Genomic DNA, 461,373 nt, shown 5'->3' on the forward strand with positions numbered 1-461,373 from the left:
CATAAAGCAGCCGGTGCCGTAGGTATTTTTAACGTTTCCAGGTTCAAAACAGCAATGCCCAAACAGTGAGGCCTGCTGATCGCCTGCAACACCAGCAATAGGCGGATGTTGCGTCATGATATCCGAGCTCACGCGACCAAATCCGCCAGCAGAGGGACGACATTCAGGCAGCATTGAACGAGGAACTCCCACGATATTGCACAGCTCATCGTCCCAATCGAGCTTCTTAATATCGAAGAGCATGGTGCGGCTCGCATTTGTGTAATCAGTTGCATGCACCAAGCCATGGGTGAGGTTGTAAATCAGCCAGGTGTCAATCGTGCCGCACATCAGCGCGCCCGCATCCGCCATTTCACGAGCGCCCTCAACGTTGTCCAGAATCCAACGAATTTTTGTTGCAGAAAAATACGCGTCAGGCACAAGACCCGTTCGCTCACGGATAAGATCGGCGTAACCTCTTTCAACAAGCTCTTCCACAAGCGGTGCTGTACGTCGGCATTGCCACACAATAGCGTTGTAAATTGGCTGGCCTGTACGACGATCCCATACCACTACGGTTTCACGCTGATTGGTAATTCCTACCGATTTGATGCGATCGGAGTGAATGCCACTCTTAAACTGCACTTCAATCATGCAGGCGATTTGTCGTGAGAGAATTTCTACAGGATCTTGCTCCACCCAGCCGGGATGCGGATACAGCATCGTGAGCGAACGCTGAGCCTGTGCAACCCTACAGCCATACTCATCAAACAAGACAGCTCGAACACTTGTTGTGCCAGCATCGAGCGCCATCACATAACCCTGCGAGCTCTTACCAAGCGGAACTGACCCGCCGATTGATCCCATAACGCTATCCAGAATCGTTGAAGCCACGCTTGCTCCTCTCGCATCTTTTAGAAAGGAATCGACAAATATCTTGTCGCCTTAACTTTTGGTATCCCATCTAAAATAGGTGCCAAGAGAAGCATTAAGAAGCCATTCCGTAAACGGAATCGTGACCGACGCTGCCTGTTCGGCGAGGGGTAAAAATCAAGCGCATGTTATATATCTTATGAAGCAATTCGAGCTTCAAGCCAAGCTATAAGTTCCGCTTCAACCTCGTCTCGGTTTACTTCGTTAAGCAATTCATGACGGTCTTCTTGAATGATGTCCAATGAAAGATCCTGTACGCCAGCATTACGAAGCGCAAGAAAGACTCGAGAAGGACCTTTGCCTGCCTCACCAACCGGATCCTCAGATCCTGAAATTACCAAAATTGGTAAAGATGCAGGAATTTTTGATATGCGCGAAACATCCTGGGCCTCACGCAAGAGCTGTGCCAGCATGAGGTAGCCGCTCAAGGAGAACATAAACCCACATGCAGGGTCTGCAGCATATGCAAGTACCTGGCCCTCATCCCTACTGAGCCACTCAAATCCAGTATGAGCACCCGTACCCTCAAACAGTTTGTTGTATCCGCCGCACCCCAGAGCATCAACAAAATGAGAGCGGAACGACATACCGCGCAAACGGGCAAGGATGCTTACCGCACGGTATAAGACCTCAACGCTGTCTTGCCATGCGGTACCCATAACGATGAGTCCCGAAAGCACTCCTCCATGTCGCGCAGCAAAACACCGTGCAATAAACGAGCCCATTGAGTGCCCCAGCATAAAATACGGAAGGCTCACAAAGCGTGCTTTTACCTGGGTAAAAAGAGTGCGCTGATCCTCAATCATTGCCTCTGCTGCAAGATCGGGATCCTCATACACTCCGCGTTTTGTAGGATCAGGCTCAGTGCGTCCATGGCCCACTAAATCGATACCACACACAACCCAGCCACGTGATGCTAGCAAGCGAGCAAACGCATCATAGCGACCGATATGCTCACACATGCCATGAACGATATGCAAAATAGCAACAGGTTTTACACCCTGTGGGATCCAGAGCGTTCCTCTGCAAATGCTCTTTTCATCAACTGAAAGAAACGACAAATCCTCGGTAGTTACCGTGTTGGGAGCACTACCAGCAGCAGAGACGACTTCCTCGTGTATATCCGCCATAAGAACCCCCTATCTAGAGCATATCGATAACAAACTTTACGATACCCCTTATAGAGGATTGTGCGCATTACATCCCGGCAACTTCAAGGATTTGATCACGCGAAAGGAACCCCTCGCGAAGAATACGCGGACGTCCAGAAACATCGCAACTTACAACAGTTGAAGCAACGCCTTTAGGGGCCGGACCTGCATCAAGTGTGAGATCAGCGGCATCAATGATGCGTTGTTCCAACTCGTGAGCACTCGTTGGAGATGGCGCTCCATGCGTATTTGCACTCGTAGTTGCCAGCGGCATACCGAGACGAAGCGACAGCGTGCACACTAGAGGCGATGCTGGCATACGCAGACCAATCGTATTGTCCTGAGCGTTGCGGTATTCAGGAGCAACTTCATCTGAAGCTGGGACCACAAGGGTGAGTGCTCCGGGCCAAAAGGTCTGTGCAAGATTGACCATCCAACTCGGAACGTTCTTTCCATAGCGCTGTAAAGCGTCGCTTGTTCCCACAAGCCACGGCAATGTTTGCGCGAGATCACGCTGCTTAATAGTAAAAATCCTTCGATGAGCAGGGTTGTTTGGGAAGGCAGCGCAGCCAATGCCATACACACTGTCGGTAGGCATGACTAAAACGCCTTTGTTTTGCAGCACAGCAAGTGCCTGTTCAAGCACAGCTTCACTTGGGTGCGTCTGGTCAACCGCTACAACACTGCCCACAAAATCCCCTCTCGACTCTCTGACTACTTTCGTTTGGCGACAAGAACGCGCGGTCGGTGTGTAAGATCCTCACGAATCTCAACGTCCTCCCAACCGTCTTGCATACGAACAAGTTCAGCTGCTTGTTCAAGAGATTCTTCGAACAATTCAACCGTAAACATTCCGTGCGGAGCAAGCGCTTTGGGGGCAAGCTCAAGCAAGCGCCTGAATACATCGAGCCCGTCAGCCCCGCCGTCTAACGCCAGATCTGGCTCATAATCGCGAACCTCTGCCGGAACCTCTTGCGCCAAGACAGCCGTCGGAATATAAGGCGGATTAGAAACAAGCACATCAAAGGACCCCATGAGCTCGAGGTCTACTCCAGCAGCAAGGTCACATTGAATAAGCGTGACGTCGTTTTCCAATCCAAGCGCTGCGCAGTTCCTTTGCGCAAGGGAGAGTGCACGGTCAGAGAGATCGGTCGCAATCACTTTTGTACCGGGACGCTCTGAAGCTAGTGAAAGCGCAATGCAGCCCGTGCCAGTTCCCACTTCAAGCACGAGAGGCGATGCATCCTCACCACAAGCTTTTGCCTGGTCTATGCCTTCCAAAGCAGCATCTACCAAGATTTCTGTTTCTGGCCGGGGAATCAAAACGCCACGCTCGCACTTCACAACGATATGGCGAAAAGGCATTTCTCCCGTAACATATTGCAGCGGCTCTCCCTGCGCACGACGCTCAATAGCGTTATGCATGTTGGAAAGCTCCTCAGCATCCAGCGGCCGATCAAAGTTCACATACAGCTCAACGCGAGAAAGGCCTGTTACAGCAGAAAGCAACCATTCTGCTGAGAGACGCGGGTGCTCATCGTCTTTACGCTCAAGATAGCCGCTTGTCCAATCGAGAATAGCCTTGATTGTCCACGTTTGTTCTTGCGCCACGCCCTCGGGCCTCCTTACACAGCGCGCGCGAGCTTCTCAGCACGATCGGCTGCAGCGAGAGCTTCGATAATCTGGGACAGGCCATCGCTCAAGAGAACCGAGCTATAGGTGGAGTTAAAGCCGATACGATGATCGGTCACACGATCTTGCGGCTGATTATAGGTGCGGATCTTCTCAGAGCGGTTACCGTGACCAATCTGGCTCTGTCGCTCGGCACCGAGCTCATCCTGTTGACGCTGCAGCTCCATCTCATACAAACGTGCACGCAGCATCTGCATGCAGACCTCACGGTTCTGGATCTGAGAGCGCTGGTCTTGCGACTGAACAACGGTGTTGGTAGGGAGGTGCGTAATACGCACCGCCGAGTATGTGGTATTAACGCCCTGTCCACCAGGACCACTTGCACAGTAGGTATCAATGCGCAGGTCGGCCTGGTCGATCTGAATATCAATCTCATCGGCTTCTGGCAATACAGCAACGGTTGCTGTAGAGGTTTGGATGCGGCCTTGGCTTTCTGTCTTAGGAACGCGCTGTACGCGATGTACACCGCTCTCGTATTTCATGACGGAATAGACCTTATCGCCCGAAACCTTAAATTCAATTGTCTTAAAACCGCCAGCCTCTGAGGGGCTGGAGGAGAGCACTTGCACCTTCCAGCCACGCGATTCGCAGAAGCGCTCGTACATCTTAAAGAGGTCACCAGCAAAAATACCTGCCTCGTCGCCGCCTACACCCGCGCGAATCTCGACGATAGTATCTTTCTCGTCGTTCGGATCGCCTGGGATGAGCATGATTTTAATGTCTTCTTCCAAAGCTGGAAGACGCTCTTCATTGGAAGCAATATCCTCCTGAAGCATTTCTTTTTCTTCAGGATCGGTCGTCTCATGCAGCATCTCTTTAGCTGTCTCAATGTCATCGAGCGCCTGGAGATACTCCCGTGCCCGGGCTACCAAATCTGCCTGACTTGCATGTTCTTTTGCAAGGCGCGTGTACTCTTTTTGATCGGCCACTACGGACGGATCGGAGAGCTTGCGCTCGAGTTCCTCGTAAGCGGCGATGAGCTTCTCGAGCTTGTCCCGCATGGTTGCCTCCTGTCGTGCGGCGCGCCAACAGCGCGCGAGAGTGTAGTGAATATTCAGAGTGGCATGTGTAAACACAAACCACCGCAAATTTTAACTTTAGCGCATCTGACTCACTTCTCATATACGCGAACATATATACACGTAAGAACCAGCAGAACTGATTCTAAATATCACCATTCAACACGCCTAACAAGCATCAAACATCACTGGTTGTTACACTGATAAGTAGTCTTGTTTCAAAGCGTGCTCAGCAAGCTTTAATGAACGGAGCAGCTATGTTCTGTATATATTGCGGCAGCGAAATACCTGACGACTCCACTTTTTGCCCAAACTGTGGGGCAACTTTGCCCAATGAAGACACAAGCACTTCCAATAGCAATGAAGAGCTTGACGATGCTACGCGTGCTTTTAACTCTTTAGCAGAAACATGGGATAATTCAGCCGAACAACATGCTGATAATGAGCTTGATTCAGCCATAGAAGACCACACACAAGTGCGTTTTAATCCGGTTGTGCCAGGCACTACACCCCGCATGGGTCAAGTTGTACCAGCAGGACAAAATCCCTATCACAAATCTGCACAAGCTCCCGCGGCGGGTCCAAATGGTCCAGTTCCACATCGCAATTTTCTTCCGCTCGCAATTATCCTTGGAATTCTCGCCGTTGCCTTATTGGGTGTTGCCATAGCCCTTGGTATGGGAATTATTGGACCTCGAGCCCAGCCAACCGAAACTCCCGTACTAAAAGAAGCGACGCCTATTACGCCGCTCAACAAAAATGATGAATCCGAAACAGAAAACGAATCTGGAAGTGTTGAGGGAGTGCCTGTACGTGAGGATCTTGCAGATTACTCCTGGCAAGAACTCTCTTTGCTTGGTCAAGCGATTGGCGGTGCCTCCGATGATGCTCAGGGCGAAAAAATAGCTCAAGAGTATGGCTTGCTTGAATCCGACGGATCGCTGCCCCATAACGCATCGAAAAAGCTTGAACTCACTGACGGAACATCTATCTCGGTGAGAATTGCTGGCATTCGCCATGACACTGCACAGAACGGATCGCCCGCTGGCTTAACCTTTATCGCCTCATCATCCCTTGGAGACGCTGTTATGAATTCAACGCTCACAAGCGATGGTGGTTGGAGTGACTCTGCGCTGCGATCTTCACTTCAGAACGACGTGCTTAACCACTTCCCTTCAGAGCTTAAAAACTCGGTAGTAGCTGTTGAGAAACACACCAACAATGCGGGAAAAACCAACTCAACCTCTTCAGTAAACATTACGTATGACACCGTCTGGCTTCCCTCATTGGTAGAAGTCGGCGGGACAATTCCTCGATCAAATTACGAGGCAGATGCAACATATGTTGCCGATATTCTCAATGCAGAGGGAAAACAATACCAGCTCTTCTCTGAACTTGGCGCCAACCAAGATGGTCCCTCAGACGTGTTGAGCATCCCCAATACACCTGAGGGTTGGTGGCTTCGTTCAGCAAGCCCACGACGCGCAGGAAGATTTATGACTGTTGATGCAAGCGGTACTCCCGGCTATGGGCGTGATGCCAATGAAAGTGCTGGTTGCGTGTTTGGTTTTTGTCTCTAGCCTTAAAGTGCCGGAGGAACAGACAGGCCAGCAGCTTCCTCGGTATCGCGAACTTTTCTCAATGCTGCTATAGCACACTCCAGCATACCAGGATCGGGCACCCGTGTTGTTAGACGCTGCATCTGTAAGCCTGGCCACAAAACAATACGGACGAGCAGATTCTCTGGGTGTGAGCCTGCCCACTTTACGGTTATCTCGTAAGAAACACCTGCTACGAGGGGTAACATAACCACACGTGAAAGAAACACGAAGAGCGTGCGGATTATGCCCGTAAGACCTAAGGCATCCGCTATAGCTGCCACAGGCACTAACGTGTTTACGACAATGGCAATGGCAATAGTCATCACCAAAAACGCTGTTCCGCACCGCACGTGAAGACGAGAAAAACGCGCCGCATTATCAGGCGTAAGCGGCAATCCATGTTCAAAGCAGTGGATAGACTGATGTTCTGCTCCGTGATAGCCGAACACTCGAGCCATATCGGGCATTAAACCAATTGCAGCAACATATGCAACCAGAAGCACAATGCGAACAATCGCCTCAACAAGATTCCAAGCAATGGCATTGTTTGCCTCGTAAGGACCTATCAACAGATTGGAAACTGCAACTGGAAGCGCCACAAACAGACCAATGCCAAGTACAACTCCCAAAATAATAGAAAGCAGCATGCCTGCGCTTTCTGACATCCCCTCATCTGAAGGGTTGGCAGCGGGAGCCACATCGCCTTTATCAGCACTAGCCTCCTCGATATAGACCGTCTCTTTGCACTTATCTGCCCAAGACAGCCCATTCTCGTCGTAAGCATGATCGGCGGCAATGCTCATAGCTTTAAATGAAAGGACCATCGATTCGGCGAATGAAACACAGCCACGTACGATTGGCACGCGTCGATACCATGCTTTTGCACGCGAACCATCCGCTGCTCCGGGAATCTCATGTTCCTCAACATAGATGGATCCATTTGGCTCGCGCACTGCCACAGCCCAGCTCAGTTTGCCGCGCATCATAACACCCTCAGTGAGCGCAGAACCACCAATATGAGTCTGGAATAATTCGCCTTCTTCGGCGATTCCTTCATGCTGTGACATGTACATCCTCTCAGCCAACCGATTCTTTACTCGCTTCACACGCAAACAAAACGTGCACTAACGAGAAATAAAGAGAAGAGCGCCTTGCGAACTCTCGCAAAGCGCTCTGTTACGTAATACGTTGTGCTTACGCAAACTGCATTACTCAGCTGTCTCGGTCTGCTCCTCAGCAGCGGGCTCCTCAGCAGCCTGCTTAGCAGCCTCGGCCTCAGCCTTCTTAGCATACTCAGCAGCACGCTTTGCCTTCTCAGCAGCCTTAGCCTCACGAGCAGCCTTCTTAGCAGCAGCTTCCTCAGCAGCCTTGGCGGCACGTGCAGCCTTGGCCTCTTCAGCCTTCTTAAGCTGTGCAGCAGCAGCTCCACCGAACTTATCAGCAAAGCGCTGGACGCGTCCACCGGTGTCAACGAGCTTCTGCTGGCCCGTGTAGAACGGGTGGCACTTGTCGCAGAGGTCAACCCTCAGCTCGCTCTTGGTGGAGTGGGTCTTCCAGGTGTTGCCACAGGTGCAGCGTACGGTGCACTCCACGTAGTCGGGATGGATACCCTTCTTCATAGCAGGACTCCTTCGTTAGGTCCTGGTTTCCGACCAGGACAGGGGTTGCCCTGGAATTGCCAGGGCTCACAAGCTGTTGAATGTTATCACAGGAAACGTATTTCGTCACCCGCACACATGAGTATTCACGCAGGGTACACGTTCTGGTGATCAAACCGTTTATTGCGCGCCATTTTTACGTATGCTTCTTTTAAAGTATGAGGCAGCAGGCATCCTCTTCATTACAAATGAAGTGCTTTTATAGAAAGGCTCTTTGTCATGTTTCTCGCAGTTGATGTGGGCAATAGTCAAACAACCCTGGGTTTGTTTGAGGATGGCGCATCCGAAAGCACACCGTGCCGCCAATGGCGCATGGCAACCGATACAACCGACACTGCCGACGAACTCCATGAGCGCTTGTTTGGCTATTTTCTCATGTTGGGCCTGAGTCTTGATATGGTGAGCGATGTTGCCATTGCCTCAGTTGTCCCTGTTCTTTCACTTGAATGGCAGCGCATGATGCGCGTTGTTTTGGGCACCGATCCTCTTATGATCAACGCGTGGCGCGATTGCGGCATTACCGTTGCCATGCCCAACCCCCACGAAGTGGGTGCCGACCGTATTGCAAATGCTCTCGCAGCTCGCGATACCTATGGTGCACCGGTTATTGTTGTTGATTTTGGCACGGCAACCAATATTGACGTTGTCGATAAAAACGGTGATTTTCGTGGTGGCGCCATTATGCCCGGCCTCATGCTCTCGGCAAACTCGCTCTTCTCAAAGGCAGCAAAACTGGCCAGCGTTCCGTTGGTAGTGCCAGAACATGCGCTCGGAGAAACGACTGAACATGCCGTGCAATCAGGCATAGTTATTGGTGCTGCTGCACAGGCAGAAGGACTTGTTGCACGCATTCAGCAAGAGCTTGCCCAAGAATCACCAGATGGCAAAGCTGCCATAGTAGTTGGCACCGGTGGATTAGCACAGCTCATCTCTGAAGCAACCGATATCTTCGACGTGGTTGATCCTGATCTCACTATCCGAGGGATCTATGAGATCTGGCGTCATAGAGCTACCAAGCGAGCCCAACGCATCCAGTCTGCTTAAGCGCTCGCAGTCCGACGCAATGAAGCCTGCTCTGCAGAGATTGTTACCTCTTCGCCGTCTTGGGTAACGAGTATGGCTCGTCCCCATACATCCATACCCGCAAAGACACCCGTCGCCATGCTGCGCCCATCAGGTAAAACTGCATCCATCACCTGTCCGACAGCAGGCATAGCATCGAAGTACTCATCAAGAATAGTGGCAAGCGGACCAGCTACGGTACGCCCCGCCATTGACTGCTCCCACTGTTTTGCTCGTCTCACAATGGCATCACGTATGGTGGTAGCAAGCTGCTCAAAGTCGGGTACTTGTTCCACATGATCGGAGAGAAAAGCCGGCGTAAGTGGACGCTGGAAGCCGTCAAATTCCTCGAGAACTGCTCGACGAACTTCCTGTTGTGGCGCAATGTTTACGCCAATACCACAGACGGCAAATACGCCCTTTTCGCCATATCCTGCCTCAACGAGAATACCAGCGAGTTTTTGATCGGCAATAACTATATCGTTTGGCCACTTAATGCCAGCTTCACCCACTCCCAAAGAGCGGAGAGCATCTACGGCACCAAGCGCACATGCCGCTGGGAGCCCCATAAGCATTTGCATTGACACCTGAGGGCGCAAAAGAACCGAAAGATACAGCCCTCCCGCTGGCGAATGCCACAGGTGTCCACGTCTGCCACGCCCCTCTGTCTGTGCATGTGCCGCAAGAGCGGTGCCAGCCTCAGCGCCCTCTTGTCCGAGCTTGCGCACTTCGTCATTGGTTGATCCAACGACATCACAGAAAGTAATTGGAGACAGGTCCTGCGCCATGTTTTCTGAATTCATCATTGCCATTTCACTTCACCAAGATCGGCAAGAACAATGCCCACTCGTTCCTCTTGAGGAGCGATGTGCACACCCGCATGGCTTAAGAAGCGCACCGGATCATGCATAAGATCTTCCATCGGCACAAGAATGTAATCGCGCTCACCCAACTTTGGATGAGGCAAGCGAAGACGCCGACCTGCATGGATCTCGCCTTCCATCCATGCGAGGTCACAGTCGATTGTTCGAGGACCATGCCCTTCTTCACCGGGTTTTCTCACACGATCCAACTCATCTTCTACCTGCAACAATGAATCAAGCAGTACTAACGGTGCGAGCTCGGTATGGACTTCTACCACACAATTCGCAACCGGTGTTGCAATTCCATATGCTGGCTCGGTTTCATAGGCATGGCTCACGCCTACAACACAGGTTAATGGGATAGCGTCGATAAGAGCTGTGGCACGCGCAAGATAGCCAAGACGGTCTCCCACGTTTGAGCCGAGCGAAATAAATGCACGGCGAACATCGGGACACATAACGCTGCGATAGCCATCCAGTGCTTGTGCGACACCCGCCACATCATGGACGCGCAAAATACTTGCTCCAGCGGCAACAGCACCCAACACTACGCCAGCAGTCGCTGCATCACGCTGAGATGCCTCATGCACACCTGAAACAGCACCTACAAACCGTTTCCGCGAAACAGCACACATGACTGGATAGCCCATAGACACCATTTTGGCAGTGGCGCGCTGGATAACCACGTTCTCATCGGCATATTTTCCAAAGCCGGGGCCCGGATCGATGCAGATACGAGAGCGATCAACCCCGGCACGCAACAATGTGCGAGCCTGATCGCCAAGGAAGCCCATTACCTGCCGCATGATAGGAGCCGACTCCGGCAATGTGAATCGACGGTTACCAGCGAGCCGAACGGTAGACGTTGTTGTTGCTCGAGCAGCACGCCGCATTGCTTCTTCAAGTCCAGGTGCGGACGAAGCTAAAGATTCCGCACGTGCATGCGCTCCTTCATCGGCTTGTGCAGTGCTTTCCAAGGCCTCAGCATCTTCCTCATCTGAAGAAGCGTTTGTCGTCTGAGACGTATCTCTCATTTGTACCGAAGCATCAAGCAAAACGGTCTGACGATGCGCGCCTAAGGAAACTTCGCCAGCATGCATAATCACACAGCCCGCATCTGTTGCGGCGGCTACAGTAACCATCTCCGGATCGGTGAAACCAGTTACATCGTTAATGATGGATGCTCCAAGACGCACGCACATTTTAGCGACCTCGGGATGACGTGTATCGACTGATACACAAGCACCCGCATCTACCAGCGCACGAATAACTGGGACAATTCTGCGAGCTTCCTCCTCTGGACTCACAGCCGAAAAACCCGGACGCGTGGATTCTCCACCAACATCAATAATGTCTGCACCTGCATCGAGCATATCCAAGCCGTGCGCTATGGCTGCTTCGGTATCAAGATATTCGCCGCCATCTGAAAATGAATCAGGAGTCACATTCAAAATCCCCATGATTCGAGGGCGCGCAAGCGACAACTCAAATGCACCACAGTGCCAAGTAGCATAGTTTTCTCGGAGCATAGTCCGGCCCTCCCAGCGGCGGCAAGCCACCACCTATTTCAAAAGTTTCAACGCAGCATAGATGGCTTACTCTCCAAATTGTAAACGCTTAGCCACGTCTCACATGTTCTTATCCAGCTCGTAAGCAGTAAGACAGGTGCTAAAAGCTAAACGCTCGAGCAATATCGCAAGAGATTATCAAATCTGCCATATCATCTTGAGGCGTAGGATCTCGATTCACAATAACAAGTTTTGAACCAGAAAAGTAGTGCACAAGACCCGCAGCAGGATAGACCACTAGTGAAGTACCCCCGACAATAAGCACGTCGCACGAGGCAATTGCCTCCACTGCACCAGCAAGCACCTGCTCATCGAGAGCTTCTCCATAAAGCACAACATCAGGCTTAATCCGTCCGCCACAGTGAGGACAGGAAGGGACTCCTTCAGTAGAAAGAATCCACTCAGCAGAATAAACAGCACCACACTGCTGACATATATTGCGGTGTACGCTTCCGTGAAGCTCATACACTCGCTGAGAGCCGGCTTTTTGATGAAGGCCATCTATATTTTGCGTTACCACCGCCGATAGCCAGCCTTTTCTCTCCAGTTCTGCAAGCTTGCGGTGAGCCTGATTAGGCTGTGCATCAGGGGCGATCATACGCGTTCGATAGAAATCAAAAAACTCTTCTGGATGCGTTTCGTAAAACGCATGGCTCAACATCGTTTCGGGAGGATAGGCAAAATGTTGGTGATATAAGCCGTCAACACTTCGGAAGTCGGGAATTCCGCTCGCAGTAGATACGCCTGCACCGCCAAAAAACACTCCGTTATTAGTTGAAGCAACAAGCTTGGAAAGTGTTTCTGCTGCCTCTACTTCATTATCAATACGCTTGCCGTATCCCATTACAACCTCATCCCCTTGTAACACCCATGATGTTCCTTGTCGTTACCTTTACCTTCAATATCTTGCAAGCCGTTTACCAAGCCAAGACCAGAATGGAATATCAATTCTCTATCGTTGGACAGAGCGAACCTCCCAAATCAAGGAGTCCTCATGCGCATTCAACCCAATACATCTAAGCTAGGAGAAACTGCTCTTGCCGTTGCGGACTACGCCTTTGATGAACCGCTCTTCATGACATATCGCATTGTGCGCAATGCTCATCAAATGCGCTTTTATGGTTGGTGTCTTTTTATCGTTGGCCTTCTACTGGACGCTCTTAGTGTCTACGTGGTGTCTTATCTCGGTATAACACTAGAAGCCTTAGGATTCTGTGCAGTTTCATTTGTTCTTACGGCACTTGGAGTCTATGTTATTGCCAGCGGTCACCTAGGCCGTGGCGCAAGTAAAGCTGTTTTCGCCGACTTTTTTGGACGGCGCGGCGCTGATATTCACAGTCCTCGACCTTGGGCGTTTCGAGAGCGTGTAATTGTCGATGAGGAAGGCATTACCATTTGCTATGGTCCCATTGGCGCTCCGGATGACCAGCTACGCATGGTAAGAAAAGCCTGGGGAGAATGGGCCTCTGTGCATCTTACCTCTGAGGCTCTTATTGTTCTTTGCAAAGCTAAGACAGGCCCAGCCGCACGCTGGCTCCTTGGTTTTGATTTTGCATATTACGATCAAAAACGTAATACCTTTGAAGATGCCGTTATTCCGCTCAACGCGCTTATTGGCACAACGCCACAAGAACTCAGCTCATATATCCAGAGCCATCTGGCACGCTAGTTGTTGCGTCCTATTCAAAAACTATTTGAAACGTTTCGTCTGCTAAGGTAAAGATCTCGTTCGCAGAAATTACCATATCTTCCTGCGCTGCAAGCCTTCTTCCTCCTACAAAAGTGCCATTAGCCGAGCCGAGATCCTTTAACGTAAACGTATTATCCTCACGCACAAGCTCAGCATGGCGTCGGCTCAAATTGCTATTGCCCGAAAACTGCATGTCACAGGTTGTCGACCGGCCAACAACCACAGAGCGGTTTTCATCAGGTAGACGCAATCGCTTTCCGTCTGACAAACGGACAAGCCATGCAGCTCGTGGAACTGCCGGAATTGCCGATAAAGGCTGAGAAGGTCGGGTAGCAGAAAATGATCCCAGGAGTGTAGTTCCTCCTGAGCTTGTAGCTTTGCCTGGTGTCGCGCCAACAACTTGCTCGGATGTCTCAGATATGCGCTCTGGAATAACAAAAGTCTCCGCCTGCGGCGGAACAGCCGCAGTTGGCGAATGGCCACCTACAGCATTACGGACTTGCTCAGCAACGGACTGCGAAGCTTTTACCTCAGTTGCAGATGGAGCATTTCGCAGCATTGCAACAAAATCAAACGCAACGGGAGAAGTGGCTGCACTTTGACTCTGTGATGAGTTGTGCTGCATGCCACCCGTATTGCCGGCCGCTTTAAAAGAAGCGTTCTCACGACCATCATGATTTGCAGATAAACCAGTAATACCTGACCCAAATTCAGAAGAAAGAAACGAACGATACGCGGAAAGTGAGAGCACTGCATTACGAGAAACAAAATCATCCAGCGCTGCAGCATGCGAACTATCCGACGCAACAGCAAAAGTCACGTGCTTCTTACTTGAGAGATAGTGAAGAAGTGAAAGGGGTGTATTCTCCGATTTTTCCGCCATGCCGGAAAGGGGCACATATACAAAACGGGGTGTTCCTGCAGCATCTACATACACCAGCGATGGATCACACAGAAGAGATGCTGTTGGAAAACCCTTTTGTGTACAAGCATCCATTACGTTAGCAAGCGAAACCAACAGCACCCGATACTGAGACAGACTGATAGCTGCTTTTAAATAGGTTTGGAGATTGACAAGCCCGGTGAGATCGTAATAAAGCGTTGTTGCACTATCTCGCCGATAATCAAAGGTACAAAAGCCACGTTGCACGCCGGATTTAAGCCACTCTGCCTGGCTATACTCAAATAGCTCATGCTTACTGGGCGTTATTTGTAGCGTAAGAGCCCCTGCTTTTCTATCACGCAATAGTCTTGTTTTCATGCAAGAGCCACCCTACATCCATCTGACAAAATACCACGCTCCACAAGTGCACGGATGGTTTCATTAGGGTTGAGAGCATCGCCTGCACCCACACCCTCTCCGCGAAGCATAAGGTCTACACCGCCGGTTATCTCATACCGAAGTGGTTCACGCTGAGCAAGCACACGGGACATGAGAGCCGACGCTTCATTAACCGTCAAATCAAACGGAATACGAAACTCATATACCACCTGTGTTGCGGGAAGAAGAACTTCAAGCAGCACCTTATCCTTCATATGCAACCATCCCTACTTGCTGCTCTTCTCAGCACGAATGTCGTCGAGATGTTCCCCAGACATAACCCGCGCCTTCAGTTTGTCGTATTCCGGTTCAAGAGACGTGAGGTAGTTTTGCCACTGTTCGCCATCAATGTTTTGAAAGCCAATGCCATACACACCATCAATACCGTCACGGTTAAAGTAAATATCCTGATCATCACCCATGTAGCCCATCGGATAAGGACGAGCGGCGTAATCCCAAACGGCACCATCAGTTGTTTGTTGCATATAACCAATGATGAAGTAAAGCCCCTCACTGCCAGTTACATGAACTACCGACCCAATAGGAAGCCAGTTTTGTGTAAGAACCATACAAACAGGCCTTTCTCGATAAAACACCAGATAAAACCAATTGCCTTAACTCAAAGCAGAAATCCTGCTGTAGCACCAAGACGCATTCGCAGAGGCGGTAGAAGCGTTTGCCTGGGCGGTATTACGCTGGCTCGTGGCAGCAGCAATTTGCTGTTCAAGAGATGCTATTTCTTGTTGAAGTTGTTCGATAAGCTGTGAACAGGCGTTTTTTGCCGAAGTCGCATGGTCGGTGTACGTGTCATCAAGCATGGTTATCTGCGAATTTGCTCCGTTATCCTCAAGCTGAGTAGAGAGTGCAGTAGCTAAGCTGTTGATATCAGAATCCATTGTTGCAATAGCAGTATCGAGACTGGGGAATCTACTATTAACCTCATTGGCATAACCAAGTTGCTCACGCTTATGGGCAAGCTGAGGATTCAGAGCATCGATAGTGGACTGTGCAGCTGAAGCTTGACCACGCCAATACGAGGCCTGGCTTTTATAGTTGGCAGCAGACCGATAAAGGCTGTTGATATAGGCCTGATCTGACATTGTTTCCTCCCTACTGTCTGTGGAAATTCCACAACATGCCCTGCTTAACGCTTTGTAGGAATCCACGTCTCATCGTCTATAGAAAGTGCATCCTTCGGATACCACTCTGGAATGGCGAATGCTTCTTTAAAAAGATTGCCTTCCCGCACAAAGCCCACCTGGCAAAATGTTCGAGCTCGACAAAGCTCATCATCAAACTCAAACGTGAATGGATCGCCTTCACAAGGAGCGCTTGCGATTTTCATATAGAAGCCTTTAGCGGGTATGACAGTTACCTGAGAGGTTTTACGATAGCCAGATGAAGGAAATGGCGTGCGAACACCTCCAACTGGCTCAAACTCACACCCCTCAGTATGTGTTGTCCATAGCTCTAACGCTTTTGGTTTCTTGCCCAGACTTGCTCCATAGGCATCAGATAAATCCTGAAGTGCATCTGCGGAGACATTACGCAGCCAGGCAATCGATTTTAGAGCTTCTAGGTCCCCCGAATTAACAGCATCAGTTAAAGTGTCGCGTTCTGAATCACGTATATATCCCGAATCTTCAAAAGCCGAACGCTCAACTTTAGCAGTGTCAAAAACAGATGAGCACACCTCTGAAAAGTCTTGGTTTACATCAAATGGCAAAATTGCCCATCCACCGAGAAAACCTTTATCCTTTTTCAGAGCGGTCCAGCCGTCCTGCCCAACGAAAAGTCCCGCAGAAGCTGCGCCCCCTGGAGAGGCATTTGAAATGGCAATCTCAGGCTGCAAAATCGGGAGCAGGGCATGAGAAAGCACCTCGGCTTCCTGTCCATCATCGTCAAAGAGTCCTGTCCCCCTCATGCGGGAAACAGTCTTCTTACGCCAAGTTTGCACTGAAGAAGCCAGTTTCTCATCGTCATAGGATAGAAAGCCAGTACCTGCCGTAAGCATGCAACTATCATAGCCACCAAGAATGCCAAATAGATCTTCGGCACTAAACCTTGCATCTTCCAAACGCAAGGGACTATTAAGCTTTCCGCCTATATTAAAAAACATTACCTGTCCTCATTTCTTAGTAAGACTTGACGCCAAATAGGCCAAAGAACCCGTCTATTGCAGCATCAGCAACCGTCCCGAGAGCTGTGCCAACCGCCATACCTACTACCGCGCCAACAGGCCCGCCAAAACAGGCGCCCACGGCCGCACCAATCACTTTTCCTACGCCTATTTTTGCGGCCCCTTTAACAACCTGTCCAGCTGCAGCCCCAGCTTTATTCCAGAAGTTTCCTTGCGTTTCAGAAAAAGCCTTTCCGGCATTACCTACCGTGTCTATAACATCAATTACATCGCCTACGTATCCAACGGTACGGCCAATTGATTTAAGACCGCTGCCAAATTTTGTATGAGGAACTTCCTTGCTTGTACGAATAATCTCCGAACATTGCATATGAATATTGTTTGGAGCGGCTGTCTTTTTAAGGGATTTGATGACTTTCAAATCGTTTACAGCTCTCTTGCCAAGCCCCTTCATATTCTTTATGTCGGTTATATTGCTCTGTATTTGTCCAAAGACCATTTCAATGCTGTCTATTTCGCCATTTTTAAATTGTTTAATTCTTTTTCCAAGACTTGAAATGCCCCATGTTCCCTCGCTTAGTTTTTTCAGGAAGGTCTCCCTCCAGCCTTTGCCTCCCTTCTTAGCCCAATCAAAAAGCTTTTCTCCTTTAAAGATTTCTCCAGCTAATGTCAGATAATTCTTGCCAACCTTAAGGATGTTCTTTGAGGTCTGCGCAAAGTTACCTTCGCCAATATTTGCACGCGTTGCCTCTTGGGCTTTTGTCACCATGGCATCGGTAATGAACTTTGCTGCATCAAGCTTGCCTGCATACTCACCATCAAAAGTATCGACATTCGACCTGTGTGTAGTAAGAGCGGTTTCCAAATCAGATAGCTTTGAGTCCACAGTTGTGCATTCAGATGAAAGAGCATCGAGTGCAGCAACTATCGCTCCCGAATTTTCTAGCTTGCCACAATCGTCCTTAATGGAATCTGCTGTTGTCTTAACAGACTCATTGCTCGTTTTTGCTGTGGTTGTGGCTGTTTTAGCACTCTCACCATCGGTAAATCTAAGCGTACCCGGCACTGCAGCCGATGCACTTACAGCAGAGAAAATGTCGTCTCGCGATGAAGTGAGCGTACCTTCAATCTCGGTGCCAGCATCATCAAGATTAGTTACTAATGTATCAAGCGCTGCTTCCATAGTACGAAGATCAGTCTCAAGTGCTCCTGCTGTAGCTGCTTCCGTTGCCGCCCAAAGGCCCAGCGCAGAAAACTGGAATTTCTTATTTACTGCAGCAGTTCTCACCACTGCCATAGAAAATGATTCCTTAGCTTTTGCGGCAGTGTTCAATGCGTCGTTGAATTCCGACTTCACTACTTTGAAGTCTGCCATGGGTGCCTCCTTTGCTACATCTTTGCCGCAGCGGAGTCATCCGCCATTGAGAAGGTCTGCTGTGCGTTAACAATGCACTGGCCAATGAAGTTGGTTCCTTCGCCCAGCTCTTTACCAACCTCCGAGGCTTTGGCAAGGGTGTCTCTCCCTGCATCAGCCGCCTCACCCTGCCAGTTGGCAAGTTGATCTACCATGTCAGCCAGAAGCTCCATTGCGCCTTTTACGGCATCGGCTTCGTTTTTAAATCCACTAGCTGCTGCAGTCGCATCTGCCTGATTAACCTTGATCTCATCGGCCATCTCACTTCGCCCCCTTGTGCTTTGCTTTGTCTTCCTCAAATTCAGGCGTCTTATCTTCCACGTATGCCTGGAATGCACAGGCAGTCGAATTCATAAAGCCAACGTGATAAATCTCATTTATCTGGGGTTTATTGAAGAAGAAATCTCCTGCTTGTTGGCGACCTTCCGGATAGGGATAGCCCAAGTAATCCCACAGCTGACTCGTCTCTCCGTCGGTTACCATGACCCCAGCAATCATGACGGGACGCTCCCCGCCCTCCAGACCAACAACAGACCCAACTGGCAGCCAATCGAGGTTAGTAATCATTTGCGCTCCCTTCACGAATCCAGATGTGTGTCGGCCGCCAAACTTTCTTCTGTAGGCTCATCTGTAGCTTCCACAAGACGCACGGATGTCACTGCTCCACGCATTGCAAGGTAGCCATCGGAACGCGCTGCCGGCTGGCGGTATTCTGGCAACGCGCGTGAGAATTTGAAGATGGTCTGATCGGCAAATCCCGAGCCAACCCAAATGCCATTGCCATAAGCCGAAAGGACTTTGTACCAGGGGTCATACAGGCTACGGACACGCCATAGCTCTGAGCAGGCAACTATGCGCGTAGACGCAATGCCGCGCTCTTGAGCGATATAGTCTTGAAGGGGTTTGGAAGCCTCAGTCGGCAGTGATGTCATAATCTGCGCCACACTAGTGAGCACCAATATGTCGCAAGGACGAGCGAGTTTCTCGATGCCCTCCAACATGGCAATTGCACCCGCCTCTGTTTGAATAACGCGTTTGTCTTCCACCTCTCCAAGCACATGCTGAAGATCGATGAAGTAGTACGTCACAGAGGATGTTTCTGCTGCATGTGCAAGCATTTCTCGCATGCCACGCAGATACATACCAATAGAGTCAATATCGTTGCCCAACACCAGCATGTAGGGGGACTTGCTCACATCAAACGAGATGGGCGCAACATCCGACTTTGAGAAACCTACTGGGACCAGCGTAGAAGTACATGACGCAGTACCCATCTCCCGTGGAGTCACACGCTGCGGAAGCACTGGAATAGGTGCACAACGCAGGTCCGTTGCCGCCTTGAGCTGTTCTGCTAGCGCCTCAATGCCCACCATGTCGGGCTCGCCAGACTGACCAATAGATGCTCCCTGGAATTCAAAGATGGATTTGCCCATCTTTACCAAGCCGCGCTTTTCAGCATGAGGCATAACAACCCCACGCATACTTCCAAGCAACGTTACATAGTCATTGGGATCGTTAAAGGAAGTCACAACCATCTCAGAGAAATTTGCCTTGATACGCATATGTGGCACCATGGCAGCCGAAGCAGTGAGCAGGACATGGATGCCGTAACGAGGCGCGTCGCGCGTAATGGCGTTGAGACGATCTTCAAAGTCGCTGTACAGTTCATAAAATGCGGCGAGATTGGCAATCACGCATACAAGATGCGGCATTCTTTCTGCGCCAACCTTATCACGGTTATATGCCTCAAGACTGCCACCTACCTGCGCAAGCAGCGCACGACGTTCCGTAATTTGGGCTTCAAGAAGCTTGATAAGATTGATCATGCGCTCATCATCGCCGGAGAGCACAACACCGCCACACTGCGGAACCGCTGCAAATGCTGCAAGGGTGCCCGCTCCCAGATCAGCCACATAAAGCGCCAGGTTTTCTGGCCCATAATGCTCGCACAGCGAGTAGAGCATGGTTGCTGCAAGCGAATCTACGCCGGAAGACTGACCGCCGTACAAGAGTACGTTACCGGCAGTTGCAAGGTTGATGCTATAAAGCGATTGCCGCTGACTTGCCGGGTCATCCATCTCACCCACAATGCAGGTAAGGTCTTCCTCAGACGCCTCATAGCCGTAGCGCTTCTCAAGATCCTTGAGTTCAATATGCTCTGGGAGTGGATTGAGCCAGAGGCGACCCGCATGCTTGTTCGCCATCTCTGCCGTTTCGCATATCTTTGAGAGCACTGCATTGAGTTCTGATTCACCCGTTTGGGTTGCTTTTATCTGCGGCCGCGCACCCACAATGGTATTTCCACGGTCATCGATAAGCTCGACCGCATTGTCACGACGTGGCTCATATACATCACGAGGGGTATAACGCGTGCCCGAATAGGCACTCTGCCCACAAGCAAAAAACTCATTAAAACCAACCAGCAGATAAAACCTGCCAGCTTGCTTGATTTCTGCCGCATCATCCCGGCGAATCATTTCTTTGGAGTCCGCCGCATCGGCCACTTTGAGACAAACCTTAAAGCGAGAGTTTGACCAAATTTGATCATTCACCACACCCGAAGGCTTTTGTGTTGCCAAAATAAGATGAACACCGAGGGAGCGACCAATACGCGCCGCAGAAATAAGTTCATCCATAAACTCTGGCTCTTGTTGCTTCAGCTCAGCAAACTCGTCAGCAATAATAAACAGATGAGGCAGCGGCTCACTCAAGACTCCCTGGCGGTAATAGGAGAGATATTTATAGATATCCACCGTAGCCTCGCCAGTAATATCACGAGCTTTATTGAGCAAATCCTGCCGTCTTTTGAGCTCACTTTTTATAGACACAAGCGAGCGTGTAATAGCAGCGCCATCGAGGTTTGTAATCGTGCCAGCCAAATGCGGCAGCACAAACCGCTCATTATCAAAGGCTCCCGCCAAACCGCCACCCTTGTAGTCGATAAGAACAAAAGCAACCTGATCAGGCGGGTAGTTTACGCACATCGAAAGAATGTAGGTAATAATAAATTCCGATTTACCCGATCCTGTTGTTCCAGCAATAAGGCCATGTGGTCCATGTACATTCTCATGCAGATTAAGAATTGACCACTCGCCAGCCGCATCACGACCTACTTGCGTTTGCAGCGTACGAGAAGCATCGTTTTCCGCCCAACGCTGTGCAATATTGAGCTGATTGGTATTGCCAGCCTCAAACATTTCAAGAAATCCCAGTGAATCGGGAATCTGTGATCGCTGCGATGGCATGTCTAAACGGACTCGAGAAAGCGCAAGGCCTACAGCATTCGCCGTGTTCTGATCGATCTCTACATCTGGCTCAAAACGAACAAGAGAACCCGAAACGTCATTTCGGTCGAACATGCGAGCTTTCCCTGAAGTTTGCAACCCAGCTCGTGGCGCCTCTCCTACCCCACAGGAGAAGACCTCAGAACCACCTATGGCGCCCAAGCCATCATCGCCGGTAAGGTCGATAACATAGCCGCATTCGCGGGGAAGATCCTTCAACTCTTCCCCGAGAAATACCAGAGAAATGCCGAGGTTCTCACGCATCTTGCACAGGTGAGCTATCGTGTCGGAGCGCTCGCAAAGCTCTTTATGAGCACAAATCACCAGATAATAGGTACCGAAATCCGCAGGTGAGGACCCATGAGCTTGGGAACGTTCTTCAAGCACACGCTCGAGTCCCATACCAATTTCCATAAGGGCATCAATATCACAGGCGATCGCACGTTCTACACCTGAATTGTCAAAAACGTGGGGCATTGAACGCAAAAACGCCCACTGCTCTTCTTCATCATGATCGGCAACAAGCACTATTTTCACATCTTGGTAGCCAAAGAGCGCACATACCTGTATTACAAGGCCGCGAACAAACGACCATGCCTCGTCGCGTGATCCCAAAATTCCTGCCACCCAATGCTCAACCGGATTAAACGCAAGAGGCACATCACGCACTATCGGCGGATTCTTTCGCAGCGCATCCACCTTGTCCATGAGCTTGTCGTCTTCGATAGTAAAGCGATGTTGAGGCCATCTCACATCTGCCTCAAGTTCAGTAGCGCCCACACCAACGCGCAGGTCCATAAAGTCATCGTGTGTAGCCGTACGATTCATAAGTGTTGGGGCAAGCGTGAGTGCCTCTGAAATAAGTTCATCCACAGGCGTACGGTTATCGCGCAGAATCTGTGCCTGAACATCACACTCGTTGGCAAAACGAGACTCAACGCCATTTAAATAGTCGGTATATGCGCTTTCACGTCGTAGTTCATTGCGGGTATCGATGCGCTTTTGATAGCGGCGGCTTACCACTGGCCAAATTGCCGTACCGCAAATCATCGAAATGCTCATGGCAAGCGTTGGCATAGTGGTAAGTAAATCTGCTCCGCCCATCAGACGCGAAATTGCTGAAGTCACCATAAAAATGGAAGCGAAGCCCATGAGGAGCGACGGTCCCATTTGCATAATGGCTGGCTGCTCATCGGGCTTTTTTGCCGCGGGAGGACCATCAACTTCAAAAGCGCGTTTATGGATAGAGTGCATCAGACGTGGGGCGGGATAAAATGGCTCGAGCTCACCACGTGTTTCGGAGGCAGGAGGACAGGCCATGCGGAACGCTTCATGATCAATAGGCCCCATACCAGGGACTTCTCGGACGCTCAGGCCTTCAGGCGCATTGACACAGATGAAGCGGTGACCCGCCATAAAAGTGAGGTCGAGCACCTGAACAACATCGCCTGCTCTCAGTGTTCTGATCGTGTGCGGTAAAAGCACCTTACCGTTCACAAACGTGCCATTCGAACTTCCAAGATCCTCTATAGAAAGCGTGTCCCCTAAAAGACGCAACACCGCGTGCTGATCGGAAACAAACCGACTTGCATAGCAAAGTTGTGCATCCTGGTTGCGCCCAATAGTCAGCTCAGCATCACACGAAAAACCTAGCTTCGAGAAACGACGTGCACCTGCATAAGATCGCCGAACATACAGCGTAGCGTCGCTATCATCACGATTTGAATGAATAACAAAAAACGCCTCAGTGCACTCTTCAAGCGAAGCCAATGAAACCTCTTCGCCTGTCTCGAGAAAAAGACTTTGCCCAATCGTGGGCTTGAGCACTACATCATCATCGGTGGCTTCAACCGAAGCAAGCGCACGCCGTTGCGTTTCAACGCGCCCAGGACACAACCACATCATTGACCGCGATGCGCCGTCAAAAGCAACCGTATGAGCTGCACCTTCATGAACCAATGTCATGACAAGTGCAATTGTTCTTGCTTCGGGCATATGCCCTCCCGTCGTATTCCAACCGCCCTCGCAGACGGAGCCGCACACAACGTCTCCGCCCGTGAGGACGGCCGCCCGGAAACATTTCCAGGGCGGTCCGTCTCCAGCGGATAAAGCTCTTAACCGCGGAAAGAGCTGGCGATGTTGGCGTCAGTCTCTTCAAGACTTTGGGCAGTGGCATCAAGGCTCTGTGCAATTTCACCGATAAGCTCCTGAGCCTTTACAAAACCAGGGCGGAGCTCCTGGAAGCGAGCATCGTAGGCGCGAGAAGCTTCGCCTTCCCATTCGCTCTGCAAAGCAGACAGCAGTGAGTCCATACGAGAGATAACGTTGCCCACGTTGTCCTGCTCGACACGGTACTCATTGGCACGGGAACGCATCTGATCTGGGGTGATCCTAATCTGTCCAGCCATGGTCTACATCCTTTCGGTTCGCGCGAACGCCCCTCTGGCGAACGCCCTTTCCTGCTATCTCCTCCCGCTTCAGCGGGTCGAGACCTCTTCATCGGCCTGAAAACCTACCTTTGTGCCGTATGGCCAAAGGGGTTGTTTTTATCTCTCGTAAGCCTGTGATGGCGGAGCGCGAGCGCAATGCCTAGAGCAGCAACTGCTGCCGCCACAATGACGCCGGCAACTGAACCAAACAGAAGCCGTGGGGTATTCAAGACAAAGGTGAGTAAGTCGCCGGTTACCACTACACCGTCATAGGTAATGCGAGATTGATTGCCTGCACGGTCAACCACTACAAGTTCAATGTCATGCGGCTCACCATCAGCCTCAAGCGCAACGCTTGGCGTCGATAGGTCACTTTCGCTAGGGTTTTCCCAAGAATCTATCTGCTCGCCATCGATAAGCACCTCGACATGGGCAATTGCTAAGTTATCGCCCGTGCTTACCATGACGGTCTTTTGAGGATCGAGATACACGCCATAGGAAGTAATACCAACAAGATCAGCGGTCGGTGCAGTGCTATCTATAGCAAAGGCAATCTCTGCCGTATCGTCTCGATTGACGTTTTTAGCATCCATCGTATTTTGTGACAGATTGCCTGCTAAATCATGCGATGTCAGCAGAATGCGATAGTATCCGTCTTCATTAAACAGTCTTGCTGGAAAGGTATAGGTAGTATCGCTCCAAGAATCACTATCAATCCCAGTTCCAACTTGGTAATCTGCGTTGGGGGTAAGCGAAGCAACCTCAGAGTCATGCACTACCTCAGCATGTCCGGCGCTCTGATCAAGACCACTTGGATTAATCTCATGAACCACCACGTCTTGCGGGCGGTTGAGATAACTTCCCAGCATGTTGCCGCTCTCGTCGGTCAACAGATACGTGGAGCCATAACGGTTAACTGAGAACGTCACCGACTGTTGTGCCTGATTGCCAGCCAAATCGGTCATCTGAGCATCCAAGACATACACATCATCCATCTCAAGAGTGTGTTCAAAATCAGGGAAGCTCACGGTACGAGATGTTGCTTCATCTTGCTCGTTAATACCGTTCACATAGGCGTTCGCCCCACTGCGTCCGCCAGTAAGCAGGTACGTTGTAAAGGTTGGATCGAAGTTTGTATCAGAGTAAGAAATCGTGGGAGCAACAACATCGCTATATGCAGCAAACTGTGACACATTAGATATGCTCACCACCGGAGCTGTCATATCGATAACAAATTCCGGCTCTTCATACGTCTCGGCACTATTGCCTGCAAGATCAGTTGCAGTTATACGCATCGTGTAATGGAGCTCGGAGGCAAACGATACTGAGCATCCCCACTTTTGACGTGGTTCGAGTTGTGTCCAAGCGCTTGCACCTGGCGCAGAAACTCCTGCACCAGAAGCATCTGTTGCCGTTGTCTCTACAGCTGCATAATCAGGAGAGAAATTACGGTCATTTACTTCAATTGAGGCGTTACGAGGCGCCTTGTAATACATGCCGTTTGCCACATCGTTGTTATCCCACTGCACTACTATAGAAGGAGCCTGTGTATCAACAACAAAAGACGTTGCATAGGGTTGAGCAACTCGACCGGCAAGATCGGTATATGCCGCGTCAAGGGTCCAGTCGGCATCGTCTTCAAAGGTATACGTTGCAACCCACGTTTTCCCATCGGCTGAAGGGTTCTGGAAATCTTCCGAACAAAGACGAGCAACGCTGTTCCCATCGCGACCAACTCGTGCAATTACCAGCTCATTGTTCTTATCATGAGCTCGAGCAATATCAAAGTTAGACTCTATCAGCGTGATTGTTGCTGTACGTGATGCAGCATAGTAATGGCCATTTCGCACATCATTGTTATCGTACGAAACTTCCAGCACGGGCGCTTCTGTATCAATTGAGACTCCCGTGGCGCCTTCGGGTATATTGGTGCCACCCTCACCATTCCATGCGTCTAGAGAAGCACTGGTTGTTGGATTGCCAGCGCGATCGGTAAGTGCAAGCGTAGTTCCACTGAAGGTGAGCCGTTGAGCATCCTTGCCAAATCCGAATGAAAGTGTTCCGATAAGACTGCGCTCTAGTCCATCTGTGCCTTCGTAGGTAACAGGCACATCATCTTGGGTAAGTGTCCCGGTTGGGTTTACATAGCCAGAATCTTCTTTAATCCCCGAAAGGTTGTCGGTCACCCCGACGGTAAAGTCTTCATTGCCTCTCGAGAAAATCCAACCATACTGCAGGGGTGAAAGCTCTGAAAGCTCCAAACGCCCAAGTTGGGGACCAGTATAGTCCACGCCAAATACAGCAGGAGCAGGGTCGCACAGAGGATTCTCATGTGTACCCGATATGCCCTGATAAGCTATATCAACGCTATACATTCCCTCCTGTGGACGAGAATCATCCTCGCTCACCTGCGGCAATGAATACACAACCTTCCAGCGATTACTGCTGGCGTCGTATGTCATTTTCTGAGGATCTACTGGCAGCAATGCCTCTTCGACAGAAGCACCGGCAGGGGTAAACATAACAGTCGAGAAGTCGTCTGTTCTCTCTGCAATGTGACGCCATGCATCAAACCAAGGGTCTGCTACCCACACCTCAACGTCAGTTTGTCCGCGGTGGAAGAGCGGATCAAGTGAAGTCGGAATAGGATTGCCGTTGCTATCGGTACCATCAGAAATAGATACACCAACCTGTGGAACTGTGGCAGGATCATCAACAATAATGCCCGTCAGAAGGTCTCCGCTAAGCATCCATGCAGCACGATCCTCTTCAGGGAGCGCGCTAATTGCCGCCGCAAGAGACACCACAGACTCAGATCCGTTTCCCGCATTATCGGGCAACTCAAAAGTAATGCCATCAAGACGATAGAGGCCTTCTTTATCAAGTGGGACTTCTATCCATCCGGCGTTGTCAGGCATAATCTCGAGGGTTTCGGTTGTTACATGCGATGGCATCAGTGGATTATCAGGCGCTGTCATGCCGTCTGCTCGCGAAAGATGAACACGAACGGCCTGAGTATTTACACCAGAGGTATGCGGCTGATCGCGCTTCTCGGCATTATCTGTTTGAGCATCAGGACGCTGCCCACGCAACAAATCTTGAACGCGAATTCTCAGCGTACGAGATCTGCCTACCACATAAGAGGAACCATCATCCATACAGGCAAGCTCATTCGCTGGATCAAGTGTCTCGGCAAGTGATGCAGCTGTGATAGACGGCGCTGTCCTATCTATCTTAAAAGCAACACTGTCGGTTGCAGGATCATCTGCACAAGCAATGCCACCATAAGACAGAGCTAGGTCATAATCACCTTCGACGGGCAAGCCTGCCTCGTTCTCCGGAAGCGGAATTTCGCAAGACCACGTACCATCGCCGTCGTTATCGGTAAAATCCGCAAGAGCTGGAGTATCTATTGTTTGGACACCTGCGGTGAGAGAAGAAGCCCCCGGCTCAAGCGACCCTGCAAACACGTGTGCAGTAGAACCTGTTTTCGTAGCGCGGTACAGCTCAAACCAGGGATCGCGAATAACAATTTGAGCTTTAACGTCACCACGATAGGTGCCATGCTCCAAACTTGCAGGAGCATCTTCTGGTTCAGCAAGGGATATATCTGCCGATGCTCGATCGATTTCAGGATTGTCAACCACAACTTCGGTAATAACTTTGCCGTCAGACGTTGTCCAGCCGCTCTTATCGGCCATGGTATGAACGATATCGGCTAAAGAAAGGTTTTGAACCTTATTACCAGCACAGTCTTTGAATGACAGGGTAATTTGAGAGAGGCTGTAAACACCTTCACCAGAAAGTGGAATCTCTAACCAGCCATCTTTATCAACAGTAAGGCCTCCTTCATCGGCTGTACTGTAGTTGTTAGTTATGCCCGGTGTGCCCGCAAGATCCTGGTTTCGGGCCACTGTTGCTGTAATACTGTTTGTATCAACACCGGAAGTCCCCTGAGAAGAACCGTTGAGCAAATCTGCAAGATGCACCTTAATAGTGCGAGGACCGCCTACAAGATAGGTTGTGTTATCAACGGTTGCTATCTCTTCATCTTCGTTGATCGAATTGCCATCTTTTATCTGCGCTTCTGTTGCCACTGGCGCGGTGTTGTCAATCACCACCGTACATTGCGCACTGCGCTCAAGGACAATCCAGCCGAAGAGCACGCGCTTTCCTCGATAGGTAAAGTCAATGGAATGGGTACCTTCGCCCGTAATAGCAAGGGGCTGAGTTCGCCACGTGGTGGTACCGGACACATTTGAGAAGTCGTTATATAAAAGGGGTTCTGTCGAAGTTGAAGTGACATCCCCTGCTACAAACTTGTCTTCCCACTTAGCAAGATCATCATATGTCTGCGTATCTTCGAAGTTTACGTCACTTACTTGCATAGTAAGATTCACGCCGGAAGTTGACTGAGCCATATACGGTTCATCGTCATTGACGGGCTCGCCATTAATGAGGAGGGCTACCTCAGCCTGATTGGCTTCAGACTCCTCGTCAAATATCTCAAGCTGCGTTACGCCCGCACTTATAAAGGGTGCTTCATTTCCAACAACACAGCTTGTCGTATTTCCTGCATAGTCAGCAGCGGTAATTGTCATATCGGAAAGACTCCACACGCCCTCGCCTAGCGTATCTACCGAAAGCGTGAATGAGACTTTTCCGTCAGAAAATGAGGTTGCCGTAATACTCTTGTCGCCCACCTTGAGTATGAGGCTTTGAGGATCAATGCCTGAAGACCGTTCATCTGAGCCTTCCGCGGGCTCCGGCTCATCAATTGATGCCGTAATTACAAGACCGTTGCGAGTAACTGTAACAACACCATTATTGACCACGCCATCTGCTGAGAAATCAGCAGGCTCGCCAGTAGGGCTTACCACCGACAAGTTAGAAATGCTCGGCGAAGAAACATCACGTGTAACAGGAATTGCCACAAGTTGCCCTTGATAGAGCACACGCTCGACATTCTGTGCATCACGCACTTGCATGTCGCGTTTAAGGCGACCATACACCGTACAGGAATCCTGTACATCTACTGAACCCCCTGTTTTAAAACTTCCATCAGCCGAAAGAGTGAACGTCTCAGATAATTCATCTAACTCTTCTCCAGCAACAGAGAGTGCTACTGGGGATGCATCTTCATCGTCAGCATTAAGCCAAACGCAGAGTGTGCCATCTGCCCACGTTCCTGTAGTGGCAAGTGCAGCTTCGCTTCCATCTGCTCGAACGCCATGCAGTGTTTTAAGCGCAGCTTCTGGGGCCAATGGAAGCAGCTTTACATCATCAGGACTCCCTGTATTGGTCCAGCTCATTGTCGCTTTAAGCTCAGATAAACTGGGCAAAAGCACTGTGCTTGCATCTACATTTTGTCCCAACTGAGAAAAAGCAAGGTAATCCGACCAGTTAATAGCACTACCGTCAGAGGGGTTAGCGGGATAGGAAGAAACATCCGTTCTGCGAACAAAAATAGCTTTGCCGTCAAAATACGTATCAGAGAGCTCTTGTGCAGAAATCTGCTTACCATCCACAACAAATGTGAGATGTTTACTCAACCATGAAGCGACATCTACACCATAGGGTACCGTTATGTTTTCATCTTTAGGAAAAGTGACCTGTACCTTTTTAGCAGGCTCTTCACTATCCTGCGAATTTTGATCATTACTCGAAGAATTGCCCTCTTCTTGAGAACCCTGTGTTAGATCGTCGGCCGCATTCTGTTTCGAATCGGATGTTGTTGTCTCTGACGTGTTCTGTTGTACGGGAAGCTGGTCTTCCTCTCCATCGAGGGCAAATCCAAGTACAGCAGGCCCTTCAAAGAACACAGAGAGCGCTAGGAAAATCCCAACACTTGCTATCAGTAGCCTACGTAAGCGCTGCATTATTTCCGCACCTCCCCTTCCTGCGAGAGAAGTGTGGTCTCTGTCTCTGAATCCGATTGAGAAGAAAGCAGCGTTGTTCCTGCCTCTGTTTCAGATGTTGTAGATGATGCCTGTGAAGATAAAAGCGTCGTGCTGAGCTCAGAATCATTCTCACCAAGAGGTGTAATCACATTGGTAGCAACCTCAACATTGCGCACATGGAGACTGCCGCTCCCCGTACCTGCAGGAGTTCTCTGCACGCCGTGCACATCAGAAAATATCCCAGATGACTGAGTTCCCAACCACGAGCGTCCTCGCCTACCAGAACGAATATCTGCAATTTCACGCTGTGCAATTTTTCCGGTCATCTCGTCTCTTACAGCACGGACATGGCGCAAGAAGTAATACACCACAGCTAGAAGTGTAAATACTGCCGCAAAGGAATAACCCAGGGTTGCAATCATGCCAAACGTCGAGGTCATAGTTATGCCTCCACATCTACGTACGCATCATTTACGGCCTGACGCGCTGGATTAACAGACGCAAGAGCCTGCGTACGCTCATCATCGAGCAGCTCAGTTGTAGGTTGGGTGTCCTCAGCAAGCGCCTGTGCTCGATCGCAGAGATCAAGCAGTTCTAGATCACTTACGCCATCAGCTCTAAACTTCCGAGAATACGTACGGCAGGCATCAAGCGTAAGATTTGCCACCTCAAGGCGCATTACTTCGTTATCTTCATTGCTCATAACATCGACAAGCGCACTTAGGCGTTCGTAATACGGACCGTACATGCCCGCATCAGAACCCTCATTTATAAGGGGAACTATATCGGTATTAAAGTCAGCAATATCGGCATATACCTGTGCAAGCTCGGCATTCTCAAAACCTGGAGCATCTGCGGCATTATGCATCCATTGCGATGCCGCACGAATACGCGATGCACGTCCCGCATCAAGTTCATCTGCATTTTCTGCAGCATCATTTACGCCATAGTTGTACCAATACAGCTTGCCAATAGAAAAAGCCATCTCTCCCCACTGAGGGGACTGCTCAAGCTCAGAGATATGAGGGAGCAATGCCTCGCGTATTTGTCGTTCTTCCTCTGCAGAAAAATCGAGGTCAGCACGGTAAATTTGACAAAGGCCTAAGTAGGGATCAACTTCACCAGGTTTAATTGCTGCAGCCCGGACATATGCCTCAGAAGCCTCTTCCTTGTCGCTCGATTGTTCAGCAATATTCATCCAGTAGTCGTAATTGCTGTTGAGCGTTACGTTATAGCCAACTGTTCCACCAATACCGACTGCTAAGGAAACACATGCAGCAGCAACAAGCCCTACAAACCCATGCCACGTACGGCGAAGCGTTGCTTTGTGCTGGTCATCTTCTTCACGATAATGCGCAAGGTCATACGCCATTTCTGCGCACCCTTGATAGCGATCATCTGGATTGGCTTGTGTTGCTTTGGCAATAATGCGCTCAAGGCCTGCCGAAAGCTCCGGACGCACTTGTCGAATAGGCGCCATGGTATAGGGAGGATCGGAAGGATTTTTCCCAGTTACCAGGTTATACATTGTTGCGCCAAGCGCATAAACATCAGTGCGCGCATCGGTCTGCCCGCTTCCACCGTACTGCTCAGGAGGAGCAAATCCACGCGTACCAAGCTGAACCGTATCACCAATTGCCGCCGTAGTGGAGGAACCATCTTCACGATATTCACGAGCAATACCAAAATCGATAAGTTCAACCAGGCCATTTGGTTTAAGCATGACATTTGCGGGCTTCATATCACGGTAAATAACCGGAGGTTTGCGCTGATGTAAATACTCAAGCGCATCAAGCAGCTGCAGAGCCCAATCCACGACCTTTTCTTCTGATTGTGGCCCTTCTAACTCAAGAATTTCAGCGAGTGTACGCCCTTCTACGTAGTCCATGATGACGTAGAGGGTGCCCTCTTCATCAATGATGTCAACAATGCGAGGTATGGCGGGATGATCAAACCGTTTGATCATATTCGCCTCTGTTACAAGGCTCTTTACGATAAGTTCGCGCTGAGCTGGGTCTTCCACATGCTTAATTTCTTTCGCAGCCCACTGCTTGTTCAGAACGGTGTCGAGAGCCAAATACACCCTCGACATACCTCCCTCACCAATTTGTGTGAGCAGACGATATCTTTCGCCTATGGTGTAGCCCTCTTCCGCCATGCATCTTCTCCAAAGCCCAGAACATGTCCTCCTGCCTTCTTAAGAGTGATATCGCCTCAAGAGGGCAGATCCGAGTCATTCGCAACATAGTGCTGTCACAAGTCGGATGGGCGATCATTTGCCGATGCTTACAGTCTCGTTTCAGTCATTGCAAAAAATCGCATGCATGCCAGCCGAATTCTTACGAGAGATTTACAAAGCCTGGAAGGTTTCGTTATGTGCCGTCCACCGGTAAAAGGCGTCGTTCTCTAGCGAATGGGTAAAAGGAGAAGAATACACTTTTTTGCGCCTAGCTTAAGAAGGGGGTAGCTATGTCAAAAATAGTGAGTGATGTTGCACTTGTGATAGAGGGCGGAGGAATGCGCGCTGCATATTCAGCAGGACTTCTTAGCGTCCTTCTCGAACAAGGCATAGAATTTAGCTATATCTGCGGTGTTTCCGCTGGCGCATCCTGCGCAACTAACTATATGACACATGATATTGACCGTCTCAAGCGCTGCTTTGTTGATATTGCCGATGATCCCCAGATTGGTGGGACTCGATCTTTTTTGCGCGGACATGGGTACTTTAACAGCGAATATCTCTACGGACGTTGCTGTTATCCCGACGGTGCACTCCCCTTTAACATGGACGCATTCCTTGCTTCAGACGTCACACTGCGTGTACAAGCTTTTGAGCGCGACACAGGAAGAACAGTTCTGTTTAGTCGCGAGGATATGGATACGCTCGACAAACTTCTAACCGTTATTCGAGCAAGCTCTTCACTACCCATTGTTATGAATCCTACGGCAGTTAACGGCAGAGTTATGTATGACGGTGGCTTAGGCACCGGTGCCGGATTGCCCACACATATTGCAGAAAAAGATGGCTTTAGTCGCTTTTTCGTCGTAACCACACGCCAGGCAGGTTACCGAAAAACACCACCACCGGGCATGAAGCGACGCCTTATGTTGCAAACGTTTAGAGACTATCCCTATGTGCGCGACGCTTTGCTCACACGAGCATCACGCTATAACAATGCGCTTGATCATCTTGCGGCACTTGAAGCAGATGGCAATGCACTCGTAGTTCGTCCCGATGTTATGAAATTGAAGAATACTACGCTCAATCGCGATGAACTTGAAGTAGCGTATGCACTTGGTCATAGCCAAGGATTACGTGAGTTGCCCCGATGGCTCGCGTTTCTTGGTATTACAGATTCCTAAGATCATGATATAAGTGCCGCGGCATGCGGCCTTCTTTTCCAGGAGGATACATGGACACAGGTCGCGAGCTGCGCCTTATTTCGTGGAATGTCAACGGTCTACGCGCTCTTATGCGCAAAGATCCAAGCTTTGTCGATGTCGTTTCTATGCTTGATGCAGATATTTTTGCTATTCAAGAAACAAAGCTGCAAGAAGGGCAAATTGAGCTCGATTTGCCTGGATACACCCAAACATGGAGCTATGCAGAGCGCAAGGGTTATTCGGGAACCGCAGTCTTTAGTCGCAAGCAACCCTTGCAGGTACTCCACGCAGAAAGCATGCTCCCCTTCGCTCACCATGTTCTTTCCTCGGATGACGAAGCGCTCGTTGCTCAAGCCGCAACTGAAGGACGTATTTGCGCGTTGGAATATCCAAACTTTTGGTTTGTAAATGTCTATACTCCCAACGCACAAAACGAATTAGCTCGAATTGATACACGTCTGGCATGGGACAGTGCATATCGCTCATTTTTAGGTTCACTAGCTGAGGATAAACCGGTTATTACCTGCGGCGATTTCAACGTTGCCCATGAAGAGATCGATCTTAAGAACCCAGGTCCCAACCGCGGAAATGCTGGCTTTTCTGATGAAGAGCGCACCAGCTTCACACGCCTGCTCAACGCTGGCTTTACCGATACCTTCCGCACGCGTCATCCCGACGTGACAGGAGCCTATAGTTGGTGGAGTTATCGCTTTAACGCGCGCAAAAACAATGCAGGATGGCGTATTGACTATTTCTTGGTATCAGATGCCATCGCAGACCGTGTAACAGGGGCAGCAATATTGCCCGAGATTTATGGCTCAGACCACTGCCCTGTTGAGCTCACAATAGAGCTCTAAAAGCTCCTTACAAAAAACGCCTGTGCAGACCAGATGCACAGGCGTTTGTTTTATCCCTTTATGAAAAGTCGGGAACTGCAAGTCCAGCTTCACTCATAGCTTCGAGAAACGCTTCTGCAGAGCGTGTTGCAACAAGCTCCTCAGGAAAATGAATCTCCTCAAGCAGAGCGTATGCATTCTTAAACTCGCCAATAGCAGGGGCTATATGAGCATCGCTTGAGATAGTAATTTTGACACCCAATTCTGCACAGCGCTCAGCAATTTCCCGGCAACGCTTAGAGCGCTCAGGCATATCTCCCAAGCTATGCTCGTTGATCTCTATCAGTTTATGACGCTCCTTAGCAGCAGTAAGGACCTCATCGAGATCGAAGGGCACACCCGCACGTCCAACGTGACCTAAAATCAAGACACGGTCATTTTCAAGAGCGCCCAAATATGCTTGAGTTGTTCGCACAAGAGTTTGCCCCTCAGCGAACTCACGATTATGAATACTTGCGATAGCATAATCGCACTCTGAAAACACTGCATCGTTAAGATAGCAGGCACGCGACAGGCGCTCCTGTGTCATGCCACGAGCATAGGCAACGTCATAGCCAAAGAAATGTCCATCGCAATCTACGATATCCGCTTCACAGCCATGCAGAAGACGAACACCATGCCAAACACGAGGCCAGCTTTTGTAGTTGAAGTAAAACTGATAGTTTCGAACATCAAATGTGGGGAAAAGCATCGAAGAGAAGTGGTCGGTGGAACCAAAAAGCTCCAGGCCCTTCTCAGCGGCACTCCGAACGTTTTCTTCAATGGTGGAATACGCATGTCGTGAATAAAGCGTATGTGTATGAACATCACAAAGGCTCTTGAGCACGACCATCAACTCCTTCTTATGCTAGCCACGTGCCATCAGACCGTATCACGAAGCCTGATACTCCTGAGCAAGTGCCTCCCAAGCATCCATCGAATTCACAATTGTTTCGTGGCTTACGCAATAACCCACACGTACCCAACCCGGGCATCCAAAACTATCGGAAGGAACCGGAAGCAGCTCATGAGCGCGGGCACGCTCGAAGAATGCCTCAGCATCGGGCTCCAAAGCACGAACCCACAGATAGAAGGCGCCCTGAGGCTCTACAAACTCATATCCCAGCTTGGACAGACCCTCAGTTAGCGTCTTACGATTGCGCTCATATGCTTCAACATTGCAGGGCTCATCCACACAGTCCATCAAAACTCGCTGGAAAAGAGCTGGTGCGCACACAAAGCCCAGTGCACGACCTGCACCTGCAACAGCCTGCACCAGCACATCATGCTCGGGGTTGGTGTCTGGAACAAGTACCCAACCAATGCGCTCACCAGGAAGTGACAGGCTCTTTGAATAGGAGTAGCACACTATCGTACGATCATAGATCGACGGTACCCAAGGCACTTCCACACCGAAAGCAATCTCACGGTAAGGCTCGTCAGACACAAGATAGATTGTCGTACCAAAACGCTGCTCAGCCTCTGTAAGGGCGGCTGCAAGTTGTTCAAGATTCTCACGCGAATAGACAGCACCGACAGGATTATTGGGAGAATTAATAACAATTGCTTTCGTGCGCTCATTCAGAGCAGCGGTAATAGCCTCGATGTCGAGCATAAAGCTCTTAGGATCGGCCATTACCTCAACGCATGTTGCTCCGGCAGATTCAATCCAGACGCGGTACTCAGGAAAATAAGGAGCAATAACGATTACCTCATCGCCAGGGTTTACCACTGCATTGAAGGTAATAGACAGAGATGCTGCCGCGCCACAGGTAAGGTACAAATCCCCTGCGCTGTAAGAAGTAGAGAAACGCCTGTTGAGGCTTTGTGCCAATGCCTCTCGCACTTCAGGCAATCCGGAAGCAGGCGTGTATCCATGCAGTTGCATGGGAGGAAGCGTAAGGCTGTGCTCAATCGAAGCTTTTACAGCATCTGGAGCAGGAACCGAAGGGTTGCCCAGTGAGAAATCAAAGACCTTGTCGGCTCCAATTTCGGCTTTACGCTGATTTGCATATGCAGAAATCTCACGAATAGTGGATTTTTGAGCTCCATATGCACGGCTTTTCTCATTGATAGTCATGCGATATACCCCTTTTCTATCTATTTCTCTTGGCGGCGATAAACACAGGCACCGCCTCTAGGTATATTTCCAAACGCCATTGTACGACTACAACAGGCGATGGTTAGATCCCATATGCACTTCTCGCGCGTGAAGATCCTCCACAAGGTCATGGTGATGTGTTGTAACCAACACCGCACCGCCTGCATCGACAAACGCGCGAAGGAAGCCCACAACATTATCTCGTGAGGCATTATCAAGCCCGTCGGTTGGTTCATCCAACACAAGCATCTCAGGTGCCATGGAAACCACGCTTGCCAGTGCGACACGCCGCTTTTCTCCCCCAGAAAGATGATAAGGAGCGCGCCGCGAAAGCTCTCTCACGCCAAAGAGGTTTAAAGCGTCTTCGCAGCGCTGAGTCACCTCGTCTTCCGATAGCCTCATTTGACGAGGACCAAAAGCCACTTCATCCCACACGCTGGGACAGAAAAGCTGCGTATCAGCATCCTGAAAAACAAATCCCATGCGCTGATGAAAGCGTTTCGCAAAATCAGCCTGTGCCAACGAGGTTGCATCGATGGTCGCCCCATCAAATTGCACCTCACCCTTATCTGGAAACGTGAGACCACATAAAACGCGCAGCGCCGTAGATTTACCACATCCGTTAGGACCAACCAGTGCAACTGCCTCGCCGCGTCGCACAGAAAATGACACGTCAATGAGTGCTGGGACTTCATTTCCCATTTCATCGAAATAAGAAAGGCTCACTTCAGACAGCTCTGCAAGGACGTCGCGTTCATTCATCCCATTGCCCCTTCAAGCCAGATAAACACCATAACAATCAAGATAACAACCGCAAGGTAGCAAAATGATGCAAAGCCGCTTCGACGACTGACAGGCTGAGGCGGCACTGTCACCAATCCGTCAAACCCTCGACAAACCATAGCTTCATATTGAGCGGCGGCAAGATCATGGGCTTTTAAAAAAGTCGTAGCGAGCAACCCTGCAACAGAGCTCGACTTATCGCGGTTATGGCCGATACTGCGAAGAGCGAGCGCCTGCCCAAGTTCAATAGCAATTTGCCCCAACAAAGCAAGATCACGTATAGCCAAATCTATAACAAGCGCAGCGGTTGCTGGCAAATGAAGACGACGAGCTGCTTCCACCAACCCGTGTGCTCCAAGAGATCGCGTAAGACCTAAAACGAGCACAGTAGTAGTAAACGTTTTTCCCGCTAAACGCAGTGGAGCAGCAAGGGCGCCAAAATATATTGCCGGGATAGAAAGACATACCGCTAAAACTGTTGCTACAAGCGCAGGACGCAAAATCGCAGAAATCTCGCCTGCCGGTCGAAGAACGAGCCCAATGAGAACAATAATGAGCATCACCCAGACAAACGCCATGTTCTGAGCTGCAGAAACAAGAATAGCAAGCAGCAAGGTGGCAAGAATCCTCAGGCGCGCATCCACCCTACCCACGGTACGAGCCACGAGACAGGATCCAAATCCTCCCCCACGAAACACTTCCAACATGCCCACCATATGCAGCACATTATTCCGGAGGAACGTGTCACGATCGCGCGGCGGCTCATACTCAGATGGTTTATCGGGGCGAAGCCATTCCGGAAGTGTGAATCTATCCTGCGTATTTCTTTCACTCGTATCAGAAGAACGGAGGTCCATCTTAGCTACTGACCCGGCGGTTCGATGAGGCAGCTAAAAGTTTGAAAATGATAACAAGCACCAAGACGCCAATTGCAGCACTCATGATATAGGCCACCCAATCGGGCAATCCAGCTAGGGAATAATCTGGCAGCAAAGCTTCGAATGAGAATCCTTCAGTCATGCCAGCAGGAGGAGCTGAAAGTCCAGCTAATTCAGTCAATTCGTCGGTAGACCACTCACCCCACGCTGTTCCCTGGGCGAGCAATCCCAGAGGAGTTGCAACCGCAAGCGCAACTAAAAGCACAGACACCGCAACCCTTGAAGCCGAACGATTGGCAACACCTTCGCTTTTCTCTCGAGCAGGCGCGGCAGGGCCAATGAGATAATCGGGTGCTACGCGCTGTACAAATTCAAGAATTGCCAACGTTGCCACCGCCTCAATAACGCCGGCAACCAAAAGATGAGGGATAAGCATCGCAGGCAGTGACACAGCAAGTGGATAAGGGCAGTACAAAGGAGCGCCCGCGGCATCAGTAAATAAAAGCGGCTGTATACCAAATTCAACTGCGGCACAGAATGCCGCAGCATTAAGCCCTATATAAGCTCCAAGCACGACCGCTATACGCCTTCGTAGTGCCGAAGGCTCACTACCAGCAACAAGCTTATACATTGCACAGCCAACAAAAGGCAGGACAACCGCCATATTGAAACAATTGGCACCAAAGGCGAGTACACCGCCATCACCAAACAGCAGCGCTTGAAGCGCAAGGGCAACACTTACCGCTAAACAAGCCGCCTCTGGTCCTAGCATAAGCGCAATAAGAGTGCCACCAACAGCGTGTCCCGTCGTTCCGCCTGGCAGCGGCACGTTGAACATCATAAGCAGGAACGAAAAAGCGCTCGCCATCCCCAAAAAGGAGAGATGACGAGCATCAAGCTTTTGACGCACTACGCGCGCGCAATGTAACCATGCAGGGACCATAGCAACGAACAAAATACCATCTGTTTGCGGAGAAAGGTAATTATCCGGAATATGCATGTGTCCCTCTTGTTGTGTCTATCTATTCGTTCTTGTCATCCTGATCTGCAGGTGCATCCTCTTTAAGCTCCGGATGCTCTGCTACATAGCTTTCCCACGTACCATCGAGCAAAGCGCGCGCCAGATCGCCCTCAACTGTTTCACGGTCGAGCAGTACCTCTGCCATGGTATTCATGCGATCGGCGTGCTCATTCAGAATAGCGCGGGCACGCTCATGGGCTTCACGCATAATGCGCTCAACCTCGTCGTCGATGCGCTTGGCTGTTTCGGCAGAATAGTCTTGGTGGTCTGCATAATCCCTACCAAGGAACACTTGGTGCTGTGCCTCACCAAACACCTGAACGCCCAACGTCTCGCTCATGCCATAACGCGTAACCATTTCACGTGCCAATTTGGTTGCACGCTCAAGATCGTTACTCGCACCCGTTGTGATGTCGTCGCAGAACAGCTCTTCGGCGGTACGTCCTCCCAAAAGCACGGCGATCTGATCCAACATACCATCGCGTGTTTGAAGGAAGTGATCCTCTTCAGGAAGCTGCAAGGTATAACCAAGCGCTTGTCCACGGCTAATGATTGAAATCTTGTGAACTGGATCTGAATTCTCAAGAATATGGCCAACCATTGCATGACCACTCTCGTGATAGGCAATAACGGTGCGCTCTTTTGGTGTAATGACACGGCTCTTGCGCTCTGGACCTGCAATAACACGCTCCATGGCCTCTTCAACCTCGGGCATGCCAATCTTGCTCAGACGCCTGCGCGCTGCCAAAAGAGCCGCTTCGTTCATGAGATTAGCAAGGTCAGCTCCGGTAAACCCAGGAGTAAGCTTGGCCAGTTCATCAAAGCGCACGCTATCATCAAGCGGCTTTCCTTGTGCGTGCACGCGCAGAATCTGTTCACGGCCAGCAACATCCGGACGATCCACAGTTACCTGACGATCAAAACGGCCAGGACGCAACAAGGCGGGATCGAGAATATCGGGGCGGTTTGTTGCGGCAATAAGAATGACCGAGTCATTTGCCTCAAAACCGTCCATCTCTACCAAGAGCTGGTTGAGCGTTTGCTCACGTTCATCGTGGCCGCCGCCAAGGCCAGCACCACGCTGACGACCAACTGCGTCAATCTCATCGATAAACACGATACACGGGGCAGCCTCTTTAGCCTGCTTAAATAAGTCACGTACACGCGAGGCACCAACGCCAACAAACATCTCTACGAAGTCGGAGCCCGAAATTGAGAAGAACGGAACGCCAGCTTCACCAGCAACTGCTTTAGCCAGCAAGGTCTTGCCTGTTCCCGGAGGGCCCACCAGAAGAACGCCGCGTGGAATGCGCGCACCCATCTTGTGATAGCGCTCAGGATCCGCCAGGAAATCACGGACTTCCTGAAGCTCCTCTACAGCCTCATCAATGCCAGCGACGTCTTTAAACTTAACCTTCGGACGTGTTTCTTCCGTTGTTTTTGCTTTGGTCTTACCAAACGACAACGCCTGTCCGTTTTGCCCTTGCATCTGACGCAGGAAAAAGAACATGACAAGCACAATAACAAGCGTGGGCACCAACATAACGAGCACGTCTGTCCAGATGCCTGGAGTAGACGTATCTACGTTATACGTAATGCTGGAATGCGACGCCATAAGGTCGGCAAGCGAGTCAGAGCCCACATAGGTACTATCAAACTCGGTAAGCTTAGAATCGTCTCCTACTTCACTTGCTTCACGCCAATACTTGCCATGAAGCGAGCCGTCGTAGGTTTTATAGGTAACTTCTTCCACGCGATTATCGCGGACAGCAGTTACAAAATCGCTGGTTGCAATCGTATCTGGCGAGGGGCCAAAAATGCCGCCCTGTGTTGTGGCAACCAGATATGCCACAAGCACTAAGGCAATAAGAATATAGAGAAGACCAACGCGTTTACGCTTGCCTCCTCCATCCCCCATCTGTGGCGGAACAGGACGATTGTCGTTATTCATACTCACGAAAAAATGCTCCTTGCAGTCGCATTTGCTGCGACGGTCTTACGCTGACAATTAGCTATACACCTCGGGTTTAAGTACCCCAATATAGGGCAAATTACGATAGCGCTCTGCAAAGTCCAAGCCATATCCAACAATAAAAGCATCGGGCACATGAGCACCAACGTAGCGTGGATGCACAGCCGGAGTCTTACCGGGAATGTCCTTAACGAGAAACGCGGCCACTTCCAACGAGCGAGGCTTACGAGACTCAAGGTTTTTCATCAGATAGCTCAGGGTAAGGCCGGAATCCAAAATATCCTCGACAATGAGAACGTCTCTGCCCTCAATGCGCGTATCGAGGTCTTTCACAATTCGAACTACACCTGAGCTCTTCGTGCCATCTCCATAGCTTGAAACTGCCATGAAGTCCACGCCAAGCTGACAATGAATTGCCCTCATGAGGTCGGCAGTAAAGACAACCGCCCCTCGAAGTACTGCAACGATTAACGGATTACGTCCTTCGTAATCGGCTCCGATTTCGGCGCCCATGCGCTGAACGATTTGGGAGATATCATCCTCAGAAAGAACGATGCTCTCTACGTCTGGATGCAGACCCTCCATGTGCGCCCCTTTCGACCGCAATGCCTTATTTAAACCCATGACACTTCATCCTAGAACTATCACAGGTTACGCGCTATACACCACTATGAAGTCCTAATTCTAGCAGCACCTTAGTAGCAGGTCCGCACTTAGCACGTTCATCTGCACGAATTCCTGCCACCCAAAGCACTCGTCCAGATGGCCCGGTTCTTACCACAGGCACATTCATGCGATCTGCTGCAGGAATATGGGCATCGGCAAGGAGCGACGAAAGACGCTTTGATTGTCCATGCATGCCCAGAGGACAGAGCACTTCTCCTGGTGTTGGACCATCTACCCACAACTTACCGCTCTGCTCACCCATTTCACACAGGTGCGCATCGAGCAACACCGACATGTTCTCCCACTCCTGCCCATGAAAACGGGCAAGTTCTTCTGCGTTTTGTCCGGAAGCAAGGCGGATAAGGCGTGCCGTTAGAACGCGACCATCTCCCAATTTAAACTCTCCCGGAACCTCAAACCAGCCTGCTTCTATGCACTCATCTGCTGCGCGAGCGCGCATAAAAAGAACACCGTGAACCACACGACAGTCGACACCCAGAGGCATTGTCATGGAACCTGAACCTGCCGCAACAAGCTGCAGAACTCCGTTGATGTGACGCGCTTCCAGTCGACAGTCTGGACAGGTCCTGAGGATTGCCAGCCTGACCACACGACGAGCAATAGCAACATCCAATGCTGCTAGACGAGCTGCATCAAGAGCGACAACCCCTTCTGAGGTGTGACGTTCAAGCTCTCGAAACGCGCGAGATGCGACCTGAGTGAGATATGAATCTTCATCAGAAAGGATGTCACAGGTAGAAGCAATGCTTGCCACTACCCGTGGGTTCTTGCGCTTTACCACCGGAAGCACTTCATGGCGTACAAAAGCTCTGAGATAGTGTGTATCGGCGTTTGTTGCATCTTCGCGCCAGACGATACCCCGCATGCGCAGAAGATCACAAAGCTCCTCATGAGTTCTGTCAAGCAGAGGACGCACGATGCGATTCCGGCGACGAGGAATCGAGGAAAGTCCCGAAGCTCCAGAGCCACGAACTGCATTCATAAGAAAAGTTTCGGCACGATCATTGGCGGTATGAGCCGTAAGAATACGCGCTGCTGAACGCGGACAGCCCATCTGCGCTGATAACTCATTGGCAAGGCGCGCTGCCGCGGCATAGCGCACTTCTCTACCAACGTTCTCAACGTTGTCGCCATGCTGCTTTGCTAATGCCTCAACATCCACTGACTCTACGGTGCAGGGAACACCATAGCGTGCGGACAGCCCGCGTACAAACTCTTCGTCTTCCTCAGCATCAACACCGCGTAATTGATGATTGATATGCAGCACATGCAAACGCTCCCGCGCAATCCGCGCGCATCCCTTACCATCCTCGATATCAAGCGCTGAGGTGGCAGCAAGAACGAGCAGTGCCGTAGAATCCGCCCCTCCTGAAACCATGAGAATAACGGGGGCTGTTCCTTCATCATGTTCATGAACAGGCGGACGTGAAAAGGTCCCACCCTGAGACCCATATCTCCGCGCAACACTCGTCATATCCATCTCCCTTATCATGAACCAGACAAAGCACGTTTACCAAATTGGTAGTGTTGTCATTGTAGCGACGTATAGTTCTCTACATCTTTTGTAGTGGTATATCTGCACAGAATGAAACAGATCGATCGGAGTGTGTATGCCTTCTGCTCTTCACCTTCATATTCTTGCAAGCGGTTCCAAAGGAAATGCTGCCCTTGTCGAAGGCCCCGAAGGCACAGTCCTCATCGATTGCGGTCTTTCGCGTCGTGAGCTATTAAACCGCATGAGCAGTTTGCATCTTGATCTCAACAATCTCAAAGCAGTTTTTCTTACCCACGAACACTCCGATCACGCCTCCGGTATTCCGGTATTTATGAAACATACCAACGTCCCTCTCTTTGCCACCGCCGGCACTATGGCGGCAAGGAAATCGCTTACAAACATTGCGTTTGAGGCCATTGAAGACGAGGACGAGATAACCATTGCCGGCATGCACATCCAAGTTTTTCCCACATCACATGATGTTGCGGATCCAATAGGCTTTAAGTTTGATACCGGCAATGATTCTGTTGGATATTGCACTGACACCGGCATACTTACTCAGCAAGCTCAAAAACATTTGTACAATGCGCGCATTTTGGCTCTAGAAGCTAATCATGATCAAGATATGCTCAAACGCGGCCCCTATCCTTCATTTCTTAAAGCTCGTATCGCAGGCAGCAGTGGCCATCTTTCAAATAATCAGGCGTCTGAAGCTTTGAGTACGCTTGTCGGAGAGTCGACTCAAACAATAGTTGCAATGCATCTATCACAAGAAAACAATCGACCTGGTCTGGCAGTACAAGCGCTTGCTCAATCCGTTAATGCCGAGCCAGATGACAAACTTTTCCATAGAGCACACACTACAGATGGAAAGCTGTCGATTCTAGCCGCAGGACAAGATCGTCCTCTATCTATTTGGTAGTCCAACGTGAAGAAAGAGCAGTTGGCTCAACGAAAATAACGGCCGAGCTGCAAAAGCAACTCGGCCGCTGAGTCTTGTAATTGTTTACAACTCGTTGTACTAGTCGATGGAAATCTTCGTAACGTTTTGCTTTTCCTGCTGCTTAGGAACATTGATGGTGAGAATGCCGTCGTTCAGCTTTGCAGTCAGACCCGCTGTAGCAGCATCCTTCAGATAAATGCCGCGCGAAGCCTTCCACTCGTGGCTTTCCTTATGCAGGTAGTTCTTATTTTTCTCTTCCTCGGTCTCCTTCTTATCAACTGAGATGGAAAGACGGCCTTCGTTAAGCTCAACGTCAATCTCATCCTTCGTGACACCAGGAAGATGAGCGGAGATTACGTAGTTATCCCCAGCGTCCTCAACATCCATTGTGAAACCTGGAGTTACCTCGGAAGGGGTTGCCAGGAAATCATCCAGCATGTCAAACGGAAAGATTGAATGAAGCGCTCTGTTGTAACGATCGTACGGAATCATGCTAGCCATATCTGATCACTCCTTTTGCTTGCCGGTAACCGACGGCACTTCCGCCGCGTTCCGGCTGTCGTTTTTCAATACTTACTATTCCCGCGCTGAGTAAAGTTATACAGAAATACAAAAATTTTCTTAGTTATTTTGACTAATTAAATCTAAGTCTTATTCACATATATTTTGATTTATGAAAACTTAGACAAGGGAAGCCTTGTTTAAGTTATTGGGATATTATGAGTGACACTGATAAACGAAGGATTCTAAATCCTCTCTATGCTCGCGCCGGAGGAGACATGGCAGAAGGCCCAAAGCACGACAATCAAGCACAGCACTCTACAGCTCCTGAAGAAGAGCAGCATTCCACGCCTTCACACACTCGATATGTTCGTCCACGCACTCCTCATCGCACCGTTGAGCCAGTCAATGATCTCGAACAAGATGACGCGCTTGCAGAAGTTACTCATGAATCAGACTTTACGGTCGGCACCCTTAATCCACTTGCTGGCAGGGGATACCGCCGCTCACGCAATAATATGAATCGCATTAGTCGCGATTTACATTATGGTCAGTATCTATCCATTCCTAAGGGAAGGCGCGCGATTTTCGCCTCACGCGAACACAAACGCAAAGTTAAATCAATTGTTTCGCTTGTTGTCCTTGTTGTAATGCTTGCCATTGTGGCGGTTATTGTGTGGCAACTTATTTCGAATGTCTAAAGCACAATTTCTGGCAACCTTTAATCCCAAGGATCACGTTCAAAGAGTGGCTCAGGTTCAGGTCTACGATCTGACCACGGATCGTAGCCATCATCATCTTCATTTTCTGCACGCATAAACTCACTGTTTGTAGCATCAATGCGCACATCTAAATCGTCAAATGATTTAGATGTATCTGATGAACGAGATGCTTTCATAGTTATCCTTCAGCACCTTCGGTTGTATTCACATTTGCGTTATCTGGGTTTACTCCCACATAAATCGTGACCGTAGTACCTTTATCGGCACGCACGCCCGGCTCTGGCGACATTGCCACAACAAACCCAACGGAGTTTTCTGAGGGTTCTTCTGCCAAAACTACCTGGAATCCATCGGCAACAAGACGTGCAGTTGCATCGGTTGAGGTCATTCCACGCACATCGTCGATCGTATGGCCCCCCCAAAGTTCTGCTTGCCACGTGCCAAATGCTATAGCGATTCCAAGAAGTATTACGCATGCACAGGACACAATGCCAGCAATAAGACGGTTTCTACGGAGCCAATCTCGGTGTTCCTCAGGAGCAGAAAGACGGAAAGCTGAAAGAGACTGATTGTTGTCGTGCACATGGATGTGCGGATGATCTTGCTGTTCAATACCACGACGAGCTGCCTGTACCAAACTGCGACGTTTTGCCCGCCGCACCATACGTTCCAGCCTTCGACGCTCGGGTGAAGCTTCTATAGGAGCAGTTACGGACGGTTGGCTTTCAGCGAGAGTATTTTCTGAACCATAAATAACGGTTGATGTGGGTTCCTGCGCCTCCTGCTTTACCTCAGGAGAAGCCGGCTGTTCTGCCACTTGTGGCATATCCTCCACCGTCGGTATCTTCTCAGCCGGTTCAACGGCAGGCGTGATGTCATAAGCCTGCTCATGAACATCAATCTCGACGACATCAAGCACTTCATGCGCACTGCCCTGATCGACATCATGAGCAGCCACACCTGCATCATCAGGATGAACTGGATCATTCGTAGGTGGTGCTGCAAAATGCGCTCCAGATATTTCTTCTGGAATACTGGGCGTATTGGCAAGTTTCTCTATATCGTTGTCGGAGAGGTGCCGCATCATTTTTGTCCCGCAATACGGACAAATTGGCTGTCCCTCCGGTACTTCTGCGCCACATTGGCGACAAATCATCTAATGGCCTCCCTGCACGAGAAGAGCTCGTGATACATAGACGCTTGTCTATGTGAAGCAGTTGATACACGTGCGTCCAGGCTAACGGACCTCGTTATTATTACTCATAAAAACGACGAGCGTAAAATAAACAGATACGCGGCACGAAGCAAAAGGCGCTCCGTACCGCGTAAATAAGATACGTTATATGTCGCTAGATTACTATTCGAGCACATCCGGCTCAATCGGGTCGTCCGACGGAGTGTGCGCCGCAGCTGCTGCACGTTCTGCAGTAGCAGAATCGTCACGTTCAGCAAAGAAGTTACCCTGGTCGTTAACATCTACTCGGACAACATCGCCTTCGCTGACCTTGCCCTCAATGATGAGGTTAGCAACATTGTCAACCACCTGGCGCTGAATAAGACGCTTCAGAGGACGTGCTCCGAACACTGGGTCAAGGCCATCGAGCGAGAGCGTTTGGATGGCGGATGGTGTCATCTCAAGAACAATACGCTCGCGGGCAAGACGCTCACGCACATCAGCAAGCTGGATATCAACGATCTTCTCGATATCTTCGAACCCAAGTGCGTGGAATACCACGACATCATCTATACGGTTGAGGAATTCAGGCTTGAAGGTCTGACGCAAAGCGTCGTTAACCTGCCTCTGCACTTCTTCAGGATCGCTGGAGGCGTTTGCACCTGCAATGAACTGACTACCAACATTGCTGGTCATTATGATGATCGTGTTCTTGAAGCTCACAACACGGCCCTGACCATCGGTAAGACGTCCATCATCGAGCACCTGCAGCAAGATGTTAAAGACATCTGGATGCGCTTTTTCCATCTCATCCAACAGGATCACGCTGTAGGGACGGCGACGCACAGCTTCGGTAAGCTGGCCTCCCTCGTCATATCCCACATATCCTGGAGGTGCGCCGATAAGACGCTGGACACTGAACTTCTCCATGTATTCAGACATGTCGATACGAACAAGTGCGCGCTCATCGTCAAACAGACATTCGGCCAAAGCTTTTGCAAGCTCTGTCTTGCCCACGCCAGTAGGACCAAGGAAGAAGAAGCTTCCGATTGGACGCTCGGGATCGGAAAGACCAGCACGGCTACGACGTACAGCAGCTGCTACTGCCGATACTGCTTCGTTCTGACCCACAACACGAAGATGCAGCTGCTCTTCGAGATTGCGGAGCTTATCCATCTCGCCTTGCATCATCTTTGCAACAGGCACGCCAGTCCAAGACGACACAACTTCGGCAATTTCTTCAGTTGTTACTTCCTCTTTGAGCAGACCTTCTCCTCGAGCCTGACGCTCTGCGAGATCCTGCTCTGCCTGCTTATATTCGTTCTGTAGAGAAGGAATGATTGAATAACGTAGCTCAGATGCACGAGCAAGATCACCTGAACGCGTAGCACGCTCTTCCTCACTGCGAGCATCGTCAATGCGCTGCTTTAGATCCTGGACATGATCAATAACGCCACGCTCGTTTTGCCAGCTTGCCTTCATGCCATCAAGCTTTTCTCGAGCAGTCGCTATTTCTTTCCGCAGGGCTTCCAAACGCTCACGAGAAGCATCGTCGTCCTCTTTCATGAGGGCCTGCTCTTCGATCTGCATTTGTGTTAATTGACGATCTTGAGCATCAATCTCAGCCGGCATGGAATCGAGTTCCATACGCAGACGACTTGCAGCTTCATCTACAAGGTCGATAGCCTTGTCTGGCAAGAACCTGTCAGAGATGTAACGGTTGGAAAGATCTGCTGCAGCAACCAGCGCCGCATCGGTAATGCGGACACCATGATGAATCTCATACTTCTCTTTAATGCCACGAAGAATAGAGATGGTGTCTTCGACAGTAGGTTCGCCCACCATGACTGGCTGGAATCTACGTGCAAGTGCCGCGTCCTTCTCGATGTATTTACGATACTCTTCAAGCGTTGTTGCGCCTATCGCATGCAGTTCTCCACGGGCAAGTGCTGGTTTGAGAATATTGCCGGCGTCCATAGAGCCCTCAGTGGCGCCCGCTCCCACGATAGTATGCAGCTCATCAATGAAGAGCACGATCCTACCATTGGAGTTTGCCACCTCTTTGAGCACCGATTTCAGTCGATCCTCAAATTCACCACGATACTTTGCGCCAGCAACAAGTGCCGACATATCAAGCTCTACCAGCTCTTTATCACGCAGAGTGGACGGCACATCGCCCAAAACAATACGCTGTGCTAACCCTTCAACGATGGCTGTTTTACCAACGCCCGGCTCACCAATGAGGACTGGGTTATTTTTTGTACGACGGCTCAATACCTGAACAGTACGGCGAATCTCTTCCACACGCCCAATAACAGGATCAAGCTTGCCTTGGCGAGCAAGATCAGTGACATTGCGGCCGTATTGTTCGAGCGCTTCGAGCTCAGGTTTGGAATCCTGGCTGGTAACACGCTCATCGCCACGGAGCTCGGCATATGCCTCTTCAACACGCTTGCCAGTCAAACCTGCAGCTTTCAAAATTGAACCAGCTTCGGTTTTATCATCTGCAAGAGCGCAGAGCAGGTGCTCAGAAGTTACATAAGAGTCTCCGAGTTTTGAAGCAAGTTTTTCTGCCGCAGTAGCAACACGCTCAAACTCGCTGCTTACACCCATCTGTGCGCCTGATACTTTGGGCTGACGCTCAATAGCCTCATCCACTTGAGATTCTATAGCGCGCGGATTTGCACCAACTCGCTCGATAATAGCGCTCAGGTTATGCTCTCCTGAGCTGAGAAGCGCTTTTAACATGTGAATGGGCATGAGCTGACCAGCCTGTGCGTCAGCAGCAATACCCAATGCTGCTTGTAAAGCCTCCTGGGCAGTTACTGCCCATTTGTCTAGTCTCATAATGCCCCCCCCCTTCGGGATTTCAGTTTTGACATTCTTATTATTCCCGCTCAGGGCCTTGTTTAACCATAAATCTAAGTCGTAATATGATAGATTTTCTGTGTCGATATATGAAGACATTATGCCCTCATATGATTCAACTCCCCGAATCTGAACCACCTGTCCAAATCCAGAGAGTTGAAATATTGAATGGCATATATCAATAGAGATACGCAGCACACGGGATAAATTTTATTAAGCGTCTTCTCTACCTAAGAATCCGCGTCTTGATCATTCTCAGTATCTTCTTGCTCATTCAAACCGCCGGTGAGAAGACGTCGCATCACCTTATCGGGACTTGATTCTTGATACCGAGCCAGCGCCGTTATTTTCTCCTGCATGCGATACTCATGAACCTCATCTTCTAGCTCTCGCACACGACGTCTTAAATCCTCAAGCTCCTGCTCCCGCTGGTCTGCCCGCTCTCGCATGTCAAGAATACGAACAACGCCAGCAAGGTTAATACCTTCGTCGGTGAGCTTCGTAATGAGGTTAAGACGATCTATATCGGCTTGGCTATAAAGGCGCGTATTGCCGCGTGAACGACCTGGCGTTACAAGGCCCTTTTGCTCATACACGCGAAGCGTCTGTGGATGCATGCCGGTAAGCTCAGCGGCAACGCTAATCATATAGAGCGGCTTGTTACGATCTGCCCGGCGACTATCGCCTTCTCTGGGGCTACGAGCCATAGCGTTCCACGTCCTCTCGATAAGCTCGCTTATCTGCATCCTTTAAACGCTCAAGCAATTCACGTTCCTCCGAAGAAAGGCGCGTAGGAACCTTTACTCGGATCTTCACATAGAGAGCTCCTCGGGAACCCTTACGCTTAACATTAGGAGCTCCCAAATCACGGAATCGGAAGGTCTTGCCATCCTGCGTACCGGCAGGAATCTTCAAGCGTACGGTCGTTCCATCGGGACAAGGCACTTCAACACTCGTTCCAAGGGAAGCCTCATAAATACTTACAGGCAGCTCCATCCGGACATCTGCGCCATCGCGCTTAAACAGCGGATGCTCAGCTACGCGTGTTGTAATGACTAAATCGCCTCGGCTGCCACCGTTGCGGCCATATTCACCGCGCCCGCGATAGCGAAGTTTGCCACCGTCCACTGCTCCAGCAGGCACTTTGACTGTCAGAGATTGTTCTTCACCGGTAGAAGGTACCTTGAAGCTCACCTTGCGCGTTGTACCAGTGAACGCCTCTTCAGCAGTAACATCGATTGACAGTGTAAGGTCGCTGCCCTTTTGAGCTCGGCCACTCGATGCACCACCATGTCCACCAAAGATAGACGAGAAGTCAAACCCGCTAAATCCATCGTTGCCGAATATGTCGGACCAGTCACCGTCAACATTGGTGGTGTAGGTCGTATACCCACGTCTTCCTGATCCACCAAAATCGGCCCCCGGAATACCGCCGAAGAGCAGCATCTGATCATACTCTCGGCGTTTCTTTGGATCCGAAAGCGTTTCGTATGCTTCGCTTACCTCTTTAAATTTTTGTTCGTCGCCACCAGCATCGGGATGATACTTTTGGGCCAACTTGCGGAACGCACGTTTAATTTCATCTTGGGTGGCGTCCCGCTTCACACCAAGAATGTCATAAAAACTTCGTTTGCCTGCCATTGGTGAAGGTTGCGCCCCCTTTCAAATAAGCGCCCGGGTAAAGGACCCGGGCGTCACAATTTCAGGTCTCTTACTACTCCTGAGCCTCTTGAGACTCTGGGTCTTTCTTATCATTAGCCTCTTCGGTGTCAGAAACTGGTCGGCGCGGACCGCCATACGTTACTGTAACCATTGCTGTACGGATTACCTTGCCACCCATACGATATCCTGGCTGGTACACATCGCGCACAGTATCTTCGTACGCCTCATGATCTTCCACGCGACCAACAGCCTGGGCGCTCAGAGGATCGAAGGGTTCATTGGCGGGGTTTATCACCTCTACGCCTTCATGTGCAAGAACATCGAGCAGCTTCGTTCGCACAGCACTCATACCATCAACGAACTGCGCAAAGCTCTCCGGTGTGCCATCGGCATCGCCCGCGTGAGCAAGAGCACGATCAAAGTCATCGATCACTGGTATAAGCTTGGTAACAAGACCTTCGGTCGCACGCGCTTGCTCTGTCAAACGCTCTGTTGCAGTACGGCGGCGATAATTTTCCCAATCCGCCTGTAAGCGTGCAAGACGATCTTGAGCCTCCGATACGTCTGCCTTAGCCTTTTCAGTCTCTTGACGAGCTTCATCGAGCTTCGCTGCTAACTCATCGCGTTCGCGGCGAGCTTTATCCGCCTGTGCTTGGAAGTCTGCTTCAGCCGCCGCTTCTCCACGACGAATTGCCTCTGCAACCATAGCCTCTTCATCAAGCTCTTCAACAGTATCTGCAGCTTGTCCTGCAGAACTACCAGTTTCCTTCTCTTCAGTCTGGGCTGATGCGTCAGCACTCATTTCAGAACCCGATGCTTGCTCTCCTCGCTGAGGCTCATTTCTGAGTTCATCATCTGTTTCAATGGGCACTTTCACGTCGTCTCCCTCCGGGACCCAAAGGAGGGTGCTGACACACCCTCCAAATGAGTCTTTACCATCCGCTCTTTACGGATGTTCGGTTCCTAGATCGAGTCTTACTCGTCCTTATCGTCGTCAACAATCTCGTAGTCGGCGTCAACGACATCGTCGGAGTTGTCGGAAGCGGCGCCATTATCGGCAGCAGCCTGCTCATTAGTGGCTGAATAGACCACCTCAGCGAGTTTATGGCCAACCTGCTGAAGCTTTTCACCGGCAGCCTTGATAGCTTCGATATCGGTGCCATCAAGGGCCTTCTTAGCCTCATCAACTGCGCCCTGAACTTCGTTCTTCAGATCCTCGGGCACCTTGTCGCCAAGGTCAGCAAGCGTCTGCTCGGTGCTGTAGGCAAGGCTGTCAGTCTGGTTACGGACCTCAATCTCGTCCTTATGACGCTTATCCTCCTCAGCGTGAGACTCAGCGTCCTTCACCATGCGGTCGACTTCTTCATCGGAAAGTGCCGTAGAGCCAGAGATGGTGATCTGCTGCTCCTTACCAGTACCCTTATCCTTAGCCGTTACCTTTACGATGCCGTTTGCATCGATATCGAAGGTAACCTCAATCTGAGGAACGCCACGGCGTGCGGCAGGAATGCCCGTAAGCTGGAACTTGCCAAGGCTCTTGTTGTCAGCAGCCATCTCACGCTCGCCCTGCAGGACGTTAATCTCAACCGAAGTCTGGTTATCAGCAGCTGTGGAGTAAATCTCGGTCTTGGACGTCGGGATGGTGGTGTTACGGTCGATCATCTTGGTCATTACGCCGCCCATGGTTTCCACACCAAGTGAAAGCGGAGTTACGTCGAGCAAGAGGATACCCTCAACATCGCCCGTAAGTACGCCGCCCTGGACAGCTGCACCATCAGCAACAACCTCGTCCGGGTTTACAGACATGTTGGGCTGCTTGCCTGTCATCTGCTTGACGAGATCCTGAACAGCCGGCATACGGCTGGAGCCGCCGACGAGAATAACTTCTGAGATGTCGGAAAGCTGCATATTTGCATCGCGAAGTGCCTTGGTTACAGGACCCTTGCAGCGATCGAGCAGATCGCGCGTAATGCGCTCAAACTCGGCACGGGTAAGGGTGTAGTCGAGGTGCTTGGGGCCAGAGGCGTCTGCCGTGATGAAGGGCAGGTTGATCTGAGCCTGCTGAGCACTCGAGAGCTCCTTCTTAGCATTCTCAGCGGCTTCCTTCAGACGCTGCAGTGCCATAGGATCCTGACGCAAATCGATGCCGTTATCAGCCTGGAACTTATCGGCCAGCCAATCAATTATGCGCTGATCCCAGTCGTCGCCACCCAGGTGGTTATCGCCGTTAGTAGCAAGTACCTCAAAGACGCCATCGGCAAGGTCGAGGATGGAGACGTCGAAAGTACCGCCACCCAAGTCGAATACGAGAACCTTCTGATCAATGCCCTTCTTATCCAAGCCATAGGCAAGTGCTGCAGCCGTAGGCTCGTTAACGATACGCTTGACGTTAAGACCGGCAATCTTGCCTGCATCCTTAGTGGCTTGACGCTGAGCATCGTTAAAGTAGGCAGGAACGGTAATAACAGCGTCGGTAACAGGCTCGCCGAGATACTTCTCAGCATCGTTCTTCATCTTAGAGAGAATCATGGCGCTGATCTGCTCAGGCGTGAAGTCCTCTCCCTCGATTTCGACAACAGCGCGGCCACCCTGTCCCTCTTTGACCTTATACGGGACGGTCTTAATCTCGGAGGCAACCTCGTTGTAACGACGACCCATGAAACGCTTGATGGAAAAGACGGTATTTGTTGGATTTGTGACGGACTGGTTCTTTGCTGCCTTACCAACGATACGATCACCATCGGGGCGGAAAGCCACAACGGACGGAGTGGTGCGATCACCTTCTGCGTTTACGATAATAGTAGGCTCGCCACCTTCAAGTACTGCCATTGCAGAGTTGGTAGTACCAAGGTCAATACCTAGAATTTTGCTGCTCATAGTATGTTTCTCCTCCCTGAAGACGCCTGCGTTATGCATGTACGCCCTGGAACTTTATTTTCTTTACACCTTCATTGTATCCCGTGATTGCCCATCCTATACAAAATCTAAGCGTCTTTATACTAGATTTTTTAACCCTTCACAATTTATGTTTGTTGTTACAGGTTTATGTAGGCAAACCGCTGCACAGATGGTCATTCCGCGATGTGTCTCCCAATTGAGGGAAATTTTCATACCATTCCGAAAAACTATGCCATCTGTTCCCGACTAAACCTTGCAAACCACCGAGTGCATGATATTCTCAACGCAAGGAATCGTTCGCATGAACGCCTGGAGAGGATTTAAGGCGGCGAACGGATAGGGTTTACAAGGAATGGAGCAATTATGTCTCACCCCGTTATTGATGCCGACGAGTGCATTGCTTGCGGCGTTTGCGTTGACACCTGCCCTGCTGGCGTACTCGAGCTTGGCGACGAGTCTGCTCAGGTTGCCGATGGCGATGCTTGCGTAGCTTGCGGCGCTTGCCTTGACGCTTGCCCTGCTGGCGCAATCACCGAGATCGCTGAGGACTAAGTTAGCGTTCGGCACACAGCACACTTGCATTGCTGCATACGTATTTAATTAGGTAATGCAAAAAGGAGACCAAGCTATATGCCTGGTCTCCTTTTGTATGATGGGTGTTAGAACCAAACCCTCCGAGAGAAACAGAGGACGCACCATGAAGCTTCTTATTGCATCCGATATTCATGGATCGGCGGCCTGGTGTCGCAAACTCATGGACGCTATCGAAGCCGAAACTCCTGACCGTATTGTGCTTCTTGGTGACCTTCTTTACCATGGCCCCCGCAATGATTTGCCCGATGAGTACGCACCAAAAGAAGTTGCCGCAATGCTCAATAGCCTTGCCGAGCAGATCATCGCTGTGCGCGGCAACTGCGAGGCTGAAGTTGACCAAATGATGCTCGATTTCCCCTGCCTGGCGGACTATACCGTAGTGCTTGATTCTGGACGCTCCGCAGAAGGTACAGACGACGCTCATGCCATACGCGAGCTGTTCTGTACGCATGGACACGTATACGGACCCGGGCTTCACAATTCCATAGACAACCTGCCCAAGCTCGCTGATAACAGCATTGTGCTGTATGGACATACGCACATTAAGGTTGATGAAACTTTAACCGTTGGTAAAGTTCAGCTTCGCGTATTTAACCCAGGAAGCGTGTCTATCCCTAAGGATGGTTCACACAGCTACGGCGTGTATGAGGATGGGGAGCTGCACCACGTTATTCTGGAATAGTCCAATCAAAACCACCCGCACAGCGGGTGGTTTGCTCTTAGGGTATAACCCTAGGGTCCCAGGCCAGGGGCTCAAGCCCCCGGCCTGAACTGACGTTCAGGCCCGATAGCCCCTTGACTCGTGGCGGGCCGGTCAAACCGGCGGCGCGCCTAACCCTCCTTCTGCGGGCCCCTCGCGAAGGGATCCTCGTACTCCTTGACGCTCAGCCTGTCCTGGGCAATATCGGCGCGCTCCTGCTCGCGTATGTACTTCGCGATCGTGGCCTCGTTGAGGCCTACAGTGGAGACATAGTAGCCCTCCGCCCAGAACTTCCTGTTCCCGAACTTGTACTTGAGGCTCGCGTGTCTGTCGAACATGAGTAGCGAACTCTTCCCTTTAAGGTAGCCCATAAAGCTCGAAACGCTGATCTTGGGCGGGATGCTGACCAGCATGTGCACGTGGTCCGGCATCAGGTGCCCCTCTATGATCTCGACCCCCTTCCACTGGCACAGCTGCCTGAGAATCTCCCCCAGGTCCTTGCGGTATTGGTTGTAGATGACCTTCCTTCTATACTTTGGTGCGAACACGATGTGGTACTTGCAGAGCCACTTCGTGTGCGCAAGGCTGTTGGCCTTCTGGGCCACGGCAATCACCTTCCCCTCGGGGCCGGCGACCTGAACAATCACCATGCTAGAGGGGAAGGCATTTCGTTGCATAGCACCAAGTACTGTCCACCCGCACAGCGGGTGGTTTTCTATGCCGCGCGTACTGCGCGGCACGGACTAAAGTCCATGAACAAAAAAGCCCGGGGCAACCCGGGCTTTTTTGCTTACTTCGTTACGCTTGCTCCGGCCTAAGCCGCCTTTTTCATTTGAGCAAATGCAATGAATGACAAGACCATCTCCACAACAACGAACATGAAGTACGCTGGGAAAAGCACCATTGCCACTGCATACAAAATTGCCCCCGTTAATGCAAAGCCGCGTTTATTCATAAACACACCTAAAGCATTAAAGACTACAGCCAGAAAAGTCATCAAAAGATGCGGCATAACAAGCACTGTTGCAATTGCTGCTCCGGCCTGTTCTGCGCTTGAACTGTCGCCGCTTGCTGCGCCGAACCAATACACCAGGCTATATATCAGATATGCAGCACCAATAACGAGCGCGATGATTAGCAAGATATTCTTTTTCTGCTGCTTTGTTCCAGATGCTGGAGCATAATTTTGAAAGTCACTCATTTTAATCCCCTCATTTAATCTTTATTGCACCAGCACAGCCTGAATTGGTTGCGCAATACAACAATTAGCAATGGCTCTTCTTTACAGAGCTTATGGATGACGCGTCTGCTATGAGAGTACCCAGCTTGCGGTTGGCTCATTATCAAGAACGTTTCCGTAATAAAGCGCTTTTACCGTACCACCCTCAAAATAAAGGTTGCCAGTTACGGTACCGCCTGCAGCAAGGCTACCTGAATTCAGCTCTTCGGAGCTCTCAGAGTAGTACGTTGTGTATTCCTGAGCGCCTTGATCGGTTTCACCCTTCCAGTCGTAAGGGTTATAGTTTGCGGTTTCATCTCCATTGTTTGTATAGGTGACATTCACAGCAACAATTGGAGACCCGTCATAGTTCACAAGGCTAGCATCAACAGAATTAACGGTTACAGCGAGACCACTATCAGATTCAACTGTCTCTCCAACAGCAAGATCAAAAGAACTCTGTTCCTCTGTCGCCTCTTGCGTTGCTTCGTTCGAAGATCCGCCATTGTCTGTGTCAGATGTCCCGCCGCAAGCGACAAGAGCAAGAGAGAGCATTCCCGCAGCAATACCACATAGAATTCGCGAAGTTCTCATTTCTTTCCTTTCCTAAAGGTGGAAAATCTCTTCGTTCATTCTCAAAACAAAAAAGCCTGGTTTCATTAGCTGCGAGCTAAATCGATGATTTGCCGTACTAAGAAATGCAAGAAATACTTTCTTTATCGTCACAAATGCAGTGAGTCCGTTCGATCTATCTCTCATAAGCAATTTTCATTTGCTTAGTGAGGGCTTCGTCCTCCTTCAAAGGACACGAGTGTGTGCTCTCCTTGCGCCCACAGCAGGTCATCGCATATATCAATATTCATGCGACGATCCAAGCAATATGCAACGATAACGTCACGCGGAACGCTTGGCATGAGGGCGTTTGTTCCCCCGCGCTCCAACAGTTCACAAGTAGCATCAATACCCAGATGCATGCCAAAGGCCAGCTGTAACAACTTATCCCGACTGGCTCGTCTGGTGCCAGCAATAATTTGATAGCAAAAAGTTTGATTAAGGCGAGAGTCGCGCACAATATCACGACGACGAAGATTACGCGCGTTAAGTTCGTGAGCAATCCATTCTGAAAGCGATGGATTATCTGTATGTGCGAAAGCAAGGGCATCAGCCAGTGATATCTCTCTCTTCCGTATAAAATCCCATTCCGACCGCATTACAACCTCCTGCCTAACAGCATGAGGAAGATGCTTTGTCGTTTCATTAGCCGAAAGCTAAATTTCAGACCCACCTAATTACTCGTTGATTCCCAGCGATCTTATAAATAGGGCTTAAGTGTTACATTTAAAGACTGATTGCCCAGCACGACTTCAGGAGCTAGCATGCTCGAGCTTTTTGGAATGTTTGTATTCGCCCTCGCCCCTATCATCTGGCTTGTTATTGCCCTCTGTGGCCTCCACCTGCAAGCCCACATTGCAAGCCTAGGCGCCCTGCTTGTAGCTATTGTTTGCTCGATGGTTGGTTGGAGCATGACACCTCTTAATGTTGCCACCGCCGCACTTGAAGGCTTTGCCATGGCATTGTGGCCTATTGTTATCGTTATTATCGCCGCTGTCTTTACGTACAACCTTACGGTGCATACCGGCGCCATGGAAACTATTAAGGGAATGCTTTGCTCTGTTTCTGCTGATAAACGCATCCTTACACTGCTTATTGGTTGGTGCTTTGGCGGTTTCCTTGAGGGTATGGCTGGCTTTGGCACGGCAGTTGCTATCCCGGCAAGCATGCTCATGGCACTCGGCATTTCTCCCGTTACCGCTATTCTTTCCTGTCTTATTGCCAACGGCGTTCCAACCATGTTTGGATCGATTGGCATTCCTACAACCACACTTGCCTCTATTACAGGTATTGATGCAGGCGCACTTGCAACGGTGCAGGCTATTCAGGTCTTCCCGTTCGTTATCGCCTGCCCCATTCTTATGGTTATGCTTGTTGGTGGCGGATCAAAAGCGCTTAAAGGCGCTCTGCCGGCTGCACTTGTTGCCGGCTTCTCCTTTGCAATACCACTCGTTGCAGGTGCGTATTTTATTGGAGCCGATCTTCCAGACGTTGTTGCCTCCGTTTGTTCATTAGCCCTCACGTTTGCCTATAGCCTTACGCATCACGAAGGAAAAATTCCTGCGGAGTATCGCCTTGAGATTGCAAGCCCCAACTCGTCAGAAAGCGTTGCTGAGAAAATCCGCGCTTGGTCTCCCTTTGCACTCATTTTTGTTGTACTGCTTCTCACCAGCAAGCTCTTCCCCTTTATCAACGTGCCGCTTTCTGCCATTAAGAGCACCGTCAACATTTACGCTGGCGACCCCACTGCAACACTTACCTTCTCATGGGTTAACACGCCTGGTGTTTTGATATTTATCTGCGGAATTGTAGGCGGGTTCATTCAGCATTGCCCTCTTCGTGAGATGTTTGGTGTGCTTATCGCCACCATCAAACAGATGAGTAAAACCATCATCACGATGCTTGGTGTTTTGGCCTGCGCAAAGATCATGGGTTACTCAGGCATGATCGCAAGTATTGCCACCTTCTTTGTTACCGCACTCGGAGGGGCTTACCCGCTGGTAGCACCCTTCCTTGGCGCATTGGGCACATTCGTAACCGGCTCTGGTACCTCGAGCGAAGTGCTTTTTGGAAACGTACAGCTTCATGCTGCCCAATCTATTGGTGTAAACGAAACTTGGCTGGTAGCGTCCAACTCTCTTGGTATCAGCGCGGGCAAAATGCTCTCCCCGCAAAATATTGCAATTGGATGTGCTGCTTGTGGGCTCACGGGTAAAGATGGCGAGATTCTCGGCAAAATTGCCCCTTATGCCTTTGCTTTTGTCATTGTTATGTCTGTGTTGGTATTTGCTGGCGCAACTGCGCTTGGATAGATGGTTCGCCGTGCAACAGCCCGTCGGTTTCAGCGCAAATACTGGTTATCGACCTTCAAGAATAAGCTGCAATGTTGCCGCGACAAAAACTAACACAACAAACAGCACGGCAAGAAACGCTACCCATCCAACCATTCGTTTTGAAAAGGCACGACGGACCTCTTGTTGGGTATGACCTGCATAGACACCATACTGCAGAAATGCTGCAGGCCTTTCTAGGCACAGTATAGTGAAGCTGACAAATGCTAGCGTAAGGATAATAACCACCGAACAAGCTTCCGACACGCTGTTTGTTTGACTCATGCCCACAGTAGCTGTTGCCATCCAAAAGAGCACAGCCAAGACGCCTGCCAAAATAGATCTGGCTGCCTTTCGCTGCTCCTTCTGAAATGCCTTGAAAGATCCTTCAAACAACTTCAAAACATGAGCGACAGGAAACATGCCAAACGGTCCAACAGGGCCATCACTTTCCTCATCTCGAACACTGCCTTGTATCGCAGGTGTTCCCAAAGCTTTCTCTGGATACGATGCATCTTCTTGATAAAAGCCCGTATCACGCAATTCCGTAGCAAATGCACAGGCAGAAGCAAAGCGTTTGCTCGGCTCAAAAGCGGTTGCCATTCTCACCACGTCGGCGAGCAGGCTTGGTACGACCGCATCATTTTCCAACGCCTGCACATACTCCTTTGTGCCAGGCATTATTCCGGTGAGCATGTAACCGAGTAAGCAGCCAATGGCGTACACATCGGACCGCTCGTCAGTTTGTGTAAAGCCAAATTGCTCCGGCGCAGCAAAACCCCAGGTTCCAAGAGTTGTTGTGTCACGCAGATCATGTTCGCCATGAACACGAGCAATTCCCAAGTCCACCAGATGTGCGCCATCTGCTGCAAGAACTACATTGTTGGGCGTAATGTCCCGATGCACGACGCCGCAAGCATGCAAGGCCGCAGCGGCTTCACATACATCTAACGCGATCCTAACAGCCCGCGCTTCAGAAAAATGCCCGGCCGCCCTCATCCGCACAGTAAGTGTTTCGCCTTCCACGTAGTCGCAGATAACAACGAATTCATCAGGCAGCTCATAGCTATCCCAAATACGAGGAATGCGTGAGCATGTAGCTGTTGAAGCAGCTCTCCAAGCAGCAGGACTCGCAAGTGCTCGAGGAATACGCTTGCGCACAAAAGGACCTTCGATGCCACGCCAAACAAGTTCAGTCTTACATCCAGGCTTATCAGCAAGCACGCGCTCCACGCGATACAACTCATCGTGTTCGAGAATTGCAAGAAGTTGCTCGTCCTGCCCAGCCAAATTATTCCTCCGACAGCAAGGTTTTCTCGCCAAGACGCCACAACTCGTCATCGCATGCAACGCGGCTTAGACGATGTTCCAAACAAAAAATAACAATGGCGTCGCGACGCACCTTGCACCATAGTTCGTTATGGCCAGCAAAGCGCAGCATCCGCTGCGTTTCCTCCAGCGTGCACCCCATTCCGAAAGCGATCATGAGAACATTGTCGCGGCTCGGATGGCGTGTACCCTGAAACACTTGATAGCAATAGGTTGCATTCATGCCAGAAGCTCGAATTACTTCGGAGCGCGTTGCTTCGTGTACCTGCAAGAGCTCTTGCAAATAATCGGAAAGACAGCGCTCTTCTGCACGCACCTCTGAAAGATAAGCCTCCGGACTTGCACTTTCGAGCAGCATCTCCAAAAGCTCGTCAGTGAGTCTCTCATCGCCAGCTTGCACCATTTGTTGCTTATCTCCCAAAGAACCATACCGAGAAGAACATAGGCCGCGGCTCTTCCCGGTGCCTGACTTACTGTTTGATAGGTCAGAATCTTTCCTACTCTGCGAGGGCCCTTCAAGCTCCCTAGAACTTTTCCTCCATGCGCTCGCGCAGAGCATGAATACGCTCTGGAATGCGGTCGAGTTCATAAGGGGTCATCTGATAAATCCAGTTGAGCCAATTGCGATAGAGCAGGTTGGCGTGGCTGCGCCAGGTGAAGATGGGCTGACGCTCAGGATCGTTATCCGGGAAGTAGTTCTCCGGCAGACGAATAGGCAGTCCGAGTTTGAAATCACGCCAGTATTCGTCGGCCAATGTATCGCGACCATACTCAAAATGGCCGGTTACATATATCTCATGAAAGTCCTGTGTGGCGATAAGTGCTGGGCCAGTCTCAAAGCCCTGCGACAACACTTGGAGCTCGGGGTGCTTTGCCAACTCATTTGCATCAATTGCAGCGTGACGCGAGTGCGGCATATTGTGCACCTCATCAAACCCGTTGGTGAGGAAGTTGTACTCATCACACAAATGCTGCGGGAAAACGCCAAACAGTTTGGATCCAAGCTGACGTTTAGGAACTTGATGCAAGTGCCATAACATTGCCAATGCGCCCCAGCACAGGGACATCGTAGAAAACACGTGCTCCTGTGACCAATCGATAATCTCACACAGCTCGTCCCAGTAATCCACCTGCTCAAACGGCATCTGTTCCACCGGAGCACCCGTGATGATAAGGCCATCGTAGTTATTCTCTTTGAAATCCGAGAACGGCGCGTAGAACTTCACGAGGTGATCTGCAGACACATGCGTCGATTCATGGGAGCTCACGCGCATAAAGTCAATATCAACCTGCAATGGTGACTTTGAAATAAGGCGAAGAATTTGCGTTTCGGTCTCAATCTTTTTTGGCATAAGGTTGAGAATGGCTACACGCAAGGGACGAATATCCTGGCGATGCGCAGCCTCTTCTTCAAGCGCAAAAATATGCTCTTGATGCAGTGTAGTTTTTGCTGGTAACCCATCGGGAATGTTAATAGGCACGTCCTGTCTCCATTCTTTCGACTTATAACGTGTCTGTCCAAAGACAGAGACGAAGCGTTGAAGTTATTGCGCTCATTCTAGTATAGATACGCATTTAGTAGATGAGTTCAACACCAAGCTCTGCGCAGCGTGCCACCCATTCTTCCGGTGGACGTTCATCCGTTATGAGATAGGAGATCTTGTCCAAGTCTGAAAGCTCAAGAAATGCCACACGGCCGAACTTTGTATGGTCAGCAAGCACAGCTACCCGATCAGCCTGCTGCAACATAGTGCGTTTTACAACAATTTCTGATTCGTTAGAATCGGTTACCCCTTTTTGAAGATCTAGTCCGGCGCAACCAATAAGAGCAAGGTCAACGTGATAGCGCAAAATTGTTTGCGCTGCGGTCTCCCCATAGAATGCCAGCGCATTGCGGTTAAAAATGCCACCGGTAGAAATTATTTGAAATGCCATCTCTTCGGATGCGATAAGCGGCTCCACAGCATTGGTGAGCACTTTCAGAGAAGTGTCGTCGCCAACCACGCGTAAAGCTTCGAGCACTGTTGTACTGTCATCAGCCGCCACGGTCATACAATTGCGCAGGAACTCTTCTGTACACCGCGCAATATGTTGTTTAGCCTGAACTTGACGGCTTTTTCTCTCGAGAAAACGAGCCCCGCTGCGAGAAACGGTTGCATTCCATATAGCTCCACCGCGGATACGAGTAATAAAGCCCTGCTCTTCAAGCTTATCGAGATCTCTTCGAACAGTCTCCTCGGTAACATTCCACCGGTTGCTCAAATCTGCAACAGTCACCTTATGCGAAGCGTGGATATAACTTTTAATTTGTTCTTGTCGCTCAACGCCTCTCATAAGATGCTCCTTGATGCGCACAGACCAATATTCCTTTATCACAGATTATCATCACAATATAATCTTTGTTTCAAACATTTCAGCTGGTTTTTAGCAATCAGTTAATAAAGCAGCCCTAGATGCCTCTGTATCTTGGCATTCCAGGGCTGGAAAAGGGAGGACTATCTCTCAATTAGCTGTTGTAGACATCTTTGTCGAGCGTACCCTCTTTGTGGCTCACGATAACGCTCGCAGCAGCATCATCAACAACATTCATAGGCATAACTGCCATTCCGGGCACGTAGTTAAGTGCAAGAACAAGTGAGTAGCCCACATAGCACAGAGGTGTATTGAGTCCTGCGCCAAGCATAACAACTGATACAAGCGTAGCTCCAGCTGCCGGAATGGGCGGCGTACCCATGGCGACCGTAATGGCAATAAGCGCTGCGGTTGCAATAAGGGCAGGTGTCATCTCGATACCGGCCGCCGTACCAATGAAGGTTACGGCGATGATTTGCATAGTCGTGGTGCCGTTCATATGAATAGTGACACCTGTTGGCAAAACAAAACTGGCAACGTCTTCAGAAACACCTAGCTCGTCCTTGCAAGTCTTCATGTTAAGCGGCAGCGTAGCTGCAGATGACTGCGTTGCAGCTCCAAACAAAGCAACCTTAGCGATCTTTTTTGCAAACTTAAACGGGTTAAGCCTTGTGAAGATAAAGATCAACAGCGGATAGAGTGTGAAGGCAAGAACAGTGCAGAGGATCATCGTTGTTGCAATCCATACTGCTGCTGGACGCAAATAATCTGTTCCATAAACCGCTAAGCTCCTGGTTATCATGCAGAAGATACACACCGGGCCGAGCTTATCAAGCACAAAGTTTACGAACATTTGAATTATTGCATCGATGCTCACGAATACTTTTTTGAGCGGCTCAACCTTTTCGCCTAAGCGCGACATGCAGATGCCAATAACGATGCCCAGGAAGCACACAGCCAACACCGAGTTATTGCTCGACATCGCCGAAATCATGTTATCCGGCACGATGCTCACAATTACTGAAAGTGGGTTATATGCATCTACCGAGGTAGTCTCTGTCACTACATCATCGGGCAGGATGACATTAAAACCGCCAGATTGCGCAACAAGATATGAGACAGTACCTGCAATAGCAGCAGCTACTACATAGAATCCCAAGAAGGTAATGAGCGTACGAATAGCTAATCTACCAAGCTTTTCTGGCTGAGCAATATCGCTTATGGAGAGTGCCAATGAAACTAAAACGAGCGGCACAATGGATACCTGCAACATATGCATGAAGAGCTGGCTGACGATATAGAACAAACCGATGCCAGAAACACCCTCTGGAGATGAAATATCAACAAATAAGAACTGATAAATAGAGCTCCATAGTGCACTATCTTGTCCGATAGCATTTCTAAAGAAAATGCATCCTATTCCAACAAAAATGCCCAAAATCACAGCTACAAACATCTTTTGCACAATGTTGAGCTTTTTCTTTTTAACCCCCTCAGTGGCCATGACAACCCTCCTTTCTTTGAAAAGGGTGAAAACACGTCTCGCTCGCTTTGAGCGAGACGTATCTGTTTATGTGGATTAACGATCCAGAGCCTCAGCATCCTCGCGCATGGTGCGAAGGTCTTCTTCATCAATGACAATGTCGGCTGCGCGTGCATTCATAACAACCTGATCTGGCTCGGTTGCACCGGTCAGCAGATTGACTTCATCGCCCTGGTTCATAATCCAGGCAAGGCAGAGTGTTGGAATAGAGCAGTCATACTTCTCGCAGAGCGGCTTCCACCCATCGAGCATGTCGATAACGCGCTCCATATTGCCAGGCTGCCACCACTTCTTATTAGCACGAGCATTGCCCGGCTCAGGACGGTAGTCCTTAGAAATGGTTCCTGTGAGCAGACCCTGCTCAAGCGGTGAGTATGCCTGCATAGTAATGCGATGCTCACGGCACAGCGGCAACAGATCATTCTCTACGCCACGCTCAAGTACGTTGTACTTACCCTGAACGAGGTCGAGCTCACAGCAGTCAAGATACTCATGAATCTGCTCGATGCTAACGTTAGCTGCACCAATAGCGCGAATCTTGCCCTCTTTCTTGAGCTCATTGAGGGCGCCTACCGTCTCAGCAATAGGGGTCTCAAATGGTGGAACAGAGGGCCAGTGAGTCATGTAAAGATCGATGTAATCGGTGCCAAGGCGCTGCAGAGACTCTTCAACCTCAAGCTTTACAGATTCTGGTGTAAGCAGCTTGTAGAGCTGTCGGTCGCCAACCTTATTCCAAACCGATCCCTTACGATTCCACACAACGCCGCACTTGGTGACAAGAACAACCTTTTCACGATCGAGCTGCTTCAGAGCCTTACCGACAATCTCCTCGGAAGCACCGAAGTTATAGCCAGGAGCAGTATCCACCATGTTAATGCCCTGATGAGCTGCTTCGATAATGGTGTCGACGGCGTTCTGCTCGCTGGGGCCACCGCTCCATGCAGGGCCGCCTCCGATTGCCCATGTACCAAGGCCCATTTTGGAAACCTGAATGCCCGAACTACCAAGTTCCATATAACGCATGTTGTATGTCCTCTCTCTTATGTGAGGTAACACGGGGGCCACATATGTGGCCCCCTATGGGAGGAAGTGAAAATTAACGGGGGTTTTGTGCGCGGTACTGCGCCATACGCGCATCAAAAACATCACGGCCAGTAATGCCGGTGGTAGCACCAATGCTCTGAATAGCAATGGAAGCTGCTACGTTTCCGTACTCGCCACATTCACGAACATCTTTGCCTTCAAGCAACCCCGTAATAAAACCAGAGGCAAAGTTATCGCCGGTGCCAGTCGTATCAAGGGCTGTAATACCTTCAACTGCTGGCACTACAAACGGCTCGTATCCCACACCATCAATAAGTGCGCCTTTACGGCCAATTTTGATAATGACGTTCTTTACGCCATAGGTCAGAATCTTTTCAGCTACAGCTTCAACCGTATTCTCGCCTGTCATTTGTTCTGCTTCTTCAACGTTCGGGAAGAAGTAGTCCACGTAGGAAAGCGCTCCAGCAATATCGTTGAAGGTCTCGCCCAGACGAGGCTTAATCATGTCAGCGACAATGGTCATACCTGCATCTTTGGCAACCTTAAAGATTTTTACAATCGCGTCGTTATCGAGCCGAGGGCTGTTGAAGAAGCTTGCCATTGACAAAATCTTGCCACGCGAGATGAGCGAAAGGTCGATATCATCGCCGCAAAGCTTCCAAAGGCTGCCGTTGCGATTTGTTACAAAGGTACGCTCACCATCTTCGGTAATAAGGGCAACGTTAATGGAGGTATCGATTCCATCCACTCGGCGTACGCCCTCATGGTTAATGCCTACCGTGTCACAATGGCGAATGATGTAGTCACCCACTGCATCGTTGCCAACGAGACTCATAAGGCCAACTTTGCCACCAAGTCGCGTAATAATTGTCGACTCATTGATGGCATCACCGCCGATAGTCATGGAGATTTGCTCGAGGGGATACGATTCGCTGTCGAATATGTTTCTGCTGACCGGCTGGAGTGGCACATCTACAATTGCTGCGCCGACGCAGACAACATCAAGCGTCTTATCCATTAAAAGCTCCAGTCCTACCGTTACCTAACATCAGCCTTGTCAGCATCGCCGAACAGCTCGATCTTGTACTTTGCGCGATCCTTTACTGCCTGGCGCACTGCACGCTCGAGCTCGAGGAACGAATCGTCGGTGTGCTCGCGAATAGCGCCCATAGCAGCGTCGCAGAGCTCAGTGTGGATGTTGATCTTTGCGATACCGCAGGAAATGGCAGTCTTAATGTCTTCATCACCAATACCGGAAGCACCATGCAGAACGAGTGGTACATCAACAGCGTCGCGGCACTTCTCAATAACATCAAAGCTAATCTTGGGCTCAGCGCTGTAGTGACCGTGTACATTACCAACAGCAACGGCAAGTGAGTCGCAGCCGGTACGCTCTACAAACTCTGCTGCCTGGCTTGGGTCGGTATAGGCATATGCAGCGAGTGCCTCTTCATACACGGTCTCATTGCCCACATGACCGAGCTCTGCCTCTACTGGCACTCCCAGTGGATGGAAGTAATCAACAGCGGTCTTGATCTCCTTGATGTTCTCCTCGAAAGGCAGAGCAGAAGCATCGCGCATGACGGAGTTCATGCCATGGGTATAGGCATTCTGAATAATTTCCATGCTGCGACCGTGATCCCAGTGAGTAATAACTGGAACCTTGGCCTCCTTGGCCATAGCCAGCATCATCCAGCAAAAGTCCTCAAAGACCGTGTTGCCTACGAAGCCAGTACCAAAGGAAATAATAATAGGAGCGTTCTCTTCCTCAGCAGCGTCGATAACACCCATGAGCATTTCGGCGTTCCATACGTTGAAGTGAGGGATTGCGAACTGGCCTTCCTTAGCCTTGTTTTCCCAGAATTTAATGTTTGCAAGCATTGTTATTCTCCTTGCTTACGTATTCCTAAAACCTGCTGAGTGCCGCTTTATTCGCAACCAGGGGTACCGGCAACCTTTACAACACCCTTGACCATGTCCTGCTTTTTCACCGGGTCGATTGCATCAGAGAAGGCCTGCTGGACATCCTTGTAGTCATAGATGTTGGTGACCATGTCTTTGACATTAAATTTGCCAGTAGCAATGGCCTCGATAGTGCGTGGATAGTCATTGCAGTAGCGGAAGGAAGTCTGGATAGTAACCTCGCGGTTGATCTTGAGGAAGTTAATAGGCACAGGCTTGTTCTGCGTGCCGACCATCATGATCTTGCCGCCACGTGCAACGAGATCTACTGCTTCCTGTGCCAGGAAAGCGGAGCCTGAGCACTCGAAGACGAGATCCACACCGTGATCGCCAAACTTCTCGTCAGAGCGGAGGTAAGAAACAACGTCTACCTCTTTGCCATTAAGTGCTTCTTTAGCGCCAAGCTTCTTTGCAAGCTCAAGCTTAGAAGGAATGACATCTACGACTGTAATGTCAGTTGCGCCCAAGCTCACACAAGCCTGAAGCGTCATAAGACCAATGGTGCCACAGCCGAGAATAACGATGTGGCTGCCTAATGTTGCGCCACCAAGCACTGCTGCGTGCATACCAACAGCTGCAGGCTCTACCAGAGCGCCCTCCATGGTGGTCATGCCCTCAGGTACGTGATAGGTCCACTCTGCCGGATGAACCATATACTGGCAGAGAGCGCCGCGATAGTTGGGCTGGGTAGCCATAAAGTCCACGTCGGGGCAGATGTTATAGCGACCCTCACGGCAGTACATGCAGGTTCCATCAGGCACACCAGGCTCGATGAGGACCTTATCGCCAACCTTAAACTCCGTTACCTCAGAGCCGACAGCAGCAACTTCACCGGCAACCTCATGACCAAGACCAATCTCTTGATTGGGGTCTTTAGGCGGGATGAACGGACCAAACTCAAATCCGTGGATATCGGAACCGCACATACCAACATACTCAACTTTGAGCAGAATATCGGTTGGACCAGGCTCAGGAACAGGCGCTTCCTTTATCTCAAAGTGCTTCGGTTCAACAAGAATTGCCTTGCTATTTTTCATTGCAACAAACACTCCTTCAGCAATTCGCTGTGTATCTTGCTTTATTCGTCAAGGTCACCGATTGCCTCAACAGACTCGCCACGAGTCTCAACACCTGCTGCTCCAACAGCCACGGCGATGATTACCGAAACGGCGGCAAGCAGGACAAATACGTAACTGGAGTTCATGGCAGCAAGTGCTGTAACCAGGAACGGGAAGAACACGTTGGCCAAACGTCCCATAGCGTTGCAGAAACCAGAGCCGGAGAGCTTAGCGGAAGTCGGCCACATCTCCGGAACGTATACAGCCGATGCGTAGCAAACGTACATATAAATGATGGTGTTCATAAGGAACGTGAGGGCAATAAGGCCGGTCATGTTCACGATACCCATCTGCGTAGTAACGCCGATGATAATGCCGAAGATAGCCATACCAGCAAGCAACAGAACGCCCATGACCTTACGAGGAATACGGTCCATGATAAGTGAGGCGATGAAGATACCAAACGGTGCGCCAAACAGACCAAACATTGTCATGAACTGAGAGGTAGAAGTGTCATAGCCAAGACCTACGAGCAGCGACGGCATCCAGGTCATGAGGGTGTACTGAATGGTGTTCATACCGATAAGAACAAGCGAACCAACGATGGTACGACGGAGCAGCTTGCCATGGAACAGAGCAGAATACGGAAGATTCTTGACGGGCTTAGGAGCTTCGGTAACAGGAGGCAGTGGCTTGCCAGTGGAAGCCTCAATGCTCTTCTCGATCTGAGTAAGAATGGCATCAGCTTCCTTAACGCGGCCCTGAGATTCAAGCCAACGCGGGGACTCGGGGAAATTCTTGGCAATAAGAATCGTGGCAATAATTGAAAGAATCGAAGGAATCATGAACTGAATACGCCAGTTCAGATCGCTCGGGATTGCCATAACGATAAGGATGAAACCAATAAGGTTGCAAATGGGGTGAGCCCAGTTACCAATGAAGGAGTTGCGGCTCGACCAAACACCACGGTTACGACCAGGAACATACTCGGTAAAAGCTGCAAAGAGAACAACGAGCAAAGCACCGAGACCAAGACCCTGCAGGAAACGGAACACATACAGGACGTAGATGTTAGGAGATACTGCAGCGCCAATCATAACGATGATGTGGATCGTCTCGTAAAGCAGGATTGACTTCTTACGACCGATCTTATCGCCAATTGGGCCACCGATAAGTGCGCCGAACAGTTGGCCCAAGGTATAGGTGGTTCCCCACATTGCGAGCAGCGTAGTACCAGGCTGCAGCCAGTGGATCTCGTTCAGAAGGATGTTCTGAACAGAACCGGCAATGCCGTTAGACCAGCATACAAGCAGTGCAAATGCAACAATAAGCCACATTTTTACGTGCCAGCTAGAATTGGGCAGGCGGTCAAGTCTTGCACCGATATTCGCCCCTTTTACTTCACCCATTCATGTTCTCCTATCTGTTTTGTATATTTGTCCATGCCTTGCATGGTTTCTGACTGCTATTTGGACTGAATTACCAGCAAACTGCCCCATCAAGCGCGGCATCAACTTCGCCCTGCATAATGTCCCAGGCGGTTTCGATGTTCTCGTCTTTGTTCCACAGTGCTGGAGGACCAAGAACAACAACGTCAGCACCGGCTTCATACAACGGGCGATATACATCGCCATTCATTGAACCATCTGCCTCGATAAGGAAAGAAAGGCCCATATCTTCACGCCACTGAGCGAGCGTATGAATTTTGTCGTACATTGGCTCAATGACTTTTTGTCCTGCGTAACCAGCATCAACAATCATGATGGTTACTTTGGAAAGCAGTGGCAGATAGTGGCGGATACCTTCAAGTGGTGCAGCGGGATTAAGCGCAACACCAGCCTTGCAGCCGAGCGAAATAATCTTGTTAAACGTGACAAAAGCATCGCTTTCGATGCAGTCAGTATGCGGAGTAATATACGTTGCTCCAGCTTTAGCACAGTCCTCAATAATCCACTGCGGATGCTTAACCATAAGGTGTGCATCCATAGGAGTGGAAGTACGGTCCTTAAGTGCCGCCATAAAATCAGGGCCGATGCTATAGGTCTTTACATAGTTGCCGTCTTTAATATCAATATGAAAAAAGTCTGCACGAGTATCAATAAATTCAACTTGGTGAGCGAAATCAAACAGATCGCAACAACCCATTGATGGCGCAAGCAGCAGCTTCTTGTCCATGAACAAAACTCCAGACTAGTGGGAAACCCGGCAGGAACTCGTCCTGCCGGGTTCGCAATGTCTTACATGCTTATTCGAAGTCGTAGTCGTCGGCGTAATCGTCCTCGCCGTATTCCTTTACGTCCTTGTCATCCTCGTCGTAATGGAAGACGCACTTCACAGCGGACTTGTCTGCCATAGCCTTGAAGCCCTCTTTCCACTGAGAAAGGCCAAGACGATGGGTAATCATTGGCTGCATCTTGATAGCGCCGGACTGAATAAGGCGGATGCACTCACGCCATGAAGTGGAATCGTATGCCTGGTGACCAATGATGCTCTTGTTCCACTCAGTAATGGTGTTGATGGAGAACTCAAGCGGCTTGAAGCCCATGCCCACACGCACAACCTCGCCGTTGGGGCGCAGCATCTCAAGTGACTGCTGAAGGGCAATGTTTGCACCAGAGCACTCGATTACAAGACCAAGATTGTCGCGGCCGCAAATCTCTGTGCAGCGCTTGACTACATCTTCAGTTGAACCATTGACGCAGTGAGTTGCGCCGACCTCACGGGCAATCGGGAAGCGGGTCTCGACATCTTCCTGCAGACCTACCATGACAATGTTGACGGCACCCATGATACGTGCAACCTGAACGGCAAACAGGCCGAGAGGACCTGTACCAAAGACAACAATGTCCTGACCAGGAAGGAAACTAGACTGCTGAGCGATGGCCTTGTAGGAGTTGGAAACAGGATCAAGGAGTGCAGCTTCCTCATACTTTACGCCGTCTGGAATCTCCCAAAGAGCATGTGGGTGAAGACGGAGAATGCCACCGGGGATCTTGGCGTATTTTGCAAAACCGCCAGAACCACCAAAAGCAACCCAGTTATTGTCGAGACCCAAACCTGTCTTGTGCTCGCAGAGCATAACGTCACCGCGCTCACAAGCCGGGCACTTACCGCAAGCTTGACCAGAGTTATCAGATACAACACGCTGGCCGACGTGCCAATCGGTCACATTCTCGCCAACCTTGACGATTACGCCAGCGAACTCATGACCACGAATAGAGTTGATAGTTTCAGAAGTGTTTGATCCCTCGAGATCTGCATACCAGTGCTTCATATCGGCACCGCAAATTGCAGCTGCCTTGACACGGATAATTACATCATCGGGGCCACATTCTGGAATGGGAACATCAATGTAGTGATAGCCTCCAAACTCACCATGATCGCAATAACGTGTCAGTGCCTTCATGTTTCCTCCCTTTCTCTTGTCGCAAGTTCTGTGAACCGATAGATAAATTTTTGTTTCAGGCATCTTTTACAGAACTTAACGAACAATTAGTAACTAACTTTTTGAATTACCTCAGTTTTTGGTCTTAATATTTTTGTTATCTGTAGTTATATCTGTGTTTACAAACTATTTTTCTGTGATTCACAGTTTTGCGATGAGCGGCATGAACTGAGTGGTAAGCGGTTTCTCTCTACAAATAAGGGCCTGACCGACCTCAATGTGTCGATCAGGCCCTTCTATAATCAAAATATATGATGGAATACAGGCATTATTCCATTTATCAAAGATTCTTAGCTCTTTTATTTCTTTGTTTTATCACCTTATCACAGGAAATTGACTACCCCTCTTTCCTGTAACCAGGAGGTGGCCAACTTGCTGTTAGATCTGTGCGAAAGCCTGCTCAAGATCGGCAATAATATCGTCGACCGATTCAAGGCCGCAGGAGAGACGCACCATTCCTGGCTCTACTCCACATGCAATAAGTTGCTCATCGGTGAGCTGGCGATGCGTTGAAGAAGCAGGGTGCAACACACTCGTCTGCGAATCAGCAACATGCACTTCAATCGGAATCATCTTCAAATGATCGAGAAGCGCTGCTGCACGATCACGATCACCGTCCACTACAAATGAAATGACACCACAAGCACCTTCAGGCAAATACTTCGTTGCCAGGTCATGATCAGGGCTCGAGGGCAACCCAGGATAATTAACAGATACCACCTTTGGCTGGTTTTCAAGCCATTCAGCAACACGCAAAGCGTTATCGCAATGCTTTCTCATACGCAAAGGCAGCGTTTCAAGGCTTTCATTGAGGATAAAAGCATTGGTAGCCGGAGGATAGCAACCAAGATCGCGCATAAGCTGAACGCGGGCTTTAACGATAAACGCCGAATTGCCGAAATCGCGTGTATATACCACGCCGTGGTAGCTTTCATCCGGCTCACAGAAATCAGGGAAACGACCCGAAGCTTCCCAATCAAAGTTTCCTGAATCAACAATAACGCCGCCAACGGTGAGTGCGTGGCCATCGATATATTTTGTAGTGGAATGCGTAACAATATCGGCACCCCACTCAAAGGGACGGCAGAGAACTGGCGTGGGGAACGTGTTATCAATAATCAGCGGCAGCCCTGCCTCGTGTGCTGCCTGTGCAAATACCTCCAGATCAAGGACAGCGAGCGCGGGATTTGCGACCGTCTCTCCGAATACACATTTGGTGTTCGGACGCACCTCAGCAAGAATTTCTTCCTTTGTAGCGCGCGGAGAAACATAGGTGCACTCAATGCCAAACCGCTTGAGCGTTACACTGAACAAATTGACGGTACCACCGTAAATTGTTGAAGAGGCAATGATGTGATCGCCTGCTGAAGCAAGATTGATAACAGCAAGAAGGTTGGCTGCTTGCCCCGAGGAGGTGAGCATTGCGCCAACGCCGCCCTCAAGTGCAGCGATTTTCTTCTCAACAGCATCACACGTTGGATTACCAATGCGGGAGTAGAAAAATCCGCTTTCAGAAAGGTCAAAAAGGCGAGCTACCTCATCTGTTGAAGAATAACGAAACGTCGTTGACAGTGTTATCGGAAGGGCTCGAGGCTCTCCATTGCCAGCTTCATAACCAGCGTGGATGCAAGCGGTGCTAATATCCATCAAATCACATCCTCAAGTAGGCAGGCGTATCTACCGTCTGCGTTTTGATGCCAAAGTTGCAATATTTATATTGCAGTTTGGCGCAGTATTGTTTAAGTACCCAAATTACCGCAGTTCAGCATAGTATGGCGAGATTGGAGACCAGATGGAAGCAATTGAAACACTTCTTACACGTAGAAGTTGCCGCTCGTACACTTCTCAGCCACTCGATGAAGAAACACTTGAGCATATTGTAGAAGCTGGCACATTCGCCCCAAGTGGAAAAGGACGTCAGCCCTGGAAATTTGTTGTTGTGACAAACCCGGACGACGTAGCGAAACTCTCCCATATGAATGCTGCAATCATGGGGACGGATTCCGATCCGTTTTATGGGGCGCAAACAGTCATCGTAGTACTCGTCGACCCTGCGGTGCCCACCTGTGTTGAAGACGGATCATGTGCTATCTGCAATATGCTCAATGCAGCTCATGCCCTTGGCGTTGGCTCTTGTTGGATTCATCGTGCACGCGAAGAATTTGAGTCCAACGAAGGCAAAGAGCTTCTTACACGCTGGGGCATTGAGGGAGAATGGCGCGGTGTAGGCCATGTAATTCTGGGCTATCCAGGTGAGGGTTCGGCATTACATCCAGAAGCAGCTCCGCGTCATGACAACGTTATCGTGCGGGTAAAGTAATCTGCAAAAAGAGAGACCCTCGCCGGAATTTTCCAGCGAGGGTCTATCACTTACAACAACGAGTTAGTTTAGAGAAGGCTCGTCATATCGAAATACCACTCGCCGTCGACTTTGATAACGACAACGGTAGCTTCAGTTGTAGCCTCAGAAGGATCGACATCATTCGCTGCCAAGAGCTCTTCGCCCTCAGAAGTAAGATCGAGTCCGACGGTGAGATCTACTTCCTGAGCCTCTTCAATATTGAGGTCCAGATTGTAGTCTGAGCTATAGGTCTCAATGAGGTCGTCTATCTCACTTGAAGAAAGATCCTTCGTATCTGTGGCAGTAACAGTGAACCCGTTGACATAGTCTTCCATGCCAGAAAGAGCGCTGTCCATAGAATCGCCAATTGTGCTCTCAAGTTCAGAGATAACCTCGTCTTCGTCTCCGCCCATCTCGTCCATCAGAGCATCACGAAGATCTGGTGGTAAAAGCTCCCAGAGAGTGTCGCCATCACTATCAAACACTGCCTGAACATAGCCTTCTGCTGCTTCTTCAGGCGTTCTCGTGGGCTCGGCTTCTTTCTCTTCTTCAGCAGGGGCTTCAGAAGACTCTCCGCCGCCACCGCAGCCTACCAACGTCAAGCCACCAACAAGCAGCAAAGCAGCAAAGAATGCCATTAAAAGCGCTTTGATAGATACGTTCGATTTCCTGTTTGTACTCACTGAAGCCTCCTCTTTATATCTTAAATGCTTGAAAAGATTTACATCGACATGCCAGTTGGCTCTACGTACCACTGGCCATCAATCTGAACAACTACCAACGAAACATCGGTGGTTAAATCATCATCGGAAAGATTGTCACCAATAAGGTCTTCGCCATCTGAATTGAGAACAAGTTTTACCTCAAGATCGACTTCTTTAGCAGCCGAGACATTAATCTGAATATCGTAGTCCGAGTCATATGCCTCTACCAGGTCGGCAATCTCGTCTTCATTAAGATCGGTGGAGCCCTGCTCAGTTACTTCAATGCTATCAATATAGTCTTCGACAGAGCCCATGTTCGATTTGCCCATGTCGCTCAACTCATCAATAGCCTCTTCTTCAGTCATATCTTCTTGCTCAAGAGCAGCGTCGCGCATTTCGGGAGACATCAAATTCCACATGGTCTCGCCGTCACCATCAAAGAGCGCTTGCGCGAACTCTTCGGCAACTTCCTCTGGCGCCACCTCAGTCTCAGCAGCTGCATCTGCTGCCTCGCCACTTGAAGTGCCACCACAACCGGTAAGAGCAAGGCTTCCCACTAACATTGCTGATGCAAGCGCAGCTCCCAACAGCGTTCTTATAGAAACGCTTGCTTTATCCACCTTTTTCATGGTTCTTGCTCCTCTAATAAGTTGTCCGGATAAAACGCATTCCTAGACAAAACCTGAATATCGCTTCACTAATTCTACAGATTTACATCACAAACACTGTGACAACAATAAAAGGACTCTGCAAACGGCGCGTAATAAAACCCAGATACCATCCGTCTTTAGCATTGAGAAAAGTCTGTTACTATAAACGGGTCTTATATTTCGTAACTTTTTTGCTCTTGAGCTGAGTACTTTGCTCTGGATATCGTGAAGCCTGGATTTTTGTATGAAGCAAATTCGCCCTTATCCCCGTGCTCTTATCACTAAAAAGGCAGCGCGCGCACTCGCAGCAGGCCATCCTTGGGTATTCGCAGGTGAAGTCCTGCGACTAGAGCCAGCTTCCCTCGATGGACATACGGCTGAAAATGGCGATATTGTCGATGTAGTCGAGGAAAATGGAACATGGCATGGCTCCGGGCTTCTCTCCGAAGCAAGCACGATTCGTATTCGCTTAATCACGCGCAACGCAAACGATCGATTTGATAACGCCTTTTGGTCACGCAAGCTCACCTGGGCTTGGAAGCGTCGCGTTACTGCACTTGGGAATCGCGCTTTGCCTGGTTGTGAGTCAGATCTCACGTGCTGTCGCATTCTTTTCTCGGAAGCAGACGGTTTCCCAGGTCTTATTGTTGATAAGTACGAAGATGTGCTCGTTGCACAAGTTGGTACTGTGGGCATGCAAAAACTGCGCTCTCAGATTTATCCGTTGCTGCTCGATGTACTTGCACAGGATGGTATTGCCATTCGCGGCATTTATGAGAGAAACGACTCGCCCAGCCGTACGAAAGAGGGTCTGCCACTCGAAAAGGGCTGGTTCGATGCCTCAAACGCTTCAAGTACGCGCATTATCGTTCATGAGAACGGCATCGCTTTCGACCTTGATCTCGAAAATAGCCAGAAAACAGGCTTCTTTCTCGACCAAAAATACAACCGCCGCGCTGTGAGGCGGCTTGCAAAAGATCGCCGTGTACTCGATTGTTTTTCCCACGTCGGCCCCTTTGGCCTCAATGCCGCAGCGGGAGGAGCATCTTTTGTTCGCTGTGTCGATGTAAGCCAGACTGCCTGCGATCTTGCACATGAGAATGCTCGTCTTAATAATCTCGATGACCGCATGGAATTTACCTGCGCAAATGTCATGAAATATCTCCCTGACCTTGCAGGTGACAAGCGCTATTTGCGCGAGCAGGGCGGCCCATTTGACCTTATTGTGTTAGATCCTCCAGCATTTACAAAAAGCCGATCAACCGTAAAGCACGCTATGCACGGCTACCAAGAAATCAACGAGCTTGCTATGAAGCTGCTGCCTCGCGGTGGTTATCTTGCGACCTGTAGCTGCTCTCACTTTATGACTACCGAACTGCTTAAGAAAACCCTGCATTATGCAGCCCGCAACGCAGGCGTAAGCCTCTTACAGCTAGAAGAACGGCAACAGGCACCCGACCACCCCATTCTTTGGGGAGTACCCGAGACCCACTATTTAGATTTCTTTATTTTCCAGGTCATTTAGAAAGCAGAAGCACCGGATAAGCCGCGGGTTAATCCTTCTCCTTCAACAGGGTTTCGAGCAACGTTGCATCTATATTGCCGCCGCTAATGACCAGCGCAACGTTGGAACCGCCCACTTCTTCGGGATAATCATGTACAGCAGCAACAACCATAGCGCTTGCAGCTTCGGCAACAATTTGCTCGCGTTCAATCATGAACTTCAATGCGTCGCAGATAGAACGCTCGCTTACCACGATAATGTCATCGATAAGCGTGGGTAGCATCTCGTAAGCAATGCGTCCTACGCCACCGGTTACGGCGCCACAAACCGTATCGCCTGAAACTGGATAGGTGCTGTAGCACGTACCATGGCGAAGCGACTCATACATGGCTGGACAAGCCTCTGTCTGAACTCCAACAATTCGAACATCCGGGCGAATTGATTTAGCACCGACCGCAATGCCTGTAATAAGACCGCCTGTACCAATGGGAGCCACAATAGTATCGATATCAGGATTTTGTTCAAGAATTTCCAACCCGATAGTGCCGGAACCTGCATAATTTGCGGGATCACAGCCAAAAGGATCCATGACATGCATGTTTGAACACTCAATATAGTTGAGCCCTAGCATGAGAGCTTCACTATAGTTCTCACCCATGCTCATAACTCGGCCACCATAAAAACGGATCCTATCAAGCTTTGCAGCGGGCGTAGTAACAGGCACAATTGCCAAACAATTTTCGATGTTAAGTTCGCGGGCAGCATAGGCAAGAGCAACGGCACTGTTACCGGTTGAAACAACACCTACACCTCGTGCGCGTTCACCTAAATTCAGTTGCTCTAAAACATTAAGAGCGCCACGAATTTTAAAAGACTTACCAATTTGTTGGCTTTCCAGCTTATAAAAATAGCGTCTATTTCGGTTACCTAAATAAACAGACTCCTCAAGCCAAGTTCTTCGTACACGTCCCTCAAGACGTTCACGAGCAGTCCGCACATCGTCGATCGAAACATGACGGACCATACTTGGCATTTCGGGCCCTCCTCTTGAGCAGGTGATAGTTACACGGTTGTATTAATCCAACATACGCCTGACAAGCCGCTTTGTCATGATACTGCGATTATTGGTTATTAGTTATCGGCCCTCGGTAAAAAAGCACCTGTCTCTTTTTGACGATTCTTTCTGCGCGCTCGGAAAAAATCTCTCAGTAATTGCGCCGCTTCATCAGATCGGACTCCAGGGCACACTTCAAAGGCATGATTGAGGCGTGCATCGTGGCTAATATCGTAAAGCGTTCCTAAAGCCCCGCCTTTAGGATCAGGAGCACCGTATACACAACGATCTATACGGGCGTTTATCATGAGCCCTGCACACATCAAACAGGGCTCCAGGGTGACATATACCGTACAACCACTAAGCCGCCAACGATCTAACACGCGAGATGCCATAACCATCGCACTGTGTTCGGCATGAGCTGCAGGATCTTTATCCTGTTCACGTCGGTTGTGAGCCCGCGCTATCACTTGCCCGTCATATACAACCACTGCGCCTATTGGTACTTCTCCTTCATCGGCAGCCATGCGTGCCTCTTCAAGCGCAATATCCATATATGCAATATCTTCAGGCGAAATACCGCTTTCCAAGATGTCTTTTGCGTCCACACAGCCTCCCGTATACTCATTCATACACATAGGTTATGAACAAATATCATTTTGCGCTTGATTTGTTCTACTTTGCGATAGAATAGTCCAACGCCCGGAGGGGTGGCAGAGTGGTTGAATGCGGCGGTCTTGAAAACCGTTGGGCGCTCAGCGTCCCGAGAGTTCGAATCTCTCCCCCTCCGCCAGATAAAATGCAACCCCGCACATCCGTGCGGGGTTTTTCTTTAAGCCATGACATTTAGCTTGGATTTTATAGCTACACGCTCATTTCAAATACGCACTTTAAGCCTGCGCCCATTGCAGCTGCTTCAAAAGCTTCCTCATATTGGTCGAGGGTAAAGCGATGAGTGACCAAGCGCTCAAGCGGCAACCTTCCACTAGCAACCAGTTTGAGACAGGTGCGGTACTGACGAATACTGGATCGTGTGGATCCAAATATTCTAAGCTGCTTGTAGTGAATTTGGTTTGCATCAATAGAGACATGTGAACGGTCCTTTGGTAATCCACCAAAGAAGAGACACCTTCCGTTCATTGCCATGTATGAAAAAGACTCTGCTTGAGCTTCTGGAGAAGGCGCTGCAACAATACTTACATTTGCACCATGACCATCGGTGAGCTCCATGACCTGGTCGCACAGATTTCCACCAGGAAGTGCAGCCACATCGGGCATGAGCTGAGATGCCTGCGCAACGCGCTTCTCATTGAAATCGCAAATTGCGACAATACCGGCCCCTTTTGCTTGAGCAAGCATGGCATGCATAATGCCGATGGGTCCAGCACCCACCACCACAACGGTATCTCCTGGCTCAATGCCGCAAATCTCTTGTCCGTTGTAAACACACGAGAGCGGTTCAATAAGAGCAGCTTCTTCAAAAGACATTTCATTCGGCACAATTGCAACATTGCCCTGCGAGAGTGCCGCAGCTGGAACCCGCACATATTCGGCAAAACCACCTGGCGCATTGATGCCAAATGCTTGATATGTTGCACAGAGATGTGTATTGCCCGAGACACACGCATCGCACGTTCCACAGCCCCAGTTAGGAGCAACGCTTACTCGTGCTCCAGGAATAAGATTGGGCGCAGCCGCCAATGCCGCATCATCGATTTTCTCGATAACACCAGCAAACTCATGGCCTAAAGTAAGAGGCGTTTCCGGTGTAGCTCCTGGATACCCATTGCGAAACATGCGGACATCGGATCCACAGATTGATGCAGCCCGCACACGAATGAGCGCTTCTCCTGGTCCGATTTCCGGCTTTTCCACCTCCGATAACATGAGAGATTCACTGCCAGTAAGCTGTATCGCCTTCATTCACACCCATCTCCCTCACGGCACATACGAATTTTTTATTTACGCAGAATTTCTTACGCTCTTGAGTCATCCACCACTACTCGATTTTCGAGTAACGACTGCAAACCCATATTGACAAGACGCACCGCCATAAGGCCATCATGCCCGGTAGCTGCCGGTTCTTCATCTCTTACAATTGCATCGATAAAAGCTTGGTCTTCTCGCTGATATGCTTCGCGGAATAGATACGTCCAGCTATTGTTCATAGGACGACGTACCTGGCCATCTGAACCAGTTACTACAAACGTTTCACGTGGTTGTTGGCCAACAAGAATCGAACCTTCTGTACCAAGCACTTCAACGCGCGCATCGTAGCCATACTGCACATATTGCGCACCGTCTACCAATCCAAGCTTTCCATCATCAAAGGTCAGACTCATCGTCACGGTGTCATACCACTCAGGGAATTCGTCGGCTACCTCCGGAGAGCGGAAATTACCTCCTTGTGCAAAAATGCTCCGAACCTCTGAGCCTGCAAACCAGCGCAGCGTATCTAAATCATGCGAGTTAACTTCTCCGATAGGCCCGTAGCTCTCGCGCACGTTATACATCCATGGCTTTGGATGAGAAGGGCCGCGAGTAAGCGATTTCACCAGCACAACGTCACCAATTTGGCCTTCGTCAATGGCGCGACGAGCATGTTGCAAACTCTCATCAAAGCGGCGCATAAAACCCAGTTGCAGTTTAGTGCCGTTCTTATCACAAGCGGCAATCATCTCTTCGCACTCAGCTTCAGAAGCTGCCATGGGTTTCTCGCAGAATACATGCTTGCCAGCCTCTGCAGCCGTGACCACTATGTCGCGATGCATAGCCGTAGGCGTTACCACCACAACTGCATCTATCTTGGGGTTTTCAATGGCCTCGTGCCAATCTGCATACACATGCTCAACGCCGAGTTCTGCCTGGGCATTTTCGCGAGCCTGCTCCGAGGGATCGGCAATTGCATACAGACGCGCTCCTCGAACCCCTCCGGCATAATCGCGTGCATGAATCATGCCTGCACGTCCACAACCTATTACACAAACTTGTATTGGAGCCATCATTCTCCCTTCAGAGTCCCTGACAAAAGGTCTTAGGCGCATTACATCCTTACTTATTCGCGATAAATTGCAAATATGTAATATAAATCTCACTCGTTAGGAATTGATTCGAACCTCGAATGTATTGGATTCACCGCGGTACTTCGCTATTGAATACTCAACAACACGGTCTGCTGCATCCTTTGCGACGGTGTGGAACAGGAAACAAGGATCGCCCTCTTCAACATCAAGCAGTGCGGCAAGTGTTGGATCTGCACCCACAACATCTATCGATCGAACAGCTGATACCACCTTTTCTCCCAGCTCATTGAGGACGTCATACATAGAACGCGATTGGAAATCATACGTATCAAACGTCGGGACAAGAGCTGCTGGAATATAGCTTTCATTAAAGACATTGGGCACATCGTCGGCATACCGAAGGCGAACCAGCTTAAACACTTCATCACGTGGATCAATCTCAAGACGACGAGCCACCTCATCGGATGGGTTTTCGCGCCTCAGTGCCAACACTTCGGTCCGTCCGATCTTGCGATTTGCTTTCATTTCCTCTTCAAAGCTGCGGATTGTAAGCGTAAAACCTTGCTCGATTTTTCGCTGTCGCACTTGAGTTCCGCGCTTGCGGCGTTTATCCAAATACCCCTCGTCGGCAAGAGCTTGCACGGCCTGACGAACCGTAGGCCGGCTTACGCCATACGTTTCTGCCAGTTCCACCTCCGATGGAATAACCTCGCCAACAGCATATTCGCCCTGCTCAATCTTGGTCCGAAGGTCATTTCTTATCTTTGCGTAAAGCGGAGTCCTCGCCATAGACGCTTCTTTCTTTCGATGTACTACGCCGAATAAGCCTGTTTCTTTTGCAATGAGCTTGTTCATTGATTCATTACCTATTATTATGTCATTACATTATCAACATCTTGACAGTATCGTCAATCAATGAGGCGCATAATATCCGCCAAACAAAGGGAGGCTCTATGGCACGCTGGACACTCGATGATTTTGCACGCCTGATAGATCACACCAATCTGCATGCCGATGCTACAGAAGCAGACATGGTTAAGCTCTGTGACGAGGCAAAGCGCTATCACTTTAAGATGGTCGCTATCAATCAAACACAGTCAGCGTTCTGTGCGAAGCAATTAGAAGGTACTGATATTGATACGGGTGCCGCCATTGCATTCCCGCTCGGACAGACAAGCATTGCTGCCAAGGCCTTTGAGACACGCGATGCCATCGAGCAGGGTGCTAATGAAATTGACTATGTAGTTAACCTCACCGAGGTAAAAGAGGGTCATTGGGATTACGTAGAAAAAGAGATGGAAAGCATTGTTGCCATCTGTCGTGAAGCCAATATCCCCAGCAAGGTTATTTTTGAAAACTGCTATCTCACAGACGAAGAGAAAATCAAGCTCTGCGAGATTGCCCGTACCGTTGAGCCAACCTTTATTAAAACCTCAACAGGCTTTGGCACTGGTGGAGCAACAGTAGAGGATGTTCGCCTCATGAAAGAGCATGTAGGCGATAAGGTCCAGGTAAAGGCAGCCGGCGGCATCAGAACTGCCGAAGCATTTCTCGATATGATTCGCGCAGGCGCCACACGTATTGGCTGTTCGGCAGGCGTTAGCATCATCGAGGAGCTTCGTCAGATGATGGCCGAGCAAGGTGTTGACGCTCTGGAGGTATAACCATGGCAGATGCAGTCTCTTATCCCCGCATTTATCTCACGTGGGATAACGTTGCTTTTTACAAACGTTGGTGCACGCCAGACGAATGGGCCGAGAAGATCGCGGATCTGAACATTCGATATGTTGAAGCAAGCGCAGATAATGAGCACGATCCCCTCTTTATGGGGCAAGACTATTTCCATGCCTGGATAGGTCAAGTTCGTGATGCGGAGCGCCGGCACGATATCCGAGTCGCAAATCTTTATTCAGGCCATGGTACCTACTCAACCCTGGGCATGACGCATCCAGATGCTCGCGTGCGCGAAAACATGATGAACAATTGGTTCTATCCCATGGTAGAAGCCGCGGGAGAACTTGGCTGTGGCATGGGATTCTTCGCGCATGCATTTCCGCATCGTGTCCTGCAGTCTCAAGCCACATACAGCGAATACGTTGACTTACTTGTCGAACAGTTAGTTCAACTTAATCGCCACGCAGGAGAGGTAGGGTGCCGAGAGCTTGGTCTGGAGCAGATGTATACACCGCACCAATACCCGTGGCGTATTAACGATACTCGTGAGCTGCTGCGCCGCGTAACTCAGGAGAGCGGACGTAATTTCTACTTCACGGAAGATGTAGGACATCATCAGCGCAAATTCCAACGCCCTTCTGAGGGCCAATACCTCACAACACCGTATCCCGATCTGTGGCTTGGATCAGACAAGGCCTTTGCCCTTGCACGCGAACGCGGCATTTCTGCCTGGCCCTCAATCGAAGAGGATATGGATAAGAACCCACAGCTGTTTGCCAGTGCCAAAGACTGCGACTGCTATCAGTGGCTCTCTGAACTTGGCTGCTATAGCCCCATCATCCATCTCCAACAGACAGACGGACAAACCTCAGCTCACATTTCGTTCACTGAGAAAACAAACGCTTGGGGAATCATCAATCCTCTCAAAGTGCTTTCTGCGCTCAAAGCCAGCTATGACAGACCAATCGATCCAGGCATGCCGGATCGCTGTACAGACATTTATCTCACGCTTGAGCTTTATTCCGGTACCGCCTCAATTATCGAACAGGATTGGGTTGGATTCGAGGAGAGCGCCCGTTACTGGAGAAACGCCATTCCAGAAGATGGCCTTCCACTTGATGAACTTGTCGCACGGCTTTCAGCCAAAGCTTAGGCGTCGTTTTATCCGCAATGAGGCCGCGCAGCAATGCACGGCCTCATTTTTTGATAAGAAATGTCTAACGTTTTATTCAGATGCTACGTAAGTTTTCTCCTCGCTACCATCAAAGGACATGCCCCAAACCTCGTATCCAAGGCTTGCAACATCGCCGCCACCGTTGAGAATAATCATGTGGTCTCCAGCGTTAAGCAGCATGACATTGAAGCCATCTGCTGGAAAATCGACCTGCGATGTTTCACCATTTCCGGAAAGTGGAACTGCCACCATGTAAGAAGGTGTCATCGCATAGCCTTCTGAATTGTCGTAAGCAATAAGATAGGCTTTATCGTCAGCATACATACCAATATACACGCCGGTTTGTGCAGGAGCTTCATAGAGCCGCTGCACATCAGACCCGTCCACTGCTACCGAGACGAGCTTCTGATAATTGATCGTAGAATTACTCTCTTCGAAGTACAGACGACCGTCTTTATATGCAAGAGCAGAGATCGTACCAATGTCGCTCTCATATATTACAGACATATTCGAACCATCGAGGTCCTGTGCATAAATCGTGCTCTTAGATTGGGCTGAGCTGGAAGAATCAGTGGGAGTGGCTGCATAGTAGATACGATCGGGGGTTAGGACAAAATATGCATAGCCATCCACCTGAACTTCGCCGAGTTCTTCAATATCAGACCCGTCTTCGTTCATGCTAACAACCTGATAAACAACCCCGTTAACATCAGACGCATTGTTCGTTATCAGAACATAGAGTTTGCTGTCGAAAAGGTATACCGCTGAAACATTGTAATTTGCGTCATCCACATCTACTGTTTCAAATTCATGGATCGTCTCTGCATCAGATCCATCTGTACGGACACGCACGAGCTTCTGCGTTTGTTTGCCTGAGTTATCGTAGTCATAGGTAAACTCGCAGAAGTAAAGCCAGCCATCATCAATATTGAGAAATGACGCATAAGAATACGAATGTTCATCAATCGTTATTGGATAGATAGTCTCTGTTTCAGAGCTATCGCCATTCCACTTTGCCCGGCAAATGCCTCCGCCTCGATAACTAATAAAGTAATCGTAGTCGTTATCAGAAACGCCGTAGCCATATCCAACAGAAATATTTGAGCTGTAGTTTCCCTGCGTGTGACCAGGCTCTTCAGACACAGCACCGGTTCCACCACGCAATAGACCAGCAATGGGGCCGATGCCCATAAACCCAAGCACTGCAAAAGCACCAATTACAACAACCAGCACCCCAACGATTGCTATTGGAATAAGAGGGAACTTACGTGGTGGATTTACATGAGGTGTGTTCAGCTGCGATTGATCATGGGTTGTATCCTGAGAAGTCTCTGGCATGTGGCAGCCACATTTAGGGCAGAATTTTGCACCATCGGCAACTTGAAATCCGCACTTTGGACAAAACATGAGCAGATCACACCCTTAATCAAAACCACCCGCACAGCGGGTGGTTTGCTCTTAGGGTATAACCCTAGGGTCCCAGGCCAGGGGCTCAAGCCCCCGGCCTGAACTGACGTTCAGGCCCGATAGCCCCTTGACTCGTGGCGGGCCGGTCAAACCGGCGGCGCGCCTAACCCTCCTTCTGCGGGCCCCTCGCGAAGGGATCCTCGTACTCCTTGACGCTCAGCCTGTCCTGGGCAATATCGGCGCGCTCCTGCTCGCGTATGTACTTCGCGATCGTGGCCTCGTTGAGGCCTACAGTGGAGACGTAGTAGCCCTCCGCCCAGAACTTCCTGTTCCCGAACTTGTACTTGAGGTTCGCGTGTCTGTCGAACATGAGTAGCGAACTCTTCCCTTTAAGGTAGCCCATAAAGCTCGACACGCTGATCTTGGGCGGGATGCTGACCAGCATGTGCACGTGGTCCGGCATCAGGTGCCCCTCTATGATCTCGACCCCCTTCCACTGGCACAGCTGCCTGAGAATCTCCCCCAGGTCCTTGCGGTATTGGTTGTAGATGACCTTCCTTCTATACTTTGGTGCGAACACGATGTGGTACTTGCAGAGCCACTTCGTGTGCGCAAGGCTGTTGGCCTTCTGGGCCACGGCAATCACCTTCCCCTCGGGGCCGGCGACCTGAACAATCACCATGCTAGAGGGGAAGGCATTTCGTTGCATAGCACCAAGTACTGTCCACCCGCACAGCGGGTGGTTTTCTATGCCGCGCGTACTGCGCGGCACGGACTAAAGTCCATGAACAAAAAAGACCTGCTTCAGAGAAGCAGGTCTTTATCACACTAAATCAGCTTGGTTCCGCATTTGAGGCAGAACTTATCGTTCGCGCCGACCTCTGCGCCACAGTTTGGACACGTAGGTGTCGTAGGCTTCTCAGCCGATACTTCCTCGGGCTCTGCTGGAGCAGCCTCCGTAGCATGTCCGCAATACATGCAGAACTTATCATTCGGACCAAGCGGAGCACCACAGTGAGGACATGTCTTGTAATCCGGAGCTGCTGGTGCCTCAGGCTCGGCTACAGGTTCGGGCGTTGCTTCAGACTCGACTGCAGGCTCAGGAACACTTTCAGGCTCTGTATCAGGTTCTGGAGCAAGCTCGGAGGCTTCCTCAGGCTCGGCCACAGGATCAGCTTCGTTCTCGGGCTCTACTGTTTCGGTTATCTCCTCCACTACCACTGTCTCTACAACCGGTTCTGGCTCAGGAACAAGGGTTTCTGAAACCGCAACGGGTTCAGGCAGAGGCATTTCTGGTTCCGTGGATACTGGAGCTTCCTCTGGTGCTGGTGCGGCCTCTGCTTTTGGCTCTTCACGATGACCACAATTCATGCAGAACAAGTCATTCTCGCCCATAGGAGCACCGCAATTTGAGCACACGCGCGTCCCAGCCGGTGCGGCAGCTGGTGCTGGAGCAGCAGAAACACCTGCAGCAGCCTTAATTTGATCAATAGGCGTACCGCATCCCGAGCAGAATAAGTCGGTTGCTGAAACCATGGCACCACAATTAGGACAACGAAAGCGCTGAGCAGAGGCGGTTTCTGCAGCCTGTGCTGCTTTAATCTCTGCGATAGAAGCCTCAATCTGAGCACGCTGAGCATCTACGGCAGCAATGCCATCATAGATTGCCTCGCGGCCAACCCTAAACTCAGCATTGTCTTTTGTGATTTCATACAAGCTTGCGCCGAGCTGAGCTGCCAAATTCTGACGCTGTTTGAGCAGATCTTTTAACTGCATATTGAGTTGGGCAGTCTGCGTTGAACGCCCCACCGCATTGACCCCACGGTTAAGAGAAGCTTGGAAATTATCGAAAATACCGCTCATAAGCTGGTCCCCTCTCGTGCTGGCACTGCCAGAATATAGCGACCTGTAGGGATTTATCGCAATAATCTTCGTCCATAATACGACAGATAATGTGTTCTTCGCACCATATCTCTACGCTAAGCGAGTACAATGCTTCCGCGTAGATAAGAACTGCACAAGTTCTTATCAGCTGTTGTCTATAAGAAGGGCTTTTGATGAAACCTCGACCGCACAGTCATTAGCCCCCACGGCGTGCTTTAAGTTGCGCCCAGGGGGCGTAACTACTGCATCATGCTGCGCTGTCATGCAGCCATAGGTGTTAGGAGCACGCATGATTTACCTCTCCCAGATCTTGGGCATTCCTGTGCTGGATGCCGAAGGTGAACGAATTGGTGTTGTCAACGACCTCGGCATTGCAACGCGTGAGGTGTTTCCCCGAGTAACCTCACTCGCTTTTCAAGGTCCTGGTAAAACACCTTTTATGATCTCATGGCGCAAGTACGTTGCTTCTTTCGATGAGAATGAAGTGCGTCTTTCAGTTCCTGCCACCGATATTCGCTTCTCGTATCTCCAGCCTGACGAAGTTCTTATCGCTCGTGACCTGCTTAACAAGCAGATTGTTGATACTCGCGGCATGCGTGTTGTGCGCGTAAACGACCTTAAACTTTCTGATACCAGCTCTTCTCAGCTCCGTCTCCTTGGAGCAGAGGTTGGTATTCGTGGTATTTTACGTGCAATTTCTCCAGCACTTGAACGTCTTGTCATGCGTTGTGCTCATGCTCTTGGCAACGACATTCCTGAGAAAATAATCGCCTGGAACTACATGGATCTTCTTGATCGAGATCTATCCCAGGTACGCCTTTCTATCTCACACCAAACACTGGACGATCTACACCCAGCTGATATTGCCGACATTATTGAGCAGCTGGACCCTCGCCTTCGCGGACAAGTCTTTGCTCAGCTCGATGACACACAAGCCGCAGAAACTATGGCAGAGCTCGACGATGATGAGATGGCTGCCAAAATCATGGGGGATATGGATCCGGGCGACGCTTCGCGCATGCTCTCAGAAATGGATCCAGATGACGCTGCTGAGCTTGTAGGCGAGCTTGATTACGAAAAGGCCGAGCGCCTATTGCGCCTTATGGGTATTAAGGAGCAGCGTGCTGTTCGTCAGCTTTTAGGTTATAAAGACGATACAGCCGGCCGTATTATGACCTCTGAGTTTGTCGCTATGAAGCGCAGCGCAACGGTTGCAGATGCGGCTGCTCGCATCTCCTCGCTCGACGATGACTTTGAACCAGTGAATTATGTATATCTCACCAATGAGGACGGCCGCCTTGATGGAGTGGTGACTGTTCGCCGCCTTTTTATAGCCCAAAAGGACGAGTGTTTGGGAGATTTGGACAACGGCGAAGATCTCATCGTGGCCAATCCTGATGACGATCAGGAAGATGTAGCAGAAAATATTGCTAAGTACAACCTGCTTGCAGTGCCTGTTGTCGATGAGAACCACAAGATTCTCGGCATTGTTACCGTCGACGATGCACTTGATGTTCTCGAAGAGGAACACGAGGAAGACCTTCATATTGCCGGAGGCTCTTCAAGCGATAGCTCTTCTCGTGAGAAGAGCGGCGAGGTTAAGCGTCTTTTTCGTCGTCAGATGTGGTTCTTTTTCTGGATTGTTATGGCCGGTATTATGGCAATTACACTTGGCGCCGAAGTGGGAATGGCATGTGCTTTTGCAGCGCCGGTTGCCCTTCTCGTCTCCGATGAGATGGCAAGCTATGTAACAGCATTTTTTATTGAACACGACCCAGATGATGAAGATGCTCCATCGCCTTTGGGATTTGCTATTCGCGGAATCGGACTCGGCCTGCTTTGGGCAGCAGTCGTTCTCCTGGTTTCTCTTGCAGGCATAGGGCTTATAGGAGCCCACGTTGCCACGCAACCGCTCGTAGCAAGCTTTGAGGCAGCTGCAGGGGCCACACTCTTTTCTTTTGCTACTTCCCCCGCATACCTTATGGTCCTTCGCCACAGAGATGAAGAGGGCCAAGAAACAAGCGGAGTAGCACTGAGGGCTGTTGCGCTCATGTGTTCAGCCTTGGTATTTATGGTGCTTGTCATAGTTCTTAGTGGAGGCTTGAGATAAGTCGTGAGACGTCTAAGAGCTTGGAAAAACCTGCGGACAGTACATGTTGTTGGAGCCAACCCGCCCGCACAGGCCAACAAAACTGCCAAAGAACACCGTCGTCTTACAGCGGCCGCCATTGCAGGAGCACTCGGGCCGGGCTTGCTTACTGCGCTTGCCGGTATGGATGCGGGCGGTATTGCAACCTTTTCTAATGCTGGCGCATCTTTTGGCTACGACATGCTTTGGTCAATTCCAGTTATGTGCCTGCTTCTTATTGTTGTGCAAGAAACCTCTGCTCGCATGGGCTGTGTAACCGGCAAAGGTTTTGCTTCGCTTATACGTGAGCAGTTTGGCGTAAGAAAAAGCGCGCTCGCGATGCTCGCCCTTATCATTTCAAACACCGCGGTAACCCTTTCGGAATTTGCAGGTATTGCTAGTGGTATGCAGCTTTTTGGGGTACCCGCAGCAATTAGCGTTCCTATTGCAGCAATTGCTTCATGGCTTTTATCTATGGGAGGATCATATCGTCGAGTTGAACGTGTCCTGCTTGCCATATCCTGCGTTTTTATTACGTATGTTGTCGCAGCATTTCTCGTGGCTCCCAACTGGCAAGACGTCATGCTCGCAACGGTGTTTCCGCATCCCAATCTCTCCGCTAGCTACGTAAGCTTGTTGGTGGCAAACATTGGTACCACCATTTCTCCCTACATGATCTTTATGTGTGAGAGCAATGTTGTAGAGAAAGCCGCCGATGCTGACGATATTCCACTTCAACGCATTGATACCGTAAGTGGAGCTCTTGTTGCTCAAGCTATCGCATGGTTCATTGTTGTTTGTACCGGCAGCGTGCTTTTTCCCGCCGGCATTGCCGTAAATTCTGCCGCAGATGCTGCGCAGGCTCTCGTTCCGTTAGCAGGTCCTTATGCAGAAGTACTTTTTGGCGTTGGCCTCGTTGGCGCTTCATTTTTAGCAGCATGTGTTCTGCCTACTATCACCTCTGGCGCCGTATGCGAGGCCTTTGGCTGGGAGCGAGGTCAGGACAGAACGTGGTCAGAAGCTCCTGTGTATCGCGGCATGATTACAGGCATAACAGCACTATCGGCACTTGTGGTGCTTATCCCTGGCATCGATCTGTTTAGCATCATGATGATTGCACAGGTAGTTAATGGTGTTTTACTACCTGTGCTGCTCGTTTTTATGGTGCGTATCGCCTCAGATCGTCACGTTATGGGCGCCTATGCCAATGGACGACTTTGGAAATTCCTCACCTGGTTTATTGTTGTGATGGTGGCTGTACTCGCTGTTGTCATGTTCCTATCGCAGCTCTTAGGCTTCGCTTGATAACTCTGTGGGCCACACAGCGTCTTCAGGCATGGGAGCATTGCAAGAGGCCACATCGCTTGGAATATCGGGATCGCTCTTCATGAGATCGGAAACGGTTACAAAGGTGTAGCCTTCTTCATGCAGCTTATCGATTATCTTTGGCAATGCCTCAAGATCTTGATCGCGGTTTCCACCACCATCATGCATGAGGATGATATAGCCCGACTGAATTCCTTCAGTGCTGTTTGAAACAATCGTATCTACTCCAGGCCGCTTCCAATCGAGTGAGTCCATATTCCAAATGACTGAAGCACTCATGGTGCCTTGCGAAGCAAGCCATACAGAAGAGTCAATAGCGCCATATGGTGGACGCATTGTCGTTGTTTTTACACCAGAGGCGTTCTCAATCTCCGTAAATGCTGTTGTTATTTCTGAAAGGGTTGCATCAGCGGAAATGGCATTGAGCTGTTGGTGAGACTGCGTATGGCTGCAGATTTGGCTTCCAGAATCTGCGATCTTTTTTGCAAGTTCTGGATAAGACTCAACATTTTCTCCCAAGAGGAAGAACGTTCCGACAGCGTCATGCTCTTTCAAGATTTCTAGATAACGCTCGGTATAGTCACTCGGACCATCGTCAAAGGTGAGTGCTACCAGTTTTTGTCCATCAGCGGGCTCAACATTTTTCGTAGTGATAACGCAGTCTTGGCCCTCTTCCAATATGTCGCCATCGCAGGTCTCGCCAGATACTTTGCCCGTAAGGACTTCTTTGCGCTCAACTTTGCCCCACTGTGAGACATAGGTAACATTGCCCCACGTACCTTCAAAACGCATTTTTGGCTGTACTTCTTGTTCGGTTACGTCAAAGTCTTCTGTTCGATCTTTACCGGTATCAAACGAAATCTTCTCGCCGCCGTTGATTTTGTATCCGGTTGCATCGTTGTAAGAGATCTCGTTATCGTTTACTTTGACAGACCAGGGGTCGCCTTTTCCCTCTTCAAGTACATTGCCAGAAACACTTACGAAGTTGCCGGCATCTTCTTGGAGACCCTCATCGTTATAAATAGCTTCAAGCGTCGTACCTACGTTATAGGTGCGGCGTGAGTCATTAACAAAAATCTCGACGGGCCTATGCATCCAAGCAAATATGCCACCAGCAACAATTACGATAAGCACCGCCACTAAGATAATTACCACACGTGGCGAAGTCTTCTTTTTGGTAGGACGCCCTTGCTGTCTAGGACGCTTCTGATATGAGTAGCTCTGCAAGGCGGTATTACCATTGAGTGTCTCAAAATGTTGATAGTCAGGCGTTTGCTGAGAGGCACCACTATGTGGCGCTGTATGAGCATCATGATTTGCAGTATTCGCCCTACTATGACGCGAGGGACTATACGGGCGGACAGTCGACCCTTCATGGCGCGGATGAGGGCGCGGAACGTCTCTTCGAGAACGTGAATAATGCGAACCGTTGTGCGTTGTCATTACATGTTCCTAACAGCAGTGCGTAACTCTCTTATCTATGAGCTGCTTTTATCAAATTCCTCTTTAAAAGCAGCGAACATGCCTTTTGTCTTGGCAATTTGACGCCCCATCTTATGAGCAACGTCATTTTTTGACGTCTTCTTAGAGGTGTGCGTCTTACTCTTTGTGGCCTTAGTTGATTTAGTAACCTTGACCTTACTCGACCCATTTTTGCGGTTCCGCGCTTTTTTATCAACACCAACTGGTGAATACGTGGAAGTAGTGTGTTTACTACCTGAAATGCCTGAACTATCTTTTGATGCACTTTGGGTGGAACCATCGGTAAGTGAGCGATCCGCACCACCCAATACTGTTGCATCTTCAATAGGAATCTCAGCTACTTCAGGGTCTTCTTGCGTGGCTTCGCGCACCTTTCGACGAACATGGCCAATAGCACGACCGAGCGAGCGCGAGCCCTTATCAACAGCTTCACCTGCAACTTGAGCAGCCTTTTTACCAACATCCTGTGCAGAAGAACGTGCTTTTGCAGCTGCTTCACCAGCCTTTTCTGCCATACCGCCAGAAGGGGTGAGGTGGGCCGCATCGTTTTTTACCACCATATAGCCCTGAGAGTAGCCCATGATTAAATCAGGGGTTAGAACCAATGACCCAACCAGAGCGTTCGCAACATTGCCATCGGAAACATACACTTCTCCAACACGCCCAGAATGCGCATTGAATGAGATATCGGTTACATACCCCAGTTCTTTACCAGCGCGAGTACGAACATCCATGCCATTCCAGATAATGCATGCATCCCAATCAAGGCCAAGACGCTCACGTGCACGGTCATCAAATGAGTCTTTGCCTCGAGTGCACACGATACCTTCGTCTGAGATGGCAATAGCATCAATCGCAATAAATAGGTCTTCTCGCTTTATCATTCCCGCCACGTCAGGACGTTTCACAAGAAACCCTACTACTGTCATGCCATCCGGTGAAAAGACAACGTTATGCACTTTTCCCAGCGATACCACACGGCCAGCCTCTCCCGTTTTATCGCTACGACGAGAAGATCGTTGCTCAAGAACTGGCACCTTCATTACTTGACTGAGCTTAAGCATGGATTTTTGCCTCTCCACCAAAAAAGAAGCGGGCACCGCCTCCAGAGACGATGCCCGCTACGGTTGTTGCACTAATAAGACATGAACTATTCAGCAGACTGCTCTGGCTGATCGGCAGTGTCATCCTGATCAGACACAGGCTCAACGCGTGCATCCTGAGCAGCTACGCTACCAGCATCCGCAGCAGCGCCCATCTGGTCTGCAACGGAAGAAACGGCGTTCTGAACCTGAGCAGAAGCAGCGGCAACACTGTTGGAAAGTGAAGAGCGAACCTTATCCATGCGCTCGCGAGCTGCATCTACCTTGGCGCGCAATTCATCGGTGGTAGCATCCATCTGGGGACGAATATCCGCAATCTTTGAACTTACAACTCGAGCGCCGTTTTCATAGGTATCTACTGCTGCATCCCAGGCATCGTTCATTGCATCAGCTGCCATTGCACGACTCTCGGCACCAGAACGAGGTGCAAGCAACATGCCTGCAACCGCACCGACAGCTGCACCAAAGACTGCACCAAAGACAAAACCCAGGGCGGTTCCGTTTTGACTCATAAAAACTCCTCCCCAACCCACGGTATAAAGCTACGTGGCGTTTTATGGAACGCGTACCAATCTTGTGGCGGATTATACCCTCTTAAAGCAAACCAATACGCGAACCCGCTCAACGGAAGTCAGCTTCACTCATCCTCAGTATTTGTCGTATCTTCTGCTTCGTCTGAACCGGCTTCTGATTCAGCTTCTTCAGTATCTGAAGATTCCTCGGGTTGCTCTGATAAAGATGCTACTAGCTGGGCCAATCCTTGTGCTGTTGCATCTACATTGGGCTCAGGCTCATCAGGGTCATTGGCAAAAGCCCACTGCATCATCCATTCAGCAGACGAAAGAGCACCGATAGTAAGAACATCGTCCGGGCAGTCGAGCTGAACCTCAAAGGTTCGGCCATCCCCATCTTCTACTTCACGAGTACGGCCACATGAAATATCGCCGCCAATACCAGAGCGAGCCATAAGCTCTACCGCAACATGTTCAAACAGATGGGGGAGCTCTGTCGAAGGCATTGCGTCTTTGAAGGTTGAACCCTCATCGCCCAAACACACATGGTCGCAAATCTCAGGCATGAGATTATATATACGCGTGGTACCTATAAGGTCCTGATCGGTCGTAAGTGGAGCATCGTCAGCCACGCGAACTCGAGCAGTAACATACCTCGGTCCAACAGATACTTTTTGAATGTCCAAGATCTCAGGCATAGGTGCCACCTCCTTGTCGTCTGCAAATCTCCGTAAACACCAGAGCTTTTACGAGCAGCTTACTCGATTTCCATTATGCGTCTTTATCACTTCCGTGATGACTTCTTTTCGTCTTACCACTATCTGACGAAGATTCTTCATCACCTGAATGGTCCTTATCAGATGCATCAGAACCCTCGCTCTTATCTTCATCCGAAACCTGCTCCGGCGCTGTAACGCGCAACATTGCGATTCGCCTGCCACGCACCGACTGAACACGGAATTTATAACCATCCATGGTGATAACTTCGCCGGGTTCGGGCAGTGAGTCGGCCTGATCGAGAACAAAACCGGCAATAGTTTCAAATTCTTCTGAGTCCTCAATTGGCCATCCAAGTTCAATGGCGTCATCAATTGAGAAACGACCATCCACCAGCCATTCGCGCTCAGACAGCTGGGTGAGGTATTTATTGTCCGGATCGAATTCGTCCTCAATCTCACCAACTATCTCTTCGACAATATCCTCTACGGTAATAACACCCGCTGTTCCGCCGTATTCATCAACGACAATAACCATCTGGTCGTGGCTTGACTTCATTTCAGAAAGCAGCGGAATAATGTCTTTTGTATCGGGCACGAAGTCTGCTTCACGTGCAAGAGTGCCAACCGGATCTTCCGCAGCATCCTCGTCCAAAATAGCGCCGATCAGATCCTTGATATGAGCAATTCCAACAATGCGATCGACATCTCCATGATAGACCGGAATACGTGAATAGCCGGTACGGCGCATGATGGCCAAGACCTCTGAGCAGGTCTGTACGTCTTCAACAGCCGTCATATCAACGCGTGGAACCATAACCTCACGAGCGATCGTGTCACCCAGATCAATAACGTCGTGAATCATGTTCTTCTCGGCGTCGGTTAAATCATCGGAGTCGGTAACCAAATAGCGGATTTCGTCCTCCGACACGTCCTGACGATCGTCAGCGCTCTTGATACCAAGAAGCTTGGCAAGGCCTGCAGCACTTGCGCTTGTAAGCCATACCAATGGACTTACTACCTTTGAAAAGGTGGTAAGAAAGCCTGCAACTGATTTCGATACATTTTCCGCGTTCGAAAGAGCAATGCGCTTAGGTACAAGCTCACCGATAACAATGGAAACGTATGAAACGATAATCGTCACTATTGAAGGTGCTGCGGCATAACAAATGTCCTCAGGCGCTCCAAGCGAAGTTGCCCAAGCAGCTAATGGATCGGAGAGCGTGGTGGATGCCACCATCGCTGAGAAGAAGCCTACCAGGGTAATTGCAATCTGTATGGCAGCAAGAAACTGACCGGAATCACTTGCGAGCTTGAGCGCAGCCTTGGCTTTTTTATCGCCCTCCTCAGCATCATGCTCAAGAATTGCGCGCTTTGCGGCAACCAACGCCGATTCGCTCATGGAAAAATAGCCATTTGCAAGCGTTAATAAAAACGTGAGAACAAGGCTCATGACAACGTCCATGCCGACACCCCCTCTCGAACACTCACAGCAAACGACCTCTTGCCGCTGCTTTGATGACTACGAGAGGTGGGACTGTGATAGTCCCCTGCGTCGCTCTTGGCGCCCATATGCTCCTCACACCTAATAAATGAATAGAACTGCCCAGCCAATAGGTTAGACAGTTCTCTATTATAGCGCGCTCACGCAAAGACACGCGAGAATATGGAGATGTGTAGAGTCCGTATTGAAGCGCACGAAACTGAAGTCTCGTGCGCCTTTACTGTTTCTAGATGCGGATAAGCTCGTATGAACTTGAGCCCAAGCCGATCTTCTCAGCATGCTCAATGCAGCTCTTCCAGTCGGTATCGGGATGCGTAATGTAGAAATGATCGTGCTCATGAGCCTCATCCAGCTCACCTGCCGCCTCGAGTTCCTCTCGGCTTTCTGTGAGGACGGTGTTGGGCAGGGGCGGCTGAGCCATAACAGCATCGATGCACGCCTGATCGATAGCAACCGGGTCAAAGCTGGCAAACATACCAATATCACCAACAATGGGCGTGTCATTTTCATCATGACAATCGCAGTTGGGTGAAACATCAATGGCCAAAGAAATGTGGAAGCAGGGTCGGCCATCAACTACAGCCTTGGTGTACTCGGCAATCTTGTAGTTGAGCACCTGTACTGCCGCGTCAAAATCTGGGGAGATGGCGTCTTGGTTGCATACGGCGATACAACGACCACAACCCACACAACGATTGTGATCGATACTTGCAACACTCACCGTACGGGTACGCCCAGCTGCGTTTGTATACTCGCGCGTTTCATTAAATGAGAAGGCCCCATGTGCGCAGATTTTCTCGCACTGATGGCATCCGATGCAGAGGGATTGGTCAACGCTTGGCTTACCTGCAGCGTGTTGCTCCATCTTTCCGGCACGAGAACCACCGCCCATGCCGAGATTTTTCATTGCGCCACCAAAGCCTGCCTGCTCATGGCCCTTAAAGTGCGTGAGGCTGATGACAATATCGGCATCCATGAGAGCACGGCCGATTTTGGCATTCTCGACGTATTCTCCGCCAACAACGGGAACTTCTACCTCATCTAAGCCTTTAATGCCGTCGGCAATGATGGTGTGGCATCCGGTTTGAAATGGATTAAAGCCGTTTTGATAGGCGCTATCCAGATGATCCAGGCCATTCTTACGACCACCAACGTAAAGCGTGTTGCAGTCTGTAATAAAAGGCTTTCCACCAAGCTCGCGTACCACATCTACAATGGCGCGCGCATAATTTGGACGCAGATAAGCAAGATTGCCCGGCTCTCCAAGATGCATTTTGATGGCAACGAACTTATTTTCAAAATCAATCTGATCGATGCCAGCTGCATATACAAGTTTCTTGAGCTTGTCTGGCAGGTTGGTATGCCCGTGCGTGCGCAAGTCGGTGAAATATACCTTTGAAGGTTCCATAGCCTCTCCTTCTTGTAACGCATTGGGATACATCTGCAACATGAATACCAGCGCGCGCTCCCGCTGCGTGACTAAACGCCGCTGCTCAAGTGGGCTGCGGCCATGACTGACCCCTCCGTCAATCAATAAATAAATTATACAACGTCAATTATTGTTCATTAATGCCTTGTTATAACTGCCCCACAACAAAACGCGCGCAAGGCTTTTGCCCTGCGCGCAGTCTGTCGTAAATCCATATGTTCTCAGTTCTTATTGAGCATTCTCAATCATCGTGCGAACTGTTTGTTGGATACCATCAAGCACCTCTTGGCTCGGAATCCAATTCTGAGTCAGTGTGTCCACGGGAAGCTGGAAACCACATTCCTCCAACATCTTACCGACATTCTTAGGACCAAGCGGCGCCCAACCATAGCTACCAAAGGCAAGGCCAACGCGCTGATCGTTCTTCGGAGACAATCCGCGCATATAGGTTAGGAAACCTGCAACGGTAGGAAGCATCTGAGAGTTAAGCGTGGGGGAACCGATGCAAATATACTTGGCATCGAGGAACTCAGTCATGATGTCAGACTCGTGACGACGCTTAAGGTCGACATACTGCGCCGGCACGCCTTCCTCAATAAAGGCTTCGCAGATAGCCTTTGCCATCTTTGCTGTGGACTCCCACATCGAGTCATACACAATAAGGGCTTTTTCCTCTACCTTGCCCGAAGTAAAGTCCTCATAGGCTGCAAGAATATCTGGAATGTGCTCAGTCCAGATCACGCCATGTGAAGGTGCGATTACCTCAAGATCCAGGCCCTTTACTACCTCAAGGGCTTTGCTGGCCTGCATGCTGTAAGGCTGAACGATGTTCGCATAATACTTGCGAGCCTGGTGCATAACTTCGCTCATATCATTCTCAACATCAAAGCGCTTGGATGACGCGAAGTGCTGGCCAAAGGCATCATTCGAGAAGAGGATCTTATCCTCTGGGCAGTACGTAACCATGTTGTCTGGCCAGTGAACCATAGGCGTCTGAACAAAGGTAAGTGTACGACGGCCAATGGAGATAGAATCTCCCGTCTTAACACCGATTGCCTCAATACCATAGTGAGCAGCAATACCCTTTACACCCTGTGGGTTTGAAGCGTAAATCTGAGCCTGTGGAGCAATCTCGTGAATGCGCGGAAGAGCACCCGAGTGATCCATTTCCACATGGTTGGTGATAACAACATCAATCTTGGAAGGATCTACGATCTGAGAAATGCGCTGGATGAGCTCATCTGCAAACTTGGGTTTAACCGTATCGATAAGCGTGATCTTCTCATCCATGATGAGATAGGCGTTATACGTAATGCCTGCTTCAGTGGTGTATCCGTGGAACATGCGTTCGTTCCAATCAATACCACCAACCCACCAGATGTCAGGCTTAACCTCACGTGCCGTAAGCATGTGTGTTTCCTCCTTATTGTAACTACGAGCTCGCACTGCCTCACACCGTTTTGGCAGTGCTTCTTTGCCTTAGTATAAAGCGACCAGGCACGCACGTCGCGTGGACCTGGTCGCTCACAAACGTTTCGCTATATATGCACAGGAGCACTATATCAGCGTCTTCAGACTACTTTCCACCTGCAGCGCGGCGCTCTGCATATTCATTGGCAAGGCGCTCTTGCACATTGTGAGGAACTTGCTCATAGCCTGAAATCTCAAGTGTAAATTCACCAGTACCACGGGACAGCGAACGCAGGCGTGTTGCGTAATCGGTAACTTCTGCCAGTGGAACCGTTGCCGAAATCTTGGTCTGGCCCTTATCAGTTGCATCCATACCTTCTACGCGTCCACGCGAAGCCGAAACATCACCCATGATGGATCCGGCATAGCTATCCGGAACGGTAATCTCCATGTGAGCCATAGGCTCAAGCAGCACTGGCTCGGCCTGTGCCACTGCCTTTTGGAAGCCGATGCGCGCCGCTGTCTTGAATGCCATCTCGTTGGAGTCGACCGGATGATACGAGCCATCATAAACAGCAACTTTGATATCAATCATGGGATAGCCGGCAAGCACACCTTCGCGCATGGTCTCTTGTACGCCCTTGTCGATGGCAGGAATAAAGCCGCGCGGAATGTGACCGCCTACGACCTCGTCGACAAATTCGTAGCCAGCACCAGGGTTTGGCTCCAGGCGCAGCCAGCAATCTCCGTACTGACCAGCACCGCCCGTCTGCTTCTTGTGGCGACCTTGTGCGCTTGCAGTTCTACGAATGGTCTCACGATAAGGAATACGCAGTGGCACCGTATGTGCTGTAATGCCTGAACGATCTTCCAAGCGATCGAGCAAAACGGAAACCTGTGCCTCACCAATAGCAGAAATAACGGTTTGTCCGGTTTCCTCATCATGCGTAACCGACATGGTGGGATCAGCATCGCAGCTCTTCTCAAGGAAGGTATAAAGCTTGTCTTCCGTTCCGCGCTTATCAGGCTCAATGGCAATACGATACAGAGAGTTGGGGAAGCGGAAAGCGGCTGCCTCAACCTTGCCGGTAACAGAGAGTGTATCGCCTGTCATGACGTCGAGCTTCGGCACAACTACGATATCGCCCGCTGAGGCGGAAGCCATATCGCTGGTCTCGCGACCACACATGAGATACAGGTGTGCCAAGCGCTCGGATTTGCGTGTGCGAGCACACACAAGCTCGAGACCAGGCTTAATAGTTCCGGCCAAGACTTTAATAAATGAGAGACGACCCATCTGCGGATCATTGAGCGATTTGAAGACAAATACAACAGGACGGTCATCGCCCGGATCGATATTGAGCTTTTCGCCATTGACCAGGGGTACCGGACCAAAGTCAACAGGCTCGGGGAAGTATTCAGCAACACTGTTCATGAAGGAAATAACGCCCTCTTCACGAACGCATGAGCCGGCAAATACCGGAATAAAAATGCGCTCGCAAATAGCCTTATGCATAAGGCCTTCCAGCTCTTCCTGAGTGAGCTGACCACCGTCGAGATACTTGAGCATAAGCTCATCATCGGCTTCAACAACAAGTTCGCACAGCTCATCGCGCGCCTGTTGTGCCATCTCGATATAGTCCTCAGGAATATCTTCGTCGACCGGTTTTCCATCCTCCAGATGACGCGCCTTCATATGGAGAATATCGATAACACCGCGGAAGTCTGGACCCACACCCCAAGGCAAGGTAACAACGCCCAGTCGGTTGCCAAAGCGCTCGCGCAAGCCATCAAGCACGTCGCTATATGGAGTCTCGCTTTTATCGATACGATTTACAAAGATGGCACGTGAAAGTGAAAGGTCTTCGGCGGCATACCAAAGACGAGTTGTGGTGGTTTGTGCACCCTCAGCAGCATCGACCATGAAGAGAGCTGTTTCACATGCGCTCATAGCCGCATATGCGTCGCCAACAAAATCGGGATAGCACGGAGCATCCAACACATTCAGTCGAACGCCGTTCCAGATAACCGGCGCAATTGAAGTCGAGATAGAAAACGAACGCTTGGTTTCTTGCTCGTCATAATCCAGCGTGGGCTTAGTCCCTGCATGGCCACCAAGGCGTGTTGTGCGTCCTGAAAGATGGAGCATTGCCTCGGCCAGCATGGTCTTGCCCACGCCACCTTGGCCGACGAGAACCACATTCTTTACTTTGCTTGTCTCACTCATGCATGCCTCCTCAGATGTTGGCTCGCACAAAACAATCGCTCTGTGCGAAGGGCACGATTGAACGAACATACGCATCGCGGTATTGCTCGCGTGACCTCACTCTACCCATGACGAGGCATATACATGACTACTTATCGGGCGGCGGAGGGTGCAGAGGCGGGAGGGCACATAAATCGGAGAGAAAAGCTGTATTTACAAATGGCTAAGCGCCGTATGAAATGCCTCCGCAAGCCACGGAATGCGCTCGATATTGTCTCGAATATGATCGCATGAAGCATGGAAAGCTTTCTGTTCGACCTCATTGAGATCGGGAGTGAGCACCATCTCGACTCCCTTTTCTCCGATCATACAAGGCAAGCTTGCAAAAACATTGTGCTCATGCAGCTCTCCCGTAAGAAGCGTGGAGCACGGAACAATAAGATGAGCATTAGAGCTTATGGCACGAACAAGCTGGGCAGCAATCATGGCGATGGCATACTCAGTGCATTGCTTTCCCGACATAGTGACATACCCACCATATCGCGCGTCTTTTTCCGTCTCAGCAAGATCAAACGAAAAAAGCTGGGGGGATTCTTGTGCCAAACTGTCTAACGATCTGCCCCCAATGTGTACTTGTGACCATGCGGCAAACTGAGAAAAGCCATGCTCTCCATACATATCTGCATTTATAGAACGCTGATCTACCTGGCATTTATTTGCAATTGCATGGCGCAGGCGCACAGAATCAAGCCCGGTGCCGGTACCGACCACACGACGAGGATCACATCCGGCAAGCGTCCAAACCTCGGCAGCTATAACATCGCAGGGATTTGAAATGGTAACCCACACACCATCAAAACCAGCTTTGGTAATACACTCAACATACGTGCGAACTATCTCAACGGTAACCTCAAGTTCACCGTCTCGATTTGTAAGAGAGGCGGTAATATCACCTGCCGCATTAACAATAATGTCGCACGCTGCAAGGCGTTCGTATGCCACCCCACAATTTATGATCGAACAATTTGTTGGATAGAGCGACATTGCATCAAGAAGATCTTGGACCTCAGAAGCCAAGCGTTTTTCGGCTATATCGCAAAGATACAGTTCATCTGCCAGTCCTTGCATAAGAAGGGCATTTGCGACATGTGCGCCAACATGACCAACACCAACAATGCCTATACGCCGTTTCTGTGTCATAGAGGTTCCTTCGTCCGTGCCATGAAAAGGGTTTCTCGCTAAGCTATTAAAACCAACGGTATTACCGTACCACGTCAGTATTCTGAACATGGCACAATAGCTGTAATCCATAGTGTGCTTGATGTTTTAACAAACCGTAAGAAAGGGATACCTCTATGGGCTACAAAACATATACCTGTCCCATTGCCCGTTCTTGCGGAGGTTGTGAATGGTTAGCGGTTCCTTACCCCATCCAGCTTAAAAGGAAACGCCAGGCAGTTGAAGACCTCTTTTCTGATTTGCCCGGATGGAACAAGGTGGAATTTCCTGACCCAGTTGGTATGAAAACACCTTTGGGGTATCGACATAAAGCCGCCACGCCCTTTGCTCCTGGAGCTCGGGGTAGTGTGCGTTCTGGATTTTATGCACGCGGTACCCATCGCATCGTGCCCTGCTCATCCTGTTTAGTAGAAGCACCAGGCGCCCGCAAAATACTAGGAGCCGTTGCGCGTATCGCAGGTGATCTGCGCATTCCTGCCTATGACGAAGATCGCGGTAGAGGTTTTTTGCGCCATGCTGTTGTGCGCGTAGGTTGGAAAACGAATGAATGCTTGCTTACGCTTGTTACCAATGGACGCGACATTCGCCATCCTAACGAGTTGCTCAGGCGTATTCGTAAGTTCGCCCCTCAGGTGACTGCTCTTGCACAAAACGTAAATACGCGTAAGACAAACGCCATCTTGGGACATGAAACGCATCCACTCTTTGGCAGGGGAAGAATGCGCGACAAACTTCTTGGGTGCGTCTTTGAGATGGGGCCAACATCCTTTTATCAGACAAATCCCGAACAAACAGAGCGCCTGTATTCACTTGCAATCGAAGGAGCACAGCTCAAGCCAGGCATGCGCTTGCTTGATGCCTATTGCGGCATTGGCACCATAGGCATCTGCGCTGCCCGTCTCCAACAGGACATTGAGGTAGTGGGTGTGGAGCAGGTTGATGGTGCTGTTGGAGATGCACGCACCAATGCTCGTCTCAATCATCTTGATGATCGCTGTCGCTTCTTACATGCTGATGCAACGGCATACATGCACGATGCTCGACAAGGACGTGAAGGGTTTGACGTTATCGTTATGGATCCTCCACGCGCGGGCTCAACGCCGGAATTCCTCGAAGGTGCAGCCCGTCTCGTTCCTGAGCGTATCGTATATATCTCTTGTAACCCAACAACGCAGCGCCGTGATATAGAGCTCTTGCTCAGCCACGGATACGTCTTGGAACGCCTTACCGTGGTGGATATGTTTCCCCACACTTCTCATGCAGAGACGGTTGCGGTTCTATCTCGGAAATCCGCAACGAAGACTTTCATCCCCGTGACCGTCAGCCCGAAGGACATGGGACTGGATGAGGCCAAGGCGCAACCGACGTACGAGAACATCCGAAAGTATGTGAAGGAGACGCACGGCCTGACCGTGAGCACCCTGAACATCGCGCAAATGAAGGTCGAGTGCGGACTGGAGATGGAGTGCGACCGCTCGGGCGGCAAGCAGCAGCCGAAGTGTCCGCCCGAGAAGCGCGAGGCGATTCTGGACGCGTTCCGACACTTCGGGATGATTGAGGATGATTCCTCGGAGGGATAGGACGCCGTATTTTGCGTTTTAAGATGTTTTAAGCCCGTTGGGGTACTCCGTACCCTGGCGGGCTTTTTCGTGCCTTAAAACGCCTCTGAGAGCGTCAGAGAGGCAAAGGCGGATGCAGGTGCGCATCTCGCTCTCGCTCGATGCTGGGATTGGCCGCCCTGCGGGCGGCTGGTTCGGGTCTTGGGTCTGGGTACAGCAGGGGGCAGGCATGTCCGATTTCGGGTTCTGACACACGGTTCTGACACACTATCGCGAAAAAATAGTGTGTCAGAACTTTCCCCAGTTTATCGGGGAGTACGGGAAGGTGGCCGATTTCTGACACACTTGCGAAAATTTTAGTGTGTCGGTACTTTTCCCGTGTTCATCGGGGAGTACAACCATCTGACACACTTGACACACCTTTTTTTTGAACTAATGCGCGCGAGAGAAAAAATAAGTATATAGATATATATAGGGAAAAAATTTCTCTGTACGCGTAGATTGGAAAAATAGTGTGTTTAGTGTGTCAAGCGTCCGAGGAAGCCGATAAATCCTACGAAAGTACCGACACACTATAAAAAATGGAAGTGTGTCAGAAAAACGGGCAATCGCTCGGGGAAGCCGATGAATGCGGGAAATCTCTGACACACTTCGAAGTGTGTCAAAGTGTGTCAGAGGTTCCCTCTCCTGCCGTGTACGGCCCTTCTTCTGCTTTCAGCTTCTTGGTGGCTCGTTCCACTTTCCAATCCGAGAGTGGAACGCAATGTTCCCCGTGTTTATCGGGGAGTAGAGGCGGATGTTCCACTTGTTCCACTTTTCGAACGCAGAGTGGAACATGGGCGCGCGCAATATTTTTTTCGGGCGATTTCCGCTCGTATACGAGTGGAAACAAGCCTCTGACCTGCGGAGACGGAATATCGGGTATTGCGTTAATCGAGTTAACGCTGTATAATACCAGTTGCATAGATAAATGGCTCAGCACCCGTCCCGTCTTTGATGCGGGGTTGCTACCGGGAATAGGAGCCGAGCGCTCGGTCAAATAGGTCGTGCGTCACGGGCGAAATAACGAACACGAAGCTCCCGTGGAAACCGAGATAGACAAGGCATGTTCTGCCTATGTCCTTCTTTGGTTTCCACGGGAGCTTTTTTGTTCTCGTGAAACGGATTCTGAACATGGAGGTGGCTGATATGGCTAAAGAACAGAAGAGGACGAAGGGGTCGAAACCCCGTTACATGACGACGTACGAAGCGGCGGAATTGCTCGGCCTGAGCGCCGGGACGCTCCGCGTCTGGCGTTGTCAAGGCAAAGGCCCGAGTTACTACAAGGTCGGCAATGCGGTCCGTTACAAGGTGGATGACCTTGAGGCGTGGAAGAGCGCCAACGTGAAGCGCATTGAGCTAACGAATTAAGGAGGTGTGAATATGGGCAAAAAAGAAAACCGCCCCGATGCCTGCACAGCTTCCGGGACGGCCTCTACCTGTGATTATGATAGCACGTCCGTTTACGCAGGTCAAGACATGACCGAGAACGAGCTGATTAGAACGGTCACAGAGGATTATCTGGCGGACATCGACGTGGACATATGCTCCGCTCCCGAACAGGTCGAGCGGGAGCTTCTGCAGGCGACCAACAACGCCATCGAGGCGTACAACCGGGGTCCCCGCGACCCGTCCGCGCCAGTCGGAGCGTCGCTGAAGGACGCCTATCCCGACCAGAAGACGGGAGACGCCCGCCTGCGCCTGCGCAAGCACTTGGACCCGTACCAGATTGCGCTGATTGTGCGCGAGCTGCATCACGCGGTGGGCATCCTCTGGAAGGATGCGGGCGACGACGGCAACTTCGACATCGGCGTCTACCAGACGTCCGGCGACAACGAGGGCACCTACGACGTCTCCGAGGACGGTCTGACGCGGCTCATCCGCAGCTACGACAGCGCGATTACGATTCGCGGCGTCTACGAGACGATTGCGGTTCTCCGTTCCGTGTGTCCGCACGTCGAGCGTTGTCATGACCGTGACCTTATCGCTGTGAACAACGGCGTATACGATTATGGGAGCAAGATGCTCCTCGGCTTTGACCCGGAGTTCGTGTTCACCGGCAAGGTGCGCGTAGACTTCGTTGAGAACGCCCCGAACCCCGTGATACATAACGACGAGGACGGCACCGACTGGGACGTCGTGTCCTGGATGGGCGAGCTGTCCGACGACGAGAGCATCGTACGGCTGCTGTGGCAGATTGTCGGAGCGGTTATCCGCCCCGGCGTCAGCTGGAACAAGAGCGCGTGGTTCTACTCCACGTCCGGCAACAACGGCAAGGGCACGCTGTGCTCCCTCATGCGCAACCTGCTGGGGCGCGGTTCCTGGGAGTCCATCTCGCTGAAGGACTTCTCTTCCCCGTTCATGCTGGAGCCGCTGATGCGCATTTCCGCCGTAATCACGGACGAGAACGACACGGGCACCTTCGTGGATGACGCGGCGGCGCTCAAGTCCATCATCACGGGGGACCCGTTCCAGCTGAACCGCAAGTTCAAGGAGCCGCGCACGGTCCTTTTCAAGGGGTTCATGGTCCAGTGCGTTAACGAGCTGCCGAGGCTCCGCGACAGGTCGGAGTCCATGTACCGCCGCCTGCTGGTCGTGCCGTTCGAGAAGCGTTTCGAGGGCAACGAGCGCAAGTACATCAAGGACGACTACCTGAAGCGCAAGGAGGTGCTGGAGTACGTGCTGTACCACCTGCTGGCGGAGACCGACTACTACGAGTTGGACGAGCCGCAGGCATGCACCGCGCTCCTGGACGAGTTCCGGGAGGTCAACGACCCCGTTCGCCAGTTCCTGGGCGACGTGCTGCCGGAGGCATCCTGGGACATCCTCTCGTGGCAGTTCGTCCACGACCTGTACCGCCACTGGTTCCAGAGGAACATCCCGTCCGGCAGGCCCGAGAGCCGTAAGGCGCTCATCGCTGACATCAAGCGCCTCCTGCCGGAGTGGCATGAGTGGTCGTACACCGACAACCCGGTGTTCGTGCCCGACGAGATGAGGGCGCAGCCCGAGCCGCTGATTGCCGAGTATGAGGTGACCGAGTGGATGAACAAGGCATATCGCGGTTCCGACCAGGGCCGTGTCTGCATGCCCGACCTGCCCGCCCGCGTGAGGGGTCTCGTGCGTACGGTGCCTCTCGGCTCGGGCGGTAGCAACGAAACAGATTCAGAGGACAAGGAGGAGTAAGAAAATGAGTGATTTGGTGGTAGCAACTTGGAATTGGGACGCGTTCATGAGGGGCTTCATGGCCTCCGGTGGGAGCGTTCTCATCGTGGTGATTGCGTTCGGCCTTGTCGGCGCGATTGCTTCAGTCGTCGGTCTTGTCCGTGGCGTTTCAAATCGACAGACGACGGCTATTGCGCTTGGCGGGGTCGCAATCGGTTGTGCGATTATCGGTCTGCTTTTCTTCCCACTCGGGCTTTGGACCGCGAGCGCGGTTTGCGGCCTGATGGCCTGCAAGCGGTCGAAGCAGCCTCGCACGCTGACGTACGAGGAGTTCAAGCAGCGCAAGGCGATGATACAGGACCCGGAGTACGCCGAGTACATGCGCATGGTGCATGGCGTCGAGGATACGAGCGGGATGACCGCCGAGCAGAAGTTCGACCGCAGCGTCGCGGCGAACCCTCTTATCGGCCTCTCTGAGGCTGAGTTCGCGAGGCTCAATCTGAAGGCGAAGCACGGCACCATGTCTCCTGCGGAACAGCAGATGTACAACGATTACATCCAGGCGAGCATGAGGAAGAACGGCGGCGAGGTTAAGCCGCCTATGTCGGACGGCAAGCTGGGAGCAATCGTTCTCGGGGTGATTGTCGTTGCCGTTTTGCTCTGGGCGGCGTTCGGGTCCATGGGACCGTCGACGGGCGGCAAGACGACCATTGAGAACTTGGGCAACGGAGCGATTTTGATGTACGGCAGTTTGGGGGTGTGAACATGGGCGATTTCTCGACTTTGTTTCTTGTCGCATGCTTCGTGTTGCTGATTTGTCTGTTCGTCGTGAGCAGCATTTACGAACAGCGCAGGCGGGAGGCGTGGCTTGCAGAAAAGCGAGCCATTGCAGAAGGCCACAGGCCTCTTTCGCCCGAGGGATTCTTCGAGCTGCGCAATAGTTACAAGGGGCATATGCAAGACTTTGACTTCATGGGCTGCTATGTGATTCACAACCTGACGAACGGCATGTACTACGTCGGACAGGCGACGCATGTGCCGCAGCGTGTGAACGCGCATTTCACTGGCAAAGGCAATGGCGACGTGTACGCGGACTATCGCTACGGCAATCAGTTCGAGATTTACATGGTGGACATCACAACGACAAATTATCGCCGTCTTGATGACCTTGAACGCGACCTGATTGCGACATATGACGCGTACAACCACGGTTACAACAAGACGCGTGGAAACAAATAGTTTTGATGATTAGAGGAGGTATCCGATATGGCAACGAAGAGGTTTGATGACGCGACCGAGAAGGCACGTGCGTTTGAGGCGAAGGCGAAGAAGCTGCGCCGCGAAGTGCAGGCCGCGAGGACGAAGGCATACGCTGACGCGCTCGTGACGGTTTTCCCGGAAGTGAAGGACATGGGTTCGGCGGAAGAGGTCCTTGATTTCGTCAAGGGGCTGAAGCCGAGCACCGGACACGGAACGCAGGATGCGCGCGCCGCTGGCGCTGCGGATTCCGCGTATGCCCAGACCGCAGAAGCTGGAGAGTCGTCGGAAGCGCACGGCGGCCTTTCCGGCTCGGGCTACCAGGGGTAGCCGTGCCGGGTTCCACCGAGGGATTCGGGTTCCATGTCGGACAGGGGAAGTCGTTCCCGTGTCCGACATGGGTAAGCCCATCTCGGTGGACAAAAGGCGGGGGTTCGAAGGGGACGGCGCAGCCGCCCCCTCGCAAGCTGACGAAGTAGGACAAATTGCGAATTTCGCAATTTGTACGTACGAAGTCAATGCTTGCTCTTTCCCCCTTTGCGCTCGGGCGTTGCGAAATTAGCCGAAAACGGCAGTTTGGATTGTCCGCCGCAGGCGGGCGTTTCGGATAGCAGCAAAGGAGGTGTTCCGCATGGCGGATATGTATGAGAAAAGAAGCGGGAAGGCGACGCGCCAGAAGCATGAAAAAGACCGCCGCGACAAGGTGGTCCAGGTGCGCATGAGCGACGCGGAGCTTTCCCTGCTGGATGAGAGGCGCGGGACGCGCTCCCGCTCCAATTTTCTGCGCGGCGCGCTGTACGGAAATCGTCACGCGTCGCAGAGTCGCGAGGTGGTTCTGGACGTCCCGGCGCTTGACCGTGTCCGAATTGAGCTGAACCGCATCGGCGTCAACGTGAACCAGATTGCACGTGCGCGCAACCAGCGCATGAGCGGTATGAGCATGTACGACGCGGTGCGCGAGGAGTTGAGGACGAAGGACGAGGCGGAAGCGTTCCGCGAGTTCCGCGATTCGGTGGACAAGCTCCGGGCGGAAGTCGAGGGGCTGCGTTTGGATTTGCAGGCGTACGCGGAGACGGGAGGTGATGTCTGATGTCAACGACGCATGTGCAGTCGCTTCCGAACGTGCGGGGACGCATGTCCTACACCGAGTTCGGCGAGGGCAAGCGCAGACGCGAGCATCTGGAAAACGGCACGGACCGCATCGCCGCGCAGATGGGTGACGCCGCCTCAAGGGAGGACTTCATTGTCTACTGCGAGGGGCAGAAGCACCGCCACCCGAACGCGGTCAACGAGGGCTACGAGGTGCGCATCTCGTGGGCGACCGACGAGCTGGACCCGAACAGGCCGGACGACATCCAGCGGGGCATGGAATATGCGTACACGCTGTGCCACGAGCTGGCGCCGGACTCCATGTGCTGGGTCACCATGCACGTGGACGGCGAGGGCGGATGCGTGCATGCCCACGCGACCATCGCGAACCACGATGCCCGTTCGGGCCAAGTCATCAACAAGGAGGACACCAGTCTGTACGCCCCGCGCGTGCAGGCGGTGAACGACAGGCTGAGCCGCGAGAACGGCTTCCAGGTGCTCGGGGCGGACAAGGAGATGTCCACATGGGCGCAGCGCCGCGACACATTCGCCTACGACTCTTTCGACCGCCGCCTCGGGGATAAGGTGGCGTACGCCCGCGACCGTTCCGACACGGTGGACGAGTTCAAGCGAAATCTTGAACTTGAGGGCGTCACGCTGAAGGAGACGGTCAAGACCGACAAGAAGACTGGGGAGGTCACCGCCGGATGGTCGTACAAGGCGGTCGATGAGTGGGGACCCAAGCGCCGCTCCCGCAAGCGTCGCGCCTCCAACCTCGCCGACGACCTGACCAAGGAAGGCGTCGAGGCGTACTTCGAGGAGAAGCAGAGGCAGGCGCAGGAGCAGGCCGCTGTACAGCCCGAGCCGGCAACCGTGCAGGAGCCTGCGCCCGAACAGGCTGTCGCGGCGGAACCGCAGCCGGATTCCCCGGCAGAGCCTTCATTCGACGTGTACGCCGTCAAGGAGTCCGACGTGGTTCAGATGGCGGGCGACCTCCAGAGGGCGCACATCGACCGCTGCCGCGAGAGCGGCGAGCCGTTCATGGGCGAGCGCTACGGGCAGCTCATGGAGGCGGCGCGCCACCCCGAGGAGCAGCTGGCGAAGCTGCAAGCCGAGGTGGACGCGGCGAGGCGCGAGTTCCACGCCTCCAAGGAGGCCCGCGACGCGCTCGACCACCCGTGCCCGAACCTGCTGGCCGGTGCATGGGTGTTCGCCAAGGCCGGGCGCGACGCCAAGGACCCCGTGTCCCGCATGATGGCGGACATGACGGCCATGATGATGCGCATGCTGCTTCAGCAGGCCATGGAGGAGCAGCGCCGCCGGGAGCGCGAAGCTGCGGAGAGGCGTCTGTACGAGTCCCGCAGGAACATGTGGGACGCCGAGAAGCGCCTCAAGGCGGCAGAGAGGGTGCTGTCCAACGAGGACGAGCGCGAGGCGCATCTGAAGCGCGAGCGCCTGCAGGAACGCGAGGACAAGGCGGCAAGGCGTGCCGGTGGCCGCGTGAAGTACGGGGCCGATGCGGACAAGCAGTACGAGTAACCGAAAAAGAAAAGGGAGCAGCGCGATGCTGCTCCCTTTCCTGTGGGTCAGTGGATTTCCGGCGCGGGCACGTAGTCCCAGCTGGTTCCGAAGTGGGTTATCCCCCAGACGTACAGCCCCAGCTCCGCGTCGTAGAACACCGGCTCGTCGGTGTGCTCCATGAGGAAGCTCGGGTCCTGGACGATGTACCACTGGAATATCTCGTCCCAGGGTGCCCAATCCCCGCTCACCGGCTCCAGCGGGCGGCTGGCTATCTCGTTGGCGAGCACCATGCCGCGGCAGGTCTCGGCCAGGTCGGCGTAGGTCTTGATGCCGTAGTCACTCATCGCGCCCCTCCTCCGCCTCCTCGATGTCCACGATGGCGTTCACGACGCACTGCCGCATGGAGCGCAGGGTCTCGCAGTCGATGCTCTCGGCGAGGATGTCTGCGTCCAGCACCACCTCGCCCAGGGCGTTCACGAACCGCCACTCCATCACGTTGTCGATGCGCTTCAGCACGTCCATGAGCGACGCGTGGTCCATGGCGGGCATGTCGCCGTCCGCCTTCGCCATGCGCTCCAGCTCCTTGGCCTTGGCCGCGCAGAGGCGCGAGGTGCGCTTCAGCACCTGGATGCGCCACATGACCTCCTCGTCCGTGCCGTGGAACCTCTTCCAGCCTTCGTTCATGTGCGGACCTCCTTTCTCTTCACGTGGGCACCCGATGCCGAAGGCATCCTTCAAGGGGGGCAGGCCCGCTAACGGCACGCGAAGAGACCTGCAGAAGGGCTTTTGACGGGTGTACGCGCAAGGGACGGAGGACGGCGGTTTTCGGCATCCGCTCGTTTACGAGGCGATGCGGGAAACGGGCCGTTCCGGGCGACGCGAGGAAGCCCGTTTCGAGACCACGAAAAGCCCAGCTGAAGCCCAGAAAGTGGCAGTTGAACTGCGCTTTTCGCGGGATTATAATTAAATATGGAAATGCGTAATTGATTAAATGTATAGCGAGGTGAGCGATATGAAGACGATTCTGGTGTGCAACCAGAAGGGCGGCGTGGGCAAGTCCCTGGTCGCCGACGAGATAGCATTCTCCTTCGAGCGCTCCGGCATCCCCGTGAGCTTCTACGACCTGGACGCCCAGGGCGGCACCCTGCACCGCACCCAAGAGGCGGACGGTGCCGAGGTCGCCGTGGTGGACACGCCGGGGGCGCTCCAGGAGGCGCTGTCGGAATGGCTGAGGGAGGCGGACGTGGTGGTCATCCCCACCCGCACCACGTCGAGGGACATCGAGCCGCTGATGCGCATGCGCAAGGCGGTGTTCAAGCACAGCCGGGCGAAGATTGTCTACGTGATGAACGGGTGGAACCGCTTCAAGGCGTCCCGCGACTTCATGGAGTGGTTCGAGGGGCTTGCGGGCGACCAGACGGTGGTCACGCTTCCCCAGTCCGAGGCGTTCGTGCAGGCGGGCGCTGCCGGCGTGTCCGTGGTCCAGTTCGACCGCAGGGGCAAGGCCGCGAGGGCGACGCGTGCCATGGTGGACACGGTGCGCGAGGCTGCGGGGTTCCCGAGAGAATAACCGCAGGTCAGAGCCGTGTTCCGTATGGACAAATCGAGACACAAGGTGTATAATTGTACAAATGCGTAAATGATTAAAGGAGGTCGAGCTATGGCGAACATGTTCGAGAAGTATGCTGCCGACCGCGAGGCCGAGCAGAAGAAGATAGAGCAGACGGTTTCTGAACCGGCGGCTGCGAAGCAGACAACGGTTTCGGCGGATTCTGTGCCCGCCGAGGACGAGAAGCGCACCACGCTCTCGCTGTCGCTCACGGTGAGCGACAAGAAGGCGCTGAAGATGATGGCTGCGGAGCGCGAGACGACGATTGCCGCGATTATCCACGAGTGGGTCGCGGAGCACGCTCGGAAGGATTAGTGAGGAGGTGAAGAGTTATGGGAGATGGCCTTGTTGTTCAAAAGTCAGGCCTGATAGAGCGCCTGGACAGTAAGCCGGGGGCAATAAGCAGCGATAATCCGTTCTACTGGTATATCCATTTGCAATCGCTCGGGAAACGGGCGCAGACGAAAGAGATGGTGGAAGAGGCCGTCAACGGCTTCAACGTCGATAATCACGCATATACGATTCTCAAAGTCATCGCGAAAAAGCATCTTACGCGCGAAGTGTGCGAGATTGCAGTGTGCAAGAACGGCTTGAATTTGAAGTATGTGCCCGAGCAGTATCGGGACATATCTATGTGCATGTCGGCGGTGCGAAGCGACGGTGGCGCTTTGCACGATGTTCCCACGCAGATACTGCTTGGAGACAAGGGCTACGAGATATGCCTCACAGCTGTCTGCAACGATTTCGAGGGCCAGACCCTTTCGTTTGTGCCTGATTGTTACTTGCGCGGAAAAGAGGGCAAAGCTCTTTGCGAAGCAGCCGTACGGGCGAACGGGTACGCACTCGAATATGTTCCGAAGCGCTTGATAACAAAAGAACTTGCTAGAGCTGCCATCGAGACTCCTTTCCCTGTCAAAGAGATTCTTTGGCCGGATGGTTCATGTTTGGCTCGGAGCGCTTATCGCAGCTATCGCCCGGTGCTGTCGCTCGTTCCTGAAAAGTGCATGTCAGAAGAGCTTGTCGCTCTGTCTGCCCGGCTCTACCCTGAGAGCCTGTCCTACGCGCCTTCTGAATTCGTTTCTCGGGACCTCTGCCTCGAATTGGTTGAGCGGGACCCCATGAATTTGCGGTATGTGCCCATGCCGGACAAGAAGTTGGTGGATTCCGCGCTTCAGGCCAATCCTCGGGCAATTCTAGCGGTTCCTGAGTCCATGCTGACGCTGAAACGCTGCCGTGACGCCTTGCGCAGGGACCCGACCATCCCTATTGAGAAGCTCCCCGAAAGCCACCGCAAGAAGCTGGAAAAGGAATTTCGGTCGGACGCTTTCGTAAAATATGAGCCGATTGCGCTCGAAACGCCTTCCGTTACCGATGATGAGACGCAGGCGATTTCGTGTTCGGATGAGCCGCATGCTTACGATTTATCGGTCGCCGATGGTTCGGCGGAGACGATTTACTACATATCCGATATCCACCTTGAGCATCAGCTCGTAAAGCAGCCTAACGACATCGTGAAGCTGTCTTTGCCTGAGATACAAGAGCGTATCGACAATAAGATTGCCGAGCTTCTGGCGTCTGTGTCGGATGCCCGCGGCACCTTGCTCATCGGCGGCGACGTGGCGGACAGCATTGAGTTGGAAGCCCTGTTCTACGAACGGCTTACTTCGTTCACTGAGCGTCATGAGCGCTGGTGGGGTCGTATTTTTGCCGTTCTGGGAAACCATGAGCTGTGGGACGGAGACCCTATGGGGTTCAAGCCCGCACGGCCGATTGATGAAATCATCGCTGATTATCGTCAGACGATGCCGCGCGGAGTCAAGCTGCTGGAAAACGAGCTGTTTATCGTTTACAAGGGGCTTTCCGGCAAGGTTCTGGATGAGAGCACGATTCTCGATGCAAGCGTTGAGGAGCTTGCCGAGGCATGCGCCAACTCAACGTTCCTCTTGCTCGGCGGCCTCGGATTTTCCGGGCTGAATCCGGTCTACAACGCTGAAATGGGATTGTACCGAGAAACCGTCTCGACGGAAGAGGACATTGCGCGGTCGAGGCGTTTTCGAGCCGTGTACGAGAAGGTTCTGGCAAGTGCGGGAAACCTGCCGGTAATTGTGCTGACGCATACGCAGATGGCGGACTGGTCTGATGCTCGATATAATCCGAAGTGGATTTATGTGAGCGGTCACACGCATCAGAATACGTTCTTGCTGCAACGTGATGGTGTTGCGGTCTTTTCTGACAACCAGGTCGGATACAAACCTCAATCCTGGCACCTTAACGGCTTTACGATTGATGTGCATGCGTACGACCCCTTCAAGGACTACCCGAACGGCATTCATCAGATTACGCGCGAGCAGTATGTTGAATTCAATCGCTGCCAGGGCATTATGATGCAGGGCATGAAGCACCCTGGTGACTTGTATGCGCTGAAGTACGACGGTGTGTACATGTTTGTGCTGGAGAGCGCCAGCAGTTTGTGCCTTTTGGAGGGCGGCAGACGACACAAGCTCGATTATGACATCAGCTATTATTACGAGAATCTTCCCGAGTATGTCAGGAAAGTGCGCAGTGCGTTCATGCCGTACCAGAAGGCCCTTTCGATGGTTTCTGACGAAGTGACGGCAATCGGCGGTTCTGGCGGCATTCATGGCTGCATCGTGGATATTGACTGGTTTAACCACATATATTTGAACCCGTTTGACGGCAAAGTGACTCCCTATTTTGCGTTGAATACGACCGACAAACTGGTGTTCAAGAACATAGAAGCGCTGCTTGAGTTCTCGCCGGTTCCCCCGCGATTGAGTAGTGGCGAATCAATGCTAATGCGTTATTTGGGCACGCCTTCTAGGGAAAAGAAGCTCCCTATACTCTCGCGTGCGTCGAGTAAGGAGTGGGAGCTTGCCGTTGTTCCGCAGGTCGTTTTAGATAGGTCGATGTACGAGCCGTCTCGCATCATGCGTTCGATTCAGTACATCTTTGACCAGAACGTGCTGCGGGTTTGGAACGATGCGATACTTGCTATCGACAATAATGACGACATACAGGCTTTGCCTGGCGCAAGCAAGTTGCTCGACTCGTGATTCTTGCAGCTATAAACCCGCTGTTCCGTGAGGGCGGCGGGCTTATAATTAAATGCGTATTTATATAATTGATTAACGTACGAAATGAAGGGAGGGGGTAACATGCAACACCCTGAATATCTGTACCACTACACCACGCTGGACTTCGTTCCCAAGATTCTCGAAGATGGCTTCCTGATGCTGACGCCAAGCAACCTAGTCAAGCCCAAGCGATACTGGAAGGAGCGCCGCGATGACGGCAATTACGACATCGTGAGCGACACCGATGACATCAAGCCCGTCGTATGGCTCACGCAGGAGGAGCTTGGTGCGAGCGACGACAGGGACAAGATTGCAATCGGCATGGCGGCGGGCGGGGTCAGAGCCGTCAACAAGATGACCGCCAAGTTCGTCATCCCGTGGAACGACAAGTACCAGTGGTGGCTCGACTGGCAGAAGAAGAACCGCATGAAGAAGAGCCAATATCGTATTTTCACGTCGCACGGAGAGCATTACGGCTCGTGGTACGTCTGCGAGGAGCAGATTCCCATGTCCGACGTGGAGGAGATTGTCAACAACCTGACCGGCGAGGTCATTTGGCGACGAGAAGGGGGCGGCGAATAGGTGGCACGAAAAAATCCCAAGAACCCAGATGCCACCCGTCCCCTCTCCTGCGTCCTTTACATCCGCGTATCGACCAAGCTCCAGGTCGAGAAGGGCGAGTCGATAGACGCCCAGCGATTCGAGCTGACCCGGTACGCCGAGATGCACGGCATGCGCGTGCTCGGGGAGTACGTGGACGCGGGCTTCTCCGGCAAGAACGTGCGCGGGAGGCCGCAGTTCCGGCAGATGCTCGATGACATCATCAAGGAGCAGCCGGGCAGGCGCCCGACGTACGTGCTCGTGTTCAAGCTGTCGCGCTTCGGGCGCAATGCCGCCGACACGTGGAACTCGCTCCAGATGCTCCAGGACTACGGCGTGGAGCTGTGCTGCGTCAAGGACGGCATCGACTCCGCCACGACGATGGGCAAGGCGATGCTTTCCATCGCCGCCGTGTTCGCTGAGATGGAGCGCGACAACATCCGCACCCAGACCATGAGCGGGCGCGAGGAGAAGGCCCGCAAGGGCTACTGGAACGGCGGGCAGGCCCCGTACGGCTACCGGCTTGTGGACCGGGGCGGTAAGTTCAAGGAGCTTGTGGTCGATGAGGACGAGGCGAAGGTCGTCCGCAAAATCTTCCAGATGTACGCCTACGAGAACAAGGGGCCGATGGCGATAGCGTCGTGGCTGAACAGGCACGGCGTCACGAAGGCCGCTCGCGGCAACGCGACCATGGAGACCTTCGGGAACACCACGATAGCGCGGATGGTCGTCAATCCCGTGTATATCGGCAAGATTGCCTACGGGCGCAGGCGCACCGAGGTCATCGAGGGCACGCGCGGCGAGACGCACGTGGTGAAGAGCGACGGGTACGAGGTCTACGACGGCAGGCACGAGGCAATCATCGACGAGGCGACCTGGGCGGCTGCCCAGGCAATCGTGGGCACCCGGAAGCCGAACGCCAAGAGGCACGACGACGGGCACGTGAACCTGCTGAACGGGCTGCTCGTGTGCCCGGAGTGCGGGCACAAGATGTCCTCGCACCCGAACCGGGGAAAGGTCAAGAAGGACGGTACGCGGGGAAAGACCACCTACGCGTACTACTGCCCGCACACGTCGAAGGCGCGTGGGGCGACCTGCACCTTCAGCCGCCAGTACCCGCAGGAGTACGTGGATGCCGAGGTCATAGAGATGGTGAAGCTGGCGTCGCGTTCGGACGCGTTCGTGGAGGCGCTGCGCCGCCGCATCAACGACGAGACCGACGTGGAGCAGCTGCGCGAGGACGCCGAGCGCATCGGGCGCGAGCAGGCGGCTAACGACAAGCGCATGCGCATGCTCATGAACCAGATTGACGCGCTTGACCCCGCCGACCGAAGCTATGAGCGCAAGTTCAGCGACCTGCAGAGGCGGCTGGATGACCTGTACGACCGCGATGCCGGTTTCCAGGAGGCGCTGGAGGAGACGCAGGCTAAAATAGCCGCTGCCGACAAGCGCAGGGTTGGCGAGCGCAAGCTGCTGGACGAGCTTGACCGCATCCCCGAGCTTCTGGAGGAAGCGGATGAGCAGACGCGCTTCGACATCGTGCACGAGGCGGTGAGCGAGGTCCGCATTCTGGCGGGTAGGAACCCGCGCAAGGAACGCGTGGTGCAGAGCGTCACGTTCAAGTGCCCGGTGCGCTTCTTCTGGGAGGAGGTTCCCGGCGAGGCGGATGGGTATACGGCGGTGACGCCCGACTCGTTTGATGCGGACGGGAATTTCCGAGATGACGAGACACACGTCGAAACGGTGGGGATTCTAAAGCGTCGATAACCTATCAAACACTAGGCGATAGATACCCGTCCGTCGGCATCAACCTGGACACGACCCTCAGCAAGCAGCTCGATAACCTGCGGATAAAGCACATGCTCAACCTCATGAATTGCTGCTTCAAGCTCGTCGCGCGTCATACCCTCTTCAATACGAACGGCCTCTTGAGCAATGATGGGACCATGACCACCGAGCGTTTCAAAACAAATAGTCACACCGGATATTTTCATTCCCCGTTCAAGATCACGAGCTATTACATCTTCACCAGGCTCACCAGGAAAAAGCGAAGGTACCGCACATAAAACCTTATATGGGAAAGAGAGAAGCAACCCTTCTTTTAGCGCAGGTTTATAGTCATCAACAATAATGTAGTCAGCTTTACACCGACGGAATTCTGCTGCTATCACTTGATCGGCAATGAGAGGGTCATCATAGAGTGCGTCGGAAAGTGAGAGTGTTTGAATACCCTTTTCTTCTGCGCGCGCCAAGCCTGTTGCGCTAGCGTTACTGCTGATTACTAGTACGATAGAGCACTCATTGTTCAGCTTTTTAGCTATTGCTTGAAGATTATCTCCTACGCCAGAGATCAAAACACCAAAACGCAAGACAGATATCTGTTGCATGGATTTTTGCATTAATCCATCATTTGGTAAATCGCTGATAGGGCTACTAATCACACCGTTTAGACCCATTGCTTCTCCAGTCATTAACCAAATTCATTTCGTTACCCACTCATAACTTCCTGAATTTTAATATCCTAGTACGGGTAAAAAAGTATCTTATGATGTGTACCCATAAAACCAGACGCCATTTTGTATGAACAATTCAAAGTGCTCTGCAATATCGCAGACTCAAGCTGTCCAGCGGAAGGGAGGCCTTATGGACACACAATTTGATGAGTCAGATCTCGATTGCATGTTTTATACATGCACAACCTTCTTTGCACATCGCTGGCAGCTCTCCATCCTTATGTATTTATTTACAGGTCCAAAGCATTTTGGAGAGATTCTGAGATATCACAAGGGACTCAGTAAGAAGGTTCTTGCTTCTATCCTCAAAAAGATGGAACAGAAAGGGATTGTTTCAAAAACAACCTACTACGAAGGCGCTATTCAACGCTCAAGGTATGAACTTACCGAACGAGGGCTTGAGCTTGAGCCTATTCTTAATGAGATTTGTTCGTGGGGGCGAAAATATTCGCCTTCAGAGCTTAAACCGCACAAGCCTCAAACAAAATAAAATTCCCCCTAATTGTTTGATTCAATTAGGGGGAGATACTCAATTTTAAAGACCAAGCACTTCGCGGACATCTGCAAGCGAATCTGCGAAATTCTGACGTGCCTGACTATGCAATTCAGACAGACTTTTGTCGTTTCTATCGGCAAATGCCTCCATGAGAGTGGGCAGGTTCACTCCCGATAAACATTCCAAATTGGGGCAACTCTCCGCAAGGTCGTGCATCGCCATCGCAACTGTATTAAAAGGCGTTCCTGAAAGCACATCAACAAAAATTAGTACACCTTCCTCGGTATACATTGACATAATGGCATTGCGAACAGCCTGTCCAAACAGTTCTGCAGAATCGTCTGGCTTAAGTCCAAGCGCCACCACCTCTTGGGCATCATCACCAAAAAACATGCCGAGAACTTCTCGATATGCTTCAGCTAATGAGCCGTGGGTAACAACAAGGATCTTAGGCACGATACTTGCTCCTTACGACATCCATAAATCCTTTTACGAGATTAGTGTCGATACGGTCGCCCGTCTTAAAGCCTCGACCAACAATAACACCGTTGGCATATTCAAGATAATCGAGTACGTTATCGGGCTTCACACCAGATCCTACAAGAATTGGGAAGTCACCAATGGCCTCACGCATAGACTTCACATCATCAACTGTGATCTTCTTGGATTGATCATTTTCTGTCACGATAACCGCACTTGCATCATGATTGATCGCATTACCAGCAAGTTCGTTGATGGCAACTTCAGGAACACCATATGTCTCCGCCGTGTGCACATCGGTAAACAACATCGTGTCTGATGGATAATCCTTCATGAGCTTTGCAAGTGGTGTTGAGCAAGCCTCGATATAACCGAACGACCCAGCACGGTTATCAACAAACGCCTCAACACGAATGAAGTCCGCATTACATGCATACGCCATGGCCCATTCTTGAACAAATGCATTCATCTCAATATTTACGCCGAAAGGAATAGGACAAAACTCCTTAATCCTGGTCGCAACATTCAGCATGACCGAATAGGACTCAAGAGGAATCTCGGTGCTGTACTGAGGCCAGTCGCTAAAGTTTTCAAGCATAATGGCATCAACACCAGAATCGATGAGACGATGAGCATCATCCAGAGCGTTTGCTACCAGCTCATCTTTGTTGTTGCCATAAGCAGGATTGCCGGGCAATGGAAGCAGATGAACCATGCCGATGACCATTTTTCTGCTGAAAAACTCCTCTTTATCCATAGCGAACTCCTTTTGCTATCGTAGTTTGGGTTTACGTAATTAAGCTTTTGCAGCCATCAACTCACGAACGCGGTCGGTATCAACAGCGTTTTCCACAACTCCATCAACTTTGATACTGCTGCCAACAATCACGCCATCTGCAACACTCAAATAGTCAGAAAGTGTACAAGCGTTTGTGCCGCTGCCAACCAATACAGGGCAAGTATCCGCATGTTGCTTTACGGTGCGAACATCTTCCAATGTTGGACTAGAGCCGGTTACTAATCCGGTACAAATGATGGCATCCGCACCCGCTTCTCGCATGGCTTCAACCGTAAAATCAACTGGTTGTTCTACCCAAGGGAACGTATGTTTTACTTGCAAATCGGCTAGAACAGCAATGTCCGCCGGGTACTTTCTGCGGAGTCGCGCCAACTCCGGTCCAGCGGCAGTAAAAACTCCATTGGGACCCATTCGATTTTCCGCAAGAACCTCTACACGAATGAAATCGCATCCGGTTGCATATGCAATTGCCCACTCAGCTTCGCAGTCATTGAACTGAACGTTCACACCCATAGGGACAGAACATGCATCACGCAGTTTTGCCACAAGGGCACTCATGGCGCTATAGGTAATAAGTTCATTCTTTGGCGCATACGGAACGTCACCAAAATTCTCAACGATAACTGCATCGATACCGCCTGCAAGAAGCGCATCGAGATCTTGCCGAGCACGCTCAGCAATTGCATCCATATCGTTCTCATAATGCGGAGCACCGGGAAGTGCTGCCAGATGCACCATACCAATTACTGGCTTTTCATTATCAAGCATTTCTTGAAAACTCGTCATAGGCATATCCATACTCCGTTCTTTAATGACGACAGAGTTCATATGCCGCTCTCAAAGAACGGCCGGATGTGCATTAAGCTGTGCGCAGCGCTCGCCCGTCAAGAGCGCTGCGCAAGAAAAAGGGAGGCGTTAATAGCAGACTTCGATAACGTTGTCCTCAAACGCAACAGCGCGCATTTCTTTTCCGCCTACCGTAGCCGGTTCATAGAGAATCTGATAGCCTGCTTCCTTGAAAGCTGCAATAATTTGGTTAAGACGGTCTTCACTTTCGACCTTTATGCAGATATGTGCATATCCCGTACGGTTAGGATCTTTTGCATTATCAACAACCTCAGGTTTTGTCATAAGTTCAAGACGTGGACCTTCGGCAAAATCAAGAATGTAGGAGTAGTAATTATTCTCTTCCTCGTTGTAGACGCAGTGGACAGTTGCATCAAACGTTTTCATGAAGAAGTCTTTTGCTCCCTCAAGATCCGATACAAACATACCGACATTGGTTATCTTTGCCATCCTATGCCTCCTTCTACTTATAAAGTCAATCTGGTGTTGCTTTCTTCTGCTATGCAGCTGACGCAATAATGCCTGCAAGACCGAGTAGGAAGCTAATAATCATGATTGCAAAAGTAATGTAGGACGCCTTAACACCTTTCTTGGCTGCCATATAAATGCCAAGTGTTAAAAGAAGCGGCATCATACCAGGCAGAATTGCATCAAATACACCTGTCTGGAGGTTGAAAAGCTCAACACCTTCCTGCCATATAGAAACATTAAACGTAAAGGATACATAGCTACATACAAGCGCTCCCATTACGGCACAGCCAAGTATTTCAGCAACCTTTACAACCTTATCGAAAAGGCCACTTTCCATAAGTTTAAGTACGGCTTCACCACCACTTTTATAACCAAGATTGAGAAGCCAGTAACCTACGCCATAGAAAATCACAACGAATAATACGGTGTATGCAATTGGTGCCCAAGTAGCTCCACCTGTAGCAAGGTTAATAAAAATAACCGAAAGCACGGGAAGCAAAACCACTTGAGAAAGTGTATCGCCAATACCAGCGCATGGTCCCATAAGGCCAGATTTAATAGAGACAAAGGCTTCGTCAGGTATGTCAGCGCCGAGCCTCTTCTGCTCCTCCATTGCGGTACAAATACCTAATAACATTCCACCAAAATTGTGATCGGTATTAAAGAACATCGTATGACGTTTCAGCGCTGCAATGAGGCCTTCTTGATCGTCCTTATAAATACGCTTGAGAACCGGTACCATTGCGGCCCCAAAACCGAGACCTTGCATTCTCTCGTAGTTATAACAAGATTCGCAGTAATACTCCCAGTCCAACCAAGAAGTAATGAGATTCTTCTTGCTTATCAACTTATACGCTGTGTTATTGGTGTCGCTAATATTACGAAAAGCTTCAAAGTCTTCACTTGAAAAGCCAACTACAAGCACTGCAATAATTCCAAAGATAAGTGATGTAGCAATCGCATTAAGCCCAAGGTAAGCAGCAGCTAAAAAGCCCAAGAAGAAAAACAGTCTAGCTTCACCTTTAAAGATTGTAAGAAGCATGAGACCAATACCAACAGCAGGAAGCAAACCACCCATGACACTTAGCGCATTGAGAATTGGCCCATCCAAAGAATTTGAAATGTTCACCACAAGGCCTTGGCCAAAGTAGATGATGCTAAATGCCGCTGCAAAACGAATAACCCACTTCACTGCATAAGGTATCCACAGGTTTGCGACTTGAAGTCTGCTTGCTTTGCCCTCATTTACCCATTTGTCGGCAAGAGGGATAAGGAAACACTGAAGTGTCATGGTTAAGGTCCAGACAACGGAACCAAAAACACCCAGCGGAACGGCAAGTCCAAGTGCCGCATCAACACCAAGGCCTCCGATTAGTGCAAATGCCGTACCCAAAATACCGGCCATGCTTGAATCGGAAGGCAGTGAACCACCTGCGGAAATAACACCCAGGTACATAATGTTAATTGTTGCGCCGATGATGGTTCCCTGAACAGGGTCACCTAAAATGAGACCTACAAAGAGGCCTGCCACCAAGGGCCGGTCGATCGTTGCCCAGGTACCCATTGAGCCAAATGGCCATGCACTCTCGCCGAGGCAATAGTACAAGGCAATAAGGGCAGCCTGTAAGATACTAACTTCCATGAATCTAACCTCCCCTGTACAAAATCAGAGCAAGCCCTCAATGTTCTCTTTCTGATCGGTAGGAACCATCTGGCAAAACACCGGCACGCCCGCTGCGATAATGCTTCTCAAATCATTAAGTTCATCAGGGCTTGCGGAGATGTTTTTGTTAAAACGCTTTCTTCCAGGAGCACCACCCATATTGCCTAGAATAATCTCGTTTAAAGCGATGCCGGATTCCACTACTTTCAGGAAGGGAGCTGGGGTCTTTGCGAGAATAAAGATTCTCTCGCCTTCATCCGAGGGCTCCTGTAAATACGAGATTGCTTGCTCCTCGGTTTTAATAAGGAGCTCAAGATTTTTTGGAGCAGCTGCAAAGAGAATTCGCGAGAGAAATGTATTATTTGCTGAAGCTGCATCAATGATGAGGATCTTATTTGGATCGTACTGCTTTATCCAAGAAGTCATTACCTGTCCATGAATAAGTCGCTCGTCGATCCTATTTGCAACAATTGTTCTCATGTCTAAGCCTCCGCTCCATATCACTGCAGTGAATAATTGGCCGTAATGAATAACTCATTTATGACCTGATAACCAAGGGCCCATTGGTCTTGTTTTTATTTATGCTGACAACCAGCCTCGTCGCAATTCGGTACTTTGTTGTAACTGGTTTCTTTTTTATCCCCTTGACTGAACAATCATTTTATTTCTGCAGTTAAATAGGGGTATTTTTAGTTAGATTATTTAATAGAAAGAAGCAGTTTATCCGTGAACGGAAATATCGATTTTTCTCTTTAATACAAATAGAGCCGTCATATGACGGCTCTAAAGCAAAAAATATTATTTGTATTTCTTTACCAAGCGTAGCCTTTTACTACACGAACACCATGCCGAATGAAAGGTGAGTCATTTTTATCAACAGAAACACGCATAGGCGGTTTCCCGTCGACCTGTGTTTTGCCATCAGGTAGAACTTTAACTCGTCCCTCGGCAATCATTTGAATTGTCTCTGGATACAACTTATGTTCTACACGATGGATAGCAGCCTCGAGATCATCCCGAGTCCAAGACTCCTGCACCTCAACCGGGCATTGGGCAATTATTGAGCCGTCATCATACACTTCGTTAGCAAAATGTACTGTTACACCCGTAATTTTTACGCCGCTGTCATAAGCCTCATCAATAGCATGAGCTCCTGGAAAACTTGGAAGCAGTGCGGGATGTAGATTAACCACACTGTTTGGAAATGCATTCAAGATTGGAGAATGTACCATTCGCATATACCCGGACATAATCACGTACTTCACACCATGATCTAAAAGCTGCTGAGCAATTACTTTATCAGCTTCAATCTTGTCCTCGGCATATTGTTTTGGCGTCATAGAGAAGGTAGGGATACCAGCTCGTTCTGCTCTTACAAGACCATATGCACTTGGTCTGCTGGAAATAACGATCTTTATTTCAGCATTTACACTTCCTGCTTCAATTGCATCGATAATTGCCTGCAAATTTGAGCCATTGCCGGAAAGCAAAATTCCAATTGGAAGCGGAGTATTCATTCTGAGCAGAGCACCTCACTTCGAGACGCATTTTCGGATGTCATACGATAGGTTACCTTTTTCTCACCTGTTATTACCACGGAAGTTTTCAAAAAGATGACTTCACTTCTACTTCCTACATCTGATCTGCGTAACGAACCTGACCTGTACCCTCAACACATGTGCCAACAACAAAAGGCTTTTCGCCGAGGCCCTCAAGCTCGCTGCGAACCGCATCAGCATCTTCCGGCGCACAGATAATGCAGAGACCAACACCCATATTGAAGGTCTTGCATGCCTCATTCGGAGATAGATTGGCACGACGGCAGATCTCAGAAATGACAGGCGGAACGTCCCAAGCAAATGTTGCAGCTACTCCAGGAGTATCTCCTGTGCCAGCTTCAATCGTACGATCGACAATGGCATCCACCGTATCGGGAAGAGCACGATCGAGATTTTCTGAAATACCACCACCGGTAATATGAGCAAGAGCCTTTATCGGAGTTCCTGCTGCAAGAGCCTTAAGAATGGGTTTCACATAAATACGTGTTGGCTTCATCACTGCGTCTGCCATAGATTCGCCGAGGTTCTCATCAAACGCCTCGAGCTTACCGCGGCATTCCTCAGCCTCGGGTGTTCCCGGCACAAGACCATCTACGCCGAGCACACGGCGCACGAGCGAATAACCATTGGAATGAACACCTGTTGATGCCAAGCCAAAAATCACATCGCCTGGGCGAACTGTTTCAGGATCAAGCATGCGAGCACGATCAACGGCACCGACTGCAAAGCCTGCCAAATCATAATCGTCAGCACGCATAACGCCCGGGTGCTCAGCCATCTCTCCACCAACAAGCGCACAGCCAGCCAGACGGCACCCTTCGGCAATACCGCTCACAATTTTTGCCATACGATCTGCTTCAAGATGACCAATGGCCACATAATCAAGGAAGAAAAGGGGTTCTGCGCCAGACGCCAAAATATCGTTTACGCACATAGCAACGAGATCTTGACCCACCGTTTCATGGCGATCGAGCAGCTGAGCTAAAGCGAGCTTTGTGCCTACGCCATCAGTTCCGGAGATAAGAACTGGGTCATCCATCTCTTTTAACTTAGCAGCTGAGAACAGCCCACCAAAGCCACCAATACCACCAATAACCTCGGGGCGATTTGTAGAAGCTACCATCGAACGAATGGCATCTACAGCACGTGCACCTTCTGCAGTATCCACTCCCGCGTCAGCATAGGTAAGCTGTTGGGTTGTATCGCTCATGGATCCCCTTCCCAAGCGTTAGTTGTTTTCGGCAGTTATGCCGCCTATTCCCATTTTTATATCAGCACGCGACAAACCAAGATTGCGTGGTGTATATCCCTCGCAGAACTTACCGGACGAGAAACTTGCCGGAATCTCTACTGGATATTCTCCCGTAAAGCACGCCGTACAATAGCCGTTCATAGGAACACAGTTGAGCAGGCCTTCAACCGAGAGAAATGCAAGAGAGTCAGCGCCAATAAACTCACGGATACCCTCGAGATCCATGTTGGCTGAAATGAGCTGATCTTGCGTATCGGTATCGATGCCGTAAAAGCATGGCCAGGTAACTTCTGGCGAGTTAATACGGACATGAACCTCGGTAGCACCTGCATCGCGTAGCATCCGGACAATTTGCATTGACGTCGTACCACGAACAATGGAATCGTCCACCATAACAATGCGTTTACCAGCAACGTTATCTGGAAGTGCATTGAGCTTCATACGTACGCCGCGACTTCTCAGCTCCTGTGTGGGCTGAATAAAGGTGCGTGCTACATACCTGTTTTTAATGAGGCCTTCGCCAAAAGGAAGCCCTAGTTCGTGAGCAAATCCTTCTGCAGGAGGCATGCCCGAGTCCGGCACGCCAATAACCAGATCCGCATCTACTGGTGCTTCATGCGCCAAGCGACGCCCCATGGCATAGCGCATGGCGTAAAAGGAAGAGCCATCTTTAACGGAATCAGGACGGGCAAAATACACGTGCTCAAAGATGCAGTTTGCAGGCATACGCTGCGGCACACCACGGCACGTTACAATGCCATCATCAGAGAGACGAATGATCTCACCAGGCGTTATTTCACGAACGAATGTTGCACCCACAATATCAAGAGCACACGTTTCGCTTGCAACTACCCAACCCTCAGATGCCTCTTCAGTTGCCTCAAGCTTTCCAAGAACCAAAGGACGGATACCGTTAGGATCGCGAAATGCATACAGAGCATTCTCGCGAACCAATGCCATGGCATAGCCGCCTTCTATTCTGCGCATAGCGGCAGCTATACCTTCACGGAGATGACCGGTTTTCTCGGTAAAGTAGCCAATGAGCTTAGCCGCCACTTCGGAGTCTGTATTAGAACGGAAAGGAATTCCTAGCTCAATGAGTTGACGCCTGAGATCATCTGAGTTTACAAGCGTTCCATTATGAGCAAGCGCAACAATTACCTCGCCAATAGTGGAAAGATGCGGCTGAGCCGCTTCCCAGCTTTTAGCTCCTGAGGTTCCATAGCGCACATGTCCAACTGCAACATGGCCAGGAAGTGCAGAAAGATCAGCATCAGAAAAAACTTGGCTCACAAGGCCAAGGTCTTTGCGGACAAGAACGGTGGCGCCATCTCCCACAGCAATACCCGCTGATTCTTGACCACGATGTTGTAGGGCAAAAAGACCAAAATACGTGAGTCGTGCAACATCACGTCCAGGTGCCCAAACGCCAAAAACACCACATTCCTCATGCAGTGTATCGGCCTCAGTCATAGTTTCATGAGTAGCAACGGAACTAGTTGCTGTCACGATACCGCCTCTCCCGCAAGCGCAGCGTTTGCCTCGTTCTTCTCAACACATACCAGCAGTGTACGCCCATACCCATCAATATAATTGCAGGTGGAGAGCGTCAATATATGAGATGTTCCGTCGATAATGGTTTTCGCGTTGGCGTTTTGTGTTACCGCTTTATCCAACAGTCCTGAAAGATAGGTATGAAACTCTTCCGTTGACGCGAAACTTACCGTACGGGCTGCTGAATCATCAGGTGTCGTATAGTACACAAAAAGTGGCATCAGCTCATAATTTGCGTCTTCTGTGACATACCAGACGGTATCTATGCCATCAAAAAATTCCTGATTATCCATGTCAGCAATTTGTTTGAACATCGATCCATTTTTAAGGTGATGTCCGTAGATGATGGTCTGTGGATCCAACATGCCAGGAGCCTGATTTTCATAATCCATAAAAATCTGGCCACCTATGCCATACACTCCATGAGCATTGGTGTTGAGGTAATAGTCGTTATCTTCCCCTTGATATACCGGGTAGTTAATAACCGTTCCTGGAATTTGTATCCAGCCTACCACGTCATCGTTAATTGCCTTGAGTCCTGCCCAGTCAACCGTTGGTGGCTGATTGGGATCGTCGGATAACGTAACGTATGCCGCAAGCTCTTCATTTACAACATCCTGCTCGTGATAACGCCATTGAGAAAAGCCCCATATGCCTGCCGCAGCTAAAAGAAGAACAACACCTACTGCAAGCAGGACATTTGAAACAATTTTGGATGGCTTTGATGCAGGTGCAGGGCGTTTGAAATGAGAGCCCTGCTTATTACGCGGCATGGTTACTACGCCTCAGCCATTTGCTGTTTGAAAGCTACGATTTTTTCACGCCACTCTGGCATAGAAGCGCCAAGGATTTGTGTTGCATAGATGGCTGCATTCTTTGCACCGCCAATCGCAACGCATGCCACCGGCACACCTGAAGGCATCTGAACCATAGAGAGCAGCGAATCCATACCGCCCAAATCGCTTGTCTTCATAGGAACACCTACGATAGGAAGCGGCGTATAGGCGGCAACAACACCGCCAAGATGAGCAGCTTTACCTGCTGCAGCAATAATGACTTTTAAACCGCGATCAGCAGCAGAAGATGCCCACTCATGCACTTTAGCAGGTGAGCGATGAGCAGAAGCAATGACCAATTCATACGGCACGCCAAACTCTTCGAGCTGTGCTGTGCAAGCCTCCATTGCAGGCATATCAGATTTTGAACCCATAATGATACCGACGAGTGGAGTTTCTGCCATGCTTCCTCCTCATATCTCAGCGCTGCATCTCCAGCGCATTTGCCATTAAAACGATCTTCTTTTACTGCTCTGTGGATTGAGTCTGATTGTTGTTAGATGTTCCGTCGTTCGTCTGATCTTCAGCATTGGTATCTGTTGAAGTTCCTGTTTCATCCTGCGTGCTTGAAGGTGTGAGCACACCCGACTCTTCTTCGTTGTCCTCTTCACTTTGATCGGGGACTAACAGGTCGGTAACGATGTTGCTCTTGAGCTGGTCGCGCAACTCTGCGGTGGTTTTCTCATCCATACCAGTAATAGAGCACGAGAACCAGACACCATCCTCATTGGAATTCTTTGTCCAAATAAAGGTCATGAAATTGCGAACATTACCTGCAGGGCGTAAAAATCCAAAGAGCTGCGAAGTCTGGAAATTTCCGTCTTTATCGGCGTGAACGTTTACGTGGTAGACAACCACATCGATATCGGGATTGAGCAACGCATTAATTGCCAATGCTGTTGATTGCACTTGTGCACTCGAGAAACAATCGCGCGCGTTCTCTGATGTGGAATCGGTAACGGTAACTTCAAGACGCCCGGTGTTCTCGCTCGCCTCAACAATAGTAAAGTCCTCAGGGAACTGAGTGAAGCCACCGCCCCATTCAATTCCATTTTTCATGGCAGCAGAGACATTTGCTACCGTAACTTCATCGGTAAGACTTGCCGTGGAAGTACGCCGAACGATGCCACAAGAAACCTGTGCAAGCGTTACTACGAGCAGTGTAAGCACAACAAACAAGACGGCAGTACGCTTGATTGCCCGCTCTACCGTAGAACCAGAAGGATCGGCATCGGAGAGTGGGTCAATATCTACTCCAACGCCCTTTTCTTTACGACGGGCACGCTCACGACGGGCAGTATCCACATTATCGTGGCCCGTTTCATCTACGCGAGAGAATAACTCCTCTGCTTCATCAGCATTAAGAAACTTGCTTTTCTTCTTGCCTTTGTCAGCACGTCTCGCTGCCATGACACCCTTTTCGTCCAGCTTTCCATCGGTCACGCACTCCATGAGTATACGCAGCTTTGAGCCACAATTCATGGACAGACAGAGTAATCATAACCACTACGCTTTAAAACCTAGTGGACTAGATCATTCTCGCCACCAAACTGCATGCGATAATACCGCGCATACGTACCGTTGAGTGCAAGAAGATCTTTATGCGTACCGCGCTCTGCAACCCGGCCATTATCGATGGTCACAATCTCATCGGCGCCCTTAATGGTAGAGAGACGATGAGCAATCACAAGCGTTGTACGGTTTTGGGCAAGGCGTTCCAGAGACTCCTGTACGGCGCGCTCGCTTTCGTTATCAAGTGCAGATGTTGCCTCGTCAAGAATAAGAATTGCGGGGTTCTTCAAGAATACGCGGGCAATAGCGATGCGCTGCTTCTGTCCGCCCGAGAGACGTGCTCCTCGTTCTCCTACCTCTGTTTCAAAGCCTTCTGGCAAATGCTGCACAAACTCAGTGACATTGGCAAGACGAGCTGCTTCAGCAATTTCATCTGCTGTTGCATCAGGACGTCCATAGGCAATGTTTTCGGCAATTGTCCCATCAAAGAGATAGACATCTTGCTGAACTAAACCGATGGCTTCACGCAAACTTTTTTGAGTAACATCGCGCACATCCTGTCCGTCGATGGTAATAGAGCCGGAGTCTACGTCATAAAATCGTGGCAACAATGAACACGTGGTAGATTTTCCGCCACCAGAAGGACCAACAAGCGCAATAGTTTCTCCGGGAGCAATATCAAGGTTGAGATGATCGATAACTACATCGGATTTCTCACCATTATGTTCTGGATAAGAGAAACAGACATCGCGATAACTAACAGCACCTTCGCTGATCTTAAGATCGGGGGCATCGGGCTTATCCTGAATATCGGGCGTTGTATCCAGCACCTCTTGAAAACGTCTAAAACCTGCAATTGCCTTCTGAAAAGTCTCCGTAAAATCGAGAATCGAGGTAATAGGAGCTGTGAACAGAGAAATATAAAGGGCATATGTTGCAAGGTCTAATGCTTCCATCTGTCCCTGAGCAATAAGCCAGCCACCATAGACCACCACGGCGGTATTAAGCGCCCCCATCATGACGGCAATGGCTGATTGATAGCGCCCCATTGCACGGTACATACGGGTTTTTGAATCAAGATAAGCATCGTTTGCGCGACGGAACTTTTTACGCTCAACATCTTCTGCGGTAAAACTCTTAACTACACGAATACCGGCAAGAGAATCTTCAAGACTCGAATTTACGCCCGATATTCTCACGCGATTCTCTGTATACACTGCACGCATATGCCAGTTTGCATAGATGTTGTACACCACAAGCAATAAGGCAATGAGCGCCAGCACGGCAGTGAGCTGGATATTGATAGAAGAAAGAATGATAAATGAACCAATAACTTCAATGATTCCAATGAGAATAAACTCTGGTCCATGATGCGCGGCCTCAGAAATATCAAACAAGTCCGAAACGAGACGGCTCATGAGATCGCCCGATTTATGCTCATCAAAATATGAAAAGCTCATGCGTTCATAGGCGTCAAAGAGATTTTCACGCATCCGGCTTTCCATGCGGGCACCCATAACATGCCCCCAGAAAATAACGAAATACCGGCACACAAAACGCACGGCATACATAGCAATAAGGCCGATTGCCAAGTAGAGCAGAGCGCCCATAATGGCATCTTTGCCCTCGGTAAATAAGCCACCGGTAAGCGTTCGAAGAATCTGGGGAAATGCAAGGTCGACTGCCGCTACCAAAATAGCTGCGATGATGTCGATAACAAAAAGGTGAAGCTGCCCTCGGTAATACGAGAGGAATGAACGAAAAAGTGAGCGACGCTGAGCGGGCATAAAACTCCCTTTGCAATAGAACCGACTAAGCGATAGTACAGCGTACCATGCACAATACTGCCGACCTTGCGCATCACACAAGATCGGCAGTTTTTCGTTCCATTTCCTTATTATTCAGATGTCACAGCAAGACGATGAGAGACTGCATCACAAATAAGAGCACCTACGACAGTCTTTGCATCTTCAATACGGCCATCTAACACCGTGTCTACAAGCTCAGAGAGTTCAACAAGATCCACGTTGATAAACTCGTCTGCATCGGGATCAGACTGAGTAAAGGTCAATCCTGTTGCCATATAAATATGGATGAGCTCGTCGCAGAATCCATCGGAGCTTGCAATGGTAGTAAGGTATGCCATCTGCTCGGCTTCCATACCCGTTTCCTCAAGAAGCTCTCGGCGAGCACAGGTGAGAGGGTCTTCACCCGGGTCCAGTTTGCCGGCAGGAATTTCTACCGTTACGCGGCCCAGAGCCGTACGATACTGGCGTACCAGACAGATACATCCATCGTTGGTAAGGGCAACCACTGCTACTGCACCACGGTGACGCACAACATCTCTGATTGCCTCTCGTCCATCTGGCAAACCTACACGAAGCCTATCAACAGAGAAGATTTTGCCTTCCCAAGCAACCTCTTCGGCTAATACATGCTCCGCAAGATCAGCATCGCGCGGGTCATCGTCGCCTAGAACAAGGTTTCGCCGAACAGGCTCACCAGAGACGTGGTTCGAATGAGACCTATCGCCATCGTAGGTAAGTTGCTGTGTTACATCGAGCAAAGCATCTGCGGCATCGATTAACGCCTCATCGTTGAGTTCACTATCAGAATGTGAGAGTACCAAAGCGTCATCATTCTCAATGCTTTGATCGATGTTGTTATACTCCACTACGACTCCTCCCACGCCTCACGGCCTTTCAGCGCGCGAAGACCAATATCGTGGCGGCATGTTTTTCCCTCAAAGTTGATGAGTTCACACGCCTCATATGCACGATTACGCGCTTCCTCAAATGTGGGGGCCAGCGCCGTCACATCGAGCACACGACCACCGGCAGTAATGATGTTGCCCTCAGCATCAAGAGTGGTTCCGGCGTGATATACCGTAACACCTTCGCAGGCATTAGCCTCATCAATACCGGTAATAACCTTGCCCTTCTCATAAGCGCCAGGGTAACCTGCCGAAGCAAGAACAACGGAAACAGCCCAATCGTTATCCCATGAAACATCAGCCTCATTAAGCGTTCCGTTATCACAGCGCAAAAATACGTCGACAAGATCCGCATGCATACGGGGGAGTACCACCTGTGTTTCAGGATCGCCAAAGCGAGCATTAAACTCGAGAACCTTTGGGCCATCTTCTGTAAGCATGAAACCACCGTAGAGGCAGCCACGGTAATCAATACCCTCAGCGGCAAGCTGCGCAACCACGCGGCGCTCAATATCTACCATCTGCTCAAGCTCTTCAGGTGTGACAATGGGAACCGGAGAATACACGCCCATGCCACCTGTATTGGGGCCTCGGTCGCCTTCGTAAGCGCGCTTGTGATCCTGAGAAGCAGCCAGCGGAACAAGCGTTTGACCATCAGTAAGACCCAAAAGCGAGCACTCTGGTCCGCGCAGCAATTCTTCTACAACAACCAGCTTGCCTGCATCACCAAAAGCAGTAAAGCATTCGTGAACTCCTGCCAAGGCTTCTTCGGTGCTCTGTGCGACAACAACGCCCTTGCCAGCAGCAAGACCATCTGCCTTTATAACAACAGGACCACCGATTTCGCGTACATAAGCTGCACAGGCATCTTCATCATCAAATGAACGCCAAGACGCAGTTGGAACTCCCGCCTTTTCCATAATCTCTTTGGCAAACTGCTTGGAGCCCTCCATACGAGCTGCTGCTGCATTTGGTCCAAAGACAGGAATACCTGCAGCACGAACTGCATCAGCCACACCACTCACCAAAGGAGCTTCTGGGCCTATAACCACAAGCCCAATGCCATTATCACGGGCAAAGGAAGCAACCTCTTCGCCATCCTCAGGATTGATATCCACACGTTCAGCTATTGACCACATGCCGCCATTGCCTGGGGCAACATAGAGCTTTCCTGCCCGCGGGGACTCCGCAAGTTTGGTGAGAAGAGCATGCTCACGACCACCAGAACCAAGCAATAAGATATCGACCTTCTCGCTGGCAGAACCCATGGATCCTCCTTGATTTTTAACGCTTTGGGTATCCTTATTGTTACTTTGCCAAAAGACCTGGCGAGGTGCAAAACCAACACCAATTGCGCCAATTCCAATTGTACTCACTGTTGCAGGGCTAGCATTTGCAACCCACACACACTCAGAAGAAAATTCGTTGGTATCAAGCGGGCGGTCAATATACTCAAGATAGCGCGGCATACCGGCACTTACCTCGGCATACATGATTGGACCGTCCTCATGCGCACACACGCTCAGATGACGAACTAAATCTGAAGCAAGGTAGCTTAAGTCAGTATGGGAAGCCACCGTAGCAAGCATTCCGTCTTTGTTCGTTTTTATCAGCTGGCGCTGACCTGTTACTGCGCGTGCTAAGCGAGCGAGTGTTCCCCGAATGCCGCGATGCACAGAGCCATTACTGCTGAAAGACCGATCTGGAGCAGGTATAAAATACAGACTTGTTTTTGCAGCAAAAGCACGTGCATGTTCTGCTGCTTCTTTTACCGATACACCCGAATTGCGGGCACTCACAACATCTCGCAGAACAAGACCTTCCGCAACAGAAAATGTCTTTGTATCGACAAGCTCTATCTTTTGTGTTGCTGACATTAAACGAGCAGCTGTACGAGCAGCTTCAAATGAACCAGCAAGCGCTGTTGAAGCGTGGATTGAAACGATAGTCTCAAACCCTTCTTCAAACAGCGCTGCAAAGACATGCTCATAGTCAAGACCTGTAGGAGGTGCCACATGAGGTGCTGCAGTTGCTGTTGCGAGTGCTACATAAAAGTCACTCGTTCCTTCAGTTCCAAGGCTCGGATAGTCGCAGCCATCAAGCGTTGTATGGAATGGCACAACCTGCACCTGTTGTTCCTCACACCATTCAAGTGGGAGGTCGCAAGCAGAATCTACAACGATTGCAAATTCGCTCTTAGGCACGATAGTAGGCACCTCTAGTTCCAGTATCTATCGATTGTTTGCTCACGGTCTGGACCAACCGTGATGATTGAAACACGCACTCCAGCCAGTTGCTCAAGGAAATCAATGTAGTCTTTAGCTTCACGCGGCAGCTGGTAGAAGTTGCGGATGCCAGAGATATCGCACTTCCAGCCCGGCAGTGTTTCATAGACGGGCTTGGCATGATAGAAAACGCTCTGATGCTCAGGCACGGTACGATACTCAACGCCGTCGCACTCATAAGCTACGCATACTTTAATTTCATCAAGGCAGCCCAAAACATCGAGCTTAGTGATCGCAAGATCTGTCAGACCATTTACTCGCACGGCATAGTTAACAACGACTGCATCGTACCAGCCACAGCGACGCTTACGACCAGTTGTAACACCATACTCGTGTCCAACCTCACCGAGTTTGTCACCCACTTCATCAAAGAGCTCCGTGGGGAAAGGACCGGATCCTACACGCGTGAGATAAGCCTTTGCCACACCGAGCACACGCTTGATGTTGGTGGGACCCACACCTGAACCAGTTACTGCACCACCGGCGGTGCAATTGGAGCTTGTAACAAAAGGATACGTACCATGATCGATGTCGAGCATGGTTGCCTGGGCACCCTCAAACAGAACATTCTTTCCTGCCTCAAGTTGCTCATTCAGGAAAATACTGCTCTCTACGATGTAGGGACGAATACGCTCTGCATAGGGTAAATAGGTTTCACAGATACCATCGACGGTATAGGTTGGAAGCTCGTACACCTTCTCAAGAATTGGGTTGGTATACGCAAGAGCGCTTTCCAGCTTCTGGCGGAAGATCTTCTCATCCAACATATCTTGGATGCGCAGACCTGTGCGGTTCATCTTATCCATATAGCATGGGCCAACGCCGCGCTTAGTGGTGCCAATGAGGTTCTTACCAAGCTTTTTCTCATGAGCACCATCAAGATCTTTGTGATAAGGCATAACGATATGCGCATTGCCCGAAATCTTGAGACGATCAGCAGAAATACCCTGCTCAGCAAGCATATCAATCTCAGAAAGTAAAACTTCTGGATCCACGATACAGCCGTTGCCAATAACAGGATATGTTCCTTCATACATGACACCAGAAGGCACCTGATGGAGCGCCAACTTCTTACCATTAGCAATTACCGTATGGCCAGCATTTGCGCCGCCGGCATAACGGCATACAACGTCAAAATCACCGGAGATAAGGTCGGTAACTTTACCTTTACCCTCGTCTCCCCATTGAGTGCCCACAAGTACCGATGCAGACATGCGGTCTCCCTCGCTCGTTCTCATATAGTCTGGCACACGCACCGAACGGGAAGCCGTCTTCGGCGGCGGGCATAGCCCGGTCGGGTCGGCGAAATCAGTATAGGACAATACAGCCAAATCTCTTGCGAGAGGGTTGTATGTTCCATATGTTCAGTGTCTCTTTACTCTACTCTTCGTGGTGAGTGTCAACCTCTACAAACTTTGTTGAACCTGGCAAGAAAGTGAGAGGTACCACACCTGTTGGGCCCGAACGGTTCTTAGCGATAATAAACTCGGTAATATTCTCGTCCGGACGATCTTGGCGAGCAGCCTCTTCTGCCGTTACAGATCGATCCAAGAGAATAACAATGTCAGCGTCCTGCTCGATAGCACCTGATTCTCTCAGGTCTGAAAGCTGTGGTCGCTTACCGGTACGCGCCTCAGAGGAACGGTTGAGCTGCGAAAGAGCAATAACAGGAACACCGAGGTCTTTTGCCATAATTTTGATACCACGGCTCATCTCAGAAACCTCAGTTGCACGAGAATCTGAGCGACGTCCACCTGAAGGTGGCGACACAAGCTGCAAATAGTCCAGGATTACTACGCCGTTCTTTTTCCCATGAAGCATGCGACGTGCTTTGGCACGTATCTCTGTCACAGTCGTGCCCGGCGTGTCGTCGATCATGATATCGAGCTGTGAGAGCTCGCTTGTAGCCTCGAGGATTTGTGGCCATTGCTGATCGCGGATATTAGCCGAGCGAATATCGGTAAGACCAATGCGTGCATGCGCAGAAAGCAGGCGCTGAGCAATTTCTACCTTACTCATCTCAAGTGAGAAAAAGGCAACCGAAGCGCCCGAAGATGCTGCATTAACAGCAAGATTAAGCGCAAATGAAGTCTTACCAACACCAGGTCGAGCACCGATAACTACCATTTGACCTTCACGTAAACCAAGAAGGCGAGAATCGATGCCCGGAAAACCAGTCTGAACACCTAAGAAATCTGTACGATTTCGTGCTTGCTCGTCCAACTGCTCGTAGAGCTCCTCCATGATCTGCTCTACTGTTGAATAGTTGGAGCTCACATCGCGATCGGTAACGCCTAAAAGCAGACGCTCTGCATCATTTACAACTTCTTTTGTATCTTCCGGAGCACTATATGCAAGTGCGGTAATTTGAGCAGAAGCTTGAATAATGTTGCGCAGCGTAGAGTCTCGACGAAGAATCTCGGCATGGTGATGCCAACTTGCAAGTGCAAACGTGTTGCCGCTGAGTTCTACCAGATATGCGCGACCGCCAACGCGTTCAAGGTCCCCCGAAGAATTGAGATAATCTGCCAGAGAAATAGGATCGACTGGCTGACTACGATCAAAAAGCGCATGCATAGCCGCAAATATTTTTTGATTGGATGGGATGTAAAAATCCTGCTCGTCTAATTGAACAAGGCACTCCTGCAGCACATCACTTGAAACCAGCATGGCTGATAGTACCGACGCTTCAGCTGACGCATCCTGAGGCATGGGTGCCGAATACTCTGATGAACTGGTATGGCTTTCATCAGTGTAATGGGATTGATCTAAAGCAGGCAAAACATTCCTTCCAACAAAGACTAGCTTGGGAATCGTAGCTTATTTACGTCCGCCTGTTTCTCTGTGTTTTATGTCTCCCACGCTTTATACAGGAGATTGTCGAAGGCTTTCTGCTTTCAACGGCGGATTTGTAAGTTTTCAACGTTTTCAACAATCTTTGCATAATTCGATGAGCGGGTTTTCAACAATCGCAAGATACACAGGACAGGCTAGGAATATGCAACCTTGCAGCTATCCTCTTATCGAACATAGTATGGATATTCTATGTTTCCCCAGTTAAATTGGCATTTTTCGATACTTTTATTCGAAGATGCCCAGTTCAGCTATGGTGTTTAGATCAGCAGACTCATCATTTTTTAAGAAAATTTATTGCCACAAAGAAAGCTACTACCTGCGGCGATTGTAGAAATCTGCAGGTAGTAGCTCTTCTTGAAAAATATGAGGTAAAGAGTTATTCGGCAGCTTCTTCTACCACAATCTCCTCAACCTCGACCTCAACCTCTTCAGCGGCTTCCTCGGCTGCCTCAGCAACCTCTGCCTCAGCGGCAGCAGCCTGAGCAGCAAACCACTCGGCGTCACCGACGGTGACCTCGAGAGTAGCGGTGATCTCACGATAGAGGTTGACATTTACCTTGTGAACGCCAGCCGTCTTGATGTTGGCGGTACGCTCAATGCGCTTACGATCAATCTCGATTCCAAGTTGATCTTTCACTGCATCGGCAATCATAGCGGTGGTAACAGAACCGAAGAGTTGGCCCTCTTCACCAACCTTTGCCTCAACAGTTACGCTCTTGCCCTCGAGAGCTGCCTTTGTTGCCTCAGCATCGGCAATGCGCTGCTCTTCGCGCTTAGCGATGTTGTGACGGCGCTCCTCGAGCTGCTTGATGTTGCCCTTGGTAGCAGCGATGGCGATACGCTGGGGGAACAGATAGTTCTCCGCATAGCCCTGAGCGACATCTACGATGTCACCCTCGCCACCCTTGCCCCTGAGCTCGCTCAGAAGGATGACTTTCATGAACGCTCCTTAAATAAGTCGGCTTTACCGACGTACTTTTCTATCTTGCGCGTATTGCTTGCGCGAGCAACGGAACTACCGACGCTCGCGACGACCGCCACGATTGGAAATTACCGGGACGGTGTACGGCAGGAGCGCCATAACGCGAGCGCGCTTGATGGCGTTCGCAATATCGTGCTGGTGCTGCGTGCAAGCGCCAGTAACACGACGAGGCTTAATCTTGCCACGGTCGGTCATATACTTGCGAAGGAGCTGGACATCTTTGTAGTCGATGAAGTCCGTGTTCTCCTTGCAGAACTGGCAATACTTGCGACGCGGCTGACGCTGATAATCAGTAGCCATGTCTTAATACCTTTCCTGCAACGGCAATGCCGCATTCGTTCCTAGAAGGGAATATCTTCGTCGTAAACCTCAGCAGCAGGCGGCGTATGTATAGGACGCGATGCCTGTGGTGCTGGGGTAGATGCAACTGGAGCTGAAGCCATGGGGGCAGGAGAGCCGGCGCCCTGCTGACCTCTCGACAAGAACTCAATCTCATCGATAACAACTTCGATCTTGCTTCTGCGCTGACCATCACGTTCCCATGAGCTATAGCGCAGCTTGCCCTCAATTGCGACTTTAGATCCCTTTGAGAGGAAACGTGAGACCGCCTCAGCACGGGCACCAAACATAACGCAATCCACGAAGTTGGGATAATCTTCCCACTCGCCAGTCTGTTGATTACGACGACGATCATTAACCGCTACACCAAAAGACAGAATTTGTGTTCCACCTGCGGTAACACGAATCTCAGGGTCACGGGTAAGATTGCCGCTAATAAGCACTCGGTTGATGCTCATTTTTCTCACTACCTCTCATTGGTGGAAACCCACCTTCCATGTACTAGTCCTTGTCGGGACGACGCACGATCATGTGACGCTTGACGGCATCGTTAATGCGAAGAACGCGGTCAAGCTCGGCGATCTGGTTAGCATCTGCATGGAAATCGATGAGAGTATAGTCACCCTCATTGAGGTGGTCGATCTCATAGGCGAGCTTGCGCCTACCCCAATCCTCGACGTTATCCACCTTGCCGCCATTATCGGAGATGGCAACATCGATACGCTTCATAACGCCAGCGCGGACCTCATCGGTGGATGAGGGATCGACAAAAAACAGCAACTCGTAAGCCTTCATTCTTTCACCTCCTCTGGGCTGATGGCCCCAGGACGTGAAGGTTTGCGCCTAGGGCAGAAGGATTCGCCCAGGTATCCTACCACAGACGCGCACTTGTTTTGCCAAGACTTTTCCTTACGTCACAGCTCCATCACGCTCTCCACACATGTATCGTAGAAGGGGCTTCTAACAAATATCCTCTCAAGCACATGCAAAATTGATGACGCATACATTCAATTATCTGACATGACGATAAACATCACGCATAAATACATGAATGATATTCATCGTATGAGCAGGTCAGGAGCATTTTTCTGTAAGTAAAATCAAACTGGCGCGTTCGCTTGGTTGTTTTACACAAATCTTTTAATCGTTTGTATATTCTTGTGGCGCAATCGCTTTTCCACAATTGCGACAGAATTTATCTCCCGGGACCAATGGATTGCCGCATTGTGGACAAAAACGGGGTTGTACATGCTCTTGGTCCACGTTTTGCCCAGATATAACAGGGGCCGTATAACCACTTTGCGGCATATCTGTCGTCATTTGAGGAAGAGCGGCTTTATTGTTTTGATTTACGTCTGCTGGTTGCTGGCCAGTGTTATACGCTCCATACACCTCGCCATAAGACCAAGGTTTTTGTTCTTTCATCGGCTGAGGCATCTCATCAGAAACGCCACCCCATGCTTGAACATCAAATTGGTACATCCACAGACCAATAGACATATAGTGGACTGGATACAAAAAGGCAGAATAAATAATGCCTGCGAGCCAAAAGACAATAATGATTGGTAAGAGCACCTGTAGAAGTAACACAATAAGTCTTACAGCTTGTTCACTGGTTACCACACTGTTTGAGAGCGACGTTAGATAATTAATTTCATCTACAAGATTCTCATTAATATCAAGTACAAGTCCTGCGAGAGGCATACCTATAAAGAAAGCGAGCAACGAGATAAATATGTTACCGAAGAATCCAACAACAAACTGACTCACTATTATTTTTGCAAGACCAGATATACCATGACGCGCCATCATAACAATGCGTTTAACAGCAAATCCAGCACTAATCTTCTGATATATAGTGGCGTGAAGTGCAGCTACTAAACCTACAACCGAGAAACAGAGAATAATTATCGCTATTGGCATTGTTAGCATTGCAGCAATGAATGAAAGTGAGAAAAAGTTAAGGACCATCGATATGGTCTCTAAAACAAAGGTGGGTACAAAGACCCAACAAAATGCAACAACAAAACCTCGTAGGCCAGATCGTAAGCACGTACCAATTCCGAGTGTTCCTTTTTCAGGAGCATTTTGCATACCCCAAGCAATCATGCGAGCGCGTTCGAGACAATAACCCATAACACCCAGCACACCAACTAAGGGAACGATAAGCGCCAAAATGATGAGCATTATGGTCTTACCCCAGCCCTTTTGCGAAGTAAGCATGCGCCAAGCACGTTGATAGTACGAGGAGTTTATAAATACAGGGCTTGCCATGGGTTATTCCCTCACTCTCATTTGCTTAAGTAGCACGAAAGTATAATCAACCCAAGATAAAAATATGTGATTGCTCACTATGGTTTTCATTATTGAATTGTAATTAATGAAGAGAAATAAAGATAAAAAAAGAGGCTACCTGAAGTAACCTGAAAATGAATACTGGCGGAGGAGGAGGGATTCGAACCCTCGTACCCCCGAAGGGGTAAACGGTTTTCGAGACCGCCGCATTCAACCACTCTGCCACCCCTCCGTTAGGGTGACGCGGCGCCCGAGGCGCCGCGAGCAAGTTCTGGCGGAGAGTCAGGGATTTGAACCCTGGAGACGCTTTAGGCGCCTACACGATTTCCAATCGTGCTCCTTCGGCCACTCGGACAACTCTCCTTAAAACCGCAACGGACAGTATACCGTAAGTCACCCTCCATTCGGAAGGTCATTCTTATCTTTCTTTTGAGTTCCTTCACAAATATTGCTTGTTTTTATAAGCCAACGTATCACATCAGCCGTTATCCCCATTATTTATTGCATTTAAGGGATTCATTCATAAACATATTTACATGAATACGTAATACTTATGCAACAGTACATATTCACAATAGCGATTGCTGCTGGGTGCTTACACCGAGAGCTACCCATTCAATTATGGAGGGAGAGTCAGTGTCTCACGTTCATGTTTACTCCGAAATTGGGCAATTAAAGCGCGTTATGTTGAGCAGACCAGGGGATGAATTGAATCAAGTTCACCCATTCCATCTCCAAGAGATGCTTCTGCAAGACACTCCAATGCTTACACGTGCCCAAGCCGAACATGATGAGTTTGCTCAAATATTGCGTAATGCCGGTGCAGAAGTTTTTTATATTCGCGATTTATTTACACAGGCCATGTCACATCAGGATGCGCGTGAGGCTTTTACAAAAGAATTTATTGCAGCTTCACATGTTTGCTCTCCGCAGCTTGAAGAAGCAGTTCTGGCTTATTACAACCAGCTTGATACCACGTCATTTGTAAATGCAATTTACTGTGGTATTCGCTCTGATAATGCATTTTTCGCCGACGACACAACCCTTGGCGGCATGATTAGCAAAGGCGCACTCTTTATTGTTGAACCGCTTCCAAATGCCTATTTTGCCCGCGACTCAAGCATTAACGTTGCAGACGGCGTAATTCTTTCGCACATGTGCAAGCGTTATCGTCAGCGTGAGCCACTGCTTTTAAAGTACATCCATCGCTATTCAGACCTGTACGCCGATGATCCTACCGAGGATCTCTATAACATGAAGTCGCCTTGGACTATTGAAGGTGGCGACGTAATGGTTGCCTCGGATCACACGCTCTGCATTGGCTGCTTTGGTCGCACCGAGCCTGGTGCTATTGAAGCAGTTGCCGCGAGTGTCTTTGAGCGTGGATATACCTCAGTGTATGCATTCCATTCGCGCGATCCTCGCATTATGCATCTTGACGGCATGCTGGCAATGATTGATTACGACACCTTCATGTGCAATCCCTTCATGAAAGACAATGTCGCAGTTTTCAAGCTCACTCCTGGCGCTATTGATACCAATGGTAAGCCAAGTGTGCACTGCTCCCTTGTTGAAGGCGGCTGGTCAGATGCGCTGTGTGAGGCTGTCGGCGTAGATGCAGTGCGTTTTATTCCTTGCGGCAATGGCGACATGATTGGTGGTCGTTGGGAGTCTTATAACCTTGGTGCCAATCTGCTTTGCATTAAGCCAGGCGAAGTAGCTGCATACGATCGCAACCTCATCACGCTTGATCTTCTCGATAAAGCAGGTATTACCGTCCATACTTTCTGCGGATCTGAACTGAGCCGTGGCAAGGGTGGTCCACGTTGCATGAGCATGCCTATTTGGCGAGAAGATCTGTAGTGCATTACTTCTCATCAGGTTTATTTAGGTACTAAGGCTGTATCTAACAGCTTTATCAATCGATATAAGGAGCCAATATGAAGAATGTAAGCAGGAGAAGTGCCATCGCAACACTTTCCGGTATTGCAGCGCTTGGTTTGGCTGGTTGCGGCGGAAACACCGATTCTGAGAGCGCCTCTGCTGATGGATATACCCTGGTAAACGATGGGCAGCTCAGTGTTGTTTATTCAAACGGTTTTCCTCCTTTTGAGTTCTCAACCGATGATGGATCAGGAACTCAAGGATTTGATATTGACCTGATTACCGCTGTTGCTGAGCAAATGGGTTTGGAGTGCAATATTCTTCCTACTCAGAAGTTTGACACTCTTGTTCCAACCATTAAGGCTGGCGGTAAGGCAGACGTTTGCATCTCCGCTGTTACTATCAATGACGAGCGCTCTGCTGAGATTGATTTCTCTGATCCATACCTCAACTCTAATCAGGCACTTCTTGCGTTAGCTACTTCTACCTATGCTTCTCTTGAGGACTTTGATCAGGCAGGTAACGTCCTCGTAGCCTCTGCAGGTACAACAGGTCAGACATGGGGAGAGGAGAACTTCTCTCAGGCAGAAATTGTTCCTCTTGATGACTATGTCTCATGCTTCACCGGTGTCTCTTCCGGTTTGTACCAGGGCGCCATTGCCGATCTACCTGTCGCACAATATCTAACCGAACAGTCTTATAAGGATCTTAAGGTTTGCGTTGAGGTTCCAACAGGCGAGCAATACGGCATTGTTGTTTCTAAAGACAACCCCGGTCTTACTAAGGCTATTAATGAAGCCCTTGCTGCGTTGCAGGAAAACGGCACAATGGATGAGATTAAGATCAAGTGGTTCGGCACTACTGAAGGTCTGTAATTGTTAATTCCTTTATCCAATCGTTCTTAGCTACTGGATATGGTAGATTGCCGACGGAGTTTATTCGCTCCGTCGGCATTTTTTATGTATGGAGGTTGAGGTGTTCGGAATCCCCGTAGATGTTGTAAGGGAATCCGCCGTTCTCACACTCCCACTATGGCTTGAACTTATGGGTGTGGTATCGGGTTCGATTTCTGGATCGCTTATTGCGCGAGCTTACAAGCTGGATTTGGTAGGTGCTTGTTCACTTGGCATGCTCTGTGGTCTTGGTGGCGGTCTGATTCGCGACGTTATTATGCAAGTGGGTAGCGTTTATATGCTCGATTCCTACTATGCCATTCCTGTATCACTCATTGCTTCAGTGATCGTTTTTCTCTTTCCAACACCTGTTTCTCAACTATCGAGAACTATCGAGTGGGTAGACATCATCTCTGTTGGCTTATTCTGTGCTGCAGGATGCGACAAAGCCCTTCTGTATGGACTTAATCCCATCTCATGCATTCTTATGGGTGTACTCACCGGTGTTGGCGGCGGAATGATGCGAGATGTCTTTCTCGGTGAAGTCCCTAAAATATTTATCCCAGGAAATCTTTATGCCCTCTGTGCTTTAGGGGGAGCAATTTGTTATGTGATGCTGTTTTATGCAGGAATACTTAATCCTTGGACCGCTATTGTCTGCGTTGTAGTAACCGTCGTTCTACGAAGGATCTCTCTGCGCTACAACCTTCAAACTCCAGCAGACATGGAGCTTACTCGTAAGGTTATTGAACCGGTAAGACGTGTTGTACGTGTACGACGTTTCACGAAAAACCTTAGAGTAATAAGCAAAAAGGAAGTTGCTGCTCAAGAAGTTTCTTCAGATCAGAATGAAGAAGGAATAGACAGCTAAGAGCTATAAAAAGAGCCGCAAAATGCGGCTCTTCAACTCGATATGCTTTTCTGTTTATTTATTTACAAGACCAGAGCGAACTGCCCACTTACGGCGCTCTGTACTATTCAGAATGCGCTTACGCATACGAATATTCTTTGGCGTAATTTCTACCAGTTCGTCATCCATGATGTACTCAAGTGCTTCTTCCAAGGTAAACGTTCGAGGCGGTGTAAGCTGAACTGCAATATCAGCTGTACTTGAACGCTGGTTGCCAAGACTCTTGGTACGAGCAATGTTAACCACCATATCACCCGGCTTTGAGCGTTCACCAACAAGCATGCCTTCATAGCACTCAGTACCTGGAGCAACAAAAAGTGTTCCGCGCTCTTGCAGGGTTCCAAGGGCGTAGGCAACGGCCTTATCGGTAGACATAGAAATCATGGCACCGTTTTGGCGAACACCAATTTCACCGGCATAGGGACCGTATTCCAAGAATGTGTGATAGAACACACCCTCGCCGTGGGTTACATTGAGAATCCTGTTTTTAAGACCCATAATGCCGCGCGTCGGGATCTTAAACTCAAGATGTGTTTGGGTGGCACCAGGATCCATGCTGGTCATCGTACCGCCAGCATTACCAAAGACCTCAATCACCTTTCCTGAATACTCTCCAGGACATTCAACAACTGCTTGCTCGATGGGCTCGAGCCTATTGCCATGATCATCTTTCTTAAAGAGGACGCGCGGACGTCCAACTTGGAACTCATAACCTTCACGACGCATATCTTCCATCAGTACTGAAAGATGTAAAATGCCACGGCCAGCAACCTCGACACCCGTTTTATCAGGAAGCTCTTCAATGCGCATCGTAACGTTGTTTTCGCGCTCTTGCTCGAGTCGCTCTTTGAGTTGGCGTCCGCCAACAATGTCACCATCGCGTCCCACCAAAGGAGATGTAGAAGGCTCAAAAACAACGGCAAGTGTAGGAAGATCGATCTCAATTGGATCGAGTTCAACAGGATTATCTGGGTCGGTGTAGACATCACCAATATCAGTGGAATCAACACCAACTACAGCACCAATATCACCTGCAACAACCTCGGTACACTCTGCACGGCCGAGATAGTCGAAGGTATACAGCTGTTTTACTTGGCTCATAGCGCGGCTGCCATCATTCTTTACGACAAGAATTTTATCGCCGTCATGAATCGTGCCTGAATAGACACGACCAATACCAATACGTCCAACATAGCTCGAGTGATCAACCGTCACGCATTGCATTGCAAGCGGACCAGTGGGGTCAACATCAGGAGCAGGCATGGCATCTACGATCATGTCGAGCAGAGGATACATATCCATGTTGTCATCATCAGGGCTGAGGCGTGCAAAACCATTGACGGCGCTTGCATAGATGACGTGCTCCATCGAAAACTCAAGCTGCTCATCGGTTGCTCCAAGATCCATCATGAGATCGAGTGAAGCATTGAGAGCATTCTCTGGATCTGCACCTTCACGGTCAATCTTATTGATAACAACCATGACTGAAAGGCCTGCATCTATAGCGTGGCGTAAAACGAAACGTGTTTGAGGCATAGGACCTTCAGCAGCATCAACAAGCAAAAGAGCGCCGTCTGCCATCTTAAGAACACGCTCAACCTCGCCACCAAAATCTGCGTGGCCTGGCGTATCAATAACATTGATTTTGACGTTGTTATATTCAATAGAAATATTCTTCGCAAGAATCGTAATGCCACGCTCACGCTCTTGATCGTTTGAATCGAGAATACGATCTTCTACTTTTTGATTCTCACGAAAAGCATCGGTAGCCCTCAGAAGTTTATCCACAAGTGTTGTCTTACCGTGGTCAACGTGGGCGATAATTGCAATGTTACGGATAAACTCCTGCCGCATGTTTCCTACTTTCCCTCCGGGGTCTCAATCGTTCGTATTGATAAGAAGACGATTTATCTTGCTCAATGATCAAAAGAGAGATTCGACTTCACCTGCTGGTGCTGGATCTGTCCAGGCAAGATTTTCCCCTGCACCAAACCCATCCCAGAGTACATATGCCGAATATGCTTGTGTTCCTTTTTCGGCAAATTCAAGAATAAGTGCATCATCGAAAGCACCGTCTGTATTTTCAACAGCTCCTTCATATACCAAGGCATAACGAACAGGCATGTCGAGACCACTGTTTTTATCACCTGAGGAAGCTATAAGTCCTTGAACATAATTTCGTGCTGCCTCGATACACGCCTCTGGTGTATCGTTGATAAACGAACGAGAAATGCGTGTATTATGCTCGTCTTCAAGCGCTACAACCGCCAGAACATCTGAGCCAGCTGCAAGCGCATCGAGAGCTGAGCCAAGAAGGTCACATGAGAGGGCATCTAACTCCTCCGAAACTCCGCCTTGCGCGGCATTACTCTCGTCATTACGAGCCATGTTTCCTCCATACTTAAAAAGATTTGAACGGAACTATGATATATGCTCCAAAATCTCAATGTGTTGTGCAGCAGGAATCCTTAACAGCTCCTGCACTTTGTTCGCAAAACAAAAAAACGCCGGAACCAAATTGGCCCCGGCGGTAACATGTGGTGGAGACGATGGGGTTCGAACCCACGACCTCAGGCTTGCAAAGCCCGCGCTCTCCCAGCTGAGCTACGTCCCCGAGAGCTATACATCTGACGCTGAAGGTCAGACGAATAAGCACCCCAGCGGCGACTCGGCTAGCGCTGGGGTGCCTATTGGCAATTGTGGTGGGCCCGACAAGGCTCGAACTTGTGACCTCCCGGTTATCAGCCGGACGCTCTGACCAACTGAGCTACGGGCCCAACGCGAGATAGTATATTACGACATATTTTTCTGTAGGTCAACACTTTGTATGAACTTCTTGAATGGGTACCATACCCCATACAACACATGAAGGAATTATAAGGAGGTGCACATGACTCAAGTAAGAATGGACATTGAGACGATTGTTGTCGGTGGTGGACCAGTTGCCTCGATGGTCGTGCTGCGCCCGCGTAATCCCCGTTTAACAGATGGGAATCTTCAGCTTCCTATTCAAATTGGTCTTGCTGAGGCAAGCGCTATAAGTATGGGAATGGATGACAGTACAAACCATCGTCCTTTTACTCATGACCTGCTCAAAAACGTTGTTTCTGAGCTTGGATCGACCATCTCATCGGTAGGGATTGATCGCGTAGAGGGAGCAACTTTCTTTGCTCATGTCACACTTATTCGCAGTGACGGCGAGCATATCAACGTGGATGCACGCCCCTCTGATGCAATTGCTCTTGCAGTGCGTACTAAGGCTCCGATTTTCGTTAATTCTGATGTTCTTGAAACTGCTGCGTATCCAGATTTCACAACTGTTAGAAAAGATGAAGAGGAGCGCGAGCTTAAAGAATTTCATGATTTTGTGGAGACACTTTCTCCTGAAGACTTTCTCATCGGGAATAACGGAGAGTCTCAGAAGTCGTAATTCACAATGTTTACAAAAAGGAAGGGCGACGGTTTCTTAAAATCGTCGCCCTTTTTTGTTTTACGATTCAGGTTTCAAAATCTTTTTCGCACAAATTTTCAAAATATATTCATGCAAAAGATTTATTCATCGTCAGAGTCCAAATCAAGAACCTGCTCATCGCCACCAATATCTACCGATTCATCCTCAGAAGAAGCTTCCATTTCCATGAGATTGAAGGCTGTTTGATTGGTGTCTGCTTTTTTAGCCTGCTTCGGTTTCACCGACATACGCGCCACTGCTGTTACACGATCGTTGTCGGCAACGTTCATTACTTTTACGCCTTGCGTAGAGCGGCCGAGTCGACTTACATCGCCAGACTTCATACGAATGACGATACCCTCTTCAGAAACCACCATGATTTCGTGCTGAGGTCCCACTACCTTCATTCCTGCTAAGGCACCCTTTTTAGCAGTCATTGTGATGGTAAAGACACCTTGGCCACCGCGCTTATGCTCAGGATATTCCGAGATAGGCGTACGTTTTCCGTAACCCTTTTCGGTGATAACAAACAGATCGCCTTTGCCGTTAGATATTTCCATACCTAACAGGTGAGCTTCACCCTTGAGCGTAATTCCGCGAACGCCTGAAGTTGCACGACCAGTTGCCCGAACTTCCGATTCGTCAAAGAGAATGGCTTTACCATCGGTGGATACAAGAATGACTTTCTCATGCTCGCGAACACGGCGAACATCGATAAGCTCATCGTGATCCTTGAGGTTAATTGCAATCATGCCATCGTGACGAGTACGGTCGTAATCGCTAATAGCGGTTTTCTTTACCATTCCTCGTGCTGTTGCGAACATCAAGAATTCATCTGCGGGGAAGTCACGTGTTGTAATAACGGCAGTAGGATGTTCACCTTCTGCAAGATTGAGCAAGTTAACAATTGCTTGTCCACGTGCTTGACGGGAACCAATGGGTAGCTCATGAACCTTCAGACGATAAACCTTGCCGAAGTTAGTAAAGAACATCACATAGTCATGAGTTGAAGCAACAAACATGTCTTCAACAAAGTCATGCTCTTTAAGAGACAGCGCTGAGATACCCTTACCACCACGCTTCTGAGAACGATAGGTAACAACTGGCAGACGCTTTACGTAGCCAGCATGCGTAACCGTAACAACCATATCCTCTTCGGCGATAAGATCTTCAACATCGAGATCCTGTGCCTCCTGCGTAGAGATCTTGGTACGACGATCATCACCAAAGCGATCGACAATCTCGCGCAGCTCGTCTTTAATAACGCCGAGGATTTTGTCCTCATGGGCAAGCAAATCTTTAAAGTATGCGATTTGCTCATGAAGCTCTGCGATTTGAGCAACAAGTTCATCGCGAGCAAGACCAGTAAGTCTTCTCAAACGCATCTGAAGAATTGCTTCACCTTGAATCTCATCGATGTCGAAGCGTTCGTTCATACGGCGTTTTGCTTCAGCATCGTCGTGAGAAGAGCGAATAATATGAACAATCTCGTCGATATTATCGACAGCTATCAGCAAACCTTCGAGAATATGAACGCGCTTCTCGGCTTTATCAAGATCATATTTCGTGCGGCGAGTAACTACATCAACCTGGTGGTCGATATAGTGACGCAGTATCTCACGCAGCGAAAGAGTGCGTGGCACACCATTTACGAGTGCAATATCAATGATGCTAAAGTTTGCCTGCAGTTGTGTCTTCTTATAAAGATTATTGAGAACAACCTGAGGAACTGCACCGCTCTTAAGGTCGATAACAATACGCATGCCTTTGCGGTTAGACTCGTCACGCATATCTGAAATACCTTCAATGCGTTTCTCATTAACCGCATGAGCAATTTTTTCCTGGAGCAAACCCTTATTAACCTGGTAAGGAATTTCGGTAACAACAAGACGCTGACGGCCATTTTTAATTTGCTCAACATGTACTTTTGAGCGAATGGTAATGGATCCGCGTCCAGTCTCATATGCTTCACGGATACCTTCTGTACCCATGATAATGCCGCCTGTTGGGAAGTCCGGACCAGGTAGTACCGTCATGAGCTCATCAGTCGTTGCATCAGGATTATCAATCATCATGCAAACCGCATCGGCAGCCTCGCGCAAGTTATGCGGAGGAACGTTGGTAGCCATACCAACAGCGATACCTGATGAACCATTCACCAGCAAGTTAGGAAAACGTGCTGGCAAAACCGCTGGCTCAGTAAGTGACTCATCGTAGTTAGGCTGCAGATCGACGGTTTCTTTATTGAGATCGCGCAGCATTGCTTCAGCAGCACGGGTCAAACGGCTCTCGGTATAACGCATAGCTGCTGGAGGATCGCCGTCGATCGAACCGAAGTTACCATGACCATCAATAAGCGGAAGACGCATTGAAAAGTCTTGCGCCATACGGACCATAGAGTCATAGATAGCAGCATCACCATGTGGGTGATACTTACCCATTACTTCTCCGACAGTCCATGCAGACTTTTTATGAGGTTTACCTGCGGTAATACCTGCCTCATTCATTGCATACAGAATGCGGCGGTGTACAGGTTTCAAACCATCTCGTACATCTGGAAGAGCGCGAGCCACGATAACAGACATGGAGTACTCAAGGAATGATGTTTTCATTTCTTGAGCCATATCGGTGGGTTTAATGGCTCCACCATGAATGTCTTTTAACGTAATACGTGTACCCGCCTCATCACTAATAGCGTGAGAAAGGCCAGCTCCAGCAAGATTAAGTGTTGAAGACTCATCAGATTCGTCTAAATCATCGTCTAAATCTTCATCGACTTCTTCTTCAAGCTCTTCTTCATCAAGTTCATCATTGATGGTGTTCTCATCATTGTTGAGTTCGTTCTGATCTTCACCATCAAACTTATTTGTATCGTCAGCCACGTAAGATACCTTTCGTTAGATATCCAAGAATCGGACGTCTTTAGCGTGCGTTTGGATGAAGTCCTTACGACGCTCAACTTGTGTTCCCATAAGATCACTTACTGCACGCTCAGCTGCCTGGGCATCATCAATGGTTACCTGAAGCAGAATTCGATTCTTTGGCTCCATAGTGGTACTCCACAGCTGTTCAGGATCCATTTCACCAAGACCCTTATATCGCTGCACGGTGTACTTTGAGGAATCCTCAAATTTACTTGCTTCAAGAGCAAGTTCCTCATCGGTATAGATGTACTTTCCGTTCTTGCGACCTTTGGGTTTAAGTTGATACAGGGGTGGCTGGGCAACAAAGATATAACCAGCCTCAATCATAGGACGCATATAACGATAGAAGAATGTGAGGAGCAGGATACGAATGTGCGCACCGTCAACATCAGCATCGGTCATGATTACGATTTTGTGATAACGCGCCTTTTCAATATTAAATTCAGGACCAACACCTGTACCAATAGCAGTAATAAGAGAGGTGATGGTATCTGCAGATAGAGCACGATGCTCTTGTACGCGCTCAACATTCAAAATCTTACCGCGCAGAGGTAAAACTGCCTGGATAGAACGATCTCGTGCCATCTTGGCAGAGCCACCTGCTGAGTCACCCTCGACAATAAAGAGTTCTGTCATTTCTGCATCGCGCACTGAGCAGTCGGCGAGCTTTCCTGGAAGCGCTGCACTTTCAAGAAGGCCTTTGCGACGAGTAGCTTGACGTGCTTTCTGAGCAGCAAGACGACCTTTTGCAGCCTGTGATGCTTTTTTAAGAATCTCTTTTGCTTGGTTTGGATGTTCTTCTAGGTACTCGCTCATACCAGCACTAACAATGCGGTTAGCAAGGGTACGCATATAAGAGTTACCAAGTTTTGCTTTTGTCTGACCCTCAAACTGCGGGTCAGGAAGCTTAACAGAAAGAACTGCTGTTAAACCCTCACGAACATCATCACCAGTAAGGTTTGAATCCTTTTCTTTAAGGATATTGTGACTACGACCATAGTCGTTAATAACCTTTGTAAGCGCGCTTCTAAAGCCCTCGAGGTGCATGCCGCCTTCTTCAGTGTAAATGTCGTTTGCAAACGACATGGTTCGCTCGGTATAAGAGCTGTTCCACTGAAGTGCAACTTCTACTTCTCCGCGCTGTTCGTCAGGCGCATCCGCTGCAGAGGTGCCTTCAATATAAATAGGCTTAGATAAACCAGGAAGAATCTCTTTGCCTTCGTTGAGATATTTTACGAAGTCGATAATACCGCCGGAATAACAGAATTCATCAGTACGTGGCGTGAGTTCGCGTTCATCGGTAAGGGTGATCTTGAGATTCTTATTGAGAAACGCCGTTTCCTGCAGGTGATCATGGAGCGTATCGTAATTAAAAACGGTGGTCTCAAAGATTTCTTCATCCGGCCAGAACGTTATGGTTGTACCAGTTGTTTTACTCTTACCAACCTCATGCATCTTCTCTGTGGTCTTACCACGCGAGAATTGCATCTCATATATTTTTCCATCACGTTTTACCTGGGCGATAAGACGTTTTGAAAGAGCATTAACAACAGACACACCTACACCGTGCAAACCACCCGATACTTTATATGCATTGTTGTCAAACTTACCACCTGCATGAAGGATAGTAAGAACAACTTCAAGGGTAGGAATTTTTTTAACCGGGTGTTTATCAACAGGAATACCTCGGCCATTATCTTCTACGGTAACGGAATTATCAGGATGAACCGTTACTTTAATACGGTTACAAAATCCTGCCATAGCTTCGTCTACTGAGTTATCTACAATCTCCCAAACCAGGTGATGCAGACCTGCAGCAGACGTTGTTCCAATGTACATTCCTGGACGTTTCCGGACCGCTTCAAGACCCTCGAGGATCTTAATGGACCCAGAACCGTAATCTTCAGCTTCTTTTTTCTTTGATGCCACTGGCCAATCCTTCCTATGAAGCCTCATAGCCCCGGAAAGTCTACACTCATTCTTCGAATGGTTCCAGGCCAAGACCTAAATGAACAACAAGAATCATACGAATACCATTCAGAAGCCTTACAAGACGATTTGAGCGGTATTTGTCTAATCGACGGTATCTTTTTCTTTTTGACGAAGAATTGAATTAAGCATTGCGCTTTCCACTCGTTCGCGCAATCCATCGGGAAGCTCAGAACATGCCTGTTGTACTTCATGTACTTCTTCTGAGGTGGGTTCAGGCAGTTTAGCTGATACAGGAGAAGATGCTGACTGAATCTCGATTTGCTTTTGTTTTGAACGATGACCGGCATACTTTGAGAGACGAAATTGTACGTCGGAAACTATAAATCCAATATTCTCAAGCCGGGCAAGATAGATTTCACGATTCGTCGTGAAATCTTGTAAAACCGCATTTGAATCAATATAAACGTAGAGCTCAGGTGCCCTATCAAGATCAGAAAGATCTTTCAGATATACACCACACGTATGACGATGTTCAAAATCTCCGTTTGCTCGCCACCACGCACGAGAAGCGTTTTGGGTGACATTGATATTTTGAGCAAGCTCATTGTCTAAATAGGAACCTAGGACAGAAGCAATGCTCACAGGTTGATTGTTATCCATCAAATGTCACCACCTTTGCCTGGTCGAGAAGAGAAGGTGAAAAATAACCCAGATTTGTCGTGGTTAAGACAGTTTGTACTCCTGTTTCTATAAAAGTACACATTGCCGCTCTACGAGTCTCATCCAACTCACTCATAACATCGTCAAGTAACAGAAGTGGTTTTTGTCCCACAAGCGTCTGCGCTAATTCAACTTCAGCCATTTTCCAGGCGAGCACAATTGAGCGTTGTTGTCCCTGAGAAGCAAATGCGCGCGCATCCTTACCCTGAATAAGAAACGCTATATCATCACGATGTGGACCAATAAGTGTTTGTTGTCTGCGAATATCGTCTGAACGACCTTCATGAAGTTTCGTCCAAAGATGTTCTCGTAATTCCTCTTTATTCATCTGTTCGAAATCACAGCCAGCAGAACATACATAGCGACATTCCAATGTTTCGCCGGAGGCTATCTCACTATAAATGCGTGAAACAATGGGTGCGAGCTTATGAAACAGACTTAATCTGTGACCTAATAGCACCGCCGCACCTGTTGCGATTGATTCATCCCAAGCATCTAACAGAGATGGATCAATATCTGGTTCTTTTAAAAAACTGTTGCGCTGTTCAACTGAACGAAGATATGTCTTAACTACACGGTTATATCCCGGATGTGCTTGACTTCCAAAACCGTCCAGTTCTTCTCGCCGTATACGCGCTGAGCCTTTTACAAAAGATAGATCATCTGGACAAAACAAAATCGACATTAACGTGCCGAGAAGATCTGCAGCCTTACAGGTCTTTCCATTTTTGGAGAAGGTACGCCTGGATGTGGTGATCGTGCAACAAACATCCAATACACGACCATCACCTTCAATACGACTTTCAATTCGTCCCGTATCTGCGCCAATACGCAACAATTCTGATGAACGAGGATGACGAAAAGAAGTACCAGTAGTAAGGAGTTGCAATGCTTCAATGGTATTCGTCTTACCAACTGCGTTATGACCAACTAAAACCGTCATTCCCGACGCCAAGGTTACCTCGGCGTCGGAAAAATTACGAAAATTTGTAAGACGAATACGCTGTATACGAAGAGACACTCTACATCCTGACTGGCATAAGAAGATAGAGATAATTGATCTTGGAGTATGACTTGAATACTGCTGGACGCATGGAGTCTTGCAGTTCAAGGGTGACATCACAATTTGATCCTGTTGCATTCATGCAATCAAAAACAAAATGGTAATTTAGAGCGATTGCCATTGAGTCGCCTTCAATTTCAACAGGAAGTGTTTCTGTTGCTTCTCCTTGATCGGCAGCATTACTCGACATACGGAGAATTTGTCCATCGGCATCAACATCAAAACGTACCGATGGGTTTGATTGAGCGATAACTGATACACGCTTTAAAGCAGCAGAAAAATCTGATGCAGAAATCTTTACCGCCGTACCGTAGCCATCAGGAAGTAGCTGTTTGTAGTTGGGATAATTTCCTTCAATACGACGGGAGATATACGTGGTATTACCAAAAACAAACACTACTTGGTTTTCGGTGCTTCCAATAAGTATTGATGCAGTGTCTGAAGGAATAGACAGGACATCATGAAATACTTGACCAGGAATTATCATCTGGAAGCCTTCATCAGATTCTTCTGTTGCAACGTTTGTATCACAAACAGCAAGACGATAAGAATCGGTTGCCACCAGACGAATAACATTATTCTCAACAGTCATGAGAACGCCTGAAAGAATAGGACGTGAGTTGTCCTTCGATGTCACGCGATACACCTTATCAACCATCTGAGAAAGTAAATCGCTTGGAAGTTCTACTGAACGATTGAGAACAAAAGTCGGAAATTCAGGGAAGTCTGAAGGATCCAGGGTATTGAGCTTAAAGGCACTCTTTTCACAAGTAATAACGAGAGAAGAACCATCAGCTTCAAACGTTACTGCGGCATCCGCGAGCGTTTTTACAATACTGGATAGAATCTTTCCAGAAACGACCGTCTCTCCTGGTTCATCTACATTAGCTGCCACCCGATGGCGGATAGAAATCGTAAGGTTGGTTGTTTGAAGCTCTAACGTTCCTTCATTCGCAGAAATACGAATACCCGACAAGATGGGTAACGTCGAATTTGAAGCCATTCCTTTTGAAACGATAGAGAGTGCCTTCGCTAGTGATGACTGGCTAACGGTGAACCTCATAAGCGTGTCCTCTCTTTTATTACTTATAAATAAGAAATAAAGAAATTATCTAATAGAATAGTCTGATGAAAAGTTGAAAAGTCAGAAATCTCGCAGGTAGATTGTTATATGAAGGCCTTCTAAATTTTGAAAATAACTCAACGCAACCAACAAAGGCCTAACTCCCATTTCTCCTTTCAACATCTAACGTTACTTTTCGTCAGATTATCGTTACTAAACTGACAGGTTTTCAACACCCCACTGTTAGAACGTTTTACACCTCTATCTATTCATTCAGAAGAATATCTTTTAAGCGCGTAATTCTATCGAAGAATTGACGGTCACTCTCCATTAACTCACCCGCCTCAGAAACACTGTGATAAACAGTGGCATGACTTCTTCCACCAAAACGTTTACCAATATCAGCAAGTGTTAGATCGGTGAGGCTTCTGGCAAGCCAACATGCTGCATGGCGAGCGATCATTATTTCTTTTCTTCGTGTATCACCAACGAGATCCCCGTGAGACACGTGAAACTCTTCTTCAATTGCACGCTGAATCTGATCGATTGTTACCGTTCTATGTGCAGTGCCAAATTTCTGATTGGCAATGCGTATAACGTCTTCACGCCCAAAGTCCGAACCTCCTTTTTCGTTTTTTGTTGCTTCAAGGAGGCATGTTTGGCAGAAACTTTCAATTACTCGAATGTTAGGACCTGAACGTGCGGCCATGAGTTGCAACATTTCATCTGAAATAATGCCCTCATAGCCGCTGATATGCTCCGATTGGGCATCTTCTTTTGCGCGTGTATAAAAGTTTCTGACGAGAGCGAGTTTAAGCTCATATTCCGGTGCTTGAATCGGACAAGCAAAACCAGAATTAAAGCGAGAAATCATGCGCTCATCAAAATCAGAATTACCAATCCCAAGTTGAACAGGGGATTCGTCCGCTGCTAGTACGATTTGTTTTCCATGCTCTTTAAGGTAATTAAAAAGGTCGAAGAAAAACCCTACTGAAGCAGCACCTTTTAAAAATTGAATATCGTCAATAATTAAAACGTCTACATCATGATAATGCCTGGTAAACGCTTGTTTGACCTCGACGGTCGTGTTAACCATCGCAGAGGCATATTCATTGACGAAGTCATGAGCTACGCGGTATACGCAGATCTTCTCAATATTGTTTTGCAAAATATAGTTTTGAATTGCTTTAAGAAGGTGTGTTTTACCAAGACCACTTCGTCCATATATAAAAAGTGGATTGTAATTATGATCACCATCGGCAACTTGCTTAGCTGCTTGTAGGGCAAGCATATTTTCACTGCCTTCGATAAAACGGTCGAAGGTCAGTTTTGAATCGTTTTCTGTTATATCCGATACAAGAGGATTAGAACGACGCCGCTCTTCAATAGAGACTTTTACTTCTGGGGTTGAAGAGGGACGCCACGAATCGACCACAGTAGTAGTTTCTTGTATCTGATGGGTTTGAGCCACTGGATGGGGTGTTTCAAAATTCTCCCGGGGTCGGGCAACTCTGCCGGTGCTTGACGTTACTTCTGCTGGCATTGCAGCAATATCCGCTGCACTCATTACCGAAGTAGTGTTAATTGGTTGACGTGAGCGTTGCTCTGCGAGACGAATATCAAGCTTTACTGGCGAAAAGGCAGCTTGTTCAAGATATTGCTCAATAAGAGGAGTTTTTTTCTCAAGCTGGGTTCGCATAAAACGGGCAGGAGTTTCAACAGTAATGGTGGTTCCGTCAAAGCCTACGGGTACGCAGCGACGGGCCATCGCTATTATTTGTGCAGAAGTGCCTTCGTTCTCTGTTATGAGATCGATTACATCGTCCCATAGTGCGATGGCATCTGATTCCCCTGTCATTGTCATATAAACCCCGGAGTTCTCGTCATTGTGTCGAAAACTCATTATAAGAGAGGGTTTGAGAACTGGATTGTTGAAAACGTAATCTCTGAATATATCGTGGATAAAAATGACAGTTAGTTTTGTTGTTTGAGAGCGTTATAAAAGACCCTCAAGAGATAGCCATGTTCTACCCATTTCAGTAAGACGCCTTTTTTGTCCGCTTTTATGTGTTAATCCCAGTTCGTCAAGAATTTTAAGTTCGCGAGACCACGTAGGTTGAGAACCACCAAATTCAGCTACGAGATTAGTGCCTCCAACTTCTTCATGCACCGCTAAATATGACAGGATCTGCCTGCCGCGGAAAGAAACAGAGATGTTTTGTCGTTCTTGTTGGTTTATACCAACATTCTGTGTGTTGGGTTGATTCATTTGTTGAAAACCCGCATAAGGTATGGCTGATTGTGGCTGAGGTTGCTGAGCTGGATATGCTGGATAATAAGATTGATATGGCATTTGCGAAGGCATTTGTTGAGGGAAAGGTGGTTGCTGAGGCTGCCACCATTGGGATTGTTGATATGGAGACGTACTTTGCGCTGAAGTGTTTATCTGCTCAGAAGATGCTGGTTGGGGCATAGATTGATAGACATCTTGCGGATAAGGAGACACTTCAGATGGGTTCTGAGGCAATTCTGCCTCAGAGGGTGCAGTTTTAACGTCATCTCCACGCTTAGTTGATATTGTCACGATGGTGCCACCAGAAATATTGTCCTGAATTTCTAGTGAGCCACCCTTATCAACCATATATTGTTGAGCAATTGGAAGCCCTGAGCCGACGCCTCGAATATAGCGTTTCATTTCTTCTGTGGCTGATGTAGTTCCAAATTCAAGTGCACGTGTTTTGTTATGAATACCAGGACCTTGATCACAGAACCGTATTGTTGCTCCATTATCCAAAATGGTAATTGTTGGCTCAATAAACGATGCATGGATATAGTTTTCAACAATTTCACGAATGATTGTGAAAGGAATAGATCCTCCCTGTTCATGGGAAAGCTTCGTCACTGTTTCTGTAATGGACGCTAAGTAATCTCTCACATTTGTAGGTTCAATAACTACAACGCGTGGAGTAACGGTTGGGTCATCATACACGGCAATGCGTGCTGGATAGTGAACTTCAAGATTTTGAGGATTTATATCGGCAGATGTATTCGAGTTCTCCTCTTTGTCCTCTTCGACAAAAGGAAAGAAATCTCGTGTGTCAGTTGCCATAAGTCCTCCAATTTCGACATCTTTTATACACGTGTCGAAAAATTTCAATAATTTCTTTCACCTAAAAGAAAGTTTTCAACACACTTTGAAAACATGTTGATAACTGCATTTAGGGAAATTTCATACATGAAAGATATAAGCATGATATAGAGGAACTTTCATCAATTAATTGAAAAATTAAGGATGAATTGAAAGAAATGCGAAATATCTTGAAAGGGCTTGTAGCGTGCACTTCTCATGGAGGAGTTTGAAGCTATGAAGATATTACGTTTGTTAAATTGACAAAATCGCAGGAAGACACCTATAATCCTGAAGCTCAACATTAAATGTACTAGCACTACCCTGTTCCAGGAGGATTCGAGATGAAGCGTACTTATCAGCCCAACAAGCGCAAGCGTGCAAAGTGCCACGGCTTCCGTGCTCGTATGGCCACCAAGGGCGGTCGTGCGGTGCTCGCTCGTCGCCGCGCTAAGGGTCGTAAGAAGCTAACTGTTTAAGGTTTCCGTTGTGGAGACCATCAAATCGAAAGTTGAGTTTGAGAGGGTCTTCTCATGCGGAAAGCGAGCGGCCCATCCGCTTGTTCGTATAACTATTTTGCGACGTGACAAAGGCGACCCGGGAAAGGTCGCCTTTGTTGCAGCTAAAAGACTAGGTAATGCGGTATTTCGCAACCGTTGTAAAAGAGTACTTCGAGAAGCAGCGAGAAGTATTGATTTACCTCTCGAAGGCTTTTCGATTATTTTGTTTGCAACACGATCAACTTATACCGCCCACCCTGCGGATGTGGCTCAGGCATTAACAAAACTACTAAGGCGTTTTGAGGGCTAAGTTTGGAATTGAAATGGGTAAGTCAGTAGTGACCCGCTTCTTTTTATTTTTGGTGAGGGGTTATCAAAAAAGCATTTCTCCTTATCTTCCTGATGCCTGTATTTATACGCCTACTTGCTCGCAGTATGCTATTGAAGCTCTTGAGCGTTATGGTGCAATACGTGGTTGTTGGCTGGCCGTCAGACGATTGGTGCGCTGCAACCCACTTCATAAAGGTGGATACGATCCTGTCCCTTAACCAAGGATAGGGATGCGCGGAGGAAGCATGTGGGAATGGTTTATTGGGCTTGTGTCCCAAATACTCGCGACTATTCAATCAGTCGTAGGTGACTGGGGCCTCGCGATTATTATTCTGACGTTTATTATTCGTCTACTCTTAACCCCTCTTTCCATTCATTCGACTAAATCATCAGCTCGTATGCAGGCGCTTCAGCCGAGAATGATGGAGATTCAAGAGCGCTATAGAGATGATCCACAGCGCCTGAACGAAGAGATGATGAAATTCCAGAGGGAGAATAAATTCAATCCCTTTGGTGGATGTTTGCCACTTTTATTGCAGATGCCTGTTTTCTTTGCACTGTTTAGTGTGCTTCAATATCATCTGCCTGCTGATGCTCATTTTTATAATATTCTCGATTCTCTGGCTCGTTCTGTTGGTGGCGCAGTTGGTGAATTTGGTTACTTTGGAGCCATTGTTTACGTCGTAATGGACCTTCTTTTTGGTCTATTAACCTTCTTACCGCTTTATATTAATTCTCGAAATTCTGCACCTGACCAGCGTCGTTCTTCTCTTCTTATGGGCATAATTATGAGTGTTGTCATGATTATGTTTGGTTGGAATGTTCCTGTTGGTGTTCTTCTTTATTACGATACTTCTGCTGCTTGGGGCGCTATTCAGCAGGTATTTATTACAAATCGCGTGATGGAACAAGTAAAACGTACTGAAGAAGAAAAATTTGCTAACCAGATTACTGTTGATGTGGTTAGGAAAGAACGTAAGCCCCGCCCTCACAAGAAGCATTAAATTACGAATGTTTATGTTGCACCTGATGTCCTTTAGTGTATTCAGGTGCTTTTTTATATTTGGAGGCCAATATGGATGATGAGACGCTCGTCCAAGAAGAGGATTCTGCTCCTTCCGAGGATATCCAGGAAGCCATTCAATCAATTAAAGAGTCTTATGAGAATGGAGAAGATCTTACAGATAATCAGTTAGATCTTATAGCTGACATTTCTATCGATATAGTTCGTTCCATTCTTAGATTCTTTGACGAGCACAACTGTGATATCGATGAGTATGAAGGCGACGACGGTGAGTTGATTCTTGATATCAACGGTGGTGACCTCGCTGTTTTAATTGGTCGTCATGGTCGTGTTCTTGATTCTGTACAGTCCGTTGTATCTTCAATGCTCAGCAAGAAACTTGGCTTTCATTATCCAGTCGTTGTTGATATTGAGTCATATAAAAATCGTCGTCGTCAAAAGATCCAATCGTTGGCTAAATCTTCTGCAGAGCGTGCAAAAAAGCAAGGTCGAGTTCGTATGAAACCAATGAGTGCATACGAACGTCGCTTAGTGCATCTTGCACTTATTAATGATCCTGATGTGACAACACATTCTGAAGGAACAGAGCCTGAGCGTTTTGTTGTTATAACTGCTGTGAAATAGATTTTACCTATTTAATATTCTGCATATCTATAGTTAGGGACGTTAACTTTGATTAACGTCCCTTTATTTATATTGATATCTATCTATTTCGATTTGATGCTCTATTACATACATTTCTTTGTTTACTGGAAGTAAGAATTTTTGTCACCAGTTTGTATATCAAGATATAAGACTTTATTTTCTCATTATTTTATTTTGAGAGAAAATTTCACACCTAATATAACTATTAGAATAAGTTGCTAGAAATTCCGACTATTTTTTAGATTCTAAATTTCTCTTCTTTGCACTAATACCTTTTGCGCACATCTAAATAGCTATTTATCTGAATGTTTTACTGTATTTGCGTACTAAAATTATCCAAATACATTCAAATGATTTGATACAAGAATGTTGAATTTACTGAAGGTAATTACTATTTTTGATTATTTATTCTTTTACTTAATAGTGTCTGTATATATTTTACTTTAATCATGATTCATTCTCTTGGGGTGTTAACAATCCTGTCTATTGATTGCTTCTCGTAATTGCACTTGTTATGTGTTATGAAAGCATTTAGTCTTTTCCTGACAAAACTTTTAGCATCAAAAGATTCTGACTGAGAAATGAGACAATAATGAATATTGATGAGCTAAGTTCTCAATTGATATTTGAAGCGTCTACTTTAGATTTATCACTTAGTGAATCTGAATCCCATCAATTAATTAAATATCTTTTACTTGTCATTGAAAAAAATAAGGTTCTAAATTTAACGAGAATCATTGATCCGGTTGATGGTATTCGGAGGCATCTGATTGATTCTCTTCTATTTAATAAGTTTATTAATAACAATGGCAAACTAATTGATATTGGCACTGGTGCTGGTTTTCCTGGGATCCCTATCGCTTTAACAAATAGTCTTGAGAAAGTTATACTTCTCGATTCAGTGGCAAAGAAAATTCGTGCTGTAAATGAGTTTCTTCCTCAACTTGAATTCAATGATTCCGTTAGTGCAATTTCTGAGAGAGTTGAAACATACTCTAAAGTCCATAAATCCGAATTTCAATTCGTCTGCGCTCGTGCTGTGGCTTCTCTTAATACACTTATTGAGTATGCAACCCCCTTACTTTGTAAGAATGGTATTTTAATCGCTTCGAAAGGCAATCTATCTGATAAAGAATTTGCCGACGCAGACATTGCTGCAAACCTATGTGGACTTATCTGTGTTTCACGTGAAACTTTCGAACTTCCAGAAGCAAGTGGTCATCGTGAATTTGTTATATACCAAAAAGTTAATAAATCTAAAATCAAACTTCCGAGAAGAATTGGTTTAGCAAAACATCAGCCACTTTCAAATAAACAATAATGAAATCACTTCTGTTTCACGTGAAACGTGCATTTATAGTTTCACGTGAAACAGAAAAATAAATCAGTCAGATAAATGACAGAGGAAATCAACTCATCCTGTGGCAAGATAAACAAGTAGATCAAAATCAGGAGGAGTAATGGGATATAAAGACATAAAACGGCACAACCCATCAAAAGAACCTCGTGTTATCGCAATAATTAATCAAAAAGGTGGCGTTGGAAAATCGACAACAGCTGTAAATTTATCAGCAGCATTAGGAGAATTAGGAGAAAAGGTATTAGTAATTGACTTTGACCCACAAGGAAATGCGACAAGCGGGTATGGGATTGAAAAAGAAGGCCTAGAACATGACATCTATGATGCACTTCTAGACGATTATGATATAAGCGAACTGATCGAATCGACTGTTGAGAAAAACGTATTTCTTGTACCAGCAACTATACAGTTGGCAGGTGCAGAAATTGAATTAGTTTCAGTAATGGCAAGAGAAACAATCCTTAAAGGCCTTATTGATTCAATTAAAGATGAATTTGACTACGTATTCATTGATTGTCCACCATCATTGGGATTGCTAACAGTCAATTCATTAGTTGCAGCAGATAGTCTTCTCATCCCGATTCAATGTGAGTATTACGCATTAGAGGGTGTAACAAAGCTACTTGAGTCTATGAGAATGGTAAAAAGTAGACTCAATTCAAATTTAGATATATTTGGTGTCCTTATGACAATGTTTGATAGTAGAACAACACTGTCAAATCAAGTTGTCGAAGAAGTTAAAAACTTCTTTGGAGAGAAAGTATTCAAATCAGTAATACCAAGAAGTGTAAAACTGTCAGAGGCACCAAGTCATGGACTCCCAATCACTATGTATGCAAAATTAAATAAAGGAGCTCTAGCATATTCACGTTTAGCAAAAGAGGTGGTAAGCCGTGGCTAAATCTGGTTTAGGAAAGGGCTTAGAATCCCTAATGGGTGAGGCCAACTATGAAGTTGGTGCAGTAAAAGCAGATAACACATTGAAGATTGATCAGATTAAGCCAAATCCAGGTCAACCTCGTAAAAACTTTGATGAAACAGCTTTAAATGAGCTTGCTGAATCGATTAAAAATAATGGAATTCTTCAACCTCTCCTAGTAAGAAAAAAGGGAAAGACATATGAAATTGTCGCTGGAGAGAGACGCTATCAGGCAGCAAAGATAGCTGGATTAGAAGAAGTTCCAGTTGTTATCCGTGAGATTAGTGATCAAGAAGTATTTCAACTTGCTTTGATTGAGAACTTACAAAGATCTGATCTGACACCAATTGAAGAAGCTCAAGGATATAAACAACTTATTGAGCAAAATGGTTTAACACAGGAACAACTTGGAAAAGTATTATCAAAGTCAAGATCTGCAATTACCAATACATTAAGACTATTAGATTTACCAAACGAAGTACAAGATCTAATAGCAAATGGAAAAATAACAGCAGGACATGCTCGAGCAATTCTAGCTGTATCAAATGAAGAAGGAAGAATTAAATTAGCTCAGAAAGTAATCGATGAAGGATTATCTGTAAGACAGACAGAAACTCTTGCTCCGTTATTTTCTGACATGAAAGAAACTAAAAGGACAAGAACTGTTACCCCTCAATCATATAAGACAGCTGCAAGACAACTTCGTTTAACGTTGGATGCGAATGTCAAAGTAAGACAAGTAAGAGGGAAAAATAAAATCGAAATTGAATTTAAAGATGAAGAAGATCTCGAGCGCCTTTTGTCTTCAATAACACATTCAGTTTTAGAGCAGGAATGATATGAAGGGAATAACGAAATACATAACAAGTGGAATCGTAATAGGTATCACTGCTGTTTGCGCTTATCAACTATTACTGAATAACAAAGCAAAGTGTCAATTGAAGCAAACAGCAAAGTCATTAAAAACATCATTTCAGAACATAATGAAGTACCAAGAAGTGCTCATGAATGATGGAAGTGCTGATACAGAGCTTCTGAGGGAACATCAACAGAACATTCAAAACAAATGGAATAGCATTGGGTATTAAATAATAGCCCTCATGTTTATGAGGGCTATATCATAACCAGAACATTTGTTCTAAGACTTTAGTTAGAAGAATACTTCTGTTTTAACTGTCCACATGCCGCATCGATATCAGAACCACGAGAGTCGCGTAGGGTTGCATCAACGCCAGCAGCATTAAGGGTTTGAATAAAATGCTGCGCTCTTGCTTCAGAAGATGGTTCAAATGGAGAACCAGATACATGATTAAGCATAATTAAGTTGACATGAGCTAATGTGCCACTGGTAAAATCTCGTAACGCTGCAAGCTCCTCTTCAGTGTCATTTACACCAGCTATAAGTGCATACTCATATGTTGGACGGCGCCCAGTTAAATCAACATATGCTTGCATAGCATCCCAAAGCCTTAACAAAGACCATTTCTTAACACCAGGCATGAGGGCATCACGTGTTTTTTGGACGGCAGAGTGCAAAGAAATAGCAAGAGTGAACTGCTCAGGTTCCTTAGCAAATTTATGAATCATAGGAACAACACCACAAGTGGAAACAGTTAAATGTCTCGCTCCAATACCAAGTGTTTCTGATTTATTTAACATTCTTAGTGCTTTGAGTGTTTCATCATAATTTGCAAAAGGCTCGCCTTGTCCCATAAAGACAACACTACTCACACGTGTAACGAAATCATTTTGTGCATGAATAACTTGGTCATATATTTCTTCTGCCTTCAACGATCGGGAAAGACCGGACTTCCCTGTTGCACAAAAGGCACATTTCATACCGCAGCCAGCTTGTGTGGATACACATACAGAAAGACGATTCTTGGAAGGAATGCCAACGCATTCGACAGAATTACCGTCAGAAAACTGAAGAAGATACTTTCGGCATCCGTCTGATGAAACCTGACGAGCAATTTCTGAAGAAAGCGCAATTGAAAAATGAGAGGCTAGTTTCTCTCGAAGAGACGCAGGAAGATTTGTCATTTGGTCAAAGTTCTCAACATGCTTGTTCCAAATCCAATCTTCAATTTGTTTCACGCGAAACGCAGGTTGTTTAAACTCAGCCATAAGGTCTGCGATTTGCTCATGCGTAAGATCACGAATCGTTGTGAGCTTGTTTTCTGAAGGGCTGAGAGAACGATTTTGAGAAGTCTGGTCAGAATGCATGATAAAACCTGTCTCTGAGTTCCTTAAATATCTAAGTGGGGGTATCCTCAAGACCCACGGGAAAAGAATACCAGCGAAGAAGGTTAAAGAGAAACACAGTTCTACATTTCAGAAGGACTAAGAGATAACTTAGCGAAAAGATCTATAAGGCCCATGTGGCGCGATGAAAGGAATCGGCCTTGAGAGATATAAAACTGGATACCTGTAAAGTTGCTCTTATCACTGGCGGTTGGTCCGATGAAAAAGAAATATCGCGTGCAAGTGGCCAGGCTTGTGCTCAAGCCTTGCAGGATGCTGGATTTATCAATATTGATGTAATAGACATCTCAGATTCCTGTGCAACTATACAGCTCGCACAAGGTAATTATGATGTTGCGTTTATAGCTATGCATGGACAGTACGGTGAGGATGGGTGTATTCAGGGTCTTTGTGAAATACTACATATCCCCTATACCTTCTCAGGAGTCCTTGCCAGCGCAATGGCAACAGAGAAAAACATTGCAAAACAGGTATATAAGGAAGCAGGTATTCCTGTTCCAGAAGGAATTGAAATATCAGCTTCTAAGAAGTGTTCATTAGAGGAGCTTCATAGCCTTGTTGAAAGGTTGGGACTACCAATTTTTGTTAAGCCAGCCTGTAATGGTTCAAGTTTTGGAGTAACAAAAGTTACAAAGGAAGATCAACTCCAAGATGCAATAACAAAAGCACAAAGTGGTGGTAGCTCTGCCCTTATAGAACAATGTATAGAAGGAACAGAAATTACTGTCCCAGTATTAGGCAATGAAGATCCGCAAGCTCTCCCAATAATTGAAGTTGTTACAGGAGCAGATTTTTACGACCTTAAGGTGAAGTACGAGGATCCGTCTAAACATCATGTTATCCCTGCTCGCCTAGATGAGGATATATACAAAAAAGCACAAGAGTATGCCGTTATTGCTCATAAAGCGCTTGGCTGTGCGGGAGCTTCTCGGTCTGACTTCATTGTTACAGCAGATGGAGAGCCAGTTATTCTCGAGACAAATACAATTCCTGGTATGACAGAAACCTCTCTTCTTCCTGACTCAGCACGACATGCAGGAATAGAGTTCCCCGAGCTTTGTCGTAGGCTTATTGAACTGACATTTGAGCGTTTTGAGGCGTGAGATGAGCGACGTAATAAGTCCTACCCTTGATGAACTTATTCTTCCGGATACACCCGCTCGAATAAAAGCGTCCTACCATACGCTCGCCGAGCGTGCTTCTCAGCAAGATTTCGGACTTTTGGAAGAAGATGTGGTTGTCCTTGATACTGAGACAACAGGTCTTTCCTTCAAAAACTGCGAACTTATTGAGATAGCTGCCGCGCGATTAAATGGACGGAATGTAGTAGATAGATTCCATACATTTGTGCATCCTGGTAAGCCGATTCCAGAACAAATTAAGCAGTTAACGGGAATTAAAAATGCGGACGTTATAGATGCGCCTACACCCAAAAAAGCGGTGGCAGAATTAGCCGAATTTGTCGGAGGCGTTCCTGTTCTTGCTCATAATGCCACCTTCGACAGGACGTTTATCGAAAAAGTAAAAGGTGGCGTTAATGTCTCTGAAAACTGGATCGATACGCTAGCTTTGTCGAGAATCGCTCTGCCGCGTCTTTCATCTCATCGACTGTCGGATATGGCTCAAGCATTTGGATGCGCTGCAGTTTCGCATCGCGCTATGGATGATGTAGATGCATTAGCTGGTATGTGGAGAATTATTCTCTGTGCTCTTTCTGATATGCCAGCGGGATTAATGAATGTTTTAGCGAACATGCATGAGGATGTGTATTGGCAGTTCAGGCCAATCTTTACACATCTTGCATTAGAAAACCCCGAAGCAACCTTCTCAATGGAACAAGTGAGAAGAGATTTGCTCGATGCAACGGATGATCAACAGCATGAGGATGCCGCTGAGCTTGACTGGCCGCCCGTAGCTCCATCATCTGAGGAAGTTGCCGATGCATTTGCGCCTGGTGGCATTGTGCAGAAAATGTATGACTGTTTTGAGTGCAGACCAGAACAGCTGCAGATGGCAGAAGAAGTTCGCAAAGCACAGGCAACATCGACACATCGCTGTATTGAGGCTGGTACGGGCGTTGGAAAATCAATTGCCTATCTGTTGCCATCGGTTTTATATGCACAAAAAAATAATGTAACGGTAGGAATTGCAACTAAAACAAATGCCTTAACTGATCAGCTTGTATCTCATGAGCTCCCAGCACTTGATAGAGCATTACCTCAAGGCCTAACGTTTTTTAGTCTCAAGGGGTATGAGCACTATCCATGTCTTCTGCGTGTAATGCGCGCAATAACCGGAGAGTTGCCTTTAGAGCAGGTCGAAGAGAAAAACAAATCTACAAATACTATCGAACAAGATATGCTGACTGCTCTTGCGGTAGTGCTCGCGTATGCCTGCCAATCCCCTTCAGGGGATCTGGATGCTCTCGGTATTAGATGGCGCTCAGTTCCACGACAGATGATTACTACTACATCAGAAGAGTGTCAAAAAACACGCTGTCCCTTTTTCTCAAAAGGATGTTTAGTTCACGGTGCACGGAGACGTGCAGCATGTGCTGATATTGTAGTGACGAACCATTCGCTGCTTCTGCGCAATGTTGAAGCTGAAGGTAATGTTTTACCTCCCATACGTCACTGGATTGTCGATGAGGCACATTCTTTTGAAGGAGAAGCTCGAAGACAATGGGCGCGTGAAGCATCTTCGCAAACTACGAGAGCTGCATTTGAAGCACTTGGTGGTACAAGAACAGGAGCTCTTCATTTATTAATGGTGCAGGCTTCTTCAGTAGAAGCAGCAACAACATTACAGGGAATACTTACAAAGACTGCCTCAGCAGCATCGCGTGCACAACTTGCGTGTGCCGAGTTATTTGAAGAAGTAGGCGATTTTGTAAGTCTTAAAGCTGCTGGTAGAAGAAACTCTTATGAGGCAGTGACTGTTTGGATTGGTCCAGAAGAACGTTCGCATGAAGCTTGGGAACGAGTTTTCGAAGCCGGCTTAACAGCTATCAGAAGTCTCGAGGAGACCGTTAAATGTCTCGGTGAGGCTTCTGCGTTAGCAGTCGAAACAGTAAAAGAAGCTGTAGTAGATCTTGGCGAACATAAAGCTGTGTTTGAACGATTGTTGGAAGGCGTTCGTCTGGTAATTGAAGGCACAGATGATAGCTATGTGTATTCAGCCCAAGTTACGCGATCTCGCAACCGTAACTCTAATGAAGCCTTAATAGCAGAGAAGATCGATGTAGGTGCTGAGCTTGCAGAACGATGGTTGCCAGAGATGATGAGCGTGGTCTTTACCTCAGCAACAATTGCTGTAGGAGATGATTTCTCACACTTCAAACATGCTGTTGGTCTTGATAGATTAAGCAGCTCCCTGTACTCATCGATTCGTTTGGACTCGAGCTTCGATTACGATTCAAACATGCGTGTTGTCATAGCACGCGATTTACCACAGCCAAACGACAGACAGTATCTCGATGAGCTTGAAAAACTTCTTTTGGATGTTCATGTAAGTATGGGCGGGTCTGTTTTAACGCTGTTTACTAACCGGCGAGAAATGGAACGAACATACGAAAAGCTCAAGCCTCTTCTTGCTGAGAAGGGACTTGATCTTGCAATGCATGAACGTGGTGCCGGAGTTCGACAAATTCGCGATAGATTTCTCGCTGAGAAGAGTCTCTCCCTCTTTGCACTTAAAGCCTTTTGGGAGGGTTTTGATGCTGCTGGCGATACGCTACGGTGCGTGGTTATTCCGAAATTGCCTTTCTCTAGTCCAACCGATCCTCTTTCACTTGAGAGGGACAGGAGGGAGCAGCGCGCTTGGTGGCGATATTCACTTCCAGAGGCAGTGCTTTCGGTAAAGCAAGCGGCTGGTCGATTGATTCGATCATCAACCGACAAAGGCGTCCTCGTACTTGCAGATTCTCGACTCGTTACAAAAAGTTATGGACGCCAATTTATCAATAGTTTGCCCTCTTCAAATGTAACGATACTTGAAGAGGGACACGTAAAACGATTTATTGAGAGTTGGCGTCGTAGTACTCACTAGCAGTTAGTTGTAACGATTGGGCGTATTTCTTAGCGCGTTCCATGATGAATTTGTTATTGCAGGTTACTTGTGATGCACAAGCTGCAATATGGCGAACAAGCCAATCTCCACCTAAATACGGAGTACGTATACGAATGCGCCCATCAGCTAGTTCTTTTCGCTCTAATTCATGCCAATTGAACAGTTTGAGAGGTTCATCATTTTCAAACGTGAGGGTGACACTATAGGGTGTTTGATCAGCGCTTGATGGTTGAGATGCTGAATTCTGTTTAAGAGAACGCTCAGGCATATCACCCTCGTCACAAACATTGGTCATACGATCAAGTCTGAATAAACGTGAGTCCGCTCGATCGAGATCCCAACAATCGAGATACCAAAAGCCTGAATCTTGTTGTAACTGTCGAGGGATGACATGTCTGTGAGTAGCAGTAGTGTCACCTGCGCCGCAGTAATCCATACTAAGAATATGTTTGTCGATAATTGCTTGCATGCATGTTGTGATGGCGTGAGCAATGTCAGGTGTGCCAGAAGGAGAAACAAGATGTTCCATAGTGGTGTTTGCTGTATCAACTGATCCCAGCATTGTTTGAATCTTGCTTCTTGTTGGATCATTTTTTGGAATCCCAATTTGCTCCAAGGCTGCTAGCAAAGAAATGGTTTCTTCTCGTGTGAGCCGGAGAGCTCTGCCATGCATGCCTTGATCAAAAGCAAGGGAGATGCCCGTTAAATCATCGGAAGGATAGAGGGATACATAGTAGTTTTCAGTTGCTGCAATATCGAGCAGCATATCCATAAGCCGCTGAGCTTGTCTTTCATCAATATTTAAACGTTCCATTACACCTGAAAGCGTAATCGTATCGTTTTCATGTTCAAATGAGGCAAGCAAGGCGATGAGTTGACGTGAAAGTTCGACGCCTCCTTTTCTTCCTCTACTTTGAGATGAAGAACTCGGTTTAGCCATTGCATGACCTCTCAATCATTTCTTGCCAGATACAAACAAATGATGCTGGCTCAACTGGAATAAGACTCCAGGCAATTCCCCATTGAGCTGCGCTTTTCTCACAACTTATAGGCACCTTTAAAAATAAACCTTGCTCGGTTCGGTAGAACACCCCTGCTTTTCCTACGATCTGTCGCAAATCTGACTCAAATTTATCTGGAACGAGGAACGTTCCTTTGCAGTTGATGTGGCCAATTTGAAAAGGAAGCCGGATATAGTCTTGAAGGTCAAAATCAACAGGAATTTGAAATGAAAGAGAGGGTAGTTCCTGAGCGCTACGGATACGCTCAATATTAAAGGTTCTCATTTTCTCGCTGTTGATTTGATTATTTTCAACAGCAGCTGCCACTACGTAAATAGAGTTTCTTAATCCGAATAAACCGAATGGGGCAATGTCACGCTCAGAGGTTATACCGTTCGTGTCGGTATAAACAATGTGACAAGCATGGAGTGACATATAACTCGACCGCACTGTTGCTGCTGCTTTTGAGAAAGTGCTTTGCGGGGCACTGTCTTTGAATAGACGCTGCGGCGAAAGCGTGGAAGAGGATTGAAAACTGCGATCAATCTTTGCAAGAGCCAAACGTAGATCTTCCGCATAAGGAAAAGAAGGATCGTTAAGCAAAGGTTGACACACCATATCCAGGATAAAGGCGTCTCTTGTAGAAAGCGTTTGGGAATCAACAAAAGAGGAACGCTCATCAACCTGATAAGCATTGGCTCCATCTGAGAGGGTTACAGAAATGATGTGTATCCCACAGGAGGCAAGACGCTTTCTATCCCTATCAAAGGTTTTCTTTGCAGTCTCAACTTCTTTTTTACTTGGATCTTCACCTTGAATATAGAGTGTCTTGAGGATGTATTTAGAATCAACGGGATGGTGCGTATTCATAAAAAGGAGCGCTAAAGTCGCAAGACGTTCCGCCATTGTTTCGTCGCTGTTGAGATGAGATTCTCTATCGTTTGCAGGATATTTAGTCATAAGCTTCTCAATCTACGACTGTTTTCAAGTGCTATTTGATAGTGTCATGGCAATTGTATGAGTCTAATAAAACGATATATCGCATTTTGGGAGATAATCTTTCCAATAGGAATAGTTATAAGGAGAAAGGCGAGCAATTTCGATTGCACCATTTGGGTGGGGAATACGCTCTATTGAGACGCGAGAGCAGGTAGAGACGTATACTCATGCATATTAAAAGTATCGGAAGGTGTGGAACCCCCGTTTACGGAGGATGAATAGGTATGGCGAGTAGCGTACATAAGTATCTTGATTTCCTAGAGCAAAAAGTGCCTATTGCTCCAACAAATAGTCAAGAGGAACTCCAAGCAGCTCAAACTATCGCTGGTGTTATGAAGCGGCACGATGTTGAGGTTGACATTGAAGAGTTTGATGCCTCTTCTGCTGCACCCTTTATGCGCGGTATTTTGCAGATCATACTGTTGGTTGGCGTACTTATTGCAGGTATTGGCATTCTGCCTCTTACCATTGTCTTTGGAGTATTGGCAGTTGCCTCAGGAGTCATTCTTGCGCTTGATTTTATGGGCAATGATTTACTGACGCGCTATTCTCCTCCCGCACGTAGTCAAAATGTCATTGCGCGCCATAAGGCTTCCGGCCCACTTGTTTCTAAAGGAAACCGTCCCATTATTGTTGTTGCACACTACGACACGCCTCGCGAAAACTTCCTCTTTTCCTCAAAGCTTGCCCCCTTCCACGCATATATAAATAAGGTGTCGGTAATTAGTATTCCTGTTGTCGCAATTTGTGCGCTTATTCAGCTCTTCGCTGCAGGAAGTATGGTAGGCCGTATTTTCTGGATTGTTGGCATTGTTGTTGCTATTCCAGCTGCAGTAAAAGGTGTTGCTACAGTAGCCGAGCGTTTTATGCCTTGTACCGTTGGTTCTAACGATAATAAATCTTCGGTTGCAACGCTTCTTTCGATACTGAACGAAGTTAGACCTCAGTCAGATGATCTTGATCCTGACTATGTTCCAACACCTGAGCGCTCTTATGAACAGCCAATAGAAGAGACAACTGTTAGTGAGTCTGTTCCTCAGGAAGAAATTGAATATGTAGAAGAGGTTGTCGGATACCGATACGAAGAAGTAGTTGGTGTTCGTCACGGCAAAGAAGTAGCAGCTAAGTTGGGAATGCTTCCCAAGGATTGTGAGATTGAATATCTTGATCCTCAGCCGATTGAAGAGATCACGCGCAAGGTTCCAGTAAAGCGAGTTGTCTCGGTGCCAGCACGTTCTGAAGAGGTTATATCTCATAAGGAAGTTGCATCTGAAGTGAGCGATGTGTCTGCCGATGATGCTGCATCCGAGGATGTTGTGTCCGAGCAGGATGAAACTACGACCCTAACAGATGTTTCTGACGAAGTTACCAGTAATGAAGAGGTCGAAGAAGCTGTAATTGAGCAGCCTTCTGCTGAAGAAACAGTTTCCATGAAGGATGAAGAGCTGAAGAGCGCTTCAGCTGAAGATGATAACAACGAAGTCGTTGAAGTAGTTGCCGAGGAGGTTGTCGAGCAGGAACCAGTCGAAGAAGCTGACGCAGATGGTACGGCACCTATGTCAGGCGATGGTGATGACTCAGGATTTAGTACAGATGCAGATGCTACCGTTCCTTCAGCTCCGATTGAAACGGCAACACCTGAAACTCCGGATGATCCTGAGTGGGGCACTACAACATTTAAGCCTAAGGCAGTGAGCTTCGGACGTCGTGCAGCTCTATTTGATTTGCCAGATCCCTCCGTTGCCGAGAACGATCCTTTTGCATCTGAAACAGAAGCTACACCGACGAAAAAAGCAACAATTTCAAGTGCTTCTATCCCTTCTTTGGGTGAAGAGACTGTTGCAATGCCGCTTGATCAAATAGAGCAAGCATCCAATGCAGCAGATCAAACAATTAGTACGAGTAAAGTAGAGGTGGATACTGTTCAAGAAGTTGTTCCCGAAGTAAAGCAACTCACTTCTGATCCGATGACAGAGGCTCCTGCGAAACCCCGGAGAAAAGCACATCGCCTCTTCGGACGTAAACGTAAAGAAGAGCAAGAGAGCATGAGTGAATGGCTTGGCGTTGAAGAAGATTTCGATGCTAAACGAGATGGCCAAGCAATTGGTAGCTGGGAAAACTTCGAACGTGATGAAGAGAACAGCCATCGTTCTCCTCGTCCCCGCCGTGGCGGAAAGTGGAAAGGCGGAGCAACCTCTTCAGCTCAATTCCGTGTTATTGATGGCGGGGAGAATATAGAGAATGCTCCAAGTGAAGAAGAGTTGCGCGAAGCCATTTTGAGCATGGGCGATGATGAGCTCATTGCTCATGATATTTGGTTTGTTGCCCTCGGTGCCTCTGCACTTGACCATGCAGGTATAAAAGCATTCTTGGTAGAACATAGGACGTCATGCCGTGGGGCTTTCCTCATCAACCTCGACTCTGTTGGTGCAGGACGACTGTCATATGTGGCAGAAGAGGGCATCCATAACAAGCGCCGTGCCGATAGAAGATTGGTGCGGATGCTCACAAATACCGCTAAAGACCTGCATGTTGACTTGGAGAAAATCGCTTCGTTGCCTGAAGGAACTGATGCAACGGCAGCAATGCAGTCTTCTCTGCGCTCTATTACCATTATGGGTAGTGACGATGGTATCAATCCGGCGTTATCCCACACACCAGAGGATGTGCCCGAACAGATAGACGAGCGTCAGGTTGCTGCTGTGCGTGATCTCGTTTGCGAAATTGTTCGCCGCGCATAGTAGTAATTAACCAACGGGCTTAAGAACCCCATTGCCTGACTATTCAGGCAATGGGGTTCTATCTTTAGGAGCTACTTCAGACGTTTCGTTGGTCTGCGAGATACTCCTTTTTCATGGGACAAACGCTTTCTTAAAAGATATCCAAGGCTTAGCAAAGCACCTCCCGCCAATACAAATACGTATGGGAAGAAGGTACTATCAGAAGTCTTGGGGACACTCTCACGTGCGCCGCTCGATGGTTTTATAAAATTGACCGTCTGGTTTTTATCAGCAAGATCTTCATGCGAAGCCACTAAAGTACCTTCGGTTCTTAATTGCTCAAATGCAACTGCCGATGTTCCTGCAAGATTATTGGCATTAAAAGTGAAGTGAACTTGCTCGGATCCATCGGACGATTCAGGAGTGAAAGATATTTCTGCTGTAATCGGTTTGCCACTATAGTCTTGTAGGACATTTCCTGTCTTGGCATCCATAAGTGTTCCAGTAAGTTGGTATGAACGCCCCGGCTCAAGACCACGATAAACAACGGTATCGATAAGCTCTACAGATTCAGTGGCCTCTACCTGGTGTTTATTTGAAGATGCTTCTTCAAGTGTTGTGCCAATTGAGGGAAGATACACAGTCTGATTGGTGTCGTCTAGTGAAGCATGGTTTGCAAGCTCTCTTCCTTCTTGATCATAGAGAAACTCAAATGCCACGATTTTCTCAACATTTGATAAAGCTTGGGCTGGAAGAGAAAAAGTAACGTCAACTGTTCCGCTTGGTTGATCTGCAACAAACTCGATGGATGCTATCAGAGGGGATCCATCTTCTTGAACAAGCTCATTACCCGTTTGTCCATCAACAAGATGACCTTTAAGTGTGTATGGTGTTCCTGACTCAAGACCTTCATAACTCACGGTATCAATAAGTTGGATTTCATCGTGAGACGTAATGTGATGGTCGCTATCAGCGGCATCGACAAGAGTTGTTCCAATTGATGCAAAGGAGACAGACTGGTCTTGGCTAGTGGGGTCTTCGTGCGCTGCAACAATACGACCATTTTGAGAAAGTTGTTCCATTACAACCAGTGTTTTGCCGGATACATTTGCTCCATTAAGAGACAATCCCATCTGATGTGTCTCATTGGGTGCTTCTGCAACAAAATCTTGTGTTGCTGTGACAGCTTCTTCATTCTCTAGGACCATATCTCCAGATTCAGCGTCTACCAAGTATGCATGTAATTGATAGTGCTCGCCTGGGACTAAATTAGAACAAGTTACAAGGTCATCAATGGTTGCTTCACCTGTTGAAGCGGAAACCTTTTTACCTGCTACCGATGCTTTGGTGGCTATTTGAGGAACAGAAACTGTTTGATTCTCATCGTTTAAATCCTCATGTTCTGCAACAGGCTGTCCGTCGCGATAGAGTGTTTCATAGGCAACAATAGATTGTCCTGAAAGATCCGTCGCATCAAGCTCGAAAGACATATCTATGCTGCCGGTAGAAAGACTGGCAGTAAAGGTTTTAGTAACGACAATTTCATTTCCTTGTGAATCGAGAAGTGCTTCTCCAGTGGCTTGGCGAACCAGCCGACCTTTAATTTCGTAAGAGACTCCACGTTCAAGTCCTTCATAGCTTACGGTATCGGTGAGCTGAACCTTTTGAGCAGGAATGGTATGTAAGAGGCTATCCGAAGCGACTAATTCAGTGGCGAGTGCCGGTCCATTTTCATTAGTAATGGTGCCGCGATTGATAAGAACGCCGTCTTGTGAAATGACAACAGAAAAGCTAACCAACCGCTTCCCTTCATTAGTCTTACAAGGGAGTTCGTTGACGGTGTAAGTATCAAACGGAAGAGCAGATCGATCGTTGTGAGGGGTGGTTTCAAGGTCTGTTCTACCAGAGAACCAAATACCAGCATCAGGATCGAGCTTAGATTCATCTACCGCCCATGATCCATCTTCATTTTGCAATAAAGCTTCGTCGTTCTTATTGGTGGGTTCTCCAACTTCAGTTGAGATGAGGCCATTTTTATCAGTGAGTGCAAGATGCTGCTCATGTATACCATCACCATCTGCATCTGATTGAGCAACGATTAAAAAGGGGATTCCTGATAAAGCCTGCTGGCTATCGCCGTCAACTTTGTTGAACTGTAAGCCTCCGCGAATAACTGGATTTTCTGCAGGTATGAGTTCCACTTCTGTATTGTTTGGCGTGATTTCAAATGATGTTTCGTAATGTCCAAGAGCATACCCTTCGCCACTCGACTGCTCTTCTATCCGGTAGTTACCAACCGGTAGAACATTCTCAGCTGTTTGAGCTTGATAAATAACACCCTCATCTGTTGATACCGGCTCTGTGGCTATAGTCATAACGAGGTCATTTTGAAAGAGCGTTTTACCTTCAACAACAATGGGAGAAGAGCCTTCATAGATGATAGTAAAAGTCGTTCCCTCAAGTGTTGCGGCACCAAGTGGTGCAGATTTACCAGTTTCTTTATCAACCTTGGTTAGCTTGACTGATCCCCGCTGAACCTCGTCAGAAATACCCCTGCCCTGCATGGAAGAATCACTTGCTTCCATGAACCAATTGTTTAAATTCTTCCACTGAACTCCAGTATTTGACTCATTTGATTCTAGGATTGCCACGTGCGTTGAAGTATCAGTAAGGAGATAGCCTTCTGGTGGTTTAATCTCTTGTATTGCGTAGGTTCCAAGAGGAAGCGCAGTTTGACCTGAGGTGGTTTGATAAGGTTCACCGTCTACAAACGTAGCGGTATCGAAAGAAACGCGCCCTTGATTATCTGATTCTAAGATCCATGTCCTTAGAGGTGTTCCACTAATATCGCCGTTAGATGTTCCGTAGTGAGAAATCTTAAACTGCGCTCCTGCTAATGTGGCGGACCCTTGGGCAGTTGCACCTAATTGAGAATCGAGTTTCTGAATGAGATTCCAGGCAATATCGTATCCGGGCTGTTCATGTATGGTTTCTTCTGTTGTATTACCAGCTGTGATTTGTACTTCTTTTACGGTGTCATCAGGATAAAAGCCAGCAGGAGCTTTGTCTTCGCGTATATAGTATGTTCCTGCGGTGAGACCTTCCAGTTTTCCTGATCCGGCTTCGTCAGTGACAATAGTCCCCACTTTTGCTGTGCAGGCACTGTCAGAATAAACTCCGTATTCTGCTCCGCCAAGAGAATAGAGCGGGTTCGATTGTGTAATGGAAATCTCAGCACTTTCTTTTGAGAGAGATAAGGTTCCCTGCGACTGAATGCCAAATTTAATGACCGCTATACCTGACTGAGTACTTACTTGCGGCGAACAAAAACCAATGATGACATACGGATTATTGCCGTGAGGTTCTATTTTGAGAACACGCATTGTGACGGTGCCAAATGAGTCGTTATACGCTTCATCAATGGTGAGGTGATTGTCGGGCTGAGTAATATGCGAACAAAAGGCAACCGTATTGATCCAGGTATCGTACTTTGGGTTATCCTGAAAACCTTGAATTGGAGAAATAAGACCTGACCAGTCCAATCCTCCGAGATCAGTGCCAACTGAATTGTCCCCAGGTAAAGCAAACATAAAGTTAATATCACCAGGAGAGGCTGAGACAGGCGTTGAGGAAATATGGTCCTTGAGGGTTTCCCAGCTCGTTCCATTCTTTATCTGCTGAAAAACCCAGTTAGAGCTACCAACAGAATAGTCATCAGAGCCATTCTCAAAACTTGTATAGACATACGGGACTGTTTTCCAGAACATTTGCCCCGCCCAAGGGATATCTGCAAAGTGATTATGGTTGTAGTCGTATTTGACAGGAGCCTTATAGGAAACTGCCATACCCTCTTGCAGTTTTGAAATATCAAGGTTGTTGAGTTTGCCATAAGGCCACATACCCAAAGAACTCGATTCGGCAGCATATGCAATAGTGGAAGAGCTTATTGCATCAATTACGGTGTCGGAAAAATCATCGGGAAGTATCTCTATGCGAATAGAAGATACGGTAAGAGCGCTTCCAAGCAGTTCTAGTTCACCCGTGTTGTTGTCATATTTGGCATTTATCCCTTCTTGTAATGCTAAGGGTCGTTCGGAGTCTCCGAGATACACCGCAAGATTAGAAAGCGTTATTTTGTCGGCATCTTGCTCGGCGACTATTGGAACGGTATAGGTAACGTCGAGACCGTCTGCAGATACAGGCATTCGTTCAGCTACTGCAGAAAGGTCAGTTCGTTTGTTGTCGTACGTTACATCGATAACGGTTGTTCTATCGGCTTCAAAATCATATGAGAGAAGCAGTTGGGCAGATATCGGATGATAGTTCTCAGAGGAGTTGTCTGCGGCGTAGAGCGAGTGAGGGATGTAAGCGATACCCGTGTCTTTATCAAAGATAATTCCTTCTAGAGCTTCTCCATGAGTGTTGTGTTCTGCAAATGCTGCATCTAAAACTACTCCAGCATTATTTAGCTTGGTGTTATCTATGAAAGCAACGTAGTAATCACTGAGGCCGACATCATAAACATTTGTGACAGTTTCCGATTGAGACCAGACTGTTTGCGCTGCATGTTCTGGGTCCTCCCAAACAGAATCAAGTGTCTCGTCTTGCCGTACCTCTCTTTGATCTGCCAAGGTGTACCGAACATAAATGAGCTGTCCCGTGTCATGGACATCCTCACTATTTATAAGCGAGCCGGTATTTGCCAGTACTTGAATACCGTTGGGTATACGAGCTTGGGGATTATTTTCACTTACTTGTTGTCCCACAAGTGAGGGATCGAGGTTTTCCACAAGGTAATTTTTAATGTGAGGATAGGTAGCCTGGTTCTCCTTATTGTTGTGGTTGCACGAGTTTAGAAACAACAAGGGCGTCATACCCACACATACCAATAAGACAGAAAGCAACCCTAGAAGAGGGCGTAGTTGTCTGCCTGCATGTCCTGGTCCGACCGGTATACCGCCAAAGAGCTTATCCCCACCAAGAATGCGCGCACGACGTCTCCCCTTTCGAGGGGTATGAGTAAATGTACGCCTAGCTGGCATATGGCCTTGGGTTTCACTGTTCATACCTACCTCCCGCAATCGCCATGTATCGGGAGATAGAGCCTACAAAGGTCGCCTAACAGCAGTCTGTATGAGGGCTGTCAACAATAGTAAAAGGCGCCATCAGAAACCTGACTACCTCTGTTAAAGCACAAGATATCAGCGTGAGCTTATCGCTGATAATTCTATAAAACACGAGGTAAATTGCCTTGCAAAAAACTTTTGTCAGACCAAAATTGCGCCTGGGTGCCCCATGTCAAATCTTTTGGATGGTAGAGTGAGCTCACTTCTGCCACATTTCCGATTTGAAGGGATTGCACGTGGAGCTTAGCCGGCATATCAAGGAACATCGAGTTCGTTTAGGCATGTCTCAGGAACAGCTTGCTGAGACAATTTATGTATCACGTCAAACGATCTCCAAGTGGGAAACTGATCGAACGTATCCCGATGTGCAGAGCCTGCTATTACTGAGCAATCTCTTCGACGTAAGTGTTGATTCACTGATAAAAGGAGATGTGGAAAAGATGAATGCAGTTCTGTCAGCAGAAGCAAAGAAAATGAATAGGCTCGGTATTGTGATGCTTGTCTCAGGCGCTGGAACCCTGGTGTGGACAATCGTTACTGCGCTCATGGACTTAACTTTGCCAATTATCTTAGTACCGGCAATCCTGTTCTTTATTCCTGCCGTGATAAGTGCGGGAATAGTAGAGAAAATTAAGAACGATAATCAACTTTATTCTTATCGTTCAATAGAAGCTTTCATGCGGGGAGAAAATCCCGATGTCTTGAGCGAAAGAAATCAAAAAGCTGGCAACAATTGGTGGATAAAGCTCGCTGTAAAGATTGTTATTGGTGTGGCAGTTGGATTTTGCTGCGGGTGGGGTTTTATGAGCATCTTAGAAAAGGTGCTGAATTAACCATTGTGGAAAGGAAGTGCGATGGGCGAGAAAGCAGCTGAGTTTGCATGGGCTAAGGAGTTATGCCAGCAGAGTAAAACGACATGCCCAGCTGATTTGCTCGAAGAGTTGATGGCTGCACCAGAGTGTCCTGCATTTGGGCCGGTGCATCACTTCTTGACGGGCGCAGCACTTCTCACCTGTGCTGTGAATGCTGGCTATAACAGCAATCTTGATACTCAGCTTGATGAGCTGATGACACGATCTGCATGTGTGCCTGGAGCAGTGTGTGCGCGATGGGGTACGTGTGGGGCAGCAGTGTCATGTGGGATGGCACTTGCAATTGTCCAGGATAATGCTCCTCTCAAAACAGAAGGATGGAGCGAAACGCAGCTTATGGTAGCTGATCTGCTTAAACAGATCGCACTTGCAGGTGCTCCGCGCTGTTGTAAACGTGATGCGCGCATTGCGGTTCGTGAGGCAACACCGTGGTTCTCGTGTGCGCTTGGGATAGAACTTACGTTACCGAACCAGAATCCAACCTGTGCAGTCTCAAAATCTAACGCCGTATGTATAGGTGAGGCCTGCCAATATCATGGGTAAAGGTGAAAACCTTGATAACAACGAGAGGTGCTGTGTAGACAGCATTGTAAGCAGCGAGGAATGCGACTGCTACAAGCATTGAGTGTTGTTGAAAAACAAGTAATGTCATAAAGCCAAAGTACGGCAGGGCGCATGTGGACAGTACCGGATTCCGCTGTCCTGCCGCCGATGGGCGATCGGCGCGCAATCGCATTTTGGGTACGATATCTTCGGGACGGTCCGCGCCGGATGCTTGTTGTGCTTCGGTGCACTCGAGATAGGAGACGCTATGAAGCGCATCGTGATTGTCGTCGGCTCCTTGCGGGAGCGCTCCTTCAACCGTCAGCTCGCCAACGCTGCGACGGAGCTTCTGGCAGGGCGTGCAGAAGTCGAGGTACTTGACTTTCGGGACCTCCCCTTCATGAACCAGGATATTGAGTTTCCGACGCCGGCAGCTGTCGAGCGTGTACGCGCCGTCGTTGCTGCTGCAGATGGTATCTGGATTTTCACGCCTGAATACAACTACAGCTATCCAGGTGTTCTCAAAAACCTCCTTGATTGGTTGAGTCGTCCTGTAGTTCCTGGCGACCGAGCCACAGCAGTGACGAACAAGAAGAAGCTCGCGCTAAGTTCCGCTGCCGGTGCGTCTGGCGGTGCTGGAGCTCGAGCCAAGTTGACCGATCTAGCTGCTGCCATGCAGATGGACCTCATGGCAGAACCGCAGGTGGGTGTGAAGCTCGACCGTGCGGCGTACACGACAGACGTGCTCACAGTTACAAACGATTTGCGCAACGAGCTTGCCGATGAGGCAGATGCGTTTCTCGCATACCTCGAGGTGTAAGACTTTCTGCCAGTAGTAGCCATGTAGGGCTATGAGGGCTTTCAGATGAACGGCTAGCGAGTTTATTGACCAATGTTCAATAAAGGAGTACCCTCTCTGTGTGAAGGAGGTACCACTCATGCCAAGAACTGTGAAAGATCCCGAGGAGCGTCGGCGCGAACTGCTCGCCTGCGCTATGAGACTCTTTACCGAAGAGGGTTATGACAATGTATCAGTTCGTGCAGTGGCGCGAGCGGCGCATGTAGCACCAGGATTGGCGTATCACTACTTTGATTCCAAAGAACGCTTGTTTGCGGCAGCTATCGAAGATTATGCGCAACGCTGTGCAAAGGGCATATGTGAGGTATTAGATGAACACGACTTGCCATTAGACGATAAGCTTGAGCGCGCGCTTGAAGTGGGCGCAAACCACGACGGTTATACGTATGCAAATTTCTTTCACGAGAAAGGTCACGATGCGTTGCATGATCGTCTCTCGCTTGCTATGTGCGAGGCAGTGCGACCACATTTGCGCCGGGCGTTGGAGAAGGATGCCGCCGAGCGGAAAATGGGTGCAGAAGGCGCTGACGAGCTCGCGGGTATCATGGTTTACGGTTGTATTGGGATTGCTTCCGGTCCAAGCATGCCAGATGAACGTGCTCTTCTGATTGCTCGCCGATATCTTCATGCCTTGTTAGCTGAGTTTCGATCAGAGGCAACGCTTCATTAGGTACTTCGCCCCGATTGTAGTCGGGGTATATTTTGTCAATCGAAATTGAACATTGGTCAATAGAAAGGATTAACTATGAATGAGAAGGATGCACGGCTCTCCAAAAACCGTTCGCGTATGGCATTTGACGCGCAGGCAAAAACATATGATACGGGGATGAAAGGGGAACACGCACGCCGACTGTACCCGTATATCGTGAGAGAGGTGACGCGCGCCGTCACAGACATTGCATATCCGCGTCTGCTCGATCTCGGTTGTGGAACAGGCGTGCTTGCGGAGCGCGTGATTGGGGAAGTGCCGCGGGCGCGGCTTGCTTGCATCGACTTGTCACCACGCATGGTCGAGGTCGCTTGTGCCCGCCTGGGAAATACCTCTGAGATTTCGCTCGGTGATGCAGAGCATCTGCCATTTCATGATGCGAGCTTCGATGTGGTGTGGTGCAACGATTCATTTCACCATTATCCCGATCCGGAACGTGCAGCGTTTCAGGTCTGGCGCGTGCTTGCTCCGGGCGGCACCTTTGTCATTGGTGATACCTGGCAGCCGGCTCCAGCTCGCACTATCATGAACGCTTGGATGCCTCATTCCCATGAAGGCGATGTACGTATCTACTCGGAGATGGAGCTGCGTCAAATTCTAGGAGTCTGGTTTACGGAAGTGGATTGGCATCGCATTGGTATAACTGCTTGTATTGTCGTGGCGCGCAAAGGGCGGTAAGGCGATTCTCAATCGTTACCGGATGTATGCTGTGGGAGATGGCAGTATGAAGACAAATGGATGGAAAATTGTACAAATCGTTCAGCTTGTTCTTTTCGTCTGCTTTAGCGTTTTTCTTTTTTTGCGGCCGGTAGATGGGCATGGGGCTGTGCAGACACCAGAGGTGAAACTTATCAGCTTTGCGATATGGACGATCTTTTACCTTGGGGTTTTAGTGGTGGAGTGGCTGGTCTACGCTATCGTTCGCTACTCCAAAAAATAAATGCATTCTGACAAAACGCGACTGACATCATATTTATCAGCGTGGCGAGCATCCCGCTCAAGGGTGGGGGCGATACTCGCGGTATCGAGAGAATCGCATTATAGAAATAAATCTTTCTTTTATACTATCTTACAGAAGTAAATCTTTCTGTAAGGAGCATCATGGCAGGCCGCACTCCCATTCCGGTCTCGCGCGCTATGCGCCAGGTCGCGGCACATCTCGATCTCGCGCGCCGTCAGCAGCGTATCACGATGGAACTGTTGGCAGAGCGTGCGAACTTGTCTGTGCCGACTGTGCGCAAGCTCCTGAGCGAGGGGGCGGGTACGTTCGAGAACTTTTTGCGTGTCGCCCGCATCTTGGGCATGCTTGACGGTATCGTGGGGGCAACGGATCCCCTATGCACGCCCATTGGTCGGGCACGAGCGGAACAGGACGTGCCCAAGCGCGTGAGAGGGTGACGGGATGGAGTTTGACGTAACCGTTCAAATCGCTGGCGAGGATGTTTTGGCTGGCAGGCTGTATCAAAACGTACGTCATGGGGATGAAACGGTAACGTTCTCGTACGACCCTTCATATCTCAATGATCCGCGCTCGTTCTCGCTTGCACCCGATATGCCGCTCGGTGCGGGGTCGTTCCACTCCTCGGGACTGCGGCAACTGCTTGCCCGATAGGGCACTGAGCGCATGCGGTTGTACTCCTACGCTTGTTAGGAAAAGTACGGTTGTCGGCTGCGACAGAGGGTACGATACGGATACGTGTCGTCAGAGGAGCGGTCATGATTCTGTATTTTTCCGCAACGGGTAACAGCGGATACGTCGCGAAACGGATAGCCGATGGGCTGGGCAACGAGCGCCTCGACCTCTTCGACAGGATCCGCGATGAAGATTTCTCGCCCATAACGTCCAAGACTCCGCTTGTGCTAGTGACGCCGACATATGCCTGGTGCATCCCTCGTATCATTGCGTCGTGGATAGAGCACACACCGATTACGGCACCTGCGGGCGTCTACTTTGTAATGACCTGTGTCGGGAGCATTGGCAATGCCGGCACGTACCTCGAGCGCCTGTGCGCGAAGAAGGGATTGATGTACCGGGGCTGTGCGGGCATCATCATGTCAGAGAACTACATTGCGCTGTTCACCACGCCCGCTCCTGCGGAGGCGAAGCACATCATCGACGCTGCCGAGCCTGTAATAGATCGCGTTATTGAATGCATCAAGGCAGGCAACGATCTACCCGAGAAGAATCCTTCGCTTGTGGATCGGCTGAGAAGCGGTATCGTGAATGACTTGTTCTATCCGACAACTGTCCACACGACGAAGTTCCGTGTTACCGATGCTTGTATATCGTGCGGCATGTGCGTCCGCTCGTGCCCGCTCGCCAACATCCACCTCGAGAGCGGCCGACCCGTTTGGGGGAGCGACTGCACCCACTGCATGGCGTGCATCAACTGCTGCCCCAAAGAGGCGATCGAATATGGCAAGCACAGCGTCGGTCTTCCGCGCTACACGTTCAAGCGCGCAGCTTCCGCGACGGGGGCCAAGGCGTCGCGTCGTTAGCGTTGCGGGCGCGTGCGTAGATGGGCAAGATGGATCCGTTTTCCATTTCCGCAGTTCATCAGCCATGTGAACCACATTATACTGCACTTCGGCGTCACTCTTGCTACGTTGGGGGCGACCAAGGGGATTGCAGAAGGGGAGCAGCATGGACATCGGCAACCAGATCAAAGAGCGTCGCCAGCGGTTGGGGCTTTCGCAGGAGGAGCTTGCCGAGCGCCTCTATGTAAGTCGCGCCACGGTCAGCCACTGGGAGACAAGCAAGACGCTGCCGGATGTCCAGAGCATGCTTTTGCTCGCGAATCTCTTTGGCACCACGATCGACGTGCTGGTGAGGGGAGACGTGGACGAGATGCGCGAGATGGTGGAGAAGGACGAGCGACGGACGAAGACGTTTGCGGTGGCACTGACCGCGGTGGAGATTGCCGTGGTCGCGGTGCTCGCCATCACGGCGGTGGTGGGTCGCGCGTATCTGGAGCCGGTGTTGCGGCTGCTGCTAGCGGTGCTGGTGCTGGCATCTTCCCTCGTGGCCGTTGCGGCGCGGCGGGGAGGGAGCGGCCGGGAGGCGAGAAGCGTGGCAGAGCTACTCGGTGCCGCGACGGGCGAACCGGCCGAGACGGTGCACGCAAGTGGCACGGCCCTCGGGATGCGCTTGGTGCTGCAGGTGTTCGCTGGGCTTATCGTCGGTATCGGCGTGCTGGTGGTGGGCAACATCCTGCTCGACTCGCGGGCGTTTATCGGGTTGGCGGTTATGGTGGGTGCCGTTGCTGTGCTCATGGCTTCGTATGCACTGGGGCGCTTTGCCCGCCCGGCGTGGACGGCGGCCATCTTGCCCCTGCTGTGGGTTGCGGGCGCCACGGTTATCGGCGTCGCGACGGGCGCTTTCGTCTCGCCGCGGGGCTGGTTAGCCGTCGTGGGCGGTGCGGTTACCCTGCTCATACTCTGGCTTGCCGGTCGCAAGCGCCGCGAGGGAATTCGATAACAGTCCAGATTCGGGATGAGTTGTCTTTTGCGCTGCTCGCGATGGCCTTGCGTGTACTGATAAAAAGGTGTCTGACACCAATTTATCATCTAGCGCAGGCTGCTTCGCAGCCCATTTCATCAATTCATTGATAAATCGCGCCATGCGCGATAGAATATCAATGCATTGATATTTCACCATCGAAGTGAGGCGCGCATGGCCGACAAAGACGCCCGCCGTAACGCCTACATCTACTGCGCGCTGCGCGAGCGACAGTACGCGCGCTACGACCGTCACGCACGCGACAACGGCATCACCATGCAGGCGTTCCTTGTGGTGAACGCGCTCTACTACGCGCCGGAGGGCCTCGCGCAGGCGCGCATCTGCGAGCAGACGCTCAACTCACGCCAAACGGTGAGCCTCGTGACCAAACGCCTCGTGGCGCAGGGCTATGCCACGACCGAGGGCAACCCAGACGACCGCCGCAACAGCATCGTGCGGCTCACCGACGCCGGCCGCGCTTGGGCGCACGACATGGTGCGGCGCATCACGCGCGCCGAGGACGAGGCCATGGCTGCCCTCACGCCTGAGGAGCAGGAGGAGCTCGTCTCCCTGTCCCGCCGCTTCACCGAGAACCTCATCCGCCTCATCGACGACCCGGATCTCAAGCTCGAGGAGGACGCATGATCATCAACACCGGCGCGCGCACCGACACCGTCCAGTACTACGCCCCGTGGCTCCTGCGCCGTTTCGAGGAAGGGTACGTGCTCGCGCGCAACCCGCTCTTCCCCAACAAGGTGACGCGCTATGAGCTCGACCCGGCCGTGGTGGATTGCGTGGTGTTCTGCTCCAAGGATTACGCGCCCATCCTGCCGCACCTGCACCGAATCACGAGCCGCTTCAACACGTACTTCTACTACACCATCACCGCCTACGGGCGCGACATCGAGCCCGGCGTTCCGAGCATCGAGCGCAGCATGGGGACCCTCATCAAGCTGGCCGAGCAGGTGGGGCCTGAGCGCGTCGCCTGGCGCTACGATCCGGTGCTGCTCACGCCGACCTACACGCTCGAGCGCCACCGCGAGATCTTCACGCACATGGCAGACGTGCTCACACCGCATGTGGACCGCTGCATCTTCTCATTCGTGGAGATGTACAAGAAACTGCGCTTCAACATGCCCGAGCTCATGTCGCTTTCGATGGAGGACATGGACGAGCTTGCGCGGATGCTCGGAGGCATCGCGGCGGAGCACGGCCTTTGGCTCCAGACGTGCGGCACCAACGGGGACTTCTCGCGCTACGGTATCCATCCGAGCGGCTGCCTCACGCTCGACATCCTGGGGCGCGCGAACGGCGTGGAGTTTCGACCGCTCAAGCACCGCGGCATGCGCGCGGGCTGCCATTGCTTCGAGGCGCGCGACATCGGCGCCTACGACACCTGCCCCAACGGCTGCCGGTACTGCTATGCCAACAAGGATCACAAACGGGCGGCCGAGAACTACCGCCTGCACGACCCGGAGAGCCCGCTCCTGATCGGTCATCTGCGCCCGGAGGACACCGTGACCCAGGGCGTTCAGAAGAGCCTGCTTGCGAAACGCTCCGGGGGCGGGCAGCAGACGTTCGGGCTGTAGGGGGTGTCAGCTGTGATCATTGACGAGAGAGCTGTCAAAAGCATCATCTCAAAATCCAACCTGCCGGTCTGCGATTTCTCGGCGAACCCTTATGTGGGGTGCGCGCACGCCTGTCGCTACTGCTATGCGAGCTTCATGAAGCGCTTCACGGGGCACACGGAGCCGTGGGGGAGCTTCGTGGACGCCAAGCTCTGGCCGCCCATCAAGCATCCCGAGAAGTATGCGGGCAAGGAGATCTTCATCGGCTCGGTTTGCGACTCCTACCAGCCCTGCGAGGAGGAGTTCGGCCGCACGAGGGCGCTTCTGGAGCAGCTGCTCGGGTCGGGTGCACTCCTCTCCATCCAGACCAAGAGCGACCTGGTGCTGCGCGACCTTGACCTCATCCGGGAGTTCCCGGAGGCGCGCGTGGGCTTCTCCATCAACACGCTCGACGATGGGTTCCGCGCGGAGATGGAAGATGCCGCGAGCATCGAGCGGCGCCTCGCGGCGATGGAGACCCTCCATGCGGCGGGTATCCGCACCACGTGCTTCATCTCGCCGATCTTCCCCGGCATCACCGACGTGCCTGCCATCGTGCGCCGCGTGCGGGGCATCTGCAACCTCGTGTGGCTCGAGAACCTCAACCTGCGCGGTGACTATAAGGCGCGCATCCTCGCATGGGTCCACGAGCGCCATCCCGAACTCGACGGGCTCTATGACGAGATCTACCGGCGCGGACACCGCGGCTGGTGGGAGGCGCTCGACCGGGAGCTCCGCGCATTTGCCGAGGCAGAGGGCTTGCCCTACGTGCGCAACGACGATACCCTGCGCCGTCCCTTCGACGCCCCGCCCGCTATCGTCAACTACTTCTATCACGAGCAGATCAAGAAGTCGGCAATGAAACATGGCGGGACGCCCGAGTCGAGGTAAGCCGCGAGGGGCCCCGTTTGCGAGTGCGCCCACCTCGCCCACCATGCTCGAAGCTCGATGTGAAACCTCAAAATATGCACTATTTCGCATAACATATCATTATTCGATACTTGTCCAGCAAACATACCACAATCAATGTATGCATCATTGCAGATAAATGGGTATAATCCTTTCAAGTGCCGTGGCAACTTGGCATCTAGCGGGCCAAATCCCGTTCCACCCATCTCGTCACCACCCCATCCCAATCGAGCGAACTCGGCCGAAAGGAATCCCATGGCATCTGTTACCCAAGCCGCTGAACGCGCGGCGCTCAACAAACTTATCGATTATCTCGACAATAATCCAGAGAAACACATTCCACAGATCATGGATCTTGTCAATAAAGCAGTGCCGGACTCGGTGTTTCCGACGCAGCGTGCTGTCATTGGAAGCGCAATCAAGGAGCACAGCAATTGGTACGAACTTATCATGCGTGCCTTTCGCCTGAATCCTGCAATGCGTTCGCGCTTGCTTAAGACGCTCATTGTGGACGCCAACCTACTTGCATGGCCTGTTCAGCAGAAGTCTCGTGAGCGTGAGCAGTGCAATATCCCGTGGGCGATTCTTCTCGACCCTACAAGTGCTTGCAACTTGCATTGCACCGGTTGCTGGGCTGCTGAGTACGGCCACAAGCTCAATCTCACCTACGAAGATATCTGCTCGATTATCGACCAAGGTTGCGAGTTGGGCACGCATATCTACATCTATACGGGTGGCGAGCCCATGGTGCGCAAGGCCGACCTTATCAAAATTTGTGAGAAGTACCCGGATTGCATTTTTCTCTGCTTCACCAACGCTACGCTCATCGATGAGGCGTTTTGCGATGAAATGATTCGCGTGGCAAATTTCGTGCCCGCCATTAGCGCTGAGGGTACCGAGGCAACGACTGACGAACGTCGTGGCAAAGGTACGTATGCCAAGATCATGCATGCCATGGAGCTTCTGCGTGAGCGCCAGCTACCGTTTGGCATCTCGTGCTGTTGGACGCGCGCAAATGCCGATGCTGTAGCAACCGAGGAGTACATGGACTGGATGATCGAGCAGGGAGCGCTTTTCTGCTGGTTCTTCTACTTTATGCCGGTGGGTAAGGGTGCAACAGTCGATCTTATGCCTACTGCTGAGCAGCGCGAACACATGTATCGCTTTATTCGTGAGATGCGCCACAAGAAACCGCTTTTTACGCTTGACTTCCAAAACGATGGTGAATTTGTGGGTGGATGTATTGCCGGTGGTCGTCGCTATCTGCACATTAATGCAGCAGGCGATGTGGAGCCATGTGTGTTCATCCACTACTCCAACGCGAACATCCACGATGTGAGTCTGCTCGATGCCCTTAAGAGCCCACTCTTCATCAAGTACTACGAGGGGCAGCCCTTCAATGAGAATTTGCTACGCCCCTGTCCTATGCTCGAGAATCCCGATGAGTTAGGTCGTATGGTTGCCGAATCGGGTGCACATGGAACGGATCTGGTGGAACCCGAGACGCCTGAGGAGCTGCGTGAGAAGACCGTTGCGGTTGCCGAGGAGTGGAAACCTGTGGCGGAACGTCTGTGGCGCGACGAGGACGACGAGATGTTCAAGAAGCGCCACGACCCCTATCAGGGTCTTGATTCGGTTGAGGAGCACAAGTTTGAGCGTCTGGGACGCGACGTCGAGGCGGAGCGCGCGGCGACGTTTACCGAGTAGGGCAGCAAGTCTCAAACATGAGCGATTAAGCAAAGAGCGACAAGTCTCAAACATTTCGTGTTTTCGGGCAAAATAACTCTCAAACATTTCGTGTTTTCGGGCAAAATAACTCTCAAACATTTCGTGTTTTCGGGCAAACATGCTGTTGTTTAAGGGAGTAATATGTTTGAGCGCAAAACCTATGAAGCTCTTGCTGAATGGAAACGCATTTCAAATGGGCGCACAGCTGCTCTCATTGAAGGGGCACGGCGTGTTGGTAAGAGCACTGTCGCTGAGGCATTTGCTCGAGCAGAATATGATGACTATTTGCTTTTGGATTTCTCTCAAGAGAGCGAAGAGGTCAGACGCAACTTTCGTGAGAACATCGGCAACCTCGATACGTTCTTTCGTAATCTGTTCCTTCTCAAGGGAAAAAGTCTTGTTCCAGGAACTTCTGTCATCATTCTCGATGAAGTCCAGCTGTTTCCTCTAGCCAGGCAGGCAGTGAAGCAACTGGTTCGGGACGGGCGTTATCACTACATAGAAACAGGGTCGCTGATCTCGATCAAGCAAAACACCGAGAGAATTCTGGTTCCGTCAGAAGAACATCGGATTAGAATGCATCCGATGGATTTCGAGGAGTTTTTGTGGGCCAAGGGCGACACAATAACAGCAAACGCCATTCGTGAAGCGTTTGAGCATAAGCGCTCTCTGGGTGATGATATCCATCGTGCCATTATGAGGTCGTTTAGGGAATATCTTGCTGTAGGCGGAATGCCTCAAGTCGTTGCATCGTTTGTAAGTGGGGAAACCTTTGAGCAGGTTGACTTTGCAAAGCAGTCGATCTTGTCGCTCTACGAGGAAGATTTGCACAAATACGACAGTGAACAGAATGGGCGCGTGTCGGCAATGTTTCGGACCGTATCTGAGCAGCTGGGAACTCAGAGCATGCGTTTCAAGTTCTCTGTCGTGCACAAAGACGCACGATATGATCGTCTGGTGAGCTCGCTTGCGTTTCTTCGCGAGTCAATGACGGTGAACGTGTGCGAGAACGTGACGGACCCCAGCACACTCATGGACCTGTTTGTGGAAAAAGAGAACTTCAAGATGTTCATGGCCGACACGGGGCTTCTAGTGACACAGGCGATGGCAGGAGCGTCTGGCTCCCAAAACGCGCTCTATAAGGCTCTTATCTTTGGCAAACTGGGAGCAAACCTCGGTATGGTGATGGAGAACGCAGTAGCACAGATGCTTGTCGCGAATGGACACGAACTTCATTTTCATGAGTTTGAGTATGCTGAGCGCAAAAAGGATGGTACACGCGGGCGACCAAAGAAGTACGAAATTGATTTTTTGACTATTCGAGACAAACGTGTGTGTCCCATTGAGGTTAAATCATCCTCGTACCGCACACACAAATCCCTTGATGTGTTCTTTCAAAAATATGACGTGAAGGTCAATGAACGTTATGTGCTCTACGCAAAGGATTTACAGCGTGATGGCAATGTGGTTTATCTTCCGTGGTACATGGCCATATGTCTGTAGGTAGTCTCGCTGCACGGCTTTTCGAGTGGGCAGCCGCTTGATCATCCTTTTAAGGTTTCGATTTATCGTCAGAGAACCCTTACGGCTCCGGCGATTCTCTGCTTATGAGGATGGTACGGCCAAACGCGCGAGCACGCTCAAGGTGATCTGTTTCAGCAATGCGTGGTCGACCATTGGTGTCTCCGCAACCACCAGCGAGGTAGGTTCCATGATCGCGGCAACCGAGGTAATTAACCACAGCGAAGCGGTAGTACGACACTGCTTGGTCGATGGTCCAGAAGAAGTTATCGACGGCGGTCATGAGTAGAGCAACATCGTGGACGGGGTAGCGCTCGTAACGACCGAGTGGTGGAAAGGGATCTTCTTCAGCGAGGCAGTAAAAACGCTCGATAAAGGCTTTGAGTGCAGAGGAGATAGTCCAGAAGTAAAGAGGGCTTGCCAGGACGAGTAGGTCTGTCGTGCGAATCTTGGGAGCGAGGGTGTTGAAGGCGTCTTTCTGCGCGCAGGGCTTGCCATAGCGGCAGGCATTGCACCCCATGCAACCGTGGACCTCATGCTGGGAGAGCGAGATGATCTCGACTTTGTGACCCGCCTCTTGGGCGCCCTGTGAAAAGGCATCTACAAGCTGGGCAGTGTTGCCGCGTGGTCTTCCGCCACCACGGTCGGGATGTTCGAAGACATTAATGATTACCGAGTAGACGATACAGAACATACGTTCTATAATGAGCTAGAAATTGACAATAGTAACGTGAGGCGATACTATGATTGTGTCATTCGGAAGTGCGGATACGGAGCGTCTGGCAGCAGGCTTTCGTGTGGCACGGTTTGCTGCATTCGAGCGCGTTGCTCTCCGTAAGCTTCGTCAGCTGCAGATTGCAGGAACGCTTACAGATTTGCGTGTTCCACCGGGGAATCGGCTCGAGGCGTTGCACGGAGATCGATTGGGACAATATAGCATTCGCATTAACGATCAGTACCGTATTTGCTTCCGCTGGACCGAGGGAGGTGCCGAGGGTGTCGAAATCGTTGATTACCATTGACGGGCTTGCTGACGGTGCGTCGCTCGCGCCTGTCTCTCCGGGAGAACTGCTCAAAGAGGAGTTTTTGGTGCCACTGGGCATTTCGCAGTATCGGTTGGCCAAGGAAACGGGCATCCCGGCGCAGCGCATCGGTCAGATTGTGCTGGGACGGCGCTCGATTACAGCCGATACCGACCTCAGACTCTGCCGCTTCTTTGGTCTCTCGGATGGGTATTGGCTGCGTGCTCAGGTGGCATACGACGTAGAGGTTGCGCGTCGCGAGCTGGAGCCTGAGCTCAAAAAGATCAAACCACTCTCTAGAGTTGCGGCGACGTTCTGATAGTTCATTTTGGGACGGGGTTGTTTTGAGCCTAGATTAGGCAGAAACATGTCCATCTCGCGCAGTAAGCAGATGAGTGAGAAAAGCGTCTACCTCGGCATGGCTGCGCAGCTCGATAACGCGTCGGCTATCGCGCCACGCATGGAGCGTCTTGACAATTTCAGGACGTTGCTCAGTAGGAAAGCGCTTAATATAGGCAACGAATTCGGGATCAAGAGTATCCTCCTGCCAAGGCAGATCCTCGCGCGGCTGTCCGATGCGTGCAGCTGCACCGGCGAGGCATACCTCCACTGGCATGTCGAGGAAGATTACCGTATCGCAGCGTTCGAGTCGCTTTGGGAGTGTGTGCAGATAATTGCCGTCGATGATCCAATGATCTCCGCGCAAAACCTCTTCAAGTTGTGTATCGAATTCTGCGTGTGTGACATTACTGCCATCTGGCTTGTGCCAGATCATGTCGAGATATATGAGCGGTAGCCCCATTGCATCGCGTATTCGGCGAGCAAGGGTGCTCTTGCCGGCACCTGGGCTACCGATGATAAGTACGCGCTCAAAGGCTGAAGAGGGCAAGTTGAGATGATCGGCCATAACTTCTTCTACTACAAACTTATAGGCGAGGTGCATCAGGTGCTTCAGGTGCTGTGAATTCGACTTCTCCTAGGTTTTCAAACAAGTTGATGAATGGAATGTTCGCTGGGTCATCAACCTCGACACCGCCTAAGTTGATGTTGTTGTCGCGCAGATCGATTTGTGTTTGGAACACGGCTGAGTTAAAGCCCGAGGCGATGAATCCGAGCACGGCAAGGACGATACCAAGAGCAACGAGTCCTCCCGCAACAGTGAAATAAGTCTTCTTTGCGTTTGTCATAGTGCACAGCTCCTAATTGAGATCGGCTGTAGCTACAGCGGAAAAATGCTCACTACCTGCGGCGTCGTCATTGTTGGAGGACGAGGTAGCTAAAAACCCGCCATTACCACCTGGACGTGTTGTTGTTCCATTGCCGCGGTCTTTATGGAAAGGAGACAGGGCTTTTTTCATCCAGAGGGTTGAGATTCGTGCAATCTGTTTGCTTACAGCCAAAGCGCCTGCGCTTACGAAGAGTGCCGCACCGATAAGTCCGAGACCAACACCCAGCATCGCGAGCATGTAAGGGATGTTTCCAACAGCGATGCCACAAATGAAAAGTGCAAGCGCTGCAATACCTGAAATGCCGAGTGCTAAGGCAATAATCCAGACGCAGAGTGCGAGAATCCAAATGCAGAGGTAGACCGTGATAGCTATGGCCGCGAAGACGAGAAGCAACGGTACCCATACCGGGGAGCCCACGATGGTGAGTATCCAAAGCAGCGTTGGGCTTTTACGCTTGGTTCTCGCAATGGCGCGCGGCACGGCGGGCAGGTCATCTAGGATTGCTTCAGCCACAGCACCCGGCGATCCGATGGCGGCAACAGCTTCCTCTTCAGACATGCCATCTTCCATACGGTCGGCGATGGCTTCGTTGTAAAACGCCTTCGACTCCTCAATCTGTTCGGCGGGCAAACACGCTAGGAGATCGCCCAACCGCTCCAGAAACTCTTCCCTTGTCATGATTGCACTCCCTCCACGTAGCGGTAGATCTCCTGTATAGATGGCCATTCGGCCAGAAACTCCTTAATACGCTCGCGTCCGGCGGGCGTGATGCGGTAATACTTGCGTAGGCGGCCGTTGTGTTCGGCAGAGCGCACAGCGATACAACCTGCCTTCTCGAGGCGTTTTAGCAGCGGGTAGAGCGTGGATTCAGTGAGCTCCATGCATGCAGGCACGTCCTTGACAATTTGATAGCCATAGGACTCTTCACTGGATATTGCTGCGAGCACACAAGCTTCTAGAAACCCGCGCTTCATCTGAGCTTCCATCTACATACCTCCTCTCACATAATACTGTGTGACACATACTATATAACACATAGTATAAGGCGCGGCAAGCTATTTTCTTTTTTTGGAATGCTTCATTTGGAACGGGCTTTAATCAAGCATGCTTGTTCTGCGCTGGATGCATATTCTGTGTGCACAGCGTCTGCTCGCTACTATGTATGGTCGCTGCTTGGATGTTTCTCATCTCACTGGAGGAGAGCAGTATGAAATTAAGTGCAGATCCGAAAGGAGATGATCCATGAAGGTCAAACGAAATACGCTACTTCTCATCGCATGCCTAGTGTGGAGCGTAGCGGGCATCAATATCCTGCGCATTGGCCTCATGGCGTACCCAGCCTATCTTGGCATCCTGAACATCGCGCTCAGCCTTGTGGTCTTTGGCGTCTTTCAGATGTTCATCTTCAGCCGACTCGTGCGCAAGCACACTGCGCGCATTGGCGGCTACCAGGACGAGCGACAGTTCTTCCTCAAATTCTTTGATATTAAGGCCTTTATTATCATGGCGGTGATGATGGCAGGAGGGATCGCTCTTAGGGCAAGCGGTTTTGCGCCCGAGCGATTCATTGCAGTGTTCTATACCGGTCTGGGCGCTGCGCTCCTACTGGCAGGATTGCTCTTTGGCCATAACTTCGGCAAAGCGGTTCAGGCAAAATAGCCTCAGAGTAAGATGTCTAGAGACGTAAGCTAGAAAAGCTCGTCATGCGAGCCTGTGCGAGTAAGTACAAGCTGGAGCTCATCCTTATTGATGCGGTAAATCAAAAGCCAGTCGCCCGAGATGTGGAGCTCACGATATCCCTTCCATTCACCCTTGAGTGCATAATCGTGGTATCGAGTGCTTAGTATGCTTACATCTTGGGCAACCAGCGTTCTTACCGCCTCTTCAAAAAGGCTTATGTCATAGTGCTTCTTCACCAGCACCTTAAAGTCTCGCTTGAAGCGTGGAGTGCGAAGAATAGATCTAATCATTGAGGTCCGCTAGTAAGTCTTCGACGTTCTCGAACCTTTCGCCTATCCCATGCTCTGCTTCGAGACGGGCTTCAAGGTTTGCCAACTCCTTCTCTGCCTCACAAAACTTGCGGTAGTCGTTGACGCTAATAATGAAGTATGCCGGTTCACTGTTCTTCAGTACAGTAACGGGAACACCGTCAGCGACCTTTGCGAATTCGCTACTGGCACTTCCCCTGCTGAACTTACTGATAGGAACCATAGTATCAAGAGGAACCGCAATCCTGCTCATTTGATACCTCCTATAAACATGTATATTTTCATGCATATAGTATTATATCAAGCTATCGCAGCTGGTTGTTTGTCACAGTGTCAGACATTAAAGGTTGTGTCTTACGATTTTCGGAGGCGCCGTGCGATGAGAGCGCCGATAAGGGCAATAACGGCACCTGCAGCAGCTAAGCCAACAGGCAGTATCGACGTGTCGCCTGTTTCCGCAAGTCTGCCAGTAGCCTCAGTAGTCAATGGACTGCCATTCGGCTCCTGCTCGACGGCGCCTTCATCATTGAGAGAGTTGTTTTGATTGTTGCTGTCGGAAGCATCCCCATCCGTCTGAGAGTCTCCGTCGGACTGGTTCGAGCCACCGCCGGTCGTATTGTCATTGCCTCCACCTATGTTGTTGTCGCCGTCGGTCGAGGTGTCACTATTGCCGGCATCGCCATCAACGTTGTCGTTTCCACCGGGGAGCTCACCGTCAGATTCGGGTTCATCTGCATCGGGTAACTCGTTGTCGAAGATGGGGCCATTCATGTTAGCGGCACGGCTGGGATTTAAGCGCACATCATAGGCAACTACAGAGTAAGCAGCAGGATCGAAGGTATCGCCGGCTGCGTTGTCTGTGCTTTCCTCATCCGCTGAGGCTGCATCAGTGTTGCTATCTCCAGCATCCGTGGCGACCTTGAACGAACCATCTCGTGAGAAGCCAATAAGGGTGTCATTGCGGTACAGCTCATAGGCGGTTGTGGCATGCCCGAGGTCATCCGTCGCCATAGTAGCCTCAACCTGTACGTGTCCATCCTCGGTTGCCTGTACGTCCACATGTGGCGCTACCACATCAACACTGTCCTCTAGCTCGGCGTATGTCTTTGCGCCATTGATAATTGCCGCATCTGTATTAATTGAGAAGTACTGAACCTTACGGGGCATTGAGGGGTATTTCGAACACCACTCCAACACTTCGGGCGCAAGGTCGTGCTCACCCAGGTTGTAGAGATACTCCGCAAAGTTATAACCGGTGCTCATGGTGAAGGCCACGGCCATGCGGTTGTACTTCTCGAACTTTCCGCCTGATGTGACATGTGCCGCTAGTTCTTGAATGGTTTTTACAGCATTGGCGTCACTGCGCAGAATGCGTACCGTTGCACCATATGCACCGTAGCGCTCGACGTCGGATGCAATCTCTTGCGTATAGGGACTTGCATCGAAGTCATAGCTGCTATAGTCCCAGCTATCAAAAAAGTGTAAAGCATTCCACCAGGTAGTCACATGGGTCCAGATATAGGTGCCCCAATTGTCTCCATTCATCCAGTCGGGAACATACGTGGGCTCGGCTGCCATACGTGTTAGTTCCTCGTCGCGGCGCTCTGTTGCCCGTATTACGTTCTCGTGATAATGCTTCTGAGGATCAAACGGAGTGTTTGTCGCAAGCAGCGCTTCGATACCGCCTTGGCGTGATCCAGCGATGGAATATAGATTGTTCGTTTCCTCACCGACGGCGATGATGTTGTTATCAAGCATATGGCCGTATTCGTGTGACATGCCCCAGCTATACATCTCATCACCCGACAGGAACGGAGCTACGTAATCTTCCGGCATGTGGAAGTAGCGAAGATACGCATAGAGCGTTGAAGGATCTGTAACGGTGCTGGTAAATGCGGTGTGCACGCGTGCTGGGCTAATGGCATTCGGTCCATTCTCATCGTCTGAATTGTAGCCATCAAATGCCCAGAAGAACTCAAGACGATCTTGGATAGCCTTGTTTGATCGTGTGATGTAGGCCGTGGCCTCTTCTTGGCTGTTGATGGTGGCATATGCCTTTGCAAGCACCGTTGCTCGCAGAGCGAATTGGGCGTGTCCGTTATCGCCCATTTGGAGAAGAGCCATGTCGTCAACCTTGCCAGCTTGGACATTCGCTGCATGTTCCTTTACATCCTGAACAAAGTTCCAGAAGAGTTCTGGATTGTTGGGATCATGCTCATAGAGGGGGTGCTCTTCCAGACTCGAACCTAACAAGGGGCTCGTGCTTGCAGATGAATCATTGAGAGTTCCGGCTCCGTTGGCTATATATGGCGCGTCCTCAGCTTCGATGCGCACACGTGCTGGGTTTGAGGTTGAGTCGTTGCGCAGGTAAAGCATGTAGCCATGCTGCTTGTCGCTGAGGTCAACAGTGATGCGGTTCTCGCCATGTGCGAGTTTATGCTTCTGTTGCAGGTTAAGTGAGAGATAGTTGTTATTGTCGGTAACGCCTACCTGTCGCCAGGCTACAGAGAGCTTGGAAGGATCCTGAGCCTCAACATAGATGACAATTTCGTTCTTACGTCCTGGCTTGAGGTAGAGCCCTGTGGCATCGAGATTATCGAATTGGTATCCCTGCTGTGTGCGCTGGGCTTCGACACCAGGATCTCCCAGTTCAGAGAGCTCGATTACCGAAGACGCAATTGCATCATAGTTTGTATTGAAGTAGGGGACATAGTGTTCGAGTCGATCGATTTGCTGTAGGCGCACACGGCGCTCAGGCGTGTCGATACCAGCGAAATGATCTTCAACGGTGTTGCGTAGCTGATCAAGAGCGTCGGGAGCGTCAAGCTCGTCCCGCAGATCAAGGGCGAGGTAATCATTAAAAGGGTTATCCAATATTTCGAAAGCCGTCTTCACTTCGGATGAGGCAAGTACGAGATGGCTTTCATTTTCAGAATCAATTCCTACAGATGCAATCTTCTCTTGAGCGCCACCGTGCTTTACAGAGAGACGGGTAAGAATGTCACGTGCATCCTGAGAAGAGGTGGTTGTGGCAAGTAACGTTCCGTCTGCCCATGTACCCGAAAGCACAATGTCGATGGGATTGTCAGTGTTATGAGAGGCGGGAACGCCTGAAAAACTCAGACGCGCTCCTTGGTTAAGGTCGATACGGTCTACGCCTTTAAAGTGAGCATTTTCGCCCAGTGTGAGTGAGCCGTTTGTGTCTACGCGCACACCGAACGTGTTATTAGGATTGTTATCGCCGATGGTACCCCCATCGAAAATGAGGGAGCCACCCGAGAGGACCTGTACCACGCCGTCGTTCGACACGTTCGAAAGGTTGTTTTCGATGGTACCGCCTTTCAGGTGTATGTTGCCCTTGGTCCACACCATGGTCTGGGAATAACTTGCACGGTTCTGGGAGATAACGCCACTGTTCATCTCGAATGAACTGTTGGCTTCAACTGCGACCGCAGCGTTACGCATGGCGAAGTTATCGCGGATCTCACCGCCATCGAGCACAAACTTGCCGGAGTTTACGTATACGGCTCCCCAGGGGCTCCAGGAGCAGCGGGCGTGCACAATTGAAACGCCCTTGCCCATGGTAAATGTCGACGATCCATACAGGGTGACAAGAGCCTGAGTAGAATCTTTATCTTCACCATGCAAGGTGAGTGAACTTGCTTCGTTTGCACGCTCAAGCGTGAGAGAAGCACCATCTTCAAGAAGAATCATGCCGGCAGGCTTGTCGTTTGCTGTGGTGAAGGATGAGCTGCGGGTTATGGTTACCTTTGCTGTGGCACGCAAAGTAATGTCGACACCGTTTGTAATAACGAGCTGCGAGTCGAGCACCTGGTCGCTGGCAATCTCGATAACATCTCCGCTCTGAGCGTTGGAAATGGCAGCTGAGAGGGTGTCATAAGACGTGCGTGTGTTGTTGTGAATAAGGACAATGGTGGCATTGTCGACAGCTTCTGTAGTATCAGTGCTGGTATCAACAGCATCAGGTGAAGCGGTGTTTTCGACAGGCTCTGCTGCGTCGGCACGCTCATTGGAGCTTTGGGATGCTTCAGCTTCTTCAGGTATTACTATTTCGTTAGTTTCATCATGTGCGTTCTGGGTTGCTTCGGAATCTACGGTGTTTGTGGCGTGTTCTCCAGTAGCTCCCGCGTCAGTGGGAGTGAGGCTCACGGCAAGAAACGCTCCGAGAAGTACGGAGGTAATTTTGCTGGAGGGCATTATGTTCCTTTCGCATCTCGCCTGTACTGAGTAAAGGCGTAGCCGCGCTGCGGATTTTGAGCGCGGAGGCATTGGTATGTCCAGGTGCGAATTCGTTATACCAAGCTAACAATTTGTTGGTAAGTGACTTGAGACCGACTCCATTACTTTTTCAAGAGTCTATTTTGGGTATGAATGGTTTTGGATTTCTAAAATCTTCCAGACAGTGTTTGATATCAAAATAAAGAGCAATAAGGCAACGAACGTATCAAAAGGACTACCTTATGAGAACTATATCAACTGTTTCTGTTACTCGTCGTGGGGCACTTGCAGGCACGTTGGTTCTGGCAAGTGTTGCTACAGGCATGCTTGCTGGCTGCTCAGGACAATCTGGGTCTGGAGATGGCTCTCGACCGCTTCGTGTGGCAATGGAGCTCGCCTACCCGCCGTTTGAGGGCAAGGATGATGCGGGCAATCCATCGGGTGTTTCCGTCACGTTTATGCAGGACTTTGCCGAGGCATATGGCTACGACCTTTCTATTGAGAACGTGAGTTTTGACGGACTTATTCCATCGCTTCAGACGGGCCAAGCAGACGCTGTAATGAGCTCCATTACCATTACCGATGAACGTGAGGAAGAAGTTGATTTTACCGATCCCTATGCGGTGGCTCAGCTCGCCATTCTTGCTGGCGCAAATTCTGGTGTGGAAAGCGCTGAAGATCTCAATCAGTCGGATAAAACGGTGGCAGTAAAAACGGGGTCGACAGGTGATGTGTATGCCACCAAACACCTCACAAATGCAGAGATTTTACGTTTGGCCGACGAGAGCGCCTGTGTGACTGAGGTTGTCCAAGGGCGCGCTGACGGTTTTCTTTACGATCAACTCACGATCTACCGAAACAACCAAGCAAATCCCGATACGACCAAAGCGGTGTTTATCCCCTTCCAAGATCCTGAGTATTGGGGCATTGCAGTGGCATCCGGTAATGATGAGCTGCGAGAAGAGCTCAATTCCTTTATTGCTGAGAGTAAAGAAAACGGCGAGTTCGATCGTCTGACAGATACCTATCTTGCAGATGAGAAGGCTGCTTTCGATGAGCTTGGTTTCCGTTGGTTCTTTGATTTTGATGAGGACAATAACGAGGATGAGGCGTAATGCGTAATCCCTTTATAGTGCGTCCAGGCGAACGACCTTGTCCTGTACAGACAATAGTGAGCTATTTCGTTGTATGCGTTCTTATCATCGGCTTCTTCTGGATCTCACTTGCTCAGGTGGGCGTGGTACTCGACTTTAGCTTTGTTAGTCAGTACCAGGTTCGTATTGTTGACGGTCTTTTGCTCACCATACAGATATCCCTGTGGAGTCTGGTGATAAGTCTTGCCATTGGTTTGCCTGTTGCGGCAGGTCAGGGAAGTCGCATACTTCCGGTGCGCTATCTATGTGATGTGTACGTCAAGCTGATGCGTGGCACACCGCTCTTAGCGCAGATATATCTCTTTTTCTATATTGTGGGCACAGCCTGGGGTGTAGAGAATCGCGTGGTGGCAGGCATTATTATCCTCTCCATATTCTCAGGGGCATACATTGCCGAGATAGTGCGTGGCAGCCTGAACTCGCTTGATGCAAGCCAGCTTGAGGCTGCGCGAGCAGTGGGTTTCACGCGTCGCCAGACGTTGCGCTATGTCGTGGTTCCGCAGCTTGTAAGCCGGACGCTTCCAGCGCTCACCGGCCAGCTTGCCAGCATGGTGAAGGACTCATCGTTGCTCTCGGCAATTGCCGTAATTGAGCTCACGCAGACCATGCAAGAAATCAGTGCCGCCACCTTTAACCTCTTTGGAACCTATTTGTTCTTAGCAGGGGTATATCTGGCACTGACGCTTCCCATAATGTTTGTGAGCCGATACTTCGAGAGGAAGCTCGACTATGCGCATGCAGCTTGAGGCTATCACACGTGCCTTTGGTGACGCGGTGGTGCTCGATGGAATTGATTTTGATGATGAGGTGACAACACTTGCCATTATTGGCCCTTCAGGCGGTGGCAAGTCCACACTCCTGCGCATTTTGGGTGGCCTTCTTGTTCCGAGCTCAGGGCGGGTCCTGGTAGATGACGAGCCTGTGCCTCTCGATGAAGAGGCGCTCGTGCGCTATCGAGCAAGCTTAGGGTTTGTTTTTCAGGATGGCGGGCTCTTCCACCATCTGACTGCGCACGAAAATATTGCATTACCACTACGCACCGTACATGGTTTAAGTGCAGATGAAGCCTCCGCGCGTGCCGACGAGCTGCTGAAGCGCTTTGGCTTAGAAGGCGAGGGAGATAAACGCCCGGCACAGCTTTCGGGCGGTCAGCGTCAACGTGTGGCGATTGCACGGGCGGTGGCGCCGCGACCTCGGATGCTGCTTTTGGATGAACCTACTTCGGCGCTCGACCCGGAGTACACCACCGAAGTCCTGGATCTTCTCCGCGATCTCAAAGATGAAGGAACACTCTTCATTACGGTGACACACGAGATGGGCTTTGCGCGTCATGCCTGCGATAAAGTGGCATTTCTTTCGGGTGGAAAACTTGCAGAGTACGGAGAAAGTGAGCAGATCTTCTCAGCGCCAAAAACTCCCGAGCTTAAGCGCTTCTTGGGAAAGCTCTTGGAGTGGAGCGTGTAGGGCTGAATGGCAGCCTCGTTGAACCCAATTTCGGTTCGCGTGAACTCCGTGCACCTGACCTCGATAGCTTGTCACCCAGTCTTAAGACAGGCTGATGCGGTTTCATTGAGGTGATCGAGCGCTGTTGCTAAAGATTTTGCGCGTGTAAGGTATTGATTGAGCAAGGTGCGCAACTCTTCTTCCTGAAGTTTTCCTACAAGATTTTCTGCGGTTTCAAGCCGTTTGTCTGCAACAAAAGGATTGCTGCACGCTTCAGCAATCGTCATAAACTGCTCAAGTGTTGGGTACTCCTGCTTACTTGCTCCGTCCAAGCGAATGAAATAATTCAGCTGTTCAAGCCCAACGGTAAGCTTACGCTGGCAGGCAAGCACCTGCTGTGCAGCATCGTGATAGCTTTTCTCCTCACTTGTGGACTGCGGGAGCGCTTTCACATAGGAAGCTGCCTGTGCGTGCACCGTGTGCATATGCCATATCGCTTCACTCGATGTAACTGCATTAATGTTCGTATGAAGACTTGCACGTAGTAGCGCCCAATAACTTTCTATGAGTATAAAGAGCTCGTCTAAGTTTGCGCGGAAGAGCGCGCGGTCACTTGTGGGCACAGTGAGACGCGTGACTATAAACACGAATATCACGGCTGCAATGAGGCATACAAGGCGCATAAAGATGGCATAGCGCTCACCGGTGGAAAGAGACACTATTGATAGGGCATACGAAGACCCAAAGAACGCCATAGGTGTTTTTCCTTGTGTGCTCGCGTATCTGCCCATTACAAGTATCATGCAAACGGTCAGCACAGCCCAAATGGGCAATGAGAGTGTCGAAAGCATATGGACAAACAGGCAGCCTAAGACGGTACCTAGGGTGCGGGTTCGCATACGCCGCATACTCTCTGCAGGATAGGGTTGTGTGAGAAGAAAAGCGTTTATCGGGAACCAATACAGATGGCTTATAGGAAAGGCCAAGCTGATGGTAAATCCTACGGTAAGCACAATGGCACATCGCACCGAAAAGCTCAACTCAAATGAGCTGATTGAGGGGTGCTTGTAAAATGACGCAACTCGAATCCTGAGTCGGGGAGACATGCGCCAAAGACGGTTTGTATGCTGGTTTGGTTCACGCAATACGAGCAGGATCATATGGAGATAACTGCAAAAGAAGCGTCTAAAATCCTCATCCTGAATCGTATGAGCTTCAGACAAAAGCGCTTCTGCATGGGTGATAGCTTCTGATCGTTGTGCACTTTTAGTTGAACAGCTCGCCTTGCGCGTAAGTTCTGCAAGTTTATGTAGGTCGGCCGCATAGGAGCACGTTTTGTTTTCATCCCACTTGAATTGCCCTACCAGATATGCTGTTCGCTCAGCGAGCATGGCATACATATCAAGCACAACGCGCATCCGGGGATTAACACCTGCGTTTTTACGTGCATCATCCGAGAGATTAACAAAGTCAGCATGAAGTTGAAGAAACTCATCTTGTGGATTATCGCTGGGAGCTTTATGAGCAAGATGTTCAAGTGCATCGGCGAGTTGGTTAATGAGTGCATGCAAACGAGTTGCGCACTGATCGGATATATGGAGTATGCGACCTGCAATAATGAGGGCAACGGTGAGTGCAATGCAACACGTTCCTATCACCATCAGCTCTGTCCAAAAATTATCAAGAAGCTGTGGCTTGAGCTGCAGGAATACAAAAAGCATGAGATAGCGATAGTAGCGCATCGGAGTGAACTGCGACGAACGCATGTACAAGAAGACGAATGGTATTGCAATATTGGTCACAATACACAGCGGTATAGTGAGCGTTGCTATGCGCGCTGCTACGAGCGTAAGTATGCTCATGCCAAAGAAGTGAGCATACTGAGCTGGTGAGTTATAGGCATGAAGACGCGAGTTGAACAAAGCGGTATAGCACAGTGCTGGTATAACGTGCGCAATGCCGAAGAGTCCAGAAATGGTCCAAAAGAGGACCATAAAAAATGCTGAGGCGGGTAAGGTTTTCCGAAGTAATTTAGCTACTACATGCGTGAGTGGGGGTCGCGCTGCGCCGGTTGCCTGTTGCTTCTGCTTACCTTGGTCGTCAGCCACGTTTACACACATCCCTGTTAATGCAAGCTCTATGCTAATTCCATGGTACACCTGTCGAATTGGTGCAGATGCAGGGTTAGTGGCAGGTTGTTACAGATAATCGATGCAATTATCGCGTCGGAGGCGATACACATGGGAAAGTTCTGGCACATAGAAAATGGGCATCTTGCTCCAGGTTCGCATGATGGAGCAGTTGAAGTTGAAATGTCATGCGATATCTCATCCGTTTCTGAGCTTGCGCCTGAGCATCGCAGTGTGCTTGCCCAACTCAAACATGCAGCAATCCCCTTTGCTGAACGTGTTGCCTCTGGTGTGGTAGGGGTGATAGTGGCTCCTGCAGGCGCGTGGCGTTTCGGATTCGTACTGAGTGCTCATCGGCTGCTTTTGGTAGACGGGCACGAGGTATGTATAGCTGCGCTCAATCGTGCGGTTGACAACAAAGTGTCTGTCTCCGGTTCTGCGGGAGCACTGTGTGCTGTGTTGAGAGAGCTCTTACGCGATCATCCCACTGAGCTCTCCCTTGTGCATGAGGACTTTGAGCTGTTTGAGGATCAAATCTTAGAAGGTAACGTGAGCATCGATCGCGGAAAAATGATGGATGACACGCGTAAACTGCTCGGACTCGATACGTTCTACCAAGGCATGTCCGATCTCGTTGAGGAGATCCTAGAAGAGGAGCTTTCCTTTGTAACATCGGCGGAACGTACGCATCTTCGTGCGCTCGAGCGCCAGCTTAGCCGTCTTTCAGTGCGCCTTGAATCGGTGCAGGACTACAGTCTTCAGGTGCACAGTCTGTACCAGGAGAGCATTGACATTCGCCAGAACAATGTGATGCAGTGGCTTACGGTGGTGGCTACGATTGCGATGCCCCTGACGTTTATCACCGGATGGTACGGTATGAACTTTCCGCACATGGGACTTATCAATAATCCTTGGGGCTATCCAATTGTGATTGTGCTGTGCCTCGTTGTTATTATCGGTGAAATCATCTTCTTCTGGAGAAATGGATGGTTAAGCTTCGGAGGCGTGCGGCATAAACGTAACAAGCGTCAGTGACGGTAGATATGAAACACAAGACCCGCAGGAACCATACTGACAAGCAACAAGTTGTCAACCTGTTTGATACGGCACGTGATGCCAATGAGAAGGTGCGGAAGGATTTTGACCCTTCAACCGTACGAGCCCTTTATCTGGCAACGGTTTTAGGCATATGGCATACCCTTATCGGTTTAGGCAAGGTCATTTCAGGTGTGCTGGGTATGTCGATTTTTGTGTGCGTGAACGGGTTGTACACCGTGGGCATGGGTGCATCTCGTTTGATAACGGCAACGGGTGCGGTGCGTGCTGGTTCTGGGTCGTCTCGTCGTTATGCTCGTATTGCAGGCATCATGCTCACGACGGCAAGTGTGTGCTACGTGATATACGCGTCATGGGCACTTTTTTATCCATCGATGAGGAACTATCCACGAACAGCAGCATTTGCGATTGTTGTGTTCACGTTTGTGGAAATCGGCCTTAATGTCATGCATCTTATCCAAACGCGTGGAGCAAAGACGGCAATTGAGAAGGCTCTCAGAATCATAAGCTTGGCAAGCTCACTTATCGCACTTTCCCTCACACAAGAGGCAATCCTATCGGTTCTGGGCGTAGGACATAATCCAATCGTTGATGCCTGCATACGATGCTTGGTTGGCTTGATTGCTGTGGCTCTCGGTGTGAGCATTGTGGTACGCACGCGCTCGGGCGCACCCGTGGCTAAAGGGTGGAAATAGTGTAAAACCGGATTACTGTGTGGTGCTAGAGACTGCTTTCGATGCAGGTAGCTGCGCAAGGCATACGCCAGCAAGGATGATGGCCACACCCAGCCACTCAATGGGACCGAGTGGTTCGCCAAGCACAATCATTGCAATGAAGAGACCGGCAGGAAGTTCTGCTGAGGCCATAACGGTGGAGAGGCCTGCAGGTAGATGCGGTGATCCTAGCCCGAAGAGCAGTACCGGACACGTGAGACCAAAGAATCCTGCAATAACAGCGAAAGGCAAGATGCCTTGGAAAACAATACCGGAGATGAGGTAGTCCGGACATACAATGAGCGACATGATGCCGGCGCCGAGACACACAATGACACCTCGCTGTTCGTTGGAGCAGTCTACCTTAACCTTGCCAGATAATGTGACGAACAACGAGCAAGTTACAGCTGCGCCCAAGGCGCAGGCCAGACCGAGGGGATCGTAGCCGGAAAGTCCCGTTTTGTAGACACCGCTTGCGAACATGGTGCCGAACACGATAATCACAGCCGAGACGATCTCGAGGGGCTTGGGTGCATGCTTTGTCATGATGGTCTGCCAGACAAGGCCCATCCAGGTGAACTGGAACAGCAGTGTGAGCGCTACGGGTGCGGGAAGTATGCTCATGGCGTAGCAGTACAGAATCGACGTGATGCACGTGAGGGCACCGAGTCCCATGAGCTTGAGCACCTGCATGCCCTCAAGGCGAGCCAGGTGTCTGCCGCGTGCTCGCTGCACAACTGTTGCAAGTATGAAGAACAAACAACCGAACCACGCTTGGCTTGCCACCACCTGTGCGGAGGTAAAACCTGCTGCGTAGGCGAGCTTGTATGTGGTGGCCATTGCACCGTAGCAGGCGCCTCCTGCGAATACCTGCAGAGCTGCTACTGCCCGACGACGCCCCGATGAAGGAATATCTGTAGCCGGCTTCGATGTACTGACTGCGTATTTCATGCCCATCCCTCTCATTATCCTATTTGCGCTGGCTCGATTTCACACGGTTTGAGCTTTCGGAAGAGAGGTCATGTTGTCGGATATTGGTGACAAACAAAAAACCACGCTACCGATGCGCGGTTGCGTGGCGAAAAGGTGACTTGCGTCCGGAAAAGTCCACACGATTTTAACTATTCAACTGTATGGAGCTCCTCAGGGAAAGTCAAGTAACACGAGTATCTCCATGCTTGACTTAAGTAGATCGCTGGCCGTAGCCCCTCCATCATCGGGGACGTTGTTGTACTGAGTAGCAGCGGGGGAGTTAGTCGCTCAACAGCATGTCTCTCCATCCTCGCGGAGCAATGCCTGCAGCGGAAGAGAAGGCGTGGCTGAATGCTGAGGGGCTTGGATAGCCGAGGAGTCCGGCGATCTCGGCGATGGAAAGACGCTCGTCCGAGAGCAGATGGTATGCCCGTTCGAGCCTGAGCCGCCGCGCATATGTGCCGACACCCATACCCATCTCACGTGCAAAGATGTCACAAAGCTTTGACCTGCTCACATAGAGCCTCTGGGCGATGGTGCCGGGAGAAGGCGGCTCCTCGCCCCGCTCGATGGCAGCAGCGATGAGATCCTGTGCGCGGGCCACGAGTGCCCCTTGTTTCCCTTCGTCACCTGATTCGGAGGCTGCCAGTGACGCTATCAGGGCAGTGATGTTTGAGAGCAATCCCAACTCCCCGCCGGAACGAAGAGGAGGCTGCGTTGGTATGGCATTGAGCGCCCGCTGGATGACAAGCTCGGCACTTCCGCTCCAGCCCCTTCCGAATGCTGTGAAAAGCCCGTAAAACTCCCCTGGATACCGATGCTCGAGCTCATCGAAGAAATCCGGAAGGAAGATGAAGGACCGTGAACGGTACGTGTGGTTGGCGAGCAGGTGACTGGAGAGCGAACGCGGCTCGTGTTCGACAAACGTGGCGAATTCATCGCGACATTCGGTGGATGTTGCCTCGTGGTTGATAAGCGTGACAGACAGACCACAGTCTCGCGAGCATGCAACCGCGTCTTCCCCCATGGTGCAGGCACAGGCGTAGGGACCTAGGGAACCCTCGAAAAGCGGCATGTCTGTATGCGGGGTGACATCGTGGCAGAGCACAAGACAGTATGGTGAGGGCGCGCAGAGCCACATTCGTCCGTGTGCTATGTCACCTCCTGCATTGCCCATCCAGATATTTCCACGTCGTTCGAGGCGGATGCCGAGCTGCTCGACCTGAGGTGCAAAGAGTGCAATGAGCTCCGGGGAAATATCGCCCAAGTTCGTCATCTTGAAGATGTATCCACCTTTCTTGCGGCTTCGTCCGAGATAAGTTAGCGATAGTTAACTATTAGCCGTTTACATGATACGTTTCGGCGGAATGCCAATCAAGACTTTGATGGATAGGAGGCTTCTATGTCGGACTCTCAAGTGACGGAGGCAGGCTCGGCACGCGGCACGGGTGCCGTGGGCCGGTTGCTCGCCTTTGCTGGCCAACGACGTGTGCTTACCTATATAGGATGTGTGCTCTCCGCTACGTCAATGGTCGTGGGCTTCGGCCCATATATCTGCATCTGGTTTGCAGCGCGCGACCTTATCGCTGTGGCGCCAAACTGGAGTGCTGCTACAGACATAGCTATGTATGGCTGGTGGGCGCTCGGGTTTGCGGTGGGGTCGATTGTGCTCTACTTTGCAGGACTTATGTGCACACACCTTGCAGCATTTCGCTGTGCATCCAATATGCGCAAGCGTGCTACAGAGCACCTCATGCAGGCGAGTCTGGGCTACTTTGATACGCGCGCTTCGGGTGCGCTGCGCCGTGTTGTGGATGGTTGTGCGGCCGAGACTGAAGGACTTCTCGCTCATAAGCTGCCGGACACGGCGGGCTCTATCGCTATGATCGCAGGGATGCTCGTTTTATTCTTTGTGTTCGACTGGCGTCTGGGTGTGGCGTGTCTCGTACCGGTTGTAGTGAGCCTTGCCTGCATGTTCTATATGATGGGTGGACGCGGTATGGACTTCATGACGCGTTACATGGAGTCGCTCGTGAAAATGAACAAAACTGGCACCGAGTATGTGCGCGGGATTCCTGTGGTCAAAGTATTTCAGCAGACGATCCACTCCTTTCGAGCGTTCCATGACGCTATTGATGAGTTCACAGTGCTTGCGCAGGACTATGCAGTGAAGTGGTGCCAAACGCCACAGGCGCTTTCGCTCACGTTTATCAGTGCTGCAGCGGTTTTTCTCGTTCCGGTAGTTGTGCTCGTTGTGCCTGGTGAGACGGACGTTGTAAACCTTGCAGCGAACTTCGCCTTTTACGCTATCTTCTCGGCTGTTATCCCTACAGCCATGACACGCGTGATGTTCATGTCGGAGGCGTTCCAATCAGCAGCGGATGCAGTTACCCGTGTGGAAGAAGCTCTTGCTGCTCCCGTGATCAAGGCGCCTGCTGTGCCTAAGATTCCGCAGGATAACGGTATTACCTTCGAAGATGTGAGCTTTACCTATGAAGGAGCCGATGAGCCGGCGCTCAATCACGTGAGCTTTACGGTTCCAGCTGGCTCCACGGTGGCGCTCGTAGGTCCCTCGGGAGGTGGTAAGACGACGGCTGCTTCCCTTGTACCACGTTTTTGGGATGCGGATTCTGGATGCGTAGCCGTGGGTGGGGTGGACGTGTGCCAGATGGATCCCCACAGCCTCATGGATCGCGTGGCCTTCGTGTTTCAGGCCAACCGACTTTTCTCGCAATCCATCTTTGAAAACGTGCGAGCTGCGCGCCCGACAGCAACGCGCGAGGAAGTGCTGGCTGCCCTCTCTGCTGCTCAATGCGACGATGTTCTTGCCAAACTACCGGACGGCATAGATACCGTCTACGGTGCGGAAGGTATCCACCTATCCGGAGGCGAGGTGCAGCGGCTTATGATCGCTCGCGCGATTCTCAAAGATGCCCCCATTGTGGTGCTCGACGAGGCAACAGCCTTTGCTGACCCCGAGAACGAAATAAAGATTCAAGCTGCCTTCAAGCGACTTGCGCACGGACGTGACGGCATACCCCGCACCGTACTCATGGTGGCTCACCGCCTTTCTACCGTGCGAGCGGCCGACAAGATTGTGGTACTCGATCACGGGCGTGCGGTGGAGCAGGGAACGCATGACGAGCTCGTGGCGGCAGGTGGCCTTTACGCGCGCATGTGGGCTGATTACGAACGGGCGGTTAGTTGGAGAATCTCGAGCGCCGAAAGGGGCGTGGAATAGATGTCTGTTAAAGAGAAGTATGCCCTCACGGACGAGGGTATGAGGAACGTATGTCTGGGCGCGATATGGACCACCGTTACCAATCTTGTAGTGTTTGCGGGTATTGGATTCGTGTTCACAATCATGAGCGCACTCGTGTCGCGACTCACGGGCAGTGCGGTCGAACTGGGGCCGTGGGGTATGCTTGGTTTCGATCCACTTGCCGTGCCCGTTGTTGGGTGGTTTGCAATACTAGCCGTGTATCTCGCCGTCCTCTTCATATGCGAGCGGCTTCAGTATTACTACCAGTACGGCGTCATTTACAAGGAGAGCGGCCGGCAACGCATTGCTCTTGCTGAGCGCCTGCGAAGGCTGCCTCTGTCGTTTTTCGGCCGACGCGACCTTGCGGACCTCACTGAGACGCTCATGACCGATGTCAAGACTACCGAGCATGCCTACAGCCATGTGTTGCCCGAGCTCTATGGTGCCTACGCTACTATGGCTATCGCCCTCGTGTGTTTGCTCACTTTTGACTGGCGGCTGGCTGTGGCATCCATGTGGTCGGGTCCGGTGGCGTTGCTTTTACTCTTTGGTGTGCGCTCAAAGCTTCAGCCGCTTATGCGCGCAACGCGTCTGGCAGGCCTTAAGACCTCAGAGCTCATTCAGGAGGCGCTGGAATGCGTGCGCGAAGTACGCGCTACCAACCAGGAGGAACGCTACCTTGCGCGCGTGTACGAGAGCGTGGATGCTGCAGAGCATTCCGCCGTGCGCAGCGAGCTGGCGTGCGGCATCTGCGTGAACGGTGCCCAGGTGGTGCTGCGTCTGGGGTTTGCCACTACACTGTTGGTCGGCGCCGCCTTCGTGCTTGAGGGGACCTGTGACTTTCTTACACTCTTCTGTTTCTTGCTGGTGGTGAGTCGTATCTACGCTCCCTTTGATCAGGCGCTCATGCTCATCGCGGAGCTCTTCTCGGCGCGAACTGCCTCCGCGCGCATGAGGAGCTTTTTCGAGGAGCCGCTTGCGGAGGGCGGCAAGGCGTACGCGCCTGTCGGTCATGATGTAGTGTTCGAGCACGTGGGTTTCTCGTACGAAAAGGGTGGAGAAAAGGTGCTTGAAGATGTGTCCTTTACTGCCCGCGAAGGCGAGGTTACGGCGCTCGTGGGGCCAAGTGGAAGCGGCAAGTCAACCTGCGCCCGTCTGAGCTGCCGTCTGTGGGATGCGAGTGCCGGACGTGTGACTGTGGGCGGCGTAGACGTTGCGAACGTTGATCCTGAGGTGCTTCTTGGTGACTTCTCCGTGGTCTTCCAGGGTGTGACACTCTTCGATGACACAGTGATGGAGAATATCCGCTTGGGTCGGCGTGGAGCTACCGACGAGGAGGTGCTCGCTGCGGCGAGGGCTGCCAACTGCGACGAGTTTGTGAGCCGCATGCCTGATGGTTATGCCACGATGATCGGCGAAAACGGCGCACGCCTCTCCGGCGGGGAGCGCCAGCGCATCTCCATTGCTCGAGCGCTGCTGAAGAATGCGCCGGTAGTACTTTTGGACGAGGCGACTGCGAGCCTCGACGTGGAGAACGAGACGCAGGTACAGGAGGCGCTCTCGCGACTGCTCGCCGGCAAGACCGTCATCGTGATCGCGCACCGCATGCGCACCGTCATGAGTGCAGACCGCGTTGTGGTACTTGATAACGGGTGTGTGGTCGAGCAGGGAAGCCCTGCCGAGCTCATTGCAGCTGACGGCCTCTTCGCGCGGATGGTTCACCTGCAAGCGGAGTCTTCATCCTGGGCGTTGTAGCATCGTCTTCCGCCTCTGTATCCGGTGATGGATTTGTCGGTCGCGCGGATCAACTGCGTGCCTTGCCCTGGTTGGCTACGGCTGCCATCTTGGCAGCAATGGTGCTTGGGTCGCCGAGGTAGCGTTTGCTGCACACGTTAAAATCAGCGTCGAGCGCGTAGGCGAGCGGTATACCAGTCGGAATATTGACCTCGAGAACCTCCTCGGGCGTGAGTCGCTCGAGCTTCATGGTGAGAGCGCGCAAACTGTTGCCGTGCGCGACGATGAGCACCCGCTTTCCTGCGCTCAGCTGTGGCCTGATCTCGCGCTCGAAATATGGCCAGACGCGCTCGACGGTGGTTGCCAAACATTCGGTGAGCGGCAAGCATTCAGCTGATATGTCGCGGTACATCGACTGACCGTGTGGGTCTCGGGTATCTCCGGCTTTAAGCGCGGGTGGCTCGACGTCGAAGCTACGCCGCCAGATCTTCACCTGCTTCTCGCCGTATGTTTCTGCGGTCTCGGCTTTGTCGAGACCCTGGAGCGCTCCGTAATGACGTTCGTTGAGTTCCCAGGCTTTTACGATGGGCAGCCAGGTGCGGTCGAGTTCGTCGAGCACGATGTCCAGGGTGTGGATGGCGCGCTTGAGTCGACTCGTATAGCAGATGTCGAAGTCGAATCCTTCGCGTGCAAGGGCGCGTCCGCCCTCAGCAGCCTCGACACGTCCTGTCTCGGAAAGGTCGATGTCCGTCCAACCGGTGAAGAGATTCAAGCGATTCCACAAGCTCTCCCCGTGGCGGATTAGTACGAGTTGCATGGATTCCGGTGAGTTGGACATGGTTCCTCCAAAAGGTAGACAAAGATAACTTTTTTAATTTTATCGTGTTTCGAGAAAATAGTTAGATAAAACTAACTTTAAGAGAAGATCCGGTAGAGGAGGTCAATCATGGATAGGATCCAACGCGGTCTGATGTACCTCGAGGACCTCGATTTCATGCGGATCGTGGGCGTTTCCGCAGTCGATGTCTTGTCCCGTGAAAACGAGCGGGCTATACTATCGTTCACGTCGGTTGGCTTCGACAAATGTATATGCGGGCATCGCCAAGTGGTAAGGCATCAGCTTCCCAAGCTGACATTCGCGGGTTCGAGTCCCGTTGCCCGCTCCATTGATTTTATCGGTCTAACAATTAGTTAGGCCGTTTTTTATGAGAGCCTGCCGTACGCCCGTCTCATTTGCCACGAGCTGTATTGAAAGCGCGGAGGTCGGGTATTCTTTTTCCGGCAGATTTAGAATGGACCATATTTGAGAGGATGATTGAACGAATGACCGCTCCCTTTACGAGTGCTGAATGCCGTGCCTCAATGCGAGCGCTGGAAGATGAAATAGCAAATTACGCCGAGCTCCTTGTCTGTGATGGTGTTGCCATAAAACCAGGCCAGGAACTCGTAGTGAATGCTCCTGTTGAAGCATATGAATTTGCACGTCTTGTAGTGAAAGCAGGCTATGAAGCTGGGGCTGGGCATGTAACCGTAATTTGGGGAGACGAACGCATCTCTCGCCTAGAGTATGAAAATCTACCTCGCGAATATTTTGAAACCGTGCCTGCTTGGAAGCGTGATCAACTCAACACGCTTGCAGAGAATGGTGCGGCGTTTCTGTTTCTTTCCGGAGAAGATCCGTCTGCACTGAAAGGCATAGATCCTGCTAAGCCTGCCACGGCGCTCCGTGCACGAAATATGCAATGTCGAGCATTTCGTGATGGCATGGATTTTGGTCGCAATGCATGGTGTATTGGCGGTGTGCCAGTAGCCGCTTGGGCGCGTCAGGTATTTCCCGATGTCTCAGAAGAAGAGGCTCTGTATCGACTTTGGGCTGCCATTTTACGTGCTTCACGAGCCGATGGAGAAGATCCGCACGGTGAGCGGGAGACGCATAATGCGGCTTTCGAAAAGAATAAACGCCAGCTCAACGGCATGCATTTTGAGTCTCTGCACTACACGTCATCAAATGGAACCGATCTTATAGTTGGCCTTACCGATAAACACATCTGGGAGGGCGGTGCCGCACGGACGCAAGATGGCACGGCATTCTTTCCGAACATTCCAACTGAGGAAGTCTTTACTTCGCCAGATTGTCGTCGTGCGCAAGGCAGGGTCGTTTCGGCGCTGCCGCTCGTACATAACGGTCTGCTAGTGAGCGACTTTTGGTTTGAATTTAAAGATGGTCGCGTCGTTGATTTTGGTGCTGAACGTGGTGCTTCTGTTTTGGAAGAGATTCTTGAAACTGATGATGGAGCGCGCAGACTCGGCGAATGCGCCATTATTTCTAAAAACACTCCTATCCGGCAGAGCGGACTTATCTTCTACAACACACTTTACGACGAGAATGCCAGCTGTCATCTAGCACTGGGCATGGGCTTTCCTGATTGTTATGAGGGAGGCTATGAAATGACAGCAGAAGAACTTGCAGAAAAGGGCGTGAACAAGTCACATACGCACGTTGACTTTATGATTGGGTCAGATGACTTAGCAATTACCGGCATCACAGCCGATGGAAAAGAGGTTCCATTCTTTATAAATGGGCAATGGGCGTGGGAATAGCGTGATAATCTACAATCAGGTCTTGCCCTCAATGGGTTAGAATCGCTATCCTAGTAAATCGCTAATGCGCTATGCGTCCTTAGCTCAGTTGGCAGAGCAGGGGACTTTTAATCCCAAGGCCGTGGGTTCGACCCCCACAGGACGCACCAGAGATTGTTAAAACGGACGTCTTTTATGGCGTCCGTTTTTTCTTGCCGTTATGTTGTGAGTGCGGCTTATGAAATATTGCTAAATAAGCAAAAAATTGCCGAAGTTTTTATTAAAAAATTGCCGGCTTATAGGACAAAAAGTGTGCTGTCGAAACGGTCGTCTACGCAGGTGGGCGGCCGTTTCCCATACCCTTAAATCTTGCTCACCCCTTTTAGCACTCGGACAGAAAGTGTGCTGTCCGAATCGGTGCCGTCGCAGGTAGGAGCCGGAAAATCGAGCTGTTAAATCTCTCGGACGGGAGGGCTCGATGAAAAGGGTGAAGTGCCCGTGCTGTGGAGCGGCGATGCGCAGGAACGGAAGGACCACGGCGGGCGCGCAGAGATGGCGCTGCGAGTCCTGCGGGGCATCGAGGACCGTCTCGTACGACGACAGTGCCGCCTGGCTCGAAGAGTTTCTGGCGTGGCTGCTCTCAAAGGCGAGGCAGGCAGACATGCCCGGTCAGGGGCGCACGTTCAGGAGGAAGACCTCCGGATTCTGGCGGGTGTGGCCCATGCCCGAGCCGACCGGTGAGGTCCACAGGGTGCTCTTCCTCGACGGCATCTGGCTCGACCGGAACCTCGTCGTGCTGATAGCCTACGACGGGGAGCATGTGGTTTCGTGGTACATGGCCGAGTCGGAAACCTCAAGGGCCTGGGAGGCGCTCATGGCGCCCATCCCGGCTCCGGACGTGGTGGTGTGCGATGGAGGAACAGGGTTCGCTTCGGCGGTCCGCCGGACATGGCCGCGCACGAGAGTCCAGAGGTGCCTGTTCCATGCGTTCTCGCAGGTGAGGAGGTACACGACGACGAGGCCAAGGCTCCAGGCCGGCAGAGAGCTCTACGCGCTTTCCATCGAGCTCATGCATCTGGACACCCTTCGGCAGGCCGATTGGTGGGTCGAGCGCTATCTTCAGTGGTGCGGGTTCTGGGCCGACTTCCTCGAGGATGTCTCCTTCATCGACGGGAGACGCGTATTCACACACGAGAGGCTCAGAAAGGCCCGCTCATCACTCTCGAGACTCGTCTCCCAAGGAACGCTCTTTACCTACCTTGATCCGACCCTGACCGCAGAGGGTCCACTGCCGCGTACCAACAACCCGATCGAGGGCGGCGTCAACTCACAACTCAGGGATGTCCTGCGCAACCACCGCGGGCTGTCACTCATGCGTCGGGTCAAGGCGGTCTTCTGGTGGTGCTACATGCACACCGAGAGCCCAAGACCGGCAAGAGAGCTTATCCGCTCCATGCCAACTGACGACGATATCGACTTCCTCTATAGGACCTACTCGCTATCACCCAAGAGAGAGGATGGGGGTCCAGAATGGGGTGATCGAGCCGTGTGGGAGGAGCTGCACCACAAGGACCCGTACCCGTTCTGGCTAGACTGACAGCACACTTTTTGTCCTATAAGCCAAATTGCCGTATTTCTCTATTTCGGTAGTTCTGAAATGCTGTTCTCTTGTAAAGTCTCATCCATCAGAAGAGAACTGCAGATCACTTCGATTATTCATTCGACTTTGAGAGGAGGCCCACAATGCAGAACATGCTCACTCAGATGATGGACCTCCGACGCCAGGCTCGACGAATCTAGCAGCGAAGCCAGCGCGCGTAGTTCTCAGTCCTTAAGCATACTGCTTACAAATGTGAACAGCACCTGGCACGCCGGGTGCTTTTTTCTGGCGAACGCTGCGCCTCTAGAGCGCTCGTATGGGATTTCGTATTTGTTGATAAAGCCCATCGCAAAGCGCTTCATTTCTCAAATCCAACAATGAGCAAACAATTTCCAATAGCAGGAATAACGGCGGAGAGAATAGGGAGACTTTCATGACCGCTACAGGACAAACCCCTCAGACAGATACTCCTAAAGAAAAGGTCGTGCTTGCATACTCAGGTGGCCTTGATACCTCGGTAATTGTTAAGTGGCTTCAGGTTGAGATGAATCTTGACGTCATTGCTATTTGCGGCAACGTCGGACAGGATGAGAAAGACCTCGCTGCAACGAAGCAGAAGGCGCTTGACCTCGGTGCTATTGTCTCCGAAGCAATTGATATGCGTGAGGAGTATGCTGACGTCATCCTTTCAAAAGCCATTTGGGCTAATGGCAAGTATGAAGGTACCTACCCGCTGCTTTCTGCGCTTTCTCGTCCCCTTATTGCGAAGCATATTGTTGACTTGGCGCATCAGTACGGTGCGAAATATGTTGCGCATGGGTGCACAGGCAAAGGCAACGATCAGGTGCGTTTTGACACCTGCATCCACGGTCTCGATCCTTCACTTACTATTCTTGCACCGGTGCGTGAGTGGAATCTCACCACACGTGAAGAAGAGATGGAATGGGCAGAGGCTCATGGCGTGCCAGTTCCCACAACGCGCAAGCGTCCTTACTCCATTGACGACAATCTTTGGGGACGCGCTATTGAGTGCGGTGTCCTTGAGGACACATGGAACACACCACCTTCAGACATTTGGACTATGACGGCTAATCCCGAGGATTGCCCCAATGAGCCTGAAACTGTTGTCATTGGTTTTGAGGGCGGTATCCCGACTTCTATCAATGGCGAGAAGATGTCACTTCTCGACGTTATTATCAAGGCAAACGAGATTGCAGGAAGAAATGGCTTTGGCCGCATCGATGTAATCGAAGATCGTGTTGTTGGTATTAAGAGCCGTGAGTGCTATGAGTGCCCTGCATCGCTGCTGCTTATTCAGGCACACCAAACGCTTGAAAGCCTTTGCTTGGATGCAGAGTGCTTGCGCGAGAAGGCAAAGCTTGATGTTGACTGGGCGCACGCTGTGTATAACGGCCTTTGGTTCTCGCAGAATCGTATGGCCATTGATGCCTACAACGCCTACACACAGAAGTATGTCACCGGTGAAGTGCGTCTTAAGCTCTGCAAGGGCGGTCTGTTTGTTGATGGCATGCGTTCGCCTTACAGCCTGTATGATTACGGTCTGGCAACGTATGACGAGGGCGACACCTTTGATCACACCGCTTCAAAGGGCTTCATTGAGCTTCATGGCCTGCAGTCAAGGACATGGTCACGTGTACAGGGTCCTGGCAGCGGTATGCAGTCGGCACTCTAGAGCTCTGAACGTTCGTTCCATGAAACGACACATCTATAAAGCTGCGTAGAGCAGCGACCAATATGACGCTCTCATGCTGTATGCACTTCTTATTGTGCGCAGTGTGGGAGCGTTTCTCGATTAAGCTTGAAAGGTACCAGATTTACGACGAAAGGGTGCATCATGGCATTGTGGGGCGGCAGATTTGAAAAGGGTGTCGATGCGTTTACGCAGGAATTTGGAGCCTCACTTGAGGTAGATAAGGCCATGGCGTCGCAAGATATTGCTGGTAGTCGTGCTCATGCACGCATGCTTGCCGAGCAGGGGATAATTTCTGGAGAAGATCAGGCTGCAATTGATGAAGGGCTTCAGCGCATCGCTCAGCGCATTGAAGATGGCTCCTTTATATGGGATGTGAACGATGAAGATGTTCATATGGCAGTAGAAGGAGAGCTCACGCGCGAAATTGGAACGCCGGGAGCACGTCTACACACCGGGCGTTCGCGCAACGATCAGGTTGCGTGCGATCTGCGTCTGCTTGCAAAAGATCTCTGCAACCATCTCATCCAGGGAAATATTGCACTTCGCCGGGTTCTTCTCGATGCTGCTGAGAAGAACCTTGATGTTGTCATGCCGGGTTATACACATCTCCAGCACGCGCAGCCAGTGTTGTTAGGCCATCACTTGCTGGCATATTTTTGGATGTTCTCACGGGACTTTACGCGCCTTGTAGCCGCTCAAACCGCAGCGGATGCAAATCCACTTGGGGCGGCAGCGCTGGCAGGTACCACCTATCCGCTCGATCGCAAACGTACAAGCAAGCTTTTGGGGTTCTCCCGCACCATTCCCAATTCAATGGACGCTGTGTCTGACAGGGATTATCTACTTGACCTGGAATATGCCTGCTCGGTGAGCATGATGCATCTGTCACGTTTGTGCGAGGAGATTGTCCTTTGGAGCACAACCGAGTTCGGATTTATCACGCTTTCGGATAGCTATGCCACAGGCTCTTCCATCATGCCGCAGAAGAAGAATCCTGACTTTGCTGAGCTTACTCGCGGTAAGACTGGCCGTGTGTATGGTGACCTTATAGCACTTCTCACTACGATGAAGTCGCTTCCACTTGCCTATAACAAAGATCTGCAGGAGTGCAAAGAAGGGCCTCTGGATGCAGCGCACACGCTTTCCGACTGTATGGAGATAGCAGCAGGCATGATAGAAACGATGACGGTACATCCAGACGTTATGCTTGCGCAGGCAAAAACTGGATTTACCGCAGCTACCGACGTGGCCGACTATCTCGCAAAAAAAGGAATGCCCTTCCGCGACGCTCATCGCGTAGTAGGAGAGTTGGTGCTGTATTGCGAGAAGCACGGTAAGGGCTTGGAGGACCTCACGCTGGAGGAATTCCAGGCTGCAAGTCCTCTGTTTGAGGCAGACATTGTGAAAGATCTTGATCCTGCAGGCATTGCAAATGCCCGAGTTACCTATGGTGGCACTGGTCATGATGCCGTGGTTGAACAACTTGCAGAAGCGCGTGCTTTGCTCGAGAAGGAAAGTGAAAAACCTGAGTAGTGCGTAGGTATTACGGTGAACGTTAGGAGCTGTCTTTAAACATGCTGTCAGGAATTTTGGTATTGTGATTGAAATGCACCACCTAACAGTTTTATAAATGAACGATAAGCTGGCGGGAAAATGGCAGAACAGACTTTCACATCAGTAGGCTTAGTTCTGGCATTTTGCATGAGAAAAAAGGAGCATAAATGAGCACAAAAAAGACTGTAGGCTCTGCCGCCATGTCAGTCTTGCTCTCTGCATCCCTTGCAGTCTCGCCTCTGCTTTCTGTTCCGGCATATGCGGAAAATGAAGTGGGGGGGGGGAGTGTCACTGACTCTATTGTAGAAGGTGATGACTCCGCTGTTCTAGGGGAAGAGAGTACGACTACAGGCCAAGGTGCTGAGAATCCTACAAATGTCGCCTCTGACCAAAGTGAAACAGCACTCCCATCTGATGATGCGGGGACTTCGTCTGGCGTTGAAGATTCTAAAGCTGGAGAAGCACCTCAATCAGTCGGTGCAGCCTCTGTTAATGGAAAGAGTTATGACACGCTGCAAGAGGCTTTTGATAATGCCGATGGGCAAACCGTAGTCCTCAGCCAAAACGTAACGCTGACTACCCCCATTGTTGTAACAAACAATGCAACATTGGATCTTCATGGTTGCACTATTACAGGCGAAGGCCTCTCACATATTGTTGGTGTGAAATCGGGAGCAACCTTAACTATCCAGGATTCCGCAGGAAATGGATCTATTTCAGGTGGAACAACAGCAGCGTTGCTGGTGAATGGTTCCGCAATTCTTGAGAGTGGTACTATCGACTCCGAAGTCAGAGGAGTTTTGGTTAACAATGAGGGCTCAAGCTTTTCAATGACTGGCGGCTCGGTAACCGGTACTTCTGAAGCTGTTCGTGGTCAGCGTGCAACTATTACCTTGAGTGGTGGATTAGTACAGTCAGACACAGATCCGCTGGTTCTTTTGGCATCTAATGCAACTATCTCAGGGAGTGCAGCTCTTAAGGGTGCGTATGGTGTCAGCTTGTTTAACCTGGACGCATCCGGTAAGTTGAACAACACCCAGGGTGCCACACCCTCCTCGGTAACAATGGACGGTGGCTCCATTGAGTGCACGGCGTTTGCCATCTCAGGCAATAATCTGCAATCTGCAACTTGTTCGGCAACAATAAATGGTGGAACTATCACAGCTACTGATACAGCCATTTATTGGCCTATGGAGGGCAAACTTACCGTTACCGGCGGCTCTATTACTGGTGGTAATGCCATTGAAGCGAAAATGGGCACTATTTCTATTTCCGGGGGCACACTCACCGGAACAGAAGCCTATTCCTTTGGATATTCTGGCGGTGGCAGTTATTCAGATGGCGCGGCCGTGAAACTTGTTACACAGCAGTACGGTGCATCCGATGGCCAATATATGAATTCACCCGACCTCGATGTTGATATTACGGATGGAACACTGACAAGTACTAATGGCAATGCTGTGACGGTTTACAGAGCTGATAAAACTAACGCAGCAAATGGTGATAACCTCAGCGCCACGATTGACATAGCTTCTGAAGCCACGTTAGAGGCTGCTGAAGGACGAGATCCCATTCGTATTTCTGCGACGGACGGAGACTATAAGATTATCGAAGGCTCGGTCTCAACGAGCAATACAACAATTAGCAGCCCTGAGCTTGAGAATCTTGTAGTTAAAGCGGACACTACAACCCTTACATCTGCAAATTCATCCATTAATTCAAATACGCTTTACTCTTCTGTGAGCAGCGCTCTTAACGACACACGCAGCGAGGGAACGGCAACGCTTTTGGATGATGTTGCCGAAGATGTGGTTGTTCCCCAAGATGCTAACGTGAAGATTGATCTTGGTGGGCACACGTTAAATGGTACGGTTACCAATAACGGTACGCTTCAAATTACAGGTGATGGTACCTTTGAGGGACAAGTTACCGGTAATGATGCAACCGTGGACGAAAGCGTAACCGAGGCGGTTGCTAAGATTGGCGATACTCCTTACGAGTCGGTTCAGGAGGCCATTAATGCAGCAACTGAAGGTCAGACTGTTCAGCTTGTTGCTAATGTAACCGAATCTATAACTGTCGATAAGAACGATTCAATTACGCTTGATTTGAATGGCAACACGCTCACTAACGAGAACAATAAGCATACCATTACCAATAACGGAGCCCTTACCGTTATTGATTCTGTAGGTGGTGGAGTTGTAGACAACGTCTCTCATGGCAAGGCTGCGCTTGCCACAAGTGAGGGTTCGACCACTACTCTTAATGGCGGAATATTCAAACGTTCGCAGGAAGCTGGTACGCTTGACTACGCTACTGGCAGCAGTAATGCAAACGGCAATTCCTATTACACTATTCTCAACCAGGGTGAACTTACCATTAATGACGGAACGACCGTTGAGCTGCTCCTTGCTGATGGCACACCAGCAGGACATTCGAGCATCATTGACAATGGCTGGTTCTCTGGAAGACCAAATGAGGAAGGCTATAACGCCAAGCTCACTATCAACGGTGGCACTATTAATGGTGGAAAATACGTAAAGAACGACTCCTATGGTGTGCTCGAGGTGAACGGTGGCAAGCTTATCAATGGTGCCAACACCTCCATTCTTAACTGGAATGAGGCAACTATAAACGGCGGTACCTTTGATCCTTGTGATCAGGCTTCCGGCATCATTTATAACCTCAAGGATAGAGGTGGTATTGAGAGCGGAACCATTGATATTAAGGGCGGTACTTTTATTACAACGGGTAGCCAGGCTCCTTTCTTCACTGACAATAGTGGAAATAGTTCCGATGACATTGAAGTGTCTGGCGGAACCTATCAGGGCAATGCGCCTGACGAGTCCTACATTGTGTCAGGTTCTGGGTTAAACCAAAATCAAGACGGCTCTTTCGGCGTCCATGCTCACAGCCTTCAGGTTGTTGATGCTCAAGATCCAAGCTGCACTGAAGAAGGCAATGCAAAATACTGGCAGTGCGCCATCTGTGGAGATTGCTTCAAGGATGAGAATGGGACTCAGCCAACAACTCCTGAGGAAATGAGCATCCCTGCCACAGGACATCAGCTTGTTCATGTTGAAGCATCAGATCCTACTGGTACACAAGACGGCAACATCGAATATTGGACTTGCCCGGTATGTCATAAGTACTTCTCTGATGCTGCTGGGAAGACTGAAATTGATCCATCAAGCGTTGTTGTGCCAGCAGTTAAACATACAGTAACCTTGGTATATGGGCATGGACTTCCTAATGGAACAGTAGAGGTGCCTGACGGCGGAGTAATCTCTGGTCTCACCGATCCAAGCTATGCGGGTTGGACTTTCGTCGGTTGGTTTACAAACCGTGCCGAAGACGGGACAGTATCTGGTGAGTATCAGTTTGGCCAGCCAATAACTGAAGACATAACACTTTATGCTGGTTGGGTGCAGAATGATACTGAGGATAAAATCCCTGTTTCACCAGAAGGTGCAGATGAGCAGAAGACTGAGAACAAGAAAGATTCTGCAACTTTGCCCCAGACGAGCGATTCTACAAACAATGTAGCACCTGCTGCTTTGGCAGCTGTAGGGGTTGCACTTGCAGCGGGAGCTGCTATCTCTCGTCGTCGTGAGGCATAGGAAACATTTTTGAGTCTTGCCTAAACAGCTTATACATGAAAAGAGCGGCCCGACTTGCATCGGGTCGCTCTTTCCTTATCTGCATAACGTTTGCGGATGCTGGCTTTATACTTTTACAAGAATTGAGTTGCTGAGATTAAACATCTAGGCGCAACAGGGGCATTCGCCCGACGTATTTGGTAAATAAGGACAGTACTATGAGCATGCTAACAACAGTTCTCCCCAGTACATCTGATCCTACAAACAACATATTGCCCGTTGTGTTTGTAGTAATTGCAATTGTGGTTATTGTCGTTGCGGCAGTCCTTCGGAGCCGTAAACATTAACAAGTGGTTAGTATGGAAAACCCAGAGAATTTATTTGGGTGAAGTAGGTACGCCGCGTCCTCCAAAGGAGACTTCATGATTGACCGTTATACCCGTCCGGAAATGGGCCACATCTTCTCGCTGGAGAATAAGTATGCCATCTGGCAAGAGATTGAGGTGCTTGCCTGCGAGGCACACGCTGAGATGGGAAAGATTGGCATCACGCGCGAAGAGGCAGCGTGGATTCGCGAGCATGCGGATTTTAATAAGGACGAGGTAGACGCTATTGAGGCAGTAACCAATCATGACGTTATTGCATTTCTCACCAACATGGGCGAGTACATCGACCGTGAGGTGCCCGAGGGAGAGCCTAAACCCAGCCGCTGGGTTCACTTTGGCATGACGAGCTCCGATCTGGGCGACACGGCTCTGTGCTATCAGCTGGTTCAGGCAACCGACCTTCTTATTGAGGATTGCCGTCGCCTCGGCGAGATTTGCCTTCGCCGCGCCTTTGAAGAGCGCGATACGCTTTGTGTTGGGCGCACCCATGGCATCCATGCTGAGCCCATGACCTTTGGCATGAAGTTTGGTAGCTGGGCCTGGGAGCTGCGTCGCGATCTTGATCGCCTTATTGACGCTCGTAAAAACGTGGCCTTTGGCGCTATTTCTGGTGCTGTTGGCACCTACTCCTCCATCGATCCTTTTGTAGAGGAATACGTATGTGAGCACCTTGGTCTTGCTCACGATCCGCTCTCAACACAGGTTATTAGCCGTGATCACCATGCTTATCTTGCGGGTGTGCTTGCTACCTGCGCAGCTACCTGTGAGCGCATTGCAACCGAAATTCGCAATCTGCAAAAGACCGATACGCTTGAGGCAGAAGAGCCATTTAAGAAGGGACAGAAGGGCTCTTCCGCTATGCCTCACAAGCGCAATCCTATTACGGTTGAGAAGGTCTGTGGACTGAGCCGCGTAGTCAAGGCAAATGCACAGGTTGCCTTTGATAACGTGGCACTTTGGCACGAGCGTGACATTTCCCACAGCTCTGCAGAGCGTGTTGCTCAGGCAGATAGCTTTATTGCACTTGACCATATGTATCAGTGCCTGATCCGCATTGTTGACGGCCTTATCCTCTATCCCGAGCAAATGAAGGCAAACCTCAACAAGACCCGTGGACTTATTTTCTCTTCGAAAGTGCTATTGGCTCTTGTCGAGACGGGTATAACACGTGAAGAGGCCTACAAAATTGTTCAGGAAAACGCTATGGCAACATGGCGAGAGGTGCAGCAGTGCACAGGTGGAACAACCTTCCGTGAGAAACTCGAGGCGGATCCGCGTTGTACGGTAAGCAGCGAAGAGCTCGATCGTATTTTTGATCCGTGGAGCTTCCTCACACGTGTTGACGTTGTATTTGAGCGCTTGGGCACCCTCAGCTTCGACTGATTGAGGAGCTTGTCTATATGATTTCTTATGACTATAAGCCGCGTGGCGTATGTGCTCGCAACATCCATGTAGAGCTTACCGACGATGGAAAAACCATCGAGTCGATCTCTTTTGTTGGTGGATGTAATGGCAACCTGAAGGCAATTAGCAAGCTGGTTCGCGGTATGTCTGTTGATAGTGTTTGCGAAATTCTGGAAGGCAACACGTGCGGAGCTCGCTCCACGTCTTGTGCCGACCAACTGACGCATGCTTTACGTGCGGTGTCATTTCATAAACAATGATGCAGCCGAAACGTCATAAGAGCTCATGGAGCAGGCCGTTTTCGCGGCGCACGCTTCTTAAAGGAGCGGCCGCTACGGGCGTGGCGGTCGCAACGGTTCAGCTTGTCTCTGGCTGCTCATCGGAAGACGAGAAGCAGACGGGCAACCCAACGGTTGTAGACGATGGGTCGGCAACAAGCATTCTTGATACCTATTCAGAGGCCGACCTTGCGCTCACTGCTTCAGCAAGCTGGGAGCTTCCATTGGGGAGCGTGTTGTTTGCAGCAGAAGGAAGCTGGCTTCCTGTATTGGCTGCAGGCAACACTGCTACCCAAATGATCAAGGGATCTGCACTTTCGATTGAATCGGGAACACTGGTAGATGTGGTCCCAGAATGCATTAGCGAGGGTTCTGGCTGGGTTGTGTATGACGCTCGGTGCTCTGACTCGGTTTACGCTTGGGTTGAACTTGATATGCTCACGCGTTCATGGGTGCTCTATGCAACGGCCCTGAGTGAAGGCGCTGCTCAAGGCAGCCCTTCAAAGCTAGCGGAGGGAAACTCCGATTACGATCCCCCTCAAATAGCTTGCTCAGCCGATCATGTCATTTGGCTTAACATGCCATCGGCTAAAGGGTCAAAACGTCAAGATCATTCGTTTTGTTATTTCTGGACATTAGGCGGTTCCGATGCAACTTCTGTTGTGGAATCACCTGGCAGGTTTGGGTGTGCGCCTTCTGTCTCGGGAAGCACAGTCACCTTGGCACCTCGTGTGCGTGCCGATGAAGGAACCTACTACGGCATAACGGCATACGATTTGTCAGACAATCTTTCTTCAGTGGTTGATCAGCTCGTATTGCCGGCAAGCGTTCATCCGTTTTATGCCACAAGAATTGGCGATTCGTTTGTCTTCTCCATTGAAGCAAACTACGGTTCGGGTGGCTTGCTGGGCAACATGGGAACTTATATAGGTGCAGGTCAAGGTCCATTTATATCTTTGGCACGCGAGCCGTCGGCACAGGTTGCGGGCACTTCTTCGGGGTTGTATCTCATAAAGAGCAATGCTTCCTATTTTGCTGTTAATACCGAAGATCAAACCTATTCGGTTCTCACTGCCAACGACCGTGCATTGGATTACGGAGAATACCCAGCATCCGATGGGGAATGCTCACGCTTCGTAACCTTTTCAACGGTCAAAGACGAAAATACAGGATTGCCTGCAAGTGTTGTGGTAAGAGTCTTTCCGCTTGCCACAGAAACAGGATAGGATGTGTAGAAGAAATGGTCCATCTTGAGGTTGAAGGCTGACCTCATACGTGGACCTGTGGTAACGTGAGATAGTCTATAACGCGGATGGGCCGTGTTATGATGCATGCCTACAAAGGAGGCCAGCCATGGCTCCGGATGTTAAAAAGATTTTGCTGGTAGAAGACGAAGTTGCCATTCGTGATGCGGTGGCAGCATACCTCGAGCGCGAAGGATATTGGGTTCGAGGGGTAGGGGACGGACAGTCGGCTCTCGAGGAGTTCGAGAAGCATACGTTCGATCTTATCGTTCTCGACCTCATGCTTCCGAAACTTTCGGGAGAGCGTGTTTGCCGCGCTATTCGCGACACGTCCGATGTGCCCATTATTATGCTTACGGCAAAAGGCGAGGTGGAGGACCGCATCATTGGTCTTGAGCTTGGTGCGGACGACTACCTAATTAAGCCGTTCTCTCCGCGCGAGCTTATCGCCCGTGTGCGTGCACTTTTGAGGCGCGTCCATGTTGAGGCTGAGCCCCAGCTTGAGGTGCTCGACTTCGGCGATCTTGTCATTGATATTTCAGGTCATAAGGTGCTGGTTGAGGGCAAAGAGGTTGACCTCACCGCTTCTGAGTTCAAGCTCCTCACCACGCTTGCACGCTATCCTGGTCGTGTATATACACGTATGGAGCTTGTTGAGAAGGTCTTGGGTTACGACTTTGAGGGCTATGAGCGCACGATCGATTCCCATGTGAAGAATCTCCGCGCCAAGCTCGGCGATGATCCTCGTAATCCTCGCTGGCTGTATACCGTCCATGGGGTTGGGTACCGTTTCGAGGCACCAGAGAAGTCCCAGGACGCAGCTGAATAATCGTAATAGGCGGGTTTGCTTGTGGCTCACTTCGTTATTGGGAAGCGAGCGCGGCAATCAGATGCAGGCGAGTCCTCATCGGACTCGCCTCACGCATCTTGGAAGACGCTGCGCTCGGGCACGAGGCGGACAATTACTTTTGGCGCGCGCCTCACTATAACGTTTGCCCTTACCGCCATCATGACGGTGGGCATTCTTGTATTCATCCTCTCCTTTGTGTGGGAGGGACAGTTCCAGCGCTATGCTCGCTCTAATATGCAGCAGCTTGCTAACGCAACGGCCAGCGAGCTTGCGCTGCATTATGAGGAGGAGGGCGGCTGGACGAACGAGGTCCTCTCCTATGCGAGTTCTGCTACTTCGACTTCTGCCGATGCGGGTATTCAGGTTTTAAATGCTGATGGAACCGTCATTTACGACGATACCTGGGTTGTTCCTGCTCAAAGTTCTCGCGGAAGCGGTTCAGAGGGCAGTATGCCAGCTGAACCCGTGTCCCGTGCACCCGAAAGCTCGGATGCCTATGTTACTGCTTCCATACGTGTAAATGATGAAAAGGTCGGCACGGTTCGAGTATGGGCAAACGGTTCGGATGTCCTGCTTACGCGCTCCGATGCTGCATTTCGCTCCAATTCATATGGTGCGATTTGGACGGCTGCTGCTATTGCAGTGGCGTTTGCCTGTATCCTTGGCGTTTTTGTTTCTCGGTCGCTGACCGATCCTTTGAAGCGTGTGACTTCTACAGCCAAACAGATCCGTAATGGAGAACTATCGGCGCGCACAGGGCTTTCTGGTGAAGATGAGATCGGCGAGCTCGGCGAGACATTCGATGAGATGGCTACCACGCTCGAGCGCGATCTTAAGCTCGAACACCGCCTGACAAGCGATGTTGCCCATGAGCTTCGTACACCGCTCATGGCAATGATGGCAACCGTGGAAGCCATGCAGGATGGCGTGCTTCCAACAGATGACAAACATTTGGGAACTGTTGCTGATGAAACCAGACGTCTTTCGCGTTTAGTGGACGCTATGCTTCAGCTGTCTCGTATGGAAAATGGCAAAACGAAGTTTGAGCCAAAACGCACTGATATTGTTGGATTGGTGCGCGGGCTGGTTACTTCTCAAGAACAACTATTTGCCGATAGAGGCTTGCGTCTGCTCTTTACTTCTGAGACGCCACATCGTGAGTGCTATGCGAGTGTCGACAAAGATATGGTCCGCCAGGCAGTGGTGAACTTTATGAGTAATGCACTGCGGTATACCCCTGAAGGCGGCTGGGTTGTTGTCAACGTCGCACAGGGCAAAGGAGACGTGCTTATCTCTGTATCCGATACCGGCATCGGTATTGCAAAAGAGGACTTGCCCAAGGTGTTTAGCCGCTTCTGGCGTTCAGACGCATCGCGTGAACGTGCTTCTGGTGGCTTGGGTGTAGGCATGGCTCTTGCTAAAGAAATCGCCGATAGACATCACGGTTATATTTCGGTGGAGTCTGAGCTTGGCAAGGGAACTATGTTTACACTGCATCTTCCGCGTGAGTACAAGGCAGAGCAGTCTTCTTCAGCTACAATTGAAAGCTAGCTTATAGTTGCATATGCTTCTATGCTGCATATGTGCTTCGGTATAAAAAGGAGTTCTCGAATATGACAACAGCGGACCTGCGACCGGATTCTCATGGCAAGGTGAGAGATATCTACGACTGCGGCGATGCCCTGCTTATGGTGGCAAGCGACCGTATCAGTGCGTACGATTTCGTTTTGCCAGACGAAATTCCTCATAAAGGTGAGGTTCTTACTCGAATTTCGGCGTTTTGGTTCGATCGTTTTGCCGATCTTATTCCCAACCACATGATTTCGATGGACCCTGCAGATTTCCCCGAGCGCTATCGCGCTTACGAGGATTATCTCCTGGGAAGGTCGATGCTGGTCAAGAAGGCAGAAACCCTGCCGATTGAGTGCATTGTGCGCGGCTATCTTACCGGCTCTGGCAAGAAGACCTACGATCAGGACGGCACCGTCTGCGGAATCAAGCTTCCTGACGGACTGACAGAGGCCTCAAAGCTTCCTGAGCCTATCTTTACCCCTTCTACCAAGGCCGAGATTGGCGAGCATGACGAGAACATCTCCTTCGAGCGTTGTTGTGAGATTGTTGGCGATGAGATGACTACCAAGCTCAAGGATGCCTCTTTGGCTATTTATAAAGCTGCGGCTGAGTATGCTGCTACGCGCGGCATTATTATTGCTGACACGAAGTTTGAATTTGGCATTATTGACGGCGAACTCACGCTCATCGATGAGTGCCTCACTCCCGATTCCAGCCGTTTCTGGCCTGCAAAAGGTTATGAAGAGGGCAAGGTTCAGCCTTCCTATGACAAACAGTTTGTGCGCGACTGGCTGCGGGCAAATTGGGACATGACTGGAGAACCTCCACACCTGCCAGAGGATGTTGTCCGCGGTACTTCTGAGCGTTATCAGGAGGCATTCCAGATCATTACTGGTGATACGTTCGTTCCAATGAAGGAGTCTCATGTCTCTGCGTGATACGTTGCAAGGAGCTCGCGAGGAGATTGCTCAGCAGCGAGCTGCCGATAAGAACCTATCCTCTCGTGATCGCAGTGAGGAAAAAGGCGGCAAAAAAGATCGCTCTAAAGATGAGCATACGGAAGATGTCGCTTCAACGGGATTTGAGAAGCGCTCAGCAACGCGTGCAAAGCCGGCTCGTGAGGCTGCGCAGGGTGTTCGTGTTGTTGCGGCAGGTCCTTCATCAAGAGCAGCAACTAAATCCACTTCGAATCTGACGCGTGAGCAGCGCAAGCAGCAGAAGATGGAAGAAGAGCGCAATCGAGATCGTTTGGCCACCGCTACCAATATTGTGCTGGCAAAAGATCCGCTGTATCGCAAGCGTCGTATTCGCTGGTGGATTCTCGTTATTATCGGCCTTGTTATGACGGCCTCTTCCTTTGTTGTGCTCTACATTGCTGCGCCTGCAGGGGCGAGCACTGATGTTTCAACGGGCTGGGGTATGTTCACGCTCGTCTCGCTTATCCTTGCTTATGGTGGTATTATCGGCGGTCTCGTCTACGACCTCGTGCGTATTCGTCCACTGCGCCGTGCCGCTGATGATAAGTGCCGCGGTATGAGCGTAAAGCGTCTTGACGCCATCATCAAAGAGGATATTGCCGAGCGCCGTGCGCGTCGTCGTCGCAAGGGCAAGAAGGGCAGTTCCACAGCGGCATAATGTGTTGCACATGCTAAAATAGCGCCGCGGTATTATTAAGGCGCTTACTTTCGCCTCCGTAGCTCAGGGGATAGAGCACCGCTCTCCTAAAGCGGGTGTCGGCCGTTCGAATCGGCCCGGGGGCACCAGGAAATAGCAGGCCAGGGGCATAGAAAAGCCTCTGGCCTTTTTATTGATAAGACTTCCTTGTACTGCAATAACCCACAATCTCCCCCTGTATAGAAGAAAATGGTCCTTCTCAATAACGGTTTTTTGAAACTAGCGATCAACAGATGTGATAAGAACAGAAAATCTCGATCAAATTACTGCTCTTTGATTGTCATGAAAAAAGCCCGGTACATGGCGTACCGGGCTTCAAAGTAACGCAACAAACGAAGCTATGACGTTGAGCTGCTGCTATCAGAGGAATCCGAGTCCGATCCTGTATTAGAGCCACTATTGGAGGAATCACTGGAATCTGATGAATCTGAATCAGAAGAATCAGAGGAATCAGAATTCGAGTTTCCGCCACTTGGATAAGACGGCGTATAAGCAGGGCCATCCGAGACAGTAATGGTAATGGTAGTGCCCTTGGGCTGATCGCTTGTAGGCGAGTAACTCATTACCAAACCAGCTTCAACGCTGTTGCTATTGCGGTACTCTACGTTTACCTCAAAGCCAGCGGCCTGAAGTTCGCTCGTGGCAGACGTTTCAGACTTTCCGGTCACGTCAGGAACGGCCAAATTCTGAGGTCCGAGCGAGATCTGGTACGTGATAGTATCTCCAGCCTTAGCGGTTGAACCAGGTGCTACCGACTGTCCACACACCAAGCCATTTGCAACATCGTCGGAGTAAACAGATTCTCCTGCTTGCCCGCGCAGACCAAGGCTTTCAAGCTCTTTTTCTGCCTCAGCAGGCGTTTTGTTCTGCAAGTCAGGAACGGTTACATCAGCAGCAGGCTCTGGTCCACGCGAGACAACGAGATTAATCTTGGTTCCTTTAGTAACCTGCGTACCAGCACTTGGATCCTGCTCAATAATGCGGCCTTCTTCTACATTCGCGCTGTATTCTTCCGTAATCTCGCCAACTTCAAAGAAGTCGGAGTTTTCGATTTGTGAAGTCGCCTGATCTTGTGTGAGCGTTACAAAGTTCGGCACTTCTTGACGTGCGGAGTTGGAGTTCATTGCGCTTACAGCAACAACAATTCCAACGATGGCGATAATGGCAACAATAACCCCCGCGATAATTTTGTTCCTGCGCGACCGCGAGCGTTTCTCAGCTTCGTTTGTTGCTGACTCACCAATATGCTGAGAAGGAATACGGGTTGAAGTACGTCCGTTTGGTGAGATAGGTGGGGTGACCTGGCCCATGCGCTGGGTTTGTCCAGCGATGGGTGTTGGAATAGCGGTTGCACTGGATACAGCAGCCATACGACCAGCAAGATAATCACGCAAAACACGTGCAAGCTCGTCTGCAGTCTGGAAGCGATCTTGAGGGTTCTTCTGCATACAGCGAAGAATAATTCCTTCAAGCTGCGCATCGACATTGGGATTGATTTGGCTGGGAGGAACGGGCTGCTCTTGTACTTGCTTGAGCGCTACAGAAATGGCGTCATCGCCCTGGAAGGGTACTTGGCCGGTAGCTGCCTCATACATCACGATACCGAGGGAGTAGATATCAGATGTTGGGCCGAGCTCCTTGCCCTGTGTTTGTTCCGGAGAGACATAGTGCGCCGTGCCAAGAACATTGTTGTCCTGTGTGAGGTGACTGTTCTTTGCTCGTGCAATACCAAAGTCCATGACTTTGATATTGCCGTCGGGCTGAACCATGATGTTCTGCGGCTTGATATCTCTATGGATAATGTCGTGCTTGTGGGCAACAGAGAGAGCCTGCGCAATTTGTGAGCCAATTTGTGCTACCTTGCGGCAATCGAGCGCACCGTGCTTGCGAATGCCACTCTTAAGATCGGTGCCACGCAGGTACTCCATAACAATGTAGTACGTCTCACCATCTTTGCCCCAGTCGTAGACCGAGACAATGTATGGACTCTGAAGTGCTGCAGCTGCCTGTGCCTCTTGCTTAAAACGTGCAGCAAAAGATGGGTCAGATGCATATTGAGGAAGCATTGTCTTAATGGCAACCGTGCGTCCTAACACATTGTCAAGACCGCGAAAAACTGTGGCCATTCCTCCTGCGCCGATTTTGTCTTGGACCGTGTACCGGCCCCCAAGGACCCTACCTGGCATCTCTCTCCCTCTCTATCCCATGTTGCTCGTCGGTGTTGTGTTTAAAGTTCGTTTGTTGTTTGGGATAAACACCCATGCATGCATGATATATGTCTTTTCATTATTCATGTTCCTTATGCCCCCTCTGATTGCACGGCAAGCGAGGTAGCCATAACTTGTCCACCAAGCTCAGCGGCAAGGCCTTCGATGTCTTCGCCGTTGCCTTCAACGCAAATTGATATGGCAAGCGTAGGCTTGTCATAGGGAGCAAAGCCAATATAAAGCGAATTGATAACCCCATCAGAAACCTGAGCAGTTCCTGTCTTGCCAGCAACACGTACGCCGCTCACCTGAGCTGCTGTACCGGTACCGTCTTCAACAACACCGAGCATAGACTCTTTGAGTTGCTGGGCGGTTGAGCTCGAGATTGCTTGTCCAAGCGAGCGGGGCTGCGTGGTGGAAACCGTGGCGCCTTCTGGTGAAAGCACGTGGTCCACAAGATAGGGATCCATAACGATGCCGTCGTTTGCAATAGCGGCAGCAATAACAGCGTTTTGCATAACGGTCGTTTGAGGTCCAGCGGGGCTATCGTGTTGTCCAACAGGTTGTCCGCAAGCTGCCCAGGCAGTTTCCCACTCGGTCATTTCGGAAGGTACCGGCATGAGCGACGTGGCACAGGAGAAATCCTGACCTAAAGAAGTGCCGTAACCAAAGGCATTGGCATAGCTTACGAGCCTATCAGCACCAACATCAACGCCCACTTGTCCGAAGGCCGTGTTAGAAGAAACGGCAAGCGCGCGTGAAAGACTAATGGTTCCGTAGTCGGCATCATGGTCGTTGGTGACCTGCGCGCCTCCAATGGTAGTTGCAGCAGGAGCAGCAACGGAGGTATCTGGGGTCATGAGGCCCGAGTCCAGAGCGGCTGCCATAGTTACAACCTTAAAGGTTGATCCAGGAGCATAGAGGCCCTGCGTAGTGCGGTCGAGAAGAGCACCTGAACCGTCATTACTCTCGATAACCGACGAGATATTGTCATACGAGAAGCTTGGTGAGCTGGCTTTGCCCAGAATTGCTCCGGTGGACGGATCAAGAACAACAATGGCTCCCACTCGTCCCTGGAGTGCATCCTCGCAGGCCTGCTGAATACGTGAATCAATGGTGAGAACAACCGAATTGCCCGGCGTTTCTATACCCGCAAGGGAATTCAAAGCCGACATCCAGTTGGAATAGTCTGCATGACCGGTAAGGGTGTCGTTCATAGATGCCTCAACACCTGTTGCGCCATATTGCGTTGAGAGATAGCCAACAGAATGTGCGGCCAGATTGCCAGATGGATATGTGCGCACATAGGTACCGTCGGCTTGCTGCACACTTTGAGCAAGCGTGACACCATCAGATGTGATGATTGAGCCACGCTGAATATAGGCGCTGCGAGCAATCGTGTGATTGTTGTTAGGCATCTGCTGATACTCTTCTGCGCGAATCACCTGGATATAGGTGAGATTGGCGACAAGAACAGCAAAGAGCAGCGTGAAGAAGGTAATGAGGCGCGTGAGACGATGGCCAAGTGCTACACGGCCAAGCACGCCTGACTCGGGTGTGAGTAAGCCAAAGCCGCCTCGCACATGGCTACCATGAGCCACAGATGCAAAACGTGAGCCACCGGGCGCGCGAACAGCTTCGCCAGTTGCGGTACCGGTTCCCAACAACTGCTCGCCTCTGCCTGTGCCCTCATCGCCGGCGCGAAGCAGCAGTCCAACAATAATGAAGCTGGAGAGCAACGAGCTACCGCCCTGACTCATGAAGGGCAGCGTAACGCCAGTTAGTGGCAGAAGCTTGGTAACGCCACCAACGATAAGAAAGGCCTGGAAAGAAAGGGATGTGGTAAGGCCGACCGTGGTGAAGGCAGCCATGTCTGACTTTGCACGCGCCGCAGTGGCAAGCGCGCGGACTGCGAGCAGCATGAACAGAATCAAAATGGCGCTTCCACCCAAAAGACCCATTTCTTCGCCGATAGCAGAGAAGATGAAGTCGGACTCTACAACAGGAATGAGTGTTGGCATGCCCTTACCAATACCGGAGCCAATAAGGCCGCCATCGGCAAGCGAGAAGAGTGACTGTACAATCTGCATGCCGGAACCGGAGGGATCGGCAAAAGGATCAAGCCAGATCTGGAAACGCACGCGAATGTGGTTGAAAAGCATGTAGCAAAACACGCCACCAATAGCGAGCAATGCAAGTGAGACCACAACATACGAAGCGCGCCCAGTGGCCACATAAAGCATCACTACAAAGATGGTGAAGAACAGAACTGCGCTTCCCAAATCACGTTCAAATACCGCGATGAGCAACGCGACGCCCCACATCACAAACATTGGGGCAAACATGCGCAGACGTGGAATGGTGAAAGGACCAACCTTTCGACTGGATGCTGAAAGCAGTTCTCGGTTCTCTGACAAGTAGCTTGCTAAAAAGATAACAACAAGAATCTTTGCAATTTCGCCAGGCTGGAATGTGAGGGAGCCTATGCGCAACCACAGCTTAGAGCCGCCGATCTCTACACCCAAAATCATTGGAAGTATGAGCAAGATAAGGCCGGCAAGGCCAATGGTGTATTTGTAGCGGGTAAAAGCGTCGAGGCTTCGCACGACAGCAAGGGTGGCGACCATAGCAACAACACCCAGAAAAAGCCACATAACTTGGCCAACGGCTTCATCTGGAGCAAGACGCGTAACGAATGTGACGCCTATGCCAGAAAGTACGAACACGATGGGCAAAATCGCAGGGTCTGCTCCAGGAGCAAGAAAACGAATGGCTATGTGTGCCACCGCAAATGCGCCCAACAACCCGAGGGGAACCCCAAGGGTAGCCACGCTGAGCTCAGTCCCTGTATTTACAACATACATGGCGTAAATGAGAAGTACCGGCAGCGCAGCAGCGCAGAGCAGCAAAAGCTCAGTGCTGCGACGGCTAACAGCGTGAGAAGAGGGGGTGGTGGCCGCGTAGGCGTTCATGGTTATACACCCTCCCCAAAACAGTTGGCTGAGCGGTCTGATTTGCTTCTTGCGGTTGGGAAGTACCAGCACCTTGTGACTGAGCGCTATTGGCAACTTCTGCCGTCCGCTCTTTTTCAGAGGTAATTTGATCGCGATAACTTCTGATGGTTGCTTGGGCATCCGTTAGGCTTGCAACTTCAATACCGTTTTGAAGGGAGACCTGTGTTGCCTCAGGAAGGTCTTGTACCCGCACAGTAGTTGTTTCTTCGAGTGTGGAAAAAGAAATACCCAAGAAATTACCTTCAACACCTTGGTAAATGGCGACGTTACCATTGTTTATACCTACATACCAAGAATTTGAGACATAGAAAAAGAGAAAAGCGAAAAGCGCGGCAGCCACTATGAAGAGGCCTAAGATCCAGCCAATAATTGCGCGGCGGCGACGCTTGCGCACGAGCTCAGAAGCACCATCGTCCTGCACATCAATAACAATAACAGTGACATTGTCATGGCCACCGGCTTCAAGAGCGGCTGCAACAAGATTGTCGGCAGCTTGCTGAGGCGTAGCTGAAGAGACCGCAAGTTCCTCAATGATGCTGTCGGGCACCATAGAGGACAGTCCGTCTGAACAGAGAATAATGCGGTCACCGCGGGCCACATCGAGCGTGAAGTGGTCGGCATACATGTCGGGATCCGAGCCAAGTGCACGGGTAATGACAGAGCGCGAGGGATGTACACGCGCCTCGTCGGCCGTAATCTCTCCCGCGTCAACGAGTTCTTCTACAAAGGAATGGTCATGTGTTACGCGCACGAGTGAGCCTGCATGAAGCACATACAGACGCGAATCTCCCACGTGCGCTATGGCCATATGATCATTCTCAATAACAGCAGCGGTGGCAGTGCAACCCATTCCCGGTTTGCCAACGCCTTCAGCCGCCCCTTCAATAATGGCGGCATTGGCAAGCTCAACAGCGGTGCCGAGTAAGACATCGTCTGCCGTAACCGGAGCGTGTTCTGCTATGCAACGCACTGCAATGGCGCTTGCAACTTCGCCAGCGGCATGGCCGCCCATGCCGTCGCACACACAGAAGAGTGGGGCATGTACCAAAAAGGCATCTTCGTTATGGTCACGCACAAGGCCGACATCGGAACGTGCTCCCCAGGCGAGTCTGCCTGCGGAGCCAGTGTCCACGTCAGCACCTTTGCGAGAGGTTACCGGTACAGTTTCGCTGCCAGGGGCATTAACCGGTTCTGTTTTAGACGTTGTGTCGTTCATCGCCGGCCAACTCTCATGATGGTGTCTCCTACCTGTACTTCGTCACCATCACGCAAAGTTACAGGCTGTCCTATGGCATGTCCGTTTACAAACGTGCCGTTTGTTGAACCCAGGTCTTCAACCACCAGCGCTGGCCCCTGGATGGTAAACCGAGCGTGGGTAGAAGAAACAAAGGGCTCTGCAATGGTTATGTCTGAAGATGGTGAGCGGCCCACCACAACAGGGCCGAGTACGTCAAGATGCAAGCCGCGCAGCTGCTTGGGGCCTTTCTCGATGTCGACACACCAAATGGCGGCATCGGTACGCTGGCCCTTTACCAGTCCAATTCCTGTCTTCATGACGGTAAAAAGGAACAGGTAAAGCAAAACTACCAAGAGAATGCGGCCTGCAAATAAGACGAGATCAATCATGCTAGTTCTCCCGGAACTCTAAGTTCGTGAGACCCAGCGTGATGAGGTCTCCGCTTCGAAGGGCGCACTCGTCAACATCCACATCATTCACGAGTGTGCCATTGGTGGAATTCAAATCGGCAATTCTCCACGTGCGACCATCGTAGGAAAGCTCTGCGTGGCGACGTGAGACATTCGGGTCGCGCAGTACCACGCCACCGCGATTGCGCTCACGGCCAATAATTGCACGTGGGCTGGTGACATTGTAGGTCTGACCCGTTTTGCGATCGATAAGCATGCAGGCAGCTGCAGGGGCAGCCGGACGCGCAGAGGCTTGTGCGGGCTCCTGTTGCTGAGAAGGACGGCGCACCGTTTGAGGTACAGGTGCTGCAACAGGATTCGGGACAGGCTGCGGCGTTGCGTGTTCTGAAAGAAGCATGGGGTTATTTACTTCGTTTGCAGGAAGCACATCAAGTCCATCCGCCTCAGGCGCAAACTCTTGTGGTACCGCAGGAGGAGTGGGCACAGGCTCTTGAGGAGGAACGGCAACTTGCGGAACACGCGCACGAGCGGAGCTGCGCGGTGTGGGGGATGGTGCTTGGCGGCGAGCTGCAGCAGCAGAGCGCTGCTCTGCAAGATCCGGCGCCTTCTCGAGAAAGCTAATCTCTTCGGCGCGCAGGCGTCCGAGGGTACGCGCATCAACATTCTCGGCAAATACGGAGAATTTGCCACTGCGCAGTGAGGGGTCAACCATAAAGCGCACAAGCGGCTCTCCTACAAAGGTGTAGCCCTTCGATTGTGCTTGCCCCTCAACGAACTGAGCAATCTCGTTGGTCAGCGCGCCATAGAGCGGACGCATGACAGCATCATCGGCGGATGAAACAAGGATGGTATACAGACCCGGGGCAGTATCCACCCCGTTGATGACGTAGGTCTCTTTTTCCATTTCCTTAGCTGCGCGCTTGGCAAGCTTCTTAAAGGAAAATGGCTCGGTATAACCCTGTGGCGAGGTGCCAAACACGCTCGCAATACGATCCTCGAATACGTTGAAGAAGTTCATCGTTATGTCTCCTGCCTGGCGTTAGACGGTCCGAACGAGACCGTAGTGACGCACATAAACACACACAAGAGTACCGCAACAGCCACTGGCACGGCTTCCGGAGCGACCCATATACCGCCATTCTCCACCCGTCCTACGAGAAGTTGCCCTCCAAGCGCAATGAGAAAAGCGGCAATTTGACCAGTAATTGCTAAGCTTGTCTTTCCTCTAGATGCAAAAATACTTCCTATAGCTGCAGCAAGAACAAGGGTGATTCCTTCAAGTAAGTTTGAAGGTGTAGTAATGATGCTCATTAGCGCTGAAGCGAGCGTTTCGGTGTTAATGAGGTGTGCAGAAAGCGCCTGAGAAAGAAACCATGAGAGAGCAGCCGTTGCTCCCGCCTGGAGTGGGTTGAGTGCTGCGGCGCTCAGGGCCACCGAGGCTATGGGTTGTCCCAGAACACAGGGGAACAGAAGTGCGCAAATACTTTCATTTTTTGTGCGGGCGACAAAAATCCACCAGGCACCAAGAGCAATAACGAGGCCGATAAGTGCAAAAGCGCCTATTGGCGTGAGTGTGGCCTGAGCGGGCCCAGTGGCGCCCATAGCAAAAGAAACAGCAATGCAAGCAAGTGCCAAGCCCGATCCAAGAGGTGGAAGCAAAGCTCCACAAAGGGTGCAAATACCAATCGCAAGGATTGTTGGAACCACACCAGGAAGAACGAGCGTGCTTGCGGCAAGCCATCCAGCCCAGCCACATAAACAGGCCGAAGCAGTACGCACAATAAGAGAGGGAAGCCATGGTGCGCGCTCGGCAAGAGGTAGCCGGACGCCATGGTACACAGCGCCAGTTCCCTCATCTTCATCATCAAGCTGATCGAGAAGGTCTTGGAGCGAAGCGAGGCCATTGTCACTATTTCCAAGAGCTGGTACTGCCTCTGCGGCAAACTGTTCAACCGATGGAGTTCTATAGGCTGGCGTAGGCTCCAGCGCAGCTTGGAGTGCGTCGGCGGCTTCATGCCCGCATTCAAGACGAATCTGTGCAAGTGCTTCGGTGGCACCGCGAGAAATGAGGCGCAAGGATTGCTCGGCTGTTGGAGCCGCGAAAGGACGTTTGCCGGTAAGCGCTTGCACAAGGCAGACGGCAAGAGCGAACAAGTCGCAACGTTCGTCCACAAGCTCGCCCTGAATTTGTTCGGGAGGCATATACCCGACGGTGCCGCCTCGAGCGTCGCCATAGCCGGTAGCTGAGGCGAGGGTTGCCATGCCGAAATCTCCAATTTTTGGCACGCCCGAGCGATCGATAATAATGTTTGCCGGCTTGATATCGAGGTGAAGCACGCGGTTCTTGTGGGCATATTCAAGTGCAGAAGCAAGGTTGCTCAACAGATACGAGCACTCATCGGGTGTGAGCACACCACCTTCTACGCGTGCAAGCAGCTCAGCAAGGGTCAGCCCGTCGACATACTCCATCACGAGATAGGCGTATTCGCCATCCCACTCAAAATCATGGACACCAACAATATTGGGATGAGAAAGACGGCTGGCATAACGCGCTTCACTCAAGGCTTCGTCAACGGTGGAGGCGGCAAGATCATCGTCAAGATTGCCAAGAGGCATGCATTTAATGGCAACCCGCCTCTGAAGACGTGTATCCCAACACACTTCTACCGTGCCAAAACCGCCTGTTCCACGAGTTTCTAGAACACGATATCTGCCTAAAAGTGTTCGCGCCTGCTCTTCAAGCTGTTCCTGGGAGATTGGCGATTGACGCACAACTGTATGAGCGCGCACGCTGTGATGCGTCGCACCTTTTGAAGGGATGTGAGAAGAACTGTTCCGCACGGTATCTCCGTTCGATTGAAGTGCGTTATCTCCGATTTACCGCTTGCGAAGATTGCCAAGAGACGCTAAAATTCCCTGTGCACGCGGGCGTGGCGGAATTGGCAGACGCGTACGGTTCAGGTCCGTATGAGGGTTCCCTCATGAAGGTTCAAGTCCTTTCGCCCGCACCATTACAAATGAAGGCCTCAGCAAACGCTGGGGCCTATTTTGTATAGGTTCACAGTCGTGCAAAACTACTCGTCATCATCGTCATTGTCATCCCAGAAAGAGAACAGGCCGCCCTCATCCTCTTCTGATGCCTCATGGTCGTAGTACATCTTTTTGCCACGTCGTTCTAGGATAAAGGCAATAATGAGGCAGATGATAATGCCGCCCACCAGCAGGCAAACTACGCCCGACCTGGTTGAGAAAAGCCATGTGAAAAAGTTGTTAATGGCGTCCATAGTTTTGACCCCTCAGCTTGTTTGATTAGCGTGCGTATCGCTTCTGCGCTAGTTTCGCACGGTCACACAAGTATATACTTGACGCGCAGCTAAGCTTGCAACCCTGGCACTGTGGAGATTTTTGCAGTGCCCTGAAACTGCGCACTATAGAGCTCCAAGAAAAGGTGGAACGCAATGCTCGACATTAAGTTTGTGCGAGAAAATCCAGATATTGTGGATAAAGCTTGTGAGTCTAGGCAAAACGCTCATTGGGATCGCGAGCGTTTCTTCGAATTGGATGAAGCTCGTCGCTCTACCATTGCCGAGGTTGAGCAGCTTCAGGCAGAGCGCAATGCTGTGTCCAAGCAAATTGGCCAGCTTATGCGTGAGGGTAAGAAAGAAGAAGCGGAAGCCGCAAAAGCTCGCGTTGCAGCCAATAAGACTCGTATTGCTGAGTTGGATGATCGCCGTAGCCAAGTAGAGCAAGAGCTCTTTGATTTGGTTGCCGCCATTCCTAACATTCCAGATCCGTCGGTTCCGTACGGCAAAGATGATTCGGACAATCCCGAGGTTCGTCGTTGGGGTACGCCGCGTGAGTTTGATTTCGAAGCTAAGGCACATTGGGATCTTGGCCCATCAACCGGCATGATCGATTTTGATCGCGGTGTAAAGCTTGCTGGTACACGTTTTTATCTGCTCGGAGGAATGGGTGCTCGTATGGAGCGCGCGCTCATCAACTTCTTTATTGACATGCATACAAAAGCAGGATTTAAAGAGTGGTGGCCTCCGGTAATCACAAATCATGACAGTCTGTTTGGTACCGGTCAGCTGCCAAAGTTTGAAGACGATCTCTACCACGTTAACCCCGATCTGTACCTCATTCCTACAGCAGAGGTTATGCTCACCAACATCCATCGCGATGAAGTCTTGGATGGCTCACAGCTGCCGCTTTGGTATACCGCCTTTACGCCGTGCTTCCGTGAAGAAGCCGGCTCTGCAGGCCGTGATACGCGTGGTATTATTCGCGTCCACGAGTTTGACAAGGTCGAGATGGTAAAGTTTGCTCGCCCTGAGGACTCTATGAATCAGCTTGAGAGCATGGTTGCAGAGGCCGAAGCATGTCTTCAGGCACTTGGTCTGCCCTACCATGTTGTGACGCTTTGCACAGGCGACATTGGCTTCTCTGCCCGCAAGTGCTACGACATCGAGGTATGGCTGCCCAGCTATAACGCCTATAAGGAGATTTCTTCCTGCTCTAACTGCTGGGATTTCCAGGCAAGGCGTGCAAATATCCGCTATAAGGACCCCTCTGAGTTTAAGGGCACACGCTTTGTGCACACGCTGAATGGCTCTGGTTTGGCCGTTGGCCGTACGATGGCTGCCATTATGGAGAACTATCAGAATGCAGATGGATCGATAACGGTGCCAGAAGTGCTTGTTCCATATATGGGTGGCGTTGAAACCATTCTTCCGGAGAAATAAGCAAAGATTCTTTAAGAGGCTTGCTCACAAGTGGCCACGTCAGAGTATTTCTGGCGTGGCCACGTTCGTACTTAAATGAGAGTCTCAGGGCAATCAGATAAGCTCGTCTAATTCTTGGGCCTGTTTACGTGCGTCTTCGTCGTCCATTTCATTGCGGATAAAGAACTCATAGGCATTGTCGAAAAAGAGTCGCTTGGCAAGGTAGGCGCCGTAACGCTCTTCAGCCATCTGGAAAAGATTTTGCATGCGAGTGCAGGGATCAAGCCAGCTGGGTGTATCACACCCATCGTAGTCGCTCCCAAGCGAAATAGTTTTTGATCCGCCGAGATCAAGCCAATGGTCGATATGAGCGAAGAGTTCTTCCGGCGTGGGATCTTTCGTTGCGCTGATGAACCAATCACAGAAATTGAGCCCCACAATACCGCTAGCGTCGCGAATAAATTTAAATTGATCGTCTGTGAGGTTGCGAGGTACATCGCGAATAGCGCGAGAGTTGGAGTGGCTTGCAACAAAGGGGCGACGTGCACAAGCGGCTACATCTGCAAAGCCCTCATCGTTGAGATGTGAAACATCAACGATGATGTGGCGGGATTCAAGCTCAGCAATGGCACGACGGCCAAATGAAGTAAGGCCTTGGTGCGTGTCGTGTCCTGAACCCAGGGGATTAGCGGCATTCCAGGTGAGTGTGACCATGCGTACACCTGCCTGAGCTATAACGTCAAACATGTCATCGCGTGCTGCCAGCAGTTTTCCATTTTCGATGGTGAGAATGCCGCAGGTGCGACCGCTGGAGAGAATGGGTTCGATCTGATTAGCTTCACGTGCAACAGCGAGGAGATCTGGCGAACGCTTTACGTGCTCCTCTAAGGTGCCTGAGACTATCTTAAAAAAGTCTACTGATTGCTCAGGAGTGAGTGTGTCGGGAATAAATACAGCAAGGCACTGGCACCAAGAAAAATCAGACATTGCTTCGAGAGACAAGTGGCCTGGGCTCGTTGCAAAATCTCGTAAAACACCAGGCTCAACAGGTGTTTGTGGGTCAATTTCATATGTGATGCTTCCACCGTTGAGGTTGCCTGGCAAAATGGGCCATGCAAGACGATCGAGCGTATCGGAGTGCAAATCAAAGACGGAAACTGGCATAAAATCTCCTTTCTCTGAAGCGATTATATCGTCATATGGTTCTTAAAAAAGAAAGGAACACATGTTCTATTTGTACTCATAAGGCGCTATAATTGACGTACGAAGAGGGAGGTAGCAGTGGACGATACAACTCAATCAAAAAGCACATCTTTACAAGCAGCTAAAGCGGAAAAGCAAACGCACAAGAAAGCGGCCTTAGAGTTGGAAGAAGAGAAGTGCCAAATAGTTATTCGTCCAAACGAAGGCGAGGCCGTTGCCATCATAGAGAAGACTGAAGGACCACTTACCCAAGAGGTTTATCAAACGCCAACACATAAACATGGGGTTGTTATAAGCCTGCAGGTGCTCAGGAAACTGTTTCAGCTGCAATCAGATGAGTCGATCAGCTTTAGGGCGCTCTCACAAGAAATGCAGCAACAAGAAACAAAACTCGTAGACCTGCTTGATGAGATGGATAGGGCGGATCTTGGCTACTCCTATTTCACTGAATTTGGAAATGATGTTGTTTGGCGTCCGAATAAAAGATAAAAAAAGCCGGGACAAGCCCGGCCGAAAATTCGTGGTGCGGCGTATAGGATTCGAACCTATGACGTTCTGATTCGTAGTCAGACCCTCTATCCAGCTGAGGTAACGCCGCGTGCACGGATAATAGTGACATCATGTCAAAGGCGTGTCAAGAGAAAAGTTAAAAAAGTCCGATTAAGTTTGAAAAAAGTTGAGCAATCAACGCATGGTATGAAGACACTTGAAGGACGCTGAGGAATAGAAATAAACCCTCATCCGGAATAGCAGACGAGGGTTCACATAAGTTGCAACTGGCGGAGAGCTGGGGATTCGAACCCCAGATTCCCTTTAGGGGAATACTCGCTTAGCAGGCGAGCACCTTCGGCCTCTCGGTCAGCTCTCCGGATATGCGTAGGAATAATACTCCAGAACATGCCTTCAGGACAACTCATCTTTTAAAACCGCACACAAACGGTTTGAATATTTATTCAAAAAGGCTGGTATCTACGGTAATAGTCTCATTAAGTTTTGCGATTGTTTCCCATGAAAACTGAGGAATAAGGTCGTCGGGTGTTACCTCTTCACCTGCTGGAGCCAGATGTGCAAGGTGCGCAAGAGCACCAATGATCTGTTTGGGACGAATATGTTGGTCCCGTAAAGCTCCTATATCAAGATCACGGTTTCGTTTAGAAAGTCGGCGGCCATCTGGAGCAACGAGCAGTGGAATATGCGCATAGATAGGATGACTAAAACCTAGGAGTTCCTGGAGATACATCTGTCGGGCTACCGATCCGAGCAAATCTCGTCCTCGAACAATCTGCGTTATACCTTCATCACCATCGTCCACAACCACAGCTAATTGATATGCAAAAACACCATCGCTTCTCCGAACGAGAAAATCACCGCAATCACGAGCAAGATCTTCTGTGCATATGCCAGCTACCAGATCGTCGAAGGATATACGTGCTGCTGAACTGTCTTCATCAGGTACGCGAAGTCGTGTTGCGGCAGAGCATGTCTTAAGCTTACGCGCAATTTCTTCTGCGGAGAGATTGCGACAGGTTCCTTGGTAGATGTAAGTGCCATCAGACGCATGTGGTGCAGTTGCTGCATGAAGCTCTGCTCTCGTGCAAAAACAGGGATACGTATAGCCCTCCTTTTGCAGGTGTTGCACTGCATCCTGGTAGCGCTCGAGATGGTCACTCTGATAAATGGGTCCTTCATCCCAGGTAAGCCCAAGCCATTCAAGGTCGGTGAGCAGTAAATCAGCGGCGTGAATATCGCTGCTTCGCGGATCAAGGTCCTCAATTCTGAGCACAATGCGTCCATTTGCTGACCGCGCGCCGAGCCAAGCGAGAAGGAGCGAAAAGACATTGCCAAGATGCATGCGACCAGATGGTGTTGGAGCAAAACGCCCAACAACTGGTTTGGAGCTGTCTGTTTGAGAGATGGGGAAGCTATTCTGATCTAACAAAGCTGATAGTCCTGTTGTATCCGCTGCGGTAATCACGTCCACCATGGTAGCGCACCGGACAAAGTTGCTTTTCTCGGGAAGAGCTTATCTGTATCGGATTGGGCTATAGCGGGGAAGTATCCGAATCAATAGCGGGAAAAGCCGTTCCCCTAAGATTGCATAGAACCGTCGATATGAGCATATTTCATACTATATACTCGCGCTGTTAATACGGCTTTAATGCCGCAATGAGTATTCTTTTGTAGGAGCAAAATACAGCAAGAATCGTTCTGGAGGAATTGCCATGACAAAGGCATTTGGGAAACCCGATCGTGTTGTTATTGCGCTGGGAGGCAATGCGCTTGGCGATACGCCTGAGGATCAAATTCGTCGAGTTCGTGAGGTTGCTCCAGCACTGCTTGGTGTTATTCAGCAAGGCAATGAAATCATTATCACGCACGGCAATGGCCCTCAGGTTGGCATGATCCAGAAGGCATTTGCAACTGCTCATGCTGCTGACAATTCCATCCCCGCGATGGATCTCCCAGAATGCGGAGCTATGTCTCAAGGCTATATTGGTTATCATCTGCAGCAGGGTTTGGGCGTTGCAATGCATAAAGCATATAAGCGTTGGCATGTTGCAACAGTGGTAACCCAAATTGAGGTTGATCCAGACGATCCAAGTTTTGATAACCCCACAAAGCCAATCGGTCAGTTCCTCACAGAAGAAGAAATGAAAGAGGAGAAGGTCGCACATCCAGACATGACCTATGTGGAGGATTCCGGCCGTGGCTGGCGCCGTGTGGTGGCAAGCCCTGAGCCTAAGAAAATTGTTGAGGCCGACTCCATTTTGAATCTGCTCGACAATGAATTCATTGTTGTCGCATGCGGTGGCGGTGGCGTGCCTGTGGTGCGCGATTACTCGGATAAGGGTGCCTATAAGGGCGTTGCTGCCGTTATCGACAAGGACATGGCAGCTGAGCTTCTTGCCGAGGATTGCGACGCAGACGTGCTCTTCCTTCTCACTGCTGTAGAGCATGTTGCCGTGAACTTTGGTAAGCCCAATCAGCGCGATTTGGATGAGATTACCGCTGAAGAAGCTCAGCGTCTTGCCGATGCAGGCGAATTCGGAAAAGGCTCTATGGAGCCCAAGGTTCGTGCGGCCATTAAATTTGTAAACTCTCGTAAGGGCAGGCTCTGCATCATTGGCTCGCTTGATAAGGCATCAGAAACCATGTCTGGCCTTTCAGGAACACGCATCATTTCCGCATAAGCGTTTTATAGATTTTCTCGGTGTGTCAATCTGTTTGTTGGCACACCGAGAATGCTTCGAGGTAATCCTCAAGACCTGCCTTTATAAGGTTCCCTCATACACAAAGTAAGAAAATGCGCGAGCAGCATCATCGTCTGGGAGTATAAGTGTATCTTCGGCGATGCGCGTCAGCCCAATATGCTCGTAAAATTGCCAATCGCATCCTTCGTCAGTGGATAGGCGATAACGGGATGCTCCGGCAGCCTTTATCAGGGAAAGACCGGCCTGCATAAGGCGACGTCCAAGGCCAAGACCGCGTGCTTCAGGTGACAAAACAAGAAGCTGAAGAATACCTACAGAGGTTCCGTCATCCTCGAGCGTGCGATTCATGAGCACATCTTCGGCAGCACAAATGGGATCAGGACAAGCGCTTGCGCCATCTAAGGCCTGAGCTTGTTCTACAAAAGCAGCATGGCGCTTTTCCCACACTTCAGCATTAAGCGCTCCGCCAAAACTTGCATCGCCTTCAGCTGCTGTGGGCAGCATAAGATCAGATGTGAGTTTTACAAGGCACAGGCCGATTGGTTTTGATTGTTCAGCAACAATGCCCCAGGTCGCTTCCGACAAATGGTGAGAAAGTTCCTCAGATCCTTGCAGAAGAGAGAGCTCACTACTGCTCTCAGAGTGCCATAACTCTGCAAGCAGCTCGGCAAACGACGCGAAGTCACTCTCATTAAAAGGCCGCAGCGCTACAGCGCTCTGCGATGGGTCGGTTGTTGTCATACATACCTCCAAAAATTTCGGTATACATGCTGTTTAACGCAACTCAGGGATGTTTAAGCCCGCTGTCAGATGCTATCGTGTTTGTGTGTACAACCCAACCCCTCAATAGGGTTGGCTGTCGATACTTTTCTGTAAGAACTCAAAGGAGGGTCCATGGCGGCAAGCCCCATTAGGCGCGCACTCGTGTCGGTAACCGACAAGACCGGCGTCGTCGAATTTGTCAAAGCTCTTGAGGACGAGTTTGGTGTCGAGGTGATTTCTACTGGTGGTACTGCTCGCGCGCTCGAAGAGGGCGGCGTCCATGTGGTGCCCATTGAGCAGTACACGGGCTTTCCTGAGATGATGGACGGGCGTGTAAAAACACTCCATCCCAAGGTGCACGGTGGCTTGCTTGCAAGGCGTGATAACCCCCAGCACATGGCAGAGGCAGAAGCTCATGGTATTGGCATGATTGATCTTGTCTGTGTCAACCTGTATGAGTTTGAAAAAACGGTTGCTGCGCCCGACGTTACGTTTGCCGACGCTATCGAGCACATTGATATTGGCGGCCCTTCGATGCTGCGCTCTGCAGCCAAAAACGCTGAGTCGGTAACAGTGGTGTCTGACCCTGCAGATTACGACACCATTCTTGCAGAGATGCGTGCAAACGATGGCTGCACCACTCCTGAGCTGCGTCGTCGTCTTCAGCTCAAGGTGTATCAGACCACGGCTCACTATGATGCAGCCATTGCTGCCTGGCTTGCAAAGCGCTTTGATGCAGAGTTTGCAGAGAACACCGAGGGTGCTCCTGCTGAGATTGATCTTTGTCTCGATAAGGCACAGGATTTGCGCTACGGCGAGAACCCCCAGCAAGAGGCTGCGGTGTATCGCTTCACGGGCGACTTTGCAGATATGGGAACTTCTGAGCATCCGCTCGTTGGTGCCCAGCAGATTCAGGGTAAGCCGCTTTCGTACAACAACTTCCTGGATGCCGATGCCGCATGGAACCTGGTTCGTGAGTTTGATGATCCGGCATGCGTTATCCTCAAGCACCAAAATCCCTGCGGTTCTGCTGTGGCAGAGGATGTTACCACTGCTTATGACCGCGCTTTTGCCTGCGACCCGAAGAGCGCCTTCGGCGGCATTATTGCGTGCAACCGCGAGGTTCCCTATGAGCTGGTGGAGCATTTCGCAGACGAGAATAAGCAGTTTGTCGAGGTTATCATTGCGCCGTCGTTCTCAGAAAAAGCGCTTGAGCGCATGGCCAAGCGTCCCAACCTCCGCGTACTTGCAACCGGTGGAGCAGGTGGACACGCTCGCTATGAGCTGCGTTCGGTAGATGGCGGCATGCTGGTTCAAAACGTGGATAGCGTAAACGAGGATCCGGCAACCTTTACGTGCCCAACTGAGCGCAAGCCTACGCCCGAGGAAATGGACGAGCTTATGTTCGCATGGCGCGTCTGCAAGGGTGTGAAGTCCAACGCTATTCTCATTTCCAAGGGCAAAGCTGGTATCGGCATGGGTCCTGGCCAGCCAAATCGTGTTGATTCGGCACTCCTTGCGTGCGAGCGTGCCGATGAAGCATGCGAGCGCATGGGCGTTGAGAAGGGCGGCTATGCCTGCGCTTCTGATGCCTTCTTCCCGTTCCGCGACAATGTGGATACGCTTGCCGAGCACGGTGTGACCTGCATTATTCAGCCGGGCGGCTCAAAGCGCGATGACGAAAGCATTGAGGCTTGCAATGAGCATGGCATTGCCATGGTGTTTACTGGACATCGCCACTTCCGCCACTAATGGCGTCCAAGGCGTGCTAACGTAGGCATCTCTCGTAATGAGGGCGGGGTCTTGGGCCCCGCCTTTTTTATCAGTGGAGGTGTAACGCATGGGAGATACAGCTGTTGGATATCCAGGCGATTCTCAAGAAGCAATGGAGCAGCTTGAGGCCTTTACGCTTGGAACACCTGCCATTGTGTGCCGCTGGCGTCTTGCTGGATCAGAGCTGCCGTTGGCAAAACGCCATCTTCGTGCGCTTGCTGCCCGTATGGTGCAGGGCAAAAAGATTCCGCATGCTCTTGTCGCCTGGGCACATCAGCATATCGAATGGACCTTGTCTGCTGGATCGGCAGAACAGCCCGACGGAGTTCTCATGCTTGTGGTTGATGACGAGGGACGCGCAGCAATGAGCTGCGGCCCTTATGTGCCACTTCGTAAGCAAACGACAAGATCGCTTGCTCAACGAGCTGTAGCGGCACGGACAGAAGCGGAGGAGCTTGGCGTTGCGCCAGAAACGCTCTGGATTCGCCGAGGAGAAGGACTTGTTGCCGGAATTGGAACAGGTGAGCAGCCATCCGCTTCGTGCGGGCTTGTATTGGATCTTGCTTCAACGTTGGGCATTCCCGTAAGCCGATCGGCCAACACGGCAGAGCCAATCGCTCAGGGCGTTGGCGAATACGATGAGGTGTTTTTAGTATCAGATGAGCATGGCATTGTGCCGGCTCGGGATGCAACGGGCGACATGGCAACGCGCTTACAAGGCTCATACAACCGTTTGCTCGAACGCACGCGTGAACAATCTTCTCGTCATCGCGTGCAGCATTGAGAAGCGTATAAGATAGAATGAACACAGAGAGTCAAGACATGTCCGATGGACGGACTAAGAAAAGGCTTTTATCGGCCAGAAAGTTGGTGTAAACGTGGAGAAGCGCATGACAGACAGCGTAGTTGAAAATAACCTCCGTGCGCGTCGTATTGCACGTGTAGGCATGATAGCTGCTGCTTATGCCGCTGCTTCATTGGTTGCGCTGATGTTTTTAGGCGGTCTGGCATGGGGACCGGTACAGTTCCGTATTTCTGAAGCCCTTTGCGTGTTAGCGCTCTTTTCAGCAGATGCTGTTCCTGGTCTTGCCATAGGTTGTGCCCTTGCAAATGCTGCCAATATCGTTTTGGGTGGCACTGGCACGCTTGGCCTGCTTGATGTTGTCTTTGGCACGCTGGCAACTGCTATTGGAGCAGCTTTTACTTGGCGTATGCGTCGTCGTCCGGCGCTTGCCCTTCTTGGGCCAGTTATTGCTAACGCTCTTATCGTCCCTGCTTATTTACCGCTTATGCTGCAGGGAATGGGCTTTTATACCATTCCGTTTACGACAATTGCTTTGGACGGACAGTATTTGCCCATGTATCTGTTCGGGCTGATTTCTACTGGTATAGGTGAAGCTGTTGTTATGTATGTGTTGGGACTTCCGCTTGCTCGCGCACTGAAACGTTCTCCTCTTGTCGAGCAGCTCGAAGAGCCCGAGCATAACGATGCTTCCACGACTTCTCAGGGTGGCGCAGAAAAATGAACCCAGCCATCGTCATCCCTACATATTGGGAATCCGACGATGTCCCTTGCGACCTGCACGAGCGTGGGTCATATGACCATGCAACATCGGTAGGTCGTCCCGTTCCTGAGCTTGAAAAATGCCTTGCATCACTTGAGCAGGTTCGTGGTGTGATGCGCGTTATTGTGCTTGTGGTGGCACAGCCTGAAGTGCGTAAATCGGCGCGCGCCCGTGTTGATGGTATTTGTCGTTCGCACCCACAGCTTAACCTGCTTGTAATTGGTGCTGCGGAGGCACAGCTTGTCTCATCGGCCGTAAATCGTATAGCGCCCAATATGGATGGTGAGACCATCTCACTGCGAGGGTATGGCGCTATTCGCAATATGGGCCTGTTGGTTGCAGGTATTTTGGGTTACGACATCGTTGTGTTTATGGACGATGATGAGGTGGCTGAGGATCCCAATTTTCTTATAGATGCTGTATATGGACCGGGCATGAAAAGCTCAGACAATACGCCCATTCAGGCTAAGTCGGGATACTTCTTAAACCGCGATTCCAGCCCCTTTGCTTCAGATCATGTGGCCTGGTATAACCGCCAATGGAGCAAGCATGAGGGCTTTAATGCATGGATGAAACGTGCGCTTGATGAAAATACACCGCGCGTCATACGCTCAAATGTATGTTGCGGCGGCTGCATGGCGCTACATGCAAGCGCATTTACTGAGGTGCCCTTCGATCCGTGGATTACGCGCGGAGAAGATTTAGATTACTTGCTTAACCTGCGTCTTGCCGGCAAGGACTTATGGTTCGATTCGGCTTGGCATGTGCGGCACTTGCCGCCTCCTACCCGGCATATGCCTGCGCGATTTTTGCAGGATGTCTACAGGTGGATGTATGAGGCCGCAAAACTCGAGCGAGCTAATAAGCGCATTGATGTTCAACGGACATCGCCATCGTCTTTGGATCCATATCCGGGGCCATGGCTTATGCCAAATGTGACGTCACGCATTGCGTGGACATCACTTCTTCGTGCCATTGGTTGCCCGGAAAGAAAAGAATATTTTTGGATATTCCAGCATGGGCGTAAAGAGGCTGCGGCCTATGCAACTGCGAATGCCGAGCGTTATTGGCCGTTTGTGGCCTGCTGGCAGCAGGTTGCTGCCGAATTGTGGGACGATTCATTCCTTGCGCGTCGAATCATTGCGCGCGGTACTCCGAAGGCTCCCACACCTTCGCATACTACGAGCTGGATGGAATTGACAAATAATATCGGAGGAACCTTGTGATGGGTTGGCTTGAGCGGCATTTTGTTGCCGTAATGGGTGCTTCACTCGTTGCTGCAACGCTGCTTTGTGCACTCGCAGTTCCCAGCATGCTTCAGAGCGGCTTAACACCGCTGTTGGCAATGGGTTTGATTTTGCTGCTGGCGGTATGTTTGGGCGATGTTGCGTTGTTGGTAGTTCCAGATGAGCTGCGCGTAAGCGCTACTCAGCGAACACTTCGCCTTACCTCCAATGTTCTCGCGCACACTTCAGGTGGCCTTACCAAAGAGAATTGCCAGGCGATATGCCAGCTGCTTCTCCCAGAAACAAAAGCCATGGCAGTGGCAATGACCGATACCGAGGTGGTATTGGCGTATGTTGGCGAGTCGTCGAGCAACTATCCTCCGGGAAGTCCTATTAGCACACCTGCTACCTACAAAGTGCTTGAGAGTGGAAAGCTTGAAACCTTTACGTCGCTCGTTCCCGAGACGAGTGGAGACCCGCAGGACTTAGGAGGGGTTGTGCCTGCTGGCATTGTCGTGCCGCTTATCGTGGGCGAGACGACTATCGGCACGATTAAGTTTTACTATCGTCACCGCCGCGATATGGATCGTGCTCAGCTTGCAATTGCACATGGTTTTGGTGAGGTACTCTCCACACAGTTCTCGGCAGCAGAGCTTGATAGGCAGGTAGAGCTTACGGCAAAGGCCGAAGTGAAGGCTTTGCAGGCGCAGATAAACCCTCACTTTTTGTTCAATACCCTCAATACCATTGCCGCACTCACACGCACCGATCCTACACAGGCGCGCGATCTGCTCCGAGAGTTTGCAGCTTTCTATCGTCAAACACTGGAGAACTCCGAATCGCGTATTTCTCTTGCGAGCGAGCTTGAGCAAACAAGACGTTATCTCAAATTTGAGCATGCTCGTTTTGGTGAGGATCGTATTATTGAACGGGAGCACATTGCACCCGGATGCGAAGATCTCCCCGTTCCCGCATTTATGGTTCAGCCTCTGGTCGAGAATGCGGTACGACACGCAATGCGAGATGAAGGGCCGCTTCACATTGATATTCATGTTGCACGGGATGAGGATGACGTGCTCATTTCGGTGACTGATGATGGTTTAGGTATGGATGAGGCAACCGCTGAGCGCTTGCGATCGCGCGCGGCAGGGCCTGACCGTAACAATCCACGCGGTACCGGCATGGCACTACGAAACGTTGCGGAACGCGTGAAGAGATTCTATGGTAGTGGTTCGGGACTTGAGATTATGTCAAGGCCAGGCGAGGGCACAAGCGTGACAGTACGTCTTGCTGGTGTTGCCTCGGAGTTGGAGTAGCTGAGTCGTCCGCTGTGCGGGCGCGCCCTGTGGAGTCGCCGTTTTTTGGACGGTTGATAGGAGGATGTTAGATGTTGCATGCCATGATCGTTGACGATGAAGCCCCAGCCCGTTCTGAGCTCCGTTTCCTCTTGGAAGAAACGGGCCGGGTTGACTCAATCGTAGAGGCTTCAAGCGCTCGCGAGGCTGTAGAGAAGCTTATGGAAGGCCGTCCTGACGTGCTCTTTATGGACATCTCTATGCCAAAGACAAGCGGTACGCAATTGGCTGAAGCTCTGCACAAGCTCAAGAATCCGCCTGCAGTTGTATTTGTAACCGCCTATAGCGAGTACGCTCTTGAGGCTTTTGATGTCAATGCGGTTGACTACCTGATGAAGCCCGTTGAGACCGAGCGTTTGGTACAGGCCCTCGATAAGGTACAGGAGCGTATCCGTCCACAGCAGGCAACCCGTACTTCAGTAGAGCGCATTCCTGTTGAGAAGGGCGGCCGCAAGGTACTGGTTCCTATCGACCAAATTCGCTACATCGAAGCGAAGGATGACTATTCCTGCATTTATACAGATACCGATCGCTATCTCTCCACTACATCTCTGGCTCAACTCGAGAATAAGCTGGCGCCCCATAATTTCTTCCGCGTCCACCGTGGCTACATTGTGAATCTCGACTATGTTGAGGATGTTGAAGTGGTCTCGAGTGGCATTCTGCAGCTCGGCATTAACGGTGTTGAAGGTAAGAAAATCTCTGTCTCGAGGCGTCGTGTTGTGCAGCTTAAACGAGCATTAGGGCTTTAGAGAGGCATCACAAAGTGGACGACCACGAGAACAAGATAGTAGTAGGTGTTGTAAGCGATACCCACGGCTATCTCGATGATAAATTGCTCGAAGCGCTCGAAGGCTCCGACATCATTGTGCATGCGGGTGATATTTGTTCGCGAACAGACTATGAGCGGCTCTGCAAGTTAGCCCCTGTGTATGCCTGTCTTGGCAACAACGATTACAGCTATGCCTATGGTCCAGAGGTTCGTGCTTTCACAACTGCCCATATTGGTGGTTTGCGTTGGATGATTTGCCACTATCGCGAGCGTATTGATCCGCGTGTCTGTGATGTTGCCATTTGCGGACACACGCACCGTCCCTTTATTAAAGAGGAAAAACGCTGCCTGATTATGAATCCTGGCAGCCCCACGTTTCCGCGTACCATACTAGGTCCCACCTGCGGAAGAATTGTTGTTTCTGATGGCAGCGTAGTCGACGCAGAGATTATTCAGCTCGACCCTCCTGGAGCAGATAAATAACGTATAGCGTGAGAAAAAGAGGGCTTCCGATTTCGGAAGCCCTCTTTGGTTAACCGTGTGTATTTCTTAAATGAATGCCTTGAGCTCGTCGAGCAGGGCTGCCTTTGGCATGCTGCCGACCATGCTGTGAACAGGCTTGCCATCCTTAAACACAATAAGTGTTGGGATAGATACGATATGAAAATCTGAAGCAAGATCCGGTTGTTCGTCGACATTGCACTTGTACACTGCGAGCTTGCCCTTAAGCTCGTCAGCGACCTCTTCAACAATAGGGCTCAGTGCACGACATGGTCCGCACCATGCAGCCCAGAAGTCGATAAGCACCGGAACATCCGAACCAGAGACGACGGAAAGGAAATTCTCTGAGGTGATTGCCTGAGCAGCCATTGCTTCCTCCTTTTAGCGACCGCGCTCGCACAAAACGAACGTCGGGGACCTCTATTTTGAACGTGGGTAAACGCTCAGAAATAAAATTCATGGGCTCTTACCCTTGCTAGTTGAAACGCTTATACCCACGGATATACAAGTTTTATCGCATCAAATCGAGCAATATAGTGTGAATGGTATCTGAAGGGCGCGAGATAAAATACGTTCAACCAAAGCAGAGCAGGGCAAGGGGATCAATGACGAGTGAGAGAGAAGAAATCCGCGAGGCGTATCTTGTAAAAGCACGTCATGAAATCAATAACCTGGTTGAACGAGGCGTTGTTATGGATGGCAATGCGTTCTCAAGTGTGCTGCTTATAAAGGGTGATTTTGAGAATTCGAAGGGCGCGCAAGCTGAGAAAAGCTCAGAACATCAACCATTGCTTTCAGATGCTGAGAGCAAAGCATTGCACGCGGCGCTTCAAGCACTTGGTTATGCGCCGGAAGATTGGATGGTTCTTTCCACGATATGCGCAGACGGAAGCAATCTCAAAAACAGCCTCTTGAGGGAAGCTATCACCACATTAGATCCCGAAACACTGGTGCTTCTTGATGAGCCTGCGGCTGCCTCTGTTCGTGAGGCCTACGCAGCAGAGCTTGCGGAGCTGCCAAATTTTGATGACGCTATGCTTCGGCCTGGGACATTGGTCACAATACTTGGGATGCGCGTGCTGGCACTTGGTGGTTTTGCAGCAGCGCTAGGAGATAGTCATCAAAAGCAGATCATGTGGCACTATCTGAAATCTATCCCACCGTTGGGCGAGCCTTACTAACAAACGGTTTGATAGCAACATTACGTTATCGGTAAGGTTAATTGATATTGAATAAATCGCGTTCGTTGCTGTAGCGGGTTCCCATCGTTCTGCTATGCTGTTCCGAACATTTGAGGAGGAGCCGCATGAAGATTGCAGAAGCCCTTGCAGCAAAACAAACATTTTCGTTTGAGATTTTTCCTCCCAAAGGAGATTTCTCTGTAGAAGAAGCTACAAAGGTGGCCGGTGAGCTTGCCTTTTGTAATCCTGACTTCATCTCTATAACGTTTTCTGCTGGCGGTTCTGGCAACTCTGGAAATACCGCTGCCATTGCTGCGCGTATCCAACAGGAAAATCCACATGTCATGACTATGGCGCATCTTACCTGTATGGGTTCAACGCGGTCTGAGGTGGACGCATATGTGAGCCGCTTGCAGGCCGATGGTGTAGAAAATGTCTTGGCGTTGCGTGGCGATCCAATTCCTGGCCGTGAACCGAAAGACTTCTCCTATGCATGTGACCTCATTTCCTATCTAAAGGAACGAGATCCAGAGCTCTGCATAGGCGCTGCATGCTATCCCGAGGGTCATGTGGCGTGTGAGGATTTCTCACGCTCCATGGAGCATCTCAAAGCCAAGCAAGATGCGGGTGCGGATTTTCTCGTTTCTCAGCTTTTCTTTGATAACGAACTGTTCTATCGCTTCCGTGATGCGTGCGATCGTGCGCGCATAAAAATTCCCGTTGTGGCTGGCATCATGCCGTTTACCAGCGAGAGCCAGGTTAAGCGTATGGCGTTTACCTGTGGAGCAACTATCCCAGCCAAACTTATAAAGCGCCTGCTTGCAACTGGAGAGGATCCTGCAAGTGTCCGGAGGGCAGGCATTGAGTTTGCCTGTGAGCAGCTTGTTGACCTTTCGCGCAATGGTGTAGATGGGCTGCATGTCTATACAATGAATCGACCTGAAGTGGGACGGGCGGCACATGACGCCCTGGTAGAAAGTGGCTATTTGGCATCCTAGCGCTTCAGATGTCAACAAGAAGGCATCTGTTGCTTCATCAGATAACAACCTCATAGCAGAAGATAGGAGCCTCCCTGCGGTTGCAGACTATCCTGTTGAGTCGGTGCCCTATGACGAGGTCTTTCGCTATCTTGGTATGAGCACGGGTACGCCCGACAATGCGCTGCAAGAAAAGGTTGAACAAGCAGCCGAGCGGGCATTGGCGCTTGCACGCCCGCGTGCTGCTCTGCGGGTGTTTCGTCTTCAAAATACGCAACCCATCTCACTTGAGGGTTCGCGCCTCAAACTTACAGGCAGCGATATCCAACAATTTTTGATGGGCGCACGCGAAGTTGCCGTGTTTGTCGTTACGCTGGGCATCGCAATCGATCGAGAACTGCAGCGACTGTCGGCAACGAGTGCCTTGGACGAGCTTGTCTTTGATGCCGTAGCAACAGCTCTTGTTGAACGAGCTGCCGACGCGGTGAGTGCGCGTGTGGTTGCATATGCGGCCTCGCAGGACATACATGCAACAGGGCGTTTTAGCCCGGGGTATGGCGATTTGCCGCTCGATTGCCAAGCGGATCTACTTGCCAGCGTGGATGCCATGCGTCTGCTTGGCGTTACGCTTACCGCATCAAACCTTATGGTGCCAACAAAGAGCGTTTCGGCTGTTATGGGCATTGGTCAAAACGTGTCTGCAGGCACAGACGATGGCGTGGCAAACCGTGAAGGCGCTTGTAGGATTTGTAAGCTTCGAGATTTTTGTGCGCTGCGAAAAACGGGGAGGACCTGCCGTGGCTAACAAGCTAAAAATTGCCGATAAACACCTAGCAGAGGTGCTCGCTGGGCGAGAATCTCTCCTCTTCGATGGGGCGATGGGTACACAGCTGCAGGCCGCAGGTCTTGCTGTGGGTGAACTTCCCGAACTGCTCTGTCTTGAGCAACCCGATTTGGTGCAAAAAATTCACCAGACGTATGTTGAAGCTGGAGCAGAGGTCGTAACGACAAATACGTTTGGGGCGAATGCTTATAAATTGGGCGATACAGCGCGTGTTCAAGACGTGTTTGATGCTGCGGTGGCGTGCGCTCGAAAAGCTGGCGCTCGTTATGTGGCAGCCGACATTGGTCCAACAGGCGCTTTGTTGCGTCCTTTGGGAACTCTCTCGTTTGACGAGGCATACAAGCTGTTTGCTGAAGAGGTATGTGCTGCACAGGCAGCGGGTGCCGATTTTTTCATCATAGAAACTATGGCGGATTTGCTCGAGGCAAAGGCGGCGGTTCTGGCATGCCGAGAAAACAGTAATCTGCCGGTATTTTGCACCATGACTTTCGGTGAAGATGGCCGCACATTTCTCGGAACGACACCTGAAGTAGCGGCGGTCACCCTTGCTTCGCTTGGTGTTGATGTGGTGGGCATTAACTGCTCGTTGGGCCCTGATGAGGTTGCGCCGCTCGTTATGCGTATGCTGCCCTGGGTTGAGTGTCCTGTTATGGTGCAAGCAAATGCGGGTTTGCCCTGCGTGGTAGATGGGGTTACGACCTACCCTGTGGGGCCCAAGGAATATGTCCAGTCTTTGCAACCGCTTGCCGAAGCTGGCGTTCGTATTATGGGCGGCTGCTGCGGAACAACGCCTGCGCATATTCAGGCAATGCGAGCTTTGCTTAACAGGCGTGCTTCCGTTGAGGATGAAAAGAACGCAGATTCCTTAACAGAACAAGTGGATCTTGATGCTCATAGGAATGATTTTCGTGTGACAAGCGCGCGCGAGCTGTTCTCCTTAGCGCCTGGATCGGTGGGTGTTATCGGCGAGCGCATCAATCCTACGGGCAAGCGCAAGCTCAAAGAGGCCTTGCGTTCCGGCAATTATGATTACGTGCTTGGCGAGGCAGTAGCGCAAGAGCAAGCGGGTGCGGAAGTGCTTGACGTAAATGCGGGCCTTCCTGAGATTGATGAGCCAGCAACTATGGTGCAACTGGTGGAACGCCTCCAGAGCGTGACGTCGCTGCCCTTACAAATTGACTCAGCCGATCCGTCAGCCATCGAACAAGCGGTTCGAATTTATCCCGGAAAGCCCATCGTAAACTCAGTTAATGGCAAGCAAGAATCACTCGAAACAATACTGCCAATCGTGGCGCATTATGGCTGTGCGGTAGTGGGGCTCACGTTGGACGAAGCGGGAATTCCCAACACTGCCGAGGAAAGACTGGCCATTGCGCAAAAGATAGTCGATGCCTGTGATCGTGCAGGGATTCCACGACGCGACGTGCTTATCGACTGCCTTACGATGGCGGTATCCACCGATCAAAAAGCAGCCGGTGTAATTCTCGACGCTATTCGGCTCGTGAAGAAGAACATTCCTGGTGTGAGATGTGTGTTAGGTGTTTCAAATGTGAGCTTCGGCTTGCCTTTCCGCGAGCTTATCAACGCAACGTTTTTATCGGCGGCGTTTGCTGCCGGCCTCGATCTCGCCATTATGAATCCTTTGTCGCAGCGCTTTATGGATGCGGTGGCAGCATGGCGCGTGCTCAACGGGCAAGACGTTGCAGCGGCCGACTATATTGCCCACAATGCCGGGCGGTCTGATAAGAAGCCTGTGGCTGCAGGCGCCGCCAACCAACAGTCTGATAGCACAAAAAGTCCGGAAGCGGCATCTGCTTCTGAGCGGGCACATACGGCAGTAGTGGAAGGCCGCGGAGATCCGTGCGCCCAGGCAGTTGAGGAGCTTTTGGCTTCCCATGAGGCGCTTTGGGTCATCAATGAGGTTCTTATCCCCGCACTCGATGAGGTGGGAGATAAGTTTGAAAAAGGAACGCTGTTCTTGCCGCAGCTTATGGCATCGGCTGAGGCAGCTAAAGCAGGGTTTGAAGTGGTGCGTTCCTCGGTGAGTGCTGCCGATGTTCCCGATAAGGGCGAAATTGCTCTCTGTACGGTGAAGGGCGATATTCACGACATTGGTAAGAATATTGTTCGAATGCTGTTAGAAAACTACGGCTACTACGTGCGCGATTTAGGGCGCGATGTCGATCCTCAAGCGTTTGTGGATGAAGTGGTTGCGCATCATATTCAGCTTGCGGGATTATCAGCGCTTATGACAACGACGGTTCCGGCCATGGCTGAGACCATTGCGCTTTTGCGTAAGCAGGCCCCTTGGTGCAAGGTCGTGGTTGGAGGGGCGGTCTTAAACCCAGAATATGCCCAGATGGTCGGCGCTGATTACTATGCGAAAGATGCTGCCGAAACAGCGCGTATCGCTGAGGAGGTTTTTGGCGAGCAGATACATCATTAAGGGTGATAATAAAGATTGCCGGATGCCGATGGTGCGACTTCCCGTCAAGCCCGACTCCAGCGTTGGAGGAACGCGATAAGAGGAGAGCAAATGTCACAGATTCCTGCACCGATAGATGCCACAAAAACGCCTGAATGGGCTGCGCTCCAGGCGCATTACAACGAGCTTCAAGATAAAGGAATTAGCCTCAAAGAATGGTTTGCCTCTGATCCAGATCGTGTAAACAAGTTCTCTTTTGACATGTCCGATCTGCATTTTGATCTCTCCAAAAACCTTATTGACGATGAGACGGTAAGGTTGCTCTGCGCGCTTGGTCGTGCTGTTGGTTTGGAAGAGCGTCGCGACGCTATGTATGCCGGCGAGCACATCAACACCACCGAGGATCGTGCTGTTCTGCACACGGCTCTGCGTCGTCCTGTTGTCGACAAGGGCAAGGTTATCGTTGATGGCCAGGATTGCGTTGCCGACGTTTACGAGGTTCTCGATCGCATGTATGCCTTTGCTGAGCGCGTGCGTTCCGGCGAATGGAAGGGCGTGTCGGGCAAGCGCATTGAGCATGTTATGAGCATTGGCATCGGTGGTTCCGATCTTGGCCCTGTCATGATCTACGAGGCGCTCAAGCCCTATGCCGATGCCGGTATAGATTGTCGCTACGTCTCCAATATCGACCCGAATGATATGGCCGAGAAGATCAAGGGCCTGGATCCCGAGACAACCCTCATCATTATTGTCTCCAAGACGTTCACAACGCTGGAGACGCTTACCAATGCGCGCGAGGCCCGCACCTGGCTTCTCTCGGCACTGCGTGAGGCAGGAGCTATTGACGGCTCGCCCGAGCAGGATGCCGCCGCTATTCGTGCGCACTTTGTTGCTGTTTCAACCAATCTTGAATTGGTTGCTGAGTTTGGCATCGATCCAGAAAATGCCTTTGGTTTCTGGAATTGGGTAGGCGGCCGCTACTCGGTAGATTCTGCCGTTGGCCTGTCGCTTATCATCGCCTTTGGCCCTGAGCGTTTTGCCGAGTTGCTGGCTGGCTTCCATGATTTGGATACCTACTTTGCCGAGAAGCCCCTCGAGGAGAATGTTGTTGCCCTTATGGGCCTCATGAACGTGTGGTACGTCAATTTCTTTGGTATGGCATCTCACGCCATACTGCCGTACGACCAGTATCTGCATCGCTTCCCAGCCTATCTGCAGCAGCTCACCATGGAGTCGAACGGCAAGAGCGTGCGCTGGGATGGTACGCCCGTTACCTCCGATACCGGCGAGATCTTCTGGGGCGAGCCCGGCACCAACGGTCAGCACGCTTTCTACCAGCTGATTCACCAGGGAACCCGTCTCATTCCGTGCGACTTCATCGCGTTTGTCAATACGCCCAATCCCACACAGGATGGCGATCAGGACGTGCATGAACTGTTCTTAGGAAACTTCCTTGCACAGACAAAGGCGCTTGCTTTTGGCAAGACTGCCGACGAAGTCCGTGCTGAGGGCACCGCGGAGTGGATGGTTCCTGCGCGCGTCTTTACCGGCAATCGTCCAACCACCTCGATTTTTGGCGAGGAGCTCACGCCTCATGCACTTGGCGAGCTTATTGCCCTGTATGAGCACATCACGTTTGTTGAGGGCACGGTTTGGGGCCTTGATAGCTATGACCAGTGGGGTGTCGAGTTGGGCAAGCAGCTGGCAAAGCAGATAACCCCGGCGTTCCATGATGACGAGGCACTTGCCGTACAGGATCCTTCCACCCAGGCGCTTATCGAGTACTATCGCGCGCACCGCAAGTAATGCGAGAAGCGTAGGGCAGAAGCATCGGGTCAAAGGCTTCGCGTTGGTCTAGCTTTGCACAATCAGTGTTTGATTTCTGAGAGGTGTTGGTGGTGTGCCAACACCTCTTTGTGTGAAGGCTTGGGTGTTTTGCCGCCGTGCAACCGCTAGTTGCATTTCTGTAAGACCCACTTCGCAAGCTCGGGATAAAAAAGAGCTTACACGCCATCTACCTGCGCAATGCAACCAGCAGGCGCATGAAAAGAGATAAAAAAGCAGCCGTCAGTTGGTGGATAAGAGGCTTTTGCTACCGTAGTTTTAATGGTGCCGGCAGACAGCAGATAGTAACTAACGAAAGGTCTCTCATGAGCTTCCGCAACAATCTTCAGTATCTCCGCGCCTCACGAAATATGACGCAAGAGCAGCTTGCAATGTTGTTGGGTGTTTCTCGTCAATCGGTTACTAAGTGGGAAGCCGAGAAAAGCTATCCGGAAATGGATAAGCTTCTCAAGATTTGTCAGTTGTTTGATTGCAGTTTGGACGATCTGGTTCAAGGTGATCTTTCCGCACGCGCGAATGAAACAGTGGTGGATGCGGCGGTGCAAATTCCTGCTGGGCCTCCCACCGACATATGCGGGTATGATGAGCATCAGCGCAAGATAGCATGGCAGGTTCCTACAGGCGTCGCTATTATCATTGCTGGAGTTGGCCTCTGCGCTCTTCTCGATGGTCTTGAACCATTCGCCTCGTCCGATAGTCTTGTTCCTCCTATAGCGCTTTTTGCGTCCATTATTGTTGGCTTGATGTTTCTCATTCCTGCTGGGATGGAACATACAGCTTTTGTACGCGCTCATCCCTATATTGAGGATTTCTATACAGCTGAAGAAAAGCAGCACGCTCGTACGCAATTTACCTACGGTCTTATTGGTGGAATTGCTTGCATTCTGTTGGGAATGTTTACACCCGCTTTGTTTGACAGCATTGTTGGCACGGAAGCTTTCGGAGCTGTCTTTCTGTTTGTTATGGCCATCGGCGTGTGGCTTATCGTGCACTTTGGCATGCTTCTCGGCCGAACCAACATCGCTGAATACAACAAGAGCGCAATTGAAGATGCCGAAATTGAAGATATTGCCGCTGCTCAACTGGATAGCGCTCGTAAAGATGCCCTCATGGCACAAAAGCGTATCAACGAAAAGATTGGCGCAGTGTGTGGTGCCATCATGATTGGTGCAACCATTGTTGGCCTCGGATTATTGTTTGTGGGACATAACCCGCTGTTTTGGCTCGCTTGGCCAGCTGGTGGTCTTCTGTGTGGTATCGCTTCGATACTGATGGAAGCGTTTGGACGAAACGCATAAGGCTCGCAAGTCTACTTAAGAATATGCTCGCGGACGCGTGTTGCAAGTTCGCAGGTAAGTTGATGCGCCGTCTCCCTCTTGGGTCGTGTGAGATTAAAGCTGCGTATACGAGCAACAGTACCTTTGTGAAACTTTGACATACTGGCACCTGCGCGTTCGATACCCTGCTGCAAGAGGGTGTCGCGCGCAGCGCGCCAATCGTCGGAATCGCGTGGGAACTGGTCTACAAATTCGCTCATACGCTCATTGAGGTTCTTTTCCATATAGGCCACGATGTGAGCAAAATTCGTGAGCGCCGATATAGTGAGGGTGGCATCGCACGAAATGAGAGCGATGAGGATAAGTGCGAGCACTTCAACCAGCCAGCTAGGAAAACCGGCGAAAATGTTGATGAAGTGCGGGCCAATAACGTAGACCACAGCCACGCCGGCAGCACCAAAGAACAGAGATGAAGCTAAACAGATGCGACCATTGAGGTTGAAGGGCACATTGGTGTAATCCCACCAATAGGCATGAAACAGGGTCTCGAGGAGCCAATGCGTGAAATACTCAAGTGCACTACAGGCAACCATGGAGACGAGAAAAACTTGCCACCACACGCTCGGTGCTGCTCCGTGTGGGAACGCGAGGGTTGCAAGTAAGATAACCGCTACACCACCAAAGCCATAGATAGGACAAAACGGCCCATAAAGAAACCCTCGGTTAGCCCATTTTCCATGTTTAATGGTGCAATATACCGTTTCCCACAGCCATCCAAGAAAGCTGAAAAGTACGAAGATAAGAACCGTCTGACAAACAATCATAATATGCAGCTCTCAGTTGTTGATTTTTGGCACGATAGCCCCTGAGCTGGTTATTACAAGCTAGTATAGCATCGGGGTAGGAGATGCTGCGTATGGAGCACACAGGCGAACATACAGAGGTCGATGAGATGGCCGCTGAGCTCTGTCGATGTGGCCGTCTCGAGTGTGAACATGAGTTTATTCAGCATGGATCTACCACGGTCTATCAACATTCGCTTCGCGTTGCTCGTGTTGCCTGCAAGTTTGCAGCCGCTCTTTCACTAACGGTAGATCGCACCGCACTTATCCGCGGAGCACTTCTCCACGATTATTTTCTCTACGATTGGCATGAGGCTGATCCAAGCCATAGGTTGCACGGTTTTCGGCATCCTGCGCGCGCACTTCAGAATGCGCGCGAAGATTTTGAACTCACCGCTACTGAGGAAGACATTATTGCTCACCACATGTTTCCGCTGGTGCCAATACCACCACATACCCGCGAGGGTTGGATTGTTATGCTCGCAGATAAAGTCTGCGCGCTGGAAGAAACAATTCGGAGATCCTAACAACTGGAGAGATGCCGCGCTGCTTAAACGAGCCGCAGCTCATACCATGCCTGCCAGCGAATTTTTGTGCCTTGTTGACACTGCGCTGCATTTCTCGTTGATAATGGGGAAAGGCAATGCGGAAAGGAGCTTACGTGGCACGCGTCATTATTTTCGGCAGCATGAATATGGACTTGTCAATCGAGTGTGATCGTATGCCGCAAGCAGGCGAAACACTGTCAGGCCATGATTTCATCACCAACCCTGGCGGAAAAGGCGCCAATCAAGCGGTGGCTGCGTCACGCCTTGGTGCGTCTGTGGGTATGATTGCCGCCGTGGGCGCCGATGGCTTTGGCAACGAGCTTGTTGCCACGCTTGAGGCGGTTGGCGTGGACTGCACGAAAGTAACGCGCTCATCAGAAACTTCTACCGGTGTGGCAATTATCGTGAGAAGCGCTGGCGACAATCGCATCGTGCTTTCAGCAGGAGCAAATCATTTGCTGAGCTCGGAAGATGTGGTGCGGGCGTTGCATGCTGTTGCGGAGCCAGGAGATGTTTTCCTGACTCAGGGCGAGTGCGATGCCGAGGCAACGCTGGCAGGTTTGCACGAGGCTCACAGCATGGGACTCTATACGATTCTTAATCCTGCGCCAGCTCGTCCTATGCCGGATGAGGCATGGGCGGACGTTGATCTTGTCTGCCTCAATGAGACAGAGTGCGAGCTTATGTGTGGCATTTGCCCCACCGATGAGGAGGGGTGCCTCAAGGCGGCTTCGCGTTTGCAGGAACTTGGCGTGCGCTCCGTTGTTATAACCCTTGGTTCTGAGGGGTCCATTGGTTTTGAGGCAGCTGGTGACAAACCCGTGAGGGTTGGTGCTCATAAGGTGGAGATTGTAGACACGACCGCGGCTGGCGATACCTATATCGGCGCTTTAGCTGCTGGCCATGCAGCGGGAATGTCACTTGTGGAATCGATGGCATGGGGCAGCGCCGCTTCAGCCCTTACCGTTGGAAAACTCGGCGCTCAGCAGGCAATTCCTACTGCAGCAGAGGTTGAGGCCACCGGATGGAAGTGCTGCTCGTAGCACCTTTTCCGCACTTCGTTGGCACTATGAGTGAAGTAGCAAGGTATGACTGATAGGCAAAATAAGAAGTGGCAGATACGATCTGAAGATGTCACGCGCCAGCATGCTGGTGCGGAAAATAGGCGTCGGAGATCAACGCCGCGTCCACACCGCCGAGAAGATCCCGGAATTGTGGTATCTCGTGATCCGCGGGATGATGAGCGGGCGGCGGACGCTTCCTATCACACCTCAAACAGTCATCCAACACAAATCAAACAGGGCGTCCAGCCCACAGCTCCTTCGACAGTTTCGAGGGCATGGAAGCGGATACGCCAAGCGTTTGCTCATGCCGTGCAGGTTATGCGCGAACATGTATCGCGGCGGGCGATGTTAATTGGCGTCGGCATAGTCGTGCTTCTCTGTGCTGTGGGCATGCTGGTGCCACGGGCGTGCAGCCGCAGTGAAGAGCAGGTGATCACTGATGCAACAAATGGGATAGAACGACCTGAGACAGATCAGGCGTTTAAGCTCTATGGCGAAGGCAGAACAACCGCCACAGGGGATGGGCGTGTTACGTTTTGCGCTGTTGGCGATAACCTTATCAACGACAACCTGCTTGCACTTGCAGACGCCTGGGATGGCACAGAGGGAGATGGCGTGTATGATTTCGCGCCGCTCTATTCCAATATTGCCCCCACGATTGCTTCCTACGACCTGTCATTTGTCAATCAGGAAACCACCATGGGTGGTACGGAAACCTTCGATTACATGGGTTATCCCAGCTACAACACACCCGATTCCTTAGCGCAAACTTTAGTTGATGTTGGCTTTAAGGTGGTTGCCACAAACTCTAACCATACGTATGACACTTGGGTGCCATCAATCGAACATCAGCAGGAACTGTTTGCAAACTATCCCGATCTTGTCACTATAGGAAGCTATGCTTCAGAAGAAGATCGCACAACACCTCGTGTCGTAGAGTGCAACAACATTCGCATTGCATTTCTCTCTTACAGCTATGGTCAGAATGGCTATGAGCTATCGGATTTGCCCAACGATTATTATGCGGTGCCTTACTCGGATGAGGCGCTTGCGGCCGATGTAGCACGAGCGCGAGAAGTGTCTGATTTTGTCGTGGTCTATTTGCACATGGGCGATGAATATGTGCATGAGCCTACCGATGAGCAGCGTCGCATTGCTCACTATGCAGCTGACCTCGGCGTAGGCATGATGATAGGAAGCCATGTGCATGTTATTCAGCCACTGGAATGGATTGAACGTTCAGAGGGCACGCCGCTTTCCGGCGAGGACGGGCCCAACGGTGGGCGCATGTTAGTGGCCTATGGTCTGGGCGATTTCGTGAGCGGCTACGAGAACAACCCTAAGACCATTTTGAGCGGCCTGCTTTCTTGCACTTTTGTGCGTGGCGATGGCGGTGCGTCGGATATTTCTGTTGAAGATGTTGTTTGGCATCCGCTTATCGAACATCGTGAAGGCAATGAAGATACGGTAATGTTGGTGAGCAACTATACGCCTGAACTGGCAAATCAAAATGAGTTACTCGCAGGGCTGGGCGATCCCTACACCTGGATAGTTACCACCACCAACGAGGTAATCGGCCCCGATTTTTCTATCGAGATGTAGAACCGGTTCAATTTTGTTGTTGACAACAAGCCACTTGTCGCGCTAGAGTACCACGCAATCGAATAGCGTTGCCAAACCGAAGAAGCGGAAGTAAAACTGTCTGTGCAGGAAGTGCATTACCTGCTGAGTGCGCCTACAGAGAGTCCGGGTGGCTGAGATCCGGATGGTGGCAGGGCAGCATAATGGACCCGCTGAGGGCGCGGAGAAGCACATAGCGTGCCTATGTGTGGAAGCTGCGACGGGAGCTCCCGTAACAGAGCAAGGATGTGTATGCATCCGAAAGAGTGGGCATAGTTCTTTTATGCCAACCAAGGTGGCACCGCAGGTGTGCAGATACGCGCGCTTGTCCTTGGGACCAATGTCCAGGGGCGGGCGTGTTTTTTGTATCCGTCCCGCGTACGCATCAGGTTTGCCAGACCTGATAAAGAAGGGAGCACACAATGACTATCAATCACACTTCCATTTCTCGTCGTTCATTCCTCCAGTTTGCTTTTGCTGGAAGCGCAGCTCTGTTTGCTGCGAATATGCTGGACGGCTGTAGCTCATCGGGCTCCGGCGCATCTGAAGACAAATCCGCAGCTCGCTCTATTTGCTTTGTCGAGGTTGTAGAGAATGATGCATTTGTAGCTATGCAAGAGGGCTTTAAGGATGAGCTTGCAGCACAAGGATTTACCAACGTTACTTATGAGGTAAAGAATGCACAGGGTGACACCTCCACCCTTAATCAGATTGCCAGCCAGCTCAAGACCGAGTCTTACGACCTTATCGTTCCCATCGCAACCCCTGCAGCTCAGGCAGTAACCAACGCTGAGCTCGATACGCCGGTGGTGTTTATTTCTGTGGCCGATCCTGTAGCAGCCGGCGTGATGAGCTCGCTCGATACTCCGGATAAGGGCGCTACCGGCACCTCCAATGATCTGCCGGTTGACGAGGTGTACGCATTTGGTACTGAGCTGTATCCGGCTGCTGCCAATGGCGCTTGCGGCATTTTGTACTGCTCCGGTGAGGCAAATGCCGTTTCTGGTGCAGAGAAGATGCATGCCCATCTGGACGAGCTCGGCGTGGAATGCATCGAGCGCACGGTTACCAATTCTTCTGAGTGCCAGCAGGCGGCAACTGCTCTTGCTCAGCAGTGCAGCTGCATCTATGTGCCGGTAGATTCGGTGGTGCAGTCTGCAATGACTTTGGTTACTGCTGCTGCCCTCGAGTCTGGTGTGCCAGTGTTTGGTTCCGACCCTGTTATGGCTGCTTCCGGTGCACTTTGTTCGGTTGCTGTTGGAAATGCCACCATTGGTGCCGCCTCAGCAGATATGGGGGGTGCGCCCATAATCCTGGAGACCTTGTCATCTCAGGAGATGGATATGACCTACCCTCAAGAAGTTGTAAATAACGTCCTTGGATATCTCCGCTCAGGACATACCGTAAGACAGGCAGCTGAAAAGTTTGGAGTTAGCCCTTCTATTGCTGCACAATGGCGCAGAACCTATGATGGCAAACTCAAAGATGTGCCCCCCATAAAGTACAATATTCTCAAGAGGTGGTAAGACTTGCTCTTGGTCTTGCATATGGCGGTTTCGGATTTAAGCTCGGTGAAGTTGCTCATATGTTGGGAATATCAGCAAATACTATCTCTCAGTGGAAAAAGAAGTACCTTGTAGGTGGGCATATGGATATTCCTAAGGTCACTCAGGGTGAATTAAAGCACTTGAGTGCAGATGATCTTGAAGCAATGACACTTAAAGATCTCAAAGCCTATATTCACAAGCTTGAGCTTAAGAATGCCATCCTCGAAGAGAAGATGAAACTTTTAAAAGCAGAGGGCATCGACAAGCTCAGTAATAACGAACTTTCTGTACTTGTCGATGCCCTTTCCCAACGATTTGCAAAAACAGAGATTCTCAAGGCTCTTGGTATGTCCTCAAGTAGCTACTACTACACCAAGACAAAGAGCAAAAGACCTGATAGGTATGGCGCAGCACGAGCTGCCATAAAAGAAGAGTTTTACCGTGTAGGAGGAAGACGAGGATACCGCTATATACGGCAGCGTCTCCGTATGCGAGATGTCCCTATTATTCTTTCAGGAAAAACGGTACGTCGTCTTATGGCCGAAGAGCACTGCCATGTCTCATATGCCTGCAAGAGACGTAGGTATACCTCCTACAAAGGAGAGATAAGTACCGCCCCTGAAAATATTGTTTCTCGCAACTTTCATGCAGATGAGCCTAACAAGCTCTGGCTCACCGATATTACAGAGCTTCATATTCCTCAGGGTAAAGTCTATCTCAGCCCCATTATCGATTGCTTTGACGGGATGCCTGTAGCCTGGAAAAGCAGTACTCATCCCAATGCAGACCTTGTTAACTCCATGCTGGATGAAGCAGTAAAACAACTTGGTAGTACAGATCATCCCGTCTGCCACAGTGATAGAGGGTGTCACTATCGCTGGCCTGGCTGGATCGATCGCTGCGATAAATATGGCATCACTCGCTCAATGTCACACTTAGGGTGCTCGCCAGACAATGCTGCAATGGAGGGATTCTTCGGCAGACTTAAAAACGAGTTTTTCTACGACAGGGACTGGAAGGGAGTGAGTATCAAAGACTTCATGGATCAGCTCGACAACTATATGCTCCATTATAGAAATACCCGTATTAAAGAATCCCTCGGTTGGATGAGCCCGGTACAGTACAGAAGGTCACTTGGTATTGCAGTTTAGCCTCTCCAGTTTTTGGGGCGCATCCCCTATGGCAGCTAAGGTTCTTACAGGAACACCTGTCTCCGAGGTTCCCGCTGAGGTAGTAACCGATTACGAGCGCGATGTATGCCAGGAAACCGCCGATGCTCTCGGTGTGGTTATCCCTGACGACGAGAATATCGTGGTGCTGTAAACGTTGAGCAGCACGGGATTCAATCGGCTCTAGAAGACCCCAGTTCTCCCACTGATGTAGCTTTGTTCTGACGCGTTGTTTGAAGGAAGGTTTCGCATGCCTGCTCTGTTCACCCTCGGATTCGATGCCGTTATGCTTGGCTTTGAATACGCCCTGCTTGCCGTGGGTGTGTTTGTATCGTTCCGCATTCTGCATATTGCCGATCTGACGGTAGATGGCAGTTTTTGTCTGGGTATGGCGGTCTGCACAACCTGTTCTGTGGCAGGCCATCCGGTGCTCGGACTGATTGCTGGTACGATTGCCGGAGCGTTGGCAGGCTGCGTAACCGGTGGTCTTATCGCTGCAGCAAAGATCAATCCGTTACTTGCCGGTATTATCACCATGACGGGACTGTACAGCGTCAATATATATGTGTTGGGCGGGCCTAATGTGAGCCTGCTCAATGCTGAGAAGATCTATCAGCCTTTCAAACAGATGGTTGGCGCCGCCCTTACAAACAGTCAGGTTAAGATGATTGTGGTTGTGGCGCTGGTTGCTGTGGTGGTAGCGCTGGTTGCCGCCTATTTCCGTACGGAAAGTGGCCTGGCCATGCGCGCAACGGGCGATAACGAAGAGATGTGCCGCGCAAGCTCCATTAATACCGATGCTTACAAAGTCGCCGGTCTTGCCCTTGCCAACGCACTTGTTGGTCTGTCGGGATCCATCCTTGCTCAGTATCAGGGTTTTGCCGATGTTAATGCTGGTAGTGGCATGGTTATGATCGGTTTGGCATCTGTCATTTTGGGCGAGCTGTTTGGCACGCATCGTTCAGTTACCGCAGGGCTTGTGTTTACTGTCATAGGTTCTGTGTTGTACCGCGTTGTGGTGCAGGCAGCTCTTACCGTGAACCTTATGGATTCCAATGCCCTTAAACTGGTTACAGCGGTCATTGTTGCTCTGTTTATGTCAATGCCGGCCATTCGTGCATACTTCGCATCGCGAAAAGAACGTGCTGCTGCACGTCAGGCGGCTCAGGAACTGGCTGTCAGTGCGCTTACAAACAGTTTGACGGACGGCTCCTCTGACACCAAACCCATGCTCCAGGCTATTGACCTCAAGAAGACGTTTAATGCGGGAACGCCGCTTGAGCATAAGGGTCTTGATGGGGCAAGTGTGACGCTCGAACCTGGTGAGTTTGCCTGTGTAGTGGGATCAAACGGTGCAGGTAAATCCACGTTGTTCAACGTTATTGCCGGTAGCGTACATCCAGATGGTGGCCTCGTGCGGCTTGCAGACCACGACGTAACCTTTGTTGCAGATTATCGGCGTGCTCGGACGCTTTCGCGCGTGTTCCAAGATCCAATGCGTGGTACTGCTCCGGGGCTTACGGTGGCAGAAAATGTTGCGTTGGCTTATGGTCGTTCGCAGAAAAAACCCATGGCAATTGCCATGCGTCCCGCCATGCGCCAGCTGGTAAAAGAGCGACTCGAGCAGTTAGGTTTTGGTTTGGAAGACCGCATGGATGTGCCCGTGGGCTCACTTTCCGGTGGTCAGCGTCAGGCGGTTACGTTGCTGATGGCAACGATTGGCAATCCCGACTTGTTGCTGCTGGATGAGCACACAGCAGCGCTGGATCCAGAGGCGACCAAGCGCATTTTGGAGCTCACCACACAAATTTGTCGTGAGCGTGGCATTACGGCCATGATGGTAACCCACAATCTTTCAAGTGCTCTTTCAATGGGCGATCGCACTATTGTTATGGACTCGGGCCGCGTTGTGGCAAATCTTGGTCCCGAAGAGCGCAAGGATATGACCGTCGATGACCTGCTGGAACTCTTCCGATCCGCTGCTGGCCACGATCTGGATGATGATAAGGTCTTGCTTGCCGACTAGATAAATTCGTATACTTAGTCTTCAGAACGCGTCCGACGGGTTCGGGCGACGCCATACTCCGAACCTGGTCAGGGCCGGGAGGCAGCAGCCATAAGGAGCCTCTGGCGGGCGCCCGTTCCCGTCTGGCGCGTTCGTTTTTATCTGCGGTGATTGTCCTTTTCGTCCTCTTCTTTTTCTGAATATAATCTGAACGTCTTAGGCCAATTTACCTTGGCTGACTTCATACCTTCTCTATAAGGGATTACCGTTACCGGGACTGAATCGACCGCCCGCGCACCAGTATCGTTTCTCGACTAAAACCTCACGTGAGGGTCCTACGATGCAGGCAGGCAGCGCGTCTCCCGGTGTAGCTCTCTGTCGTTCTTCCATCCTTCGACGGACGCATTGCGTTTGGTTCCATGCTTGCGAGGCACATCCCCCTTGCCGGGAGACGTGCGTCCGTTGAATACGCATGCAGTACGGGACAGGTGTCCAGAGTTTACCAATTCTTACTATTTTTACGAGCTTTAAGATTTGCTCATTTGCAAACGGTTTGTGTGGTACATTCACGGCTGTGCTATTTACGTCTCTGCCTTGTGTGCGGATCTCATGCGCTGATGTCCTGCATGCTGCAGCAGAGAAATATCGTTTCAGACGGCAGTTTCAATCGATAAGGGAGCGTGACTCATGCAGGAAGCTTGGGACGGTTTTGTCGGCGGTAACTGGGAAAACCAGATCGACGTTCGTGATTTTATCCAGCGCAATTACACCCCCTATGACGGCGACGAATCCTTCCTTGCCGGTCCAACCGAAGCTACGACAAAGCTTTGGGATGAGGTTATGGACCTCTTTGCGCAGGAGCGTGCAGCCAATGGTGTTCTCGACATGGATACGCGCGTGGTGTCCACCATCACAAGCCATCCGGCAGGCTATATCGACCAGCCGCTCGAGAAAATCGTTGGTCTTCAGACCGAGAAGCCGCTCAAGCGTGCTCTTATGCCTAATGGCGGCATCCGTATGGCAGTAGCTGCTTGCAAGCAGAATGGCTACGAGGTCGACTCCGAGATTGTGGACTTCTACACCAACTATCGTAAGACCCACAACGCCGGCGTCTTTGATGTCTACACGCCCGAGATGCGCGCCTGCCGCCACTCTCATATCATTACTGGTCTGCCCGATGCCTATGGTCGCGGCCGTATTATTGGCGACTATCGCCGTGTGGCGCTCTACGGTGTCGATCGCCTGATCGAAGAGAAGAAGGCGGAGCACGCTGGCACGCAGAAGAACATGCGTGAGGAAGTTATCCGCCACCGCGAGGAACTTGCTGAGCAGATCCGTGCGCTCGGCGAGCTCAAGCAGCTCGGCCAGATTTATGGCATCGACATTTCCAAGCCTGCTTCCACCTTCCAGGAGGCCGTGCAGTGGCTCTACTTCGGCTACCTGGCGGCCGTCAAGGAGCAGAATGGCGCCGCCATGTCCATTGGCCGTAACTCCACCTTCCTCGACATTTATGCAGAGCGCGATTTTGCACGCGGCATTCTCACTGAGGAGCAGGCTCAGGAGATTATCGACCATCTCGTCATGAAGCTGCGCATGATCAAGTTTGCGCGCACGCCCGAGTACAACGAGCTCTTCTCTGGCGACCCGCAGTGGGTAACCGAGTCTCTTGGCGGCATGGGTGTCGACGGCCGCTCCATGGTTACCAAGACTGCCTTCCGTTATCTGCACACGCTTGAGAACATGGGCACCAGCCCCGAGCCCAACCTGACGGTTCTGTGGTCTACACGTCTGCCCGAGGCCTTCAAGAAGTACTGCGCCAAGATCTCCATTGCCACCAGCTCAATCCAGTACGAGAACGATGACCTCATGCGCGTTTATCACGGCGATGACTACGCCATTGCGTGCTGCGTAAGCTCCATGCGCATTGGCAAGGAGATGCAGTTCTTCGGCGCTCGCGCCAACCTCGCAAAATGCCTGCTCTACGCCATTAATGGTGGTCGTGACGAGAAGACCGGCGATCAGGTGGGACCGAAGTATCGTCCGGTAGAGGGCGACTACCTCGACTACGACGACGTTATTTCTAAGTACCGCGACATGATGGCATGGCTTGCGGGCGTGTATGTGAATTCGCTCAACATCATTCACTACATGCATGATAAGTACTGCTACGAGCGTCTGCAGATGGCTCTGCACGACGAGCATGTCCATCGTTGGTTTGCTACAGGCATCGCAGGCCTTTCGGTGGTTGCCGACTCGCTGTCTGCAATTAAGTACGCCAAGGTTAAGGTCATTCGCGACGAGACCGGCCTGGTCACCGATTACCAGGTAGAAGGCGACTTCCCCAAGTACGGCAACGACGACGACCGTGTGGACAAGATCGCGCACGACGTCGTGGAAGTCTTCATGAAGTTTGTCCGCGAGACCGATACCTACCGCAACTCGGTGCCCACAACCTCGATCCTTACCATTACCTCCAACGTGGTTTACGGCAAGGCCACCGGCAACACCCCTGACGGCCGTCGCGCTGGCGAGCCATTTGCTCCGGGCGCCAACCCCATGCATCGTCGTGACACCCACGGTGCCGTCGCATCGCTGGCAAGTGTTGCGAAGCTTCCTTTCAAGGATGCTCAGGACGGCATTTCCAACACCTTCTCCATCGTCCCTGGTGCACTTGGCAAGAACAATGAGGTGTACTTCGGCGACCTTGAGGTTGATGGTATTGAGGGCTTTGATCCCGAGGCCTTTAATGCTGCGCTTGCCGCAGCTGGCCCCGATGACATTTCCATCGAGAATGCCGTTGACTGCGCATGCTGCGCCGATGCAAGCGCCCTCGAAGGCGAGGAAGACGCATAGAGGTTTGGTTTGGGGCATCACGCGCCGGACAAACGCATTACAGTAACAGTGCCCGCTTTTTGCGAGCTTGAAAGGAGAGAAGTATGAAGACTGCAGACGTAGCTCCTGAGCAGGTGGATAACCTTGTAAGCATGATTGATGGCTATGTTGAGGAAGGTGGCCACCACCTCAACGTAAACGTATTCAACCGCGACACGCTGCTCGATGCTCAGGCTCATCCTGAGAAGTATCCGCAGCTCACCATTCGCGTTTCCGGATACGCCGTCAAGTTCAACTCCCTGACCAAGGAGCAGCAGGACGACGTTATTTCCCGAACCTTCCACGAGTCGATGTAGTGTCTGAAGCGATCGCGGCTTGTAGATAGTGCGGTAATTCCTTTAACGAGAAGTGCGACATGGGGCAGTCTGACAGCTATAACAACGAAACGCTTGCAGTAACAGGACGTATTCACTCCATCGAGACGTTCGGAACGGTGGATGGACCTGGTACACGTTTGGTGGTTTTCTGTCAGGGTTGCCCCATGCGCTGTTTGTATTGCCACAACCCAGATACCTGGGAATTTGCCGCTCCTGACGCTCCCTCTGGCGAAGAGGCGGGGGCACAGCCCGGCACCCGCATAAGCGTGGCGGAAGTGTTAGAAACCTTTGAGCGCAACAGGCCTTTTTATCGCCACGGCGGCATTACTGCTACTGGCGGAGAGCCGCTTGCGCAGCCTGCCTTTATAGCAGCGCTTTTCTCTGCAGCGCATGCTTCTCCGACGGGCCGTATTCATACGTGCCTGGACACCTCGGGCATTTCGTTTGACCCCGTGCATCCCGAGCATGTTGGGGCTGTGTTAGATCACACCGATATGGTGTTGCTCGATATAAAGCATGCAGACCCGGCGGGGCATAAAAACCTCACATCCCATGAGCAGACGCGTCCGCTGGCGTTTGGAAACGAGCTTGCACGCCGGCGCATCCCGGTGGTAATTCGCCATGTGGTTGTGCCAGGCATTACGGATTCTGATGAAGAGCTGGCTGGTGTGGGCCGGATTATTGCTCACTGGCCCAATGTGGTGGGGCTGGATGTGCTGCCGTATCACACGATGGGCGAGAAGAAATACCAAGAGCTCGGTATTGACTATCCCCTGAAGGGCGTGCCTGCGATGGATGCTCAGCGCGTGCCAGCGTTGCGCGCCAAAATAATGGACGCGCGGGCGCAGGAAATTCGCAGACTCACTCGCCACAAGTAGTGAGAGCTCACCAGAGCGTTTGGATTAACCCAAGGTAGATCTTTGTGGCCTGCGCGCGGTGTTGGATGCGCGCGGTGTTGGCCGCGTGTGGTCCTGAATGCGTGCGACCTTGGAGCGAGCAGTCCTGGATATATGAGCTTTTTGCTCGTCTAAAAACGCTCATTTTCTTTTGTGCAAAACGTACAAATCAAAGTTGGCGGCTTGCAGACAGTCAAAAAATAAGACATCACGACTCGCAGACACCATGCCTCACAGACGCCACGCCGCACGACCAAAAGTCATCGTGGGGCAAGCGACCCGTCACGAGGTACAGCAAAAAACCGCCCCGGCGGAATTAAATCCCACCAGGGCGGCAGAGCCATTCGCGCGAAAGACGGCCAGTAAGAGCCGACCACCTAAATCCATCCTCGCACGTCGCTATGCGTCAAGCTCGTCGGGATTATTGCTCACGAGAATCTTTACCTGCTTCTTTTTCTCGGGGCCGGTAAGGGTTTCAAAGCCTTCGGCCACGATGTCATCCAGCGCGATCTTCTTAGTGATAAAGCCCTGAGCGGGAATTTTACCGGAGGCCAGAAGCTCAATAACGTTGTCAAAGTCCTTGCCGCAGTATGCAATGGACCCCACTACGCGCTTCTCGGGGATGCAAATATCGTTAAGGTTGACGGAGGCAGGCTTCTCCCAGATGGAGGTTACAACCAGCGTGCCACCGGCATGGATGCCTGCAAGAAGCTGGTCGAAACATGCCTGGGCACCGGTGCACTCAAATGCGATATCGGCACCGTAGCCGTCGGTAAGGCGTTTGATCTCGGCAACAACGTCGCACTCGGCCGGATCAAGCACGATATCGGCACCGGAAGCCTTTGCATATTCCTGACGTACAGACTTACGCTGTACGACAATTACCTGGTTGGCGCCGAGGGCTTTTAGGCACTCGATGGTAGCGAGACCGATTGTGCCAGCACCTGCAACTACAGCATTCATGCCTGCCTGGAAGCCGCCAGCTTCAAGAGAGTGATATCCAACGGAGATGGGCTCAACAAGTGCTGCGCGATCATACGAGAGTGTGTCAGGGATCTTGTGAACATACTTGTGACGGAACGTGGTGTAGTCGGCAAAGCCGCCGCCTTTACCAGCAAGGCCGTGGAAGCCAAGGTTTACACACAAATTGTCGCGGCCAGCCTGGCACGACGGACATGTGTCATCAACGTCGAGCGGCTCAACAACAACGCGGTCTCCCGGCTTGACGTTGGTAACGTTTGGACCGACCTCTACGACTTCACCTGAGAATTCGTGACCCAAAATAACAGGGGCAACATCGCCAGTAATTGGATGGGGTGTGTCAACAGGAATAAAGATAGGTCCTGCAAGATATTCGTGCAGATCAGACCCGCAAATACCACACCAATGAAGCTTGACCTTCACGTCGTAGTCGTCATCAATTTGCGGCTCTGGAACATCCTCAACACGAATGTCTCCCGCCTTGTACCACCGTGCTGCCTTCATAGTGAACCACTCCCTCTATCAAAAGACCGACAGATATCTACCTGCCGATGCGTTTCATACCCAACTACAATTGGTCTAGCCGAATAATTTAGAAAAATATTGACGTGTTAACTATTGAGAAGCTAAACCTCTAAACAGTGCCATGCAGTGGCACATACAGCGATGCGGAGGAATGCCCTATGCCTAAGAACACTCGCCCAACAAACCACGCGCGCCAAGCTGAACAGCGAGAAGAACGCGCAGCAGCGGCACGTGCGCACACCGAAGAGATGGCGGCCCAGTTTAAAAACGAGATTGCCACAACGCTTTCGGAGCTGCGCCAATACGACGGTATGCCAGATGCGAAACCCGCACAGGAGCCAACAATCCCCCAGGTAACTATCGTTGATCAGGACTCAGTTACAGCTGTGTTGGAGCGCGGCCGCGGACGAGCAAGTATGTGCGATCTTGCCGTTTTGGACTTTGCTTCATTCACGCACCCAGGCGGAGGATACGACCGCGGTACTATGGCTCAGGAAGAGTCGCTCTGCGCAGAATCGTTTCTTTATAACTGCCTGAACGCCCGCAAGGATTGGTATGCCGAGAACCGCCGCCACAATATTAACTGCGAGCTCTATCGCGAGCGCGCGCTCGTGTTGCCGAAGGTTCGCTTTGAGCGCGAGCGATACCACTCATATGCCGATGTTATTGTGGCAGCCGCACCCAACGCTCGCCGCGCGCGGGCAAACTATAAGGTTGCTGATAAAGATCTCGAAGCCGCTATGCGTCGCCGCATTAGGATGGTAATGAGGATCGCCGACGACCTTGGCCACAACAAGTTGATTCTCGGTGCTTTTGGATGTGGCGTGTTTGGCTGGAATGCAAGCACCGTGGCGCGCATGTTCTTGGAAGAGCTTGCGTCTGGTGCCCATGTTGCACAGGAGATTGTTTTTGCCATCCCGCAGGGACGCTACGACGATAATCTTGCTCGTTTCCAGCACGCCTTCGCAAAGTTCCCCGAAGCCAACGAGGATGCTTACATTCCTGCGCCTTCACGCCCAAAGGTTAAGCGCGTTGCAGAGAAGAGCAATGATGACAACCACGATGAGGTCGAAGAGGACTGGCGAAAGTATCTATAGGGAAGCGCTGTAATTCAGGTCATCATTAAAGTATTGACCGTCGGTGTTAAGTTTTAGCCCTTCTGAAATCAGGGGTGTTTCGTTTGTGCAAATCGTACAAACGAGCGGAGGCCCTTTTCAGAGGGGCTGAAAAGTAGATATTGAAACTAAACGCGCAAAACAAAAAGGACAAAATAACATCTCCTGAGCTGTGAACTTCAATCTATCTGTTTGAAGCCTGTTATAGCTCTGCAAGAGCGAATCTCTTTTTCTAAATTTCTGTAGCGTCAAAGGCGGAATCCCAAAGTACCCTGGCGATTATGGCGCCATTAAAGAGGTGGAGAGGATGAGTCGATGATTTATTGCCCACACCCTATTGAATTGTGATATATATCAATATCAGGGAGTATATTTTGAATGAGGAGGAAGAGACCAGATGAGGACTGGAAATAACCTTGAGTACTTATTGTCTGATAAGGAGAGCCTAGAGGATCTCCTCTGGGATCATAAACTGGACATCTCTGGTTCGGTTCACAGCAGAATGCAAGAACTAGGCATAACCCAGGCAGAGTTAGCATCAAAAATGGGAATGGATCGTGCTCAACTATGCAGAATCCTATCTGGCGAGGGAAATATAACGCTCAAAACTATTGCGCGCTTTGAGCTGGCGCTTGATTTTAGGCTTGACAGTGGGTTTAGGTATAACTTAGATCCGATTTCAATAACTGCCGCTCATGATGAAGAGATGCTGCCTCAGAGAAATTTAGATAACTGGGATGTGAGCCTATCCTGCAGTGCCGCAGGTCATACGCTGAGCCAATCTCTGAAATAGGAATAATTGATTACCATCCCAAAATTGCTGTAACGAGTGTTCTACAAAGCTGTTTGTGCAAATCGTACAAACGAGCGGAGGCCCTTTTCAGAGGGGCCAAAACAACATACCAATGCTCATACTACTTATGCACCCTATGTCCGCATTCGTCCAGCTCTAACCGAGACGGCGAGCCCTAGCCACAACCTATCTAGCGTCCTGCCGGCACGGCTATGCGTCCAGCCCTGGCCTCCACGGACAACTCGCCTCTACGATGTCTCCAACGTTCCCAACAAAGCCATGTGGTCGGTACCAGAAATCTTTTCGGTAGAAAGCTCGCTCACCACGACTCCGGAATCTTTCGTATACAGAATGTGATCCAGCTCAACGAGCGGCGGAATCGGTCCTGCGGAAGGAAACGTCATATGGAAGCCTTCGCCTGCCTGTTCACCAGCGTCAACAAAGGACGTACCAAGGAGCTCTCTAAAACGAGCGTGATCCCACGTGGAGTTGAAGTCGCCCATAATCACGTAGGAGTGATCGTAGTCCTGAAGTTGCCCAATGGTAGACAGGCCGTCATCCCAAAGATCCTGCGCTCCGCGAACAGGGGAGTTGGGGTGCACGCTCACTATGCGAATGGTTTGATTCCCCACGGTAATATCGGCTGCGGGCATAGAACTTGTTTTGATGGGCAACAAATTGGTTGAGACGTTGTCCATGGGCGCCGCCGACCAAATGCCATTGCGACCTCCGTTGGATATTTCGGTGGCTTGATCTGACACGATGCTGTAGGGCAGTACCTCATCAATGCCAGCGGCTTCGAGGTCGTCTAGCATGCTGCCGCCCAGCTCCTGCAGGCAGAGAATTTCGACGTTCTGTTCGCGACAAATATCGACAATCTCTTGTGCGCTTGCCATGCCGTTGTTGGTGTTTACCGTCATTATGCGCGCCACATTGTCACCGGTGGAAGGTGAACTTGCAGCCGCAGCCACAGCATCAGACGAAACACGTGCACTTGGAATAAAAAAGCCGGCATGCCACCAGAACATAATCGCCAGCGCTACAAAACATCCAACTGCCAACAAACGACGATGCCACAGCAGTGCCAACAGCAAGCAAACAATGATAGGAACAAAGAGAAGTGGCGTAAAAGCTACCAGCTCAGGCACCATCGATCCATTGGCTTGCTCAGCCGAAAGTGTTCGCAACAGCATAAGGCCTGCAACAACAAGCATAATAAGCCACAAAAACAAGCTCAAGCAGCCGTGGCGTGCAGGTTTACGCTCTCTGCGACGATGCCACTTGCCTCCGTCTGCTGCTGGAACCGGAGAGCCATCAGATGCTGCGCTATCGGTGTTGTAGCCTGGGACCGTAGAGAAAGAAATCTCTTCTTGCTTCCGACGCTTGAGGATAGATGGACGCTTGGCTGTTGCAGTATCGCCAGCAGAGGGTGCCCCATATCCAGCCTGTCCAGCATACGGGGCTGCCCATACTTGCGTATGATCCGAAGCGGGAGTTTGACGACGCTGTGTGACCAGATATGGATTACCGGCTCCTACAACTGTGGTGCGGTCTGCAGCTTCTGCTGCTGCATCGGCAATGGGGGAGGCAAGCACGGTGGGATCGTCTTGAGATATGTGTTTGGTGGGAACGTCTGACAGCAGACGCGTTGCTTCCTCGGACAGTTCTTCATCTTCGGAAGGTGACCCAGGGTTCATCGGAGCGCCGTCTGAAGGCTCTGTGGCATCAAAACCATCAGAACCATCAGGAGCGTCGTCAGCAAGGCGATCCTCTTCATCTGTTCCAGACGGAACAACATCTTGATGTTGCCCAGCAGGAGTTTCGGAGGCTGCATCTGCAGGAGACGGAACTTCGACTTTTTGCCTGTCGGGTTGTATGAGACGAGTTTCCTCGTCTTCTTGCATGTCTGCAGTAACTTCCCAGTCGGATTCCATGCCGAAACCACCGGCGGGAGATGAGAACCATATTTCATCTGGGATAGGCTCCCAGCGAGCATCTGTATTGTCGGAGGCGGTGTTATCCGTGCTGTTGTCCTGCGTATTCCTATCTGAAAACTTCACTACCTCCACCTCCTAGCATGTTTAAGCAATAGTTGTATTAGGTGGAATAATCCTAGCGGAGCAATAACGGCCTTCAACAAACCAAACGAAAATCCCGCAAGATAGCAATAGGACCTTCAAATTTTGAAGGTCCTATAACAATCTGTAGAAGATAAGCACGCTGACAAGCACGGTGTTAAATGCAGAAACAAGGGGCTATGCCGTAGACGTTTACAACCGTATGGCTTTCATTGCAGTTGCCATTTGTGTTGTGGATTGTATACGCATAACGCAGATCTGTTGGGTCTGAAGTGCGGGTCCATCTCAGACTGGCATCCAACGCTGCAGATGCATCGGTACCGTCAGCAACGTTTAGAGTCAACAAGTCTGCCGGAGTATTTCCCTGGGAGATACCTAGATCAGAATAGAGTTGATATTGAAGTCCTTCACTTCCTAAGACTTCTGCCATTCCTTCAGAATCACGAGAAGCGATTGAACCACTAATATCGCCAACTATTTCAGTATAGGAAGGAATCCAAATTTTATCGGGAGTGGTGGAGATGCACGTAGTGACAAAGCTTTGAGATGAACTGTCATATACAGCTCCGACATTGTTTGTAGATTTGTCCACTTCGACAATGTTTTCCTGCAGGTCGTCGGGCAGCATATCGAGAAAATCGGAGTTCAATCGAGTCCTAAGGTCTGAATATTTCCAGCCACCTTCATTGCTGCCGCGTGTACTCATGGGCGCAAAGTCAACCATTTCAGTGAAAGCGAAAGTAATGCCAGCTTTGCCAGAACCATCTGATGCATCATCGTGAGCAAAACCAATAATTTCGACAGAGGAAGTTACTCCGTTGGATAACTCAACCTCTTTGGTCTGTGTGCCGTCGAGGGTGCCGTCTTCGTTGCAGAGATGATAGTTTTTGGCAATCTCAATCGCCTCATCTTCACTGCTTGCTGCAGAAATTTCGTCAGAAATGGCAGAGAGTTCCTCCCAGCTGTAATCATTTACTGATTCACGAACAGGCACTCCCTGTCCAACTGAAATAATCCCATTGCTTCCTGCTAGACCAAACCATCCCGTCAATACGCCTGCTGCAGCTATTCCTAGAATGAGTACAAGTACAACGATAGGCACGACAATAAGAGCTTTACTCTTCTTTTTCCCAGGTGAATTGGGAGGTGCGGCCGGTGTGGTAGCTGCTACGTCCTCGTTTTGTGAAGAAGGGACTTGTTGATTAGCGAGGGGAGTAGCCATAGGAGGAGTAATTGGTTTCCCAGTTTCTGTAGTACTGATGGAAGGCTCATCTTCAAGCTCCGCCATGGCAGTATCTACTCGACAGCCACACTCAGGACAAAAGACAGAATCATCGGGGATTTGATGCCCACAATTAAAGCAATACATAAATACCTCCGAATGCCATTCAAACTGTAATAAAGGTAGCAGGCCGGAGCATAAAAACTTTTAAGGATTCTGGCTTCGGTAACCAGTGTGAATCTTTTACAGGAGAATCAATCGCCTTACAGAAATCCCGTGCGGGGACCTTAGATAAAAACAGATATAGAAAATATATAAAAATTGCTACAAGGTAAATACCGTTATATTAAGCGTTAGTTGAGTCTTTTTCTAACAGAAGGTAGACTTAAAAAGATAGGGACAATGAGGAGTAATAGCTAATCTGCCAGCATTAACTGTCTCCTTGATGCGGATGCTATTAAGATTCTTGGCCGATATAAGCGTTAAGAAGAGTATTAGGAGATATTGATGAAAGGTATCATTCTTGCGGGAGGAAGTGGGACAAGACTTTTTCCTGCTACAAGGGTGGTGTCTAAACAACTATTGCCTGTTTATGACAAACCAATGATTTACTATCCGCTCTCTACCTTAATGCTTGCAGGAATTAGAGAGATTCTCCTCATCTCCACCCCACGCGACGTATCTTCTTTTGAAAGTTTACTTGGAGACGGTTCAGATTTAGGCCTTAACATTTCCTATAAAGTTCAAGACAAGCCTCGCGGTTTGGCTGATGCCTTCATCATTGGCGCTGATTTTATTGCTAATGATGATGTAGCACTTATTTTAGGTGACAATATTTTTTATGCTGCAGGTCTGAGTGATACGCTGAGAATTGCAAGGCGCAAAGTTGAAGCTGTTGGCGGCGCCATGATCTTTGGATACCCAGTAGACGATCCTCGTAGATTTGGCGTGGTAGAAGTAGGCAAAGAAGGGGAAGCTCTTTCACTAGAAGAGAAACCTGAACACCCCAAATCTAATCTGGCTGTTCCTGGCCTCTATTTTTATGACAACACCGTTGTAGATATTGCCAAAGAGATCAAGCCGTCCCCGCGTGGAGAAATTGAAATTACTTCAATTAACGAGGCTTACCTGCAGAGTAATTCATTAGCTGTGCAGGAACTTAGTCGTGGAGTTGTTTGGCTCGATACGGGAACGCATGACAGTTTGTTAGAGGCTGCGGAGTTCGTATCAATTATTCAAAAGCGACAAGGCATCTATATTTCGTGTATAGAAGAAATAGCTTATCGCAAAGGCTTTATTGATAAAAATCAACTTCGTAAAATTGCTGAATTGCGTTCCCATAATACAAGTTATGGACGGCATCTCATAGAGCTGGCGAATGATAATTATTAAGTCGAATACGCTACTAAGGAAAAGGAGTCGCGATGAACGCGAACGGCAGGAAGATGGTGGAGCTTCTTAAAGAACTGCGTGATGATTATGGTTGCGTTGCGGTAAAAGCAGAATTTGAGGCGGAAGGCTCTCGTACTGACGAAATGATCATGCTCTGTGAGGTGCTGAACACCGTTGACATGCCATTAACCATAAAAATAGGAGGCTGTGAAGCTGTTCGCGACCTCGATCAATGCAAGCTTCTTGGTGCTAAAAATATCATGGCACCAATGATTGAAACTCCATTTGCCTTGAGTAAATTTAAAGGCGCAGCGGAGAAAATGTATGGCGATGAAATGGATCAGGTTGATTGGATTATTAACGCTGAAACCGTTACTTGCCAGAAAAATTATGATGAGATACTCGAGGCAGGAAAAGGCTTTCTTAAAATGGTTGGTATTGGCAGGGTAGATTACTCTGCCTCTCGCGGGTTATCCAGAGCAGATATCAACAATGATGCTATGTTGGAAGCTTGTATAGATATTGCTCAACGATCCAAAAAAGCTGGCCTTATGGTGGCCTTTGGTGGTGGAATTTCTTTTGACGCTATTCCATTTATTCAAGCTATGGTTCCTTATGCAGATCGTTTTGAGACTCGTAAAGTGCATTTTGAGATTAGTGATGATGAAAAAATTCTCAAAGGCGGAATCTTCCGCGCTATGCAATTCGAGGCGCTCTATCTTGAAAATAAGTGTGGGTTCTATGATGTGATGGCTAATGAAGATCGCGCACGCATGAAAATGATGTATGACCGTATCTCCAAAGCTGAACAGGAGATGGCTTAAAGTGCGAGCATTAGTTACAGGCGGAAGTAGGGGAATAGGAAGAGCGACAGCAAAAATCTTTCGAGATAATGGATATGAAGTAATTACCCCAACACGCAATGAGCTCGATTTGTCCAGTAAATCCTCTATAGAAGCATATATCTCTGCTCATAAGGATGAGCCTCTGGATACCCTTGTAAATAATGCAGGAATTAATGATTTGGCTTTTATTGAAGATGCAAATGATGCAGTGATAGAACGCATGTTTGAAGTTGATCTTATGGGGCCAATTCGTCTACTTAGGGGATTTATTCCCTCTCTTAGAAAAAGTGATATTGGGCGGATAGTTAATATTGGGTCAATTTGGGCTGCAGTGTCAAAACCGGGCCGCGGTCTGTATTCTGCTGCCAAAAGAGGCTTGCACGGCATTACAAACGCATTAGCGTGTGAAGTTGCTGAGGATGGCGTGCTTGTAAATACAATTTGCCCTGGTTTTACAGCGACTGAACTCACAATTCAAAATAATACACCTGCTGAGATAAAGGAATTAGAACGCCTTATACCCCTTGGACGAATGGCTGATCCAGAAGAAATTGCCAAGGCAGTGTACTATTTTGGCTCAAAAGAAAACACATATATTACTGGTCAGAAGATCCTTGTTGATGGGGGATATACAATTAAATGAAAATTAAAGCCGCAATAAAAACATATGAAGTTTGTTTTGAGGACAATTTAAATTTTCTAGACGAACTGGCAAAAACTCAAAACGCCTTTTTTGTTGTAGATTCAAGAGTTTGGGAGCTATACACCGAAGAGCTGTCTTCCATACCACAAGAATCCCTCTATTTTATAGATGCGATGGAGGAGAATAAAGTCATAGAAACAGCCCTTGCAATATGTGAAGCAATGGTAAAGATGAATGCAAAGAGAAACGCAAAGCTCGTTTCACTAGGCGGGGGCATTACACAAGACATTACGGGATTCGCTGCAAATATTCTCTACCGAGGTATTTCTTGGATATTCGTTCCCACAACGCTTTTGGCAGCTTGCGATTCTTGTATAGGTGGTAAGACATCGCTGAATTATAAAAGCTATAAAAATTTGTTAGGGACTTTTTATCCCCCAGATCAAATCTATATTTGTCCGCAATTTTTCAGGACGCTTTCAAAGAATGATCTTGAAAGCGGGCTTGGTGAGATTATTAAGTTCAATGTGATGGGTGGAAAAAGAACCCTCGCATCTATTGAAAGTTCCTTACCAAAGCTGCTTTCTCTTGATCCAGCAATTGTAAATGAGTTTGTTCATAATGCTTTAAATTATAAGAAAGGAATAATCGAACAAGATGAATTTGACGACGGAGTGCGTGTCTTATTAAATTTTGCACACACCTTTGGTCATGCATTTGAAGTATCAAGTAATTACACGATTCCACATGGCAGCGCGGTTGCCTTGGGGATGATAAGTGCAAATGCCGTATCAAAGTCTCGCGGAATGCTTGATCCTGATCTAGATAAACGCATTCGAGAGTTAGTTCTTCAGATAATGCCCAATTATTCGCCCGAGTTGATAAAAGATGAAGTAGTAATCAAAGCTATAAAGAAAGATAAAAAGCAGGTTGGAGCACAATTAACAGCAGTCTTATTAGACAACAGTCTGAATCTCCATGTTGTTCATGATATGACCGTTCAAGAGGTCGAAGATGCTTGTGAAGCAGCCAGGTCTTTTCTAGAGATAATTGGAAAAGAACAATAGCGTCTGGTTTTGAGGAGTAAAGATGAATAAACCGAAACTATTGATGCTAAACGGCAGCGTTAATGAAATTGAGCTTATCAAAGCATCGCAGAAACTTGGCTACTATGTCATTACCACCGGAAATGCTCCAGAGCTGATAGGTCATAAATACGCAGATGAATATATAAAAGCGGACTACTCTGATTGTGATGCAATCCTAGCGTTGGCAAAGGGGCGATCCATATCAAGGGTTGTTTCTTGTGCTAACGATTTTGGAGCAATTACTGCTAGTTATGTGGCCGAGCAACTTGATTTGCCAGGTCACGATACTTATGAAAATGCTTTAACTCTTCACCACAAAGATCGTTTTAAACAATTTATCCAACAATTAGGGATAAAGACACCTGAGTCTGTGGTTCTCAAAGGCGAAGCAGAAGCGCTGGCATATGCAGCAAAAGCTGAATATCCAATTATGGTTAAAGCGACTGACCTGACGGGCGGAAAAGGTGTTCATAGGGCAGATAACTTTACAGAGGCAAAAAAAGCCATTAAAGATGCCTTGGATAGATCAAGGGTGGACATAGTAATAATTGAGCCATACATTACTGGAAGACAGCAATCTGCAGTTGCATTTATCAAAGACTGTAAGATACTCGAGCTTGTCAGTTGCGATTGCTATATGCCGCTTAATCCTTACTTAATTCAGTCTGAGACATTGCCCGCCAACGGTTTTGAAATTATTGAACCCAAGGTACGCCATATTATTACAAGCATCTGCGAAAGACTTGAATTAAAAGATGGCATTTTTATTTTGCAATATATTGTGAGTAATAACGAGCCATACGTAATTGAGATGATGCGAAGAGCTCCGGGAAATCAATTTCTTAGAGCGGCAAGGGCTGTTTCTGGCTTTCCTTGGGAAGAGGCTGTCGTGAAGGCTGAAACCGGTGCCTCTTTGAATGATATTGAATATTCGGATCCGATAGCACCATTTGCCGGGCATCATGGAATTATGGGTACGAAGAATGGCAAAATTTCAGGTTACTATATCGATCCTGATTTTAAGAAGCATATCTTCCATATTATTGAAATGATGCATGTCGGAGATGAGATAACCGATTGTACGAATGAACGAGTTGCTTACATATATTATAAATTTGAGCAGCGCGAGGAAATGGATCATATAGCAAAACACTTTAACAACCTTGCCTATGTAATATATAAATAAGGGGAAGCAGTGCGAGTACTCATTACAGGCTCCAATGGGTTTATTGGATCGAGTGTTGCGTCTTTTTTTAAAGAGCAGCTTAATTGGGAAGTCATTGGCGTTGGCAGAAAGAATAAGCCAAAAAATAATGTTGATGAATATATATGCTGCGACCTTGAAAAAAACGATGCAGATAGTCTTCTTGCTCCGACTTTAAAAACATGTGAAGCAGTAATACATTTAGCTGCTGACATGAGGGTAGAGCCACATAATGTAGATGTTATACGAGCAAACTGTGCAAGCACACAAAGGCTCCTGGAATTGTGCGAAAGGTGCCAAATTAAGGTCTTCTTACAACTATCTAGTTTGCCAGTTATTGGAAAACCCAAAACAGTGCCTATTGATGAGAATCATCCAATCCATCCACCTACTGTTTACCATATTTCAAAATATACAGAAGAGCTATTGGCGGAATATGCTTCAGAGCATACTGGCCTGAGAACCGCGAGTTTTCGCATAAGTGCGCCAGTGGGAATAGGGATGAAAGAAACAACAATCTTTCCAACGTTTATTCGAAATGCAGTACAGAATAGCGACATTAATATATATGGCCAAGGAACAAGAAAACAAACCTATGTTCATGTAGATGACATTGCAAAAGCTTTAGCGAACTCTGTCAAATACGAAGCGGTAAGAGGGGTTTACAACCTCTCGAGCTATAACTGCATTTCAAATAAAGATCTAGCTGAGAAATGTATAACAGTACTTCAGTCAAGCTCGGCAATCAATTATGTAGATAGGCCCGACTCAGCCGATGGAGAAGAATGGCTGGTGTCAATAGAGAAGCTGAAAAGAGACGCTAAGTTCGAACCAATTGTTACGATAGAACAATGTATTACTGAACTTGGAGAGTATTATAGACGACTGCTGAGGTAGAAGCATGAAATTATCAGTGGTGATTCCTTGTTATAATTCGCAAAATAGCATCAAAGAGGTTGTTTCAAAAGTTAAGTGCGTCTTAAGCGACAATAAACTTAATAATTATGAGATTATTTGCGTAGACGATGGTTCTGGCGATAATACCTCAGCAGTTTTAAAGCAATTAGCCTTTGAGGATCGCAAAGTAAAAGTTGTTCTCTTGTCTAAAAATTTTGGCCAACATGCTGCATTAATGGCTGGGTTTAATTGTGTTACAGGGGACATAATAGCTTGTATGGACGATGATGGGCAAAATGACGCCAATGATATTATTAAATTAATAGATAAGCTTAATGAAGGATATGATGTAGTATCCGCTAGGTATGAGCATGAGCATAGGTCATTCATTAGGACTCTGGGCTCGAAAGTCAGCATGGCTATGTCACATCATTTAATTGGAATGCCTAAGGATATAGAGCTAAACAGTTTCTGTGTATTCAATAGGTTTGTATGCAATGAAGTGATTAAGTATAAGAATCCATATCCTTTTATACATGGACTAATGCTCCGAGTAACAAGAAACATAGCAAATGTAGTCTTAAAAAGAAATGAAAGGGCATACGGTAATTCCGGATATACACTTCGAAAATTAGTAAGCTTGTGGCTCAATGGGTTCACTGCATTTTCTGTGTTGCCATTGCGAATAGCAAGCATAGTTGGTGCAGTAGCATCTATAGGTGGATTTTTATTTGGGCTTATTACTGTAATAAGAAAGATTATGATTCCAACCATATACGCTGGCTATAGCTCGATCCTTGCGACTATATTGTTCTTTTTTGGCTTAAATCTGCTTTTTTTGGGCCTAATTGGGGAATACCTGGGCCGAACATATATTTGTATTAATGATGCACCACAGTATGTTGTGCGTAGCTCGATCAATACGGATTCAAAAGAGTGGGCAAATAGAGAGATTTCAAATGCGGATAAAGATTAATAAGTTAAAAGTATTTGTATTTGCCTGTATTGCGCTATGCGTACTTACTATTCCTAGCATTGCTTTATCAAGAGAATTTGAGGGGCTAGGAACGCCAGATAATCCGTATCAACTAAACACCCTTGAGGACTACCTTCATTTAAGTGATGAAGTTAATGGGGGAAATAATTTTTCGGGTGTTTATTTTGAACAGTCTTCCGATATAGATTTCAGCGATGTTAATTGGGAGCCAATTGGTAATTCCGAAAGCACTGCTTTTGAAGGCTATCTTAATGGAGATGGACACTCGATCAAAAACTTAACTATACAAAGCAGTACGAGTGAAGATTCTTCCGCAGCTCTATTTGGTTATCTAGGCGGAAAAATTGTTAACTTGTCGATTGAAGAAGGAGAGATATCTGGAAGCTATGCATCAAGTTTTGCAGCACATGCGGTTGGGACAAATGCGGCAATCATCAATTGTATTAGCAGTGCTAATGTTAGTGGAGATTATTCTGCTGGTATTGCAGCAGCATTTGAAGGTGGAGTAATAGCAAATTGCGTAAGTGTGGGGACGGTCAAAGGATCTCACTCTTATGGAATAACAGCTGCCAATGTTGATGTGAAAGTATATAGATGCTATACCACATCAGCAAAAGCAGTTCCAGATGGAGTTGGTGACGCCAACAGCTTTTCAATACCAATAGAACAGGTCAACAGCCCGAAACAAGCAATGAAAATGAGCATTTCTGCCGCTTTGTCAAAGTGCTTGTTTTTGGAACAGTGCGAATTGGTTCCAATGGAATGGGAGATTGGGCATAATGGATTATTATGTAATTCATCAAATCAATGCTTTTCAATTGTCATTAGCGGAATTAATAGCTTAGCCTTTCCTATATTATTAACCTTATATATAAGCTGGATAGTAAAAGTACATCGTAAGTATAAAAATGAAGAAGTCGAGCGAACGGCTACAATTCCGAAACTCTCAACTCCCCTATTTATCATTACAATAATTACTTATTTTTATGATGGGTGTTTTGTATTGTCGCCACCAGAAATTATTTCTGGTGGTCATATTTTGACACTAGTGCTAGTTAATGTTGCATTTGGTATTACTCTGGCTACCAAACTCCGTTATCAAAAGCCTAAGTCACTATCAATTTCTGGAAATGTATTAGCAGTGATAATAATAGCTGCCATTGCTGAGATAGTCCAATTTGGAACAGTCCCCCGTTTCGATGCAAATATTTACTATGGAAGTTTTATAAGTGGGTGTGAATTATATAACGCTGACCTATTAACGTTTTTAGGGGCATTCAATTGCTGGAAATGGATGCAGGGAATTGCGCTATTTGCAGCCCCATTGGAGTATTTATTCCCAGGCACCGCTTTAAGTATATATATTAGTGAGTTGGTGCTAACTGTAATCTCTATTCCGATGCTATTTAGCATACTAAGAAATTTGTATCGAGGCTTAACAAGATTCCAGGAAACACTGATCAGTTTAGTATTTATTTTTAGCCCATATATCACAGGTCTCTTTTCGTATTTTACAGCTGAATGGCATTTGGCAATTTTTACTATTTGGCTTGTTTATTTCATTATGAAAAATGATCTAGCTGGTACCGTATTTGCTGGACTACTCCTTACATTTACAAAGATTACTGGAACTGTATTCTATGCAGGTATGATATTTGGTATCGTGGTCTATAGGGTTCTGCAAAGGAAAATGAAACAAAAGCAATATGCTGCGAAGAACCTTAGGCCTAGTAATTTTATGCTGCTACTACCTTTGATAATGATGCTAGGCTTGCTTGTATTTGGAGACGAGCTAACAATTCAAAATTTCTATGGATCATATGTTTCTGAAGGTGGAATAATAGATCTATTTAATAAACAGCAGATAATCAATGTGATATTACAAGCTTTTATATTTAATTTCAGATGGCTCCAAACTGTCTTATTGTTAATAAGTGGCATTTATCTATTTTTAAATAGAAACAAAATAAGTCAGATAATACATAGCGGCTGTGCAGAAATAATAATCGCAATTGCGGTTGCATCAATATTTACAGTTATTGCGTTATGTATATATAAATCGGATGCAAACTGCCCCAGATACACCACAATTTTGTCGACACCTTATGTGCTATTGATCCCAATATTTATTTTATTATTCAAGAGTAATAGGACTAAGAATGTTTTATTAGGAATTATTTTAACTCTATTTATAGGCCAGACCTACTGGACAATAGACCCTTCGATATTGGCATATTGTAAAAGTGCAGAAACCGGAACAACGAAGATTTATAGATTAGCTTACAACGATGATGACAGGCCAGGAATGAATCTTTCATCAGGATGGGATCAGGAATACCCACTGATTTGCGATATCTATTCATACAACTGTCAATACTCATTTTATGATGAATTAATCAGTCAGGCTCTGTCTCAAATGGACTTAAAAGATGATGTAGATATATATATTTTAAATATTGCGCCTTATGAGCTCGATATTTCAGGTAGGGGTTATGGAACCTACAATATATATTATGATGATGATAAAAACATAAGATCATACAATTCTGTCGGGACAAAATACATTTCTGTAAAAAGCCTTGTGTATAGTGATGCAAGAGGCTTTAGTGTGCCGAAGTCTAATCTGCCATCAGAATTCTATTTAATGATACCTTTCAGAGTACATAGCAGTAAAGCTTTAGAAGCCTTGGAAGATGAAGGATATACAGTAAAAAATACTTATGATAGTAAAAGCCTGTATGGAAAAATGTCGACGTATATGATGACGAAAGAGTAATAATTATTTTTGATTCATACGCTAAAATAATACTAATTTAATAGAGAATTGTCCTAAAAGGAAATATATGGCAAAGAGAATTTATGCTCTCGATACAGCAAAAGCTGCTGCATGTCTCTTAATTACAAATTCTCACTGCTCGGCCATGTATCCGAGTTCATTATTTGCGATAGGAGGAAGTCAAGGAAATACAATCTTTTTTATTATTTCCGGGTTTCTATTGAGCAGGACTGTTCAAAAACCGTTCAAAGAGTGGATAATTAAGAGATATCTACGGATAATTCCACAAACTATTATTGTAATAGTAATGTGGCTCTTATTTAGAATGGCAAATCAAGTCCCTACATTAGGGATCGTAGAATTATTTCTTGAAATATTAAATCAATATTGGTTTATTTGGGCAATATGTATATTTTATCCAGTTTATTATGCAATAATGCGACAAAATAAAATAAAGCATCGATATATTGCCTTTGTCTATCTAGCAATTTATTTTATAAGCTATATTTTATTTGTTAATAAAAATCAATTTACTGCTGAGGCACAGGGCTTCCATCTGTATAAGATACTAAATTATTTTGGAGTAATGCTCTTTGGTGGACTATTAAATGACTATCTAACAAAGAAGCGTGTCGTTAAAAATAATTTTGGAAAAGAAATTGTCAAATCACTATCATTATTTTTGCTCGGAATCGCGATATGGGCTTCCGAATACGCAGTGATTATATTTTTAAAAAGTGGATTAGAATATCAATTTCTAATTCATCTCGGAAACTGTTTATTTGGAATTGGATTATTAGAGATGTTGCTCATTTATAATTCAATTCACTCCGATTATGTCCCATCAACGATTGTAGAAAGAATAGCATCATCAACATTAGAAATATATTTAATTCAAGTATCAATCCTATTTCTATTTAAGAATATGGTATTCCCAATCGGTTTACTGCTCTTCTATATCACTGTAATTGGACTTGGGTTGGTGCTTCAAAAGAGCATGAACCTCTTGCAGAGAGTAGTAACCGTAAGAAGGTGTAGTAAAAAATACTAGTTTCTAAACAAAGATAGATGCACTTCCAGTACATATCATGGCCTTGCTTTATATGTAAAATAGTTGCTGCGAGAAATAAAGAATCTGTATTATGGAGTGGCATCAAATGATAAGTTTCAATATCCCACCGTATCTCGGTACAGAATTTAAATATGTTAAAGATGCTATTGAAGTAAAAAGAAAAATATCTGGTGATGGTTCCTATACAAAGCTCTGTCATTGTTGGCTAGAGAATAACTTTAGTGCACAAAAAGCTCTGCTAACAACAAGTGGTACCAGTGCATTAGAAATGGCTGCAATTTTAAGTGAGATACGACCCGGCGATGAGGTAATACTTCCCAGTTATACCTTTTCCACCACAGCAACTGCTTTTGTGCTCGTAGGAGCAAAGCTAGTATTTGTTGATATTCGTCCAGATACTATGAATATAGATGAAACTATCATTGAAAAGGCGATTACTAGAAGTACTAAGGCAATAGTTGCAGTTCATTACGCCGGAGTTTCCTGTGAGATGGACACCATTTTAGATATAGCAAATCGGCATAATTTAATAGTAGTCGAAGATGCAGCTCAAGGCGTGATGGCATCTTATAAAGAAAAGGCATTGGGAACAATTGGTGACTTTGGATGCTATTCGTTTCACGAAACAAAGAACTACTCAATGGGCGAAGGAGGAGCAATACTAATTAAAGATCCTAAGAATAATGATAGAGCTGAAATCATAAGAGAAAAAGGTACAAATAGGCAGAGATTTCTTCGCGGTCAGGTTGATAAATATACTTGGGAAGAGTACGGGAGCAGCTATCTACCAAGTGATATAAATGCAGCATATCTTTGGGGACAGCTTGAAAGAGCTGAAGAAATCAATAGCAATAGGCTACAGGCATGGAATACTTATTATGAAAAATTAAGCAGGCTAAGGGAGAAGAAACTTATTGAGTTGCCTATTGTGCCTGAGTATTGCAAGCATAATGCGCATATGTTTTATATTAAGTGTAAAAACCTAGCTGAAAGAAGTCGTCTAATTACATATTTAAAAGATAGACAAATTTCTTCTGCTTTTCACTATATTCCGCTCCATTCATCCCCAGCGGGAAAACGGTATGGCAGGTTTTTTGGAGATGACATTTATACAACTTCGGAATCGAATCGGCTGCTTAGGCTTCCAATGTATTTTGGAATAAAAGAGGCAGATATTTTAGAAGTAGTTTCTGCTATATATTCTTTTTACAATATTTCTAATTAATAAGCCTTTTCTTTGGTTCATCGATATAGACACAATGAGAGTAATCGAACGTCAGCATGCTTTGCCTATCTACTATCAAATTGCCAGGCGAAAAGTTGACAATACTAGTTATAAATGGCTAAAGAACAGAGTGGCGATTTATGACCTCCAATAATCCAAAAGATAGCATATCCCTAAAGCATGCTTGGTTAGCTTCATGTAGCGCTGCGGCTTTAGCGATCATTGTGGCTGGAACGCTTATTCCAATGTATTTTGGGACCAATGATGATCCATATGTAATTCAGGTTCTTTCGGGCGGCGGCGGCGTTGCTTCTAAGCCATTGCCATTTGTGCCGTTTATCAACTTCGGGCTTTGTTGGATTATCTCAAGCTTGTATTCTGTTCTACCGATGATTCCTTGGTGGATAATATTCAACTTGTTATCAATTTTTGTATCACTTTCACTTATTAACAATGCCATTTTAATGAGAATATTTAAAAGCACTCGAGGTGTCCGGTATCTGCCTACTTTCTTTTTTATATTAATTGTCAATCTCGGTGTGAGTTCTTATTTTGTGGGACGTCTGCAGTTTACTAATACCTCAGCTCTTCTTGTTGCAGCCGCTATTATTGCTACATGTTCAGGATTACCACAAAGAAAAAACAAACGAGGAATATTGATCTTGGCAGGCGTTGTCGGAATGATTGGCTTTGCTTTGCGTGCTCAATCTGGCCTGCTAGGACTCTTTTTCTGGGGAATAACTGCATTTTGTTTAATAATGCAAGCGTCCGGCAATGTGTTTGAGCGACTTAAAAGCGTACGTGATACTCTGCTATCGCTATTTATAGCTGTGATTGGGTCGCTTATTCTTATATTGCTTAACACAGTAGCCTATTCATCATCAGATTTAGAAGCAAGTTTAAAACTTCAACAGGCATATGGCGGATTTACAGACTATCCATATGTTGCGTATTCACAAGATCCATCTCGTTATCAGGCTGTTGGCTGGGACGAAGAGCTTACTGAGCTTGTAGGTCAGTGGTTTCTTATGGATGATCGCATCACAACAGAAAACCTAACGGAGCTTAACGAGCAAAATACGGCTGCAATAGATGAATTAGTTGAACATCCGTGGAGTACTGTTCTATCGCGTCTACACTATATATCTCAACCGATTCCGATGTGCTATTTAGCGCTGTTGCTTGGCGTTGCTGTTACAGCTTTTGCATTCTCTACAAGTCGTTGGGAGCGCATAACTGCATGGGTAATATGTGGATCGGTGGTATTACTATTGGGGTATCTATTGTTACAAGGACGCTTGCCAGAACGAGCGGCTTACGCAGTAACAATTCCCGCAACTGCTGCATTGCTATCCATTGTGCTGCGCAATGCCTATGCTGTAAAAGAAAAAGGTCATAGTGTTCTAGCTCCGACTATAGCTTTTGTCATTGGAGTAACGCTTCTCACCCCGTTGTTCTATGGAGCTGCAGCTATTGGTCGCCTAGCCTTTGGGTTGGGTGTGCTGTACTGTCTCACTATTTTAGTGTGGTCGGCATTTATGTACCGTAAGGGCTTCTCGAAAAAATGGATGACGGGAATAACTGCCGCTTTGGCTATTTTGCTTATTCTTTCACCAGGAGCTGTGACACTGAAAAAACTTGGTGTTGGCAGTTGGGAAGCAAAGCATCAAGAAGAGCTTCTCGCAAATACAGAAGCGTTCTTCAATTACGTTAACGAGCATCCGGATACCCTCTATATCTATGCGGGATGTCCTATGACAATGCAGTATGTGTGGCAGGATGCATGGCCGACCAATCAAACCGGTTGGGGCGGTTGGCGCTGGCCGTATGAGTGGTTTGACGAGGCGATGCGCGCGGCTGGTTTCGATGGGCGGCCTACAAGTGAGGATTTCCTTGATGGCGATGCGGTGTTTGTATCGAGCTCCAAAAGTACATGCGACCTATTACTTCGTTATATGCGCAATACTTTTGGCGAGGATGTCCAGATGGTGCAGATTGATGAGATTGCGGGTGGCATGAAGGTCTACCAGTTTGTTAGAGCTGGAGAGCAGTAAGCCATCTTTTCTGCAAGAGGAGTTATATCAAGATAGAAACAGGTTGGATAGAATCTAGCTTAAGAATCATTTTGAGACGAGAGGTGCAAAACATGTCAGACACCTTCGAACCGAAGAACATCATTGTTACTGGTGGCTGTGGCTTTATTGGCAGTAATTTTGTGCACTACGTTGTTAATCACTTTCCAGACGTGCATGTAACTGTGCTTGATAAACTTACCTATGCTGGCAATCCAGAGAATATAGTAGGACTGCCAAATGATAGAGTTGAACTGGTTGTTGGCGATATCTGCGATAAAGAACTGCTGGATTCTTTAGTGCCTGGTCATGACGCTATTGTTCATTATGCCGCAGAGTCGCATAACGATAATTCAATTACCAATCCAGAGCCGTTTCTTAAAACTAACGTGGAGGGAACATACTGCCTTCTTGAAGCGTGTCGTAAATATGACGTGCGGTACCACCACGTGAGTACAGATGAGGTCTACGGTGATCTTGCGCTAGATGACCCTACGCGTTTTACAGAAGAAACACCCTATCATCCGAGTTCTCCTTATAGTTCAACTAAGGCAGCATCCGACATGCTGGTCCGAGCTTGGTGCCGAACATATGGGATCAGAGCAACCATTTCCAATTGTTCAAATAACTATGGGCCTTATCAACATATTGAGAAATTCATTCCAAGGCAGATCACGAATATCCTTTGTGGTATCCGTCCTAAGCTCTATGGTGATGGCAAGAATGTTCGTGATTGGATTCATACCGATGATCACTCGTCTGCTGTCTGGGAAATTCTTACTCGTGGCCGCATGGGCGAAACATATCTCATCGGTGCAGATGGGGAGCGTAATAACATAACAGTCCTTCGTGACATTCTTTCGGCGATGGGCCAGCCCGAAGATGCATTCGACTGGGTGCGCGATCGTCCTGGACACGACAGACGTTATGCGATTGACTCTTCCAAATTGCGCAGAGAACTTGGATGGAGGCCACAACATACCGACTTTGCTTCTGGGCTAAAAGCAACTATTGCTTGGTATGAGGAGCATGAAGAATGGTGGCGTTCTATCAAAGAGGCTACAGAAGCAAAATATGCAGCTCAGGGGCAATAAAGGAAGCTTGATAACAAGGAACACTACTTGCTATCAATGGACGTTTGTTTCCCTGCTCTAATTCCAAGTGCAAAAACAACTCCGAACCAGATGGTAAGAACTGCCATGAGAGCTAGATAAATCCACGCCGCTCCGTCAATGCCAGCGTTTTGCACGGCGGGGCGGCAAAGTAAAAGCGCTGCAATTGAAACGACAACGTATCCTGGGATGAGTTTGTTTTGCCAGCGAATAATAGTAAGCCCTGTAGTAAAGAGCGTTGCAGCGGCAAGAAATCCTCCACCCACGAGCAGAACTGCTAAATCTATCCGATAAGGTGCAAGATCAGCGTTGTACAGCACATCAAGCACGGGCACTCCGAGGAACCAGCCAGCAATAACACAAGCTATTGTTAATCCAATAATGACTAGCACCTGCAAAGCAAAACGCTTCGCAAACTTCTGGCTTCGTCCTTCGGCCCAGTCTTCAGATAGTGAAGCAATAATGGGGTTGTAAATAAATGTAGCAAGCAGTCCAACTACAAAAACCGGCATAGCAATGTAGCCGTAATACGCCTGTGCAGCATCATCCATAACAGCGTCGATGGCATACTTTGGAGCATTGCCAATATAGAACAGTAAGAATGAAGCAAGAAATACTGGGAAGCATTCCTTTAATAAGGAAAGCGCTTGTTTTCCAGCCCCGGGAAGGCAAATGCTTCCAATAGGAAGCCCAAAGGTTCGTTTTACCCAAACAGTTTCACAAATGAAAAAAAGGCCAGTAAATACCGTTGTAATTGTCAACGCCGTTAAAAGCGAGTGGGTGGCAATAATAAGTCCTGCATAAAGCAAAATCATGGTGACCATGCGGAAGGTGAGGACCTTTGCACCAACATCGAGGCGTCCGTGCTGCTGGTAGTTGCCGTGGAAAACATCTTCGTACGCATCAATTGCCTTGAAAATGAGCATCATAAGAATAACGAGCGTCTTATCTAGAGAATATCCAATAGTAAATGCACTACAAAAAGTCCAAGCTGCCCCACAAATAAGCATTGCCAGAACGCTCATAACGCGCGATGCATGATAGGGAGCAAAAGCGTATTTCTCATTTACATCGGAAACTTGAAAGTTCCTGACGCCGTATTTGCCCAAGTTGAGAAAGAGATTCGCATTGGCGTAGGCAATAGTAAAAATACCTGCAGTAGTAACGTCACATACATGAGTGAGCACCGTGAGCATAATCACAGATTGAAAAGCATTAAGCAGGCCGGAGGCTGTATTCCAAATGTAGGCAGCGCGCTCAATAGAGGTTGCCTGATTATCAGCTGAGCTGGTCGGTATAGCTTTGCTCACGAATTACTCCCTTTAGAGGCACAAAAGCAATTAACAATAATCGCATATTTTCTATACGAATTATGAGGGAATAAAGACCTCATGTGTGCTGTTGCTTTGGAAAATTGAAGCGTCTCAGCCGAGCTGGTAAGCTATCAACTATTGTTTTATATCTTAGGTGGAGTATGCGTACTGGCGTTTCTGAAAGTGCGCATGATATTTATGAGGGATATGGAAACACGGCCGGATAATATTGAATCATGTGCGGAAATGCCCGCTGCTTCACTGGTTCCTGAGGAGCTGCCTCGGGAGGCTAACGAGCAGCTTGAGCAACTCCATGAATTTGCAGATCAATATGAAGATCGCGGTCAATATCGGCAGACAGCAAAACTTGCATATCGTGTCGTAAAGCGCACATTCAATATTGTTTTTTCTCTCTGCGTAATTGTTATCCTCTTCATTCCAGGTCTTTTGCTCTGCCTTGCCATTGCATTGGATACAAAGGGTTCACCTATATATGTGCATGAGCGCGTGGGGTATCACGGGCGTCGTATTGGTGTGCTCAAGTTTCGCAGCATGGTTTCAGATGCAGATGACCTTGAGAAGTATCTTTCTCCTGCACAGATAGAAGAATTTAATCGAGAGCATAAGCTCGATGATGATCCTCGCGTAACGCGACTTGGACACTTCTTACGCAAGTCTTCAATAGACGAGTTCCCCCAGTTCTTAAATGTGCTTATCGGCCAAATGAATGTTGTAGGACCGCGCCCGGTTACGGCCGAAGAGCTTGTGTGGTTCGGAAAAGACGTTGATGAGTTGCTCTCTTGTCACCCCGGCATAACAGGGCTTTGGCAAACACTTGAACGCAATGATGCTACTTACCAAACGGGTGTGCGCCAGGAGATGGAACTTACCTACGTGCGCAAGCGTTGTCTCAAGATGGATTTTGATATTCTTGCCAAAACCTTTGGCGTGATGGTAAGAAAGACGGGCAAGTAATAATGAATGCTTCAAAAGAGGCGGCATTACCCGCTTACTCTGTCCTTATGTCCACCTATGCAGCCGATGAGGCGAGCTGGCTGCTTGCTGCTCTTGAAAGCATGGCAACTCAGACGGTATCTCCTTCTGAAATTGTGCTTGTTATCGATGGACCTGTGTCAGATGACCTCTTGAGCGCCATGGATACATTCGACAATCGGTATCCAAACCTCCTTGTTCGTGTTCCGCTTGAGAAGAATGGCGGCCTTGGGCCTGCGCTCAATGCGGGGCTCGAGCACTGTGCGTTTGATGTGATTGTTCGTATGGATGCCGATGATATTTCTCTGCCAAACCGGTGCGAGCTACAACTCGCCAAATTGGTCGAGGGATACGACATGGTGGGTTGTAATGCCATAGAGTTTTCCACAGACATGAACAGTCCAGATTCTGTGCGTCAAATGCCCGAAACATGTGAGGAGATCATTCAGTTCTCTAAAAAGCGCGCACCTTTTGTGCACCCCACTTTTGTTGTGCGCAAAGCAGCGCTTGAAGCTGTTGGAGGGTACCGCAATGTTTCCTACGCTGAGGATTTTGACCTGTTTATTCGCTTGCTTAAGGCAGGTTATACCGGCTATAACGTGCAAGAAAACCTCTTTGCTGTGCGGGTAGACACAAACGTGTATCGCAGACGAGGTGGATTATCGTATTTGCACGATATGCTTTCGTTTAACATGCTCGAGCTCCGAGAAGGATGGTTTGGGCTCGGCGATTTTATCGTGCGCTCGGGAGCAAACATTGTGGTAACACTTGTGCCCAATTCAGTGCGAGATGCTATTTATAAAAAGCTGCTGAGGAGGCATTCGTAATATGGTGCTTTCTGCACAGTCTGCAAATACTGCTGTTCATCAGAAGACAGCTTGGATTGATAAAGCCCTGGTTGTCTTAATGGTTATAGCTTTAAGCGTTCAGGGTCCAAGTCTCTTTGCGCTGGGGAGCATGGACTTTACGGTTGGCCATGCCCTGGTAGGTATCGTTGGCGCGCTCTCGGTGCTTCGGTGCTTTATGGCGAGAAGTCCTCTTACGTTGCCGCCTGCATCACTTCATATTTTGCTCGGTGTCTATGCCGTGGTAACGGTGCTGGATGCTCCGCAGTATGGTTTTGGAACAATGATCTTCAAGTATGTGTTCCAGTATCTCGTGCTTGTTGTGGTGCTTAACCTGCTTGTGCTCATTAACAACGGCAAACAAAGTGTTCGCCTCATAACCTGGGGCGCTTGGATTGTTCTTGCGCTTGTGCTTGTTAATGCAATTTCGCATGCCGGTGCATTTATCGAATACTATAGCCACCCTTGGGACGGACATCCCAACTTTGCAACCATCTTCTCCGGGGGCGTAAATCTGGAGGCAACGTGGCCGGCGATGCTTGGCGTCTTCTTCGATGACAATCGAGAAGGACGTGTCTATCTAGCCATAACCTATGTCTTTGCCGCGCTCGTTCAGAGCCGTGCGGGAGTAATGCTCGCCGAGTTGGCTTTAGCGTATGTCATTCTCGTCAAACGTGATGGCGGTGTGTTAGCAAAGCGTATTGTGATTGTGGTGGCAACGGCAGTGTTCGCCGTCTTATTCGTGCTTGTTGGGCCCCGTGCAATTTCAGCTCACAACGCAGAAGTTCGCGCACAGCAACAAGCTGCTCTTGCAGCAGCAACCCAAGAGGCAGCTCCGGAAGATACTTCTGCAAGCACTACACCGCAAGGCACGCCAGGTCGTCGCGGAATTTGGACTGGAGCACTCAAGGCAATTCAAGATGCTCCGGTACTTGGTGTTGGAGCGGGCAATGCGATGGACGTAGTGCGCTCGCTTACTCACTACCCCTATCGAGAAGATAATGTGCACAACTACCCGCTACAGGTTCTTGTTGATTTTGGAGTAGTTGGTTTTGCTACTTTCGCTGTTATGGCAATTGTGTTTTTAGTACACAACATTCGAGCTCGACTTATGAGCCCATTTGGTGCTTTTGTCGTGCTCTACCTTATTGGCAGTATGATTCAGTTTGCCGGAGGAGAACTCCTTGTCGGCTTTGCGTTAGCTGGATATTTCGCATTTGGACCAGATATGCAAGGTGGGTCTGCCTGGGTGTTTGGTCATGGGAGAGCTCAGAAATATCTTGCTTTAGATAATGCTGAGGCCAAGGGAGAACTCGATGTCCAATAAGCCGCGGTTCTCTATTGTTGCGCCGGTGTATAACACCAGTGCTTTTCTCTCAGAGTGCTTGGACTCTGTAGAAAAGCAGACGTATCGCAATTTTGAGTTGGTGCTTGTGGACGATGGCTCTACAGATAACTCCGGCAAAATGTGTGATGAATTTGCTGCTCAGCATGCCTATGCAAGAGTGATTCATCAGGAAAACCAAGGGCTATTATTGGCGCGCCGTGTTGGATTGCAGGCAGCTCGAGGAGAGTATATTGTTACGCTCGATTCTGACGATATGCTCCGAACCGATGCACTAGAGCTACTTTCTGCCGAAATTGATGCAAATCACCCAGATATTTTGACGTTTACTTTTTCACGTGCGACTTCTTTTGCATTGTTTAGCCCAAGTCGTCTGAGTATGCCGGCTGGTTATTACGCGGCGGACCAGTATGGTCTTCTTAAGATGCAAATATGCAAAGGCCGTCATAACAATCTGTGGAGCAAATGCTATCGTCGTGCAATTGCAGATGTGAAAGCAGATTACACGCCATTCCGAGGGTTGACGCATGCAGAAGATCTGCTGCAAGTTTTGCCGATCATAGACGGAGGAAAGACCTTCTCCTATGTGGATGAGCCGCTCTATTACTATCGGCCCAATCCTGGCAGTGCAACAGGTAGCTATAAGCCACGTCAGCTTAAAGATCTGTCAGTGGCGCTCGATGCGCTCATTCGCTACGCCTCTTCATGGGGTTACAGCTATTTACAAGAGGCGCGGAAGAGCGCACTTTTGCAGCTCAGTTACTTACTGCATATGCTCGTCAATTCACGTCTTGAGAATGCTATGCAGGTAGAGCAGCTTGAACGTATGCAAACATATGCAAAAAAAGCTGGCTTGTTTGGCTCATGGGAACATGACCTTCGTCTGGATAAGCGCCTGGAGATAGAGGCCCTTGAGAAAGGACAATGGGGGCGGGTAGTGCGGCGAGTTCGTGTCTTTGAGCTGCTTAAACGCGTTCGAGATATGCGCTCAAAATAGGCGCGAAGAACCTGGGGTATGCACATGCCAATTAAAGAAGCTATCAAAAACCTCTTTCATTCGGTGATTCTTTCTGGTCCCGTGTATGCACATTTAAAATCCCGTGCATTGGCAGAAGATCCAACTCATGTTTTGGATGCATGTGAACAGCTCGAAAGCGTCTCTCCGCGACCTCAAAATATTCGTGTGGAGCTTACACTGCTTCCCGAGGCTTCTCTCGATATAAGTGTGATTATTCCGGTTTACAACGTTGAGAAGTACGTGGGTTCTTGTTTGGAATCAGTGCTTTTACAGAAGCTGGATGCTTCCTTTGAGGTCATCGTGGTTATCGATGGTTCTCGAGATGGGTCTGAAGAAATCGTTCGTTCGTTTTCTGACAGCCGCTTGAGAGTTATATGCCAGAAAAATGGCGGACTTTCATCTGCGCGTAATACGGGCATTGCACATGCACATGGCCGCTGGCTTGCCTTTGTTGATTCCGATGACATGCTTGCGCCTGGTCATCTTGCGGCGCTCTATGAGCGAGCTCAGACAGGAGATTGTGACATTGTTGGATCTCTGTGGCGCTCTATGTCGGAGGATGGCGCGGTAGGCAAATTAGGAGAATCTCAGCGTACCAACATGGCTCCGTGGGGCCGTTTATACCGACGGGAAGTATGGGAACGCTTACGTTTTCCTGTTGGCTGTTGGTATGAAGATCTCATTACACCTTGCTGTATAGACCCGCTCTTCCATGAGGAAGATATATCTGATGCAGGGTATTTATATCGGAGTCGACCTGGCTCCATTGTAGAAACGAGCTCTTCAAATCCCAAGGCACTCGATGCATTTTGGGCTATGCAAGAAATGATCTCTTGGCGTCATGATTTGGGGATTGTATACGGTCAGCAAGACTGGGATCGTTTTATATGGCTCCTCGGTCCACTACTGATGGGACGCACAACATTTCTAACCAATTCCGAACGTAAGGCATTATTTTCAGCATGCTGTGATTTGATGGCTTCACTTGGGGAGCTGCAGGGAGTGCAGACAACACGTAAGGGCGTCTGGTGCGATCTCGAACGAGCGCTTCGCGAATATCGCTATGAGCTTTGGTGTCTCGCCTGCACAGCGCTCGTAAAAGAAGCTGGGAGTATTAAACTAACGACGGCCTGGCATATCTATAGAGAGGCACGAAGCGAGCAATGAGAATAGGAATTGTTACGTTTCATTGTGCATACAATTTTGGCTCAGTGCTTCAGGCATGGGCGCTTAAACGCAAGCTTGAACACATGGGCCATGAGGTGCAGATAGTCGATTATCGTGGTGCAGATTTTGATCAGTATCGACTCATCCAGACATACTCTTTGCATGCTTTTGCGGCGAGTATCGCACTGTATCCGCGTCAGCGACGTCGCAGTCAGGCTTTTGAGTCTTTTATAGCTACAGAGCTTGATCCTACCGCTCGCTATGGTGTGCAGGATGAAGTGCGTATGGCCTCTGAGTTGCCCAAACAGTTTGATTGTTTTATCTGCGGAAGCGATCAAATTTGGAACTTGGATTGTACACGCGGACCGGTGGGACCTTACTTTTTGGACTTTGCCAAAGATGCTCGGCGAATTGCGTATGCTCCGAGCCTTTCTCACACCTCATTTGCTCCAGAATACTTTGGTGAGCACGAGCGCGAGCTCATAAAAAATTGGCTTTCTCGCTTTGTGGCAATTTCGGTGCGAGAAGAAACAACAGTCCCTCTTTTCCAGCTGCTTTCTCCCATGCCGATTCAGATATGTCTCGATCCAACACTCTTACTCGATGCAGAAGACTATGCTTCATTGCTTACTGAGAGCAGTAGGGTCGATTCACTTTCTTTTGATGACAAGCTCTTTGTCTACATGCTTGAGCGAAACGATGAAATGGTTTCCTATGGTGCAAAGCTTGCCCGAGAAATGGGACTGGATATTGCGTATGTATCGCGCCGTCCGCTTGCTTTTGATGGGGTAAAGGCAGTCAATTTGTATGGCATCGGACCTGCAGAGTTTTTACAAGTGCTACAGAGAAGCGCGGCAGTGCTCACCAACTCTTTCCATGCAACAGTTTTTTCTCTTTTGTTTGGTCAGTCATTTCAGACGTTTGCAACACAGCGCAGTGGCTCCCGAATGAAAGAGCTGCTCGCTTCATTTGATGCTTCTGACCATTTGTCAGATGGGTCTTTGCTGAAACAGCCAACGCCAGTCAGAGACATTGCACAGCATTTGGATAAGATGCGAGCGAACTCGCTTGGTTTCCTTGAGAAAGCACTCGTAGGGTAAGATTGATCTATGAATGAGGCAAAGCGACTAGTTAAAAATACGGGCATTATTGCAGTTGGAGGTATGGCAACCAAACTGGTGCAGTTCCTCCTGCTGCCGCTTTATACTACGGTTCTTGCGCCTGCTGAGTATGGTGCAGTAGATTATCTCAACACGATTGCTTTATTCTGCGTCCCAGTTGCCTCGCTTCTTATGGACGAGGCGCTCTTTCGCTTCCTTATAGACTGCAAAACAGAAAGCGATCGTCGTCAAGCCGTTACCGCCAGTGTGGGAGTTTTGGGGCTAGGCTGTATTCTCTTTGCAGCTCTTATGGGTGTGCTTGAACTTACCTTCCATCCAGAAAGCTTCTGGTGGATTGTTGGCCTTGTGTATGCTGGTGTGGCTTTGCAGATGGTGTCTGCCTTGCTTCGTGGTTTTGGAGACACTACCAGCTATGCGCTTATCAATTTCCTTGCCAGTGCGCTTACGATTGTTTTAAACGTTCTGTTTATCGCAGTCTTTGGGTGGGGAGTTATTGGCATGCTCTCTGCAACGGTAATTGCTCAGGGAGGTATGTCATTACTCTTTGCTCTACGTTGTCGTGTGTGGCGATTTATCGACTTGAGTGGACTCAATCGCGACTACATGATGCGTCTTTTGAAGTATTCGATCCCGCTGATTCCAAACAAAGTGTCCTGGACGATTATGAACATGCTGGATCGCTTGGTCATTATGGCTTCGCTTGGTCCAGCGCCGGCAGGTCTTTATGCGGTCGCGTATAAATTCCCCAACGTCATGGATCAGGTATATGGCTTCTTTTATCAATCGTGGAAAGAAAGCTCAGCGCGAGCTCTTAATGACGAGGGCGATGAAGTTGCTTTCTATGATGCAATCTATCAGGCAATTCGCCGCTTTATGATGGGCGTTGTTATGGTCATGATTGCTCTCATGCCTTTTGTTTATGATCTGCTTATCGATTGGCAATACCATGAGGGCATTTTGTATGTCCCCATCCTTTTGTTGGCTACCTACTTCAGCAATATTTCTGGCTTTTATGGCGGTATTTTTACTGCTCATAAAGATACAAAGGTTATGGGCACAACCACCATTGCCTCAGCTGCACTCTGCTTAGTTCTTAACCTAGTTCTTATTCCTCACTTTGGGCTGTACGGTGCAAGCTTTGCAACAATTGCAGCAATGTTTGTGGTGAGCGAGTATCGCCGGATAAAGGTTCGGGCATATGCCGCCCTGAGCGAAAATCGTCGCGAACAGTTCGCAACACTTCTTTGCCTAGCAGCAACGCTGGTTTGCTTTTATGTATATGCTTCTATGGGAGGAGTGCTGTTACTGCTTGCCGGGGTTGTAATTGCCGCTGGATTTTTCTTTATTGCCAACAGGGCCGTTATTATGCGCATGCTTGTGTTGGTGCAACAAGTGATTCGTAATAAAAGGGCGGGATAAAGGCCATGGATACCCGTTTGTCTGACGAAAACACTATGGCAGACACTTCTTACAACACTCACAAAGATCCATCTGTGCCGGTCTTATTTTCATCGCCAGAACAATGCTGTGGCTGTGGAGCATGTGCAGCTGCCTGCCCGGTACAGGCAATCTCACTCCATGAAGATGGCTGCGGATACATTTATCCTCAAATAGATGAGGCGCTTTGTATACGGTGTGGCCGATGCAAACAAGTGTGTGGGTATCAACATGCATTGGTGTCTGAAAGTGCTGGCAATGCATATGCTGCAGCAACATCGAGCACTCAGATAAAATACTCTGCATCAGGAGGAATCTTTGGTGCAATGGCTCGCGCCATGCTCGAGCAGGGTGGGGTAGTAGTCGGATGTAGATACGACAATTGCAACGGTTTGCTGTACGCCGCTCATCATGTGGTGGATGACAAAGCGGATCTCCCTGCTTTGCTTGGGTCGAAGTATGTTCAGAGCGACATGGTCTCGGTTTATCCGAAGGTGAAGCAGTATATAAAGGATGGACATAATGTTCTTTTCTCAGGTACTCCATGTCAAATTGCAGGTTTACATGGGTATTTAGGAGAAAAGCTTTGGGCTTCATCTCATCTTGTGACAATCGATTTGGTTTGTCATGGTGTGCCGAACCAAAAGATGCTGCAGAACTATCTCGCAGAGGTAAAACAAAAGTATGCTAACAACTCTGAGGTTGTGGATGCGCGTTTTCGACCAAAGCGGGATGGTTGGTCGAATTCTCTTCAGTTGGAGCTGGTCTTCTCAGATGGCTCTGAGAAATTTATTCCTTCGGACCAGTCCAGCTATTACGATGCATTCCTAGCTCTCAAAACACTTCGTGAGAGCTGTTATCACTGTCCTTTTGCGGGACGAAAACGACCTGCCGATCTAACCATTGGGGATTTTTGGGGCATCGAAGAGCAATGTCCTGAGTTGTTAGAGGGTAATGGCGGCCCCTTCAGTCTCTTTGCCGGCGTGTCGTGTGTTTTAGTTAATAGTGATCGTGGCTCTGAATGGCTTGAAAAACTAGGGTCTCAGCTGACAATGGAACAAGTTCCGTTTGAAGCGGTTGCTGCACAAAATGCGCAACTCAAAGCGCCTGCAGCGCTTCCCAAAGATCGTGCTGACTGGCTTAGGGCATTTGAGCAAGGCGGATGGGATGAAGTTGAACATTTGTGGCTCAGGGCTAAACGGAAGCAGAATCTACGCAGAAGAGTAGGTAAGCTCTTTCCGGTTTCCGTTAAACATGTAATTAAAGCAGTGGGCAAGCAATTAAGACTGTAAGAAAGTGAATATATCCCGCTGTTTACGTGCAGTTTATTGTTAGATATAAAACGCTTGCAAATTTATTTAGTGAAAAGGACGCATCCATTGGATGCGTCCTTTCGCAACAGGTGATTGTACGTACTTTCGTGCTGTTTTCTACGCCGTTGTAGCAACTGGGCTTGCACCATTGCTGCCGTTGTTTTGAGCAGTTGGTGTTACACGAAGGGCCAGGTCTGCACCGGCAGCTTCTGGGGAGGTGGTAACGGTGTACGTTACCGTGCAAGTCTCACCCGGAAGCAGGCGAAGCTGACCAAAGCTTACTTGTAAACCATTATGGGAAGCATCCTGGAGCGAAAGATCTCCGCCTGAAATGCTCTGATCAGAAATAGATCCACCAGCAGGAGCATACAAATACAGGCGGAATACCATGTCACCAACAGAACGCTTTGCAGTGGCATAACCAGAAACGTACTGAGGAGCCGTGGCTTCCTCCTCTGCTGTCATGGTGTTCGAAAGCGTAACGGTAATCTGGTACGAACGTGAGCCGTCGCTGTTATCAACAGGTTGTCCGACCTGCGTTTGCATGTCCAAATACCAGTCAATCTTAGAGTAGCTGTAGTTGTTGAGATAAATACCAGCAACTGGAATAGCTGGATCGGTAGGTAGCTCTCCCGAAGCTCCCAAGCTCTCAGCAACAGCTTCCTCGTCGGGGTTGGCAAACCAAATGAGTACGCGTCCCTGCTCAATACCCTCTTGCATAGCGGTGAGCAAACCGGTGATGTCTGCGCCGCCAATATCGCCAAATACCTGGCTGAAGGCGCTGCTTGCTACAGCGGAGAAGATGGCGTCCTGCTGATCAACCGGATAATTCCAATACACATCGTGCATAAGAACTTGTGCTGCATTATCGCCATTTACCTGCGTTCCATCGGGAAGGGTTGTGCCTCCCGTAAGAGCAAGAACACTCTGCAGGAATACGGGGTCAATAGCGATAACGCCATCCACCTGCTGACCGTTGCCATAAGTGGATGCCCAGATATCGCGTGACATTTGAGCAGCGCGGACAAAGTCGGGCGTCATAAATGAGTCAATTGAGACGGAGCCAAAGTGGGAGCTGGTTCCCGCTTTGAAGAGGGTATCTTCCTCAGTGGAAATAGGAAGCGTTTCGCCGTTGGGAAGCGTTCCTGATGAGACAAACTGTCCAAGCGACATCTTGCCATCGGTAACGCTTAAAACGCCCCAAGAGCCGGGGCCGCCACCGGTGGCACGAAGCTCAACGTTATTCTCTGCCATCAGAAGATAATTGCGGGTTTGTCCATTTGCACCGAGCATCTGTGGCAAGTAGGGTGCAATTTTATTGAAGGCATCGATCCCGGTATCGATGGAAGAGCAGGCGGTTTTAGCGGTGTTTACCAGCTCAGTTACCTGCGGAATATTGGTGGGGCCAATCGCTTCTACGTCAATACAAGCCTGCTCAATAACAGGGCTAGCATTGGATACAGATGTTGCCAGGGTGGAGATGGCATTCACATTAATTGCGCCATTATCAATGAGCTTGCCAATATCTGCGGAGGCAAGATCATTGGTTATAGGCACAATAGCGCCGGAAGAAACATCGTCCAGCACACCAACAAGCTCAACTGCAGCGCGGACGTCTCCGCCCACAACAGGCATAAACGAAGCGACTGTCCAGAGAGGACTGCTCACCTCATCGTTCATGCGGCCAGTAGCATCCGCAATTGTCTGTGCGTCTTGCGCAAGACCCTGAGAATCGCCTTGCTTGAGGCGCTCGGTCATACCACTGCCCGTATCCATCACAATTTGTGCGTCTGCCATAACGCGCTGTGCCGAGCTATAGAGCATAAAGCCACTGACGCCGCACACTACGATGAGTGCAAGCAAAACGCCTACCACGATAAGGGCAATGCGCTTGCCTTTATGCGGACGAGGGGCGTTGGTATTGCTGCTAGAAGTGTAGGGGTTGGCGCCAGCGCTGTTTATGCCGTATGGAATGCTTGTAGTGGGAGCTTGACGCCGTGCGCGCGAGACAGGTGCTTTGCTTGGCGATGGCCCACTCGTATTAAAGTGCTTGCCAGCCATGAAAATCCTTTCATTTGGACCGTAAGAGAATCGTCTAGATAGGTTGTTGTGCGGGCGTATTGAGCTGCAATACGCCCAGCTTTACTGTACTAGTCTAACGCCTCGGCAGCTTACTCACGGAATTGAGAAAAACTACACTTCCTGAGGGTCAAAACGGCGTACGTCAAACGAGTCGCGAATAACGCTCCGTGCCTCCTCAAGTGAAGCAAGCTCACCAGAAGCAATAAATTGCACCGTAAGATTACCTAAGCTTGTAGCCTCAACTGGCCCTGCATAAACAGGAACCTTGCAGATGTTTGCCGTCATTTGATTGAGATAGTCGTCCTGGCAACCGCCGCCCACAATGTTGATTGAATCATGTACGGTTCCTGTAAGCTCATCAAGGTCTGCAACACAGCGTCGATAGCTCTCTGGAAGACTGCGGTAAATGACGCGCATAACCTGGCCAATTGTTTCTGGAACAGGCTGGTTGGTATCACGGCAGGCAGCTTTGATTTCCTCAATCATGGAAGCAGGGGAGAGGAAACGATCGTCATCGACGTTTACAACCGCTTCAAAAGGTTCTGCCTCTCGAGCGAGATCAGCAAGCTCCCCAAAGCCAACCTTATGGTCAAACATGGCTTGACGCTCTTGCGTGCCATTGACGTAGGTCTCGCCATTGACCTCACGCCGTACCGACTGACTCATCCATAAGCCCATAATGTTTTTAAGAATGCGATAGCGCTTTTCGTAGCCACCTTCGTTGGTGAAGTTCATAGCACGAGCCTGGTCTCCCAGTACGGGCACAAGACTTTCGGTGCCCATGAGGCTCCAGGTCCCTGAAGAGAGAAACGCAGCATTACCCTGAGCGGGTACGGCAAGATAGGCCGAGCCGGTATCATGAGTAGCTGTAAGCACTACTTGCGCATCATAGCCCACCTGCTCTACGATTTCGGGACGTAGGTTGCCGAGGATGCCTCCAGGCATGGTTACATCCAGGAAAATATGGCGCGGTAAACCGTATGCAGCAATGATTTCATCACTCCACTGGCAAGCTTTTGCATCGAGCAAGCCAGTGGTAGAGGCGTTGGTGTACTCACACGCTTTTATCCCCGTAAGACGGAAGTTGAGATAATCGCCAACCATAAGGAAGGTAGCTGCCTGTTCAAGTTGCTCGGGAGTTTCTTTGAGGTGAGCAATAAGTTGGTTTGAGGTGTTTATCGCCATACGCTGAATACCGGCAATGCTATAGGTGCGTGCGGGATCGAGCAGCGAATCGGCGACCTCAGGCATACCTTCTGTACGTGCATCGCGGTGTGCAATAGAGGGTGCTAAAGGTTTGTCCTCATTGTCGAGAAGAACGTAATCAAGACCCCAGGTATCCACACCAATGGTTGTGGGTGCCTTGCCCATGGCCTCAGGGATTTTGCCCAGGCCTATAACTGCTTGAGAGAACAACTCATCAAGGTTCCAACAATCGTGACCAGCAATGCGCTGTTGGATGTTCTCAAAACGATGAATTTCGCGCAGTTGGATTTTTCCGTCTTCAATCCAACCTGCAATGACACGCCCACTCGAGGCGCCCAGATCAATTGCTGCATGAATGTGTATGTCCTGAGGGGTCGCGTCGGTCATGAAGCTCCTTTCATAGGGATGTTTCGCGAAGAGAGTACCTATGTATAAGCATAGAGGAAGCCTATGGCCTACGGGCGCGGGTATACTACTTTCGTCCGTGTGAGGGGTAGCGAAGAACACCCCTTTCGGTATCGGCGTTGTGCCGATAGGGAGGCTCGTAGATGGAATCGCTCTATACCAAATATCGTCCACAAACGTTTGCCGACGTAGTGGGGCAGGAGCATGTAGTTTCTACACTTGAGCGCGCTGTTTTGGAAAATCGGGTGAGTCATGCCTATCTGTTCTGTGGGCCACGCGGAACAGGCAAAACGACCATGGCGCGCCTGCTTGCCAAAGCTCTTCTCTGCGAATGTGGGCCGGGCCAGCTGCCTGATGGCACCTGCGAGGAATGTCGTTTAATTGCTGCGGGCAACCACCCCGATGTATACGAATTGGACGCTGCAAGTCGCACGGGCGTAGACAACGTGCGCGAAGAGATTATTAGCAATGTGGAGTATGCGCCGGTGCGGGGCCGTTATAAGGCCTATATCATCGACGAGGTGCATATGCTTACACCGGCGGCGTTTAATGCGCTTCTCAAAACGCTCGAAGAGCCTCCAGCGCACGTAGTGTTTATGCTGTGCACCACCGATCCGCAAAAGATTCCGGAGACAGTGCTCTCCCGTGTGCAGCGGTTTGACTTCCACGCTATTTCAAATGACGACCTGGTAAAGCGCTTATCATATGTGTGTGAGCAGGAGGGCTTTACCTACGAGACCGAGGCGCTTGAACTGGTTGCGCGCCATGCACGCGGTGGTCTGCGTGATGCGCTTTCTACGCTCGAGCAACTTTCTGTCTTTGGGGACGGCACCATTTCTCTTGCAGCAACGCGCGATATGCTCGGCGCGCTTTCGAGCTCGCAGCTATCGCAAGTCCTTATGGCGCTTGCGCAGCGAGATGTCCCCAAACTGTTTTCTGTGGTGGGTGATCTGGTGGATGAGGGGCACGATCTTCTGCGTTTTGTCCGTCAGCTGGCTGCCCGCGTTCGCGATGCCTATGTTATGAGTGTGGCTGGCGAGATTGAAGGCGCATTTACGGGTGACGATTTGGCGGCTTTGCGTGCAGAGGCGGACGCCTTTGGTTCTCCGGACCGTCTCGCTCGCGTGCTTACGGTCTTAGGGGATGCATCCTCAGAAATGCGTACAGCGCCTAACCAGCGTTTAGTTCTTGAAATTGCCCTCACGCGCCTCGCGCGTCCAAAAACAGATCTGACGCTCGAGTCTTTAGCGGAGCGAGTCTCAGACTTGGAAGCTCAAATTCAGGCACTAGTTTCTCACCGAGAAGTGCATGTGCCGGCGGCTCCATCTATACAACAGAACAATGCTCCCAAGGTTTCTGCTTCGGTACAGCATGAGGCTGCCGTACAAAAGGCACCTGAGCAAAGCGCAACTTCACAGCAGCGTGTTGCGCCTAAGGTGACACCTACAGCAGCAACCGCGCCGAAACCTGCTTCCACAACAGCTGCACCAGTGGCACCTGCAACAGCTTTTGCGCCTGCACCTCAAACAACTTCTCCGGCTACGCAGCCGGCAGCAACTCAGCCACAAAAAACAGCAGATCAGCCGAAAGCTGCCCCCACGTCAGCTCCGAAAACTACTGTGCAAGCTCGTGCTGCTCATCCGGCAGATTCTGGAGCACTGCAGCGCAATTGGCGTCGTGTAATGGAAGAAATGGTGCAGCGAGAGCCCTCACGCGGGTCCCTCCTTATCACTTCGACTGCTGTGAGCGATGATGGGGAAACCCTCACCGTTTCTTTGCCACAGGGTTCCTCATTTGCTCTTCGAATGTTGGAGCGTCCCGATGTTCGCGCGGTTTTAGATCCTCAAGTTGCCGCTGTGTTTGGACCGAGAAAAACCCTGTTCATTGAGGGTGCAGCGCGCGCTCAAGCCAAGAACCCTATTGTTCAAAAGCCTGTTTCGACGCCTCAGGCAGCTCCTGTCACGCAGGTCGCTCCCGCCGAACAGACTGCTCCCGTCGTAGAGACTGCTCCGGCTGTGCAAACGGCCTCGGCCGCCGAGGCGGAGTCGGCCGTATCTGCGCCTGTTCCCACTCAAGCTCCGGCTGCATCTCCGGAGCCCCAACCTTCACAAGTTTATGCTGCAGCCCCTGCCCCTGAGCCTGCTCCTTTCGAAGAAGTTCCTTATAGCGATGCGGATGCAGCGTATTACGACGAGCTGTCGGAAGGAACTGAGAATCTCAATGGCGTGGGAGCTCCGATATCCGAGCCGGCTCCTGTGAAGCCTTCCGGCACAAACGCATCGGCAACGCCTCAGAACGCAGCCCCTGCTATCCAGGAGAAACCTGCTATAGCTCAACAAGAGGAGCCAAAGGCGGACGCCACGGTGCCAAACTCAGATAACGCGGAAGAGAATCAGGCTACACCAGCCGAAATAATAGATGCGAATACGCCGTTCTTCTCACCGGACGATTCTCTGGAAGATGGAAAAGTACCGCAGGGCCTTATTGAAATGCTTGAATCGGCCTTTGATGGTGAGGTTCATGTGAGTATGATACCGGCGTCGGAGACAGAAGAGCTCCAATGAGTAGGATATGCCATAGTTTGAGTGTTTTACCTGCGACCGAAAGGCTAAAAACATGCCCCAGATGAACATGCAGCAAATGATGAAGCAGGCTCGCAAGATGCAAGAGAAGCTTGCTGCTACCGAGGAGAAGCTTGCCCAGACCGAGGTTACCGCCTCTGCTGGCGGCGGCATGGTGAAGGTGGTTGCCACGGGTGACCTGCACATCACATCAGTTGAGATTGCTCCTGAAGCAGTTGATCCTGATGACGTTGATCTGTTGCAAGATATGGTGCTTGCTGCAGTAAACGATGCACTTACGCAGGCTCAGCAGCTTGCAAGCCAGCAGATGGGTGCCATTACCGGTGGTTTGAATATCCCTGGTTTGATGTAAGAGGTCTGTTTGCATGGATCCTCTTGCACACGGAACAGCGAATGATGGTCATGCGCTCCAGCGACTTCTTGATGAGCTGGGGCGCTTGCCAGGCATAGGGCCTAAGTCTGCTCAACGAATCGCATACTATCTGCTGGGAGCAGATGCTGAAGAAGCCCGGCGGCTTGCGCACGCTATTCTCGACGTAAAACAGCAGGTTCACTTTTGTCCGATCTGCTTTTCCTACGCAACGCATGAGCACTGCGATGTATGCGAAGATTCATCGCGCGATCGGACAAAGGTTTGTGTGGTTTCTGAGCCAAGAGATGTATCGGCGATCGAGCGCACCGGTGTTTATCACGGTCTTTACCATGTCTTAGGTGGCGTTATTTCGCCTATCGATAAGATCGGGCCAGAGCAATTGCATGTGCGAGAACTTTTGGCGCGACTGGGCGAGGGTGAGATTGCCGAGGTAATTTTGGCAACTAACCCCGATGTTGAAGGCGAGGCAACTGCCGCGTATTTATCGAGAACGATCCGGCCACTGGGGATTGTGGTGTCGCGTCTGGCAAGTGGATTGCCCGTGGGTGGCGATTTGGAATACGCCGATGAGGTGACGCTGGGCAGGGCTATCGAAGCCCGACGGGAATGCTAAGCGCCTGCGCGATACACTATGCTGGTGGCACACTGTGAGATACGTTGCATGAAACTGAGAGCGAGGTTTCAGATATGACGCAAGAAACGAACCGAAATACTTCTGCGTCAAAAGGTCGGCATTTTGGGACAAGCAATTCTGGAAAGCCGACACCACGCACACCGTCGCGGCATGCCGCAAGTCCGCGCCGCGCAGCCACGCCTCGAGCTCATAGCAGAAATGAAGCACATACGCGCTATCGCACAGATTTACCCCAACCTCGCCGTGAGCAGGTTCGCGCCCCGCATGCAACAACAGGTGCAACAGCGCGTTATGCCATGCAGGAGCTGCCCAATACGCCTATCGACACTTTCTCTGCCGATCCGAATATGAGGTCCGAAGCATCTCTTGATGCTCCTCGCCCCACACCAATTGATGACACGACGGCCTTTGCCACGCTTGGAAGTGGAGAAGGTGCTGTTATTACAAATCGAGAGACGGCGGGCAATACGGTAAACGCAGTCCGCGATTCGCATATGGGGGCTACACAATCACGTCGTCTTACCGCGGCAGCACAAAAGAATGTGCGCTCACGCAAGGTGCGTCTGCAAACGAATAAGCGCCTGTTTGTAGGTCTGGGTGTTGCTGCTCTTGTCGTCGTGCTTATCGTTGGCTTTTTAGTGATACGAGCGGTGAACTCTGCAAATCGTTTGCAGGATGAGGGGGGACGCGTAGAGCGTACGGCGGTTGCGCCTGGAGAGAGCGTCTCATACGACGATTACAGCTACTCTGTACAGCAGGGCGATGACGGGACGTACTCTTTTGTTCGCACGCTTGGTGAAGGAGGAGATCCTCTCGCGCTCTTTACGCTGGAGGGAACTCCTGTCCAACTTATTCTTTACGACGGTGCTTATCTCATTCCTGAGAACTTGCCAGATGGAACTTGGGATGTAGTTGCCTATACCATGGGCGATGGCTCCGTTACCTCACAGCTTGCAGATACTGATGGCAATCCCATTACTGGAGAGGGAACACTTGCCTCTGCTTCTCTCGACGGCAACGAGCTTGTGTTAACCGATGATTCAGGGGCAATAACGCGTGTGCCGCTGAATTAATCTGCCTTTTGTTTGGTCTCGAGTTTTGTTCGAATTGTGATGACACAGAGCAAAACAACATTTTTCGGCGATTTGAAAAGAAAAATGAAAATGAGGCTAGACAGAGCAAGGCATGTCTGCGTATAATCTATCCCGCGTTCGCGCACGGGGTGTTAGCTCAGCTGGTTAGAGCGCCGGCCTGTCACGTCGGAGGTCGAGGGTTCAAGTCCCTTACATCCCGCCATTTGATTTGATAAGACCCGGTTCGCCGGGTCTTTTTAATATGAGAAAGCCATTGTCAAGAGGCATGACGTTGCAGACTCAGGTTTTAATGCCCGAGTCTGCAACTATTTCTGGCCAGCTTCTGTCGCATTGATGATCGTTAGTCGTCGCTTGCCTGGCAAGCTAATATCCGCGGGCTTGTACGCTGTATACCAGCGGGTAGCTCAGATATATGTTTGAGATTGCGTACGTACCGCATTTCGATTCTCCGTCCGAGACCGTCATTCGAAAAAACCTATAGTCTTTCTTATCGGGTACTGCCTTTTGGTTGCCCATAAAAGCCTCGTAAACCGGTCTCGACAATGCGTCGATATGCAACTCTCACTGGCAAGAAATTTTTTGAGTAGTGTCGTCTAGCTGAGTGTTCCCTCAGCACGTCTACCAATTTCCCACACCCAACAAGCAAGCTCTCGTGCAACTGCTGTATTGGCAACACAAGTACGTTTGCCAGCTGATCTCAGTGCTTTGTGTCGATATACAAGACGGGCTGTAGCATCATCTGCTCTGCGTTTGATTCCTCGCGAAACATCAAAGCCATCAGGTATTGGCTTTGGTTTTGGAGAACATGTTATGTAGTGCCAAGCAGATTCGATAAGGGTACGGCGAGAAGCTGAATTGCCATTTTTGGTAATGCCTCCGTATATCTTCTTCTCACCACTTGAGTGTTCAGAAGGTGTGATACCAACCCAAGAGGCATACGATCTTGCTGTTGGAAAACGGCTGAAGACGCCGACTTCGGTAGCTAAGCAAAAAGCAGAGATGATATCGATACCCTTAATGGATGCAAGTGCTCCGACAACAGGGCTCCATCGTTGGGTTTGAGCCTCACAAAGAACTTGCTTTTCCAGCGCGCGTTTGTCCGACTCGGCACAGCGCACACAGGTAACGTAGTGATTAAACGCTGTTGCTGCTGCAACCTCATCTGGTCTCAATCCCTCAACCCATCTCCAAAATGAGCGTGTCCAGGCGCTTTTCCTACGCCCAAGTGCATCAACTTCATCAAATACATGTCCACGTTTTAGCAAAAACTTTGAGAGGCGCTGCCGGGCACGCTGCAAGTCTTCCCGCGCATCATCAAGTGCACGCGACAGATCACGGCTCGCTTCAACCTCAACAGGAGGAACCCATACCTCAACAATGTTGTGTGTTGCAAGCAAACGTGCAAGAAATGCTGCATCGCGCTTGTCATTCTTTTGTCTTCTATCACTGGCGGGTTTTTGCATCTTTGATACAGCTCCGACAACACAGTCTATGCCGTGAGCACGGAGTGTGCGACAAAGCGTAAAGCCAGTAGGTCCACTCTCATAGACAACCTTAGGGTCTTCAAAGTGGCAAATCCAGGAAGTTATTTCCTCTGTATTGGTGCCAAACGATTTCTGTATTATCTCTCCTGTGAAAGGATTGAACGCGCAGGCGGCAACCGAGCGAGCATGTACGTCGAGGCCGATGGAGGTAACATGTGACATGGGAAGCCTCCTCCCATACGTGCGGTATGGCGAGCACCGCAGGTTGACGATATACAGCCATTGTCCTCGCCCAGCCCGCGAGTAGGGTATGTCGCGGGGAGGCTTTCTTTCCAATGGCTTTCTCATATCGTCTTTCTCGAAATTGAATGGCCTCAAAGTTCTTTTGAGTCTTCTTTTCAATTCTTTACATAAAACATGCGTCTTGTTAACGCGGTTGCAAGCTAATAATGAAAATATTTGATTGTTGCTAGAAAGTATAATAAGATTTATCAGTGCTCTCGCGGGAATGCACCTTTACATGTGGTTATCTCTCTTTCCTTGGTTTGCCTTGCCACTTTGGCTATCGTGCAATTGCGCAATCAGAAGAAAGTGGTGCTAGTATGCCGCCTGAGAGATACAACTTTGCGAGCGGTTGGTGGTGTGCTACACCGTCGAGCGCGCAAAGACCATTTCGATGTTTAACTGCGTCCTGCTGAAGGATTTGTTCTTCAAGGGCGAAGTAGAGGGAGTTTATTTTGGAGGTCTCCAGAAAAACGGACTACGCTTTGCGAATGCTTGCAGAGTTGGTGCGTGAGCCCGATAGCGTTATCTCTGTGAGAGCTGTGGCCGAGCGGAATGCCATTCCGTATTCGTTTGCTCGCTCCATTCAACATGATTTAGTGAACTGTGGCATTGTGGAGAGCTTGCGCGGGTCTCGTGGTGGCATGCGCCTTGCGTGCGATGCTAAGAAACTGACCCTTCTCGATATTATTGAAGCATTACAAGGTCCCATACATATTGCATATTGCGATTCCGACCAGTCAGAGAGTCCCTGTGCCAGAAAGGCATCTTGCGCCTTCAATCCGGTGTGGAGCGATGCGAACAGGCTCCTGTCAGCATATCTCGGCTCAATCTCTCTGTATGATGTCGTGATAGACGGAAAGCGTCCTTCTATTCCATCAAATCTGTTCGAGTGAGGCAGGTTTTGTTGCCGATGTCACTTCTAAGGCAAGGGGCATCGGATGGGGCGCTCGTTCATGGCGACATCATAAGAGAGAGAAACAATGAGCTCCCTACATACGAAAGAAAGTGCTGATAAAAGCTGCCCTGCCGATACAGCTGTTGGTGCTGGTTGCGTAAACGACAGCAAGTTGGATCTTTCCGAGCAGCTGGAGACTTTTCGAGCAAAGGTTCTGGAACGCGGTAAGGAGCTTTGGCGGGATTTGCCTTGGCGTCACACGCGCGATCCATATGCCATTTGGATCTCTGAGGTTATGCTCCAACAAACCCAAGTTGCTCGTGTGGATGGGCGCTGGCAGCGTTGGCTGCGCCGTTTTCCAAACGTAGCGGTTTTGGCCGATGCGGATGCCGCTGATGTGTTAGAGGAGTGGCAAGGCCTCGGTTACAATCGGCGGGCACTTTCACTGCATAAAGCGGCCCAAATTCTTGATAAAAATGGCGGAGTAATGCCCGAGGACGAGCATGAACTCGTGGCTTTACCTGGTATTGGTCCGGCAACTGCTGCCGGAATTCGTGCATTTGCACATAATCTGCCCGGCGTGTATCTCGAGACCAACGTTCGAACTGTATTCCTTCATGAGTTGTTTCCAGAAGCGGAGGGAGTACCTGACTCAGCTCTCACGCCGCTGGTTGCCGCCACGTGCCCGAAGGACGATACAGATCCACACGATGATCCACGTACCTGGTATTACGCGCTGTTAGATTACGGGGCATATCTCAAACAAACCATCCCCAATCCATCAAGGAGATCTCGAACTCACACCAAACAATCCAAGTTTGAAGGATCTCATCGCCAAAAGCGCGCAGAGGTGCTGCGCATACTCCTTGCAGCGCGTCCGAACTCTTTGTCGTTTGATGAACTCTCAGGCGCGCTTGATGAGCAGGAGGTATCTGAAGGTAGGGCGCCTGTTGCGCCGGCTGAGCTTCAAGATGTACTCTCCGAGCTTGTACGTGAAGGATTTTGCACAGAAGAAAATGAGATGTGGCACGCATAACTATTCATGAAACGGCCTGTGTTCGCCCATCTGCGGTTGCCAATTGGTTTTCACCGATAAGCGTTGGCTTTACAGTGATTTGAATTGTAGGTATGTGGGTAAGCTAGACATAAGATGTGTTTTCAGGAGCACGTTTACGTGAATATTGGAGGAAATTATGGCCACAGATTTTGAGACCTCGCAAACAAAAAAGAATCTTGAGGCAGCTTTTGCGGGTGAGTCTCAAGCATCAATCAAGTATGGCTACTATGCTTCGAGGGCAAAGAAGGACGGCTACGTTCAGATTTCAAATATCTTTACCGAGACTTCCGGTAACGAGCGTGAGCACGCCAAGCTTTGGTTCAAGTATCTCCATGACGGCGCAGTTCCCGATACCGCTACCAACCTTGCTGATGCAGCTGCTGGTGAGAACTACGAGTGGACAGACATGTACAAGGGCTTTGCCGAGACAGCAAGGGACGAAGGCTTCGCAGAGATTGCTGCTAAGTTCGAGATGGTAGGCGATGTTGAGAGGCATCATGAGGAGCGCTATAACAAGCTGCTCGAGTCTGTTGAGGCCGGCAACGTATTTAGCCGCGAGGGCGTGAAGGTTTGGAAGTGCCTCAATTGCGGTCATCTGCATGTTGGTCCGACCGCTCCGGAGGTTTGCCCGGTTTGCAATCATCCACAGGCCTATTTCGAGGAGCAGGTCGTTAATTACTAATTAAAGACGTGCTTAACTCTTAACAAAAACCTAATAACCCGCCGGATATTGTTCCGGCGGGTTATTTTTATAGTTATAGGTAGGACTGATTTGTCGTCCGCCCGCGGAACAGTCATGCCGCCAGTCCTCTCCGGAGGTGTCATGAACTTTAAGATAGTTACACTGAATACGCATATTCTCATTCAGGCTATATGAGATGCGCGGCAAACAACGCGCTGCTTGTCATATGAGAGCAGCCTGCTGTTGTCGGGCATCTGTAAATAGGTAGTTCCGAGAGATGGAGCCAACATGAAGGATACCGCCGATCTCTATCGTGTTACCGATACCGATGTGTATGTTATGGGAAAAGGCGAGTGGTTCCGCAGCTATGAAAAGCTGGGTGCCCACCCAAGCTTCGAGAATGGCGAAGAAGGTTTTCACTTTGCTGTCTGGGCTCCCCACGTGCATTCTGTGTGCGTTATTGGCAGTTTCAATGGCTGGCAAGAGGGGCAATATCAACTAACTGAGCGTGAGAGCGGGGGTATCTGGGAAGGCTTTATTCCTGGCGTTACCTCTGGCGATCTTTATAAATACGTTATCGAAACTGAGAATGGCGAGCTGCTTTACAAGGCCGATCCGTATGGCTTCTGGTCAGAAGAAATCCCTGGTACAGCATCGCGGGCATGGGGTGGCCCTGAGTACGAGTGGGGCGACGATGCTTGGATGGCAAATCGCAAAAAGACCGACCATATGCACATGCCGCTCAATATCTATGAAGTACATGCTGGATCCTGGCGCCGTCATGGTGACGAGCCTCAAGGAGATCCAGATGAGAATGGAAATTACCCTGGACCGATGGATCCATTCCCTGCTCAGCGCGGTGAATATTATTCCTATGACGATTTAGCACGCGAATTGCCTGCCTATGTAAAGGAAATGGGCTATACGCATGTTGAGTTGCTCCCACTTATGGAGCATCCATTTGATGGCTCATGGGGCTATCAGACAACCGGCTATTATGCACCCACTTCACGCTTTGGCGATCCAAATGGCATGCGTCGCCTGATTGATGCGCTTCACCAGGCCGGCATTGGCGTTATTTTGGACTGGACGCCCGGAGGTTTCTGCGCGGATGCTCAGGGTCTTGCAACCTTTAACGGCACCATGCTGTACGAGCGTGAAATTCATCCCAATTGGGGCACGCATAAGTTTGATTTTGGCAGAGGAGAAGTGCGCAGCTTCCTTATCTCCAATGCGTTGTACTGGATTGAATGCTTCCATGCAGACGGCATCCGTGTAGACGGCGTCTCAAGCATGCTGTATCTCAACTTTGGCGTGGATGATCCTGCGAAGAAGAAGTTCAACAAGTATGGTGACGAGGGCGATCTTGATGCTATCGACTTCATCCGTAAGCTCAATACGACGGTAAGCTCCTACTGTCCCGACGTCATGATGATTGCCGAGGAATCCACAGCTTGGCCGCTTGTTACCTATCCACCCGAGGAAGACGGCCTGGGCTTCCACTATAAGTGGGACATGGGCTGGATGAACGACACGCTGCACTACATGCAAACCGACTTCCCCTGGCGTCCGGGCAACCACGGTTTGCTTACCTTCTCACTCATGTATGCCTTTAACGAGAATTTCGTCTTGCCGCTTTCGCACGATGAGGTTGTCCACGGCAAATGCTCGCTCATTACGCGTATGCCAGGCGATTATTGGCGTCAGTTTGCTGGTATGCGCTCGCTGGCCATGTATCAGATGACACATCCAGGTGCAAAGCTCAACTTTATGGGCAATGAAATTGCACAGTGGATTGAATGGCGCTACTACGAGTCCATTCAGTGGTTCTTGGCTGATGAATATGAAGCCCATCGTAAGCAGCGCGATTTTATCGCCGCGCTCAATAAGCTTTACAAGGAGGAGCCTGCACTTTGGGAATATGCCTACGAGCAAAAAGGCTTTGAGTGGATTGACGCCGACGATGCGGACCAATCTCTTATCAGCTTTATCCGCCATGGCGATACCGAAAAAGAGGACCTGGTAGTTCTTATCAACTTCGATCCTCGTGCATATGAGGAGTATCGCATTGGTGTGCCGACCTATGGTACCTGGACCGAAATCTTTAACAGCGACGATGAGCGCTATGGTGGTTCAGGGGTTATCAATACACTTCCCGCTGAGGCAAGTATTGAGCCTTGGAATGGTAGAGAACAATCAATTGTTGTCAGAGTGCCACCACTTGGCGGTATGATTCTTAAGTGCACCAAGCCAAAGCCGAGACCAAAGCCAAAGAAGAAAAAGGTGGCTACAAAAACTTCGGCAAGTAGAAAAAAGACATCTAAGAAGGCGACGGGCACAGCAAAGAAAAGCGGCGATACGGCTACTTCTGCAAAAAAGAGCAGTTCGTCTAAGAACAAACATAAGAAGTAGCACTGACGCACATCCTCTGCAGAGGATGGCATGTAGCAAGAAGGTGTTGGACTTTCGGTCCAAATACCGAGGAGGGGGTTTCTTTTCATGCAAAGGATCTTCGACAGTAAAGAGGACTTCGTCGACCTGTTTGAGTCGTCGTGCCAGACGCTCATTGGCAGGACGTACGAAGACTGCACCGATGCTGAGCGCTTCCAAGCGCTTGCAAGCATCGTGGCTGCCAAGTCCCGTGCTATTGGCGTAAAAACCAATGAGCTAGCTCAGCAGGAACAAAAGAAGAAGGTGTATTACTTCTCACTCGAGTTCCTTATCGGACCGCTGCTGGACAACTATCTTATTAACTATGGTGTCCGCGATCTTGTAGAAGAGGGCCTTGCTGAGTTAGGTCTTTCTCTCGACAACATTCTTGCCCAGGAACAGGATCCTGGTCTGGGCAACGGCGGCCTTGGTCGTCTCGCTGCCTGCTTCATGGATTCCATGGCAACAGAGGGCATCATGGGCTATGGCAACGGCATGCGTTATCGCTATGGCTTGTTCCACCAGGCAATTGTTAATGGATGCCAGGTCGAAGAAACCGACAACTGGCTTGAGCGTGGCTTCCCTTGGGAGGTTCGTCGTGAGCAAAGTTCGGTTATCGTTACCTTTGGTGGCAAGCCTGTGCGTCACGAGGATGAAAACGGTCACTTCTGGTTTACCACCGAGGGTGGAGATCGCGTAAAGGCTGTTCCGTATGACGTACCAGTCGTTGGCTACGGCGGAGAAACCGTAACCAAGCTTCGTCTGTGGAGCGCCGAGCCCGCAGAGGAGAACTTCGATCTCGATGCCTTCAATGAGGGCGATTATGCAAAGGCAAATAAGTTCCGCTCTGATGTTGAGGCTATCTCGACCATCCTGTATCCCAACGACGCAGGTCCTCACGGTCGTATTCTCCGCATTAAGCAGGAGTATTTGTTTGTTTCTGCTGGTCTGCAGACAATTCTTCGCACCTATGAGCGCGACTATGGTCCCGATTGGAAGCACTTCCCCGATCACGTAGCGCTGCACACAAACGATACGCACCCCGCAATGTGCGGACCCGAGCTCATGCGCCTGCTGGTCGATGAGAAGGGCTTGGAGTGGGATGAGGCATGGGATATAACCACCCGTTCCATCTCCTTCACCAACCACACGGTTATGCCTGAGGCACTTGAGACGTGGCCTATCCCCATGTTCCGCTCGCTGTTGCCACGTATCTATATGTTCATCGACGAGATTAACCGTCGTTATCTTGAGTCTCTGTCACAGGATCGTGACAACTGGCAGGAGCTTGCTTCCCAAACTGCAGTACTGTGGGATGGCAACGTTCGCATGGCAAACCTTTCCATCATTTGCGGTCACTCGGTCAACGGCGTTTCTGCCATTCATACCGAGATCCTCAAGCACGATGTTCTCAAGGGCTTCTATGCGCTTACGCCCGAGAAGTTCAACAACAAGACCAATGGTGTTTCTCACCGCCGCTTCCTTCGTGAGGCAAACCCGGCGCTTTCAAAAGTTATTACCAACGCCGTTGGCGATGGCTGGATGACAAATGCCGAAGAGCTCAGTAAGCTCGAGCAGTATGCCGATGACCCCGCGGTGCTTGACGACATCGTGACGGCAAAGCATGAGGCAAAGAAGCGTCTTGCCGAGTATGTGAAGCAGGTGTCTGGCGTCGAGCTCGACCCCAATTCGGTCTTCGATGTTCAGGTTAAGCGTTTCCATGCGTATAAGCGTCAGCTGCTGAACGTCTTCAAGATTCTCGATTTGTATAACCGCATGATCGACGATCCTTCGTTCCGTCCGATGCCGACGTCATTTATCTTCGGCGGCAAGGCTGCACAGAGCTATACCTTCGCAAAAGAGGTCATCAGGCTCATCAACTCGCTTGCAGATGTCGTAAACAACGACAGCCGTGTTAACGATGTCCTCCGCGTTGCCTTTGTACCGAACTACGGCATTTCCAATGCTCAGATTATTTATCCGGCTGCAGAGATCTCTGAGCAGATCTCCACTGCAGGTATGGAGGGCTCCGGCACCTCTAACATGAAGTTCATGATGAACGGCGCAATCATGCTGGGCACCTACGACGGCGCCAACATTGAGATTGCCGATCTCGTGGGCTTTGAGAATCTCAAGATCTTTGGTCTGCGTGTTGAGGATATCGAGCGTCTTAAGGCCGAGGGTTACTGGGCTTGGAATGAGTACCAAGCCGATCGCGGTCGCCTTGGTCGCGTAGTCGATGAACTTGTCGACGGAACGCTCGCACGTCTCAATGGCAACTTTGAGTTGGTACACGATGAATTGATGGTCAACAACGATCAATGGTTCGTCTTGGCAGACTTCAAGCCGTATGTCCAGGCTTGGGAAGAGCTCCGTCAGATTTGTGCAAATCCGCGTGAGTGGGCGCACATGTCGATCATTAACACTGCCCGTTCCGGCCACTTCTCGAGCGATAGAACCATTCGCGAGTACGCCGAAGACATTTGGCACGTTTAGGAGCACTTTATAAGTACTACATATTTTGGGGCGGACGCAGAAAGCTGTCCGCCCTAGGGGATGGAAGGCCACGATAGAAAGGAGTGTCTGGTGAGTAAGAAGGAATGCATAGCTATGCTTCTTGCCGGAGGACAGGGAAGCAGACTTGGAGCCCTAACTCACAATGTTGCAAAGCCAGCAGTTTCGTTTGGCGCCAAGTACCGCATTATCGACTTTGTTCTTTCAAACTGCTCTAATTCAGGGATAAATACGGTTGGTATTTTGACGCAGTACCGTCCTTACTTGCTGCACTCCTATATCGGCACGGGTGAGGCTTGGAATCTCGACGAGATGGGTAGTGGCGTTTCTATCCTCCCACCGTATTCGACCGAGTCAGGCGGTGCCTGGTATGAGGGCACGGCAGACGCTGTGTACCAGAACCTGGGCTACATTGAGGATAATGATCCGGAGTACGTCATCATCCTTTCGGGCGACCAGCTCTATCGCATGGACTACCATGCAATGCTGGCCAATCACAAGCGTCACAACGCTGATCTTACGATTGCTGTCATGCCGGTTGCCTGGGAAGAGGCTTCCCGTTTTGGCATCATTACGCAGGACGAAGACGAGCGCATTATTAAGTTCACCGAGAAGCCCAACAAGCCCGATTCAAACCTTGCTTCAATGGGCATCTACATCTTCAATACGAAGCTGTTGCTCGATGAGCTGCGCGCAGACGCAGTAGATCAAACGTCTGAGCATGACTTTGGCAAGAATATTATCCCCAAGCTTCTGGGAGAAGACCGCCGTCTGTACACCTATAAATTCGAGGGCTTCTGGCGCGATGTAGGCACCATTTCAAGCTACCACGAGACCAGCATGGATCTGCTCGGAGAGCATCCTGAGTTCGATTTGTACTCAACAGATTTCCCAATTATGAGTAACGCTACACTTCGCCCGCCGCACTATGTGGGCCCTGAAGGCAGCGTCTCCGATTGCATTATTTCTAATGGTTGTCGTATTTACGGAACGGTTCGCCACTCAATTCTTTCCACAGGCGCAGAGGTGGGTCCGCGTGCCACAGTTGAGGATTCCATCCTGCTCCCAGGTGCAAAGGTAAAGGCCGGTGCAAAGGTTGTCCGTGCCATTTTGGGCGAGAATTCCTGCGTTGAAGAAGGCGTTGCTCTTGGCAGCGTTGATATAGCAAAGGACACTGCCGTTATTGGCGACAACGTTGTGGTTGGAAAGGGGGAGGAGTAAACATGGCAAACGTGATCGGTCTTATCACCACGAACTACTCCACCAAGAAGGCCTGCGTCCTCGCCGAGGAGCGTCCTGTTGCTTCTCTGCCCTATGCAGGTCGTTATCGCATTATGGATTTTGCGCTCTCCAATATGGTGAACTGCGGCATTCGTACGGTGGGCGTTGTGTTGCCGTATAACTACCGTTCGGTTATCGACCATATTTCGTCCGGCAAGGACTGGATGCTCGACCGTAAGAACGGCGGCCTGTTCGTGCTGCCGGGTTCTGCCTTTGGTACCTCTCGTGCAGGCTCCAGGTTCCTTGTGCGCGATCTTGAGAGCAACCGAGTATTCCTTGAGCGCTCCCATGCCGACTATGTGGTATGCAGCGGTGCAAACTTCGCATTCAACATGGATCTAAGCCTTGTGGTCGATGAGCACATCCGGTCTGGTGTGGACATTACCGTTCTGACAAACTCTGCGACAGAGTCTGACGCCGATGTTGTGGGCTTCAATGTTGATGAGTCCACCGGCAATATCACCGGTATCAATCACGGAGTAAGCTTCGGCGACATGGCCTTCCTTGATACCTTTGTTATTGGTCGTGAGCTGCTGCTCACCTTGCTCGACTGGTATTCTTCCGTCGACTACCTCGACCTCTTTGAGGCACTTGAGAACGATTATGGCCGTGTAACGGTGCGCGAGTATCGCTTCAATGGCTATGCTGCACCGGTGTTCAACACCGAGGCGTACTTCCGTCGCAACATGGATCTGCTCAATCCGGAAATTGCCGACCAGCTCTTCCCGGAGGAGCGCACGGTAAAGACCAAGGCACACGATACGCCTCCCGCAAAATATGAGCGTGGCTGCTACGTACGGAATGCCATCGTTTCGGCTGGCTGCCGTATTATGGGCTCCGTTGCCGATTCACTGCTTGGTCGCAACGTTATTGTTGAGAGCGGTGCAACTGTTCGCAACGCTATTGTTCTTCAGGATTGTGTTATTAAGAGTGGCGCTCGTGTTGAGAATGCAATTGTCGACCGTGCTAACTGCATTCCTGCAGGCACTGAGCTTCGCGGCACTCCGGAGAATGTGTACTACCAGAGTAAGGGCCAGAGGTAGGAACTATGGCAGAGAAGAAAAGAAGGAAGCTTCGGGTTGTCTTTGCCTCATCTGAGGTAGTGCCGTTTGCTAAGACAGGTGGCCTCGGCGATGTTGGCGGTTCTTTGCCGCCAGCACTGCGCCGTGCCGGCTGCAAGATTGCAGTTATCCTTCCTAAATATGCGACCATTCCGGAGGAGTATCGCTCGCGCATGGATCATGTATGCGAGTTTTACGTACCTCTTGGCTGGCGCAGTGTGTACTGCGGTATTGAGCACCTTGTATACCGCGATATTGATTTCTATTTCGTGGACAATGAGTATTACTTTGCCCGCGATGGCCTTTATGGCTACTTTGACGATGGTGAGCGCTTTGCTTACTTCTCCAAGGCACTGCTCGAAGCTATGCAGTATGTCGAGGATCTTCAGTGCGATATTCTGCACTGCAACGACTGGCAGACTGCAATGGCGCCCGTGTTTTTGCGCGAGTTCTATCACGGAGACATCTACGACAACGTCCGTACCATCTTTACGATTCATAACGTAAAGTTCCAGGGTCAATATTCCGACTTTGTTCTGAAGGATATTCTCGGACTTGCCGATGTTCCTGCCGCAGTAGACCAGCTCTATGTTGGTCCGCAAACCATCAATTACATGCGCGGTGCTGTTCGCTACTCTGACCTTCTGACAACTGTAAGCCCCACATATGCTCAGGAGCTCAAGATGCCATTCTATGGCGAGGGCCTTGAGTATGAGTTCCAGCGTCGCGGAGACGCTCTTAAGGGCGTTCTCAACGGCATTGACATGGCAGAGTACAACCCCAAGTCTGATCCTGAAATCTTTGCCAACTTTAGTGTGGATGACCTTTCAGGTAAGGCTGAGTGCAAAGCCGCGCTCCAAGAGGAGCTTGGACTCCGCGTAGATCCCGAGCGTCCGCTTGTGGTTATGGTTGGTCGCCTGACCAAGCAAAAGGGACTCGATCTCGTGCAGTATGCTATCGATCGCATTATGTCTCGTGGCGTTCAGCTTGCAGTGCTTGGCACGGGTGATAAGGAATACGAAGACTCAATGCGTTACTTCGATTGGCGCTACAGCGATATGATGTGCGCCCGCATTACCTTCGACTCCGCTCTTGCCCAGCGTATGTACTCAGGCGCGGACCTCTTCTTGATGCCTTCTCAGTTTGAGCCCTGTGGCCTTTCTCAGATGATTGCCATGCGGTATGGCACGCTTCCTGTTGTTCGCGAGACCGGTGGTTTGGTGGATACGGTAAATCCGTACAACAAATATACCGGTGAAGGTGATGGATTCCGCTTTGCGAACTTTAATGCGGACGAAATGTGCGATACCCTACTCAATGCTTGCGAAGTGTTCTGGACTCAACCAGACGTTTGGAAAGAGCTCCAACGTCATGCGATGGAGAAGGACTTCGGGTGGCATCGCGCTGCCGACGACTATGTTGACATCTACCACACGTTGCACCCCGAGGTTATCCGGTACATTAAGCGCAGAGATCGGTAACCTATGCGCAAAGGGGGACAATGAGGGCGCTTCATAATAGTCGCTCCCTCTCGTTCAGAGATCCGTACGGCGCCATCCAGGTGGGTGGCGCCGTACGTCTTGCTGTGGACGTATGGGATGTAGATAACATTACTTGTGAACTTAGGCTCTGGTCCGATGAGATTGGCGAAGAACTCCTGCCTATGGAGACTCAATCTACGGAAGAATGCCTTGAGTTTTCTTGCACCATTAGTTTCGATGAGGCTCGAATCGTTTGGTATACCTTCAAGTTCACTACTGCCGATGGCGATGTCCTGTGGTATGGAGCCCGCGAAGGACGTACTGGCGGAGAAGGCGAACTTCGTTCGTATCAGGGGCCGTCATTCCAAATGACGGTATATAAACCTCGTGCTATAAAGCCAGACTGGTATCGCGGGGGTATTGTCTATCAGATTTTTCCCGACAGGTTTGCTCGCGGAGCAGAGTGGCGCGAGCGTGTTACACAGGCCTTGGCGCATGAACGCAAAGGGCCCGGTCGAGCTCTGGTAGAAGACTGGACAACACCAGTTCGATATGAGAAAGACGAGCTCGGACGCATTGTTCGCTGGGACTTTTATGGCGGCACACTCTCGGGCATTCGCGAGAACTTGTCATACCTGCACGATATGGGTGTGACTGTTATCTACCTCAATCCCATTTTCGAGGCGGCAAGCAACCATCGCTACGATACGGCTGACTATCTTCATATCGATCCGATGCTTGGTGATGAAGAGGAGTTTTCTGCGCTCTGCCTTGAGGCTCACAACTTTGGCATTTCAATCATTTTGGATGGCGTGTTCAACCACACCGGTTGCGACAGCCGTTATTTCAATAAGTACGGAAATTACGATACGCTTGGTGCCTATCAAAGTCCTGATTCACCTTATCGAAGCTGGTACCACTTCTCTGAGGATGGTTATGACTATTCAAGCTGGTGGGGTGTAGGAGATCTGCCCGACCTCAATGAGGAAGATCCAGGCTATCGAGAGCTTGTTTTTGGTAAAGATGGCGTTATTCGTCATTGGTTGCGTGCTGGTGCGAGCGGCTGGCGTCTCGATGTAGCCGATGAGCTGCCTGACGATTTTCTCGTCGAGCTGAAGAAAGCAGCCCTTAAAGAGCGTCCCGATGCTCTCGTGTTGGGCGAAGTATGGGAGGACGCATCCAACAAGATTAGCTACGACAAGCTACGCCGCTATTTCCTCGGCGATGAGTTGGATTGTTGTATGAACTACAACCTCCGCGCTCCGCTTATTTCCTACATCATGGGGTGGGGTAACGCTGCAGAGCTTGCCGAGTGCATTGAGAGCATGCATGAAAACTATCCCCCAGATGCCTTTGCAGAGGCACTCAACATGCTTGGCACCCATGATACCGAGCGACTTCTTACAATCCTGGGCGGTGCGCCTGATTCGGGCTCGCTTTCCGATGAGGAGCGATTCCGTTACCGACTCAATGGTGATCAGCTTGGTCTTGCACAGGCCAGGCTGTGGCTCGCAGTTCTGCTCCAGATGACACTGCCGGGTGTTCCCAGCATTTATTACGGCGATGAGGTTGGCATGGAAGGCTATGCCGATCCTTATAACCGCGGGACCTTCCCCTGGGGTCACGAAAATCGCAATTGTCAGACTATTTATCTCAATGCCATCAATCTGCGCAGAACGCTGCCAGTGTTGGTCAATGGGGATATTGAAGCCTTTAGCGAAGGCGAAGACATTTTCGGGTTTACTCGCACAGATGCTGCGACGGGCGAGAGCGCAACAGTTCTGGTAAACCGGAGTCTTTCGGCTGTGCGCGAGGTGAGCGTGCCTATGCGTGCAGAGGAAGTGGATGAGGTTATTTCAGGGCGTGAGGTCGAAGTACTTGGCGATCATGTAACCGTGCGCCTTCCTCAGCTTGGATCCGCCGTGCTCTATTTCCACAACGAGCGCAATCTTGTTCGCACGCCAGAACGCGGCTCAGGTATTCTCGCGCATATCACATCGATTCCTGCAGCAACAGAAGATGGCGAAGCAGGAACGCTCGGTGAGGCAGCTTTTCACTTCTGCGACTGGCTTAAGCGAGCAGGGCAGCGTTATTGGCAAATCTTGCCGGTCAATCCCACCGATGCCCATGGATCGCCCTATGCTGGCCTTTCCGCTTTTGCGGGCAACTTTGCGCTGGTCTCTCAGGAAAAAGCCCGGGCACGCAAGATTGATGAGAAGGCATACCAGGCGTTTTGTGCTAAACATGCGCAATGGCTGGATCCGTACGCCACCTTTATGGCGATAAAAACAGTCATTGACGATGGTCCATGGCAACAGTGGCCCGAGAAGTATCGCGATTGGAGCCCCGAGCTTCTGAACGATCCTGAACTTGTCGACGAAATTGAAATTGTTCGACGCAAACAGTTTGAGTTCCAGCTGCAGTGGGATGAGCTGCGTGCGTATGCCCATGAGCAGGGCATTCAGATTGTGGGCGACATGCCCATGTATGTCTCACTGGATTCTGCAGATGTGTGGGCGCACCGCAACATCTTCCGCCTCAATGCAAACGGCGAGCCCAATGTTGTAGCGGGAACCCCACCAGATGCGTTTTCACCGAGCGGTCAGGTATGGGGCAATCCGGTGTATGACTGGGATGCTCTGCGTGCAGAGGATTATGCGTGGTGGATGCAGAGATTTGCCAGAGCATTTGCACTCTACGATTATGTGCGCCTCGATCATTTCCTGGGATTCTCTTCGTTCTATGCAATACCTCGGGATCATAATGCCGGCGATGGCCGCTGGCGTGTTGGTCCGGGGCGTGAGCTCTTTGAGCGCGCATTCAAAGAGTTTGGACCTCTACCCGTTATTGCGGAAGACCTCGGCCTTATCACTCCGGCAATTCGTGCCCTGATGGCAAGTTGCGGCGTAGTTGGTATGGACGTGTGTGTGTTTGCCGATGCCTTCTCGCTTGATGGATGGCAGCCTGCTGCCCACAAAATTGCCTATACGAGCACGCACGACACGCAGACGTTGCTGGGCTGGTGCGCAGGCAGATTCTGCGGTGGTGCCGATGAGCAAGCAGCGCACGATGTTGCTCAGCGCGCGCTTGAAGTATGTGAACAGAGCAGCGCCGATGTGGTGATGGTGCAGCTTCAGGATGCTTTGGGCCTTGGTGAGGCAGACCGTATGAATCGCCCGGGTACCGTGGGTGACAACTGGAAATGGCGTGCCAAAGCTGCTCAGGTAGAGAGTGCCTGCGAGCGGATGCGCGAGGTTACCGAGCGGGCAAATCGTCTGTAGGCTGGGGGCTTTAGTGTTTATTCATCGAGTTGCTCAGGCTCTGTTCTCCGATCCTGACCTCCTGCCAGTTCTGCATGATTTAGATGCGGGTGAAGACGTAACGCTTGCGGTTTCGCAGAGCGCTCGTCCACTCATGCTCGCAGCACTTTGGGCGCGCAATCCACGTCCTTGTCTGTTTGTGGTAAGCGGTGAGGAAGCCGCTGATAGAGCAGCACGAACGCTTACCGCATGGCTGGGCTTGGATATGGTAATGCGCTATCCCGAGCGTCGTGATCTGCCATGGGCTGATGTTGCCTCGGATGATGCGGTCATCGGAGCTCGGTGCCAAGCGCTTGCGGCGCTGGCTCAGGGAGAACCGCGGGTAGTGGTAGCAAGCGCTCGTTCGCTTATGCGCTGTGTGCCGCCGGCTGGCTCGGGCTTTTGGGCGAGTGCAACGTTTGCCGTGGGCGATGAGGTGCCGTTCGAAGACGTTGGAGCCTTGCTTGTTGGCATGGGGTATGTCGACGATGGTGAGGCGGCTTCTCCGGGCTCTTTTCATATTCATGGTGACGCGGTAGACATTTTTCCTGCTCAGGCCACCTCACCAGTGCGCATTGAGTTTTTTGGCGATGAAGTTGACCGTGTTCGCCGTATGGTGTCGTCAACGGGTCAGACGATTGGTGAGCTGGAATCGGTTACCGTGTCGCCTTGTCGTGAGCTTGCGCTTACTGACGAAACAGTTGGCCGCGCGCGAGAAGCACTTGAAGCGTCGGCGCGCTTGGATGGTCGCATTGCACAGGATCTTGAGCTTATCGAAGCACGTTCGTCTGCGCCTATTATCGACCGCTACCTTCCTGAGCTCTATGGATCCACGGATTCTCCGCTTGCACACATCTGCAAAGAAACACTTGTCGTACTCGCAGAGCCTCGAGCTTTGTTTGATGATTGTTTGCGAGCTTACGATGAGCTGGAAGCTACGGCACAGGCTGCTCATGCATCATTAGAGGGTTTGTATATTCAGCCGCGTGCCATGGATTTTGGCGCTCAGCAACGTTTTTCGTTCTCTTCCATCATGCGGGCAGGCACCTCTGCGGTAACAAAGCTTGAAGTGCGTCAACCCGATCTGGCAGGCTCTGATGCCAAATTCATTGGACGTGTCCGTCAGTTTGTATCCAACAACATGGCAGTGGCTTTTGCTGTACCCGATCGCGGTGCTCGCGCTTCGCTGGAACTGAGTTTTGGCGATGAGGGTATTCCGTTTTGCGAATCACTTGCAAATGATCCTGCCAACACTATTCCGTTTGAAGACTCCCATGCAACAAGTGACGTGGAACCACTTCAGCCAGGTGTTGTTACATTTTTTGATGCAGCGGTTCCCGCTGGTGTTGTGCTGCCGGCTTCCAGATTGGCCATTCTCTCGGTGGGAGATCTTACGCAGCGCATGGCGCGCAAACGTGCTCGTCGCATTGACCCAACCAAGATTACGTTCCCCTTTAAACCAGGTGATTACGTAGTACACGCCACCCATGGCATCGCTTTGTTTGCCGACATTGTTCGCCAAGAGGTGGCAGGGCGAGAGCGCGATTACTTCCTTTTGGAATACGCTGGCGGCGATAAGCTCTTTGTGCCGCTTGAGCAGGTCGATCGTCTCAGCCGTTATGTTGGACCTGACGGTTCTTCTCCGCGTCTGACACGTCTCAATACTGCCGACTGGTCTCGCGTTACCGGCAAGGCGCGTCGTTCGGCGAAACGACTTGCGTTTGACCTCGTGGATCTTTATACCCGGCGCTCTGCTGTGGCAGGTCATGCCTTTGCGCCTGACACGCCCGCCCAAGCAGATATGGAGGCGAGTTTTCCCTATGAGCTCACCTCTGACCAAGCCGGCGCAATTGCCGACATCAAGGCAGATATGGAAGCTCCTCGCCCCATGGATCGCTTGCTCTGTGGCGATGTGGGCTTTGGCAAGACTGAGGTTGCTCTGCGAGCAGCGTTTAAGTGCGTTGCCGATGGTCGTCAGGTGATGGTGCTGTGTCCTACAACCATTTTGGCTGAGCAGCACTACCAGACGTTTTTCTCTCGCTTCTCGCCGTTTGATGTGGATGTGCGCGTCATGTCGCGTTTTGTAACGCCTGCACGACAGCGAAAAGCCTTAGAAGATTTTGCATCGGGTGAAGCACAAGTGCTCATTGGTACTCACCGCTTGCTCTCGAGCGATGTTAACCCGCATGATCTCGGCCTGGTGATTATCGACGAAGAGCAGCGCTTCGGTGTGCAGCATAAAGAGCAGCTCAAGAATATGCGTGAGCAGGTGGACGTGCTCACGCTGTCGGCGACACCCATTCCGCGTACGATGCAGATGGCTATGAGCGGTGTGCGCGATATGAGTCTTATCATGACGCCTCCTCCGGGCAGAAAGCCGGTTGAGGTACATGTGGGCGAATGGGATCCCGACGTGGTATCCGTCGCTATTCGCACAGAGTTGGCGCGCAACGGCCAGGTTTACTACGTCTCGAACCGCGTGCGCAGCATTGATGAGGCAGCGGCACGTGTTGCCGAAGCAGCTCCGGAGGCGCGTGTTGGCGTAGCACACGGCAAGATGAGCGCTCGTGAGGTAGAAGACGTCATGATGGCGTTTGAAGCTCACGAAATCGACGTTCTTGTCGCTACAACCATTATTGAGAGCGGCATTGATAATCCACGGACAAATACGCTCGTAATAGAAGATTCTCAGCGCCTTGGTTTGGCGCAGCTCTATCAGTTGAAAGGTCGTGTGGGACGTGGAAGAACTCAGGCGTATGCCTACTTCATGTTCCCGCCCGATCAGCCGCTTACTCCAGAGGCTACCGAGCGTCTTACCGCTATTAACGAAAATCAGGATTTGGGCAGCGGTATGCGCATTGCCATGCGAGATCTCGAAATCCGTGGTGCCGGATCGCTGGTAGGTGCCGAGCAGCATGGCAACCTTTCCGGTGTTGGTTTTGACCTGTTTACCCAGATGCTTGGTACTGCTGTTGCAGAGGCGCGCGGTGAAATTGCCGATGCTGAGCAACCAGAAGTTACTATCAATCTGCCAGCAGACTTCTATCTGGCAGAAGAATATGTGCCCGATGTTGACCGTCGTGTAATGGCATATCGCCGCCTGGCAACTGCGGCGGAGTTGGCCGACGTGGACGAGCTGGAACATGACCTTATCGAGCGCTATGGTGCACTGCCTCTGGCGGGTCGAAATCTCATGGATCGTGCTCGCATGCGTATTCGAGCTGGGCGTTTGGGAGTTACCTCAATCTCGCTTACCGACGGGCGTCTCATCTATATGGGAATTGAAGTGCCGCGTGCAGCCGGGCTTAAGCTTCGCGAGCAGGGTGCTATTGTGTATCCCAAGACTCGCAAGCTGGCATATCCTTTCAGGCTTGCTCGTGCGAGTGCTACAAGTGCATCTCGTCGCGGTGGAAGTGCTTCTCGCCGTGCTTCTCAGGAGCGCAGTGTTGAGGAACTTTTGCCTGTGGCGCTCGGTGTGTTGGAACAAGTGGGCGGCGACGACGAAACAGAATAAGGAGACGGTATATGACAGAACCTATTTCCGCTGAAGAACTTGCTATTCTCAACCGCGCTCCGCATCTGAAGTGGGCCGTTATTGGATGTGGCGTTATTGCAAACGAGATGGCAGATGCGCTTGCTCGTGTTGGTCGCCATATTGATGGTGTAGCAAATCGTACGCTTGAGAAGGCGCAAGCATTTGCTAGCCGTCATGGTGTACCTAAGGTATACACCTCCTACCAGGAGCTTTATGACGATCCATCCATTGATGCGGTGTATATAACAACGCCACACAACACACACGCAGAGTATATTCGTGGGGCACTCAATGCAGGCAAGCACGTCTTGTGCGAGAAGGCCATTACGCTCAATACCGAAGAACTTGATGAAGGAATGGCGCTTGCGCGCGAGCGCGGACTAGTCCTTATGGATGCCTGCACCATTTTGCATATGCCCCTGTATAAAATGCTTCGCCGAAAGCTTGAGGCGGGAGATTTTGGACAAGTGCATCTTGCGCAGGTAAACTTTGGCAGCTTCCGTGAATATGACCCCAACATTCGCTTCTTTAATCCCGAGTTGGCCGGTGGCGCCATGCTCGATATTGGCGTATACGCCTTTACGCTTGCACGTACATTCTTAAAGAGCAAGCCGACCGAGCACAGCTCGCTTGAGAACCCCGCATTTACCGGCGTGGATGAGGAAAGCGTCATTATTATGCGCAATGCCGAGCATCAGCTGGCAACGTTCTCGCTCACCCTTCATGCCAAGCAGCCCAAGCGCTATGTTATCGCCACCGACAAGGGTTATCTCGAAGGTATGGAGTATCCGCGTGCGGATGAGGCGACGTTTACCTGGTGGCCCGAGAACCGTCAGGAAACATTCCGTGCGGGCGAGCGCAGGCTGGCTCTTAACTATGCCTTGGCTGACCTTGAGGCTGCAGTAGCTGGCGAGGCGGAGGCACAGTGCTGTGCTGAATGGAGTCATGATGTGATGGAGCTCATGACTGACGTGCGTCGTGAGTGGGGCTTTTTATATCCCGAAGAGCGATAAGAGGCAAACGGTGGACAACGACAAACTGGTTGCTGCTGCAGACGCTCAGAGTGCATCTCGCCCTGGTGCGCCGGGTACGCAGGATGATTTCGAGCGTCTTGCTCGTACGATATGGCGCCTGCGTCAGCAGGATGGCTGTCCGTGGGATCGTGAGCAAACGCACGAGTCTATTCGCAAGAACATGATCGAAGAAGCGTATGAAACGGCCGAGGCGATAGATGAGGGTGATTCAGCGCATTTATGCGAAGAGCTTGGCGATGTGCTGATGCAGGTGCTTCTCCATGCCCAAATTGCCGATGATGCTGGTGAATTTACGCTTGCTGATGTATGCCGTGGGCTTAACGAGAAGCTCGTACGCAGACATCCTCATGTCTTCAATGACAAGACTCAGGCAGACTCAGCAGACGAAGTGCTTGATATTTGGGAAAACGTCAAGAGCGACGAACGTGAGAAGGCCTCCGAACAAGAAGGCAAACCCGTAGGTCTGCTCGACAGTGTTCCTCATGCGTTGCCGGCGTTAATGCAATGCCAGAAGATCTCTAAGCGTGCTGCGCGTGTTGGATTTGAGTGGGAAACCGTTGAGGACGTCTGGGAAAAGGTCGAGGAAGAACGCCAGGAGTTTCTTGCTGAAGAACCCGGTACGCCTGCGGCGGAGCTTGAGTTTGGCGACATGCTCTTTGCCCTTGCCAACGTGGCGCGCTTGGAAGGAATCGATGCTGAAGAGGCGCTCGAGCGTTCCTGTGAGAAGTTCCGCTCCCGCTGGAGCATCATGGAAGAAATGGCGCGCGAACAGGAAGAAGAGCTTTCCGAGATGGGTACTGACAAGCTCAACGAGTTGTGGAATTGCGTCAAGCAAGAGCATGAGTAACACGTTTTCTGACTGCTCTGCTATAACCTATAGAGATAAGGTCGCTACGAAATAAGTGGAGCAGCTCCCAAGAGGAGTTGCTCCGAAAACGATTTGATCCCGAAAACGAAGCAGAATCGAACTCATATGGGTGAATACAGCAGCGCGCGACAACAACGTTTATCGCGTTACGGAACAAATAGGGCTGGGCGAGCGCGTACCAATGATCGTGTGTCGTCCCGAAGGAATACCCCTCAATCAAAGCTGAATGGGTTTTTCTCGACCCTGCGTGACCGTCTGCCCGAGCCTCCAAGCAGTAAAGCGGGAAGAATCGGTCTGATTGTTGTTGCAGCAATAGCAGTGTTGCTGTTGTTCTTATATGGCCCGGTTCGCGAATACTACGTGTCTTGGCGTGTAGGTCAGATTTATTCTGCTGAGCTTGCTGAGCTCAATGAAGACAATGAAGAGCTCAAAAGTGAGGTCAATCGTCTGCAATCGCGCGAGGGTATCGAAGATGAAGCGCGTAAGCGCGGGTATGTTTCCGAAGGTGAGACGGCTGTAACTGTTGAAGGTCTGGACGAATCTGAAACCTCAGATGGCGAGACTGGCGACACTTCGGATGCTTCTGATGAAAGCAACAACCCTTGGTACATATCGGTGTTAGACGTGTTGTTTGGTTTTGACAAGACGTCTGTGAGCGTGTCGTAGGGGAGCTTGTATGATTCGTGTAGCTTCAATTGATATTGGTACCGTTTCTGTTCGTCTTGCCGTTGCAGATGTGGAAAACGGAAAGGTGCTTCGATGTGCCAAACAGTCGCGTATTTGCGATTTGGGAGAGGGGCTTGCAAGCTCGGGCAAGCTTTCTCAGGCAGCATGCGAACGCGTTGTGGCTACCGTTGATGATTATCTTTCTGCGGCAAAGGGTGCAGGTGCCACACGGGCATGCTGTACGCTCACCAGTGCTGCTCGCGATGCATCCAACTCCAATGATCTGATCTGTGAGCTTGAGAATCGCGGACTTCATCCCGAGGTAATACCAGGTAGAGTTGAGGGCTCGCTTACCTTTTTAGGTGTTGCACGCGATTTTCCAGGGCAGCGCATTGTCGTTGCAGACAATGGCGGTGGATCCACCGAACTTGCGGTGGGGTCGCTTGCTGTCTCTGTGGAAGGCGTGCCAAATAATCTGAACCTGGAGTTTGTGCGTTCGTCCGATGTTGGGTGCAGACGTGTTACCGAACAGTGTTTGCCGGGAGATGGACCCGCAACAGAAGCGATGCTTGCTGACGCGCGTTCTTTTTGCGATACGCGTTTCGAGGCGGATATTCCATGGCATGAAGATGGCTCTCCGCGCAGCTCACAGGATGGAACAGCTGCTCTTGCGGATTATCGTGGTGATAACCCGTCCTGTGGCGTTGCTCGTCCCACACGTTTGGTAGCGGTTGGTGGCACGGTTACTTCATTGGTGGCCATTGATGCAGCCCTTGATCCTTATGATTCTTCTTTTGTCCACCTCCATGAGCTCACAGCTCAACAAGTGGATGGACTGATCGACATGCTTGCTCAGCTGAATGTAGAAGAGCGCCGCCATATTATTGGACTGCAAGCCAAACGTGCTCCGGTTATTCTTGCTGGCGCCGTGGCCATTCGAGAGCTTATGCGCACGACGGGTTTTGACAGACTTACGGTGAGTGAAAGCGACCTGCTGTTTGGTCTTTCGGCTGTAGCTGCAGCAGCCGCAGGAGATGCCGAAGGTGTTTCTCCGGTGAACTGGCTTCCCCAATTAACATGTCTGTCCTAAATTGCGCAATAACTTGCTATAGTAATGCGTGTTATTGGTGTGCGACGATTCGAATAAGCTAGTACAATAGTTGCACCTTGTTCGTGGGGGCGTGGCGGAATTGGCAGACGCAGGGGATTTAAAATCCTTGGCCGTTTAGGCTTGTGGGTTCGAGTCCCACCGCCCCTACCAAACCTTCGGCAGTTTGAAGCGTCGAGGATAGCGTTTCTCCCTTTCAAATGTGATGAGTTGTTGTCCTTATAGTTGTCTATAAACTGTGCATGTACAACTTGTATACTGGTTGTCCTGTACCTACTATGACCGAATGATCTTACATGCCCTTACGGCTGTGTTTCCGAGGGGCATTTCATGCAGGCTTCAGGCCTGTAGTTGCGGTCCAACAGGGAGGGGACATGACCGATTGCAACGAACAGGGCAGTTCTGCCACGTTTCGTGAGCATATGATTCCAGCGTCTGATATTGATACAAGCATTTGGATGGGATTTGGCGGCACGAGCTCGTCTCGTGGCAACACTGTCTTTCCGTATCGGAAAAGCGGAGCAGCTCATAGAACATCCAGCACTTCGCTCGATATTGCTGATGAGCAAGAGGTAGCACTCGATAGATCCTCTGGCAGGCCTTTGCATGAACAGCTTGCAGAGGTGCTGCAAGAGAGGATTCGTTCCCATATGTGGGAAGCGGGTATGCGCATCCCTTCTGAGCATGAGCTCTCTCAACGCTTTGGTTTGGCACGCGGTACCGTTAGGCGCGCGATAAGCATACTGGTAGATGAGGGAATGCTGGTGCAAGAGCGCGGTAAAGGCACCTTTGTGTCTGATCCCGGCATATGGCATACCTCGGGACGTCGGCTGCTCTCATTTGCAGCATCCTTGCATGAACAGGGCAAAGAGTTTGTCACCCATGTTTTGGACGAAAGAGTGTTGCCTGCCTCAGAGGCTGTAGCGCGCGAGTTGGACATAGCGCCAGGCTCACCTGCGCTCTTTTTACGGCGTGTGCGCGATGTGGGCGGGGAAAGTGTTGTATGTCAGGAGAGCTGGCTCAGCATGGACGCATGTCCCGATATTGAGAATGCCGATTTCCTCCATGAGTCGGCCTTTGATGCTGTTGAGCGGTGTTCAGGAAAGCATATTGCCGATTCGTGTATGCGCTACACTGCGCGGGCGGCAGGCAAAGAGCATGCTGCATATTTGCGATGCGATGCACATGACCCCATGCTCGTACTCGAGCAGCTCATTAGCCTCGAAGATGGAACACCCATAGAGTGGAGCCTTACGTGGTTGCGCGATAACCTCTCTATTCTGGGAAATTCTGTGCAGGATTGCAGACTTGGAGCAGCGCTTGTTTCCACGGACGTGACTATCAATCATCAAGATATTCCTGAGTCGAAAACAGGACGTTTGTCTCGCCGTGAATTGGAATTGCGTGCGTTAGATATCCGCAGGAAAGCTGTTGGATTCGCACTGGACGATCCAGCGCATCCCTACCACCTCGGCGGGAGTCTTTCTGCAGCAGAGATTTTTGCGGTACTGCTCAACGAAGTGATGCATACCGGCAAAGATGGCACTCCTTGGGATAATCGCGACCGACTGGTACTTTCAAAAGCGCATGCAGCACTGGCTTTGTATCCAGCCCTTGAGCAAGCGGGATATGTTTCGGAAGAAGATATGTCTCGAGGTTTATATGGATCTGAGGCAGTGTTGTTCAAGCATCCACGGCGTGATCTCTGCCGGGGTATAGAGCTTTCTGGTGGAAGTCTTGGTTTAGGACCAGCTCATGCCTGTGGTCTTGTCATGGCAAATCGTCGTTTCGGTCGTACCGGCCGTGTTTTCTGTATCCTGGGCGACGGTGAGTGCAATGAAGGCTCGGTTTGGGAGTCTGTGGCATTTGCAGGGCACAATCGCTTGGGTGAGCTTACCTTCATTGTGGATGTAAACGGACTGCAGCTTGATGGTCCAACAGCGGACATTTTGGGACCTACCCCTGATGGCACTTCCTCGCTTGCAAAAACATTTGCCTCATTTGGATGGGATGTTGTTGAGGTGGATGGGCATGATGTAATTGCTCTGCGTGACGCTCTTATCCCAACACCTTTCTCTCCCGCCCATACGGCACCACGTGTTGTGTTGGCTCATACCGTTAAGGGCAAAGGCTTGTCATTTATGGAAGACCGCGTGGAATGGCACGACAACCTCATGACTGAGGAAGAGCGTATGCGTGTTGCCATGGAGTTTGATGCACGTAAGGAGGCGATTCTCCATGAGTAAGCACAATGAGGCGCTCCTTTGTTCGGGTGCAACATGTGATGCTGAGCTTGCACAGCGTTTGGCGCGTATGGATCCCAAAGAGGTGTTTGGCGCTGCAATGTCATACCTCGCAGATCATGATGAGCTCTTGAGTATTGTTGTCTCAGACTATGGACGCAGATTATCGCTGGACCCCGTGAGGCAAGCACACCCTGAGATGGTCGTTCAGTGTGGTATTGCTGAGCAGAGCCAGGTGGGGATGGGCGCTGCTATGGCGCTGGAGGGACTTCATGTAATTGCTCCAGCATACGCGTGCTTTCTCGCTGCTCGAGCAATGGACCAGGTACGTGTAGCGATGGGAATCATGAAGGCTCCCTTAGTGCTTGTTGGTCTGGGGCCGGGATACGCATCGGGTATTTTAGGTGCAAGCCATATGGCGCTTGATGATGTGGCGTGTATGCGAGCTGTTCCAGATGTTGATGTGGTTTGTCCGGCTGATAATGCCGAGCTTTGGTGCTGTCTGATTGATCTTGGTCTGCATCCACGTCCTTGTTACATACGTATGCCTACAGCGCACGCAGGAGCGCTTATACAGCCATCATGTGACGGTCTTGTGCGCGGCAAAGCACACGAGCTGCACGTAGGGGCGACGTCGAACAGCATGCCTGCTCAGGACAGCCCTCAAGGTGTTGCCATTCTTGCTACCGGAAGTATTGCACTTGAAGCGTTGGCTGCAGCTGAGGAGCTGCAGGCGCGAGGTGTGTCCTGTAGAGTGATAGAAGTCCCATGGGTTGTTCCTTTTGATGAAGCAATAGTTCAGACACTTGCCGGATCGCGTTTAGTCGTAACGGTTGAAGAACATCGCAGTGTCGGTGGTTTGGGCAGTGTTGTTGCAGAGCATCTCGTGAGGGCTACAAAAGCCGATAACGCAATTCCTCGGCTGCTTTCTCTGGGTGCTCCTGACGATATTTTTGAAGCCGACGATAGGGATTGTTTGCTTGCGCGTGCAGGTCTTACGGCTGAAGGGATTGCTGGAGCAATTCAGGCTTATAGGACAAAAAGTGTGCTGTCAGTCTAGCCAGAACGGGTACGGGTCCTTGTGGTGCAGCTCCTCCCACACGGCTCGATCACCCCATTCTGGACCCCCATCCTCTCTCTTGGGTGATAGCGAGTAGGTCCTATAGAGGAAGTCGATATCGTCGTCAGTTGGCATGGAGCGGATAAGCTCTCTTGCCGGTCTTGGGCTCTCGGTGTGCATGTAGCACCACCAGAAGACCGCCTTGACCCGACGCATGAGTGACAGCCCGCGGTGGTTGCGCAGGACATCCCTGAGTTGTGAGTTGACGCCGCCCTCGATCGGGTTGTTGGTACGCGGCAGTGGACCCTCTGCGGTCAGGGTCGGATCAAGGTAGGTAAAGAGCGTTCCTTGGGAGACGAGTCTCGAGAGTGATGAGCGGGCCTTTCTGAGCCTCTCGTGTGTGAATACGCGTCTCCCGTCGATGAAGGAGACATCCTCGAGGAAGTCGGCCCAGAACCCGCACCACTGAAGATAGCGCTCGACCCACCAATCGGCCTGCCGAAGGGTGTCCAGATGCATGAGCTCGATGGAAAGCGCGTAGAGCTCTCTGCCGGCCTGGAGCCTTGGCCTCGTCGTCGTGTACCTCCTCACCTGCGAGAACGCATGGAACAGGCACCTCTGGACTCTCGTGCGCGGCCATGTCCGGCGGACCGCCGAAGCGAACCCTGTTCCTCCATCGCACACCACCACGTCCGGAGCCGGGATGGGCGCCATGAGCGCCTCCCAGGCCCTTGAGGTTTCCGACTCGGCCATGTACCACGAAACCACATGCTCCCCGTCGTAGGCTATCAGCACGACGAGGTTCCGGTCGAGCCAGATGCCGTCGAGGAAGAGCACCCTGTGGACCTCACCGGTCGGCTCGGGCATGGGCCACACCCGCCAGAATCCGGAGGTCTTCCTCCTGAACGTGCGCCCCTGACCGGGCATGTCTGCCTGCCTCGCCTTTGAGAGCAGCCACGCCAGAAACTCTTCGAGCCAGGCGGCACTGTCGTCGTACGAGACGGTCCTCGATGCCCCGCAGGACTCGCAGCGCCATCTCTGCGCGCCCGCCGTGGTCCTTCCGTTCCTGCGCATCGCCGCTCCACAGCACGGGCACTTCACCCTTTTCATCGAGCCCTCCCGTCCGAGAGATTTAACAGCTCGATTTTCCGGCTCCTACCTGCGACGGCACCGATTCGGACAGCACACTTTCTGTCCGAGTGCTAAAAGGGGTGAGCAAGATTTAAGGGTATGGGAAACGGCCGCCCACCTGCGTAGACGACCGTTTCGACAGCACACTTTTTGTCCTATAAGCCGCAATTCAGACGGCTTTAGACTCATAACGAAAAGAAAAAACGGGTCGAGTACAAAGACTCGACCCGCCTGCATGCAATGGTGCCCCCAACGGGACTCGAACCCGTGTCGCCGCCTTGAAAGGGCGATGTCCTAACCGCTAGACGATGGGGACAAAGATGGTGTGAGCACAATGTGCGTAGAAAACATACTGTGCAACACGAACCGCGTCAAGAGTATAGCAGCTGTTTGAGATATTGCCACCGAAGACCCGACAGAAATTACCATTCTAGGCCATTTTTGTGAGCAAACTGTTGAGCGCTCGTCAGGATAGACGGCTGTTCGGTTGCCCAACCAACAAAATCCGGTGTGTCAGAAACAGCCGGATCGGCTTCGTGCATTGCGAGCAAAGCCTCCTGAAATGACTTTGCTTTAAAGCGAGGCCTGTCGGGCAGATAGCAATCAACAAATGTCGGCCTTAAGAGGGCATAAGCTGCACCTTCGCAGCTTCGATCAAATTCTGATAGCGCTCGGCGAGCAGCGTTTAATCGGTTGAGTTTATAGAGCAAAAGTGTGCGTGAAAGGTTCATCCAGGTGTTGCCTTCGCGCTTAAATTGAGCATCAAGTGCGTCAAGCGCGTCTTCATTTTCCATGCGAGCATAGGCAAGAGAAAGCGTAAGATGCGCCCCAATCTCATCGGTCGAATTGTGTTCAATTAGTGTTTGACAGCGCGTAATTGTCATTTGTATGCGACCGGTATCGAGACAGCTTCTGGCTGCAGCATCCATCAGACGACTTTCTGCACGTCTTTTTGCAGGATCAACCCCACTGGTGGACAAGGGCTTATATTCATCCTCAAGACGCAAGAGGGCAGAGAGAAGATCGTCAGGTCTGCTGGCATGGCGTGCAATAGCTCGGACTGTTCGTGCATCGAGACAGTCTTTATCAAGTTCCAACGCCTGCTCACAGGCGCCAGCGAGACGCTTCATCCGACGTTCATGTTCTTGTTCAAATGCGGCATCATCAAGCATGTCGTCATTTTTGCGTTCTTGCATAACGCGGTCCAGCGCACGCGCGAGGATGAGCAAAGCCTTCTCATCGTTCGTTTTTACATAGTCTGTAGGATTGTTGTTAATCGCTTGCTCGAGCTCATGATAGGCGTTAGGGGATAGTCCGCCGAGAGCCTGAGACTCTCTTCGAGCGCAGCGCTCTTTTAGTTCAAACCAGGCGTCCATTAGCGATTGTCCTTATTGTCATCGAAGGATGAACTTTGAGCATCTGCTGAGTCTGATGGGTTGCTTCGCATCGAAAACGCTGCCCTGTCGCTCTCTTGTGCTAAGGCTTGGATAACCTGGGGTTCGTGCGCGACCCACGATCCAAGTGCGCCTCGGCCGTCGCGATCGCGCCCTTCCTGCAAAAGCACAGATGCTTCGGATATGGCGACCACCAATTCATCTTCACTGAGTGGTTCGAGGCGTGGTCGCGCAAATACTCCTTCAGGCAAATCTTGTTGGATCGAAAGTGCCTGGGCAGCATGTGGCCACGTGGTAAGTATTACACCCAGTATTTCAGAGGCCTGTACGAGGTGATGTAGTTTGTAGGACATGGCAAGCGACGCCAATGCGAGCCAAGGATCCGAAGCAATCGTTTTGCCGGAAGCTTCAATGAGCTTGTTAAGCGCGTCGGCATCTTCCAGTTTGACAAGAGCAAAGGCGAGTGTTCGATAAGCGTCAGAAATCTGTTCGGAGTCTGCCTCAATGAGGCGAGAAGAACTTTCAATGCAACAGCGATACCTGCCACAGATGAGTGCCTGAGTGGCCTCAGCAGCAAGCCAGCGAAGATAAGGCCGCATAGCGAGGTCGCGTGCAAGTTTTCCGCTGGCATTCTCTGAAAAGGCAACCGAGCGCGCGTTCTGCTCACAAACCTGTTTGACTTCTGATGCATGATCGATAAGGTAACGGTGGTATGCATCAAATGAAGGGCAGCTAGAAGCTGCCAACATGCGGCGTGCATCAAAGCAGTGGGGGTCCAGAGAGCTTGCTTCGGTGAGCAGTTGCTTTGCTTCTTTGATAAGCTCCTTTGCCTTTTGTTCTTCAACAAAGGGCAGCCGATAATCAATGATTTCGGTGGCACGTGCCACGAGATGAAACGCTCTATCGGAATCGGAGCGGGCGAGCGTGTCGCCAGCGCGGTCAAACCGGCGTTCAAAATTTGCATAGGCGCGTGCTTCGGTGAAGCGGTTGCTGCTTTGCAGCTCCGTTGTATGCGTCTCGGTGAGATGTCGAAGACCTAATCGCTGAAAGTCTTCAATAGTTGCATTAAACGCCAAGAACCCTCCTTACTTCTATCTCCATGGTACGCGACTCTGCATATCCATTGAGGACGAAAAGCCGAGCGGGCACATCTTTTGAATAATTCCTATACCATTTGCCGCCATTCTTGTTGCACTGAGATTTTGTCGGTGAACGGTATAGCTGTTTTCATATCGATGTGATATCACAATGAAACTAGATTGCGAGCCATCGCAATCAGGGTGAGTGCGCCTTGCCCTACGAGCGATCCGCACTTTAGAAGGACTAGAGTTGCGGGAAGAAACGGAGATAGTATGACAAAGGAACGGGAGCTGCGCGCTAAGTCTGGCTGGCCCATGCTTATCGCTATGATTCTGGGTCTTGTTGTGATAATCGCGCTGTTTGTGTTAAGCATCGTACAGATGGCAAGCTATGATGACGCAGGGCTGGCAATTCCTGCTATATGGATAGCGCTTCTTGTCGTAAGCATTGTGCTGTTCTGCCTCTGGTTTATCCCTCTGTCAGGTTTCTTTACCCTGCAACCAGGACAGGCTCGTGTATGCATTCTGTTTGGTGAATACAAAGGAACCGTGCGCGATGAAGGCTTCTTCTGGGCAAATCCCTTTTATAGCAATAACATGGGATCAAATAACGCCGATGCAGACGCTGCTGCAGAAGATATGGGCGGGGGCAATGCAGCCTCCATTGCTCGTCAAATGCTCAAAGTAACTGCCTCAAAGAACCTTTCCACAAAGATAAGCGTTCGTGCTCGTACCCTTAACGGCGACATCCTCAAAGTCAACGACAAGATGGGCAATCCTATCGAGATTGCAAACGTCGTAGTCTGGCATGTGGCAGACACCGCTCGCGCACTCTTCGATGTGGATAATTACGAGCGCTTTGTAGCAACGCAGGCAGAAACGGCTCTTCGCCATGTTGCCAGTGCCTATGCATATGACCATGCAGAGGATTCATCTGAGTCGTCCTCGTCAATTACTTTGCGCTCAAATATCGAAGAGGTGTCTGAGGCGCTGAAGAAAGAGCTGATGGAGCGCCTGGCTCCTGCAGGTGTTGCGATTGATGATGCACGCCTTACCCACCTTGCGTATGCACCTGAGATCGCCCAGGCGATGCTGCGCCGTCAGCAAGCTGAGGCCATTATCGCCGCCCGCAAGAAGATCGTAGAAGGCGCGGTTTCTATGGTTGAGATGGCTGTGGATGAGTTGGCCAAGGGCAATCGTATTGAGCTTGACGATGAGCGCAAAGCGTCTATGGCAAGCAATCTTATGGTAGTGCTCTGCGGAGAGTCAGAAGCACAGCCTATTATTAATACGGGAACGTTATATCACTAATGTTTGGTGTGGCGTCCGTCTCCTGTATGGGGAGGCGGACGTGACTTTATGAGGTGAAGTATGGCTCGGCGAAAGCAATATCCCCTGCGTGTGGACCCCGTGATATGGGAAGCGATTGAGCGCTGGGCAGCAGATGAAATGCGCAGTGCAAACGGGCAGGTGGAATTCTTGCTCAGAGATGCTTTGCGTCGTGCCGGGCGTTTGCCACAAAATGATGGCACCACAACAAAAAGCCCCTCCGATGGGGGGGCAGATTGCAAGAATTAAGGATTGTCAAATATGTGCCAAGCACTGCTTGTCACAAAACTGTTTGTTAGTCCTCGCTGTGGTCGTTGGTGTGGCGAAGATTTGGGAGAATGCGCTTTACAATCCACCAAATAGCGGCCACGAGCACAATAACAATGATGATAATTTTTACAACGTCAGAGACCCATTCAGCCTGAGCTGTAACCGTATGCCAGGCGGAGCCCATGGCATAACCCAGCGAGCAAAGAACGGTATTCCAAACAGCCGATCCAACAAGGGTGTAAATCGTAAAGCGTGGAATGGCCATCTTTGCGGTGCCGGCAGGAATAGAAATAAGGCTGCGAACGACAGGAATGCAACGGCAAATGAGTACCGTTGCCTGACCTTTACGATCGAACCAGCCGATAGCCTTGGAAATGTCATCACCCTTAAAGCCCAAAAGACGCATTGGCTTGGTGTCAAAGAAAGCCATTAAACGCTCGCGCGATAACAGCCTTCCGATGCCATACAAAATGAAAGCACCCAACACAGAGCCGGCGGTTGCAAAAATAATGACTCCCGGCAACTCCATTGACGTGTCGTGAACAAGAAAACCTGCCATAGGAAGGATTAGTTCCGACGGAATGGGCGGGAAGATATTTTCTAACAGAATGAGTGCAAGAACAGCAAGATAGCCAAACGAGCTAATAAAGGCGAGAAACGCCTCTTCCATGTAATGTCCCCCTTGATATGAGCGCTTTAAGCGCAATGTGTGAACGTCACTGTGGATACAGTCCGTAAGTGTAACGTGATATGAAGTGTCTTGCGGCTCGCTTCACGGCACATGCAAAAAATGAGCAGAGCACCTGCACGATTTGCTCTGCTCATCGGTTAAAACCTAGTTTTAGTTCAGGATGGCTCACCTCTTTTGTTGTCCAACATGCATAGCGCGCATGGCATTAAGAATCGCAATCATTGCGACACCCACATCGCCAAAGACCGCCAGCCACATGTTGGCAATTCCCAGCGCTGCGAGAATCAGAATAAGAAGTTTTACACCCAGAGCAAAGATGATGTTTTGCCATACGATGCCCATCGTTTTACGGGCAACCTGAATAGCAACGGCAATTTTGGAGGGTTTATCGTCCATTAAAACGACGTCGGCTGCTTCAATGGCGGCGTCTGAGCCCATTGCACCCATGGCAATACCCACGTCAGCGCGCATAAGTACAGGGGCATCGTTAATACCATCACCAACAAAAGCGAGCTTCTTTCCCTCTTCTTCATGTGAGAGAAGGTCTTCTACTGCATTTACTTTATCCTCTGGGAGTAGCTGTGCGTGTACCTCATCAAGGCCTAAGCGCGTGCCCACAGCCTGGGCAACGTCATTGCGGTCGCCAGTGAGCATAATGCAACGTTTGACCCCGCTTTTATGAAGCTCCTGAATGGTTTGTGCTGCGTCGTCTTTTATAACGTCGGCAATAACAATGTGGCCCGCATAGACTCCATCGACCGTTACGTGCAGGATGGTGCCGATAAGATCGCACTCATGCCAGCTGAGGCCATGCTCTGCCATGAGCTTGTCATTACCAACCAGTACCACATGTTCGTCCACATGAGCCGTAATACCATGACCGGACTCTTCACGCACATCATGAATGCGCGCTTGGTCTATCTTGCCGGAGTATGCGGCGCGTATAGACACGGCGATGGGATGATCGGAAAAAGCCTCTGCATATGCAGCGTTGCTCAGAACGTAATCTGGATCTACGCCAGCCTCCGGATGCACGGCAACCACATTAAAAGTGCCGCTGGTAAGGGTGCCGGTCTTATCAAACACGACAGTGTCTACTTTACTGAGCAGTTCAAGATAGTTGGAGCCCTTTACTAAAACACCTACGCGCGAAGCACCTCCGATACCTCCAAAAAAGCTCAACGGCACAGAGATGACAAGGGCGCAGGGGCAGCTTACAACAAGAAACGTCAAGCCACGCATAAGCCAGTCAACCCAGGGGCCCATGCCCAAAATCGGCGGAATAATTGCCAATGCAAGTGCAGCAAATACAACGGCGGGCGTATAAATGCGAGCAAAACGCGTAATGAAGTTTTCGGTGCGAGCTTTTTTCTCACTGGCATTTTCGACCAGTTCAAGAATGCGGGATACCGTGGATTCGCCAAAGGGCTTTGTGGTACGCACTCGAAGGATGCCTGTCATATTGATGCAACCGGATATTACCTCGGCACCGGCTTCTACATGGCGCGGAATGCTCTCTCCGGTGAGTGCGGCGGTGTCGAGCTGGCTGGTGCCTTCGGTGACAATCCCGTCTATAGGCACACGCTCTCCTGGCTTAACAACAATGATGCTTCCAACGGCAACTTCATTGGGGTCAACTTCTTCAAGAGATCCATTGCGCTCAATGTTGGCATAGTCGGGCGCAATATCCATCATGGCGCTAATGGATTTCCTGCTCTTGCCTACGGCATAGCTCTGGAACAGTTCACCAACCTGGTAAAAAAGCATGACAGCACAGCCTTCTGCTGCCTGCGACTCGGCATTGGGGAAGAGAATTGTCGCAAAGGCGCCGAGCGTTGCCACGGTCATGAGAAACGCTTCATCAAAGGCTTCCCCACGACGAATATTCCGCGCAGCCTTGATAAGTACATCGTAGCCAGAGATAAGAAATGGGATGAGGTAGAGGACAAAGGCTACATAGGGCTCAGCGGCACTGCTGGTAAGCCGTGCAAGAAGACCGCTCTTATCAAGAGTCATAATGGCTGCAAACAGTATGAGCGCAACAATAATTCGATTACGTCTCTTTCTGAGTTTTCGATTCATAGTGCTACTCCAAATGAATATATGAACAAACAGACATATATTATGGGTAAGAAAAGCCGCGGGGCGCGGCCTTTCTCGTTTTAGCGAATAACCTCGCAATCGGGTTCGATTTCAGAGGCGAGCTTTATAACACGCTCAAGCACCTCATCAAAGTGATCATCGGCAGCGGAAAGCGTGAGCTTTTGCGTGAGGAAGTTGACAGAAACAGAATCTACGCCATCCAGTTTTGCGAGTGCATCTTGGAGTTTATTGGCGCAGTTGGCGCAGTCGATCTCGTCGAGTTTGAATGACTTGCGCATGTTGAGTCCCTTCTCGAGTAATCCGAGGCTTCTTAAGCCGCTATTCACAAATATGGTTCAAGCCCTGGTTGAGCATGGTGTAGACGTGGTCGTCGGCAAGTGAGTACACAATATTTCTGCCATCTCGTGTGAAGCGAACGAGATGTGCCTGTTTGAGGGTACGGAGTTGATGGGAGACGGCACTTTGGGTGTTGCCGGTTTTCTCAGCAATATCGGCAACGCAAAGTTCATTTCCCATGAGAGCAAAGAGAATCTTGATGCGCGTGGTATCTGAGAAGACCTTAAAAAGATCGGCAAGATCGTAGAGCAGCTCTTCATCGGGCATATCCATCGACTGGGCGTCCGGATTGAGAGGAAGAGACATAGCGGCAGCTGTTTGCTCAGTGTCTGATTGTGAGTTCATAAGTAAAATCTCCTTTCAGAACATATGAACAATCATTCATATGTCTGCTTACTTCTGATTATATGAACGACTGAACAGATGTCAAGGATATCTGGGTGAAAGAACTCTGCGTTTACGCCAGCGGATATATTGAATAATTCAACCAATAAGAGCCAATAAAATACATTTCCAATGGATATTTTTGAGTCGCTTCGCAGATAAATAAAAAACGATTTGTATGAGGGATCTTTCGGAAAAGAACGCCTCTACAGAGCTTCTAAATTCGCCGTTCTCATGACTGAGAAAAGCCGCTGTAACGAGGGCTTTATTCAACTGATTGATAGAAAATAAGTTATTGCATTATGTCCGAACTCGTCGTAATCTCTCGTTAGGTACGAACTCGGACAATATCGGAGGGTGCATGTCGTACGAAGCATTGCCAGACGGGCGATCTGGTATTGCTGCTGCGCGGCACGATGCTGGCTGGGTGGCAAGTTCGCTCGAATGGGATCGATTAGATAAAGCGATGGATAAGCTCTATCACGAGGTGGCCCGTGGGTGCGGCATTTCAGATAGAGCCTACTGGATCTTATCGGCAATTGAAGAATCGGGGGGAACAGCCCCTCTGCAGGAGCTCTATACCCGATGGTCATATGCACGTCAGACGGTAAGTTCTTCGGTGAGCTCTTTGGTGGATCGCGGGTTAGTGGAACTTTCCTATGTTGAGGGAAGTCGAAAACGCAAGGTTGCTTCACTCACACCGGCGGGGCGAGCGTTTTCTGAGCGACATATTGTTCCCGCTATGCAGGCAGAGGAGCGGGCGTTTCAGACGCTCTCTCCTCAAGAACAAGACGAGCTCCTTCGCCTGCTGCACCGCTATTCCGATGCAATCCGTGTTGAGCTGGGCTGCTTTACCGATGCGCACGACGACGAAAATGCCGAGGAAGAGTGCGTCGAAGACGATGAACTTACGTTGGACAATTCCCACGATGTTACTAAGGAAGGAGGGTGCTGATGCAGGATCAGCAAGCCGAAAAGATACGTTCAAATGAAGCATCTCTTGCATCTAACCAGAAGCGCAGAAGGAAGAAGCGTGACTATAGCCGTCGCAGTGCCTTAAAAGTCTTAGTTGGCTTTTTGGGTAATCATAAGAAACTTGCACTTGCCACACTTGTTGCGGTGATATGTGATATGACAGGCATGCTGCTGGTTCCTACTGAGCTTTCTGCTCTTATCAATACTGCGGTAAATGCGAGCCATCTGTCAGATCTGCTGCCAAATGCCGCTGGCATGCTTGGAGCCTCCATCCTTGGCAGTGGTGGCGCGGTTATCAGCACCTACCTTGCAACGCGTCTTGCCGCAAATGTGGCGTTTGATATTCGTACTTCAGTTTATGAGGCGTCACTTGATTTTTCGGGATCCGATTTTGAGCGCTTTGGTACCGGCTCGATGATCACGCGAACCAACTCTGACATCAATGTAATTCAGCAGTCACTGGTGATGGCCATTCTTATGATTTTGCCCGTGCCTATCATGTGTGCCATTTCAGTTGCACTGGCATTCTCGATTGATGTCTTTATGGGTCAAGTGTTGCTCGTGGTTACGTTTGCAACGCTTGCGGTGTGCGTAGTTGGCGTTATTATTTCGGCTCCTATTTTTACGCGCCTTCAAGGGTTTATCGACCGCATGAATGTGCGCGTGCGTGAGAACTTAACGGGCGTGCGCGTTATTCGGGCTTTTGGTAAAGAAAAATACGAGCGCAAGCGCCTCGATGAAACATTTACCGACTATGCCAACAATGCCATCAAGGTAAACATGGTATTTGCCGTTACCGACAGCCTTTCGTTCTTCCTGATGAATGCTGTCGAGGCTTTGCTCATCTGGGTTGGCATTGATCGTGTGGGCGCTTGGGCCATGCAGATTGGTTCTATCTCGGCAATCGTTGAATATGCCATGCTCATCATGTTCTTCCTGATGATGGCTCAGTTTGCCATGCTTTCTATTCCAAGGGCATTGGCATGCCTCGCACGCGTGGGGCAGGTCATAGGTCTTGAACCTTCAATTGAGGATCCTGATGATCCAGTAGAGCTGACTGATGGAACCGGAGAACCAGGCGAGGAAGTTGTTGCCTTTGACCATGTGAGCTTCTGCTTTGACGACGCCGACGAAGACACCCTCCACGATCTGACCTTTTCGATCAAGCGTGGCCAGGTGACCGCCATTATCGGAAATACTGGTTCGGGCAAGTCGACCATTGCAAAGATGCTTTTGCGTTTTCATGAGGTTACCCATGGTGCGCTGCGATTCTTAGGAACTGACGTGCGTGATGTTGCACAGGAGGATCTTCGTGCACATATTGCCTATGTCCCTCAGAAAGCTTGGCTCTTTAGCGGCACAATCGAGTCGAACCTTCGCGATGGTGATGAGCAGGCAAGCACCGATCGGCTGTTACATGCGCTCGATATTGCTCAGGCAGGATTTGTTCGTGAACTCCCTGACGGCATTGCGTCACGGGTCGCTCAGGGCGGCACCAATTTTTCAGGAGGCCAACGACAAAGACTGGCAATTGCCCGCGCACTTGTCCGCAATACAGATCTGTATGTCTTTGATGATTCCTTCTCAGCGTTGGATTTCAAAACCGATGCGGCGCTCCGTCGAGCTCTTTCGCCTGAGCTGAAGAATGCAGCGACACTCATTATTGCTCAGCGTGTGAGCACCATTCATGACGCCGATCAAATCGTGGTACTGAAGGATGGATCCATAGTGGGTTTGGGTAAACACGACGAGCTCATGGCAACATGCCCTGTGTATCGGGCAATTGCAGACTCCCAAGCAAAGAAGGGAGACGCCCATGCATAACGAGCAGGATAAGAAGAAACTCAAGAAGCAAAGCACGCTTCGACGCGTTACCAATATCGATCCGGAAGAGGCGGAAATACCGCAGAACGCCTGGAAAACAGCCCGTCGACTTTGGGAAGCTGCGAAGGGTGAGCGCTGGCGTATTGTTGTAGCTATTATCAGCACAATCTTCTACGTCATCACAAACCTTATTCCGCCCATTTATAGCGGCCATGTTATCGATGAGTTTTGGGCAAAAATTCAGGCTGCTCACGCAGCAGGCGAGCAATTTACCGTTTCGTTCGAGAACGGCGGTATCCAAATCCTGATCTTCTTTGGTATTTGGACCATGATTTGGATTTTCTACTCCATCCAGACGTTCGTAATGGCAAGTTTTGCCGAACGCCTCAATCTGTCTTTACGGCGTCAGATTGCTGAGAAGCTTTCGCGTCTGCCGCTTTCCTACTACGACCGGCATCAGCCTGGAGACACCATTAGTCGTGTTACCAACGACCTCGACAAGGTGTCTGAGGTTCTGCAGCGCGGTGTTCTGCAGCTGCTCATTGCTGCTGGTTCTGTTGTTGGCTCGGTTATTATGATGCTGCGCTACAACCTCATGCTCTCACTCATTTTTATTGCCTTCATGAGCATTAGTGCGCTGCTTACAAAGTATTTTGCTGGGTTAACCCTGCGCGTGGCAACTAAGCGCCAAGCAGACCAGGGTGCTCTTACCGGCTTTGTTGAGGAAGCTTATAGTGGCCGTGCGGTTATTAAGGCTTTTGGTCGCGATGAGGCAAGCGAAGAGCAGATGGCAAAGCTTTCGCGAGAATTGTCTGATTCGAGCTGCATTGCCGATTTTCTCACCAACGCGGTAGGGCCTGCGATCCGTTTTATTGGTCGTATTGCACAGGTAGTGATCGGTCTTATTGCAGGCGGTATGCTCATGACCGGACAGCTTACCGTCGGCGTGTTTCAGGCATTCTTCCAGTACATGAACAAAGCTTCCGAGCCATTAACACAGCTTTCCCTTACGGTGAATATGCTGCAGGGTGCTCTTGCGGGCGCAGAGCGCGTATTCGTGCTGCTTGACGAAGAAGAGATTGAGCCTGACCCAGTCCATCCGGCAAAGCTGCCAGAATCTGTTGAGGGGCTTATCAAATTTGAGCATGTGCGTTTTGGCTACGATCCCGATCGCATCCTTATGCATGATGTTTCGCTTGAGGCAAAGCCTGGTCAAAAGATTGCTATTGTTGGCGCGACGGGTGCAGGAAAGACGACACTCATCAATCTTCTCATGCGTTTCTATGAAGTGGATGGTGGGCGAATTACACTGGATGGCGTAGACACTCATGCCCTTACAAGAGCAAATCTGCGCAGGCAGTTTGGTATGGTCCTTCAGGATGCATGGCTCTTTGAAGGGACCATTGCTGAAAATATTGCGTACGGCAAGCCCGATGCGACACGAGAAGAAGTTGAGGCTGCGGCAAAAGCAGCGCGTGTTGACTTCTTTGTTCGTACTTTGCCCAAGGGTTATGACACTATGCTGCTTGAGGATGCCGATAGCGTAAGCCAAGGCCAGCGCCAATTGCTTACCATTGCTCGCGCCATGCTCTGTGATCCGGCTATTCTCATTCTTGATGAGGCAACCTCTAGCGTGGATACACGCACCGAGCAGGCTATTGTTCGTGCTATGGAAGCCATTATGGAGAATCGTACGAGTTTTGTCATTGCTCACCGACTCTCAACGATTGTGGATGCCGATCTTATTTTGGTCATGGATCATGGAACCATTATTGAACAGGGAACCCACGAAGAGTTGCTTGCTCGCGGTGGGGCATACGCAGAACTCTATGCAAGTCAGTTTGCTTAATGAACAATGTCTTACATGGACCAGCGCTTTTGCTGGTCCATTTTTTACCTAGAGAAGCGTGAACAGCTGCGTAAGGCCAAAGCTGAGTCCGGATATACCAAGGACAAGCAAGACAACACATACGGTAGCAGCACCGCCAAGGCCAAAACCTGCATTGCGGCTTCCGTAGCATTCGTGGCTCACCGACCAGTTGCCGCTCACGATGCTTGCTGCAAGCAAGCAGCCAATGATGGTAAGTGATAAGCCACAGGTAAGTGCGCATATCGCATCTGACACAATTTCTTGTGGAACGAATTCAGATACAACGATTCCAGCTATTGTTGTTACAACAACCGCAATGCCACCAATAACCCAAACCTTTTTTCGCAGAGCAGCGTTCTTTGGTGAGTTCTGGAATGAAAAGAGAGAGCTGTGAGAAGGTAAGGGGTTAGGGGATGAGGTTAGTACGTCTTTGAATTCGCTCATTGCTATCCCACCTTCAAATTTTTAGTTGTCACTATGTGTGAGACGCGTATGGTCTTTTGCTACAGAGACGCGCCTTTCTTTTCATTATTTGTAGATAAAAACAAGTCAGCCCCAACAACTGCAAAGTCTTACGTATCCCTTACGCAATAAAGCGCGGGAGCTTATCTAAAAAAGAAGCAATATCAAGTCCGCAGGTAAAATAGGCCAATTTAGATAATTGCTACCGTTAACCGATAGATAGTTACCAGTGGCAATAGTTTCATTCACATAACAATAGTTAATGATGACAATCAAATCCATCAGCGAGAGCCCTGAAATAAAGCCATTGCAATGGCGGGAAGGGAAGATGGATGCGGTATCTGTTATTGGTAAGCCATGGAACGTACGCACCTGGGCTACACAGTGTGCTCGATATGCTTGCAGGCAAGCATGACGACATTTTGAGCTGCAGTTTGCGCGATGGAGAAAGCTCCGAAGAATACACAGCTGAGCTTGAGGACGTTATTGCTCCTATTACTCCAGATGACGAAGTAATTGTCTTAGGCGATTTAATCGGCGGCTCGCCGCTCACGAATGCGCTTGCTACTCTCTCCGCTCATGGTCTTTTGGCAAATACACGCGCCTTTGGCGGCATGAATGTGCCGATGGCACTCACCTGTGCTCTCGATCTTCAAACAGATGACGTGGATGCATTGTGCGAATCAATGCTTTCGGAAGGAAAAGCTGCAATGTACGCCGTTGAGCTCGACCTCGAAAGCAATGACGACGAGGAAGAAGACCTCTAAGAGCAAGGAGAAGGTATGTCAGTTTCATTTGTCCGTATTGACGACCGTATGATCCACGGTCAGACCGTAACTCGATGGGCGTTGGAATACCCCTGTGACGGCATTATTGCCGTTAATGATGCTGCTGCTTCAAATCCGGTACTGAAAAGTGCTTATAAAAGCGCCGCTCCAGACAAGAAGACGTTTGTCTGGACGATGGATCACTTTAAGGAAAAGGCAGATGTTGTCCGTAATAGCAACACCCGCTACTTCCTGATTACAAAGAATCCCGTGGATATGGCAGAGATCCTTGTGAATTTTGGCTTTGTTCCTGATGACGTTAAGACCGTCATTGTGGGCCCCTGCAACGACCGACCCGGTACTACCAAGATTGGCAACAACCAGTCTATTACGCAGGAAGAAGCCGAGGCGCTCGAGGCAATTTCTCAAAAGGGCTACACCGTTGACTTCCGTCTTATTCCAGACAAAGAGACGGGCACATGGGACAAATTCCGCGGTCAGTTTGGTTTCTAGGGTCTTCGTCGGCTCAGAAAATCCCCGTTGATTTCTCAGTCGATTGATGAAAAGAACGACAAGAACGGGAAAGGTGGTTTGTAATGGAGATTAGTTGGTTCCAAGCGGCGCTGCTTGGTGTGTTTGCCTGCCTGGCATCAATGCCAGGTATGGGCGGTACAACCATTGGTAACTACACCCTTGGTCGACCCCTCGTTGCCGGTTTGGTGGTCGGCATTATCTTGGGCGATATTACACTCGGCATTATTGTCGGTACTGCTATTCAGGTGGTTTATATCGCACTGGTTACCCCTGGTGGCACGGTTTCTGCTGATGTTCGTGCAGCATGCTACATTGGTATTCCTCTGGCAATGATTGCAATTAAGAGCAATCCTGAACTTGCTATTGATCCAAGCAGCCCAGCTGCTATTGGCACTGCAACTACTCTTGGTGCAGCTTGCGGCACACTCGGTGCAATCCTGTTTTATGGCACCGCTACGCTCAACCTGATTTGGCAGTCCATGGGTTGGAAATGGCTTGAAAAGGGCGATACGCACAAGCTCTATCTTGTCGATACGGTTCTGCCTTGGATTTCGCACCTCATCTGCTCATTCTTGCCAACGTTGATCATTGTGAAAGTTGGTGGCACGGCAGTATCCGATGTCTTGAATTCACTGCCTATGGACAGCCTGGCTCTGAAGACACTGTTCACCGTTGGTTCGCTGCTTCCTTGCGTTGGTATCGCTATCCTGCTGAAGCAAGTTATCAATAAGCCTACCGATTGGCTCTCTTTCTTCTTTGGTTTCACTCTCGCTGCAGTGCTTGGCTGCAACCTTATTGCTGCTTCTGCAATCGCTTGCTTCTTCGCACTTATCAACTATGAGATCACCACGCTTAAGACAAAGATCGATCACGTAAGCAGTGGCGGAGCTGCTGCGCTCACCACTTCTGCTGATGACGATGAAGAAGAGGAGGACATCTAATGGCTGAGAATACCGTCGAGGCAAAGGGCGGCCGCAGAGTCTCCAAGAAAGCATTGAGCAAGTCTTTCCGTAATTGGTATTACGGCAACCTTACCTGCTTCTCTCAGGAGCACATGCAGACCTTTGGTTACCTTGTCTCAATGCTTCCTATTGTTGAGGATCTCTACGATAAGAAAGAGGATCAGGCAAAGGCCCTTCAGACATATTCAGCATTCTTCAATACTGAGCCGCAGATTGGCACCATGATTGTTGGCGTTACGGTTGGTCTTGAAGAGGCACGTGCAAACGGCGAGCCGGTTGATGACGATACCATCAACGGTATTCGCGCTGGCCTTATGGGTCCTCTTGCTGGCATTGGCGACTCACTTATTGTTGGCACGCTTATTCCTATTTTGCTTGGTATTGCCATGGGTCTTTCCCAGGGCGGCAATCCACTTGGCGCAATTTTCTATATTGTTGTTTGGAACCTCCTTGCATTCTTCGGCATGCGTTTCGCTTACTATCGTGGCTATAAGCTCGGTGGCGATGCTGTTCAGGCGCTTGTTGGACCAAACGCCACTGCGCTCCGTCAGGCAATTGTTATGGTCGGCACGATTGTTATTGGTGCCGTAGATGCAACGTGGGTATCGGTAACCACGGCGCTTCAGCTGCCTAATGGTCCTCTACAGGACACGCTTACGAGTATCTATCCTGGTTTGCTCTCGCTGCTCTTTACCGTCTTCTGCTGGTGGCTCATGGCCAGGAAGAAGGTAAGTCCTATCGTTGCAATGCTTATCCTCTTGGTTATCGCTTTCGTTGGTTCTGCCTGCGGATTCTTCGGCGCTGCCACAATTGCTACGGTGAGCTAATAAAACCATTGTCTATGTTTGCCCGAGCTGGAGTACGTGCAGCTCGGGCCTCATAGTTAAGGAGTTTCTATCCCATGAAGCCACTTAAATCACTCGATACAAACGGATGGTCTAAAAAAGATCTCGTTCGTGAGGCACAACTTCAAACAAATGCTATTCAACAGCTAAGTGCTTGGTTGCGCCTCGCCTGCTCTCTCCTCGTTATAGGCATCATAGTGGCTTATTGGGGCTTCTCGATGGGTGGAGGAACTGGATTTGGAGTGTTGGGCATAGTGCTTGCTGTGCTTGGAGGTATAGCAGCCTTAGTGCTGAAGATAGGCACCAACAATGCACGACGCAATGTGGAAGCTATATTAGATGCCGCTGGTATTAATCTGGAAAAGGCTAAGCAAGATAGCAATAAGCATCATCGCGAGCAAAAAATGACCAAGAAGACTCCTTCTAAAGAGGTGTCTTCAAAGTGATTGAAATGTACACACCCAGCAGTTTAGCCACTCAAGCATGGACTCCGTCAGTTGTGTTTTCTGATGTTGATGGAACAATCCTCAACACCAATCATTGTGTTACTAAAACTACTTCAGCTGCGGCTTTCGAGCTGCATAAGCGGTATATACCTCTTGTGCTCGTATCCGCACGCATGCCAGAAGCTCTTGACGTCATTCGCCAGGAGCTTTATTGCACGGGTCCCACCATTTGTTATAGCGGTGCGTACGTTATCGATGGGAATGGGACAGAGTTGTTATCCTGTCCGATCGACACCAGCCAAGCAAATGAAACCTACGCATTTATTACTCGTACATACCCTGAGCTCACAGTGATGGCGTATGGCTTTCATAATTGGTTTGTTGCCGATCGGACGGATGCCCGTGTGAAACGCGAAGAGACAGTTGTGGGCGTGCAGGCGCATGAGGTTAATCTTCAAGATGTAATAGCTTCGCAGGGGATTCATAAATATCTGCTCGTCGGTGAACCAGATGCTATTGAGCGGGCAGAGGCGGAGCTTAGTGCTGCGTTTCCTCATCTTAAAGTTGTGCGATCTTCGCCGATATTGTGCGAAATCATGGATGGACATGTGAGCAAAACAGTAGGAATTACGTGTGTGTGCAAACACCTCAATGTTGAGCTTATACAAGCCATGGTTTTTGGCGATGGACGCAACGATATTGATATGCTGCAAGCTGTGCCTGAAAGCTGGGCGATGGCAAATGCACCGCTTGAATTGCGCGAAGCTGCTGCGCATATCACAAGGTTAGACAATAATCATGATGGCTTTGCAAACGAAATTCTTACCATGCTGAAGCGTGTGCAGAAATCTGAAAGTACTGAAAAATAGTCAAATTATTGCTAATATTAAACATCGTGAAATGGGATGGTCAAAAATGCGTCTTGAATATCGAGGGAGGTTGAGTAGCGAAGAAATGGATTATGAGGCTGCGGCAAAACAACTCATAATGTATTCTCGTGGAGTTGCAAAGGGTTCTATTGGAACCGCCTACGGCATGTCAATGGGCGAGGACCCTGTTTTAGAGTTTCTCTCACGTCAAGAAAACGGTATGAGTCCATCTGATTTGGCAGCCCGGTTAGGCTACTCCCGCCCACGAATGACTCGCATTCTTGATTCACTCGAAACCAAAGGATATGTAGTACGCGTCCAAGACCCACATGATCGTAGGCGTGTTATTGCAACCTGTACTGATGCAGGCATAGAACATGCTCATGATCGCAATACCGGTGGTGTTTCCAATCTTGCTAAGAGTTTGAGCAAGATGGATGAGGAAGATGTACGCGAGCTGCTTCGCGCCCTTGAGACTGCGTACAGTTTGACCTATGGCAAAGACGATGTTTTAGGGGATTTTTAAGCAATCTTTAGCCAAACGCTTGGATTGGCATTGGACTATTTATTCAATAAAGCGGCCCGAACAGTCATGTCCGGGCCGCTTTGCTGTATATATCGTAGCTTGCGAGGTACGAGTATATGCAGAGCACGTAGTTAGTGCATATGCCTACTTCTTAATCCAGCTGAACATAGAGCGGATCTTCTCACCGGTCTTCTCGATGGGGTGTGTGTTGATCTCTTCACGCTTCTCGAGCAGCCACTTATGATCGTTGTTGCAATCGTCAACAAACTCCTGAGCAAAGCTGCCGTCCTGAATGCGAGCAAGAATCTCCTTCATAGCCTTGCGGGATTCGGCATTGATAACCTTGGGGCCAGCATAGTATTCGCCGTACTCTGCGGTGTTGGAGATTGAGTAGTTCATGAAGTGGATGCCGCTCTCATACATGAGGTCGACGATCATCTTCATCTCGTGATACACCTCAAAGTATGCAAGCTCTTCAGGATAGCCAGCCTCGGTAAGGGTCTCGAAACCAGCTTTGACAAGCTCAACAAGGCCGCCGCAAAGCACTGCCTGCTCACCAAAGAGGTCCTCTTCGGTCTCCTCTTTGAAGGTTGCCTTGATGATGCCGGAGCGAGCACCGCCGACGCCCCAGCAGTAGGAGAGGACGATATCCCAGGCATCGCCCGTGGCATCCTGATAAACGCATGCGAGATCAGGCACGCCGGAACCCTCAGTAAACTGACGGCGAACGATGTGGCCCGGGCCCTTGGGTGCGCACATAACAACGTTAACGTCCTCGGGAGCCTTGATGTAGCCGTAGTGAATGTTGAAGCCGTGAGCAAATGCGAGGGTATCGCCAGCCTTGAGGTGGTCCTTGATGTGTTCTTCGTAGACCTTGGGCTGTGTCTCGTCGGGCGTGAGGATCATGATGAAGTCAGCTTCTTCAGCAGCGTCATCCATGCTCATGACTTTGAGGCCAGCCTCGCGAGCCTTCTCGGCGCTCTTGGAGCCCTCGCGGAGACCAACGCGAACATCGCAGCCGGAGTCCATAAGGTTAAGAGCATGAGCATGGCCCTGAGAGCCGTAGCCAATGATGGCGATCTTCTTGCTTTGGATTATGCTTGGATCGACATCCGCCTCGTAGTAGATCGTTACTGCCATTCTTGTTCCTTCTTTCCTTCGCTATACCTCAAACTGCAACGGAGTGTTGCAGTTTGGTACCACAGGTGGCCTACCGGAAGCTCTGATGTTGGTAGGCGGTTGGGTGTAAAGAGCCCCAAACTCTCTTTAGCCCTCTAATCGTGCGAGCCACGCGACATAGCAATTTTGCCGGTGCGTGTGAGCTGCTTGATGCCGTAACCACGGAAGAGATCTTCCATAGCATCAAGCTTAGATTGGGTGCCCGTTGCTTCAACGGTCAGTGAGTTCTTGCCCACATCTACCACTTTTGCGCGGAAGATATTGGCGATTTCAATGATCTCGTGACGGCGGTCAGGGGCGGCATTAACCTTGAAAAGTATGAGCTCACGTTCAACTGCATCAGTGCCCGTAAGGTCCAGAATCTTAAATACGCTTACGAGCTTATGAAGCTGCTTACAAATCTGCTCAAATCCAACGCTATCGGCATCGACCACAATGGTCATACGTGATTTAGTCTCATCTTCGGTGGGGGCTACGGAAAGAGAATCAATGTTGAAACCGCGGCGAGAAATCATGCCAGTTACTCGGGAGAGCACACCGCTCTTATTTTCAACGAGTACCGAGAGAATGTGCTTCATTACTCGTCGCCTCCTTCCTCATCGGACACCTCATCATCAAAGTTATCGGAGTCGTCATCGCTGACGTGGCGAACCGATGCTGCGGCATCTGCATCGTCAAAACCCTTCTGGGTAATGCGTACACCACCAAGGGTTACATCGAGAGCGCCGATAATGTCATCAAGGGCGGCACCAGGTGCAACCATGGGGTAAACCGTCTGCATTGTGGGGATAATCACATCCAGCAGATACGGACCATCACTGGCGAGCATGGCGTCAAGAGCATCGTCGATCTCATCAGGATGAGTGATGCGAGCACCTTGCCAGCCATACGCCTGAGCCAGAGCAACAAAATCTGGCACTGGAGCAAGCTCAGTGGATGAGTAGCGGTCGTGGTAGAAAAGGTGCTGCCACTGATGCACCATGCCCAGAGCGCGGTTATCGATAATAAGCACCTTTACGGGCACGTTATTAACGATTGCAGTGGCCATTTCCTGCAAGTTCATCTGGAAAGAACCGTCGCCGGCAATGCAGACAACCTCATCTTCTGGACAGGCGATCTTTGCTCCGATGGCAGCGGGGAAGCCAAAGCCCATCGTGCCCAAGCCACCGGAAGAAATAAAGGTACGCGCATGCTCGCGATGAATGTTTTGAAGCGCCCACATCTGATGTTGGCCGACCTCGGTGGTAACAATACTCGCCTCTGGATCAAGTTTTTGAGAGAGGTGTTCGAGTACGACCTCTGGAGCGATTTTGTCGGGATAGTCGGCAAAATCTGCTGTGTAGAAAGGCCAGCGCTCACGCCAGGTGCAAACCTCTTTAAACCATTCCTTGCCCACAGGCTGAGCGTCAATCTTAGCAAGCTGGTCATTCAGAGCAGCGAGAACACCGCGCGCATCACCAACAATAGGAACGTCGGCGGGAACGATCTTGCCAATTTCGGCAGGGTCTATATCAACGTGAATAATCTTTGCGTGGGGTGCGAACTCAGAAACCTTGCCGGTGACACGATCTGAGAAACGGGCACCAACGGCAATGAGCAAGTCACATTCCGTTACGGCACGATTTGCGTACTTGGAGCCATGCATACCCACGGGACCCAGGTTGAGTGGGTTCGAGCAGCGCATAGCACCCTTGCCCATAAGGGTGGTAACCACCGGGATGCACATACGCTCGGCCAGCTGTGTAAGCTCAACGCAGGCATGGCTGGTAACAATGCCGCCGCCTGCCATGATCAGAGGTTTCTTAGCCTGCTGAATATAGCGTGCGGCTTCGCGAACCTGCTTTGCGTTGCCCTTATAGGTGGGACGATAGCTTGGCAGGCTGATCTTATCGGGATAGTGGAAGACCATTTCTGCCCCAGAAAGATCGCTGGGGACATCGATAAGCACGGGGCCAGGACGCCCAGTTGAAGCAATATAGAACGCCTCACGGAACGTGCGCGTAAGGTCATCGGTTGACTGCAACAAATAGCTGTGCTTTACCACAGGCATGGTAATGCCAACAATGTCAGATTCCTGGAAGGAGTCGGTACCAATGACTCCACGGGTAACCTGGCCAGTAATAACAACCAGAGGAACTGAATCCATATAGGCCGTAGCAATGCCTGTTACCGTGTTCGTGGCACCAGGTCCCGAAGTAACTAACACAACGCCAACTTTGCCAGTGGAGCGCGCATAGCCATCAGCCTCATGCACGGCTGCCTGCTCATGGCGAGCAAGAATGTGGTGGATCTTCTTTGAGTCGTACAGGGCGTCGTAAATCTTGATGGCTTGACCACCGGGATAACCAAAGATGGTATCCACACCTTCAGCCTCAAGGCTCGCAATGATGGCCTGAGCACCCGTCATGGTTTTGCCTTCATGCTCGGTGTGACTACCAGGGCCAAGTGGGCGCCCTTCAATGTCACGGCGCTTGCGCTCAATTTTTTCTTCGGTGGTAATCATGAAAGGTATGCCCCCTTGTCTGCGCTCGAAACCAACTGTGCATAGCGAGAGAGAACGCCTGTTGTGTATTTGGGTGCTGGTGGCTCCCAAGCGGCACGACGACGTGCGAGTTCATCATCGGAAACATCGAGCGTAAGCGTACCTGCTTGAATATCAATGGAGATCTGATCGCCTTCTTCGACAAGTGCGATAGGGCCACCTGCTGCAGCTTCAGGAGAAACATGACCAATGCATGGGCCTTTGCTCGCGCCGGAGAAACGTCCATCAGTGATAAGGGCAACCGAGCTTGCCAATCCCATGCCACAAATGGCGGAAGTGGGGGTGAGCATTTCGCGCATGCCAGGACCACCAGCTGGTCCTTCATAGCGAATAACTACTACATCACCAGGATTGATCTTTCCGCCAAAGATTGCCTCACACGCTTCCTCTTCGGAATTGAAAACGCGCGCAGGGCCAGAGTGCTGCCACATCTCGGGAGCAACGGCACTCTTCTTGACGACACCACAATCGGGAGCAAGATTGCCATGCATAACTTTGAGTCCGCCATCGGGCGAATAAGCGTTTTCGACGGTACGGACAACTTCACCATCGGGAGCAGGGCACGCTGCAACCCATTCTTCCATGGTTCCGTGGCAGGTAAGGGCGGTCAAATCGAGGTGACCAGTGCGGCCAAGCTCGCCAATAATTGCCGATACGCCACCAACATCATTGAGATCTTGAATATGCAGAGGACCTGCCGGAGCAATGCGAACGATATTGGGGGTTTCGGCGGATGCGCGATCCCAATCTTCCATAGTGACAGGGCAGCCTGCTGCGCGAGCGATAGCGGTGAGGTGAAGCATGGTATTGGTTGAGCCACCAAAGGCCATGTCAAGCACCATGCCGTTATGGATGGAGCGCTCGTTGATAATCTGGCGTGCCGTGATGCCCTTTTCCACGAGCTCCATAACCTTCATACCAGCATGCTTGGCCAGGCGAATGCGCTCGGAATAAACAGCAGGTATGGTGCCATTTCCGGGAAGTGCAATACCAAGGGCTTCGGCGAGACAGCAGATGGAGTTGGCGGTAAACATACCTGAGCAGGAACCGCAGGTCGGACAAGCAGTGCCCTCAAGCCAATGACACTCCTCTTCGCTCATCGTGCCTGCTGTCACTTGTCCTACGGCATCAAAAAGCGAATTGAGGTCGGTTTGCTCGCCGGTGCGACCGCGTCCTGCAAGCATGGGGCCGCCGGAGACAAGTACGGTCGGAATGTCCAAACGAGCAGCAGCAATAAGCATGCCGGGAACAATTTTGTCGCAGGAGGGGATGAGGACCATAGCATCGAATTGATGGCCTTGAATGGCGCACTCTACCGAGTCGGCAATAACTTCGCGGCTGGTAAGTGAAAAACGCATACCCTCATGATTCATGGCGATGCCATCACAGACACCGATGGTATTAACCTGCAGTGGCGTACCACCGGCCATGCGAATGCCAGCTTTTACAGCATCGGCAATTTGCTGAAGATGAAGATGACCTGGAATTACTTCATTTTGGGCTGAAACAACAGCTACTAATGGACGTTTGAGTTCCTCATCGGTGAGACCGTCTGCCTTAAGAAGACTTCTATGAGGTGCCCGAGCCAACCCTTTTTTGATGGCGTCGCTGCGAAGCTCCATCTCTCTCCCTCCTAAACATCTCTATATAGAGAAGTGCGAGGTGAGAGGTATGACTACCCGACGCCTGTAACGGTAGGCTCCGGCTTGGGAGTGTGGCACACACGATGGGGGATGGCCCATGCGCGTATACGAGACGTCCAAGCTGCTCAGGGGTGTTTCGTGGCCGCTCACCGCAGGTTCTCACCTATGCCTGCTCACTGTGAGATGAGTTGGGCCGGTACTCGCCCCGTCCTCGCATTTACTCAATGAAGCGAACATTACACCAATTTACAGTCCAATAAAAGAGCAAATCCCATTATTTGTGAGCACCGCGCAAGGAATACCACTCACCGTGGTGGCCCACCTCCAGCGGAACATCAAAAAGACTGCTCATAACCTCATTGGTCAGTATCTCGTCTTTGGGGCCGTCGGCAAACACTTCGGCCTGCTTAATGAGCAGGACGCGCTGAATTTGAGGAATTATGTCTTCTGGATAATGGGTGACCAGAATGACGGAGCGACCTTCATCGGCAAGCGTGCGCATAGTTTCTCGTACTTGGAACATACCTTGTGGATCCAAGCCGGTGCACGGCTCGTCAAAAACAAGCACCTGGGGGTCACGGATGAGCTCGCGTGCTACCAGTACACGACGGGCTTGACCTGTGGAAAGCGTCATGATGTCGCGCTCCGCCACATCGGCAATGCCAAGACGCTCCAAAGCGTCATAGGCGCGCTCGCGGTGATCTGCAGTCACGGTGCCATGCAGAGGCAAACCGACCGTTCCAAACAAACCTCCGCAGACAATTTCCCAGGACGGGAGGTGTACGCGAACCTGATCATGCATCGTAGCGCTCACAACACCTAACGTAGCGCGAATCTGATCAAGGCGTGGTCGCGCTTGTCCGCGAAAGCGTACCGGTGGTTCATCTCGATAAAGGGGAAAGACTTCCCTCGTAAGCAGTTGAATAAATGTTGATTTGCCTGCGCCATTGGGACCTAGCAGGGCCACATGTTCACCTTCAGCAAGGTCAAACTCATCAACATGCAAGATGGTGGTGCCACCGCGCACGACGCTTGCATCGCGTATAGAGAATAAAGGCGTTGTTTTATCGTTTGTCTGCACCATGACAGGTTCTTTTCTTTTCATCTCAGTTCTGATACAAGGCAGAAAGGTGTTTGCCCTAATATAAACAAACGCGATGCAAATGGTGATCATGTACGTTCGGGGGAGGAACTACATATGCATGAGATGCTCACACTTGAGGCATTTGAAGATGCCTCAGAAAAAGTTCGGGAAGTTACCCGAGAGACAAAACTGGTAGAGAGCCCATCGTTTTCTGCCATCTCAGGTAATCGTGTTTGGCTGAAGCCGGAGAATATGCAGCGCACAGGCGCTTACAAAGTTCGTGGTGCCTACTACAAGATCTCCACGCTCTCGGAAGAAGAGCTTTCTCATGGTCTTATCACTGCAAGCGCGGGCAATCATGCTCAGGGCGTGGCGTATGCTGCCTCTCGCGCAGGTGTTCGAGCTGTGGTGGTTATGCCAACAACTACTCCACTCATTAAAGTTGAGCGTACAAAAGGCTATGGAGCCGAAGTCGTTCTTGCTGGCGATGTATACGATGAGGCGTGCGACTATGCGCTCAAACTTGCCGAGCGCGAAGGCCTTACGTTTATTCATCCCTTTAACGACCCGGTGGTAGCAACTGGTCAGGGCACTATTGCGATGGAGATCGTACAGGAACTCCCCCTTGTCGATACCATTTTGGTGCCCGTTGGCGGCGGCGGCCTTTCCTGCGGTGTGAGTACCTTTGCAAAGCTCTATAACCCGAAGATTCGTGTGGTAGGCGTGGAGCCGGCGGGCGCACCCTCGCTTACCGCAGCGCTTGAGGCCGGACACCCTGTTCGCATACCTTCTGCAAACACCATTGCAGACGGCACGGCAGTGCTTGAGGTTGGCGATGCTGTTTTCCCGTATTTACGTGACAACCTCGACGATGTTATCACCGTTCCCGACGAAGAACTTATCGTAGCGTTTCTCGATATGGTCGAGAACCACAAGATGATTGTCGAGAATTCTGGCCTGCTTACCGTTGCCGCTTTGAAGCATCTGCCTGCCGAGAATAAGCGCGTGGTGGCAATTCTCTCCGGTGGCAACATGGACGTTATTACGATGAGTTCGGTGGTACAGCACGGATTGATTCAGCGTGGGCGTATCTTTACGGTGAGTGTACTGTTGCCTGATAGGCCGGGCATGTTGGTACGTGTTGCTAATGCCATTGCCGAGCAAAATGGCAATGTTATTAAGCTTGAGCATAACCAATTTGTAAGCACTAATCGCAATGCTGCTGTGGAACTGCGCGTAACCATTGAAGCCTATGGTGAAGAGCATAAAGGCCAGATTGTTCAGGCGCTCAAGCAAGCAGGGTTTGCGCCGGAATTGGTACAGACTTCACTTTAAGCAGAGCAGAGATAACTTTGATGAAGGGAGCCTGCCATTGCGCGCGGGCTCCTTTGTTGTATTAACGCACCATTACGCCATTTTTATGCAGTGGCTCATAGGCCTTTTGAGAAGGATCGTCGGCCAAGACAAGATCAAAATCTTCCAGCGTGGCATAGCGGAATGATCCTGAATGTCCGAGTTTATCTGCAGTGCAGAGCAAGATACGCTTCTCAGAATTCTGTAGTACGACTCTCTTTACAGGACCATCGTCCAAATCAAGCGTGAGCACATCGCCAGAATAAGGATCAATGCCCACAGCGCCGAGAAATCCTACGTCAAAGCGGAAACCTTCAAGGATGGAGGCAGTCATTGCTCCAATAAAGCCGTTGTAATCGCTGTTAAAGTTTCCACCGGGGCATACGACACTAATGCGCGGATTAGCCGCAGCTTCATGGGCAACATCTACCGAATTGGTAACAATCATGCAGGAAATGTCTGTGTTTGCAATAAGGCGAGCAAGCAAGATGTTGGTGGATGAAGCATCAAGAAAGACCGCCTGATGTTCACCGATAAGCCCGAGAGCCTTGGTGGCGACAGCTTGTTTTTCAGGGCGGAACGTATCAACACGACTGACTATCCGCCGATTTACCTCGGGCTCAATACGTGTGGCACCACCATAAACACGTCGACATCTCCCGTCGGCAACGAGATGGCGCAGGTCTTTTCTAATGCAATCTTCGGTGACAGAAAACCGCTCAGCCAAATCGCTTACGGATACACGGCCTTCACGTTCGAGAAGCGAAACGATCTGATTTTGGCGTTCTTCTAAAAACATGAGAGGGTTTCTCCTTATTGAACGAGCGGTAATTCGATCGATCTCTCTACTGAGTATGGCTTTTGCTTCGAATCGCGTCTATTCACGGCTTATTTTAGCCAAACACGATAAAACAATAGAAGTTCAATACGAAATGAGAAATAATAGTGCTATAGAGAAGCGTGAAAGAGAGCGTTCTTTGAAAGGAGTTTGTAATGGAACTTATTCTTGATACTGGCAACATTGAGGAGATTAAGGAATATGACCAGTTTCTTAATGTTTCTGGCGTAACCACAAATCCCACGATTATTACGAAGAGTGGCAAGTCTCCCGAGGCTGTTATTTCTGATCTCGTAGATTATCTTCGAACTGATCAGAAGATTTTTATCCAGGTAGTTGCAACGGATTTTGAGGGCATTATGGAAGAAGCGCGCTACATCGCCTCGCTTCGCCCTGAGAATATGTATGTAAAAATCCCTGTTCATCGTGCTGGTTTGCAAGCTGTTAAAGCCTGCCATGAAGAGGGGATCCACACCCTTGCAACAGCAATTTACTCTGCAGACTCTGGTTTTATGGCGGCTGTTAACGGCGCAGATTATCTTGCGCCTTACGTAAACCGTATGTCTAACTACGGAGATGGTGTTGCCGAAACCATTGATCTCATTGAGATGCTGCGTGTCCAGAACTCCTCTACAAAGGTTGTAGCAGCTTCATTCCATAGCGTAAATCAGGTACACCAGCTCATTCGCGCTGGTATCCAAGCCATTACTGTTCCGCCATCGGTGCTTAAAAACATTGTGGATAACCCACATACCACCATTGCGGTGGATGAGTTTACCGCCAACTGGAAGGCTGCTTACGGGCGCACTACTCTTACAGCCTAGGACATAAGGCGCATTCCCGAAGATACGCCACGGCATAAACCCTTCTCTTCATGAGCGTGCTTTACCAATGAAGAGAAGGGTTTTTATTGAAGATGCACTTCAAAATGAGAGCAAGATGATGTTGATTATGAGCAGAGCACCGGAGTTCCGGTTGCGGCAATGCCAGAGAGAATTTCTGTGTCGGTGGTATCGGTAATAATGCCGCTGAAATCGGTTATTGAGGCATAGCGGTAGCCGCCGCTTGGAGAGAACTTTGAAGCGTCGGCGAGAAGGAAGCAGTATGAAGCATTTTGTAGGACCTGCTCATTCACGCGGCCATCGTCTACGCTTTCTGCAAGAACTGCCTTTGAATTAAGGTTTATGCCTGAGGTTCCGATAAAGGCTTTAGAGAAAAGAAGAGGCTCAAGAAGACTTATGGTTGCTGGCCCAGTGTAGCCAGTGAGCCTCACATTGAGATAACCACCGGTAGAAAGGGCGGTTACCTTGGGATTTTTAGAGAGCCGCGGCAAGACATCAATCATATTGGTAGTAACGATTAGGGTCTTATCGCCAGCGGCAATATAATCAGCTAAAAACAAAGATGTGCGAGAAACGCCGAGGAAAACCGCGTCGCCATTATTAATTTCAAGCCACGCACGCGCCGCAACAGCCCGTCTTCCTTCATCCGTGGCGAGTACCTCCGCTGCATGTGCTTGCTCCAGCTGCACAGGAGTAGCAATCTCATGAGATTCTGAAATTGGATCGGTGGGAGTGCTATCTGGAGAAGGTGCGTGAGGCTCTTGCTGATCCGATAGAGAAGGAACAATTGATTGGGGCATCGTAAGAGCGGCAGCTCCTGCATGATCTACTCGAAAAGCTCCGCCATATTCACGCCTACAGAGGCCACCGCGAGCAAGGATAGAAAGATCTTTGCGAATACTGTCAACGCTTACGCCAAAATGCTCTGCAAGTGATCCAACGGTGGCATGGCCGTTGGTATCAATAATGCGAACTATCTCTTCTCGTCGTTCTTTAGGAAACACGGTGCTCCCTAATGTACTGCTCAAACGTATATCTTCTTTTGCACATGGTAATACCCAACAGCAATGGGTGAACCTACATCAATAGAAATATGCGCAAAATCATGACAATTTTATCATAACCGCTCCCAATCGTTCTTCCGTACTGAAAGAGAGCTGAGTTACTGAGCCATTCACGGCTAAATTTGCCCGTTCACGGCTTCTATTTTCAGTAAAACAGGAAAAAACAGGAAAGAAGCCGAAAAATGCGAATCAAATGTGTAGTATTTATGCACGAGCGCGAGAAAAGAGGAGCTCTAGGGCTTCTTGCCGAGCACTTAATTTGCATGGGATTACCCATATGACGTGTTTTCAAAGAAAGGACCAGGCGCAATGAGGGAGATGTTGAAGAACGACAATGTGCAGATTGTCGATTGTGCTGAAGATTGGGAGGATGCAGTCCATATAGCTGTGCAGCCGCTTGTTGATCAGGGCTATGTAGAGTCGCGCTATATCGACGGCATTATTGATAACGCTAAAGAGTTTGGTCCTTACTTCGTTATTTGTCCTGATCTCGCTCTTCTCCATGCGCGTCCTGAGCAAGGCGTCATTAAAGCGCAGCTTGCAGTAACGGTTTTGCGCGATCCGGTTCGCTTTAAGCCTGAAGGGCCGGATGTGCACCTGCTTGTAACACTGGCTGCTGCTGATTCTGATTCCCACATAGAGGTAATGCGTGAACTAGCCACGATTTTTGGTGATCCTGCCAACATTACAAAGGCTGTGGAGGCTGCCACCCCTGAAGAGGTGTTTGAAGTCTTCGTCTCCCAGGAGAAGCCCGAAGAGTAGTTGGTGTCTCACATAGTTGCAGTCAGAAACCTGAGCCTGTCTGCGAAAAGTTGGTTGAAGTGGTGTATTGATCGTCGAAAGGAGAGGAAATGGCAGTCATTGATTTTATTGTCAATATTCTGTCCACGCCAGCTATTCTTGTTGGTCTGCTTTCACTCCTCGGATTGTGCTTGCAGGGCAAGCCAATTGAGGACATTGTAACCGGTACTATTAAAACCATCGTAGGCTTCCTTGTTCTGGAAGCCGGTTCTGCGTTCCTGCAGTCTGGTTCGCTTTTGGCATTTGGCGAAGTCTTCAACTATGCCTTTAATATGCAGGGCGTTGTTCCAAACAACGAGGCTGTTGTTTCGATGGCGTTGGAGAACTTTGGCTCCAACACAGCCCTTATCATGTGCCTGGGCATGATCCTCAACATCGTGCTTGCACGCTTTTCTCGTATGCACTACATCTTCCTGACTGGTCACCACACGCTGTATATGGCCTGCATGCTTGCTGTAGTACTTTCAATCGGCGGTCTTGAAGGCCCCATGCTTATTATTGCAGGCGGCTGCATCCTCGCCTTTATTATGGTTACCTCGCCGGCATACTGCCAGCCAACTTTCCGCAAGGTCACCGGTTCTAACAGCGTGGCTCTCGGTCACTTCGGCGGCCTTGGTTATGCTCTTGCTGGTCTCGTTGGTCGAATCTTCAAGGGCAGCAAGTCCACTGAGGATATCAACTTCCCCAAGCGCCTCATCTTCCTGCGTGATACCACCGTCTCTATCTCAATTACTATGATGGTGCTGTTTGTCATCGTCACTGGTATTGCGGTTGGTCGCGGCATCTTGGGCGCAGATCCTACTCAGTTCCAGTATCTCAATACCCTGCTGAATGTTGGCACAGAAACTAAGACCAACTGGGTTGTGTGGGCACTTACTTCCGGCATGTCTTTTGCCGGTGGCGTCTACATCATCCTCTCTGGTGTCCGTCTGATCGTTGGCGAGATCGTTCCTGCTTTCAAGGGTATTGCTGAGAAGCTCGTTCCTGGTGCAATTCCTGCTATCGACTGCCCTGTCGCTTTCCCCTATGCACCAAATGCCGTCATTATCGGTTTCCTTACTTCTTTTGTTGCAGGCATTGTTGGTCTTGTTATCCTTGCTGCTATCAATGCTAATTGGTTCCCAGTTGCTCTTATCCTTCCGGGCGTCGTGCCTCACTTCTTCTGCGGTGCAACCGCCGGCATCTTCGGCAATGCCGAGGGCGGTATTAAGGGCTGTGTTGCAGGTGCTTTCTTCCATGGTTTGCTCATTACGGCACTTCCGGCACTCTGCATGCCTGTCTTTACCGGACTCGGATTCGTCAGCGCTACCTTCTCGGATGCAGACTTCTCATGGGTAGGCATGCTCTTCGGCAACCTTGCTCAGATGACACCTGGTATGCCGCTGTTCATCATTGCTGTTCTGTTCTTCGTAGCTCCTATCATCTACAACTACGTTGCTCCTAAGCCCAAGAAGGCTGAGGAATCTGCTGAATAATTGGTAGATGCCTCACAAGGAAAAATACGCCGATAACGGGGTATAGATAGACCGCCGGTCCGGGATACATTATCTCGGTTCCGGCGGTGCTTTAAGCTCTTTAATAAGCTGTAAAGCTGCGCTGCGTGCGCATGAAACCCGTATAAAACGGGAGAAAAGAGGAAGTCATGAAGGTCAAGAAGATTATGTGTGCCTGTGGATCTGGCCTTGGCTCAAGCCTCATGGTTGAGATGAACATTCAGGATGTGCTCAAGAAGATGGGTATTTCTGGTGTTGAAGTAACACACTCCACCACCTCTGATGTTCATCCTGGCGCTGCAGATCTGTTTGTTGTTGGCCGCGATCTGGCAGACTTTATCAAAGACATTCCAGATGAGCAGAAGATTGTTCTTGTAAACATCATTGATAAAAACGAACTTGAGGAAAAGCTTCGCGAGAAGAATATTGAAGCCTAAGGTTTCTTTGCTCCATCCCAGCGGGTTCATCCTTCATTTTTGCGAGTATACGTGTAATCTATTCCGCAGGTGATGAACAAGTTCGAAAGGAGTGGGAATTGGATAAGCAAGAGCTTGCGAAGCTTACGCTGTTGTCAGCGAAGATTCGTAGGGACATCCTGGAAATGCTCGAGCATTGTGGCTCGGGACATCTGGGTGGCTCGATGTCTATTGTCGAGCTGATGAGTGTCCTGTATGGCAAGCACCTGAGGTACGACCCGAAAAACCCGAAGTGGGAGGAGCGCGATCGCGTTGTTCTCTCCAAGGGTCATGCTGGTCCCGCATGGTATTCCACGCTTGCAGAGTGCGGTTTCTTCGATCGCGAGATGCTTATGACACTCAATCAGGGTGGCACAAAGCTTCCTTCGCACCCCGATCGTACAAAAACTCCGGGCGTAGACATGACAACTGGCTCTCTGGGTCAGGGAACTTCTACCGCTTCCGGTATTGCAACAGCACTCCGCATGAAGGGCTCCGATAACCGCGTCTACCTCATCGTGGGCGATGGCGAGCTGAATGAGGGCCAGTGCTGGGAGGCATTCCAGTATCTTGCTAACTACAAGCTCAATAACTGCATTGTGATTATCGACTGGAATAAGCGTCAGCTCGACGGTGCTCTTGAGGACGTTATTAATCCGTTTGATATCGCCGAGAAAATGCGCGCCTTTGGTTTTGAGACGGTGCGCGTAAACGGCCAGGATATTGAGGCTGTGGATGCTGCTGTAACGTGGGCAGAAGATGTCAAAGACAGTGCGGTTTGCATTGTGCTTGATACGGTCAAGGGTGCAGGTATTCCATTCTTTGAGACCTATCCAGGCAACCATTCTGTGAAGTTCAGCGATCCTGATTGCAAAGCTGCTGCCGACGAGGCGCTGCGTCAGCTCAACGAGTTCATTGAAGGGAGTGAGGCATAAGTGTTCACTCTTGTCAAAGATCACACTGAAGAAGGACGTGCTCCTCGTTCTGTTTTTGTTTCTACCTTGCAGGATCTTATGGCGTCAAATGACAAGGTTGTTTGCCTCGAGGCAGACCTTGGCGGTGCAAGTGGTACCTCCAAGCTGGGCGAGACCAACCCCGAGCGCTATGTTCAGTGCGGCATTTCTGAGGCAAACATGGTAGGTGTTGCAGCGGGTCTGTCCTCTGAGGGCTTTATTCCGTTTGCTCACACCTTTGGTCCCTTCTTTGCTCGTCGTGCATTTGATCAGATCTATCTGTCTGGTGCATACGCTCATAACTCCATCAATCTCTATGGCTCTGACCCTGGCTTTACGGTTGCAGCAAATGGCGGCACCCACACCACCTGGGAAGATGTTGCTGTTATGAGGACTATTCCCGGCTCTGTTGTTTGCGATCCTGCCGATGACGTCGAGATGGAATGGGTTATCCGCGAGTTTGCCAAGATGGACGAGGGTGTCCACTATGTCCGCGCAGCTCGTAAGGGTTGCCACCGCCTGTATGAGGAGGGTTCAACCTTCGAGATGGGCAAGGGCAACATTATCCGCGAGGGTAGTGACGTTCTTCTTATCGCTGCAGGTCAGCTCGTGCATGACGCACTTGATGCTGCTGAGGAGCTTGCTGCTGAGGGCCTGAGCGTTGAAGTTATTGATATGTTCTGCATTAAGCCGCTTGATACCGAGCTTATTCTCTCTGAGGTTGCTGGCAAAAAGGCCGTAGTAACCATTGAGAACCATGGTGTTGTTGGCGGTTTGGGAGATGCGGTCGCAGCAGTACTTGCTGAGAATGGCATCTCAGTACCCTTTAAGCGCCATGGCGTATGTGAGCGCTTTGGCCAGGTTGGTAGCGCTGACTTCCTGCAGAAGGAATTCAAACTCACCGCTGCCGACTTTAAGGAAACTGTGAGGGGGCTGTTATCGTGAGCCTTGCCAGCATAATTGATCACACACTGCTCAAAGCAAATGCTACAAAATCTCAAATTGAGCAGCTTTGTGACGAAGCAATTGAGTATGGCTTTGCGTCGGTGTGTGTAAATACATGCTGGGTACCACTTTGTGCTCAACGTCTTGCAAACAGCGGCGTCAAAGTTTGCTGTGTTGTTGGTTTTCCGCTGGGAGCCATGGCGCCCGAGTCTAAAGCTCATGAGGCTGCTCGTGCCGTTGCCGATGGTGCTGATGAAGTTGATATGGTCATCAATATTGGTTGGCTTCTTGATGGCGACGATGATGCAGTCCGTGATGATATTGCAGGTGTAGTTGCTGCAGCTGATGGCAAGTGCGTCAAAGTTATCATCGAGACCTGCCTGCTTACTGATGAGCAGAAGGTTCGTGCATGTGAGCTGGCTGTTGAGGCGGGTGCATCGTTTGTAAAAACAAGCACTGGTTTTTCAACAGGTGGCGCCACAGCTGAAGATGTTGCGCTCATGCGTAAAACAGTTGGCGACCGTTGCAAGGTCAAAGCATCGGGTGGCATCCATACAGCAGAGGACGCCCAGGCTATGGTGGATGCAGGTGCAGATCGTCTTGGCTGCTCTGCAGGCGTTGCCATTGTGGCTGGAGAGCGCTAAATTGCTTGTCTAAGGACGTATGATTCCTTGGCATATGCAATGCGTTTGCATAAAAAATGCGGCTGTTCGGTTCTCGGACAGTCGCATTTTGCATAAAGCTTCTAAAGAGGCAAAAGGAGGTTTCATGACTGAAACTTCAAACACGGCACAAGGATGTGCATTGGTTCTCGAGGGCGGAGCCTATAGAGGTATCTTTACTTCTGGCGTACTTGATGTCCTTATGGAACAGGGAATAACGCAGTTTTCGAGCGTGTGGGGAACTTCCGCTGGAGCTCTGAATGCCATTGGTTTTCGAGCACATCAAATCGGCAGGGCTATGCGTATCTTGCTGGCTTTTCGTGACGATAATCGCATGATGTCGCTCTTCTCACTGGCTCGTACAGGCAATATTGCAGGAAACGATTTCTTGTATGGAGAGGTCCAAGACAAGCTCGATCCCTTTGATAACGAGACTTATAACAGCTCTGATCTGTCTGTTTGGGCAGTGGCATCCGATGTGGCGTTTGGCACACCAGCGTATTTGCCTGTACAAAAGCTCCCTGAAGACATCAACAAAGTAATCGCTTCAGCGTCGATGCCGCTCGTTTCTGAACAGGTTTTGCTGGATGATGGACGCTATCTCGATGGTGGAGCGGCAGATTCGGTTGCTGTTGAAGCCGCTCTTGGTATGGAGGGTTTTCCACATCCTGAGCAAGCGTCATATGTGCCAGCACAGAAGGCCTTAGTGGTGCTTACACAGCCGCGTTCATATGTAAAAGAGCAGAACAATGCGCTTATGCCGCTTATACGTCGTCGCTATGCAAACTACCCGTATTACATGGAATCGATTGAGACAAGGCCTGCAAGATATAACGCGCAACGCGAGCGTATTTGGGAGCTCGAAGAACAAGGTCGCGTGCTGGTTATTGCGCCCGACGCTCCATTGGGAGTAGGGGGCACAAGTCCAAGTGGCGAAGCACTCCTCAAGGCATATCTTGAGGGAAGAACTAAGGCAAAGGCTCTTCTTGATGAGATTCGCTGTGCCATAGCTTCAACTCAGTAATGGTGCGTCGAGCGAATGCAACAAGATTTGTCAAAATGTTGTTGTAGTCCTGGCGTTTCTCAGAGTTCAAGTGTGTTGCCCGGCACAACTATTACGTCTACGGAAGAGATAAAAAGTGGGGGTTGTGCCCTTGTTATGATGTTTCAGCGTGTGCTGCACTCAAAGCAATGCAGCGCGAACTGAATCAAAAGATGAAGGGTGACAACTATGAAACTCGTAGTGGTTGGTGGTGTTGCTGGCGGTGCTTCGGCAGCGGCGCGTGTGCGGCGACTCGACGCTAAGGCTGAAATTGTAGTCTTTGAACGCGGTCATGATGTGTCGTTCTCCAACTGCTGTTTACCGTATCACCTCAGCGGCGATGTGCCCAACGCTGATTCACTTGTCCTCATGACTCCCGAAGCTTTTAAAAAGCAGCATGATATTGAGGTGCGCACAAATAGCGAAGTAGTTGCTATTAACCGAGAGGCCCATACGGTTACGGTGCATGATCTTGTTGCCGATAAAACCTATGAAGAGGCCTACGACAAGCTCGTTTTGGCCCCGGGTGCAGCACCAATTCTTCCGCGTTCTATCGAAGGCATCGATAGGGACAATGTATTTGTTGTTCGAAACGTGACAGATATCCGTGCTCTTAAGGCGTATTGCGACAAGCCTGAGACTGAGCGCGTTGCTGTTGTTGGTGGCGGCTTCATCGGCATTGAGGTTGCTGAGAATCTTGTACGAGCCGGTAAGACAGTGTCGCTTATCGAAGGGCTCGATCAGGTTCTTGCACCGTATGATCATGATATGGTGCAGACCTTGCATAAAGAGCTTGATGACAATGGCGTTGACCTGCATCTTCAGACCACTGTTACCGCAGTTGAGGATGGCTGCGTAAAGGTTTCTATGACCGACGGTACGACAGGAGAGATTCCTGCTGATGCAGTTGTAATGGCGGTTGGCGTTGCGCCGGAAACGAAGCTTGCTTCAGAGGCAGGTCTTACTATCGGTGAGACACGCGGTATTCGCGTAGACCATGATTTCCGCACGAGCGATCCTGATATTTATGCAGTGGGCGATGCAGTTGAGCTCTATGATGCTCTGGCACACAAGCCTGGTCGACTGGCGCTGGCAGGACCTGCCCAGTGGGCTGCACGCGCAGCGGCTGATAGCATCTATGGCATTCCTTCTCGAAACCAAGGCTTTATCGGTTCTTCGTGCATACGTGTGTTCTCACAGAATGCAGCTTGCACAGGTCTTAATGAGAGGGCTGCTCGTGCGGCAGGCTATAGCTTTGATTCTGTATTGGTATATCCCACAGACAAAGTTGGCCTCATGCCCGAGAGCCACTACATGGGCTTTAAGCTCATCTTTGAGGTTCCTACAGGAAAAGTTCTCGGTGCTCAAGCTATTGGCAAAGGCGATGTAACTCAGCGTATTGATGTAGTTGCAACGCTTATTTCTATGGGTGGCACCTTGGAAGATCTCAAGTCGGTTGAGCTGTGCTATTCACCCGTATTTGGCACAGCAAAAGACGTTGTAAATATGGCAGCGCTTGTAGCGCTTAACGTTCTTAACGGACGCTATCGTCAGGTGCATGTGGATGAGGTGCGCGGTCTGGTTGAATCGGGCGCCTATATCGTAGATGTGAGAGAACCACATGAGTTTGCAGCTGGCCATCTCAACGGCGCACACAATGTGCCGCTTTCACAGCTGCGCGAGCGTATGGACGAGATTCCTCGCGATATTCCGGTGTACCTGCATTGCCGCTCGAGCCAGCGCAGCTATTACGCTATCTGCTGCTTGCAGGGTAATGGCTACAACAATGTTGTAAACATCAGCGGGTCTTATCTGGGCATCAGCCTGTATGAGTACTACGAGGATAAGCGCCTGGGACGCACACCCATTATGGATGCGTACAACTTCAACTAAGGTCGTGCGTAAAAGGTGTTGCACCAAAGCTTTGCACTGTTGGTTTTGAGGGCTAGATAGCGAGGTTACGTATCGAGGGGATACGTTTTTGCCACCTCGCATCTAAGGAAAAGAGGAGAGGACCATGGCAGAAAAAATGACCCCAGAGCGTGCATCAGAGATTTTGGGACAGGGTTTCCATTGCTCCCAGTGTGTAATGGGCCATGCCGCTGAGGTTATGGGGCTTGATGTCGACGAAGCTCGTAAGCGCACAGCTGCTCTCGGTGGCGGCATGTTCTGGGGTGAGATGTGCGGTGCTGTTCTGGGTGCTGGCGTAGCTCTGGGTGAGGCCTACGGATTTGACCAGGCAAACCCCGGTGAAAAAGATACGATCATGCAGGAGAAGGTCCGCGAATTCCAGCGTCGTTTCACTGAGAAATATGGCACCGTTCAGTGCAAGATGCTGCTTGGTGGCTTCGATCTTTCTAAGCCTGAAGGCGCAAATCCTTGCGATCGTGAGGATCCATTTGTTCATTGCGGTGAGTATTGCGCGACTGCATGCGAGATTCTGGACGACATGCTGCCGCACGCTGAGGAGTAATACTTTTACATTTCTTGCTATTTGCAAGTAGTTATATGTAGTGAGAAGCCGGGCGCGTTTGCGTCCGGCTTTTTATGCAGCACCCTTGTGCACGAACTTTAAGTGGTGAGACTGTGCATTGTCATGAGTTTCTCGCCCATTTAATCGCTCAGTGGTGTAAACTTTTTAGGCTTCTTTTGCAGAGCCCCGTGAAACTCTCAAAGGATATAGCAACGATCGTCGGTCCAGCGGCGGTCATGGTCATGCACGTTGGAGGAGTCAAGTGAACAAGTCGACTCGTTACGCCAAACCTGGCGAGGTTGAGCGCTCTTGGGTACTCGTTGATGCAGACGGCGCTACCCTCGGTCGCCTGGCTACGCAGGTCGCAATGATTCTGCGCGGCAAGAACAAGCCTCAGTACACCCCGCACACCGATACGGGCGATTTTGTCGTCGTTATCAATGCGGATAAGGTGCGCCTTTCCGGCAACAAGGCCGATAGCAAAGAGTACTGGCGTTACTCTGGATGGCTCGGCGGCCTCAAGACGGAAAGCTACAAGGAGGCTATGGAGAAGCACCCTGAGCGTGTCATTGAGCACGCCGTAAAGGGCATGCTTCCCAAGACCACTCTTGGTCGCCAGCAGTTCAGGAAGCTGCATGTTTATGCTGGTCCTGAGCACCCGCACACTGCACAGAATCCCACCAAGATTGATCTGGAGGCTTAACCGATGGCTGACAACACCGCCGTTTACACCGGTACCGGCCGTCGCAAGGAGGCCGTTGCCCGCGTACGTCTCGTTCCTGGAACTGGCAAAGTCACTGTTAATGGCCGTGACGCCGCTCAGTATTTTGGCCGTCAGCAGCTCGTTGACAACGCTCTTGCGCCGTTCCGCGTAACGGACACCGTTAATCACTTTGATGTTATTGCTCGCCTTGATGGCGGCGGCATCAATGGCCAGTCTGGCGCTCTTCGTCTGGGCATTGCTCGCGCACTGCTCGATGCTGGCGATTATCGCGCTGATCTCAAGAAGGCTGGCTTCCTCACCCGCGACTCTCGTGTGGTCGAGCGCAAGAAGTATGGTCTGAAGAAGGCCCGCAAGCGTCCGCAGTTCTCCAAGCGCTAAACGCTCGCGATTCATCTTGTCTGTTTGGGTCTGTCGCATGTGCGGCAGGCCCTTTTTTTGAACTGAGGGAGAGTTTTAGGAAAAGAGTCCACCAGACACGGAATAGGCCTATTCGTTGTTACCATACAAAGAGATACGTGTTGTCTATGACCCGTACGTGGGGCACTGTTTGTCCTACAGAAGGAGCTTAAATGAAGTATTTCGGGACGGATGGTTTTCGCGGCCGTGCAAATGAAGGCCTCAATGTGGAGCACGCCTTCAAGATTGGCCGTTATGTTGGCTGGTATTATGGAATGCGTCAAAACCGCAAGGCACGTATTGTAGTGGGTAAAGATACCCGTCGTTCAAGCTACATGTTCGAATCGGCTCTTATTGCCGGCCTTGTTGCTTCCGGTGCAGATGCCTATATGCTGCACGTTATCCCTACGCCAGGTGTTGCGTTCGAAACGGTTGATGGTCGTTTTGATTGCGGCATTATGATTTCTGCTTCGCATAACCCCTACACCGATAACGGCATTAAGCTGGTTAATGGCGATGGCTATAAGATGGACGAAGACGTCCTTGAGCAAATTGAAGATTATATCGACGACAAAATGGAAGTGCCTCTTGCAACGGGTGATGCTATCGGTTGCACGGTTGACTACATGCAGGGACGCAATCGTTATATTGCTCACCTTATTTCAAGTGCGAACTTCTCACTGCAGGGCGTAAAGGTTGGTTTGGACTGTGCTAATGGTTCAGCCTCTTCGGTAGCAAAGCCGGTTTTTGATGCCCTTGGTGCCGATGTACGCGTAATCAACAACGCTCCCAATGGCTTCAATATTAATGTTGACTGCGGTTCAACCCATATTGAGCGCCTGCAGCGTCATGTTGTTGAGCAGGGTCTTGATGTGGGATTTGCCTACGACGGAGATGCGGATCGTTGTATTGCAGTAGACGAGCGTGGTCATGTGGTGGACGGCGATCTCATTCTGTATGCATGCGGTAAGTATCTCAACAAGCACGGACGTCTTTCCGGCGGTACGATTGTTCCTACGGTAATGTCAAACTTCGGCCTGTTTAAGGCATTCGATATTGCAAAGCTCTCCTACGTCACAACCGATGTGGGCGATAAAAACGTCTATGCATGCATGCGTGAGCATGGTTATTCGCTCGGCGGAGAGCAGTCGGGACATATTATTTTTGGTGATATAGAGACAACCGGCGACGGCATTATGACGAGCCTTCGTCTGATGGAAGTGCTGCGAGCTGAGCGCGAAACGCTTTCAGAGATAGTGCGTCCAGTGAAACTGTATCCGCAGGTGCTCGATAATATTCGCGTAAGCGATAAGCAGGCGGCAATGGAAGCTGAGTCAACCAAGACGGCTGTTGCAGAGGCGGAGCGCTTCCTCGAAGGGAACGGGCGCGTGCTCGTTCGTGCGAGTGGAACCGAGCCTCTTGTGCGTGTACTTGCCGAAGCGCCTGATAATGATCTTTGCAAGCAGGCCAATCAAATTGTTATTGATGCGCTTGCGCCATTCAGAGTGTGACATTCGTGTTTCAAGGTGCTGCGCTGCTACTATTGAGCGATATAGATGGGGTAGCACCTTTCTTGTTATTGCGTTTTCCCAACTCACACAAGGAGGCTTTCCATGTGCGGAATCGTTGGCTATACGGGCTCAGAACAGGCTGCGCCCTTTTTGCTTGCAGGTCTTGCAGCGCTTGAGTATCGCGGGTATGACTCTGCAGGTATAGAAGTACTTTCACCCGACGGTGGTTTGCACGGCGTAAAATGCGCTGGCCGTGTGGCTACTTTGCAGGAGCGTTGTGCCACAGCTAATTTGGTTGGTACAAGTGGCATTGCACATACCCGTTGGGCAACCCACGGTGCCCCTTCGGATAAGAATGCACATCCACATCTGGATTGCTCTGGTCGCATTGCCATTGTGCACAACGGCATTATTGAGAATTATCGCCAGCTCAGAGAGCAGCTGCTTACAGCAGGCCATGAGTTTGCATCAGACACCGATTCAGAAGTCGTAGCGCACTTGGTAGAGGATTCGCTTAACGGTCCTGCGCACGGCGATTTGCTGGAAGCTGTTCGTATTGCTTGTGGTCGCTTGCAGGGTTCTTGGGCACTTGCTGTTATCTCGGCAGATAATCCTGGTCAAATTGTAGTTGCTCGCCGTCGTTCGCCGCTTGTTATCGCTCGAACAGGTGACGGTGCCTATGCCGCATCGGACGTTACTGCGCTTGCCGGCAAGGCTTCGACAGTTATTCAGTTGGAAGATGGTCAGGTTGCGCGTATGGACAAAGATGGGTCCGTCCGCGTTATCTCTCACGACGGAACGCTTGTGTCTCGTCCGGCTACCTACAAGATTGACTGGGATGCTTCAGCGGCAACCCTTGGTGGCTATCCCGACTTCATGGCTAAAGAGATTGCAGAGCAGCCCGAGGCGCTCGAGCGTCTTCTTGCCGATCGTTTGGGCTCCGACGGTATTCGCTTGGACGAGCTCGATATGACAGCCGAAGAAGCTGCAACTATTGATCGAGTCTATGTTGTTGCCTGTGGCACCAGCTATCACGTGGGTCTTATCACCCGTACAGCAATTGAGACGTGGGCAAAGGTGCCGGTTGTCGTGGAAACAGCAAGTGAGTTTATCTATCACGACGTACTGGTAACCGATCATACGCTGTGCGTTATTATCACCCAGTCGGGTGAAACAGCCGATACCCTCGCAGCAGGGCGTAAGATGCATGATCTTGGCGCAAAGGTACTTGCCATTACCAATGTGGTGGGATGCACAGCTGCTCGCGAGAGTGATGGTGTTTTGTATATTCAAGCAGGCCCTGAGGTATGCGTCTGCTCTACAAAGGCCTACACCGCTCAGATGGTTGCTGCTTTCTTGTTGGCGCTCTACCTTGCGCATCGCAAAGGCGAGCTCGATAACATTCAGGTTGCTGAGAAGTACCAGGAACTTCGGGAACTCCCTGACATTATTCGAGAGGTACTCAAACGTAGCTGGCAAGATCGCGTCGCTGCGAGCGAGTTCGAAGGTGCCTATTCAAGCCTGTTTATTGGTCGCGGCGTAAATGCTACGACCGCAGCAGAAGGTGCTCTTAAGCTCAAAGAGATTAGCTATTTGCACGCAGAATCTTATGCGGCAGGCGAAATGAAGCATGGCCCCATTGCGCTTCTCGAACCAGGCTATCCCGTGGTTGCTGTGGTTCCGCGAGATCACTGGCATGATAAGACCGTATCCAATATTGAAGAGGTTATCGCCCGAGGTGCTACGTGCATTGCAGTGGCAACCGATGGAGATGCCGATGTGGCTGCACTCTGCAATCGTGTTCTCTGGGTTCCTCCGGTAGAAGATGAGATTCTCGAGCCGGTGGTGACTGTCGTGCATTTGCAGATGCTTGCAAGGTATGTTGCACTCGACCGAGGATGCGATGTGGACAAGCCGCGCAATCTCGCCAAATCCGTCACGGTGGAATAGGGGTATACATGGCCCTTGCCGGCGTTGGTGTAGACATAGTAGACATAGCTCGTATAGAGCGTGCAATTGGGCGTAATCCTCACTTTGCTCAGCGTGTTTTCACGGAGGAGGAGCGCGCCTACTGTGAGCGTAAACCCCGTCCAGCAGAGCACTATGCCTGTCGCTTTGCTGCGCGCGAAGCAGTACTTAAAGCATTGGGCACAGGTTTTTCTGGCGGCATTGGTTGGCAGGATGTGTCGGTAACACGTGATGATACGGGCCGACCCCATGCGATGCTTGCTGGACGTGCGGCAGAAGTGGCACAAGCTCACGGAGTGGAAGAAATTGCCCTGTCACTTTCGTTTACTCACGACTATGCTGTGGCCAATGCAGTAGCAATTACTGAAGCAACTAGACCCAAACAGTCAGAAGCGCCGGACCCCAAAGCTGAGTTAGCCGCTTCATTTCGTGAGGCACGTTCACTCTTGGACGAGCTGGAGCGGGTTGATGAAGCGCCTGTCGAACCAAATACAGTTTCAACGCAAGAGGTTGCTAAGACCTCTCATGAGGAGTGATAGAAATGCAGCCGGTTCTCAATGTCGAGGACGTTCGTTCGGTTGAACGGGCATTTGTAAAGGAAGGTGTCAGCCTTTCTGAGCTTATGCATCGTGCCGGCGGTGCGTGTGCACAAGAAATTGAACGCATGGGCGACGTAGAGTCAGTCGTAGTGCTTGTTGGCTTTGGCAATAATGGTGGTGATGGTTGGGTAGCAGCCGAAGACCTCCATAATGCAGGTATCGCTGTTACGGTTGTTTCACCTGTTCCACCTGAGTCGTTAAGAAGTGACTTGGCACTTGTGGTTGCAAAAAGCGCGGTAAATGCCGGCGTGCCCGTTGTGGTAGCTCCTCCCCGCGAGAAGCTCGAAGATCTTCTGTATGCTGCAGACGTTGCTCTTGATGCCATGCTTGGTACAGGTTTTCATGGCGAACTGCGAGCTCCATTTGATATTTGGATTGATACGGTAAACGCTTCGGGTGCCCGCGTGGTGGCGGTGGATGTCCCAAGCGGTCTTTCTGCTCAGACAGGTCATGCAATTTCAGGCGGCGTTTATGCCGACGTAACCGTAACCATGATCGCTCTGAAGCCAGGTCTTTTGGCTGATGAGGGCCGTGATATGTGCGGATCTATCGTTATCGCGCCGCTCGCAGAACAAACCGATCGCTTGGTGGCCGATGAAGGGCCGGTTGCCCTGCGCCCTGATCCGTCGGATTACCTGGATGTGATGGTTCCTCCTTCGAGTGCGGTTGATAAGTACACGAGAGGCTCAGTGCTTGTCGTAGCAGGATCTGCTCGCTACCCCGGAGCGGCTATCATGGCCGCTCGTGCCGCTGCACGCGCAGGAGCTGGCTATGTCACCCTTGCTGTACCTGCCTGTGCTGCCCCAGCAATTCAATCGCATGTTATAGAAATTCCCGTGGTTCCTCTTACCTGTGATGAGGCTGAGGGCACGTTTTCTGCGGATGCTGCTCCAGTTATTGCAAAGCTAGCAAAGCGCAGTTCTGCGGTTGTGGTGGGACCTGGCATGCGCGCAAATGCCTCAACAGTGTCTATATGTTCCACCTTGCTCGAATGCAATGTGCCGCTGGTAATGGATGCCGATGCGCTTAATTGTCTCGCACGACTCACGTCCAATCGTTTGGACAATTTCCCCGAACTTATCAGAAGAGAAGCTCCTCTTGTGCTTACGCCGCATCGTCGTGAGCTTGGACGCCTTATGGGTCTCCCCGATACTCCGCCCGACTCACTCACGTCTGCGCTTGAAGCGTCCCGTCGAATCGTATGGGCTGATGGCGGATCCGAGCTGGTAATTGTTGCCAAAGGAACCGCAACGGCGTGCGTGGGAGTAGAAACGGCATTGTTGCCCAAACCCGGTCCCGCTTCCTTGGCAACAGCCGGTTCAGGCGATGTGCTTTCTGGCATTATCGGCGCGCTGCTTGCGCATCATGTGCCAGACGGTGAGCTGCTTCCATTGCTCTGCGCTCTGGGGTGCGAAATTCACGGAACAGCCGCCTCAATAGCTGCTGATCGTCATGGCTCTATGGGGGTCATGGCAACAGACATTATTGAGTGCGTTGGACTTGCAGCAGATGCCTTGGAGCGTCGTGCTGCCTATCCTCCCGAGCCGTTTTCAGCAGTTGATGAAAACGAAGTAGGCGGTCAGAATGCGTAATAGTACCTGCCCGGATACACGATGGGCGTGGATTGAGATTGACCAAGCGGCTTTGCGACGTAATACGCGTGCCTTTAAATCCCGTTTGGGACGTGGCACACAGCTTATGTGTGTTGTAAAGGCCGATGCCTATGGGCATGGAGCAGTGCCGTGCGCTCGCGTCATGCGTGGGGCTGGGGCGGATCAGTTTGCTGTTGCAACTGTTGAAGAGGGCATTGAGCTGCGCGAAGCGGGAATCGAAGAGCCTATTTTGATTCTCTCCGAACCGCCGATGGAATGTGTAGCAACACTGGTTAACTATGATCTCATGCCCTCTATCTACAACGAGGATTTTGCTCTGGCATATGGTGAGTGCGCCGCCTCAATGGATCGTGTTGGCCGCTATCACCTTGCCGTAGATACCGGCATGAATCGCATAGGCCTTTTGCCTAAGGAAGTTTTGGAGTTTCGAAGGGCTATAGATTTTCATCGTGGTTTGGAATGTGCGGGCACCTTTACGCACTTTGCTACTGCCGATGTACTTGAGGGCTGGGACTTCGATCTTCAGTGGAAGCGATTTACCGATACTATTACTGCTCTTGAACAAGCGGGTTTGAACCCAGGCTTGGTGCATTGTGACAATACACCAGCCACGATCCTTCATCCCGAGACACATTTTGATATGTGCCGTGTGGGAGTTGGCCTTTATGGCATGCATCCTTCAGAGGTAACAGTGCCTCGGCTGGATTTGGAACCTGTAATGAGTGTACGTGCTCGTGTAACACGAACGGCGTTTCCTCCGGTGGGAGAAGGCGTGAGCTACGGTTATGTCTATCGAGTTCCTAAGCAGAATATCCAAATCGCCACGATTCCTATAGGCTATGCCGATGGTCTTTCACGCAATCTTTCCGGCAAGATGGAAGTGTTGGTAGGGGGTATGCGCTGCCGCCAGGTGGGGCGTATTTGCATGGATCAGTGCATGTTTGCCGTTGATGTTAACGGGGCTCGTTCCTATAGGCCGGCACATCCAGTTTCCTGCGGCGATCTTGTCACCATTATGGGCGAGCAGGATGGCGATTGCATTACCGCAGATGATATAGCTGCACTTCGTGACACCATTAACTATGAGGTTACCTGCAACTTTGGTATGCGCCTCGAAAAAGTTTACGTTTAGACCGACAAGGGCGTAGGAGGCGGCGCATGTCCGTTATGCATATTCCTGGCCACGATCACCAGCGGCCGCGCGAGGTGAGTCTTGAAGAGATTCAATCTCTGATGGGAAATTGTCAGCTTTGCCCTTTGGGGCAAACGCGTACAAACCTCGTGTTTGGTGTTGGAAACCCACATGCTCGCGTCATGTTTATTGGAGAGGGCCCCGGGCGAAATGAGGACTTGCAGGGCGAGCCATTTGTTGGTGCTGCAGGCCATAAGCTCGATGCGCTGCTCGGCGAAGCAGGGCTCACTCGTGAAGAGATATATATTGCAAACGTGGTGAAATGCCGTCCTCCTTCAAACCGTAATCCGCGCCCGGCAGAGATTGAGGCATGCGCACCGTTCCTTCGAGAGCAAATTCGCTCTATTTGGCCAGATGTATTGGTTTGTTTAGGGAACTTCGCTTCACAGTGGGTACTAAAAACAGATAAAGGCGTTACGACTTTACGTGGCAAGTTGCATCAGGCTGGCCATTTCGTAGTAGCCCCGACTTTTCATCCAGCGGCCACAATCTATCATCCAGACTGGGAGCCCCTGCTCATTGAGGACTTACGACGTGTGGGGACGTGGCTGGCAGAACATCCAGTGGAAGGAAATGCATAATGGCTCACGTGCCAACAGACGAGGTGCGTTTTATTTCCCATTCACGTGAAGAGACAATTGCAGTGGGCAAACAACTTGGTGAGCTCGTAAAGCCCAACGATGTCTTTGTCCTCACAGGAGATTTGGGTGCTGGCAAAACTCAGCTCACAAAAGGTATCGCAGAGGGCATGGGGATAACCGCTGATGTTACCAGCCCTACTTTTACGATCGAGATGGTTTATACGGGCCCCAATCTGTCGCTTTATCACTTTGATCTCTACCGTATTGATGATGCGGATCAGCTGGAAGATACCGGCATCTTTGATGTATTGGGTGCCGGAGATGTCTGTGTTATCGAGTGGGGCGAACAGTTCTCAGAAGAGCTTGGCGAGGAGCGAATAGATGTGTTTCTCGTTCGGCTTGAAAGTGATCAACATGATTCAGATGGGCAAACCAGCGCTTCTCAGGATGAACTTGGAGTTGAGCCAGCTCGAGAAATTCGTCTAGTTGCCCATGACGCTCGTGGAGAAGAGCTGCTTTCGGCGCTGTCAGAGAAACTGAAAAAATTTTCTAAATGATATAAATTCTCAATTGAGAATAATTCTCAATATGATATGATGCCCTTACATCGAAAGGAGGGGTCATGGCCAGCAGGAACACCGTACAGCGCACCATTATTGCTGAGGAGCTTCGCCGTTTGGCCAATCATCCTACCGCCGACGATGTATACGATGCTGTTCATGCAGAGCATCCCAGTATTGGAAAGGCTACGGTCTACCGCACGCTCGGTAAACTTGCCGACGAAGGGGAGATCGGTCGCGTTCGGATTAATAACGGCGCCGATCGCTTTGATCATCGGAGCTTTGAGCACTATCACGTTCGTTGTACCTGCTGTGGGCGCGTGGATGATGTCATGATTCCGCCTCTCAGCTCGATAAACGAGCAGGCTGTTCAAGCTTCGGGCTACGTTATTACTGGGCATACCTTGCAATTTGACGGTGTGTGTCCGGCGTGTCAAAAAGCTGAGGATTCGCAGGAAATGCCTTCTGCAGATCAGTAAGAACGGGAATAGTTAGTAATGGCATTTACGGGGTATATCCCGTATGCATAGGAGAGGAAGGCGGAGTCGGAGGGGCTCCGCCGCCCAACAAGGAGGTTCATCATGAAGTGGGTTTGCAAAGTCTGTGGCTATGTCTATGAGGGCGACGAGCCGCCAGCAGAGTGCCCGGTCTGCAAGGCTCCCGCTAGCCAGTTCGAAAAGGTCGAGGGCGAGATGAAGCTCGCGGCTGAGCATATTTACGGTATCTATGACAAGACCGTTAAGGATAATCCTGATGTTTCCGATGAGGACAAGGCTTACATCCTTGAGCAGCTGAAGAGCAACTTTACTGGTGAGTGCTCTGAGGTTGGTATGTACCTCTGCATGTCTCGTATTGCTCATCGTGAGGGCTATCCTGAGATCGGTCTGTACTGGGAGAAGGCTGCTTTCGAAGAGGCTGAGCACGCTGCTAAGTTCGCCGAGCTGCTCGGTGAGGAGCTTGAGCCCAACATGAAGGCAGACACCAAGTCCAACCTTGCTTGGCGTGTAGACTGCGAGTTCGGTGCCACCGCTGGTAAGGTCGAGCTTGCCACCTGCGCTAAGAAGAACAACCTCGACGCTATTCATGACACCGTTCATGAGATGGCTCGTGACGAAGCCCGTCATGGCAAGGCTCTTAAGGGCCTGCTCGAGCGTTACTTTGGCTAATGTCTGGTAGGCCAAGAAAAAAGGCCACCAAGAAGCGGAAGCCCTCAGAGTCCGTGCCCTGCGCGGTGCTCTGGGGGCTTCCCTCTGATGGCGAGAAAGGCGCTTCTGTTCGAGCAATTTTGCATGATATGGGCGTTGTGGCACGGACGGTTACGCCGGAGCACTTAGGGGATACAGCGGGAGCATGTGCACGTCTTGCAGGCTTCAGACCCGCTCCAATGCCCTATACCGGTCCGAGCCCTGAGTGCGAAGAATTCGTTCTTCTCTGTGGTCTTTCCGATGCTCAAGTGGATGAATATCTCGAAAAGAGCCGTGAAGCAGGCTGCGTGGTTCCTCACAAAGCTCTGCTCACCAAAATAAATCGCACCTGGCCTCTGAACCTTCTTATGAAAGCCGTTGTCGAGGAGCATGAAAGGCTAAACTAGACGGGTTACAAATGTCGAGTTGAGAAGAGTTGCCATGAGCGATATGTGCCCTAAGGATGTTACTGGTGTCAATGAGGGATATATTCTTGCCCTCGATACCTCTACAGACATGCTTGCCTGCGCAGTTGGGCGGATAGATGCTCAAGGTGAAGTGGATCTTCTGGCAGACAATGACCATCTCTGTCGGCGCCAGGCTAATGTGGAGCTGGTTACAACCGTTCAAAGCACGCTTGCTGACGCTGGCCTTACTATGCGAGATATTACTGCAGTGCTCGTTGGTCGCGGACCAGGTTCTTTTACCGGCGTGCGCATTGGTATTGCAACGGCAAAAGGTATGGCATGTGGGGCGGGTTTGCCGCTGTTTGGCACCTCAGCCTTAGATGCCATGGCCTGGTCAGCGTGGCTGCGAGGTGTTCGTGGCAAACTCGCTGTTGCAGGAGATGCCATGAGAGGAGAGGTTTATCCAGGGATTTATGAGCTGGATAACACGGGTGCACATAGAACCTTTCCAGCAGAGACTGTTATCAAGGCAGATGCCTGTGTGAAAGCTTGGGCGGCACGCACAGATGCTCAGGAGCTCACACTCACAGGCAATGGTCTTCTTAAATATCGAGCGCGTTTTGAGGCAGCTGGTTTTACACGATTCACCGAAGAGGATGTGTGGTATCCAACGGGCGAAGGTCTGTTGCGAGCAGCTCTTGAAGCACATGCCTTTTCTGGCGGCGATCCAGCGCATGGTGATCCTGCGCTCGTGCTGCCAATTTATACGCGCCTCTCCGATGCAGAAGAAGCAGAACGGACGCGTTTAGGACTTAAAAAACCCGCCTCTGTTGAGCTCACTGGTGTTGATGATGCTCTTGCAAATATTCATTTGCAGCTTCGTCCTATGACACTTAATGACACAGAGGCGGTTGCCAAACTTGAAAAAGCTGCGTATGAAAAGAGCGCACACACGCCCTGGACAAATGAGCAATTCTATGAAGAGTTATCCCAGCCAGGACGCAGTTGGTGGGTAGCACACGACCAGGGATCAATTATTGGATTTGCCGGCGGATACATCGCTGGATCAGACTTTGAGGTTGCAGAACTTGTTGTGGATAGCGCTCGTCGGCGTGAAGGCATTGCTCGTCGGCTGATAGCGCGTGTTGCGTATGATGCACAGATGCTTGGTGCCTCAACGCTGTCACTTGAAGTTGATGAGCACAACGCTCCTGCTTGTGCTTTGTATAAAAGCCTTGGTCTTACTCAGGCAGGGAAGCGTCCTCACTATTATGCAAAGGGGCACGATGCTCTCATTCTGCATGTGTCTTTGCCGCTTGCTGCTGAAGTTATTGGAGGTTCAGATACGCATCCTGAACCTGCTCCTTCGATTCGACCATGGCCCATACAAGCTGCAGAACGCTCTCAAGAATCACAGCGCATGATACGTGAGGCAGGTCCGCTTATCCTCTCAATTGAGTCTTCATGCGATGAGACAGCAATGGCTCTTACCGATTCGCATGGAGTGGTTTGCGCAAGTGTTGTAGCTACCCAAATTGATTTCCATGCCCGCTTCGGTGGCGTTGTGCCCGAGATTGCAAGCCGCAAACACACCGAAGCCATTGTCGGTGTCTTTGAAGAGACGATGGCTCGTGCCGGTGAACATTTTGGGACTGACACACTTTTACCATCCGATCTTTCTGCCGTGGGAGTGACAGCAGGGCCTGGTTTGGTGGGTGCTCTCGTAGTGGGCGTGGCGTTCGCAAAGGGACTCTGCGTATCTGCTGACCTGCCACTTATTGCCGTGCATCATCTCGAAGGCCATCTTATGGCAAATCTTTTTGAGACCCCAGATCTCAAGCCGCCCTTTGTTGCCAGTTTGGTATCGGGTGGCAATACGATGCTCGTGCACGTACGCGCCTGGGGCGATTATGAAGTACTGGGCGCTACGATCGACGATGCGGTGGGAGAGGCGTTTGACAAGGTAGCTAAGGCGCTTGGACTGGGATATCCAGGCGGCCCCGTTATTTCAAAGCTTTCTGCAAAAGGTAACCCGCGCGCTATTCATTTTCCACGAGCCATGATGCATAGTGGCGACTATCGTTTTAGCTTGTCCGGTCTTAAAACGGCTGTCATTACGTATATCGAGGCAGAGAATCGTGCTGGCCGGCCAATTAATTTGCCAAATCTTGCAGCAAGCTTTGAAGCGGCTGTAATTGATGTACAGGTTGCAAAGGCCGTTACTGCCGTGGAAGAAACCGGCGTAAAAGATTTCTGTGTCGGCGGCGGTGTTGCTGCAAACCCAAGTCTCCGTGCTGCCTATCGAGAAGCTCTTGAAAAACGCGGCGTGCGCGTAACGGTGCCACCCATGCGAGCATGTGGTGATAATGCAGCAATGATTGGCATAGCAGCCCTGCGCAGTTATCGTGCAAACGATTTTGCCCCGCTTACCATTGATGCTGATCCCAATGCACCTTTAGGTATGTGGGCAACTTCTGATGCGCCGGTGTGCCCTAGCTGGCACGTATCCTCATGAGGCTGATATTGGCATAATTGGACTTAAAACATATCTAAAATCCAATCCAATTTATTGCTATTGTGTTACGAAGCACAAATTGCCACTTCTGAGGAAGTGACAAAGAGCGTATCTTCTGCCCCACGTGAACCGAATTGGTTTGCATCGTTTATTCCAAAATAGCCCAGAGCTACGGGATCGAAAGGGGAGAAGTATGTCCGACATCAATGCACGCGTCCGCTTCACATCGACCACCCCTGGTGATCTCAAGTGCAAGCGTACTTTCACTCGTCGTGACTTTTTACAGGCGTCTGGTATTGCTGCGCTCGGTTTGGGCGGTGCTGTCCTTTTGAGTGGTTGTGGACCAGCTGCTGAGGGAACTTCGGATGGCTCAGAGTCTGCTGAAAACGCTTCAGGAAATGCAATGTTGGGCGATGGCAGCGTGCTCCGTGTGGGCATGGAAGCTGCGTATGCGCCATACAACTGGCAGGTTTCTGAGGAATCTGAGTACACGATTCCAATTGAGAATGTTTCCGGTGCTTATGCAGACGGTTATGACGTTCAGATTGCCAAGAGAATTGCCGATGCCTTTGGTGTAGAGCCGGTGGCAGTAAAGCTCTCTTTTGACGGTTTGGTTGATGCCCTGGTAAATGGTCAGATTGACATCATTTGCGCAGGCATGTCTACCACTCCAGAGCGTGCGGAAACTATCGATTTCTCAGACTCATATCTTGACGACGATATCGTGGTTATTACCAAGCAGGACTCTCAGTATGCCTCTGCTACAACGTTGGAAGATCTCTCTGGCGCATCGGTACTTGGCCAGCAAGCAACCATGTATGACGACGTTATTGATCAGATTCCAGACGTCAATCACATGACACCTGCTGAGACTGTACCTCTGGTTGTAGAGCGCCTCGAAAGTGGTGCCTGTGATGCAATCACCTTCTCAAAGATGAGTGCTCCTCATCTGCTGGATACCTATCCCGACTTTGTTGTTCTCGACCTTACCGATGGTTTTGAGGGCTCTCAGATGCCAGACAACGCTGGCGTTGCAAAGGGACAAGATGCTGCTCTCGCTGTGGTAAATGAGGCCATTGCAGCTATTCCTGATGATGAGCGTCAGGAGCTATGGACCGCCTGTATGGAGCGACAGCCCGAGTAAAGACTTTTTATGACCCTGGTCATTAAGAAACCAGGGTCATTTCTTTTTTGATTCACGCTACAGAATCGGAGATATTGTATGGATTCAGCACGTAAGACCACGTGCCTTGGGCGCGTGGCGTCATTCGTGCTCAACGATCACCGTTATGTTCTTCTCGGTACCAGCGTTGTTGCACTAATCGGCATGTTACTTTCGAGTTCCCCGCGATCTCAGATGAGCTTTTTGGCGCATTACTACACTCTTGAGCTTGTCATGTACTATTTGCTCGTATTGTGGCTGGTTATTTCCTTTGCGGGACTGGTGGTTAAACTTCTGCATTGGAATACCTACGCAGAGGTTTCGCCTTTTGCTCGTACGGGCGTTCGCCACGCTTTGCGCATTGGCTCATATGTAGTATGGGCAATCACGCTTGTTCTGTTCATTGACCGTGTGGTCATGGGATTTGTTGCTGCTTGGGTTGAGGCAACAACTTCGACATCTCGTCCAGACAATGCGCTTGCAAGCACGCTCTATATGGTGTGGCAAGGCCGTGACATCTTTGCAAGGGGTGCCATGACCACCGTTGGTCTGGCACTCTTTGGCACCATCATTGCTTTTGTTCTTGCCATTCTGTTGGTCTTTTGTCGTGTGCAGCAAATTGATAGGCCCGACAACGACCTCACGCGTTTTCTTAAAGTTGTGGGTGGCGGATTTGCTCGTTTTTACAGCACGATAGTTCGTGGCACACCAATGATGGTGCAAGGCTGCATTATCTACTACGGTGTGTTCAATCTTCTTCGTGCAACGACTTTGAGCGTTACGCAAATCAATGGAATTTGGACCACGTTTATAGCAGGTCTTGTAACGATTTCGCTTAACTCATGCGCCTACATGATGGAAGTGCTGCGCGGAGGTATCGAATCAGTTGATCCTGGCCAGGCTGAAGCTGCGCGTTCTTTGGGTTTAAGTCAGTGGCAGGCAATGAGCAAAGTTGTCTTTCCGCAGGGTATCAAGAATGCTATCCCCGGCCTTTCTAACGAGCTGGTAGTAAACATTAAGGACTCTTCCGTACTTTCAGTTATTGGTACGTTTGACCTCATGTTTGCAAGTAGAACGGTTGCAGGTATTTACTATCAGAACTTCCAGGCAAATTTGGTCGCTGCGGTGGTGTATCTCATGCTTACGCTCATCGCGTCTCACCTGCTCGGCATGCTTGCTCGTCGCCTTGATGTGCGTCCACAACCACTTATGAGCACTTCTGATATGCCCATGCCAACAGCTGCTTCGCAAACAGCCGAAGAGGGGAGGGCGTAGGCTATGTTGTTGCAGATAGAGGAGTCTATAGAGCAAGAACCGGTTGTTCGCCTTGAAGGACTGAGAAAATCGTTTAACGGCAGAGAAGTGCTTTCGGGCATTAATCTCGATGTCATGCCTGGTCAGGTTGTAACGATTATTGGTGCTTCGGGATCGGGCAAATCAACGCTTTTACGCTGCATCAACTTGCTCGAAGTGCCCGATGCAGGACATGTCTGGTTTCGTGGTACAGACCTTGCGGCGGATCGCGTGAATGTCAATGCTCTCCGAGAGCGTATTGGCATGGTGTTTCAGAGGTTCAACCTCTTTAACAATAAAAATGTGCTGGATAATTGCACTCTTGCACCTGTGACGCTCAAGCGTATGAGCAAAGCAGAAGCTGAAGAAGTTGCGTTAGAGCGCCTTGCACAGGTTGGCTTGGAACAATTTGCTCACGCCAGTGTATCCACACTTTCGGGTGGACAAAAACAGCGCGTTGCCATTGCGCGTGCCCTTTGTATGAGTCCCGACCTCATGCTTTTCGACGAGCCTACATCGGCGTTGGATCCAGAAATCGTAGGTGAAGTTCTCAATGTCATGCGTGATTTAGCAGATGAAGGCATGACTATGGTCGTGGTAACTCATGAAATGACTTTTGCGCGTGACGTATCTGATGAAGTGGTCTTTATGGATCAGGGCGTTATCGTGGAACGGGGTACACCTCAAGAGATGCTCACCATGCCAAAGCAGCAGCGTACACGCGAGTTTCTCGCTCGATATCTCGAGCAATAATGTCACGTATCGGTTATGTGACAGAAAGCCGAACTGAGCAAGCTGTGTGAGAGAATGGGTCCAACAATCACTGAGCACAGATAGAGGTGCCACATGAGGACCATATTCTGTTCAGAACAGGTATTTACCGGAGCGGAAGACAGGGTGCTTCCGCTCTGTATTGTTGTTGAGAATGCTCGTATAACTGCTGTCTTTCCACTGGATGAGCTTCAACAACACCGTCGGCCAGACGATGAGATTGTCGATTTTGGCGCCGCTTTTATCTGCCCGGGTTTTCATGATGCACATGAGCATGTGCTGGATGCAGCGCTTTTTCCCTCGGCGTGTGCAGAAGAGTATGCGGGTAGTTCTGAGGAAGACTGCGTTGCTCACATGGTCGCGTTTGCCAAAACACACCCCGGCTCCTCGTGGCTTCTTTCTCATGGTTGGCGCGATAACCTGTGGAATCCGCCCGTGGCACCAACACGCGCTTCACTCGACAACGCCTTTCCCTATCGACCCGTTGCCATGTATTCAGGGGACGGGCATACCGTATGGACTAATTCGGCAGGTTTGGCGAAGCTTGGCCTTACCGATGAGAGTGAGCCTCCTGTTGGAGGGTCATATGATCGTGATGAAGCAGGGCATCTTACGGGCGTGCTGCGTGAAGCTGCAGGCATGGAAGCTATGGCCGCTATTTTGGGTTCGTTCACCGCAGAAGAACTTGTCCCGATCTATAAGGCATACTTTCAACAACTCAATGCCCTTGGTATTACCGCTGTCTGTGACATGGCGCTCTCTCTTATTCCGGGTGCAGACGGCATAAGGCCGGATGTATACGAAGCGCTTGAAGCTGCCGGTACCTTACGTGTGCGAGCTCATCTGTTCCCGACACTTACTGATGACCAGAGCAATCTTGAGCATTTGCAAGAGCGTTTAGAAGGCGATTACATTCGAGCGCCTGGCTTTAAGCAGTTCTTTGATGGTGTGTCGAGTCAGCACACGGCATGGTGTTCAGAGCCTTATGAAAATCCGCGTTTTGAAGGGGATTGCGGACGTCCAACCGTTGCTCCTGAGCGTATGCGCGCTCTTGTGCTTGGTGCTGCTGCTCGTGGGCATGCTGTTCGCATTCATGCCATTGGTGACAAAGCCGTTCATTGTGCAGCAGAAATATTTGCTGAGGCATTCGATAGGTATGGAGCTCCTACGCAGGGCGCCAATACTATCGAGCATCTTGAAGATATTTGCTCAGAAGATATTGACCTTATGGCACGAGCACATGTAATTGCATCGGTGCAACCACCCCATATTGTGATTGATACGACACAGCCTGATAGAGATCTTGGTGAGAAACGCGCGGCCCGTATGTGGCCTTTTGATACGCTCAACAAAGCGGGAGTTACCCTTGCATTTGGTACGGATGCTCCTGTCGTTTCTCCCGATTCTCGCGAGGTGTTGTATAGCGCTATCGTACGCAAAGACCCCAAGACTCATCTGCCGAAAGATGGCTGGCACTCCGAGCACAATCTTGGACGCGCAGAAGCGCTGCGAGCTTATTCTTTGGGCAGCGCTGCAGCAGTAGGCCGCATGCACGATCTTGGGATGCTGCAACTAGGATATCTGGCAGATTTTGCCGTTTGGGATACTAATTTACTTACCTGTCCAGCAGACGCTATTCTCGATGCACATACAATGGCAACGTATGTTGGTGGTACATGCGTCTACCGTGCGAATTGTGCTTCTGGTAACGAGAGGAACCACGCATGAAAGATGGATTTGTAAAAGTTGCAGCTGTAACGTCGGAGGTTCGTGTTGCTGATGTGGTAAGCAATGTTGAAGCTTGTATTGCTGCAGCACGCAACGTGGTTGAGAGTGAAGGCGCTCGTGTCGTGGTTTTGCCTGAGCTCGCACTCACGGGATATACCTGTGAGGATTTGTTTTGGCAGGAAACGCTCATTCGTGCTGCTGAAGAGGGTTTATCTTCATTTGCAAGCAAGACAGTCGATTTGGATGCGCTTCTTCTGGTTGGTGTGCCGGTGCGCGTTATGGGCAAGCTCTATAACTGTGCCGCAGTGCTTGCACGTGGTGTGCTCCTTGGTCTTGTCCCCAAACTTCATATTCCGACGTACAACGAGTTTTATGAAGGTCGGCATTTTGAACGTGGCTCCAAACAGGTGACATATATTTCCTATGCAGGAAATACTTCTGTGCCCTTTGGGTCAAAGGTGCTCTTCCGTTGTGAGGAGCTGCCTGAACTGGTAGTGGCAGCAGAAATCTGCGAGGACCTTTGGGTGCCTCAGCCCCCCTCCATCGAACACGCTCAAGCTGGTGCAACGCTTATCTGCAATCTTTCGGCATCCAATGAGCTGGTTGGCAAATCGGACTATCGCAGATCGCTGGTAACAGGGCAGAGTGCGCGCCTTATTTGCGGCTATGTATATGCAAGTGCAGGCACTGGAGAGTCCACGCAGGACGTCGTGTATTCAGGACATGATTTGGTCGCCGAGAATGGCCGTATGTTGGCAGAGGGAAAACCCTTTGGAGAAGGTCGTGCTGTTTCTGAGATTGATGTCAGGTTGCTTATCTCAGAACGTACGCGGATGTCGACATATGCAACCTCTGCAACTGCTTCATATGAAATCGTGGACTTCTCATTGGGAGAAGAAGCATTTTCGTGTGAGACAGCCCTTACGCGATGGATTGATCCACATCCGTTTGTACCGTCTGATCCTGCTCGTCGAGCAGAGCGATGCGAAGAGGTATTTGCAATTCAGGCCCATGGTCTTGCAAAGCGTCTTGCACACACACGTTCTCGCCATGCAGTTATCGGCCTTTCAGGTGGGCTCGATTCGACACTCGCTCTGTTGGTAACCGTGCGAGCATTTGACCTCTTAGAGCTCGATCGCAAGGGCATAATTGCAATCACTATGCCTGGTTTTGGCACGACTGATCGCACGCATGACAACGCGGTGCGCCTAGCAGATGCACTTGGGGTGGACTTGCATGAGATTTCCATTGCTCCTGCTGTGCGTCAGCATTTCTCAGATATTGGTCATGATGAGTCCGTCCACGACGTTACCTACGAAAATTCTCAGGCTCGTGAACGCACGCAGATTCTTATGGATGTTGCCAATCAAGCGGGCGGTCTGGTTATAGGTACTGGCGATCTTTCTGAACTCGCACTGGGGTGGGCTACCTATAATGGCGACCACATGTCAATGTATGCAGTGAATGCAAGCGTGCCCAAAACACTTGTGCGCCACCTTGTGCGCTATGTAGCCGATAGCTGTGGCAATGAGGTCGAGACAACCGTGTTGCTTGACGTGTTGGATACTCCCGTTTCTCCTGAGCTGCTACCAGCAACAGGCGACGGAAAGATCTCGCAACGTACCGAAGATCTTGTTGGCCCCTATGAGTTGCATGACTTTTTCTTGTATGAAGTGCTCCGTCACGGTATGTCTCCGCGCAAAGTATTCCGCTTGGCTCGTCATGCTTTGGGAGAGCGCTACGACGATGCAACCATTGCTGGATGGCTTAAGGTCTTTTATCGTCGCTATTTTGCACAGCAATTTAAGCGGAGCTGTTTGCCCGATGGACCAAAAGTTGGTTCTGCTGCTGTAAGTCCACGCGGTGATTTGCGTATGCCATCGGATGCCTGTGCTGATCTTTGGCTTGCAGAGCTTGAGGAGCTTGAGGTTTTATCCGAATAGGTTTTACGATAAAGCTCAGAGCGATGTCTATGACAGCGAGTATGATGATGCCTGCATTGATTTTGCGGGCATCATGTATGAAATGCGCGTACCAAAGATAGAAAATCTAAGTTGAAGTTAGAAGATTTTTTCACTTCTGTGGTATAAGTTCGTGTGTCTGGGTAGAATTCTGAACGTTGGAGTGAACGGCAACATGAACTTGTTGTCGTAATGTGCGTCCGTTGGGGCGCTCAGAAGGAGGTTCTTAAATATGACACTGAAGCCTTTGGGTGATCGCGTTCTTGTTAAGCCTGCTCCTAAAGAGGAGAAAACCTCTACAGGTCTGTATATTTCGAGCGGTGCCCAGGAGAAGCCTCAGCGCGGCGAGGTAATCGCCGTTGGCGCTGGCAAGCTCAATGATAAGGGCGAACGCATTGCTATGGATATTAAGGCTGGAGACCAGGTCTTCTATGGCAAGTTTGGTGGCAATGAGGTAAAGATTGACGGCGAGGATTACCTGCTGCTTCGTGCTGACGACATCTATGCCGTAATCGAGGACTAAGACCTCACACCTTGTAATTTCTACCTGTTCACAAACACGCAAAAATATTTAGTTCATCCGAAAGGAATACCATGGCTAAAAATATTGCATTCGGCACCGATGCTCGTGCCAAGCTTGCCAAGGGCGTAAACACCCTGGCTGATGCTGTTACCACCACAATGGGCCCCAAGGGTCGTTATGTTGCTCTTGAGCGTTCCTATGGTGCTCCCACCATCACCAACGATGGTGTTTCTGTAGCTAAGGAGATTGAGCTCAAGGATCCCGTGGAGAACATGGGTGCTCAGCTCGTAAAGGAAGTTGCTACCAAGACCAACGACACCGTGGGCGACGGTACCACCACAGCAACCCTGCTTGCTCAGGTTATTGTCAATGAGGGTCTGCGCAACGTAGCTGCTGGTGCTAACCCCATTGCTATTCGTCGTGGCATCGATAAGGCTGTTAACGCTGTTGTTGCCAAGATGAAGGAGTCTGCACACGAGATTTCTACCAAGGAGCAGATTGCTTCCGTTGGTACGATTTCTGCTTCTGACCCTGAGGTCGGCAAGAAGATTTCTGACGCTATGGAGGTCGTGGGCAAGGATGGCGTTATTACCGTTGAGGAGTCCCAGACCTTTGGCATGGATATCGACACCGTTGAGGGCATGCAGTTTGATAAGGGCTACATCTCTCCGTATTTCGCAACTGACACCGAGAGCATGACAGCCGAGCTGAAGGATCCTTACATCCTGATGACCGATCAGAAGATCTCCAACATCCAGGACATTCTTCCTATTCTTGAGGCTGTACAGAAGTCCGGCGCTCCTCTGCTGATCGTTGCTGAGGATGTTGACGGCGAGGCTCTTGCAACCCTGATCCTTAACAAGCTCCGTGGCACACTCAACATTGCTGCAGTGAAGGCTCCTGGCTATGGCGATCGTCGTAAGCGTATGCTCGAGGATATTGCTATCCTCACCGGCGGCCAGGTTGCTATGAAGGAACTCGGCATCAACCTTACCGACGTTTCTGCTGAGATGCTCGGCCGTGCTAAGTCTGTCAAGATCACCAAGGACAACACCACCATCGTTGGTGGCGCTGGTGCCAAGGATGCTATTGACGAGCGTGTCAACCAGATCAAGGCAGAGATTGAGCACACCGACTCCGATTTCGATCGTGAGAAGCTTCAAGAGCGTCTTGCTAAGCTTGCTGGTGGCGTTGCTATCATCAAGGTTGGCGCTGCTACTGAGGTTGAGCTCAAGGAGATCAAGCACCGCATCGAGGATGCTCTTCAGGCAACCCGTGCAGCTGTCGAGGAGGGCATTGTTGCTGGCGGCGGCGTAGCCTTTGTTGAGGCTGCTTCTGCACTCGACGACGTTGAGTGCTCTGATACCGATGAGAAGATCGGCGTCGACATCATCCGCAAGGCTCTCGAGGCACCTGTTCGCACCATTGCTAACAACGCTGGTTACGAGGGCTCTGTTGTCGTCGAGAAGATTAAGAGCCTGCCTGCTGGCCAGGGTCTTGACTCCGCTACCGGTGAGTATGGCGACATGATCGAGATGGGCGTTCTTGACCCGGTTAAGGTCACCCGCACCACACTCCAGAACGCTGCTTCTGTCGCATCTCTTATCCTCATCACCGAGGCCACCGTTTCTGATGAGCCGAAGAACACCACCATTGAGGAGGCTATCTCCCAGGCTGCTGCTCAGGGCGGCCAGGGTGGCGGCATGTACTAATCCAAGCGCGATTAGGAAAACGGTCATCTTCGAAGGGCTCCGCGTTAAGCGGAGCCCTTCTTTTATACGGTGTTTCGCTCTGGCTTTGTAAAAGACAGTTTTCGTACTTCACGTGCATATGTAGCTCGCCGGGTATGAGGAGTGCACAGCAAGGTACAATAAACAACTGCATGTAAGAGCATCATAAGGGGGATCCATGGCGGATAAGCGCGATATGCTCGATGATTTTATCGACATTCAGAAAGATTGGAAGGCTGTTTCCAATCCGCTGGGTAACCTTGTAGGTGCTCTGGCACAGGATCCTGGAGAGCAAGAAAAGGCTTGGGATCCTTCAAAGTACAAATGGAAGCCGCGTGCAAATTCCACCAATTGTTTGAGCTGTCTTTCGAAAGACCCTACTACCTGCACGCGTTGTGTTGATGTGTGCCCAGTGAATGCTATCCAAATTGAAGGTAGCAATATTCGTGTGTCGGATGCGTGCCGCAAGTGCGGTCTGTGCATTGCTGCTTGCCCGACAGATGCCTTTAGCGATATGCATCATTCTGCACGTCAAACCTATGATGCTATTGCAAAGGCAGCTGCTTCTCATGAACGCTGCTATGTAACATGCACACGTGCGCTTGGGCGTCCGCCTGAGGAAAATGAGATTTTGCTGCCCTGTGTTGGATGTGTTCCAACAGAGGTATGGTTCTCTATCCTGGTTGATTATCCCAATGTGAGTGTTTATCTGCCGTATGGTATTTGCGATAAGTGCCGTACTACCACCGGCGAGCTCGCTCTTTCTGAACATATTGCCGAGGGAGAGGAACTTGCAGGCCGTGGTGTTGGTCTCGAGATGGAAGAAGCCAACCTCAACCATGCCAAGAAACGCTCATACGAGCGACGTGAGTTTATGTCCAGTTTGGTGCGTTCTGGCCAGGTGGCAGTATCGGCGGCTAACCCAGTGTTGGCAGGTGCACAAGTTGTAGCAAAGCGTATTCAAGATCATTCGCGCCAAATCACCGAGCTACAAAACTCTCTTGAGAAGATCTGTGGTGCTAATACCACGCAAAAACGTAAGCGCACTATCGTGCAGAAGCGTCAGCTCATTTTAAGCGCACTGCAAGCTCATCCAGCGCTTGCCGAGCGTTTCTCACCCACAGCACCTTCGTTTGATCCTATGCGCTGCACGATGTGTGGTGAGTGCGTACATGTGTGTCCAACTCATGCCATCGATTTAGATGCAACAGGCCATGTGCGCGTTGAGTCGGTTTACTGTGTTGGCTGCGGCGCTTGTGCACATGTGTGCCCTGAGCAGGCGCTTCATATGGAGGCGATTGATCCAGAAACGCTGGTTATTCCAGATGAGTCTGCTGAGAAGGCCAAGCGCAACCTTGAAAAACAAAAGGAAGAAGTAGCTCGTCTCAAAGAGGTTGGAAAGCAACGCCTTATGGAAGGCCTTGAGCTTGTCGAGGGCCTTGCAACGGGAGGGGCTTCCGGCGTGCATCGCGCCCTTGCAAGTAGCACTCGAAAGAAGGGCGCTGCAAAGAAGGGTGACACTTCTACTAAGACGTCACAGAAAACTGCAAAGCGTTCGAGTAAGACGGGGACAAAAGCAAAAAAGAAAGCCTCAGTACGTCCTGCTCGCAAATCAACTCAAAACGAAAAATAATGCCTTCTATGGAACGGCCTTGGAAACGCGCCATCGTTGAAGCTGTTGAGATCCTCGCACTTGTTGCAGTTGTAGCTGGCGTGTTTTCTCTTATTGGTGTGGGGTGTCCCATTCGCTTTGTTACGGGTGTATCCTGTCCTGGCTGTGGTATGACCCGGGCATGGATTGAGCTTTTACAGCTGCATCCTCTGGCTGCGCTTGCGTATCATCCGCTCTTTTGGCTGTTTCCGATTGCATTTATTGCTTGCGTTGTGCCCATACAGACAAAGCGTGGGAAAGTGGTGCGCAATGCGATTGTTGTGTTCTTTCTTATAGCGCTGCTCACTCTCTGGGTGGTGCGCCTGCTTAATCCCTGTGATTTGCAACTGTTAGGCAATATTGTGGGACCAGGCGATGTTGTAAATGTAGGTAAGCCGGCCTGGTTGCAGTTCCTTTGTTAGCGATTTGTCTCAGAGTGAAGCTCTGCCTGGTAATGTGTGGCAATGCTTGCTATCTTTAGGTTGCCTTTTTCGAACTTAAGAGAGGAGAGGCTCATGTTCTGTGGTAACTGCGGACATCAGATTCCGGATAATTCTCAGTTTTGTCCCAATTGCGGCGCAAGTGTGGGTGCTCCAGCAGGAGGCTCCGCTCCACAAGGAGGGCAAGGTCCTTCTCAACAGAATCCTTATCAGAATACCTACCAGCAGCAGCCGTATCAGGCATACGATCCGTATTCCGCACAGAATATGATGACCCCCCCGCCTGCATATGCAAATTCACGTCCACTTAAGGACGATAGAAGCCTCGCTCTCTATATTGTTCTTTCACTGGTTACCTGCGGTATTTATAGCTTCTGGTTTATTCATTCCATTGCTGAGGACCTCAATATTGCCTGCGAAGGCGATGGAGAAGAGACACCAGGTCTTGCTCAATATATTCTGCTCTCCATTATTACCTGCGGCATCTACAACATTTGGTGGATCTATAAAGTGGGCAATCGCATGTCTGCAAATGCTCCACGCTATGGAATGCGCTTCCAGGAGACAGGCACAACGCTTCTCATGTGGTATCTCGTTGGTATCCTTGTCTGCGGTATTGGCTCTTACGTTGCTATTTACATGATGATTCGCAATATGAATCAGCTGGCTCGTGCATATAACACCACCGTACTTGGCCGCAATTTCTCGTAGAAGTGTTCGTATGCTAGCTTTCGCATAGCTGTTTTCTACCGATGCAGCTGAGCATATAATCGATATAGAAAGTGCCAGAGCGGCGTGTTTGCTTCAGTGCGCACGCCGCTTCATCTTTGGTTATATGATTGAGAAAGGAAACTCGGGTGTCTCTTTCTATAGGCATTGTTGGCTTGCCCAACGTGGGCAAATCCACGCTTTTTACCGCGCTCACCCGCAAAGGTGGGTTAGCCGCAAATTATCCTTTTGCCACTATTGATCCCAATGTGGGTGTTGTAGATGTGCCAGATGCTCGTCTGCAGCAGCTTGCGGAAATTGCTCATCCTGGTCGTATTGTGCCAGCGACCGTTGAGTTTGTTGATATTGCCGGCTTGGTTAAAGGCGCTAATGAGGGAGAGGGACTGGGAAATCAATTCCTTGCCAACATCCGCGAAACTGACGCCATCTGTGAAGTTGTGCGCTACTTTACCGATCCTAATGTCATGCGCGAAACCGGTCGTGTTGGCGCTTTTGTCGATCCAAGCGCAGATGCCGATACCATTATGACCGAGCTTATTTTGGCTGACATTCAAACGCTTGAGAAGCAACTGCCAAAGCTTGAGAAGGAAGCTAAGCGCGATAAAGAGCAGGCTGGTAAGTTTGATGTGGCTAAGCGTCTTCTGGCCTGGTTAAACGAGGGTAATCGTGCGGCAACAATGGATATGACCGACGATGAGCGGGCGATTACCAAAGGCCTCTTTCTTCTCACAATGAAGCCTTTGCTCTACGTGGCAAATGTGGATGAAGATGCTCTGGGTGCCGAGGTTGAGCCAATCGATGGGGAACAGCCAATTCCTATTTGTGCCAAGGTTGAAGCTGAGCTGTCGGAACTTGAGCCAGAGGAGGCAGCTGAGTACCTCTCCGATATCGGACTTGAGCGTTCGGGCTTAGAAACACTTGCACAGGCGGCGTATAAGCTGCTCGGGCTTCAGAGCTATTTCACTGCTGGTGAGATGGAAGTTAAGGCATGGACTATTCCTGTGGGTGCAAAGGCACCTCAGGCTGCCGGTGTTATCCACTCCGATTTTGAGCGCGGATTTATTAAAGCTGAAGTTGCAAGTTTTGATGACTATATTGAGCTTGGTGGCGAAGCTGGTTGCAAGGCGGCGGGCAAGCTCCGCATGGAAGGAAAAGATTACGTCGTGCAGGACGGCGATGTCATGCACTTTAGGTTTAACGTTTAAAGATATTAGTATCGAAGGCCGTCGGCAGAGAATGGCGGCATAAAAAAGCGGCTAGCATCTGAAGAGAGCTAGCCGCTTTTCGCATGTTATGCCAGGGCGAATGTCTTACTCATCGCTCATGTCTGAGCCCAGAATAAGCACGACATCGTAATCGGTGGAATACGTTCCATCATTTGCTTCAACTGTGAAGCTTCCGCCTAAGGCTTCGTTTACCGCTTCAGCTTGGCTCTTATGATCTTCACCGTTGTAGATGATGATCGTGTAGTCATATAGGTAATCTGCATTTCCTGCTGAGGCATCAAATCCTTGGTTGGCAAGGGAAGAGGAAATTCTGGAGGCAAGGCCATCAACGCCTGCACCATTGAGGACCTGAACCGTGCCACCATATTCCAGGCTATTTTCCGGTTCCTGCTGCTGGTTGTTGGTGTCACTCTTCGAACCACCATCATCGCTGATGGATCCAACAGAGCCGGCAACGCCACGGGTGACATCCTGGCTTTCGTCTGAATAAGGGGAGAGGCCCTGGTTGACGCGGGTCATCATTTCTTGCCAGGCTTCAGTGTCACAAATCTCATACCAGGTGTCGTTGACATATTCAGAGTTGGTTGGCTCCATGCCAGAATAGACATCCTTGCTGAGGTTGATGCCACGCATCTGAGTTGCCAGGTTGATAATTGAAGTAACGTCAAGGTCAGTTGAAATCGAGTCTGCCAACTGAGAAATAACCGTTGTCATGGTTGCAGGATCGAGGGTGAGAATCTTCTGCGCAATTGCAGCGATAACCATTCGCTGATTGGCGGCACGATACACATCACCGTCGCCGTAATCGTCGTAGGCATGGCGTGCGCGGCATAGCACGAGCGCCTGCTCACCATTGAGGGTTTGTTTACCCGCTTCAATAATCTGACCAGTGCCTGTGGAGTCGTCACAGCGAACAGGTACGTCAACCTCAATGCCACCGATAGTATCAACGATGCTTATAAAGCCCTCAAAATCCAGCTCAGCATAGTGAGAGATGGGTACGCCAGCAAATTCAGAGACCACATCGATGACATAGCCAGGATCTCCCATGGAGTAGCCAATGCCATAGGCAGCGTTGATCTTCTGATTTCCCCATTCACCCATGTCGATGAGGGTATCGCGGTGAATGGATACCAGCGTTACCTTTTTATCGCCTGGATCAATACGAGCGAGCATGATGGAGTCGCTTCGATAGGCGCTTTCTTCGGCACCATACTCGTCGCTGTTTACACGATCCTGGCTTTTATCAACACCAAGAAGGAGCATGTAGAACGGCTCACCATCTTCAACCTGCGTGAGGCTGGATCGAATGGAAGAGTCTACGTCAGAAACACGAGCATTGATGTCTGCGATGTAGGCAAATGCTGCTCCACCTACACCGAGAATAAGAACTAGAATAACGATAAGAACAACGCGCAGTTTCTTGAAACGGCTCTTGCGTTTACGAGCACTTGAGTAGCGATCTACCGCATCAGCGCGAGAGAGCGTTTCGAGTTGAGCGTCACCAGCAGGAGTGACGGAGCTGCGTGTGCGCTTCTTTTTGCGAGCCACGTAAGACCTTTCGTTTGCGGCGCATAGACACCTGCGTAGGATAAATAACATAGCTATGCTACTCGTGAGAGCCATTTCTGCACGTCAGAATAGGCAAAATTGGTAAGAAACCGCTATCTTCCCACAATCCCAGAGCTATGCAAAGTAGTGAGTTGGTGCGACTTATGCAGCAAGACTGTAGAAAAGAGCGCCGCTGTCGTATGATGAATCAGCAAGTATCTGCCTAAAACGGAGGAATCTATGACCACCAGCACTGCAGAACAGCGTGTTGTTGTTCTCGACTTTGGCGCTCAGTATGGCCAACTCATTGCTCGTCGTGTTCGCGATTTGCATGTGTACTCAGAAATTGTGCCGTGCGATATTACAGCCGAAGAGCTTAAAGCCTTGCATCCTTCTGCAATTATTCTTTCTGGCGGTCCCGCCTCTGTTTATGCTGATGACGCCCCCGATATGGATGAGAACATCTTTGCTTTAGGTGTGCCGGTGTTGGGCTTTTGTTATGGCGAGCAGATGATGGCCACAAAGCTTGGTGGCCATGTTGCTCATACCGATGCTGGTGAATATGGTCCTGCAACGCTTAAGAGGATTGCCGATTCTGAGCTGTTGGCACATACGCCTGAGGATGGCCAAACGGTTTGGATGAGCCACCGCGATGCTGTGGATGCTGTTCCCGAGGGGTTTGTTGTCACTGCCCGCACGGAAAATTGCGCTATTGCAGCTTATGAATGTGCAGAGCGTCGCCTGTATGCCACTCAGTTCCACCCTGAGGTTCGTCATACCGAGTGTGGAACCACCATCCTTTCTAACTTCCTGTTTGAGATTTGTGGTCTTACCCCAAACTGGACCATGGAAGGCATTATCGAGGAGAAGGTTTCCGAGATTCGCGAGCGCGTGGGTTCAGATCGCGTGATTTTGGCTCTTTCAGGTGGTGTTGACTCTTCAGTAACAGCAGCTCTCGTTCATCGTGCTGTTGGGGATCAGCTCACCTGCGTTTTTGTCAACCACGGTATGCTTCGTGCAGGCGAGCCTGAAAGCGTTGAGCGTGTGTTCCGTGAGGAATTTGATATGCCGCTGGTTCACGTGCATGCTGAAGAGCGCTATGCACGTTTGCTTGCTGGTGTAACGGATCCCGAGAAGAAGCGCCGCATTATTGGTCGCGAGTTTTGGAAGGTTTTCTTTGAGGAAGCTGAGAAGCTCGATGGCGTGAAGTATCTTGCGCAGGGCACGATTTATCCGGACATTATTGAAAGTGGCGCACGTAAGACTGGCGGGAAGGCTTCGACCATTAAGAGCCATCACAATCTCATTCCGTTCCCCGAGGGTGTGCACTTTGATCTGATCGAACCGCTGGATCATTTCTTCAAGGATGAAGTTCGTGCACTGGGCACGGCACTTGGCCTGCCTGATGAGATGGTGTATCGCCAGCCGTTCCCCGGACCTGGTCTTGCGATTCGTATTATTGGTGAGATTACCGAGGAACGCCTTACTATGCTCAAGGCCGCTGATCTGGTGGTGCGCGAGGAGCTTGATGCATATAACCAGCGTCTGTATGAGGAAACTGGCGAGCGCAACTCCGAGCATAGCTGCTGGCAGTACTTTGCCGTCTTGCCCGATATTCGTTCGGTTGGTGTTATGGGCGATGAGCGCACGTACGGACGTACGATTGTTTTACGTGCAGTCGAGTCGAGTGATGCTATGACGGCCGACTGGGCAAAGATCCCCTATGACGTATTGGGAAGAATTTCCAGCCGTGTCGTGGGAGAGGTACCGGGCGTGAACCGTGTGGTTTACGACATTACACCCAAACCACCCGCAACGATCGAGTGGGAATAAAATTCGGGACAAAACGGTATTTCACACTCCACCCCGAAACACAACAAAACCGCAGGTCAGAAGTGGTGCGTTCGAGAAATCGGCGCACCACTTTTCTACACTAGAAAACGCTCCTTTCCGGATTATTTGTAGCGGAATTTGTGGCACCCCAGGAGCACCCACAGCGGTCCTGGGAACATGAAAGGAGATAAAAAGATGAACGAAACCAAGATGACCGAACTCACCCAAGCCGAAGACATGGCGTTCTTCCGGGCGGACCTCTGCCTGTACTCGCCGGAAAGCTACAGCCTCGAGGAGAAGAAGGAGATTTGCAACGACATGTTCAAAACGAGCAAGGCAATCCAGGACGCGATGCGCGCCGACTTCGAGCAGCTGCCCCCGGATGCCCGCGCCAGCCTCCTGAACATGCTCTGCGCCTCCGGCGTCGAGTCGCCCCAGTGGTGGTGGGACGTGCTCGTTGGCGAAGGCGATCCGCTCTACCGCGAGTTCGAGCCACTGCTGTAGTCCGAGCCCATACAGCAAGCAAGGAGGCCGTCTATCGTGAAGATAGGCGGCCTCCCGCATGTCATTCGCCCTTGCCCGCGCGCTTGCCGCGCTCGAACGCCTTGAACACCGGCACCAGCGGCAGGAACAGCGCCATCATCGCCAGGCACGCCACGTCGCCGAGGAGCCAGCCGACCTGGTCGGCCAAGAATTCCAGCCGCCGCCTCATGACAGCATCTCGTTCACACGCCGCTGCACGATTGAGTAGTACGACCCTAGCCGGCGCTTCCGCTCGTCGCCATTGCCGTAGTCGCCCCGGATCACCGCGCGGGCCATGGCATCGACGTCCATGGAGGTCGAGCTCGTGCCCGAGGCCCCAAGGATCTCGTTCACGCGCTGCTGCACGGCCGAGTACTTGTCGCCCAGGCGCCGCTTCCGCTCGTCGCCGTTGCCGAACTCGCCGGCGATCACGCGCCTCGCCATGGCGTCCACGTCGTAGGAGCCACCGGACGACCCGCCAAGCAGGATCCGGTTGACCTCCGCCTGCACCTCGTCGTAGCGCGATCCGAGCGCCTGCCTTCTTGCATCGCCATTTCGAACTCTCCGGCGATGACCCTCGCCGCAAGCGCTGAAACGTCGCCGGAGGGCGCACCAGAGCCGGTAGGGGTTGACGCGCCCCCGGTGTCGGCCTTGCCGTTGTAGTGGAGTATGCCGTCCCAGTGACCGCTGTAGTAGTCGTGGATCCAGCTCTCGCGTCCCGTCTGGTCGCCGGGCTCGCCGTCGATGCCGCCGGTCTCGCTGATGCTGAACTCGCCCAGCAGGTCGGCCGTACCGTCGTTGCGGATGCACATGGCCGTGTGGTTCTCCTCGTCGAGATAGATGTCGCCGCGAGAGGCGTTGAACGACATGGGCTTCCAGGAGAAGAGGCCCGAGCTCACGAGCATCTCCCGCATGCCACCGGTCCAGTTGTAGCGCGTGATGAGCCCGTCGTAGGCGGTGCCCGCAAGTGCCAGCTCCCATGCCTCGCAGACCGCGCTGGAGCAGTCACGGTCGCCCTTGGTCACGCGTACCGTGCCCGCGTCGGTCTGCACGCTGCAGTGCCCGCTCGTGCCGTGCCGCCCGGGCTGAGAGTACCCGTGCTCGGCGCAGTTGCAGAGGTGCTCCATGATCTGCGCTGCCATGTTCGCCCTGCTGATAGCCACTTCCTTCACCTCCCCGGCGCCAGCGGAGGCGCCGGCAACCGCGCAGAGCCTCCGCCAGTCGTCTTTCGTGCCGTAGAAGAGGTCGAGGTCAAGGTGCCCGCCGTAGCCGGGTATGCGCCCGGTGCCCGTGTACTGGAAGATCAGCGGAGAGGACCACGCCCCGAAGTCCCAGCCGTCGGTCCAAGGCTCGGAGAGGAACCCCGTCTCCTCGTAGTTCGGGTACTGCGCCACCCACAAGGGGTAGGTCTTGGCCACGCTGGACCAGTCATAGGAGAAAAGAACCGACTTGCTCGTGTAGATGCCCGGCGTCACTCCGGTCTTGGCCTTTACGCGGTCCAGCCACGTCTTCGCCCAGGCCACGCCCAGGTTCAGCGCGTCCGCCTCCCAGTCCAGGAACGGGATCGCCTTGCCCGCGTAAGGCTTGAAGGCAGAAATGAAGTGGTCAGCCTCCGCCTCGGCCGAGCCCTCGTACCCACGGTCGCGCGCGTAGTGGTAGCAGCCGAGCAGCTTGCCCGAAGCCAGCGTCTCGTCCGCGTGCCGACGGAAGCACTCGTTCGAGTAGCCCGCGCCGCCGGTCGCCTTCACGATCACGAAGTCGCAGGTGCCCATGGCAGAGACGACCAGGTCGTCCTGCCAGGAGCTGATGTCGATGCCGTTAAGCCCCACGCGCCTCACCCCTCGGGATCTCCGGCTTGTCGCCGTCGCCGCCGAGCGCGGCCATGATTGGCGAGAGCACCGCCATCACCAGAGCCACCACGAGCCCGCGCATGCTCGGGTCTAGCACGCACCAGCCCAGGATCAAATCGAGGTTGGCGATCACCACGCCAAGGACCCCCTGCACGATCGTTCGCAGGAGCCTCCACTGCCAGTCATTGCTTGCCAGGAACTCGTTCATGTCAGCCCGTCTTTCCCTTGAGGGTTTCGATGTCGTTCCGCACGACCGAAAGCCCCTCTTCCAGGCGGTATGTCCGCTCGATGAGCTGGTTGTGCTTCTCGACCTTTGCCGTGAGGGCGTCCAGCTTGACCTCCATGACGGCCCGGCTCTTAGAGTTGGAGAGGATCACCCCAATCAGCGTTACGACACCGGTAATGCACGCCACGATGATTGACTCCATAAAGAACTGCCTCCCAAGGTCTCGACTTTCGTCCCCAGGGAGGCAGTGTCTGACTGCGTCACAAATTCAGTTTTAGTGGCTTTAAGCTCTGCGATTCCTAGCTACCAAGTAATGATGTTGTCCCTGCTGTGCTCTTCGCCATCAGCTCCTAGCCAGTGTGTCGTGATTACGAACTTGCTTGGTGAGCCGCTGACAAAGAGCACTGTTTCGTCGAAGCTCTCGCCAGGCTCCAGCCTTTCGAAGGGCTCCTTGTCCTGCATGAACGCATAAGGCGCGTTGTCGTCGTCGCATTCGCAGGTAACGTTGGTCACCGTGGTTCCACCAGTGTTTGCAATACGTATGTGATGGCTTTTCAGTCCGACTAAGACGTGTCGAGCTTCTACTCTCGAGGATTCGCGTTTCTCTGCAGCCTGTTCCTCTTTCTGCAGCTGCAGCTCATGAAGCCGCAGTTGCATCTCGGCCAACTGTTCGCTACGCTCCTTGTCGCGCTTGTTCAGCCTGTAGTTCATTACAAAACTGATAATTGCGACTAACAAGCTGAGACCCGATATAACGATAGGCGCCAAGGTGGCAAAAGTAGGATCTATAGTCATTTGATCTTCCAGCCTTGCTTCTTGAGAGCCTTCTTCAAGTCTTTAGCTAGTTCATCGACAATGTCGTCGCCCATGTCGCTAACCGTCATGTCAATTGATTCGGCGTTTGCTTCAATAAGCTCCGCCCTTGTGAATGTTCTCCCACAATGAGCGCAGGTAAACGCCCAGTCATCAGTAAAGTCTTGACCAGAAGCCGGCGTCTCGTATGCGAATTCCGTACATCCACATGTCGGGCAAGTCAGCGCCACTTGAACAGACAAATCGTCCATGTCCACCTCTCAACGATAGCTTTGTTGAACACAACAATTTTACCGCTGGAGGTGGACACAAAACGTACCTGTCTGCAACTGTTATGCCGCTGTCAGATACCCCGGCGTGCTCGCCGTGTCGATGCGGAAGTACGTGTACGCCGTCTTGCTGCTTGTCCACGCCGTGCCGTTGCCGCCCACGAGGCTTCCGCAGCTGTAGAAGCACTGAGAGCCCGTGATGCCGCTCGAAGGCAGCGCCCAGGTCGCGTCCGCATAGATCGTCGTCAGGTGCGAGCACCCCGAGAACGTGTAGAACAGGTCGGTGAGCGTCGACGGGTCGAAGCCTCGGAAGTCGATGGTCGTGAACGCGCAAGACGAGAACGTGTAGCGCATCGACCGCACGCCCGAGAGGTTCCCCAGGCCGCTCACGCTGGCAAGGTTCGTGCAGCTGTAGAACAGGTAGATCAGGTTGAGGTACGAGAACGTGGCCATGTCAGCCGCGAAGGTCGCGCTCGTGAGGTACTGCCGGTGCGTGCTGCCTGTCGTTCCCGTCCAGGGCGTGAAGCCGATGGCCTGGTACTTGCCGATGGCGCAGATGCGCCCGGAGGCCCTGAGAGCGCGGTTCGCCTCGGGTGTCGCCGTGGCAGTCAGAACCGCCTCGCCGTCCTCGTAGAAGTGCACCCAGTCACCCACGGCGATGTCGGTAATCCCAGAGTAGGTGGCGTCAATCGCCTGGGTGGATCCTTCCGCCACATAGCCCACGTTCTGAATCAGCCACAGTCTCGGGTGCAGGTCGGAGGCGTCAGCGCAACCAGAGAGATCTACAGATAGCACGCCGTTAGTGAGTGAAAGTGGGCTTTGTGGTGTGAAGGTCGTACCGTCGGCTCCCGCCGGTCCCTGTGGTCCCGTCGCACCGGTCGCGCCCGTTGGCCCCTGCGGTCCCACGAGGTCAGCCGAGCTCGTGCCGGACGCGCTCGTCACCGAGAGGACCGTCCCGTTCCAACTGTGCGTGCAGGATACGCCGTCGGTGCCGTCCGCACCGGCTGCACCCGTGTCGCCCTTCGCTCCGGTGTCACCCTTGTCTCCTTTGGGACCTTGCGGGCCAGTGGCGCCGGTATTGCCGGTGTCGCCCTTGTCGCCCTTCGGTCCCTGGGCACCGGTCGCACCCTCGGCAGTCTGCGTTACGGTGGCCGTGGGGCTGAAACCGTCCTCGCCATCCGCACCGTCGTAGTCGCCGCGTTGGGCAGCAGCCTGGATAGCCTCCGCAACTGCGCTCGCGCTGTCAGCCGCGTCCTCGGCGGCCTCAGCCGCCTCGTTTGCAGCGTCCGCAGCTTCGGTAGAGATCTCGATGACGTCCTCGTAGCGCTTGATGGTCTCCATAAACAGGGTGAAGCCGTCCTTGCTCTCTGTGCCACCGATGATGACCGGCTCGACGTGGATGGTGAATGCACGCGTGGAGATTGACTTGTCGTCCCAGCTCACCATGCACTGGGCGTCAACCACGCCCTCTTCCTCGCACATGGCGGCCGGGTAGTAAACCATGAACTGCCCAAGGGACTCGTCGATCTCCTCGAAGGGCTCGCACCCGCGAACGCCTGTCTTCTTGTGCTTCCAGATGAAGTAGACGTTTGCCCCGGTCAAGTCGGCGGCAGCGCCGCCCTGCCTAACATGGAGCTCGATGCCGCGCCCCGTCGCGTCAGCTGGTGAGGCGACAAGCCACTCCCCGAGCCGCTCGTCTGCTGCGTCCCAGATGAGCGTGTGAATGCCGTACCCTTCGAGCATGGCACCTCCCAAGTCGTGTCCAAACTGGTGGAATCATCCGCCGCCGTCACAAGCCGCATGGGCGAGGCGGTAGAATCGGGTCGGCGGCGACACGGGAGGTGGCGGCATTGGCGCTTGAGGCAGCGATATTCGATCTCGACGGGCTTCTGGTGAATACGGAGGTCGTATCCTGGCACATATACCAGGATATGCTCTCGCCCTATGGTCATGACATGACGCGCGAGGAGTACGCGCAGCTCTACAGCGGCAGAACCGAGCGCCACAACATCGAGGCCATCATCGAACGGTACGAGGTGCCCATGAGCGTCGAGGAGGGCTTCGAGTTCGTGGCCGAACGGGAGCGACACTACCACGCGCTCGACGTCGACCTCATGCCCGGCGCGAGGGACCTGCTCGCGTGGCTCACCGAACGCGGCGTGGCTGTCGCCCTCGCCTCGGCAAGCACGGAAGAGCGTGCGATCGGTCTGCTCGAGCAGAACGGCGTGCGGGGCCACTTCTCCCACTTCGCCTACAGTACTGAGGTGGCGCACGGCAAGCCCGCGCCCGACGTGTTCCTGCTCGCGGCCAAGAGATGCGAGGCCCACCCAGAGAGCTGCGTCGCCTTCGAGGACAGCGAGGCTGGCGTGCTCGCGGCACACGCCGCCGGCATGACCGTCGTGTGCGTCCCCGATATGCGTCGACCGGCCCCAGAGGTGCTGGACCTGGCACACGCGGTCGTCCCGACCCTAGCAGACGCGATTCCCGTGGTGGAGGCGATTCTGTAGAAATCAGAAGTCCAGGTCCGCCAGCTCGTCCAGGTCGTCGATTGCCTCGGTCACGGTGTTCTCAACGATGGTCACGGATGCCGCCGTGCTCAGGTTGCCGTCAATGCCGACGACGTCGTCCTGCAGCGCAGCCACACTCGCGGAAAGCACGCTCACCTGCTCGTAGTCCGCCTTCTGGGCCGTGCCCACGGTAACCCGGCACACAACGGAGTCTCCGAAGGTGCGCACGCGCTTCACGATACGCGCTATCACGCCGCCCTCGGGATCCTGGACGCGGCCGAAGGATCCGCACAATAGAACCGAAGCGCTCTGGCTGATGTCATTCTCGACATAAGCGTCATGCTCGATTACCTGAACCCTGCACGCGATATGTTCTCGTCGCCATGTGCGCGGGCGGTACTACATCTTCCTCGACGAAGCCCAGGCAACCCCTTAGGCGCTCGCCGATCCCAAGCGCTTCTGCGAGGACGTCTCCGGGTGTGCGATCGCCTCTGCCATCTACGACTGACGGTTGGCGGCGCCGTCAAGCCCCCTTCGGTCATTCCGTGCGGCATCATCCGCGGCGTCGCCATCCCGGTGCCCCCGAGGTGTCGCAGAGATGTTCGCGGCGACGATCTCCTCATCGTCCACACCCTTGATGTTGCAGCGAATGGAGAAGATGAAGCGTAGCAGAATGGTGAACAGCAGCAGGATGAGTGTTCCCATCACGAAGCCGAGCACGACATCCATGATGATCTGCGAGGGGATGATGAGCCAGATGGGTATGCGGCGTGCAAGGCGGAGCACTGCATATGCGACAGCGACGCCCGTGATGACGCGGGCGGGCTTCCAGACGCGACAGACGGCGACGATGGTGCGCACGCTCGCCATGATAAGGCCAACGATGACGGCGACAGTGGCGGCGCAGACGGCGACGCAGGCCACGATGAACACAAGGTCGACGTCTTCGTTGCCGGAGGCGATACTCGCGGCGACGATCGCGAGACCAAAGAGCGACCCGACCACCACTGCCGCTACTAAGGCGACGGCATCCTTGTGATGGCGGCCATGGACGAGATCGCTGACATACTGGATCTCTTCCTTGCGTGGCGGACGGTAGTCGAGGACCATAGGGCCTCCTCAAATCGAAGCTATCTTCACCCTACGGTGCGCATGTGGTGCGTCTGCAAGGTGACGGTCAGCTTTGTGTAAGGCGGGATCCGTCCGAGATGTTGCAAAACTGCGCAACGATGATACCGCGATGGTGTGCCGTCGTTGCCGTGGTGCGTTCGATGTGCAGCATAACCTTCTTTGTCGGCATTCTCAGTTATAGGGCAGTTATCTGCTGTGCACGCATGCCAGTGATAGTTACCATCGTATGCCCAATTGTTTGACCATGCATGTTCGTGAAGTATGGTGCCGCCAAAATTGCTTACTGTTCCGGTTCCATTGGTAACAGTAACGGTCATGGTAGCCGGGGCACTACAAAAGTCAGTGTATAAGTCACCATTTGCTTGCTCAGCAAATAAATTCAGTCTGTAAGTTCCATCTGCCACGGCAGAAAGAGGAATTGAAAGAGAACTAGAATTTGCGGGGTCCAAATCAGCGAATTTGCCATAGTACACAACATTGCCATCGGTATCAGCGAGTAAGCCCGACAGATACATATTGCTTTCTACACTCGCATTCGAGTAAAAAAATTGAGAAAGGAAGAACTTTGGGATGATTGCTCTACTGTAGCCTCGAAATCGAGGTTAAATCCATCGTCAATTTCGGTGAACTTAATCGGATGTTCGGTGTCGGTGGGTAGATTGCCCATGGCAGCAAAGCCTGATCCAACGATGGGTGAGCTTTTCCCTCTGTACTTGCAGACGATGCGAATAACGCATTGGAAAGATTCAGGCTCATTGCAGCATACATGGACGGCATGTCGTCTCGGTAATTAGTGGTAACCCAGTTACCTCCGCTTAAGCCTATACCCCTTTCACCCGTGCTATCGGTGGTGTAACCTGCTGGTCTAACAAGGAATTTCCTCCATGAGGAGTTGTGGAACGACAAGAGGTGTAAGGCGTTTACGCTTTCTCATCCTGATGATGAGCGATCTGGACAATGGCAAGACAAGCAAGTCCGATGCCCAGTAGACGGAATGCATCGTTGGGCTTTACCTCGTCTAAGACGGTGAGCGCTGTAACGCCTACTCCCATGGCGAGCGCGACAGCCTTGAAGACAAGCTCGACGAGAGGACGTACTTTCTGCGTCGTCGACTCACGCTCAGGTTTTTCCGCTTTTGCCTTAAGTAGTTCGTCTACCGTAACCCCTAGCTCTTCGGCGAGCTTGGGCAGTGAGGAGACATCGGGAAACGAAAGGTCTCGCTCCCACTTAGAGACAGCCTTGTCGGTAACACCCATTTTCCGAGCAAGGTCGAGCTGCGTCATACCTTTTTCCTTACGCAGTTTTGTAATCGTTGTTCCGAAGCTCTCTTGGCTCATGGTGGATTCCCTTCCTTGTGCGATTGTCGATGCCTGCATCATGTGATACTCGTGCCCGGCGCTCAACCGACCGTCAGTTTACTCTGCTCGACGGCCAGTTGAGTGCTAGTAGAGTGCTTTCTAGCTGTGGTTTTAACGTCAGGCTGCTTGCGACCCTCCTTGGTTGAGATCTTGAAGAGAAGAACTTCATCGCCGGCTTGTTCTCGTATAGGCGAAAGATCCACCTGCCATTGGAGGTTATTGCGGGAATCGGACACAGATATCCGTCCGTGCTCTTCTCCCAAATGCTGGTTCGCGCTGTAATGGGATTGTCAACAAGATGACCAAACAGGGGAGAAGAAATGAACACAGACAAAGCCTATGCGGAGCAACTCGCTGCTGAGTACGCGCCTAAGGATACCAGCAAAGTGGTTGCTCTTAGGAAACTCGATCGCCGTGCAAAGCTTCCAGCATCCATCTTCACGTATACGTTTGGAATCGTTGCGGCTCTCGTCATGGGCGTGGGGATGTGCCTTTCGATGGGTGTGATCGGCGGGGGTAGTGTGCTCGTGACAGGGATTGGTGTGATTGTTGGCATTATCGGCCTTGTTATGGCGGGTGTGAATTACCCGATCTATCGCCGCATTCTCGAGAATGGTAGGCGACGCTATGCAGCTGATATCATGCGTCTCGCGTCTCAGGTTGCGGAGTAAGGTGGATATGGGGATGTCCCGCAGGGTTTCAGGACTCCTCGGATGTCTTGGGCGGTGTTGTTCCATAATGCCGGTGGAAACCGGATCGTGGTAATCTCGCAGGCGACGTACACGTTTCTCGCCTTCGCGCAGGCGATTCATGCGTCCGTGCGCCGCCGTGGGGGGTGAGCCTGATTCGAGCTGCCGGCAGGGCTGAGAAGGTCGGGCCGTAGGGGGTCTCATGGCACAACGAAATAGCAGGTACTTCGAAACTGCCGAGCTCATGGACGAGGCATTTCTCGACCTTTTAGGTGAGAAAGACCTTGAGTTCGTAACGGTCAAGGAAATCTGCTCCCGTGCCGGGGTAAGTCGGTCAACGTTCTACCTGCACTACGAGTCGTTCGCCGAGCTCGTCGAGGAGAGCGTGCATCTCGTCTTCTTGCGGTTCCGCGATCATCTCGGTGCGTCGCGCGAGCAGATGACCTTCGAACGACTGGCAGCTGCTCCGGCCAAAGATCTCTACCTGGTCACCTTTGAGTATCTTGGCCCCTACCTCGAGTTCGTGCGGAACAACAGAAAGCTCATCTCTGCGTTCGTCAAAAACAGCTCCGGTCTCAGGTTGAGTGAGGCGTATGAGGCTCTGGAACACCACCTGATTGAGCCGATTCTGGACCGATTCCAAGTTCCCGAGTGCGAGCGGCCTTATCTCATGCATTTTTACCTAGGAGGCCTCATGTCGGTGCTTGAGGAGTGGATACAGCACGAGTGCGAGGATTCGGTCGATGAGATAGCGGGAATGATGAGCCGCTATTGCATGCCAAGTGGAACGCTTCGAGTTGACTCTTAGGTCTTCGCTGTAAGGTTTGAAAGCTTGATGTTTCTGGAGCCTTTATAGCCTCCGTAAGGCCAATGATTCAGTTATTTGTCATCACCTTATTGCGAACATATGTTCCCTATGGGATAATGTTGGCATCGTCTTCAATGAAGGAGGATCAGATGGCTTACGACTTCAAGAAAGAGTACAAGAGTCTGTATCTCCCCAAGCATAAACCCTCGATCATTGAAGTTCCTGCAATGACGTTTGTTGCTGTTGCCGGCGAAGGAGATCCTAACGAGGGGAGTGGCGCATACCAAATTGCACTTAATCTGCTGTATAGCTTCTCCTACACTGTCAAGATGTCGAAGAAGGGTGATTGGCAGCCTGATGGATACTTCGATTTCGTGGTCCCGCCCTTAGAAGGCTTTTGGTGGAGTGAGACTGGCATGTTTAATGGGTCTCACGTCGGTGATAAGAGTGCTTTCAGATGGGTGTCTCTTATCCGGCAGCCGGATTTTGTGACGCTTGAGGATTTCGAACGCATCTGCCAGATGATGATGCAGAAGAAACCCGAGCTCGCCGGGGAAATCAAGAGTGAGAAACTCAGACTCATCCGCTTCTCCGAGGGCCTGTGTGCTCAGATCATGCACAAAGGCGCCTACGATGATGAGCCCGCTACAATTGCTGACCTGGCGGAATTCATAGAGTGTCAAGGACTGCAGCCTGATACAGCTTCGGCAGACGGTCTTGAACCTGAGGATGTCCTCAATGCTCTCGATTGTGCTGGCAATGTGCCTTCAATCCGCCTCCATCATGAGATTTACCTCGGGGATCCCCGTAGAACCAAGCCTGAGTTACTCAGAACCGTTATCCGCCAACCCGTGATGTAAGAGAGTGACATACCTCGTTAGTCCAAGACTGCCCTCACAAGAGCTACGAAGCGCTCGGCATCCTTTTTCTTTTTGAAGTAGAACCGAAAGCCCTGTAGTGTTCCTTGTCCGTTACCGTAGACAAGCTCTTTGTTCAGGCTGACGCAGACTACTGTCGACTTAAAGAAAGGTATCCCGTTTTCAGAGACCTCGCAGCTCGCAATATCTGTGAGAAGATCAACACTCCACAAACCTGCGGCATTATCGGCAACAATCCGTCTGTTTGTGAGATATAGCTTGGACATATGTCCACCGAGAAACGCGTCAGTCTCGGTTCCAAAGCAGGAGAGCTTGGTTACAAAAACAACTTTTTCTCCATCGGCCAACATAGAATCGAGATTGGAATGAATTGCAGGTAGGGCATCGAGGTAGGCGGTGTCCACGGTCATCTCCGTTCTTGAGTTTATACACAACAATGCATGATTCGCATCAGGTGTGTAGGAGCGTATTTCTACAATGGTACCGGGCAGGTTTATTGAGAAACTATATGAAATGGCATAGCGCATGGCGGGGAAAGAGTAACCCTGCCATGCGCCGATGATTAGCCGATATAAGCCGAACTTACTAAATGGCCCCAAACTCCTTCAGAACGTTCTCAACATCAGTGTCTTCGATTTTCTTAAGCGCCTCCTTGAGGGCAAAGCGCTCGATGAGACCGAGCTTCATGTCGGTGATGGGCTTGCCGTCGCGCAGTTTCACACTTGCCATAAGCAGGTCGCGCACATCGAAGACGCTGCCCCACACCTCAGGTACACCGCGGTCTACGTCGCAGAGCGTGTAAACGGCTTCCATGCCGGTGCGCATGGAGTATTCGGTAGTGAAGATGGTGTCACGTGGTGTCTCAGCGAACTGGCCGATAAAGGCAAAGTTCACTGCGCCGTCGGGCACTACGTCGGGTCGGTCGCCTGCGGCGCGTGGCATAAAGAATGCCGTAATGTAGGGCATCATAACTGGCACTGTGTTGGCATGGTTTGCAGCAAGCTCAGGAATGCGCTCCTCAGGGACTCCCAGGTGGTAGAGCCACTCTTGGCAGATCTCTTCACCGGTGCATTCGCGCATGGGCTTCTTCACGAAGTTACCTGGCTTGTCTGGGAACAGACCATATACCCAGACGCAGAGCTCGTTCTTGGGCTGGTCACGGAACTGCTGCTGACGGTTAAGCGTCCAGCTCATGAGCCAGTTGGAATCGGTGCAGGTTACAATGCCTCCTGTAACCACGTGTCCGGAGAAGGGGTCGCGCTTGCAGATGGCCTGGATGTAGGGCGGAATCTCGCCGTCGAAGGTTGTTACTGTGGCGCTCATCCACTTGGACTTCTCCGGATCGCCGCAGAAAGCATCGGGATGGCCGAAGCTGGGATCCTGAGCCGCAATGCGACGCCACATATCCCAACCACCACCGGCTTTAATCTCAGGATTCCAAGCAGCAGGCTTATCCTGTGCTCCCATGGTGGAGTTCTCAACACAGCCACCGTTGGTGATGAAGACAAGGTCATCCTCGGTAAGGTCAATTGTTGTGGTAACGGCGTCTCCGTCGGCGTTGGTTTCATTCAGCACAATGCAGGTTGCGGTCTTCTTCACGGGTGTGCTGTACGGATTGCGCGGAAACGCTGCCTGCTGCATACGCTGAATAGTATCCTGACCAGTGCCAGTGCGAGCGCGCTCTGGTCCTTTGCCGCCTCCGATAGTGAACTGAATATCCTCGACCTTTGTATTGAAATGGAACTGTACGCCGGCGGTCTTGAGGTACTCAACGAGCGGCAGAATCATCGACTCATACTGGTTGTACCGGGTGAAGCGCAATGCTGAGAAGTCCGGCAGTCCTGCGATGTGGTGGATGAAGCGTTTGATGTAAAGCTTCATCTCGAGTGCGGAGTGCCAGTTCTCGAACGCGAACATAGTGCGCCAGTACATCCAGAAGTTGGAGGAGAGCACCTCGTCATCAAAGAAATCGGTGATAGGACGGTTATAGAGCTTCTCGTCTGGGGTGAAGAAGAGCTCCATGATTTCCATAGCTGCCTTGTCAGAGAGGCCAAATTTTCCTTCGCACCCAGCGTCATGCCCGCGATCTTTCGTTGCACGGCAGAGTGAATAGTTGGGGTCTTCCTTGTTGAGCCAGTAGTATTCGTCCAGAACAGAGATATTAGGCGTCTCGATGGAGGGGATGGAGCGAAACAGATCCCACATGACTTCGAAGTGATTATCCATCTCTCGACCGCCGCGCATAACATAGCCGATTCCGGGAATGTCTAGTCCGTCGCAGGCACCTCCGGGCACGCTGTCCTTTTCAAAGATGTGAATATTCTTCCCAGGCATTTGGGCGTCGCGCACGAGGTAGCATGCAGCGGAGAGTGCTGCTAGGCCCGTGCCAACAATATAAGCGCTTTTGTGCTCGATACCTTCAGGTTTCTTGGGGCGAGCAAACGCTTCGTAGTTTCCGCTTGAATAGTACATGGCCACACCTTTCGTACGTGCACATCGGGCGTATCCGATGCATCTCTTTTTATGGTGAAGCTGCAACGGTCGGTGCGCCATGGACAGAACGGTTGCTCTGTACAGTTCCTTATCAAACAGACTGCATTGTATAGATGGACAAGAAGAGAGATTTGATGTATGCGGTGAATGCATTCAGCTATAGTGCCGTGGACTGATCCGGAATATTACTATCGCTTCCTGCGATATAGCCACCAGGGATTTCGAAGCGGTCAAGTGCTGTCTCGATAGAACCATCCGAAATGATAGCGATATTTTGTACGAGTACTTCAGGACTGTCTTTCATACTTCGAGCAATCCAATCTCGCACCGTTCCGATAAAGGCGTGTGCAAAAAAATTTGCAATAAAGTCTTTATCCTGTTCATGCACGTATCTTTTCGCTGCATGTTCGTCTACCACATCTCGTACAAGGTTGTGCACCACTGGAAAAAAGATCCGCTCCATCTGATCGCGATCCATATTGTGGTAGACGTTCATGATGAAAGACTTATTATCTCGTAAGGCAAGGAAAATATTGAGAAGTCCTGTTTGCCAGGTATCTGCAGTTTTATTGCCGGCAATAATTCGAGCGGCATCCTCTGCACACGACCATTCAACCAGATCGTAGATGTCCTGAAAGTGATAATAAAACGTCATACGACTGATACCACAGTCATCGGTTATATCAGTGATTGTAATTTTGTTGAGGGGCTTTTTGAGCAAGAGATGCTTGAGTGACTCCTCAAGCGCTCGCTTGGTAAGCTGGCTTGACATGAGTTCCCCCTATGATTGTTTCTGTTCATATACCCGTCTTGAGCAGGAAAGATCCTTGCTGGTTTGAAAAGGTGAGAAGAGCTCTGTAAATAACCAAATGCATGTTCTTAGACATCTCTCGAGCCTCTACAATCGTTGGAAGATTAACTGGAGAGGATGATCCATGGTTAGCTATCGCATGAATCTAAGTGAAGAGAAGAAGGATGCGGCAGTTGAGATAGCTTTGATGAGCCCTGGCAACGTGCGACGTCGTCGTATTTCTGGGCCGCTGTTAGTAATAATGGGCGTACTGCTGATCATATGCGGCGTAATGTTAATGCTGGCTGGGAAAGAACAACTTCAAGGCATTGTATTTCTTATTGTCGGTGTTGCAGGATTGCTTTTGGGTCTTAAGACCAAGGCATTCCAGCGCTTTGTACTAAGAAGATCAGAACGTCTCATAGATAAAGCATTCCGTTCCGGCGATGTCGAATACATCTTTGATGAGGATGGTGTGCATATCGAGTCACAGGTAGGTAGCAGCCTTTGCTACTGGGATTCCTTTGTCGAGTGTGGTTCTATGGGACAATATCTCTACCTCAAACGTGGTGACAACAGAGTCATTCTTGTGGATAAAAATGACCTTACTGAAGCTGAGCTCGTTGAGTTGACTGACCTTTTGGAACGTCACGTTAATAAGTAATAAGGAACAGGACATGGTCTCAATTGTGAAACCATGTCCTGCGGGAAAAAGGAGAGCTCGTTAATGTGGTGCGCTAGCTTTGAGGATGCTTTGGCTGAGACCCTGATGGAGATGCCTTGGCTACCTGTGCACTCGGTGCAGGCTTTGAATCTCTCGAAAGAGTTGTGATCCACGGCGTGGTAAGTAATCCGAGCAGTACGATAACGATACCTGCACCATAGGCTACACGTGTTGAATCGAAGCGAGCCTTAGCTTCCAGATCTACCAGCTTGGCACGTTCAGAATCGTCCATTTTAATATTGGCGATCTCATGCTCAAATTCTGTATTACTTCCAAGATTGATGGTAAGTTCAGAGACCTGCTGAGCAACATCGGGCGAAATTGCCGGGTCGGCAGCCATCTCGTTATGCAGGGTGGAGCTGATTCCGAAGATAAGAACTGCACCAAGGAGTGCTACACCTAGGGCCTGACCAACATTACGCATGGTGCTCTGAATACCGCCGGATTGTGATGCATCACGGTCGTTAACCGCAAGGGCAACAATGTTGCTTGCATGAGACGAAACGGTACCTGCACCAACACCAGCCAAAAATGCTCCGAGGTAAACACCGATGCGGTTTGCACCATCGAGGGTAACCGAGAAAGCCATGCAGCCCAGTGCCAACGCCATTGCTACATATCCTATCTGAATTACATGACGTGGATTGGCCTTGGGGAAGAGCTTTGGAATACCAAGGGCAAGTCCGAAGGTGGGCAAGCCGGTCACGATAGAGATAACGCCGACATCGATTGGTGTCCAGTCAGCAACGAGTTGCAGGTACGGGGACATGAGGATCGACTGAGCCCCCATGAAGAAGAACATAAGTGCGTTGGCTACCAGGCCGGCGAGTACCTGCTTTGTGGTAATAAACGAACGCGGAAGGACTACGAGGCCATAACGCTTCTCCTCGCCTGCCTCTACTTTTACAAGCACGATAAGAATAAGGATGCCTAGTACAACAAGCGGGATTGCGGGCGAGATGCCAAAGAGTGTGAACGGAGCGGTGCGCATCGGCTTGATGAGACCCCAGCTCGAGATGCTCGAGAGGCCGATAAGCATGCAGAAGAATCCCATAGCGGCAAGCCCTACGCCAATGGCATCAAAGTGAGATTTCTCGGGTTGCTGGTCAAACTTAGGTAGACCAAGCGAGAGCACAACGACACCGATGAAGTAGAGGGCGAGTACAAAGAAAGTTATGCGCATGCCCGCTAGCTGCATAACAACACCCAAAATGAGTGGTAGTACGGCAGCAAGACCGGAGGCAGCACCGATGCAGCCAAAGGCAACGGTACGGTTGGCACCGTGATAAATGAAGGGGATAATGCCGAGGAGGGATGGAACAAGGAAGCTCGCGCCCAAGCCGACAAGTACACGGCCAACCCAGATGAAGAACATCATGTTGGGGGAAAGCGCCAACGCAATCTCACCTATGGCAGCAAGCAAGGCGCCAATACGGAAGGTCTTGCGCCAGCCGATCATGGTGCCGGCGAGGCCGCCGGCGATCATGAACGAGCCGCCGACCAGTGGGTAAATCATGTTGGCAAGCTGAATATCCGAGGTGGTAGCCCCGAGATCTTTTGTCAGTGCCGATGCCGCAAGCGAAAGCGCGCCGTTGTCACCGGTGGTGCCCATCTGCGCGAGAATGAGGATAACAATAGGCAGTACAAGAAACTTCTCTTTACCTGCTCCAGACGAGGACTTAGCCGCAGCAGCAGAAGCTGCCGCGGGTGTAGCTGAGGAGGCAGAGGTCGTGCGATTCATGAGCACTCCCTTCGCCGGGTAATAATCCCGGAATTTGATAAATAGTGTATGGGACCCTATGAATGACTAAGCAGCAGTAGCGATAAATGGTGCGGTGGCACTCAGATCGCAAGCGGCAAGTGGATATGCATGAATAGTGGGGTCATCATAAGTAGCGTGATAGTAAGTCATGGAAGCAGCAGAAAAGCAGCTTGTATAGAGCGTCTTCTCGTAGTCGCCATTGGCCATCTTGGCCACACCAACAGGTACTGCGGATGCACCGAGTGTACGGAAAAGACGAGTTACGTTAGCTTTTTCGCCATCTTGAACGGGGTAGTGCGCATTCACATATGCTGCACGTACAAGGCGTGCTGGTCCACCATAGTCGCCAGGCATACCTTGAACACCGCCGCCTGAGCCAAAGGGCTTGAGTTCAGCACGATCCCATGTAGCCGGTGCGGGCATACCCTCATCCATCATGAGGTAGTTGCGCAGGTTCTGGCGATGCCAACCAAAGTCAGGCTCGTTGGTGAGTGCATCTACATCGTCTTCCCAAACATGCAGACCATCTGCCATGCACTCAATAACCAGGCTGCCCGTTGCGTCGCCGACAAGCCAATGGAGATTGGCTACTGGTAGCTGCTCGTTTACGGGCTTAGCTACGACGGTTGTATGTTCGAGTGCTGCTCTGAGCTCATCAAGTGTTGAGAAGTTTCGTGCCACCCAATAGGGGATTTCATAAGCTGCAACGTTGGTGGTACCATCTACTGGGCCAGCGGCGTAGTGTGCGCTTTGGGGAAAGTTGAGACCTGCGACCGCTAGGCCTGCATCATTGCCGCAGTCAAAGTAGAGGGGAATGCCTTCCACGATTATGCCCATGCCCATTACGGTATGGCCATTTGCAAGGTCTTCAGGACGCTCGAAGGCCGTTGGAACTTTTGCTGCCGAAGGTGTTACAACCACCTTCTCTCCGTACCCCTGGGTCCAGTCCAGGTTCCTTCCGAAATACATTGCGCCGTTTTTATCAGTGAAGCGGATGCCCGTACACATAGGGACGCTCCCTTCTCGTCTGTGGTAGGACCACAGGCGCTTGTGGAGGAAAGTTGGATTACTTGTATCCGAAATGTGAATAAATATTCAGTGGATGGTAAATCTCCTCGGTGAATAGAGTGATAGATCGCTATCAATAAGGTCATTTCGACCTGCGATAACACCAGAATTGAGGTTGAAGAGACTGAAAGTGCGATCAGCAATACTTTGATAGATAAGACATAAATAGATTTACCAAGATACGTTTTCTATAACGATTATGACGTGCGTCTCATTACTATCTTTTTATTACTTTTGAGAAGTCAAATTATGGTGAGAAGCATTGTGCATAAACACGAATTCATATCGTATCGAAATGACCTATAATTTACGTACTTTTTTGTTGTTCGCTTGTTTGAAAAAAAGAGGGATTACTCAATGATTTTCTCGCTGGCTCCTATGGAGGGGCTTACGGGACATGTCTATCGAAAAGTTCAGGCGGAATGCTTTGAAAAACTCGATCGGTACTACACACCGTTTCTTGCTCCGCCTCGTGTAGGCTCTTCATTTGGCAAGCGTGCAGCGAAAGAACTTGATAGTGCTTATCGCCAAGATCTAACCGTTATCCCTCAGCTGCTTACAAAGAATGCCGATGAGTTTGTCTGGGCGGCGCAGCTACTTTCTGAAATGGGGTTTACGGAAGTAAATCTCAATCTGGGGTGTCCTTCAGGAACAGTTGTTGCCAAAGGTAAGGGCTCGGGTTTTCTCCAAAACTTGGACGAGCTTTCGACTTTTTTGGATAACGTCTGCACCAAGTCTTGTCTTCCTGTATCAGTAAAAACACGCGTGGGCGTTTCAAGCGACGAAGAATACGAAAAGATTCTCGATCTGTATTGCAAATTCCCGCTTACAGAACTGATAGTTCATCCTCGTGTTCAAAAGGATGGCTATAAGGGTGTTCCACGGCAGCGCCTCTATGGAAAAACGCTTGAACAAACAACATTTCCTGTGGCATATAACGGAGACATCTTCAGCTCTGATGAAATAACTGCCTTGTTGAGTGCCTATCCGAGAACTCGTCACATCATGCTTGGTCGTGGCATTCTCACCAACCCAGCTTTACTACGAGAATGGAATGGTGGCGCCACGCTTTCAATCGATGAACTTGAACATTTTCACAACAGACTCTTTCAAGCGTATATGGAAGAGATGGGTGGAAACGCAGTCTTTCGCATGAAAGAGTGGTGGTGCTATGCCAAATATGCGTTTTCAGATCCACGTGCCGTGCATCGAACCGTGAGAAAGACTCGTTCAATTAAAGAGTATGCCGGCGCGACAGAGCGTGTTTTTCATACGGAAAGACTTGCCGATATCATTCGGTTTCAAGCGCAATAAAAGGTCTTATCGGTCTAAAAGATCATCGAAGCGAACGTGTCGCGTATCACAAATCATGCGGGCAATTTGCTCAGGATCTTCTGAGCAGCCCCGCCGTATCCAGAGTTCTATGATTGCCATTACATGGCTGAGTGCTATCTCTCGAGCATACGAGGCGGGATAAATAGCGTTTCCGGCGATAGCAATATGCGCTCTGCAAAGTCCCTGTTCCATCAGTCCGTCGATAAGACGCTTAAACTTCTCAGAAAATTGAGGATCCCCTCCCTTTCCTGCAATTGCAGAGATAAATGCGAAGTCATTAACGACATACCTCAGTGCATCCCTTAAGACTTCGAAAGGAAAAATATCATCGGAATCAGTGTTGGCTGGTGCTGGCAGAGGGGTGAGCAGGATGTTTGCCAAATCCTTAATAGTTTCTTCTTCAAGTTGTTCAAGAAGGTCATTTTTATCGACAAAATGCAGGTAAAAGGTACCGCGATTAATGCCAGCACGTCGAGAGATGTCACTTATCGTAATGGCGCTGAATCCTTTTTCTGACACAAGCTCAGTAAATGCCTGCTTAATCCGAAGTCTTGTTTGAGTTGTGCGAACTCTCTTTTCTGGCATAGTCCAGGCCTTTTCACGTATGAATCAACAGTTTGACAAAAGTTGTGCACTTCAGAGCTCATGAAGAAAAAGAGCTCCGAGGTGATGGGTAGAATCCTACAACAAATAATAATCAACACGTTGTTTATTTAATGAGCACGGGGGAGCAATGGCCTTTATTGAAGTGAGCCACGAATATAAGCGTTATCAGAGTGGAGATACGGAAATAGTAGCCAACAACGATGTGTCCTTTGAGATTGAAAAAGGGGAGCTTGTTGTTATTTTAGGTGCCTCGGGTGCTGGTAAATCTACCCTGTTAAACATTTTAGGCGGGATGGATAAAGCAAGCGAAGGCAGCGTAGTGGTGGATGGCTCAGATATTGCTACCTATTCCACGCGACAGCTAACAGACTATCGCCGTACTGATGTGGGGTTCGTCTTTCAGTTTTACAACCTGGTGCCAAATCTTACAGCCCTCGAAAATGTGGAACTGGCTTCCCAGATTGTTCGTCATGCCGCGGATCCTGCCACAACACTTGCCAATGTAGGGTTGGCTGATCGTCTTAATAATTTCCCTGCACAATTGTCAGGTGGAGAACAACAACGTGTTGCTATAGCGCGTGCAGTTGCTAAAAATCCAAAAATCTTGCTCTGTGATGAGCCAACAGGTGCACTGGATTATCAAACTGGCAAGCAGGTACTTGGCATACTTGAAGGCATGAGTCGTACGCAGGGAGCAACCGTCATTATCGTGACACATAACGCAGCCATTGCACCTATTGCTAATAGGGTTATCCGAATGCATGATGCTCGTATTACGGCTGTTGAGACGCAGTCCGAACCCGCTCAAATAATGGATATTGAGTGGTAGGGGTGCGCCGAATGAGTAGTCAACAAGATAAGATGCCACGCAAAACGGCACTACGTCGTGATTTTATTCGTTCGATTTTGCATTCAAAAGGCAGGTTTCTGTCTATTGTGGGACTTATGGCGCTTGGGTCGTTTGCTCTTGTGGGGCTCCTTGTAGCTGGACCTGATATGCGCGCGGCAGCACGAGCATATTTTGATGACTTGGGTTTAGCGGATGTAACTGTCATATCCGATCTCGGTCTTGACGAAGAGGATAGGGCGGCAATTGATGCTGCGCCAGGGGCTTCAGATATTGAATATGGCTACTTCAAAGATGTTGCAATTGATGGAACAACCACCAGCATAAGGGTGATGTCGCAAACGGGCGATCTCTCTCAATTTGAGCTTGTAGATGGTCGTATGCCTTCTCAGACAAAAGAAATTGCACTCGACGCCGCTTTACAAGATACCTATGCGATTGGCGATACGATTAAAGTGCAGGAAAAGCCCGACTCAATTTCAGGCAAAACAGTGCTTGTGGATAACGAATTTGAGGTAGTGGGTTTTGTAAATTCACCCGAGATTATCTCGATTGTGAACATGGGCCAGTCTACGGCAGGTACGGGCTCACTCAAAGGCTATGCGGTAGTAACTCCGGAAAGCTTTGATTCCGACGTATATATGATGGCGCGCTTATCGTATAGCGATACTGCTCATCTCGATCCCTATAGCAAGGCTTACCGCGATTGCATCCAAACACATAAAAGCGACCTTGAGCGACTTTTGGCTGCTCGTCCAAGTGAACGACTTGCAGCAGTAAAGGGAGAGGCACAGCAATCTATTGATGAGGGACAGGCAGAGGTTAATGATGCTCGATCTCAACTCAGTAATGCTGAACGCCAGCTTGGTGAGGCGGCAATTACCATTTCAAACGCTCAGAGCCAGATAGAGAGCGCTCGCAATACTCTTGAGCAACAAACAGCTATGAGTCAGAACGAACTCGATGAGAGCTGGCAAAAACTCAGTGCTGCGAAACGCACACTTGATAGAACAGACGAGCAGCTCAAAGATATTGCTGCCCAAATTTCAGATGGAGAGCAACAGACGTCGGAAGCCAGAGAACAGCTTGAAGAAGGCGAGAGTGCCTATGCCCAGGCATCGCAGCAGCTTGAAGATAGCCGTCAGGCTTACGAGACTGCAAAAGCGCAGTACGAGGAGAAAAACACTCAATTTCAAGCGGCAAAGCAACTCTATGATGAGCAGTGGGAGACAGTTAGTGCCCAATGGAATAGTTCAGAAACACAGGACGCTTGGAACGTGTTGGACAGCAATCGTGATGAAATAGCGCAAGGCATCCAACAGTGTGAAGAAACACTCAAGCAAGATCCTGACAATCAGGATGTTCAAAACGAACTTACCCAATTGCGCGCGCAGCAAGAAAAGCTCGAGCAACTCGACACATTAAAAGAGAGCTATGAACAGCTTGCAACATTTGGAGCAAGCTATGAATCAACTCGTGCGGCATTAGAGGACACTCACAACCAGCTTGAATCAGGAAAGGCTGACTTGCTTTCTCATGAGCAAGAACTTGCTGATAAACGAGCTTATCTTGATGCGTCTACTGAAAAGTTGCAGTCAAAAGAAGATGAACTTGCAAACGCACGCGACGCATATGAGAAGGGTGTTGCATCATACAATGCCGGACTAAAAGCATACGAGGATGGCCTGGCTTCCTGGCATGCCGGAAAAGATCAGCTTTTGCAAAGTAGTCTGTTGGCACAAACGCAGATAGATACTGCAACGGAAGAACTGAATGCCAAGCAAGAGGAATACCTCAATGCTCTTAATAGCTATACAACTGAACTTCCCGAGGCTGAAAAAAAGATAAGCGACGCAGAGACTGAACTTTCAGATGCGCGTGAGCGCATAGCAGGCCTATCGTTGCCTGTTTATGATGTTGACTCGAGAAGCGAAACGCCCAGTTCGGATGCGTATGGCACCTATGAAACCATATCGAAGGTTATAGATTCCCTTGCGCGCGTTTTCCCCGTTTTTCTTTACTTGGTAGCGGCGCTTGTCACCCTTACGACTATGACTCGTATGGTTGATGAGGAGCGCGTTATTTCAGGTACCTTCAAAGCGCTTGGCTATTCCGATGCAGACGTAGCTCGTAAATTTGTAATGTACGGTGCACTCGCAGGTATTACAGGATCTGTCATTGGCATTGTGCTTGGACATACACTCTTACCTTTAATTGTCTATGGTGCATACGGACATTCGTTTACCTTACCGCCCATTCACCTTGCTTTTTATCCGAAGGTTACGATTTTGGCGCTTGTGCTTGCGGTTGCCTGTTCGGTGCTTCCCGCATGGATTGCGGCACGTCGAGAACTGCGTGCTCAGCCAGCGGAACTCTTGCTTCCTAAAGCTCCACGAAGTGGATCAAAGATTTTGCTCGAACACATTCATCCCATTTGGAATCGTCTTTCTTTTACGCATAAAGTTACTGCTCGCAATCTCTTTCGATATAAACAACGCATGTTTATGACAATACTTGGCGTAGCGGGTGCTGTAGCTATTTTGGTAACGGGTTTTGGTGTACAGGCATCTATTCAGCAGATGGATACGCGCCAGTTTGGTTCGATTATTCACTACGACCTTATTGTTGCTAACGCTCCAAGCGCAACTACAAAAGAGGCTGATGAAGTAACTGCTCTGCTCGATGATCCGATGGTGAAAAATCACGCTGCTATTCACTATGAAAGCATTTCTAAAGTTGCAGGTGAAAACGGCGAGAGACAAGACATAACCCTTATCGTGCCTGAGGACACATCATCGTTTTCGGACTATCTATCACTGGAAGATCGCACGACCGGAAAGAGGATAGGTCTTAGTAAAGATGGTGCTGTCATTTCTGAGCGTCTTGCAAGTCTTTTGGGGTTGCAGAAGGGCGATACTCTCGAATTTACTGACGATAATGGTGTCGAACACTCAGTTGTTATTAGCGATATCACCGAAATGTATATTGGACACTTCATGTTCCTCTCACCTGAGGCCTATGAAGCGGTGTTTGGAACTCCCTACTCGTCAAATGCAAGTTTAGTCACACTCAAAGATCGTTCTTCGCAGAGTGTGGAGAATGCTGCTGCACAGTTTATGGATCTTGCTGGTGTAAAGGGCGTTGTACAGAACACTGTCCTGCAAAATCAAGTGAGAACCATCGTAGATTCACTCGATAAGATCATGGGTGTACTCATTCTTGTGGCATCGATGCTCGGTGTCGTCATTATGTATAACCTCACCAATCTCAATGTCTCAGAGCGAATGCGCGAGCTATCGACAATTAAGGTACTTGGTTTTCACACCAATGAGACAACCATGTATATCTATCGTGAGACGATTATCCTCACGATACTCGGCGTTCTTGTCGGATTTGGGGTAGGGGTGGCACTTCACGAATATGTGTTGTGGGTGGTGCCGCCCGATAACGTGATGTTTGATCCTGCTTTATCAGCAATAGAATTTGTTGTGCCAACAATTGTTATAACCGTCATCGTTATCGTTCTTTACTTTGTTGTATTGCATCGGTTGCGTCATGTAGACATGTTGGAGGCGCTCAAGAGCGTGGATTAGTTCAAGCTGTATTGCGCGGCTGAATAAATGAAGCAAAAGCCGATTCACACGTTACTGTCTTGTCACCTGTAAAGCAGACTGTCATACTGTCGGAGTTTGTCGAAGAGGGGAGAGACATGTCGACAGGAGATTTGTGCGATGAGGTGGCACATCTTAAGACAGCTTGTGATGCAGTCATTTTGGCGCACTACTATGTTTCGCCTGAGGTGCAACAAATAGCCGATTATGTGGGTGATTCCTTTGCATTGGCTAAGCTGGCTGCCACCTTGTCGTGTCATACGCTTGTTTTTGCGGGTGTCCGTTTTATGGCAGAGAGCGCGAAGCTTCTTTCACCTGAGAAGACGGTGCTTATGCCAGATCAAACAGCGGATTGTCCTATGGCACATATGGTCAAACAAGAAACCGTTGCTGCTGCTCGCGCTCAATATGGTGAAGATCTTGCGGTGGTTTGTTACGTCAATTCAACAGCTGAAGTTAAATCGTGGTCGGATGTATGTGTAACCTCATCCAATGCAGTAAAGATCGTGCGTGCCCTACCTCAGCACACGATTCTTTTCATTCCAGATCGTCATCTCGGTTCGTATGTTGCAGAACAAGTACCCGAGAAAAATATCATTTTGAATGACGGGTGTTGTCCTATTCATCACAACATTTCTGCTGATGAAGTGCGCTCACTTATGGCTGAGTATCCTGATGCACCGGTGCTTGCGCACCCCGAGTGCGGTCCTGAAGTGATGGCGCTTGCCAGCTTTGCAGGGTCAACATCGCAAATAATCGAGAAGGCCGCAGCTTCTCAAGCACATGATTACATCATTCTTACAGTGGAAGGTGTGCGCGGTGAATTAGAGCGACAAACAGCGGGGTCTGGGAAACGTTTTCACTTTCCATCCACCCGTCCGCTTTGCCCTGATATGAGCCGAATCACTACTGAAAAAGTTGCGGCTTGCCTGCGCGAAGGAACTGGAGAAATAGGCTTGCCTCCTGCATATATTGCAAAAGCTGCACGTTGTACGCTCACGCGCATGCTTGAGCTTGGGAGATAGTCATGGTTACAAAACTCAATTGCTCCATGAACCCGCGCGTTATTGACTGCGATGTGGTAATAGTCGGCTGTGGCGTGGCTGGTCTTTACTGTGCGCTCAATCTTCCTGCTGCACTTTCCGTTGTGTTACTTTCCAAAGAGTCGGTAGATCATTGCGACTCAATGCTTGCCCAAGGCGGAATCTGTGTCCTGCATGATCCGGGTGACTACGAATCGTTTTTTGAAGATACCCTGAGAGCAGGCCACTATGAAAATCGCCTAGAGAGCGTCGATCTCATGATTCGGGCAAGCCGCCCAATCATTGACGATCTTATCAAGCGTGGTGTGCGCTTCGCGAGGCAGCAAGATGGCAACTTGGACTACACCCGTGAAGGAGCACATTCACGTCCGCGTATTGTCTATCACGAAGATGTTACCGGTAAGGAAATAACGGAACATCTGCTTGCTGACGTTCGAGCACTTCCAAATGCTCGAATATTTGAGAACACCTGTATGACCGACATTCTTGAGGGTTTTGATGCTTCGGGTGCGCGTGTGTGTCGCGGGGTACTTGCCACCGGATCAGCTGGCGAACTCTGTGAGATTCGTGCTGATGCGACGGTATTTGCAACGGGTGGCGTAGGTGGTCTTTATTCTCACTCCACTAATTTCTCGTGTCTCACGGGAGACGGCTGCCGTATTGCTGCTGAGCATGGAGTGCTTCTTGAGCATATGGACTACGTCCAGATTCATCCCACTACACTGTGGACCGAGCGGCCAGGACGAGCTTTTCTTATTTCTGAGTCTACTCGTGGTGAAGGCGCTATCCTGCTCAATGATGAGGGAGAGCGGTTTGTGGATGAGCTGCTCCCACGCGATGTGGTATCAGCTGCAATATTTGCTGAGATGCAGCGCACAGGGAAAAAACATGTGTGGCTGTCCTTTGAGAATGTATCACGCGAGGTAATTGAGGGACATTTCACACACATTTTTGAACACTGCTTACAAGAAGGGTATGACATTCGCAACCAACCCATACCTGTTGTACCTGCGCAGCATTATTTTATGGGTGGAATTTATGTCAATTCAGACTCTGAGACCACCTTGCCACACCTTTTTGCCTGCGGAGAAACATGCTGCAATGGTGTGCATGGTAAGAATCGTTTGGCATCTAACAGTCTGCTTGAATCTCTTGTGTTTGCTCAGCGCGCGGCTGACAAAATCATGCGCGATCGATTTGCACAGGATAGCGCGGTGCAACTTGCCGCTGCTACACAAGAACACTCTCGTTTTATTGCTGGTCTGCGTGATGTAACCGATATTGCTTTGCTTACTGGTGCTCAATAATCTTTTGTGGGAGTACGAACTGAGACGCTCCACATGTTGGAGGGAGAAGTTATGACTGATCCAATGATTCAGTTGCAAATGGATGATCATATTCGTATGGCTTTGAAAGAGGACATGCCTTTTGGTGATGTTTCCACCGCTGCGGTGATGCCTGAAAAGCGTGTGGGGCGCGTGCAGCTTATTGCTAAGGCTGATGGCGTCATCGCAGGCCTTGCCGTCTTTTCGAGAGTATTCTCACTCCTCGACCCAGCTACTAGTGTTATTGCAGAAGTTGCAGACGGTGATCATGTTGCCTCTGGGCAGCACTTAGCAACGGTAGAAGGCGATGTTCGCGTGCTCCTTGAGGGTGAGCGTACCGCTCTTAATTATCTGCAGCGTATGAGTGGCATTGCAACGTATACCGCAGGTGTTGTAGCCGCACTTGCAGGTAGTTCTACAACACTCGTTTGCACGCGGAAGACTACCCCTGGCATGCGTCTTTTTGAGCGCGAGGCCGTGCGTTTGGGTGGAGGAAGCCTCCATCGGTTTGGTTTGTCTGATGGGGTGCTTCTCAAAGACAATCATATCGATGCAGCTGGTGGGGTTGCTTTAGCAATTGATGCGGCTCGCGCCTCGGCACCCTTTGTGGATAAGATCGAAGTGGAGTGCGAGACGTTAGAGATGGTACAAGAGGCCGTGGAGGCTGGTGCCGATATCATCATGCTCGACAATATGAATCATGACCAGATGCTTCAAGCGGTAACGTATATTGCTGGACGTGCCCAAACGGAAGCTTCTGGTAATGTTGACGCAGCTAATGCGGCTGCTTATGCAGACCTTGGCGTGGATTTTGTTTCTTGTGGAGCGCTTACACATTCCGCGCCAATTCTCGATCTTTCTCTTAAACACCTGGAGGTTTTAGGATGAGTGCAAACTCGGGTGAGATGAGGCGCGAGAAAATCCTTGAAGCCCTGCGTGGTGCATCGGGTCCACTTTCGGGTGCTGCTCTCGCTGAACAATGCGGGGTAAGCCGTCAAGTTATTGTGACCGACGTGGCACTTCTTCGAAGCAGTGGTAATCAAATTGTCTCTACCAATCGCGGTTATGTACTTCTCACCGATAAGAGCGCCCGGCCCACCCGCCTCTTTAAGTGTTGTCATACTGCCAAACAAGCAGCTGATGAGCTCACGTGCATTGTAGATTTGGGCGCGCGAGTCGAAGATGTTTTTGTCAATCATCGTGTTTATGGAAAAATATCGTCGCGCTTGGATGTGGGGAGCAGGCGCGATGTTGCACGCTTTGTTGATGAGATAGAGACGGGCTCCTCTACACCGCTGCTTGAGGTAACAAGTGGATACCACTTCCATCATGTGAGTGCAGAGAACGAAGAGATTCTTGATGAGGTGGCGCGTGCCCTTGCGGACCGCGGTTATCTGGCTGAGTTAAGCGATTACGAAACCACTGTTTTTGCAGAATGATGTGAAAAGAAGGGCAAGGTTTGCATTCCTTGCCCTTCTACTGTTGTTAGTCTGTGCTGTCAAACTGAGAGTTATAGAGCTCCGCGTAGAAGCCATTTTTGGCGAGCAGTTCGCTGTGGGTTCCCTTTTCGACTATGTCGCCGTCACGCAAAACCAGAATCACGTCGGCATTTCTGATGGTAGAAAGACGGTGGGCAATAACAAAGCTGGTGCGTCCACGCATGAGTTCATCCATAGCACGCTGGATAAGCTCCTCAGTTCGGGTATCTACGTTTGAAGTGGCCTCATCGAGAATGAGTGCTGGTCGGTTAGCGAGCACGGCACGCGCAATGGTTACAAGCTGGCGTTCTCCCTGGCTTAAATTCGTACCTTCTTCATTAATAACAAAGTCATAGCCACCAGCAAGGGTGTGAATAAAGTGGTCGCAGCGTGCTGTACGAGCTGCAGCCTCTACTTCTTCATCGCTTGCATCGGGTCTGCCGTAGCGAATATTTTCGCGAATAGTGCCGTTAAAAAGCCAGGTGTCCTGTAAGACCATGGCAAATTCTTCACGCAGAGCAGCACGATCCCAATCACGCACATCAATACCGTCCACTCGGAGTGATCCGGAGTCTACATCCCAGAAGCGTTGAAGCAATTTGATAAGTGTCGTTTTTCCAGCGCCGGTGGGGCCCACGATGGCTATGGTTTGACCAGGTTCGGCAGTGCATGAAAAATCATGAATAATCGTCTTACCAGGAATATAGCCAAAGCGTACGTGATCAAATTCAACACGACCATCACGCACAGCAGGTATTTGAGGATTGGCAGGTTCTTCCTCTTCAGGTGCGGCGAGAAATTCAAACACTCGCTCGGTAGCCGCAATCATCGACTGCATCGTGTTTGAAACATTCGCGAGCTGCTGAACGGGTTGTGTGAAGTTGCGAACATATTGGATAAAGCTCTGAATATCACCAGGGCCAGCTGCACCGGTGAGGCAGAGCTGTGCGCCAACGACAACAACGCCCACGTATCCCATGTTGCCGACAAGGCTCATGAGCGGCATCATCAAGCCAGAGAGGAACTGGCTGCGCCAGGCACTGGTGAAGAGACGGTCGTTCTCACGTTCAAACTCTTCAACGGATTGATCTGAACGGTCAAAAACTTGAATGACACTTTGCCCCGCAAAATCTTCTTCAACGATGCCATTTACCGTGCCGAGGACGCGCTGTTGTTCGCGGAAGTAACGCTGCGAAAAATGCACTACTATCAGCACAATTGCTAATGACGCCGGCAAGGTAAGCACCGTTACGCCGGTAAGTGGCAAGGAGATGGAGAGCATCATCGCAAGAACGCCCACCATCTGAGTAATGGATGTTATGAGCTGTGTAATCGATTGGTTGAGTGATTGACCAAGTGTGTCCACGTCGTTGGTAATACGACTCAATACGTCGCCTTTGCTGTGACCGGAGAAGTAGCTCATAGGAACAACAGCAATTTTCTGGGCAATTTCATTGCGCATGCGATAGCAAATCTTTTGTGTAACGCCGGTCATAAGCCAGCCTTGCACCAGGTTGCATCCAGAACTTGCGAGATACAACCCGAGAAGACCGAGTAAGGTTGTGCCGATCCAAGCAAAGTCAACCGATCCGGTGCCTTGAACCGTAGCTACCAGCCCCTCGTAGAGCTTTGTGGTAACAGAACCAAGAACTTTAGGTCCAACAATATTAAAGATTACTGAGCACACTGCAAAGACAAGGGCAACAAAGACGGCAATTTTATGTTTGCCGACATATCCTAAAAGTTTGAGCGTAGTGCCCTTAAAGTCCTTGGCTTTTTCGGTGGAGCGTCTGTGTCCCATAGGAGGCATTACTGCTCACCTCCTTCCATAACTGCAGCAATCTCGTCCTGTGTAAGTCCGAGCTCGGCTGCAGAGAGCTGACTCTGAGCAATCTCAAGGTAGGTTGGACAGCTGCGCAGCAGTTCTTCATGTGTGCCACGACCTACAACATGCCCATCGTCAAGTACGAGGATTTCATCGGCATGCATGATGGTGGCAATACGTTGTCCTACGACTATCACAGCTGCATCGGTAACGGTGTGCGTAAGTTCATCGCGCAAAGCAGCGTCAGTCTTGTAGTCCAACGCAGAAAATGAGTCGTCAAATACGATAACTTCAGGATGTTTGGCAAGTGCTCGAGCAATGGAGAGACGCTGACGCTGACCACCCGAAACATTCGATCCGCCCTGGCTAATGGGGGAGTTCCAAGCCTCTTCTCGCTCTTCAATAAAGTCGGTTGCTTGTGCAATTTGGGCAGCTCTTCGCATGTCTTCATCGCTTACCGTATCGCCTGCGAATTTGAGGTTTGTCTCAATGGTGCCTGAAAACAGCATGCCTTGCTGTGGGACGTAGCCTATACGCTGGCGCAGTTCGGAAAGGCTCCAATCACGTACATCAATGCCGTCGAGTAGGATGCCTCCGCCAGTAACATCGTAGAGACGTGGAATAAGCTGCACGAGCGTGGATTTACCCGAACCAGTTGAGCCGATAATGCCGGTCATGTGTCCAGCGCGCGTTGTGAAGGAAATACCCTGGATCACATCTTTTCGTGCATCGGGATACTGGAAACTGACATTGCGGAAAGTAAGCTCGCCTCGCGGGGAATTGGCGGAGGGGAGCTTAGGATGAGCGGGATCAGTAATCGAAAGCGGGCAGTTGATAACATCTTCAATGCGTTCGGCTGCCACTTCAGCACGCGGCAAAATCACTGAAACCATGGTGAGCATCATAAATGCCATAACAATTTGCATGGTGTAGGAGATAAACGCCATCATATCGCCCACCTGCATAACACCATCTGCAACGCCATGAGAGCCAAACCAAACAATAAGAACTGTTACGCAGTTCATAACGAACATGAGAAGCGGCATCATGAAGTTCATGGTACGGTTGGTGAAGAGCTGGGTTTTCATGAGCTCAGCGCTCGCATCGTCAAAGCGTTTAAGCTCGTGATCTTCACGACCAAAAGAACGAATTGGCATGATGCCATCAAGCATCTCACGGGCAACAAGATTTACTCGGTCAATGAGCTTTTGCATGCGTTTGAATTTGGGCATGGTAAGACCGAGAAGAACGCCAACCACCACACAAACTGCAATCACAGCAACGCCGATTGTCCACTCAAGTCCTGTTGATGTGGCAAGTACTCGAAGAACGGCCACTGCTCCCATGATGGGTGCAAAAAGCACCAGACGCATAAAGAGCGTGGTGGCCATCTGGACTTGCTGTATATCGTTGGTGCAGCGCGTAATAAGGGAGGCTTGTGAGAATTTATTAACCTCTGCCGGAGAGAATTGCATGACCTTTGCGAAGGTTTCGCGACGTAGGTCGCGGGCGATTGTAGCTGCGGTATGGGACGCAAAAGCACCTGTGCATACTGTTGCAACAAGACTGATAAGGCAAAGCCCAAACATAGTCATGGCGGTGCGTCCGAGGTAATTATTTTGGACGTCAGCAAGGTTAATTCCCTGTGCCTCATACTGTTGGCTTACGTAGGAAATAGCGCGCTGCGTGACAATGCTGCCACCCATAGCACCCATTTGTTCGCCAAGAGTTTCTGCAGCTTGATGCAGCTCGTCGGTTGTAAGGATGCCTGCGTTTACGGCGGCGCGTATCTCATCTATACCAATGGTTGTTCCTGCGGGTAAGTTAGATATGCCTTCTTTGGAGAGCGCTGAGGAATCGACGCCTTGATTCAAAGCCATCACGGCAACTTCTGGCAAGCTCATGGCTTTTGCGAGTTTCGAGTCATCGGTTAAATCAGCAGGACTGCCCTGGTAGGTGCGAATGCCGGATTCATTGGCTGGACCATACGCTGCTTCAACAAGACTTTTCTGCTCATTGGTCATGAAAAGCTCGAGATCTGATAAAGCGTCAGCTTGAATGGTAGTGGGTATGGGCGATTCTATGCCGCCCTGTTGGATACCTACATCAACAATCTCGCTCATGAGATTAGGTAACGCGAGCTCGGCATTTGCCTGAATAATGAGAAGGGCGATAACAGCTAGGACTGCAAGGACATGGTGCTTAAAGAGTTTGACTATCCGCATGCTTGCGAACCTCCTTTGCAGGACTTTTCACAGCTTTGCTCAAGCATGGTTCTCGTGCGTCGAGCAATGCGCAGCAAATCTTGAGAATCGTCTTTTCCTAAGAAAGAGAGATATTGCTCGACAACCTTTTTACGTTCCGCACGAATTTTTGATGTCTGCTCAAAACCCCTATCAGTAAGAGCAACAGCAACTTGTCGACGATCACTTGAAAGGTGATGACGAGTAATAAAACCTTTTTCTTCGAGTGTGTGAAGAATATTGGCTATTCGCGCACTTGAAACATGTGTCTCATTGCCAAGCTTGCTCGGGGAGAGTTCACCGCCTGCTCGATAAAGCGACATGAGGACCGCTGCCTCACCCCGCATGGAATTAAAAACTGCTGGTTTTAGCGCGTGTCCAATGGCGCGGATTTCACTCATAAGCTCCTGTGTGAGCTCTTTATAATCCGATGTCTCTTCCACACAACCTCCTAACACTAGAAGAAATTCATAGTGTTAGGTAATACCCAAAATGTTGAACCGTATTCAAAAGCTTTTATGAGGTTCTTTCATTTCGAGGAATGGGGGGGAAGGGCCGACAGCTCAACAAATTCAGTGTCCCTTAGTACATAAGTTTGTAACCATATCGTATCGGCAATCACCTACCATACAATTCCTCTGATAGAACTTATTACGGCCAAGGAGGTTGAGGCGAATGTTGGGGATTGTTGGATACGGAGCTTTTGTTGCTTCTGCCGCTGCTTTGTCTCTTACGCCCGGCATTGATACGGTTTATATCCTTACAAGAACTATGGCCGGCGGCCGGCGTGAGGGTCTCGCCAGTGCATTTGGCATCAATACAGGACTCATCGTTCACACACTTCTTGTTGCTGCAGGTCTTTCGCTTGTTTTAGCTGCATCCCCGATTGCGTTTGGAATTATCAAATTCGCCGGCGCTGCCTATCTTATTGTTATGGGGATTAAGAGCCTGCTTTCACAGGGGCCGTCTTTCTCAACGCAAAAGGAATCACCTGTTGAGACACGTGCATCCTCAGCAGAAAAAGGGATGGATGAAAAGAGCACATCTGGGGCTTTGCGTACGTATTGTCAAGGCGTTTTAACTAATGTGCTTAATCCTAAGATCATCCTCTTTTTCTTAGCGTTGCTTCCACAGTTTGTCGCAATGCCCAACTCGTATGGTTCAATTCCTTTTTTGGTGCTCGGCCTCACGTACGTGGTCTTATCTACTCTTTGGACCGTAATCATTGTCTTAATTGCCTCGCCATTTTCACGGCTTCTGAGAAAAAATCCTCATACAGGAAAAGTAACAAGTATTGTAAGCGGCCTCGTTTATATCGTTCTTGGCGGCATGATTCTTTTTACGGCATGATCCGAGAACAAGAGGTTAAGCTCATCAGCGCATATTGTTGTAGAGTTCGCGCCAAGATGTGAGAAGCGCCAGATACCGCTTGTTATAACGGCTGCCGCGCTGCCATATGAGCGAGAAATTATGTTCAATTGCAAAGTTTTGAGGTGTTATATCGACAAGCGTGCCTAAGGACAATTCCTTTTCAACGGCAACGCGATACATAAAGCTGATGCCTGTGCCTGCAGCTACACAAGCTTTTATTGCAGGAATACTTGAAAGCTCGATTACACCTGCAAAGTCAGAAACATGTACATCGTAAGCAGCGAGATGTCGTTCAAATAGCTCTCTTGTTCCCGATCCCGCTTCGCGAAGAATGAGATGCTTATCCAGCAAGTCTGTAATTGTTTGAGGTGCTTTGCCTGCCTGGCCAATGCCAATAAAAGCTTCATGAGAAAACGTCGCACTGTCGAATTTACTCGAATCAAATGGCCCCTCGATCAGAGCAAAATCAATAATTCCTCGGTCGATAAGATCGACGAGTTCGTGAGTATTGCCCGTATGCATACGAATTTGTTCGTTGGGATAATGTTGGAGATGTAGAGCAAGAAGCTGCGGGGCTACATAATCGGCGATAGTACGCGTGCATCCAAAGCAAAGAGGCGGAAGTGTTTTTCCCGGGAGAAGGGATCTTATTTCTGCCTTGAGACGCTCCTCATCGTTTTCCATTGTTTCGAAAGCTTGCTGCAGTATGAGGCCTGCGGGCGTAGCCTCAACGCCACGGCCATTTTTGATAAAGAGTGTCTGGCCGTAATACTTCTCAAGTTGATGAATATGCTGAGAAACTGCTGGTTGGCTTACGTGGAGGATTTCTGCTGCGTGCGTATAGCTACCGGTATGACACACAGCCAAAAAGCTATGAATCCGGTAGTCGAGCATCTCATCCCTCATCACCAAAGAATTGCTTATAGATATATAAGGAACTATACAGAATAAATTATAAACGCAGGATATACCCTTTTATAAGATTATGATCAGGAAAGGGAATTATCTATGGAGCTCGTTAAGAATTTTGGAAGTATGTGGCGAGGCATACTGTTTGCTTTCATCATTTCGGTGCCGGCATGGCTTCTAGGAAAACAATTTGAAGTTATTGGAGGCCCGGTTTTTGCCATTTTATTTGGCATGATTCTTGCTCTTGTTGTGTCTGACAAGAAAGCTAAACCTCTGCAAGCAGGCATTACCTTTACTTCAAAAAAAGTATTGCAATGGGCTGTCATTCTTTTGGGATTTGGTCTTAATCTTGCGCAAATTGCTCAGGTGGGAGCCACTTCGTTGCCCATTATCGTATCTACGATAGCCACTTCGCTCGTGGTGTCATTTGTGCTTTGCCGAGCTCTGAATATTCCTGGAAAGATTTCTACGCTTATTGGTGTCGGCTCATCTATTTGTGGTGGATCTGCAATTGCAGCAACCGCGCCTGTTATTAAGGCAAAGGATGAAGAAGTGGCTCAGGCTATTAGCGTTATCTTCCTCTTTAATGTGATTGCAGCCCTTATCTTTCCCACGCTTGGTGGTATGTTGGGCCTTTCGAATGAGGGCTTTGGCCTGTTTGCTGGAACAGCGGTTAACGATACATCCTCTGTAACCGCTGCAGCGGCTGCTTGGGACGGAATGCATCCGGGGGCAAATACGCTCGATGCGGCTACGATTGTAAAGCTCACCCGCACCCTTGCAATTATCCCCATTACACTCGTCTTGGCTCTCTGGGAGTTGCGCAAGGCCCGCAACGCTGGAGGTGAGGCAGAAAGCACGTTCAGTTTTAAGCGCGCATTCCCGCTCTTTATTATTTTCTTTGTGCTTGCAAGTGTTATTACTACTGTGTTTGCATTGCCAGCAAATATTACGGCTCCTATTAAAGAACTCTCAAAGTTCTTCATCATTATGGCTATGGCGGCGATTGGCTTTCATACCAATATTGTTCAGCTCGTTAAGAGTGGCGGCAAACCAATCTTTATGGGTTTCGTTTGCTGGATTGCTATTGCATGTGTGAGTTTGGGTATGCAGCACGTATTGGGAATCTGGTAGGACCAAAGCAATACCTATATATGAAAACGTCGGGCAAGAGCGAATCTTGTCCGGCGTTTTTTGTTAGGCCTTCTTCTCGAGCAAAATGTCAACAAGATGTATTACTCAGCAGCCTCAACGGCACGAAGGTTGCGAATTGCTCCAATAAGTGGAATGCGCACATTAATAAGGTTGACAATAGGGCCAACTATGAGCGCAGAGACAATCGTTCCAACACCGAGTCCATTAAGAGATCCGAAGAAAAAGAATGAAAGAATGCATGCAATTGCAACCAACGTAGTATCAAAGCAAAGTTTGCAGGTACCAAATGGCCGTTTGAGGGTTGATGAAATTGCGCGCACTATTCCTTCACCAGGAACAACGATGACATTGGGGGCAACTTCGACGGAAATACCAAAAGCAAGAATGCAGCAGCCAATAAGTAATGACAGGATCATTGCAGGAACAGAAGCAGGGTTAAGCCACCACAGAAGACCCATGCTTATATCGATAAAGGCACTAAAAATAAAATTAGCAATAATCTGAAGCAGCTGAATTGGTTGGAAGTTGTGACGCAGTAATACCACCTGAGCAATGATATATACCATGTTGAGCACGAATGTCATTTCACCGAATGTGGGTGCAAACTTAAGATCCAAAACATAAGGGATACTGGAGATAGGAGAAGTTCCTAAAGCCGCTTTGGTAATAAAGGCAACTCCAAACGAATTGATCAATAAGCCTGCAAGAAAACAAAGGTAACGAAGAATGAGCTTTCTACGGGTATGACGAGTAGTGTCGTTTTCGTCGTCGGTCCATGTGTTGTTAATGACCAGCTCACTCATGAGCATGCTTCCCTTCTGCTTTCTCGAAGTTATCAATAAGTCGTGCAAGAAGGTGTGACAGTTCGCTGCGTTCCTTTTCTGTCATTCCTGCACAGGCAACCTCATCCACTTCATGACCACATAAAGCAACATGTTCAGCAGCGACCCAGCCCTTGTCTGTAAGCCAGACCTCAAGAGCTCGCTTGTCGTTGGCTTTTGGCTTACGGGTTATAAGCCCTGCCTCTTCCATACGTCCAAGTGTTCCTGTAACAGTAGCCCGATCCATTGCGCAGGCCTGAGCGATGTCGCGCTGTAAGCACCCCTCATGATCCGCAACATACTCGAGAATTTTGGGTTGTCCAGGCATAAGCCCGAATGTTCGAGTACGTGAGGTCATTGCATGGTTAGAACGGCAAAATGCCACCAGCAGCAGATGGTGGATCGTATCGACCTCCACAGTATGCCTCCGCGGTCAATTAGTTTGGATAGCAACAATTAGTATACAAACAAATATGAACGCACTGTGAATAACGACTTCAAAGCTTCTGATAGATAGTTATTTGGAAAAAACTTATTTACGAGTATCCTAATGAGCCTTGTGCAGTACTTGTTGCTTGAACCTTTAAGGATATCTGCACAGAGAGATGCTTATGGATCATAAGGAAGTGGAGCTATGGATATAACTACCACTCTTGCAGAAGAGCTTGGAATTAAACCTTCAGCAGTTGAGGCGACGGTCGCTCTCATAGATGAAGGCAATACGATTCCGTTTATTGCTCGATATCGTAAAGAGGTAACAGGAGGTCTTGATGATGTGGTGCTGCGTACCCTCAGCGATCGCCTGACCTACCTGCGTAATCTGGAACATCGTAAAGAAGAAGTCATCCTGCTTATCGATGTTCAAGGAAAACTTACTCCTGAACTTGAGCAACAAATTCGTGAAGCTACACAACTTCAGCGCGTTGAGGATCTCTATAAGCCTTATCGCAAAAAGCGACAAACACGTGCACAGAAGGCGCGTGAAGCTGGGCTTGAGCCGCTTGCCAACATGATCATCATGCAGGCCTCTGTTAAAGGAACTGCTCTTGATGCAGCGGCAGAATATATGACGCCCGAGGCTGCAGAAGCTGGCTACGACACCCCTGAAAAAATACTTGCTGGAGCACAGGATATCGTTGCAGAAACTGTGGCAGAAGATGCGGAAAACGTCGCAGATATTCGTGCGTTTACTGAAGCAACGGCTGATATCACGTCTGTTGCTGTAAATGCAGAAGAGAAGACGCCGTACGAGCCTTACTACGATTATGCCGAGCCAGTTGCAAAAATTCCTAACCATCGCATTCTTGCAATTGATCGCGGCGAGCGAGAAGAAAAGCTCCGCGTTCATATACGTGTTGATGCTGAGGCGGCAATTGCTCGGCTGGGTTCGCGTTGGCCGCGACGCCAAGGCGTGTTTGCTCCAATATTTGATGCGGCAATCGCGGATGGATATAAACGTCTCATGGCTCCTTCACTTGAGCGTGAAGTTCGAGCTAAGCTGACTGTTCGAGCTCAAAGCGATGCCATTCAAGTTTTTGCAAAAAACCTTGAAGGACTGCTTTCTGCGCGACCGGTACGTGGCGCCAGAATTATTGCTCTGGATCCAGGGTATCGAACTGGCTGCAAAGTGGCAGTGCTCGATGAAACAGGCAAGCTGCTTGATCACGGCGTGGTTTATCCCACCAAGCCGCGTCATGATGTGGCTGGCACTAAACGCGAACTTGCGCGTCTCGTACAGAAGTACAACATCAACACGATCGTAATAGGCAACGGAACTGCAAGCCGAGAAACCGAAGAAGTTGTCTCTGAGTTTATTGCAGAACAAGCGCCCGATTTGCGCTATACCATCGTGAATGAAGCCGGCGCTTCTGTGTACTCAGCATCTGAACTGGCAAGCCAAGAATATCCTGATCTCGATGTGACCACACGTGGGGCCATGAGTTTGGGAAGACGTCTTCAAGATCCTCTTGCTGAGTTGGTAAAGATCCCGCCACAATCAATTGGTGTTGGTCAGTATCAACATGACCTCGATCAAAATGAGCTTGCACATGCTCTGGGCAACGTCGTTGAGAATGTAGTCAATCGTGTAGGGGTAGATGCCAATACTGCAAGTGCCAGTTTGCTTGGATATGTTTCGGGCATAACTCCAACCGTTGCTCGCAATATTGTTGCTTATCGAGAAGAGCATGGTGCTTTTACATCCCGTACCCAACTTAAAGAAGTGCCCAAATTAGGCCCAAAGGCATACTTGAATGCAGCAGGTTTTCTGCGTATCTCAGGTGGAACAAATCCGCTTGATGCAACAGCGGTGCACCCTGAAAGCTATGCAGTGGCCCGAGAAGTGCTCGAGCGAGCAGGTGTTACGGCCAACGATATTAAAAATGGCGGAGTATCTGACATTAAGCAGCGTGTTGGTAATGTCGCTTCGCTGGCAGCTGAGCTTAACTGCGGCATTATGACGCTCATGGATATTGTTGCGGAGCTCGAAAAGCCCGGACGCGACCCTCGTGACGATGCTCCGGAGGTTGTATTTAGCCGAGCAGCGCTTTCTATCGATGATCTTGAGCCTGGCATGGAGCTCACCGGTACCGTGCGTAACGTGGTTGATTTTGGCGCCTTTGTCGATATTGGCGTACACCAGGATGGGTTGGTTCACATCTCTAAGCTGTCTCACAAATTTGTAAAACACCCAAGCGACGTAGTGACCGTCGGAGACACGGTGAAAGTTTGGGTGGAACATGTCGATAAGGATCGCGGCAGGATTTCTCTTACGATGGTTCAGTAAGAACAGAGCGCCTTCTGCTACACGAGGAGTTGACTCGCATGGTGTTCTCAATTGCACCTGATGTATTTGAAGTATTGCCGTCGCTGTGTGTAGGCCTTGTTGTAGCAGAGGAAGTTCATACAGATATTCAACACCTTCCTGCCGTGGATACACTTCTTGATGAAGTGGTGGCTGATGCCGAGAAACGCCTTGTGGGCATGCATGCAAGCGATGATCCGCGTATCAAGCCTTATCGAGAGGCCTTTCATGCGCTCAGCATGAGCCCAAGCCGCTATCCTTCATCAAACCTTGCGTTGCTTAAACGCATTGCCAAAGGTAAAGGGCTGTGGCGTGTCAATCCAATTGTGGATCTAGGTAATGCAATTTCAATTGCTTATGCGCTGCCGCTTGGCGCCCATGCCGTCGATAAAAGCGACGTTCTTGAACTGCGCTTTTCTCACAACGATGACACCTTCGTTGCGCTGGGCGAGCAAGAGGTCGATCCCACGCTCGCTCCGGGTGAATTGGTGTATGCGGTTGGCACCAAGGTCCAAACTCGTCGTTGGACATGGCGTCAAAGCGAGTGCGGCAAGGTTGACGCTGGAGCATCTCGCATACTCTTTCCATTGGATGGCTTTATTGGGTGCAATGATGGTGTGGTTCGCCAGGCTTGTTATGAATTGGCGTCATATCTGCACAAGTATTTTGGCGCGCAAACTGAGGTATATCTTCTGGACGCGACGTGTCCATGCATATAAATGGATGTACGAGCTCTTTTCATGCCATATTTAGTGCGAGTTGGGAGCAACACCACCGCGTTTTTCGTCCTCATCTAACGCCGCAAGATAGCATGAGATACCGAGAAAGATTGCACTAATTATCAAGCAGGAGTAGTTACCCAACAGGCTAATAGTAACTACTCCCAGCAACACACCTACCGAGAAGAAAATGGTCAATGCACCATAGCGTATGGAGCGATGGAGCTCATGTTTGTTGTGGCGCACAAGGCCTTCGTAGAGCGTTTCTGCAAAGGAACGCAGGTTGCCAGTACAGAACACGCTTGAGTAGGCCGATTTTGTGCCAAAAGAGCGAAAGTTTTCAAATGCAAGTGCTGCACAGAAAGAAATAGCGCAGTTTACGGGCAAATCCGGCACCGTATTGGGGAGGAAAGCGAGCGCTGCAAATACTATTACCTCAATGAGGGCAACCAGTCGCTGTGTGCGATAGCGATTTCCTTCGTGAACGCCGTAGAGCAAATGCATGGAAAAGAATATGCCAACAGCGCATGAAAGAATAGCGGCCAACGATCCTAAGGCTCCAAGCCAGTCTCCATTAACAAGGCGCAAAGTAAAAAGCACGACGTTGCCGGTTTGTCCAGTAGCAAAGACATGGCCATGCATAAGGTAGGAATAGGCGTCCATGAAGCCACCGGCACAAATAACGGCGAGGCCAAGACGTACCGGGACTTTTGCTTTAACGGGTGTAGATGCTGCTGGGGCGATAGATTGTTCCATGAGTTCCTCACTCGACTTCTCAGATGCCGCGTGTCATGCTAAAACAAACTGGACGCTCAAAAGTGGAGGGGTTATGTTTGCATGTGCGCAACAAGCAGCTCAACAAGCTGGCCTTGATTTGCGTAAGGAACCGGATGGCCTTGTTTTATCTGGTGACGGCATGACATTGCGAGTGGATTTTTTGCAGCTGTTGCCGCGCATTCGTGCTGATAAACTCTCCAGAGAACTTTTGGTTCGAGCAGCACGTATAAAAGGACGTGAGCATCCCCTGGCTATTGATGCTACTGCAGGTCTTGGTGAAGATTCATTTTTGCTGGCAGCGGCAGGCTTTGATGTGGTGCTCTATGAGCAGGATCCCGTCATTGCAGAGCTCCTTCGCGATGCACTTTTTCGCGCAAAACAATCGGCTGAGCTGCAGATAATTGCAAATCGTATGACGTGCATCGAGGGGGATAGCATTCAAGCTTTGCACACGTTGCATGATTCTCCTGATGTTGTGGTGCTTGACCCCATGTTTCCCGAGCGCACAAAAAGTGCTGCCGTAAAGAAAAAATTTCAGTTACTTCATAAGTTGGAACGGCCGTGTAGCGATGAAGCAGCCCTTCTTTCAGCAGCTTGTTCGGCGCATCCAAAAAAGATTGTCATTAAACGTCCGGCTAAAGGCCCTTTCCTTGCTGGAACAAAACCGTCCTATTCTCTCCGGGGTAAAGCTATACGCTATGACGTGGTTGTGCCGCCGTCTTTTGAATAGGGTTTCAGCTGTCGAATGGATCAGTTTTAGGGTCATGTTGATTACGTTGGTAATACCGAGCCTCTCTGTACAGAGCGGTGGGCATGATTCAAATTAAGAGCTACCATGTGACGGGAAATGTGGTGCCTACACATTCGGGGCATGGATGTAAGAAGCGCGTCGGGAGATTTATGGGTGTGATAGATAAACTGTCTAGCATTGCGACTCGGTTGAATCGTAGTAATGTGGCGGAATACCCACCTGCCTGCGCTCATGAAATAGTAGCTTTTGTCGAAGGTGTCGTAATACCTTTGGGAAGCGTGTCTGATCCAGCTTTTTCCAGCGGCATGCTTGGTCCTGGTTGCGGCATTTTGCCAGAGGGCGATGTTGTTTGTGCGCCAATCAATGGTGTAGTAAGTGCAATTGGTAATCCAAACCGTCATGCACTGTGTTTGTATACCGATGATGGTATTGAGGTGTTAGTGCATGTAGGGGTTAATACTTCCTCGCTGCAAAATGCTTTTGAGCCTCTGGTGGAGCGCGGTACCTTTGTTCATGCAGGCGAGCCGTTGCTCCATATTTCTCGTCAAAAGATCGAAGAAGCTGGTTGTGATCCAGTTGTTATTGGCACCATTACGAAAGGGTGCACCCCGAATGGCGCCCGGCTTTTGCGTCAGGGAATCGTGCGAGTGGGCGAGCCTTTGCTCGAATTGGTTGGGCGCGAATAAGCGAATAAATTTGTTTTGAAGGTGCCGAACACTTATATCTCGGTACTTTTGATGCGCTCTTGAACATGGCGCTCGCGAAGGAGTGCTATGAGATTCTCTGCAACCTTTTTATATTGCTCATCGCCAGTGCCTTCGTATAGCTCTGCAGCGGCCTCAATACCGGTATCAATATCGTGATTCTCAAGAGCTGTTTGCAGTGCTGAGCGAAGGGTTTCTTTATCTGACTCAGTAAGTGAATAAGGTTGAGAGTTAGACATTATGAGGTCCTCCTCGTTGAGAAAATATTGCGTTACATGGTAGCGGTATGTGTAACCAGCAAACAAACTTGATAAGTATTCCTAATCAGAACGCCTTAAATACGTATAAAAGATAAGAAAAAACGATTTTATACTGGTGCGTAATAACGACTGTAGATATGTAACGCTCGAGGTAGGGAAGTGTACGTTATGGCAAGAAGTACCTTCGCTCAAAAGTATTGCGAGAAACTTTTTCCTCATGCAACATATGAGCTCACAACCACCGATCCGGAGTTCTCTGAGTTCTTCCAAAACTTTGCTTTTGATGAAGTGATAAATGAAGAAGCTGCTCAGCTGCCTGATCGTGAACGCATGCTGGTAATTATTGCCACCCTTTTAGGTTGCCAGAGTGTTGATCTCTATAAAGAAATGGTATCAGCAGCACTTGAGATGGGCGTTAGCCCTGTAGAACTCAGGGAAGTTACCTACCAGGCAGTTGCCTATCTTGGCTTCGGACGTGTTTATCCGTTCTTTGCAGTGCTTAATCAAGTCTTTGAGCAGCACAACATTGAAGTCCCTCTTTTTGGACAAGCAACAACAACACCAGAGACTCGTTTAGCTGCTGGCAACGCTGTTCAAATTGCGTATTTTGGTGAAGGCATGCGTGAGAGCTGGAAGCAAGGTCCCCAGGAGCGCGCTCATATCAATCGCTGGCTTGCGGATAATTGCTTTGGCGATTATTACACGCGCACCGGTCTTTCCGATAAAGACCGCGAGATGATTACCTTTTGCTATATTGCAGCGCAAGGTGGGTGCGAACCGCAGCTCACAGCACATGCCTCTGGCAATATGAACCTCGGAAACGATAAAGATTTTCTCTATCGGGTTGTTTCAAATATGCTGCCGTACATTGGCTATCCACGCAGTTTAAATGCCTTAACTTGTATAGATAACGCAGCAGATCAACGGGCGTAATATAGCTATATAAAGCAAGGCGTGGCAGAGCATTTTCATGCATGCAGTGGGTAGAGAGGAGCGAGCGATGAAACTCGGTTTTGGTCTCATGCGGTTGCCTAAGCAAGATGATGTAATCGATATCGAACAAACAGCTCGTATGGTTGATATGTTTCTTGAAGCGGGTGGTACCTACTTCGACACTGCATATGTATACGAAGGGTCAGAAGAGGCTACCGCCAAAGCATTGGTTGAGCGCCATCCACGCGATTCTTACACGCTTGCTACTAAGTTGAATGCTCATTTAATGGCTCCCACACGAGAAGCAGCTCAGAAGCAATTTGAAACTTCGCTTGCGCGTACAGGAGCGGGATATTTCGACTATTACCTGCTTCATGCCCTCATGGACAATACCTATGAACAATATGATGAGTGGGGCCTGTGGGATTATGTCGCCGAGAAAAAGCGTAAAGGCCTTATTCGTAATATGGGATTCTCGTTCCATGGCGGGCCTCAACTTTTGGACGAAGTGCTCACTAAACATCCTGACGTTGACTTTGTGCAGCTGCAGCTCAACTATGCCGACTGGGATGACGCAAAGGTGCAGAGTCGCGAAAACTATGAAGTTGCTCGTGCGCATGATAAAGAAATTGTTGTTATGGAACCCATTAAGGGTGGCAGACTTGCAGAGCCTCCGGAGGAAGTGCGCGCCCTTATGGATGCCTGCACTCCCGGGATGTCCTATGCTTCATGGGCAATTCGTTTTGTAGCGAGTTTGCCAGGTGTGTTTACCGTACTGTCCGGCATGTCAAACGTCGAACAAATGGCAGATAATCTCTCGTACATGCGCGATTTTGAACCGCTGAACGAGGCTGAACGCGACGTTATTCTGCAGGCCCAGCGCATTATGGGAGAGTCCTCCACTATTGCCTGCACGGCATGTCACTATTGCACCAATGGATGCCCGCAGAACATTCCAATTCCTGAGATATTTGCAGCTGCCAATTTGCGTTTAGGCAATGGCCAGGCAGAAGAAGCACAGGCCGCCTACGATAAGGCTGTATCGGCGCCAGGTGCAGGTAAAGCATCTGAGTGCATCCAGTGTGGGCAGTGCGAAGGTGCTTGTCCGCAGCAACTAAGTGTTATTGACTATCTCCACATGTGTGCAGAGATGTTTGAATAAGACAGATTGTAAAGAGATGAAGTTGTAGCCCGGCATCTGTGGGATGTCGGGCTTTATTACTAAGAACGTTTAAGAACGTTGGAGCACTACATAGCGGTTAAGTGTGCCTGAGGCACCATCTGCGGAGAAACGATCGCACTCCAGAGCGGAACTTCCAAGGCTCTTTACAAGAGTATCGATTTCATCCTCTTCGAAGCTATGACAATAGCGAAAACATTCACTTTCTTGCCATCCGAGCAAATAATCGCCGAGGTCCAATGAAGTGGGATCATATCCAGGGAAAGGCGCGTGTTTGCGAGCCATCTCCATTGTCTTATGGGCGCGTTGAGCAAGACGAGCGTCATGCATAAACTGCCAGAATGAGAGCGCGATAATACCTCCCGGTTGCGCAGCGCTGACGAGTTCACGCATAAGGTCGACACGCAGCGTATCTCCTGGAATATGGTGCATAAACCCAAAACAACAAACGATATTGGCTGGCTTGATGTCAGGAAGTTTAATGGCCCTATCTAAAGAAGAGCTTTCCTTCTTGTTGGTAGCGTTGTTCAATAGCGTGCCGATAATATCAAGGTAGGCGAGCGTTACCTGGCTTGTGGGGTGTTGTTCTGAGAAATTTTCCTCGGCAAGTGTGGGCTCGTTGTCTATGCCTTGGTAATGAAGACAAGCTTTTGGAAATCTGTGCTCGAGAAAGCTAAGAAGACGCGCATTCCCGCAGGCAACATCAGTAACTACCAGGGGTTTATTTCCCTTGAGGGTATCGGTGGGCATGAGCTGCTCTGCCAAATTTGTAACATGTTCCCATCCTTGCCATGCACGGTGTCGAGTGGCCGAAAACGAGTGAGCATTTTCGTGATAAAAGCGTTTGTCGAGCTCAATGAGTTCGTGTGCGGTCTGGAGGTCCATGTGTTTCCTTATTTCGAGCTACTCGTGGGCTGTGTGCTGCTTTCTTTGGAAGCTCATATTCTTGCAGAGCTGGTGTGCCATAGCTTGCAATGTCTGCGTTAGAATCGGGCTATGGATGAGATTATTCAACAGATTGTGGAGCTGCTGCGATGCGGTAAAGAGGTGGACGAGAATACACTCGTCAAGCTCATGCATGCTGCGGCTCGTCGTACTGGCAAGGACAAAGGCGCCTTTGCCAAGCGCCGTTTATTGCCATACTATCATCGCGTCAAAAATGAGGATCCTGAGCTCTGGCAGAGCTGGCACATTACACCTGAGCTTGAACGGAGTCTCCTTGCGGTTCTGCGTATGAAGCCACGTCGTTCTGCCTCCGGTGTGGCAACGATTACGGTAATCACGAAACCATGGCCTTGTTCTGGTTCATGCGTTTTTTGTCCGAGCGATGTTCGTTGTCCCAAGAGTTATCTTGCCGATGAGCCTGCCTGTGCTCGTGCTGTGAAGGCAAGTTTTAATCCGTATCGTCAGGTGGCTGCACGACTAACAGCTCTCCGACAAATGGGGCATGCAACAGACAAAATTGAGCTCATTGTGCTCGGTGGAACATGGAGCGATTATCCGGAGACCTATCAGCTCTGGTTTATGCGTGAACTCTTTCGCGCTCTCAACGATGAGGCATCCGTGGACGCTCACACGTTTGCCGCATTGACCAATGAGCCAGATGTAGATGCCGCTGAAATTGCTGAGGTTCAGCGTGCAGTAAGCGCTGGTGAGCTTACCTATAACCAGGCGATAGACCGTCTCTACCTGAGCAATCAAGCTTTTTGCGATGCAGCACAAGCACAGACCGCCACCTGGGCAGATCTTGAGTATGAACATACGCGCAACGAGCATGCACGCCACCGGGTGGTTGGGCTCGTAATAGAAACGCGTCCTGACGCTATAACACCCGAAGCTCTTGTTCGTATCCGTCGTATGGGTGCAACCAAAATCCAAATGGGAGTTCAGAGCACGCGGCAGGAGATTCTTAATGCAAACGGGCGCGGCATTCGTGTCGAGCAGATAGAGCGAGCATTTAACCTGTTGCGCTTATTTGGTTTTAAAGTACATGCTCACTTTATGGTCAATCTTCTCGGCGCAACACCTGAAGCTGATAAAGACGACTACGAGCACTTTGTGACCAATCAGGCATTTCTGCCAGACGAAATCAAACTCTATCCCTGCGCGCTTATCGAGAGCTCTCATCTCATGAGTCGTTGGCGCAAGGGTGACTGGAAACCTTACTCAGAGGACGATCTGGTAGATGTGCTTACAACAGACGTACTTACAACACCCGTCTTTTGTCGCGTATCACGTATGATTCGAGACTTTTCTACCGGTGATATTGTGGCTGGCAACAAGAAGCCTAACCTGCGCCAACTTGTAGAGCGTCGTGTTGCTGAGCGCTGTGCACATACAGGTGAACATGTGCGTGAGATTCGCTTCCGTGAGATTGCTACAAGCAAAGTGGATATGCATGAACTCAAGTTGGCGGAAGTGAGCTACCAGACAAACGTGACGAATGAATACTTCCTGCAGTGGGTGACGCCTCAGAACCAGATTGTTGGGTTCTTACGCCTTTCTCTACCAAATCGCAAGGCTCTTGAGCAGCTTGCCGATGAGCAGAGCTTGTCGCCTGCGCCTGAGGAAGCCATGATTCGTGAGGTGCATGTGTACGGCACTGCTGAGCGAGTTGGTGAAGCGGGCACGACAGCTCAACATCATGGTCTTGGACACAAGCTTATCGATCGTGCTTGCACGATTGCACGAGAGGCGGGCTATGAGCGTATCAATGTGATCAGTGCTATTGGCACGCGCGCATACTATCAGGAACTTGGTTTTTCAACTCATGGCCTTTATCAGCAAAAAGAGTTGAAATAATTGACGAGATAACCTTGGAGCAGATACGAGCGGTGCGTCTGTAGATTCAGAAGGAAAGCCGAGTGGCGAGAGGATGATCGTCATGAGTATGGTTGAAATTGTATTTAGTCCGACGGGTGGAACAGAAAAAGTCGCAGATAAGCTTACCGCTCGTTTAGCAGAATGTTGTGATATAGCAGATCGGCAAGTTGTTGATTTGGTAAATCCTGCTTTCAATGCTCATTTGGTTGAGATTTCCTCTGATGATGTGGTGGCTATTGCCGTGCCGTCGTTTGGTGGTCGCATGCCATCTACAGCGACGGAGCGGCTTTCTCAGATAAACGGCCATGGCGCGACCGCA

At 50.3% G+C, this 461,373-nt stretch carries 410 protein-coding genes, 14 tRNA genes and 1 other RNA gene (2 of these 425 running past the window's edge); 230 read left to right on the plus strand and 195 right to left on the minus strand.

The window, feature by feature from the left end:
* From glpK to prfA, 5 genes are all read right to left on the minus strand, one after another.
* Positions 1 to 846: the 5' portion of a glycerol kinase GlpK gene (gene glpK / locus ACQY6Y_RS02860; RefSeq protein WP_428379940.1), read on the minus strand. Its footprint begins 675 nt before the window's first position; 846 of the gene's 1,521 nt are visible here — the first part of the coding sequence; it begins with the start codon at positions 844 to 846; its stop codon lies off the left edge, out of view.
* A gap of 203 nt (positions 847 to 1,049) precedes the next feature.
* Positions 1,050 to 2,042 (minus strand): alpha/beta fold hydrolase, encoded by a 993-nt coding sequence (locus ACQY6Y_RS02865; protein ID WP_428378803.1) that lies wholly within the window; start codon positions 2,040 to 2,042, stop codon positions 1,050 to 1,052.
* 67 nt (positions 2,043 to 2,109) lie between these two features.
* Positions 2,110 to 2,754, minus strand: a complete 645-nt coding sequence (locus ACQY6Y_RS02870) for an L-threonylcarbamoyladenylate synthase (protein WP_428378804.1) — start codon at positions 2,752 to 2,754, stop codon at positions 2,110 to 2,112.
* Between the two features lie 23 nt (positions 2,755 to 2,777).
* The gene (prmC, locus tag ACQY6Y_RS02875) at positions 2,778 to 3,674 is read right to left on the minus strand and encodes a peptide chain release factor N(5)-glutamine methyltransferase (protein ID WP_428378805.1); all 897 of its coding nucleotides are present in this window, start codon (positions 3,672 to 3,674) and stop codon (positions 2,778 to 2,780) included.
* 14 nt (positions 3,675 to 3,688) lie between these two features.
* The gene (gene prfA / locus ACQY6Y_RS02880; RefSeq protein WP_428378806.1) at positions 3,689 to 4,756 is read right to left on the minus strand and encodes a peptide chain release factor 1; all 1,068 of its coding nucleotides are present in this window, start codon (positions 4,754 to 4,756) and stop codon (positions 3,689 to 3,691) included.
* 275 nt (positions 4,757 to 5,031) lie between these two features.
* Here prfA and ACQY6Y_RS02885 point away from each other — a divergent pair, with 275 nt between their 5' ends.
* Complete coding sequence (locus ACQY6Y_RS02885; protein WP_428378807.1) at positions 5,032 to 6,354, plus strand: DUF6273 domain-containing protein; 1,323 nt, start codon at positions 5,032 to 5,034, stop codon at positions 6,352 to 6,354.
* A gap of 2 nt (positions 6,355 to 6,356) precedes the next feature.
* Here the strand turns inward: ACQY6Y_RS02885 and ACQY6Y_RS02890 are convergent, their stop codons facing one another.
* Both ACQY6Y_RS02890 and rpmE read right to left on the minus strand, forming a co-directional pair.
* Entirely contained in the window at positions 6,357 to 7,442 is a 1,086-nt protein-coding gene (locus ACQY6Y_RS02890) for a DUF1385 domain-containing protein (protein ID WP_428378808.1), read from the minus strand.
* Between the two features lie 141 nt (positions 7,443 to 7,583).
* On the minus strand, positions 7,584 to 7,994 hold the full coding sequence (gene rpmE / locus ACQY6Y_RS02895) for a 50S ribosomal protein L31 (protein ID WP_428378809.1): 411 nt from the start codon (positions 7,992 to 7,994) through the stop codon (positions 7,584 to 7,586).
* 258 nt (positions 7,995 to 8,252) lie between these two features.
* Here rpmE and ACQY6Y_RS02900 point away from each other — a divergent pair, with 258 nt between their 5' ends.
* Positions 8,253 to 9,077 (plus strand): type III pantothenate kinase, encoded by an 825-nt coding sequence (locus ACQY6Y_RS02900; protein ID WP_428378810.1) that lies wholly within the window; start codon positions 8,253 to 8,255, stop codon positions 9,075 to 9,077.
* On the opposite strand, the gene ACQY6Y_RS02905 is transcribed toward ACQY6Y_RS02900, so the two are convergent.
* The 3 genes from ACQY6Y_RS02905 to ACQY6Y_RS02915 all read right to left on the minus strand — a co-directional run bounded on the left by ACQY6Y_RS02905 (position 9,074) and on the right by ACQY6Y_RS02915 (position 12,370).
* Entirely contained in the window at positions 9,074 to 9,907 is an 834-nt protein-coding gene (locus tag ACQY6Y_RS02905; protein WP_428378811.1) for a biotin--[acetyl-CoA-carboxylase] ligase, read from the minus strand. The two genes, ACQY6Y_RS02900 and ACQY6Y_RS02905, sit on opposite strands and share 4 nt — an antisense overlap.
* The gene (gene folP / locus ACQY6Y_RS02910; RefSeq protein ID WP_428378812.1) at positions 9,898 to 11,487 is read right to left on the minus strand and encodes a dihydropteroate synthase; all 1,590 of its coding nucleotides are present in this window, start codon (positions 11,485 to 11,487) and stop codon (positions 9,898 to 9,900) included. Before folP ends, ACQY6Y_RS02905 begins: the two co-directional genes overlap by 10 nt.
* Before the next feature lie 139 nt (positions 11,488 to 11,626).
* Positions 11,627 to 12,370 (minus strand): NAD-dependent protein deacylase, encoded by a 744-nt coding sequence (locus ACQY6Y_RS02915; RefSeq protein WP_428378813.1) that lies wholly within the window; start codon positions 12,368 to 12,370, stop codon positions 11,627 to 11,629.
* 150 nt (positions 12,371 to 12,520) lie between these two features.
* Between ACQY6Y_RS02915 and ACQY6Y_RS02920 the strand changes: the two genes are divergently transcribed.
* The gene (locus tag ACQY6Y_RS02920) at positions 12,521 to 13,195 is read left to right on the plus strand and encodes a hypothetical protein (RefSeq protein WP_428378814.1); all 675 of its coding nucleotides are present in this window, start codon (positions 12,521 to 12,523) and stop codon (positions 13,193 to 13,195) included.
* A 10-nt stretch (positions 13,196 to 13,205) separates the two neighbouring features.
* Here the strand turns inward: ACQY6Y_RS02920 and ACQY6Y_RS02925 are convergent, their stop codons facing one another.
* The 13 genes from ACQY6Y_RS02925 to ACQY6Y_RS02985 all read right to left on the minus strand — a co-directional run bounded on the left by ACQY6Y_RS02925 (position 13,206) and on the right by ACQY6Y_RS02985 (position 31,862).
* Positions 13,206 to 14,477 (minus strand): FHA domain-containing protein, encoded by a 1,272-nt coding sequence (locus ACQY6Y_RS02925; RefSeq protein ID WP_428378815.1) that lies wholly within the window; start codon positions 14,475 to 14,477, stop codon positions 13,206 to 13,208.
* Entirely contained in the window at positions 14,474 to 14,752 is a 279-nt protein-coding gene (locus tag ACQY6Y_RS02930) for a hypothetical protein (RefSeq protein ID WP_428378816.1), read from the minus strand. The genes ACQY6Y_RS02925 and ACQY6Y_RS02930 overlap by 4 nt, the downstream gene beginning before the upstream one ends.
* A 12-nt stretch (positions 14,753 to 14,764) precedes the next feature.
* Complete coding sequence (locus ACQY6Y_RS02935) at positions 14,765 to 15,106, minus strand: DUF4176 domain-containing protein (protein ID WP_428378817.1); 342 nt, start codon at positions 15,104 to 15,106, stop codon at positions 14,765 to 14,767.
* Between the two features lie 45 nt (positions 15,107 to 15,151).
* The gene (locus ACQY6Y_RS02940; RefSeq protein ID WP_428378818.1) at positions 15,152 to 15,637 is read right to left on the minus strand and encodes a hypothetical protein; all 486 of its coding nucleotides are present in this window, start codon (positions 15,635 to 15,637) and stop codon (positions 15,152 to 15,154) included.
* Positions 15,638 to 15,681: 44 nt separating this feature from the next.
* Positions 15,682 to 16,656, minus strand: a complete 975-nt coding sequence (locus ACQY6Y_RS02945; RefSeq protein ID WP_428378819.1) for a hypothetical protein — start codon at positions 16,654 to 16,656, stop codon at positions 15,682 to 15,684.
* Between the two features lie 16 nt (positions 16,657 to 16,672).
* Positions 16,673 to 18,052, minus strand: a complete 1,380-nt coding sequence (locus tag ACQY6Y_RS02950; protein WP_428378820.1) for a hypothetical protein — start codon at positions 18,050 to 18,052, stop codon at positions 16,673 to 16,675.
* A gap of 14 nt (positions 18,053 to 18,066) precedes the next feature.
* On the minus strand, positions 18,067 to 18,351 hold the full coding sequence (locus tag ACQY6Y_RS02955; protein WP_428378821.1) for a hypothetical protein: 285 nt from the start codon (positions 18,349 to 18,351) through the stop codon (positions 18,067 to 18,069).
* A gap of 1 nt (position 18,352) precedes the next feature.
* Entirely contained in the window at positions 18,353 to 18,658 is a 306-nt protein-coding gene (locus tag ACQY6Y_RS02960) for a DUF4176 domain-containing protein (RefSeq protein WP_428378822.1), read from the minus strand.
* Between the two features lie 11 nt (positions 18,659 to 18,669).
* The gene (essC, locus tag ACQY6Y_RS02965) at positions 18,670 to 23,370 is read right to left on the minus strand and encodes a type VII secretion protein EssC (protein WP_428378824.1); all 4,701 of its coding nucleotides are present in this window, start codon (positions 23,368 to 23,370) and stop codon (positions 18,670 to 18,672) included.
* Positions 23,371 to 23,489: 119 nt separating this feature from the next.
* On the minus strand, positions 23,490 to 23,783 hold the full coding sequence (locus ACQY6Y_RS02970) for a WXG100 family type VII secretion target (RefSeq protein WP_428378826.1): 294 nt from the start codon (positions 23,781 to 23,783) through the stop codon (positions 23,490 to 23,492).
* Positions 23,784 to 23,887: 104 nt separating this feature from the next.
* Positions 23,888 to 29,683 carry an Ig-like domain-containing protein gene (locus ACQY6Y_RS02975; RefSeq protein ID WP_428378827.1) on the minus strand — a complete coding sequence of 1,932 codons (5,796 nt, stop codon included), beginning with the start codon at positions 29,681 to 29,683 and terminating at the stop codon, positions 23,888 to 23,890.
* Positions 29,683 to 30,144, minus strand: a complete 462-nt coding sequence (locus ACQY6Y_RS02980) for a hypothetical protein (RefSeq protein WP_428378828.1) — start codon at positions 30,142 to 30,144, stop codon at positions 29,683 to 29,685. Before ACQY6Y_RS02980 ends, ACQY6Y_RS02975 begins: the two co-directional genes overlap by 1 nt.
* A 2-nt stretch (positions 30,145 to 30,146) precedes the next feature.
* On the minus strand, positions 30,147 to 31,862 hold the full coding sequence (locus ACQY6Y_RS02985) for a protein kinase domain-containing protein (protein ID WP_428378829.1): 1,716 nt from the start codon (positions 31,860 to 31,862) through the stop codon (positions 30,147 to 30,149).
* A gap of 311 nt (positions 31,863 to 32,173) precedes the next feature.
* Here ACQY6Y_RS02985 and ACQY6Y_RS02990 point away from each other — a divergent pair, with 311 nt between their 5' ends.
* Entirely contained in the window at positions 32,174 to 33,067 is an 894-nt protein-coding gene (locus ACQY6Y_RS02990; RefSeq protein ID WP_428378830.1) for a patatin-like phospholipase family protein, read from the plus strand.
* A gap of 50 nt (positions 33,068 to 33,117) precedes the next feature.
* Positions 33,118 to 33,945, plus strand: a complete 828-nt coding sequence (locus tag ACQY6Y_RS02995; RefSeq protein WP_428378831.1) for an exodeoxyribonuclease III — start codon at positions 33,118 to 33,120, stop codon at positions 33,943 to 33,945.
* Between the two features lie 58 nt (positions 33,946 to 34,003).
* On the opposite strand, the gene ACQY6Y_RS03000 is transcribed toward ACQY6Y_RS02995, so the two are convergent.
* The 8 genes from ACQY6Y_RS03000 to tilS form a co-directional block, all read right to left on the minus strand.
* A complete protein-coding gene (locus ACQY6Y_RS03000) occupies positions 34,004 to 34,810 on the minus strand; it encodes a phosphatase (protein WP_428378832.1) in 807 nt (268 codons plus the stop codon).
* A 45-nt stretch (positions 34,811 to 34,855) separates the two neighbouring features.
* Positions 34,856 to 36,043 carry a pyridoxal phosphate-dependent aminotransferase gene (locus ACQY6Y_RS03005; protein ID WP_428378833.1) on the minus strand — a complete coding sequence of 396 codons (1,188 nt, stop codon included), beginning with the start codon at positions 36,041 to 36,043 and terminating at the stop codon, positions 34,856 to 34,858.
* 87 nt (positions 36,044 to 36,130) lie between these two features.
* A complete protein-coding gene (locus ACQY6Y_RS03010; RefSeq protein WP_428378834.1) occupies positions 36,131 to 36,826 on the minus strand; it encodes an energy-coupling factor ABC transporter ATP-binding protein in 696 nt (231 codons plus the stop codon).
* Positions 36,823 to 37,704 (minus strand): CbiQ family ECF transporter T component, encoded by an 882-nt coding sequence (locus ACQY6Y_RS03015; RefSeq protein ID WP_428378835.1) that lies wholly within the window; start codon positions 37,702 to 37,704, stop codon positions 36,823 to 36,825. Before ACQY6Y_RS03015 ends, ACQY6Y_RS03010 begins: the two co-directional genes overlap by 4 nt.
* Before the next feature lies 1 nt (position 37,705).
* Entirely contained in the window at positions 37,706 to 38,725 is a 1,020-nt protein-coding gene (cbiM, locus tag ACQY6Y_RS03020; protein WP_428378836.1) for a cobalt transporter CbiM, read from the minus strand.
* Between the two features lie 22 nt (positions 38,726 to 38,747).
* Positions 38,748 to 40,697: an ATP-dependent zinc metalloprotease FtsH gene (gene ftsH / locus ACQY6Y_RS03025; protein WP_428379941.1), complete on the minus strand. Its 1,950-nt coding sequence runs from the start codon at positions 40,695 to 40,697 to the stop codon at positions 38,748 to 38,750.
* A gap of 57 nt (positions 40,698 to 40,754) precedes the next feature.
* Positions 40,755 to 41,303, minus strand: coding sequence for a hypoxanthine phosphoribosyltransferase (hpt, locus tag ACQY6Y_RS03030; protein WP_428378837.1), 549 nt, complete (start codon positions 41,301 to 41,303; stop codon positions 40,755 to 40,757).
* 73 nt (positions 41,304 to 41,376) lie between these two features.
* The gene (tilS, locus tag ACQY6Y_RS03035; protein ID WP_428378838.1) at positions 41,377 to 42,879 is read right to left on the minus strand and encodes a tRNA lysidine(34) synthetase TilS; all 1,503 of its coding nucleotides are present in this window, start codon (positions 42,877 to 42,879) and stop codon (positions 41,377 to 41,379) included.
* Positions 42,880 to 43,015: 136 nt separating this feature from the next.
* Between tilS and ACQY6Y_RS03040 the strand changes: the two genes are divergently transcribed.
* Complete coding sequence (locus ACQY6Y_RS03040) at positions 43,016 to 43,822, plus strand: MBL fold metallo-hydrolase (RefSeq protein ID WP_428378839.1); 807 nt, start codon at positions 43,016 to 43,018, stop codon at positions 43,820 to 43,822.
* 99 nt (positions 43,823 to 43,921) lie between these two features.
* Here the strand turns inward: ACQY6Y_RS03040 and ACQY6Y_RS03045 are convergent, their stop codons facing one another.
* Positions 43,922 to 44,344: an Hsp20/alpha crystallin family protein gene (locus tag ACQY6Y_RS03045; protein ID WP_428378840.1), complete on the minus strand. Its 423-nt coding sequence runs from the start codon at positions 44,342 to 44,344 to the stop codon at positions 43,922 to 43,924.
* A gap of 278 nt (positions 44,345 to 44,622) precedes the next feature.
* Here ACQY6Y_RS03045 and ACQY6Y_RS03050 point away from each other — a divergent pair, with 278 nt between their 5' ends.
* Positions 44,623 to 45,045: a hypothetical protein gene (locus ACQY6Y_RS03050; RefSeq protein ID WP_428378841.1), complete on the plus strand. Its 423-nt coding sequence runs from the start codon at positions 44,623 to 44,625 to the stop codon at positions 45,043 to 45,045.
* Positions 45,046 to 45,065: 20 nt separating this feature from the next.
* On the opposite strand, the gene ACQY6Y_RS03055 is transcribed toward ACQY6Y_RS03050, so the two are convergent.
* The 7 genes from ACQY6Y_RS03055 to dnaK form a co-directional block, all read right to left on the minus strand.
* The gene (locus ACQY6Y_RS03055) at positions 45,066 to 45,242 is read right to left on the minus strand and encodes a hypothetical protein (RefSeq protein ID WP_428378842.1); all 177 of its coding nucleotides are present in this window, start codon (positions 45,240 to 45,242) and stop codon (positions 45,066 to 45,068) included.
* Positions 45,243 to 45,244: 2 nt separating this feature from the next.
* A complete protein-coding gene (locus ACQY6Y_RS03060; RefSeq protein WP_428378843.1) occupies positions 45,245 to 46,222 on the minus strand; it encodes a PASTA domain-containing protein in 978 nt (325 codons plus the stop codon).
* Between the two features lie 201 nt (positions 46,223 to 46,423).
* The gene (gene clpB, locus ACQY6Y_RS03065; protein WP_428378844.1) at positions 46,424 to 49,087 is read right to left on the minus strand and encodes an ATP-dependent chaperone ClpB; all 2,664 of its coding nucleotides are present in this window, start codon (positions 49,085 to 49,087) and stop codon (positions 46,424 to 46,426) included.
* A 251-nt stretch (positions 49,088 to 49,338) separates the two neighbouring features.
* Positions 49,339 to 49,815: a heat shock protein transcriptional repressor HspR gene (locus tag ACQY6Y_RS03070; RefSeq protein WP_428378845.1), complete on the minus strand. Its 477-nt coding sequence runs from the start codon at positions 49,813 to 49,815 to the stop codon at positions 49,339 to 49,341.
* Positions 49,805 to 50,749 carry a DnaJ C-terminal domain-containing protein gene (locus ACQY6Y_RS03075; protein WP_428378846.1) on the minus strand — a complete coding sequence of 315 codons (945 nt, stop codon included), beginning with the start codon at positions 50,747 to 50,749 and terminating at the stop codon, positions 49,805 to 49,807. Before ACQY6Y_RS03075 ends, ACQY6Y_RS03070 begins: the two co-directional genes overlap by 11 nt.
* 73 nt (positions 50,750 to 50,822) lie before the next feature.
* Positions 50,823 to 51,647 carry a nucleotide exchange factor GrpE gene (gene grpE, locus ACQY6Y_RS03080; protein WP_428378847.1) on the minus strand — a complete coding sequence of 275 codons (825 nt, stop codon included), beginning with the start codon at positions 51,645 to 51,647 and terminating at the stop codon, positions 50,823 to 50,825.
* Between the two features lie 98 nt (positions 51,648 to 51,745).
* Positions 51,746 to 53,647 (minus strand): molecular chaperone DnaK, encoded by a 1,902-nt coding sequence (dnaK, locus tag ACQY6Y_RS03085; protein ID WP_428378848.1) that lies wholly within the window; start codon positions 53,645 to 53,647, stop codon positions 51,746 to 51,748.
* Positions 53,648 to 54,031: 384 nt separating this feature from the next.
* On the opposite strand from dnaK, the gene ACQY6Y_RS03090 reads away from it, so the two are divergent.
* Both ACQY6Y_RS03090 and yfcE read left to right on the plus strand, forming a co-directional pair.
* Positions 54,032 to 54,220, plus strand: coding sequence for an ATP-binding protein (locus ACQY6Y_RS03090; RefSeq protein WP_428378849.1), 189 nt, complete (start codon positions 54,032 to 54,034; stop codon positions 54,218 to 54,220).
* A 145-nt stretch (positions 54,221 to 54,365) separates the two neighbouring features.
* On the plus strand, positions 54,366 to 54,944 hold the full coding sequence (gene yfcE / locus ACQY6Y_RS03095) for a phosphodiesterase (protein ID WP_428378850.1): 579 nt from the start codon (positions 54,366 to 54,368) through the stop codon (positions 54,942 to 54,944).
* A 149-nt stretch (positions 54,945 to 55,093) separates the two neighbouring features.
* Here yfcE and tnpA (ACQY6Y_RS03100) read toward each other — a convergent pair whose 3' ends face one another.
* The 4 genes from tnpA (ACQY6Y_RS03100) to ACQY6Y_RS03115 form a co-directional block, all read right to left on the minus strand.
* The gene (gene tnpA / locus ACQY6Y_RS03100) at positions 55,094 to 55,567 is read right to left on the minus strand and encodes an IS200/IS605 family transposase (protein ID WP_428378851.1); all 474 of its coding nucleotides are present in this window, start codon (positions 55,565 to 55,567) and stop codon (positions 55,094 to 55,096) included.
* Between the two features lie 209 nt (positions 55,568 to 55,776).
* Complete coding sequence (locus tag ACQY6Y_RS03105) at positions 55,777 to 56,163, minus strand: hypothetical protein (protein WP_428378852.1); 387 nt, start codon at positions 56,161 to 56,163, stop codon at positions 55,777 to 55,779.
* Between the two features lie 108 nt (positions 56,164 to 56,271).
* Positions 56,272 to 56,775, minus strand: a complete 504-nt coding sequence (locus tag ACQY6Y_RS03110; protein WP_428378853.1) for a DUF4352 domain-containing protein — start codon at positions 56,773 to 56,775, stop codon at positions 56,272 to 56,274.
* Between the two features lie 182 nt (positions 56,776 to 56,957).
* A complete protein-coding gene (locus ACQY6Y_RS03115) occupies positions 56,958 to 57,392 on the minus strand; it encodes a hypothetical protein (protein ID WP_428378854.1) in 435 nt (144 codons plus the stop codon).
* A 165-nt stretch (positions 57,393 to 57,557) separates the two neighbouring features.
* Between ACQY6Y_RS03115 and ACQY6Y_RS03120 the strand changes: the two genes are divergently transcribed.
* The gene (locus ACQY6Y_RS03120) at positions 57,558 to 59,105 is read left to right on the plus strand and encodes an L-lactate permease (RefSeq protein WP_428378855.1); all 1,548 of its coding nucleotides are present in this window, start codon (positions 57,558 to 57,560) and stop codon (positions 59,103 to 59,105) included.
* A 45-nt stretch (positions 59,106 to 59,150) separates the two neighbouring features.
* On the opposite strand, the gene ACQY6Y_RS03125 is transcribed toward ACQY6Y_RS03120, so the two are convergent.
* From ACQY6Y_RS03125 to ACQY6Y_RS03185, 13 genes are all read right to left on the minus strand, one after another.
* Positions 59,151 to 60,413: a serine/threonine-protein kinase gene (locus ACQY6Y_RS03125; protein ID WP_428378856.1), complete on the minus strand. Its 1,263-nt coding sequence runs from the start codon at positions 60,411 to 60,413 to the stop codon at positions 59,151 to 59,153.
* 1 nt (position 60,414) lies between these two features.
* Positions 60,415 to 60,855 (minus strand): XRE family transcriptional regulator, encoded by a 441-nt coding sequence (locus ACQY6Y_RS03130; protein WP_428378857.1) that lies wholly within the window; start codon positions 60,853 to 60,855, stop codon positions 60,415 to 60,417.
* 121 nt (positions 60,856 to 60,976) lie between these two features.
* A complete protein-coding gene (locus ACQY6Y_RS03135; protein WP_428378858.1) occupies positions 60,977 to 61,933 on the minus strand; it encodes a homoserine O-succinyltransferase in 957 nt (318 codons plus the stop codon).
* Positions 61,934 to 62,027: 94 nt separating this feature from the next.
* Positions 62,028 to 62,786: a DeoR/GlpR family DNA-binding transcription regulator gene (locus ACQY6Y_RS03140; protein ID WP_428378859.1), complete on the minus strand. Its 759-nt coding sequence runs from the start codon at positions 62,784 to 62,786 to the stop codon at positions 62,028 to 62,030.
* Positions 62,787 to 62,958: 172 nt separating this feature from the next.
* The gene (locus ACQY6Y_RS03145; RefSeq protein WP_428378860.1) at positions 62,959 to 64,308 is read right to left on the minus strand and encodes a dicarboxylate/amino acid:cation symporter; all 1,350 of its coding nucleotides are present in this window, start codon (positions 64,306 to 64,308) and stop codon (positions 62,959 to 62,961) included.
* A gap of 75 nt (positions 64,309 to 64,383) precedes the next feature.
* Positions 64,384 to 65,370 carry an aldo/keto reductase gene (locus ACQY6Y_RS03150; protein ID WP_428378861.1) on the minus strand — a complete coding sequence of 329 codons (987 nt, stop codon included), beginning with the start codon at positions 65,368 to 65,370 and terminating at the stop codon, positions 64,384 to 64,386.
* Positions 65,371 to 65,443: 73 nt separating this feature from the next.
* On the minus strand, positions 65,444 to 66,409 hold the full coding sequence (locus tag ACQY6Y_RS03155) for a carbohydrate kinase family protein (RefSeq protein ID WP_428378862.1): 966 nt from the start codon (positions 66,407 to 66,409) through the stop codon (positions 65,444 to 65,446).
* A 20-nt stretch (positions 66,410 to 66,429) separates the two neighbouring features.
* Positions 66,430 to 67,272: a class II fructose-bisphosphate aldolase gene (locus ACQY6Y_RS03160; RefSeq protein ID WP_428378863.1), complete on the minus strand. Its 843-nt coding sequence runs from the start codon at positions 67,270 to 67,272 to the stop codon at positions 66,430 to 66,432.
* A gap of 47 nt (positions 67,273 to 67,319) precedes the next feature.
* Positions 67,320 to 68,390: an NAD(P)-dependent alcohol dehydrogenase gene (locus ACQY6Y_RS03165; RefSeq protein WP_428378865.1), complete on the minus strand. Its 1,071-nt coding sequence runs from the start codon at positions 68,388 to 68,390 to the stop codon at positions 67,320 to 67,322.
* Between the two features lie 41 nt (positions 68,391 to 68,431).
* On the minus strand, positions 68,432 to 69,820 hold the full coding sequence (locus tag ACQY6Y_RS03170; RefSeq protein ID WP_428378866.1) for an MFS transporter: 1,389 nt from the start codon (positions 69,818 to 69,820) through the stop codon (positions 68,432 to 68,434).
* 70 nt (positions 69,821 to 69,890) lie between these two features.
* Positions 69,891 to 70,586 carry a hypothetical protein gene (locus tag ACQY6Y_RS03175; RefSeq protein WP_428378867.1) on the minus strand — a complete coding sequence of 232 codons (696 nt, stop codon included), beginning with the start codon at positions 70,584 to 70,586 and terminating at the stop codon, positions 69,891 to 69,893.
* 70 nt (positions 70,587 to 70,656) lie between these two features.
* The gene (locus ACQY6Y_RS03180; RefSeq protein WP_428378868.1) at positions 70,657 to 71,817 is read right to left on the minus strand and encodes a zinc-binding dehydrogenase; all 1,161 of its coding nucleotides are present in this window, start codon (positions 71,815 to 71,817) and stop codon (positions 70,657 to 70,659) included.
* Positions 71,818 to 72,234: 417 nt separating this feature from the next.
* A complete protein-coding gene (locus ACQY6Y_RS03185) occupies positions 72,235 to 73,503 on the minus strand; it encodes an O-acetylhomoserine aminocarboxypropyltransferase/cysteine synthase family protein (RefSeq protein ID WP_428378869.1) in 1,269 nt (422 codons plus the stop codon).
* Between the two features lie 145 nt (positions 73,504 to 73,648).
* Here ACQY6Y_RS03185 and ACQY6Y_RS03190 point away from each other — a divergent pair, with 145 nt between their 5' ends.
* Complete coding sequence (locus ACQY6Y_RS03190) at positions 73,649 to 74,176, plus strand: nitroreductase family protein (RefSeq protein ID WP_428378870.1); 528 nt, start codon at positions 73,649 to 73,651, stop codon at positions 74,174 to 74,176.
* Between the two features lie 68 nt (positions 74,177 to 74,244).
* On the opposite strand, the gene ACQY6Y_RS03195 is transcribed toward ACQY6Y_RS03190, so the two are convergent.
* Both ACQY6Y_RS03195 and ACQY6Y_RS03200 read right to left on the minus strand, forming a co-directional pair.
* On the minus strand, positions 74,245 to 74,880 hold the full coding sequence (locus ACQY6Y_RS03195) for a hypothetical protein (RefSeq protein ID WP_428378871.1): 636 nt from the start codon (positions 74,878 to 74,880) through the stop codon (positions 74,245 to 74,247).
* A gap of 38 nt (positions 74,881 to 74,918) precedes the next feature.
* Positions 74,919 to 75,530: a hypothetical protein gene (locus ACQY6Y_RS03200; protein WP_428378872.1), complete on the minus strand. Its 612-nt coding sequence runs from the start codon at positions 75,528 to 75,530 to the stop codon at positions 74,919 to 74,921.
* A gap of 265 nt (positions 75,531 to 75,795) precedes the next feature.
* Between ACQY6Y_RS03200 and ACQY6Y_RS03205 the strand changes: the two genes are divergently transcribed.
* Complete coding sequence (locus ACQY6Y_RS03205; RefSeq protein WP_428378873.1) at positions 75,796 to 77,076, plus strand: class I SAM-dependent rRNA methyltransferase; 1,281 nt, start codon at positions 75,796 to 75,798, stop codon at positions 77,074 to 77,076.
* A gap of 28 nt (positions 77,077 to 77,104) precedes the next feature.
* Here ACQY6Y_RS03205 and ACQY6Y_RS03210 read toward each other — a convergent pair whose 3' ends face one another.
* Both ACQY6Y_RS03210 and tadA read right to left on the minus strand, forming a co-directional pair.
* Positions 77,105 to 78,088, minus strand: coding sequence for a threonine ammonia-lyase (locus ACQY6Y_RS03210; RefSeq protein ID WP_428378874.1), 984 nt, complete (start codon positions 78,086 to 78,088; stop codon positions 77,105 to 77,107).
* A gap of 98 nt (positions 78,089 to 78,186) precedes the next feature.
* Positions 78,187 to 78,663 carry a tRNA adenosine(34) deaminase TadA gene (gene tadA / locus ACQY6Y_RS03215; protein ID WP_428379942.1) on the minus strand — a complete coding sequence of 159 codons (477 nt, stop codon included), beginning with the start codon at positions 78,661 to 78,663 and terminating at the stop codon, positions 78,187 to 78,189.
* 150 nt (positions 78,664 to 78,813) lie between these two features.
* On the opposite strand from tadA, the gene ACQY6Y_RS03220 reads away from it, so the two are divergent.
* Positions 78,814 to 78,902, plus strand: a tRNA-Ser gene (locus ACQY6Y_RS03220).
* A gap of 71 nt (positions 78,903 to 78,973) precedes the next feature.
* On the opposite strand, the gene ACQY6Y_RS03225 is transcribed toward ACQY6Y_RS03220, so the two are convergent.
* The 3 genes from ACQY6Y_RS03225 to ACQY6Y_RS03235 all read right to left on the minus strand — a co-directional run bounded on the left by ACQY6Y_RS03225 (position 78,974) and on the right by ACQY6Y_RS03235 (position 81,921).
* Positions 78,974 to 80,032 (minus strand): zinc-dependent dehydrogenase, encoded by a 1,059-nt coding sequence (locus ACQY6Y_RS03225; RefSeq protein ID WP_428378875.1) that lies wholly within the window; start codon positions 80,030 to 80,032, stop codon positions 78,974 to 78,976.
* A gap of 53 nt (positions 80,033 to 80,085) precedes the next feature.
* Complete coding sequence (locus ACQY6Y_RS03230) at positions 80,086 to 81,111, minus strand: Gfo/Idh/MocA family oxidoreductase (RefSeq protein WP_428378876.1); 1,026 nt, start codon at positions 81,109 to 81,111, stop codon at positions 80,086 to 80,088.
* Between the two features lie 96 nt (positions 81,112 to 81,207).
* Positions 81,208 to 81,921 (minus strand): GntR family transcriptional regulator, encoded by a 714-nt coding sequence (locus ACQY6Y_RS03235; protein WP_428378877.1) that lies wholly within the window; start codon positions 81,919 to 81,921, stop codon positions 81,208 to 81,210.
* 164 nt (positions 81,922 to 82,085) lie between these two features.
* Between ACQY6Y_RS03235 and deoC (ACQY6Y_RS03240) the strand changes: the two genes are divergently transcribed.
* Both deoC (ACQY6Y_RS03240) and ACQY6Y_RS03245 read left to right on the plus strand, forming a co-directional pair.
* Complete coding sequence (gene deoC, locus ACQY6Y_RS03240) at positions 82,086 to 82,796, plus strand: deoxyribose-phosphate aldolase (protein ID WP_428378878.1); 711 nt, start codon at positions 82,086 to 82,088, stop codon at positions 82,794 to 82,796.
* Between the two features lie 2 nt (positions 82,797 to 82,798).
* Positions 82,799 to 83,959, plus strand: coding sequence for a TIM barrel protein (locus ACQY6Y_RS03245; RefSeq protein WP_428378879.1), 1,161 nt, complete (start codon positions 82,799 to 82,801; stop codon positions 83,957 to 83,959).
* Positions 83,960 to 84,031: 72 nt separating this feature from the next.
* On the opposite strand, the gene ACQY6Y_RS03250 is transcribed toward ACQY6Y_RS03245, so the two are convergent.
* The 4 genes from ACQY6Y_RS03250 to ACQY6Y_RS03265 all read right to left on the minus strand — a co-directional run bounded on the left by ACQY6Y_RS03250 (position 84,032) and on the right by ACQY6Y_RS03265 (position 87,562).
* Positions 84,032 to 85,387: a zinc-ribbon domain-containing protein gene (locus tag ACQY6Y_RS03250; protein WP_428378880.1), complete on the minus strand. Its 1,356-nt coding sequence runs from the start codon at positions 85,385 to 85,387 to the stop codon at positions 84,032 to 84,034.
* 163 nt (positions 85,388 to 85,550) lie between these two features.
* A complete protein-coding gene (gene tnpA / locus ACQY6Y_RS03255; RefSeq protein WP_428378560.1) occupies positions 85,551 to 86,024 on the minus strand; it encodes an IS200/IS605 family transposase in 474 nt (157 codons plus the stop codon).
* Between the two features lie 191 nt (positions 86,025 to 86,215).
* Complete coding sequence (locus tag ACQY6Y_RS03260) at positions 86,216 to 87,250, minus strand: zinc-ribbon domain-containing protein (RefSeq protein ID WP_428378881.1); 1,035 nt, start codon at positions 87,248 to 87,250, stop codon at positions 86,216 to 86,218.
* A gap of 165 nt (positions 87,251 to 87,415) precedes the next feature.
* Positions 87,416 to 87,562 (minus strand): hypothetical protein, encoded by a 147-nt coding sequence (locus ACQY6Y_RS03265; protein WP_428378882.1) that lies wholly within the window; start codon positions 87,560 to 87,562, stop codon positions 87,416 to 87,418.
* On the opposite strand from ACQY6Y_RS03265, the gene ACQY6Y_RS03270 reads away from it, so the two are divergent.
* Both ACQY6Y_RS03270 and ACQY6Y_RS03275 read left to right on the plus strand, forming a co-directional pair.
* Positions 87,561 to 89,381, plus strand: coding sequence for a magnesium transporter (locus tag ACQY6Y_RS03270; protein WP_428378883.1), 1,821 nt, complete (start codon positions 87,561 to 87,563; stop codon positions 89,379 to 89,381). The genes ACQY6Y_RS03265 and ACQY6Y_RS03270 overlap by 2 nt on opposite strands.
* 117 nt (positions 89,382 to 89,498) lie before the next feature.
* Entirely contained in the window at positions 89,499 to 90,704 is a 1,206-nt protein-coding gene (locus ACQY6Y_RS03275; RefSeq protein WP_428379943.1) for an Nramp family divalent metal transporter, read from the plus strand.
* Here ACQY6Y_RS03275 and ACQY6Y_RS03280 read toward each other — a convergent pair.
* From ACQY6Y_RS03280 to ACQY6Y_RS03320, 9 genes are all read right to left on the minus strand, one after another.
* Positions 90,690 to 92,168, minus strand: a complete 1,479-nt coding sequence (locus ACQY6Y_RS03280; RefSeq protein WP_428378884.1) for a polysaccharide deacetylase family protein — start codon at positions 92,166 to 92,168, stop codon at positions 90,690 to 90,692. The genes ACQY6Y_RS03275 and ACQY6Y_RS03280 overlap by 15 nt on opposite strands.
* Positions 92,169 to 92,203: 35 nt before the next feature.
* Positions 92,204 to 93,271, minus strand: coding sequence for a PRC-barrel domain-containing protein (locus tag ACQY6Y_RS03285; protein WP_428378885.1), 1,068 nt, complete (start codon positions 93,269 to 93,271; stop codon positions 92,204 to 92,206).
* An 86-nt stretch (positions 93,272 to 93,357) separates the two neighbouring features.
* Positions 93,358 to 93,822 (minus strand): YtxH domain-containing protein, encoded by a 465-nt coding sequence (locus ACQY6Y_RS03290; protein ID WP_428378886.1) that lies wholly within the window; start codon positions 93,820 to 93,822, stop codon positions 93,358 to 93,360.
* Between the two features lie 125 nt (positions 93,823 to 93,947).
* A complete protein-coding gene (locus ACQY6Y_RS03295) occupies positions 93,948 to 94,520 on the minus strand; it encodes a cyanophycin synthetase family protein (protein WP_428378887.1) in 573 nt (190 codons plus the stop codon).
* A 73-nt stretch (positions 94,521 to 94,593) separates the two neighbouring features.
* Positions 94,594 to 96,003, minus strand: coding sequence for a hemolysin family protein (locus tag ACQY6Y_RS03300; protein WP_428378888.1), 1,410 nt, complete (start codon positions 96,001 to 96,003; stop codon positions 94,594 to 94,596).
* Positions 96,004 to 96,268: 265 nt separating this feature from the next.
* Positions 96,269 to 97,450 carry a DUF362 domain-containing protein gene (locus ACQY6Y_RS03305; protein ID WP_428378890.1) on the minus strand — a complete coding sequence of 394 codons (1,182 nt, stop codon included), beginning with the start codon at positions 97,448 to 97,450 and terminating at the stop codon, positions 96,269 to 96,271.
* Between the two features lie 249 nt (positions 97,451 to 97,699).
* The gene (locus ACQY6Y_RS03310) at positions 97,700 to 98,881 is read right to left on the minus strand and encodes an FprA family A-type flavoprotein (RefSeq protein ID WP_428378891.1); all 1,182 of its coding nucleotides are present in this window, start codon (positions 98,879 to 98,881) and stop codon (positions 97,700 to 97,702) included.
* Between the two features lie 166 nt (positions 98,882 to 99,047).
* Positions 99,048 to 101,108: an elongation factor G gene (locus ACQY6Y_RS03315; protein ID WP_428378892.1), complete on the minus strand. Its 2,061-nt coding sequence runs from the start codon at positions 101,106 to 101,108 to the stop codon at positions 99,048 to 99,050.
* A 192-nt stretch (positions 101,109 to 101,300) separates the two neighbouring features.
* Positions 101,301 to 102,287, minus strand: coding sequence for a lactate/malate family dehydrogenase (locus tag ACQY6Y_RS03320; protein WP_428378893.1), 987 nt, complete (start codon positions 102,285 to 102,287; stop codon positions 101,301 to 101,303).
* Between the two features lie 155 nt (positions 102,288 to 102,442).
* Here ACQY6Y_RS03320 and rlmD point away from each other — a divergent pair, with 155 nt between their 5' ends.
* The 8 genes from rlmD to ACQY6Y_RS03360 all read left to right on the plus strand — a co-directional run bounded on the left by rlmD (position 102,443) and on the right by ACQY6Y_RS03360 (position 110,971).
* Positions 102,443 to 103,906, plus strand: coding sequence for a 23S rRNA (uracil(1939)-C(5))-methyltransferase RlmD (gene rlmD, locus ACQY6Y_RS03325; protein ID WP_428378894.1), 1,464 nt, complete (start codon positions 102,443 to 102,445; stop codon positions 103,904 to 103,906).
* Positions 103,907 to 105,073: 1,167 nt separating this feature from the next.
* A complete protein-coding gene (locus ACQY6Y_RS03330; RefSeq protein ID WP_428378895.1) occupies positions 105,074 to 105,295 on the plus strand; it encodes a helix-turn-helix transcriptional regulator in 222 nt (73 codons plus the stop codon).
* Positions 105,296 to 105,403: 108 nt separating this feature from the next.
* Positions 105,404 to 107,107, plus strand: coding sequence for a DNA primase family protein (locus ACQY6Y_RS03335; protein WP_428378896.1), 1,704 nt, complete (start codon positions 105,404 to 105,406; stop codon positions 107,105 to 107,107).
* Between the two features lie 4 nt (positions 107,108 to 107,111).
* Positions 107,112 to 107,849: a hypothetical protein gene (locus tag ACQY6Y_RS03340; RefSeq protein ID WP_428378897.1), complete on the plus strand. Its 738-nt coding sequence runs from the start codon at positions 107,112 to 107,114 to the stop codon at positions 107,847 to 107,849.
* A gap of 2 nt (positions 107,850 to 107,851) precedes the next feature.
* Positions 107,852 to 108,325: a GIY-YIG nuclease family protein gene (locus ACQY6Y_RS03345; protein WP_428378899.1), complete on the plus strand. Its 474-nt coding sequence runs from the start codon at positions 107,852 to 107,854 to the stop codon at positions 108,323 to 108,325.
* 27 nt (positions 108,326 to 108,352) lie between these two features.
* Positions 108,353 to 108,673 carry a hypothetical protein gene (locus ACQY6Y_RS03350; RefSeq protein WP_428378900.1) on the plus strand — a complete coding sequence of 107 codons (321 nt, stop codon included), beginning with the start codon at positions 108,353 to 108,355 and terminating at the stop codon, positions 108,671 to 108,673.
* A 301-nt stretch (positions 108,674 to 108,974) separates the two neighbouring features.
* Complete coding sequence (gene mobC, locus ACQY6Y_RS03355) at positions 108,975 to 109,433, plus strand: plasmid mobilization relaxosome protein MobC (protein ID WP_428378901.1); 459 nt, start codon at positions 108,975 to 108,977, stop codon at positions 109,431 to 109,433.
* 44 nt (positions 109,434 to 109,477) lie between these two features.
* Entirely contained in the window at positions 109,478 to 110,971 is a 1,494-nt protein-coding gene (locus ACQY6Y_RS03360) for a hypothetical protein (protein ID WP_428378902.1), read from the plus strand.
* 47 nt (positions 110,972 to 111,018) lie between these two features.
* On the opposite strand, the gene ACQY6Y_RS03365 is transcribed toward ACQY6Y_RS03360, so the two are convergent.
* A complete protein-coding gene (locus ACQY6Y_RS03365; protein ID WP_013979606.1) occupies positions 111,019 to 111,297 on the minus strand; it encodes a hypothetical protein in 279 nt (92 codons plus the stop codon).
* On the minus strand, positions 111,290 to 111,637 hold the full coding sequence (locus ACQY6Y_RS03370) for a cAMP-binding protein (protein WP_009609069.1): 348 nt from the start codon (positions 111,635 to 111,637) through the stop codon (positions 111,290 to 111,292). Before ACQY6Y_RS03370 ends, ACQY6Y_RS03365 begins: the two co-directional genes overlap by 8 nt.
* A gap of 328 nt (positions 111,638 to 111,965) precedes the next feature.
* On the opposite strand from ACQY6Y_RS03370, the gene ACQY6Y_RS03375 reads away from it, so the two are divergent.
* From ACQY6Y_RS03375 to ACQY6Y_RS03395, 5 genes are all read left to right on the plus strand, one after another.
* The gene (locus ACQY6Y_RS03375; RefSeq protein ID WP_417802218.1) at positions 111,966 to 112,523 is read left to right on the plus strand and encodes a ParA family protein; all 558 of its coding nucleotides are present in this window, start codon (positions 111,966 to 111,968) and stop codon (positions 112,521 to 112,523) included.
* A gap of 90 nt (positions 112,524 to 112,613) precedes the next feature.
* On the plus strand, positions 112,614 to 112,877 hold the full coding sequence (locus tag ACQY6Y_RS03380) for a hypothetical protein (RefSeq protein ID WP_428378903.1): 264 nt from the start codon (positions 112,614 to 112,616) through the stop codon (positions 112,875 to 112,877).
* A gap of 17 nt (positions 112,878 to 112,894) precedes the next feature.
* Positions 112,895 to 115,636, plus strand: coding sequence for a DUF4116 domain-containing protein (locus ACQY6Y_RS03385; RefSeq protein ID WP_428378904.1), 2,742 nt, complete (start codon positions 112,895 to 112,897; stop codon positions 115,634 to 115,636).
* A gap of 102 nt (positions 115,637 to 115,738) precedes the next feature.
* Positions 115,739 to 116,239 (plus strand): hypothetical protein, encoded by a 501-nt coding sequence (locus tag ACQY6Y_RS03390; protein ID WP_123833204.1) that lies wholly within the window; start codon positions 115,739 to 115,741, stop codon positions 116,237 to 116,239.
* Positions 116,240 to 118,024, plus strand: a complete 1,785-nt coding sequence (locus tag ACQY6Y_RS03395) for a recombinase family protein (RefSeq protein ID WP_428378905.1) — start codon at positions 116,240 to 116,242, stop codon at positions 118,022 to 118,024.
* A gap of 11 nt (positions 118,025 to 118,035) precedes the next feature.
* On the opposite strand, the gene purN (ACQY6Y_RS03400) is transcribed toward ACQY6Y_RS03395, so the two are convergent.
* A complete protein-coding gene (gene purN, locus ACQY6Y_RS03400) occupies positions 118,036 to 118,644 on the minus strand; it encodes a phosphoribosylglycinamide formyltransferase (protein ID WP_428378906.1) in 609 nt (202 codons plus the stop codon).
* A 256-nt stretch (positions 118,645 to 118,900) separates the two neighbouring features.
* On the opposite strand from purN (ACQY6Y_RS03400), the gene ACQY6Y_RS03405 reads away from it, so the two are divergent.
* On the plus strand, positions 118,901 to 119,260 hold the full coding sequence (locus ACQY6Y_RS03405) for a winged helix-turn-helix transcriptional regulator (RefSeq protein WP_428378907.1): 360 nt from the start codon (positions 118,901 to 118,903) through the stop codon (positions 119,258 to 119,260).
* Between the two features lie 45 nt (positions 119,261 to 119,305).
* Here ACQY6Y_RS03405 and ACQY6Y_RS03410 read toward each other — a convergent pair whose 3' ends face one another.
* From ACQY6Y_RS03410 to ACQY6Y_RS03525, 24 genes are all read right to left on the minus strand, one after another.
* A complete protein-coding gene (locus ACQY6Y_RS03410) occupies positions 119,306 to 119,722 on the minus strand; it encodes a PTS sugar transporter subunit IIA (protein ID WP_428378908.1) in 417 nt (138 codons plus the stop codon).
* Positions 119,715 to 120,503 (minus strand): BtpA/SgcQ family protein, encoded by a 789-nt coding sequence (locus ACQY6Y_RS03415; RefSeq protein ID WP_428378909.1) that lies wholly within the window; start codon positions 120,501 to 120,503, stop codon positions 119,715 to 119,717. The genes ACQY6Y_RS03410 and ACQY6Y_RS03415 overlap by 8 nt, the downstream gene beginning before the upstream one ends.
* Before the next feature lie 39 nt (positions 120,504 to 120,542).
* Positions 120,543 to 121,337: a BtpA/SgcQ family protein gene (locus tag ACQY6Y_RS03420; protein ID WP_428378910.1), complete on the minus strand. Its 795-nt coding sequence runs from the start codon at positions 121,335 to 121,337 to the stop codon at positions 120,543 to 120,545.
* A gap of 123 nt (positions 121,338 to 121,460) precedes the next feature.
* Positions 121,461 to 121,841: a VOC family protein gene (locus ACQY6Y_RS03425; protein ID WP_428378911.1), complete on the minus strand. Its 381-nt coding sequence runs from the start codon at positions 121,839 to 121,841 to the stop codon at positions 121,461 to 121,463.
* Positions 121,842 to 121,890: 49 nt separating this feature from the next.
* Positions 121,891 to 123,504: a PTS system mannose/fructose/sorbose family transporter subunit IID gene (locus ACQY6Y_RS03430; protein ID WP_428378912.1), complete on the minus strand. Its 1,614-nt coding sequence runs from the start codon at positions 123,502 to 123,504 to the stop codon at positions 121,891 to 121,893.
* 24 nt (positions 123,505 to 123,528) lie between these two features.
* Positions 123,529 to 124,005, minus strand: a complete 477-nt coding sequence (locus ACQY6Y_RS03435; RefSeq protein ID WP_428378913.1) for a PTS system mannose/fructose/N-acetylgalactosamine-transporter subunit IIB — start codon at positions 124,003 to 124,005, stop codon at positions 123,529 to 123,531.
* Positions 124,006 to 124,337: 332 nt separating this feature from the next.
* Positions 124,338 to 125,042 (minus strand): phosphoribosylglycinamide formyltransferase, encoded by a 705-nt coding sequence (purN, locus tag ACQY6Y_RS03440; protein WP_428378914.1) that lies wholly within the window; start codon positions 125,040 to 125,042, stop codon positions 124,338 to 124,340.
* 115 nt (positions 125,043 to 125,157) lie between these two features.
* A complete protein-coding gene (purM, locus tag ACQY6Y_RS03445) occupies positions 125,158 to 126,294 on the minus strand; it encodes a phosphoribosylformylglycinamidine cyclo-ligase (protein ID WP_428378915.1) in 1,137 nt (378 codons plus the stop codon).
* Between the two features lie 18 nt (positions 126,295 to 126,312).
* Positions 126,313 to 127,809, minus strand: coding sequence for an amidophosphoribosyltransferase (purF, locus tag ACQY6Y_RS03450; protein ID WP_428379944.1), 1,497 nt, complete (start codon positions 127,807 to 127,809; stop codon positions 126,313 to 126,315).
* 32 nt (positions 127,810 to 127,841) lie between these two features.
* Positions 127,842 to 128,663: a class B sortase gene (gene srtB, locus ACQY6Y_RS03455; RefSeq protein ID WP_428378916.1), complete on the minus strand. Its 822-nt coding sequence runs from the start codon at positions 128,661 to 128,663 to the stop codon at positions 127,842 to 127,844.
* 5 nt (positions 128,664 to 128,668) lie between these two features.
* Positions 128,669 to 129,130, minus strand: coding sequence for a 5-(carboxyamino)imidazole ribonucleotide mutase (gene purE / locus ACQY6Y_RS03460; protein WP_428378917.1), 462 nt, complete (start codon positions 129,128 to 129,130; stop codon positions 128,669 to 128,671).
* Between the two features lie 61 nt (positions 129,131 to 129,191).
* Positions 129,192 to 130,178: a hypothetical protein gene (locus ACQY6Y_RS03465; protein ID WP_428378918.1), complete on the minus strand. Its 987-nt coding sequence runs from the start codon at positions 130,176 to 130,178 to the stop codon at positions 129,192 to 129,194.
* A 68-nt stretch (positions 130,179 to 130,246) separates the two neighbouring features.
* A complete protein-coding gene (locus tag ACQY6Y_RS03470) occupies positions 130,247 to 132,025 on the minus strand; it encodes an ABC transporter ATP-binding protein (RefSeq protein ID WP_428378919.1) in 1,779 nt (592 codons plus the stop codon).
* A gap of 110 nt (positions 132,026 to 132,135) precedes the next feature.
* The gene (locus ACQY6Y_RS03475; RefSeq protein ID WP_428379945.1) at positions 132,136 to 132,804 is read right to left on the minus strand and encodes an NUDIX domain-containing protein; all 669 of its coding nucleotides are present in this window, start codon (positions 132,802 to 132,804) and stop codon (positions 132,136 to 132,138) included.
* 107 nt (positions 132,805 to 132,911) lie between these two features.
* A complete protein-coding gene (gene purD / locus ACQY6Y_RS03480) occupies positions 132,912 to 135,155 on the minus strand; it encodes a phosphoribosylamine--glycine ligase (RefSeq protein WP_428378920.1) in 2,244 nt (747 codons plus the stop codon).
* A 14-nt stretch (positions 135,156 to 135,169) separates the two neighbouring features.
* Entirely contained in the window at positions 135,170 to 136,450 is a 1,281-nt protein-coding gene (locus ACQY6Y_RS03485; protein WP_428378922.1) for an adenylosuccinate synthase, read from the minus strand.
* 166 nt (positions 136,451 to 136,616) lie between these two features.
* The gene (gene dnaB / locus ACQY6Y_RS03490; protein WP_428379947.1) at positions 136,617 to 137,948 is read right to left on the minus strand and encodes a replicative DNA helicase; all 1,332 of its coding nucleotides are present in this window, start codon (positions 137,946 to 137,948) and stop codon (positions 136,617 to 136,619) included.
* 520 nt (positions 137,949 to 138,468) lie between these two features.
* Positions 138,469 to 139,032 (minus strand): 50S ribosomal protein L9, encoded by a 564-nt coding sequence (rplI, locus tag ACQY6Y_RS03495; protein WP_428378923.1) that lies wholly within the window; start codon positions 139,030 to 139,032, stop codon positions 138,469 to 138,471.
* A gap of 75 nt (positions 139,033 to 139,107) precedes the next feature.
* The gene (gene rpsR / locus ACQY6Y_RS03500) at positions 139,108 to 139,374 is read right to left on the minus strand and encodes a 30S ribosomal protein S18 (RefSeq protein WP_428378924.1); all 267 of its coding nucleotides are present in this window, start codon (positions 139,372 to 139,374) and stop codon (positions 139,108 to 139,110) included.
* A 41-nt stretch (positions 139,375 to 139,415) separates the two neighbouring features.
* Positions 139,416 to 139,871, minus strand: a complete 456-nt coding sequence (locus ACQY6Y_RS03505; RefSeq protein WP_428378925.1) for a single-stranded DNA-binding protein — start codon at positions 139,869 to 139,871, stop codon at positions 139,416 to 139,418.
* 43 nt (positions 139,872 to 139,914) lie between these two features.
* Complete coding sequence (rpsF, locus tag ACQY6Y_RS03510; protein ID WP_428378926.1) at positions 139,915 to 140,208, minus strand: 30S ribosomal protein S6; 294 nt, start codon at positions 140,206 to 140,208, stop codon at positions 139,915 to 139,917.
* 345 nt (positions 140,209 to 140,553) lie between these two features.
* The gene (locus ACQY6Y_RS03515) at positions 140,554 to 141,687 is read right to left on the minus strand and encodes a DUF4013 domain-containing protein (protein WP_428378927.1); all 1,134 of its coding nucleotides are present in this window, start codon (positions 141,685 to 141,687) and stop codon (positions 140,554 to 140,556) included.
* Between the two features lie 163 nt (positions 141,688 to 141,850).
* Positions 141,851 to 141,940, minus strand: a tRNA-Ser gene (locus tag ACQY6Y_RS03520).
* Between the two features lie 40 nt (positions 141,941 to 141,980).
* Positions 141,981 to 142,071: transfer RNA gene (locus tag ACQY6Y_RS03525), tRNA-Ser, on the minus strand.
* A gap of 273 nt (positions 142,072 to 142,344) precedes the next feature.
* On the opposite strand from ACQY6Y_RS03525, the gene ACQY6Y_RS03530 reads away from it, so the two are divergent.
* The 3 genes from ACQY6Y_RS03530 to ACQY6Y_RS03540 all read left to right on the plus strand — a co-directional run bounded on the left by ACQY6Y_RS03530 (position 142,345) and on the right by ACQY6Y_RS03540 (position 145,356).
* Positions 142,345 to 143,571 carry an arginine deiminase family protein gene (locus ACQY6Y_RS03530; RefSeq protein ID WP_428378928.1) on the plus strand — a complete coding sequence of 409 codons (1,227 nt, stop codon included), beginning with the start codon at positions 142,345 to 142,347 and terminating at the stop codon, positions 143,569 to 143,571.
* Between the two features lie 77 nt (positions 143,572 to 143,648).
* Positions 143,649 to 144,467, plus strand: a complete 819-nt coding sequence (locus ACQY6Y_RS03535; RefSeq protein WP_428378929.1) for an ABC transporter substrate-binding protein — start codon at positions 143,649 to 143,651, stop codon at positions 144,465 to 144,467.
* Between the two features lie 100 nt (positions 144,468 to 144,567).
* Complete coding sequence (locus ACQY6Y_RS03540) at positions 144,568 to 145,356, plus strand: trimeric intracellular cation channel family protein (protein WP_428378930.1); 789 nt, start codon at positions 144,568 to 144,570, stop codon at positions 145,354 to 145,356.
* A gap of 54 nt (positions 145,357 to 145,410) precedes the next feature.
* Here ACQY6Y_RS03540 and typA read toward each other — a convergent pair whose 3' ends face one another.
* From typA to ACQY6Y_RS03560, 4 genes are all read right to left on the minus strand, one after another.
* Positions 145,411 to 147,249: a translational GTPase TypA gene (gene typA, locus ACQY6Y_RS03545; protein ID WP_428378931.1), complete on the minus strand. Its 1,839-nt coding sequence runs from the start codon at positions 147,247 to 147,249 to the stop codon at positions 145,411 to 145,413.
* A gap of 69 nt (positions 147,250 to 147,318) precedes the next feature.
* A complete protein-coding gene (locus ACQY6Y_RS03550; RefSeq protein ID WP_428378932.1) occupies positions 147,319 to 147,783 on the minus strand; it encodes a hypothetical protein in 465 nt (154 codons plus the stop codon).
* A gap of 150 nt (positions 147,784 to 147,933) precedes the next feature.
* Positions 147,934 to 148,009: transfer RNA gene (locus tag ACQY6Y_RS03555), tRNA-Ala, on the minus strand.
* 86 nt (positions 148,010 to 148,095) lie between these two features.
* Positions 148,096 to 148,172, minus strand: a tRNA-Ile gene (locus ACQY6Y_RS03560).
* 113 nt (positions 148,173 to 148,285) lie between these two features.
* Between ACQY6Y_RS03560 and ACQY6Y_RS03565 the strand changes: the two genes are divergently transcribed.
* Positions 148,286 to 148,825: a bifunctional nuclease family protein gene (locus ACQY6Y_RS03565; RefSeq protein WP_428378933.1), complete on the plus strand. Its 540-nt coding sequence runs from the start codon at positions 148,286 to 148,288 to the stop codon at positions 148,823 to 148,825.
* 122 nt (positions 148,826 to 148,947) lie between these two features.
* Here ACQY6Y_RS03565 and gyrA read toward each other — a convergent pair whose 3' ends face one another.
* From gyrA to ACQY6Y_RS03600, 7 genes are all read right to left on the minus strand, one after another.
* On the minus strand, positions 148,948 to 151,728 hold the full coding sequence (gene gyrA, locus ACQY6Y_RS03570; RefSeq protein ID WP_428378934.1) for a DNA gyrase subunit A: 2,781 nt from the start codon (positions 151,726 to 151,728) through the stop codon (positions 148,948 to 148,950).
* A gap of 15 nt (positions 151,729 to 151,743) precedes the next feature.
* Entirely contained in the window at positions 151,744 to 153,699 is a 1,956-nt protein-coding gene (gene gyrB, locus ACQY6Y_RS03575; protein WP_428378935.1) for a DNA topoisomerase (ATP-hydrolyzing) subunit B, read from the minus strand.
* Positions 153,700 to 153,843: 144 nt separating this feature from the next.
* Positions 153,844 to 154,362: a hypothetical protein gene (locus ACQY6Y_RS03580; RefSeq protein WP_428378936.1), complete on the minus strand. Its 519-nt coding sequence runs from the start codon at positions 154,360 to 154,362 to the stop codon at positions 153,844 to 153,846.
* The gene (gene recF / locus ACQY6Y_RS03585) at positions 154,355 to 155,443 is read right to left on the minus strand and encodes a DNA replication/repair protein RecF (protein WP_428378937.1); all 1,089 of its coding nucleotides are present in this window, start codon (positions 155,441 to 155,443) and stop codon (positions 154,355 to 154,357) included. Before recF ends, ACQY6Y_RS03580 begins: the two co-directional genes overlap by 8 nt.
* A gap of 1 nt (position 155,444) precedes the next feature.
* On the minus strand, positions 155,445 to 156,548 hold the full coding sequence (gene dnaN / locus ACQY6Y_RS03590) for a DNA polymerase III subunit beta (RefSeq protein ID WP_428378938.1): 1,104 nt from the start codon (positions 156,546 to 156,548) through the stop codon (positions 155,445 to 155,447).
* 265 nt (positions 156,549 to 156,813) lie between these two features.
* A complete protein-coding gene (locus tag ACQY6Y_RS03595; protein ID WP_428378939.1) occupies positions 156,814 to 158,412 on the minus strand; it encodes a chromosomal replication initiator protein DnaA in 1,599 nt (532 codons plus the stop codon).
* A 132-nt stretch (positions 158,413 to 158,544) separates the two neighbouring features.
* Complete coding sequence (locus ACQY6Y_RS03600; RefSeq protein ID WP_428378940.1) at positions 158,545 to 159,657, minus strand: ATP-binding protein; 1,113 nt, start codon at positions 159,655 to 159,657, stop codon at positions 158,545 to 158,547.
* 362 nt (positions 159,658 to 160,019) lie between these two features.
* On the opposite strand from ACQY6Y_RS03600, the gene rpmH reads away from it, so the two are divergent.
* The 8 genes from rpmH (at position 160,020) to ACQY6Y_RS03640 (ending at position 165,291) form a co-directional block, all read left to right on the plus strand.
* Positions 160,020 to 160,154 carry a 50S ribosomal protein L34 gene (gene rpmH, locus ACQY6Y_RS03605; protein ID WP_073296806.1) on the plus strand — a complete coding sequence of 45 codons (135 nt, stop codon included), beginning with the start codon at positions 160,020 to 160,022 and terminating at the stop codon, positions 160,152 to 160,154.
* 10 nt (positions 160,155 to 160,164) lie between these two features.
* Positions 160,165 to 160,485, plus strand: coding sequence for a ribonuclease P protein component (gene rnpA, locus ACQY6Y_RS03610; protein ID WP_428378941.1), 321 nt, complete (start codon positions 160,165 to 160,167; stop codon positions 160,483 to 160,485).
* A 13-nt stretch (positions 160,486 to 160,498) separates the two neighbouring features.
* A complete protein-coding gene (yidD, locus tag ACQY6Y_RS03615; RefSeq protein WP_428378942.1) occupies positions 160,499 to 160,723 on the plus strand; it encodes a membrane protein insertion efficiency factor YidD in 225 nt (74 codons plus the stop codon).
* Positions 160,724 to 160,735: 12 nt separating this feature from the next.
* Positions 160,736 to 161,509, plus strand: a complete 774-nt coding sequence (locus ACQY6Y_RS03620) for a YidC/Oxa1 family membrane protein insertase (protein ID WP_428378943.1) — start codon at positions 160,736 to 160,738, stop codon at positions 161,507 to 161,509.
* A 71-nt stretch (positions 161,510 to 161,580) separates the two neighbouring features.
* Complete coding sequence (locus ACQY6Y_RS03625) at positions 161,581 to 162,153, plus strand: protein jag (protein ID WP_428378944.1); 573 nt, start codon at positions 161,581 to 161,583, stop codon at positions 162,151 to 162,153.
* Between the two features lie 613 nt (positions 162,154 to 162,766).
* On the plus strand, positions 162,767 to 163,495 hold the full coding sequence (gene rsmG / locus ACQY6Y_RS03630) for a 16S rRNA (guanine(527)-N(7))-methyltransferase RsmG (protein ID WP_428378945.1): 729 nt from the start codon (positions 162,767 to 162,769) through the stop codon (positions 163,493 to 163,495).
* Positions 163,496 to 163,634: 139 nt separating this feature from the next.
* Positions 163,635 to 164,435 (plus strand): ParA family protein, encoded by an 801-nt coding sequence (locus tag ACQY6Y_RS03635; protein WP_428378946.1) that lies wholly within the window; start codon positions 163,635 to 163,637, stop codon positions 164,433 to 164,435.
* Positions 164,436 to 164,466: 31 nt separating this feature from the next.
* Entirely contained in the window at positions 164,467 to 165,291 is an 825-nt protein-coding gene (locus ACQY6Y_RS03640) for a ParB/RepB/Spo0J family partition protein (protein ID WP_428379948.1), read from the plus strand.
* A gap of 308 nt (positions 165,292 to 165,599) precedes the next feature.
* On the opposite strand, the gene rlmN is transcribed toward ACQY6Y_RS03640, so the two are convergent.
* The gene (rlmN, locus tag ACQY6Y_RS03645; protein ID WP_428378947.1) at positions 165,600 to 166,679 is read right to left on the minus strand and encodes a 23S rRNA (adenine(2503)-C(2))-methyltransferase RlmN; all 1,080 of its coding nucleotides are present in this window, start codon (positions 166,677 to 166,679) and stop codon (positions 165,600 to 165,602) included.
* 179 nt (positions 166,680 to 166,858) lie between these two features.
* On the opposite strand from rlmN, the gene ACQY6Y_RS03650 reads away from it, so the two are divergent.
* The gene (locus ACQY6Y_RS03650; protein WP_428378948.1) at positions 166,859 to 167,821 is read left to right on the plus strand and encodes a D-alanine--D-alanine ligase family protein; all 963 of its coding nucleotides are present in this window, start codon (positions 166,859 to 166,861) and stop codon (positions 167,819 to 167,821) included.
* Position 167,822: 1 nt separating this feature from the next.
* The gene (locus tag ACQY6Y_RS03655) at positions 167,823 to 170,765 is read left to right on the plus strand and encodes a helicase C-terminal domain-containing protein (protein WP_428378950.1); all 2,943 of its coding nucleotides are present in this window, start codon (positions 167,823 to 167,825) and stop codon (positions 170,763 to 170,765) included.
* Here ACQY6Y_RS03655 and ACQY6Y_RS03660 read toward each other — a convergent pair.
* A complete protein-coding gene (locus ACQY6Y_RS03660) occupies positions 170,734 to 171,726 on the minus strand; it encodes a helix-turn-helix transcriptional regulator (RefSeq protein ID WP_428378951.1) in 993 nt (330 codons plus the stop codon). The genes ACQY6Y_RS03655 and ACQY6Y_RS03660 overlap by 32 nt on opposite strands.
* Complete coding sequence (locus ACQY6Y_RS03665) at positions 171,719 to 172,747, minus strand: helix-turn-helix transcriptional regulator (protein ID WP_428378952.1); 1,029 nt, start codon at positions 172,745 to 172,747, stop codon at positions 171,719 to 171,721. The genes ACQY6Y_RS03660 and ACQY6Y_RS03665 overlap by 8 nt, the downstream gene beginning before the upstream one ends.
* 263 nt (positions 172,748 to 173,010) lie before the next feature.
* Here ACQY6Y_RS03665 and ACQY6Y_RS03670 point away from each other — a divergent pair, with 263 nt between their 5' ends.
* Positions 173,011 to 175,527 carry a hypothetical protein gene (locus ACQY6Y_RS03670; protein ID WP_428378953.1) on the plus strand — a complete coding sequence of 839 codons (2,517 nt, stop codon included), beginning with the start codon at positions 173,011 to 173,013 and terminating at the stop codon, positions 175,525 to 175,527.
* 71 nt (positions 175,528 to 175,598) lie between these two features.
* On the opposite strand, the gene ACQY6Y_RS03675 is transcribed toward ACQY6Y_RS03670, so the two are convergent.
* On the minus strand, positions 175,599 to 180,572 hold the full coding sequence (locus ACQY6Y_RS03675) for a VaFE repeat-containing surface-anchored protein (protein WP_428378954.1): 4,974 nt from the start codon (positions 180,570 to 180,572) through the stop codon (positions 175,599 to 175,601).
* Positions 180,573 to 180,868: 296 nt separating this feature from the next.
* On the opposite strand from ACQY6Y_RS03675, the gene ACQY6Y_RS03680 reads away from it, so the two are divergent.
* From ACQY6Y_RS03680 to ACQY6Y_RS03750, 15 genes are all read left to right on the plus strand, one after another.
* The gene (locus ACQY6Y_RS03680) at positions 180,869 to 181,465 is read left to right on the plus strand and encodes a helix-turn-helix transcriptional regulator (protein ID WP_428378955.1); all 597 of its coding nucleotides are present in this window, start codon (positions 180,869 to 180,871) and stop codon (positions 181,463 to 181,465) included.
* Between the two features lie 21 nt (positions 181,466 to 181,486).
* Positions 181,487 to 182,047: a DUF5714 domain-containing protein gene (locus tag ACQY6Y_RS03685; RefSeq protein WP_428378956.1), complete on the plus strand. Its 561-nt coding sequence runs from the start codon at positions 181,487 to 181,489 to the stop codon at positions 182,045 to 182,047.
* Positions 182,048 to 182,315: 268 nt separating this feature from the next.
* Positions 182,316 to 182,867: an NADPH-dependent FMN reductase gene (locus ACQY6Y_RS03690; protein ID WP_428378957.1), complete on the plus strand. Its 552-nt coding sequence runs from the start codon at positions 182,316 to 182,318 to the stop codon at positions 182,865 to 182,867.
* A gap of 118 nt (positions 182,868 to 182,985) precedes the next feature.
* Entirely contained in the window at positions 182,986 to 183,576 is a 591-nt protein-coding gene (locus tag ACQY6Y_RS03695) for a TetR/AcrR family transcriptional regulator (protein ID WP_428378958.1), read from the plus strand.
* A 75-nt stretch (positions 183,577 to 183,651) separates the two neighbouring features.
* Entirely contained in the window at positions 183,652 to 184,293 is a 642-nt protein-coding gene (locus ACQY6Y_RS03700; RefSeq protein ID WP_428378960.1) for a class I SAM-dependent methyltransferase, read from the plus strand.
* A gap of 46 nt (positions 184,294 to 184,339) precedes the next feature.
* Positions 184,340 to 184,555, plus strand: coding sequence for a DUF3923 family protein (locus ACQY6Y_RS03705; protein ID WP_428378961.1), 216 nt, complete (start codon positions 184,340 to 184,342; stop codon positions 184,553 to 184,555).
* A 161-nt stretch (positions 184,556 to 184,716) separates the two neighbouring features.
* A complete protein-coding gene (locus ACQY6Y_RS03710; protein ID WP_428378962.1) occupies positions 184,717 to 185,013 on the plus strand; it encodes a transcriptional regulator in 297 nt (98 codons plus the stop codon).
* Positions 185,014 to 185,017: 4 nt separating this feature from the next.
* Positions 185,018 to 185,227 carry a HipA N-terminal domain-containing protein gene (locus tag ACQY6Y_RS03715; protein ID WP_428378964.1) on the plus strand — a complete coding sequence of 70 codons (210 nt, stop codon included), beginning with the start codon at positions 185,018 to 185,020 and terminating at the stop codon, positions 185,225 to 185,227.
* Between the two features lie 104 nt (positions 185,228 to 185,331).
* Entirely contained in the window at positions 185,332 to 186,114 is a 783-nt protein-coding gene (locus tag ACQY6Y_RS03720; protein WP_428378965.1) for an EFR1 family ferrodoxin, read from the plus strand.
* Positions 186,115 to 186,259: 145 nt separating this feature from the next.
* On the plus strand, positions 186,260 to 187,093 hold the full coding sequence (locus tag ACQY6Y_RS03725) for a helix-turn-helix domain-containing protein (RefSeq protein WP_428378966.1): 834 nt from the start codon (positions 186,260 to 186,262) through the stop codon (positions 187,091 to 187,093).
* A 195-nt stretch (positions 187,094 to 187,288) separates the two neighbouring features.
* Positions 187,289 to 187,759 (plus strand): MarR family winged helix-turn-helix transcriptional regulator, encoded by a 471-nt coding sequence (locus ACQY6Y_RS03730; RefSeq protein WP_428378968.1) that lies wholly within the window; start codon positions 187,289 to 187,291, stop codon positions 187,757 to 187,759.
* Entirely contained in the window at positions 187,756 to 188,703 is a 948-nt protein-coding gene (locus ACQY6Y_RS03735) for a DUF1848 domain-containing protein (protein WP_428378969.1), read from the plus strand. The genes ACQY6Y_RS03730 and ACQY6Y_RS03735 overlap by 4 nt, the downstream gene beginning before the upstream one ends.
* Positions 188,704 to 188,715: 12 nt before the next feature.
* The gene (locus ACQY6Y_RS03740; RefSeq protein WP_428378970.1) at positions 188,716 to 189,612 is read left to right on the plus strand and encodes a radical SAM protein; all 897 of its coding nucleotides are present in this window, start codon (positions 188,716 to 188,718) and stop codon (positions 189,610 to 189,612) included.
* Between the two features lie 273 nt (positions 189,613 to 189,885).
* Complete coding sequence (locus tag ACQY6Y_RS03745; protein WP_428378971.1) at positions 189,886 to 191,337, plus strand: radical SAM protein; 1,452 nt, start codon at positions 189,886 to 189,888, stop codon at positions 191,335 to 191,337.
* A gap of 162 nt (positions 191,338 to 191,499) precedes the next feature.
* Entirely contained in the window at positions 191,500 to 192,861 is a 1,362-nt protein-coding gene (locus tag ACQY6Y_RS03750; protein ID WP_428378972.1) for an ATP-binding protein, read from the plus strand.
* Positions 192,862 to 192,940: 79 nt separating this feature from the next.
* Here the strand turns inward: ACQY6Y_RS03750 and ACQY6Y_RS03755 are convergent, their stop codons facing one another.
* Complete coding sequence (locus ACQY6Y_RS03755) at positions 192,941 to 193,573, minus strand: flavodoxin family protein (protein WP_428378973.1); 633 nt, start codon at positions 193,571 to 193,573, stop codon at positions 192,941 to 192,943.
* A 49-nt stretch (positions 193,574 to 193,622) separates the two neighbouring features.
* On the opposite strand from ACQY6Y_RS03755, the gene ACQY6Y_RS03760 reads away from it, so the two are divergent.
* Together ACQY6Y_RS03760 and ACQY6Y_RS03765 are read left to right on the plus strand one after the other, a co-directional pair.
* Positions 193,623 to 193,901 (plus strand): type II toxin-antitoxin system RelE/ParE family toxin, encoded by a 279-nt coding sequence (locus tag ACQY6Y_RS03760; RefSeq protein ID WP_428378974.1) that lies wholly within the window; start codon positions 193,623 to 193,625, stop codon positions 193,899 to 193,901.
* Positions 193,876 to 194,220 (plus strand): HigA family addiction module antitoxin, encoded by a 345-nt coding sequence (locus tag ACQY6Y_RS03765; protein WP_428378975.1) that lies wholly within the window; start codon positions 193,876 to 193,878, stop codon positions 194,218 to 194,220. The genes ACQY6Y_RS03760 and ACQY6Y_RS03765 overlap by 26 nt, the downstream gene beginning before the upstream one ends.
* 36 nt (positions 194,221 to 194,256) lie before the next feature.
* Here the strand turns inward: ACQY6Y_RS03765 and ACQY6Y_RS03770 are convergent, their stop codons facing one another.
* Genes ACQY6Y_RS03770 through ACQY6Y_RS03785 form a run of 4 tightly spaced genes read right to left on the minus strand, consistent with a single transcriptional unit; the run spans position 194,257 to position 196,116 of the window.
* Positions 194,257 to 194,844, minus strand: a complete 588-nt coding sequence (locus ACQY6Y_RS03770; RefSeq protein WP_428378976.1) for an adenylate kinase — start codon at positions 194,842 to 194,844, stop codon at positions 194,257 to 194,259.
* On the minus strand, positions 194,828 to 195,088 hold the full coding sequence (locus ACQY6Y_RS03775; protein ID WP_428378977.1) for a hypothetical protein: 261 nt from the start codon (positions 195,086 to 195,088) through the stop codon (positions 194,828 to 194,830). The genes ACQY6Y_RS03770 and ACQY6Y_RS03775 overlap by 17 nt, the downstream gene beginning before the upstream one ends.
* Before the next feature lie 12 nt (positions 195,089 to 195,100).
* Positions 195,101 to 195,808 carry a DUF1700 domain-containing protein gene (locus ACQY6Y_RS03780; RefSeq protein ID WP_428378979.1) on the minus strand — a complete coding sequence of 236 codons (708 nt, stop codon included), beginning with the start codon at positions 195,806 to 195,808 and terminating at the stop codon, positions 195,101 to 195,103.
* Positions 195,805 to 196,116 carry a PadR family transcriptional regulator gene (locus ACQY6Y_RS03785; protein ID WP_428378980.1) on the minus strand — a complete coding sequence of 104 codons (312 nt, stop codon included), beginning with the start codon at positions 196,114 to 196,116 and terminating at the stop codon, positions 195,805 to 195,807. Before ACQY6Y_RS03785 ends, ACQY6Y_RS03780 begins: the two co-directional genes overlap by 4 nt.
* Before the next feature lie 256 nt (positions 196,117 to 196,372).
* Between ACQY6Y_RS03785 and ACQY6Y_RS03790 the strand changes: the two genes are divergently transcribed.
* Positions 196,373 to 196,789, plus strand: coding sequence for a hypothetical protein (locus ACQY6Y_RS03790; protein ID WP_428378981.1), 417 nt, complete (start codon positions 196,373 to 196,375; stop codon positions 196,787 to 196,789).
* Between the two features lie 29 nt (positions 196,790 to 196,818).
* Here ACQY6Y_RS03790 and ACQY6Y_RS03795 read toward each other — a convergent pair whose 3' ends face one another.
* The 3 genes from ACQY6Y_RS03795 to ACQY6Y_RS03805 form a co-directional block, all read right to left on the minus strand.
* The gene (locus ACQY6Y_RS03795; protein ID WP_428378983.1) at positions 196,819 to 197,100 is read right to left on the minus strand and encodes a type II toxin-antitoxin system RelE/ParE family toxin; all 282 of its coding nucleotides are present in this window, start codon (positions 197,098 to 197,100) and stop codon (positions 196,819 to 196,821) included.
* The gene (locus ACQY6Y_RS03800) at positions 197,093 to 197,371 is read right to left on the minus strand and encodes a hypothetical protein (protein ID WP_428378984.1); all 279 of its coding nucleotides are present in this window, start codon (positions 197,369 to 197,371) and stop codon (positions 197,093 to 197,095) included. Before ACQY6Y_RS03800 ends, ACQY6Y_RS03795 begins: the two co-directional genes overlap by 8 nt.
* Before the next feature lie 101 nt (positions 197,372 to 197,472).
* Positions 197,473 to 201,336 (minus strand): M60 family metallopeptidase, encoded by a 3,864-nt coding sequence (locus ACQY6Y_RS03805; RefSeq protein ID WP_428378986.1) that lies wholly within the window; start codon positions 201,334 to 201,336, stop codon positions 197,473 to 197,475.
* Positions 201,337 to 201,599: 263 nt separating this feature from the next.
* Between ACQY6Y_RS03805 and ACQY6Y_RS03810 the strand changes: the two genes are divergently transcribed.
* The 3 genes from ACQY6Y_RS03810 to ACQY6Y_RS03820 are packed head-to-tail and all read left to right on the plus strand — an operon-like array spanning position 201,600 to position 203,975.
* Positions 201,600 to 202,472, plus strand: coding sequence for a transporter substrate-binding domain-containing protein (locus ACQY6Y_RS03810; RefSeq protein WP_428378987.1), 873 nt, complete (start codon positions 201,600 to 201,602; stop codon positions 202,470 to 202,472).
* On the plus strand, positions 202,472 to 203,257 hold the full coding sequence (locus tag ACQY6Y_RS03815; RefSeq protein WP_428378989.1) for an amino acid ABC transporter permease: 786 nt from the start codon (positions 202,472 to 202,474) through the stop codon (positions 203,255 to 203,257). Before ACQY6Y_RS03810 ends, ACQY6Y_RS03815 begins: the two co-directional genes overlap by 1 nt.
* A complete protein-coding gene (locus ACQY6Y_RS03820) occupies positions 203,241 to 203,975 on the plus strand; it encodes an amino acid ABC transporter ATP-binding protein (RefSeq protein WP_428378990.1) in 735 nt (244 codons plus the stop codon). Before ACQY6Y_RS03815 ends, ACQY6Y_RS03820 begins: the two co-directional genes overlap by 17 nt.
* Before the next feature lie 71 nt (positions 203,976 to 204,046).
* Here ACQY6Y_RS03820 and ACQY6Y_RS03825 read toward each other — a convergent pair whose 3' ends face one another.
* The gene (locus tag ACQY6Y_RS03825) at positions 204,047 to 206,062 is read right to left on the minus strand and encodes an FUSC family protein (RefSeq protein WP_428378991.1); all 2,016 of its coding nucleotides are present in this window, start codon (positions 206,060 to 206,062) and stop codon (positions 204,047 to 204,049) included.
* 132 nt (positions 206,063 to 206,194) lie between these two features.
* On the opposite strand from ACQY6Y_RS03825, the gene ACQY6Y_RS03830 reads away from it, so the two are divergent.
* Together ACQY6Y_RS03830 and ACQY6Y_RS03835 are read left to right on the plus strand one after the other, a co-directional pair.
* Positions 206,195 to 207,118: a CorA family divalent cation transporter gene (locus tag ACQY6Y_RS03830; protein ID WP_428378992.1), complete on the plus strand. Its 924-nt coding sequence runs from the start codon at positions 206,195 to 206,197 to the stop codon at positions 207,116 to 207,118.
* Between the two features lie 8 nt (positions 207,119 to 207,126).
* The gene (locus ACQY6Y_RS03835) at positions 207,127 to 207,834 is read left to right on the plus strand and encodes a hypothetical protein (RefSeq protein WP_428378993.1); all 708 of its coding nucleotides are present in this window, start codon (positions 207,127 to 207,129) and stop codon (positions 207,832 to 207,834) included.
* A 12-nt stretch (positions 207,835 to 207,846) separates the two neighbouring features.
* On the opposite strand, the gene ACQY6Y_RS03840 is transcribed toward ACQY6Y_RS03835, so the two are convergent.
* Complete coding sequence (locus tag ACQY6Y_RS03840; protein ID WP_428378994.1) at positions 207,847 to 208,803, minus strand: EamA family transporter; 957 nt, start codon at positions 208,801 to 208,803, stop codon at positions 207,847 to 207,849.
* A gap of 301 nt (positions 208,804 to 209,104) precedes the next feature.
* Entirely contained in the window at positions 209,105 to 210,100 is a 996-nt protein-coding gene (locus ACQY6Y_RS03845) for a helix-turn-helix domain-containing protein (RefSeq protein WP_428378995.1), read from the minus strand.
* Positions 210,101 to 210,226: 126 nt separating this feature from the next.
* Between ACQY6Y_RS03845 and ACQY6Y_RS03850 the strand changes: the two genes are divergently transcribed.
* The gene (locus ACQY6Y_RS03850) at positions 210,227 to 212,065 is read left to right on the plus strand and encodes an ABC transporter ATP-binding protein (RefSeq protein ID WP_428378996.1); all 1,839 of its coding nucleotides are present in this window, start codon (positions 210,227 to 210,229) and stop codon (positions 212,063 to 212,065) included.
* On the plus strand, positions 212,066 to 213,841 hold the full coding sequence (locus tag ACQY6Y_RS03855; RefSeq protein WP_428378997.1) for an ABC transporter ATP-binding protein: 1,776 nt from the start codon (positions 212,066 to 212,068) through the stop codon (positions 213,839 to 213,841).
* A gap of 49 nt (positions 213,842 to 213,890) precedes the next feature.
* Here the strand turns inward: ACQY6Y_RS03855 and gpmA are convergent, their stop codons facing one another.
* Positions 213,891 to 214,658 (minus strand): 2,3-diphosphoglycerate-dependent phosphoglycerate mutase, encoded by a 768-nt coding sequence (gene gpmA / locus ACQY6Y_RS03860; RefSeq protein ID WP_428378998.1) that lies wholly within the window; start codon positions 214,656 to 214,658, stop codon positions 213,891 to 213,893.
* 253 nt (positions 214,659 to 214,911) lie between these two features.
* Between gpmA and ACQY6Y_RS03865 the strand changes: the two genes are divergently transcribed.
* The 16 genes from ACQY6Y_RS03865 to ACQY6Y_RS03940 all read left to right on the plus strand — a co-directional run bounded on the left by ACQY6Y_RS03865 (position 214,912) and on the right by ACQY6Y_RS03940 (position 232,364).
* Positions 214,912 to 214,986, plus strand: a tRNA-Gly gene (locus tag ACQY6Y_RS03865).
* A gap of 157 nt (positions 214,987 to 215,143) precedes the next feature.
* A complete protein-coding gene (locus ACQY6Y_RS03870) occupies positions 215,144 to 216,421 on the plus strand; it encodes an aminopeptidase (protein WP_428378999.1) in 1,278 nt (425 codons plus the stop codon).
* 73 nt (positions 216,422 to 216,494) lie between these two features.
* A tRNA-Lys gene (locus ACQY6Y_RS03875) sits at positions 216,495 to 216,570 on the plus strand.
* 308 nt (positions 216,571 to 216,878) lie between these two features.
* On the plus strand, positions 216,879 to 217,997 hold the full coding sequence (locus ACQY6Y_RS03880; RefSeq protein ID WP_428378537.1) for an IS1249 family transposase: 1,119 nt from the start codon (positions 216,879 to 216,881) through the stop codon (positions 217,995 to 217,997).
* A gap of 436 nt (positions 217,998 to 218,433) precedes the next feature.
* Entirely contained in the window at positions 218,434 to 219,693 is a 1,260-nt protein-coding gene (locus ACQY6Y_RS03885; protein WP_428379000.1) for an argininosuccinate synthase, read from the plus strand.
* A 162-nt stretch (positions 219,694 to 219,855) separates the two neighbouring features.
* Complete coding sequence (gene argH, locus ACQY6Y_RS03890; protein ID WP_428379001.1) at positions 219,856 to 221,247, plus strand: argininosuccinate lyase; 1,392 nt, start codon at positions 219,856 to 219,858, stop codon at positions 221,245 to 221,247.
* A 188-nt stretch (positions 221,248 to 221,435) separates the two neighbouring features.
* The gene (locus ACQY6Y_RS03895; RefSeq protein WP_428379002.1) at positions 221,436 to 224,888 is read left to right on the plus strand and encodes an InlB B-repeat-containing protein; all 3,453 of its coding nucleotides are present in this window, start codon (positions 221,436 to 221,438) and stop codon (positions 224,886 to 224,888) included.
* A 197-nt stretch (positions 224,889 to 225,085) separates the two neighbouring features.
* Positions 225,086 to 225,214 (plus strand): hypothetical protein, encoded by a 129-nt coding sequence (locus ACQY6Y_RS03900; protein ID WP_428379003.1) that lies wholly within the window; start codon positions 225,086 to 225,088, stop codon positions 225,212 to 225,214.
* 75 nt (positions 225,215 to 225,289) lie between these two features.
* Complete coding sequence (gene purB, locus ACQY6Y_RS03905; RefSeq protein ID WP_428379004.1) at positions 225,290 to 226,636, plus strand: adenylosuccinate lyase; 1,347 nt, start codon at positions 225,290 to 225,292, stop codon at positions 226,634 to 226,636.
* A 17-nt stretch (positions 226,637 to 226,653) separates the two neighbouring features.
* Complete coding sequence (locus tag ACQY6Y_RS03910; protein WP_428379005.1) at positions 226,654 to 226,917, plus strand: TIGR03905 family TSCPD domain-containing protein; 264 nt, start codon at positions 226,654 to 226,656, stop codon at positions 226,915 to 226,917.
* 80 nt (positions 226,918 to 226,997) lie between these two features.
* On the plus strand, positions 226,998 to 228,161 hold the full coding sequence (locus tag ACQY6Y_RS03915) for a Tat pathway signal protein (protein ID WP_428379006.1): 1,164 nt from the start codon (positions 226,998 to 227,000) through the stop codon (positions 228,159 to 228,161).
* Between the two features lie 127 nt (positions 228,162 to 228,288).
* A complete protein-coding gene (locus tag ACQY6Y_RS03920; protein WP_428379007.1) occupies positions 228,289 to 229,008 on the plus strand; it encodes a response regulator in 720 nt (239 codons plus the stop codon).
* Positions 229,009 to 229,029: 21 nt separating this feature from the next.
* Complete coding sequence (locus tag ACQY6Y_RS03925; protein ID WP_428379008.1) at positions 229,030 to 230,580, plus strand: sensor histidine kinase; 1,551 nt, start codon at positions 229,030 to 229,032, stop codon at positions 230,578 to 230,580.
* A gap of 62 nt (positions 230,581 to 230,642) precedes the next feature.
* The gene (locus tag ACQY6Y_RS03930; RefSeq protein ID WP_428379009.1) at positions 230,643 to 231,539 is read left to right on the plus strand and encodes a phosphoribosylaminoimidazolesuccinocarboxamide synthase; all 897 of its coding nucleotides are present in this window, start codon (positions 230,643 to 230,645) and stop codon (positions 231,537 to 231,539) included.
* A complete protein-coding gene (locus tag ACQY6Y_RS03935) occupies positions 231,526 to 232,236 on the plus strand; it encodes a hypothetical protein (RefSeq protein WP_428379010.1) in 711 nt (236 codons plus the stop codon). The genes ACQY6Y_RS03930 and ACQY6Y_RS03935 overlap by 14 nt, the downstream gene beginning before the upstream one ends.
* 52 nt (positions 232,237 to 232,288) lie before the next feature.
* Positions 232,289 to 232,364: transfer RNA gene (locus ACQY6Y_RS03940), tRNA-Arg, on the plus strand.
* Between the two features lie 249 nt (positions 232,365 to 232,613).
* Here ACQY6Y_RS03940 and pknB read toward each other — a convergent pair.
* The 6 genes from pknB to ACQY6Y_RS03970 all read right to left on the minus strand — a co-directional run bounded on the left by pknB (position 232,614) and on the right by ACQY6Y_RS03970 (position 241,984).
* On the minus strand, positions 232,614 to 234,461 hold the full coding sequence (pknB, locus tag ACQY6Y_RS03945) for a Stk1 family PASTA domain-containing Ser/Thr kinase (protein WP_428379011.1): 1,848 nt from the start codon (positions 234,459 to 234,461) through the stop codon (positions 232,614 to 232,616).
* A 113-nt stretch (positions 234,462 to 234,574) separates the two neighbouring features.
* Entirely contained in the window at positions 234,575 to 237,454 is a 2,880-nt protein-coding gene (locus ACQY6Y_RS03950) for an FtsW/RodA/SpoVE family cell cycle protein (RefSeq protein WP_428379012.1), read from the minus strand.
* Complete coding sequence (locus ACQY6Y_RS03955; protein ID WP_428379014.1) at positions 237,411 to 238,628, minus strand: Stp1/IreP family PP2C-type Ser/Thr phosphatase; 1,218 nt, start codon at positions 238,626 to 238,628, stop codon at positions 237,411 to 237,413. Before ACQY6Y_RS03955 ends, ACQY6Y_RS03950 begins: the two co-directional genes overlap by 44 nt.
* An 80-nt stretch (positions 238,629 to 238,708) precedes the next feature.
* Complete coding sequence (locus ACQY6Y_RS03960; protein WP_428379015.1) at positions 238,709 to 239,122, minus strand: FHA domain-containing protein; 414 nt, start codon at positions 239,120 to 239,122, stop codon at positions 238,709 to 238,711.
* 1 nt (position 239,123) lies between these two features.
* The gene (locus ACQY6Y_RS03965) at positions 239,124 to 240,161 is read right to left on the minus strand and encodes an FhaA domain-containing protein (RefSeq protein ID WP_428379016.1); all 1,038 of its coding nucleotides are present in this window, start codon (positions 240,159 to 240,161) and stop codon (positions 239,124 to 239,126) included.
* Between the two features lie 2 nt (positions 240,162 to 240,163).
* A complete protein-coding gene (locus tag ACQY6Y_RS03970) occupies positions 240,164 to 241,984 on the minus strand; it encodes a serine/threonine-protein kinase (RefSeq protein ID WP_428379017.1) in 1,821 nt (606 codons plus the stop codon).
* An 83-nt stretch (positions 241,985 to 242,067) separates the two neighbouring features.
* Here ACQY6Y_RS03970 and ACQY6Y_RS03975 point away from each other — a divergent pair.
* Positions 242,068 to 242,154 (plus strand) — tRNA-Leu (locus ACQY6Y_RS03975).
* Positions 242,155 to 242,217: 63 nt separating this feature from the next.
* Here ACQY6Y_RS03975 and ACQY6Y_RS03980 read toward each other — a convergent pair.
* Positions 242,218 to 242,427 (minus strand): DUF6724 family protein, encoded by a 210-nt coding sequence (locus tag ACQY6Y_RS03980; protein WP_428379018.1) that lies wholly within the window; start codon positions 242,425 to 242,427, stop codon positions 242,218 to 242,220.
* 174 nt (positions 242,428 to 242,601) lie between these two features.
* On the opposite strand from ACQY6Y_RS03980, the gene serS reads away from it, so the two are divergent.
* Positions 242,602 to 243,888, plus strand: coding sequence for a serine--tRNA ligase (gene serS, locus ACQY6Y_RS03985; RefSeq protein ID WP_428379019.1), 1,287 nt, complete (start codon positions 242,602 to 242,604; stop codon positions 243,886 to 243,888).
* Between the two features lie 93 nt (positions 243,889 to 243,981).
* Here the strand turns inward: serS and ACQY6Y_RS03990 are convergent, their stop codons facing one another.
* A complete protein-coding gene (locus tag ACQY6Y_RS03990) occupies positions 243,982 to 245,031 on the minus strand; it encodes a dipeptidase (RefSeq protein ID WP_428379020.1) in 1,050 nt (349 codons plus the stop codon).
* A 117-nt stretch (positions 245,032 to 245,148) separates the two neighbouring features.
* Here ACQY6Y_RS03990 and ACQY6Y_RS03995 point away from each other — a divergent pair, with 117 nt between their 5' ends.
* Positions 245,149 to 245,559, plus strand: a complete 411-nt coding sequence (locus ACQY6Y_RS03995) for a hypothetical protein (RefSeq protein ID WP_428379021.1) — start codon at positions 245,149 to 245,151, stop codon at positions 245,557 to 245,559.
* A gap of 32 nt (positions 245,560 to 245,591) precedes the next feature.
* On the opposite strand, the gene ACQY6Y_RS04000 is transcribed toward ACQY6Y_RS03995, so the two are convergent.
* The 3 genes from ACQY6Y_RS04000 to gluQRS form a co-directional block, all read right to left on the minus strand.
* Positions 245,592 to 245,668 (minus strand) — tRNA-Arg (locus ACQY6Y_RS04000).
* Positions 245,669 to 245,847: 179 nt separating this feature from the next.
* Positions 245,848 to 245,938 (minus strand) — tRNA-Ser (locus tag ACQY6Y_RS04005).
* 81 nt (positions 245,939 to 246,019) lie between these two features.
* Positions 246,020 to 247,054, minus strand: coding sequence for a tRNA glutamyl-Q(34) synthetase GluQRS (gene gluQRS, locus ACQY6Y_RS04010; RefSeq protein WP_428379022.1), 1,035 nt, complete (start codon positions 247,052 to 247,054; stop codon positions 246,020 to 246,022).
* Between the two features lie 238 nt (positions 247,055 to 247,292).
* On the opposite strand from gluQRS, the gene arcC reads away from it, so the two are divergent.
* Entirely contained in the window at positions 247,293 to 248,261 is a 969-nt protein-coding gene (gene arcC, locus ACQY6Y_RS04015; protein ID WP_428379023.1) for a carbamate kinase, read from the plus strand.
* A gap of 81 nt (positions 248,262 to 248,342) precedes the next feature.
* On the opposite strand, the gene ACQY6Y_RS04020 is transcribed toward arcC, so the two are convergent.
* The gene (locus tag ACQY6Y_RS04020; RefSeq protein WP_428379024.1) at positions 248,343 to 249,023 is read right to left on the minus strand and encodes a GNAT family N-acetyltransferase; all 681 of its coding nucleotides are present in this window, start codon (positions 249,021 to 249,023) and stop codon (positions 248,343 to 248,345) included.
* A 153-nt stretch (positions 249,024 to 249,176) separates the two neighbouring features.
* Here ACQY6Y_RS04020 and purH point away from each other — a divergent pair, with 153 nt between their 5' ends.
* From purH to ACQY6Y_RS04055, 7 genes are all read left to right on the plus strand, one after another.
* Positions 249,177 to 250,796 (plus strand): bifunctional phosphoribosylaminoimidazolecarboxamide formyltransferase/IMP cyclohydrolase, encoded by a 1,620-nt coding sequence (gene purH, locus ACQY6Y_RS04025; protein ID WP_428379025.1) that lies wholly within the window; start codon positions 249,177 to 249,179, stop codon positions 250,794 to 250,796.
* An 88-nt stretch (positions 250,797 to 250,884) separates the two neighbouring features.
* On the plus strand, positions 250,885 to 251,601 hold the full coding sequence (locus tag ACQY6Y_RS04030) for a hypothetical protein (RefSeq protein WP_428379026.1): 717 nt from the start codon (positions 250,885 to 250,887) through the stop codon (positions 251,599 to 251,601).
* A gap of 106 nt (positions 251,602 to 251,707) precedes the next feature.
* Positions 251,708 to 252,343 (plus strand): QueT transporter family protein, encoded by a 636-nt coding sequence (locus tag ACQY6Y_RS04035; protein WP_428379027.1) that lies wholly within the window; start codon positions 251,708 to 251,710, stop codon positions 252,341 to 252,343.
* A complete protein-coding gene (locus ACQY6Y_RS04040) occupies positions 252,340 to 253,608 on the plus strand; it encodes a glycosyltransferase (protein WP_428379028.1) in 1,269 nt (422 codons plus the stop codon). The genes ACQY6Y_RS04035 and ACQY6Y_RS04040 overlap by 4 nt, the downstream gene beginning before the upstream one ends.
* Positions 253,608 to 254,924, plus strand: coding sequence for a sensor histidine kinase (locus ACQY6Y_RS04045; protein WP_428379029.1), 1,317 nt, complete (start codon positions 253,608 to 253,610; stop codon positions 254,922 to 254,924). The genes ACQY6Y_RS04040 and ACQY6Y_RS04045 overlap by 1 nt, the downstream gene beginning before the upstream one ends.
* Before the next feature lie 71 nt (positions 254,925 to 254,995).
* Positions 254,996 to 255,715, plus strand: a complete 720-nt coding sequence (locus ACQY6Y_RS04050) for a LytR/AlgR family response regulator transcription factor (protein WP_428379030.1) — start codon at positions 254,996 to 254,998, stop codon at positions 255,713 to 255,715.
* A gap of 14 nt (positions 255,716 to 255,729) precedes the next feature.
* On the plus strand, positions 255,730 to 256,218 hold the full coding sequence (locus ACQY6Y_RS04055; protein ID WP_428379031.1) for a metallophosphoesterase family protein: 489 nt from the start codon (positions 255,730 to 255,732) through the stop codon (positions 256,216 to 256,218).
* A 66-nt stretch (positions 256,219 to 256,284) separates the two neighbouring features.
* On the opposite strand, the gene trxA is transcribed toward ACQY6Y_RS04055, so the two are convergent.
* The gene (trxA, locus tag ACQY6Y_RS04060; RefSeq protein WP_428379032.1) at positions 256,285 to 256,605 is read right to left on the minus strand and encodes a thioredoxin; all 321 of its coding nucleotides are present in this window, start codon (positions 256,603 to 256,605) and stop codon (positions 256,285 to 256,287) included.
* Between the two features lie 236 nt (positions 256,606 to 256,841).
* Between trxA and ACQY6Y_RS04065 the strand changes: the two genes are divergently transcribed.
* From ACQY6Y_RS04065 to ACQY6Y_RS04090, 6 genes are all read left to right on the plus strand, one after another.
* Positions 256,842 to 257,417 carry a hypothetical protein gene (locus ACQY6Y_RS04065; protein ID WP_428379033.1) on the plus strand — a complete coding sequence of 192 codons (576 nt, stop codon included), beginning with the start codon at positions 256,842 to 256,844 and terminating at the stop codon, positions 257,415 to 257,417.
* 125 nt (positions 257,418 to 257,542) lie between these two features.
* Positions 257,543 to 258,415 (plus strand): methylenetetrahydrofolate reductase, encoded by an 873-nt coding sequence (locus ACQY6Y_RS04070; protein WP_428379034.1) that lies wholly within the window; start codon positions 257,543 to 257,545, stop codon positions 258,413 to 258,415.
* Positions 258,396 to 259,199, plus strand: a complete 804-nt coding sequence (locus ACQY6Y_RS04075) for a vitamin B12 dependent-methionine synthase activation domain-containing protein (RefSeq protein ID WP_428379035.1) — start codon at positions 258,396 to 258,398, stop codon at positions 259,197 to 259,199. Before ACQY6Y_RS04070 ends, ACQY6Y_RS04075 begins: the two co-directional genes overlap by 20 nt.
* Positions 259,192 to 261,684 carry a homocysteine S-methyltransferase family protein gene (locus tag ACQY6Y_RS04080; RefSeq protein ID WP_428379036.1) on the plus strand — a complete coding sequence of 831 codons (2,493 nt, stop codon included), beginning with the start codon at positions 259,192 to 259,194 and terminating at the stop codon, positions 261,682 to 261,684. Before ACQY6Y_RS04075 ends, ACQY6Y_RS04080 begins: the two co-directional genes overlap by 8 nt.
* A gap of 90 nt (positions 261,685 to 261,774) precedes the next feature.
* Entirely contained in the window at positions 261,775 to 263,469 is a 1,695-nt protein-coding gene (gene pgi, locus ACQY6Y_RS04085; RefSeq protein WP_428379037.1) for a glucose-6-phosphate isomerase, read from the plus strand.
* Between the two features lie 344 nt (positions 263,470 to 263,813).
* Positions 263,814 to 264,806: a helix-turn-helix transcriptional regulator gene (locus ACQY6Y_RS04090; protein WP_428379038.1), complete on the plus strand. Its 993-nt coding sequence runs from the start codon at positions 263,814 to 263,816 to the stop codon at positions 264,804 to 264,806.
* 11 nt (positions 264,807 to 264,817) lie between these two features.
* Here ACQY6Y_RS04090 and ACQY6Y_RS04095 read toward each other — a convergent pair whose 3' ends face one another.
* Positions 264,818 to 265,609 carry a putative ABC transporter permease gene (locus tag ACQY6Y_RS04095; protein ID WP_428379039.1) on the minus strand — a complete coding sequence of 264 codons (792 nt, stop codon included), beginning with the start codon at positions 265,607 to 265,609 and terminating at the stop codon, positions 264,818 to 264,820.
* Between the two features lie 92 nt (positions 265,610 to 265,701).
* On the opposite strand from ACQY6Y_RS04095, the gene ACQY6Y_RS04100 reads away from it, so the two are divergent.
* From ACQY6Y_RS04100 to pflA, 11 genes are all read left to right on the plus strand, one after another.
* Positions 265,702 to 266,154 carry an HD domain-containing protein gene (locus tag ACQY6Y_RS04100; RefSeq protein WP_428379040.1) on the plus strand — a complete coding sequence of 151 codons (453 nt, stop codon included), beginning with the start codon at positions 265,702 to 265,704 and terminating at the stop codon, positions 266,152 to 266,154.
* Positions 266,155 to 266,288: 134 nt separating this feature from the next.
* Positions 266,289 to 267,218, plus strand: a complete 930-nt coding sequence (gene rbsK, locus ACQY6Y_RS04105; RefSeq protein WP_428379041.1) for a ribokinase — start codon at positions 266,289 to 266,291, stop codon at positions 267,216 to 267,218.
* Between the two features lie 45 nt (positions 267,219 to 267,263).
* Positions 267,264 to 268,841, plus strand: a complete 1,578-nt coding sequence (locus tag ACQY6Y_RS04110) for a CapA family protein (protein ID WP_428379042.1) — start codon at positions 267,264 to 267,266, stop codon at positions 268,839 to 268,841.
* Positions 268,842 to 269,281: 440 nt separating this feature from the next.
* Positions 269,282 to 270,385 carry an ABC transporter substrate binding protein gene (locus tag ACQY6Y_RS04115; RefSeq protein ID WP_428379043.1) on the plus strand — a complete coding sequence of 368 codons (1,104 nt, stop codon included), beginning with the start codon at positions 269,282 to 269,284 and terminating at the stop codon, positions 270,383 to 270,385.
* Positions 270,379 to 271,557: an IS3 family transposase gene (locus ACQY6Y_RS04120; protein ID WP_428378262.1), complete on the plus strand. Its 1,179-nt coding sequence runs from the start codon at positions 270,379 to 270,381 to the stop codon at positions 271,555 to 271,557. The genes ACQY6Y_RS04115 and ACQY6Y_RS04120 overlap by 7 nt, the downstream gene beginning before the upstream one ends.
* A gap of 28 nt (positions 271,558 to 271,585) precedes the next feature.
* Entirely contained in the window at positions 271,586 to 271,729 is a 144-nt protein-coding gene (locus ACQY6Y_RS04125; RefSeq protein WP_428379044.1) for a hypothetical protein, read from the plus strand.
* Positions 271,730 to 271,825: 96 nt separating this feature from the next.
* Complete coding sequence (locus ACQY6Y_RS04130; RefSeq protein WP_428379045.1) at positions 271,826 to 273,601, plus strand: ATP-binding cassette domain-containing protein; 1,776 nt, start codon at positions 271,826 to 271,828, stop codon at positions 273,599 to 273,601.
* 32 nt (positions 273,602 to 273,633) lie between these two features.
* Positions 273,634 to 273,729: signal recognition particle sRNA small type (gene ffs / locus ACQY6Y_RS04135), an RNA gene on the plus strand.
* Positions 273,730 to 274,267: 538 nt separating this feature from the next.
* Positions 274,268 to 276,433 carry a formate C-acetyltransferase gene (gene pflB, locus ACQY6Y_RS04140; protein WP_428379046.1) on the plus strand — a complete coding sequence of 722 codons (2,166 nt, stop codon included), beginning with the start codon at positions 274,268 to 274,270 and terminating at the stop codon, positions 276,431 to 276,433.
* Positions 276,434 to 276,516: 83 nt separating this feature from the next.
* Positions 276,517 to 276,768: an autonomous glycyl radical cofactor GrcA3 gene (gene grcA3, locus ACQY6Y_RS04145; RefSeq protein WP_428379047.1), complete on the plus strand. Its 252-nt coding sequence runs from the start codon at positions 276,517 to 276,519 to the stop codon at positions 276,766 to 276,768.
* Between the two features lie 59 nt (positions 276,769 to 276,827).
* Positions 276,828 to 277,667, plus strand: coding sequence for a pyruvate formate-lyase-activating protein (pflA, locus tag ACQY6Y_RS04150; RefSeq protein ID WP_428379048.1), 840 nt, complete (start codon positions 276,828 to 276,830; stop codon positions 277,665 to 277,667).
* A 417-nt stretch (positions 277,668 to 278,084) separates the two neighbouring features.
* Here the strand turns inward: pflA and ACQY6Y_RS04155 are convergent, their stop codons facing one another.
* Positions 278,085 to 279,170: a 2,3-butanediol dehydrogenase gene (locus tag ACQY6Y_RS04155; protein ID WP_428379049.1), complete on the minus strand. Its 1,086-nt coding sequence runs from the start codon at positions 279,168 to 279,170 to the stop codon at positions 278,085 to 278,087.
* 179 nt (positions 279,171 to 279,349) lie between these two features.
* Between ACQY6Y_RS04155 and ACQY6Y_RS04160 the strand changes: the two genes are divergently transcribed.
* Both ACQY6Y_RS04160 and ACQY6Y_RS04165 read left to right on the plus strand, forming a co-directional pair.
* A complete protein-coding gene (locus ACQY6Y_RS04160) occupies positions 279,350 to 280,288 on the plus strand; it encodes a TIGR02452 family protein (protein ID WP_428379050.1) in 939 nt (312 codons plus the stop codon).
* A gap of 415 nt (positions 280,289 to 280,703) precedes the next feature.
* Positions 280,704 to 281,099 (plus strand): helix-turn-helix domain-containing protein, encoded by a 396-nt coding sequence (locus tag ACQY6Y_RS04165; protein ID WP_428379051.1) that lies wholly within the window; start codon positions 280,704 to 280,706, stop codon positions 281,097 to 281,099.
* Positions 281,100 to 281,347: 248 nt separating this feature from the next.
* Here the strand turns inward: ACQY6Y_RS04165 and ACQY6Y_RS04170 are convergent, their stop codons facing one another.
* Together ACQY6Y_RS04170 and ACQY6Y_RS04175 are read right to left on the minus strand one after the other, a co-directional pair.
* On the minus strand, positions 281,348 to 283,159 hold the full coding sequence (locus ACQY6Y_RS04170) for an endonuclease/exonuclease/phosphatase family protein (protein ID WP_428379052.1): 1,812 nt from the start codon (positions 283,157 to 283,159) through the stop codon (positions 281,348 to 281,350).
* Between the two features lie 175 nt (positions 283,160 to 283,334).
* Positions 283,335 to 284,546 carry a DUF6273 domain-containing protein gene (locus ACQY6Y_RS04175; protein WP_428379053.1) on the minus strand — a complete coding sequence of 404 codons (1,212 nt, stop codon included), beginning with the start codon at positions 284,544 to 284,546 and terminating at the stop codon, positions 283,335 to 283,337.
* Between the two features lie 360 nt (positions 284,547 to 284,906).
* Here ACQY6Y_RS04175 and rfbA point away from each other — a divergent pair, with 360 nt between their 5' ends.
* The 12 genes from rfbA to rfbB all read left to right on the plus strand — a co-directional run bounded on the left by rfbA (position 284,907) and on the right by rfbB (position 299,704).
* The gene (gene rfbA, locus ACQY6Y_RS04180) at positions 284,907 to 285,791 is read left to right on the plus strand and encodes a glucose-1-phosphate thymidylyltransferase RfbA (RefSeq protein WP_428379054.1); all 885 of its coding nucleotides are present in this window, start codon (positions 284,907 to 284,909) and stop codon (positions 285,789 to 285,791) included.
* A gap of 32 nt (positions 285,792 to 285,823) precedes the next feature.
* A complete protein-coding gene (locus ACQY6Y_RS04185; RefSeq protein WP_428379055.1) occupies positions 285,824 to 286,615 on the plus strand; it encodes an aldolase/citrate lyase family protein in 792 nt (263 codons plus the stop codon).
* Position 286,616: 1 nt separating this feature from the next.
* Positions 286,617 to 287,279 carry an SDR family NAD(P)-dependent oxidoreductase gene (locus tag ACQY6Y_RS04190; RefSeq protein WP_428379056.1) on the plus strand — a complete coding sequence of 221 codons (663 nt, stop codon included), beginning with the start codon at positions 286,617 to 286,619 and terminating at the stop codon, positions 287,277 to 287,279.
* Positions 287,276 to 288,346 carry an AroB-related putative sugar phosphate phospholyase (cyclizing) gene (locus tag ACQY6Y_RS04195; RefSeq protein WP_428379057.1) on the plus strand — a complete coding sequence of 357 codons (1,071 nt, stop codon included), beginning with the start codon at positions 287,276 to 287,278 and terminating at the stop codon, positions 288,344 to 288,346. The genes ACQY6Y_RS04190 and ACQY6Y_RS04195 overlap by 4 nt, the downstream gene beginning before the upstream one ends.
* 22 nt (positions 288,347 to 288,368) lie before the next feature.
* Positions 288,369 to 289,553, plus strand: a complete 1,185-nt coding sequence (locus tag ACQY6Y_RS04200; RefSeq protein ID WP_428379058.1) for an ATP-grasp domain-containing protein — start codon at positions 288,369 to 288,371, stop codon at positions 289,551 to 289,553.
* A 9-nt stretch (positions 289,554 to 289,562) separates the two neighbouring features.
* Positions 289,563 to 290,468 carry an NAD-dependent epimerase/dehydratase family protein gene (locus ACQY6Y_RS04205; protein WP_428379059.1) on the plus strand — a complete coding sequence of 302 codons (906 nt, stop codon included), beginning with the start codon at positions 289,563 to 289,565 and terminating at the stop codon, positions 290,466 to 290,468.
* A gap of 4 nt (positions 290,469 to 290,472) precedes the next feature.
* Positions 290,473 to 291,444, plus strand: a complete 972-nt coding sequence (locus ACQY6Y_RS04210) for a glycosyltransferase family 2 protein (RefSeq protein WP_428379060.1) — start codon at positions 290,473 to 290,475, stop codon at positions 291,442 to 291,444.
* Positions 291,428 to 294,241: a hypothetical protein gene (locus tag ACQY6Y_RS04215; RefSeq protein ID WP_428379061.1), complete on the plus strand. Its 2,814-nt coding sequence runs from the start codon at positions 291,428 to 291,430 to the stop codon at positions 294,239 to 294,241. The genes ACQY6Y_RS04210 and ACQY6Y_RS04215 overlap by 17 nt, the downstream gene beginning before the upstream one ends.
* A gap of 67 nt (positions 294,242 to 294,308) precedes the next feature.
* Positions 294,309 to 295,292: an acyltransferase family protein gene (locus tag ACQY6Y_RS04220; protein ID WP_428379062.1), complete on the plus strand. Its 984-nt coding sequence runs from the start codon at positions 294,309 to 294,311 to the stop codon at positions 295,290 to 295,292.
* 91 nt (positions 295,293 to 295,383) lie between these two features.
* Entirely contained in the window at positions 295,384 to 296,538 is a 1,155-nt protein-coding gene (rffA, locus tag ACQY6Y_RS04225; RefSeq protein ID WP_428379063.1) for a dTDP-4-amino-4,6-dideoxygalactose transaminase, read from the plus strand.
* A 140-nt stretch (positions 296,539 to 296,678) separates the two neighbouring features.
* Entirely contained in the window at positions 296,679 to 298,592 is a 1,914-nt protein-coding gene (locus tag ACQY6Y_RS04230; protein ID WP_428379064.1) for a hypothetical protein, read from the plus strand.
* A gap of 92 nt (positions 298,593 to 298,684) precedes the next feature.
* Positions 298,685 to 299,704, plus strand: a complete 1,020-nt coding sequence (gene rfbB, locus ACQY6Y_RS04235; RefSeq protein ID WP_428379065.1) for a dTDP-glucose 4,6-dehydratase — start codon at positions 298,685 to 298,687, stop codon at positions 299,702 to 299,704.
* 23 nt (positions 299,705 to 299,727) lie between these two features.
* On the opposite strand, the gene ACQY6Y_RS04240 is transcribed toward rfbB, so the two are convergent.
* Positions 299,728 to 301,032 carry a lipopolysaccharide biosynthesis protein gene (locus ACQY6Y_RS04240; RefSeq protein WP_428379066.1) on the minus strand — a complete coding sequence of 435 codons (1,305 nt, stop codon included), beginning with the start codon at positions 301,030 to 301,032 and terminating at the stop codon, positions 299,728 to 299,730.
* 210 nt (positions 301,033 to 301,242) lie between these two features.
* Between ACQY6Y_RS04240 and ACQY6Y_RS04245 the strand changes: the two genes are divergently transcribed.
* From ACQY6Y_RS04245 to ACQY6Y_RS04280, 8 genes are read left to right on the plus strand one after another with little or no spacing between them, the layout of a single operon-like run.
* Positions 301,243 to 302,010: a sugar transferase gene (locus ACQY6Y_RS04245; RefSeq protein ID WP_428379067.1), complete on the plus strand. Its 768-nt coding sequence runs from the start codon at positions 301,243 to 301,245 to the stop codon at positions 302,008 to 302,010.
* Positions 302,011 to 302,012: 2 nt separating this feature from the next.
* A complete protein-coding gene (locus ACQY6Y_RS04250; protein ID WP_428379068.1) occupies positions 302,013 to 302,855 on the plus strand; it encodes a glycosyltransferase in 843 nt (280 codons plus the stop codon).
* A gap of 1 nt (position 302,856) precedes the next feature.
* Positions 302,857 to 304,200, plus strand: a complete 1,344-nt coding sequence (locus tag ACQY6Y_RS04255; protein WP_428379069.1) for an O-antigen ligase family protein — start codon at positions 302,857 to 302,859, stop codon at positions 304,198 to 304,200.
* The gene (locus ACQY6Y_RS04260; RefSeq protein ID WP_428379070.1) at positions 304,190 to 305,215 is read left to right on the plus strand and encodes a glycosyltransferase family 2 protein; all 1,026 of its coding nucleotides are present in this window, start codon (positions 304,190 to 304,192) and stop codon (positions 305,213 to 305,215) included. Before ACQY6Y_RS04255 ends, ACQY6Y_RS04260 begins: the two co-directional genes overlap by 11 nt.
* 24 nt (positions 305,216 to 305,239) lie before the next feature.
* Positions 305,240 to 306,403, plus strand: coding sequence for a glycosyltransferase family 2 protein (locus tag ACQY6Y_RS04265; RefSeq protein ID WP_428379071.1), 1,164 nt, complete (start codon positions 305,240 to 305,242; stop codon positions 306,401 to 306,403).
* Positions 306,400 to 307,503 (plus strand): polysaccharide pyruvyl transferase family protein, encoded by a 1,104-nt coding sequence (locus ACQY6Y_RS04270; protein ID WP_428379072.1) that lies wholly within the window; start codon positions 306,400 to 306,402, stop codon positions 307,501 to 307,503. The genes ACQY6Y_RS04265 and ACQY6Y_RS04270 overlap by 4 nt, the downstream gene beginning before the upstream one ends.
* Before the next feature lie 9 nt (positions 307,504 to 307,512).
* Positions 307,513 to 308,943, plus strand: coding sequence for a lipopolysaccharide biosynthesis protein (locus tag ACQY6Y_RS04275; RefSeq protein WP_428379073.1), 1,431 nt, complete (start codon positions 307,513 to 307,515; stop codon positions 308,941 to 308,943).
* Between the two features lie 17 nt (positions 308,944 to 308,960).
* The gene (locus tag ACQY6Y_RS04280; protein WP_428379074.1) at positions 308,961 to 310,253 is read left to right on the plus strand and encodes a Coenzyme F420 hydrogenase/dehydrogenase, beta subunit C-terminal domain; all 1,293 of its coding nucleotides are present in this window, start codon (positions 308,961 to 308,963) and stop codon (positions 310,251 to 310,253) included.
* Positions 310,254 to 310,391: 138 nt separating this feature from the next.
* Here ACQY6Y_RS04280 and ACQY6Y_RS04285 read toward each other — a convergent pair whose 3' ends face one another.
* Together ACQY6Y_RS04285 and ACQY6Y_RS04290 are read right to left on the minus strand one after the other, a co-directional pair.
* Positions 310,392 to 312,335, minus strand: coding sequence for a DUF4012 domain-containing protein (locus ACQY6Y_RS04285; protein ID WP_428379075.1), 1,944 nt, complete (start codon positions 312,333 to 312,335; stop codon positions 310,392 to 310,394).
* A 132-nt stretch (positions 312,336 to 312,467) separates the two neighbouring features.
* Positions 312,468 to 313,949 carry a rhamnulokinase gene (locus ACQY6Y_RS04290; protein ID WP_428379076.1) on the minus strand — a complete coding sequence of 494 codons (1,482 nt, stop codon included), beginning with the start codon at positions 313,947 to 313,949 and terminating at the stop codon, positions 312,468 to 312,470.
* A gap of 161 nt (positions 313,950 to 314,110) precedes the next feature.
* On the opposite strand from ACQY6Y_RS04290, the gene dnaX reads away from it, so the two are divergent.
* The 5 genes from dnaX (at position 314,111) to ACQY6Y_RS04315 (ending at position 318,852) form a co-directional block, all read left to right on the plus strand.
* Entirely contained in the window at positions 314,111 to 316,531 is a 2,421-nt protein-coding gene (gene dnaX, locus ACQY6Y_RS04295) for a DNA polymerase III subunit gamma/tau (RefSeq protein WP_428379077.1), read from the plus strand.
* Positions 316,532 to 316,583: 52 nt separating this feature from the next.
* A complete protein-coding gene (locus tag ACQY6Y_RS04300) occupies positions 316,584 to 316,901 on the plus strand; it encodes a YbaB/EbfC family nucleoid-associated protein (RefSeq protein ID WP_428379078.1) in 318 nt (105 codons plus the stop codon).
* Between the two features lie 13 nt (positions 316,902 to 316,914).
* Positions 316,915 to 317,535 carry a recombination mediator RecR gene (gene recR / locus ACQY6Y_RS04305; RefSeq protein WP_428379079.1) on the plus strand — a complete coding sequence of 207 codons (621 nt, stop codon included), beginning with the start codon at positions 316,915 to 316,917 and terminating at the stop codon, positions 317,533 to 317,535.
* Positions 317,536 to 317,609: 74 nt separating this feature from the next.
* The gene (locus ACQY6Y_RS04310; RefSeq protein ID WP_428379080.1) at positions 317,610 to 318,629 is read left to right on the plus strand and encodes a hypothetical protein; all 1,020 of its coding nucleotides are present in this window, start codon (positions 317,610 to 317,612) and stop codon (positions 318,627 to 318,629) included.
* Between the two features lie 146 nt (positions 318,630 to 318,775).
* Positions 318,776 to 318,852, plus strand: a tRNA-Asp gene (locus ACQY6Y_RS04315).
* Positions 318,853 to 319,243: 391 nt separating this feature from the next.
* Here the strand turns inward: ACQY6Y_RS04315 and ACQY6Y_RS04320 are convergent.
* Positions 319,244 to 320,356, minus strand: a complete 1,113-nt coding sequence (locus tag ACQY6Y_RS04320; protein WP_428378653.1) for an IS110 family transposase — start codon at positions 320,354 to 320,356, stop codon at positions 319,244 to 319,246.
* Positions 320,357 to 320,871: 515 nt separating this feature from the next.
* Here ACQY6Y_RS04320 and ACQY6Y_RS04325 point away from each other — a divergent pair.
* The 17 genes from ACQY6Y_RS04325 (at position 320,872) to ACQY6Y_RS04405 (ending at position 345,633) form a co-directional block, all read left to right on the plus strand.
* Complete coding sequence (locus tag ACQY6Y_RS04325; RefSeq protein ID WP_428379081.1) at positions 320,872 to 321,312, plus strand: RrF2 family transcriptional regulator; 441 nt, start codon at positions 320,872 to 320,874, stop codon at positions 321,310 to 321,312.
* Positions 321,313 to 321,399: 87 nt separating this feature from the next.
* Positions 321,400 to 322,350: an adenine glycosylase gene (locus tag ACQY6Y_RS04330; RefSeq protein WP_428379082.1), complete on the plus strand. Its 951-nt coding sequence runs from the start codon at positions 321,400 to 321,402 to the stop codon at positions 322,348 to 322,350.
* Positions 322,351 to 322,507: 157 nt separating this feature from the next.
* On the plus strand, positions 322,508 to 323,053 hold the full coding sequence (gene rbr, locus ACQY6Y_RS04335) for a rubrerythrin (protein WP_428379083.1): 546 nt from the start codon (positions 322,508 to 322,510) through the stop codon (positions 323,051 to 323,053).
* Positions 323,054 to 323,341: 288 nt separating this feature from the next.
* Positions 323,342 to 325,465 (plus strand): 1,4-alpha-glucan branching protein GlgB, encoded by a 2,124-nt coding sequence (glgB, locus tag ACQY6Y_RS04340; protein WP_428379084.1) that lies wholly within the window; start codon positions 323,342 to 323,344, stop codon positions 325,463 to 325,465.
* Between the two features lie 87 nt (positions 325,466 to 325,552).
* Positions 325,553 to 327,979, plus strand: coding sequence for a glycogen/starch/alpha-glucan phosphorylase (locus tag ACQY6Y_RS04345; protein ID WP_428379085.1), 2,427 nt, complete (start codon positions 325,553 to 325,555; stop codon positions 327,977 to 327,979).
* A 90-nt stretch (positions 327,980 to 328,069) separates the two neighbouring features.
* Positions 328,070 to 329,218, plus strand: a complete 1,149-nt coding sequence (locus ACQY6Y_RS04350; protein ID WP_428379086.1) for a glucose-1-phosphate adenylyltransferase — start codon at positions 328,070 to 328,072, stop codon at positions 329,216 to 329,218.
* Positions 329,219 to 329,220: 2 nt separating this feature from the next.
* Entirely contained in the window at positions 329,221 to 330,321 is a 1,101-nt protein-coding gene (gene glgD / locus ACQY6Y_RS04355) for a glucose-1-phosphate adenylyltransferase subunit GlgD (RefSeq protein ID WP_428379087.1), read from the plus strand.
* Between the two features lie 5 nt (positions 330,322 to 330,326).
* On the plus strand, positions 330,327 to 331,820 hold the full coding sequence (gene glgA, locus ACQY6Y_RS04360; RefSeq protein WP_428379088.1) for a glycogen synthase GlgA: 1,494 nt from the start codon (positions 330,327 to 330,329) through the stop codon (positions 331,818 to 331,820).
* Between the two features lie 20 nt (positions 331,821 to 331,840).
* Positions 331,841 to 335,101, plus strand: coding sequence for a 4-alpha-glucanotransferase (locus tag ACQY6Y_RS04365; RefSeq protein WP_428379089.1), 3,261 nt, complete (start codon positions 331,841 to 331,843; stop codon positions 335,099 to 335,101).
* A 13-nt stretch (positions 335,102 to 335,114) separates the two neighbouring features.
* The gene (mfd, locus tag ACQY6Y_RS04370) at positions 335,115 to 338,633 is read left to right on the plus strand and encodes a transcription-repair coupling factor (protein WP_428379090.1); all 3,519 of its coding nucleotides are present in this window, start codon (positions 335,115 to 335,117) and stop codon (positions 338,631 to 338,633) included.
* A gap of 11 nt (positions 338,634 to 338,644) precedes the next feature.
* Positions 338,645 to 339,667 carry a Gfo/Idh/MocA family protein gene (locus ACQY6Y_RS04375; RefSeq protein WP_428379091.1) on the plus strand — a complete coding sequence of 341 codons (1,023 nt, stop codon included), beginning with the start codon at positions 338,645 to 338,647 and terminating at the stop codon, positions 339,665 to 339,667.
* Positions 339,668 to 339,677: 10 nt separating this feature from the next.
* On the plus strand, positions 339,678 to 340,535 hold the full coding sequence (gene mazG / locus ACQY6Y_RS04380; protein WP_428379092.1) for a nucleoside triphosphate pyrophosphohydrolase: 858 nt from the start codon (positions 339,678 to 339,680) through the stop codon (positions 340,533 to 340,535).
* A gap of 126 nt (positions 340,536 to 340,661) precedes the next feature.
* Positions 340,662 to 341,222, plus strand: coding sequence for an FtsB family cell division protein (locus ACQY6Y_RS04385; protein ID WP_428379093.1), 561 nt, complete (start codon positions 340,662 to 340,664; stop codon positions 341,220 to 341,222).
* A gap of 10 nt (positions 341,223 to 341,232) precedes the next feature.
* Positions 341,233 to 342,312: a phosphatase gene (locus ACQY6Y_RS04390; protein ID WP_428379094.1), complete on the plus strand. Its 1,080-nt coding sequence runs from the start codon at positions 341,233 to 341,235 to the stop codon at positions 342,310 to 342,312.
* Between the two features lie 85 nt (positions 342,313 to 342,397).
* Positions 342,398 to 342,483 (plus strand) — tRNA-Leu (locus tag ACQY6Y_RS04395).
* Between the two features lie 221 nt (positions 342,484 to 342,704).
* Entirely contained in the window at positions 342,705 to 344,576 is a 1,872-nt protein-coding gene (locus ACQY6Y_RS04400) for a UTRA domain-containing protein (protein WP_428379095.1), read from the plus strand.
* Positions 344,569 to 345,633: a transketolase family protein gene (locus tag ACQY6Y_RS04405; protein ID WP_428379096.1), complete on the plus strand. Its 1,065-nt coding sequence runs from the start codon at positions 344,569 to 344,571 to the stop codon at positions 345,631 to 345,633. Before ACQY6Y_RS04400 ends, ACQY6Y_RS04405 begins: the two co-directional genes overlap by 8 nt.
* Here ACQY6Y_RS04405 and ACQY6Y_RS04410 read toward each other — a convergent pair.
* The 4 genes from ACQY6Y_RS04410 to ACQY6Y_RS04425 form a co-directional block, all read right to left on the minus strand.
* Positions 345,625 to 346,743, minus strand: coding sequence for an IS1249 family transposase (locus tag ACQY6Y_RS04410; RefSeq protein WP_428378537.1), 1,119 nt, complete (start codon positions 346,741 to 346,743; stop codon positions 345,625 to 345,627). The genes ACQY6Y_RS04405 and ACQY6Y_RS04410 overlap by 9 nt on opposite strands.
* Positions 346,744 to 347,005: 262 nt before the next feature.
* Positions 347,006 to 347,080: transfer RNA gene (locus tag ACQY6Y_RS04415), tRNA-Glu, on the minus strand.
* A gap of 106 nt (positions 347,081 to 347,186) precedes the next feature.
* The gene (locus ACQY6Y_RS04420; RefSeq protein WP_428379097.1) at positions 347,187 to 348,140 is read right to left on the minus strand and encodes a hypothetical protein; all 954 of its coding nucleotides are present in this window, start codon (positions 348,138 to 348,140) and stop codon (positions 347,187 to 347,189) included.
* Positions 348,140 to 349,234 (minus strand): response regulator receiver protein, encoded by a 1,095-nt coding sequence (locus ACQY6Y_RS04425; RefSeq protein WP_428379098.1) that lies wholly within the window; start codon positions 349,232 to 349,234, stop codon positions 348,140 to 348,142. The genes ACQY6Y_RS04420 and ACQY6Y_RS04425 overlap by 1 nt, the downstream gene beginning before the upstream one ends.
* A gap of 276 nt (positions 349,235 to 349,510) precedes the next feature.
* Here ACQY6Y_RS04425 and ACQY6Y_RS04430 point away from each other — a divergent pair, with 276 nt between their 5' ends.
* The gene (locus tag ACQY6Y_RS04430; protein WP_428379099.1) at positions 349,511 to 350,548 is read left to right on the plus strand and encodes an SPFH domain-containing protein; all 1,038 of its coding nucleotides are present in this window, start codon (positions 349,511 to 349,513) and stop codon (positions 350,546 to 350,548) included.
* A 60-nt stretch (positions 350,549 to 350,608) separates the two neighbouring features.
* A complete protein-coding gene (locus ACQY6Y_RS04435; protein ID WP_428379100.1) occupies positions 350,609 to 350,815 on the plus strand; it encodes an Arc family DNA binding domain-containing protein in 207 nt (68 codons plus the stop codon).
* Between the two features lie 46 nt (positions 350,816 to 350,861).
* Here ACQY6Y_RS04435 and ACQY6Y_RS04440 read toward each other — a convergent pair whose 3' ends face one another.
* The 4 genes from ACQY6Y_RS04440 to ACQY6Y_RS04455 all read right to left on the minus strand — a co-directional run bounded on the left by ACQY6Y_RS04440 (position 350,862) and on the right by ACQY6Y_RS04455 (position 354,272).
* Positions 350,862 to 351,506, minus strand: a complete 645-nt coding sequence (locus tag ACQY6Y_RS04440) for a DedA family protein (protein WP_428379101.1) — start codon at positions 351,504 to 351,506, stop codon at positions 350,862 to 350,864.
* A 186-nt stretch (positions 351,507 to 351,692) separates the two neighbouring features.
* The gene (locus ACQY6Y_RS04445) at positions 351,693 to 353,609 is read right to left on the minus strand and encodes a heavy metal translocating P-type ATPase (RefSeq protein WP_428379102.1); all 1,917 of its coding nucleotides are present in this window, start codon (positions 353,607 to 353,609) and stop codon (positions 351,693 to 351,695) included.
* An 80-nt stretch (positions 353,610 to 353,689) separates the two neighbouring features.
* Complete coding sequence (locus ACQY6Y_RS04450; RefSeq protein ID WP_428379103.1) at positions 353,690 to 353,908, minus strand: cation transporter; 219 nt, start codon at positions 353,906 to 353,908, stop codon at positions 353,690 to 353,692.
* 40 nt (positions 353,909 to 353,948) lie between these two features.
* The gene (locus ACQY6Y_RS04455) at positions 353,949 to 354,272 is read right to left on the minus strand and encodes an ArsR/SmtB family transcription factor (RefSeq protein WP_428379949.1); all 324 of its coding nucleotides are present in this window, start codon (positions 354,270 to 354,272) and stop codon (positions 353,949 to 353,951) included.
* Positions 354,273 to 354,711: 439 nt separating this feature from the next.
* Here ACQY6Y_RS04455 and ACQY6Y_RS04460 point away from each other — a divergent pair, with 439 nt between their 5' ends.
* Genes ACQY6Y_RS04460 through ACQY6Y_RS04470 form a run of 3 tightly spaced genes read left to right on the plus strand, consistent with a single transcriptional unit; the run spans position 354,712 to position 358,998 of the window.
* On the plus strand, positions 354,712 to 355,305 hold the full coding sequence (locus ACQY6Y_RS04460) for a MarR family winged helix-turn-helix transcriptional regulator (protein WP_428379104.1): 594 nt from the start codon (positions 354,712 to 354,714) through the stop codon (positions 355,303 to 355,305).
* Complete coding sequence (locus ACQY6Y_RS04465; RefSeq protein ID WP_428379105.1) at positions 355,305 to 357,149, plus strand: ABC transporter ATP-binding protein; 1,845 nt, start codon at positions 355,305 to 355,307, stop codon at positions 357,147 to 357,149. The genes ACQY6Y_RS04460 and ACQY6Y_RS04465 overlap by 1 nt, the downstream gene beginning before the upstream one ends.
* A complete protein-coding gene (locus ACQY6Y_RS04470) occupies positions 357,142 to 358,998 on the plus strand; it encodes an ABC transporter ATP-binding protein (RefSeq protein WP_428379106.1) in 1,857 nt (618 codons plus the stop codon). Before ACQY6Y_RS04465 ends, ACQY6Y_RS04470 begins: the two co-directional genes overlap by 8 nt.
* Before the next feature lie 48 nt (positions 358,999 to 359,046).
* On the opposite strand, the gene ACQY6Y_RS04475 is transcribed toward ACQY6Y_RS04470, so the two are convergent.
* Positions 359,047 to 359,463 carry a hypothetical protein gene (locus ACQY6Y_RS04475; RefSeq protein ID WP_428379107.1) on the minus strand — a complete coding sequence of 139 codons (417 nt, stop codon included), beginning with the start codon at positions 359,461 to 359,463 and terminating at the stop codon, positions 359,047 to 359,049.
* A 350-nt stretch (positions 359,464 to 359,813) separates the two neighbouring features.
* On the opposite strand from ACQY6Y_RS04475, the gene ACQY6Y_RS04480 reads away from it, so the two are divergent.
* The 7 genes from ACQY6Y_RS04480 to ACQY6Y_RS04510 all read left to right on the plus strand — a co-directional run bounded on the left by ACQY6Y_RS04480 (position 359,814) and on the right by ACQY6Y_RS04510 (position 364,430).
* Positions 359,814 to 360,248 carry a PTS sugar transporter subunit IIA gene (locus ACQY6Y_RS04480; RefSeq protein ID WP_428379108.1) on the plus strand — a complete coding sequence of 145 codons (435 nt, stop codon included), beginning with the start codon at positions 359,814 to 359,816 and terminating at the stop codon, positions 360,246 to 360,248.
* Between the two features lie 15 nt (positions 360,249 to 360,263).
* Positions 360,264 to 360,761, plus strand: coding sequence for a PTS system mannose/fructose/N-acetylgalactosamine-transporter subunit IIB (locus ACQY6Y_RS04485; protein WP_428379109.1), 498 nt, complete (start codon positions 360,264 to 360,266; stop codon positions 360,759 to 360,761).
* Positions 360,762 to 360,844: 83 nt separating this feature from the next.
* Positions 360,845 to 361,723 (plus strand): PTS mannose/fructose/sorbose/N-acetylgalactosamine transporter subunit IIC, encoded by an 879-nt coding sequence (locus tag ACQY6Y_RS04490; protein WP_428379110.1) that lies wholly within the window; start codon positions 360,845 to 360,847, stop codon positions 361,721 to 361,723.
* A complete protein-coding gene (locus ACQY6Y_RS04495; protein ID WP_428379111.1) occupies positions 361,723 to 362,571 on the plus strand; it encodes a PTS system mannose/fructose/sorbose family transporter subunit IID in 849 nt (282 codons plus the stop codon). Before ACQY6Y_RS04490 ends, ACQY6Y_RS04495 begins: the two co-directional genes overlap by 1 nt.
* 74 nt (positions 362,572 to 362,645) lie before the next feature.
* Positions 362,646 to 363,035 (plus strand): hypothetical protein, encoded by a 390-nt coding sequence (locus ACQY6Y_RS04500; RefSeq protein WP_428379113.1) that lies wholly within the window; start codon positions 362,646 to 362,648, stop codon positions 363,033 to 363,035.
* Positions 363,036 to 363,040: 5 nt separating this feature from the next.
* On the plus strand, positions 363,041 to 363,904 hold the full coding sequence (locus ACQY6Y_RS04505) for an HAD family hydrolase (protein WP_428379950.1): 864 nt from the start codon (positions 363,041 to 363,043) through the stop codon (positions 363,902 to 363,904).
* A gap of 31 nt (positions 363,905 to 363,935) precedes the next feature.
* Complete coding sequence (locus ACQY6Y_RS04510) at positions 363,936 to 364,430, plus strand: MarR family winged helix-turn-helix transcriptional regulator (RefSeq protein ID WP_428379114.1); 495 nt, start codon at positions 363,936 to 363,938, stop codon at positions 364,428 to 364,430.
* 144 nt (positions 364,431 to 364,574) lie between these two features.
* Here the strand turns inward: ACQY6Y_RS04510 and ilvC are convergent, their stop codons facing one another.
* The 5 genes from ilvC to ACQY6Y_RS04535 form a co-directional block, all read right to left on the minus strand.
* Entirely contained in the window at positions 364,575 to 365,570 is a 996-nt protein-coding gene (gene ilvC / locus ACQY6Y_RS04515; protein WP_428379115.1) for a ketol-acid reductoisomerase, read from the minus strand.
* A gap of 134 nt (positions 365,571 to 365,704) precedes the next feature.
* Positions 365,705 to 366,187, minus strand: a complete 483-nt coding sequence (gene ilvN / locus ACQY6Y_RS04520) for an acetolactate synthase small subunit (protein WP_428379116.1) — start codon at positions 366,185 to 366,187, stop codon at positions 365,705 to 365,707.
* On the minus strand, positions 366,187 to 368,112 hold the full coding sequence (gene ilvB, locus ACQY6Y_RS04525; RefSeq protein WP_428379117.1) for a biosynthetic-type acetolactate synthase large subunit: 1,926 nt from the start codon (positions 368,110 to 368,112) through the stop codon (positions 366,187 to 366,189). The genes ilvN and ilvB overlap by 1 nt, the downstream gene beginning before the upstream one ends.
* Positions 368,109 to 369,773 carry a dihydroxy-acid dehydratase gene (gene ilvD, locus ACQY6Y_RS04530; RefSeq protein ID WP_428379118.1) on the minus strand — a complete coding sequence of 555 codons (1,665 nt, stop codon included), beginning with the start codon at positions 369,771 to 369,773 and terminating at the stop codon, positions 368,109 to 368,111. The genes ilvB and ilvD overlap by 4 nt, the downstream gene beginning before the upstream one ends.
* A gap of 295 nt (positions 369,774 to 370,068) precedes the next feature.
* A complete protein-coding gene (locus ACQY6Y_RS04535) occupies positions 370,069 to 370,878 on the minus strand; it encodes an ABC transporter ATP-binding protein (protein ID WP_428379119.1) in 810 nt (269 codons plus the stop codon).
* A 114-nt stretch (positions 370,879 to 370,992) separates the two neighbouring features.
* On the opposite strand from ACQY6Y_RS04535, the gene ilvA reads away from it, so the two are divergent.
* A complete protein-coding gene (gene ilvA / locus ACQY6Y_RS04540) occupies positions 370,993 to 372,213 on the plus strand; it encodes a threonine ammonia-lyase (RefSeq protein WP_428379120.1) in 1,221 nt (406 codons plus the stop codon).
* A 61-nt stretch (positions 372,214 to 372,274) separates the two neighbouring features.
* Here the strand turns inward: ilvA and ACQY6Y_RS04545 are convergent, their stop codons facing one another.
* On the minus strand, positions 372,275 to 373,030 hold the full coding sequence (locus ACQY6Y_RS04545) for a DeoR/GlpR family DNA-binding transcription regulator (protein ID WP_428379121.1): 756 nt from the start codon (positions 373,028 to 373,030) through the stop codon (positions 372,275 to 372,277).
* Positions 373,031 to 373,224: 194 nt separating this feature from the next.
* On the opposite strand from ACQY6Y_RS04545, the gene ACQY6Y_RS04550 reads away from it, so the two are divergent.
* On the plus strand, positions 373,225 to 373,893 hold the full coding sequence (locus ACQY6Y_RS04550; protein WP_428379122.1) for a transaldolase family protein: 669 nt from the start codon (positions 373,225 to 373,227) through the stop codon (positions 373,891 to 373,893).
* A gap of 125 nt (positions 373,894 to 374,018) precedes the next feature.
* Here ACQY6Y_RS04550 and ACQY6Y_RS04555 read toward each other — a convergent pair whose 3' ends face one another.
* Entirely contained in the window at positions 374,019 to 374,915 is an 897-nt protein-coding gene (locus ACQY6Y_RS04555) for a DeoR/GlpR family DNA-binding transcription regulator (protein ID WP_428379124.1), read from the minus strand.
* A 369-nt stretch (positions 374,916 to 375,284) separates the two neighbouring features.
* Here ACQY6Y_RS04555 and ACQY6Y_RS04560 point away from each other — a divergent pair, with 369 nt between their 5' ends.
* The 33 genes from ACQY6Y_RS04560 (at position 375,285) to ychF (ending at position 410,242) form a co-directional block, all read left to right on the plus strand.
* Complete coding sequence (locus ACQY6Y_RS04560; RefSeq protein ID WP_428379125.1) at positions 375,285 to 375,737, plus strand: PTS sugar transporter subunit IIA; 453 nt, start codon at positions 375,285 to 375,287, stop codon at positions 375,735 to 375,737.
* 89 nt (positions 375,738 to 375,826) lie between these two features.
* Entirely contained in the window at positions 375,827 to 377,251 is a 1,425-nt protein-coding gene (locus ACQY6Y_RS04565) for a PTS ascorbate transporter subunit IIC (RefSeq protein ID WP_428379126.1), read from the plus strand.
* 167 nt (positions 377,252 to 377,418) lie between these two features.
* Entirely contained in the window at positions 377,419 to 377,706 is a 288-nt protein-coding gene (locus tag ACQY6Y_RS04570; protein WP_428379127.1) for a PTS sugar transporter subunit IIB, read from the plus strand.
* A gap of 56 nt (positions 377,707 to 377,762) precedes the next feature.
* On the plus strand, positions 377,763 to 378,659 hold the full coding sequence (locus ACQY6Y_RS04575) for a transketolase (RefSeq protein ID WP_428379951.1): 897 nt from the start codon (positions 377,763 to 377,765) through the stop codon (positions 378,657 to 378,659).
* Complete coding sequence (locus ACQY6Y_RS04580) at positions 378,660 to 379,622, plus strand: transketolase family protein (protein ID WP_428379128.1); 963 nt, start codon at positions 378,660 to 378,662, stop codon at positions 379,620 to 379,622.
* The gene (deoC, locus tag ACQY6Y_RS04585; protein WP_428379129.1) at positions 379,619 to 380,266 is read left to right on the plus strand and encodes a deoxyribose-phosphate aldolase; all 648 of its coding nucleotides are present in this window, start codon (positions 379,619 to 379,621) and stop codon (positions 380,264 to 380,266) included. Before ACQY6Y_RS04580 ends, deoC (ACQY6Y_RS04585) begins: the two co-directional genes overlap by 4 nt.
* A 124-nt stretch (positions 380,267 to 380,390) precedes the next feature.
* Positions 380,391 to 381,308 carry a patatin-like phospholipase family protein gene (locus ACQY6Y_RS04590; RefSeq protein WP_428379130.1) on the plus strand — a complete coding sequence of 306 codons (918 nt, stop codon included), beginning with the start codon at positions 380,391 to 380,393 and terminating at the stop codon, positions 381,306 to 381,308.
* A 207-nt stretch (positions 381,309 to 381,515) separates the two neighbouring features.
* Positions 381,516 to 383,219: an FAD-dependent oxidoreductase gene (locus ACQY6Y_RS04595; protein WP_428379131.1), complete on the plus strand. Its 1,704-nt coding sequence runs from the start codon at positions 381,516 to 381,518 to the stop codon at positions 383,217 to 383,219.
* Between the two features lie 124 nt (positions 383,220 to 383,343).
* Positions 383,344 to 383,799, plus strand: a complete 456-nt coding sequence (locus ACQY6Y_RS04600) for a C-GCAxxG-C-C family protein (protein WP_428379132.1) — start codon at positions 383,344 to 383,346, stop codon at positions 383,797 to 383,799.
* Between the two features lie 262 nt (positions 383,800 to 384,061).
* Positions 384,062 to 384,502, plus strand: coding sequence for a 50S ribosomal protein L13 (gene rplM / locus ACQY6Y_RS04605; protein ID WP_428379133.1), 441 nt, complete (start codon positions 384,062 to 384,064; stop codon positions 384,500 to 384,502).
* 3 nt (positions 384,503 to 384,505) lie between these two features.
* Positions 384,506 to 384,901 carry a 30S ribosomal protein S9 gene (rpsI, locus tag ACQY6Y_RS04610; protein ID WP_428379134.1) on the plus strand — a complete coding sequence of 132 codons (396 nt, stop codon included), beginning with the start codon at positions 384,506 to 384,508 and terminating at the stop codon, positions 384,899 to 384,901.
* A 191-nt stretch (positions 384,902 to 385,092) separates the two neighbouring features.
* Entirely contained in the window at positions 385,093 to 386,430 is a 1,338-nt protein-coding gene (gene glmM / locus ACQY6Y_RS04615) for a phosphoglucosamine mutase (protein WP_428379135.1), read from the plus strand.
* Positions 386,431 to 386,532: 102 nt separating this feature from the next.
* Positions 386,533 to 388,380 carry a glutamine--fructose-6-phosphate transaminase (isomerizing) gene (gene glmS, locus ACQY6Y_RS04620; protein ID WP_428379136.1) on the plus strand — a complete coding sequence of 616 codons (1,848 nt, stop codon included), beginning with the start codon at positions 386,533 to 386,535 and terminating at the stop codon, positions 388,378 to 388,380.
* 8 nt (positions 388,381 to 388,388) lie between these two features.
* Positions 388,389 to 388,934: a holo-ACP synthase gene (locus tag ACQY6Y_RS04625; RefSeq protein ID WP_428379137.1), complete on the plus strand. Its 546-nt coding sequence runs from the start codon at positions 388,389 to 388,391 to the stop codon at positions 388,932 to 388,934.
* 5 nt (positions 388,935 to 388,939) lie between these two features.
* Positions 388,940 to 390,589 (plus strand): NAD(P)H-hydrate dehydratase, encoded by a 1,650-nt coding sequence (locus ACQY6Y_RS04630; RefSeq protein WP_428379138.1) that lies wholly within the window; start codon positions 388,940 to 388,942, stop codon positions 390,587 to 390,589.
* Complete coding sequence (alr, locus tag ACQY6Y_RS04635) at positions 390,582 to 391,742, plus strand: alanine racemase (RefSeq protein ID WP_428379139.1); 1,161 nt, start codon at positions 390,582 to 390,584, stop codon at positions 391,740 to 391,742. The genes ACQY6Y_RS04630 and alr overlap by 8 nt, the downstream gene beginning before the upstream one ends.
* A 26-nt stretch (positions 391,743 to 391,768) precedes the next feature.
* Positions 391,769 to 392,383, plus strand: coding sequence for a uracil-DNA glycosylase (locus tag ACQY6Y_RS04640; protein ID WP_428379140.1), 615 nt, complete (start codon positions 391,769 to 391,771; stop codon positions 392,381 to 392,383).
* Positions 392,383 to 392,940 carry a tRNA (adenosine(37)-N6)-threonylcarbamoyltransferase complex ATPase subunit type 1 TsaE gene (gene tsaE / locus ACQY6Y_RS04645; protein WP_428379141.1) on the plus strand — a complete coding sequence of 186 codons (558 nt, stop codon included), beginning with the start codon at positions 392,383 to 392,385 and terminating at the stop codon, positions 392,938 to 392,940. Before ACQY6Y_RS04640 ends, tsaE begins: the two co-directional genes overlap by 1 nt.
* Before the next feature lie 65 nt (positions 392,941 to 393,005).
* Positions 393,006 to 393,422 carry a Fur family transcriptional regulator gene (locus ACQY6Y_RS04650; RefSeq protein ID WP_428379142.1) on the plus strand — a complete coding sequence of 139 codons (417 nt, stop codon included), beginning with the start codon at positions 393,006 to 393,008 and terminating at the stop codon, positions 393,420 to 393,422.
* A 102-nt stretch (positions 393,423 to 393,524) separates the two neighbouring features.
* On the plus strand, positions 393,525 to 394,109 hold the full coding sequence (locus ACQY6Y_RS04655) for an NADH peroxidase (RefSeq protein ID WP_428379143.1): 585 nt from the start codon (positions 393,525 to 393,527) through the stop codon (positions 394,107 to 394,109).
* Complete coding sequence (locus ACQY6Y_RS04660; RefSeq protein ID WP_428379144.1) at positions 394,109 to 394,534, plus strand: DUF3783 domain-containing protein; 426 nt, start codon at positions 394,109 to 394,111, stop codon at positions 394,532 to 394,534. Before ACQY6Y_RS04655 ends, ACQY6Y_RS04660 begins: the two co-directional genes overlap by 1 nt.
* 34 nt (positions 394,535 to 394,568) lie before the next feature.
* The gene (gene tsaD, locus ACQY6Y_RS04665; protein ID WP_428379145.1) at positions 394,569 to 397,049 is read left to right on the plus strand and encodes a tRNA (adenosine(37)-N6)-threonylcarbamoyltransferase complex transferase subunit TsaD; all 2,481 of its coding nucleotides are present in this window, start codon (positions 394,569 to 394,571) and stop codon (positions 397,047 to 397,049) included.
* A gap of 193 nt (positions 397,050 to 397,242) precedes the next feature.
* Positions 397,243 to 398,193 carry a transporter substrate-binding domain-containing protein gene (locus tag ACQY6Y_RS04670; RefSeq protein ID WP_428379146.1) on the plus strand — a complete coding sequence of 317 codons (951 nt, stop codon included), beginning with the start codon at positions 397,243 to 397,245 and terminating at the stop codon, positions 398,191 to 398,193.
* A gap of 78 nt (positions 398,194 to 398,271) precedes the next feature.
* Complete coding sequence (locus tag ACQY6Y_RS04675) at positions 398,272 to 399,486, plus strand: amino acid ABC transporter permease (RefSeq protein ID WP_428379147.1); 1,215 nt, start codon at positions 398,272 to 398,274, stop codon at positions 399,484 to 399,486.
* A gap of 3 nt (positions 399,487 to 399,489) precedes the next feature.
* Positions 399,490 to 400,257, plus strand: coding sequence for an amino acid ABC transporter ATP-binding protein (locus ACQY6Y_RS04680; RefSeq protein WP_428379148.1), 768 nt, complete (start codon positions 399,490 to 399,492; stop codon positions 400,255 to 400,257).
* Positions 400,258 to 400,350: 93 nt separating this feature from the next.
* Positions 400,351 to 402,003: an amidohydrolase gene (locus ACQY6Y_RS04685; protein ID WP_428379149.1), complete on the plus strand. Its 1,653-nt coding sequence runs from the start codon at positions 400,351 to 400,353 to the stop codon at positions 402,001 to 402,003.
* On the plus strand, positions 402,000 to 403,946 hold the full coding sequence (locus ACQY6Y_RS04690; RefSeq protein WP_428379150.1) for an NAD(+) synthase: 1,947 nt from the start codon (positions 402,000 to 402,002) through the stop codon (positions 403,944 to 403,946). Before ACQY6Y_RS04685 ends, ACQY6Y_RS04690 begins: the two co-directional genes overlap by 4 nt.
* A 250-nt stretch (positions 403,947 to 404,196) precedes the next feature.
* A complete protein-coding gene (gene groES / locus ACQY6Y_RS04695) occupies positions 404,197 to 404,487 on the plus strand; it encodes a co-chaperone GroES (protein WP_428379151.1) in 291 nt (96 codons plus the stop codon).
* Positions 404,488 to 404,558: 71 nt separating this feature from the next.
* Positions 404,559 to 406,199, plus strand: coding sequence for a chaperonin GroEL (groL, locus tag ACQY6Y_RS04700; RefSeq protein ID WP_428379152.1), 1,641 nt, complete (start codon positions 404,559 to 404,561; stop codon positions 406,197 to 406,199).
* 196 nt (positions 406,200 to 406,395) lie between these two features.
* Positions 406,396 to 407,850 (plus strand): 4Fe-4S binding protein, encoded by a 1,455-nt coding sequence (locus tag ACQY6Y_RS04705; protein ID WP_428379153.1) that lies wholly within the window; start codon positions 406,396 to 406,398, stop codon positions 407,848 to 407,850.
* Positions 407,850 to 408,290 (plus strand): DUF2752 domain-containing protein, encoded by a 441-nt coding sequence (locus ACQY6Y_RS04710; RefSeq protein ID WP_428379154.1) that lies wholly within the window; start codon positions 407,850 to 407,852, stop codon positions 408,288 to 408,290. The genes ACQY6Y_RS04705 and ACQY6Y_RS04710 overlap by 1 nt, the downstream gene beginning before the upstream one ends.
* Positions 408,291 to 408,383: 93 nt before the next feature.
* The gene (locus ACQY6Y_RS04715; RefSeq protein WP_428379155.1) at positions 408,384 to 409,019 is read left to right on the plus strand and encodes a DUF4234 domain-containing protein; all 636 of its coding nucleotides are present in this window, start codon (positions 408,384 to 408,386) and stop codon (positions 409,017 to 409,019) included.
* Positions 409,020 to 409,165: 146 nt separating this feature from the next.
* Complete coding sequence (gene ychF / locus ACQY6Y_RS04720; RefSeq protein WP_428379156.1) at positions 409,166 to 410,242, plus strand: redox-regulated ATPase YchF; 1,077 nt, start codon at positions 409,166 to 409,168, stop codon at positions 410,240 to 410,242.
* Between the two features lie 105 nt (positions 410,243 to 410,347).
* On the opposite strand, the gene ACQY6Y_RS04725 is transcribed toward ychF, so the two are convergent.
* Positions 410,348 to 411,814 carry an LCP family protein gene (locus ACQY6Y_RS04725; RefSeq protein ID WP_428379157.1) on the minus strand — a complete coding sequence of 489 codons (1,467 nt, stop codon included), beginning with the start codon at positions 411,812 to 411,814 and terminating at the stop codon, positions 410,348 to 410,350.
* Between the two features lie 240 nt (positions 411,815 to 412,054).
* On the opposite strand from ACQY6Y_RS04725, the gene guaA reads away from it, so the two are divergent.
* A complete protein-coding gene (gene guaA, locus ACQY6Y_RS04730; protein ID WP_428379158.1) occupies positions 412,055 to 413,647 on the plus strand; it encodes a glutamine-hydrolyzing GMP synthase in 1,593 nt (530 codons plus the stop codon).
* A gap of 195 nt (positions 413,648 to 413,842) precedes the next feature.
* A complete protein-coding gene (locus ACQY6Y_RS04735) occupies positions 413,843 to 414,151 on the plus strand; it encodes a hypothetical protein (RefSeq protein ID WP_428379159.1) in 309 nt (102 codons plus the stop codon).
* Positions 414,152 to 414,212: 61 nt separating this feature from the next.
* On the opposite strand, the gene ACQY6Y_RS04740 is transcribed toward ACQY6Y_RS04735, so the two are convergent.
* From ACQY6Y_RS04740 to ACQY6Y_RS04775, 8 genes are all read right to left on the minus strand, one after another.
* Positions 414,213 to 414,359, minus strand: coding sequence for a hypothetical protein (locus tag ACQY6Y_RS04740; protein WP_428379160.1), 147 nt, complete (start codon positions 414,357 to 414,359; stop codon positions 414,213 to 414,215).
* Positions 414,356 to 414,613, minus strand: coding sequence for a hypothetical protein (locus ACQY6Y_RS04745; protein WP_428379161.1), 258 nt, complete (start codon positions 414,611 to 414,613; stop codon positions 414,356 to 414,358). Before ACQY6Y_RS04745 ends, ACQY6Y_RS04740 begins: the two co-directional genes overlap by 4 nt.
* A complete protein-coding gene (locus ACQY6Y_RS04750) occupies positions 414,598 to 415,998 on the minus strand; it encodes a GH25 family lysozyme (RefSeq protein ID WP_428379162.1) in 1,401 nt (466 codons plus the stop codon). Before ACQY6Y_RS04750 ends, ACQY6Y_RS04745 begins: the two co-directional genes overlap by 16 nt.
* Positions 415,988 to 416,227, minus strand: coding sequence for a hypothetical protein (locus ACQY6Y_RS04755; RefSeq protein WP_428379163.1), 240 nt, complete (start codon positions 416,225 to 416,227; stop codon positions 415,988 to 415,990). Before ACQY6Y_RS04755 ends, ACQY6Y_RS04750 begins: the two co-directional genes overlap by 11 nt.
* 1 nt (position 416,228) lies before the next feature.
* The gene (locus ACQY6Y_RS04760) at positions 416,229 to 416,447 is read right to left on the minus strand and encodes a hypothetical protein (protein WP_428379164.1); all 219 of its coding nucleotides are present in this window, start codon (positions 416,445 to 416,447) and stop codon (positions 416,229 to 416,231) included.
* Positions 416,448 to 416,548: 101 nt separating this feature from the next.
* Positions 416,549 to 417,040: a hypothetical protein gene (locus ACQY6Y_RS04765; protein ID WP_428379165.1), complete on the minus strand. Its 492-nt coding sequence runs from the start codon at positions 417,038 to 417,040 to the stop codon at positions 416,549 to 416,551.
* Positions 417,037 to 417,309, minus strand: a complete 273-nt coding sequence (locus ACQY6Y_RS04770; protein WP_428379166.1) for an ECs_2282 family putative zinc-binding protein — start codon at positions 417,307 to 417,309, stop codon at positions 417,037 to 417,039. The genes ACQY6Y_RS04765 and ACQY6Y_RS04770 overlap by 4 nt, the downstream gene beginning before the upstream one ends.
* A gap of 81 nt (positions 417,310 to 417,390) precedes the next feature.
* Positions 417,391 to 419,070 (minus strand): hypothetical protein, encoded by a 1,680-nt coding sequence (locus tag ACQY6Y_RS04775; protein ID WP_428379167.1) that lies wholly within the window; start codon positions 419,068 to 419,070, stop codon positions 417,391 to 417,393.
* A 107-nt stretch (positions 419,071 to 419,177) separates the two neighbouring features.
* Here ACQY6Y_RS04775 and ACQY6Y_RS04780 point away from each other — a divergent pair, with 107 nt between their 5' ends.
* Positions 419,178 to 419,834: an HAD family hydrolase gene (locus ACQY6Y_RS04780; protein WP_428379168.1), complete on the plus strand. Its 657-nt coding sequence runs from the start codon at positions 419,178 to 419,180 to the stop codon at positions 419,832 to 419,834.
* A 3-nt stretch (positions 419,835 to 419,837) separates the two neighbouring features.
* On the opposite strand, the gene ACQY6Y_RS04785 is transcribed toward ACQY6Y_RS04780, so the two are convergent.
* The 4 genes from ACQY6Y_RS04785 to ACQY6Y_RS04800 all read right to left on the minus strand — a co-directional run bounded on the left by ACQY6Y_RS04785 (position 419,838) and on the right by ACQY6Y_RS04800 (position 422,302).
* Entirely contained in the window at positions 419,838 to 420,071 is a 234-nt protein-coding gene (locus ACQY6Y_RS04785) for a hypothetical protein (protein ID WP_428379169.1), read from the minus strand.
* Positions 420,072 to 420,332: 261 nt separating this feature from the next.
* Positions 420,333 to 420,944 (minus strand): hypothetical protein, encoded by a 612-nt coding sequence (locus ACQY6Y_RS04790; RefSeq protein ID WP_428379170.1) that lies wholly within the window; start codon positions 420,942 to 420,944, stop codon positions 420,333 to 420,335.
* 26 nt (positions 420,945 to 420,970) lie between these two features.
* Positions 420,971 to 421,480 (minus strand): hypothetical protein, encoded by a 510-nt coding sequence (locus ACQY6Y_RS04795; RefSeq protein ID WP_428379171.1) that lies wholly within the window; start codon positions 421,478 to 421,480, stop codon positions 420,971 to 420,973.
* A gap of 405 nt (positions 421,481 to 421,885) precedes the next feature.
* The gene (locus ACQY6Y_RS04800; RefSeq protein WP_428379172.1) at positions 421,886 to 422,302 is read right to left on the minus strand and encodes a helix-turn-helix domain-containing protein; all 417 of its coding nucleotides are present in this window, start codon (positions 422,300 to 422,302) and stop codon (positions 421,886 to 421,888) included.
* Between the two features lie 341 nt (positions 422,303 to 422,643).
* Here ACQY6Y_RS04800 and ACQY6Y_RS04805 point away from each other — a divergent pair, with 341 nt between their 5' ends.
* From ACQY6Y_RS04805 to ACQY6Y_RS04815, 3 genes are all read left to right on the plus strand, one after another.
* Positions 422,644 to 422,994, plus strand: coding sequence for a hypothetical protein (locus tag ACQY6Y_RS04805; protein WP_428379173.1), 351 nt, complete (start codon positions 422,644 to 422,646; stop codon positions 422,992 to 422,994).
* 220 nt (positions 422,995 to 423,214) lie between these two features.
* Positions 423,215 to 423,820 (plus strand): TetR/AcrR family transcriptional regulator, encoded by a 606-nt coding sequence (locus ACQY6Y_RS04810; protein ID WP_428379174.1) that lies wholly within the window; start codon positions 423,215 to 423,217, stop codon positions 423,818 to 423,820.
* Positions 423,821 to 423,969: 149 nt separating this feature from the next.
* Positions 423,970 to 424,680, plus strand: coding sequence for a GyrI-like domain-containing protein (locus ACQY6Y_RS04815; protein ID WP_428379175.1), 711 nt, complete (start codon positions 423,970 to 423,972; stop codon positions 424,678 to 424,680).
* A 17-nt stretch (positions 424,681 to 424,697) separates the two neighbouring features.
* On the opposite strand, the gene ACQY6Y_RS04820 is transcribed toward ACQY6Y_RS04815, so the two are convergent.
* The 3 genes from ACQY6Y_RS04820 to ACQY6Y_RS04830 form a co-directional block, all read right to left on the minus strand.
* On the minus strand, positions 424,698 to 425,102 hold the full coding sequence (locus ACQY6Y_RS04820) for a hypothetical protein (protein ID WP_428379176.1): 405 nt from the start codon (positions 425,100 to 425,102) through the stop codon (positions 424,698 to 424,700).
* Between the two features lie 181 nt (positions 425,103 to 425,283).
* Positions 425,284 to 427,170 carry an oleate hydratase gene (locus ACQY6Y_RS04825; RefSeq protein WP_428379177.1) on the minus strand — a complete coding sequence of 629 codons (1,887 nt, stop codon included), beginning with the start codon at positions 427,168 to 427,170 and terminating at the stop codon, positions 425,284 to 425,286.
* Positions 427,171 to 427,348: 178 nt separating this feature from the next.
* A complete protein-coding gene (locus tag ACQY6Y_RS04830) occupies positions 427,349 to 427,963 on the minus strand; it encodes a TetR-like C-terminal domain-containing protein (RefSeq protein ID WP_428379178.1) in 615 nt (204 codons plus the stop codon).
* A gap of 163 nt (positions 427,964 to 428,126) precedes the next feature.
* Here ACQY6Y_RS04830 and ACQY6Y_RS04835 point away from each other — a divergent pair, with 163 nt between their 5' ends.
* A complete protein-coding gene (locus tag ACQY6Y_RS04835; protein WP_428379179.1) occupies positions 428,127 to 428,645 on the plus strand; it encodes a YcxB family protein in 519 nt (172 codons plus the stop codon).
* 73 nt (positions 428,646 to 428,718) lie between these two features.
* On the opposite strand, the gene ACQY6Y_RS04840 is transcribed toward ACQY6Y_RS04835, so the two are convergent.
* Together ACQY6Y_RS04840 and bsh are read right to left on the minus strand one after the other, a co-directional pair.
* A complete protein-coding gene (locus ACQY6Y_RS04840; RefSeq protein ID WP_428379180.1) occupies positions 428,719 to 430,446 on the minus strand; it encodes an MFS transporter in 1,728 nt (575 codons plus the stop codon).
* 66 nt (positions 430,447 to 430,512) lie between these two features.
* Positions 430,513 to 431,475, minus strand: coding sequence for a choloylglycine hydrolase (bsh, locus tag ACQY6Y_RS04845; protein ID WP_428379181.1), 963 nt, complete (start codon positions 431,473 to 431,475; stop codon positions 430,513 to 430,515).
* Positions 431,476 to 431,892: 417 nt separating this feature from the next.
* Here bsh and ACQY6Y_RS04850 point away from each other — a divergent pair, with 417 nt between their 5' ends.
* Positions 431,893 to 432,849 carry a tRNA dihydrouridine synthase gene (locus ACQY6Y_RS04850; RefSeq protein WP_428379182.1) on the plus strand — a complete coding sequence of 319 codons (957 nt, stop codon included), beginning with the start codon at positions 431,893 to 431,895 and terminating at the stop codon, positions 432,847 to 432,849.
* A 6-nt stretch (positions 432,850 to 432,855) separates the two neighbouring features.
* Here the strand turns inward: ACQY6Y_RS04850 and ACQY6Y_RS04855 are convergent, their stop codons facing one another.
* Positions 432,856 to 433,455, minus strand: coding sequence for a TetR/AcrR family transcriptional regulator (locus ACQY6Y_RS04855; protein WP_428379183.1), 600 nt, complete (start codon positions 433,453 to 433,455; stop codon positions 432,856 to 432,858).
* Positions 433,456 to 433,603: 148 nt separating this feature from the next.
* On the opposite strand from ACQY6Y_RS04855, the gene ACQY6Y_RS04860 reads away from it, so the two are divergent.
* The 6 genes from ACQY6Y_RS04860 (at position 433,604) to ACQY6Y_RS04885 (ending at position 441,741) form a co-directional block, all read left to right on the plus strand.
* A complete protein-coding gene (locus ACQY6Y_RS04860) occupies positions 433,604 to 434,305 on the plus strand; it encodes an ABC transporter ATP-binding protein (protein ID WP_428379184.1) in 702 nt (233 codons plus the stop codon).
* An 11-nt stretch (positions 434,306 to 434,316) separates the two neighbouring features.
* Positions 434,317 to 437,916, plus strand: a complete 3,600-nt coding sequence (locus tag ACQY6Y_RS04865; protein WP_428379185.1) for an FtsX-like permease family protein — start codon at positions 434,317 to 434,319, stop codon at positions 437,914 to 437,916.
* Positions 437,917 to 438,032: 116 nt separating this feature from the next.
* Complete coding sequence (gene nadA, locus ACQY6Y_RS04870) at positions 438,033 to 438,959, plus strand: quinolinate synthase NadA (protein WP_428379186.1); 927 nt, start codon at positions 438,033 to 438,035, stop codon at positions 438,957 to 438,959.
* 2 nt (positions 438,960 to 438,961) lie between these two features.
* Positions 438,962 to 440,284 (plus strand): L-aspartate oxidase, encoded by a 1,323-nt coding sequence (locus ACQY6Y_RS04875; RefSeq protein ID WP_428379187.1) that lies wholly within the window; start codon positions 438,962 to 438,964, stop codon positions 440,282 to 440,284.
* Between the two features lie 51 nt (positions 440,285 to 440,335).
* On the plus strand, positions 440,336 to 441,190 hold the full coding sequence (gene nadC / locus ACQY6Y_RS04880) for a carboxylating nicotinate-nucleotide diphosphorylase (RefSeq protein ID WP_428379188.1): 855 nt from the start codon (positions 440,336 to 440,338) through the stop codon (positions 441,188 to 441,190).
* Positions 441,187 to 441,741 carry a transcription repressor NadR gene (locus ACQY6Y_RS04885; RefSeq protein ID WP_428379189.1) on the plus strand — a complete coding sequence of 185 codons (555 nt, stop codon included), beginning with the start codon at positions 441,187 to 441,189 and terminating at the stop codon, positions 441,739 to 441,741. The genes nadC and ACQY6Y_RS04885 overlap by 4 nt, the downstream gene beginning before the upstream one ends.
* A gap of 46 nt (positions 441,742 to 441,787) precedes the next feature.
* On the opposite strand, the gene ACQY6Y_RS04890 is transcribed toward ACQY6Y_RS04885, so the two are convergent.
* From ACQY6Y_RS04890 to ACQY6Y_RS04900, 3 genes are read right to left on the minus strand one after another with little or no spacing between them, the layout of a single operon-like run.
* Positions 441,788 to 443,581 carry an ABC transporter ATP-binding protein gene (locus ACQY6Y_RS04890; protein ID WP_428379952.1) on the minus strand — a complete coding sequence of 598 codons (1,794 nt, stop codon included), beginning with the start codon at positions 443,579 to 443,581 and terminating at the stop codon, positions 441,788 to 441,790.
* 8 nt (positions 443,582 to 443,589) lie between these two features.
* Positions 443,590 to 445,830, minus strand: a complete 2,241-nt coding sequence (locus ACQY6Y_RS04895) for an ABC transporter ATP-binding protein (protein WP_428379190.1) — start codon at positions 445,828 to 445,830, stop codon at positions 443,590 to 443,592.
* A complete protein-coding gene (locus tag ACQY6Y_RS04900) occupies positions 445,821 to 446,291 on the minus strand; it encodes a MarR family winged helix-turn-helix transcriptional regulator (protein WP_428379191.1) in 471 nt (156 codons plus the stop codon). The genes ACQY6Y_RS04895 and ACQY6Y_RS04900 overlap by 10 nt, the downstream gene beginning before the upstream one ends.
* A gap of 232 nt (positions 446,292 to 446,523) precedes the next feature.
* Between ACQY6Y_RS04900 and ACQY6Y_RS04905 the strand changes: the two genes are divergently transcribed.
* Positions 446,524 to 447,198: a LysE family translocator gene (locus ACQY6Y_RS04905; RefSeq protein ID WP_428379192.1), complete on the plus strand. Its 675-nt coding sequence runs from the start codon at positions 446,524 to 446,526 to the stop codon at positions 447,196 to 447,198.
* Positions 447,199 to 447,222: 24 nt separating this feature from the next.
* On the opposite strand, the gene ACQY6Y_RS04910 is transcribed toward ACQY6Y_RS04905, so the two are convergent.
* Entirely contained in the window at positions 447,223 to 448,125 is a 903-nt protein-coding gene (locus ACQY6Y_RS04910) for a LysR family transcriptional regulator (protein ID WP_428379953.1), read from the minus strand.
* Positions 448,126 to 448,227: 102 nt separating this feature from the next.
* Between ACQY6Y_RS04910 and ACQY6Y_RS04915 the strand changes: the two genes are divergently transcribed.
* Entirely contained in the window at positions 448,228 to 449,262 is a 1,035-nt protein-coding gene (locus ACQY6Y_RS04915) for a YeiH family protein (RefSeq protein WP_428379193.1), read from the plus strand.
* Between the two features lie 101 nt (positions 449,263 to 449,363).
* On the opposite strand, the gene ACQY6Y_RS04920 is transcribed toward ACQY6Y_RS04915, so the two are convergent.
* On the minus strand, positions 449,364 to 450,086 hold the full coding sequence (locus tag ACQY6Y_RS04920; protein WP_428379194.1) for a YczE/YyaS/YitT family protein: 723 nt from the start codon (positions 450,084 to 450,086) through the stop codon (positions 449,364 to 449,366).
* A complete protein-coding gene (locus ACQY6Y_RS04925) occupies positions 450,079 to 450,522 on the minus strand; it encodes a MarR family winged helix-turn-helix transcriptional regulator (protein WP_428379195.1) in 444 nt (147 codons plus the stop codon). The genes ACQY6Y_RS04920 and ACQY6Y_RS04925 overlap by 8 nt, the downstream gene beginning before the upstream one ends.
* Before the next feature lie 216 nt (positions 450,523 to 450,738).
* On the opposite strand from ACQY6Y_RS04925, the gene ACQY6Y_RS04930 reads away from it, so the two are divergent.
* Together ACQY6Y_RS04930 and ACQY6Y_RS04935 are read left to right on the plus strand one after the other, a co-directional pair.
* Entirely contained in the window at positions 450,739 to 452,889 is a 2,151-nt protein-coding gene (locus ACQY6Y_RS04930; RefSeq protein ID WP_428379196.1) for a Tex family protein, read from the plus strand.
* 38 nt (positions 452,890 to 452,927) lie between these two features.
* A complete protein-coding gene (locus ACQY6Y_RS04935) occupies positions 452,928 to 453,626 on the plus strand; it encodes a B3/B4 domain-containing protein (protein WP_428379198.1) in 699 nt (232 codons plus the stop codon).
* Positions 453,627 to 453,656: 30 nt separating this feature from the next.
* Here the strand turns inward: ACQY6Y_RS04935 and ACQY6Y_RS04940 are convergent, their stop codons facing one another.
* Positions 453,657 to 454,382 carry a YoaK family protein gene (locus tag ACQY6Y_RS04940; protein ID WP_428379200.1) on the minus strand — a complete coding sequence of 242 codons (726 nt, stop codon included), beginning with the start codon at positions 454,380 to 454,382 and terminating at the stop codon, positions 453,657 to 453,659.
* On the opposite strand from ACQY6Y_RS04940, the gene ACQY6Y_RS04945 reads away from it, so the two are divergent.
* Together ACQY6Y_RS04945 and ACQY6Y_RS04950 are read left to right on the plus strand one after the other, a co-directional pair.
* On the plus strand, positions 454,381 to 455,133 hold the full coding sequence (locus ACQY6Y_RS04945) for a class I SAM-dependent methyltransferase (protein ID WP_428379201.1): 753 nt from the start codon (positions 454,381 to 454,383) through the stop codon (positions 455,131 to 455,133). The genes ACQY6Y_RS04940 and ACQY6Y_RS04945 overlap by 2 nt on opposite strands.
* An 83-nt stretch (positions 455,134 to 455,216) precedes the next feature.
* The gene (locus tag ACQY6Y_RS04950; RefSeq protein ID WP_428379202.1) at positions 455,217 to 455,840 is read left to right on the plus strand and encodes a PTS sugar transporter subunit IIA; all 624 of its coding nucleotides are present in this window, start codon (positions 455,217 to 455,219) and stop codon (positions 455,838 to 455,840) included.
* Between the two features lie 32 nt (positions 455,841 to 455,872).
* On the opposite strand, the gene ACQY6Y_RS04955 is transcribed toward ACQY6Y_RS04950, so the two are convergent.
* On the minus strand, positions 455,873 to 456,097 hold the full coding sequence (locus ACQY6Y_RS04955) for a hypothetical protein (RefSeq protein ID WP_428379203.1): 225 nt from the start codon (positions 456,095 to 456,097) through the stop codon (positions 455,873 to 455,875).
* Between the two features lie 189 nt (positions 456,098 to 456,286).
* Here ACQY6Y_RS04955 and ACQY6Y_RS04960 point away from each other — a divergent pair, with 189 nt between their 5' ends.
* Positions 456,287 to 457,051 carry a carboxymuconolactone decarboxylase family protein gene (locus ACQY6Y_RS04960; RefSeq protein WP_428379204.1) on the plus strand — a complete coding sequence of 255 codons (765 nt, stop codon included), beginning with the start codon at positions 456,287 to 456,289 and terminating at the stop codon, positions 457,049 to 457,051.
* Between the two features lie 67 nt (positions 457,052 to 457,118).
* On the plus strand, positions 457,119 to 458,213 hold the full coding sequence (locus tag ACQY6Y_RS04965; RefSeq protein WP_428379205.1) for an aldo/keto reductase: 1,095 nt from the start codon (positions 457,119 to 457,121) through the stop codon (positions 458,211 to 458,213).
* Between the two features lie 69 nt (positions 458,214 to 458,282).
* Here ACQY6Y_RS04965 and ACQY6Y_RS04970 read toward each other — a convergent pair whose 3' ends face one another.
* The gene (locus ACQY6Y_RS04970; RefSeq protein WP_428379206.1) at positions 458,283 to 459,116 is read right to left on the minus strand and encodes a class I SAM-dependent methyltransferase; all 834 of its coding nucleotides are present in this window, start codon (positions 459,114 to 459,116) and stop codon (positions 458,283 to 458,285) included.
* Between the two features lie 111 nt (positions 459,117 to 459,227).
* Here ACQY6Y_RS04970 and ACQY6Y_RS04975 point away from each other — a divergent pair, with 111 nt between their 5' ends.
* Together ACQY6Y_RS04975 and ACQY6Y_RS04980 are read left to right on the plus strand one after the other, a co-directional pair.
* A complete protein-coding gene (locus ACQY6Y_RS04975; RefSeq protein WP_428379207.1) occupies positions 459,228 to 461,033 on the plus strand; it encodes an elongator complex protein 3 in 1,806 nt (601 codons plus the stop codon).
* Between the two features lie 82 nt (positions 461,034 to 461,115).
* Positions 461,116 to 461,373, plus strand: partial view of a 4Fe-4S binding protein gene (locus ACQY6Y_RS04980; protein ID WP_428379208.1) — the 5' end (the start) only. The gene runs 531 nt beyond the window's last position; the window shows 258 of its 789 coding nt (coding positions 1–258); it begins with the start codon at positions 461,116 to 461,118; its stop codon lies off the right edge, out of view.

It is taken from the genome of Olsenella sp. Marseille-QA0557 (genome assembly GCF_965119725.1).
Lineage (GTDB): Bacteria > Actinomycetota > Coriobacteriia > Coriobacteriales > Atopobiaceae > Coprovicinus > Coprovicinus avistercoris.

Excerpts from the sequence above, each read along its gene's own strand:
- ACQY6Y_RS02865 (WP_428378803.1), bottom strand. The coding sequence starts at position 2,042 with ATGGCGGATATACACGAGGAAGTCGTCTCTGCTGCTGGTAGTGCTCCC.
- prfA (WP_428378806.1), bottom strand. The coding sequence starts at position 4,756 with ATGCGGGACAAGCTCGAGAAGCTCATCGCCGCTTACGAGGAACTCGAG.
- ACQY6Y_RS02885 (WP_428378807.1), top strand. The coding sequence starts at position 5,032 with ATGTTCTGTATATATTGCGGCAGCGAAATACCTGACGACTCCACTTTT.
- ACQY6Y_RS02890 (WP_428378808.1), bottom strand. The coding sequence starts at position 7,442 with ATGTCACAGCATGAAGGAATCGCCGAAGAAGGCGAATTATTCCAGACT.
- rpmE (WP_428378809.1), bottom strand. The coding sequence starts at position 7,994 with ATGAAGAAGGGTATCCATCCCGACTACGTGGAGTGCACCGTACGCTGC.
- ACQY6Y_RS02900 (WP_428378810.1), top strand. The coding sequence starts at position 8,253 with ATGTTTCTCGCAGTTGATGTGGGCAATAGTCAAACAACCCTGGGTTTG.
- ACQY6Y_RS02905 (WP_428378811.1), bottom strand. The coding sequence starts at position 9,907 with ATGGCAATGATGAATTCAGAAAACATGGCGCAGGACCTGTCTCCAATT.
- folP (WP_428378812.1), bottom strand. The coding sequence starts at position 11,487 with ATGCTCCGAGAAAACTATGCTACTTGGCACTGTGGTGCATTTGAGTTG.
- ACQY6Y_RS02915 (WP_428378813.1), bottom strand. The coding sequence starts at position 12,370 with ATGGGATACGGCAAGCGTATTGATAATGAAGTAGAGGCAGCAGAAACA.
- ACQY6Y_RS02920 (WP_428378814.1), top strand. The coding sequence starts at position 12,521 with ATGCGCATTCAACCCAATACATCTAAGCTAGGAGAAACTGCTCTTGCC.
- ACQY6Y_RS02925 (WP_428378815.1), bottom strand. The coding sequence starts at position 14,477 with ATGAAAACAAGACTATTGCGTGATAGAAAAGCAGGGGCTCTTACGCTA.
- ACQY6Y_RS02930 (WP_428378816.1), bottom strand. The coding sequence starts at position 14,752 with ATGAAGGATAAGGTGCTGCTTGAAGTTCTTCTTCCCGCAACACAGGTG.
- ACQY6Y_RS02935 (WP_428378817.1), bottom strand. The coding sequence starts at position 15,106 with ATGGTTCTTACACAAAACTGGCTTCCTATTGGGTCGGTAGTTCATGTA.
- ACQY6Y_RS02940 (WP_428378818.1), bottom strand. The coding sequence starts at position 15,637 with ATGTCAGATCAGGCCTATATCAACAGCCTTTATCGGTCTGCTGCCAAC.
- ACQY6Y_RS02945 (WP_428378819.1), bottom strand. The coding sequence starts at position 16,656 with ATGTTTTTTAATATAGGCGGAAAGCTTAATAGTCCCTTGCGTTTGGAA.
- ACQY6Y_RS02950 (WP_428378820.1), bottom strand. The coding sequence starts at position 18,052 with ATGGCAGACTTCAAAGTAGTGAAGTCGGAATTCAACGACGCATTGAAC.
- ACQY6Y_RS02955 (WP_428378821.1), bottom strand. The coding sequence starts at position 18,351 with ATGGCCGATGAGATCAAGGTTAATCAGGCAGATGCGACTGCAGCAGCT.
- ACQY6Y_RS02960 (WP_428378822.1), bottom strand. The coding sequence starts at position 18,658 with ATGATTACTAACCTCGATTGGCTGCCAGTTGGGTCTGTTGTTGGTCTG.
- essC (WP_428378824.1), bottom strand. The coding sequence starts at position 23,370 with ATGCCCGAAGCAAGAACAATTGCACTTGTCATGACATTGGTTCATGAA.
- ACQY6Y_RS02970 (WP_428378826.1), bottom strand. The coding sequence starts at position 23,783 with ATGGCTGGACAGATTAGGATCACCCCAGATCAGATGCGTTCCCGTGCC.
- ACQY6Y_RS02975 (WP_428378827.1), bottom strand. The coding sequence starts at position 29,683 with ATGCAGCGCTTACGTAGGCTACTGATAGCAAGTGTTGGGATTTTCCTA.
- ACQY6Y_RS02980 (WP_428378828.1), bottom strand. The coding sequence starts at position 30,144 with ATGACCTCGACGTTTGGCATGATTGCAACCCTGGGTTATTCCTTTGCG.
- ACQY6Y_RS02985 (WP_428378829.1), bottom strand. The coding sequence starts at position 31,862 with ATGGCGGAAGAGGGCTACACCATAGGCGAAAGATATCGTCTGCTCACA.
- ACQY6Y_RS02990 (WP_428378830.1), top strand. The coding sequence starts at position 32,174 with ATGTCAAAAATAGTGAGTGATGTTGCACTTGTGATAGAGGGCGGAGGA.
- ACQY6Y_RS02995 (WP_428378831.1), top strand. The coding sequence starts at position 33,118 with ATGGACACAGGTCGCGAGCTGCGCCTTATTTCGTGGAATGTCAACGGT.
- ACQY6Y_RS03005 (WP_428378833.1), bottom strand. The coding sequence starts at position 36,043 with ATGACTATCAATGAGAAAAGCCGTGCATATGGAGCTCAAAAATCCACT.
- ACQY6Y_RS03010 (WP_428378834.1), bottom strand. The coding sequence starts at position 36,826 with ATGAATGAACGCGACGTCCTTGCAGAGCTGTCTGAAGTGAGCCTTTCT.
- ACQY6Y_RS03015 (WP_428378835.1), bottom strand. The coding sequence starts at position 37,704 with ATGGACCTCCGTTCTTCTGATACGAGTGAAAGAAATACGCAGGATAGA.
- cbiM (WP_428378836.1), bottom strand. The coding sequence starts at position 38,725 with ATGCATATTCCGGATAATTACCTTTCTCCGCAAACAGATGGTATTTTG.
- ftsH (WP_428379941.1), bottom strand. The coding sequence starts at position 40,697 with ATGAATAACGACAATCGTCCTGTTCCGCCACAGATGGGGGATGGAGGA.
- hpt (WP_428378837.1), bottom strand. The coding sequence starts at position 41,303 with ATGGAGGGTCTGCATCCAGACGTAGAGAGCATCGTTCTTTCTGAGGAT.
- tilS (WP_428378838.1), bottom strand. The coding sequence starts at position 42,879 with ATGACGAGTGTTGCGCGGAGATATGGGTCTCAGGGTGGGACCTTTTCA.
- ACQY6Y_RS03040 (WP_428378839.1), top strand. The coding sequence starts at position 43,016 with ATGCCTTCTGCTCTTCACCTTCATATTCTTGCAAGCGGTTCCAAAGGA.
- ACQY6Y_RS03045 (WP_428378840.1), bottom strand. The coding sequence starts at position 44,344 with ATGGCTAGCATGATTCCGTACGATCGTTACAACAGAGCGCTTCATTCA.
- ACQY6Y_RS03050 (WP_428378841.1), top strand. The coding sequence starts at position 44,623 with ATGGCAGAAGGCCCAAAGCACGACAATCAAGCACAGCACTCTACAGCT.
- ACQY6Y_RS03055 (WP_428378842.1), bottom strand. The coding sequence starts at position 45,242 with ATGAAAGCATCTCGTTCATCAGATACATCTAAATCATTTGACGATTTA.
- ACQY6Y_RS03060 (WP_428378843.1), bottom strand. The coding sequence starts at position 46,222 with ATGATTTGTCGCCAATGTGGCGCAGAAGTACCGGAGGGACAGCCAATT.
- clpB (WP_428378844.1), bottom strand. The coding sequence starts at position 49,087 with ATGAGACTAGACAAATGGGCAGTAACTGCCCAGGAGGCTTTACAAGCA.
- ACQY6Y_RS03070 (WP_428378845.1), bottom strand. The coding sequence starts at position 49,815 with ATGGCTCGTAGCCCCAGAGAAGGCGATAGTCGCCGGGCAGATCGTAAC.
- ACQY6Y_RS03075 (WP_428378846.1), bottom strand. The coding sequence starts at position 50,749 with ATGGCAGGCAAACGAAGTTTTTATGACATTCTTGGTGTGAAGCGGGAC.
- dnaK (WP_428378848.1), bottom strand. The coding sequence starts at position 53,647 with ATGAGCAGCAAAATTCTAGGTATTGACCTTGGTACTACCAACTCTGCA.
- ACQY6Y_RS03090 (WP_428378849.1), top strand. The coding sequence starts at position 54,032 with ATGTCTCACCCCGTTATTGATGCCGACGAGTGCATTGCTTGCGGCGTT.
- yfcE (WP_428378850.1), top strand. The coding sequence starts at position 54,366 with ATGAAGCTTCTTATTGCATCCGATATTCATGGATCGGCGGCCTGGTGT.
- ACQY6Y_RS03105 (WP_428378852.1), bottom strand. The coding sequence starts at position 56,163 with ATGAGTGACTTTCAAAATTATGCTCCAGCATCTGGAACAAAGCAGCAG.
- ACQY6Y_RS03110 (WP_428378853.1), bottom strand. The coding sequence starts at position 56,775 with ATGAGAACTTCGCGAATTCTATGTGGTATTGCTGCGGGAATGCTCTCT.
- ACQY6Y_RS03115 (WP_428378854.1), bottom strand. The coding sequence starts at position 57,392 with ATGCGGTCGGAATGGGATTTTATACGGAAGAGAGAGATATCACTGGCT.
- ACQY6Y_RS03120 (WP_428378855.1), top strand. The coding sequence starts at position 57,558 with ATGCTCGAGCTTTTTGGAATGTTTGTATTCGCCCTCGCCCCTATCATC.
- ACQY6Y_RS03130 (WP_428378857.1), bottom strand. The coding sequence starts at position 60,855 with ATGGTGCAAGCTGGCGATGAGAGACTCACTGACGAGCTTTTGGAGATG.
- ACQY6Y_RS03140 (WP_428378859.1), bottom strand. The coding sequence starts at position 62,786 with ATGAGAGGCGTTGAGCGACAAGAACAAATTAAAAGTTATATCCACGCT.
- ACQY6Y_RS03145 (WP_428378860.1), bottom strand. The coding sequence starts at position 64,308 with ATGGCCACTGAGGGGGTTAAAAAGAAAAAGCTCAACATTGTGCAAAAG.
- ACQY6Y_RS03150 (WP_428378861.1), bottom strand. The coding sequence starts at position 65,370 with ATGCGTTATATGGAACTTGGTAGTTCGGGCATTCAGGTTTCCAAAATG.
- ACQY6Y_RS03155 (WP_428378862.1), bottom strand. The coding sequence starts at position 66,409 with ATGGATAAGACGCTTGATGTTGTCTGCGTCGGCGCAGCAATTGTAGAT.
- ACQY6Y_RS03160 (WP_428378863.1), bottom strand. The coding sequence starts at position 67,272 with ATGCTTGCAAACATTAAATTCTGGGAAAACAAGGCTAAGGAAGGCCAG.
- ACQY6Y_RS03165 (WP_428378865.1), bottom strand. The coding sequence starts at position 68,390 with ATGAAAAATAGCAAGGCAATTCTTGTTGAACCGAAGCACTTTGAGATA.
- ACQY6Y_RS03170 (WP_428378866.1), bottom strand. The coding sequence starts at position 69,820 with ATGGGTGAAGTAAAAGGGGCGAATATCGGTGCAAGACTTGACCGCCTG.
- ACQY6Y_RS03175 (WP_428378867.1), bottom strand. The coding sequence starts at position 70,586 with ATGGACAAGAAGCTGCTGCTTGCGCCATCAATGGGTTGTTGCGATCTG.
- ACQY6Y_RS03180 (WP_428378868.1), bottom strand. The coding sequence starts at position 71,817 with ATGAAGGCACTGACACGTTATTGCGATCATGGTGAGTTTGGAGGCTAT.
- ACQY6Y_RS03185 (WP_428378869.1), bottom strand. The coding sequence starts at position 73,503 with ATGGATATTAGCACCGCTTGCATCCACGCTGGTTATGAAGCTGGCAAT.
- ACQY6Y_RS03190 (WP_428378870.1), top strand. The coding sequence starts at position 73,649 with ATGGAAGCAATTGAAACACTTCTTACACGTAGAAGTTGCCGCTCGTAC.
- ACQY6Y_RS03200 (WP_428378872.1), bottom strand. The coding sequence starts at position 75,530 with ATGAAAAAGGTGGATAAAGCAAGCGTTTCTATAAGAACGCTGTTGGGA.
- ACQY6Y_RS03205 (WP_428378873.1), top strand. The coding sequence starts at position 75,796 with ATGAAGCAAATTCGCCCTTATCCCCGTGCTCTTATCACTAAAAAGGCA.
- ACQY6Y_RS03210 (WP_428378874.1), bottom strand. The coding sequence starts at position 78,088 with ATGCCAAGTATGGTCCGTCATGTTTCGATCGACGATGTGCGGACTGCT.
- tadA (WP_428379942.1), bottom strand. The coding sequence starts at position 78,663 with ATGGATATTGCGCTTGAAGAGGCACGCATGGCTGCCGATGAAGGAGAA.
- ACQY6Y_RS03225 (WP_428378875.1), bottom strand. The coding sequence starts at position 80,032 with ATGAAGGCGATACAGCTTACTGGCAGTGAATCTCTCATGTTATCGGAG.
- ACQY6Y_RS03230 (WP_428378876.1), bottom strand. The coding sequence starts at position 81,111 with ATGGCTCCAATACAAGTTTGTGTAATAGGTTGTGGACGTGCAGGCATG.
- ACQY6Y_RS03235 (WP_428378877.1), bottom strand. The coding sequence starts at position 81,921 with ATGGCGAGGACTCCGCTTTACGCAAAGATAAGAAATGACCTTCGGACC.
- deoC (WP_428378878.1), top strand. The coding sequence starts at position 82,086 with ATGGCACGCTGGACACTCGATGATTTTGCACGCCTGATAGATCACACC.
- ACQY6Y_RS03245 (WP_428378879.1), top strand. The coding sequence starts at position 82,799 with ATGGCAGATGCAGTCTCTTATCCCCGCATTTATCTCACGTGGGATAAC.
- ACQY6Y_RS03250 (WP_428378880.1), bottom strand. The coding sequence starts at position 85,387 with ATGTTTTGTCCAAAGTGCGGATTTCAAGTTGCCGATGGTGCAAAATTC.
- ACQY6Y_RS03260 (WP_428378881.1), bottom strand. The coding sequence starts at position 87,250 with ATGAGCGGTATTTTCGATAATTTCCAAGCTTCTCTTAACCGTGGGGTC.
- ACQY6Y_RS03270 (WP_428378883.1), top strand. The coding sequence starts at position 87,561 with ATGATTTACCTCTCCCAGATCTTGGGCATTCCTGTGCTGGATGCCGAA.
- ACQY6Y_RS03265 (WP_428378882.1), bottom strand. The coding sequence starts at position 87,562 with ATGCGTGCTCCTAACACCTATGGCTGCATGACAGCGCAGCATGATGCA.
- ACQY6Y_RS03280 (WP_428378884.1), bottom strand. The coding sequence starts at position 92,168 with ATGACAACGCACAACGGTTCGCATTATTCACGTTCTCGAAGAGACGTT.
- ACQY6Y_RS03285 (WP_428378885.1), bottom strand. The coding sequence starts at position 93,271 with ATGCTTAAGCTCAGTCAAGTAATGAAGGTGCCAGTTCTTGAGCAACGA.
- ACQY6Y_RS03290 (WP_428378886.1), bottom strand. The coding sequence starts at position 93,822 with ATGAGTCAAAACGGAACCGCCCTGGGTTTTGTCTTTGGTGCAGTCTTT.
- ACQY6Y_RS03295 (WP_428378887.1), bottom strand. The coding sequence starts at position 94,520 with ATGCCTGAGATCTTGGACATTCAAAAAGTATCTGTTGGACCGAGGTAT.
- ACQY6Y_RS03300 (WP_428378888.1), bottom strand. The coding sequence starts at position 96,003 with ATGGACGTTGTCATGAGCCTTGTTCTCACGTTTTTATTAACGCTTGCA.
- ACQY6Y_RS03305 (WP_428378890.1), bottom strand. The coding sequence starts at position 97,450 with ATGGAACCTTCAAAGGTATATTTCACCGACTTGCGCACGCACGGGCAT.
- ACQY6Y_RS03310 (WP_428378891.1), bottom strand. The coding sequence starts at position 98,881 with ATGCTTACGGCACGTGAGGTTAAGCCTGACATCTGGTGGGTTGGTGGT.
- ACQY6Y_RS03315 (WP_428378892.1), bottom strand. The coding sequence starts at position 101,108 with ATGAGTGAGACAAGCAAAGTAAAGAATGTGGTTCTCGTCGGCCAAGGT.
- ACQY6Y_RS03320 (WP_428378893.1), bottom strand. The coding sequence starts at position 102,287 with ATGACACAGAAACGGCGTATAGGCATTGTTGGTGTTGGTCATGTTGGC.
- rlmD (WP_428378894.1), top strand. The coding sequence starts at position 102,443 with ATGGGCTACAAAACATATACCTGTCCCATTGCCCGTTCTTGCGGAGGT.
- ACQY6Y_RS03330 (WP_428378895.1), top strand. The coding sequence starts at position 105,074 with ATGGCTAAAGAACAGAAGAGGACGAAGGGGTCGAAACCCCGTTACATG.
- ACQY6Y_RS03335 (WP_428378896.1), top strand. The coding sequence starts at position 105,404 with ATGACCGAGAACGAGCTGATTAGAACGGTCACAGAGGATTATCTGGCG.
- ACQY6Y_RS03340 (WP_428378897.1), top strand. The coding sequence starts at position 107,112 with ATGAGTGATTTGGTGGTAGCAACTTGGAATTGGGACGCGTTCATGAGG.
- ACQY6Y_RS03345 (WP_428378899.1), top strand. The coding sequence starts at position 107,852 with ATGGGCGATTTCTCGACTTTGTTTCTTGTCGCATGCTTCGTGTTGCTG.
- ACQY6Y_RS03350 (WP_428378900.1), top strand. The coding sequence starts at position 108,353 with ATGGCAACGAAGAGGTTTGATGACGCGACCGAGAAGGCACGTGCGTTT.
- mobC (WP_428378901.1), top strand. The coding sequence starts at position 108,975 with ATGGCGGATATGTATGAGAAAAGAAGCGGGAAGGCGACGCGCCAGAAG.
- ACQY6Y_RS03360 (WP_428378902.1), top strand. The coding sequence starts at position 109,478 with ATGTCCTACACCGAGTTCGGCGAGGGCAAGCGCAGACGCGAGCATCTG.
- ACQY6Y_RS03365 (WP_013979606.1), bottom strand. The coding sequence starts at position 111,297 with ATGAGTGACTACGGCATCAAGACCTACGCCGACCTGGCCGAGACCTGC.
- ACQY6Y_RS03370 (WP_009609069.1), bottom strand. The coding sequence starts at position 111,637 with ATGAACGAAGGCTGGAAGAGGTTCCACGGCACGGACGAGGAGGTCATG.
- ACQY6Y_RS03375 (WP_417802218.1), top strand. The coding sequence starts at position 111,966 with ATGAAGACGATTCTGGTGTGCAACCAGAAGGGCGGCGTGGGCAAGTCC.
- ACQY6Y_RS03380 (WP_428378903.1), top strand. The coding sequence starts at position 112,614 with ATGGCGAACATGTTCGAGAAGTATGCTGCCGACCGCGAGGCCGAGCAG.
- ACQY6Y_RS03385 (WP_428378904.1), top strand. The coding sequence starts at position 112,895 with ATGGGAGATGGCCTTGTTGTTCAAAAGTCAGGCCTGATAGAGCGCCTG.
- ACQY6Y_RS03390 (WP_123833204.1), top strand. The coding sequence starts at position 115,739 with ATGCAACACCCTGAATATCTGTACCACTACACCACGCTGGACTTCGTT.
- purN (WP_428378906.1), bottom strand. The coding sequence starts at position 118,644 with ATGCAACAGATATCTGTCTTGCGTTTTGGTGTTTTGATCTCTGGCGTA.
- ACQY6Y_RS03405 (WP_428378907.1), top strand. The coding sequence starts at position 118,901 with ATGGACACACAATTTGATGAGTCAGATCTCGATTGCATGTTTTATACA.
- ACQY6Y_RS03415 (WP_428378909.1), bottom strand. The coding sequence starts at position 120,503 with ATGGATAAAGAGGAGTTTTTCAGCAGAAAAATGGTCATCGGCATGGTT.
- ACQY6Y_RS03420 (WP_428378910.1), bottom strand. The coding sequence starts at position 121,337 with ATGCCTATGACGAGTTTTCAAGAAATGCTTGATAATGAAAAGCCAGTA.
- ACQY6Y_RS03425 (WP_428378911.1), bottom strand. The coding sequence starts at position 121,841 with ATGGCAAAGATAACCAATGTCGGTATGTTTGTATCGGATCTTGAGGGA.
- ACQY6Y_RS03430 (WP_428378912.1), bottom strand. The coding sequence starts at position 123,504 with ATGGAAGTTAGTATCTTACAGGCTGCCCTTATTGCCTTGTACTATTGC.
- ACQY6Y_RS03435 (WP_428378913.1), bottom strand. The coding sequence starts at position 124,005 with ATGAGAACAATTGTTGCAAATAGGATCGACGAGCGACTTATTCATGGA.
- purN (WP_428378914.1), bottom strand. The coding sequence starts at position 125,042 with ATGAATACTCCGCTTCCAATTGGAATTTTGCTTTCCGGCAATGGCTCA.
- purM (WP_428378915.1), bottom strand. The coding sequence starts at position 126,294 with ATGAGCGATACAACCCAACAGCTTACCTATGCTGACGCGGGAGTGGAT.
- purF (WP_428379944.1), bottom strand. The coding sequence starts at position 127,809 with ATGACTGAGGCCGATACACTGCATGAGGAATGTGGTGTTTTTGGCGTT.
- srtB (WP_428378916.1), bottom strand. The coding sequence starts at position 128,663 with ATGCCGCGTAATAAGCAGGGCTCTCATTTCAAACGCCCTGCACCTGCA.
- purE (WP_428378917.1), bottom strand. The coding sequence starts at position 129,130 with ATGGCAGAAACTCCACTCGTCGGTATCATTATGGGTTCAAAATCTGAT.
- ACQY6Y_RS03465 (WP_428378918.1), bottom strand. The coding sequence starts at position 130,178 with ATGGAGTGCGTGACCGATGGAAAGCTGGACGAAAAGGGTGTCATGGCA.
- ACQY6Y_RS03470 (WP_428378919.1), bottom strand. The coding sequence starts at position 132,025 with ATGCCCGCTCAGCGTCGCTCACTTTTTCGTTCATTCCTCTCGTATTAC.
- ACQY6Y_RS03485 (WP_428378922.1), bottom strand. The coding sequence starts at position 136,450 with ATGTCTGCATCGGTACTTGTGGGCACTCAATGGGGAGACGAGGGTAAA.
- dnaB (WP_428379947.1), bottom strand. The coding sequence starts at position 137,948 with ATGCCTCAGGATGCGTCAGCTGAAGCGTCGGTACTATCAGCCATGCTG.
- rplI (WP_428378923.1), bottom strand. The coding sequence starts at position 139,032 with ATGAAAGTCATCCTTCTGAGCGAGCTCAGGGGCAAGGGTGGCGAGGGT.
- rpsR (WP_428378924.1), bottom strand. The coding sequence starts at position 139,374 with ATGGCTACTGATTATCAGCGTCAGCCGCGTCGCAAGTATTGCCAGTTC.
- ACQY6Y_RS03505 (WP_428378925.1), bottom strand. The coding sequence starts at position 139,871 with ATGAGCATCAACCGAGTGCTTATTAGCGGCAATCTTACCCGTGACCCT.
- rpsF (WP_428378926.1), bottom strand. The coding sequence starts at position 140,208 with ATGAAGGCTTACGAGTTGCTGTTTTTTGTCGATCCCTCATCCACCGAT.
- ACQY6Y_RS03515 (WP_428378927.1), bottom strand. The coding sequence starts at position 141,687 with ATGGCAAGCCCTGTATTTATAAACTCCTCGTACTATCAACGTGCTTGG.
- ACQY6Y_RS03535 (WP_428378929.1), top strand. The coding sequence starts at position 143,649 with ATGAAGAATGTAAGCAGGAGAAGTGCCATCGCAACACTTTCCGGTATT.
- typA (WP_428378931.1), bottom strand. The coding sequence starts at position 147,249 with ATGCGGCAGGAGTTTATCCGTAACATTGCAATTATCGCCCACGTTGAC.
- ACQY6Y_RS03550 (WP_428378932.1), bottom strand. The coding sequence starts at position 147,783 with ATGGCTCGTAATGACGAGAGTAATGCCGCGCAAGGCGGAGTTTCGGAG.
- ACQY6Y_RS03565 (WP_428378933.1), top strand. The coding sequence starts at position 148,286 with ATGACTCAAGTAAGAATGGACATTGAGACGATTGTTGTCGGTGGTGGA.
- ACQY6Y_RS03580 (WP_428378936.1), bottom strand. The coding sequence starts at position 154,362 with ATGGATAACAATCAACCTGTGAGCATTGCTTCTGTCCTAGGTTCCTAT.
- dnaN (WP_428378938.1), bottom strand. The coding sequence starts at position 156,548 with ATGAGGTTCACCGTTAGCCAGTCATCACTAGCGAAGGCACTCTCTATC.
- ACQY6Y_RS03595 (WP_428378939.1), bottom strand. The coding sequence starts at position 158,412 with ATGACAATGACAGGGGAATCAGATGCCATCGCACTATGGGACGATGTA.
- ACQY6Y_RS03600 (WP_428378940.1), bottom strand. The coding sequence starts at position 159,657 with ATGGCAACTGACACACGAGATTTCTTTCCTTTTGTCGAAGAGGACAAA.
- rpmH (WP_073296806.1), top strand. The coding sequence starts at position 160,020 with ATGAAGCGTACTTATCAGCCCAACAAGCGCAAGCGTGCAAAGTGCCAC.
- yidD (WP_428378942.1), top strand. The coding sequence starts at position 160,499 with ATGGGTAAGTCAGTAGTGACCCGCTTCTTTTTATTTTTGGTGAGGGGT.
- ACQY6Y_RS03620 (WP_428378943.1), top strand. The coding sequence starts at position 160,736 with ATGCGCGGAGGAAGCATGTGGGAATGGTTTATTGGGCTTGTGTCCCAA.
- ACQY6Y_RS03625 (WP_428378944.1), top strand. The coding sequence starts at position 161,581 with ATGGATGATGAGACGCTCGTCCAAGAAGAGGATTCTGCTCCTTCCGAG.
- rsmG (WP_428378945.1), top strand. The coding sequence starts at position 162,767 with ATGAATATTGATGAGCTAAGTTCTCAATTGATATTTGAAGCGTCTACT.
- ACQY6Y_RS03635 (WP_428378946.1), top strand. The coding sequence starts at position 163,635 with ATGGGATATAAAGACATAAAACGGCACAACCCATCAAAAGAACCTCGT.
- ACQY6Y_RS03640 (WP_428379948.1), top strand. The coding sequence starts at position 164,467 with ATGGGTGAGGCCAACTATGAAGTTGGTGCAGTAAAAGCAGATAACACA.
- rlmN (WP_428378947.1), bottom strand. The coding sequence starts at position 166,679 with ATGCATTCTGACCAGACTTCTCAAAATCGTTCTCTCAGCCCTTCAGAA.
- ACQY6Y_RS03655 (WP_428378950.1), top strand. The coding sequence starts at position 167,823 with ATGAGCGACGTAATAAGTCCTACCCTTGATGAACTTATTCTTCCGGAT.
- ACQY6Y_RS03660 (WP_428378951.1), bottom strand. The coding sequence starts at position 171,726 with ATGGCTAAACCGAGTTCTTCATCTCAAAGTAGAGGAAGAAAAGGAGGC.
- ACQY6Y_RS03665 (WP_428378952.1), bottom strand. The coding sequence starts at position 172,747 with ATGACTAAATATCCTGCAAACGATAGAGAATCTCATCTCAACAGCGAC.
- ACQY6Y_RS03670 (WP_428378953.1), top strand. The coding sequence starts at position 173,011 with ATGGCGAGTAGCGTACATAAGTATCTTGATTTCCTAGAGCAAAAAGTG.
- ACQY6Y_RS03675 (WP_428378954.1), bottom strand. The coding sequence starts at position 180,572 with ATGAACAGTGAAACCCAAGGCCATATGCCAGCTAGGCGTACATTTACT.
- ACQY6Y_RS03685 (WP_428378956.1), top strand. The coding sequence starts at position 181,487 with ATGGGCGAGAAAGCAGCTGAGTTTGCATGGGCTAAGGAGTTATGCCAG.
- ACQY6Y_RS03690 (WP_428378957.1), top strand. The coding sequence starts at position 182,316 with ATGAAGCGCATCGTGATTGTCGTCGGCTCCTTGCGGGAGCGCTCCTTC.
- ACQY6Y_RS03695 (WP_428378958.1), top strand. The coding sequence starts at position 182,986 with ATGCCAAGAACTGTGAAAGATCCCGAGGAGCGTCGGCGCGAACTGCTC.
- ACQY6Y_RS03700 (WP_428378960.1), top strand. The coding sequence starts at position 183,652 with ATGAATGAGAAGGATGCACGGCTCTCCAAAAACCGTTCGCGTATGGCA.
- ACQY6Y_RS03705 (WP_428378961.1), top strand. The coding sequence starts at position 184,340 with ATGAAGACAAATGGATGGAAAATTGTACAAATCGTTCAGCTTGTTCTT.
- ACQY6Y_RS03710 (WP_428378962.1), top strand. The coding sequence starts at position 184,717 with ATGGCAGGCCGCACTCCCATTCCGGTCTCGCGCGCTATGCGCCAGGTC.
- ACQY6Y_RS03715 (WP_428378964.1), top strand. The coding sequence starts at position 185,018 with ATGGAGTTTGACGTAACCGTTCAAATCGCTGGCGAGGATGTTTTGGCT.
- ACQY6Y_RS03720 (WP_428378965.1), top strand. The coding sequence starts at position 185,332 with ATGATTCTGTATTTTTCCGCAACGGGTAACAGCGGATACGTCGCGAAA.
- ACQY6Y_RS03725 (WP_428378966.1), top strand. The coding sequence starts at position 186,260 with ATGGACATCGGCAACCAGATCAAAGAGCGTCGCCAGCGGTTGGGGCTT.
- ACQY6Y_RS03730 (WP_428378968.1), top strand. The coding sequence starts at position 187,289 with ATGGCCGACAAAGACGCCCGCCGTAACGCCTACATCTACTGCGCGCTG.
- ACQY6Y_RS03735 (WP_428378969.1), top strand. The coding sequence starts at position 187,756 with ATGATCATCAACACCGGCGCGCGCACCGACACCGTCCAGTACTACGCC.
- ACQY6Y_RS03745 (WP_428378971.1), top strand. The coding sequence starts at position 189,886 with ATGGCATCTGTTACCCAAGCCGCTGAACGCGCGGCGCTCAACAAACTT.
- ACQY6Y_RS03750 (WP_428378972.1), top strand. The coding sequence starts at position 191,500 with ATGTTTGAGCGCAAAACCTATGAAGCTCTTGCTGAATGGAAACGCATT.
- ACQY6Y_RS03755 (WP_428378973.1), bottom strand. The coding sequence starts at position 193,573 with ATGTTCTGTATCGTCTACTCGGTAATCATTAATGTCTTCGAACATCCC.
- ACQY6Y_RS03760 (WP_428378974.1), top strand. The coding sequence starts at position 193,623 with ATGATTGTGTCATTCGGAAGTGCGGATACGGAGCGTCTGGCAGCAGGC.
- ACQY6Y_RS03770 (WP_428378976.1), bottom strand. The coding sequence starts at position 194,844 with ATGCACCTCGCCTATAAGTTTGTAGTAGAAGAAGTTATGGCCGATCAT.
- ACQY6Y_RS03775 (WP_428378977.1), bottom strand. The coding sequence starts at position 195,088 with ATGACAAACGCAAAGAAGACTTATTTCACTGTTGCGGGAGGACTCGTT.
- ACQY6Y_RS03780 (WP_428378979.1), bottom strand. The coding sequence starts at position 195,808 with ATGACAAGGGAAGAGTTTCTGGAGCGGTTGGGCGATCTCCTAGCGTGT.
- ACQY6Y_RS03785 (WP_428378980.1), bottom strand. The coding sequence starts at position 196,116 with ATGGAAGCTCAGATGAAGCGCGGGTTTCTAGAAGCTTGTGTGCTCGCA.
- ACQY6Y_RS03790 (WP_428378981.1), top strand. The coding sequence starts at position 196,373 with ATGAAGGTCAAACGAAATACGCTACTTCTCATCGCATGCCTAGTGTGG.
- ACQY6Y_RS03795 (WP_428378983.1), bottom strand. The coding sequence starts at position 197,100 with ATGATTAGATCTATTCTTCGCACTCCACGCTTCAAGCGAGACTTTAAG.
- ACQY6Y_RS03800 (WP_428378984.1), bottom strand. The coding sequence starts at position 197,371 with ATGAGCAGGATTGCGGTTCCTCTTGATACTATGGTTCCTATCAGTAAG.
- ACQY6Y_RS03805 (WP_428378986.1), bottom strand. The coding sequence starts at position 201,336 with ATGCCCTCCAGCAAAATTACCTCCGTACTTCTCGGAGCGTTTCTTGCC.
- ACQY6Y_RS03810 (WP_428378987.1), top strand. The coding sequence starts at position 201,600 with ATGAGAACTATATCAACTGTTTCTGTTACTCGTCGTGGGGCACTTGCA.
- ACQY6Y_RS03815 (WP_428378989.1), top strand. The coding sequence starts at position 202,472 with ATGCGTAATCCCTTTATAGTGCGTCCAGGCGAACGACCTTGTCCTGTA.
- ACQY6Y_RS03820 (WP_428378990.1), top strand. The coding sequence starts at position 203,241 with ATGCGCATGCAGCTTGAGGCTATCACACGTGCCTTTGGTGACGCGGTG.
- ACQY6Y_RS03830 (WP_428378992.1), top strand. The coding sequence starts at position 206,195 with ATGGGAAAGTTCTGGCACATAGAAAATGGGCATCTTGCTCCAGGTTCG.
- ACQY6Y_RS03835 (WP_428378993.1), top strand. The coding sequence starts at position 207,127 with ATGAAACACAAGACCCGCAGGAACCATACTGACAAGCAACAAGTTGTC.
- ACQY6Y_RS03840 (WP_428378994.1), bottom strand. The coding sequence starts at position 208,803 with ATGAAATACGCAGTCAGTACATCGAAGCCGGCTACAGATATTCCTTCA.
- ACQY6Y_RS03845 (WP_428378995.1), bottom strand. The coding sequence starts at position 210,100 with ATGACGAACTTGGGCGATATTTCCCCGGAGCTCATTGCACTCTTTGCA.
- ACQY6Y_RS03850 (WP_428378996.1), top strand. The coding sequence starts at position 210,227 with ATGTCGGACTCTCAAGTGACGGAGGCAGGCTCGGCACGCGGCACGGGT.
- ACQY6Y_RS03855 (WP_428378997.1), top strand. The coding sequence starts at position 212,066 with ATGTCTGTTAAAGAGAAGTATGCCCTCACGGACGAGGGTATGAGGAAC.
- gpmA (WP_428378998.1), bottom strand. The coding sequence starts at position 214,658 with ATGTCCAACTCACCGGAATCCATGCAACTCGTACTAATCCGCCACGGG.
- ACQY6Y_RS03870 (WP_428378999.1), top strand. The coding sequence starts at position 215,144 with ATGACCGCTCCCTTTACGAGTGCTGAATGCCGTGCCTCAATGCGAGCG.
- ACQY6Y_RS03880 (WP_428378537.1), top strand. The coding sequence starts at position 216,879 with ATGAAAAGGGTGAAGTGCCCGTGCTGTGGAGCGGCGATGCGCAGGAAC.
- ACQY6Y_RS03885 (WP_428379000.1), top strand. The coding sequence starts at position 218,434 with ATGACCGCTACAGGACAAACCCCTCAGACAGATACTCCTAAAGAAAAG.
- argH (WP_428379001.1), top strand. The coding sequence starts at position 219,856 with ATGGCATTGTGGGGCGGCAGATTTGAAAAGGGTGTCGATGCGTTTACG.
- ACQY6Y_RS03895 (WP_428379002.1), top strand. The coding sequence starts at position 221,436 with ATGAGCACAAAAAAGACTGTAGGCTCTGCCGCCATGTCAGTCTTGCTC.
- ACQY6Y_RS03900 (WP_428379003.1), top strand. The coding sequence starts at position 225,086 with ATGAGCATGCTAACAACAGTTCTCCCCAGTACATCTGATCCTACAAAC.
- purB (WP_428379004.1), top strand. The coding sequence starts at position 225,290 with ATGATTGACCGTTATACCCGTCCGGAAATGGGCCACATCTTCTCGCTG.
- ACQY6Y_RS03910 (WP_428379005.1), top strand. The coding sequence starts at position 226,654 with ATGATTTCTTATGACTATAAGCCGCGTGGCGTATGTGCTCGCAACATC.
- ACQY6Y_RS03920 (WP_428379007.1), top strand. The coding sequence starts at position 228,289 with ATGGCTCCGGATGTTAAAAAGATTTTGCTGGTAGAAGACGAAGTTGCC.
- ACQY6Y_RS03930 (WP_428379009.1), top strand. The coding sequence starts at position 230,643 with ATGACAACAGCGGACCTGCGACCGGATTCTCATGGCAAGGTGAGAGAT.
- ACQY6Y_RS03935 (WP_428379010.1), top strand. The coding sequence starts at position 231,526 with ATGTCTCTGCGTGATACGTTGCAAGGAGCTCGCGAGGAGATTGCTCAG.
- pknB (WP_428379011.1), bottom strand. The coding sequence starts at position 234,461 with ATGCCAGGTAGGGTCCTTGGGGGCCGGTACACGGTCCAAGACAAAATC.
- ACQY6Y_RS03950 (WP_428379012.1), bottom strand. The coding sequence starts at position 237,454 with ATGAACGCCTACGCGGCCACCACCCCCTCTTCTCACGCTGTTAGCCGT.
- ACQY6Y_RS03960 (WP_428379015.1), bottom strand. The coding sequence starts at position 239,122 with ATGATTGATCTCGTCTTATTTGCAGGCCGCATTCTCTTGGTAGTTTTG.
- ACQY6Y_RS03965 (WP_428379016.1), bottom strand. The coding sequence starts at position 240,161 with ATGAACTTCTTCAACGTATTCGAGGATCGTATTGCGAGCGTGTTTGGC.
- ACQY6Y_RS03980 (WP_428379018.1), bottom strand. The coding sequence starts at position 242,427 with ATGGACGCCATTAACAACTTTTTCACATGGCTTTTCTCAACCAGGTCG.
- serS (WP_428379019.1), top strand. The coding sequence starts at position 242,602 with ATGCTCGACATTAAGTTTGTGCGAGAAAATCCAGATATTGTGGATAAA.
- ACQY6Y_RS03990 (WP_428379020.1), bottom strand. The coding sequence starts at position 245,031 with ATGCCAGTTTCCGTCTTTGATTTGCACTCCGATACGCTCGATCGTCTT.
- gluQRS (WP_428379022.1), bottom strand. The coding sequence starts at position 247,054 with ATGGTGGACGTGATTACCGCAGCGGATACAACAGGACTATCAGCTTTG.
- arcC (WP_428379023.1), top strand. The coding sequence starts at position 247,293 with ATGACAAAGGCATTTGGGAAACCCGATCGTGTTGTTATTGCGCTGGGA.
- ACQY6Y_RS04020 (WP_428379024.1), bottom strand. The coding sequence starts at position 249,023 with ATGACAACAACCGACCCATCGCAGAGCGCTGTAGCGCTGCGGCCTTTT.
- purH (WP_428379025.1), top strand. The coding sequence starts at position 249,177 with ATGGCGGCAAGCCCCATTAGGCGCGCACTCGTGTCGGTAACCGACAAG.
- ACQY6Y_RS04030 (WP_428379026.1), top strand. The coding sequence starts at position 250,885 with ATGGGAGATACAGCTGTTGGATATCCAGGCGATTCTCAAGAAGCAATG.
- ACQY6Y_RS04035 (WP_428379027.1), top strand. The coding sequence starts at position 251,708 with ATGACAGACAGCGTAGTTGAAAATAACCTCCGTGCGCGTCGTATTGCA.
- ACQY6Y_RS04040 (WP_428379028.1), top strand. The coding sequence starts at position 252,340 with ATGAACCCAGCCATCGTCATCCCTACATATTGGGAATCCGACGATGTC.
- ACQY6Y_RS04045 (WP_428379029.1), top strand. The coding sequence starts at position 253,608 with ATGGGTTGGCTTGAGCGGCATTTTGTTGCCGTAATGGGTGCTTCACTC.
- ACQY6Y_RS04050 (WP_428379030.1), top strand. The coding sequence starts at position 254,996 with ATGTTGCATGCCATGATCGTTGACGATGAAGCCCCAGCCCGTTCTGAG.
- trxA (WP_428379032.1), bottom strand. The coding sequence starts at position 256,605 with ATGGCTGCTCAGGCAATCACCTCAGAGAATTTCCTTTCCGTCGTCTCT.
- ACQY6Y_RS04065 (WP_428379033.1), top strand. The coding sequence starts at position 256,842 with ATGACGAGTGAGAGAGAAGAAATCCGCGAGGCGTATCTTGTAAAAGCA.
- ACQY6Y_RS04070 (WP_428379034.1), top strand. The coding sequence starts at position 257,543 with ATGAAGATTGCAGAAGCCCTTGCAGCAAAACAAACATTTTCGTTTGAG.
- pgi (WP_428379037.1), top strand. The coding sequence starts at position 261,775 with ATGTCACAGATTCCTGCACCGATAGATGCCACAAAAACGCCTGAATGG.
- ACQY6Y_RS04090 (WP_428379038.1), top strand. The coding sequence starts at position 263,814 with ATGAGCTTCCGCAACAATCTTCAGTATCTCCGCGCCTCACGAAATATG.
- ACQY6Y_RS04095 (WP_428379039.1), bottom strand. The coding sequence starts at position 265,609 with ATGATTGTTTGTCAGACGGTTCTTATCTTCGTACTTTTCAGCTTTCTT.
- ACQY6Y_RS04100 (WP_428379040.1), top strand. The coding sequence starts at position 265,702 with ATGGAGCACACAGGCGAACATACAGAGGTCGATGAGATGGCCGCTGAG.
- ACQY6Y_RS04110 (WP_428379042.1), top strand. The coding sequence starts at position 267,264 with ATGACTGATAGGCAAAATAAGAAGTGGCAGATACGATCTGAAGATGTC.
- ACQY6Y_RS04115 (WP_428379043.1), top strand. The coding sequence starts at position 269,282 with ATGACTATCAATCACACTTCCATTTCTCGTCGTTCATTCCTCCAGTTT.
- ACQY6Y_RS04125 (WP_428379044.1), top strand. The coding sequence starts at position 271,586 with ATGGCAGCTAAGGTTCTTACAGGAACACCTGTCTCCGAGGTTCCCGCT.
- ACQY6Y_RS04130 (WP_428379045.1), top strand. The coding sequence starts at position 271,826 with ATGCCTGCTCTGTTCACCCTCGGATTCGATGCCGTTATGCTTGGCTTT.
- pflB (WP_428379046.1), top strand. The coding sequence starts at position 274,268 with ATGCAGGAAGCTTGGGACGGTTTTGTCGGCGGTAACTGGGAAAACCAG.
- grcA3 (WP_428379047.1), top strand. The coding sequence starts at position 276,517 with ATGAAGACTGCAGACGTAGCTCCTGAGCAGGTGGATAACCTTGTAAGC.
- pflA (WP_428379048.1), top strand. The coding sequence starts at position 276,828 with ATGGGGCAGTCTGACAGCTATAACAACGAAACGCTTGCAGTAACAGGA.
- ACQY6Y_RS04155 (WP_428379049.1), bottom strand. The coding sequence starts at position 279,170 with ATGAAGGCAGCACGGTGGTACAAGGCGGGAGACATTCGTGTTGAGGAT.
- ACQY6Y_RS04160 (WP_428379050.1), top strand. The coding sequence starts at position 279,350 with ATGCCTAAGAACACTCGCCCAACAAACCACGCGCGCCAAGCTGAACAG.
- ACQY6Y_RS04165 (WP_428379051.1), top strand. The coding sequence starts at position 280,704 with ATGAGGACTGGAAATAACCTTGAGTACTTATTGTCTGATAAGGAGAGC.
- ACQY6Y_RS04175 (WP_428379053.1), bottom strand. The coding sequence starts at position 284,546 with ATGTATTGCTTTAATTGTGGGCATCAAATCCCCGATGATTCTGTCTTT.
- rfbA (WP_428379054.1), top strand. The coding sequence starts at position 284,907 with ATGAAAGGTATCATTCTTGCGGGAGGAAGTGGGACAAGACTTTTTCCT.
- ACQY6Y_RS04185 (WP_428379055.1), top strand. The coding sequence starts at position 285,824 with ATGAACGCGAACGGCAGGAAGATGGTGGAGCTTCTTAAAGAACTGCGT.
- ACQY6Y_RS04195 (WP_428379057.1), top strand. The coding sequence starts at position 287,276 with ATGAAAATTAAAGCCGCAATAAAAACATATGAAGTTTGTTTTGAGGAC.
- ACQY6Y_RS04200 (WP_428379058.1), top strand. The coding sequence starts at position 288,369 with ATGAATAAACCGAAACTATTGATGCTAAACGGCAGCGTTAATGAAATT.
- ACQY6Y_RS04210 (WP_428379060.1), top strand. The coding sequence starts at position 290,473 with ATGAAATTATCAGTGGTGATTCCTTGTTATAATTCGCAAAATAGCATC.
- ACQY6Y_RS04215 (WP_428379061.1), top strand. The coding sequence starts at position 291,428 with ATGCGGATAAAGATTAATAAGTTAAAAGTATTTGTATTTGCCTGTATT.
- ACQY6Y_RS04220 (WP_428379062.1), top strand. The coding sequence starts at position 294,309 with ATGGCAAAGAGAATTTATGCTCTCGATACAGCAAAAGCTGCTGCATGT.
- rffA (WP_428379063.1), top strand. The coding sequence starts at position 295,384 with ATGGAGTGGCATCAAATGATAAGTTTCAATATCCCACCGTATCTCGGT.
- ACQY6Y_RS04230 (WP_428379064.1), top strand. The coding sequence starts at position 296,679 with ATGACCTCCAATAATCCAAAAGATAGCATATCCCTAAAGCATGCTTGG.
- rfbB (WP_428379065.1), top strand. The coding sequence starts at position 298,685 with ATGTCAGACACCTTCGAACCGAAGAACATCATTGTTACTGGTGGCTGT.
- ACQY6Y_RS04245 (WP_428379067.1), top strand. The coding sequence starts at position 301,243 with ATGGAAACACGGCCGGATAATATTGAATCATGTGCGGAAATGCCCGCT.
- ACQY6Y_RS04250 (WP_428379068.1), top strand. The coding sequence starts at position 302,013 with ATGAATGCTTCAAAAGAGGCGGCATTACCCGCTTACTCTGTCCTTATG.
- ACQY6Y_RS04255 (WP_428379069.1), top strand. The coding sequence starts at position 302,857 with ATGGTGCTTTCTGCACAGTCTGCAAATACTGCTGTTCATCAGAAGACA.
- ACQY6Y_RS04260 (WP_428379070.1), top strand. The coding sequence starts at position 304,190 with ATGTCCAATAAGCCGCGGTTCTCTATTGTTGCGCCGGTGTATAACACC.
- ACQY6Y_RS04265 (WP_428379071.1), top strand. The coding sequence starts at position 305,240 with ATGCCAATTAAAGAAGCTATCAAAAACCTCTTTCATTCGGTGATTCTT.
- ACQY6Y_RS04270 (WP_428379072.1), top strand. The coding sequence starts at position 306,400 with ATGAGAATAGGAATTGTTACGTTTCATTGTGCATACAATTTTGGCTCA.
- ACQY6Y_RS04275 (WP_428379073.1), top strand. The coding sequence starts at position 307,513 with ATGAATGAGGCAAAGCGACTAGTTAAAAATACGGGCATTATTGCAGTT.
- ACQY6Y_RS04285 (WP_428379075.1), bottom strand. The coding sequence starts at position 312,335 with ATGGCTGGCAAGCACTTTAATACGAGTGGGCCATCGCCAAGCAAAGCA.
- ACQY6Y_RS04290 (WP_428379076.1), bottom strand. The coding sequence starts at position 313,949 with ATGACCGACGCGACCCCTCAGGACATACACATTCATGCAGCAATTGAT.
- dnaX (WP_428379077.1), top strand. The coding sequence starts at position 314,111 with ATGGAATCGCTCTATACCAAATATCGTCCACAAACGTTTGCCGACGTA.
- ACQY6Y_RS04300 (WP_428379078.1), top strand. The coding sequence starts at position 316,584 with ATGCCCCAGATGAACATGCAGCAAATGATGAAGCAGGCTCGCAAGATG.
- recR (WP_428379079.1), top strand. The coding sequence starts at position 316,915 with ATGGATCCTCTTGCACACGGAACAGCGAATGATGGTCATGCGCTCCAG.
- ACQY6Y_RS04310 (WP_428379080.1), top strand. The coding sequence starts at position 317,610 with ATGACGCAAGAAACGAACCGAAATACTTCTGCGTCAAAAGGTCGGCAT.
- ACQY6Y_RS04320 (WP_428378653.1), bottom strand. The coding sequence starts at position 320,356 with ATGTCACATGTTACCTCCATCGGCCTCGACGTACATGCTCGCTCGGTT.
- ACQY6Y_RS04330 (WP_428379082.1), top strand. The coding sequence starts at position 321,400 with ATGAGCTCCCTACATACGAAAGAAAGTGCTGATAAAAGCTGCCCTGCC.
- rbr (WP_428379083.1), top strand. The coding sequence starts at position 322,508 with ATGGCCACAGATTTTGAGACCTCGCAAACAAAAAAGAATCTTGAGGCA.
- glgB (WP_428379084.1), top strand. The coding sequence starts at position 323,342 with ATGAAGGATACCGCCGATCTCTATCGTGTTACCGATACCGATGTGTAT.
- ACQY6Y_RS04345 (WP_428379085.1), top strand. The coding sequence starts at position 325,553 with ATGCAAAGGATCTTCGACAGTAAAGAGGACTTCGTCGACCTGTTTGAG.
- glgD (WP_428379087.1), top strand. The coding sequence starts at position 329,221 with ATGGCAAACGTGATCGGTCTTATCACCACGAACTACTCCACCAAGAAG.
- glgA (WP_428379088.1), top strand. The coding sequence starts at position 330,327 with ATGGCAGAGAAGAAAAGAAGGAAGCTTCGGGTTGTCTTTGCCTCATCT.
- ACQY6Y_RS04365 (WP_428379089.1), top strand. The coding sequence starts at position 331,841 with ATGAGGGCGCTTCATAATAGTCGCTCCCTCTCGTTCAGAGATCCGTAC.
- ACQY6Y_RS04375 (WP_428379091.1), top strand. The coding sequence starts at position 338,645 with ATGACAGAACCTATTTCCGCTGAAGAACTTGCTATTCTCAACCGCGCT.
- ACQY6Y_RS04385 (WP_428379093.1), top strand. The coding sequence starts at position 340,662 with ATGGGTGAATACAGCAGCGCGCGACAACAACGTTTATCGCGTTACGGA.
- ACQY6Y_RS04390 (WP_428379094.1), top strand. The coding sequence starts at position 341,233 with ATGATTCGTGTAGCTTCAATTGATATTGGTACCGTTTCTGTTCGTCTT.
- ACQY6Y_RS04400 (WP_428379095.1), top strand. The coding sequence starts at position 342,705 with ATGACCGATTGCAACGAACAGGGCAGTTCTGCCACGTTTCGTGAGCAT.
- ACQY6Y_RS04405 (WP_428379096.1), top strand. The coding sequence starts at position 344,569 with ATGAGTAAGCACAATGAGGCGCTCCTTTGTTCGGGTGCAACATGTGAT.
- ACQY6Y_RS04410 (WP_428378537.1), bottom strand. The coding sequence starts at position 346,743 with ATGAAAAGGGTGAAGTGCCCGTGCTGTGGAGCGGCGATGCGCAGGAAC.
- ACQY6Y_RS04420 (WP_428379097.1), bottom strand. The coding sequence starts at position 348,140 with ATGGACGCCTGGTTTGAACTAAAAGAGCGCTGCGCTCGAAGAGAGTCT.
- ACQY6Y_RS04430 (WP_428379099.1), top strand. The coding sequence starts at position 349,511 with ATGACAAAGGAACGGGAGCTGCGCGCTAAGTCTGGCTGGCCCATGCTT.
- ACQY6Y_RS04435 (WP_428379100.1), top strand. The coding sequence starts at position 350,609 with ATGGCTCGGCGAAAGCAATATCCCCTGCGTGTGGACCCCGTGATATGG.
- ACQY6Y_RS04440 (WP_428379101.1), bottom strand. The coding sequence starts at position 351,506 with ATGGAAGAGGCGTTTCTCGCCTTTATTAGCTCGTTTGGCTATCTTGCT.
- ACQY6Y_RS04445 (WP_428379102.1), bottom strand. The coding sequence starts at position 353,609 with ATGAATCGAAAACTCAGAAAGAGACGTAATCGAATTATTGTTGCGCTC.
- ACQY6Y_RS04450 (WP_428379103.1), bottom strand. The coding sequence starts at position 353,908 with ATGCGCAAGTCATTCAAACTCGACGAGATCGACTGCGCCAACTGCGCC.
- ACQY6Y_RS04455 (WP_428379949.1), bottom strand. The coding sequence starts at position 354,272 with ATGTCTCTTCCTCTCAATCCGGACGCCCAGTCGATGGATATGCCCGAT.
- ACQY6Y_RS04460 (WP_428379104.1), top strand. The coding sequence starts at position 354,712 with ATGTCGTACGAAGCATTGCCAGACGGGCGATCTGGTATTGCTGCTGCG.
- ACQY6Y_RS04465 (WP_428379105.1), top strand. The coding sequence starts at position 355,305 with ATGCAGGATCAGCAAGCCGAAAAGATACGTTCAAATGAAGCATCTCTT.
- ACQY6Y_RS04470 (WP_428379106.1), top strand. The coding sequence starts at position 357,142 with ATGCATAACGAGCAGGATAAGAAGAAACTCAAGAAGCAAAGCACGCTT.
- ACQY6Y_RS04475 (WP_428379107.1), bottom strand. The coding sequence starts at position 359,463 with ATGAGCGAATTCAAAGACGTACTAACCTCATCCCCTAACCCCTTACCT.
- ACQY6Y_RS04480 (WP_428379108.1), top strand. The coding sequence starts at position 359,814 with ATGCGGTATCTGTTATTGGTAAGCCATGGAACGTACGCACCTGGGCTA.
- ACQY6Y_RS04485 (WP_428379109.1), top strand. The coding sequence starts at position 360,264 with ATGTCAGTTTCATTTGTCCGTATTGACGACCGTATGATCCACGGTCAG.
- ACQY6Y_RS04490 (WP_428379110.1), top strand. The coding sequence starts at position 360,845 with ATGGAGATTAGTTGGTTCCAAGCGGCGCTGCTTGGTGTGTTTGCCTGC.
- ACQY6Y_RS04495 (WP_428379111.1), top strand. The coding sequence starts at position 361,723 with ATGGCTGAGAATACCGTCGAGGCAAAGGGCGGCCGCAGAGTCTCCAAG.
- ACQY6Y_RS04500 (WP_428379113.1), top strand. The coding sequence starts at position 362,646 with ATGAAGCCACTTAAATCACTCGATACAAACGGATGGTCTAAAAAAGAT.
- ACQY6Y_RS04505 (WP_428379950.1), top strand. The coding sequence starts at position 363,041 with ATGTACACACCCAGCAGTTTAGCCACTCAAGCATGGACTCCGTCAGTT.
- ACQY6Y_RS04510 (WP_428379114.1), top strand. The coding sequence starts at position 363,936 with ATGGGATGGTCAAAAATGCGTCTTGAATATCGAGGGAGGTTGAGTAGC.
- ilvC (WP_428379115.1), bottom strand. The coding sequence starts at position 365,570 with ATGGCAGTAACGATCTACTACGAGGCGGATGTCGATCCAAGCATAATC.
- ilvN (WP_428379116.1), bottom strand. The coding sequence starts at position 366,187 with ATGAAGCACATTCTCTCGGTACTCGTTGAAAATAAGAGCGGTGTGCTC.
- ilvB (WP_428379117.1), bottom strand. The coding sequence starts at position 368,112 with ATGATTACCACCGAAGAAAAAATTGAGCGCAAGCGCCGTGACATTGAA.
- ilvD (WP_428379118.1), bottom strand. The coding sequence starts at position 369,773 with ATGGAGCTTCGCAGCGACGCCATCAAAAAAGGGTTGGCTCGGGCACCT.
- ACQY6Y_RS04535 (WP_428379119.1), bottom strand. The coding sequence starts at position 370,878 with ATGGTGCAGACAAACGATAAAACAACGCCTTTATTCTCTATACGCGAT.
- ilvA (WP_428379120.1), top strand. The coding sequence starts at position 370,993 with ATGCATGAGATGCTCACACTTGAGGCATTTGAAGATGCCTCAGAAAAA.
- ACQY6Y_RS04545 (WP_428379121.1), bottom strand. The coding sequence starts at position 373,030 with ATGTTTTTAGAAGAACGCCAAAATCAGATCGTTTCGCTTCTCGAACGT.
- ACQY6Y_RS04550 (WP_428379122.1), top strand. The coding sequence starts at position 373,225 with ATGGAACTTATTCTTGATACTGGCAACATTGAGGAGATTAAGGAATAT.
- ACQY6Y_RS04560 (WP_428379125.1), top strand. The coding sequence starts at position 375,285 with ATGAGGGAGATGTTGAAGAACGACAATGTGCAGATTGTCGATTGTGCT.
- ACQY6Y_RS04565 (WP_428379126.1), top strand. The coding sequence starts at position 375,827 with ATGGCAGTCATTGATTTTATTGTCAATATTCTGTCCACGCCAGCTATT.
- ACQY6Y_RS04570 (WP_428379127.1), top strand. The coding sequence starts at position 377,419 with ATGAAGGTCAAGAAGATTATGTGTGCCTGTGGATCTGGCCTTGGCTCA.
- ACQY6Y_RS04590 (WP_428379130.1), top strand. The coding sequence starts at position 380,391 with ATGACTGAAACTTCAAACACGGCACAAGGATGTGCATTGGTTCTCGAG.
- ACQY6Y_RS04595 (WP_428379131.1), top strand. The coding sequence starts at position 381,516 with ATGAAACTCGTAGTGGTTGGTGGTGTTGCTGGCGGTGCTTCGGCAGCG.
- ACQY6Y_RS04600 (WP_428379132.1), top strand. The coding sequence starts at position 383,344 with ATGGCAGAAAAAATGACCCCAGAGCGTGCATCAGAGATTTTGGGACAG.
- rpsI (WP_428379134.1), top strand. The coding sequence starts at position 384,506 with ATGGCTGACAACACCGCCGTTTACACCGGTACCGGCCGTCGCAAGGAG.
- glmM (WP_428379135.1), top strand. The coding sequence starts at position 385,093 with ATGAAGTATTTCGGGACGGATGGTTTTCGCGGCCGTGCAAATGAAGGC.
- glmS (WP_428379136.1), top strand. The coding sequence starts at position 386,533 with ATGTGCGGAATCGTTGGCTATACGGGCTCAGAACAGGCTGCGCCCTTT.
- ACQY6Y_RS04625 (WP_428379137.1), top strand. The coding sequence starts at position 388,389 with ATGGCCCTTGCCGGCGTTGGTGTAGACATAGTAGACATAGCTCGTATA.
- ACQY6Y_RS04630 (WP_428379138.1), top strand. The coding sequence starts at position 388,940 with ATGCAGCCGGTTCTCAATGTCGAGGACGTTCGTTCGGTTGAACGGGCA.
- alr (WP_428379139.1), top strand. The coding sequence starts at position 390,582 with ATGCGTAATAGTACCTGCCCGGATACACGATGGGCGTGGATTGAGATT.
- ACQY6Y_RS04640 (WP_428379140.1), top strand. The coding sequence starts at position 391,769 with ATGTCCGTTATGCATATTCCTGGCCACGATCACCAGCGGCCGCGCGAG.
- tsaE (WP_428379141.1), top strand. The coding sequence starts at position 392,383 with ATGGCTCACGTGCCAACAGACGAGGTGCGTTTTATTTCCCATTCACGT.
- ACQY6Y_RS04650 (WP_428379142.1), top strand. The coding sequence starts at position 393,006 with ATGGCCAGCAGGAACACCGTACAGCGCACCATTATTGCTGAGGAGCTT.
- ACQY6Y_RS04655 (WP_428379143.1), top strand. The coding sequence starts at position 393,525 with ATGAAGTGGGTTTGCAAAGTCTGTGGCTATGTCTATGAGGGCGACGAG.
- ACQY6Y_RS04660 (WP_428379144.1), top strand. The coding sequence starts at position 394,109 with ATGTCTGGTAGGCCAAGAAAAAAGGCCACCAAGAAGCGGAAGCCCTCA.
- tsaD (WP_428379145.1), top strand. The coding sequence starts at position 394,569 with ATGAGCGATATGTGCCCTAAGGATGTTACTGGTGTCAATGAGGGATAT.
- ACQY6Y_RS04670 (WP_428379146.1), top strand. The coding sequence starts at position 397,243 with ATGTCCGACATCAATGCACGCGTCCGCTTCACATCGACCACCCCTGGT.
- ACQY6Y_RS04675 (WP_428379147.1), top strand. The coding sequence starts at position 398,272 with ATGGATTCAGCACGTAAGACCACGTGCCTTGGGCGCGTGGCGTCATTC.
- ACQY6Y_RS04680 (WP_428379148.1), top strand. The coding sequence starts at position 399,490 with ATGTTGTTGCAGATAGAGGAGTCTATAGAGCAAGAACCGGTTGTTCGC.
- ACQY6Y_RS04685 (WP_428379149.1), top strand. The coding sequence starts at position 400,351 with ATGAGGACCATATTCTGTTCAGAACAGGTATTTACCGGAGCGGAAGAC.
- ACQY6Y_RS04690 (WP_428379150.1), top strand. The coding sequence starts at position 402,000 with ATGAAAGATGGATTTGTAAAAGTTGCAGCTGTAACGTCGGAGGTTCGT.
- groES (WP_428379151.1), top strand. The coding sequence starts at position 404,197 with ATGACACTGAAGCCTTTGGGTGATCGCGTTCTTGTTAAGCCTGCTCCT.
- groL (WP_428379152.1), top strand. The coding sequence starts at position 404,559 with ATGGCTAAAAATATTGCATTCGGCACCGATGCTCGTGCCAAGCTTGCC.
- ACQY6Y_RS04705 (WP_428379153.1), top strand. The coding sequence starts at position 406,396 with ATGGCGGATAAGCGCGATATGCTCGATGATTTTATCGACATTCAGAAA.
- ACQY6Y_RS04710 (WP_428379154.1), top strand. The coding sequence starts at position 407,850 with ATGCCTTCTATGGAACGGCCTTGGAAACGCGCCATCGTTGAAGCTGTT.
- ACQY6Y_RS04715 (WP_428379155.1), top strand. The coding sequence starts at position 408,384 with ATGTTCTGTGGTAACTGCGGACATCAGATTCCGGATAATTCTCAGTTT.
- guaA (WP_428379158.1), top strand. The coding sequence starts at position 412,055 with ATGACCACCAGCACTGCAGAACAGCGTGTTGTTGTTCTCGACTTTGGC.
- ACQY6Y_RS04735 (WP_428379159.1), top strand. The coding sequence starts at position 413,843 with ATGAACGAAACCAAGATGACCGAACTCACCCAAGCCGAAGACATGGCG.
- ACQY6Y_RS04740 (WP_428379160.1), bottom strand. The coding sequence starts at position 414,359 with ATGAGGCGGCGGCTGGAATTCTTGGCCGACCAGGTCGGCTGGCTCCTC.
- ACQY6Y_RS04745 (WP_428379161.1), bottom strand. The coding sequence starts at position 414,613 with ATGGCGAGGCGCGTGATCGCCGGCGAGTTCGGCAACGGCGACGAGCGG.
- ACQY6Y_RS04755 (WP_428379163.1), bottom strand. The coding sequence starts at position 416,227 with ATGAACGAGTTCCTGGCAAGCAATGACTGGCAGTGGAGGCTCCTGCGA.
- ACQY6Y_RS04760 (WP_428379164.1), bottom strand. The coding sequence starts at position 416,447 with ATGGAGTCAATCATCGTGGCGTGCATTACCGGTGTCGTAACGCTGATT.
- ACQY6Y_RS04765 (WP_428379165.1), bottom strand. The coding sequence starts at position 417,040 with ATGACTATAGATCCTACTTTTGCCACCTTGGCGCCTATCGTTATATCG.
- ACQY6Y_RS04770 (WP_428379166.1), bottom strand. The coding sequence starts at position 417,309 with ATGGACGATTTGTCTGTTCAAGTGGCGCTGACTTGCCCGACATGTGGA.
- ACQY6Y_RS04775 (WP_428379167.1), bottom strand. The coding sequence starts at position 419,070 with ATGCTCGAAGGGTACGGCATTCACACGCTCATCTGGGACGCAGCAGAC.
- ACQY6Y_RS04790 (WP_428379170.1), bottom strand. The coding sequence starts at position 420,944 with ATGGTCCTCGACTACCGTCCGCCACGCAAGGAAGAGATCCAGTATGTC.
- ACQY6Y_RS04795 (WP_428379171.1), bottom strand. The coding sequence starts at position 421,480 with ATGTATCTGTCGGGCTTACTCGCTGATACCGATGGCAATGTTGTGTAC.
- ACQY6Y_RS04800 (WP_428379172.1), bottom strand. The coding sequence starts at position 422,302 with ATGAGCCAAGAGAGCTTCGGAACAACGATTACAAAACTGCGTAAGGAA.
- ACQY6Y_RS04805 (WP_428379173.1), top strand. The coding sequence starts at position 422,644 with ATGAACACAGACAAAGCCTATGCGGAGCAACTCGCTGCTGAGTACGCG.
- ACQY6Y_RS04810 (WP_428379174.1), top strand. The coding sequence starts at position 423,215 with ATGGCACAACGAAATAGCAGGTACTTCGAAACTGCCGAGCTCATGGAC.
- ACQY6Y_RS04815 (WP_428379175.1), top strand. The coding sequence starts at position 423,970 with ATGGCTTACGACTTCAAGAAAGAGTACAAGAGTCTGTATCTCCCCAAG.
- ACQY6Y_RS04825 (WP_428379177.1), bottom strand. The coding sequence starts at position 427,170 with ATGTACTATTCAAGCGGAAACTACGAAGCGTTTGCTCGCCCCAAGAAA.
- ACQY6Y_RS04830 (WP_428379178.1), bottom strand. The coding sequence starts at position 427,963 with ATGTCAAGCCAGCTTACCAAGCGAGCGCTTGAGGAGTCACTCAAGCAT.
- ACQY6Y_RS04835 (WP_428379179.1), top strand. The coding sequence starts at position 428,127 with ATGGTTAGCTATCGCATGAATCTAAGTGAAGAGAAGAAGGATGCGGCA.
- ACQY6Y_RS04840 (WP_428379180.1), bottom strand. The coding sequence starts at position 430,446 with ATGAATCGCACGACCTCTGCCTCCTCAGCTACACCCGCGGCAGCTTCT.
- bsh (WP_428379181.1), bottom strand. The coding sequence starts at position 431,475 with ATGTGTACGGGCATCCGCTTCACTGATAAAAACGGCGCAATGTATTTC.
- ACQY6Y_RS04850 (WP_428379182.1), top strand. The coding sequence starts at position 431,893 with ATGATTTTCTCGCTGGCTCCTATGGAGGGGCTTACGGGACATGTCTAT.
- ACQY6Y_RS04855 (WP_428379183.1), bottom strand. The coding sequence starts at position 433,455 with ATGCCAGAAAAGAGAGTTCGCACAACTCAAACAAGACTTCGGATTAAG.
- ACQY6Y_RS04860 (WP_428379184.1), top strand. The coding sequence starts at position 433,604 with ATGGCCTTTATTGAAGTGAGCCACGAATATAAGCGTTATCAGAGTGGA.
- ACQY6Y_RS04865 (WP_428379185.1), top strand. The coding sequence starts at position 434,317 with ATGAGTAGTCAACAAGATAAGATGCCACGCAAAACGGCACTACGTCGT.
- nadA (WP_428379186.1), top strand. The coding sequence starts at position 438,033 with ATGTCGACAGGAGATTTGTGCGATGAGGTGGCACATCTTAAGACAGCT.
- ACQY6Y_RS04875 (WP_428379187.1), top strand. The coding sequence starts at position 438,962 with ATGGTTACAAAACTCAATTGCTCCATGAACCCGCGCGTTATTGACTGC.
- nadC (WP_428379188.1), top strand. The coding sequence starts at position 440,336 with ATGACTGATCCAATGATTCAGTTGCAAATGGATGATCATATTCGTATG.
- ACQY6Y_RS04885 (WP_428379189.1), top strand. The coding sequence starts at position 441,187 with ATGAGTGCAAACTCGGGTGAGATGAGGCGCGAGAAAATCCTTGAAGCC.
- ACQY6Y_RS04890 (WP_428379952.1), bottom strand. The coding sequence starts at position 443,581 with ATGGGACACAGACGCTCCACCGAAAAAGCCAAGGACTTTAAGGGCACT.
- ACQY6Y_RS04895 (WP_428379190.1), bottom strand. The coding sequence starts at position 445,830 with ATGCGGATAGTCAAACTCTTTAAGCACCATGTCCTTGCAGTCCTAGCT.
- ACQY6Y_RS04905 (WP_428379192.1), top strand. The coding sequence starts at position 446,524 with ATGTTGGGGATTGTTGGATACGGAGCTTTTGTTGCTTCTGCCGCTGCT.
- ACQY6Y_RS04910 (WP_428379953.1), bottom strand. The coding sequence starts at position 448,125 with ATGAGGGATGAGATGCTCGACTACCGGATTCATAGCTTTTTGGCTGTG.
- ACQY6Y_RS04915 (WP_428379193.1), top strand. The coding sequence starts at position 448,228 with ATGGAGCTCGTTAAGAATTTTGGAAGTATGTGGCGAGGCATACTGTTT.
- ACQY6Y_RS04920 (WP_428379194.1), bottom strand. The coding sequence starts at position 450,086 with ATGAGTGAGCTGGTCATTAACAACACATGGACCGACGACGAAAACGAC.
- ACQY6Y_RS04930 (WP_428379196.1), top strand. The coding sequence starts at position 450,739 with ATGGATATAACTACCACTCTTGCAGAAGAGCTTGGAATTAAACCTTCA.
- ACQY6Y_RS04935 (WP_428379198.1), top strand. The coding sequence starts at position 452,928 with ATGGTGTTCTCAATTGCACCTGATGTATTTGAAGTATTGCCGTCGCTG.
- ACQY6Y_RS04945 (WP_428379201.1), top strand. The coding sequence starts at position 454,381 with ATGAGTTCCTCACTCGACTTCTCAGATGCCGCGTGTCATGCTAAAACA.
- ACQY6Y_RS04940 (WP_428379200.1), bottom strand. The coding sequence starts at position 454,382 with ATGGAACAATCTATCGCCCCAGCAGCATCTACACCCGTTAAAGCAAAA.
- ACQY6Y_RS04950 (WP_428379202.1), top strand. The coding sequence starts at position 455,217 with ATGATTCAAATTAAGAGCTACCATGTGACGGGAAATGTGGTGCCTACA.
- ACQY6Y_RS04955 (WP_428379203.1), bottom strand. The coding sequence starts at position 456,097 with ATGTCTAACTCTCAACCTTATTCACTTACTGAGTCAGATAAAGAAACC.
- ACQY6Y_RS04960 (WP_428379204.1), top strand. The coding sequence starts at position 456,287 with ATGGCAAGAAGTACCTTCGCTCAAAAGTATTGCGAGAAACTTTTTCCT.
- ACQY6Y_RS04965 (WP_428379205.1), top strand. The coding sequence starts at position 457,119 with ATGAAACTCGGTTTTGGTCTCATGCGGTTGCCTAAGCAAGATGATGTA.
- ACQY6Y_RS04970 (WP_428379206.1), bottom strand. The coding sequence starts at position 459,116 with ATGGACCTCCAGACCGCACACGAACTCATTGAGCTCGACAAACGCTTT.
- ACQY6Y_RS04975 (WP_428379207.1), top strand. The coding sequence starts at position 459,228 with ATGGATGAGATTATTCAACAGATTGTGGAGCTGCTGCGATGCGGTAAA.